Origin of the sequence: Streptomyces asoensis (assembly GCF_016860545.1) — a bacterium.
GTDB classification, from domain to species: domain Bacteria; phylum Actinomycetota; class Actinomycetes; order Streptomycetales; family Streptomycetaceae; genus Streptomyces; species Streptomyces asoensis.
This window is the reverse complement of the sequence record NZ_BNEB01000001.1, coordinates 1-461,373: the sequence shown is the minus strand read 5'-3', so window position 1 is coordinate 461,373 and position 461,373 is coordinate 1. Positions and strand designations below refer to the sequence as shown.

The window sequence follows — 461,373 nt, the reverse complement described above, 5'->3', positions numbered from 1 at the left end:
GGCCTCAAGGGCCCGGTGAAGATCGCCCAGTTGGAGGGCACCACCGGTGCCGCCCCGGCGATCGAGCGCGCGAAGGGCTTCAAGGAGGTCATGGACGCCGACCACGCGAGCGACTGGAAGGTCGTCGTCAGCCAGACCGGTGACTTCACCCGCGCCGGCGGCAAGCAGGTCATGGCCGCCTTCCTCCAGTCCAACCCGGACATCAACGTCCTCTTCGCCCACAACGACGACATGGCCATCGGCGCCATCCAGTCCATCGAGGCGGCCGGCAAGAAGCCCGGCAAGGACATCCTGATCGTCTCGATCGACGGCGTGAAGGACGGCTTCGTCGCCATGTCCGAGGGCAAGATCAACGCCATCGTCGAGTGCAACCCGCTGCTCGGCCCCCAGCTGATGGACGTCGTGAAGAAGGTCAAGAACGGCGAGTCGGTCGAGCGCTGGATCAAGACCAAGGAGGGCGACTTCATGCAGGACCAGGCCGCGGCCGCGCTCCCGAGCCGCAAGTACTGACCGACCGCACCCACCGGCAGGGAGCCCTCGGCCGGCCGAGCCGTCGGCGCCGGGGCTCCCTGCGGGCCTGAACGAATCTCACGAGGAGCGCTGCCATGGCAGAGCCACGGCCCGTCCTGGAAATGACGGGCATAGTCAAGGAGTTTCCGGGGGTACGGGCTCTGTCGGATGTCGACTTCCGGCTCTTCCCCGGCGAGATCCACGCCCTGATGGGCGAGAACGGCGCGGGCAAGTCCACGCTCATCAAGGTGCTCACGGGGGTCCACCCCCTCGACGGCGGCACGATCACGCTGGACGGCGAACCCGTGCGCATCGCCAGCCCGTTGCAGGCCCAGCAGGCCGGCATCAGCACCGTCTACCAGGAGGTCAACCTCTGCCCCAACCTGTCGGTGGCGGAGAACATCTTCATCGGGCGGGAGCCCACCCGTGCGGGCCGCATCCAGTGGAAGGAGCTGCGCCGGCGGGCGGCGGAGCTGGTGGACCGCCTCGGGCTCGACATCGACGTCACCGCGCCGCTGTCCTCGTATCCGCTGGCCGTGCAGCAACTGGTGGCGATCGTCAGGTCGTTGGGCACCGGCGGCGAGGGCGAGCGGACCGGCGCCAAGGTGCTGATCCTCGACGAGCCGACCTCCAGCCTCGACCGCGACGAGGTCCTCCAGCTCTTCGCCCTCATGCGCCGGCTCAAGGACGAGGGCGTGGCGATCCTCTTCGTCTCGCACTTCCTGGACCAGATCTACGAGGTCTGCGACCGGATGACCGTCCTGCGCAACGGCACCCTCGTGGGGGAGCACCTGGTGGGCGACCTCGACCAGGTCGGTCTCGTCCAGCTCATGCTCGGCAAGGCCATGGGCCAGCTCGACGAGCTCCACGAGCACCAGCTGCACTCCGGCGCGGGCGAGACCCTGCTCAGCGCGGACGGCCTCGGCAGGACCGGTGGCATCGCGCCGTTCGACCTGGAGATCAGGAAGGGCGAGGTGATCGGGCTCGCCGGCCTGCTCGGCTCGGGCCGTACGGAACTGGCCCGGCTGCTCTTCGGCGCCGATCAGCCGGACGCCGGCAAGGTCGCCATCGGCGGCAAGCAGGTGTCGATGGGCGCCCCGAACGACGCGATCGACGCCGGGGTCGCCTTCTGCTCGGAGAACCGCAAGAGCGAGGGCCTGGTGCCCGACCTGACGGTCCGGGAGAACATCATTCTGGCCCTCCAGGCCTCCCGCGGCTGGACCCGGCCGATCCCGGCCGCCCAGCGCGACGAACTCGTCGCCAAGTACATCAAGGCGCTGGACATCCGCCCCGCCGACCCCGAGGCCCGGGTGGGCCGGCTCAGCGGCGGCAACCAGCAGAAGGTGCTGCTGGCCCGCTGGCTGATCACCCGGCCGAAGCTGCTGATCCTCGACGAGCCGACCCGCGGCATCGACATCGGCGCCAAGGCGGAGATCCAGAAGCTCGTCGTCTCCCTCTCCGAGGACGGCATGTCCGTGCTGTACATCGCGGCCGAGCTTGAGGAGGTACTCCGGCTCAGCCACACCATCGGAGTGCTGCGCGACCGCCGGCTGGTGGCGCAGATCGCCAACGGGCCCGAGATCACCACGACCCGGATCCTGGAGACCATCGCGAGCGGAGAGCACCAGTGACCACCTCGTCGACCACCCCTTCCCGGTGGCGAGCGCTGACCCACCACCACCTGTTCTGGCCGGTGGCGGTCCTGGTCCTGCTGCTGCTCGTCAACGTTCCCTTCACGCCCGACTTCTTCTCGGTCAAGATGGCCGACGGCCACCTCTACGGCAGCCTCGTCTCGATCGTGCTGTTCGGCTCGCCCCTGATCCTGGTGGCGGTCGGTATGACGCTGGTCATCGCGACCGGCGGCATCGACCTCTCCGTGGGCGCCGTGGTCGCCATCACCGGGGCGCTGGCCTGCTCGTACATCAGTGACCAGGCGGACCAGGGCGCCCTGTCCGGAGTGCTGCTGGCGATGGGCCTCGGCCTGCTGGCCGCCGTCGTCTGCGGCCTGTGGAACGGCTTCCTGGTCGCCCGGATGGGCATCCAGCCGATCATCGCCACGCTGATCATCATGGTCGCCGGCCGCGGGGTCGCCCAGCTGATCACCGACGGCCAGATCATCACCATCAACAGCGAGCCCTACAAGCTGATCGGCGGCGGCTACTGGCTGACCCTGCCGTTCTCCATCTTCGTGGTGGCCGCCGTCGTGGCCGTCACCGTGGTGCTGACCCGCCGTACGGCTCTCGGTCTGCTGGTCGAGGCGGTCGGCGGCAACGCCGAGGCCAGCCGTCTGGTGGGCATCAGGTCCCGGCGCATCAAGATCATGGTGTATGCGTTCTGCGCGCTGTGCGCGGGCATCGCCGGCCTGATGATCAGCTCCAACACCTCCGCCGCGGACGGCAACAACGCCGGTCTGTGGATCGAACTCGACGCGATCCTCGCCGTGGTGATCGGCGGCACCTCGCTGCTGGGCGGCCGGTTCTCGGTCGGCGGCACGGTGGTCGGCGCCCTCGTCATCCAGACCCTGACCACGACGATCTACACCATCGGCGTGCCGACCCAGACCAACCTGGTCTTCAAGGCCGCCGTCGTCATCGTCGTCTGCCTGCTCCAGTCCCCGAAGTTCCGCGCCAAGGTGTTCGGCGCGAAGTTCGCCGCCGGGTTCGCCGCGCGCAGGCGCGCCGGACAGGCCGCGGCCCCCGCCGGGTCCGCCGCTACGGCCGAGTCCACCGCCAAGATGGAGGTGTCGTGATGAGCGCGACCACCCAGAGCCCCACGACGGCCTCCCCCAGCCGTACCCCGTCCGCGGCCGCGCGGCTGCTCGGCGACCGGAGGCTGCCGGTCGCGGTGACGGCCCTGCTCTTCCTCGTGATGTACGGCGTGGGCCTGAGCCGGTACCAGAACTACGGGTTCGCCGAACCCCAGGTCTTCCTGAACCTGTTCATCGACAACGGCTATCTGCTGGTCGCCGCCGTCGGTGTCACCTTCGTCATCCTGTCCGGCGGGATCGACCTGTCCGTCGGTTCGATGATCGGCTTCACGACGATGTTCACGGCCTGGCTGGTCGAGCGCCAGGGGCTGCCGATCGTGGTGGTGATCCCCATGGCGCTGGCCGTGGGGGCCTTCGGCGGCTTCCTGATGGGCTACGTGATCCACAACTTCGAGATCCAGCCGTTCATCGTGACCCTCGCCGGACTCTTCCTCTTCCGCGGTCTGTGCCTGGTCATCAGCAAGGAGTCGATCTCCATCGGCGACTCCTCGGTGAGCAGCATGGCGCAGGCACAGGTGTCGCTGGGGATGGGCTTCCTGTCGATCGGCGCGATCGTCTCGCTGGGGGTCCTCGCCGTGGCGTTCTACGTCCTGCACTACACCCGCTTCGGGCGCCGGGTGTACGCCATCGGCGGCAACGAGCAGTCGGCCATGCTGATGGGTCTCCCGCAGGGCGGCACGAAGATCGCGGTGTACACGGTGAGCGGCTTCTGTTCGGCGCTGGCCGGCCTGTTGTTCACCCTGTACATCCAGTCCGGTGACCCGCTGCACGCGACCGGCATGGAACTCGACGCGATCGCCGCGGTGGTCATCGGCGGCACGCTGCTGACGGGCGGCTCCGGCTATGTGCTGGGGACGCTGTTCGGTGTGCTGGTGCTGGGCCTGATCAAGAGCATCATCCAGTTCGAGGGCACGCTCAGCTCCTGGTGGACGAAGATCGCCACCGGTGTGCTGCTGTGCGCGTTCATCCTGGTCCAGCGCTTCATGACGACCAGGAAGAAGACCTGACCGGCAGGTGTCGCCGACCGGAAGCCCGGTGCTTGCGGCCGGCCGACCCGGGCTCCGCGCCACCGGCCCCGCAGCACGGGGCCGGGGGCGCGGCCGTCAGGGCCTCGCGGGCCGGGGGTCCGTCTTGAAGACCGTCCAGACCGTCTTGCCGACGACGTGTTCCGTGATGCCGAAGTCGTCGGCGACGTGCCGGGCGAGCTGGAGACCCCGGCCGGAACAGGCGTCGGGGACCGGGGGACCCGGGGCCACGGAGCGGTCGCCCGTGTCGCGTACGGCGAGCCGCAGGAGCGGGCCGTCGAGGGTGAGGCTCACGCAGTACTGCCGGCCGGGAGGCACCCCGTGCAGCAGGGCGTTCGTGGCGAGTTCGGAGACGCACAGCGCTATGTCGTCCAGCCGGTCCACGCAGCCCCAGTCGCTCAGCACCTGGCGGACGAAGACGCGCGCGGCCCGTACCGAGGCGCGCGAGCGGGGGAAACGACATTGCCGTGACAAGGGCACGGGGGCCACCTCCGGTGGTTCTGGGGCGTCCTGCGGCGAAACCTTACTGTTATTCGCGAAAGGTAACAAGACGGGCGAGGGTGGCTGAGGGTGGCTGAGGGTGGCGGTTGGCCGATGGGCCGGGTCGCCTACCGTGTAGGGCGGCAGGGTCGAAAGTACGGTCGGCCGTACAGGAGGAGTCGTGGCTGCGAGCGGATGGGTCAGCACGTCGTTGCCGTATCTGATGCCGCGGGGGGCCGGGCAGGGCGACCCCTGGGCGGCCGAGGCCGCGGCGCTGGGGCGGCGCGGCACGCAGCGCATCGTGCACGCCGGTGAGGTGCCCGCGCCCGCCGACGTGGCGGCACTGCTCGGGGTCGCCGAGGACGACCCGGTCGTCGTACGCCGGCGGCTCATCCTCCTCGACGAGGAGCCCAGCGAGCTCACCGACACCTACTACCCGGCCGCCATAGCCGGGGGCACTCGTCTCGCCGCGACCGCCAAGATCCCCGGCGGGGCCGTCGGTCTGCTCGCCGAGCTCGGTCACGTCGGTGTCCTCGTACGGGAGGACGTGACGGCCGGGATGCCGGACGAGGAGGAGCGGCTGGCGCTGCGGACCGCCCCGGGGGAGCCGGTCCTGCGGTTGGTGCGGGTCACGCTCGACCACGAGGACCGGCCGATCCAGGTCGACCGTATGGTGATGCCCGCCCTGCGGCAGAGGCTGCGCTACCAGATCAGGATCGGATGACCGTGCCGAAGGCAGACCCGGAAGCCGTCGACCGACGCTCCCTGCACGAGCGGATCGCGGCCGACCTGCGTGACGAGATCATGGGCGGAGAGCTCGCCCCCGGCGCCAACCTGCCCACCACCGCGCAGCTCAAGGAACGCTTCGGGGCGTCGAGCGCCACGGTCCAGAAGGGTCTGCAACTCCTCAAGGACGAAGGCCTGGTGGTCGGCAGGGCCGGCGCCGCCGTCACCGTCCGCGAGCACCGCCGGCGCACCGTGCGGCCCGCCGCGCCCATGGTGGCGGGCGGTCCCGGCTCGCCCTACCCCTGGCTCGCCGAGGCGGCCAGGCACGGCACGGACGCCCGGATCCGGCTGCTCGACGTCACGGAGCGCCGACCGCCCGCGGACGTCCGTGCCGCCCTCGGTCTCCCGCCGGACGGCACCGCCGTGCTCCGCGCCCAGATCCTCCTCGTCGACGAGGAGCCCGCCGAACTGGTCGAGGCCTACTACCCGCTGGACATCGCCCGGGGCACGGCCCTGAGCGAGCGCCGCAGGATCAGGGGCGGCGCCTCCGCCCTGCTGACCGCGCTGGGTCACCCGCCGCGCCGCAGCACGGACCGGGTCTGCGCGCGGGTCCCCACCCAGGCCCAGTACCAGGCCCTGCGCCTCACCAGCGGCATGCCGGTCCTGCGCACCCTGCGCGTGGTCCACGGCGACGCCGGCCGCCCCGTCGAGGTCACCGTGATGGTGAAGGCGGGCCATCTCTACGAATTGCAGTACGAGTTCACCCCCCAACACCCCGAACCACCTCCCGCCCCCCACCCCCACTGAACCCCCGACCGCCCCGCGCGTCCCCACCACCCCGCGCGACCGACGGACCCGGGCCCGCCCGGCGCCATGGCGCGGCCGTGGGCCGGGGCCCTGTGGGCCCGCGGTCCGGCGTTCCCCGCCGCGCCGGGCCACCGTCGGCGGGGCCGTCTGTTCAGGTCGATCTCGACCGCCCACGCCGGGCCACCGCCCGGCGCAGCCGTCGGGAGGGGCGGCCTGAGCCGGGGTGGCGGCTCGGCCGTCGTCCGGGGCCCTGTGGGCCCGGGGCCCGGGACACCCCGGCGTGCCGGGCCGCGACCGGCCGGCGCCGCCGGGTCAGGGGTTGGTCGGGGCTGGGTGCAGCATGCGTCGGAGGAGGCCCCGCAGGACGGTTCGTTCTTCCTCCGCCAGGCCCGCCAGTGGCTCGCGTGCGAAGCGGAGCGACTCGCGCAGTCCCTTGGCGATGCGCCGGCCCTCGTCCGTCGCCGCCGCCAGCTTCACCCTGCGGTCGGCCGGGTCCGGGCGCCGCTCGACCAGGCCGCGGGACTCCAGGCGGTCGACGATGCCGGTCACGTTGGACGGCTCGCACTTCAGTTTCTGCGCCAGCCTGCGCATCGGCAGCGGCTCCAGCGACAGCAGGCTCAGCAGCCGGGCCTGCGCGCCGGTGAGGGCGTGACCTGCGGCGGCTTCCTCGTAGTCCTCGTAGTAGCGGGCCACGACCTCGCCGATCAGGCCGACGACCTCCATGGTCAGGGCGTCGGGAAGCGGGGCCGGATGTGAGGTGGACATGGATCCAGGGTACCCCGTTACTTGACATCCTGAAATATTCAGGAGCATGGTTGTTTCAGGTAGTGAAGCATTTGCAGCGTACGAAAGGCAGCTCCCGATGACCGACTCGGCCCTCCCCACCACCAGCCGCGAATGGCGTCTGCTCAGCCGTCCCGTCGGCTGGCCGAAGCCCGAGGACTTCGAGCTGGCCGAGGCGGAGATCCGGCAGCCCGGCCCGGGCGAGGTGCTGGTGCGCAACGCCTTCGTCTCCGTCGACCCCTACATGCGCGGCCGGATGAGCGCCGCCAAGTCGTACGTGGCCCCCTTCGAGCTGGGCAAGGCCATGCAGGGCGGCGCGGTCGGCGAGGTCGTGGCCTCCGGCGCCGAGGGCATCGCCGTGGGCGACCACGTCCTGCACTTCGGCGGCTGGCGCGAGTACGCCACCGTCGACGCCAAGCAGGCCGTCAAGGTCGACGCCGCGGCCGCGCCCCTGTCCACGTACCTCGGCGTCCTCGGGATGACGGGTCTGACCGCCTACGCGGGCCTGCTGCGCACCGGATCCTTCAAGGAGGGCGACTCCGTCTTCGTGTCGGGCGCGGCCGGCGCGGTCGGCAGCCAGGTCGGCCAGATCGCCCGCCTCAAGGGCGCTTCGCGGGTCATCGGCTCGGCGGGCTCCGACGAGAAGGTCAAGCTGCTCGTCGAGGAGTACGGCTTCGACGCCGCCTTCAACTACAAGAACGGCCCCGTGGCCGCCCAGCTCCGCGAGGCCGCTCCCGACGGGGTCGACGTGTACTTCGACAACGTCGGCGGCGACCACCTGGAGGCGGCCATCGGCTCGCTCAACGAGAAGGGCCGCATCGTGGTCTGCGGCATGATCTCCGTCTACAACAACACCGAGGCGGCACCGGGCCCGAAGAACCTCGCCCGCCTCATCCAGACCCGCGGCCGCATCGAGGGCTTCCTCGTCGGCGACCACTACGACCTCCAGCAGGAGTTCGTCCAGGAGGTCGGCGCCTGGGTCCGCTCCGGCGAGCTGAAGTACCGCGAGACGGTCGTCGAGGGCATCGAGAACAACCTGGAGGCGTTCCTCGGGGTCCTGCGCGGCGACAACACCGGAAAGATGATCGTCAAGCTCTGACCGGTCGCGACACCCCACCGGCGAGGGCCGCACCCGCCGAGCGCCGCACCCGGTGAGGGCAGCACCCGGCGAGGGCCGGACCCGATACCCCGGGTCCGGCCCTCGCCCTTTCCCCGCCACCCCCCGCTCGCCGGCCGGACGTCGGGGCCGTACCGGCCGGCGTGCCGAAGGCGGCGCCCCCCGGGGCTCTCAGCCGGTGGTCAGCGCCGCGCGGTGCACCGCTCCCGCCAGCCGGTCGTTCTCCGGCGCGCAGCCGCCCGGGAAGGCGAAGCGGCGTCGGGTGTAGCCGTAGGCGAGCCCGCTGCGCGGGTCCGCGAACGCCTGGCAGCCGCCCGCCCCGCTGTGCCCGAACGCCCCGGCGCCCAGGAACGGGTGCCAGGCGTCCGCGGTCGCCTGGAATCCCAGCCCGTACGACCGGTGCGCCCGTGCCACCACGTCGTACCCCACGGAGTGCAGCTGACCGAACTCCGCCGCCGTGTCCTCCTTCAGCAGCGGTGCCTTGCCGTCCACCTCGCTGATCGCCGCCGCGTACAGTCCGGCCAGCCCTCGCGCCGAGGCCACCCCGCCCACCGAGGCAGGACCCCTGGACCTGATGAGCGGATCGTTCGGCAGGAGTTCCAGATCGGTCGGCACGGCCGCGTGCCGGTTGAAGGCGACGGCGGCGAGCGTGTGGGGCCCGCCGGGCACGGACTCCAGCAGCGCCCGCTGCTCGGCGGTCGGCGCCATCGGCCGCGCGGTACGGAAGCGCGGCTCGTGTACCGCGGGCAGCCCCAGGAAGAGGTCCAGCCCGTACGGCACGCGCACGCGTTCCACGTACACCTCCTGGAGCGTGCGGCCCGTGGCCCGCCGCACGACCTCGCCGGTGAGCGCCCCGATGACCAGCCCGTGGTAGCCGAAGGCGGTGCCCGGACGCCAGAACGGCCGCTGGTCCGCCAGGCGTTCGGCGATCTGCCGGTCGTCGGCCAGCTCCTGCGGCGAGAACCCGCCGTCCGTGCCGATCACCCCGGCCCGGTGCGCGAGCAGTTCGCGCAGGGTCAGCGCGCCCTTGCCCTCGGACCCGAACTCCGGCCAGTAGTAGGTGACCTTGCGGTCCAGCTCCAGGGTGCCCTCCTGCACGAGGAGGGCGACCACCAGGTGGGCGGCGCCCTTGGTCGACGAGTAGACGCCGTAGAGGGAGTCGGCTCCCGCACCGTCGCCGGGCACCCACAGGTCGACGACCCGCCGGCCGTGCACGTACGCGCACAACTGGCCCTCGTAGTCCGGCTCCTCCTGCGCCACGAACGCGGCGAACTCCTCCCGCACCGCTTCGAATCCGTCGGCGACGGTGCCGTGGATCTCCCTCGTCGTCCCAGTCAATCGCGTCATGCGCTCTCCTCAACCAGCCCACTGCTCGCGTGTGCCGACGAATCCCTCAAGCCCGGCCCCGCCCCGTACCACGCCCTCGCACCGAAGCACCTCCTCCGACTTGCCGAGATTCGTTGCTTCCGTGGATCGGTACGGCGAGGTGTACCCGTTCGACTCAACTGCGGCGGACAGGCGTTGGTGTCATCCGTGCCCCGGATGGCCTACGAGGGGCCGTCCGGGGCGGCCGCGGCCCCCGGCTGTGAAATGTGCACGACCGATAGAGTTCGGCCATGCGAGATCTCGGGGCGGGGTTCACATACCTCCTGAAGGGCCAGCGCTGGGTGGCCCGGCACGGCAAGCAGTACGGGTTCGGGCTCCTGCCGGGCCTGATCACCCTCGTCCTCTACGCGGCGGCGCTGGTGTCGCTCGCGGTGTGGGGCGAGGACCTCGTGGGATGGTCGACGCCGTTCGCCGACCACTGGTCGGGGCCGTGGCGCGGTCTGTTCCGCGGTTTCCTGGTCGTCGTGCTGTTCGCCCTCGGCCTGCTGCTCGCCGTCCTCACCTTCACCGCGGTCACCCTGCTCGTCGGGCAGCCCTTCTACGAGAACCTCTCCGAGAAGGTCGACCGGGACGTCTCGCCCGACGGCACGGCCCCCGAGTCCGGGCTGCCGCTCTGGCGCGAACTGTGGATCTCCGCCCGCGACAGCCTGCGCATCCTGGGCCGGGCGCTGCTGTGGGCCGTGCTGCTGTTCGCCCTCGGCTTCGTCCCGGTCGCCGGGCAGACGGTCGTCCCGGTGATCGGGTTCTTCGTCACCGGGTTCTTCCTCACCGAGGAACTCACCGCCGTCGCCCTCCAGCGCCGGGACGTCGACCTGCGCGCCCGGCTCGCGCTGCTCCGCTCCCGCAAGAGCCTGGTCTGGGGTTTCGGTACCCCCTTGGGGCTCGCCTTCCTGGTGCCCGTGGTCGCGGTCTTCCTGATGCCGGGCGCGGTCGCGGGCGCCACCATGCTCGCCCGCGAGCTGCTCGGCGAGCCCGTCGAGGAGAGCGACGACAGCGACGGGGACGACGGGAGCGACGCCGGCGACCGGGGCGAAGCGAGCGGCGCCGGCGGCTCTACGCCCCCGCCGCCGTACTCAGGATCGCCCGCACCTGGGCGATGATGTCCAGCCGGTTGCGCACGAACTCCGGGTCCGTGACCGCGCCGGTGGCCGGATCGGTGTTCCCCGCGCCGAACTGGAGGACCGGCGTGTGCACATGCCCGCCGGGCAGGCTGTCGTGCAGCCCCAGCCGGTCGCGCAGCAGGGTGGCCCGGTAGGCGATCTCGTTGGACAGGTAGTCGCCGCCGCCCCCGGCCCGCGCGGTCGACCCCGCCGTCGGTCCGTCCGGCCGTACGACGGGGGCGGTGCCCCCGGCCGGGATCTCGGTCACGCTCGTGTGGTCGTAGACCGGGAAGCGGCCCGTGTCCGCCGCCACGATCGCCGCGTACGGCAGGGTCGTGGCCGTCCACTGCGGCTGCGAGGCGGGGTCGGGGACCGGGACCTGTTCCGTCCGGCCGACGTTGTCGTTGTCGGGGAAGCCCCCGCGCCAGGCCCCGTTGGTGCGCTCCAGGTCGAAGCGGCCCACACGGCCCTGGCTGACGGTGGTGAACAGGTCGACGTGCGGCAGGTACGGCCGCAGGGCGCGCTCCACGACCCCCTGCGAGAAGTCCCGCCAGCGCACCGGGAACACGACGGTCTCCACCCGCGCCGGGCCGTCGGCGGTCCGGATCACCGTCCCGTCCAGGGCGAGCGCGGTCGCTCCCGACGGGTTGGAGATCCGGATGTCCCGGTCCAGGGTGAAGGGGTCGAAGCCGGTGACCAGGACGCGCTTGAGGCCCTTCGCGTGCCGCGGGAGACGGACGTCGTCCTGTCCGCGCGAGGCGCGCTCCAACGCGTCCATCAGGGCGTCCCGTTGTCCGTCGTCGACCGTGAAGGCGGGCTCCCAGGTGCGCAGTTCGCTGATCATGGCGAGCCGCGCCCAGTACAGCGGCCGGTCGTCGTCCCGGCTCAGGTCCCCGCCGGCGGGACCGCGCCCCTGTGCGCGGTCCACGGCCCGCCGCCACAGGCCCCTGCCCTCGCCGTCGACGACCCGGCGGGCCTGCGCGTAGGAATGCGAGGCGCCCAGCAGCCGGGCGAACCGCGGAGCCACCGTGTCGAACCCGGACCGGCCGAGTATCTCCCGCGGAACGGCCTGTGCCAGCCGCCGCTCCTCGACGGTGGGCGCTGACGCGGACGGGGAAGCGGACGCGGGTGCGGCCCCGGCCGCGGTGGCGGTGGTGGGAGCGGCCAGCCCGGCCACCAGGGCCAGACCGAGGATGCCGGCGCGAACTCGTGGGGAATGCACGGGAGACGAGGTCCTTCCGTCGCTGTGGGGGAGAGCGTGGAGGTGGGACGCCGGCAGTATCCCGTGACCGCTGTGGTCCGCGCCACGGTGCCGGTCCCGCCGCCGCGGGTCCCAGGAACCGGTGGCCGTGTCCCCGATTCGCGCGCGGGCCGCCGTGGGCAGGATGGAAGCGTCCCCGCGGCATCACGAGGAGGCGCCCCATGGCGGAAGTGGAAGCGGCCGTCGAGGCGGCCCTCGGCGGACTCGGCCTGGACGCGAAGGCCCGGCTGCTGGCCGGCCAGGACATGTGGTCGCTGCCCGCCCTGCCGGAGATCGGGCTGCGGTCCCTCGTCATGTCCGACGGACCCGTGGGGGTCAGGGGGGTGCGCTGGACCTCCGACGACCCGTCGGTGGCCCTGCCCTCCCCGACCGCGCTGGCGGCCTGCTGGGACCCGGAACTCGCCCGCCGGGCGGGCGCCCTCCTCGCCCAGGAGGCCCGGCGCAAGGGCGTGGACGTGCTGCTCGCCCCCACCGTCAACCTGCACCGGTCCCCGCGGGGCGGCCGCCACTTCGAGGCCTACAGCGAGGACCCCTACCTGACGGGTGTCATCGGCGCGGCGTACGTCGGCGGCGTGCAGTCCGGCGGGGTCGGCACCACCGTCAAGCACTTCGTCGCCAACGACGCCGAGACCGACCGCTACACCGTGGACAACCGGGTCGGCGAACGCGCCCTGCGCGAGCTGTACCTGGCCCCCTTCGAGGCGATCGTCGCGAACGCCCGCCCCTGGGGCGTCATGACCGCCTACAACACGGTCAACGGCACGACGATGACCGAACACCACCACCTGGTGAACGAGGTACTGCGCGGCGAATGGGGCTTCGACGGCTGCAACGTCTCCGACTGGACGGCCGCCCGCGACACCGTGGGCGCGCTGCGCGGCGGCCTCGACATCGCGATGCCCGGCCCGCGGACCGTCTACGGCGAGGCGCTCGCCGAGGCGGTGCGCGACGGCCGGCTGACGGAGTCCGAGGTCGACGAGGCCGTGCGCCGCGTCCTGCGGCTGGCCGCCCGCGTCGGCGCCCTCGCGGACGTCCCCCCGGCCGTCACGGAGCCGCCCGCCCCCGTCGACGGCGTGGCCCTGGCCCGTGAACTGGCCCGCCGCTCCTTCGTCCTGGTCCGCAACGAGGGCGGCGCGCTGCCGCTCAGGCCCGGCACCGTCGCCCTCAGCGGCGCCGCCGCCCGCGACGCCCGGGCCCTCGGCGGCGGCTCCGCGACCGTCTTCCCGGCCCGTACGGTCTCCCCGCTCGACGGCCTCACCGCGGCGCTCCCCGAGGGCACTCTCCGTTACGCGGTCGGCGCCGACCCCGCCACCGGACTCACCGTCGCGGGAGCGGGGTTCACGCTGCGGGCGGTCTGCCGCGACGCCGCCGGTACCGTCATCGGCGCCTGCTCCGCGCCCGACGGCCGGATCCAGTGGATGGGCGCGGACCTCCCCGAGGGCGTCACCCACGACACCCTCCACTCGATCGAACTGACCGGCACGTTCACGCCCCGCGAGAGCGGCCCGCACACCTTCGGCGCCAAAGGCACGGGAGCGTTCACCCTCACCGTCGCGGGCCGGACGTACTACGACGGCGTCCGGCTTCCCGCCGAGGGCGGCGACCCCTTCGAGGCGTTCTTCGGATCCTCCGAACCCCACGCCCGGGTGGAACTGACCGCCGGGGAACCGGCCGAGGTCCGCCTCGCCCATGTCCCCGCGCGCCCGAAGGGCGTCCCCTTCCGGGGCGTCGCCTTCTCCCTGGTCCACCAGGAGCCGCCGCGCGACCCCGACGAGCTGATCGCCGAGGCGGTGGCGGCGGCGCGGGCCGCCGACACGGCCGTCGTCGTGGTCGCCACCACCGAACGCGTCGAGTCCGAGGGCTTCGACCGCCCGGACCTGCGCCTGCCCGGCCGGCAGGACGACCTGGTGCGGGCCGTCGCGGCGGCCAACCCCCGCACCGTCGTGGTCGTCAACGCGGGCTCCCCGGTGGAGCTGCCGTGGCGCGAGGACGTGGCGGCCGTCCTGCTCACCTGGTTCCCCGGCCAGGAGGGCGGAGCGGCGCTCGCCGACGTCCTCACGGGGGCCCACGAACCCGGCGGCCGGCTTCCCACCACCTGGGGCTCCCTCGCCGACGCCCCCGTCACCGAGGTCACCCCCACCGACGGCGAGCTGCGCTACTCCGAGGGCGTCTTCATCGGCTACCGGGCCTGGGAGCGGGAGGGCCGCACCCCGGCCTACCCCTTCGGGCACGGCCTCGGCTACACCGAATGGGCGTACGAGTCGGCCGGCGTCACCGGCTCCACGGTCACCGTGCGGGTCCGCAACACCGGCGAGCGGCCCGGCCGCGAGGTCGTGCAGGTCTACCTCGCCCCCGCCGCCGACCCCGCGTCGGGCACCCCGCGGCCCGACCGCCCGGTACGGTGGCTGGCCGGCTTCGCCGCCGCCGAGGCGGGCCCGGGGGAGAGCGCGGAGGTCACCGTGGAGATCCCCGACCGCGCCTTCGAGGTGTGGGACGAGGCGGACCACCGGTGGTCCTTTGTGAAAGGTTCGTACGAAATCCAGGTGGGCCGCTCGATCACGGACCGCAGGATCACCGCGGCGATTACCGTGTAGGCGGCGCCCGTCGCCCCTCCGGCAGCCCCGGTCCGGGACCTGACCCCTGGACCGGGGCAACATCCTCCCCGGCCCCGCGCCGGTTGCCCGGCGCCCGCGCCTACCGCACCGAGAAGCCGTACACCGTCTCCGACCGGTAGCGGGCCCCCGGCCGCAGCACGGTGCTCGGGAACTCCGGCCGGTTCGGCGAGTCGGGGAAGTGCTGGGTCTCCAGCGCGACTCCCTGGCCGGGCTCGAACGGCTCACCCAGATGGTCGGCGGTGTACAGCTGGATCCCCGGCTCGGTCGTCGACACCGTCAGCACCCGCCCGGACGCCGTGTCGTGCAGCTCGCCCACCTCGACCGGCGTCCCGGTGACGCCCTTGTCGAGCACGTAGTTCTCGTCGTGACCGGCGCCCACCTTGCGGGCCGTGCGGAAGTCGAAGCGGCTGTCCGCCACCTGCGCCAATTCACCCGTCGGGATCCGGTCCGCGTCCACCGGCGTGTACCGCGAGGCGGCGAGCCGCAGTTCGTGTCCGCCGGCGCTCCCGCTCCCCGGTCCGCCCAGGTTGAAGTAGCTGTGGTTGGTCAGGTTCACCACCGTCGGGGCGTCGGTGACCGCCTCGTACACGAACCGCAGCGCCCCCGAGGCGTCGAGCGTGCAGGTCGCCGTGACCTCGAGACGGCCCGGGAAGCCCTCCTCGCCGTGCGGGGAGACCCGGCTGAGCCGCAGCCCGTGCTCGACCGGCTCCACGTCCCACACGCGTTTGTCGAAGCCGCGCTCACCGCCGTGCAGGGATCCCGGCGGGTCGTTCGGCGCGAGCGCGTGTTCCGTCCCGTCGAGCGGGAAGCGGGCCCGCGCGATCCGGTTGGCGTACCGCCCGACCAGCGCCCCGAGGTAGGGCTCCGGGTGCGTGACGTAGCCCTCCAGATCCGCGAACCCCAGCACGACGTCCGCCGTGTTCCCTTCCCGGTCCGGGACCTCCACGGACTGCACGATCCCGCCGTAGGACAGGACCCGCACCCGGGTGCCCGCCCGCTCCAGCGTCCAGCGGTGCACCACCGTGCCGTCGGAAAGTGTTCCGAAGTGTTCGCTCATGAGCGAAACCCTAAATCACGAGGTCTTCGCGGTGACTCCCCGATAGGCCATCTCCGCGAGCCGCGCCTGGCCGTCCTTGCTCGGGTGGAACCAGTCCCAGTGGCTCAGCTGGTCGGTGCCGAACCTGAACGCGTACACCGCCCCGCCGTCGAACCGGCACCGCGCGTCCTTCGCGCACACCTCCTTCAGCACCGAGTTGTACGCCTCCACCCGCTTCTGCACGGTGTCCCGGCGCAGGGTGGCCGCCGCGTCCAGCGCGTCCGCGTCGCCCAGCATCGACGGGCACAGGCCCAGCTTCCACACCTGCTTGCCCAGCACGTTCGTCCGCCCCTGCGACCACAGCCGCTTCAGGTCCGGCACGCTCATCACGTAGACCTGCGTCTTCGGCAGCGTGCGGCGCAGCGTGCTCAGCGCGTCCTGGAACTGCGCGCGGAAGTCGTCCACCGACGTCATCGCCGCCGTCGAGTTCCGGCAGGCGTCGTTCGCCCCCGCCATCACCGTCACCAACTGCGGTTTCTCGGCCGCGGCCCGGGCCATCTGGGCCGGCACGTCCGCCATCCGCGCGCCGGTCGCCGCGTGGTTCCAGCTGTGCGTGCGGGCCTTCGCCGCGCCCAGCAGCCGCACCGCGAGGCTGTTCACCTCCGCGCTGCTGCCGGTCGCCCAGGACACCTCGGGGCAGTCCGCGAGCACCGTACACGCGTCGAAGCCGCGCGTGATCGAGTCGCCCACCGCCGCCACCGAGGAGGGACTGGAGTCCCACAGCGGGGCCGGTGACGGCTTGGCCCCCCGGGCGGGGCCGGCCGAGGACCCCTCCGGGCCGCCGCCCCCCAGCGCGTCACAGCCGGCCAGGCCCAGGACGGCCGCCGTCGTGCCCGCGAGCACGGCTCGCACGTGCCGGTTCCGTTTCCGCATCCGCTGGTGTTCCCCTCGCTCCTCGAACGACGCCCCGCTATGACAACGCGCGGGAGTTCCCGGCGAATCACACCCACAAGATGGAACGCCCCACGCCGGTACAGGCGTCCTGCCGGGTGAATGGCGGAGGTTCGGGGGCACCGGGACCGACGGTACGTCACACTCCTTGCGCCGCCGCACGGTAGCCTCGCCATCAGCACGGCTGCCTGCCGCCGCCGCCATGCCAGCCTGCAAGACTGTCCCGCTCTGCCCGGAGGTCCCGGTGACGACACGTGGAGTTCTGTACGTGCACTCCGCGCCGCGCGCGATGTGCCCGCACGTCGAGTGGGCGGTCGCGGGGGTGCTCGGCACGCGCGTCAACCTCGACTGGATCCGGCAGCCCGCCGCGCCCGGCACCTGGCGCTCGGAGTTCTCCTGGAAGGGCGAGCCCGGCACCGCGTCCAAACTCGCCTCCGCGCTGCGCGGCTGGCACCTGCTGCGCTTCGAGGTGACCGCCGAGCCCTGCGCCACCGCCGAGGGCGAGCGCTACAGCTGCACCCCCGACCTCGGCATCTTCCACGCCGTCACGGGCATCCACGGCGACATCCTGATCCCCGAGGACCGGCTGCGCGCGGCCCTGGTGCGCAGCCAGCGCGGTGAGACGGACCTGGAGGCCGAACTCTCCAAGCTCCTCGGCAAGCCGTGGGACGACGAACTGGAACCGTTCAGATACGCGGGCGAGGGCGCCCCCGTGCGCTGGCTCCACCAGGTGGTGTGAGCCCGCCCGCGGGCGGATCGGCGAAACGGACGATGGCCCGGCCCCCCGAAGGGGCCGGGCCATCGCCGTACGGACCGGCAGCGGCGCTTCTCAGACCGTGCGGAACGCCAGGACCACGTTGTGCCCGCCGAACCCGAACGAGTCGTTCAGGGCGGCGATACGGCCCTCCACGGGCAGCTTGCGCGCCTCGCCGCGGACGATGTCCGCCGCGGCCTCGGCCTCGGGGTCGAGGTTCTCGACGTTGATGGTCGGCGGAGCGACCCGGTTGTACAGCGCCAGGATCGTCGCGACGGACTCCACGCCGCCCGCGCCGCCCAGCAGGTGACCGGTCATCGACTTGGTCGCGGAGACCGCGAAGTGGTCCGCGTCGTCGCCGAAGACCTTGCGCAGCGCCTTCAGTTCGGCCACGTCACCGGCCGGCGTCGAGGTGGCGTGCGCGTTGACGTGCACGATCTCGGCCGGGTTCAGGTCGGTGCTGTCCAGCAGGTTCTGGAGGGCGTGCGCGATGCCGCGGCCCTCGGGCTCCGGCTGCACGATGTCGTGGGCGTCGGAGGAGATGCCCTGGCCGACCGCCTCCGCGTACACCCGGGCGCCGCGCCGGGCGGCGTGCTCGGCGGACTCCAGGACGATGACGCCGGCGCCCTCGCCCATCACGAAGCCGTCGCGGGCGATGTCGTAGGGACGCGAGGCGCCCTGCGGGTCGTCGTTGTTCTTGGACATCGCCATCATGTTGCCGAACGCGGCGATGGGCAGCGGGTGGATCGCCGCCTCCGTACCACCGGCGACGACGACGTCGGCGCGGCCCGTGCGGATCATCTCGATGGCGTAGCCGATGGCCTCCGCGCCCGACGCGCACGCCGACACCGGCGTGTGCACGCCCGCGCGGGCGCCCACGAGCAGACCCACGTTGGCGGAGGGGCTGTTGGGCATCAGCATCGGCACGGTGTGCGGGGAGACGCGGCGGACGCCCTTCTCCTTCAGCACGTCGTACTGGTCGAGCAGGGTGGTCACACCACCGATGCCGGAGGCGATGACGGCGCCGAGCCGGTCGGGGTCGACGTCACCGAGGCCGCCGTCCGACGCGTCGGCGTCCGGGGCGACGGTGCCGGCCTTGCCGGTGAAACCGGCGTCCTTCCAGGCTTCCTGGGCCGCGATCAGCGCGAACTGCGCCGAGCGGTCCAGCTTGCGGGCCTGCGGCCGCGGGATGACCTCGAGGGGTTCCACCGCGACCGGGGCCGCGATGCGGACGGCCTGGTCGGCCGCCCACTCCTGCTCCAGGACCTTGACGCCGGACTTGCCGGCGATCAGACCCTCCCAGGTAGAGGCTGCGTCGCCACCCAGCGGTGTGGTTGCGCCGATACCGGTGACGACCACGGTGCGATTGGTCGGGCTCACGGATTCTTTCTCCAACGTTTACGAGGATTCAGCGGCGCCACCGCCGGGTGGCGGGGCAGTTCAGCCCAGGGGATCGGTAGATCAGGCCTGGTTCTTGAGGATGTAGTCGGTCGCGTCGCCGACGGTCTTGAGGTTCTTGACGTCCTCGTCCGGGATCTTGACCTCGAAGCGCTCCTCGGCGGCGACGACGACCTCGACCATGGACAGCGAGTCGACGTCCAGGTCGTCGGTGAAGGACTTGTCCAGCTGGACGTCCTCAACCGGGATGCCGGCGATCTCGTTCACGATGTCTGCGAGACCGGCGACGATCTCTTCCTGAGTGGCGGCCATGTCGGCGCTCCTTCTTTGATATTCCAGAGGGTGTGGCATTGGTTCTGCGCACCGGACCGGTCGATCCGGCACGGAGTGCCTAGGGGAGGGTAACGACAGTGGCGGCGTAGACGAGACCCGCCCCGAATCCGATGACGAGCGCGGTGTCGCCGCTCTTCGCCTCGCCGGTCGCCAGGAGCCGCTCCATCGCGAGCGGGATCGAGGCGGCCGAGGTGTTGCCGGTGGTGCGCACGTCACGGGCGACCGTGACGGACTCCGGCAGCTTGAGAGTCTTCACCATCGAGTCGATGATCCGCTCGTTGGCCTGGTGCGGGATGAAGACGTCGAGTTCTTCGGCGGTGATGCCGGCGGCGTCCAGCGCCTCCTTGGCGACCTTCGCCATCTCGAAGACGGCCCAGCGGAAGACCGCCTGGCCCTCCTGCGTGATCGCGGGGAACTTGGCGACCTCGCCGTCGCGGTAGTCCGTCCACGGCACGGTCTGCTTGATGGTCTCCGACTTGTCGCCCTCGGAGCCCCAGACCGTCGGGCCGATCGCCGGCTCGGTGGCGGGGCCGACCACGACCGCGCCCGCGCCGTCACCGAACAGGAAGGCCGTCGCGCGGTCCTCCAGGTCGGTCAGGTCGGACAGCCGCTCGACACCGATGACCAGGACGTACTCCGCGGAGCCTTCGACGACCATGCCCTTGGCCAGGGTGAGGCCGTAGCCGAAGCCCGCGCAGCCCGCCGAGATGTCGAAGGCGGCCGCCTTGTTCGTGCCGAGCTTGTCGGCGATCTCGGTGGCCACGGCCGGCGTCTGCTTGAAGTGCGAGACGGTCGAGACGATCACCGCGCCGATCTGCGCGGCGGTGATGCCGGCGTCGGCGATGGCCTTGCCGGACGCCTCGACCGACATGGCGGCGACGGTCTCCTCGTCGTTCGCCCAGTGCCGGGTCTCGATGCCGGAGCGCGAGCGGATCCACTCGTCGGAGGAGTCGATCGTCTCCAGGATCACGTCGTTGGGGACGACCCGGACAGGACGGTAGCCGCCGACCCCGAGGATGCGCGCGTACGGGGATCCCTTTGCGGGCTTGATCTTCGCCATCAGGGCTCCTTAGGCCACGCCGTGCTCGGCGATGAGCTCGCGAGCGGCGTCGAGATCGTCGGGGGTCTTCAGCGCCAGCGTCTTCACACCGGGCAGGGCGCGCTTGGCGAGGCCGACCAGGGTGCCGCCGGGGGAGACCTCGACGAGCGCGGTCACGCCGAGCTCCTTGAAGGTCTCCATGCACAGGTCCCAGCGCACGGGGTTGGCGACCTGGCCGACCATGCGCTCCAGGATCTCGGCACCGGTGGCGACGGCCTGTCCGTCGCGGTTGGAGACGTAACGGACCTTCGGGTCGGCCGGCGCGAGGTCGGCGGCGGCCTTGGCGAGGGCCTCGACGGCGGGTGCCATGTGACGCGTGTGGAAGGCGCCGGCGACCTTCAGCGGGACGACCTTGCGGACCCCCTCGGGCTTGTCCTCGTTCAGCGCGGCGAGCTGCTCCAGCGTGCCCGCGGCGACGATCTGGCCCGCGCCGTTGATGTTCGCCGGGGTCAGCCCCAGCTTCTCCAGATGCGCGACGGAGACGTCGGGGTCGCCGCCGAGCAGCGCGGACATGCCGGTCTCGGTGATCGCGGCGGCGTCGGCCATGGCCAGGCCACGGGTGCGGACCAGGGTCAGCGCGGCCGTGTCGTCGAGGACGCCGGCGAAGGTGGCGGCGGTGAACTCGCCGACGCTGTGGCCGGCGACGGCGCCGGGGGCGACGTCGCCGAGGGCCGTCGCGGACAGGATTCCGGCGGCCACCAGCAGCGGCTGGGCCACGGCGGTGTCACGGATCTCGTCCGCGTCGGCCCGGGTGCCGTAGTGGGCGAGGTCCAGGCCGATGGCGTCCGACCACGCGGCGACGCGGTCCGCGGCACCGGGGAGTTCGAGCCAGGGAGTCAGGAAGCCGGGCGTCTGGGCGCCCTGGCCGGGAGCGACGAGTACGAGCACTCTCACACTCTCTCTTGTGGACGGCCGAAGCCGCCCGTGGGGACAGGGACGAAGAACGGCAGGGGGTTTTGTGGACCCCCGACAAAAGACTAGGTCTGGGGATCTCCGTCGACCAGACGCCCCAGGATCAGTGCGATCCGGAGCGTGAACGCGGAGCGTACATCGGAGGGCGACCAACCGGTGACGTCAGTCACACGTCGAAGCCGGTAGCGCACGGTGTTCGGATGAACGAAGAGCATCCGTGCGGCCCCCTCGAGGCTGGACGCCTGTTCGAGATAGACGGCGAGCGTCTCCAGGAGCGCGGACCCCGCCTCCTCGAGCGGTCTGTAGATCTCCTCCACCAACTGTTCGCGCGCACCGGGATCACCGGCGATGGCGCGCTCCGGAAGCAGATCGTCCGCCAGCACCGGCCGCGGCGCGTCCTGCCAGGCGGAACCCGCTTTGAGCCCGGCCGCGGCGGCCTGTGCCGACCGGGTCGCGGCGAGCAGGTCGGGCACGACGGGGCCGGCCACCACGGGTCCCGCGGCGAACGGCCCGATGAGCGAGCGGGCGACGGCGAGCGGGTTGTCGCTGCCGCCGGCGATCACGACCAGGCGGGAACCGAGCACGCCGGTGAGCACCTGGAGCTTGGCGTGCCGCGCGGCCCGCCGGATGGCCTCGACGGTCAGCTCCGAGTCGCCGTCCGGCGCGGTCCCGAGGACCACGCACACGTGCTCGGGCGCGTTCCAGCCCAGCGCGGCGGCCCGGCTCACCGCGCCCTCGTCGGCCTCGCCGCTCAGCACGGCGTTCACGACGAGCGACTCCAGCCGGGCGTCCCAGGCGCCGCGTGCCTCGGCGGCCTGGGCGTACACCTGGGCGGTGGCGAAGGCGATCTCCCGGGCGTACACCAGCAGCGCCTCGCGCAGCACGTTCTCGTCACCGGGGGCCGCGACCTCGTCGATCGCGGACTCCATGACCTCGATCGTGGTCCGCACCATCTCCACGGTCTGGCGCAGCGTGATGGCCCGGGTCAGCTCACGCGGCGCGGTGCCGAACACATCGGTGGAGATGGCCTGCGGGGCGTCCGGACGCCGGAACCACTCGGTGAAGGCGGCGATGCCCGCCTGGGCGACCAGCCCGATCCAGGAACGGTTCTCCGGGGGCATCGCCCGGTACCACGACAGTGTCTCGTCCATCCGCGCGATGGCCTGGGCGGCGAGACTTCCGGAGGACTTCTCCAGCCGCTTCAGTGTCGCGGGGTGGGGGTGGACGGCGTGCGCCGCGGGATCGGGGTGACTGGTTTCGGGTTCGGGCACGGGACAAGACTGCCTTATCGGGACGGGGGCGTGCGCCGCCGGGTCACGGGAGGCGCGGGCGCGCTGCCGCCGCACGGTCACCGCGGGCGCGGCGGCGGGTCTACCGTGGACGCGTGATGGACGTACGGCGCGCCGGTGAGCGCTACCGAGGCGGGGACCCGGCGGCCGGGATCGACACCAGGCACGCCTTCTCCTTCGGCCCGCACTACGACCCGGACAACCTCCGCTTCGGTCCGCTGATCGCCTGCAACGAGGAGCGCCTCGCCCCCGGCGCCGGCTTCGACGAGCACCCCCACAGTCACACCGAGATCGTCACCTGGGTGATCGAGGGCGAGCTCACGCACCGCGACTCGGCGGGGCACGAGAGCCTGGTGCGCCCCGGGGACGTGCAGCGGCTCGGCGCGGCGGGCGGCGTACGGCACGTCGAACGCAACGACGCCGACGGGCCGCTGGTCTTCGTGCAGATGTGGCTCGCGCCGGCCGAACCCGGCGGCGACCCGTCCTACGAGATCGTCCGCGGCATCGCCGACTCCACCCCGTACGCCGTCCCCGAGGCGGGCGCGCTGCTGCACGTACGGCGGCTTCGCGCGGGGGAGCGCACGGCGGTGCCGGACGCGCCCCGGGTCTACGTGCACGTCGTGCGCGGCGACGTGCGCCTCGACGGCGAGGAGCTGGAGGCGGGGGACGCGGCCCGCATCACCGACGCGAAGGACGTGGAGGCGGTCGGGGTCACCGGCGCGGAGCTGCTGGTGTGGGTCTTCACGCCCGCGGCCGATTAGCGCCGGTGCGCCCGGCCCGTACCCCGGTCGGCCGGACCCGCCTCCGTGACCTCAGCCCCGCACCTCGGCCAGGACCGCGTCCGTGAACGGAGGCCACGCCTCGACGGCCCAGGGTCCGAACGCCCGGTCCGTCAGGGCGGCCGCCGCTACGCCCGCCACGGGATCGATCCACAGGAACGTGCCGGACTGCCCGAAGTGGCCGAAGGTCCGCGGCGAGGACGAACTCCCGGTCCAGTGCGGGGACTTGGAGTCACGGATCTCGAAGCCGAGCCCCCAGTCGTTGGGGTTGTGGTGGCCGTAGCCCGGCAGGACGCCCTTGGTCCCCGGGTACTGCACGGTCATCGCCTCGGCCACCGTCCGCGGATCCAGCAGTCGCGGCGCCTGCACCTCCGCCGCGAACCGCAGCAGGTCCGTCACGGTCGACACCCCGTCCTTGGCCGGGGAGCCCTCCAGCGAGGTGCCGGTCATCCCGAGCGGCTCCAGCACCGCCTGCCGCAGGTACTCCGCGAACGGGATCTCCGTGGCCTTCGCCAGATGGTCGCCGAGCTGCTCGAACCCGGCGTTGGAGTACAGCCGCCGCTCGCCCGGCGACGCCGTCACCCGATGCTCGTCGAAGGCCAGGCCGGAGGTGTGCGCGAGGAGATGGCGGACCGTGGCCCCGGGCGGCCCGGCCGGCTCGTCCAGCTCGATCGCCCCCTCCTCGTACGCGACGAGGGCGGCGTACGCGGCGAGCGGCTTGGTGACCGAGGCCAGCGGGAAGCGCCGCCCGACGGGTCCGTGGGTGCCCAGGACCGTACCGTCGGCGCGTACGACACCCGCCGAGGCGGAGGGAACCGGCCAGTTCTCGATCGACTCGAGGCTCTTGAGCGACATGCGGCCGAGCCTATGCGTCCCGCAGCAGCAGCTCCATCAAGGGGTCCGGCTTCGGCCTGAAACCCAGGGAGGCGTAGAGCGGGGCGGCGTCGGCGGAGGCGGTGAGCTGGATCTGTACGGCGCCGCGGGCCCGGAACCACGTCAGGAGGGCGTCCATGCCGGCCCGCGCGTACCCGCGGCGGCGCGCGTCCGGGTCGGTGGCGACGCTGAAGACGAAGCCGATGGTCCCGTTCGGGTTGCCGGCCCGGCCGATCCGGTACTCGACCGTGCCGGCGACGAGCGCGGCGAGCGTCCCCGGCCGCTCCGGGTGGTCCACCACGAAGGCCGCGAAGTCCCCGTCCGGATCGGACAGCCGCTCGCGCAGGGCGGGCAGCGACTCGGCGTGCCACGCGGTGGAGGAGTCCACCGGGGACATCGAGTCGATCATCACTTGACGCAGCCGCAGCACTTCGGCGGCGTCCTCGGGCAGGGCACGGCGTACGGAACTCATGCCCGGCACGCTAACCAGCGCGATCAAGCCGCGTCCCCCGGTTTTCTTACCGATTCCGCTTGCTTGGAGCACACTCCAACGCCATAGCGTGGAGGCCATGACGGTGTTGCAGACCACGCCCGTGACCATCGAACAGACCCCCGACCGCCCGGATGTCTGCGCCGCGCCACCACCGCGCCACCCCCGTCCGGACGGGCAGGACAGCTACACGATCAGTGAGGTCGTCGCCTTCACCGGCCTCACCGCCCACACCCTGCGCTGGTACGAGCGGATCGGGCTGATGTCCCACATCGACCGCTCGCACACCGGGCAGCGCCGCTACAACAACCGTGACCTGGACTGGCTCGACCTCGTCGGGAAGCTGCGGCTGACCGGTATGCCGGTCGCCGACATGGTGCGGTACGCCGAGCTGGTGCGGGAGGGGGAGAGCACGTTCCGCGAGCGGTACGAGCTCCTGGAGGAGACCCGGCGGGACGTCCGGGCCCGGATCGCCGAGCTCGAGGACACCCTCGCCGTGCTCGACCGGAAGATCACGTTCTATGCGGACGCGACGGGCGTCCGGTACGACGAAGCGGAAAGGACCGCCCGATGACCGACTCCAGGATCCCGACGGCACGACTCGGCGAGAACGGCCCCGAGGTCGGCGTCCAAGGCCTCGGCTGCATGGGCATGAGCTTCGCGTACGGCCCCGCGGACGAGAAGGAGTCCCGGGCCACCCTGGAACGCGCCCTGGAGCTCGGCGTCACGCTGTACGACACGGCGGACGCGTACGGCGAGGGGGAGAACGAGAGGTTCCTGTCCCCGTTCTTCCGGGCCCACCGCGACGAGGTCGTGATCGCGACCAAGTTCGCCCTGGCGGTCCCGCCGGACGACCCGACGCGGCGGATCATCCGCAACGACGCGCCGTACATCCGGCAGTCCGTCGACGCGAGCCTGGCGCGGCTGGACGTCGACGTCATCGACCTCTACTACATGCACCGGCGCGATGTGAACGTGCCGATCGAGGAGAGCGTCGGCGTGATGGCCGACCTGGTCCGCGAGGGCAAGGTCAAGCAGCTGGGCCTGAGCGAGGTGACCGCCTCCGAGCTGCGCGCGGCGCAGGAGGTCCACCCGATCGCCGCGGTGCAGTCGGAGTGGTCGCTGTTCAGCCGGGACATCGAGGACCAGGTGGTCCCGGCCGCCCGTGAACTGGGCGTGACCCTGGTGGCGTACTCGCCGCTCGGGCGGGGCTTCCTCACCGGTTCCTTCGCCGACGCCGACCAGGACCTCACCGCCGACGACTTCCGCCGTCAGCAGCCCCGTTTCACCGGTGGGAACGCCGCCGCCAACGCGGCCCTGCTGGAGCCGGTCCGCGCGGTCGCCGCGGCGCACGGGGCGACGCCCGGCCAGATCGCCCTGGCCTGGGTCCAGCAGCGGTCCCGCGCGCACGGTCTGCCCGTGGTGCCGATCCCGGGCACCCGCAAGCCCTCCCGGGTGGAGGAGAACACGGCGGCCGTGGCCCTCGCCCTGACGGAGGAGGAGCTGGCGCTGCTGGAGCCGATAGCGGGCAAGGTGGCGGGCGACCGCTACCCGGACATGAGGTTCACCTCCGCGGGCCGCGAGTAACCCCCCCCGGCACGGCAGAACCCCCGCACGGCAGCCCCCGGGCCCGGGCACGTCCCCCGGGCCCGGGCGCACTCCAGGGCCGGGCGCATCCCCGGGCCGGGACGCATCTCCGTCCCGCCGCGCGCCCATCACCGGGGCGCGTCGGCCACGGCGGCGGCCGGCCGGGGGCCGCGGCCGCCCGGTGCGCGCGGCCGGAGGGCTACAGCTCGGCCAGCAGTTCGGCCTTCTTGACGGAGAACTCCTCGTCGGTGACCAGGCCGGCCACGTGCAGTTCCCCGAGGTGCCTGATCCGCTCGGCGATGTCGGCGGGGTCCCGGCGCGGCGCGGGGGCGGCCGGGGCCGGTACCGCCGCCGAGGCGCCGCGTCCGCGGACGGCCGCGAGGACCGCCGCCGCGAAGGGCAGCGACTCGTGGACCGGCCCGTACCCCAGTCCGAAGACGACGGCCCCCGGGTCCTGGTCCGCCTGGACGGGCTCCGCCTCGCCGCGCAGCAGCCGCAGATGGCCCTCGAACACCTCGGGCGACCGCCACTCGACGCCGCTCAGCTCGGACACGGGGAAGCTCTGGTCGCCGGCCTTCCACTTCGCCGACGAGGCGCCCGTCCAGAACCAGCGGAAGCGCACCGTGCGCCCGTCGAACGAGGCCTTCCCGTCGTACGCCTTGAACGACAGCGGCGCCTCGGGCGCGTCCACGAGGAACCGGTCGGCGGGGCCCGATCGGGTCAGCCGCTCGCGCAGTTCCTCGGCGTAGTACTCGGCGAGCGTCTCCCGCTCGGCGGGCAGCACCAGCCGGTACGGGTCGCACCCCTCCTTGAGCTGCCCCGCGGCCGCCTCCATCAGCGGGTCGGCTCCCGGCCGCGGCTCCGCCCGCAGCACGACCGTGCCGCGTCGCCCGGCGCTCAGCGTCACCCGGCCGATCGCCGCCAGCGGGATCCGGCGTTCCCCCAGTGCCGACAGCAGCTTCGGCGTGCGCAGCCCCCGCTGGTAACGGATGAGGACGGAATCGGACTCGAACTCCCAGGCGGCATGAAATCCGGCCAGTACGTCACCCATGCGGCTCATCGTATGCGGGACACCCATTCTTCGTCCCCTCCTCGCACGCGCCGCAATTCCTGCGTCTCTACGCGCGTCCGGCCTCGGGCGTATCGGACAAACCCACCGTGCAGGCGACATGGTCGGCGGCGCACTCCACCGAGTGGTACGCGCCAGTGCCGATCTCGGCGAGGTTGCGCAGGCTGTCGGTGCCCGGTTCGAAGTAGCCGCCGTGCCCCTTCGCCTCCCGCGAGGACAGCACCCGCGCGCCGAACACCCGGGCCATCGGGTCCTCGCCGTGCCCCAGGCCGCCGACCTCCAGGTGCGGCACGTCCTGCACCCAGTCGTCGGCGTCCCGCATCGCCCACACCCGGGCGTCGGTGCCGAGCTGCGCCGCGTTCTCCACCCGCATCCCCGGGCTGCCGGCCACCGCGATGTCCGCCACCCGGTCCGGCATCGCGTGCGCGGCGACCCCGCACACCACGGAGCCGTAGCTGTGGCAGAACATCGAGACGGGCGCGGTGCCCGGCAGGGCGGTCAGCAGGGCGTTCAGCCGCACGGCGCCGTTCTCGGCGCGCATCGCGGTGGCCGAGTCGATGCCGAGGCCGTCGGGCGAGGTGTAGTCCGCCCAGGCGATGACGGCCGTGCGCGTCGAGGGGCTCGCCTCGTTCTCGGCCGCGTAGAGGGCCTGGGCCATGCCGACGGGCGCCGAGTACTTGCGGTTCGTGCGCTGGAAGGTGAGCAGGTCGGTGTCGACGCCGGGGACGACGACGGAGATCCGCTCGGCCTTGTCCAGACTGCCGAACACCTCGGCGACCCGGCCGGAGCCGTCGGGGTCGAAGGCGAGGATCTGGCGGTCGCCGGCGCTCATCGACGTGTAGCGCTGGAGCCGGCGTTCGGCGAGCTGCTGTCCCGAGGCGCTGAGCCGCTTGTCGTGCATACGGGCGCGCTCGAGCCGGGTCTGCTGGAGCAGCGCCGTGCGGTTGGCGCGGTAGCGCAGTTCCACCGGGGCGCCGTTCATGTTGCCGACGGCGAGCGGGTAGTCGTGCGCCAGGGCGGCGCGCTGCGCGGTGGTGAGCGTGGCGAAGAAGCGGGCGAGCCGGGCGGGGGCCGAGCCGGGGTCCGGCAGCAGGTGGCCGCCGAGCCGGCCGTGCTCCCATGCCGAGCGGGAGGTCTGGAGTGCAGTGGTCTCCCGCTGGTGGCGCACCGCGGTCCAGCCGGTCGTGGCCAGCATCACGAACACCACGGCCAGGGCGGCCAGGGCGCGCCAGACGTTGAGCTGCGGGGAGGTGTCGAAGGAAGTCACTGAAAGGACACACTAGGAGAACGGGAGGGTCTCGGGTGACCCAAGTGACGCGGATCACGTTTCAGCAGGCGTGTGAATGGTCATAACAGCCTTCAGGCCTCCACGCCGGACGGCGGATCCGCGGATCTTCCTCCGGGCGCCCCCGTGACGACCCGCGGCCCTCACGCCGTGCGCCAGTCTCCCAGCAGGGCCGGGCCGACCCCGTCCAGGTAGGACGACGTCAGCTCGCGGATCCCCGCGAGACTGAAGTCCGCGCCGGTGGACCACTGCCGTTCCGTCACCCGCATCACCCCGCTGAAGACGGCCACCGCCAGCCGGGGCCGCGGGTCGGCGTCCACGTCGAGCCCCTCCCGCCCGGCGATCACCCGCGCGAGGACCTCCTCCACCTCCACCGAGCGCCGCAGGTGCGCGGCGAGCAGCACCGGCGTCGACTCGATCACCCGGTACATGCGCAGATACAGCTCCACGGGGACGACGGACTCCACGACCTCGTTGATCGAGTGCCAGCCGTCCAGCACGGCCTGGCGCAGGGCCTGCATCGGCGCCTCGTGCGACGGGCGTTCGCGCACCGCCTCGACGAACCGCGCCACCGTCATCTCCACCAGGGCGAGCGCGGCCTCGTCCTTGCCGTCGAAATAGCGGAAGAACGTGCGCTGCGAGACCCCGACGGCGTCGGCGATCTCGTCGACGGTGGTCCTCTCGTACCCGCGCGAGGTGAACAGCTCCACGGCGGCGCGCAGCAGCGCGTCCCGGGTGCGCTGCTTCTTGCGCTCACGCAGAGTTTCCATGATGTGTCAGTTACCGACTTATGAAGTCGTTTGTCAATTGTCAGCGGCTGTCACTAACCTCGAACGCATGACCAGTCAGACCACCGTCGACACGACGGGGCCGGGCGGCAAGGCACCGGCAGACCCGTCGGACGGGCCGCCCGCCAAGGGCCTGCGCGGCCACCCGTGGTTCACCCTCATCACCGTCGCCGTCGGCGTCATGATGGTGGCCCTCGACGGCACCATCGTGGCCATCGCCAACCCGGCGATCGCCAGCGACCTGGGCGCCACCTTCGCCGAGGTGCAGTGGATCACCAACGCCTACTTCCTCGCCCTCGCGGTCTCCCTGATCACCGCGGGCAAGCTCGGTGACCGCTTCGGCCACCGCCAGACGTTCCTGATAGGCGTCGTCGGCTTCGCCGCCGCCTCCGGCGCGATCGGCCTCTCCGACAGCATCGCGCTGGTCGTCACCTTCCGGGTCTTCCAGGGCCTGTTCGGCGCGCTGCTGATGCCGGCGGCCCTCGGTCTGCTGCGCGCGACCTTCCCGGCCGAGAAGCTCAACATGGCCATCGGCCTGTGGGGCATGGTCATCGGCGCCTCCACCGCCGGCGGCCCGATCCTCGGCGGGGTCCTCGTCGAGCACGTCAACTGGCAGTCGGTGTTCTTCATCAACGTTCCGGTCGGCGCCCTCGCCCTGGTCCTGGGCGCGCTCATCCTGCGCGACCACCGCGCCGAGAACGCCCCGCGCTCCTTCGACATCCTCGGCATCGTGCTGCTCTCGGGCGCGATGTTCTGCCTGGTCTGGGCCCTGATCAAGGCGCCGACCTGGGGCTGGGCCGACGGCAAGACCTGGGCGTTCCTGATCGGCTCGGCCCTGCTGTTCGCCGCCTTCGCCTTCTGGGAGACGAAGGTCGCGGAGCCGCTCATCCCGCTGGCGCTGTTCCGTTCGGTCCCGCTGTCGGCCGGCGTCGTCCTCATGGTCCTCATGGCGATCGCGTTCATGGGCGGCCTGTTCTTCGTGACGTTCTACCTCCAGAACGTGCACGGCATGAGCCCGATCGACGCGGGCCTGCACCTCCTGCCGCTGACCGGCATGATGATCGTCGGCTCGCCGCTCGCGGGCGCCGCGATCACCAAGCTCGGCCCGCGCATCCCGCTGGCCGGGGGTATGGCCGCCACCGCGATCGCCATGTACGGCATGTCCACGCTGGAGACGGACACGAGCAGCGGTCTCATGTCGATCTGGTTCGCCCTGCTCGGCTTCGGCCTCGCCCCGGTCATGGTCGGCGCGACCGAGGTCATCGTCGGCAACGCCCCCATGGAGCTGTCGGGCGTGGCGGGCGGCCTCCAGCAGGCGGCCATGCAGATCGGCGGCAGCCTCGGTACCGCGGTGCTCGGCGCCGTGATGGCCTCCAAGGTCGACGGCGACCTGCCCGCCAACTGGAAGGGCGCGGGCCTGCCCGCACTCACCCCGGCCCAGCTCGACCAGGCCTCCGAAGCGGTCCAGGTCGGTGTGGCCCCGGTCGCCAAGGGCACTCCGCCGGAGATCGCCGCGAAGATCACGGACGTCGCCCACGACACGTTCATCTCCGGCATGAGCCTCGCCTCGCTCGTCGCCGCGGGGGTCGCGGTCGTCGCGGTGTTCGTCGCGCTGCTCACCAAGCGGGGCGTGAACGCGGAAGCGGGCGCGGGCGTCGGTCACATCTGACGGAACCTCGGCGATTTTCCCCTATCAGGGTGAGAACGCTAAAGGCCCTCGCCCCGGAAGCACGGCACAGGTCACACTGGGTCAAGCCTTCCGGATGGGAGGGCCGTCAGGGCCACGGCGCGCTGCCGGAGGGGGGCAGCGCGCCGAGTGCCCGGCAACTGCGGGCAATGTTCCGCGTGTCGCGGGTACCCGAACAACAACACATCCCCGGAACAGAGGGAGTTGTTCGATGGCCGGCTTCGGCAACGGCACGCGCAGGTACCCCCGCTCACGTGGCCGCATGGGGTCACGATGGGGGTCCCCCCGGTCGAGCGGAGTCGAGACTGGGGGAGGGCCGGATCGCGCGACGCTCGGCATCGTCGGCCTCGTCTGCGCGGTCGCCGGATTCTTCGCGCTGGGGATCGTCCTCGGCCCCGCGGCGATCGTCTGCGGCTGGCTGGCCATGGGCCGCAGCTGGGCGGGCTCCCGCCCGGTCCCGGCCCTGGTCGCCGTCGCCCTCGGCGCCATCGACACCCTGCTGGCCCTCATCTGGCTGGCGGGAGCGAGCGGCACGGGCTACGGGCTGCTGTAACCCCCGAGAGCGGCCGGGAGGCGGGCGGTCACGGACTCAGGGACCGGTCCCGCAGCGCGGCCACCTCGGCGCGCAGCGCCCGGACCTCGTCCGTCAGCGCCAGGATCGCCTCGGTCTGGGCCCGTTCCTCGACGTCGTCCTTGTCGAACCGGGCGATGAACCACGCCGCGATGTTCGCGGTCACCACACCCAGCAGCGCGATCCCCGACAGCATCAGCCCGACGGCGATGAGCCGGCCCAGTCCGGTGGTCGGCGCGTGGTCCCCGTAGCCGACCGTCGTCATCGTCGTGAACGACCACCACAGCGCGTCACCCAGCGTGCGGATGTTCCCGTCGGGTGATTCGCGCTCCACCGACAACACGGCGAGCGAGCCGAACATCAGCAGTCCGACGACGGCCCCCACCACGTACGTCGTCATCCGGATCTGGGACGCCATCCGCGCCCGCCGCCCCACCAGCAGCAGCGTGGAGACCAGCCGCAGGAGCTTGAGCTGCTGCACCATCGGCAGGACCACCGCGCACAGGTCCAGCCAGTGGGTGCGCACGAACCGCCGCCGGTCGGACGTGAGCGCGAGACGGACCGCGTAGTCCACGGCGAACGCCCCCCACACCGCCCACTCGACCCCGGTGCAGACGGCGGTCACCGCGCGGTCGGCCGACGTGTCCACGATCGGGACGGCGTAGGCCACGGCGAACACGACGGCCAGGGCCAGCAACGGCCGTTGAGTCCACAGCTCCCACCGGCCCTGCGCCGACTGTTCTCGCATGCCCGCATCGTAGGGAAACGAGGAGCCGGTGAGCCCCCTCGCAGGCGCGGGGAACCGGGCGACCGGCCCTCCGCGGCCCTCGGAGACTCACCGGCCCCCCGGCGGAGCGGCTACGCGTCGCCGCCGGCCGCCCCCGGGTCGGCCGCGGACACGTCCAGCAGCTGGTACCGGTCGACGGCCTGCTTCAGCAGCGAGCGGTCGACCTTGCCCTCCCGCGCCAGCTCGGTCAGCACCCCCACGACGATCGACTGGGCGTCGATGTGGAAGAAGCGGCGGGCCGCCCCGCGGGTGTCCGCGAAGCCGAAGCCGTCCGCGCCCAGCGACTGGTAGGTGCCCGGCACCCAGCGCGCGATCTGGTCCGGGACCGACCGCATCCAGTCCGAGACGGCCACGAACGGCCCCTCGGCCCCGGCGAGCTTGCGCGTCACGTACGGCACCCGCTGCTCCTCCTCCGGGTGCAGCAGGTTGTGCCGCTCGACCTCGACGGCCTCGCGCCGCAGCTCGTTCCAGGAGGTCGCCGACCACACGTCGGCCCGCACGTCCCAGTCCTCGGCGAGGATCCGCTGCGCCTCGACCGCCCACGGGACGGCCACACCGGACGCGAGGATCTGCGCCGGGACGGACCCCGAGGTGCCCTCGCTGAAGCGGTGGATGCCCTTGAGGATGCCCTCGACGTCCACGTTCTCCGGCTCGGCCGGGTGCTGGATCGGCTCGTTGTAGACGGTGAGGTAGTAGAAGACGTCCTCCCCGTGCGGGTGTTCGGCGGAACCGCCGTACATCCTGCGCAGGCCGTCCTGCACGATGTGCGCGATCTCGAAGCCGAACGCCGGGTCGTAGGCGACACAGCCCGGGTTGGTCGAGGCGAGCAGCTGCGAGTGGCCGTCCGCGTGCTGGAGCCCCTCGCCGGTCAGTGTCGTCCGTCCGGCGGTCGCGCCCAGGACGAATCCGCGCGCCAGCTGGTCCGACATCTGCCAGAACTGGTCGCCGGTGCGCTGGAATCCGAACATCGAGTAGAAGACGTAGACCGGGATCAGCGGCTCGCCGTGGGTGGCGTACGCCGAGCCGGCCGCGATCAGCGACGCCGTGCAGCCCGCCTCCGAGATGCCGTCGTGCAGCATCTGGCCGGTCGGGGACTCCTTGTACGCCAGCAGCAGCTCACGGTCGACCGACTCGTACTGCTGACCGAGCGGGTTGTAGATCTTCGCACTCGGGAAGAACGAGTCCATGCCGAACGTGCGGTACTCGTCCGGCGCGATCAGCACGAACCGCTTACCGATCTCCTTGTCCCGCATGAGGTCCTTGAGGAGCCGGACGAACGCCATGGTCGTGGCGATGGACTGCTGCCCCGACCCCTTCTTCACGGTCGCGTACGTCTTGTCGTCCGGCAGTGCGAGCGGCTCGGAACGGACGACACGCGTCGGGACGTAACCGCCGAGACCCTTGCGGCGGTCGTGCATGTACTGGATCTCCTCCGAGTCGCGGCCCGGGTGGAAGTACGGCGGGAGGCCGCCCTCCAGCTCCTTGTCGGAGATCGGCAGGTGCAGCCGGTCGCGGAACCCCTTGAGGTCGGAGACCGTCAGCTTCTTCATCTGGTGCGTGGCGTTGCGGCCCTCGAAGTTCGGCCCCAGCGTCCAGCCCTTGACCGTCTTGGCGAGGATGACCGTCGGCTGGCCCGTGTGCTCCACGGCCGCCTTGAACGCCGCGTAGATCTTCCGGTGGTCGTGGCCGCCGCGGCCCAGGTGCAGGACCTGGTCGTCGGTCATGCCCTCGACCATCGCGCGCAGCCGGTGGTCGTCGCCGAAGAAGTGCTCGCGGATGTACGAGCCGGACTCGGTGGCGTACGTCTGGAACTGGCCGTCCGGCGTGGTGTTCATCCGGTTGACGAGCGTGCCGTCGCGGTCCTGGGCGAGCAGCGGGTCCCAGGAACGGTCCCAGATCAGCTTGATGACGTTCCAGCCGGCACCCCGGAAGACCGACTCCAGCTCCTGGATGACCTTGCCGTTGCCGCGCACCGGGCCGTCCAGCCGCTGGAGGTTGCAGTTCACGACGAAGGTCAGGTTGTCCAGGCCCTCGCGGGCGGCGATGGTCAGCTGGCCGAGCGACTCGGGCTCGTCCATCTCGCCGTCGCCGAGGAACGCCCACACGTGCGACTTCGAGGTGTCGGCGATCCCGCGCGCGTGCATGTAGCGGTTCATCCGCGCCTGGTAGATCGCGCCGATCGGGCCGAGGCCCATCGACACGGTCGGGAACTCCCAGAAGTCCGGCATCAGACGCGGGTGCGGGTACGAGGACAGGCCGTGCGGGGCCTTCGACTTCTCCTGGCGGAACGCGTCCAGGTTCTGTTCGCTCAGCCGGTCGAGCAGGAACGCGCGCGCGTAGATGCCGGGGGAGGCGTGGCCCTGGAAGAAGACCTGGTCGCCGCCGTCGCCCTCGTCCTTGCCGCGGAAGAAGTGGTTGAAGCCGACGTCGTAGAGGGACGCGGAGGAGGCGAAGGTCGCGATGTGGCCGCCGACGCCGATGCCCGGGCGCTGGGCCCTGGAGACCATCACGGCCGCGTTCCAGCGGGTCGCGTTGAGGATCCGGCGCTCGATCTCCTCGTTGCCGGGGAAGAAGGGCTCGGCCCGGGTGGGGATGGTGTTGACGTAGTCCGTGCTGCGCATCTCGGGCACGGCCACGCGCTTCTCGCGGGCCCGTTCGATCAGCCGGAGCATCAGATAGCGGGCCCGCTCCCGGCCGCGCTCGTCGATCGCGGCGTCGAGGGAGTCGAGCCACTCCTGGGTTTCCTCGGGATCGAAGTCAGGAACCTGACTCGGAAGGCCGCCAATGATGATCGGGTTGCGATCGGATCCGGAAGCCACGCTGTTCCTTACCTGTCAGAGGGCTGTATGGGACTGTGCGGTGCTGTGCGGGACTGTGGGGCTGTGCTGCTCTCTCGCGGGCCGTCTCGCGGGCGCCCCCTGGGGCGTCCGGCCTACTCTCCAGTGCCTGTACCGCCCCCATCGTGTACCTAGGCGCCGCAAACGTCATCTCTACCCCGAGGTAACCGGCACCCGTTCGAATCTCGTACCCTTGGGTGGTTCTCAAATACGCAAACAGGGCAGATAGGTGTGGTGTACGTCACCGTCCGTCCGAATCGCGTGCCTGGAGTTGCGTCGACACGGCCAGGATCGTCACCGTTTCGGCGGTCCGAACCGCCGGGTACTTGCGCGATCCGTCCCGCCCGTGTGGACTACGGCCAATGCTTCGCGCACGCGCGTGGCTCAGTTATTCCCGAATCATGATCAGGAGGCAACCCGTGAGCGCGACCGCGGACCACGCGGAGGAGCGGACCGGCCCTGCCGTCAGGCTGGGTTTCCAGCCCGAGCAGGTGGTCCAGGAGATCGGCTACGACGACGACGTCGACCAGGAGCTCCGCGAGTCCATTGAGGAAGTCATCGGCAGCGATCTGGTGGACGAGGACTACGACGACGTCGCCGACGCCGTAGTGCTCTGGTTCCGCGACGATGACGGAGACCTGACGGATGCGCTGGTGGACGCCACCACGTACATCGAAGAAGGCGGGTCGATCCTCCTCCTGACGCCGAAGACCGGCCGGACGGGATACGTGGAGCCCAGCGACATCTCCGAAGCCTCGACGACTGCGGGTCTGTCGGCCAGCAAGAGCGTCAGCGTGGGCAAGGACTGGAGCGGCAGCCGGCTGGTGACGCCCAAGGCCGCGAAGTCCAAGAAGTGACGTCCAGGGAGTGACGTCCGAGAAGTGACTGAAGTGCTGTGACGCCGGACGGGCCGGCCCCTGGGGGGCAGGTCCGTCCGGCGGCCTTCGGCGACCGCTGCGTAGGGTGGTGTCCTCACCCGGACAGCCCACCGAAGGGACATGCAGGCGATGGCGATCCAGGTCGGCGACAAGGCCCCCGACTTCGAGCTCAAGGACAACCACGGCCGTGCCGTGCGACTCTCCGACTTCCGTGGGGGCGAGAACCCCAAGAACGTCGTCCTGCTCTTCTACCCCTTCGCCTTCACCGGTGTGTGCACCGGTGAACTGTGCGAGGTGCGCGACAACCTCCCGAAGTTCGCCGACCGCGACACCCAGGTGCTCGCCGTCTCCAACGACTCCATCCACACCCTGCGCGTCTTCGCCGAGCAGGAGGGCCTGGAGTACCCGCTGCTCAGCGACTTCTGGCCGCACGGCGAGGTCAGCCGCGCCTACGGGGTCTTCGCCGAGGACAAGGGCTGCGCGGTGCGCGGCACCTTCGTCATCGACAAGGAGGGCGTGGTGCGCTGGACGGTCGTCAACGCGCTGCCGGACGCCCGCGACCTCGGCGAGTACGTCGCCGCGCTCGACACCCTGTGATTCTTGGGTGTCAGGGCCTGCGTGGGGCGGGAACCCGTCACTAGGATCGACACGTTGATCCGATATCCGACGCACCAGGGGCTCCCTGCCCCGGAACACCAATGGAGGATTCGTGGGAGTCAGCCTCAGCAAGGGCGGCAACGTATCGCTGACCAAGGAGGCCCCGGGCCTGACCGCGGTCATCGTCGGTCTGGGGTGGGACGTCCGCACCACGACCGGCACCGACTTCGACCTGGACGCCAGCGCGCTGCTGCTGGACAGCTCGGGCAAGGTCGGCAGCGATGCGAACTTCGTCTTCTTCAACAACCTCAAGAGCCCCGACGGCTCGGTCGAGCACACCGGTGACAACACCACCGGTGAGGGCGAGGGCGACGACGAGGCGATCAAGGTCAACCTCGCCGCCGTCCCGGCCGACATCGAGAAGATCGTCTTCCCCGTGTCGATCTACGACGCGGAGAACCGCCAGCAGTCCTTCGGACAGGTCCGCAACGCGTTCATCCGCGTCGTGAACCAGGCCGGCGGCGCCGAGATCGCCCGGTACGACCTGAGCGAGGACGCGTCGACCGAGACCGCGATGGTCTTCGGCGAGCTGTACCGGCACGGTGCGGAGTGGAAGTTCCGCGCCATCGGCCAGGGCTACGCGTCGGGCCTGCGCGGTATCGCGCAGGACTTCGGCGTCAACGTCTGAGCCACCAGCACGACCGGCGTCACCTGAACGTCCGTCCGTCCGGCGCCGCACCGTTTACGGTCGGCGCCGGACGCGCAGGACAACGGAGAAGCAGCACCTGAGCACCACCTAGGGGAGGACCAGCAATCATGGGCGTCACGCTCGCCAAGGGAGGCAATGTCTCCCTGTCCAAGGCCGCGCCGAACCTCACTCAGGTGATGGTCGGACTCGGCTGGGACGCGCGCTCCACCACCGGAGCCCCCTTCGACCTGGACGCCAGCGCGCTGCTGTGCAACAGCGGACGCGTCATGGGGGACGAGTGGTTCGTCTTCTACAACCAGCTCAAGAGCCCGGACGGCTCCGTGGAGCACACCGGCGACAACCTCACCGGAGAGGGCGAGGGCGACGACGAGTCGCTCCTGGTGGACCTCTCCAAGGTGCCGCCGCAGTGCGACAAGATCGTCTTTCCGGTCTCGATCCACATGGCCGACGAGCGGGGCCAGACCTTCGGGCAGGTCGCCAACGCCTTCATCCGGGTCGTCAACCAGGCCGACGGCCAGGAACTCGCCCGCTACGACCTGAGCGAGGACGCGAGCACGGAGACCGCGATGATCTTCGGCGAGCTCTACCGGTACCAGGGCGAATGGAAGTTCAGGGCCGTGGGGCAGGGGTACGCGTCGGGACTGCGGGGCATCGCTCTAGACTTCGGAGTCAACGTTTCGTAAAGCCGAGTACGGCGCGGGGGAGACCCGCCCCCAGACTCCGTCTGGGGGGACCCCCAATTACACGATTGGGTAGCCAGTGCTTCTGAAAACCTTCGGCTGGTCGTTCGCGATCACCGCGCTCGGCCTGGTCGCAGCGGGTTTCTACGGGGGGTGGGAGGCTCTCGGCATCGTGGCGATCCTCTGCGTCCTGGAGATCTCGCTGTCGTTCGACAACGCGGTGGTCAACGCCGGGATCCTGAAGAAGATGAACGCCTTCTGGCAGAAGATCTTCCTCACGATCGGCGTGCTGATCGCCGTCTTCGGCATGCGGCTGGTCTTTCCCGTGGTCATCGTCGCGATCAGCGCCAAGATCGGCCCGATCGACGCGGTCGACCTCGCGCTCAACGACAAGGACAAGTACCAGCAGCTCGTCACCGACGCCCACCCGTCGATCGCCGCCTTCGGCGGCATGTTCCTGCTGATGATCTTCCTTGACTTCATCTTCGAGGACCGGGACATCCAGTGGCTGCGCTGGATCGAGCGGCCGCTCGCCAAGCTCGGCAAGGTCGACATGCTGTCGGTCTGCATCGCGCTGATCGTCCTGCTGATCACCTCCTTCACCTTCGCCACCCACGCCCACCAGCACGGCGGCGCGCACGTCGACAAGGCGCAGACGGTCCTGATCTCCGGGATCGCCGGCCTGATCACGTACATGGTCGTCGGTGGTCTCTCCGGCTACTTCGAGGACAAGCTCGAGGAAGAGGAGGAGCGCGAGCACGAGGAGGAGGAAGAGGCGGCGCGCACCGGCAAGAAGCGCTCGCCCGTCGTCCTGGCCGGCCAGGCCGCGTTCTTCATGTTCCTGTACCTCGAGGTCCTCGACGCGTCGTTCTCCTTCGACGGTGTGATCGGCGCCTTCGCCATCACCAACGACATCGTCCTGATGGCCCTCGGCCTCGGTGTCGGCGCCATGTACGTCCGGTCGCTGACCGTGTACCTGGTCCGCCAGGGCACCCTCGACGACTACGTCTACCTCGAGCACGGCGCGCACTACGCGATCGGCGCCCTCGCCGTGATCCTCATGGTCACCATCCAGTACCAGATCAACGAGGTCATCACCGGCCTCGTGGGCGTCGTCCTGATCGCCTGGTCCTTCTGGTCCTCGGTCCGCCGCAACCGGGCACTGGCCGAGGCCGAGGGAAAAGCGACGGCCTCGGACGACAAGACTGAGGTCTCGTCCGGGGTGTGATCACCTTCTGAGCGAGGAACGCTCTGGTCGGGGCGGCCGGTGAGGACGAGTCCTCCGCCGGCCGCCCCGCCGGTCTTTCATCAGTGGACGTGGGGGCGGGAATGGGCATCTTCGACGGGCTACTGGGCAGCCGCGCGACCGACTTCGACTCGGGCAACGCGGCCACCAACGCGATCGAGCTGACCAAACGGCACCACCAGGTCTCCCTGACCCGCCAGGGCGCCGCCACCGGCAACCTGCGCGTCAACCTGACCTGGCGGATGCGGACGTCCGACATCGGCGGACCGCAGCGGGAGAGCCTGCTGAGGCACCCCTTCAAGGCGCTGCGTCCCCCGGAGGTCGTGGGGCACAGCCAGAGCATGGTCAACGTCGACCTCGACCTCGGCTGCCTGTACGAGCTGGCGGACGGCACGAAGGGGGTCGTGCAGCCCCTGGGCGGCCTGCTGGGGGACGTGAACGCGCCGCCGTACGTGAAGCTGAGCGGGGACGACCGGTTCGGCTCCGCGTCGGGCGAGACGATGTACGTCAACCTCGACCACCGGGAGCAGATCAAGCGGCTGCTCGTCTTCGTCTACATCTACGACCAGACGCCGGCGTTCGACCGGACCCACGCGATCGTCACGCTGTACCCGAGCAACGGGCCGCGCATCGAGATCGGCCTCGACGAACGGCACCCCCAGGCCCGCTCCTGCGCGGTGGTGATGATCGAGAACGTGAAGGACGAACTCATGGTCCGGCGCGAGGTGCGGTTCGTCTACGGGTTCCAGGCGGAGCTCGACCGCCTGTACGGGTGGGGACTCCAGTGGGGCAGGGGCTACAAGACGAAGGCCGACAAGTGACACCTGCGCGCCTGGGACCCGCGCGCCCGGGGGCTCACCCGACGGCTCACCGGCCGACGAACTGCGGCCCCTGCGGAGGCAGCCGGAAGGTCCCGTCCGGGTAGCCGTAGCCGTACGTCGGCAGACTGGCCGGATACCCGTACGCCGGCTGCGGCTGCGGCTGCGGCTGCTGCGGGACGGCCGCCGTCGGCTGCTCGGGAGGCAGCGGCTGGGACAGGCTGGGCGTCTGCGCGGCCGGGCCGGGCTCGGCGGCCGGGGCCTCCTCCGACTCGTCGACCGAGATGCCGAAGTCGGTGGCCAGGCCCTTGAGGCCGTTGGAGTAGCCCTCGCCCAGCGCCCGGAACTTCCAGCCCTCGCCGCGCCGGTACAGCTCGCCGCAGATCAGGGCCGTCTCCTCACCGGTCTCCGGCCGGATGTCGAAGGTGGCCAGGGGCTCACCGTCGGCCGCCGCGTCGTACAGCGCGATGGTGAGGGAACGTACGCGGTCGAACGTCGTGCCGTCCGCCGAAGCGACCAGCAGAATCTGGCCGACGCCGGACTCGACACCGGACAGGTCCGTCTGGATGGTGTCCGTGAGGCCCTCGGCGACCCGCTTCTTGCCGAGCCGCCACACCTTCCCGGAGGGGTGCCGGGGCTGGTTGTAGAAGACGAAGTCCTCGTCGGAGCGCACACGGCCGTCGAGACCGAGGAGCAGCGCCGAGGCGTCGACGTCCGGGACCCCCTGCCCGGGGGTCCAGCGCAGCACGGCGCGCACCGTGGTGGCCTTCAGCGGGACGTTCGACCCCTTCAGCATCGCGTGCGTCATGCGGTCATCCTGCCTTCTCGGGCCTGCTCACGACAACGCGGGGTACACGGCAGGTCTCATCCGTGAGTTACCTGAAATTCATGCCGGGTGGGAACCTCGGACATGGATCCCTACGTACTATTACCGGCCACCTCATGCCGAATCCACAGACTTACCTGCACCCCGGGGGAGATTTATGCGTCATTTCGGGCACCTCGCCCCTGAGGTGCGTCAGCGCCTCTTCCACCGGGAGCCGTGTCTCTTCGACACGGACTCCCCGGCCAGGCTGCTCGCCGCGGCCCTGGGCGCCACCCTGTACAGCCCGGCCACCAGGCCCCGGCTGGCGGACGACATCGTCAAACAGGCGGGGCGCGGCGTGGTGTCGATGGTGCTCTGTCTGGAGGACTCCATCGGCGACGAGGACGTCGAGGCCGGCGAGGAGAACCTGGTCCGGCAGTTCTCCGACCTGGCCGGGCGCCGGGACACGCAGGGCGTGGAGCCGCCGCTGCTCTTCATCCGGGTCCGCACGCCCGAGCAGATCCCCGACCTGGTCCGGCGTCTCGGCGACGACACCGCGCTGCTGAGCGGCTTCGTGTTCCCGAAGTTCACCGAGGAGCGGGGCATCCCCTTCCTGGAGGCGCTGGCGGGCGCCGAGACGGCGAGCGGGCGGCGGCTGTTCGGCATGCCCGTCCTGGAGACGCCCGAGCTGATGTACCGCGAGTCTCGGGTGGACGCCCTGGAGGGCATCGCCCGCGCCGTCGACAAGTACCGCAGCCGGGTCCTCGCGCTGCGCCTCGGCGTGACCGACTTCTGCTCCTCGTACGGCCTGCGCAGGGCGCCCGACATGACCGCCTACGACGTCCAGATCGTCGCCTCGGTGATCGCCGACGTGGTCAACATGCTGGGCCGGGCCGACGGCACCGGCTTCACGGTGACCGGACCGGTCTGGGAGTACTTCCGCGTCCCCGAGCGCATGTTCAAGCCGATGTTGCGGCACAGCCCCTTCCTGGAAGGACAGGCCGTCGAACTCCGCGAGAAACTGATCGAGCACGCGATGGACGGGCTGCTGCGCGAGATCTCCCTGGATCACGCCAACGGCCTGCTGGGCAAGACCTGCATCCACCCCTCGCACGTGCCGGCGGTGCACGCACTGTCCGTCGTCAGTCACGAGGAGTACAGCGACGCGGCGGACATCCTGCGGCCGGAACGCGGCGGCGGCGGTGTCCTGCGGTCGCAGTACACGAACAAGATGAACGAGGTGAAGCCGCACCGCGCCTGGGCCGAGCGCACCATGCTCCGCGCCGAGGTCTTCGGTGTCGCGCACGAGGACGTCAGCTTCGTCGACCTGCTCGCCGCCGGCATTCCCGGCTGAATCACCACCTCACTCACAAGGGACGCATGAACAACGCAGTGAACAACGGGGACGACGGCATATGGTCCGGGACCTGGGTCGCCGAGCGGCTCGGGGTCGAGATCGTGGGCGACGACACGCTGACGGACCTGGTGGGGCTGGCCCTGCGCCGCAACCCCAAGCGGGCCCATCTGCTGGTCTCGAACGTCCTGGGCAAGCACGTCCCGCAGTCGCCCTCCGTGGTGCACGGCCAGGGTGTCGCCCTCGGGCGGCGGGTGCGTGAGCTGCTCGGCGCCGAGGAGGCGGCCGGGGCGGTCGTCCTCGGATACGCGGAGACCGCCACCGGCCTCGGCCACTCGGTCGCCGACGGCCTCGGCGCCGCCCCGTGTCTGCACTCCACCCGCCGTCCGGTGGCCGGGGTCGCCCAGGCGGGCGGCTTCGAGGAGTCCCACTCGCACGCCACCTCCCACCTCCTCCTGCCCGAGGACCCGGCGCTGCTGGTCGGGTCCGGGCCGCTGGTCCTGGTCGACGACGAGTTCTCGACCGGCAACACGGTCCTGAACACCGTCCGGGCGCTGCACGAGCGGTATCCGCGGGACCGGTACGTCGTGGTCGCGCTGGTCGACATGCGGTCGGCGGCCGACGCGGGCCGGCTGGAGGAGTTCGCCCGCGAGATCGGCGCGCGCGTGGACCTCGTCACGGCCGCCTCCGGCACTGTCCTCCTCCCGGAGGGGGTGCTGGAGAAGGGCCAGGAACTGGTCGCCCGGTACGAGGCCGAGGCTGCCGCGAGCGGTGATCGGCCGTCCGCGGCGCCGTCGGGGCCGGTCGCGCAGTTCCCCGCGCCCCTTCAGGGCGCTGTTCCGCACGGCCCTGACGACATGCGGGCCATCTCGCCAGGGGCGCGGGGAACTGCGCGACACGCCACGACGGACCCGCACCCGGACGACGACCCTGCCGGGCAGACGCGCCCCCGAGGCCATGCGACCCGCGTGGACCTGCACTGGCCCCGCGGGCTGCCGGACGGCGGCCGGCACGGGTTCACGCCCAGGCACCGGGCCCGGCTGGAGACCGCGCTCCCCGCCATGACCGCCCGCCTCGCCGAGGCCGTACCCGAGGACGCCCGCCGCGTCCTCGTGCTCGGTTTCGAGGAGCTGATGTACGCCCCGCTCCGGCTGGCCCGCGAGCTGGAGCAGGTCGTGGCCGCCGAGGTGCGCTACTCGACCACCACCCGCTCTCCCGTCCTCGCGGTCGACGACCCCGGCTACGCGATACGCAGCCGCATCGTCTTCCCCGCGCACGACGACCCGGCGGACGGCCCCGGCGAGCGCTATGCCTACAACGTCGCGGGCGGTGGCTTCGACGCCGTCGTCGCCGTCGTGGACTCGGTGGCCGACACCCCGGAGCTGCACGCTCCCGACGGCCTCCTGGCCCAGCTCGCCGCCCACACCCCGCACGTCGTGCTGGCGGTCGTGCCGTCGTACGTCCCCGAGCCGCTGTACGCGGCCGCCCTGTCGGAAGAGAGACCCGCCATGCTGCCCGAGCCCCTCCGTGGACCGGCCTTCTCCTCGTACCCGCCCGAGGAGGTCGGCTGGCTGCTCCAGGACCTCTCGGACGTGACGCTGGAGGCGCCGACCGAGGAGCGCGAGGAGGCCATCCAGAGCGGTGGCGCGCACTACGCCGAGTCGCTGCCGGTCGAGTACCAGCCCAGCGAGCAGTACCAGGAGCTGTTCCAGGCGGCCCTCGAGACGTCCGCCGCGCGCCTCGCGCAGGCCGTGGGCGTCGTCACGGAGACGGTGATCGCCGAGCGTTCCCCGCGGCCCGTCCTCGTCTCGCTGGCCCGGGCCGGCACCCCCGTCGGCGTCCTGATGCGGCGCTGGGCGCAGTTCCGGCACGGCCTCGACCTGCCGCACTACGCCGTGTCGATCGTGCGCGGCCGGGGCATCGACGCCAACGCGCTGCGCTGGCTGGCCGCCCACCACGACCCGCGTGACGTCGTCTTCGTGGACGGCTGGACCGGCAAGGGCGCGATCACCCGGGAACTGGCGGTGGCGATCGAGGAGTTCGAGGCGGGCGGCGGTGCGGCCGGCTTCGACGCGGAGATCGCGGTGCTGGCCGACCCGGGCTCGTGCGTACGGACGTACGGCACCCGCGACGACTTCCTCATCCCCTCCGCGTGCCTGAACTCGACCGTGTCGGGGCTCATCTCGCGGACCGTGCTGCGGGCCGACCTGGTCGGGCCGGACGACTTCCACGGCGCCAAGTTCTACCGCGAGCTCGCCGGCACGGACGTCTCGGTGGCCTTCCTGGACGCCGTCGCCGCCCGTTTCCCCGAGGTGGCGGACGCCGTCGGGGGTGCGGTGAAGGAGCTGCTCGCCAGTGACCGCACGCCGAGCTGGGAGGGCTGGGCCGCCGTCGAGCGGATCAGCGAGGAGTACGGCATCCACGACGTGAACCTGGTCAAGCCGGGGGTCGGCGAGACCACCCGGGTGCTGCTGCGCCGGGTGCCGTGGAAGATCCTCGCGCGGGCCGGGGCGGGCGCCGACCTGGACCACGTACGGCTCCTGGCCGGACAGCGCGGGGTGCCCGTCGAGGAGGTCGACGACCTGCCGTACACGTGTGTGGGGCTGATCCACCCGAAGTTCACCCGGGGCGCGACCGGCGCCGACGGCAAGGCGGTGACGGTCTGATGCCGGTCGTGGTGGCGAGCGATCTCGACCGTACGCTGATCTACTCGGCGGCCGCCCTGGCGCTGACCATGCCGGACGCGCGGGCGCCCCGGCTGCTGTGCGTCGAGGTGCACGAGGCGAGGCCGCTGTCGTTCATGACGGAGACCTCGGCGCAGTTGCTGACGGACCTGGGCGACCGGGCGGTGTTCGTACCGACGACCACCCGCACCCGCAAGCAGTACCAGCGCATCAACCTGCCGGGCCCGGCGCCGAAGTACGCGATCTGTGCCAACGGCGGTCACCTCCTCGTCGACGGGGCGACCGACCAGGAGTGGCACGCGGGCGTGCAGGCCCGGCTGGCCGACGAGTGCGCGCCGCTAGCTGAGGTGCAGGAGTACCTGGCGAAGACGGCGGACCCGTTCTGGCTGCGCAAGCAGCGGGTGGCCGAGGACCTGTTCGCCTATCTCGTCGTGGAGCGCGAGCTGCTGCCCGAGGAGTGGGTGAAGGAGCTCGCCGCCTGGGCGGAGAACCGCGGCTGGACCGTGTCGCTCCAGGGCCGCAAGATCTACGCCGTGCCGAAGCCGCTGACCAAGAGCGCGGCCGTGCGCGAGGTGGCCCGCCGTACCGGCGCCGATCTGACGCTGGCGGCGGGCGACTCGCTGCTCGACGCCGACCTGCTGCTGGCGGCTGACCGGGGCTGGCGCCCCGGACACGGCGAGCTGGCCGACGCGGCCTGGACGGCTCCGCAGATCACCGCCCTGCCGGAGCGCGGTGTGCTGGCCGGCGAGCGCATCCTGCGGGAGTTCCTGAAGAACTCCTGACCGGGCGCGGCCGGCGGGGTCAGCCGCAGCAGCCGCCGCCGCAGCACCCGCCGCCCGCTCCGGGCGCGGGGGCGGACTTCGTCCCGCCCACGGCCACGGCGGAGAGAAGCTTCACTGTGTCGCCGTGTCCCGCGGGACAGTCGGCGGGGTCGGCGGACTGCGCCATCGGGCGGCTCAGTTCGAAGGTGTCGCCGCAGGTCCGGCAGCGGTACTCGTAGCGAGGCATGACGTCAGACTAAGCCCCTATGCTCGGAGCGGATGTCAGCAGTTTCACCTCTGTTCACTTCTGTCGATTTCTTATGTGGAGAATTTGCGAAGGGCGCTGGTAATTTGAGAGCGCCGTGTTGAACCCCGAGGTCGGGAGGGTTCAAGGTTTGCGGCCGCGTCAACGGCAACCATGTCAGGCCCTCGTAAGTCTGTACGTCTGCCTGCGAGCAATACGGAGTGCGGAGGGAGACGCGTCGTGACCCAGGCGGGGCAGGGGGAGGAGCCCCAGCGGCCGGACGAGACCATGCAGTTGAAGGTCCCTGCCTCTTTCAGGGCGGACGAGACCATGCAGCTGCGGGTGTCGGACATACCCGATCTGCCAGATGTGTCCGAAGGTGACGCCGCAGGCGAAAAGAAAGCGCGTTCGTCAAAGAATCGACGAAAAGCTCCGCGTCCTTCTGTATTTGACCGAATATCAACTGTTCTGGGACCTCGGCTCGCCCCGCTCCTCGCCGCCCTCACCCCCTATGTGGCTCGTGTCACGCCGTACGCGCGCAAACTCCGCCCGCAGTACCCGCGGCCCGGCCGTACCGACTGGCGGCGCTGGATACCCTCCTGGCGGCAGTGGCTCGGCGGCTTCCTGTGCTCCATCGGGCTCAGCAGCATGCTCCTGGTCGTCGCCTACGCGGCCACCGACATCCCGGACAACATCAACTCGTACGCCACCCAGCAGGACAACGTGTACTTCTGGGCCGACGGCACGCCGATGGCCCGCACCGGCTGGGTGCAGCGGCAGGCGATGCCGCTGAAGGACATCCCCGAGGACGTCCGCTGGGCGGTGCTCGCCGCCGAGAACGCCAGCTTCTACAGCGACCCCGGCATCTCCCTCAAGGGCATCAGCCGCGCCCTGTTCCGCACGATCGGCCAGGGCGACACCCAGGGCGGCTCCACGATCACCCAGCAGTACGTCAAGAACGTCTACTTGAACCAGAACCAGACGGTCAGCCGCAAGTTCACCGAAGCCATGATCGCCCTCAAGCTCGACAACCAGATGAGCAAGGACGACATCCTCGAGGGCTACCTCAACACCAGCTGGTTCGGCCGCGGTACCTACGGCATCCAGCGCGCCGCCCAGGCCTACTACGGCAAGGACGTCGGCGAGCTCAACGCCAGCGAGGCGGCGTTCCTCGCCTCCCTGCTCAAGGGCGCCGGCCTCTACGACCCGACCCTGAACCCCGCCAACCGCGCCCGGGCCGTCGAACGCTGGTCCTGGACCCTGGACCGCATGGTCGACATCGGCAAGCTCTCCCGCGCCGAGCGCGCCAAGTACACGAAGTTCCCCGAGCCGCTCAAGTCCAACCCGCTGTACGACACCGGTGAGCAGAGCGACTACCTCGTGGAACTCGCCTCCCAGTACGCCAAGAAGGCCGGCAACATCTCCGACAAGGACTTCGACCTCGGCGGCTACCAGATCTACACGACCTTCGACAAGAAGCGCGAGGCCCAGCTCACCGACGCCGTGACCAAGGCCCGCAAGAAGGCGCAGAAGGACGATCCCAAGGGTGCCGCGAGCGCCCACTACGGCGCCTCCTCCGTGGCCTCCGACGGGCGGATCCTCGCCGTCTACGGCGGCCCGGACCACCGTACGCAGGGCTACAACGAGTCCAACGCCACCACCGTGCCCGCCGGCTCGGCCTTCCAGCCCTTCGTGTTCGCGGCCGGACTGGAGCACGGCGTCCACAAGACCCGCGAGGGCGACACCGAGAAGGTCACCGGCCAGACGCTGTACGACGGCGACAACCTGGTGCCCGTGACGACGCCCGAGGGCCCGTACTGGGACCGCAACGGCAGGAAGGCGGCCGCCGAGAACGACGGCGGCAGGTCGTACGGGCAGATCTCCCTGCACCGCGCACTGGAACTGTCGGTGAACACGCCGTTCATGCAGCTCGGCATGGACACCGGCCTGGACGTCGTGCGCTCCACCGCCGAGAAGTCCGGGCTGCTGCCCTCCAGCTTCGGGGCCCAGGTGCCCGCCCTGTCCACCGGCAGCTCCACGCCCAGCGCGATCCGCATGGCGAGCGGCTACTCCACCTTCGCGGCGGGCGGCAAGCACACCGAGCCGTACTCCGTGCGCCTGATCAGCAGGAACGGCACCAAGCTCGCCCTGGAGGCCCCGGACACCACCCGCGCCTTCGGCGCCGACGTCGCCGAGGAGGTCAACTCCGCGCTCGCGGACTCCTTCAGCACCGCCCACCCCGACGACGTCCCCTCCTCGCAGGGCCAGGCGGTCCGCTCCGGCTCACTGGGCCGGGTGGCCGGAAAGGCCGGCACCACCACGGACGACACCGCAGCCTGGTACATCGGCACGGCCAGGGCCGTGTCCACGGCGGTCGTCGTCTACCGCATCGACCTCACCAAGAGCCTCGAACCGCTTCCACTGAAGGGCCTCGCCGGCAAGACCGGCAGCGTCCCCTACGGCATCTGGTCAGGTGCCATGCGCCCGCTCGGCTGACCACCGACCCGGGCACCCGCGTCCCCAGAATCCGGAGAATGATCCGCACATGAAGTCACCGTCGGGCCGCCGCCGCAAAGCCCCGGCAGCTACGCGCCGCCCCGCCGCCGCACACCCGGGGTTCCTGACGCTGGCGGCGCTCCTCGTCGTCGCGTCCCTGGTGGCCGGTTACCTGGTGCTCAACCGCTCCACCAACACCCAGCCGACCGCTTCCTCGGGGGACAGCAAGAAGGCGTCGGCGACCAAGGAGCCGCCGTGGGACGGCAAGACCCACGTCCTGGGGGACGGCTCCACCTCGTACACCGGACCGCAGACCGGGCAGTTGAAGCCGGTCCCGCTCAAGCCCGGTGAGAAGCCGCCCCAGTTCGTCGTCCTGTCCTGGGACGGCGCCCTCCAGGGCGACGACGGCCTCTTCGAGCACTACCGCGAGCTCGGCGAGAAGTACAACGCCAACATGACCTTCTTCCTCACCGGCATCTACCTGCTGCCCAAGAGCAAGAAGGACCTCTACTCCCCGCCGCAGCACCCCGTGGGGTCGGCCGCGATCAGCTTCCCCACCGACGAGCACATCCGCACCACCCTGGAGCAGCTCGGCGAGGCGTGGAAGGAGGGCAACGAGATCGGCACCCACTTCAACGGCCACTTCTGCGGGGCCAAGGGCGGCGGCTTCTGGAGCGTCGACGAGTGGAAGAGCGAGATCGACCAGTTCTTCGAGTTCGTGGAGAACTGGAAGACCAACACCGGCTACAAGGACATCCCCCCGCTGCCCTTCGACTTCAAGAAGGAGGTCACCGGCGGCCGGGCCCCCTGCCTGGAGGGCCAGGCGAACCTCCTGAAGGCGGCCAAGAGCTACGGCTGGCGCTACGACGCGTCCAACCCGGGCGGCTTCCAGATCTGGCCGACGAAGAAGGACGGCCTGTGGGACTTCCCGCTCCAGGCCCTCCCCAACGGCGACGTCCAGTCCCTGTCCATGGACTTCAACTTCCTCGCCAACCAGTCCGACGGCCAGCCCGACGGCGACCCCGCCAAGTACCCCGAGTGGGAGCAGCAGACCCTCGACTCCTACATGGCCGGGTTCAACCGCGTGTACTACGGCAGCCGCGCCCCGCTCTTCATCGGCAACCACTTCGAGGAGTGGAACGGCGGTATCTACATGAAGGCAGTCGACCAGGTCATCGAGAACGTCTGCACCAAAAAGGACGTCAAGTGCGTGTCGTTCAAGGAGATGGCCGACTGGATGGACGTGCAGTCGCCCGCGACGCTGGAGAGGCTGCGCAGCCTCGACCCCGCCCAGAACCCGGACTGGTCGACGGTCGTCAAGTAGTAACCAAACCTCAACCGCAACCCTCTTCACATGAGCTGCACACGCCATGCAAAGATGCCCTTCCCGGCACCCGTCCGCCGGGGCAAGAGGGGAAACATCAGTGAAGTCAAGGAAATTGAAGCCGACGCGCCGTCGCGCGGCGATACTCGGCGCAGCCGCCACCTCGGTCGTCGCCGGAGTGGCGCTGCTGCCCAACTGGTCCGCCGGTGCCGCGGTCGTCAACGACCCGACGGTGGACGCGAAGACCAAGGCCACCTTCCAGCGGCTCGCGGACGCGGTCTTCACCGACCGCACCGACGCCCTGGTCACGGGCAAGCAGGGCGACCGGTCGAAGCCGCTGACCGACGGCTTCTCCGGTGACGTCAAGCTGTCCTCCGGCACGGCCCGCACCGAGGACAGCGCCCTGTCCACGCTGGGCGCCCGCAAGGACAAGCTGGCGAAGGCCGGCGAGAAGTACAACAAGGCCACCACGACCGTCACCCTCGACGCGACGCGGGTGACCGGCCGTACGGCGAAGGCAGCGGTCACCGAGACCACGACCCTGACCTACGCGCAGTCGCGCGGCGACGCGCCCAAGACCACCGGGTTCCAGGCCAAGCACGAGCTGACGTTCAAGGCCGACCGGCAGGGCAACTGGCAGCTCACCACCATCAAGGACACCGACCAGGGCGGTCTCGCGGTGAACGCGCTGACCAAGCCGGTCCCGGTCAAGACGGCGACCACCACCGCCGACGACACCATGCCCAACGCGGCGCGCGCGGCGACCACCCGCAACCCGGTCGCCGTCCCCAAGACCGGCACCGCCTACGACTACAAGGCGATGGCGGCCTACGCCGAGAAGTACTGGAACGTCTACAACAAGGACTATCCGGACTTCAACAACCACACCGCGGGCGGCGACTGCACCAACTTCGTCAGCCAGTCCCTCAAGGCCGGCGGCTGGAAGCACGTGCCCGGCTACGTGTACGACTACACGAAGTGGTTCGGCAACGCCGACATCCAGTCGGACTCGTTCGTCGGCGTCAACGAGTGGTCCTGGTTCGCGCAGAACTCCAAGCGGACCACCGCGCTCGCCAACGTCTACCAGCTGGAGGTCGGCGACGTCCTCCAGATGGACTTCGACCGCGACGGGTCCAAGGACCACACGATGATCGTCACGGCCAAGAGCGGCGGCGTGCCGTACGTGACGTACCACTCGAACAACACCCTGCGCCGGTCGGTGGCGAGCCTCGTCTCGTCGTACCCGACGGCGTACTTCTACGCCTACCGCACCTGACCGGTCCGGTGACTCAGGCGGGGTGATCCTCCCCCCGCTCCAGCTGACGGTCCCGTTCCTCCGCCAGTTCGGGGTGGCGGGCCCGCCAGTAGGGGTTGTCGTGCGGCAGGGCCGATCCGACCCTGCCGTACATCCCGAAGACGAGCAGCAGGATGCCGATCACGAAGCTGAGCATGCAGTTCTGGATCTCGAAGGCCAGGAAGTTGTAGTCGGTGTCCAGCAGCGCCATGTTCACGAAGCCGCTGAGGACGAACAGCGCACCGAGGGCCATGTTCAGCGTCGACGCGAAGTTCCCGCCGATCACCATGCCCACGAGCAGCAGCAGTCCGACGGCGACCGACAGCCAGCTCAGCGCGCCGTTGGTGTTCATGCTCCACACCTGATCGCCGCCGGTGTCGAAGAATCCGATCCTGTCGATGATGCCGAAGATCCCGAAGACGATCAGACCCAGGCCCATCAGCCCGGCTCCGATCCGGTAGACCAGGTTCAGGCGGTGATCGACCGGCAGGTGCTCGTCGAAGTCGATCCGACGCCTGGACCGGCCGTGCAGTGCGTGAGTGGCCATCTCCGCCTCCCTTGGAGTGGACGCGCCGACGGAGGCCGTACGTACCTTCAATATCCGCCCGCCGGGCGGATCGGGCAATGTCAGCGCCCGCTGCCGCGCTCCTCGCGGATCCCGGCCACCACGTCCGCCACCGAGCGGCGGACCGCCTCCGTCTCGGTCAGGAAGTGCCAGTAGTCGGGGTGCCGGCCCTCCAGCGAGGCGATCGCCCGCTCCAGCCGGGCCACCGAGTCGTCCAGCGGGCGCGCGTGCCGGGGATCAGGGGTCGTCCGCCCCGCCATGGCCAGCCGCTGGGCGTCCCGGATCGCGAACCTGGTCCGGTCGATCTCCGCCTGCGGATCCTTCTGCACGGCGTTCAGCCTGGTCAGGCGGTCACCGGCGGCGGAGACCGCCTCGTCCGTGGTGTTCAGCAGCGCCCGCGCCGTCGACAGCAGCGCGGTGGCGTCCGGCCAGCGCTGCTCCTCCCGCGCGCTCCGCGCCTGCGCGAGCTTGGCCTCCGCCTGCCGGACGTTCTCCCCGGCCTGGTCGGGAACGTGCTGGAGATCCTGCCAGCAGGCCGCGGAGAACCGCCGGCGCAGCTCGCTCAGGACCGGCTCCACCTGCTCCGAACGCGTCGTGAGGGCCTGGGCCCGGGTCCGCAGCGACACGAGCCGGTGGTCGATCTCGGCGGCCCGCTCCGGCAGCCGCCCGGCCTCCGCCCGCACCGCCTCGGCCTCCCGCGCCACCTGCTCCGCCCGCTGGAGCGTGTGCGGCACGCCGTGCTGTCCCGCGCCCTGGTTCAGTTTGGTCAGCTCGGGCGCGAGCGCCGCCAGCCGCGCCGCGAGGTCGTCCGCCCGCAGTCCGCCCGCCCGCACCGCGTCCAGCGCGTCCGAGGCGCCCCGCAGCGCCTGACGGGCCCGCTCCACGGCCGGTGCGAGGCGCGCCAGCTGCGTCTCCGCCTTGCCGAGCAGCGGGCCCAGCCCGCTCGCGAACCGGTCCAGCTCCTGCTTGACGCGGTCCAGTTCCTCCTTGGCGCGGGTCAGCTCGGTGCGCGCCCGGGCGGCCGTGGCGGCCTCCAGGTCGTCCCGGTCGAGGTCATGGGCGTCGACGGCCTCGATGTACCGGCTGCTGGCCTCGTCGATGCGCCGGCCGACGGCCTCGAAGTCGGAGACCGCGCGCCGGGCGGCCGGCGAGTCGTCCACCGCCGTGATCGTCTCGATCGAGATCCGCAGGTCCCGCTGGGCGGTGTCCAGCTCGTAGAACGCGGCCGCCGCCGCGTCCTTCGCCGCCTGGGCCTCGGCCCGCTGCCCCTCCGCGCGTCCGCCGAACCAGCGCCGTGTGCCGCCGCCCGCGAAGGCGCCGGGCAGCACGAGCGGGACCACGAGGGGCAGGGCGACGAGGGCCAGGGTGTCGCGGAGGGCGCTCCCCGGCGCGTGACGGGGCGGCCTGCGTCGTGCACGCGGCACCAACGGCGAGTTCGGCTGCGCTGGTGTCGCCGTCACATCCCTCTCCCGTGCTGTGATCCACCCTGCCGGTGTCATTCTCCCACCGGTTGATGAACGAACACACGGGTCGGTCAGTTCGCGTTCCGCACGGTGACTTTGCCGTCGGCGGTACGGGCGTTCACCACATGGGCGCTGGACTCGTCCCGGGGCACGGACACGTCCACTCCGCCGTCGTCGGTCCTGGTGGTCACCCGGTAGGTCGCCCGGGGCAGCGCGATCGTCACGGACCCGTCGTCGCTGACCGACTCCACCCGGTCCGGTACGGCGTCCAGGGTGAGGCGCACCGAGCCGTCCTGGGTGTGCGCCCGCACGGTGCGCGAGGAGACCTCGGCGCGGACGCTGCCGTCGTCGCTGCGCAGCTCCAGGGGTCCGCTGGAGTCGGTGACGTGCACGGAGCCGTCCTGGGTGCGCACGCTCAGCGCGTCCCGGAAGCCCTGCGCGCGGACGCTGCCGTCGTCGCTGCCGACCTTCACGGCGACACCGCGGGGCACCACCACGCGGTGCCTGGCGGAGCAGTCGGCGACGAGGCCGGAGCACCGCAGCCGCAGCACGAGCCGGTCGTCCTTCATCGTCCAGCTGACCTTCGGCTTCTTGCCTATGGTGACCGACCCCTGCCACCAGCGGGTGACGTCGACCGTCCCCGAATTCGCCGTGTCCGAGGCGACGATCTCCAGCGCCGAGTCGTCGGAGTCGATGGTGAGCGTGCGGCCGGTGAGGGCGAACGAGCGGTGGTCGGGGTGGTCGTCGTCGGCCGCGGAGGCGCCGCAGCCGGTCGCACCGGCGGCGAGGGCCACGACGACCCCGGTGACGAGTACCGCGCGGGCGGAAAGGGTCGTACGGGCCATGGTGATCTCCCCCTGGGCTGCCTGGCGTTGTCCCGTCGACACTAGGGAGCCGCCGGGCGCCGGACGATCCGGTCCGCTCCCGGATCCGGGGTGGGGCTAACCCCCGATACGGGTTTGCGGCGCACGGCCCCGGGCAATGTAGGCTGTCGACTCGTCCGGGGTGCGTAGCTCAGGGGTAGAGCGCCTGCCTTACAAGCAGGATGTCGGCGGTTCGAAACCGTCCGCGCCCACCAGGATCGGTCGGCGGCCTCCCGGGAGAACCCGGGGGGCCGCCGTCATGTCCGGACCATCGGGCCGGCGGGCCGTCAGTCCCAGCCGCCGAGCAGCCCGGCGTTGGCCTGCGCGTGGCAGATGTTGTAGCCGCCGGACGCATGGGCCTTCTCGGTGTGGCCGCCGACCGTGACCGAGCAGTTGATGTCCCCCGAGCCCTGCAACTGGGCCGTCACGGTGTAGTACAGCGCGTCGCCGTCCAGGGGCAGGGTGGCCTCGAACGTGCCGTCGCGGAAGTTCCCCTTGCGGTTGTCGCTGTCGGACCCGTAGGTGATGTCGAGCGGGCCGAGGGCGCCGGCGGGCGCGGTGCCCCACACCTTGAAGGTGACGGCCTTCTTCTTCGCCGGTTCCTTCTCCCCGGCCGCCCCGCTCTTCGTGGCTTCGTCCGGCTCGTCCGCGGCGGTGGGCTTCCCGCCCGCGGGGGAGGAGGCCGTCCGCGTCGGGTCGGCGGGCCGGCCGGCCCGGTCGCCACCGTCGCCGCCGGTGCCGGTGACCGCGGTGACGACGCCGATCACGACGAACAGAGCGAGGACACCGGCGCACCCGAAGCCGATGACCTTGCCGGTGTTCCGCTTCCTCGGCGGTGGCGGGAAACCGGCCGGCGGTCGGTGGCCTCCCCGACCGGGCTCCTGCGGCTGGTGCGGCGGGTACTGCTGGCTCATGTGCGCCCCCGGGGGATCGACTGCGTCCTGTCCGGTGTGCGACCGACGCGGGAGCGGCCCGGTTGCAGACGATCGGGAGATATCACCCTTTCGTGAGCAACAAGGGCACCCACGGGTGGATCTCGCCCGGTCCGTTGACCGCCCCTCCGGTCGGCCGCCTCTCCGCCCGTGCGCCCTTCCGCCTGCCTGCCTCTTCGGTCATTCGGTGGCCTGTGCGGACGGGGTCCGGTCGGCCTCCTCCGGCGGGGTGCCGTGGGTGTGCTTCAGGCTCATCCGGGCCTCGACCCGGTCCGGGGCCGAGACCTCCGCCCAGAAGCGGTGGCAGGTGACGAACACCGCGAGCTCGTGCTCCCGTCTGCGGAGCTTCTCCACCTCGGCCTGCTCGTCGGCCGTCCAGCCGGGTGACGCGGGGCGTTCGGTCTTCCGCCAGCCCGCGTCGTCGCTGAAGCCGTCCAAGGGCTCGACCGACCAGGGCAGCCGCTTCAGCAGGGCCGACAGCTCGGCCCTGACCTGATGCAGCTCCTCCTGACCGGCGCGCAGGTCGCTGGGAAAGTCGTAGGTCGTAGCCACCCCGCAATGGTACGCCTGTTCGAATTTGAGTAGCGAGCTCCTTCGGGGTGTTCGGGTGAACTCGTGTTCGGTTCGTGCGGGCCGGAAGGAGGCGGGGTCTCAGTCGCGGCGCGGCGGTACCGCGCACGCGGCCGTGGCGCCGGGCAGGCGGTGCCGGTTGCGGGACACCCAGCGGTAGACGACGCCCGCGCACAGCCGCACACCCGGCAGCCGCAGGACGGCGCCCAGCGTGCGGTAGACGGCGGACGGAGAGGTTCCCAGCCAGCGGCCCAGCGCGTCGGACCCGCCCGCGAGCACCGTGTCACCGCGCAGGAGCAGGATCTCCCGGTCCAGCCGGCCGAGATGCGGCGCGGTCGTCTCGACGGGCAGGAACTGCCACGGCACCGCGTCCAGCGTCGGCGCGGCGAGGCCGCGGATGCGGTCGACGGACGACTGGCAGAAGCCGCAGTCCCCGTCGTAGGCGAGGACGGGACGTGCGCCGACCGTGCCGGGCGCGGGACCGATCACGTTTCTCGCCTCCACTCCCCACCCGCGGAGGGTGGGGCTCGGGCGCGCGACCGGGGCTCCGCCGGGCCCGCGCCGACCTGTTCCTGTTCCTCCTCGCAGCGTCGCACAGCCCGCCGGGAACCCATGATGTCGGACCCACGCCCTAGGGTGCCCGCATGGACGGACGGGACGTGGAACAGGTGCGGTTGGTGCCCTGGGCGCAGGACGACCTCTGGCTGCTGCGGCGGACCAACAGCCCGGAGATGACGGAGCAGTTGGGAGGCCCGGAGAGCGAGGAGCAGCTCCTCGACCGGCATCGGCGCTACATCGGGCCGTTCGCCGGGTGCATGTACCGCGTCACGCTCGCGGGCACGGGGGAGACCGTGGGCTCGATCGGCTACTGGGAGCGCGAGTGGCGGGGCGCGCGGGTGTGGGAGACCGGGTGGGGCATCCTGCCCGAGTTCCAGGGCAGGGGGCTCGCCGCGGCGGCGGCCCGGGCGCTCGTCGAGGTCGTCGCACGCGTGGCCGCCGACGGAGGCCACCGGGCTCTGCACGCGTTCCCGAAGGTCGGGCACGCCGCGTCCGACGGGGTGTGCCGCAAGGCGGGGTTCACGCTGCTCGGACAGGTCGACTTCGAGTACCCCAAGGGCCACCCGATCAGATCGAACGACTGGTACGTGGATCTCGGTCCCGGATCCGCCGGGGCCGTCGCGGAGCAGTCCGATCATGGCGAAGGGGCGGGCTGACGGGGCAGACTGGAGTGCATGTGCCGGAGTATCAAGACCCTGCGTCCCCCCGCCCAGCCCGAGGAGGCCACGGAGGAGGAGATGCGCGCCGCGGCCCTTCAGTACGTCCGCAAGGTGTCCGGCTTCCGGGCGCCGGCCGAGCACAACCGGGAGGTGTTCGAGCGGGCGGTCGACGCCATCGCCGCGGCCACGGCGGACCTGCTGGACGGCCTGGAGGTCCGCGGTTCCGCCCGCGCCACGGCACCGGCCCACACCTGACCGGTCCCGGCCACCGGGCATCGGCGCGCCCGCCCCGGGGAGTGCTCCGTGCCGCGTCCGCGGCGTGACGGACGTGCGCCGCGCGCCGTCCCGTGCGTGCCGCCGGTCACGGCGGCGGCGCACCGATGCCGGACGTGCGCCGTCCGCGGACGGCGGGCTCGCCGGGCCGGGGTGCCGCCGGGGCCGGTCGGGGTGCACCCGGTGGCCGGGGCCGGGACGGCCCGGCGTACGCCCGCGCGGCGTGCGGCCGTCCGCCGGGCACCGTCCTGGCTACGTCGCCGTTCGCGGCGGCAGTGCGTAGGTGACGGACGCCCGCTGTCCGGCGTCGGTGCGGCCGGTGCGCGCCGGCCGGTGGGTGCGCCGTGGCCGCGGGGTGGGGCGGTGTGCCGTGGGGCGTTTGGGTCAGGTCGCCGGGCGCGGGCGCATGACGTAGGCCGCCGCGGCGCCCGCGCCGAACAGCGCGAGGAGCGACACGCCCGTCGCCAGCCAGGTCGTGCCCAGCCAGTGGGCGCCGTAGTAGCCGAGCGCGGCGCTGTAGCCCGCCCACGCCAGACCCGCCAGCGCGGACCAGGGGAGGAAGTCGCGGGGACGCCGATGGGCGGCGCCCGCGATCAGGGAGACCACGGAACGGCCCGCGGGCGCGAAGCGGGCCAGCACGACCAGGGCACCGCCGCCCCGGGCCAGCGCCTCGCCGAGACGTTCCTGCGCCCTCGTCAGCCGGCGGGAGCGGGAGATCGCCCGGTCCAGGCGCTCACCGCCGCGCCACGCCAGCCGGTAGGCCACCAGGTCGCCCAGCACCGAGGCGGTCGCCGCGGAGAGGATCAGGACCATGATGTCCGGCACGTTGTGCGGGACCTGGCCGGTCGCGGCGCCCGAGCCCGCCGCCGCGGCCGTGGCCGCGGTGATGACGAGCACACCGCTGGGCAGCACCGGCAGGAACACGTCGAGGAGGACCGACAGGCCCACCACCACGTAGATCCATGGGCTGCCGAGCAAGGCACCCACGCTTTCGAACACCACTGACTCCCCGTGTCTCCCCCGTGACGGCCGACCGTGCCGCTGTGTCGCGGGGGAGCGGCAGGTGCGGCCAATGACAGCCATACAGCGTACGCCCGCGGTGTGACAGGGGATTCACGGGGGGCTCATGTGTTCGGTACTAGACGTTCACGCCGGTGCGGGCCTGCCGCAGAGCGCGCGATCCGCGGTCGTCCGGGCGCCGGGGCGCCCGGACGACCGCGGATCGCGGACCACGGACTGCGGTGTCGTACGGAGCCGCGTCAGGCGGAGACCGCGGCCTCCCGCTCCGCGGAATCCCGTGCCGCGGACTCGCGCCCGGTGACGGCACGGCCGGCGAACAGGCGGTCCAGGCCCAGGGCTCCGGAACCGGTGAACACCAGCAGCAGGAAGGCCCAGCAGAACATCGCCGAGGCCTCACCGCCGTTCTGGATCGGCCACAGCGCGCCGGACTGGTGCACGTCGAAGTAGGCGTACGCCATGGAACCCGAGGCCAGGAACGCGGCGGCCCGGGTGCCGAGGCCGAGCAGCACCAGGGTGCCGCAGACCAGCTGGATCACGGCCGCGTACCAGCCGGGCCAGGCGCCGGCGTCGAGCGTGCCGCCGTCGGTGCCCGCGGCGCCGCCGAGGACGCCGAAGAGCGAGGCCGCGCCGTGGCAGGCGAAGAGCAGGCCTACGACGATGCGGAAGAGGCCGACCGCGTACGGCTGTGCGGTGTTGAGGCGAGCGGACATGGTGGGGGGTGCTCCTTCGGTGTCGGTCTGACCGGTCCCGGAACGGGGGAAGGACCGGGCGGTGGGGGCGGCGGTACCGAATGAGCGACTCACGTTAGGCGGACCTAACCGATGCTTGCAAGTTCAACTTCTAGCCATGGCTCAGGGGCACGCTCCGGTCGGGCCCGGGCCCGCGTACCTGGTGCGACCTCACCGATTGCCGCGCGGGCGGCGGCTCACGCCACCGGGTCCGCGCGGAAGGAGTGACCGGAACCACGCCGGCAACGGGACGACGGAACGGCCGACCGCCCCCACCGAGCGGCCAACTCACCGAGCGGCCGCCCCGCCCGGCGTCCGACGCACCGACGGCCCACCGAGCGGCCGACCCACCGAGCCGACGACCCACCCGGCAGCCGGCTCACCGGGTGGCCGGCTCACCGGGCGACCGGCCCACCGAGCCGCCGACCCACCCCGCAGCAGACCCGCCGAGCGGCCGACCGACCCGTCGGGCGGCTGACCGCACGGTCGGCCGTCACCGGGTCAGGTCGGCCTCCTCGGCCTTCCGCAGCGTCCCGTCCGGCTGCGCCTGCTCCAGGCGCAGCCGGGCCGAACGGCCGCGCAGGGTCAGGAACATGAGCTGGTTGCCGAACCAGGGACCGCCCGTCCTGCGCCAGCCGACCGGCGGCCGGGGGCAGCGGCCGTGCCGGCGCAGCCGCCGGCCGAGTGCCCGGGCGGCGGCGCTCCAGCCGAAGCGGAAGCCCCACCGGATGTACGCCGGGACGGAGTTGTGGACGGGGGAGCAGGTGAGCTGGAGGACCCGCGCGTCGGGCCCGGGCCCCTCGTGCCAGTGCGGCTCGGCCAGATACGCGTGGTGCACGTCCCCGGAGAGCACCAGCACGCTCGCCGGTGCGTCCGCCCCGGACCCCACCTCGGCGATCAGCTCCGCCAGCGCCGCGAAGGACCTGGGGAAGGCCGCCCAGTGCTCCAGGTCCGCGCCCCGCCGTATCTTCTCCCCGGTGCGGGCCCAGCGTGCCCCGCGCTCGCCCCGGCACAGGGCCGCGTCCCACTCCTCGGCGTCGTGCACCAGGTGCGGCAGCAGCCAGGGCAGCGAGGTGCCGATCAGCAGGTGGTCGACGGAGCCCCGGTCGTCGAGGGCCTGTTCGCGCAGCCAGGCCTGCTCGGCGGGGTGGAGCATGGAACGCCCGTCCTCGTCGAGGACCCGCGCCGCCCTGCTGTCCACCATCAGCAGCCGCACGCGGCCGAAGTCGCGCCGGTAGCTCCAGCGCGCCGCCGCCGGGTCCGCGTCGGCGCGCGAGGCGAAGGCGCGCAGCTCGTCGGTGGCGTCGGGGGCCTCGCGCACGGCGGCGTAGAGCGGGTCGGCGGCCAGCTCGGCGGGGGACAGGTTCCCGAGGTGCTGGTGCACCCAGTACGACATCAGGCCGCTCAGCAGCCGCTCGCGCCACCAGGCGGTGTCCCGCATGTCGGCGAGCCAGGAGGCGGAGGTGTTCCAGTCGTCGATCACGTCGTGGTCGTCGAAGACCATGCAGCTGGGCACGGTGGACAGCAGCCAGCGGACCTCGGGGTCGAGCCAGGACTCGTAGTAGAGCCAGGTGTACTCCTCGAAGTCCGCCACCTCGGCGCCCGGCGGGTCGGCGAGGCCGCGGCGCGTGGCGATCCGCTCCTTCGTCGCGTCGGAGACCTCGTCGGCGTAGACCTGGTCGCCCAGCAGCAGCAGGACGTCGGGCCGCTCTGCGGCCGGGTCGGCGGCGAGACGGGAGGCCAGGCTGTCCAGGGCGTCGGGGCCGACCGGGTCGTGTCCGCCGGCCGGCGGCGCGGCCCAGCGGCAGGAGCCGAACGCCACCCGGATCGGGTCGCCCGCCCCGCCCTCGGCGTCGAACGCGGCGTCGATCGCGGCCGGGGTGCGGATCTCGGAAGGCGGGAAACGGGAGTCGGCCGGCGGCCACACGAGCGTGTCGTCCAGGAGGACCTCGTACGTCGTGGCCGTGCCCGCGGTCAGACCGGTCACCTCGACCAGGGCGTAGTGGTGGCCCGCCACCTGGAAGGTGCGGGCGGTGCCGCCGGCGCCGTCCGCGCAGCGCACCTGCGCGGTGCAGGGGCGGCTCGCCTCGACCCAGACGGTCGCCGTCGAGCCGTCGGCGTATCTCAGCAGCGGGCCCAGCCGCAGTGCGGTCACGCGATCACTCTCCTCCGTCGCCCCGTACGGTACGCAGCGACGGCGGAGAGTGGCGAGGGCCCTGCGGTCACGAGTCGATCAGCAGCTCGCGAGATAGCCGGTGAGCGCGCTCTTCTCGGCGGAGTCGACCGAGAGGCCGTAGTAGTACTTCACCTGCACCCAGGCGCGGACGTAGGTGCAGCGGTACGAGGTGAGCGACGGCATCCACTCGGCCGGGTCCTGGTCGCTCTTGGACTGGTTCACATTGTCCGTGACGGCGAGGAGCTGGGGGCGGGTGACGTCGTTGGCGAAGGCCTGCCGCTGCGCGGTCGTCCAGGCGCTCGCCCCCGAGTCCCAGGCCTCGGCGAGCGGGACCAGGTGGTCGATGTCGAGGTCGGAGGCGGCGGTCCAGGTGGCGCCGTCGTACGGCGAGTACCAGCTGCCGCTGGTGGCGGTGCAGGCGGAGTTGGTGACGACGTTCGTACCGTCCCGCTTGAGGATGTACTCCCGCGTGTTGCAGGTGCCGCTGATGGTGATCCAGGTGGGGAAGAGGTCGCGGTCGTAGCCGGTGCGGTTCTCCGTCTTGACGGTGAGGGACGCCAGGTAGGTGCGGGCGGTCGCGGCGCTGACCGGGGTGGGGAGCGCGGCGGAGGCGGTCGGGGAGTTGAGAAGCCCGACCGAGGCTATGAGGCCGGTGAGGGCGGCGAGTATGCTCAGCCGTCCACGCGCGTAGAACTTCGACATGCGAACTCCTGGGGGGAAGCCGGGTGTTGGAGCGCGAGCGTGGGAATGCTCGCGGCCGCACGTTGCGGGGAGATGTGCGCCCGGTGAGAAGTTAGTGACGCGTACATGACATGACAAGGTCCCTGGCGGAACGATCTCGTACACTGGGAGACGCAGAAGGGGAGTAGCTCTTCGCCGGACCGTCGACATACTGCTCAGCTCGTCTGAGCCGGCGCCCGGAGGCAGACCCGTCAGGGCCGGCCAGCGAGACCTTCGGCAAGCAGTGCACATCCGTGCCTCGTGGCAGGGATGACATGTGTGCTGCCGTGCCGAGGTGTCTTCCTTTCCCGAAGCGTCTTCCCGAGCTTCAGGCCTCTCGGCGGGGCAGCCCCGACCGATTGAGGAACCTTGATCAGCATCACCGTGACGGCGCTCGTCTTCGGCGTCGTCTTCCTGGCCGAGCTGCCGGACAAGACCGCGCTCGCCGGCCTCGTCCTCGGCACCCGCTACCGCGCCTCGTACGTGTTCGCCGGGGTCGCCGCCGCCTTCGCGCTGCATGTCGCGCTGGCCGTCGCGGCGGGCAGCGTGCTGACCCTGCTGCCGCAGCAGCTCGTCCACGCTCTGACCGGCGTCCTGTTCCTCGGCGGCGCGGCGGTGCTGCTGCTCAAGAAGGACGACGGCGAGGAGGAGATCCGCAAGCCCGAGAACCAGTCCTTCTGGAAGGTGGCCGGCGCGGGCTTCATGCTGATCCTCGTCGCCGAGTTCGGCGACCTCACCCAGATCATGACGGCGAACCTCGCCGCCCGCTACGACGACCCGCTCTCCGTCGGCCTCGGCGCGGTGCTGGCCCTCTGGGCGGTGGCCGGACTCGGCATTGTCGGCGGAAAGGCGCTGATGAAGCGGGTGCCGCTGAAGCTGATCACACAGATCGCGGCCCTGCTGATGCTGGCGCTCGGCGTATGGAGCCTGTGGGAGGCGATCGCGGGCTGACCGCCCGCCCCCCCCGGCCGGTCCCGGCACCCGCTTCCGGGCTGGTTGGGGCGTCCGCTCCCTGACCGGGCGCCCCCTCGGGCGTCCACTGCGGGCCTGGGCTGCCGGGCCCGCTCCGGTCGGTCCCGCCGGGGCGGTTCCCGGGGGGCTGCGGGGGTGCTGTCGGGTTGGGCTCGGGGGTGAACGGGGGGTGAAGGGTCGGGGGGATCCGGAGTCCGGAGTGGCGGGGGAGCCGTTTTGTTTTGTACCGTGGGGAAACAAAGTGGCTCCCGCTCGTTCTCCCTGACCGGCGGGCGGGGCCGCCTTGTCTTTCCTTCCTACCTGGAGTCGCTCATGCCGGTCCTGACCGCCCGCGCCCTTCTGCTCGACATGGACGGCACGCTCGTCGACTCCGACGCCGTGGTCGAGCGGATCTGGCGGCGCTGGGCCGAAGCGCACGGGCTCGACGGCGACGAGGTCATGAAGGTCGTCCACGGCCGCCAGGGCCACGCCTCCATGGCCGTACTGCTGCCCGGCCGGCCGGAACGCCTCAACCACGCCGACAATGCCCGGATGCTGGCGGAGGAGACCGCCGACATGGACGGCGTCGTGCCGGTGCCCGGCGCGCCGGAGTTCCTCGCCTCCCTGCGCGGCGTCCCGCACGCCCTGGTCACCTCGGCGGACGTCCCCCTGTCCACCGCCCGGATGGCCGCCGCCGGACTGCCGCTTCCCGGGGTGCGGGTCACCGCGGAGTCGGTGGGCGCGAGCAAGCCGGATCCCGAGGGCTTCCTCAAGGGCGCCGCGGAGCTGGGGATCGCCCCGGCCGACTGCGTGGTGTTCGAGGACTCGGGTGCGGGCATAGCGGCCGGCCGTGCCGCCGGCATGCGTGTCGTGGGCGTCGGGCCCCGGGCGGCCGCGCACGGCCCCGACGTGGTGGTCCGGGATCTGCGCCAGGTGCGCGTCGAGACGGTCGGACCGGACGTACGCCTGCACGTGGCGTGAACGGCGCGGCCCACGGCTCCGTCGTCTCGGCCTACGGCTCCGTCGTCTCGGCTTCCAGGCGTGTCCGGGTCAGCTGCCCGTAGACGCCCAGACCGTCGCCCGTGGTGCCCCGGGACCACTGGTAGTTGCGCAGCGCGTCCTCGGTCTCGCCGGTGAACGTGCCGTTGGCCTCGCCGTTGTAGAGGAACAACTGGCGCAGCCGCAACTGGAGTTCGGTCACCTCGGCGCCCTTGTCCCCACGCCGCAGGACGACCACCTCGGGGGAGTCGTCCGGCAGGTTGTCGGCCCCGTTCCCGGGTGCGAGAGAGCCGGTCACCCGCGCGGTCGGCGTGGCCGTCTGCCCGGCCTGCTCCGACGGGGACGCCGACGGCGACGCGCTCGACTCCGAGGCGGAGGGCGACGGGCTCTCGCTCTCCGAGGGGGACGGCGACGCCTCCGAGGCCGACGGGGACGCGGACCGGCTCGCCGAGGCCGACACCGAGGGTGCGCTCGTCGAGACCTCGGGCACGGCCGCCCGCACGTCCTCGGGAGCGGCCCCGTCACGCGTCGGCTTCTCGTAGGAGAACAGTCCGGAGGCGAACCCGGCGGCCGCCACCACGGCCACGACGGCGGCGGTCGAGGCGACCAGCAGCGTGCGGCGGCGGCGCGGACGGTGCGCTTCCTCGCCCCCCGGGCCGACGGCGCCGACGTCCGCCGCCTCGAACAGGCTCAGGTCGGTGGTGCTGGGCTCCGAGAAGGAGGGTGCCAGCGGAGTGGGCAGGGCGGTGGTCGCGTCCGGTGCCGGACCGGCGGAGGGATCCACGGCCCGCAGGGGCATCGTCGCGTCGACCGGCACGGCCGGGTTCCGCGCCGGGTCCGGGAACGGCGCCGGGGCGGCGGGGCCGGCCGGAACGGCCGGCAGTGGCATGGTCACGTCGGCCGGGCCCGAGGCCCGACCGGAGGCCGGACCCGCGGCCGGTCCCGCCCCTCGCGAGGGACCCGCCCCCGTCGGTGCGTGTCCGGCCCCCGTCGGTACGTGCCCCGCCCCCGCCGGTGCGTGTCCGGCACTGCCCGCCGGGGCGCTGCCGTGGTCGGGGCCGGAACCCCGTCCGGCGGCGCCGTGCCCGGGCTCGCCGCCGCTCGCGTTGCCCGCGTCGTTCCCGGTCCCGTTACCGAACTCGACGTAGGGGCGGATCCGCAGCGGATCGAAGTCCTCCGCGGCGGCCGCCTCGGAGCTGCGCGTGTCGCGCAGGTTCTCGGAGGCGCGCCGGGCACAGGAGCAGGACGGGGTGTTGTCGAGCGCGCGGAGCGCACCGCACTGCGGGCACGGCAGCCCCTGCTGCCGCTGGTGCCCCTCACGCCCCGTCGGATCGCTCACGTGTTCGCCCCTCCCCATTCAAACTCCAGAGATTATGCAGATCCTCCACACACCTCGCTGCCCACCACCCCCGGAATGTCGTATTCCGTCGGGGCGCAAGGGGACTCGGGAGGCCATAACGGGTCACACCGATCACGATGGAAAGGGTCACCAGAGCCTCAGGAGGCATCCATGGTCTTGGACGCGCACAGCAGGGCGGCGGATCCACGTGAGGAACACGTGTCCGGAAACGTTCTCGTCTCCATCGGCGCCCTCCTGCTCGGCATGCTCCTCGCCGCCCTGGACCAGACGATCGTATCGACCGCCCTGCCCACCATCGTCAGCGAGCTCGGTGGTATGGAGCACCTGTCGTGGGTGGTCACCGCCTACCTGCTGGCGTCGACGGCCGCGACCCCGCTCTGGGGCAAACTCGGTGACCAGTACGGGCGCAAGAGGCTGTTCCAGATCGCGATCGTCATCTTCCTGATCGGCTCCGCGCTCTGCGGAATGGCGCAAAACATGCCGCAGCTGATCGGCTTCCGGGCGCTCCAGGGGCTGGGCGGCGGCGGTCTGATGGTGCTGTCGATGGCGATCGTCGGCGACATCGTGCCGCCCCGCGAACGCGGTCGCTACCAGGGCCTGTTCGGCGCGGTGTTCGGCGCCACGAGCGTCCTCGGCCCGCTGCTCGGCGGCCTGTTCACCCAACACCTCAGCTGGCGCTGGGTCTTCTACGTCAACCTGCCCGTCGGTGTCGTCGCCCTCGCCGTCATCGCCGCGGTCCTGCACATCCCGCGCCGCTCCACCAAGCACGTCATCGACTACCTCGGGACCTTCCTCATCGCCGCGGTCGCCACCTGCCTCGTCCTCGTGGCGTCCCTCGGCGGCACCACCTGGGACTGGGGCTCGCCGCAGATCATCGGCCTGGCGGTGCTGGGCGTGCTGCTCGGCGTGGCGTTCGTGGCGGTGGAACGGCGGGCGGCCGAGCCGGTGCTCCCGCTCAAACTGTTCCGCATCCGCACCTTCACCCTGTCCGCCGTGATCAGCTTCATCGTCGGCTTCGCGATGTTCGGCGCGATGACCTATCTGCCGACCTTCCTCCAGGTGGTGCAGGGCGTCTCACCGACCCTGTCCGGTGTGCACATGCTGCCGATGGTGGTCGGCCTGCTGCTGTCGTCCACCGTCTCCGGGCAGATCGTCAGCCGCACCGGCCGCTGGAAGGTGTTCCCGGTCAGCGGCACCGCCGTCACCACCATCGGCCTGCTCCTGCTGCACCGGCTCGACGAGCACAGTTCCACGGCCGAGATGAGCGCCTGCTTCTTCGTCTTCGGCCTCGGGCTCGGCCTGGTCATGCAGGTGCTGGTGCTGATCGTGCAGAACGCCGTCGCCTACGAGGATCTCGGCGTCGCCACCTCCGGCGCCACCTTCTTCCGCTCGATCGGGGCCTCCTTCGGCGTCGCGATCTTCGGCACGGTCTTCGCCGGCCGCCTCGGCGACAAGCTCACCGAGGCCTTCCGGGGCGAGCGGCTCCCGCCCGGGATCTCGGTGGGCGGCCTGGAGTCCGACCCGCGCGGCATCGCCTCGCTGCCCTCCGCCCTGCGCCCGCAGGCCCTGCACGCGTACGCGTCCGCCATCACCGACGTCTTCCTGTACGCCGCGCCCGTCGCCCTTCTCGGCTTCGTCCTGGCCTGGTTCCTCAAGGAGGACCCGCTGCGCGGCTCGGTCACCGCGCCCGACGTGACGGAGACCCTCGCCAGCAACCCGGTGGAACGGTCCTCCTACGACGAGGTGTGCCGGGCGCTGTCCGCCCTGGGCACCCGTGAGGGCCGCCGCGAGATCTACCGGACGATCGCCGAACGGGCCGGCCACGACCTCCAGCCGGCGTCGAGCTGGCTGCTGCTGCGGATGCGACGCCGGGGCAGCGTCGAGCCGTCGATGGTGGCCGAACGCACCACCGTCCCGCTGCCGGTGGTCATCGAGGCGGTCCGGCAGCTCGAAGGACGCGGGCTCGCCGTGCGCCAGGGCCTCGACATGCTGCTCACCGAGGAGGGCCGCGAGGTCGCCGACCAGCTCGCCGACGCCCGCGAGGACTCGCTCGCAGAGCTGCTGGGCGACTGGTGGGGCCCGGACCGGCCCACCGACCTGGTGCAGCTCGTCAAGGAGCTGAACGCGGAGCTGTGCGGATCCGACCGCGAACAGCCCTACGGCGGGAAGGTGTTGCCCGACCACCGGCTCAAGTGAGCGCTCAGCGAAGCGACTTGCCGAACCAATGGTCGGCGTACGGGTCCGCGTTGTGCGGCTCCGTCTCCGCGTAGCCCAGCCGTGCGTACAGGGCACGGGCCTCGACGAGGTCGGCGCGCGTGTCGAGGACCATCCGCGTGGCGCCGAGCGCCCGGGCGGCGTCCTCGGCGCCACGGACGAGCAGCGCCGCGCCCCCGTGGCCGCGCAGCCCCTCCCGCACGAACACCCGGGTGAGTTCCGCGGTGGCCGCGTCCAGCAGCCGTACGCCCGCGCACCCGGCCGGCTCACCGCCGAACCGTCCGACCAGCAACAGGCCTGCGGGCGGCGTGAGTTCGGCGCCGGTGCGCGCGGCGATCCCGCGTTCCAGCTCGACCGGATCGGTACGGCGTCCCTCGTGCAGCAGGTAGTAGCGGTCGCTGACCTCGGTGTAGTACGCCCGCCAGAGCGCGCGGGCGTCGGCGGTGTCGTGCCGCTCGGGGGTGATGGTCCATGCCGGCGAGGTCGTCATGGACGACATTGTCGGAAGCGGACCGGCGGCGCGCGCAACCGAATTGGGGCGCGCGCCCGCCGGACGACCGGGACGGACGGTGGGGGCGGCGGACGTGCGGTGGAGGAGTGCCGCGGGCGGGCTGCCGCGGAGGGGTGGATAATACCGCCGCCGTTTGGGCGGAGCCGTCCGGGCAACACGGAGCATGAACCGGCCCGTGGGGCCGACACACCGGAAGGCAAGGCATGTCCACAGGAGTGATCATCGCTCTGATCGTGGTCGTGGCGGCCATCGTCGCCATCGCGGCCGTCCTGGCCGTGCGGGCCCGCGGCTCACACGGCGGACACGGTCTGAAGCGCCGCTTCGGGCCCGAGTACGACCGGGCCGTGGCCCGCCACGACGGAGACGTCAAGGCTGCCGAGCGGGAGCTCGACACCCTCGTCGAGCGGCACGGCGGACTGCGGGAGCGTCCGCTCGAGCCCGCGGAGCGCGAGCGGTTCGAGGCCCGCTGGACGGCCGCCCAGGAGCGGTTCGTCGACTCGCCCCGGGAGGCGGTCGCCGAGGCGGACCGGCTGCTCGCGGAGGTCGCCGGCGCCCGGGGCTTCCCGGACGGCGGCCAGTACGAGGACCAGCTCGGCGCGCTCGCCGTGCACCACCCGCACCACGTCCACGGTTACCGGCGCGTCCACCGCGTCGCACGCGTCACGCACGGCACGAGCACGGCGGCGACGCCGGGCACGCCCGGCCCCGGCGAGGGCCGCGTCGCCAACACCGAGGACATGCGGGCCGCCATGGTCGAGGCCCGCGCCCTCTTCGACGACCTTCTCGGCGCGGCCCGCCACGAGGCCGGCCGCGACCGAGCCCCGGAGCGCGTGAGCCAGGACGGCTCCCGCTCCGGCCACCACCTGCCGCGCGGCTTCCACCGACACCAGGCCAAGGAGGGCTGACCATGCCGGACGTCACCCCGAACGCGAACCCCGAAGCTACCGCGCACCCGGCACCCGGTGCGCCCGCCGACCCGGAGAACCGCCGGCCGGCGGACGACCGGGCCGACGCCGTGCGGCGAGACGCCGCGGCACCCGCCGGTGAGACCGCCCGCTCCACCGAGCCGGGTCGCTCCACCGAGCCCGGACGGTCCGGCGCCACCGGACTCCGGGCCACGAACGAGACGACCGGTGTGACCGGTGTGACCGCTGCGGGCGGTGCGACCGCGCGGTCGGCCGACACCGTGCCGTCCGGCCGGGCCGGCTCCCCCGACGGGGCCGTCCTGCCGGTCGAGAAGGCCCGGCCGACGGCCGGGTCCCGTGGCACGGCCCCCGTGACGGAGCCGACGCCGCTCGGCGCCGGCGCCGACACGGGCGTGAGCGCGGGCACCGGTACGCTCCACGCCTCCGACGAGGACGGGACGGCCGCCCGGCACCACGAGCGGGGTGCGGTGGACACCGTGTCCGGCCGGGAACCGGCGGCGGCGTCCGCCGGTTCCGCCGGTCGCGACACGTACGGCGTCCACGGCGCGTCGCTCCTGCCGGTCGACGAGTGCGACCGCATGGCCTCCCGTATGCGCCACGCGGTCGTCGGGTTCGTCGACGGTCCCCGCGACGCCGTCGCCGAGGCCGACCAGGTACTGGAGGAACTCGCCGCGAGCTTCACCGACGCGGTGGACCGCCGCCGCCGTGCCCTGCGCGGGACCTGGCAGTCCGCGGAGGCGACCAGGGACGGCAAGGACGCCAAGGACCCCAAGGACCGTGTCGCCGCACCCGTCTCCGACATCGACACCGAGCAGCTCCGGCTGACCCTGAAGGACTACCGCGAGCTGACGGAGCGGCTGCTGCACCTCTGACGCCCCGGCTCCCCGGACGCCGCCTGCCCTACGGGGCCCCGTCGGCCCCGTCCGTGGTTCCAGCCGCCGCCCGGCGCTCCCGCCACTCCCGTACGACCGCTTCGACGTCGTACGGCTGCATGCCCAGCGGGGGGCCGGGCGGCGGCTTGAACATCATGTCGCGCAGTTTGACGTTGACGTCCGTGACGATCTTCCGGACGAGGCGCTCCGAAGGCGCCGCGTAGGCCGCCGCGAGCGCGTCCTCCGCCTCCTTGCGCAGGGCGAGCGCCGGAGGCAGGACGGACAGGCCCTCGCGGGCCATCTTGCGCTTGATCCACCAGAGTTCGTCGTACGCCGTGTCCGTGATCTCCGGCAACGGCTGCCCGGTCCCCGGCAGTTGGGCGAACTCACCACGCCGTTCGGCGTCCCGGATCTGCTTGTCGACCCAGGACTCGAAAGGAACACCAGGTGGCTTTCGCTCGGTCATGCGTCCATTGTGCCGGACGCGGTGAGGCCGGGCGATTTATCATGCGGCGGCTGCACAAGCACACTTAGGACCCAGGACGCCGACAGGCATGCCGAAGACACCTCAAGGGGAGCGCACGTGCTCGAACTCACCATGGCCACCGTCTCGGGGACGGAAGAGGGTGCCACGGCCGGCATGCTGATGGCCGACTCGCCCAGCGAGCCGGGTGCCGTGCTCCGGGTGGGCCGTGACAAGTCCCTGTGCCGACTCGCGACGCCCGAGGACTGGCTGTTCGTCTCCCGGGTGCACCTGGAGTTCCTCTGCGGCCCCGAGGGCGTCTGGCAGGTCACCTGGCTGCGCGGTTCGCAGGACGAGCCGTCCTCCGAGGTGCGGCTGGTCTCCGGCGAGTACGCGCAGCCGCTCGCCTACGGCGGGACCGTGACGCTCCCGCGCGGCGGCTCCGGCGAGATCATCGTCCTCGACCGCACCGGGCCGCGCAGCGTCAACGTGGGCTTCTACCACGAGGAGTGACACCGGCGTGAGGGCCTCGGGGGAGGCGCCCGGTGCGGCCGGTGCCGATGGTGCCGCCGGCGCGGCTAGGCCAGCACGCGCGCCAGCGCGAAGCCGTCGTACCCCTTCGCGCCCACGGTCTGGATCGCCGTGCCGCTGAGCCTGGGGTGCGAGCCGATGAGCTCGATCGCGGCGCGGGTGCCGCGGACGTCGGCCCCGCCGTCGTCCGCGTCCGCCACCCGGCCGCCCCGGACGACGTTGTCGACGACGATCAGACTGCCCGCGCTGGTGAGCCTCAGCGCCCACTCCAGGTAGGGCGCGTTGTTCGCCTTGTCGGCGTCGATGAAGACGAGGTCGAACGGGGGCGGGTTCTCGTCGGCCAGCAACGGCAGCGAGTCCAGGGCCGCGCCGACCCGCACCTCGGCCACCTTGTCGAGGCCCGCGCGGGCGATGTTGCGGACGGCGACCTCCGCGTGCCCCGGGTCGTACTCCAGCGAGATCAGCCGGCCGTCCGCAGGGAGCGCGCGGGCCAGCCAGATCGTGCTGTATCCGCCCAGCGTGCCGATCTCCAGGATGTTGCGGGCTCCCTGGATCTCGGCGAGCAGCTGGAGCAGTTTGCCCTGGTTGGCGGTGACGTTGACGTGCGGCAGTCCGGCGGCCTCGCTGTCCCTCAGCGCGGCCGCCGTCACCTCGTCGTCCGGGGCGAGATGGTCGGTGAAGTAGGCGTCGACGGCGTCCCAGGCCTGCGACTCGCTCATGCGCTCTGCCTCTCGTGTACCTGACATATCCAGCGGCTTGTCTCGTCACGCATGCTAAGTCGGCGGGCCCGGGTCCCCGGCCGGGTCTTTCAGCCGTTCGGCGCAGGAGGCGTGGCCGGAGGCGCGGTCCGTCCGGCGGACGGGGGCCATGACGGCGCCGGGGGCGTACGACGCGCGGCCGCCTCCGGCGCGGTGACGGAGCCCGACTCGGTGCTCTGGGCCGGTGCCGGTGCCGGCGTGGCGGCCGCGGGCGACGGCCCGGTCGCGGGAGGGGGCGGCGGGGCCGTAGGGACGGGAGGGATCCCCGGCACCCGGGAGTCCGTGCGCCACGCCGGGTCCGCCGGAGCCTGCCGGGCCGCGTGCGCAGGCGGACCGCCCGGTATCGGCGGAACGTCCACCGGAGGGCTCGTACGGACCGACCTGCGGGCCCGAGGGTGCGGAACGCCGTGGAACGGCAGGGCACCCGGCACCTGCGGACCGCCCGAGCCGCTCGGACCGCCCGAGCCGCGCGGACCCGCCTCGACCGGCGGACCGGGCGGCGCCGGTGGGGCACTCGGAACCGGCGGCGCGACAACGCCCGGCGCACCGACCGGAATCCGCGGAGCCGGAACCGGCGGGGCGACGGAACCCGACGGGCCGGGAGGCATCGGTGGGGCGACGGAACCCGGCGCGCCGAGCGGGGCCGGTGGGGCTGCGGGGCCCGGCGGGCCGAGCGGGGCCGGTGGGGCGACGGAACGCGGCGGGCCGGGTGGGGTCGGTGGGGCAGCGGGGCCCGGCGGGCCGAGCGGGGCCGGTGGGGCGACGGAACGCGGCGGGCCGGGTGGGGTCGGTGGGGCTGCGGGGCCCGGCGGGCCGAGCGGGGTCGGTGGGGCGACGGAACGCGGCGGGCCGGGTGGGGTCGGTGGGGCTGCGGGGCCCGGCGGGCCGAGCGGGGTCGGTGGGGCGACGGAACGCGGCGGGCCGGGTGGGGGCGGTGGGGCAGCGGGACATGCATGGTTGGCCGGAATCGGTGCGGTGCTCGGCGCGGGCGGGGCCGGTGGGACCGTTGTGGCTGCGGGGCCCGGCCGAACGGCCAGAGCCGGTGGGGTCGGTGGGGTCGGGGGCCGAGCGGGTGGGGGCGGGGAGTGGTCCGGGGGTGCCGTGGGGGTCGGGTCGGGGAAGGGGGCTCGGCGGGCCCGCCCCCAGCGGACGCCCAGGACGACCGCCGTCGCGTTGAGGGCGAGCAGTGCGCCCAGGACCGTCAGCAGCCACACCGGGACCCCGGCCAGCGCGATCAGGCGGTCCTCGTAGATCACCTGCCGGTAGGGGGTGTCCGCCGGCGCCCGCCGCAGCTCGTGGTCCCCGGAGATCTCCGAAGGCCGCGGGAACTCCTGGGCGACGGCCGTCAGGAACGGCGCGCCCGCGGCCAGCGCGGCCAGCGGCCCCGTCGTCGCGCCGACCGGGCCCGCGAACGTCACCCGCGGCCGTCCGCCGCCGATCCGCGACGCCGGTTCCATCCGGTGCGCCGCGAGGACGTACAGGCCGAGCGACTGCGGGACGGCCGCGAGCCGGGACAGCCGCATCGGATAGACGAGTGAGTCGGCCGCGAACGTCAGGTGCAGCGGCTGGAGTTCGCCGCGCAGCACCGTGCCGGCGCTCTCCGGGGCCAGCCGTACCGCCACGTACTCCCAGCGCCGGTCCACGTACGGCCGGAGCGCGCCCTCCAGCGCGGCGGGGAGGGCGAAGTCGTTGCCGCGCAGCCATGTCTCCAGCTGCCCGGGGTCGGTGGCGGTGAGCCGGGCCACCTCGAACGGCCCGAGCCGCTGGCGCCCGATCACGCCCACGCCCGGCGCGGCCCGGGGCGGCGGCGGGCCCGCCGTGTCGCCGCCCGTGGTCAGCGGCCAGTCCCCGTCCTGCGGCCAGAAGTGGTGCCGCGTGCGGTGCAGGGGAGCCGTGGCCCGGGCCAACTGGTCGAACAGCGCCGGATCGCCGAGCCGGACCGTCGCCCGGTGCGGCACGGGCATGATCCAGGCGGCCCGTTCGGCGTCCCCGCCGACCGTCAGGCGCATCACGATCTGTTCCTGCGCGCCGTCCCAGCGCACGACGGAGACCTCGCGGTCCACCGCGAGCATCCGCTGGTCGCCCGGGAGCAGTGCGCCGCAACCGCAGGCGTACGCCGGTGCGACGAGCGAACCGAGCTGGACCGCCAGCACCATCAGCAGCACGGCCGCGACCCGCCCGCGTAACCCCTTCCGACGCGCCCGCAGCCCCCGCAGGAAACCGACCATGCCCCGCATCCCCTCCAGCACTCTCCGTCACCCGCCAGCGCGCATTGTGGTGGCTACGACGGTACGGCTGAAGGCCGCGTTCCGTTCGGCACTCCGGGCCGGGCCGCTCGGCCCTGGCCGGTTCCTCACCGGTCGCCACCGCCCCTCGGGGGCCCTCGGGCGTCCCCCGGAGGGTCCTGATCCGGCCGCCCGGCCCGTCCGGGGGAAACGCGAGGGCATGGGGACGACTATCGTCTTCCGGACAAAAGGACGGCGGACGTCAGGTGAAGCGGGGGTGGCCTGTGTCTGCCTCCAGGGGTGGTTCGAGCCCCTGGAGTGCGAGAGGGAGACCTCGCGCGCCGAACGCGCGCGGGGCCGACCCGGTGGGAGGCCGACGAGGCGTGGCGAATGCGGAGCACAGCGGGCGACGAGCGGCGGATGCGTCAGGAGCGACCGCGGACGGCACGGCGAGACCGCGCCTGCACGCGGCCCGCCTCGGCCTCTGGCTGATCGCGGCGCTCCTCGCCGTACGCCAGGTGGCCGCCGTCCTCGGCACCCCGCGCGGGGAACGGCTGACCGACCTGGAGACCTGGGTCGGGCCGGACGGCGTCCTGCACGTCAGCGGCTCGCTCTACGACTCGACGCGCTTCACGGGCACGCCCTTCACGGGCCTGGTCCTCAAGCCCCTCACCCGCGCGGCGGAACAGGCCCTGGGCTGGGGCTGGACCTTCGGCAGCCTGCTGCTGGTCGCCGCCCTCGGCCTGATCATGGCCCGCGCCCTGCCCCGGCCGGCCGGCAGACGGACGGCGCTGCTCGCCGCGCCGGTCGCGATCAGCCTGCTGATGCTGTCCCTGCCGGTCCGCAACGCCCTCTGGCTCGGCCAGACGAGCATCGTCCCGGTGCTGCTGGTCCTGCTCGGCTGCTTCGTCGTACGGGACCGCCTGGCCGCCGGCGTCCTGATCGGCCTGGCCGCCGCCCTCCAGCCCACCGTCCTGCTGTTCGTGGCGCTGCTGTGGTGCACCGGCCGCCGCCGCTCCGCGGTCGCCGCGAGCGCCTCCTTCGCCGCCGGGACGGCGCTCGCCTGGGCGGCGATGCCGCACGACTCGTACACCTACTGGGTGCATCACCTGGCGGGCGCCGGACTCGGTGGCGAGGCCGACGAGCTCGCCAACCAGTCCCTGCACGGCGCCCTGCTCCGGCTCGGCCTCTCCGGACCGCCGGAGATCGGCCTGTTCCTGGCGCTGGGCGCGGCGGTGGCCGTACTCGCCGTCCGCCGCGCGGTCCGCTACGCGCGCGACGGCCAACTGCTGCTGGCGGTCGCCGTCACCGGCTGCGCGGCCGTCGCCGTCTCGCCCACGACCTGGCAGCACCAGCTGCTGTGGGTCCTGCCGGCGGCGGTGGGACGGGTCGGCAGACGCGCCTCCGACCGCTATGTGTGGCCGGTCGCCGTCGTCCTCGTGACGACCCTCCCCGCGAAGATGCTGCTGCCGAACATGGCGGCCCTGTACCCCCTGCGCGACAACGCGATACTCCTCGCGGCCCTCGCGGCGGCCACGGTCCTCCCCTTCCTGGCGCGCACGTCCCCCTTCTACCGCGCGCCCGTCCCGGCGCGGTACGCGCGGCCGGTCCCGGCCCGCTGGAAGCACGTACCGCTGCTCCCCTTCCTGAAGCGGGTGACGACCCGCCCGAACCTGCTCCTCGAACTCCTCCTGATCCGCGTCACGTACGCGGCGTACCAGCGGGTCCGGCTGGCGGCGACGGGCGGCACCAACTCCGGCGGACGGTCACGCGCGGAGGAGCACGGACGGCAGATCCTCGACATCGAGCGGTTCCTGCACCTCGACATCGAGCACTGGGCCAACCACGCCGTAGTCAAGGTCGGGTGGCTGCGGAACTTCTTCGACTTCTATTACGAATCCTTCCATTTCGTGGTGCCGCTGTCGGTGCTGGCCGTCCTCTACCGGCGCCGCCCGGTCGACTACCGCTGGGCCCGTGCCTCCCTCGGCTTCGCGACCCTGCTCGCCCTGGTCGGGTTCTGGCTCTACCCGCTGGCCCCGCCCCGTCTGATGCCGGACCTCGGCGTCATCGACACGGTCCACGGCGTCCAGGACTTCTCCCAGCCCGACTACGGCACCCTCACGGCGCTGACCAACCAGTACGCGGCGATGCCGTCGCTGCACTTCGGCTGGTCGCTGTGGTGCGGGCTGGTCATCGCGATCGTGGCCCCGAGGCGGTGGATGAAGGCGCTGGGCCTGCTGCATCCGCTCTTCACGGTGTCGTCCATCGTGGCGACCGGCAACCACTGGGTGCTGGACGCGGTCGGCGGAGCCGCGGTGGTCTGCGCCGGCTTCGGTCTGTCGTACCTGTTCATGGGCCCGCGGGCCGGGTCCGTCCCGTCGGCGGCGGCGTCGGCGGCGCGGGCCGAGACGGCGGACGGACCGGGCGGGGAGCCGCGGTCCTCGCAGTCGGCCTCGGGCTCGGCGTCCGCCTCGGGCTCGGCGTCCGCCTCGGGCGGCGACCCGTCGTCCACCGGGGAGGAGCCGAAGGAGCGGACCCGGAGCGGGTGATCACCGCCGCGCCGGGGGCAACGGCTCGTCCGCGGGGCGGGCCAGCCGTTCCTGGAGACGCGCGTGGCGGAACTGGTAGACGGGGCCCGTAGCCCGCAGCAGATTGCGCCGGCGGGCGTCCTCCAGGAAGTGCACCAGCCGGACGGGCGTGCCCTCCTCGTGGTGCAGCTGGACGGCGGTGAGGGCGGTGGCGACGGCCAGGTTGCCCGCCAGGCACGAGGTGGCGCCGGTCCACACGAAGGCCGTCAGCGCGAACATCGCTCCCCGCATCGGGGACCACGTCCACATCAGGATCGGCCCGATGAACAGCGCGAGGGCGAAGCCGGTCAGCAGTCCCAGGAAGAGGCGCAGCCCGATGTGGTGCCGCCACACCTGGAGGGGCCCCACCGACCGCGTGTCCACCACCGCCGGCCGGGCGTAGCTCTCGCGCACCCCGTCGTAGCGGCGTCCCGCGCCCAGCGAGAGGACGGGAGCGCCGGAGACGATCCCGTACCCGCGGCCCGCGACCAGTACCTCGCTGAAGCCGAGGGGCAGTGTGACCAGATACCAGAGCCACCAGGGCGGAGCGGGGCCGCTCAGAAGCGGTACCAGCAGGACGAGCAGGGTGCCCACGAACAGCCACTGCCCGACGCCGGACAGGACCGTCCCCCTGGTGAAGATGTCGCGCCGGCCCGCGCTCGACAAGGGCTGCGGAGCGCTGAGTTCCGCGACTCTGGAGGAGATCTCGCAGGCGCCGCCCGCCGCCGCGAGCACCCCGAGCACGACGACGACGGGGCTCGGGTAGAGGCTCCAGGCCATGAGCACGCCCGGGGTCCCGCACACCACCGTGCACAGCGCCCACACGGCGATCAGCCGGGGCCGGTGGCCGGTCCAGCCGGGCAGGTGCCACCAGCGCAGGTCGCGCGTGCCCTCGCGGGTGAGCCGGACGGCGACGTAGCGCAGCGTGCGCTCGGCCGTCCGGACGGAGTAGCGGGGACGGCGCCGGCCGGGGCGGCGGGTGTAGGCGGCGGCGACCGCGTGGTCGAGGAGGTGGTTCTCGACGGCGGCGGGCGTGGGGAAGCGCGCGGTGTCGAGGAGTTCGTCGACGGGGTCGTCGTCGCCGTAGACGTCACGCAGCAGGGCGATGGCGAGCGGGCCCGCGAGCGCGGCGGTGAGCGGACCGGCCGCACGGGTCTCACCCCGCTCCCCGGTCCGGGGGGCCGCGCCGCCCGCCTCGGTGAGGAGGTGCCCGGTGAGCGCGCGCCAGGCGGGGGGCGCGGGGGAGGGCAGGCGGTCCAGGAGGTGTGCGGCGGCGTCGGCGGGGCGCACCGGCTGGATCTCCACCGCGAGGGCGCCTCCCAACCGGGCCTTCTTCGCGGTGAGCACGGCCTCCCTGGCGCGGGACACCAGTACCAGCCGGAAGGGCGCCGCCTCCAGGGCGGAGACCATCGCCGCGCGCAGTCTGCCGGTGACCTCGTCGAGGCCGTCGAGGAAGAGGGAGACACGGCCCTGTTCGAGCAGCCGCCGGGCACGGGAGCGGCCGCCCCTGCCGTGGAAGAGGGTGTAGGCGCGGGTCAGCCGGTCGACGGCCCAGTCGGTGGCGGTGTCCTCGCCGGGGTCCCATCCTTCGAGGGAGAGCAGCACGGGCACCGGGACGCGGGCCCGGTCGGCGGGCGTCGTCCGGGCGGCGCGATGGGTGAGCGCCTCCAGGAGCAGCAGCACGGCGGCGGCGGTCTTCCCGGCGGCGGGCGGTCCGACGACCAGCAGCCGCCCCGAGGCCAACCCGCCGTACACCGCGTGCAGTTCGGGCAGTGCGCCGCCGTCGCGGAGCCGACCGCGGGTGGCGGGCGCGAGGCCCGGCAGCGGGGCGAACCGCGCGCGGCCCGCCCCTTCGGCGGTGGCCCCGCCGACCCGTCCCGCCACCTTGCGCTCGCTCAGCCGCCATCGCACGGGCAGCGGGGCGGGCTCGAGCAGTCGCCGCAGCCCGGCCTCCTCCTGCCACTGGGCCCCCACGACCCGGGCGAGTTCGTCGGCGACGGCGTCGAGCGGGTCCGCGGCGCCGGTGGCGAGGGGTGCGGCGTGGGTGATGTGGTGGTGATGGACGTGCTGGGTGTTGTGGTCCCCGGCCTGGAAGGCGGTGGGCCCGTGGAAGGAGTTCCCCGAGACGGAGTGCCCGCCGGCGGAGGCGGACTCCTCACCGTCCGGGTCCGGATCACTGCCCGTATCGCCGCCCGGCCTCCTGCCCGGACCGGTCATCCACCTGATCCGAAGTGATTCTCCTGCCGGTTGTGGTCGCCGGTCTGGACGGCGGTGGGCCCATGGAAGGAGTTGCCGCCGACGGCCCCGCGGGCCGTCCCGTTCGAGGCGTCGAACTCCCTTGTGAGATCGATGAGTTGCTCGGCCAACCGGGCCCGGTCCGGCTCCCCGAGGGCTTCGATCACCGAGGCGAACTCGCCCTGCCACAGCACCGCGTGCACCGCCCGCACCCGCTGCCGCTCACTCTCGTCGACGGCGTCCAGGGCGGCGGCGGTGCGATCGAGCCGCGCGAGCGCCTCCCGTTCGGCGTCGGCGTCCCCCCGTCCGACGAGCCGGGCGCACCGCACCCGGAACCAGGCCCAGCCGTCCGCCCCCGCCGCCTGCACGACGGCCATCCCCCCGCCCGCCGCGGCCGCGGTCAGCGCTTCGCTCAGCATGTCCGGTCCCCTCCCCGAGGCCGCCCCGGCCCGCTCCTGCACGCTCAGGACAAACCGCATGGTACAGACGGCAGTTGGGGGGAGGAGAGGCTTCCGATCGCCAGGAGGGAGAATGGGAAGCCGGGGGCACGGGGGACACGGGGGAGAAGAGACGCGATGGGCGACACCGCGCGAGCGAGGGTGGTGCGTCTGAGGTCGGTGCGACTGCGGTTGATGCGACTGACGGCGCTCCACTGGCTGACCCTGTCGGTCCTGTCCTGCGGAGCCCTGTTCGTCGTCTGGCTGTGGGGAGTCTGGTCCGGCGGCCTCGACGTCGCGGAGACCTGCACGCTCCTGAGGGGCCAGAAGTACGACGAGGCCTACCGCGCGGAGCACTGGCGTGAGCCCTCGCAGATCTTCCCGCTGCACAACAGGTGCAACGCGTCGTACGACCTGGTCCCGGCCTGGATCAACCCCGCGCTGGTCCTCCTCGCGCTGCTCGCCTCGGTCTCCCTGGTCCTCGGCGTGACGCGGCTGGTCCTCGCCCTCTCACGAACGGTCGGCCGTCTGCGCGCCCGGCTTCGCGAGCGTGAGGCCGCCCGCTCAGGCGACGGTCCGACTCCGCCGCTCTGAGGCGCCCGCGGAGGGCGGGACCACCAGGCCCCGCAGCCGGCGTTCGGCCGGTCGCTCGACACACCGGTAGGCGAGGGCGGCGAAGGCCTGGCTGACGACCAGCACCCCCGCCCAGAAGACGAGCGTCCCGCCCCCGGGCGCGGGCTTGCCCCACGCGAACACCGCGACCCGGATCACGATCTCGTGCAGGAGGTACCAGGCGAACGACCAGTGCCCCAGCCTGATCATCCAGGTACCGCCGAGACCGGTACGCCGGCCGTCGAGATCGGCGCGGGCGGCGGCGCAGATGAGGGCGGCGAAGAGGGGCGCGGAGAACAACTGCGAGGCGGAGTACGGGCTGTACCAGACGGCGTCCGGCACCGCGTCGGACCACGGGATCAGCGCCAGGTGCCAGGCCACGACGAGCCCGACCGCCACCGGCAGCGACACCGGGGGCCGCCAGCCGCGCTTGAGCGCCAGCCCGGCCACCACACCCAGCACGAACTGGAGCGAGCGGGTCAGGGGCAGGTAGTCGAGCGCCCAGGTACGGGTGGTGGGCGACGCCCCGGCCAGCGCGGGCCACACCAGCAGTGCGGCACCGCACACGCCGACCGCCGTCCACGCCCACACCCGGTACCGCCGCCCGGCGAGCACGGCCAGCAGCGCGGGAAAGGCGACATAGAAGAAGGCCTCGTCACTGAGCGACCAGGCGGCCGGATTGCCGCCCGTGAAGACGACCGGCTGCGGGAACCACGCGTGCACGAGCAGCAGGTTCGCGGCGACCGCCTCGAGGGAGACGGCCCGGTCCATCAGGACCGACCACACCGCGACGGACGCCCCGACACCCACGGCGAGCATCGGCCAGATCCGGGCGAACCGCCGCCACAGGAACACGCGGACGGAGACCCCCGCACCGTCGTACGTCCAGGCGAGCACGACCCCGGACAACACGAAGAAGAACGTCACCCCACTGCGCCCGTACCAGACGGCGTCACTGACCCCGGGCACGGTCCCCACCTGCCGGGACAGGTGATACAGCACGACAAGCAACGCGGCCCAGAACCGAAGCCCGGTGAGCGAGGGCAGACGGTCGCGAGCGGGGGCCGGGGTGGAGGTCAAGACAAGTCCCTAACAGCCGAAAGCCGCGACCTTAACACCGCGCCAGACTCAGGCCGGTACTCGGGTCCGCGACCCGCACGCGGGGATATCCTCCGGCGTATCGCCACAGGGGGGGCTGCCCGGCGGCACACGCCCACGCGTCGACCTCGTCGACCGAGGCCGGGGGGAAAGCGATCCGCGCCTGTGCAGGGGAGAGACACGAAGGGGTGGGCATGCGGCGCTGGGAGAGGGCGTTGCCGGCGGTCGAACGGCGACTGGGGACGGGGGAGCCGCCTACTCGGCTGGAGGTGGCGGTCGCCCGGCATCCCGTACGCACCGGTGCGGTCTGCGGGGGAGTGCTGTGGGTGGCGATCGTCTGGGCCTTGTCCGGGTTCGGCGATGCCGGCGTTTGGCTCCAGACAGGTCCGGTCGGCGCCGGGGTGGGGTTCTTGACGTGGGGCGCGTGTCGCCTCGCACGCCGGCAGCAGACCTGTGACGAGAGAACCGGCAGGGCCGAGGAAGCCCGACGGGTGGCGGCCCGGAAGCGAGAGGCTCCCCTGTCGCCGGGTGTGGCCGTACTGCTGTCGCTCGGGTGGTGGGTGGTGTCGTCCGCCGTGTTCTGGGTGGTGGGCCCTCTTCTGGACATTCCGCGGACCCTGCCGTGGGCCGCGACGTACGGGGCCTTGCTGACGACGGTGAGCGTGACCGGTGCGTGGCTCAGGAGAAGGCGCCCCGGAGATTCGGGGTGAGTGACCGGACGGTGCCCCCGGTGGGCCCGATCCTCGCTGTCGGGCCCGCCGGGGTCGAGACGTTCCTTGCCCGGACCGGAGGTCGTGTCACAGCCGTTGGATGATCGTGCCCGTGGCCAGTGCGCCGCCCGCGCACATGGTGATCAGGGCGAACTCCTTGTCCCTGCGTTCCAGTTCGTGCAGGGCCGTCGTGATCAGGCGGGCGCCCGTCGCGCCGACGGGGTGGCCCAGGGCTATCGCTCCGCCGTTGACGTTGACCTTCGACAGGTCCTGGTCGAAGACCTTCGTCCAGCTCAGCACCACCGACGCGAACGCCTCGTTGATCTCGACCAGGTCGATGTCCTTCAGGGACATGCCCGCCTTGCCCAGGACGGCCTTCGTGGCGTCGATCGGGCCGTCGAGGTGGAAGTGCGGGTCCGCGCCCACCAGGGCCTGGGCGACGATGCGCGCCCTCGGCTTCAGCTTCAGGGCGCGGGCCATCCGTTTCGACGCCCACATGATGGCCGCCGCGCCGTCGCTGATCTGGGACGAGTTGCCGGCCGTGTGGATCGCCGTCGGCATCACCGGCTTCAGGCGGGACAGGGCTTCGAGGGAGGTGTCCCGCAGGCCCTCGTCGCGGTCGACCAGGCGCCACATGCCCTGTCCTGCCGCCTGTTCCTCCTCCGTGGTCGGGACCTGGACGGCGAAGGTCTCGCGCTTGAAGCGTTCCTCCGACCACGCCGTCGCCGCCCGGTCCTGGGAGAGAAGGCCCAGGGCGTCCACGTCCGACCGGCTCAACCCCCGGTTGCGGGCGATGCGTTCCGCCGCCTCGAACTGGTTCGGGAGGTCCACGTTCCACTCGTCCGGGAACGGCTTGCCGGGGCCGTGCTTCGAGCCCGAGCCGAGCGGGACGCGGGACATCGCCTCCACGCCGCAGCTGATGCCGACGTCGATGACGCCCGCCGCGATCATGTTCGCCGCCATATGGCTCGCCTGCTGCGAGGAACCGCACTGGCAGTCGACCGTTGTCGCGGCGGTCTCGTACGGGAGGCCCATCGTCAGCCATGCTGTCCTTGCCGGGTTCATGGACTGTTCGCCGGCGTGGGTCACCGTGCCGCCGACGATCTGCTCGACCGCGTCGGCGGGGATGCCGGTGCGGCCGAGTAGCTCGCGGTAGGTCTCGCCCAGGAGATAGGCGGGGTGCAGGTTGGCGAGCGCGCCGCCGCGCTTGCCGATGGGGGTGCGGACTGCTTCCACGATCACGGGTTCGGCGGCCATGGGTGCGGATCCCTTCGGAACTAGTACGTGTTCTAGTTCTCTGCTGTGTGCAGTCTGCTGACGTGATGTGCGTCACCGCAAGGGTCTTGCAGCCTCGAGGGTCCTGAACTACCTTCACGGCAATCTGTTTCTGATGAACCGTCAGATCGCGTCGCCCGATGGCTGGAGCCGCCGATGCCCTGTCCAGCGCTTCCCGACGGGTTCGACTTCACCGACCCCGACCTGCTGCAACACCACGTTCCGATGGCGGAGTTCGCCGAGCTGCGCGTCGCCGAACCGGTCCGCTGGATCCCCCAGACGGGCAACGTCGCCGGATTCCAGGACGAGGGGTACTGGGCGGTGACCCGCCACGCGGACGTGAAGTACGTGTCCACCCACCCCGAGATCTTCTCCTCCTACCTCAACACCGCGATCATCCGGTTCAACGAGCACATCGAGCGGGACTCGATCGACGCCCAGCGGCTCATCCTGCTGAACATGGACCCGCCGGAGCACACGCGCGTGCGGCAGATCGTGCAGCGCGGGTTCACACCCCGGGCCATCCGGGCGCTGGAGGAGCGGCTGCGCGAGCGGGCCACGGCGATCGTCGACCGGGCCCGCGCGCAGGACGGTTCCTTCGACTTCGTGACGTCCATCGCCTCCGAGCTGCCCCTCCAGGCCATCGCCGAGCTGATCGGCGTACCGCAGGAGGACCGCTCCAGGATCTTCGACTGGTCGAACAAGATGATCGGGTACGACGATCCCGAGTTCGCCATCACGGCGGAGGTGGGACAGCAGTCCGCCGCCGAGATCCTCGCGTACGCCATGAACATGGCCGCCGAGCGCAAGCAGTGCCCGGCGCGGGACATCGTCTCCACGCTGGTGGCCGCCGAGAACGAGGGCAACCTCAACTCCGACGAGTTCGGGTTCTTCGTGCTGATGCTCGCCGTGGCCGGCAACGAGACGACCCGCAACGCCACGACCCACGGCATGCACGCCTTCCTCACCCACCCCGACCAGTGGGAGCTGTACAAGCGCGAGCGGCCCGGTACCGCCGCCGAGGAGATCGTCCGCTGGGCCACGCCCGTCGTCGCCTTCCAGCGGACCGCCACCCAGGACACCGAACTCGGCGGGAAGACGATCAGGAAGGGGGACCGGGTCGGCATCTTCTACGCCTCCGCCAACCGCGACCCCGAGGTGTTCGAACGGCCCGACGAGTTCGACGTCACCCGGGATCCGAATCCGCACCTCGGGTTCGGCGGCGGCGGACCGCACTTCTGTCTCGGCAAGTCACTCGCCGTGCTCGAGATCAACCTCATCTTCAACGCCATCGCCGACGCCCTGCCCGGCCTGAGGCTGGTGGACGATCCCCGGCGGCTGCGGTCCGCCTGGATCAACGGGGTGAAGGAGTTGCGGGTCAGCGCACGGTGACGTCCGCGCCGGGGGCCGTCCGCCTCCCGGCGGGCCCGTGACGGGAGCCGTCTCACTCCCGGCCGGACGTGATCAGTGCCAGGATTCCCACGGCCACCGTCGCCACCAGCAGCGGGACGGCGATGCCGTGGTGCAGTACCAGCCAGGCACCGAGGGCCGCGCCGACGACCATCGCGACCACCGACGCCGTACGGCGCGGGGAGCGCGTGCCCGCGCCGCCGCCCGCCCGGGAGTCGGAGGCCAGGCCGGTGAGGGTCATCGTCAGGACGGTGGTGGTGAGGTCGGCCACGCCGAGTCTGCGCACGGTCGCGTTGCGCAGGCCCATCGCGAAGGCGGTCAGGGCGATGACCGAGTAGACGGTGACGGGGGCGTGGTCGGGGGCGGCGAAGGCCACGGCGGCCGAGACGCCCACCAGCGCGGCCTCCGCGCCGAGGGTCGCCCTCGTCCAGGTGCGGCGCGAGCCGGTTCCGAGGCGGCGGGAGACCCGTCCGCCCACCGCCGCGCCGGCCAGGAAGCAGCCCAGCGAGGTCGCCGTGTGCGGGACGGAGAAGCCGGGGGCGCCGGCCGCCGCGAAGCCCAGCACGACCACGTTGCCGGTCATGTTCGCGGTGAAGACGTGGCCGAGGCCCAGATAGCTGACCGCGTCGATCAGACCGCTGACCACCGTCAGTGCGAGCAGCACGGGGACCAGCGGGACGCCCCGTGAGTCGGGGTCCTTCGTGGGCTCGTCGGCTGCGTCGTGCGCGGGCTCGGTCGTCACCGGGTCAGTGGATCACGCGAAGGTGGGAAACGCCGAGGGCGGGCGCGCGCGAGGGCGCGGGCGCCGGGACGGGAACGCCGAAGGCGGCGGCCCCGGGGATCGGGGGCCGCCGCCTTCGACGGTACGGGGGCGCCTGGTGGGCGCGGGGGGTGCCGGAGGGTGTCGGCGTGGTGGGGCGGCTCAGTACCAGCCGTTGGCCTGCCAGAAGTTCCAGGCGGCGACGGGGCTGCCGTAGCGGGAGTTCATGTAGTCCAGGCCCCACTTGATCTGGGTCTTGGCGTTGCTCTTCCAGTCGGAGCCGGCGGAGGCCATCTTCGAGCCGGGCAGCGCCTGGACCAGGCCGTAGGCGCCGGAGGAGGCGTTGGTGGCGCTGACGTTCCAGCCGCTCTCGTGCTTGACGATGTTCGAGAAGGCCTTGTACTGCGCCGCGTTCGGGATCATCTTGTGCGCGATCGCCTGGGCCTGGGCGGCGGAGGACGTCGTCGCGGCGTGGGCGGGGGCGGCGGACAGCGCCATACCCGCGGTCGCGGCGGCCACGGCGATACCGGTGAGGGCCTTCTTGGGGGAAGCGATGCGACGGATGACGGAGACGGACACGTGGAACCTTTTCCTTCGGGGACGTTTTCGGTCGCTTGCATGCCGGAGTCACGCGGTGCGTGGCCGCACCGTGTGGTTGCGGTGGGTGGCTGCATGCCGTGGTACCGAGGCCCGTGGGCTCGTCGGCACCCTGCGACGTCATCCAGAGAAACAGGCTCGGCGGCCGTCCGCAAAGACCCCTTTTGCTAGTTGTGGCCGTATTCGGGGTTCCGGCGCCCTGTGTGAGCTGGCTCTCAATGCCCAGGTCAGAGGCCCTAATGGCATGGGCATGGCTTCCGATTTGTCCGACTAGGTCAGGTAGTAGGTGATGTGGGTCATGTGGGGTGGTTCACCGGTCAACGGGTCTCCGGGGCCCTCCGCGGGGCCTCGAATGTGACCGCGGTCTCGAAGGCGGCGCGCCGGGTGGCTCTGCGCAGCGCCCTGAGCACGGCCGGGCCGAGGGTCAGCGTCAGCAGCACCGTGACCACCGCCCGGCCCAGGTCCCAGCCCAGGGAGGTCGCCACGCAGTACGCGACGAAGCGGGCCAGGTTCGCGGGCACCGTCCCGTCCGGGTCGAACGCGACCCCCGAGGCCAGCGCGCCCATGAAGGGCCATCCGGCCATGTTCATCGCCGTGCCGTAGGCGAAGGCGGCCAGGAACCCGTAGGCCGCGAGCAGCGCGACCTCCGCACGGCCCCGCAGCCGTCCCGCGCCCGGCAGCAGACCGGCGCCCATGGTGAACCAGCCCATCGCCAGCATCTGGAACGGCATCCACGGGCCCACCCCGCCGGTGAGCAGCGCGGACGCGAACATCGTCACCGACCCGAGGACGAAGCCGAAGCCGGGGCCGAGGACCCGGCCGCTCAGCACCATCAGGAAGAACATCGGCTCGATGCCCGCCGTCCCCGCGCCGATCGGACGCAGGGCCGCACCGGTCGCCGCCAGCACGCCCAGCATCGCCACGGCCTTCGCGCCGAGCCCCGACTCCGAGATGGTCGCCGCGACCACGGCGACCAGCAGCACCAGCAGACCCGCGAAGAGCCACGGGGCGTCCTGCGCGTGGGCGTTCAGCGCCGAGGCGGGCGGGGCCAGGAAGGGCCAGCCGAACGCGATCACGCCGACCGCGCTGACCAGCGCCAGCGACGCGAGGGAGCGGGGGCCCAGCGGAACCGGGCGCCGCCTGGGTGCCGTCATCGCCGCGCCTCCCCGAGGGCGGCGAGGGCCTCGCGGACCTGGGTGACCGTGAGCCACTCCTGCGGGGCCAGGATCTTCGTCACCTGCGGGGCGAAGGAGGGGGAGGAGACCACGACCTGCGCCGTCGGGCCGTCGGCGATCACCTCGCCCTCCGCGAGCAGCACCACCCGGTGGGCCAGTTCCGCGGCCAGTTCCACGTCGTGGGTGGCCAGCACGATGGCGTGCCCGGCGGCGGCGAGGCCGCGCAGGACGGCGACCAGGCGCGCCTTCGCCGCGTAGTCCAGGCCCCGGGTCGGCTCGTCGAGGAGGAGGAGGGGCGGCCGGGCGGTGAGGACGACGGCCAGCGCGAGGGTCAGCCGCTGGCCCTCGGAGAGGTCGCGGGGGTGGATGTCGTCCGTGACGCCCGCCAGCAGTTCCGACACCAGGGCCCGGCAGGTGCCGGGGGCGGCTCCCGCGTCCCGGTCGGCGGACGCGCACTCGGCGGCCACCGTGTCGGCGTACAGCAGGTCGCGCGGCTCCTGCGGGACCAGGCCGACGCGGCGGACCAGCTCACGGGGCGGGGTGCGGTGCGGCTCCAGCCCGCCCACGCGGACCGTGCCCGCAGTGGGTTCGACGAGACCGACGAAGGTGTTGAGCAGCGTCGACTTGCCGGCGCCGTTGCGCCCCATGAGGGCGACGGTCTCGCCCGGCCCGACCGTGAGGTCCACGTCCCGCAGGGCCTGGACGCGGGCCCGCCGTACGGCGAGCGAGCGGGCCTCGACGGGGGAGGCGGGGTGCGCGGGCGCGGCGGCGGTCCGGCCTGCCCGGAAGCCGCCGAACCGCGGCCGGCGCGGCCGACGGGCATCCGGCTCCTTGGCAAGGGCCGCGGCGGGCGGCCGGTTCTCGTGCCCGGGGCCGAGTGCGGGGGTGCCCGGCTTCTGGCGGGTCCGCGCTTGCGCCGGCCCTTCCGTCAGCCGTTCGCGCAGGCCGTCGGCGCGGCGGCGGGCGTCCCGGACGGTCAGGGGGAGCGGGGTCCAGCCCGCGAGCCGGCCGAGGTCCACCACCGGCGGGAACACGGGGGACACGGCCATCATGTCCGCCGGGGTGCCCAGCAGCGGGGCCGCGCCGGGGGAGGGCAGCAGGGCGACGCGGTCGGCGTACTGGAGGACGCGCTCCAGACGGTGTTCCGCCAGCAGCACCGTCGTACCGAGGTCGTGGACGAGGCGGAGCAGCACGGCGAGGACCTCCTCGGCGGCCGCCGGGTCCAGAGCGGACGTCGGCTCGTCCAGGACGAGGACCCGCGGGTGCGGGGTGAGGACCGAGCCGATCGCGACCCGCTGCTGCTGGCCGCCGGAGAGGGTGGCGATGGGCCGGTCGCGCAGGGCGGCCAGGCCCAGCAGATCGAGGGTCTCCTCGACGCGGCGCCGCATCACCGCGGGCGGCAGGCCCAACGACTCCATGCCGTAGGCGAGTTCCTCCTCGACGGTGTCCGTCACGAAGTGCGAGAGCGGATCCTGCCCCACCGTGCCCACCACGTCGGCGAGTTCACGCGGCTTGTGGGTGCGGGTGTCACGGCCGTCGACCGTGACCCGGCCGCTCAGGGTGCCGCCGGTGAAGTGCGGGACCAGGCCGGACACCGTGCCGAGCAGCGTCGACTTGCCGACGCCCGACGGGCCCGCCAGCAGTACGAGTTCGCCCTCCGGGACGGTGAGGTCGACACCCCGGACGGTGGGTGCGGTGGCGCCGTCGTACGTCACGGAGACGTTCTCGAAGCGGATCACGACGGCTCCTTGGGATCTGCCGAATCGTCGAGCGGGCTTGCGGGGGCGAGGAACGCGGGCAGCAGGCCGAGGAGTACGGCCGCCGCGGGCAGCAGCGGGAGGGCGGGAGCGGTCAGCGGGACCACACCCGGGTGCAGGGCCGCCGGATCGGCGGACGCGGCCACGGTGAGGAGAGCGGCGACCGCGACACCGCAGGCGGCGACCAGACAGGCCCGCGGGGTCCAGCGGTCCGGACGGTAGCGGGTGCGGGGGGAGCGGCGGCCGCCGAGCCGCAGTCCGGCGAGGGCCGCCGTGACCCCCGCCAGCAGCACCGGCAGACCGTAGCCGCCGCCCGCCGCGGTCAGCAGGCCGTACGTGCCCGCGCAGACGCCGAGCAGCCCGCCGAGGGTGAGCGCGGCGGTCGTCCGGCGCACGGGGGCCGGCACGTCGGCGGTACGGCCGTAGCCCCGGGCGTCCATCGCCGCGGCGAGGGCCACGGAGCGTTCCAGCGCACCCTCCAGGACGGGCAGGCCCACCTGGAGCAGGCCGCGCAGGCCGCTGTCGGGCCGGCCGCGCAGCCGGCGGGCGGCGCGCAGCCGGTGGACGTCGGCGATCAGGTTCGGGGCGAAGGTGAGCGCCACGACCACGGCCACCCCGGTCTCGTACAGGGCGCCTGGCAGGGTTCTGAGCAGGCGGGACGGGGAGGCCAGGGCGTTGGCGGCACCCACGCACACGAGCAGGGCGGCCAGTTTCAGACCGTCGTAGAGCGCGAAGAGCACGCCCTCGGCCGTGACGGCGCCGCCGAGGCGGATGCCCTGCGCCCAGTGCGGCAGGGGGACCTCGGGGAGCGTGACGAGCACGTGCGATCCCGGGATCGGGGACCCCAGGGCGACGACGAAGACGAGGCGGACGACGAGGACGGCGAGGGCCAGCTTGAGGAACGCGGAGTAGGAGCGGGACCAGGGGGCGTCGGGACGGCACGTGGTGACGACGTACGCCGACACGGCGAGCAGGAGACCGAGGAGCAGCGGGTTGGTGGTGCGGGTGGCGGCGGTGCCGAGGCCGAGCGCCCACAGCCACCAGGCCGCCGGGTGCAGCGGGGGACGCCGTGAGCTGGGGCGGCGGTCAGCCATTCCCGCGCGATCCCCGCCGCCTGGCCTGCCACACGGCCGCCGCGGCCAGGACCGCCACGGCCGCCGCACCGGCGTACAGACCGACCGACGGCCCGCCGTCCGCACCGTCCCCCGCCTCGGGTCCGGGCTTCGCGGCGGACGCCGGCCCGTCCCCGCCCGAGGCCTGGCCCGACGTCTTTCCCGCCTCCTGCCCGGACACCTGCTCGCCGCAGCCCGTCCGCGGGTACCCCGCGATCGCGCACAGCAGGGCGTTGGTGTCGTAGCGCAGGGGTTTCGCGACGGCGGCCAGGGCCTCGGCCGTCGTCGCGTCGGGGGAGACCCGGGCGCACGCCGTGCGCGGCGACGGCGGGACCTCGCCGCCCGGGGCGTCCGCCGCCGTGCCGAAGTCGAGGACCAGGGCCACCCGCTTCGAGCCGTCCCGCGCGGGCGTCCCGGCGCAGATCGCGGCGAAGGAGGCCGCGCCGCGCGGCTGCGAGGCGTCCTGGGAGTCCGCGCTCACCGCGAACCGGAACCCCTGGACGTCACCGTCGCCGGGCCGGGCGGTGGAGGGGCCCTGCGTGGCGTACGTCCACCCGCCCGCCGACCGGTCCCAGAAGGACCAGTAGCGGTACCCGGCCGCCCGGGCGGACCCGGCCGCGCCGGTCAGGGCGAGCAGCAGGGCGGCGAGGACGAGGGCGGCGGACCGGCGCGTCACGGCTGACGCCGCTTGCGGCCGCTGATCAGGAACCCGATGCCGATGCCGGCGACGAGGAAGACACCGACCGTCCACCAGACGCCGAACGCGGAATCCGAGCTGTCCTTCTTCTCGTCGGCGGCGGTGTCGGCGCCGGTGGCCTTCGTCGCGGCCTGCGGGGCCGGACCCGTCGCGTTGAGCAGGGCGACCAGGTCGGTGCCGCCGAACCGGCGGGGATCGGCGCCCATGGCGTGCGCCGCGAAGATCAGCTGGGCGTACGCGGCGGGGCCGCTCTGCTTCGCCCAGGCGGCGGAGTTCTTCTCGAGCCAGGCGAGGGGCTTCTCGGCCTGCTCGGTCCGCCCCTGCGCGGCGAGGGCGACGACGGCGTCGGCGGTGTTGCCGTAGTCGGGCTGGTCCTCGGCGCCGGGCAGGACGGACTTCAGGTGGCCGGTGGTGCCGACCGACTCGGCGAGCCAGCCCGCGCCGTTGCGCGCGAGGGTGCCCGGGGTGCCCGCGTCGGCCGGGGCGCACGTGCCGTCCGCCGAGGTCTTGCCCGCCGTGGTCACGAACCCCTTGCCGAGGGCGCCGAGCACACCCGCCGCTGTCGCGTCCGCGTTGGCCGCGAGGGCGCCCTTCTTGTCCGGCTGGTAGGCGAACGCGCCGCCACCGGTCCGGTCGCACGGCAGGGAGAGCTTCACCAGGGCGTCGTACGGCGACTTCCCCGCCTTGCGCACCGCCGAGGGCTGCTGCCCGGCCGCCGCCAGGGCGCCCGCCACCACCGACGTCGAGTTCGTGTCGCTGGCCCCGCCGGGGGTGTAGCCCCAGCCGCCGTCGGCGTTCTGGACGGACTTCAGCCAGTCGACGGCCTTCTGCGTCGCGGCGCCGTGGCCGCCGAGCGCCGCCAGCGCCTGGACGGCGGCCGCCGTGCTGTTGGTGTCCACCATCAGCTTCGCGTCGCACGCCTTGGCGGTGTCCGCGCGGAACGCGGCGAAGGCGCCGTTCGCGCACTGCTGCCCGGTCAGCCAGGCGACGGCGTCCGCGGCCGGGGTGAAGCCCGTGGTGCGCTGCGCGAGCAGGGCCAGCGACTGGCGCCAGACGCCGTCGTAGGTCGGGTCGGCGGTGCCGTACAGCCCGCCGGGTATCGCCACCGACGGGGTGGGGGACGGGGTCGCGGCGACGGCGGGGACGGCGGCACCCAGCACGACGGTGGCGGCGGCCAGGGTCGCGGCGCTGCGGCGGATGTTCATGATCGGCGGGTGCCTCTCCCGGTCGGGAGGTCACGCGGCCGGGCAGCACGGGACATCCCGGCGGCTCGGCTCCGTGACCCGGACGGTGCCGTGCGACGGCGGGCTTGCTGACGCACGTGAGCCGGTCACGCCCGGGTAACGGACGCCCTGGCCCTGCCGGGACCGGGGTCTCCCGGGACGGGCGGAGCCGAGGCCGGGACACGGGGCGGCGCCGGAATTGCACCGGCTTTCCCCCGTACGGGCGTGATGACGACGCGGCCACTCTACCGGCAGGTAGGAAGCCCCCTGAGGGGTGGCTGTGCACCGCGGCGTCCCGGAGGGCGTCCGGCGGCGGCCGCACCGCGGTGCGTACCACGGCCGTACCGCCGTGCGCACCACGGCCGTACGGCGATGCGAGGCGCGCCCGCACGGCGTCGCCCGCCACCGGCCTCACGGCCACGCTCCGGGTCCGCGGCGGCCGGGCCGTCGCGCGTCGCGCCGCTATACCGCGACGTACCTCACCGGCTCGCCGCCCGGCAGGGCCTCCGCGCGGCCCTGTTTCACCAGGCGTCGCAGATGGGCCTCGGCCTCCGAGACCGCGATGTTGCGTGAGGGGTGGGCGATCTGCTCCCAGGGTCTGTTCCACTCCATGCGCTCGGCGAGCTGCCAGGGGGTGAGCGGGGTGGCGAGCAGGGCGAGGAGGCCCGTGAGGCGCTCCTCGTGGTGGACGAGCAACTCCCGCACCCGGCCGGGGGCGTCGGTGAAGGCGTGCTGGTGGGCCGGGAGGATCTCGGCGGGGGCGAGCCGGCCGACCCGTTCGAGGGAGTCCAGGTAGTCGCCGAGGGGATCGGTGACCGTGGCGTCGTCCGGGTCCTCGTACAGGCCGATGTGCGGGGTGATCTCCGGCAGGAGATGGTCGCCCGAGAACAGGCGGCCGTGGCCCGGCAGTCGGGAGGGATGCTCCTCCTCCAGGTGGAGGCAGACATGGCCGGGGGTGTGGCCCGGCGTCCAGATCGCGCGCACCCGGCGGCCGGGGAGGGCGAGGAGCTCGCCGGGGACGATCTCGCGGTCGGGGAGGGCCGGGGCGAGGCCGGGGAAGGGTCGGCGCAGGGCGGGCGGTCTGCGCAGCGGGGCGATGTGCTCCTCGGGCGCCCCGGCGGCGGCGAGCTTGGCGGCCATGTACGTGTACCAGCGCTCGGGGCGCGTCTCTCGGGTCCGCCGGACGATCGCCGTGTCCGCCGCGTGCATCGCCACCCACGCGCCGGAGGCCTCCCTCACCCGGCCGGACAGGCCGTGGTGGTCGGGATGGTGGTGGGTGATCACCACGCCGTGCACCTCGGCGACGGAGAGACCGCAGGCGTCCAGCCCGGCGTCCAGGGCGTCCCAGGACGCCGGATCGTCCCAGCCGGTGTCGACCAGGACCGGCCCGCGGTCGGTGTCGACGACGTACACCAGGGTGTGGCCCAGCGGGTTGTCCGGGATGGGCACCCGCAGCGAGCGGACTCCGCCGCCGTGGTCGTACGTGGTGGGTCCGTTCCGGCTGCTCTTCATCTGCCCTCCGTCACACGGCCATTGCTCACTATAGCCAGACCTGACGAGCTGTCAGATCGATCACGTGAGTCGATCGGCGCCCGGATCGGTCCGGTGCGGCGCTTTCCGGATCGTCGGAACCGATGAATTCTTATAAAGAATGGCATTCATTGATAAATTTGGTATATCGGATATATAGGTCGGCGTAGGCGAGTAAGGTCCGTGACGCCTTGTTCACGACGGCAGTTGGGGGTTCCGTGAGAAGGAGAATCGGCAGGGTCCGCAACAGGTTGGCCGTGCTCGCGGCCGTCTGCGCGCTGGCGTTCGGCGCCACCGGCGGCACGGCCCAGGCCACGGCGGGAGGGTGGCAGTACTGGGGCAACTTCTCGTGGAACGGCGTCCGTTTCCCGAGCGGCTCGCTCTATCACGAGGTCCGGGGGAGCGGACTGAGGCTGACCGGCGACGTCGCGAGCTTCGCCTCCGTCGGCAGCGTCTGCGACTTCTGGATCGACTTCGACTACTACGCGCGCGGTCAGCGCTATCTCCATGTGCAGGGCGCCGAACAGCGGCGCTGTGCCCGCAGTTACGCGACGGGATGGAGGCCGCAGGGCGGTTCCAGGATCATGAGGACCGGTCAGGGGTGCGCGACCCTCTACGCGTGGACCCCGTCACGCGTGGCGACCATCGCCCGGCAGTGCCACCACATCCAGTAGTGCCGGACCGGCCTCGGACGCAGTGGTCCGAGGTGGTCCGACAGCAGCCCCCATCGGCGGTGAATCCGCTGGTGGGGGCTGCTCCCGTGGGAGCCCTGGCTTAGTTGGCCGGGAACTGGTATCAGTTCCTGAAACACCGTCAGAAACGCAGACGAAGGCAGGCAGTGGCCATGGCCGAGCTCGTGGAACACGGACAGCTGTTCATCGGCGGGGAACTGATGGACCCCTTGGGCAAGGACGTCATCGACGTCGTCTCGCCGCACACGGAGGAGGTCATCGGGCGGGTGCCCCACGCCTCGGCGGCCGACGTGGACCGGGCGGTCGCCGTGGCGCGGCGGGCCTTCGACGAGGGGCCCTGGCCCCGGCTGTCGCTCGACGAGCGGATCGCCGTCGTCACCCGCATCAAGGACGGCATCGCGGCGCGCCACGACGAGATCGCCCGGGTGATCTCCTCCGAGAACGGCTCCCCGTACTCATGGAGCGTCCTCGCGCAGGCCCTCGGCGCGATGATGGTGTGGGACGCGGCGATCACCGTCGCGCGGGGCTTCACCTTCGAGGAGCGGCGCGACGGCGTGCTCGGCAAGCTCCTCGTGCGGCGCGAGCCCGTGGGGGTGGTCGCGGCCGTGGTCCCGTGGAACGTCCCGCAGTTCGTGGCCGCCGCCAAGCTCGCCCCCGCGCTGCTCACCGGCTGCTCGGTGGTGCTGAAGCCGTCACCGGAGTCGCCGCTCGACGCCTATCTGCTGGCCGAGATCGCGCAGGAGGCCGGGCTGCCCCAGGGCGTGCTGTCGATCCTCCCGGCCGACCGCGAGGTGAGCGAGTACCTGGTCGGGCACCCCGGCGTCGACAAGGTCTCCTTCACCGGCTCGGTCGCGGCCGGCCGGCGGGTCATGGAGGTGGCCTCGCGCAACCTGACCCGGGTGACGCTGGAGCTCGGCGGCAAGTCCGCGGCGGTCGTGCTGCCCGACGCGGACCTCGCCACCGCCGTCCCCGGGATCGTCTCGGCCGCCTTCATGAACAACGGGCAGGCCTGCGTGGCCCAGACCCGCATCCTCCTCCCGCGCTCGCGCTACGACGAGTTCGCGGACGCCTTCGCCGCGGCGGCGGCCGCCCTGGTCGTCGGCGACCCGCTGGACCCGGCGACCCAGGTCGGCCCGCTGGTGGCGCGGCGTCAGCAGCGCAGGAACCTCGACTACATCCGCATCGGGCAGGAGGAGGGCGCGAAGATCCTCACGGGCGGGGCGCGTCCGGCGGGACTGGAGCGCGGCTGGTACGTGGAGCCGACCCTCTTCGGCGACGTCGACAACTCCATGCGGATCGCCCGCGAGGAGATCTTCGGACCGGTGATCTGCCTGCTGCCCTACGGCGACGAGGCCGAGGCGCTGCGCATCGCGAACGACTCCGACTACGGCCTCAGCGGCAGCGTGTGGACGGCCGACGTCGAGCGCGGCATCGAGGTCGCCCGGCAGGTCCGCACCGGGACGTACTCGGTGAACACCTTCAGCCTGGACATGCTCGGCCCGTTCGGCGGCTACAAGAACTCCGGGCTGGGACGGGAGTTCGGGCCCGAGGGGTTCGGCGAGTACCTCGAGCACAAGATGATCCACCTGCCGGCCGGATGGGAGGGGTGAAGGGCGTGGGCACGCCCTCCGCGCCGACCGGACCGGCGCCGGACACCGGGGCGGACACCGGGGCGGGGACGGGGGACCGGTGGCGCGTCGAGGTGGACCGGTCGCTGTGCATCGGATCGGCGCAGTGCGTGCACCACGCGCCCGGCCGCTTCCGGCTCGACACCGCGCGCCAGTCGCATCCGGTCGCCCCGGACACGGACGCCAACGAGCCCGTGCTGACGGCGGCGGAGAGCTGCCCGGTGGAGGCGATCATGATCACGCTGGCGGGCAGCGGGGAGGCGGTCTTCCCACCGGAGGAGTGAGCGGGGCGCGCCGGTCCCTAGGGGCGGACGCCGGGGTCCGTGACGTCGATCAGGCGGCACACGGTCTCGATGTCGATGCGCACCTGGGCGATGGACGCGCGCCCCGACAGCCAGGTGATGAGCGCGGAGTGCCAGGTGTGCTCGATGACGCGGACCGCGGACAGCTGCTCGGGGGTGGGGTCGACCAGGCCCATCGCGTCGAGGATGATCGCCGTCGTCTGACGGGAGACCTGGTCGACCTCCGGCGAGACGCTGCGGTCGGCGAAGGTCAGGGCGCGGACCATCGCGTCGGCCAGGTGCGGCTCGCGCTGGAGCGCGCGGAAGGCGCGCATCAGGGTCTCCGCGACGCGGTCGGCCGCCCGCTCTCCCGTCGGGGGCTTCTTCCGCAGCGTGCCGTGCATGTGATCCAGCTGGTCCTGCATCGTGGCGACCAGCAGGTGCACCTTGGAGGGGAAGTAGCGGTACAGCGTGCCCAGGGCCACCTGGGAGACCTCCGCGACCTCCCGCATCTGCACCGCGTCGAAGCCACCCCGGCAGGCCAGTTGCGCGCTCGCGTGCAGGATGCGGCGGCGGCGCGCCTCCTGCCGCTCGGTGAGCGGGGAGGACGGGGGTCCCCCCGGTCGGGCGGAGCCGGGAGGAGGGGCAGGGCGCTGGGTGCTGGCTTGCGCAGACATGGGTCCCGTTCCGTGACAGTCGGTGAGGCTCCGTGGGCACACAGCGCGACGGTGCGGTCGGCCGTGGCGTGAATCACCTGATCCACTGCTCACAGCTCTCCTACCTGCCGGTAGATTCAGAGCCTCCCGAACGATCAAGTCTGAAACTTGTTCTAGATTAGCGTCCCGTCGTAGTCTCGCGGGACCATGCAGGCAGAAGGGGGCCCGGAGTGACCGCTGAGGCCAGTCAGGCGGGGTCACGGCATGACCTGGCAGCCGACGGCAGGCGACCGCTCGACATCGCGCTCCTCACCTACAAGGGGAACCCGTTCTGCGGGGGGCAGGGTGTCTACGTACGGCACCTCTCGCGTGAACTCGTCCGCCTCGGCCACCGCGTCGAGGTGATCGGCTCCCAGCCCTATCCGGTGCTGGACCCCGGCCACGACGACCGCCTCTCCCTCACCGAGCTGCCCAGCCTGGACCTCTACCGCCAGCCGGATCCCTTCCGCACGCCCGGCCGCGGCGAGTACCGCGACTGGATCGACGCCCTCGAGGTCGCCACGATGTGGACCGGCGGCTTCCCCGAGCCGCTCACGTTCTCGCTGCGGGCCCGCCGTCATCTGCGCGCGCGCAGCGGCGAGTTCGACGTCGTGCACGACAACCAGACCCTGGGCTACGGGCTGCTGGGCGACGTCGGCGCGCCCCTCGTCACCACGATCCACCACCCCATCACCGTCGACCGGCAGTTGGAGCTGGACGCCGCCGAGGGCTGGCGCCGCCGCTCCTCGGTGCGCCGCTGGTACGCCTTCACCCGCATGCAGAAGCGGGTCGCGCGCCGGCTGCCGTCCGTGCTCACCGTCTCCGGCACCTCCCGCCAGGAGATAGCCGACCATCTCGGCGTCCGCGACGACCGCATCCACGTCGTCCACATCGGCGCCGACACCGACCTTTTCTCGCCGGATCCGTCCGTGGCCGTCGTCCCCGGCCGGATCGTGACGACGTCCAGCGCGGACGTCCCGCTCAAGGGCCTGGTCTTCCTCGTCGAGGCGCTGGCCAAGGTGCGCACCGAGCACCCGGACGCCCACCTCGTCGTCGTCGGCAAGCGCCCGCAGGAGGGCCCGGTCGCCCAGGCGATGGAGCGGTACGGCCTCGAGGGCGCCGTCGAGTTCGTCAAGGGCATCTCCGACGCCGAACTGGTCGACCTGGTGCGCTCGGCGGAGGTCGCCTGCGTGCCGTCGCTCTACGAGGGCTTCTCCCTGCCGGCCGCCGAGGCGATGGCCACCGGCACCCCGCTGCTCGCCACGACCGGCGGGGCGATCCCCGAGGTGGCCGGGCGCGACGGGGAGACCTGTCTGGCCGTGCCGCCGGGCGACCCGGGCGCGCTGGCCGCGGGTCTCGGACGGCTGCTCGGCGACCCCGCGCTGCGGGCACGGCTCGGCGCCGCCGGACGGCAGCGGGTGCTGGAGCGGTTCACCTGGGCGCGAGCCGCCGAGGGGACCGTGGCCCGCTACCGCGAGGCGATCGCCGAGGCCGGCCGTCCGAGGACCCCGGGGGCTTCCGCGGCCGCCGCCGCACCCGCGCCCGACGAGTCCCTCGGGTCCGTCGACCCCGTCGGCACCGGGGCCGGTGCCGACGCCGTATCAGAAGCATCCGATCGCGAAAGCAGGGCCACGTGCTGACCGTCGACTTCTCCCGGTTCCCGCTCGCCCCGGGCGACCGGGTCCTGGACCTCGGCTGCGGGGCGGGCCGGCACGCCTTCGAGTGCTACCGGCGCGGCGCGCAGGTCGTGGCCCTGGACCAGAACGCCGAGGAGATCCGCGAGGTCGCCAAGTGGTTCGCGGCGATGAAGGAGGCCGGCGAGGCCCCCGAGGGCGCCACGGCGACCGCCATGGAGGGCGACGCGCTCGCCCTGCCCTTCCCCGACGAGTCCTTCGACGTCGTCATCATCTCCGAGGTCATGGAGCACATCCCGGACGACAAGGGCGTCCTCGCGGAGATGGTGCGGGTGCTCAGGCCCGGCGGCCGTATCGCGATCACCGTCCCGCGCTACGGCCCCGAGAAGGTCTGCTGGACCCTCTCCGACGCCTACCACGAGGTCGAGGGCGGCCACATCCGCATCTACAAGGCGGACGAACTCCTCGCGAAGATCCGTGAGGCGGGCCTGAAGCCGTACGGTACCCATCACGCCCACGCGCTGCACTCGCCGTACTGGTGGCTGAAGTGCGCGTTCGGCGTCGACAACGACAAGGCGCTGCCGGTACGGGCGTACCACAAGCTGCTGGTCTGGGACATCATGAAGAAGCCGCTGGCCACCCGGGTCGCCGAGCAGACGCTGAACCCGCTCATCGGCAAGAGCTTCGTGGCCTACGCGACCAAACCGCACCTGCCACGGCTCGCCGAAGGGGCGGACCGGCCCGCGGACACCGCACGGACCGGCAAGGCCCGCAAGTCCGAGAAGGCCGCGAAGACCGGGGCGGACGCCACGTGACCACCCCCCGGACAGAACACCTCGTCCTGCCCGGGGTCCTCACCGCCGAGCAGGCCGCCGAGACCGTCGCCGGCATCCTCGCCGTGCAGCGGGAGGACGGCGCGATCCCGTGGTTCCGGGGCCACCACCTCGACCCCTGGGACCACACCGAGGCCGCGATGGCGCTGGACGCGGCCGGTGAACACGAGGCCGCGGCGCGGGCGTACGCCTGGCTCGCCCGCCACCAGAACGACGACGGCTCGTGGTTCGCGGCGTACGCCGACGGGGCCCACGACGACGTCACCGACCGCGGGCGCGAGACCAACTTCGTCGCCTACATAGCCGTCGGCGTCTGGCACCACTACCTGTCCACCGGTGACGACACCTTCCTGGACCGCATGTGGCCGGCCGTCTACGCGGCGGTCGAGTACGTGCTGCGCCTCCAGCAGCCCGGCGGCCAGATCGGCTGGCGGCGCGACGACGACGGAACCCCCACCGCCGACGCCCTGCTCACCGGCTCCTCCTCCGTCCACCAGGCGCTGCGCTGTGCGCTGGCCATCGCCGAGCAGCGTGAAGAGGCCCAGCCCGACTGGGAGTTGGCGGCCGGCGCGCTGCGCCATGCCATCCGGAAGCACCCGGAGCGGTTCCTCGACAAGGACCGCTACTCGATGGACTGGTACTACCCGGTGCTCGGCGGCGCGTTGACCGGCACGGAGGCCAAGTCCCGTATCGAGGCCGACTGGGACCGGTTCGTCGTCCCGGGGCTCGGAGTGCGCTGCGTCGTCCCCAACCCGTGGGTGACCGGCGGCGAGTCGGCCGAACTCGCCCTCGCGCTGTGGGCGATGGGCGAGTCCGACCGGGCCGTGGAGATCCTTCAGTCGATCCAGCACCTGCGCGACGCGGAGTCGGGCCTGTACTGGACCGGGTTCGTGTTCGAGGACGAGGCGATCTGGCCCCGCGAGCTGACCACCTGGACGGCCGGGTCGCTGCTGCTCGCCGTCGCGGCCCTGGGCGGTCACGAGGCCACCTGCGTCGTGTTCGGCGGGGAGCGACTGCCCTCCGGACTGGAAACGGACTGCTGCGCCTGACCTTCGCGGGCCGGGCCGCGGGCCGGGTCGCGGGGCGCACCCTGCGATCCGTCCCGCGCCCCGGTCAGTGACGATGGACCCGGCTGGCGATGGCGTGACCGATGAACAGGTAGACGACCGCCGCCAGACCGTACCCGGCGACGACCCGCGCCCACGCCTCGTCGAAGGTGAAGAGGTCACGGGACCAGCCCGCCAGCCAGTCGGCGGCGTCATGGACGAACTGGACGAGGCTGTTGCCCGGGTTGGCGTCCAGCAGGTACATGAGGATCCACAGCCCGAGGATGACGGCCATGACGTCCGCGACGACCGCGATGACTGTTCCGGCCGAGTTGGAACCACTGCGATATCGAGACATGACAACCGGATTGCCGTTCGATCCCGAATGAAACCTGGGCCTCGTCGGCGCCCCTCCCGTCAGGAGTTGAGCTCCGCCAGCACCCGCAGGGACGTCCGGTCCGGGGCCAGCGCCAGCAGGTCCGTGACCGGGCCCTTGCGCCACAACTCCAGCCGCTCGGCGATGCGTTCGCGGGATCCGACGAGGGAGATCTCGTCGGCGAACGCGTCCGGCACCGCGAGCACGGCCTCCTCGCGCCGCCCGGCCAGGAACAGCCGCTGGATGTGCCGGGCCTCCTCCTCGTACCCCATGCGCGCCATCAGGTCGGCGTGGAAGTTGCGCGTGGCGTGGCCCATGCCGCCGATGTAGAAGCCGAGCATCGTCTTGACGCCCAGCAGTCCTTCGGAAACGTCGTCGCACACCTTGACCCGTGCCATCGGCGCCACCCGGAAGCCCTCCGGGAGCCGGCCGACCGCCGGCCCGTACGCGTCGGGCCGGCTCGGCGACCAGTACAACGGCAGCCATCCGTCGGCGATCCGCGCCGTCTGCGCCACGTTCTTCGGGCCCTCGGCGCCCAGCAGGACCGGCAGATCCGGCCGCAGGGGGTGGGTGATGGACTTCAGCGGCCTGCCCAGACCGGTACCGTCGGGGCCCCGGTGGGGAAGCGCGTGGAACCGTCCGTCCACCTGGACCGGCCCCTCCCGCCGCAGCACCTGCCGTACGACGTCCACGTACTCCCGCGTCGCGGTCAGGGGCGACGCCGGGAACGGCCGCCCGTACCAGCCCTCCACCACCTGGGGGCCCGACAGACCGAGGCCGAGCGTCATCCGGCCGCCGGAGAGATGGTCCAGGGTCAGCGCGTGCATGGCGGTCGTGGTGGGTGAGCGGGCCGCCATCTGCGCGACCGCCGTGCCCAGTTCGATCGTCGACGTGTGTGCGGCGATCCAGGTGAGGGGTGTGAAGGCGTCCGAGCCCCAGGACTCCGCGGTCCACACGGAGCGGTAGCCGAGCCGTTCCGCCTCGCGGGCGAGTTCCACGTGGTCGGGGGAGGGGCCGCGGCCCCAGTAGCCGAGCGCCAGACCGAGCCGCACGCCTGCCTCCTGACGGTACGTCAGACAACGGGGCTGCGACTGTACGACAACGGCCCCCCGCCCGGAAGGGCGAGGGGCCGCGGGTGACGTCGGGCGGCGCGGGGACTCAGCCGCGCTGGATGCCGGAGGCGTCCCGCAGGACACCGCGCCGGCCGTCCTGGGTCTGCGCGATCAGACCCTGGGAGCCCTGCTCCACGGCGAGGTACCAGGTACCCGGCGCCAGTTCGGCGATCGGCATGGGAGCGCCGTCCTCCGCGTACAGCGGACGCGGCACCGGGACGGCGAACCAGAACGGCGAGAAGTCCGCGGACGCCGGCTGCGCCGGGCCCGGCTGACCGCCGAACGGCTGCTGCCCCGGCTGGCCCTGCGGCTGACCGCCGAACGCCGGAGGCTGGGGAGCGCCCGGGTAGCCGTAACCGGCGGGCGGCTGCGCGCCGTACGGCTGCGGGGCCGCCGGCTTGGGCGCCGGGATCAGCGCGGCCTGGAGGGCGGGGACCAGCGGGGTGGCGATGGCGCCGCCGGCCAGCAGCAGCGCGGCGATCAGACCCAGGATGAGACCGGACCCCGTGTCGATCTCCGAGCTGCCGAAGGTGTCGCTGAACGCGCCCAGCGGGTCGATGATGGTCCAGAACGCCGTCCACGCGGCGAAGACCGTCAACGCCACCCCGAACTGGCCCAGTTCGATACCGGCCACCTTGCGCGGCTGCGGCAGTGCGCGGGTGACGACGATCAGGGCGGCACCGATGATTCCGCCGATGTACATGCTCATTACGAGGCCGAGGTTGTCCCAGGCGTTCGGGACGTCACTGCCGGAGCCGTCGAACGTGTCCAGGAACGACGCGATGAACAGCAATACCGCTGCTCCGATCACCACGCCGTCGCCTCGAGTGAGGGAGCGGATATTCACTTCAGGTCCTTCGTCAGTCGTCTCGTCATCGGTACACGCAAACACGTAGCGGTAGAGGCGTCGCTGTCACCATGTCGCCGTCAGGCCCGGGTGTGAAGCGCGGGGGTGGCCCCTCATCGTAGGGACGACACTATCGTCACGACGATCGGCCTGTCCGCCCGGATCCGTGCCCTGATCACTACCCGCGCAGGAAACTCACGATTCCCTCAGAGATCCCCTCCGCCGCGTCCTGACGCCAGGCGCCACTGGTCAGCAGCGCCGCGTCCTTGGTATCGCGCATGTTGCCGCACTCGATGAACACCTTGGGAACCGTTGACAGATTGAGACCGCCCAGGTCCTCACGCGTGACGAGACCGGTGCCGTCCCCGACGTAGTTGGAGGGCGAAGTGCCCGTCGCGCGGGCGAAGTCGCCCGCGATCAGCTTCCCGAGCTCCTTCGACGGCCCGACGATGGCCCGGGTGTCGGCGGCACCCGCGTGCACCGAGGCGGGCAGGATCACATGGAAGCCGCGCTGCCCGGCCCCGGCACCGTCGGCGTGGAGGGAGACGACCGCGTCGGCGTGCGCCGCGTTGCCGATCCTGGCCCGTTCGTCGACGCACGGCCCGAACGGCCGGTCCCCGTCCTGCGTCAGCTTCACCGTGGCGCCCTGCGCCTGGAGCAGCGTCCGCAGCCGGTGGGCCACGTCCAGCGTGAACCGCGCCTCGGCGTAGCCGGAGTTCGTGGACGTGCCCGTGGTGTCGCACTCCTTGCGGTTGGTGCCGATGTCCACCTGGCGGTTGATCTCGGCGGTGTGCTCGAAGTTGGTGATGTTGTGGCCGGGGTCGACGACGACGACCTTGCCCGCGAGCGGGGCGGCGCCGGGGGCGGCCGCGGTGCTCGTACCGGCGCCCGCCCCGCCGTCGCCGCTCGCGCCGTCCTTGCCGTCCCCGGGGGAGCCGAGGATGCTCGGCGCCGCACCCGTCGCCGGGCCGGCCCCCTCCGCCCCGCCGCCCCCGGACCCGCCCAGCGTCCCGTAGGCCAGCCAGCCCAGCAGGGCCCCGGGCACGAGCGCGGCGAGGGCCACGGTCAGCGGGCGGCGCAGCCTGGAGCGGCGCGGCGGCGGGGTACCGAAGGGATCGGCGGAACCGGGGTTCGAGTCTGCGTACGACACGCCTGCCACCCTAACGGCCACCCCACCGGCGCTCACGGGAACGACGTCCGGACGGATGACGGGCGCGAAGGGGCCGGTGCCGTGTCGCGGCCGCCCCTGGCTCAGGGAGCCGTGAAGTCGGCTGCGTGGTCGGTGGCCCAGGTGGTGAAGGGGCGGGCGGGGTGGCCGGTGAGTTCCTCGACGGTGCGGGTGAGGGGGGCGGGCCGGCCGTCCGCCGACTCCCACCAGGCGAGGAGGGCGTCGGCGTGGACGGGGGGAAGGTACTCGGCCGTCTCCTCCTTCCACTCCCGCGCGCCGACGTGCCGGGTGGCGATGGCACGGCCGGTGACGGCGGCGAGCCGGTCGATCTGCTCGGCGAACGTCAGCGACTCGGGGCCGGTGAGGGTGAACCGGCCGCCCCGGTGCCGGGGGTCGGTGAGCACGGCGTGGGCGGCCTCGGCGAGGTCCTTCTCGTGGAGGGGGTCGGTGTGCGCGCCGGGGAAGGGCAGGCTGATCGGCCGTCCCGCCTTCACCGGCCGGGCCCAGGAGGCGGCGTTCGATGCGAAGGAGCCCGGCCGCAGCAGGGTGGTGGTGATCGGCGAGTCGAGCAGCGCCCGCTCCACGGCCAGGTGGGAGGCGGCCAGGGCGTCGTCCTTCGGCTCGGGCCCGAGCAGGCCGAGGACACCGGAGCTGGACAGCACCACGACATGGGTGACGCCCGCCCGGTGCGCCTCGGCGGCGAACTCGGTGACGTGGTCGGGGGTCGCGTAGAGGAAGACGGAGGTGACCTCGGCGAGGGCGGCGGGGAAGGTCGCCGGGTCCGTGAGGTCCAGGGCGACCGTCTCCACGCCGGGAGGCGGCGCGAGACCGTCCGGTCTGGTGGAGCCGACCCGCAGGGGTGCGCCGTCGGCGTGCAGAAGGGCGACCAGGTGGGTGGCGACCGCGCCGCGGCCTCCGGTGATCAGGATCATGACGGTTCCTTTGGTTGGAACGACGTTCGTGACGAACGTTGTTCGTTAGCGGATCGGCTCGACGCTAGGGAACGAACGATGTTCGTGTCAAACATGTTTGTGACGATCGCCGTTCGTCGCGGCTACCCTCTCCCCGTGACCCCCGAGCCCGTCAGCCGCCGTGCGCGGCCCGCCAAGGCGCCCCTCAGCCGCGAGGCGATCGTGCGCACCGGACTGGCCGTCCTCGACCGCGACGGCCTGGACGCCCTGACCATGCGCCGCGTCGCCAAGGAACTCGACACCGGCCCGGCCTCGCTCTACGTCTATGTCGCCAACCGGGACGACCTGATGGCCGCGATGCTGGACGAGGCGCTCGCCCGGGTCCCGCTGGTGACCGAGGGCACCTGGCGGGAGCGGCTGCGCGCCCTGGTCGCGGCGAGCGTCGAGGCGATGAGCCGGCACGAGGGCCTGGCCGCGGTCGCCCTCGGCGCGATCCCCACCGGCGCCAACGCCCTGCTCGTCCTCGACCGCATGCTCGCCCTGCTCAAGGAGGGCGGCCTCGACGACGTCACCGCCGCCTGGGCCGTCGACCTGCTCCAGCTGCACACCGCCGCGGCAGCCGCCGAGCGGAGCGCGCGGATCACCCGGGGCGGTGACGAGGGCGGCGCCGTGGCGGCGGCCGACCGGCACTACGCGGCCCTGCCCGCCGACCGCTATCCGGCGATCACCGCGCTGCGGGCGGCCCTGTTCTCGCCGGGCGACCGCGACACCTGGGGCCTCGACGTGCTGCTCAACGGCCTCCTGCGGACCCCGGCGGGCTGAGGACCGCGGTCCGGCGGCCACCGCCTCCGGGGCGGGACCTTCAAGAGAAGATAAAGAAACCGTTAGTACGCCGAAGCATCGGAATAGTTGCCCATGCATACAGGTTCGGTCTCCATGTACCCCTGACGCACCGCCCCCGGAGGCCCCACCTCATGACGCACACGACGACCGACCGGCCCACCCGCGAAGCGAGCGGAGCCGTCGTCCCGGTCCTCGCCTTCGCGGGCATCGTGGTCGCGGTGATGCAGACCCTGCTCGTCCCGGTCATCAAGGACCTGCCGCAGCTGCTGGGCACCGCGCCCAGCAACGCCACCTGGGTCCTGACCTCCACCCTGCTGTCGGGGGCCGTCGCCACCCCCATCATGGGCCGCCTCGGCGACCTGTACGGCAAGCGGCGCATGCTGATAGCCAGCCTCGCGGTGATGGTGGTCGGCGCGCTGGTCAGCGCCCTCACCAGCGACCTGATCACGATGATCGCCGGCCGCACCCTCCAGGGCTTCGCGATGGGCGCCATCCCGCTGGGCATCGGCCTGATGCGCGACATGCTGCCGCGCGAGAAGCTCGGCTCGGCGATGGCCCTGATGAGCTCCTCGATCGGCGTCGGCGGCGGCCTCGCCCTGCCGCTCGCGGCCCTGATCGCCCAGCACGCCGACTGGCACGCCCTGTTCTACGGCGCCGCGGGCCTCGGCGCCCTCGCCATCGCCCTCACCCTCCTCGTCGTCCCCGAGTCCCCGGCGCGCGCCGAGGGCACCTTCGACGTGCTCGGCGCGATCGGCCTCTCCACCGGCCTCGTCCTCTTCCTGCTGCCGATCACCAAGGGCAGCGACTGGGGCTGGACCTCGGGCACCACCCTCGGCCTCTTCGCCGCAGCGGCCGCCGTCCTGCTCCTGTGGGGCGTGATGGAACTGCGGATCAAGGCCCCGCTCGTCGACCTGCGCACCACGGCCCGCCCCGCCGTCCTCTTCACCAACCTCGCCTCGATCATGGTCGGCGTCTCGTTCTACGTCGTCTCGCTGGTCCTGCCGCAGCTGCTCCAGCTCCCCGAGGCCACCGGCTACGGCCTCGGCCAGTCGATGGTCGTCGCCGGACTGCTCGTCGCGCCGCTCGGCCTGACGATGATGGTCACCGCGCCCGTCTACGCCAAGCTGTCCGCCCGGTACGGCCCCAAGTTCACCCTGATCCTCGGCATGCTGATCATCGGGATCGGCTACGGCGCCGGCCTCGGACTCATGAGCGCCGCCTGGCAGAGCCTCGTCATCGCCGTCGTCCTGGGCGCGGGCATCGGCCTCGCCTACTCCTCGCTGCCCGCGCTGATCGTCGGCGCGGTCCCGGCCTCGGAGACCGGCGCCGCCAACGGCCTCAACACCCTGATGCGGTCCATCGGCACCTCGGTGTCCAGCGCCGTCATCGGCATGGTGCTGGCCAACACGGCGAACGACGTCGGCGGAGTCGCCGTCCCGACCATGCACGGGTTCCGGGTCTCCTTCCTCATCGCCACGGGCGCCGTCGCGATCGGTCTGGTCCTCGCCCTCTTCCTGCCCAGGCAGCAGGCCGCCTCCGCCGGCCCGCAGCTGCGCGCCAGCAGCGAGGAGGAAGCCAACCTCCGGCGTGCCGAGGACGCGCTGCGCGGCTTCCGCGGCCGGGTGCTGGACGCCGACGGCGCGCCCGTCGCCCGCGCCAAGGTCACGCTCATCGACCGGCGCGGCCGCCAGGCCGGCGCGACCCTGTCCGACGAGGACGGCAGCTACGCCCTCGCCGTCCCGGCCCGGGGCGCCTACGTCGTCGCCGCCCGCGCCACCGGCCACGGCCCGCTGGCCAGCTCCGCGACCCACACGGGCGATGAGAACGCCGTCGACCTCGACCTGCCCCTCCCGGGCCACCCCGTCGACGCCTGACCGCCCCCGTCCGGGGGCCCGGCCCTCGCCCCTGCTCCCGGTTCGGCGGGAAGGCGGGGGCGCCGGCTTCTTCGGGTTCTTCTCGGCCGGGCTGTTCCGGCCCCGGCCGCACCCCCCGTCGTAGCGGCGACGGGGGGTGCGGCAGCATGGGCGGCGGCCACGACAGGCCGCCCGACCGCACCGGGTGCCCGCTCGCACCGACCGCGCGCACCCGCACGCATCACCGGAGGAACCCCATGCCCGCGGCACCCAAGCCCGAGATCCTGGCCGCGTTCGAGGCGGCGAAGGGGTTCATGCCCGCCGACGAGGGACTCGTGCTGTACGCGGCCGCCGCCGAGGCCGGTGCGCTCGGACTGCCGCTGCTGGAGATCGGCACGTACTGCGGACGCTCCACGATCCTGCTCGCGGACGCCGCCCGGCAGGCCGGGGTCAGCGCGCTCACCGTCGACCACCACCGGGGCAGCGAGGAGCAGCAGCCGGGCTGGGACTACCACGACCCGGAGACCGTCGACCCCGAGGTCGGCCTGATGGACACCCTGCCCGCCTTCCGCCGGACCCTGCACCGGGCAGGTCTGGAGGAGCACGTCGTCGCGCTGGTCGGCCGGTCGCCGAGGATCGCCGCGTTCTGGAACTCGCCCCTCGGCCTCGTCTTCGTCGACGGCGGCCACACCGACGAGCACGCCACCTCCGACTACGAGGGCTGGGCGCCGCATGTCGCCGAGGGCGGCCTCCTCGTCATCCACGACGTGTTCCCCGACCCGGTCGACGAGTTCACCGGCCAGGCCCCCTACCGCGTCTACCTGCGCGCCCTGGCCTCCGGCGCCTTCACCGAGGTCGCGCACACCGGCTCGCTGCGCGTGCTGCGGCGGACGGGCGCGGGGATCTAGGACGCCGTCGTGGCGTTCCGGCGGCGACGGCGGCGCGTCACCGCCAGGACGACGACGGCCAGGACGCCCGCGGTCCATGTCCAGGCGCTGCCGAGGAAGCGGCGGTAGGGCGCAGCGGGCGAGGCGTCGAGCGGGATGACGGCGAGGTCGTTGGCCGGGGTGCGGTCGTACGGGCCGTACGTGCGGATGGTGCCCTTCGCGCCCGGGACCCGGCGGTCGATACGGATGTGGAAGTCGATCGCGGTCGTGCCCCCCGTGTCGCCGACACGGCCCCGCACGGTCGCGGTGACCGGACGGTAGTCGGCCTGCACGGTGGTGGTGATCCCGACCCTGACGTCTCTGTCGTCGAAGTCCTGGCCCGCCGTACGGACCAGGGTGAGCGGGGGACCGGTCCCGCGCACGGGGTGGTCGGCGGGGCGGGACGGGGGCGACGACCAGGTGTAGGTCACCTCGCCTGCCGGTCTCCCGGGAGGTGTGACGGTGTAGACCAGCGGCGCGCCGGTGCGGTAGGCGGCGCCCGCCGCGGCCTTCGTGGGGAAGGTGCACCAGGCGGAGGTGGCCGCGCGGCCCGTGTAGAAGCAGTTGCTGTGCAGGGCGGTCAGCGTCACCCCCTCCGACGTCCCGACCTGGAGAGCGACGCCCTGCTCCGTGGCGAAACGGGTGTTGTCGGCCAACCGTGCCGTCAGGTTCGCGGGCTGTCCCGGTGCCAGACCGCTCACGCCCTTCTCCCGTCCGGGCGCGGAGAGCGTGGGACCGCCGACGGTCATCCGGGTGGTGCCGGTGATGGTCGCCGCGTTGTCGGCGGTCGCGGTGTACGTCACCGTCCCGCTGTCCCCCGGCTCGACGCCGTCCACCCCGAGGAGGGAGAGGGGGGTGTAGCTCTCGCCGTCGCCGTTCTGCAAGGTGCCGTACGCGCAGGTGTAGACGGCACCCTCGGCCGGGCATCCGTCGCTGTGCGCGAGCCGGGCGACGCCCTTCAGCCCCGACGCGTCCACGACGACCCGGACGTTGCGGGCCGGTTCGCCGCCCTTGCTCGCCGCGACGTGGACGGGGACGGCGAACCGGTCATTGGGGGCGGCCCCGGACCCCTGGTCGGCGTTGTACATGACGAAGGTCTCGGGAGTCTCGAACCGCAGCACGACCTGCCCGGAGCCGTCGGCCGCGGCGGGCGCCACCGCCGTGGCGAACACGGCCGCGACACTCGCCGCCAGCGCGGCCGGACGCCTGAGGACCCGTATCGGTAAGTGCATGCGGGCACTGTGCCAGCGGCGGTCCGAACCGCTACAGCCAGCCCTGCTGACGTGCCTCGCGCATGGCCTCCATGCGGTTGCGGGTGCCCGTCTTGCCGATCGCGGACGACAGGTAGTTGCGGACGGTGGACTCCGAGAGGTGCAGCCGTGCGGCGATGTCCGCGACCGTCGCGCCGTCCACCGAGGCCTTCAGGACGTCGCACTCGCGGGCGGTGAGCGGATTCGGTCCGGCGCTCAGCGCGGCCGCCGCCAGTGCCGGGTCCACGACCGTCTCGCCGGCCAGCACCCGGCGGATCGCCGCCGCCAGTTCCTCCACCGGACCGTCCTTGACGAGGAACCCGCAGGCCCCGGCCTCCATGGCGCGGCGCAGATAGCCTGGCCGGCCGAACGTGGTGAGGATCAGCACCCGGCAGCCGGGCGCCTCCTCGCGCAGTGCGGCGGCGGCGTCCAGCCCGCTCATGCCGGGGAGTTCGATGTCCAGGAGCGCCACGTCGGGGCGGTGCAGAAGGGCCGCGTCGACGATCGCGTCCCCGGTGCCCACCTGCGCGACGACCTCGATGTCCGCCTCCAGCCCCAGCAGCAGGGCCAGCGCCCCGCGCATCATGCCCTGGTCCTCGGCCAGCAGCACCCTGACGGACTTGGTGGGGCGGTGGTCACGCGGCATCTCGTCCACGGGCCCGCCCGGCGTCTCGCTCACGGCCCCAGATTAGGGCCGGCGGCCCCGGACGGCACGGCGTCGGACGGCACGGCGTCGGACGACACGGTGCCGGACGACACGGTGCCGGGCGGTGCGAGGTCGGGCGGTACGGCGCCGGACGGTACGGCGCCGGCGGCCGTGCCGGTGACGCCGTCCCCGGCGACGTCCGTGGGGGCGCAGGACAGGGGGAGTTCCAGCGGGAGTTCCAACGGGAGTTTCGCGGTGACCCGGAAGCCGCCGCGCGGGCCCGGGCCCGCCGTCAGCGTGCCGCCCGCCGCCGCGAGGCGCTCGCGCAGCCCGGTCAGCCCGGTGCCGTCCCCCGGCGCCCGGCAGGCCCCGGTGCCCGGGTCCCCGTCCCCGACCCGGCCGGCGTCACCGCCCTCGCCGCAGCCGTTGTGACCGACTGTCCCGCTGTCGCCGTTGCCGGTCCCGCCGTCGTCCGTCACCGTCAGCCGGACCCGTTCCGGGCTGCCCGACACCGTGATGCCGCACCGGCTCGCGCCGCTGTGCCGGACGACGTTGGTCACCGCCTCGCGCACCACCCAGCCGAGCAGGGCCGAGGTCTTCGGGTCCGGCGGCGGACCGGAGCGGCTCACCGAGGCCTCGACGCCCGCCGCCGTCAGGGCCGAGCGGGCCCGGTCCAGCTCGCCCGCCAGGCTGCCCTCGCGGTACCCGGTGACCGCCTCGCGGATCTCGGTCAGCGCCTGGCGGCCCACCGCCTCGATGTCGGTGACCTGGGAGAGCGCCGCGTCCATGTCGCGCGGGGCCAGCCGGCGGGCCGCCTCCGACTTCACCACGATCACCGAGAGCGTGTGTCCGAGCAGGTCGTGCAGATCGCGGGAGAAGCGCAGCCGCTCCTCCTCCACCGCCCGCCGGGCCAGCTCCTCGCGGGCGGCGCGCAGTTCCCGCACGGCCTCGGAGAGGGAGAGGATCGCGGCCGTCACCATCGTCGAGATCCAGGTGGCGTAGGCGATCGTGAGACCGCCCCAGCCGTCGCGGGCGCAGGAGACCGCGCCCGCCAGGACGGCGACGGCGGTCCCGACGGTGCGCAGCTGCGGGCCGCGCACGACCGCCCCCGTCGCGAGGCCCAGCAGGGGGAAGAAGAGCAGCCAGCTGCCGCCGTAGCCGAGGGCGAGCCCGCAGGTGACGAGCGCGAGCACCACCAGCGCGCCCCGGGTGGAGGGCGCCGAGCGGGTCTCCTTCACGAACGCGCGGAACGCCACGTAGATGTAGAGCGAGTTGAAGGTGAGCAGGCCCAGGCCGCCGATCCACGGGTTCGCCTCGCCCTGGAAGAGGTTCGAGAACGCGCCCATGCCCATCAGCAGCCACGGCAGCAGGGAGAAACCGCTGGCCGGCGGGCCCGGGTCCTCGGGCGCCCGCCCGTCCCCGCGGGCACCGCGGTAGCCGGCTCCGGGGTGCTCGTCGTCCGCAGGCCCGCTCCGTCGCCGCTTGCGTGTCGCGCGCAATGCAGAGCGCCAGGCGCCCCGGCGGCAGTCCGCCTCGCGTCGCCGGTCCTCGCGTCCGCCGGCGTGCTTCGTCGTGCGCTTCGTCGTGTGTCCCGTCATGGGTTCGTCCCCCGTCCTGCCGCAGGTGCGCCCGCGATACTGCCGTGCGGGCGTCCCCGGTCCTCGTTCCCGTCCGCCTTCGACGCTACGGCCCGGGGGCCCGAGTGCGGCAGTGCCGGATGTACGCGGCCGGGCAGTACAAATGTCACCGGCACCCGTTTCTGACATGCCGTCAGGTGTCTTCACAACTTCCGGGGCCTGGGCTATACAGGGGGTCGCCGCACTGGAACGCGTTCTAGATCCGTTCTGGCTCGGGCGGGTTCCGCGGCCCCGTGACGGCCTCGGTGCGGCCGATCGGTGCGGACGGCCGTGCCGAGGTCTCCGAACGATGCGATCGATCCCGTCGATCCGAACGATCAGGAGCTCCATGCCCATCGACGCAGCCAAGGTCCTCGCCGCCGAACCCCGGACCGGCGAGATCACCTGGGACCGCCGGGACGTCCAGCTGTACCACCTCGGCGTCGGCGCGGGCGTCCCCGCCACCGATCCCGACGAACTGCGCTACACGCTGGAGTCCCGCCTGCACGTCCTGCCGAGCTTCGCCACCGTCGCCGGCTCCGGGTCGCCCGGTGTGATCAGCGGGCTCTCCATGCCGGGCGTCGACGTCGATCTCGCCCGCGTCCTGCACGGCGGCCAGCGTCTGGAGATCCACCGCCCCCTCCCGGTGTCCGGCCGCGCGACCGCCACCGGACGCATCGCCGCCGTCTACGACAAGGGCAAGGCCGCGGTCCTGGTCATGCGGACCGAGGTGGCCGACACGGACGGGCCGCTGTGGACCAACGACGCCCAGATCTTCGTCCGCGGCGAAGGCGGCTGGGGCGGTGACCGGGGCCCCTCCGCCCGGCTCGCCCCGCCCGAGGGCGAGCCCGACAAGGTGGTCGAGCGGGGCGTACGCGAGGACCAGGCCCTCCTGTACCGCCTCTCCGGCGACTACAACCCGCTGCACGCCGACCCGGAGTTCGCCAAGCTCGCCGGGTACGACCGGCCCATCCTGCACGGCCTGTGCACCTACGGCATCACGCTCAAGGCGGTCGTCGACACGCTGCTCGACGGCGACGTGGGCCGGGTGCGCTCCTACGCCACGCGCTTCGCCGGCGTGGTGTTCCCCGGCGAGACGCTGCGCATCCGCATGTGGCGCGGGGAAGGGACGGTCCGGGTGGCCGTGAGCGCCCCCCACCGGGACGACGCGCCCGTCCTCGCCGACACGCTCGTCGAACACTCCTGAACCCCGCACCACCCGCACCACGTGCATCACCTCCAGCACCACCGCACCCAGCATCCGAGGGGACCCGAGGGGAGCCGCACCATGCGCGCAGCCGTACTGCACGAGATCGGCCAGGACAAGCTGGAGGTCCTCGACGACGTCGAGGCGGTGGGCTTCGGCCCCGGACGCGTCAGGATCCGGGTGCGGGCCACGGGCCTGTGCCACTCCGACCTGTCCGCGATGAGCGGGGTGCTGCCGCAGCCCGCGCCGTTCGTGCCCGGCCACGAGGGCGCGGGCGAGATCCTGGAGGTGGGGGAGGGCGTCACCCGGGTCAAGCCGGGCGACCGGGTCGTCGTCTGCTGGCTGCCCGCCTGCGGCGCCTGTCCCGCCTGCAAACGCGGCCAGACCGAACTGTGCCTCGCCGGGTTCATGAACGCCGGCACCCCCAACTTCCGCCGCCCCGGCGGGGACGTCTTCGGCTTCGCCGGCACCGGCACCTTCGCCGAGGAGGTCGTGGTCGACGCCGGCTGCGCGGTCCCGATCCCCGACGACGTCCCCTTCGACATCGCCGCGCTCATCGGGTGCGGGGTGACCACAGGACTCGGTGCCGCGCTCAACACGGCCGACGTGGAGGCCGGTTCGTCGGTCGCCGTCATCGGCTGCGGAGGCGTCGGCATCTCCGCCGTCCAGGGCGCGCGCCTCAAGGGCGCCGCCGAGATCGTCGCCGTCGACCCGGTCGCCTCACGCCGGGAGGCCGCGCTGAAGTTCGGCGCCACCCAGGCCGTCGCCCCCGACGAACTGGCCGCAGCCAAGCAACTCGTCACGGGCGGCGAGGGTTTCGACTACGTCTTCGAGGTCGTCGGCCGCTCCGCCACCGCCCGCACCGCCTACGACAACACCCGGCGCGGCGGCACCCTCGTCGTCGTCGGCGCGGGCGCCATGGACGACCACCTCCAGCTCAACATGTTCGAGCTGTTCTTCGACGAGAAGCGCATCCTGCCCTCGATGTACGGCGGCGGCGACGTCCTGCGCTCCTACGAGCGGACCATCGCCCTGTGGCGGGCGGGCAGGATCGACCTGTCCGGCCTGATCACGCACCGGGTGCCGCTCGCCGAGATCAACGAGGCGCTGGACCAGATGCGGACCGGCGCGGCCCTGCGCACGTGCATAGAGATCTGAGGAGGGCCGCCCGGATGACAAGGCCACTCGAAGGACTCGCCGCGATCGTCACCGGTGCCGGGCGCGGGCTCGGCCGGGCCGAGGCACTGGAACTCGCGCGGCTGGGCGCGGCCGTCGTCGTCAACGACTACGGCCGGACCGGACGGGACGGCTCGGGCGAGGCGTCCGCCGGACCCGCCGAGGACGTGGTGCGCGAGATCCGGTCGGCCGGCGGCACCGCGCTCGCCCACACCGGGGACGTCGCCGACTTCGGACAGGCCGCGGAACTCGTCGAGTCGGCGGTCCGCGCGTTCGGCAAGCTGGACATCCTGGTCAACAACGCGGGCATCCTGCGCGACCGCATGGTCTTCTCGATGGCCGAGGACGAGTGGGACGCGGTCGTGCGCGTCCACCTCAAGGGGCACTTCAACACGACCCGGTTCGCCGCCGCCCACTGGCGCGAGCGGTCCAAGGCGGCGGGCGCGCCGGTGTACGGCCGGATCGTGAACACCTCCTCGGAGGCGTACCTGGCCGGCTCGGCAGGACAGCCCAATTACGCGGCGGCCAAAGGGGGGATCGTCGGCCTGACGACCTCCACGGCGCTCGCCCTCGCCAAGTACGGGGTGACGGCCAACGCGATCTGCCCGCGCGCCCGTACCCGGATGACCCAGGACGTCTTCGCCGGGTTCGCGCAGCCGGACGACGGCGGCCTCGACCCCCTCGCGCCCGAGCACGTCGCCCCGCTGGTCGGCTACCTGGCCGCACCGGCCGCCGCCCGCGTCAACGGACAGCTGCTCGTCGTGCACGGCGGCATGGTCGCCGTCGTCGAACGGCCGCGGGTGCGCGCGCAGTTCGACAGCAAGGAGGACGTGTTCTCCTACGAGGAGCTGGCGGACGTCCTCGGCGCGCACTTCGCGGACCGCCCCGAAGGGGAGACGTTCGCGGCGGCGGAAGTGCTGGGACTGCGGCGGGGCGGCCAGGAACCGCACTGAGGCGGCGTACGCGGAAGGGGCTCCGCTCGTCCACGGACGAGCGGAGCCCCTTCGGCGGTCCTGCGGTGTACCGACCGTCAGACGGTCGCCTCGGCCCGGTTGTCGGCCCTGTTCTCGGCCGGCTTGCGGTGCCGGCCGTGCGGCGCCGCGTCACCGTCCTGGGACGAGACCGGACCACGGTGGCGGCCGGGTCCGGCCGTCTCCTGGGAGTCGGCGGACAGCGGCAGCCGCGTGCTTGTGTCGCTCATCGGAAGAATTCACCCCGTCAACATGATCTTTCTTTACAGCCGGGCGATTTTATCCGGCACATGGAGCGGGTGATCCAGGAGACCACGCCAACCGCGACTACTTCGTTACAAGTCGGCCGAGCGGCGCCTGCTGGAGGGGGACCGGGCGGGGCGCGCAGGACGCCGGACTCCCCGGTTCCGGGTGCGGAGGAGCGGGCGACGGCGGGGCCGCGGGCGGCGGCGTGAGCGGCGCCACCCCGCACGGCTCCGCCCGCGTGGCGTACGGCAGACGCAGGACGCCCTCCGCCGTCCACAGCCCACTGCCCGCCAACCAGCCATCGGGGGGCGCGAGTTGGTGCAGCCGGCGGTCGGCGGGGCGCCAGACGCCCACCCAGGTGCCCGAGGGGCCGTCGATGCGGAAGGCGACCGCGCAGGACTCCGGCACGAGCGCCTGGCCGGGCTGGCTCGCGAACGGGGTCAGGGTGAGATCCGGTGGGTGCAGCGACTCGGGGAAGCGCACCGGGAGCGTGCTGCCCAGCACCCCCCAGCCCAGGCGCGGCTCGCCCGGCGCGGGCGCGTCCGAGCTGACGAGCAGCAGCCCGCTGTCGGGGTCGGCGAGCAGCAGACGGTCGTCGCTCTCCGCGGCGATCTGGAGCAGCGGGGACACCTCGCCGCCGCGCTCCAGGTCGACCACGACCGCCTTGGTGCGGCCGCCGGTCTCCCGGTCCAGCGCGAGCATGCGGCCCGTACTGTCCAGCCAGACACCGCCCGAGCAGCGGCCCGGGATCTCGGCGAGGTGTTCCGGGCCGAAGCCGCCGCCCACGACCAGCCACACGTCCGTCGACCTCCGCCCGACGGCGAGGGCGTACGCGCGCTGTCCGCAGGGCGCGGGCGGGAGCAGGTGCAGCCGGGTTCCCGGGTCCGGGCACTCGACGGCGCCCAGCGGCAGCTCACCCGTGCCGGGTCCGGTGGGGTACAGCAGCGAGAAGGCGTGCCGCCCGTCCGCCGTCCGCCGGATCAGCACCCGGCCGTCGGCCATCGGCTGGACCTCCGTGCCGGGTTCCTCGGGCTGGTTGCCGGGCAGCGGCACGGCGTACGGCTCGGGGCCGTCCAGCGTCCACCGCTCGGGGAACCAGGAGTCCCCGTCCCGGGCGAGACGCGCACCGTACGCCCCTCCGGCCGCGATCACACACCCGGCCTCCCGCCCGGGCCGACCCCCCGTGGCGGGCCGTCCCCCGGTACGGGTGAAGTACCTCGCGACCGGCGTGCCCGGGGTGAGCGGGGCGGCCGGGGCAGGCGGCGTGACCGGGTAGCCCTCCCGCACGGTCTGGTCCGGGGCGGCCGGGTAGTGCGCGGCGACGGGCTGGTCCCCGGCGGCCGGGTGGTCCTCCCTGACGGGCTGGTCCGGGGCGGCCGGGTAGTGCTCCGCGACGGCGAACCCGCGTCCCTCGGTGCCCTCATGTGCCGCGGGGACCGAGAAGGGGCCCGGGCCCCAGCGGTCCGGTGCGGGGCGCGGCTCCGCCGGGGCAGGCCGGTCCACCGGGATGGTGGCCTCCGCCGGACCGGTGGGCTCCGCCGGGATGACGGGGTCCGTCGGGCCTGTGCGGTACCCCGGGACCGCCGCCGCAGGCAAGGGGGCGGTGCCGTCCACCGGGAACGTGCGAGCCGCCGGGACCGCCGGCTCCGGTGGAGCGGCAGGATCCGGCAAACGCCCGTGCCCCACCGGTGCGGCGCGCTCCGCCGGGGCCACGCGGGCGGTGGGGCCCGCGTGGCCCACCGGGGCGGCGCCCTCCGCCGGGGTGGCGTGGCCCACCGGGACGGGGTGGTCCGCCGGGACCGACCCCGTCGCCGGGGTGACCGGAGCCGCGTGGCCCACCGGGGCGGCGCCCTCCGTCGGGGTGGCGTGGCCCGCTGGGACTGGGTGGTCCGCAGGGACCGACCCCGTCGCCGGGGTGACCGGAGCCGCGTGGCCCACCGGGGCGGCGCCCTCCGCCGGGGTGGCGTGGCCCGCTGGGACGGGGTGGTCCGCCGGGGCCCAACCCGTCGCCGGGGCGACCGGAGCCGGGTGGTCCGCCGAGGTCACGCGGGCGGTGGGGGCCGCGTGGCCCGCCGGGACCGCCCGGGCCGCCGGGGTGGCGTGGCCCGCCGGGGCGGCGCCCTCCGTCGGGGTGGCGTGGCCCGCCGGGACGGGGTGGTCCGCCGGGACCCAACCCGTCGCCGAGGCCACCGGAGCCGGGTGGTCCGCCGAGGTCACGCGGGCGGTGGGAGCCGCGAGGTCCCCCGGGAACCCACGCCCCGCCGCCGGGGCCGCGTGGTCGGCCGGGACCGCACGGGCCGCCGCGGTCGCGTGGTCCGGTGGGGGCGTGTGGGCCGTGGGCTCCGCCGCGTACGGCGCGGGCGCGGCAGCACCGTCCCCGGAGCCCCCGCCGTCCGCCGCGGTGGGTTCCATCGCACAGGCCGGCATCGTCATCGTGCGTCACCTCCGGCGACGAAGCTAGTTTTCGTACGCGCGGACGCGGGACCGCCGAGCGGTCTTCTTCCCTCGTAAGAGTGGTGCAGAAGCGATTCTCCTGAGGGGCGCGGAAAGCGTGTGCATCCTCCTCGGGTCGTCCTCCCGTCGTCCTCCCGTCGTCCAGCCGTCGATTCGGGGACGGCCGCCCCGGCCGTCCCCGCCGCTTCGACGGCACCGGTAGGTCCTCGTGGGAGGGCCAGGTAGCCTTTCCCCGTGCCCCGTCTGTCTGAAGTCATCGCCGCGCTGGAGACCCTGTGGCCCGCCGAGCGGGCCGAGTCCTGGGACGCGGTCGGCACGGTCGTGGGCGACCCCGGGCAGGAGGTCTCCCGGGTCCTGTTCGCCGTCGATCCCGTCCAGGAGATCGTCGAGGAAGCCGTGCGGCTCGGGGCCGACCTGCTCGTCACCCACCATCCGCTGTACCTGCGCGGGACGACGACCGTCGCGGCCTCCACCTTCAAGGGCCGCGTCGTGCACACCCTCATCAAGAACGACATCGCCCTGCACGTCGCCCACACCAACGCCGACACCGCCGATCCCGGGGTGAGCGACGCCCTCGCCGGCGCGCTCGACCTGCGGGTCCTGCGGCCTCTCGTGCCGGACCCGGGCGACCCCGAGGGGCGGCGCGGCCTCGGCCGCGTCTGCGAGCTCGACCACCCGCTCACCGTCCGCGAGTTCGCCGCCCGCGCCGCCGAGCGGCTGCCCGCCACCGCGCAGGGAATCCGGGTGGCGGGGGACCCGGAGGCCCTCGTGCGGACCGTCGCCGTCAGCGGCGGTTCCGGCGACAGCCTCTTCGACCACGTCCGCGCGGCCGGCGTCGACGCCTTCCTCACCGCGGACCTGCGCCACCACCCGGCGTCGGAGTTCATCGCGGACCGCGCCCACGGCGCCCACTCACCTCTCGCGCTGCTCGACGCGGCGCACTGGGCCACCGAATGGCCCTGGTGCGAGCTGGCGGCCGCCCAGCTCGACGAGATCTCCGACCGGCGGGGATGGGGCCTCAGGGTCCATGTCTCCGCCGCGGTCACCGACCCCTGGACCGCCCACGCGGCGTCCAACACCACCTCTAGCTCAATGGGAGCCCCCAACTGAACGCCGCGCCCGCCGACCAGATCCGACTCCTCGACGTCCAGGCCCTCGACGCCCGACTCCAGCAGCTCGCGCACAAGAGGAGGTCCCTCCCCGAGCACGCCGAGATCGAGTCGCTGAACAAGGACCTCACGCAGCTGCGCGACCTCCTCGTCGCCGCGCAGACCGAGGAGAGCGACACCGCCCGCGAGCAGACCAAGGCCGAGCAGGACGTCGACCAGGTCCGCCAGCGCGCCGCCCGTGACCAGCAGCGGCTGGACTCCGGGGCCGTCACCTCCCCGAAGGACCTGGAGAACCTCCAGCGGGAGATCGTCTCCCTCGCCAAGCGCCAGGGCGACCTCGAGGACGTCGTCCTGGAGATCATGGAGCGCCGTGAGAGCGCGCAGGAGCGGGCCGCCGAGCTGACCGAGCGGGTCGGTTCCGTCCAGGGCAGGATCGACGACGCGCTCGCGCGCCGGGACGCGGCCGTCGAGGGGTTCGACGGCGAGGCCGCGACCGTCGCCAAGGAGCGCGAGGTCGTCGCGGCCAGCGTGCCCGCCGATCTGCTCAAGCTGTACGAGAAGCTGCGCGAGCAGCAGGGCGGCGTCGGCGCGGCCAAGCTCTACCAGCGCACCTGCCAGGGGTGCCGTCAGGAGCTCGCCATCACCGAGCTGGCCGAGATCCGCAAGGCGCCGTCCGACACGGTCCTGCGGTGCGAGAACTGCCGTCGCATCCTCGTGCGCACGTCCGAGTCGGGTCTGTAGCCGGCCGACCGGCCGACCGGCAGCCACAGCGGTAGCGGTAACGACAGCGGCAGCAAGGGGCGTACGTCGTGCGGGAGTTCATCGTCGAGGCCGACGGCGGGTCACGGGGCAACCCGGGTCCGGCGGGCTACGGCAGCGTGGTGATCGACGCGGCGACGGGGGAGACGCTCGCCGAGCGTGCCGAGTACATCGGCGTGGCCACCAACAACGTCGCCGAGTACCGGGGGCTGGTGGCCGGTCTGCGCGCCGCCCGGGAACTCGACCCGTCGGCGACGGTGCGGGTGCGCATGGACTCCAAGCTGGTCGTCGAGCAGATGTCGGGCCGCTGGAAGATCAAGCACCCCGACATGAAGCCGCTGGCGGCGGAGGCGGCACACGTCCTTCCGGCCGCACAGGTCACGTACGAGTGGATCCCCCGCGAGCGGAACAAGCACGCCGACCGCCTGGCGAACGAGGCGATGGACGCGGGCAAGCGGGGCGAGCAGTGGGAGGCGTCGGCCTCGCGGGCCGGGCTCGGCGCCCGCGTCCGTGAGACCCCGGCCGTCCCCGAGCCCGCCGCTCCGCCCGGCGACGCGGCGGCGGGCGCGGCCAAGGCCCGCGAGGCCCTGACCCGCTCCCGCCCGACCCCGGCCGCCTCCGCGGCCCCGACTCCCTCCGCGGCCCCGACTCCCTCCTCGGACCCGGCGACCGCCTCGGACCCGGCCCCATCGGCCACGGAGGACGCGTCGGCCGTGCCGGTCGCGCCGGTCGCCGATGCCGCCGGTGGGCGGGCGGCGGGAAGCGGTGGCGGGGAGGACGCGACAAAGACCCGCGCCGACCGCCGCGCGGTCCGCGCCGTCGCCGCCCAGGCTGCGGTCACTGTGGCGGGCCCGGCGCCTGACGCGGGCCGGGCAGCGGAAGGGGGGCCGGGCGTCACGCCGTCCGTCGGCTGGGGCGCGGCACCCGATCTCGGGGCGCCCGCCACCTTCGTCCTGCTGCGGCACGGCGAGACCCCGCTCACGCCGCAGAAGCGGTTCTCCGGCAGCGGCGGCACCGACCCCTCGCTGTCGGACGTCGGCAGGGAGCAGGCCGAGCGGGTCGCCGCCGCCTTCGCCCGCCGGGGGACCATCCAGCACATCCTCGCCTCCCCGCTCGCCCGCACCCGGGAGACCGCCGGTGCGGTCGCCGCCCGCCTCGGGCTGGAGGTCACCGTCGAGGACGGGCTGATCGAGACCGACTTCGGGGCCTGGGAGGGACTGACCTTCGGCGAGGTGCGCGAGCGCCACCCCGAGGACCTGAACGCCTGGCTGGCCGACCCCGAGGCCGAGCCGACCGGCGGCGGCGAGAGCTTCGCGGCGACCGCGACCCGGATCGCGGCCACCCGGGACAGACTGGTCGCGCGGTACGCGGGCCGCACGGTCCTGCTGGTCACCCATGTGACCCCGATCAAGACGTTCGTCCGCCTCGCCCTGGGAGCCCCGCCCGAGTCGCTGTTCCGGATGGAACTGTCGGCCGCCTCGGTGTCGGCGGTGGCCTACTACGCGGACGGCAACGCCAGCGTCCGACTGCTCAACGACACGTCCCACCTGCGGCCCTGAGGTCCGAGGCGGCCCGCGCCAGCCGCTCGACGCGGGTCCAGTCCCGGGCCGCGACCGCGTCCGCGGGGACCATCCAGCTCCCGCCCACACAGCCGACATTGGGCAGGGCCAGGTACTCCGGCGCGTTGTCGGGGCCGATCCCACCGGTCGGGCAGAAACGGGCCTGGGGGAGCGGCCCGGCCAGCGACCTGAGGTAGGCCGTACCGCCCGCGGCCTGCGCGGGGAAGAACTTCATGTCCCGCACCCCCCGCTCCAGCAGCGCGACGACCTCCGACGTGGTCGACACCCCGGGCAGGAACGGCACCCCGGACGCGCGCATCGCCGTCAGCAGGGCCTCCGTCCAGCCGGGACTCACCAGGAACCGCGCCCCGGCCTCCCCGCACGCCGTGACCTGCGCGGGCGTGATCACCGTCCCGGCCCCGACGACCGCCTCCGGGACCACCCCGGAGATCGCCCGGACCGCGTCGAGCGCGACCGGCGTCCGCAGCGTCACCTCGATCGCGGGCAGCCCGCCCGCCACCAGCGCCCGCGCCAGGGGTACGGCGTCGGCCACGTCCTCGACGACCAGCACCGGCACGACCGGGGCCAGATCCAGTACGGAGGCAGCCGAAGAGGAGGGCAGGGGTGAGGTCATGCGCCTCATCCTGCCCCCGGTGTGCACCACGCGCAAAGGGCGTTGCAAATGCTGCAATGGGCTGACGGTGGCCCGACGGCGGCCCGGTGAAGAGGCCCGGTTCAGTGCACCTCGTCCACGAGCACGTCCAGCGTCCAGGGCGTCGTTCCGGCCTTCGGCCCCGAGGGCGCCTTCTCCTCCACCACGTGGCCGAGGTCCCGCAGCGCCTCCACCAGCTCGGCGGGACCCGCCGGGGAGATCCCGGCCGTGAGCAGAGCGCGCACGATGCGGCCCTTCGTCGCCTTGTTGAAGTGGCTGACGACCTTCCGCGTCGGCGCGTGCAGCACCCGTACGCTCGCCGTCCGCCCCGCGACCTCGCCCGTCGGCTTCCACGCGGCCGCGTAGGCGGCCGACCGCAGGTCGAGGACCAGCCCCTGTCCGGCCGCCTCGGGCAGCACCGACGCCATCGGGGTGCGCCAGTACGTCGCCAGCGCCCCGAGACCAGGCAGCTTGACGCCCATCGAGCAGCGGTAGGAAGGGATGCGGTCCGTGACCCGGACGGCCCCCCAGAGACCGGAGAAGACCAGCAGCGACCTGGCCGCGCGCCGCTTGGCGGCCGCGTCGAGAGAGGCCAGCCCGAGGGCGTCGTAGAGGACTCCCGTGTAGACCTCCCCGGCGGGACGGGCCGGCGCCGTGCGCAGCTCCGTGTTCTTGGCGATCTCGCCGCGCAGTCCCTCGCTCAGCCCGAGCACCTCGCGCGCCTTGTCCTCGTCGGCCGCGCACAGCTCGACCAGCTCGTCGAGGACGGTCTCGCGGGCGGCGCCGAGTCCCGGCAGGGAGAGCGCCTGCGGCTTGAGCGGGGCGCCACGCCCGAACGACGCCTTGCCCTCGGAGGGAGGCAGCAGGACCAGCACGGTGAATCTCCTTCGATCGAGCTCTGCTCGACAGCGTACGGCGTACGGTCCGGCGCCCCCGCCGGGGCCGGAGCCGTTGCCGGGGCATGGATCCGCACCGCCGGAGCGTTGCACCTGCCGGACGGCACATGCGGGCCGGGCATCGCAGACGGACGGCACGGGCTGACGGCGCAGGACGGTCGCACGGGGGTGGGCGGATGAGTCGTGAACAGGCGTTGTGGACGAGAGCCCGGCTGGGCCGCTGCGGTCCGCCCCTGGACCTCCTCACCGCACGCTTCGACCGGCACGTCTACGCCCCGCACGCCCACGAGGAGTTCACCGTCGGCGTCTGCGTGGGCGGCTCGGAGGTCATCGCCTACCGCGGCGGTCACATCAGGACCGGTCCCGGCTCCATCGTGGTGCTCGCCCCCGGCGAGACCCACACCGGAGGCCCGGGCAACGACACCGACGGCTACGCCTACCGCGCCCTGTACGCGGGCCCCGCCCTCCTCGCCGAGGGCACCCTCGGCGGCGTACCGCACTTCCGTGAGCCGCTGATCGACGACCCCGAACTGGCCGCCGCGCTGCGCCGCACGCACACGGAACTTGCCGCCTGCCCCGACCCCCTGGAGGCCGAGTCGCGTTTCCCGTGGCTGCTGACGGCCCTGGCCCGGCGCCACTCGACGGCCCGGCCGGTGTGCGACACGGTCGCCGGCGCCGAACAGCTCACCCGCGCGGTCCGCACCCGCCTCGCCGACGAACTCCTCGCCCCGCCCTCGCTGGCCGACCTGGCGGCGGACCTGGGCCTGTCCCGCTACCAGCTCCTGCGCGCGTTCCGGACGACGACCGGGATGCCGCCGTACGCCTGGCTGGCCCAGTACCGGGTGGCCCGGGCCCGCGGGCTGCTGGAGTCGGGGCTGCGTCCGGCGGAGGTCGCCGCGCTGGTGGGCTTCGCCGACCAGGCCCACCTCACCCGCTGGTTCCGCCGCGTGCTGGGCGTGACCCCGGCGGCCTACCGCAACAGCGTTCAAGACGCCTGACCGGGACCGGCCCGACACTGCCGGTATGACTGCACGCGGCTGGTTCCTGTTCTCCCTGATGGGAGTGGTCTGGGGCATCCCCTACCTGATGATCAAAGTGGCGGTGGAGGACCTCTCCCCGTCCATGGTCGTGTTCACGCGATGTGCGCTCGGCGCGGCCCTCCTGCTGCCCTTCGCGCTGCGGCAGCGGGGTCTGGCCCGGACGGTGCGCGCCCACTGGAAGCCCATGCTCGCCTTCGCGGTCATCGAGATCATCGGCCCGTGGTTCACGCTCACGGACGCCGAACGCCACCTGTCCAGCTCGACGGCCGGCCTGCTGGTCGCGGGCGTCCCGATCGTCGGAGTGCTGGCGGCGCGCATCCTGGGCGACACGGAGGTGCTGGGCATACGGCGGACGGTGGGCCTCGCGGTGGGGCTCGCCGGGGTGGCCGTCCTGACGGTCCCGCATCTGACCGGCGGCGACGCGAGGTCCCTGGGCGAGGTGCTGCTGACGGTGATCGGCTACGCGACGGCCCCGCTGATCGCGGCCCGCCGCCTCAAGGACGTCCCCACCCTCCATCTCATCGTCCCCTGCCTGACCCTGGCGGCGCTCGTCTACGCACCGGCCGCCGCGGTGTCCTGGCCGTCGCGGATGCCCGACGCCCCGGTCCTGACGGCGCTGGCGGCCCTGGGCGTCGTCTGCACGGCGGTCGCCTTCGTGGCGTTCCTCGAACTGATCAAGGAGATCGGTCCGACCCGTTCGACGGTCATCACCTACGTCAACCCGGCGGTCGCGGTGGCGGCTGGCGCGCTGTTCCTGGACGAGCCCCTGACCGCCGCCGTCCTGGCCGCCTTCACCCTGATCCTGGCGGGCTCGGTCCTGGCGACGGCCGCGGGCCCGAAGCACGAGGCGCCCGCGCCCGGGGCCGCACCGGCCCCGGGCGTGGCCGTGCTGCCCGAGGCGGCCGGGGGCCCGAAGAGCGACGCGCGCCCGGTAACATGGTCGCCACGGCAGACGAGCCGGGCGGACGGCCGCGTGGAGTCCCTCACGGGACTTCCCGAGGAACGTCCGGGCTCCACAGGGCAAGGTGGTGGCTAACGGCCACCCGGGGTGACCCGCGGGACAGTGCCACAGAAAACAGACCGCCCGGCGCTCCGGCATCGGGTAAGGGTGAAACGGTGGTGTAAGAGACCACCAGTGCCCAGGGTGACCTGGGCAGCTAGGTAAACCCCACTTGGAGCAAGGTCAAAAGGAAACACCCCGGTGTTTCTGCGAGGACGTTCGAGGGCTGCCCGCCCGAGTCCCCGGGTAGACCGCACGAGGCCGGCGGCAACGTCGGCCCTAGATGGATGGCCGTCTCCCCGGCCGCCGCGAGGCAGCCGGGCGACAGAACCCGGCGTACAGCCCGACTCGTCTGCCGCTCTCACCGCGGTGTCCTATCGGGCATGCGGATGCGCCCTTTCAGGGTCTCCAGGAACCGGCCGTGTCCGGTCGTGCCACGTGACGATTCAGCAGCACACCGACTGCTGCCATCGCGATCACCGGAACGACTGGCAGTACCGCCAGGTACCCTCAGGCACATCGTCAATGCGGCCCGACGGGCTTCCGCTCCACTGCGGTGGAGTCTCGAAGGACACGCCCCCACCCGCACGAGTCACTTCGTGCTGCCTGGGGGAAGTCCTTGCTGTTCCGCGCGTCCGCGAAAACGGTCGCCGTCATGGCACTCGACGGTTCACTGTTCCTGCACCTCATCGACCAGTTCGTCCACATGCACGGCTACCGGCCCGGCGACTCGGAGACGCGCTCCTGGGAGCGCAGCATTCCGGTCCTGGCAGCCGCGCTCAACGACGCCGGCCTGGGCGACGTGGAGGTCATGCTGGAGTACGCGCTCCCACTGAACAGCAAGCGGGCCGACGTTGTCCTCGCCGGAGTGCACCCGGTCACCGGGGAGCCGTCGTACGTCGTGGTGGAGCTGAAGCAGTGGAGCCAGGCTCTGCCGCACGAAGACGACCCCACTCTGTGCCATGTCGACGCCTACGCGCACCCCGTGCTCAATCCGATCGAGCAGGTGCGGCGATACCGCGACTACCTGGTCGACTTCAACGGGGCGCTGGCCGAGCACGATGAGCGGATCCAGGGGGTCGCCTTTCTGCACAACGCGACCGAGTCCGGGGTGGCGGGACTACGGGAGATCGAGCGCGACGCTCGGGGACTGCTCTTCACCGGCGATCGTCGCGGTGCGTTCCTGGAGCACCTGCGTACCAGGCTGAGCGACAAGCACCCCGGTGCCGGCGCGGCCGACGAACTGCTCGCGGGCGCCACCGTGCCGTCGAAGCAACTGATGTCGGTGGCGGCCCAGGAAGTGCGGGAGCGACAGCAGTTCGTCCTCCTCGACGAGCAGCAGGTCGCCTACCGCATGGTGCTCAACGCGGTGGAGAGGGCGAAGCGTGCCGATCACAAGGAAGTCGTCATCGTCACCGGCGGCCCCGGTACCGGGAAGAGCGTGATCGCGCTTCAGCTGCTCGGCGAGTTGTACCGGAGGGGCGTGACCGCGGTTCACGCGACCGGCTCGCAGTCGTTCACCAAGACGATGCGCAAGGTGGCGGGCTCCCGTAAACGCGAAGTCCAGGACCTCTTCAAGTACTTCAACAGCTTCATGACCACCGAGAAGAACAGTCTCGACGCTCTGATCTGTGACGAGGCGCACCGCATCCGGGAGACCTCCGCCAACCGTTACACCCGCGCGGCCCTGCGAACCGGCAGGGCCCAGATCGACGAACTCATCGACGTCGCCCACGTACCGGTCTTCTTCCTCGACGAGCACCAGGTGGTACGTCCCGGTGAGATGGGCACCGAGGGTGAAATCCGTGAGGCTGCGGCCCGGCGGGGGATCGCCTGCCATGTCGTCCCCCTGGAAAGCCAGTTCCGTTGCGGAGGCAGTGACGCCTACCTGCGCTGGGTTGTCCGGCTGCTCGGCCTGGAGCCTGGCGGGGCGGTCGTGTGGGAGCCCGACGATCGCATGCGGTTGCTGGTGGCCGACAGCCCTGAAGAACTTGAGGCCTTCCTCGATGCCCGTCGTGCCGAGAAGTACGGCGCCCGGATGTCCGCCGGCTACTGCTGGCGGTGGTCGCCCGAGCCGAAACCCGGAGACCCACTGGCCCCCGACGTCGTCATCGGGGGATGGGCCCGGCCGTGGAACCTGCGCGGGGACCGGTCGGTCTCCGGAGCGCCCCCGTCCGCGCTGTGGGCCACCGACCCCGCGGGGTTCGGGCAGATCGGCTGCGTCTACACCGCGCAGGGCTTCGAGTACGACTGGTCCGGCGTCATCATCGGACCGGACATGGTCTGGCGGGGTGACCGCTGGATCACGGACCGTACCGCATCCAAGGACCCGGTCTTCAAGAAGTCGGTATCGGACACCGACGTGGACCGTCTGATCCGGAACACGTACAAGGTGCTGCTGACCCGAGGCATGGTCGGCACGATCGTCTACTCGACCGATCCCGAGACCCGGGAGAAGCTCCGGCAACTGGCCGGCCGTCCCGAGCCGCGTCCCGTCACGAACGAGGAGCCATTGCTGCGGCAGTGATCACGCGATATCCGGCCATGATCCCCGTGCTTCCAGCCGACTGCCGCGTCCTGTACGTCAGGTCGGGACGTCACTTCCTAAGATCCCAGACGTCATTGCGGCCCGACGGGCTTCCCCACCGGACACGCCCCCACCCGCACGAGTCACTCGTGCCCTGGGGGACCCCTCGTGTCCATGCTCCTGCTGAAACTGGCAGCGCGGGATCTGCTGAACCTGAACTCGAGACGCCGGATGGTGCCCCATCTCGCCGCGAGGTGGAAGCACTTCCTGCGCACGGACGCTTCGTTGAGCGAACGTTCCGCCTGGGCGGAGAGCCTGGTGCATCTCGCCGAGGATCTGGTCGCCGCCGACCGCGGGAACGTCGAGATGGTCGTCGAGTGTGCGGCCACGCTCGACGAGACGGAACGCACCGGGGACCCGCGGCTCATCGACGTCGTCCTCGTCGGCCACCATCCCGAGGAGAACGGGCTGTCCGTCCAGCTCGTCGAGCTGAAGCGATGGTCGACGGTGACCCGCGTGGAACGGGCCACCGCGGACCTGGTGCATGTCCCTGGAATGGGGCACAAGAAGCACCCCGCGCTGCAACTGCGCGAATACTACGAGGCGTTCACGAGCGTCAGAGGGCCGCTGCACGGGCTGGACTTCGAGTGCGGAGGCTTCGCCTACCTGCACAACGCCACCGACGCTTCGGTCCTCCCGCTGGTCGGTGTGGACGCGCCGACCGGTTCCTACGCCCGCGTCTACACCGGCGACCGTCGCGCCCAGCTGCTGTCGGACTTGCAGAGCAGCTTCGCCGCCGACGGAGCCGACTCGGCGGCCGAGATCCTGTTACGGGGTATGGGACTGCGCAACACACCACTGCTCGACGCCATGATCCGTTCCAGCGGTGAGGACACCGTCTTCACCCTGCGCGGCCGCCAGAAGAAGGTCGCGGACCAGATCCTCGACACGGCTGCCAAGGTTCTTCCCGATCCGGCGCAGCCCGCACTCCTCCCCGACGAGCGACGGGTCGTGTTCCTGGTCACCGGCGGCGCTGGCACGGGCAAGAGCGCCATCGGCCTCCAGCTCAAGGCAGAACTGGAGGCCGACGGCCGAACGGTGAAGTACGCGAGCGGCAGCAGAGCGTTCAACGGCGCCCTCCAGGAACACGTCGGCTACGGCGACCGCGAGTTCAAGGAGACCTTCACCTATTTCAGTAACTTCGTCACGCCACCCGACCCGCCCCTGGACGTACTCATCTGCGACGAGGCGCACCGTCTGCGTGACCGCTCCACCAACCGTTTCTGGAAGCCCGAGGACTGGGGCACGAAACCGCAGGTGGACGAACTCCTCGACGCCTCCCGCCTGACGGTGTTCTTCCTCGACGAAGGCCAGTCCGTACGTCCGCAGGAGGTCGGCACCGTCGGTCTGGTGGAGGATGCGGCACGACGCTACGAGGCCCAGCTGGTCCGTTACCGCCTGAGGGAGCAGTTCCGGTGCGGCGGCAGCGAGGCCTACATCCGCTGGGTGCGGGGTGCGCTCGGGGTGTCGGGCGCGGAGCCGGAGCCGTGGACCCCGGACGGGCTGATGCACGTCGAGGTCGTGGACAGTCCCGAGGAACTCGAGCGGATCATCCGTTCCGAGGCCGGGGCGGGAGCCTCCGCGCGCATGGTCGCCGGATACTGCTGGCCCTGGACGAAACCCCTGGGCAAGGAGAAGCGGCTCGAACCCGACGTCCGGATCGGCGACTGGCACCGGCCGTGGAATGCGGACAGCGAATCCTTCTGCGAGGACAGGACCGTCCCGCCGTCCAAGATCTGGTCCGTGCACGAGAACGGCCTTGGCCAGATCGGCTGCGTGTACACCGCGCAGGGCCTGGAGTGGGACTGGTGCGGCGTGATCATGGGCGAGGACATGGTGCGCCGGGGCGACCGCTGGGTGTTCCGCCGGGGCAAGGACCGGGTGGACAAGGAGACGGGCGTCAAGCGGGTCGCCGTTCCCGGATCGTTCGATCCCAAGGTGAAGCCGAAGAGCGTGGACGACGGTGAGTTCGCGCGCCTTGTCCGGCACGCGTACCACGTGCTGATGACCAGGGCGAGCCGGGCGACCGTGCTCTACTCCACGGACGAGGAGACCCGGGCCTACCTGAAGGGTCTCGTCGGCGATGTCGCGATCCACGGTCTGCGACCCACCTGGGAGAACCTTCCGGAGCAGGCGCGGCAACCGCATCTGCCCCGTCCCGCCCGAGGACGCCGCCGTCGCAGGAATCGCCAGATGAAGGACACCCCGCCCGGAGAGATGCGCCTTTTCTGACCCGGGCGCCGATATGTGGGGCGGCGGGCTCTCCCGGGCCCGCCACCTCGCCGGTCAGAAGACCAGGCGTGCTGCCGCGGTCAGGGCCGCCACCAACAGGTTGATGACGACTCCCACCGTGACGTCGACCAGAATCAGACGAAGCCGGTCACGACGTGCAAGCTTGTACTCAACGGGGTTCATGGGTTTCCACTCCTGAGCGTGAGCTGGGAATGGCAGGGATCGCCCTACCGGGCATCCGCAGTCACACCGCGTGCAGGACGCGGTGGAGACCACTCGTCGCTCAGCGCCGTGGACCGGCACCTGGAACACCGCCGACGTACCCTCCGGGAAGGTGCGCAGCGGGTAACCACGTTAGTGCACACACCGGTTGAGAGAGATCAATTTTGGATGTCGTGGTGGCGCGGGCCCGGCACTCCGTATGGACTTTGCTGTGTGGAGGCTGCGCATTTTTCCGCCCGTAGGCTAGGGCGAGCACGGACTCACCGACGATGACCTTCGTGCCTGGTGTCCTGCGGCCGTGATCCGAGGTCGTCGCGCAGCAGTGAAGCCGTAGCGAGGAGTAGTTCGACGTCCGTCGGTTTCGGGGCCTCCCGGTGCGTGCGCGGGTGGCACTGTTGCCGCACGCGCAGTTGCGCCCACACGGTCTTGCCCGGGGCTGCCCGGCGCGGGGTCGCACCCCAGTCGTCCGCGAGCGCGGTGACGAGGAGCAGGCCCCGGCCGGACTCGGACAGCGGGTCGGTCGCCGCGGGGTCTGCCGGAGGTCGCTTCTCGGCGCGGGAGTCGGTCACTTCGATGCGGGCGACGCCCTCGGCCAGGGTGAGGCGGAGGTGGAAGTCCCGGCCGGGTACGTGGCCGTGGCGTACGGCGTTGGCGGTGAGTTCGGCCGCGATGAGGGTGAGCGTCTCGTTGACCGGGGTCGCATAGGGGTGGCCCCAGTCGTTCACGCGGTGCGAGACGAGCCGGCGGGCGAGGCGGGCACCGCGCGGGGTCGAGGTGAAGCACATGGTGAACTCGCGTTCGGGTGCGAGGGGCTGTGGCATGTGCCCGTTCGAGGGACTTGCTGACTTCATGGGGTCAACGGTCGGGGACTCTGCGTAGCGTCGACCAGGGGTGACGCACCGACGGGCACGGGCTGTACGCGCCGGCGGTGCGCTTGTACCCGCTGTGGGGCGTGACCGGTTGCCCGGGCCCGAGTTGGCGGACCGGGTGGTCGTGCGAGAGGAGCTGCGGCGTGGACGACGAGGGTCAGCAGCCGGAGTACGAGGTCGGGACGGGCATGCTGTGCGTGTTCGGCCGGCAGTTGAAGCTGTTCCGGGACCGCGCGGGGATGGATCGCGCGAGGCTCGGGTCGCTGACCGGGTACTCCGCCTCGACGATCGCGTCGTTCGAGCAGGGGAGACGCATCCCGCCGCCGAAGTTCATCGACCAGGCCGATGAAGTGCTGGATGGGGGCGGCGTGTTGAGCGCGAGCAAGGAGGAGGTGGCTCGGGCCCAGTACCCGGCGTTCTTCCGGGACGCGGCACGGTTGGAGGCGGAGGCGGTCGAACTCCATGTGTATGCGAACCAGGCGGTGCCGGGGCTCTTGCAGACGGAGGAGTACGCACGGGCCATCTTCATGATGATGCGGCCGCCGATGGACGACGACCTGATCGAACAGCGAGTGGGCGCCCGCCTGGCTCGGCAGGAGATCTTGTCCGGCCGTGATGCGCCGCTCGTCAGCTTCGTCATGGATGAGGCAGTGTTGAGGCGTCCCATCGGAGGCAGGGGCGTCCTGCGTGGCCAGCTTGAGCACATTCTCCTGATGGGACAGCGACGGAACGTCGAGATCCAGGTGATGCCGCTCGATCGTGAGGAGAACGCGGGTATGGCCGGTCCCTTCACCTTGATCGAAACGAAGGCAGGGCAGAGGATCGCGTACGCCGAGGTACAGAACGTGAGCCGCTTGCAGACGGACCGGGACCGCGTCCGTGCGCTTGAGGCCAAGTACGGGATCATCCGGGCGCAGGCCCTGACGCCTCGTGAATCATTGGCGTACATAGAGAAGTTGCTGGGAGAGCCATGAACGCGCACGAACGTCTGCCGCATATAGACCAGTTGGCCTGGCGCAAGAGCAGCTACAGCAGTGAGGAGGGCGGCGAATGCGTTGAGGTCGCCGCCTGTCCCGGCAGGGTTCACGTCCGGGACTCGAAGGACACGACCCGCGCCGCACTCGCCGTACGTCCCACGGCCTGGACCGCGTTCGTCGAGTTCGCGGCCCACTGACAGGCGGGGTCCCGCCACGCGTGCGGCGAGGCCTCGACCGAGTTGGTTCGGCGCGGTCCTTGAAGCGTGAACCTATTGTAGGTTCCTGCCATGAAGCAGGGTAAAGAGGTCGAGAACCCCGAATCGCGTTTCTTCACGGTGCTGCGGGCGGCGGCGAAGCTTCCGGGCGTGCGGATCCACAGGGAGGCGTACCTCCGAAGTGCGCTGGCCCGCCACTGCTCCGAGGAGGACATCCGGAGGGCGACGGAGGAGACTCCCGCCGCCGCGGGCATCAGCGCCGAGATTCTCGACAAGCTGGCCAACGACTCCATCCGCTTCGAGACCGGCAAGGTCAGCGCGCTTTCCGCCGCCGCCGGGATACCCGGCATCCTCGCCCTGCCCGCCACCGTGCCTGCCGACCTGGCGCAGTACGTCGGCCACATGCTGCGTATCGCGCAGAAGCTCGCCTACCTCTACAGCTGGCCCGACCTGTTCTCCGACGAGGGCGAGGACGTCGACGACGCCACCATGGGGGTGCTCACGCTGTTCTTCGGCGTGATGTTCGGTACCCAGTCGGCGAACGCGGCCGTGGGGAAGGTCGCCGGGATGATGTCGAAGGAGGTCGCCAAGAAGCTGCCGCAGAAGGCGCTCACCCAGGGTGTCGTCTACCCGATGGTGAAAAAGATCGCGGCGTACCTCGGCGTCCAGATGACGAAGCAGTCGTTCGCGAAGACCGTCTCGAAGGCCATCCCCCTGGTCGGGGCCGCCGTTTCCGGCGGCCTCACGTTCGCGACCTACCTCCCGATGGCCAAGAGGCTGAAGAGGCACCTCGCCGGCCTCCCGCTGGCGGAGCCGTCGTACCGAGTGACGGACGACGACGACATCGTCGACGGCGAAGTCGTGGAGGACGGCGAGGCTTTCGCCGCCATGGCGCACGCCGACGACCACGGTGCGGCCACCGCGGTGGTCAAGCGGGAGGAACCTCGGTCCTGACTCCGGTTACCGCGCGCCCCGAAGGCCCGTCGGAGTTCCGGACATCCGGGGCGGGGCCAGAGGGGCGATCTCGCGGTCGAAGAAAGAGTGGAACCCCTCACCCCGCTCATAGAGCGCATCGAACCCGGCGTTCGTTTCCCGGATCAGTGAGCGGTCGGTGTACTTCTTGGCCCCGGCCGCATTTCCGTCCTCGTCGTAAATGACCTCGTACATGACCACATCGCCGAGAATCACTGCTTCCGGTACCGGGCGACTCCGCTCGATGTTCGAAATATCGTCGGCGTCGAGAATCCTGATCTCGTCGCCCACGTCCACCCGTGCGCGCAGGACGAACAACTCCCATTGCACGTAGGGCGTGATCGGGAATTCCACGATGCGGAGGCGGCGGTGCCGCACGCCCGCTCGCGCCGCCCGGCGGAGTTCCTGGGCGTAGTCCTCGCGCCGCTCCTCGGCCAGGGACAGCGCCGTCTCCCAGTCGCCGTCGGCGAATGCCTCCCAGCTCGGGAAGCCGCGCTCCTGGAAGTGCTGGCCGCGCTCCAGCTTGTTGAGGAAGCCGATCCCGCTGGTGTAGACCCGCCCCAGGTCCGCGTGGTAGGCGGGGCGGTCCAGGCGTTCGGAGAGGCCGTGGGGGAAGGAGTCAAACACTGGGGATGTCCGGCTTCGCCGCGATGAGCATGTTCCTGGGGATGACGACGAGGCACTCGTCGGACCCGATCGAGACTCCGGCGGGCAGGTTCGTGCCCAGTGACCGGGTGAGGTCCCGGCCTATGACGGCGATGTCACCGTTGGCCAGTTCCCAGATGTCCGGGCAGTCCGGAGTTCCGGTCGTGATTCCGAGTTCCTGGGGCGATTTTCCCAGACGCTGTTTGAAACCTGTGTGCGGATCCGCTTCCCATGGCCTGGCCATTTCCGTCGCCCCCTCGATCGGTCAGGATGCCTCACTGTAACGTGCAACTTGCCCGCCTGATGATGTGTCGGAACCAGGTCGCCGGGGTATTGGCGAGGATTGATTCATCCTTGTCTCATGTCGCTCAGGGCTGGAATGATATTGATCGGGAAGAAAATCATGCCAACGCCTGACGGGCGGCATTTTTCATCTGTGCGGTAGGGAAATCGGGTGAACGGAGGGGCTGCTGTGGACTCAGAAGTGACCTTGCTCGCACAGAGCGCGGGGGCCACCTTGGTCACGCTGATGGCGACCGACGCGTGGCACCGGGTGCGTGACGGGCTCGCCCAGCTCTGGCGCAGGACGCAACCCGAGCGCGCCGAGACCGTCACCGCCGAACTGGAGGCCGCGCACGAGGACGTCCTGGCCGCCGCGGCGGCGGGCGACCAGGAGACCCTGGACGAACTGCGGCTCCAGTGGCAGGGATCGGTACGGCGGCTGCTCGTCGCCCGGCCCGCCGCCGTCGAGGAACTGCGCGCGCTGCTGGACCGGCTCGATCCCGGTGGCGCGGCCGCCCGTCAGGTCACCCAGCACGCCACCGCCTCCGGGCAGGGCCGGGTCTACCAGGCCGGGCGTGACCAGCACATCACCGAGCGATGACGGGCGGGACGGACGGGCACGCCGAGGACCAGGGACGCGTCTACCAGTCGCGGGGCGACCAGCACATCAGCGAGCACCATCACTACGGCGGTGACCGCCCGGAGCACGGCGGACCGGACTCGGTGCGCCGCCCGGCGGTCGGCCGGCCGCCCGTCGCGCTGCGCGACCGCAACGAGGTGATGGAACGGCTGCGGGCGAGTGTCGAGGCGGAGCGCGGCGGCCAGGTCTACGTGCTGTACGGCATGGGCGGCTCGGGCAAGACGGCGGTCGCCTGCGCCCTGTTCCAGGAGGTCACGGGAGAACAGGGCCGACAGGGCCGGGTGGGCCTGTGGATCAACGCCTCGGACCGGGCGAGCCTGCGCGCCGGCATGCTCGCCGTCGCCGCCGACCGGGGGGCGAGCGACGGCGAACTGCTCGCCGCCCGCAACGGCCTCAGACCCGCCGCCGATCTCGTCTGGACGTATCTCGACCGTTCCGCGGAACCGTGGTTACTGGTCCTGGACAACACCGACGAGCCCGAGATCCTGCGGGACGGCGACTGGCTGCGCACCAGCCCGCGCGGCGTCGTGCTGGTGACCACCCGGCGAGCCGCGGCGCGGTGGTGGCCGGGCGCCGAGCTCCAGTACATCGGCGTACTGCCCCGGGAGGACGCCGCGCTCGTCCTGCGTGATCTCGCGCCGCACACCGGTACGACGGAGCAGGCGGCGCGGGTCGCGGACCGGCTCGGGCGGCTGCCCCTCGCCCTCACCCTGGCAGGCGGCTTCCTCTCCCACCAGGTCATCGACCCCTGGACGCTGGACGCCTACGGGGACCAGCTCGACGGAGACCAACGGGTCCAGCTGATCGACCGGGGAGCCGACGCGCTGTCCGACGCGGACCCGCGACGTCTCGTCGGCCTGACCTGGCAGCTCACCCTCGACGCGTTCGAGGCGCGCGGGCTGCCCGAAGCCGCCGCCCTGCTCAGACTGCTGGCACGGTTCGCCGCCGAGCCCCTGCCGCTGGCCCTGCTCAACCACGAGGACATCGGCGGTGTCCTTCCCCGGGCGCGTACCGAGACGGCGCTGAGGGCCCTGCTCGACCAGTCGCTGTCGGAGCTGGTCGACGTCGTCGGCGCGCGCTGCGTGCAGAGCCACGGCGTCCTGCTCGACAGCGTCTGCGCGGCGACCCCGGCCGAACTGGCGCCCGCTCTCGACGCGGTGGCCGTCCGCCTGCTCGACGCGGCCGTGCCCGGCGCACCGGACGCCGGGCCGCACGAGCCGCGACTGCGCCTGCTGGTACCCCATGTGCTGGCCCTGCTGCGGCGCGTCGGCGAGCCGTCGGCCGCCGCCGAGGCCCTGGCCGTGGCGACGCGGCTGTCCGTCGCCCTGCACCGGACCGGCGACTACCTCTCGGCGTGGGAGACCTCCCGCACCGCCGCGGACCTCGCGCGGCGCCTGCTCGGCGCGGACGACCGCACGGTCCTGGCCGCCCGTTCGAGGGCCGGGCGGGCGCTGTTCCGGCTCGGTGGGTTCCAGGAGGCCGAGGCGCTGCTCCGCGGGGTCCGTACCGCTCAGCGGGAACTCTTCGGGGCCGATGACCCCGACACCCTGGACACCTCCTACGGCCTCCAGCTGGTGCTGGCGAACCTCGGCAGACGCGAGGAGTCCGTCGCGCTGCTCCGCGCCACCGTCGCCGGACGGCGCTCGGCCCTGGGGCCCGCGCATCCGCTGACCCTGCGGGCCCGCGCCAGCCTGCTGGAGATGCTGCCCGCCGCCGACGTGGTCACCGAGGAGGGCGGCGCCCTCCTGACGCTGCCCTCGGAATGCGACCGGTCCCTCGGCCCCGACCACACCGTGACGCTGGGCGCCCGGCACAACCACGCGTGGGCGCTGTACGTCCTGGGCCGGTTCGCCGAGGCCGACAGCGAGATCCGGCGGGTCGCCGACGCGTATGTGCGGCGCTTCGGGCCGGAGTACCCGATCGTGCTCGCGGCCCGGCAGCTGTTCTCCCGTACCCGGGCCGCGCTGGGCCGGGTGGACGAGGCGATCGAGCTGATGGCCGACGTCGTCGCGCGACGGGAACGCGGCCTGGGCGCCGAGCACCCCTTCACGGTCGCGGGTCGGCGCCTGCTCGACACGTACCGTTCGGGCCGGATGACGTGACCGCGCTTTTTGGCTTCTCTTGAATTAGTAGGATCGTTTTTGTTTTGAGAATGATCGGAAAACAGCTTCGTGTGAATTCGCGGTAATCGTCTCGTCCTTCTCATGGGTATCGGCTATTGTGCCGAATCCAACGGAAGTGTCGGGGGGCGTGATGGATCCACTGGTGACGGTTGCCGCGGCGGCCTTGGTTTCCGCGATCGTGGGGGATGCCTGGGCCGCGTCGCGGGACGGGGTGCTCGATGTCTGGCGGCGGGTGCATCCCCGGCGGGTGCGGGTCATCGACGCCGCCCTCGACGAGGCGAGCGGGGAAGGGGAGCTGGTCAGGGTGCATCCGGAGGCCCCGTTTCCCGCCGGGCAGCTGGAAGAGGACTGGCAGAACCATTTCCACGCGCTGCTGCGGGACCACCCGGACGCCCGTGACGACGTGGAGCAGTTGATCCGCGAGGTGCTCGTGCCCGGTGTTTCGGAACCGGGAAAGCGTGCGGAACTGACCACTCTGCTCAATAACTCCACCGGAGTGGTCAACAATGTCAATAATGTGACCGTCACGGGAAAAGCGCAGGCCGCGGTGGCGGCTCGGGACATTCACTGGAACACGCGCGACTGAGCCATGCCGGCCGCTCCGGACACCGGAACGACATCCGGGTGAGCGGGCGCGGCGTCGTCCTGGTCGCGGGGCGCGACATCCGGCTCGGCGGGGGAGGGGCCCACCGTCTCGTCGCCTGGCCCGGGACCCGCGAATCGCTCACCCGGGACGACGCACGCGCCAAGCCCAGCCTGCTGCTCAGGGCCGATCACGGCGTGGTCGACTTCCACGGCCGTGAGGAGGAGCAGGCCGACTTCCTGCGGTGGCGCGGCGGCGGTGGCGTCCGCATCCGGCTGCTGCACGGCGGCGGGGGCCAGGGCAAGACGCGGTTCGCCGACCATCTCGCCAGGACCTGGCGGCGGGACGGCTGGGGAGTCTGGGCGGCACCCGACGCGACCTCCCGGGACGGCACCGGCGCCTTCACCGACCAGGATCTTCCCCACGGCCTCGCCGACGGCGAGGGCACCGCGCTCGAGGTGAGCAGTTCGCGCGGTGTGCTGATCGTCGTCGACTACGCCGACCGCTGGAACGCCGACGTGCTGGCCACCCTCCTGGACCTGGTCCGCAGGGTCAGGGGCGCGCCCGTCCGCATCCTGCTGCTCGCCCGGCAGACCGGCACCTGGTGGCAGACCGTCCGCAGCCGCTTCACCGCGCCACGGGTCGAATGCGACACCAGACATCTCGGGTCCCATTCCCCGCTGCCCGAACTGCGGCCGCGCGAGTTCCAATTGGCGCGCGCCTGCTTCGCCACCGCCCTCGGCCGGCCGCCGTCCGGCCTGCCCGGCACCACCACCCGGCCCGGCACCGCCACCGAGGCGGCGCGGGGTCCGCAGGCCGGGGCGCCCCGCCGTCACGACTGGCACCTGCCCGCCTACGACCTGGTCCTCACCGTCCACATGGCCGCGCTCGTCGCCGTGCTCGCCGAACTGCACGGGGACGAGGTCCCGTCGGACCCGCTGGACGTCTCGCGCTACCTGCTGGGCCGCGAACGCCTGCACTGGGAGGCGGTCGACCGCACGCGCGGCACCCCCGTCTCCCGGCGCATGGACATCGCCGTGTTCGTCGCCACGCTGACCGGCGGTCTGCCCTCGTACACCCAGGCGGAACAGGCGCTGGCGCGGCTCGGGATGTCGCAGCGGGAGATCCAGGACCTCACCGACGACCACGCCTCCTGCTACCCGCCGCCACCCGCCGCACCCGACGACGGCCCGGGCGGCGACCCCACCCTCGAACCGCTCTACCCCGACCGGCTCGGGGAGGACTTCCTCGCGCTGACCGTCCCGGGGCACCGCGTCGACTACCCCCGCTATCCGGCGGCCGGGACGTTCGTGGAACGCCTGCTCGCCCCCGACCCGGACACCGCGCAGGCACCCCCGTGGACACGGCCCGCGCTGACCACCCTCGTGGAGGTCTCCCGGCGCTGGGACCACGTCGCCCGCAAGCAGCTCTACCCCCTGCTGGAGAAGTACCCCGAACTGGCCGTCGCGGCGGGCGGCGGCGTCCTCGCCGCACTGGCCGACCTGGCCACGGACAACGAGGACCTGCTGTGGCTCGTCCGCTCCAGGATGCCCGCCGAGCGCGGCGTGGACCTGGAGGTGGGCGACGACGCGTTGTCCGAACGCCTCACGGAGTACGACGCGGGCAACGCCGGTTCGGGCCCCGAACTGGCCCGGCAGCACGAGCACCGGGCCCGGCTCAGCAGCCGCACCGGCCGACGGGAGAAGGCGCTCAGCGAGAGCGGGAGCGCCGTCGCGGTGTGGCGGCGCATGGTGGAACGCAACCCGTCCGCCCACGCGCGGGACCTGGGCCGTGCCCTGGCCACCCACGCCGCGTGCCAGGCCGCCCTGCGGCTGTCGGACGACGCCGAGCGGTCCGCGGAGGAGGCGCTGCGGGTGCTGCGGGGAGCCACCGGCGTCGTCCCCGTCCAGCCGGAACTCGCCCACGCCCTGCGCAACGCCGCGAGCATCCGGCACCGCGCGGGCAGGCCCGACGCCGTGACGGCCGCCGTCCAGTCCGCGTCGATCTTCCGCACGCTCGGCTCCGGCCGGCCCGAGCGCTACCGGCCCGAACTCGCGGTCACCCTGACCCTGTTGTGCGGGCTGCTGGTCGCCGAGGACAGGTGCGGCGAGGCGTCGGCCGCGGGCCGGGAAGCCGTGGAGATCCTGGACAGGCTCGTCAAGAGCCGCCGGGGGCTGGAGCCCGAGCTGAGCCAGGCGCTCAGCGAACTCGCCCGCGCGCAGGCCGGAGCGGGTGACCTGACCGCGGCCGTCTTCCACGGCACCCGCGCCGTCGACCTGCGCGGACGGCTGGCGCAGGACAACTTCGTGGCCTGGGGTCCCCGGCTGGCCGCCTCCCTCATGAACCTGGCCGGCTACCACGCCGACCTGGAGTCCTACGCGGACGCGGTGGCCCTGGGGAAGGAGGGGCTGCACGTGTTCGAGCGGTGCGGCGCGCAGTCGCCGCACACACACGCCGACCGGCGCACGGCGGCCGGGAACCTCACGGAGATCCTCGAACGCGCCGGACTCGACGCCGAGGCGGAGGACCTGCGGCGCCGGTACGGCGTGGACGGTCCCCCGCAGAGCCGCGAACTCCCGTCCCGCTGAACGGCGGTAGCCGCATCCCGTACCGGTTCCGCGCCGTACCGGACCCCGCCCCCCCCGGGTCGTCTCAGCGTGGGCTGCCCGGGAGGTAGCGGGTCTCGGCCGCGTGCGACGCGTAGCCGTGGTCCCACACGCAGGCCATCGTGCGGTCCTCCACCGCTCCCCGGATGCGGGCGCCCAGCTGGAGGAGGAAGGAGGTGAGCCGGGGCTGGCCGTCCGTCCAGCGGTCGGCGAACCAGCTTCCGGTGACCTCGTTCAGCAGCAGCTGCGCCGTGGGCCGGGTGCACACCACGAGACGGTCGCCCTCCCGGGACGGCACGGCGAGCCATCGCACGGGGGCTCCCTTGACGGGCAGTGGCGTGGTCTCGCCGATGTGCCGGTCCCCGGCCGGGAACACCGTCGTCCAGGTGCGGTCCCGCAGCCGCAGCACCATCCCGTCGCCCACCCCGAACGCCAGGTGGGTCCGGGTGCCGCTGTCCCCGAGCGGCGACAGCAGGCCGGTGAGGGAGACACCGACCGCCCGGTCGTCCTGGGTGCCCTCGGCCGAGACCCACCCCCGGCCCCTGGCCTCGACGCGGATCGCCTGGCCGACGTCGTTCAGCGCCAGCCGCAGGGCCGCCGCCGGGCCGGGGACGTCCGCCGCCGCCTCGTCGTGCAGCCACGGTCCCAGCACGGCCGCGTGGTTCTGGATCTGGGTCAGCAGCGCCCGGCAGGCGTGCGAGGCCGCGGACTGGGACCAGGCCCCGTCCGGGGTGCCCGCCGCGACGGCGCTCAGCAGGGTCGGGCGGCCCATGCCGACCGGAACCCTCAGCAGCACGGCGTCCCGGCGGTGCTGCTGCCGTCTGCGGTGTCCGTCCCCGCACACCGAGGCGGCCCGGACCACGAGGGCGCCCAGGTCTGCGCCGTCAAGGACGCTGTCGGTCGTGGCGTCGGGGCTGAGGGGGAGCTGCTGCGGGATGTCCGTGGCGGGCCGGTCGGCGTCCGCGACCGGTGGCAGCGTTCCCCCGTTCGTCGCGAGCCTGCGCATCTCGTCGAGTTCGGACTGCACCCAGTCCGGGTCGTCCATCGGTTCGAGCGCCTTACGGCACTCCTCCGCCTCCTTGCGGGCCCGGCGCGCGGACTCCGCCTCCTGCCGGGCCCGCTCCTCGGCCTTTCCGGCCCGCACCCGCAGCGCCTCCGTCTCCGTCAGCAGACGGGCGGCCTGCTCGTGGGCGGCGTCCGCCTCACCGCGGGCCCGTCGCGCCTCGGCGCCCGCCCGCTCCGACGTGGCCCGCGCCCCGTCCGCCTCCTCGGCCGCCGTCTCGGCCTCCCGTGCCGCGTCGGCGGCCCGCTCGAGGGCACGGTCCCGTTCCGCCAGGGCGCTGTCCCGTTCCGACCGGGCCCCTTCGAGTTCCGAGCGGGCGCCTCGGAGCTCCGACCGCGCGCTGTCCCGTTCGGCCTCGGCCCGCTGGACGGCCCTGCGGCCGTCCGTCACGGCACGCTCCAGCTCGGCGGCCCGGGCGGCCGGGAGCCGGTCACCGGGTCGCGGGCCGGGCAGGGGCCGGGCGCCGGCCCGTGCCCCGGCGCGCCGGAGCCTGAGCCCCTGCACGGCGATCACCACCGTGCACAGGACGAGCAGCACGCTGAACACCACGATCATGAAGGGTCCTCCCGCCGGCTCTCCGGCCGGCCGTCCTGAGGGCGAGGGGTGAACGCGGGCCGCCGGCCCGCGGACCCGGCGGGGCGGCCCGCCGGGCGTGCCGCACGGTCGGCGGCGCGACCCACGGCGTAGGTCTCGAACCGGTCCCACAGCTCGGCGCTTCCGCTGCCGCGGTCGGGGCCGCAGCCGCGGTCACGGACGCGTTCGCGGTCCGGTTCGGTGTCCGACGAGCGTGACGGCGTCGGCGCCGGCGTCGCGCCGTCGAGCGGGGCGAGCGGCCAGCCACGGGCGAACGCCGTGTCCCGGCAGCCCATGCGGGTGTCGTCGAACGCGGCGGTCAGCCGTCGCCGGGTCAGTTCCGGCAGGGTCTCGGCGCATGCCCGCACCAGCGCGGTGAGACCGTCGGCCAGCGCGGCCGTGCCGCAGTCGATCCGGTCGGCGCGCGCCTGTTCCACCAGCGCGGCCGTCGCGCGTCCCGGTGCCGCTTCGATCCGGGCCGCCCTCAGCGCCTGCGCCACCGCCAGGGCGTAGGTCGGGCACCGGACGTGCGGGGTGCCCAGGACGACGGGCAGCCGGCCGCTCAGCCAGCCGGCGAGGTCCGGCATGGCGACCGTGCTCCGGGGGCGTGCCGCCAGCGCCAGGTACGCCCGCCTCGGCCCGTGGGGGTACGTCCGCAGGGCGTCCGTCCACGAGCGCAGCCACGTCAGGTCGCCGTCCGGGTCCGCCGGTCCCGGCCCTCCCCGGGGTGCCGGCCCGCCCCACGGTTCCGGTCCGGGCGGCCGCGCGGGCAGTGCGGGGAGCGCGGAGACCGGGAACAGCAGCAGTACGGCGTGGCAGGCGCCCGCGAGTCGCCGTACCGCGCCCGTCGCGTCGGCGGCGCGGCCGGGCAGTCCCGCGGGTATGTCGAGCAGGTCGACCGGCACGGCCCGGTCGCCGAGGAGCAGGGGGCCGGACGCGCGGCCCCGCCGGACCACCGGTTCGGCGAACAGCGGTTCCAGGTCGGCCGGTTCACCGCCCCGGCCCTGCCCCGCCGCGACGTGCCGCGCCAGGTCCTGGATCCGCCGCCAGACCGCGGCCGTCCCCGCGACGCCCCCGAAGTCCTCGGGCTCCGGGGAGAAGCAGGGCCGTCCCGCCCGGCGGCAGGCCCGCACCCAGGCGCCCGTGGCCGGCGGCAGCTCATGGGCCGCCGCCCCCGCCGCCAGCCTGTCGAGCAGGGCGCGCTGTCCGGGACCGAGCGACAGCCGCGGCGGGCCCTCGTCCGGGGCGTGGCGCAACGGCAGCACCTCGGGCTCACCGGGTCCTGTCGTCGTGCCGCCGTCCAGGTCTCCCGCCAGCAGCGCGATCACCCCCGGGTCGGGCCCCCGGCGCAGCACCCCGATCCGCACCGGTGCCGGACCCGGGGCCCGCGCCGCGGAGAGGGCCGCCGCGTCGGCGGCGAGCTGGGGTGTCAGCCCGCCCCGCCGCCCGGCCGCGGTGCGGGAGAGCAGCAGGGCGGCGCGGGCCGGACGGTCATCGGGGCCGGCGGGCTCCGCAGGTCTCGACGCGGTCATGCGGTCGCCTCGGGCTTGATGACGACCGCTCCGATGCCGGCCCGCTCGTTGGCGTCGAACGCCGGGGCGCGCAGTACCCATTGGAGCAGCGGCGCCGACCGTCCGCCGTGACCGCCGACGTTCTTGCTCCCCGCGGTCCAGCGGAACAGCTGCGGGCGGTGCAGCTGTTCGGGGCGGAGCGAGAATTCGACGTCACCCGCCTTCGCCCCCGCGGCCATGTACGGCCAGGGCACGGCCCGCCAGCGCCACCACCAGCTGTTCTGGGCCGCGGGCGTGGAGTGCAGCAGGGATCCGATCACGCCGTCGAGATCGTGCTCGGCGCGGAAACGGTTCCTGCCGTCCCAGTTGTTGTTGACGGAACTCACCAGCATGGCGAGCTGTTTGGTCACCTGTGCGCGGAAGTACTCGCTCGTCTCCGTCGAAGTCCGGGCGGCGTGGGTGACGTTGTTCCAGCGGAAGACCAGCAGCGGGTCCAACTCGGTCAGCCGGAGCGCCTGGTGCGCCCGCAACGCCCACATGCGGCGCCGCTCGTGTCCGCCGTCGGGGCGGTGCAGGGCCGCCGCGTCGGCGATGTCGTGCGCCATGTCCGAGGGCAGGGGCCGACCGGACTCCGACGTCAGGCTGAGCCGTACGCCCGGATGGTGGCCGGGCAGCGCGGGCACGAGGACGTCCGGGTCGTCGAGGGCGTCGTCCAGCGGGGACAGGGCCGCGAGGCCGCTGTCCTGCCGCGCCAGCTCCGCCGCCCTGCGGTGCCACTCGGACCGCTGGTCCTCCGGCAGCCGCAGGAGGGCCATGTGCAGTGCCAGCCAGTGACCGGCCGCCGTGACGGGCGGCTTCGGGGGCGAGGGGTTCGCGGGCACCAGCGCGAGGACGGGCGCGTTCAGCCAGCCCCGGGTGTCCTGGCTGCTCATGAGTTCCTCGTGGAGCTCGGCCAGCGTGCCCGTCAGGCGCCCGGCGGACGAGATCCCGCCGCCGCGGACGGCCGTGGTGCGCCGGGGGCGTCCGGGGCCGTCGGGGTCGGTCTCCGCTCCGGGGCCCGCCCCTGCGCCGGGGGCCTCGCCGGGCGCCTCCGGGCCGGGCGCGGCATGCCGGGGGCCGGCCGTCGTCCCGGCCGGCCCCTCCTGCCCGCCGGCCGGCGCTCCGGTCTGCGCGGCGCCTTCCCCGCCGTCCTGCGCTTGCCGCTGCTCATGCCGCTGTTCTTGCGGTTGTTGCTGTTGCGGTTGTTGCTGCGGCGGAGGCGCCCCTCGCTCCTGTTCCCGCTCCTGCTCCTGTTCCCGCTCCTGCTCCTGTTCCCGCTCCTGCTCCTGCTCCCGGCTCCGTTCCTGTTCCCGCTGTTTGCGCCGCTGCTGGTCCGACGCGGTGCGGCGCCGTCGTGGCGGTGTCTCCCCGGCGGGCGGGTCCACCGGACCGGTGCACTTGCGCAGGTGCCAGACGAGCAGTTGCAGGGTGTGGGCGGCCTTGCTCAACGCCACTCTCGTTTCGATCGGGTCGGGGTCCAGCCGGTCGTCGTACACCGGCACCGAGGCGAGGGCGTGGCAGCCCACGAGCGCCTCGACCAGGACGTCGCGGCTGCGGGACCCCTCGGCGAGGACCGCTCCCACCGCCTCGGTGAACTCGCGCAGCAGCCGGCCGACGTCCCCGGGCACGCCTGCCTCGGTCCCGGATGTCCCGGCCATCAGTGCGCTCCCGTGAAGGGGTCCCACTCGTCGACGAAGTCGGGACGGCCCCGGTCCATCGGCCTGCTGTGGACGCGACCCGCCTCGCGTTCCACGTCCCGCAGGTTCAGCGCCGGGGCGAACGGCACCGCGCCCCGGTACACGGACAGGTGACCGCGGGCGTCGAGCGTCGCCATGTGCAGCCGCTGCTGGCCGTGGGTGGTGGCGTCCGGCACCGCCAGGACGTCGAGCCGCTTCGGGTTGCCGCCGCCGTCGTCGAGGTGGAACTCGTACTGCCCCGCGACCGGTGGCACCGGGATGACCGCGATCCGGCCCGCGACGGTGTGCTGGGTGCTGTCCGCGTCCGGGTGGAAGGACTGGTCGAAGTAGTCGTCCTCGCCGCCGGGTCCGGGTGGCGGGAACACCTCGGTGAGCCCTCCGCTCGCGTTGGTGACGCACAGCCGGCCCGGCAGCCGGCAGCGCCCGAGGTCCGGGTCGAACGAGGCGCCGTCGACGAGTTCGGCCAGTTTCAGATGGTGGCGGGTGCCGTCCACCCAGTAGTGCGGGGTCCCGTTGCACAGGAGGATCTGGAGCCTCAGCTCCTGGTCGACCTCGACGAGGTACTTCACGCCGTTCTCGCGCTGCGGTTGCCAGATCGGGTTGGACAGCTCGATGCGGTCGCGTTTCGCCGCCAGCGCCAGGTCGAAGGTGCCCCACTGGATGGAGCGTGACGCGGAGGTGATCCGGTGCAGCTCGACCAGGCGCGGCAGCAGGTTCCACTGCGGGGAGCGGATCCCCAGCGTGCCCCGCTCGTCCAGTTCCACGAACGGCTCACCGGCGCGCAACAGCACCACCGGCTTGTTCTCGGCGGCCAGGGGACCCAGGTCGCACGGCAGGCTGGAGAACAGCCCGCGCGTCTCGATGTCGAGGTCGGTCATGCGCCGGTGGCCGACCCGGTCGCCGCGGACCGTCTCGCCGACCCGGGCGTGGTTGCGCACGTTGTGCGCCCACGCGGCGCCGAGGGAGGTCGCCTGCTTGGCGAACTCGGTCTCGATGGAGAGCGCCATGGGATCCCAGCCGAACTTCAGCTGGGTTCCCGAATCGGCTCGTGACAGCACGTCGGTCACCGTGCTGCCCACGAGGCTCATGCTGCTGGTGCGGCCGGAGAGCACCACCAGGTCCAGGACGGGCGCGGGCCCGGTCTCCCGGCCCCGCTTCGCGGCCCGCTCGTTGTTCTCCCGCTCGCGTTCGAAGGTCGTCCGCACGAGATCGGCGCCCATCTCGGCGGCGCGCCTGAGGACCGGCAGCATCAGCCTCTCGAACTGGGCCACGTCCAGCGGGATGGCGGCGGACGGCGTGCGCAGCCGGCCCGGCGCTCCCTGGACGATCGTGGTCACCTCGTGCGGTTCCAGCACCACGGGGCGATCCCCCGAGGTGCCGAGCGCCTGTTTCTTCTCCTCGGCCAGGCGCCACAGCTCGTGGAACCGGTCACGCTCCTTGCTCTGCTCCTGCTCCTGAGAGGTGGCGTCCCAGGTGGTCGGCAGACAGCTGTGCAGGGTCTCCCGTACGTCCGGGTGCACGATCGTCTCCAGGTGCCGGCCCGCCTGGTCGGCCACCTGGGCCGCCAGCGAGCGCCCGGCGGGCCTGGCCTGGGGTTCCCCGCCCGTCACGGCGCCGGTGTCGTCCTCGCGCAGTTCGTCGATCAGGACCGCCTTGAGCCAGTAGAAGACCTGGAGCGTGAGCAGGTCGCCGCCCAGCTGCTCGTGGCCGGTCGAGGCGAGCAGCATCGGCTCCAGGCGGTAGCGGCGCCCGGACACGGCCCGGTCCCGGTCGGGACGTTCGGGGGTGGCGTCGGTCAGGGCCAGCTGGAGGAGCGCGATGTCCGTCGTGCCGCCCCCGATGTCGACGACCAGCATGGTGCGCTCCCACGTCGGCGGTGACACCGGCAGGGTGCGGGCGGCCCCGGTGGCCGGGTCCGGCGGCAGGGTGCGGGTCACCCGGCGCGAGCGGGCCCGCAGCGCCTCGAGACCGAGGTTCTGGTTCCCGGACAGCTCCCGCATGACGAAGAACAGTCCGGCGGCGAGGCCCTCGTCGTAGTCGGTGATCACGATGGGGGCGCCGAGTGCCGTGCCGACCAGTTCGCCGAGCCGCTGGCGGACCTCGGGCAGGGCCGTCGTCGGATAGGTGACGATCACCGTCTGAAGGGTGCTCCCCGGGTTGGACTTGTCGGCCGTGAGCCGTTCGGCCGCCTCCACCAGCCGCAGGTACAGGTGCTGTGTCAGATGGACGGGGGAGAGCTCGCTGCCGGGCGTCCCCGGCACCTGGGCGCGCATCACGAGACGCTTCAGCCCGGTGATCGCCCCGGGCCCGTCGCCCAGGTGGAACGTGCGGTTCTCCGGCAGCCGGGGCTCCTCGTCGTCGCCCTGGCTCTCGGTCTCGACCAGCGAACTGGGCGGGGCGAAGGTCGTGCGGCCGTTCTCGCCCACGAAGGGCACCGGCCGCAGTCCGTGCAGGCGCAGCGGCGGCGTCTGCGTCATCGCGGTGTACCCGTGGTGCAGCAGGGGCGTCAGCCAGGTGCGCAGCTCACGGCTGCCCCGGTAGAAGGCCTGCTCCACCTCCAGCTGGAGCGCCGACACGGCGTCCTCGTTGCCCTCGCTCACCAGGGCGAGCGCCTCGTGGCCGGTCATCACCTCCTCGGTGACGCCCCGGACGGTCAGCTTCCGGTCGAGCAGGTCCGCCGCGGCGTCCCGCCACTCCTCGGGGGCGTCCCGCAACGGCCCGCCGCCGGGGGCGCCCTGCGGGACCGCGCCGGGGGTGAGCAGCTCGGTCAGGAACCTCCCCATGGTCGCGCTCTGGGCCGGGTCGACCGAGTGCCGCTCCAGCTTGCCCGAGCTCTGTAGCGTCACCGTCGAGGCGGTGGTGCCGAAGTCGACGACCGCGAACTCGTGGAAGTGCTCGGCGGAGGGTTCGCGCAGCCGGAGGAACTCCGGCTCGGGTTCGTCCCCCGGTTCCTGCTCGGGCGGTGCGCCCGGCGGCGCGAACTCCAGCAGCAGAGCGCTGCCGACCGTGGTGCGTCCGCCGGGGCCCTGGACGTCGAACTCCCAGAAGACGTCGACGTACAGGGACTCGCCGTAGCCGCGGGGAGCGGCGTCGCGGGGGCGCGGGGTCAGATGCACGAGGACGGTCTCGATCGCCGCGTCCCGGACCAGGTCGAGGTCGCCGATGACGGGCCGTCCGTCGCCGTCGGAGGACCAGGCCACCTGGAGGGCACGGGCGAGGCCGGGCGGCAGCGCGGTGTCCGCGGCGCTGCGCACGGTGAGCCGTCCGGGCAGCTGTACGTGCAGGTAGGTGCTGCCGGGTTCGTGGTCGGGGTGCAGCGTGACGACCGGCAGCGGATAGCGGCCCTCGTGCTCGTGGAGGCGGAAGGAGGAGTGTCCGGTGGCGGTGACGTGGCCCGGCGGGGCCGCGGCGGGTTCGGGACTGCGGAACGACAGGTGCGGAGCGGCCATCAGGCATGCCTCCAGTCACGGATCAGCTCGTCGATGGGTTGGCCGCCGAGGCCCCCCGGGTGGCCGGGACCGCCGGAGCCGCCGGGACCCGGTCCACCGTGGTGCCCGGCGCCGTCCCCCTCGTCCCCGTCGTCGCCTTCTCCCTCGTCTCCCTCGTCTCCCTCGTCACGGCCGTGACCCTGCTCCGGCGCGACGGGCGGTCTGCGGGACGGACTCATGTCGTCCTCGGCGGGCAGGAACCGGGCCGCTTCCTCGTAGTGGTCGACGAGGTCGTCCACCCGGGCCGTCAGCAGGCGGTTGAGACGCGAGGTGACCTGCGAGGCCGCCGCGTCGGCCACGTACTGCCGCAGCTGCGCCAGCAGCAGGGGGTGCCGCTCCTGACTTTCCGTCATGGGGTCGAGGTCGGGGACCTGGTGGTGCCAGGGCAGCGTGTGGTCGGCCTGCGCCGGGAAGCGGGCGGCCAGGTCCTCGTCGGCCACCGGGCCGGCCCCGCGCCGCTCGGCCTGCTCCCGCACGACGAACCCGGGGTCCAGCGCGGTCCACAGGACCGACATCCGGCTCTCGACGGCGGCGGGGTCCCCGTCGTGCGCGAGGAACGCCTCCCGCAGCAGCGGCGGCGTGGCCGGCTCCTCGAACCAGGCGCGCAGCGGGGCGAAGGCGTCCGACCACGCCCGCTGCCAGCCGTCGAGCCACTCCTCCAGCTGCTCCCTGTCCTTGACCAACCGGGCCGTGACCAACGCGGTGAACTTGTCGATGTAGGCACGGGAGTCGTCGGCGGAGGAGTGGGTGACCGGGGGCGCCGCGCTCTGCCCGGGCGGCGGCTTACGGGGACGGCCGAGCGAGTCCGGGTTCTGGCTCTTGGTGACCAGCCCCTTCTTGTCGCTGCGGGCCCGGCGCAGCAGCTGCGGCCACTCCGTCCACTCGTACACCTCCCGCCTGACCTCGTCCGCGGCCGAGACCGGGCCGGGTGGCGCGGCCAGCCCGACGACCGAGGACGGCAGCGCGCCCCGGCCTTCCTCCGCGCCCGCGTCGGCCGGCTGCGCGCGCGGGGCGCCGTCGGCGGCCGGGCCGGCCAGCCCCCGCAGGTCCTGCAACTGCGTCAGCAGGGCGGTCAGCAGCAGCCGGTACTCCCGCATCCGGGCGTTCAGCTCGTCGTACTCGGCCGCGCCCGGCTCGGCACCGCACAGGTCCTGCCGCACCTGGTACTGAAGGGCGAGCAGCGCCTGCCACAGCTTGCCGCGGGAGACCTCGGCGCGCTCCAGCTTCTGCGCCACCCCGTTGGCCCGCAGCTGCCGCTCCACCAGCAGCTGGAGGGCCCGGACACCGCCGTCGCCGTCCGCCTCGCGCAGCCGGCGGGCCCAGGGTCCTTCCGGATCGGCCTCGTGGAACCGGACGGCCGTCTCCTCCCAGCGCGCCTGCGGGCCCTGGTCGAGCTTGTGCAGCGCGTCCTCGATCTCGTCCCGTGTCTTCTGGGACAGGTCGGCGTACGGCAGTCCGTAGCGCCGGATCGCCGAGACCGAGGAGGTGAGCACGACCGCGCTCTCCCGGCCCTTGACGAACTTGTCGGCGTGCACGTGGATGCCGTTGAGGGCGTCGCTGCGCTGGAGCATGTCGTTCTTGTGCAGCGCGCCGTGCGGCAGCGTGGGCACCAGCACCTTGTCGAACATGTTGGCGGCGACCAGGGCGGCCTTCGCGAGCGCCTCGGGGGTGCGCTGGTCCTGGACGAGCATCCCCCAGAAGTCCTCCACCCCGCGCCGGCCGGGCCTCCTGGCCTCCAGCACCACCAGGATGGTGTGCACCTCGGCGAGTTCGCTCCGGCTGAGGTGGGTGTCCCGCCCGTAGGAACCGGCCCCGCCGATCCCCGGGAAGTCCAGGAACTGCAAGGGGTGTTCGTCCAGCAGCCGGTGCAGGTCCCAGTGGTCGCGCGCCACGTGCACGTCGAAGACCACCCGCTCGATGAGCATGAAACTGCGGGCGAGGGCCTCCTTGTCCGTCTCCACCTGGTCCGCGCCGAAGGGCTCGATACGGGGGCGCGGGCGGGACTTCGGGACCCGCTCCTCGGTGCCGTGGTCGAGCGCGTCGCGCACCAGCCGGGAGTCGATCCGCCGGACGGTTCCCAGCAGCCCGGTCTGGCTGAGGTGGGCGTCGCGGATGCGGCACAGCTCGGTGGCCGCCGCCACGTGCGTCGCCGAGATCTGGATCGGGTCGACCAGCGGCGCGGCCGCCTCCGGGCCGGTCTGCGGCCACAGGCAGGAGATCCACTGGTCGAACGGCCCCCAGCCGCGGGGGTCGGTGAACGGGTCGTATCCGCCGAGGACATGGCCCGCGCCGAGCACCGCGTGCTCCTTGTCCATGCCCCGTGCCAGGTCGTCCAGGATGGAGCGGACGCACGACCCCAGCTGTTCCTCGCTCAGGTAGTGCACCTCGGCCACCGGACCGGCGTGCGTGACACCGGACGCCGTCGCGGCACCGCCGTCCGGGTCCGCGCCGCCGTCGGGGTCCGCCGGAGCCTGGCGCAGCCGCAGGACGGTGATGTTGCCGGTCGACTTGCGCTCCTCCACCGGCAGCAGGTCGGGGCGCCCCAGCAGGGACCCCAGGAGCAGGGACTTGCCGACGGTGAACTCGCCGACCACCCCGAAGGTGACGGGCTTCTCCACCCGGTCGTGCAGCTCCTTGAGCAGCCGCACCACGTCGGCGTACCGCTCCTGCGCCTCCGCGGTCTCGGGTATGTCCTGCCGTTGCAGCATGGCGCGCGTCTCGTCGGCGAAGCGGCGCAGATCGGCCAGGCCGGGTAGTGGGGTCAAGGGGCGTCCTCCTCGTTACGGGTCCGGGGTGCCGTCGGGCGGGCGGCGCGGGCGGGTACGGGCCCGGTGCCGCCCCGGGCCACGGGGGCGGGGGTGCGGGCGGGTGTCAGGTACGCAGGAAGAACAACTCGACGGTGGCCGTGCCCGCCGCCCGGTCCGAGCTGGTGTTGCGGTAGCTGCGGATGATGTCGGCGTCGTACGGGGGGAAGAACCCGGGCGCGATGGAGGTGAGCCGGGTGGCCACGGCGTGCGCGTAGGCGCGGCTGGCGTCGTCGGTGACGGGGCAGGTGCCGCACGAGGCCGCCGTGCCCCAGACGATCACCATGGCGGCCGTTCTGCCGGGGTAGTCCTTGATGTGCGCGGTGACCTGCTCGCGCACCGCCCGCTCGGCCGCCGCCTTCCCGGCCCTCAGCGCCACGGCGTCCGTGCGCACGTCGAACTCCTCGCTGTCCGGGTCGAGTCCCGGCTTCGCCGTCGGTGAGGCGCCGGCGGAGGCGGTGCCCGGGGAGGGGGAGGGGGCGGACGCTTCGCCCGGGCCCGGCGTGCCGTCGTCCCCGGGGGTCCACTGACCGCCCAGCACGACGAGAGCGACGACGAGCAGCAGGTCCGCGAAGAGCCAGCCGGCGCCGTGGGTCAGGGCCGGGCCGCTCCGCGGGCTCACCGCCGTTCCTCCCCGGCTCCGGCGGTCCCGACGGGGTACGCGTCCACCGGGGCGGGGCCCTCCGGGCGGGTGCGGCGCGGTCCGGCCGCCCGGGTGCCGTCCGCGACGCCGTCCAGGGAGTCGCCGGGCGCGGCGGGCGCCGTCGTCGGGCCGTCCGCGGCAGGCATGGCGGGTACCGATGCCGGTCCGTCAGAGGCGGGCGTGGTGGATGCCGCCGTCGGTCCGTCCGCGGCAGGCGTGGCGGGCGCCGGCGCCGGGCTGTCGGAGGGCGACGTGGCGGGCGCCGCCGTCGGTCCGTCCGCGGCGGGTGTGGCGGGTGTGGCGGGTGTGGCCGTCGGGCCGTCCGCGGTGGGCGTGGTGGAGCCTGTCGTCGGGCCGGCAGAGGCGGGCACGGCAGGTACGGCGGGCTCGGCGGGTGTCGTCGGAGGCACGTCCGTGGTGGGTGGTGCGGGACGGGGCCGGGCGAGCGTGTCCGTCGCGTCCCGCAGGAGACCGGCGACGTCGTGCAGGACCGAGTGGAACTCCTCGACGGCGACGCGCAGTTCACGCGCCGTGTGAGCGCTTCGGTCACCGGCTTCGCGTTCGGTGTCCTCCCGCAGCCGGCTCAGCTCCCGCAACTGCACGACATGCCCGGCCAGTTCACCGGAGACGGTCCGTACGTCCTCGCGCAGGGTCGCCGCGAGGGCCACCACCGCCTGGTCGTAGGCCCAGCCGATCCGCTCCGCGCCGTCGGCCGCCGAACTCTCCAGGGCCCGCGGCAGCCCGGTGACGGTCCTGTCCAGCCGTTCGACCGTCGCGGCGAGTTCCCTCGCCGCCGACTCCAGCGCGACGCGTGCGGCGGCGAAGGCGCCGGTCATGTCCTCCCCGCTGCGGCGCAGCAGTTCGGCGCTGCGGTGTGCCGCGGTCTCCTCCCGTCCGGCGGCGGCCTCGGCCGCGTCGGAGACCCGGCGCACCGCGTCGGCGGCCGCCGCGGAGAGTTCCTCGGCCGCGGCGCCCGCCGCCCGCCGCACGGCCCGGTCCATGCCGTCCACGACCTTGCCGGCCTCGCCGGAGAGCATCTGCGCGCCCTGGTGGGCCTCCTGCGCCGCCCGGGAGGCGCTGTCGGTGGACGAGGCCACGGACTCGGCGGCGGACCGCAGTTCCCGCACGCCCTCGCCCAGGGACAGGGCCGCGGCCCGGGTGAGCGACGACGTCCGGCTCGCCTCGGCGATCAGTTCGGCGGTCTCCTGCTGGGCCTTGCCCGCCAGTTCGCCCAGCGCGCGCAGGTTGCGCGCCGCCCCCCGGAGCTCCTCGCCGAAGCGCGGCGGGGTGGCCTGGGCCGCTTCCGCGGCGAGGGCCTGCACCTGCGCCAGCGCGCCCGAGAGCCGGGCCGCCAGGACACGGGACGCGAGGTCCTCGGCCCGCTCGTACCGTTGGCGCAGGGCGGTCGCCAGGACCAGACAGCACAGGGCGGTGACCGTGTAGGCCACCAGGAAGTCGAAGTGGAACGGCAGCGGCAGATGTCCCGCGAACCCCGACTGCCACAGGGCGAGGAACGTCTCCCCGTCGCCCGTCCCCTCGGCGCGCATGTCCTGGTAGGCCCAGGCCGCCGCGCCCAGCCCCGCCCAGGTGAGCAGCAGGGGCAGGAACACCAGGGCGCTGCCCGCTCCGGCCAGCGCGCGGGTGAACCGTGCCGCGCGGTCCCGCCGTCCGCGGCGCCCGTCCGCCGGGCCCCCGGTGGCCTCGGGGGAGGGCAGGAAGGTGTCCCGTGCTGCGTAGGCGGCGACCAGGTCCGTACCGGCCCAGCGGGCGAGGCGGTCCGGCAGGGGGAGGTCCTCGGCCAGTTCCTCCAGCGCCACCCGGTGGACGGCCACCCGGGCGTCGGTGGCCAGCGTCCGTAACTCCGCCGCCACCCGGCCCGGTTCGCGGCCGGTCGGTCCGGCCTGCGGCACTGCTCCCCTGGCCACGCAACCCCCAAGATCCGGTACTTCCCCCGTGCCCCGCCGCACCGGGCAGGGCGTACCCGGCCCGGCCACGCGTCGTACGACGCCGGGCCGAGCCGCCCCAATTCAGCCACAGCGGAATTCCGTCGCACTATCGGCTTGACACAAGATCCGCTTGTTCGAGGGGGGGCCGGGTGGGCGGCGCGCGTAGGGGATATACGCCATCAAGAAGGGAAACCACATGACTTCGCACGTATATACGACACGCGGTGAGGAGTTCGACCGCTTCGGCGCGCCGCGAGGGCGACCGCGGCGTGCGCCGTTCAGGACACGGCGGCCTCTTCGTACTGCCCCAGGTAGCGGAACCTGCCGTCGGTCACCTGGTAGTCGAACATCGCGTCGTTGTTGAAGCCCTGCCCCGCCCGGTACCGGACGGTGCGGGTGATCCCGGTGTGGGCGACCTCGCGGAGCCTGCGGGCGATCGCGCCGCGCTCCCGCACCGCCGCGCCGTCCTTCGTGCAGGCCGCCGCCAGGAACCGCACGGCGTCGTAGGCCTCCGCCGCGTACCGGCCCGGGGCGGCGCCGAACCGGCGGCGGTAGGCGGCGGCGAAGGCGCGGGCGGCGGGGCGGACCGCGGGGTCGACGAAGGAGGTCACGAAGACCCAGCCGGTCGCCGCGGCTCCCGCGGCGCTGAGGAACGCGGGACCGAAGGCCTGTTCCGTCGCCATCCGGGTGCCGGTGAAACCGGAGCCGCGCAGGGCCGTGGCGAAACCCGCGGCCCGGGCCGCGTCCCCGGTGAACACGACCGCGTCGGCGTGCGCGGACCTCACCCGTGCCGCGAGCGAGGCGTAGTCGATCCTCCCGGCGGGGACGCTGGTCAGGACCGAGTCGCGGCCGGCCCGCCGCAGTGCACGCTGGGTCAGGTCGCACAGGGTCCAGGCGATGTCGCCCTGGGCCCGGTCGTCCACCAGGAACACCTTGCGCGCGTCGGCGTGGTTGCTGAGCCAGCGGACGCACGGGGCGGCGAGAAGGCTCCGTTCGACGTGCAGCGCCGCGTGGGAGCGGAACTGGTCGTAGCCGAACGACCTGCCGTCCAGGTCGACGTCCACCGACACGGTCACCACGGGCATGGCCGCCTTGGTGTACGCGGCCTCCGCGCCGAGGAAGCACGCGTCGCCGGTGGGCCCCAGCACGGCCCGCACACCGGCGTCCCGCGTCAGACGTTGGGCCAGGGCGTCGGCCCGGGCGGGGTCGCCGCCGTCGTCGTGGGGGACCAGCCGGAAGCGGAAGGGGTGGTCCTTCTCGGCGTCGATCTGCTCGACCGCCAGCCGGGCGCCGTTCAGCTGGGCGTTGCCGTCCGCCTTCCCGGGGCCCGTCAGATCGCCGTGGAACGCCACGACCAGGTCGGGCCGCGGGCTCGCGCCCGAGGAGGGCGTCCCGGGCGTCCCGGAGCGGGTGCTCCACCACCAGGCGCCGCCCCCGCCCGCCGCCACGACGCCGGCCGTGGAGCCGAGGACCATGAACCTGCGGCGGCTGACGCCGGGCGCGGCGGGCGGAGCGGCCGTCACGGCGGTGAGCGTCACGGCGTCCGGCGACACCTGGGGTGCCGACGACCCCGGTGAAGCCGAGGATCCCGGTGCCGCGGGGTCCGCCGGTGCGGACACCTGCGTCGGCTCGACGGCGCCGAGGGTGAGCACGGCGGCGGCCCGGTCGTTGATCAGCCGGGTGACCGGCTCGGGCAGCCAGCCCGAACCCGACCCGACGGCCGGGCCGGTGTCCCGCGCCGACCCGGCCGGGCCGGTGCCCGGTGCTTCTCCCGCCTCGGCGCCCTCGTCCGCCCCCGCCTGCTCCGACGCCCGCCCCGCGAGGGCCTCGCGGAGCCGAGGGAGGGCGGGGCGGTGCGAAGGGTCCTTGTGCAGGCAGTCCTTCAGCAGCGGGGCCAGGGCGTCCGGCAGCGCGTCGGGATCGGGGTCCTCGTAGACCGTGCGCAGCAGTACGCCGGGCGCCCCGCCACCGCCGAACGGCCGCACGCCGGTCCCGGCGAACGCCAGCACGCAGCCCAGCGAGAACACATCGCTGGGCGGGCCGATCTCCCCGCCCAGCGCCCGTGCCTGCTCGGGCGACAGGAAGCCGGGCGAGCCGACGATCACGCCGCTGGAGGTCAGCGCGGTGGCCTCCGGGGCGCGGGCGATGCCGAAGTCGATGAGCCGTGGCCCGTCCGGGGCCAGCAGGATGTTGCCCGGCTTCACGTCACGGTGCACGAGACCGGCCGCGTGCACCGCTTCGAGGGCCTCGGCGAGCCGGACGCCCAGGGTCCGCACGGAGGTGAGGGCGAGCGGTCCGAAGGTGTCCACCGTCTCCGAGAGCGAGGGACCCGGCACGTACGAGGTCGCCAGCCACGGAGTCTCGGCGTCCGCGTCGGCGTCCAGCAGGGGAACCACCCAGGGGCTGTCCACCTGCCGGGCGACCGCCACCTCCCGGCGGAACCGGGCGCGGAACCCCGGCTCCTGCGCGTACGAGGAACGGACCGTCTTGACGGCGGCGATCGCTCCGCCCGGCGCGCGGGCCAGGAAGACGACGCCCATGCCGCCGACGCCCAGCCGCCGCAGCAGCCGGTAACGGCCGAGCCGGGACGGGTCGCCGGTGCGCAGCGGCTCCATCAGACGGTGAGCGGCGCGGGACCGCCGTACACGAAGCCGCCCTTCTCGACCCGCCAGAGGAAGCCGCCGGTGCCGTCGATGACCATCAGACCGGTCTTTGCCATCTGGCCGGTCTGCTCGAAGGCGAACTGCTTGGTGATGCCCTGGTACTTGCCCGTCTGTACGGCCGCGAGCAGGTTCGCGCGGGTGCGCCGCTTCGCCGGCAGTGCCGCCAGGGCCTTCAGGAGCATCCCGGTCACGTCGTAGGCCTCCGCCGCGTACCGGGGCGGCGCCTCGTCGAAGCGCGCGCGGTAGAGCGCGGCGAACGCCCGCGCCTCCGGCTTCACGGTGGCGTCGACGACCGGCGCCACCATGACCCAGCCGTCGGCGTCCTCCTGAGCGGCCGTCAGGAACCTGCTGTCGAGCAGTGCGGGGCCGGAGACGCGGGCGCCTTGGAAGGCGCGTTCGCGCAAGGTGGCGGCGATCAGTGCCGCCCGGTCGGGCAGCCCGGCGAAGAACACGGAGTCGGCGCCCGCGGAGAGCACCGCGTCCACCGCGGTGCCGAAGTCGGGGCGCAGGGCGCTGACCACTTCCGGCACCGCCGGCTGCCGCGCGTTGCTGAGCTGGGTGCTGATGGCGGTGGCCAGGGTCGTCCCGTAGTTGCCCGCCGGGCGGTCGACGACGAGTCCGACCTTGCGTGAACCGGCCGTACCACGCAGGTAGTTGCTCATGTACAGGGCGAGCACCGAATCGGGCATCCGCCCCAGCAGGAACGAGCGGAACCCCTGGAGGACGAGGTCCATGGCGCCGGCGGACACGGTGACGACCGGTACGAGCCCGGCGTCGTACTTCGCCAGGGCCGCCTGCGCGGTCGCGTCGGTGGTCGGGCCGACCACGGCGAGGACCGAGGGATCGTCCGCGAGCTGCGCGGCGAGCCGGGTCGAGGTCGCCGGGTCGCCCTTGTCGTCGACGGCCTTCACCTTCACGGTGAACGAGGCGTCCTCGCGTGCGTTGAACTGGGCTACGGCGACGCGCAGTCCGCGTTCCTGGGCCCGGCCCGTCTCCCGCTGCGGGCCGCTGAGGTCGGCGTGCAGGGCGACGGTGTGCGCGGGCCGCCGCGCGGCCGCGGTCGCGCCGCTCTTCGCGTCGTCGTCGCGCGCCGCCGCCCACCAGGCGGTGCCCGCACCCGCGGCGACCGCCACGGCCCCGCCCGCGAGCAGCAGGAAGCGGCGCCGGCCGGCGGGCCGGGCGTCCGTCGGTCCGGCCGACGGGGCCTGCCCGGCCGGGTCCGCCTCAGGTGGCGCGTCCCGCATGTCGGAGTCGGGTCCGGGGGTGTCCTGCGGTGCCGCCTCCGGTCGGGCCGGGGCGGGGGACGGGACCTGGGTGTGCTCGATGTCGGGCAGCGCGAGCGCGGCCGCCGACCGCTCGGCGATCAGGCGGGTGACCGGCTCGGGCAGCCACCCGGAGGCCTCCCGGTCCCGGGGTCCGTCCGCTGCCGACAAGCGCTCCACCAGCCCGGCGGCGTCCGGCCGTTCGGCCGGATCCTTCGCCAGGCAGGCTTCCACCACCTCGCGCAGACCGGCCGGCATCCCGTCGACGTCCGCCGGATCGTGCACGGCCCGGTACAGCAGGGCGTCGACCGCCCCGCTGCCGAACGGCGCGCGGCCGGTCGCCGCGAACGCCAGGACGCAGCCGAGGGAGAACACGTCGCTCGCCGGCCCGATGTCGTCGCCGCCGGGTCCCGAGGCCTGTTCGGGCGAGAGATAGCCGGGGGTGCCGACCACCATCCCGGTCGCGGTGAGCGCCGTGTCCTGCGGCGCCCGCGCGATACCGAAGTCGATGAGCCGCGGACCGTCGTGGGCGATCAGCACGTTGCCCGGCTTCAGATCCCGGTGGACCAGACCCGCCCGGTGCACCTCGCCCAGCGCCTCGGCCAGCCGGGCCCCGAGCAGCCGGACGCCGGGCTCCGCCAGCGGCCCGTACGCGGCGACCGCCTCGCCCAGCGACGGGCCCGGCACGTACGCCGTCGCCAGCCAGGGCGAGTCGGCGTCCGGGTCGGCGTCCACCAGGGGGACCGCCCACGGGCTGGCGACCTGCCGGGCCACCTCGACCTCGCGGCGGAACCGCTCCTTGAAGCCCGGCTCCTCGGCATACTCGGCGAGCAGGACCTTCAGGGCGACCAGGGCGCCGTTCGGGGTGCGCGCCAGATAGACGACGCCCATGCCGCCCGCGCCGAGCCGGCCGAGCAGCCGGTGGTCCGCGACCCGCGCGGGGTCGGAGGAACGCAGCGGATCCATCAGTTCTTCCCCCCGAGCTCGGTCTCCACGCGGTCGAGCATCTTGGCGACGGCCTCCGAGGCGTAGCGGCCCAGTTCGTCGTCCTTGTAACCCTTGGCGCCCATCACCGCGACCGCCACGGTGATCGTGCCGAGCCGGGCGACGAACCAGCGGTACGTCTGCGCGGTCGTCCCCGTGATGTAACTGCCTATCTCCACCACCTGGTCGTCGGCGTAGGTGTTGTTGCCCTGCCCGTAGGGGCTGGCCGCCGACATCAGGCCGGAGATCTGCTCGTCGGCGCGGACCTGCTGGACCCGGCAGCGCAGCGCCTCCTCCAAGGTGGTGGACAGCTGCTGGTCGGCGGCGCCTACCGAGGCGTGCACGGTCACCGCGGCGGTGACCTTCATCGTTCCCCTGCCGCCCGCACCGGGCACTTCGCTGTAGCGCGACAGCGAGGCGAGCACGCTCGCCGGGAGGGGCCGGCGCTGCCAGCGGCACTGCTCGTCGAGGACGGCGACGGTGCCGGCGGCGCTCTCGGCGGGCTGCTGGGCGCGGAAGCCCGAGCCCCAGTCGGCGGCCGGGAGAGCGACGGCCCGGGCCACGGCCTCGGCCCGTCCTCGCGTCCGGGGCACCTCGGCGGGGTCCGCCTCGAACGGCGTCAGTGCCGCCGTGCCACCGCCCGTCGGGCCGGCGGACGCGGGGGAGGAGGGCGAGCCCGACGCGGACGGTGCCGTCGAGCGGGCGGACGCCGTAGGGCCCGGCTCCGCCGCCTTGTCGTCCCCGGAGCCGCAGCCGGCCAGCAGCACGGCCGCCGCGGCCGCCGACGCCGCGGCCCTCAAGGGCCAAGTCGTCCTGTGTCTGCCCGCGTTGTCGTCCATTCCCGCCCCTCCGCCTCAGCGCCCCCGCTTCGCGTGCGGTGATCGTACAGAGGTACGCGAGACGCGGGCGGACGGTTCCCCGAACGCGGCCGGTCTTCGGCCGGACCCGGCCGACGGGCCGCTGCGGGTCATTCCGGCCGCCCGTCCTGATCACTCCCGCGGCGCGGACTGCGCAGGACGGTCGCCCGCCCCGCCGAGGGAGCGCTCCGCCACGTGCGTCAGACGCGCGGCGAACACGGCCGCCGCCTCCGGTGTCAGGGTCCGCAGCGCGACCAGCGCCGTGATGACCACGTCGCACAGCTCGCTCTGCACGTCCTCCCATGTGTGGCTGACGCCCTTGCGGGGGTTCTGCCCGGTCGCGCCCACGACCGCCTGCGCGACCTCGCCGACCTCCTCCGACAGCTTCAGCACCCGCAGCAGCAGACCCTCCCGGCCGCCGACCGGCTGACTGCCGTCCAGCCACTCCGTCAACGCGCCGACGGTGGCCCAGAGATCGGGACCGGAGGGGTCGACGGCGCCGACGCGGTCGCCGCAACCGGCGGATGCCGCGGAATCAGGTTGTGCGGGCTGCGCGGGCTGTACGGGCTGTGCGGGCCGGGGGTGGGGCGGAGTGCTCATGGCCGCATCGTGCCAGTGCCGGCTCGGGCCCGGCGTCGGATGGTCACTCCTCGAACAGGGCTTCCTGTTCGCCCTCCTCGCGGCGGCGCAGCCGCTTGCTGCGCATGCCGATGACCACCGCCGTGACCGCCGCCGTCGCGCCCAGGGCCGCCGGGACCATCCAGCCGCGGTCGACCGTGTGGCCGAGGGCGTGATCGAGGGACAGGCGGCCGGGACCCGTGACGGCGAGGCCCGCGGCGGCCAGCCCCAGGGAGGCCGCGTGCTCGTAGCCGCCGCTCTGGGCGAAGAAGCCGTTGGGGACGTGCACCGCGGACGCGCCCGCCATCGCCCCGGCCGCGGCGGCGCCCGCCGCGGGGGTGGCCAGGCCCAGTGCCAGCAGCGCGCCGCCGCCCGTCTCCGCCAGGCCTGCCGCCGTCGCACTGGCCTTGCCCGGGGCGTAACCGACGGACTCCATGAACTGGCCGGTGCCCTCCAGCCCGTGCCCGCCGAACCAGCCGAACAGCTTCTGCGCGCCGTGCGCCGCCAGCACCCCGCCGGTGCCCAGCCGGAGCAGCAGCAGTCCCAGATCACGACGGTCGTAACAGGTCACGGTGACTCCCTGAGCAGAGAACGGCGGGCAGGAGGGAAGAGGACAGCCCCCTCCGCGTAACCACCGTCGCACCGCTCACACCCGTCCGGCCCGTTCTGGGCGCCGTTCGGGTGGCGGGGCGCGGGCGGCGGTGTGAGCCTGACCGGTATGGCGATCCAGATCGACAGACTCAGCGACCCGGCCGTCCGCGCCTTCGTCGCCGCCGTCAACGCCCATGACGAGGAGGCCTTCCGCGGCCTGCTCACCCCCGACGCGACCATGGCGGACGACGGTTCCGACCGTGACCTCGCCGACTGGGCCGACCGGGAGATCTTCTCCTCCCGCGGCCACATGGACGTCACCAAGGAGTCCGACGGCGGACGCGCCCTCATCGCCGACTACCGCAACGACACCTGGGGCGAGATGCGCACCCGGTGGAGCTTCGTGGTCGAGGACGACGGCCGGATCTCCCGCTTCGAAACCGGCCAGGCCTGACCCGCCGCACGACGTCCGCCCCGGCCGCACGGTCGTCCGGCCCGGGCCAGGTTCCCACCGGCCACAGCCGATTGCCGACCGACCACTGCCGACCGGCAGCCTGCGACCGCCGACCCGCAACGGCGACCGGTAACGGACGGCGCAGAAGGGGCCGTTCGCCGCCGGGCAGGCGGTAACGGCCCCTCAGGCTTCAGCGCCTGGCCCCGCACGCCCCCGGGCCCGGCCCCGCAACGCCCGAAAGCCCAGGCCCCCGCAGGGCCTTCCGGTGTCGATGGGTTACCGGGAGCGGGCTGTCGCCTGTTCCGTCAGGGTGAGGCGGCCGGACTTGATGGTGGCCAGGCGCGGGGCCCGGCGGGCGATGGACGAGTCGTGGGTGACCATGACGAACGTCAGCCCGTACTCGTGCCACAGCCCTTCGAGGACTTCCATGATCTCGTCACGCATGCCCTCGTCCAGGTTGCCGGTGGGCTCGTCCGCGAGCAGCACCTTCGGCTTCTTGACCAGCGCGCGGGCGATCGCGACCCGCTGCTGCTGACCGCCGGACAGTTCCGCCGGGGCGTGCCTGAGACGCTCGCCCAGGCCGACCGAGCGCAAGGCCTCCGCCGCCCGCTCGCGCCGCTCCGCGGCCTTCACGCCGAGCGGGACGAGCGCGGTCTCGACGTTCTCCTGCGCGGTCAGCGTCGGGATGAGGTTGAACGACTGGAAGATGATGCCGATCTTTTCGGCGCGCAGCCGGGTCAGCTTCGCCTCGCTGACGCGCGCGAGGTCGACGCCGTCGAGTTCGACGCTTCCCTCGGACGGCCGGTCGAGGCCGCCGATCATCTGGAGCAGGGTCGACTTGCCGCCGCCCGTGGGGCCCTGGATGACGAGCTGGTCGCCGTCCGCGATGGTGAGGTCGATGCCGCGCAGCGCCTCGACCGTCTCCTTGCCGCGCGTGTAGCGCTTGGTGACGCCGGTGAGGTTGTACATGGGATCTCCGGGTTCTCCGTGTTCTCCGCCTGCCCCGCGAGGGGGACGACGGGGTGGGTGACGACTGGTCGGGCGCGGGTCAGGAGACGCTGCGCAGGGCGTCCGCCGGGCGCATCCGGGAGGCGCGCCAGCCGCCCATCGCGCCGGCGATCAGACCGCCGGCGACCGCCAGGCCCACCGCGAGCGCGATGGTGGTGAGGGAGACGGGAGCCGAGAGGGCGATCTCCATCGTGTTCGACGCGGACTGCCGGCCGGGACCGCCGCCGGGGCCGCCCATGCCGCCACCGCCGCCGGTGCCGCCGAGTTCGGCGGTCAGCTTCGGGCTGATCGCGGTCACCGTGTACGCGGCCGCGAGGCCGAGGCCGATACCGAGGGCGCCGCCGAGGAGACCGTTGACCATGGACTCGCCGACGACCTGCCGGGTCACCCGGCGGCTGGGCCAGCCGAGCGCCTTCAGGGTGCCGAACTCGCGCACCCTGCGGGACACGGCCGAGGACGTGAGCAGCGCGGCCACCAGGAACGCGGCGACGAGGACGGCGACCGACAGCCACTTGCCGACGCTGGTGGCCAGGTTCGAAGCGGTGGAGAGGGAGCCGGAGACCGTCTCGGCCAGGTCGGCGGAGGTGGTGACCGTCGTGCCGGAGATGTTCTTCTGGATGGCCGCCTTGACGGTGTCGATCTGCTGGGAGTCGGTCGCCTTGACGTAGATCATGGTGACCTGGTCCGCCGCGTCCCCGAGGGTCTGCGCCTGTTTCAGCGGCAGGTAGACGTCGGTGGTGGAGTCGCTGCTGTCGGGCGTGGCGATACCGATGATCTTGTACGTGGTGCCGGAGATCTTCAGCGACGAGCCGGCCTTGTACGAGTTCTCCTTGGCGTACGCCTTGCTCACCACGGCGACCTTGGCGTTCGTCTGCGCCGAGGTGAAGGTCACGCCCGAGGTGATCTTGGAGCCGGCCAGAGGGCCGAGGTCCTGGTCGGTGACGTCGACACCGGCCACGGAGTACGAGTTGACGTCGAAGGAGGCGCCGCCGCCCTGGACCTGCGGGGCCGCGGTGGAGCCGCCGCCGTTGCCGCCCCCGGGGCCGCCCTGGCCGCCGTTGCCGCTCCCGCCGGTGGAGCTCTGCGCCTTGCCCTGGGTGAAGGATCCGTCGACCTTGGTGACGTTCAGGGTGAGGGCGCCGACCGCGGCGGCCACGCCCTTCTGGCCGGCCACCTGCGTGACGAGCGCGGCCTTCAGGGCCTGACCGCCCTGGGTCATGACCCGGTCGGAACTCTGCTCCGCGTCGTCATCGTCGTCCGCCGACGCGTCGAACTCGAATCTGGGGCCCCCGGAACTGTTGCCGGTGGGAGCCGTACGGGCTTTGGTGACGGTCATGTCGGTGCCCAGCCCGTACAGCGACTGAAGGACCTTGTCCTGCGCCTGCGTCATGCCGGCCGACACCGAGTTGACGGTGATGACCAGCGCGATTCCGAGCGCCAGCCCCAGTGCGATGACCAGGGCGGCCTTCTTGCGCCGGCCCAGTTCACGCTTGAGATAGATGCCAAACATCCCGTTCCTCTGAGGTCCTTGGCGCCCGCTGTGGGCGCGGCCACAACCTAGGGAGAAACCTTTGAGTCGTCCTGAGTAAAAGATGTGTAAGAACTGAGAATGAGAGCGCCCGGATCAGAATTCGTTGAGACAGCTGATTCCTAGGCTGCGGAGGGGCTTTTCCCAGGTGGAGAGAGTCGACTGGGGATTTCCATTCCCTTTGCTCCCCTTGTACGGTCCCGCAGTGCACGCATTCCGCCGCCCTTCCCCCGGCCCGCCGCCGCGTCCGTCCCGGCGCTCCCTGCTGGCCCTCGCGGCCGCCGCGCCCCTGACCGCCGTGCCGTTCGTCGCGGCCCCGGCCGCCGCCGCGTCCGAGGTGGCGGTCGGCGGCGCACGGCTCGTCGCCGACGGCGTCCAGGTGGACGGGGGCACCGCGCTGCCGAAGGGGCTCACCGCCCGGGCCTGGCTGCTCGCCGACCACGACAGCGGCGAGGTCCTCGCCTCCTACCGGGCGCATCTGCGGCTCGCGCCCGCCTCCACGCTGAAGATGCTGTTCGCGGACACCCTGCTGGACCGGTTCGGGCGCACCGAACGCCGTCTGGTGACCGACGCGGACCTCGCGGGCATCCCGTCGGGCTCCAGCCTCGTCGGCCTGAAGGCCGGGATCACGTACACCGTCGAGCAGTTGTGGCAGGGCGTGTTCCTGCGCTCGGGCAACGACGCCGTGCAGGTGCTCGCCCTGATGAACGGCGGGGTCGCGAGGACCGTCGCCGAGATGCAGGCGAGGGCGGTGGACCTCCAGGCGCTCGACACCCGGGTCGTCAGTCCCGACGGATACGACCACGAAGGCCAGACGTCCTCCGCCTACGATCTCGCGCTCTTCGCCCGGCACGGACTGCGCGACGCCGGCTTCCGCGCCTACTGCGCCACCAGGACCGCGCGTTTCCCGGCGGGCGGCGGGAAGACCTTCCGGATCGAGAACACCGACCGGCTGCTCTCGGGCACCTACGGGGTGACCCCGTACCCGGGCATGATCGGCGTGAAGAACGGCTTCACCAGTAACGCCGGCAACACGTTCACCGGCGCCGCGACCCGCGCGGGCCGCACCCTCCTCGTCACCGTGCTGCACCCCCGCAGCGGCCACAACGCCGTGTACGAGGAGACGGCGGCGCTGCTCGACTGGGGTTTCGCGCAGGGGAGTTCGGCGCGAGCGGTGGGAACGCTGGTGGAGGCGCTGAGCGAGGGCGGGGCCAAGGCGGGCGCGCCGGGCGGTTCGTCGGCGGGCGGGGCGCCGCACGCCGGGTCGCGGGCCGCGTCGGCGGCCGGTGGCGGTCCCGGTGGCTGGGGGGTGCTCGGCGGGGCCGCGGGTGCGGTGGCGCTGGCCGCGGGCGCGGCGTTCACGCTGCGGCGCAGGGGTCGTCGGGATGCGCCGGCGCCCGCCGCCGGTGACCGGGAGTCCGTCACCGGGCGTCCGCCGACCGACGGTTGACGGTGGGGCAGTCGTCCCACGGCGCCGGTGCGTACCTCGCGGTCCCAGCGAGGTCCACCCCCACCCGGCGCCGTGGGACGACTGCCCCTACCCCCCATGGATGTGGTCTGAGGCCGTCCGCACGGAACTGCGGTGCTGCAAGTGTGAAGTTCTTGTGCAGAAGAGTTGAGCATAGGTGCGCCATCGGCCGCAATGGTGCGGACGGTCAAAGTCCGCTTGTGCAGGTTGAGGGGTTGACCACCGGTGAACGATCCGGGAGCGGCCCGGACTCCGGGCACGGCCCCGGCTCAGCCCCGTCCCACGTACGGCATGGCCGTCGCCAGGACCGTCGCGAACTGCACGTTCGCCTCCAGCGGCAGCTCCGCCATGTGCCGTACCGTGCGCGCCACATCGGCGACGTCCATCAGCGGCTCCGGCGCGACCTCCCCGCCGGCCTGCAACGCGCCCGTCCGCATCCGCGCCGTCATCTCGGTCGCCGCGTTGCCGATGTCGATCTGCCCGACCGCGATGCCGTAGGCCCGGCCGTCCAGCGAAAGGGACTTGGTCAGACCGGTGAGGGCGTGCTTCGTCGCGGTGTAGGGCGCCGAGAGCGGGCGGGGCGTGTGCGCCGAGACGGACCCGTTGTTGATGATCCGGCCGCCCCGGGGGTCCTGCTCCTTCATCTGACGGTACGCCCCCTGTGCGCACAGGAACGCCCCGTTGAGGTTGGTGTCCACCACGTGCCGCCAGGCGTCGTAGGGCAGGTCCTCGAACGGGACGCCGCCCGGCCCGAACGTGCCCGCGTTGTTGAACAGCAGGTCCAGCCGCCCGAAATGGCCGCGCACGGCGTCGAAGAGGGCCGTCACCTCCTGCGGGCGCGAGACGTCCGTCCGTACGGCGAGAGCCGCGGCCCCGGGCACCGTCGCGGCCGTCGCCTCCAGGGTCTCCGTCCGCCGCCCCGCCAGCGCCACCGACCAGCCCGCGCGCAGCAGTTCGACGGAGACCGCCCGGCCGATGCCGGAGCCCGCGCCCGTGACGACGGCGATCCTCGTCGATCCGGGCGGCACCGAGGCCCCGTTCCCCGGGGCCTCGGTGCCGCCCGGATCGGCCGCACGCCCGGCGTGCCGTGTCTCCTGCGTGTGCCGTGCGTTCTCCGTGGGGTGGGGGTGTTCTGTGTCGCGGGGGTTCTCGGCAGTCATGGGCAGGCAGCGTACGGGAGCGGCATGTCTTCGGGTCCGGTATGCGGAACGCGCGCGTCCGCCACGCGACTGTTGTGTACGCGCCAAGCGGTCGACTCCTGCGGGTCGTCCCTGGCCACTCCAATGCATGGTGCAGCCATTCCCCAGGGGAGGACCGGAATGACACCCGCAGCACACCAGTCCCCGTACACCCCCGAACTGCGCGCCACCGCACGGCACGTGGGGCGCCGCCGGTTCCTCACCGGCACGGCGGCCGCCGCCGCGCTCGCCTTCGCCGTCAACCTGCCCGCCGCCGGCACCGCGGCCGCCGCCGAACTCGACCCGGCACGGCTCACCGCCGACCCCTTCACCCTCGGAGTCGCCTCCGGCGACCCCCGGCCGGGCTCCGTCCTCCTGTGGACCCGCCTCGCGCCCGCCCCCTACCAGGCGGACGGCGGGCTCCCCGCCCGACGCGTCACCGTCCGCTGGGAAGTGGCCCGCGACGACAGCTTCCGCCGGCCCGTCAGACGCGGCAGCACCCTCGCGCACCCGGAGTTCGGCCACAGCGTGCACGTCCAGGTCGACGGCCTCGAAGACGACCGCGTGTACTACTACCGCTTCAGGGCGGGCAGCTGGATCAGCCGCACCGGCCGCACCCGCACCGCCCCCGGGCACGGCGCCGCACCCGGCTCCCTCACGCTCGGCGTCGTCTCCTGCCAGCGCTACGACCAGGGCTACTTCACCGCCTACAAGCACCTCGCCGAGGACGACGTGGACGTCGTCCTGCACCTCGGCGACTACCTCTACGAGTACGCCGTCAGCGGTGTCGGCGGCGCCCGCGCCTACCCGGCCGGGACCGTGCCCGCCGTCTACGGCCACGAGATGGTGACCCTCGACGACTACCGGCTCAAGTACGCGCTGTACAAGTCCGACCCCGACCTGCTGGCCGCCCACGCCGCCCACCCGTTCGTCGTCACCTGGGACGACCACGAGACCGAGAACAACTACGCGGGCGCGGTGTCGGAGAACGACGACCCCGCCGCGGAGTTCCTGATCCGCCGGGCCGCCGCCTACCGCGCGTACTGGGAGAACCAGCCGCTGCGCCGCCCGCAGCTCCCCGACGGCCCCGACCTGCGCCTCTACCGGCGACTGCACTGGGGCCGGCTCGCCCAGCTCGACGTCCTCGACACCCGCCAGTACCGGTCCGACCAGGCGTACGGCGACGGCTGGCAGTTCCCGGGGCCCGAGTCCGAGAACCCGGCCCGCACCCTCACCGGGGCCGCACAGGAGCGGTGGCTGATCGACGGCTGGCACCGCTCGCGCGCCCGGTGGAACGTCGTCCCGCAGCAGGTCACCTTCGCCCGGCGCCACAACTCCACCAGCGTGCCCTCCCAGGTCTCCATGGACTCCTGGGACGGCTACCCGGCCTCCCGGAACCGGATCCTGGCCGGCGCGCAGGCCGCGGGGATCGAGAACCTGATGGTCCTCACCGGCGACGTCCACGTGCACTACGGCTTCGACATCAAGCGCGACTTCGCCGACGAGAACTCCAGGACGGTCGGCACGGAGATCGTCACCTCATCGGTCTCCAGCGGGGGCAACGGCGCCGAGAAGCCCGCCAACTGGGCCACCTTCATGGCCGCCAACCCGCACCTGCGGTTCTACAACGGCCTGCGCGGCTACGCGACCGTCTCCCTCGGCCGCGACCTCGCCCGCGCCGACTTCAAGACCGTCCCCTACGTCACCCGGCAGGGCGCCCCGCTCACCACGGCCGCCTCCTTCGTCACCGAGGTCGGCGACCAGGGACTCAAGCCCGCCTGAGCCCCTCCGGGCCACGGGGGGCCGCCGGGACCACCGGGGCCGCCCGGGTCAGGGGGCCGGCGGCCAGGCGTCGCCCCAGTCGGCGTCGCGGGCCCCCTTGTACAGGTCCCCGTGCTTCTTCGTCACCGTCGTCCGGCTCAGCCGCTCCTCGGCCTCGCACAGGTCGAGGAGCACCTGGCCCTTGCGGATCTGCGGCCGCCGCACCACGCGGGACGCGGCGGGGGAGACGGGGAAGCGGGCGGCCGCCACATAGCTGAACTTCTCGTCCTCGTACGGCAGCGAACCGCCCTTGACCTGCCGGTGCAGGGAGGAGCGGCTGACCCGCGCCGAGAAGTGGCACCAGTCCGTGCCGGGCACGATGGGACAGGCCGCGCTGTGCGGACAGGGCGCCGCGATCCCGAATCCCGCGGCGATCAGCCGGTCGCGGGCCTCGATCACCCGGGCGTAGCCGTCCGGGGTGCCCGGCTCGACGATCACCACGGCCTGCGCGGCCGCCGCGGCGGTGTCCACCAGGGCGGCCCGGTCGGACGCGGCCAGCTCGTTGAGGACGTAGGAGACGGTGACCAGGTCGGTGGGGTCCAGGGCGAGCGCCGTACCGATACGGGCACGCTGCCAGCGGGCCTCGCGCAGCGCCGGGTTCGCGGCGGCGACCTCCCGGCCGAGGGCCAGGGCGGGCTCCGCCCAGTCGAGCACCGTCACCGGGCGCGTCCCGCCCCAGGTGGAAGTCACCGCCCAGGTCGCCGCGCCGGTGCCGCCGCCGACGTCGACATGGCTGTCCGGCGACCACCGCGGCACGGCGTCCGCGAAGGCCTCCAGCGCCGACCGGACCGCCTCGAAGGTCGCCGGCATCCGGTAGGCGGCGTACGCGGCGACGTCCGCGCGGTCGCGCAGGATGGGCGCGTCGGTCGGGGTGGCGCCCCGGTAGTTCGCGATCAGCCGCTCGACGGCCTGACCGGCCTGCCGCGGCGGCAGACCGTCGAGGAGCTCCCCCAGAGCGGTACGGAGGATCTCGGCGGCGGATACGGCGTCGTTCACCCGCAGATTCTAGAACCCCCGCCCCACCACCCGGGCCGCCGTACCCGGCGCCCCTGCGGACGGCTCAGCGGACCGCCATCGCCATCCTCGTGCCCAGCAGGGCGCGGGGAGCGCTGTCCGGGGGCCGGCGTACCGGATGCACCGCGTTGGCCAGCAGCACCACGAACGTGTCCGTCGCAGGGTCCAGCACCAGCGAGGTCCCCGTGAACCCGGTGTGTCCCGCCGCGCCCTCGCCGGACAGCTCGCCCATGAACCACGGCCGGTCCACCGCGAAACCCAGCCCCGGCGGGGTGAGCAGCAGTTCCACGAAGTCGGGGCCGAGGATGCGCGCCGGACCGTACGAACCGCCCGCCAGCAGGGTGCGGCAGAACACCGCCAGGTCGTCTCCCGTGGAGAACAGGCCCGCGTGACCGGCCACCCCGCCCAGCGCCCAGGCGTTCTCGTCGTGCACGACACCCCGCAGCATCCCCCGGTCCGCCTTCGCCCAGGGCCGTCGCTGGTCCTCGGTCGCCGCCGCGCCCGGACACGGCCCGAAGTCGGTCGACGACATGCCCAGCGGACGGGTGATGCCCTCCCGCACGAGGACGTCCAGGGTGCGGCCCGTCAGCCGCTCCAGGAGCCGCTGGAGCAGCAGCATGTTCAGGTCCGAGTACACGTACGCGCCCGGTGCGCCGACCGGCGTCTGCGCGCGTAGCGCCTCCCAGCGGTCGGCGTCGTCCGCGTACTCGTACAGCGGCAGCTCGGGGCGCAGCCCGGAGGTGTGGGTCAGGAGCTGGCGGACGGTGATGTCATGGGCGGCCGCCGCGTGGAAGTCGGGCAGATAGGCGCCCACCCGCGCGTCGATGCCGAGGGTCCCGCGCTCGATCTGCTGCACCGCCGCGACCGACGTGAACAGCTTGGTGAGGGACGCCAGGTCGAACGGAGTGTCGACGGTCATCGGGATCCGCGCCCCCGCCGGGAGCTCCACCCCCGCGTCGGCCACCGGGTCGTACGCCGAGTACCGGACCGCCCAGCCCGCCGCCTCGCGCACGGCGATCACCGGGCCGCGCCCGGCGACCACCACGGCGCCCGCCGTCCAGGGCCGGTCGCCGGTGGTGAGGTCCACGACGTCGCGGACGAGGAGTCGCGTCTCCTGCGGATCGAGCCCGGCCCGTTCGGGTGTGTCGACGCGCAGCTTCGGTGCGCTCAGTTCCCTTCCTCCGCTCTCGGCGTCACTCGGGCGCGCGGACCTCCGTCCTCGGCGCCCGCCTTGGTCCAGGGACGGCACATTCCCACGAAGCAGGCCGCCGCCACCAGTGCGGCGGCCAACTGGACGACGGCCATCGGGACGGCGGTGCGCTCACCGGCGATCCCGACGAGCGGGGAGGCGATCGCGCCGATGAGGAAGGAGGACGTACCGAGGAGCGCGGAGGCGGAACCGGCGGAGTGCCGCACCCGCAGCAGGGCGAGGGTCTGCGCGTTGGGCAGGGTGACGCCCATCGCGGACATCAGGACGAACAGCGCGGCCGCCACCGGGACCAGCCCGACCTCGCCGAACACGCCCGTGGTCATCAGCAGCAGCGCGGTCGCGGCCAGCACGACCACCGCGAGGCCGACGGCCAGCACCCGGTCGAGCCGGACCCGGCCCACCAGCACCCTGCCGTTGAGCTGGCCGACCAGCACCAGCCCGACGGAGTTCGCGCCGAACAGCAGCCCGAACGTCTGCGGCGAGGCGCCGTAGATCTCCTGGACCACGAACGGCGAGGCGCTGATGTACGCGAACAGGGCGGCGAAGGCGAAGCCGCCCGTGAGGAGGTAGCCGGTGAACAGGGGGTCCGCGAGCAGCCGGCGCATCGAGTGCAGGGCCTCGCCGACCCCGCCCGCGTGCCGGTCGGCGGCGGGCAGCGTCTCCGGCAGCCTGGTCCACACGACCACGGCCAGCAGCAGCCCCACGCCCGTGAGGACCAGGAACACGCCCCGCCAGTCCGTCGCCCGCAGGACCTGCGCCCCGATCAGCGGTGCCACGACCGGCGCGACCCCGGAGATCAGCATCAGGGTGGAGAAGAACCGGGCCATCGCCACACCGTCGTACAGATCGCGTACGACGGCCCGCGCGATCACTATCCCGGCCGCGCCCGCCAGCCCCTGTACCAGCCGGCAGGCGACCAGCAGCTCGACGGTGGGCGCGAGGGCGCACAGGGCGGTCGCCACCACGTAGACGACGAGCCCGGCGAGCAGCGGGCGCCTGCGCCCCCACCGGTCGCTCATCGGGCCGACGACCAGCTGCCCCAGCGCCATGCCGGCCAGACACGCGGTCAGCGTGAGCTGCACGGTCGCGGCGGGCGCGTGCAGCGAGCGGGTCACCTCGGGCAGCGCCGGGAGGTACATGTCCATCGACAGCGGGGGCGTGGCGGTCAGACCGCCCAGCACCAGGGTGACGAGCAGCCCCGCCCGCCGCCGGGCGGGCAGACCGGGCCCCGCTCCCTCGCCCGTGCTCGCGCCCGTCGCGGCGCGGCGCACCGCACCGGCCGTGGCCCCGCCCTCCGGCATCCGGCCGCCCCTCCCTCTCCGACGTCTTCGCGACCTATGCTCTCAGCTCGAACACACTGCTGGGACGGCACGAGGGCGGGGCGGGGTATGACGACGGACACGGTGCGGTGGGGGATCCTGGCGACCGGAGGGATCGCCGCCGCGTTCACGGCGGACCTGATCGACCTGCCCGACGCGGAGGTCGTCGCGGTCGCCTCGCGTTCCGAGCCCGCCGCGAAGGCGTTCGCCGACCGGTTCGGCATACCCCGGGCGTACGGCGACTGGGCGTCGCTGGCCGCCGACGAGGACATCGATGTCGTCTACGTCGCCACCCCGCACGCCGCGCACCGCGCCGCCGCCGGACTCTGTCTCGAGGCCGGCCGCAACGTGCTGTGCGAGAAGGCGTTCACGCTGAACCTGCGCGAGGCCGAGGAACTCGTCGCGCTGGCCCGCTCCGGCGGACGCTTCCTGATGGAGGCGATGTGGATGTACTGCAACCCGGTCGTCCGCCGCCTCAAGGCCCTCGTCGACGACGGCGCGATCGGCGAGGTCCGCACCGTGCAGGCCGACTTCGGCCTGGAAGGGCCCTTCCCGCCCTCGCACCGGCTGCGGGACCCCGCCCAGGGCGGCGGCGCCCTCCTCGACCTCGGTGTCTACCCGGTGTCCTTCGCCCACCTGCTGCTCGGTGAGCCCTCGGGCGTCTCGGCCCGGGCCGTCCTGTCCCCCGAGGGCGTCGACCTCCAGACGGTCCTGGCGCTGTCCTGGGACTCCGGCGCGCTCGCGGCCCTGCACTGCTCCCTCGTGGGCGGTACGGGCACCACGGCCTCGGTGACCGGCTCGCGCGGCCGCATCGACATCCCCGCCGGCTTCTTCCACCCGGACCGTCTCGTCCTGCACCGCGCCGGGCGCGACCCCGAGGAGTTCACGGCCGACCCCGCGGACGGGCCCCGCACGACGTTCCGCCACGAGGCCCGTGAGGTGATGCGCGCGCTGCGGGCCGGTGAGACCGAGTCCCCGCTGATCCCGCTCGACGGCAGCCTCGCGGTGATGCGGACCCTCGACGCGGTCCGCGAGCGGATCGGCGTGCGCTACCCCGGGGAAGACGCGTAACGGTTCACGAGACGTCCCGTCTCACCCGCTTGGTACCGTCGCACCATGGTCACCCAGTCCGGAAAGCCGGCCCCCGACACCGCCCGCCGCAGCGAGCGGTCCCGGCGCGCCATCTACGACGCCGCCCTCGCCCTCGTCGCGGAGGCCGGCTATCCGAAGACCACGATCGAGGGCATCGCCGCCCGCGCCGGCGTCGGCAAGCAGACCATCTACCGCTGGTGGGGGTCGAAGGCCGACGTCCTGCTGGAGGCGTTCCTCGACCTCAGCGAGCAGGCGGCGCGGGACGCCGGGGCGCCGGACGGGGAGCCGTACGCCATCCCCGACACCGGCGACCTGGCCGCCGACATCAAGGCCGTGCTGCGGGCCACCGTCGACCAGCTCACCGACCCCCGGTTCGAGGCGCCCTCCCGCGCCCTGGCCGCCGAGGGCGTGGTCGACGAGCAGGTGGGCCGCGAGTTCACGGCCAAGCTGATGGAACCGTCCATCCGGCTGTACGTCGACCGGCTGCGCGCCGCCCAGGAGGCCGGCCAGGTGCGCGCCGACCTCGACCCGCGGATCGCCCTGGAGTTCTTCATCTCCCCGCTCGCCCAGCGCTGGCTCCAGTACACGGGGCCGATCTCCTACGAGTACACCGACACCCTCGTCGACTACGCCCTGCACGGCCTCGCGCCCCGGTGAGCTTGCCGCACATGCGTCACTCTGGCCCCACCCGTCCCACCTGCCCCGTTTCACGGCTACGGCCCCCCGATGCGCAGGATGGTGGGACCATGAGGCATGCTGTCCGCACCACAGCGAGGCGAGGGGACAGATGAGCGCGGAGTTCGGCGGCCGGACCGGCCTGTGGGGCAGATTCTCGCAGTGGCTGCGCGCGAGCGGCCCGGCCGAGGCCGCCGACGAGGGCGGCCGTGAGGCCCTGCTGCTGGCCGCCGCCGGAGCGGGACTCCCGCTCGCGCCCGCCGCGCACCCGGCCCCCGGTTACGGGTGCTCCTGCGACCGGGTCGGCTGTCCGACCCCCGCCCGGCACCCGGTGTCCTTCGCCTGGCAGACGCAGTCCACCACCGACCGCGGGCAGATCGAGCGCTGGGCCCGCCACCAACCGCAGGCCAACTTCATCACCGCCACCGGCATGACGCACGACGTCCTCGACGTGCCGCTGGAGGCGGGCCGCGAGGCGCTGGAGCGGCTGCTCGACGCCGGAGTCGAGGTCGGCCCGGTCGCGGAGAGCGACGACGGCCGCATGCTCTTGTTCACCCTCACCCGCGGCACCCCCGAGGACGAGGACGAGTGGTGGCCGTGCGAGCTGGACTGCCACCCGGAGACCATGGACGAGCACCCCGGCCTGCGCTGGCACTGCCGGGGCTCCTACGTCCTGGTGCCGCCGGCCCGGCTCCCGGGTGACGACGGCCGCTCCGTGCACTGGCTGCGCGGCCCCGAGCACGCGCTGCCGGACCCGCTGACCCTGCTGGAAACCCTCACCGACGCCTGCGCCCGCCACGCCGACCCCCAGCCCCACCCCCCCTGGCCCACCCGCCACTGACGGCCCCGCCCCCCTCAGGGGCGCGGGGAACTGCCCGTCTTCACGCCCCCTCGGCGCCGGTGAGCCCCTCCAGCCGGCTGAGCAGCGACACCTTCCCGCCGCCGGACCCCTTCGCCGGCGCCAGCGCCACCTCGTTGGCGACGAACTCCATCGTCAGTGACTGCTTGATCTCCCCGGTCGTCAACGCGGCCACGTTCTTGTTCGGCGTGGGCACCGCGGCCCCCGCCGCGGCCGTCTGCTTCGTGAAGTGGTGGCTGCTGAAGAACACCAGCGCCCCGCCGTCCGCGGTGCGCAGGGCCAGCGGCGCGTAGTCGCCCTCGGTCAGCGGCTGGTCGATGTACTGCGTGGCAAGTCCCGGCCGGGTGGCGTTCTTCGCCCGCGTCGCGCGCAGGGCGCTGGTGAACGCGCCGTCCGCGAAGGCGCCCTTGCCGCTCTTCAGGTACGCCGTGTAGCCCTTGCTCAGCCCGGCGGGCGCCATGGCCAGCCCGGTGGTGCGGGCCGGCACGGCCTCGGCGTGTCCGTCCGCGTCCAGGTCGAACCGCGGTACCGAGCCGGGCGCCACCAGCGTCAGGTACGTCGCCCGCCACGGCTCCGACAGCCCGCCGCGGGTGAAGGCCATCAGCCAGCGCGCGTCGCCGCCCTTGCTGCCCTTGGCGTCGGCGACGAACCAGCGCGGCCAGCCCGCCTTCTCGACGATCGTGTACTTCACGTCGGACAGCACGAGCGGCTCGTGGTCCGGGTTGCCCTTGGGGTCGGTGACGTGGCCCGCCTTCAGCCGTGCCTCGTCGATGACCCGCAGGGCGCCGGCCGTGCGGTCGGCGTCCAGGGAACTGTCGTACGCCGCGTCGGCCTTGTTGTACGCGGCGGTGAACTGCTCCACCGCCTTGACGGCCTCCGCCTTCGTGGCCGCCGGGAGCACCTCGCGCTCTCCGTGGACGACCACGCAGCCGCTCGCGGTGAGCGAGACGGCGGTGAGTGAGGCCGCTACGAGTGCGTACCGGTCACGCCTGCGGAGCCCTCGACTGCGCGGAACCCCGGTCGCCAGGCTGCGTTCCCTGCTCATCAGGTGACTTCACCTTCCCCTTCCCGGAGGCGAACCCTACCGGGGCGAGGAAGAGCGCGAGTGTCGGGACGAGGTAGAGCAGCCACACCGTGATCTGGAGGACCGTCGGATCGGGCTGGAAGTTGAACACGCCCTTGAGCAGCGTGCCGTACCAGCTGTCCGGCGGGATCGTGCCGCTGATGTCGAAGGCCAGGCTGTTCAGACCCGGGATCAGGTCGGCCTCCTGGAGGTCGTGGACGCCGTACGCCAGGACGCCCGCGGCCACCACGACGAGCATGCCCCCCGTCCAGGTGAAGAACTTCGCGAGGTTGATCCGCAGGGCCCCGCGGTAGAACAGCCAGCCCAGCAGGACGGCCGTGGCCAGGCCCAGCGCCACGCCGACCAGCGGGCGCGGGGTGCCGTCGCCGGCCGCGTGCACCGACGCCCACACGAACAGGGCGGTCTCCAGGCCCTCCCGGCCGACGGCGAGGAACGCGGTGGCGACCAGCGCGCCGGTGCCCATGGCGAGCGCCGCGTCCAGCTTGCCGTGCAGCTCGGACTTCAGGTGCCGGGCGGTGCGCCGCATCCAGAACACCATCCAGGTCACCAGACCGACGGCGAGGATCGACAGGGAGCCGCCGAGCGCCTCCTGCGCCTGGAACGTCAGTTCCTGCGAACCGAATTCGAGGACGCAGCCGAAGCCCATCGCGATGACGACCGCGATGGCGATGCCGGTCCACACCGGCTTCAGCGCGTCCCTGCGGCCCGTCTTGACCAGGTAGGCGATGAGGATGCAGACGACGAGGCTGGCCTCCAGGCCCTCGCGCAGTCCGATCAGATAGTTGGAGAACACGGCTAGGCCTCCTTGGAGAACAGCGTCCGGCCCCACCAGTCGTCCTTGTCGCGGACGCCCGGCGGGACGGCGAAGACGGCCGAACCCACGTGCTGGATGTACTCGTTGAGCGCGTCGGTCGCGAGGTTGCGCTGCACGCGGATGAATCCCTCGCGCACGTCACGCTGGTAGGCGAGGAAGAACAGGCCCGCCTCCAGACGGCCCAGACCGTCGGTGCCGTCCGTGAAGGAGTACCCGCGGCGCAGGATCGTCGTCCCGTGGTTGGAGTCGGGGTGCGCGAGCCGCACGTGCGCGTCGGGCTTCATCGCCTTCAGGAACGGCTCGTCGCGTTCCTTCGCCTTGCCCACCGGAGCACCCTCGCCCTTGTCGCGGCCGAAGATGTCCTCCTGCTCCTGGAGCGAGGTGCGGTCCCAGGTCTCGATGTGCATCCGGATCCGGCGGGCGACGAGGTAGGAGCCGCCCGTCATCCAGTCGGGACCGTCCTTCTCGCCGACCCACACGAACTTCTTCAGCCGGTCGGTCTCGGTGCCCGCGATGTTGCGGGTGCCGTCCTTGAAGCCCATCAGGTTGCGCGGGGTCTGCGCGTCCGGCGTCGTGGACGAGGTCTTGCCGAAGCCGAGCTGCGACCAGCGGATGACGACCTTGCCCATGCCGATCCGGGCCAGGTTGCGGATCGCGTGCACGGCGACCTGCGGATCGTCCGCGCAGGCCTGCACGCACAGGTCGCCGTTGCTGCGGGCCGCGTCGAGCGCGTCCCCGGCGAACGTCGGCAGGTCGACGAGGGCGTCGGGCCGCCGGCCGGCGAGGTCGAACTTCTTGAACAGGGACGGCCCGAAGCCGATCGTCAGCGTCAGCCGGGACGGCTTGAGTCCCAGGGCCTCGCCGGTGTCGTCCGGCGGCGCCTCGGCGAGACCGCCGAACGCGCCCTCGCCGACCGCCTTGCCGGCCGTCATCCGGCGGGCGGCCTCGGTCCAGGCCTTGAGGACCTGGACGAACTCGGCGCGGTCGGTGGTCGTCACGTCGAACGCGGCGAAGTGCAGCCGGTCCTGGACGGGCGTGGCGATCCCCGCCTGGTTCACGCCGTGGAAGTCGACCGCCGCGCCCGTGTCCGCGCCCGCCGGTACGACGTCGTCGCCGGTACGCGTCATCGCCACCGCGCCGCCCGCCGCCGCGGCGCCGAGCGCGAGGCCCGCCCCGCCCCAGCCGATCAGCGACCGGCGGGTGGGGCTGCTGCCCTGGGTGTCCGTCATGTCCTGGCCCTCCGGTTACTTCGCGACGGCGGCGGCGAGCTTCGACAGCGGCTCGGCGAGCGCGTTGACCGCGTCGGACAGTTCCTTGCGGCCGGCGGCGCCGACCTTGTCGTACGAGGTGAACGCGTACGACGACGTGTTCGGCCGGTACTTGTCCAGGAGCGTGTTCAGCGCGGCGAACTGCTTGTCCAGGTCGGTGACCAGGGCCGCGTCGTTCTCCTGGGCGACCGGCTTGAGCAGCTCGTACGACTTCTGGGCGCCCTCGACGTTGGCCTTGAAGTCGATGAGGTCGGTGTGCGAGTAGCGCTCCTCCTCGCCGGTGACCTTGCCGGTGGCGACCTCGTCCAGGAGTTCCTTGGCGCCGTTGGCCATGGAGGTGGGGGTGATCTCGGCCTTGCCGACCCGCTTCTGCCAGTCGGTCAGGTCGGTCGTGAGCTGCCCGGCGAGGGTCTTCTCGGTGGCGGTGATCTTCTTGTCCTGCCAGAGGGCCTTCTCCAGCCGGTGCCAGCCGGTCCACGTCTGACCGGCCTCCAGGCCGTCGGCGCGGACGTCGACCTTCGGGTCGATGTCGCCGAAGGACTCCGCGACCGGCTCGGTGCGCTCCCAGCCGATGCGGGAGGGCGCGTAGGCCGCCTTGGCGGCCTCGAGGTTCCCGGCCTGGATCGCCTTCACGAAGGTCGCGACGAGCGGCAGCGTGGCGTCGGCCTGTTCCTGCGCGTACTCGCGGTAGGCGGCGACGGCCTTGTCCAGGCGCGGGTCGCGCTCGGCGACCGAGCCGCCGGTGACCTTGAGGTTCTGGCGGATGCCGGTGCCCTTCATACCGGGCTTGCAGGCGATCCGGTAGTCACCGGCCTTCACCTCGGCGGTGACCCGCTGCTTGGTGCCGGGGCCGATGTTCTCGCGCTCGCTGACGATCCGGTCGTCGGGGAAGAGGATGTAGACCTCGGTGACCTTGGAGCCCTTGTTCTCGATGGCGAGTTCGAGGTGCCCGGCGGAGATCTCCTTCTTGGAGGTCACGCACGTGGAGTCGGTGGCGGTCACGCCGATGACGCGGTCGCCGTCCTTCGCGTCGCTCTTCGAGGTGCAGCCGGTGACGGCGGCCAGTGCGGTCACGGCGGTGACGGCGGTGACGACGGACAGTCTGGCGGCTCGCATTCGGGCTCCCAGCGATGGCTGAATAGTGGCGTGACCCGGCTCACAGGGTTGGTGAGCCTCGCCTAACTTATCCAAGGCTTACCTGCGTAATACCCGTCCGGGCAGTGATTCACCTCTCATAGACGCCGTAAGAGCACGAGAGGATCACGGCGGCCCAAAACGGACCCCAAGGGATGGTCAAAGGAGATTCAAGGATTCCGTTTCTGGCCGGGCCGTCGTCGGTGCTTCAATTTCCCGGTGACTGATTACGACGTGCTCCGCGTCTTCTGCGCGCCGAACGGCGGCTACGGCAACGAACTGGGCGTGGTCCGCGAGGGCTCGGTGCTGCCCGACCGCCAGGACCGGCAGGACCTCGCGGCGAAACTGGGCTTCGGCGAGACCGTCTTCGTCGACGACCCCGAGCGCGGGGTCGTCGACGTCTACACGCCCACCGCACGGCTGCCCTTCGCGGACCACTCGTGCGTCGGCGTCGCCTGGCTGCTCGACGTGCCCGAACTCGTCACACCGGCCGGAACCCTGGGCACCCGCCTGGACGGGGAGTTCAACTGGATCGAGGCGCGGGCCGAGTGGGCCCCGCCGTGCACGTTCCGTCAGTACGCGAGCGCCGCCGAGGTCGACGATCTCGCCGTCCCCGCGCCCGGCGGCGAAACCGCGGCGGACCTCCCCCTGGGGGAGAGCCGGGGCACGCTCTACGCCTGGGCCTGGGAGGACGAGCCGGCCGGCCGCATCCGCGCCCGCGGCTTCCCCGCCCGTGGCGACGGCGTCGACGAGGACGAGGCGACGGGCGCGGCGGCGCTGCTGCTCACCGAGCGGCTGGGCCGCGCCCTGAACATCACCCAGGGCGCCGGCTCCCAGATCCTGACGGCCCCGCAGCCGTTCGGCTGGGTGGAGCTCGGCGGACGGGTGTTCCTGGAGCGCTGACCCCCTACGGCTGCGGCCCGTACGGGTGGTGTGGTGTGTGCGGGGAGAGGGGAGCGGGGACCTCTGGGCGTGACCACTCGGCCCCGTGAGAGGAACACCATGCGTATCCGTTCAGTCCTCGCCGCAACCGTCCTGGGTATCGCTCTCGCCGCCGCCGGCGCCACGACCGCCACCGCCGACGAGGGCCCCCGCCAGCACCACCACTTCGGCGGGGAGGAAGGCGTCTGTAGCCCGTACGTTGGCGCGGTCGACACGGTGTCGGCCGACATCTTCTGGGCCGGCAAGCACTGCGACCGGTTCTGAGACGCACGCCGGGCCCCCTCGCGACGGAGCGAGGGGGCCCGGTCCGTCCTGGCGGGCCGGCTCAGGCCGAGAGCGGGAACTCCGCGCCCAGCGCCCCGAAGACGGCCGTGTTCAGCGCAAAGGCGCGCCTGCACTCGCTCACGACCCGCTGCTTCTCCAGGTCGTCCGCGCGCACCCCGTCCAGCAGCTCCCGGTATCCGCGCTTGAACGCCGCCGGGTTGGCTATCTCCTCGAAGACGTAGAAGCGCACGCCGTCGCCCTTGCGCGCGAAGCCCCACGTCCGCTCCGCCCTGTCGCGGATGATCTGCCCGCCGGAGAGGTCGCCCAGGTAGCGCGTGTAGTGGTGGGCGACGTACCCGGCCGGCCAGCGCTCGGCGCACTCCCGCACCCGCGCCGCGTAGGCCTCGGTCGCCGGGAGGGCGGACAGGCCCGACCGCCATCCGGCGCCGCGCAGATGCGCCAGGTCCCGCTCCAGTGCGGGGAGCCGGAACAGTTCCGGCCGCACGAAGGGGCCGGCTACCGGATCCGCCGCCAGCCGCGCGGCCCCGGCCTCCAGCGCCTCGTACACGAACCACAGTTGCTCGGTGTAGCGCGCGTAGGCGTCCATGCCGAGCCTGCCGCCGAGCAGGTCGCTCATGAACGTCGAGGTCTCCGCCTCCATGTGCTGCTCGTGGGACGCGGTGCGGATGACTGTCGAGAAGGAGTCCATGCACCCGAGTCTCTGTGGTTAGGGTTACCTAAGTCAATGTTTTGTCGACGGCCTGTCGGCAACCTTTCCGACGGGGAGTCGGTAAAAACCGCCCATGGCAGCGGAAAGCCCGCCCCCGGAGGGAGCGGGCTCGGCGCGCGGACGGCTCTACGGCAGGGTGAGGATCTCCGCCCCCGTCTCGGTCACCACCAGCGTGTGCTCGAACTGGGCCGTGCGCCTTCGGTCCTTGGTCACCACGGTCCAGCCGTCGTCCCACATGTCGTACTCGTGCGTGCCGAGCGTCAGCATCGGCTCGATGGTGAACGTCATCCCGGGCCGGATGACCGTCGTCGCGTGCGGGCTGTCGTAGTGCGGGACGATCAGCCCCGAGTGGAACGACGTGTTGATCCCGTGTCCCGTGAAGTCGCGCACCACGCCGTAGCCGAACCGCTTCGCGTACGACTCGATGACCCGCCCGATGATGTTGATCTGCCGGCCGGGCCTGACCGCCTTGATCGCCCGCTCCAGGGACTCCCGGGTCCGCTCCACCAGCAGCCGCGACTCCTCGTCGACGTCCCCGACCAGGTACGTGGCGTTGTTGTCCCCGTGCACCCCGCCGATGTACGCCGTCACGTCGAGGTTGACGATGTCGCCGTCGCGCAGCACGGTCGAGTCCGGGATGCCGTGGCAGATGACCTCGTTGACGCTCGTGCACAGGGACTTCGGGAAGCCCCGGTAGCCCAGCGTCGACGGGTAGGCGCCGTGGTCGCACATGTACTCGTGCGCCACCTTGTCGAGTTCGTCGGTGGTGACCCCCGGCGAGATCAGCTTCGCGGCCTCCGCCATCGCCTGCGCGGCGATCCGGCCGGCCCGGCGCATCGCCTCGATCGTCTCGGGCGTCTGCACCTCCGGCCCGGTGTACGGCGTCGGGGCGGGCTTGCCGACGTACTCGGGGCGGCGGATGTTTCCGGGCACCGAACGGATGGGGGACAGCTCCCCCGGGACGAGCAGCGACTGGCCAGACATGCCAGTGAGTCTAACGAGCGGCCTTGGGGGAACATGTCGGTGTCGAGAGGAGCCGTCATGCCCCTGTTCAAGAAGAGCACCACCGGCAAACCGGGCGAGTGGTACTACTGCCTGGAGCACAAGAAGGTCGAGGAGGGCCCGGACTGCCCCGCCAAGGACCGCTTCGGTCCGTACCCGAACCGCGCGGAGGCCGAGCACGCGATGCAGACCGCCCGCGAGCGCAACCTTGAGTGGGAGAACGATCCCAAGTGGCACGACGCCCCGGCGGCGGGCCCCGGCGACGACTGACCGCCGGCCCGGGGGGTCACCAAGGGGGCGGGGGCGGCGCCGTCAGCCGTTCGGCCAGGTGGGAGAGCCGGTCGGCCAGCCGCCGGCGCCCGCGCGTCGGCGCCGGTGTCTCCCCGGCCGCCGCGCTCACCAGGTGCTGCACCGTGTCCAGGTCCAGCTCGGAACCGTCCGGCACGGCCAGCGACTCGTGCGCCAGAGCCGTCAGCTCGTCCTCGGCGGGGCCCAGCGCCAGGACCAGGACCCCGGTCCGGCGGGCGTCCGACACCCGCTCCAGGAGCGGCGCGTCCCCCGACGGCGACGCCACCAGCAGTGTCTCGCCCCGCCGGGCCGCCTCGATCCGGCCCAGGCCCACCGCCAGGTGCGCCGGGTCGCCCGGACGCGCGTCGTGCCGGACGAGGGTCGGGGCCAGCTCCGGCGTGCCCGACCACGCTGCCTCGTCCACCAGATGCGCCGCGAGATGCCAGGGTTCGTACGCCGCCGAGCCCGCCAGCAGCAGCCCGCCGCCGTGCGACACGACCGACGCCCGCAGCACCGCGGCGAACCTCCGCGTGGCCCCCAGCCACTCGGTCCCGGCGAGCACCTCGCGCAGCAGCGCGACCCGTACGGCGTCCATGCGGCCGCATCGTGCCGCACCCGGCCGCCGCCCGTACGGGCTTCGCCGTGCGTTCACCCGACATGACGAAGGGCCCTGCCGCACGCCCACGTAAAGTCGGCCCATGACCTCTACCGACAGTGCACAGAACGCCTCCTCGGCAGCCCCGGCGAAGGCCCCCGCCAAGGACCCGTGGGACCTCCCCGACGTCTCCGGTCTCGTCGTCGGCGTGCTCGGCGGGACCGGCCCGCAGGGCAAGGGTCTCGCCTACCGGCTGGCCAAGGCCGGTCAGAAGGTGATCATCGGGTCGCGTGCCGCCGACCGCGCGCTCGCCGCCGCCGAGGAGCTCGGGCACGGCGTCGAGGGCGCCGACAACGCCGAGACCGCGCGCCGCAGCGACATCGTGATCGTCGCCGTGCCGTGGGAGGGCCACGGCAAGACCCTGGAGTCCCTGCGCGAGGAACTGGCCGGCAAGCTGGTCGTCGACTGCGTCAACCCGCTCGGCTTCGACAAGAAGGGCGCCTACGCCCTGAAGCCGCAGGAGGGCAGCGCCGCCGAGCAGGCCGCCGCCCTGCTGCCGGACTCGCGCGTCGCCGCCGCGTTCCACCACCTCTCCGCGGTCCTCCTCCAGGACCCGGAGATCGACGAGATCGACACCGACGTCATGGTGCTCGGCGAGGAGCGGGCCGACGTCGAGATCGTGCAGGCGCTGGCCGGCCGCATCCCCGGCATGCGCGGAGTCTTCGCCGGGCGGCTGCGCAACGCCCATCAAGTGGAGTCCCTGGTCGCCAACCTGATCTCCGTCAACCGCCGCTACAAGGCGCACGCGGGCCTGCGCGTCACGGACGTCTGAGCCCATGGGGGACACTGGTCCCAGCCGGCCCCTCGGAGCCGGCCCAGCAGTGTCCCCCGACAGGAGAACCGGATCCATGCCCCCGCTGCCCCCGCCCGGCCCGACCCGGCGACTCGCCCTCTACACCCTCGTCGTCTGCGTCCTCGCCGTGGCCGCGGCCGTCGTCTCCTTCGCCCGGGGCAGCCTCCTCGGCATCGTCTGGGTGCTGCTCGCGGGCCTGTCCTCCAACATGACCTGGTACTACCTGAAGCGGGAGAAGCTGCGCAGGACCGCGGGCACCGACGTCACCGGCTGATCGCGCAGTACTCGTTCGTGCCCTCCCAGAAGCGGTACAGCGACTGACCGCAGTACGTCTCGAAGTCGCCGATCCCGAGGCCGCGCAGCACCGTGTCCACCAGGTCGAAGAACATCCCGTTGACCGACGGGACCCACAGCAGCGCGAACACGAACAGCAGGCCGAACGGCGCGAACGGCTCCACCTGCCGCTTGACGCCGTACGACAGCCACGGCTCGATCACCCCGTAGCCGTCCAGACCGGGCACCGGAAGGAAGTTCAGGATCGCCGCGGACACCTGGAGCAGGGCGAGGAAGGCGAGCGCGAACCGGAAGTCGGCCGGCACGCCGTCCAGCGCGTCCAGCCAGAACGGCGCCGTGCACACCACCGCGAACAGCACGTTCGTCAGCGGGCCGGCCGCCGAGATCAGGCTGTGCCGCCACCGGCCCCGGATCCGCGCCCGCTCGATGAAGACCGCGCCGCCCGGCAGACCGATCCCGCCCATGATCACGAACAGCACCGGCAGCACCACGCTGAGCAGCGCGTGCGTGTACTTCAGCGGGTTCAGCGTGAGGTACCCCTTCGCGCCGATCGAGATGTCACCGCTGTGCAGGGCCGTACGCGCGTGGGCGTACTCGTGCAGGCACAGGGAGACGATCCAGGCGGCCGTGACGAACAGGAACACCGCCACGCCCGGCTGCTCGGCGAACCCCGTCCAGGTCGCCCAGCCGGTGACCGCCGTGACGGCCAGGATCCCGAGGAAGACGGGACTGATCCTCCGCTCGGCACTGCGGGTGGTGGCGGTGGTCATGGGGCCCCCTGAGTTCGTACGCGCGTGTGGAACTGCCCGACCGTACCCGGCCGGGACGCAACGGGAAAACGTTCCGCGACCGGCCCCCGGTTCCTGGGGCCCGTGATCCGGGGACGTCCGGCTCGCGCCACCCCGCCGCAACCCCGTGACCGTCCCCGTCCCCTCCGGAGAGAATGGACCCCGTGCGCTACCGCATCCTCGGCACCACCCAGGCACTCCGTCCGGACGGCGTCCCCGTCTCCGTCGGCGGCGCCCGGCTGCGCGCCCTGCTGACCGTGCTGGCGTTGCGGGCGGGCCGGAGCGTACCCGCCGGGCTGCTCGTGGAGGAGGTGTGGGCCGGGGACCCGCCCGCCGACGAGCAGGGCGCGTTGCAGGCGCTGGTCGGCCGGCTGCGCCGGGCCCTCGGCCCGGACGCCGTCGACTCCGCCGAGGGCGGCTACCGGCTGGCGGCCGCCCCCGACGACGTCGACCTGCACCGTTTCGAGCGGCTGACCGCCGACGGTCTGCGCGCGCTCGCCGACGGCGATCCCGCCAAGGCGGCCGTCGTCCTCGACGACGCCCTCGCCCTGTGGCACGGCCCCGCCCTCGCCGACCTGCCCGACCGGGCCGCCGAGGCGGCCCGCCGGGAGGCCCGCCGCCTCGACGCGGTACGCGCCCGGCACACCGCCGCGATCGCGCTGGGCCAGGCCGAACGGTCGCTGCCCGAACTCACCGCCCTGTGCGACGCCCACCCGCTCGACGAGCCCCTCCAGGCGCTGCGCCTGCGCGCCCTGCGCGACGCGGGCCGTACCGCGCAGGCGCTGGCCGCCTACGACGACGTCCGGCGGCTGCTCGCGGACCGTCTCGGCACCGACCCCGGCCCCGAACTGCGGGCCCTGCACGCCGAACTGCTCGGGCAGGGCGAGCCGGCAGGCCCCGGCGAGCCGTCCGTCCGCCCGCGGCCCGCGGCCGGCGGCCGTGCGCCGGCCCCGCCCGCCCCGGCCCCGCCGCCCCTGGGCAACCTCCGGGCCCGCCTCACCTCCTTCGTCGGCCGTGAGAACGACATCGCGGCCCTCCGCGAGGACCTCGCCTCGGCCCGCCTGGTCACCCTGCTCGGGCCCGGGGGAGCCGGGAAGACCCGCCTGTCACAGGAAGCGGCCGAGGCCGTCCGGGACGCGTCACGCGCGGTCGCCGGGAGCCCGGTGCGCGACCGCGTGCCCGCCGGGACCCCGGACCTCGCCGGCGCCCGGACCGCGACGGCGCGCGACGGCGGCCTCGCACCCCCGCCGGACGGCGCCGCGGACGTCGCACGCGACGGCGTCTGGGTGGCCGAGCTCGCGCCGGTCGCCGACCCGGCCGCCGTACCCCAGGCCGTCCTCACCGCCGTCGGGGCCCGCGAGACCGTGCTCTACGGCGCCGGAGCCGAGGAGATACGGGCCGCCGAGCGCCACGACGACCCCCTGGAACGGCTCGTCGAGCACTGCGCCCGGCGCCGGATGATGATCGTCCTCGACAACTGCGAGCACGTGGTCGACGCCGCCGCCCGGCTCGTCGAGGAACTGCTGGCGCGCTGTCCGGAGGTGACCGTGCTGGCCACCAGCCGCGAGCCCCTCGGCGTGCCCGGGGAGGTGCTGCGCCCGCTGGACCCGCTGCCGGAGCCCGTCGCGCTGCGGCTGCTCGCCGACCGCGGCGCGGCCGCCCGCCCCGGCTTCCGCACCGATGCCGACGAGGAGACCGCGGCCGCCTGCGCGGAGATCTGCCGCCGTCTCGACGGCCTGCCGCTCGCCATCGAACTCGCCGCCGCCCGGCTGCGGCTGCTCACCCCGCGGCAGATCGCCGACCGGCTCGACGACCGCTTCCGCCTCCTCACCTCCGGCAGCCGCACGGTCCTGCCCCGGCAGCAGACCCTGCGGGCCGTCGTCGACTGGTCGTGGGACCTGCTCGACGAGGACGAACGCGACGTCCTGGCCCGGCTGTCGGTGTTCGCCCGCGGCTGCGACCTCGCCGCCGTCGAGGCCGTGTGCGGCCCGGCCGACCCCGCCCCCGGCACGTCCGGCGACCCGTTCGCCCCCCGTTCCGTCCTCGACTCGCTCGCCTCGCTGGTCGACAAGTCGCTCGTCGTCGCCGCCCCGGACCCCCGCGGCGACATGCGCTACCGGCTCCTGGAGACGGTCGCCGAATACGCGGGCGAACGGCTCGACGCTTCGGGCCGGCGGGCCGCCGCCGAGCGCGCGCATCTGACGTACTACCGCGAACTCGCCCGCACCACCGACCCGTTGCTGCGCGGACCCGGCCAGCGCGAGGCCATCGACCGTCTCCAGCTCGAGTACGAGAACCTGCGGACCGCGCTGGGCCGCGCCGTCGCCGCCCGGGACGAGCAGGAGTCGCTCTGCCTGGCCCTGTCCCTCGTCTGGTACTGGCAGATGCGCGACCTGCGCATCGAGGCCCGCGGCTGGTGCGTGCAGATCATGGCCCTGGGCCCCGACCCGTTCGCCGAACCCTTGCGCCCGGCCGCGCCGGTGTGGCGGTCCTGCACCGACGCCCCGCCGCCGATGACCGGAGAGATCCTCGCCGAGGCCCGGCGCGGTCTGCACCTGGCCCATCTGGCCTGCATGGACACCGAGATGGAGGCCTGGCAGACGGCGACCTCGCAGACCAAGCTGCGGATGATCGCCGACACCTACCAGCCCGGTCAGCCGCAGACCTGCCGCGCACCCGGCATGCTCTGGTTCTTCGCCGTGATCATGACGGGCACCCCGGACCGGATCCGCGCCATCATCGACGCCAGCGTCGACACCTGCCGCCGCACACCCGGCTACGAGTGGGAGCTCGCCTCCTGCCTCCAGCTGCGCGCCAACATCCTCGCCAACCGCTCCGACTGGGCCGGGAGCGCCTTCAGCGACGCGGCCGAGGCCCTGGAGATCTTCCGGCGCATGGGCGACGCCTGGGGCACCGCCGAGGCCCTCTCCGCGCGCGGCGAGGCCCATGAGCGCCTGGGCGCCTACCGCGAGGCCGCCGCCGACTACGAGGGCGCCATCGAGCAGGCCGAACGGCTCGGCGCCCGCTCGCAGTCCGCCGTCCTCACGGCGCGGCTGGGCAGCGCGCTGCTGGAGGCCGGCGAGGAGGAACGCGGCGAGCGCCTGCTGCGCGAGGTCATCGCCGGCGAGGAACGCGCGGCCCACGAGGCCACGCACATCGCCCGCCTCTTCCTCGCAGGCTGGCTGGGCGTCAGCGGCCGCTACTCCGAGGCGCGCGAGCAACTGACGCTGCTGCGACAGGAGTTCGACTTCGGGCACTTCGCGGTCTTCGACTGCTTCATCCTGGGCGCGGAATCCTGGCTCGACGCGGTCGACGGCCGGTACGGGCAGGCGCTGACCGGTATCCGGGCCGCCCTGGAACGGGCCACCGATCCGCTGACCGTCGCGATGGCCCCGCAGATGCGCTCCTTCTACCTCAGCATCGCCGCGGCCTCCGTGGCCCGCGTGGACGGCGGTGCCCGCGCCGCGGACGCCGCCCGCTGCCTGGGCGCCGCCGAGGCCCTGCTGCCCGAGCGCCACGTGCCCCAGCGGGTGGAGCGCGAGGCCCGCGACCTGGCCATGGCCTGGACGCGCGGTGCGCTCGGCGACACCGAGTTCGTCAGGGCGTACGCCGAGGGCGGCGGCCTCTCCTACGAGGAGGCCGCCGCCCTGGTGTGATCGCGCGGTGTCCGGCTCAGGCCTTCGTGCGGAACTTGTGGATGGCCACCGGGGCCATCACCGCGGTGAGTCCCACGGACCAGGCCAGGGTCACCCACAGGCCGTGCGCGACCGGACCGCCCACCATCAGGCCGCGCGCCGCGTCCGCCAGCGAGGACAGCGGGTTGTAGTCGGTGAAGTTGCGCAGCCAGCCCGGCATCGAGTCGGTCGGCGCGAAGATCGACGAGCCGAACTGGAGCGGCATCAGCACCAGGAAGCCCATGGCCTGCACCGACTGCGCGCTCTTCATCGTCACCCCGAGGGTGAGGAACACCCACATCAGCGCCGAGCCGAACACGGTGGCCAGACCCACCGCCCCGAACATCCCGGGCCAGTTGGTGATGTCGAAGCCGACCAGGACCCCCACGATCATGAGGACCGCGCAGGCGACGAGCATCCGCATCAGCTCCACCACGATCTTGGCGAACAGCACCGAGCCGCGCCCGATCGGCAGGGACCGGAAGCGGTCCATGACACCGGAGTTGAAGTCGGTGTTGAAGCCGGTGCCCACCCCCTGGGCCATGTTCATGCCCATCATGGCCAGCAGACCGGGCACGACGTACTGGACGTACGCCTGCTGCCCGCCGCCCAGCGACTGCCCGATCGAGCCGCCGAAGACGTACACGAACAGCAGGGTGAAGATCACCGGGAACAGGATCGCGTCGAACATCGACTCCGGGTCCTGCCGGATCCACAGCAGGTTGCGCCGGATGAGCGCGCCGGTGTGGCGCAGGTGGCTGCGCAGCGGGATGCGGGCGTCGGCTGCCGTGCCGATGTCGATCGTGGCCGCGCTCATACGGCGACCTCCTCGCGGGTCTCGGTGGGGCGGTCGTCCTGCGGGGCACTGGCACGGTGGCCGGTGAGGGACAGGAAGACCTCGTCCAGGCTGGGGAGTTCGGTGGTGAGGGAGGAGAGGGTGATGCCGCGCGCGGTGACCGCGCCGATCACGGCGGTCAGCTGCTCGTCGCTGAGCACCGGCACGAGCACCGAACCGCGTTCGGCGTCCACGACGCTGGTGGCGAGCCCGGTGATGCCGAGTTCGTCGAGCCAGCTCGCCAGCGGCCGCAGGTGCAGCGGATCGGCGGGCCGTACCCGCAGCGTCCGGCCGCCGACCCGGGACTTCAGCTCCTCGATGCCGCCCTTCGCGATGACCTTGCCCCGGTCCACGACGGTCAGCTCGGAGGCGAGCTGCTCGGCCTCCTCCATGTACTGCGTGGTCAGCAGCACGGTGACCCCGTCCCCGACCATCGCCTTGACCTCGGTCCACACCTCGTTGCGGGTGCGGGGGTCGAGCCCGGTGGTCGGCTCGTCCAGGAACAGCACCTGCGGCCGGCCGATCATCGAGGCGGCGAGGTCGAGGCGGCGCCGCATACCGCCCGAGTACGTCCCGGCGGGCCGCTTGGCGGCCTCGGTGAGCGAGAACCGTTCGAGGAGCTCGTCGGCCCGGGTCCTGGCCTCCTTGCGGGGCAGGTCCAGCAGCCGCCCGATCAGGTAGAGGTTCTCCCACCCGGGGAGCTTCTCGTCCACCGAGGCGTACTGGCCGGTGAGGCCGATCACCCGGCGCAGCTGCCGGGGCTGGCGTGCCACGTCGTAGCCCGCGACGGTCGCGTGCCCGCTGTCGGCGGCCAGCAGGGTGGACAGGATCCGGACGAGGGTGGTCTTCCCGGCGCCGTTCGGCCCGAGGACCCCCATCACGGTGCCCGCCCGTACATCGAGGTCGACGCCGTCCAGTGCCTTGGTCTCGCCGTAGTGCTTGACCAACCCCCGAACGGTCACAGCGCTCCGTGCGCCACTGGGGTTCTTGTCGATTCGTGTCATGCCGGAACAGTCGCAACCCCCACCGACAAACCACCGACAGGACGCCTACAGGGACCGGCGGCGACCGGCACGCGCCCGACATGTCTCCGACACGCGCCCGGCGGACCTCCGGAAAGGGAGCAGCCCGCCGACGGGGGAAGATCGGCGGGCTGCTGTGGTGCTGCGATGGCTCAGTGGACGCTGTGCTCGTCCTGCGGGAACGTTCCGCCCACGACGTCCTCGGCGAACGCCTTCGCCGCGTCGCCCATGACCTTGCGCAGGTCCGCGTACTGCTTGACGAACTTCGGCACCCGGCCTGCGGTCAGCCCGAGCATGTCGGTCCACACCAGCACCTGGGCGTCCGTCTCGGGTCCGGCGCCGATACCCACGGTCGGGATGTGCAGCACCCGGGTCACCTCGGCCGCGAGCTCCGCCGGAACCAGTTCCAGCACCACCGCGAACGCGCCGGCGTCCTGGACGGACTTCGCGTCCCGCAGCAGCTGCTGGGCCGCCTCCTCGCCGCGCCCCTGCACGCGGTACCCCATCGCGTTCACCGACTGCGGGGTCAGGCCGATGTGCGCCATCACCGGGATCCCGGACTCCACCAGCAGTTCGATCTGCCGGTGCGAGCGCTCGCCGCCCTCCAGCTTCACGGCGCCGACCCCGGCCTCCTTCACCAGCCGGGTCGCGCTGCGCAGCGCCTGGACCGGCCCCTCCTGGTAGGAGCCGAAGGGCAGGTCGCCGACGATCAGCGCACGGCTGGTGCCCCGTACGACCGCCGCCGACAGCATGGTCATCTCGTCGAGGGTGACGGGGACGGTCGTCTCGTACCCCAGGTGGCAGTTGCCCGCCGAGTCGCCCACCAGCATGACCGGGATCCCGGCCTCGTCGAACACGGACGCGGTCATCGCGTCGTAGGCGGTGAGCATGGGCCACTTCTCGCCGCGCTCCTTGGCGAGGGCGAGGTCGCGGACGGTGATACGGCGTGTGCCCTTGCCCCCGTACAGCGCCTTGCTGCCGTCGGGGGTGTTGCGGGCAGCCGAAAGCTGCGTCATTGCACCGGCTCCTAACGTCATCTCGAGGCGCCCTCACGGCGTCCCCGGACCACCACCCATGGTGGCACCTCGTGCCAGGGAGGGCCAGGGCGCCCCCTGTGGGCAAGACCTCAGTCCGGTCGGAGCCGGGTGGAGCCCCGGTCGGGCCCGGGTAAAGCCTCAGTAAGAAAACCCGCCGCGGAATCGATACGAGACGGTCTCGTATCGAAAGTGTCCTAGGCTCGACCCCATGACTACTCCTGCCGTCCCGACCGCACCGCGCATACCGGAGGCGGTGCACCGGCGTCGCTGGGCCATCCTCGGTGTCCTGATGCTGAGCCTGCTGATCGTGGTGCTCGACAACTCGATCCTGAACGTCGCGATCAAGACGATCTCGACCCCCGCGCCCACCGGCCTCGGCGCCACCCAGAGCGAGCTGGAGTGGGCGATCAACGCCTACACGCTCGTCTTCGCGGGACTGCTGTTCTCCGCCGGTCTCCTCGGTGACCGCTTCGGCCGCAAGCGGGTCCTGCTCGGCGGACTCGCCGTCTTCGGCATCGGCTCGGCGCTCGCCGCGGAATCCGGCTCGCCCGCCCAGCTCATCGCCTTCCGCGCGCTGATGGCCCTTGGCGCGGCCTTCGTGATGCCGGCGACCCTCGCCGTGCTGATGAACGTCTTCGAGCGCGAGGAGCAGCCCAAGGCGATCGGCATCTGGGCCGGCGGCGTCGGCCTCGCCATCGCCATCGGACCCATCACCGGCGGTCTCCTCCTCGACCACTTCTGGTGGGGCTCGGTCTTCCTCATCAACGTGCCGATCGTCCTGCTCGCGCTCGGGCTGATGCTGTGGCTGGTGCCCGAGTCCCGCGACCCGAACCCGGGCCGTATCGACCTGGTCGGCGTCGCCCTGTCCGTCGTCGGCCTGGTGCTGCTCGTCTACGGCATCATCAAGGGCGGCGAGCTGGCCGACTTCACCGACGCGACCGTGCTCGCGACCACCGGGGCCGGCCTGGCCGTGCTCGTGGCGTTCGTGGTGCACGAGAAGCGCAGCGACCACCCGTCCGTCGACATGGACTACTTCAAGAACAAGGTGTTCTCCGCCGCCATAGCGGTCATCGCCCTGGTGTTCTTCGCGCTCATGGGCGTCACCTTCTTCTCGGTCTTCTACACCCAGAGCGTGCGCGGCTACTCGCCGCTCCAGACCGGCCTGCTGATGCTGCCGCTGGCCGCCGCGCAGCTGATCTTCGCCCCGCGGGCCCGGCTGGTCGTCGACCGCATAGGGATCAGGGCGACGACCACGGGGGCGATGCTCGTCCTCGCCACGACTCTGGCCGCGTTCGCCACGCTGGACGCCGACACCCCGATCTGGCTCCTCGAGGTCGTCTTCTTCTTCATGGGCGCCGGCATGGCCCACGTGATGACCCCGACCAGTGTCGTCATCATGCAGGCCCTGCCCCGCGAGAAGGCCGGTTCCGCCTCCGCGCTGAGCAACACCTTCCGTCAGGTCGGCGGCGCGCTCGGCATCGCCGTCCTCGGGTCCGTGCTGTCCACGTCCTACCGCAACGGCATCGAGGGCCACCTCGGCGCGCTGCCCGCGGGCGTGCGCGACACGGCGGGCGAGTCCATCGAGGCGACCCTGGGCGTCGCCGCGAAACTCGGCGAACGGGGCCGGTCGCTGGTCGGCCCCGCCAACGACGCCTTCCTGCACGCCATGCACGTGACCGCGCTGTGCGGGGCCGTGGTGGCATTCGCGGGCGCCGTCGTGGTGGCGTTGTTCCTGCCGGGCAGGCCGAAGCCGGCGGCCGAGGACACCACGAAGGAGGAACTGGAGCGGGTGGAGCCGTAGGACGGCGGCGGGACGGCGGCCGGGAGCCGCCGTCCCGCCGGCCGGCCTCTCGGCGACAATTCCCCCAGTGCGACGAAAGGACCGACGACGTGAGCCTCGCCGACAGGGGGAGCACCGACACGGTGACCACACGGATCACCGGCACACCGCATCCCGTCCCGGAGGCCGGCGCGGAGCAGCCCGTGCGGGGGCGGCCCCGCAGCGAGGCCGTCGAACGGGCCATCATCGAGGGCACGATGAAGCTGCTGGAGGACGGCGTCCCGCTCGCCGAGATCTCCATCGAGCGCATCGCCCGCACCGCGGGTGTCGGCAAGGCCGCCATCTACCGCCGCTGGAGCGGCAAGGAGGCACTCTTCGTCGATGTGCTGCGCGCCGCCGAGCCGCAGGATCCCGAACTCCCCGGCACCTCCATGCGGGAGGACCTGATCGTGCTGCTGGAGGCGCTGCGCCGGCGGGGCCTGGCCAACCGTTCCTCGGCGATCCTGCACAACGTGCACGCCCAGATGAAGAGCAGCCCGAAGATCTGGGCGGCGTACCACAAGACCGCGATAGAACCCCGGCGCCGGATGGGCGCCGAGGTCCTGCGCAGGGGCCAGGAGAACGGCGAGCTCCGCGCCGACCTGGACCTGGAACTCCTGAACGACATGTTCGTCGGCCCCATGCTGGTGCGCGCGATCCTGCGCCCCGAGGCCGACCTCTCCGAAGAACTTCCGGAGCGCATCGTCGACGCGCTGCTCGCCGGGCTACGGCCCGTCAGTTCCCCCGGCGCACAGGCGGATGTGCGCGTTTCGTCACAGACCGGGTCACAGGGCCCGGGACCGGAACCCGCGGGACCGCCCCGGTCGTCCTCGATCCCGTACGGCCGTCACGGGACGGCGAGATCGGAGCCGATCATCCCCTAGGGTCGTACCCGGGGGACGGACGGTGTGCACGGCAGGCGGTGAGGCGACGGTATGGCGCAGCAGGCGTACATGACGGAGACGGACGGCGACGGAGGCTCGGGTCCCGAGCCCCGGAAGGTTCGGCTCCGGCGCCTGATCGGCACCCTGCTCGGCCGGATGGGCGCGGGGTGGCGCGGCGATCCGCGTATCTGGCGGCGGGGTCTGGTCCTCACCGGGTTCGCGCTGGCGTTCTCCCTGGTGATGCTGGTGCACTCGCGCATCCCCAACCGCTACGGCAACCTCGGCAGCCTCACGGAGACGTTCCTGCCGTGGATCGGCGTGTTCGTGCCGGTGCTGCTGGTGCTCGCGCTGGTGCGCAGATCCGCGATCGCGCTGATCGCCGTGATCCTCCCGGCGGTCGTCTGGCTGAACCTCTTCGGCGGGCTGCTCGGCGACAAGACGGGCAGCGGCGGCGAGCTGACCGTCGCCACCCACAACGTCAACGCCGACAACCCGGATCCCGCCGGCACCGCCCGTGACGTGGCCGCGTCCGAGGCCGACGTGCTGGCGCTGGAGGAGCTGACCGCCACGGCGGTGCCGGTGTACGAGAAGGCGCTGGCGGCGACGTACCGGTACCACTCGGTGCAGGGCACGGTCGGCCTGTGGAGCAGGTACCCGCTGAGCGGGGTGAAGCCCGTGGACATCAAGCTGGGCTGGACGCGCGCGATGCGGGCGACGGTCGCGGCGCCCGGCGGCGAGGTCGCCGTCTACGTCGCCCATCTGCCCTCGGTGCGGGTCAAGCTCCAGGCCGGGTTCACCGCCCGTCAGCGCGACAAGAGCGCCGACGCGCTGGGTGAGGCGATCGCCGGCGAGAGGCTGACCCGGGTGGTCCTGCTCGGCGACCTCAACGGCACCATGAACGACCGTTCCCTCAACGCCGTGACCTCCCAGATGCGTTCCACGCAAGGGGCGGCGGGCAGCGGCTTCGGCTTCAGCTGGCCCGCGTCGTTCCCGATGGCGCGGATCGACCAGATCATGGTGAAGGGCGTCGAGCCGGTCACCTCCTGGACGCTCCCGCAGACCGGCAGCGACCATCTGCCGGTGGCGGCGCGTGTGAAGGTCACCACACCTTAACCGGGCGGTCACCCGCCGGAATAGCGGGCCGGGGAGACTTTGTTCCGTACTTGAACATACGAAACGTATGATGAACGGAACCCGCTCTCCCTGAAAGGCAAGTCCTCCATGCCCCTGGCCCTGCTCGCCCTGGCCGTGGGTGCCTTCGGAATCGGCACCACGGAGTTCGTGATGATGGGCCTGCTGCCCGACGTCGCGGACGACCTGCATGTCTCGATCCCGACCGCCGGACACCTGGTCTCCGCGTACGCGCTCGGCGTCGTCATCGGCGCGCCGCTGCTGGCCGCCGCGACGGCCCGGATGTCCCGCCGGACCGTCCTGATCTCCCTCATGGGCCTCTTCGTCGCGGGCAACGCCCTGTCGTCCTTCGCCCCCGGCTACGACTCCCTGCTCGCCGCCCGCTTCGTCAGCGGCCTCCCGCACGGCGCCTTCTTCGGCGTGGGCGCGGTGGTGGCCACCGGCCTGGTCGCCCCCGAGCGCAAGGCCCGCTCGGTGTCGCTGATGTTCCTCGGCCTGACCGTCGCCAACATCGCGGGCGTCCCCGTCGCCACCCTCATGGGCCAGCACCTCGGCTGGCGGGCGACCTTCCTCGGCGTCAGCGCCATCGGCCTCGCGGCGATAGCCTCCCTGGCCCTGCTGATCCCGCACGACCGCGGTCAGGCGCCCGCGGCCGGGCTGCGCCGTGAACTCGCCGCCCTGCGCTCCCTGCCGGTGTGGCTCGCGCTCGGCACCACGGTGGCCGGCTTCGGCGCGCTGTTCTCCGCGTACAGCTACATCACCCCGATGCTCACGGACTCCGCGGGCTACGCCGACTCCAGCGTCACGCTGCTGCTCGCGCTGTTCGGGGTCGGCGCCACCATCGGCAACCTGCTCGGCGGCCGTCTCGCCGACCACGCGATGCGTCCCACCCTGTTCGCCGGACTGACCTCGCTCGCCCTGGTCCTGGCCCTGTTCCCGCTGCTGATGGCGACGGCCTGGGGCGGAGCGCTGGCCGTCGTCCTGCTGGGCGTCGCCGCCTTCGTGACGGGTTCGCCGCTCAACCTGATGGTGATGGAGAAGGCGGCCGCGGGCCCGTCCCTCGCCTCCTCCGCCAACCAGGCGGCCTTCAACATGGCCAACGCCGGCGGTGCCTGGATCGGCGGCCTGGCCCTCGCGGCCGGGTTCGGTACCACCTCGCCCGCGCTGGCGGGCGCGGCCCTGGCCGTCCTGGGCCTGGCCGTGGCCGGTGTCGCCGCCGCGGTCGACGCGCGCCGTGCCCCGCGGACGGGCGGCCGCGAGCGCGTCGTCGCGACCCATGTGCCGCGCGCCGCCGCGGAGGCGGCGGCCCGCCACTGAGCCCGCCCCACCGCGCCGACCCCGCACCCGCCCGACACCCGGAGGCCTCCCTCCGGGCGTCGGGCGCGGGCGTGCCGGGGGTCCGCGACGCACGACGCCCGGCCCGGACGCCTCTCGCGTCCGTGCCGGGCGTCGTCCGTCGCGCGGGCGGTCAGACGGACTCCCGCCAGCCGTTCGTGATCGGCAGGCGGCGGTCCTTGCCGAAGCCCTTCGGCGAGATCTTCGTGCCCGGCGGGTACTGGCGCCGCTTGTACTCGGCCGTGTCCACCATGCGCAGGGTCTTGACGACCAGCTCACGGTCGTAGCCCGCCGCCACGATCGCGTCCGCGCCCTGGTCCCGGTCGACGTACAGCTCGAGGATCGCGTCCAGGACCGGGTAGTCCGGGAGCGAGTCGGTGTCCACCTGGCCGGGGCGCAGTTCCGCGCTCGGCGGCTTGGTGATCGAGTTCTCGGGGATCGGCGGGGTCTGCCCCCGCTCCGCCGCGGCGCGGTTGCGCCACTCCGCCAGCCGGAAGATCCACGTCTTGTAGACGTCCTTGATGGGGCCGTACGCGCCCACCGAGTCGCCGTACAGGGTCGAGTAACCGACCGCCAGCTCCGACTTGTTGCCGGGGGCGAGGACGATGTGGCCCTCCTGGTTGGAGAGGGCCATCAGCAGCGTGCCGCGCAGGCGGGACTGGAGGTTCTCCTCGGCCAGACCCGTCAGACCGAGCGAGCCCATGTACGCGTCGAACATCGGCTCGATCGGGACCGTGCGCAGGTGCAGGCCCGTCCGGCGCGCCAGCTCCGCCGCGTCCCCCTTCGAGTGCTCGGAGGAGTACTTCGACGGCATCGACACGCCGTACACGTTCTCCGCGCCCAGCGCGTCGCACGCGAGCGCCGCGACGAGCGCCGAGTCGATACCGCCCGACAGCCCGATGAGCACCGAGCGGAAACCGTTCTTCGCGACATAGGCGCGCAGCCCCACGACCAGCGCCGAGTAGATCTCCTCGGCGTCGTCCAGCCGCTCCGCGTACCCGCCGCTCAGCTCGGGTTCGTAGGCGGGCAGCGGTTCCTCGGACAGCACCACGCGGTCGATGCGCAGACCGTCGTCCACGACGCCCGTCGGCGCGTCGGCCGGGGCGGCGGGCAGGTCCAGGTCCAGGACCACGCACCCTTCCGAGAACTGCGGCGCCCGGGCCACGACCTCGCCGTCCCGGTCGACGACGATCGAGTCGCCGTCGAACACCAGCTCGTCCTGGCCGCCCGTCATCGCGAGGTAGGCGGTGGTGCAGCCGGCCTCCTGGGCCCGCTTGCGGACCAGCTCGAGCCGGGTGTCGTCCTTGTCGCGCTCGTAGGGCGAGGCGTTGACGGAGAGCAGCAGTCCCGCCTGCGCGGAGCGCGCCGCGGGCACCCGGCCGCCGTCCTGCCAGAGGTCCTCGCAGATGGCGAGGGCCACGTCGACGCCGTGCACCCGCAGCACCGGCATGGTGTCGCCCGGCACGAAGTAGCGGAACTCGTCGAAGACGCCGTAGTTGGGCAGGTGGTGCTTGGCGAAGGACAGGACCACCTCGCCGCCGTACAGCACCGCCGCCGCGTTGCGCGGCGAGCCGGCCGGGCGGCCGAACCTCGGGCGCCCGCCCTCGGACCGGTCGAGGTAGCCGACGAGCACCGGAAGTGCGCCGAAGCCCTCGTCGGCGAGGCGGGCGGCGAGCGCGCGCAGGGCCGTGCGGGAGGCTTCCACGAAGGAGGAGCGCAGGGCCAGGTCCTCGACGGGATACCCGGTCAGCGCCATCTCCGGGAACGCCACGAGGTGCGCTCCCTGTTCGGCGGAGTGCCGGGTCCAGCGGAGGATCGTTTCGGTGTTGCCGGCGAGGTCGCCGACGCGCGAGTCGATCTGGTTCAGGGCGAGACGAAGTTGAGGCACGCGCACCAGTGTAATCGTCAATGCGACGCGATGGGGGGCGCGGGGTGCCGAACACCCCACGCCCCCCACGCCCCCCTCCGCGTACGCGGGCCCGCCGGACGCGCCCGGGAGGCGCGCGCGGGACCCGCGTACGGCGGGCTCAGCGCCTGCTGCGGTACGACTCCACGTAGCCGTTCGTGGGCGAGCCCACGCCGGTGACGTCGTCGTAGCCCTTCACGGCGGACAGCGAGCTGTCCTTGCCGAGGCTGCGGACGGACGTCAGCAGACCGCCCGTCGCGTCGTACCCGTTGGCGAAGTCGACGCGCGCGACCGCGAGTCCGGAGCCGGTCGGGTTGTCCGTGACGTCGTGGTAGACCCGCGAGCCGTACTTGGAGTAGATCGACGGGTTGGCGAAACCGATCGCCTTGCCGCCGTGCGCCTCCTGGGCCAGTGCCTGCACGGCCGCGATGACCGGAGCCGCCAGCGAGGTCCCGCCGATGCGGTACTCGCTGTACTGCTGGGTCCCGTCCGCGAAGGTCTGGGTCTGGCCGACCTTGAAGCCGGTGTTCGGGTCGGCGATCGCCGCGATGTCCGGGACGACGCGGTTGCCGGCGGCGTTGTTCGCCGTGGCGAGCGCCTTCGGGACGACACCCTTCTGGTAGTAAGGCTGCGCGACCGTCCTGCTCGTGCCGCCGCCCGCACCCGAGGTGTACGCGCCCGGGAAGTCCGTCCAGCTCTTGCCGTCGGCCGACAGCGAGGCCTTGTCGGTGCCCCAGCCGGTCTCCCACAGGTACTTGTCGTTCTTGCCGACCGCCAGCGAGGTGCCGCCGACCGCCGTCACCCACGCGGAGTTGGCCGGGGTGTCGACCTGCTTCGTACCGGTGTTGGCGACCTCGTCGCCGTTGTCGCCGGAGGAGAAGTAGAAGCCGATGCCCTCGACCGCGCCGAACTGGAAGACCTGGTCGTAGGCGGCCGCCAGGTCCGGCGTCTGGTTGGCCTCGATGTCGCCCCACGAGTTGGAGACGATGTCGGCCAGGTGGTTGTCGACGACCTTGCTGAGCGAGTCGAGCAGATCGTCGTCGTAGCAGGACGCGGCGCCCACGTACGTGACGTTCGCGGCCGGCGCGACCGCGTGCACGGCCTCGACGTCGAGGGTCTCCTCGCCGTACCAGCCCGCCGCCCCGCACTCCTCGGTCCTCGTGTAGTCCGCCGGCAGGACCTGGCGCAGCTGCCCGGTCTTCCAGGACGCGTCGCCGTGCGCCTTCGCGTAGGTGGCCGCGTCGAAGGCGATCGTCGGGGAGGCGTACGCGTCGGTGATGGCGACACGCACCCCCTTGCCCGTGAAGCCGCCCGCGCCGTACGCGGCGCGCAGCTGCTTGCCGGTGTACCCCTGCACGGCGTACGGGATCTTCTTCCCGTAGGCCGACGGCAGGGTGCTCGCCGTGTTGGAGCCGTAGTACGAGGAGAACGGCCCGGAGTTCTTGAACACCGCGTCCGGAGGCGGCAGCTGCTCCTTGGACGCGGCCTTGTGCGGCGCGTTGTCCAGACCCGTGACGGTCAGGACGGCACCGTCCAGGCTCGCCGGGGCCGAGGCCGTGCCCGACGGCGCGCGATAGGTCTTGCCGCCCTTGGCGTAGTTGTGCAGCTGCGTGCCGAACGCCTTCTCGACCGCGGCCACGTCACCGCTGACCGCCACGTAGTGCCGGCTCGTGCCGGTCACCTTCAGACCGGCCGCCGTCAGCCACGACCTGACCGCGGCCACCTGCGCCGGGGTCGCGCCGAAGCGGGCCTCGGCCTGCTCGGCGGAGAGGTACTTGCCGTACGCGGGCGAGCCGGGGTCGGACACGGACTTGGCGTACGCCGCGAGACCTGCGGCGTCCCGTCCGGCCAGGTAGACCCGGGCGGAGACCTTGGCGCTGTCCGAGGTCGATCCCTTGTCCGCCTTGGCCGTGGCCCACGCGGGCCTGGTCCCGGCCAGCGTGTCACGGGCCGGGCCGTCCGCCGCGTGCGCGGCGGGTATGCCGAGCGCCAGCGCGCCCGCGATCATGGGCAGAGTCGCCGCCATGCTCGCTCCGGCGCGCAGCGCGGCGCGATTGGATCTCATAGGACCCCCTGTATGTGGTTCGACGCGAGTAGATCACTCGACGTGCTGGCCACTCTCGCGACGAACGCTTCATGCAAGGGGAATGCGGACACCAACAAAGACCCAAGTGACCGCTTGCTGGGCTGATTTGACGGAAACGTCCGTGAAATCGAGGGAAAACCCTATGCGTTGGGCGGGCGGCCCCTGCGCCGGTCGTCACGGCGCTACGGCTTGGCCCCCCGCGCCTTCAGCATGCCCGCCATCAGGTCGATCTCCGACTGCTGCGCCTCGACCATGCCCTGCGCCAGCCGCTTCTCCACTCCGACCGTGCACTTGGCCACGCACCCCTCGGCCATGTGGATGCCGCCCTTGTGGTGGTCGGTCATGAGCCGGAGGAAGAGGATGTCGGCCTGTCTGCCGTTGAGCGTGCCGAGCTTCTTCAGTTCGGCGCCGGTGGCCATGCCGGGCATCAGGGCGCCGTCCTCGCCCCCGGCCATCGAGCCCATGCCCATCCAGGACATGGGCGCGTCGGACGACACCTTCGGCAGCCCCCACAGGTCCAGCCACCCGATCAGCATGCCGCGCTGGTTCGCCTGCGTCTGCGCGATGTCGTAGGCGAGCCGCCGCACGTCCGCGTCGGCCGTGCGGTCGCGCACGATGTACGCCATCTCCACGGCCTGCTGGTGATGGACGGCCATGTCCCGGGCGAACCCGGCGTCGGCGGAGTCGGCGGCGGGCGTCGCGTCGCCCGATCCGCCGTCCCCGGCGACGGAGTAGGTGACGGCCCCGGCGGCGACGAGCGCTGCGGCCACGGCCACCGCCACTGCGGCGTACCTCACTTGGGCAGACCGCCCGTGCAGGCCGCACCCGGCTCGGGCGTCTGCTCGCCCTGCACGAACTTCTCCAGGAACTTGTCCACGTTCGGGTCGCTCGCGCTCGTCACCGTGCGCTGGTGCGCCCACGCGGTGAGCATGATCGGGTCGGCCTGGGCGTCGTCCGGGCTCATGAGCGTGTAGGGCGTCTTCCTGACCTTGGCCGCCAGCGCGTCGACGTCCGCCTTGCTCGCCTTGCTGTTGTACGTCACCCAGACCGCGCCGTGCTCGAGCGAGTGCACCGCGTTCATGTTGTCGAGGACCCGGGTGTAGACGTCGCCGTTGCAGTTCATCCAGACCTGGTTGTGGTCCCCGCCGACGGGCGGCTCGGTCGGGTACTTCACGGTCTTGGCGACATGGGTGCGGCCGAGCTTCCCTTCCCACGTCCGTACGCCGTCCGCGCCGGTCACGAAGTGCCCCGAGGCCGCCTTGCCGTCGGCGGAGGTGTCCTTGCCGTCGTCGCCCGACTGCGACTTCACGACGAACACCCCGCCGGCGACCAGCGCGGCCACGGCGAGGGCGCTGCCGCCGATCGCGAGGATCCTGTTGCGCCGCTCACGGGCCTGGTCGGCCCGGCGCATCTCCTCTATGCGTGCCTTGCGCGCCGGGTTGCTGGTCTTGTCGGCGGAACCCATGAGACCTGTCCTTCTGGGGAAAAGGGGGCGGGACGATCGGGGCGTGCGGGTCCGCTGATCGTAATGGGGGAGACGGACAAAGTCGTAGACCGGTCACGGCCACAGAGGGCGAGGGGGAGGTGGGGACCGGTGGCGGCAGGGCGTTGGGGGCGGGCCGGGCGGATATATTGCACCCTAGATGCGTATTATCTACGCTTCCTTCCATGCGGCTGTTGCGATCCACCGACCTGGCACTGCGCGTCCTCATGCGGCTCGCGGTGGCGGGGGACACCCCGGAGGCCACCCCCACGACCCGTGACGTGGCGGCCGCGATGGAGGTGCCGTACACCCACGCGGCCAAGGTCGTGGCCGAGCTCCAGCACATGGGGCTGCTGGAGGCCCGCCGGGGCAGGGGCGGCGGCCTGGCCCTCACCGCCGGCGGCCGCACGGCGTCCGTCGGTACGGTGGTCCGCGCCTTCGAGGGCGACGGCGACGTCGTCGACTGCGAGGGCGCCACCCCCTGCCCGCTGAGGTCCGCCTGCCGCTTGCGGGGCGCCCTGCGCCGGGCCCGGGAGGCCTTCTTCGCGTCGCTGGACCCGATCACGGTCACCGACATCGTGGCCGAGCCCACGGGGCCGCTGCTGCTGGGGATCGCGCGGGCCGGCTGACCCCGCGGGCACCCCGGGCGCCGCCTTCACGCTTCCCCCCTGCCCATGTGGTTGAAGGCGCGTCGCCGGGCCGGATTGGATGGCCCGATGGAACGCATCGAAGCAGAACTGTTCACCGACGGCGGCAACAACGCCGTGGTCCGCCTGCCCGGAAGGCGGTTCCCCGGAGTGCTCGTGCAGGGCGACTCCCTGCACATCCTCCGCACCGACGTGGCCGAACTGGTGGAGGCCTGCGAACGGGGCGATCTGGGCGACGCCCGTGACGCGGCCGGCCTGCTCCTGGCAGGCCTCGACAGCCTGCTGGAGCGTTACGCCGGCGCGCTGCGCGAGCACGGGATCCCCCGGCCGTACTGACCGGCCGCCGTGCACCGGGGGCCGGCCGCGGACCACAGGGGCGGGCGGCGGCCGGAGGGCGGGCGCGCCCGTGGGGTCAGGCGCGGGCCAGCCACAGGTCCGGGCCGAACACCTCGTAGTGCACGTCCGCCGGGGCGACCCCCTTCTCGATCAGCTGCGCCCGCACCGCCCGCATGAACGGCAGCGGACCGCACAGGTACGCGCGCGTGCCCGGGGCGACGGGCACGTCGGTGAGGTCGGCCAGGCCCGTCCGGGCGTGCGCCGGGGCCTCGCGCTCGTACCAGAGATGCACGGACGCGTCCGGCAGCTTCGCCGCGTACGCCTCGTGGTCCGCGCGCAGCGCGTGGTCCGCGGGGGAGCGGTCGGCGTGCACGACGGTGACCGGCGCGTCGTGGCCGGAGGCCGCGAGGTGCGCCAGCATCGGCACGATCGGCGTGATGCCGATGCCCGCCGAGGCGAGCAGCACGGGGGCGCCCTCGACGCCGTCGAGGACCAGGTCGCCGTACGGCTCGGAGAGTTCGAGCACGGCGCCCTCGCGCACCCGCGCGTGGAGGTGGTCGGAGACCTCGCCCTCCGGGGTCGCCGGGCCCCCGCCGACCCGCTTGACGCTGATCCGGCGCACGTCCGCGCCCGGCGCACCGGAGAGGCTGTACTGCCGTATCTGGCGCGCGCCGTCGGGCAGCTGCGTGCGGACGGACACGTACTGGCCCGCGCGGAAGTCCCGTACCGGGGCGCCGTCGCGCGGACGCAGCGAGAAGGTGACGACGTCCGCGGTCTCCTCGACGCGGTCCACGACCTCCCACTCCCGCCAGGCGGCGCCGCCGCGCTCCGCGTACAGGCGGCGCTCGATCGCGATCAGCGCGTTCGCCATCAGCCAGTAGACCTCGTCCCAGGCGGCGGCGACCTCGGGGGTGACCGCCTCGCCGAGGACGCCCGCGATGGCGGCGAAGAGGTGCTCGTGGACCACCTCGTACTGCTCGGGCGTCACGCCGAGCGAGGCGTGCTTGTGGGCGATCCGGGTGAGCATCGCGTCGGGGCGGTCCTGCGGCCGGTCCCGCCGCCGTCCGTCCGCGGTGTCCCCGGTCTGCTCGACGAGGCGGGTGGCGAAGGCGGCGATGGACCCGGCCAGCGCCTGGCGCTGGGTGCCGGCGGCCTGGTTGCCGCGGTTGAACAGGTCGCGGAGGAGGTCCGGGTGCGCCGCGAAGAGCCCGGCGTAGAAGCGCTCGGTGATCTCCCCGATGGCCGCTCCCACGGCGGGGAGGGTGGCGCGGACGGTGGCTGCGGACTGTTCGGACAGCATCAGGGCTCCTCGGGGCTCACTGGGCGTTCTGCCGTCCCGCACGCTAGTAAAACTTGCATCTGAGATGCAAATTAAATGCCCGGGAGGGACGGAAGGGGTGGGGCATTACGGATGACGGTGCGAGCAGGCAAGATGGGCGGCAGAGCAGCACACCCGTCGCACGCAGGACGTACGGCGGTGCCTCTGCCGGACGCGCCGCGTTCAGGCCCGGGTCGCCGACGCGATCATGGTCGGCAACGCGTACGAAACGGTGTTGTGGTGTGATGCTCGGGTGCCCGACCGCCTCTCCGTGGGACGGGATCCAGGCGGCCTGACCAGCAAGGATGGGGAAGCGGAAGATGGACAAGCAGCAGGAGTTCGTGCTCCGGACGTTGGAGGAGCGCGACATCCGGTTCGTACGGCTGTGGTTCACGGACGTGCTGGGCTTCCTCAAGTCCGTCGCCGTGGCCCCGGCCGAGCTCGAGCAGGCGTTCGACGAGGGCATCGGTTTCGACGGCTCCGCGATCGAGGGCTTCGCCCGGGTCTACGAGTCCGACATGATCGCCAAGCCGGACCCGTCCACCTTCCAGGTCCTGCCCTGGCGCGCGGAGGCCCCCGGCACCGCCCGGATGTTCTGCGACATCCTCATGCCGGACGGCTCCCCGTCCTTCGCGGACCCGCGGTACGTCCTCAAGCGGGCCCTGGCGCGCGCCTCCGACCTGGGCTTCACCTTCTACACCCACCCCGAGATCGAGTTCTTCCTGCTGAAGAACAAGCCGACCGACGGCTCCCGCCCGACCCCGGCCGACAACTCCGGGTACTTCGACCACACCCCGCAGAACGTGGGCATGGACTTCCGCCGCCAGGCCATCACCATGCTCGAGTCGATGGGCATCTCGGTCGAGTTCTCCCACCACGAGGGCGCCCCGGGCCAGCAGGAGATCGACCTGCGCTACGCCGACGCGCTCTCCACCGCCGACAACATCATGACCTTCCGCCTGGTCATGAAGCAGGTCGCGCTGGAGCAGGGAGTCCAGGCGACCTTCATGCCCAAGCCGTTCTCCGAGCACCCCGGCAGCGGCATGCACACCCACCTCTCCCTCTTCGAGGGCGACCGCAACGCGTTCTACGAGTCGGGCGCGGAGTACCAGCTCTCCAAGGTCGGCCGGTCCTTCATCGCCGGTCTGCTCAAGCACGCCGCGGAGATCGCCGCCGTCACCAACCAGTGGGTCAACTCCTACAAGCGCATCTGGGGCGGCTCCGAGCGCACGGCCGGCGCGGGCGGCGAGGCGCCGTCGTACATCTGCTGGGGCCACAACAACCGCTCCGCGCTGGTCCGCGTGCCGATGTACAAGCCCGGCAAGACGGGCTCCGCGCGCATCGAGGTCCGCTCCCTCGACTCCGGCACCAACCCGTACCTCGCGTACGCCATGCTGCTCGCCGCCGGCCTCAAGGGCGTCGAGGAGGGCTACGAGCTCCCGCCGGGCGCCGAGGACGACGTCTGGGCCCTGTCCGACGCCGAACGCCGCGCCATGGGCATCGAGCCCCTCCCGCAGAACCTGGGCGAGGCCCTCGGCCTGATGGAACGCAGCGACCTGGTCGCCGAGACCCTCGGCGAGCACGTCTTCGACTTCTTCCTGCGCAACAAGAAGGCGGAGTGGGAGGAGTACCGCTCCGAGGTCACCGCCTTCGAGCTCCGCAAGAACCTGCCGGTGCTGTAGGGGCTGGTCGGGACACGTATTGCTGGAACGAGGTACAGGGCCGACGGCCAGGACATCGTCGGCCCTGTCTCGTTGCGATGGCGGTGGGCGTCTACGGGCCGTTGCGCGCAGGAGGGCCGGAGGATTCAGTCCTCGCCACAGGCCGAGGACTGTGAGGGGGTGGCGTTCGGCAGGGAGGCCGCGCACGCGGCGTACGCATGGTGACCTCCGGAGGGAGATCAGGAGTCGGGCCTGCCCGTGCCCGGCCCGGGTTCTCTGACCGGGTCCGGGTCGGTCCGGGCTCCGGGCAGCAGTGGAGGCCCCGCACCGCCGTTCGGTGGCAGGGCGACCGGCGCATGAGGATCTTCACCGGAGTCGGGGATGCTCTGCACCAGGGCCACCAGGTTGCCGATGGCAGGGCCCAGTTGTTCGCTGCGCCAGCGAAGCACTCCTTGCAGGCGCATCAGCGCGGAGGTGAGTTCCCCGTCCGCTGCTCTCTCCGAATTCTCGATCAGCAGTACTAAATCTTCTTGGATGTCCTGATCTCTCGGTAGCTCAGGAATTTCCGCTCGCTTTTCGCTGAGCGCGCGTGCGATGTAGATCAGCTGGTCGAGCCCCTGGTATTCACCTGCCCCTACGGCATCCCTTCCCCATACGACGTAACCGACCATCCATGCCTGAAGTGAGAAAAGCCAGTACTTCGCCTGCCTGCGCGCTTCGATCTGCTTCTCGCCGAGGAACTGGATGCCCAGCTGGCGGGCCACGCCGACACCGGCTGCCACCGCGAAGCTCGCGCCGCCGAACTCCAGGGCGTCCTGGACGGGCTGGCTGAAGCCCAGGTAGCTGGTGACGAAGGTTCCGAGGCCCGCAGCGAAAGCGTTGACGCCGTCCTGCATGAGACGGTACCGAGCCAGGCGGGCCTCGTCCGAAAGGCCGTGCTGAATCTCGTTGGCCAGGTCGACACGTACTGCTTCCTGGGCTTCCGACGTCCCTCTGGGTTCGAGGAGCAACCCCTGGACGGCGGCGGCGAACCGTGCTCCGAACAGCGCTTCCCGTCGGGGTGTGCGCTCCAGGCCGATCATGTCGAGAGCTTCGGCGCCCTTCTCGCCGGCCGCCGCCTTGGCCGCCCACAAGGCGCACCGGCTCAGGAACATGCTGTTCGTTCCGCGGCGCCACTCCGGGAAGCGCAGGCCGAGCACCACGTGCTTGCGGGTCGCACGTGCGGTGGCCCGCAGGATGCCGCGCGTCTGTTCTCCCGGGACCGCGGTGTGATCGAGTTCGTCGCAGAGGATTCGGGCGGACTGCGCAACTTCCGGCGGCGTCGGTTCATCCCTGCGCTGGTCGGGATGGATCGCCTCGACAACGGCCCTGTAGCGGATGTCCGCCAGAATCGCCCGCTGATGCAATATCCGCTGGACCGCGCGCATTCCGCGATAGGTGCTGGTCGCCGAGCGACCTGCCTCCCCTAAAGTGACCATGCATCAATTTTAGGCACCTGCCGATACGATGAAACAATCGATATTTTTGACTTTGATTGTGTTCGAAATCGGTCATAAAAGTTACGCATTCAGTCGACGGTGATCTCGGTGGTGGGCGGGCGGGGATGCTGCTCGGGATTCTCGCCGCAACAGCACGGGCAAGGGGCCGCCGGTCCACGACCGGCGGCCCCTTGCCCGTGTTCGGTGTCCGCGGGAGCGCTCCGTCGTCCTACTTGCCCCGGAGCTGGGCCAGTACCTGGTGGAGGGGTTCGGTCTCGCGTTTGCGGTACTCCTGGATGGCCCAGCCGTTGCCGTCGGGGTCCTTGAAGTACATGAAGGTCGCTCCGTCCTGCGGGGCGAACTGCTGGGGCTCCGTGACCTCCAGGCCGCGGGCCGTGAGCTCCTCGTGGGCGGCCTTCGCGTCCGTCACGCACAGCTGCATGCCGTGGTAGGTGCCGGGCCGCGGGGTGCCCGTCGGGACCTGGAGGCCGTCCACCAGGGCGATCGAGCAGCCCGAGCCCGGCGGGGTGAGCTGGACGATGCGCACCCCTTCCATGACCTCGCCGTCGAGGTCGACGTGGAAGCCGACCTTGTCGCGGTAGAACTCCTTGGCCCGGTCCACGTCGGACACCGGCAGCAGGATCACCTCTAGGGTCATGTCCATGGCTTGACTCCTTCGTCGCGGCCGTCGCTGTTCGGAGAACCCGAAGTCTCACAGAACCCGTGCTCCCGCAGGGCCCGAAGTCCCACAGAACCGGAAACCGGTCCGGGGCGCCACCGAAGGGGGCGGGTTACGCTCAGGTGCGTACGACCTTGATCCGAGGGAGGGCCGGGGATGATGGCGCCGGGGCGCAGGAGCAGCACCTTCACACGGCTGCTGCGGCACGGCTTCACCGATCCCTCCGCCGCCGAGCGGCTGCTGGACGGGCCCGAGCTGTCCCCGGTGCGCGACGACCCCTTCCTGCTGGAGGCCCTCGGCGGCACCGCCGACCCCGATCTCGCCCTGCACGGCCTCGTCCGGCTGCTGGAGGCGCAGCCGGGGCAGACCGCCCGCCAGGAACTGCTCGACACGCTGATAGCGGCCAAGCCGCTGCGCGACCGGCTGCTCGGCGTACTGGGGGCGTCCGCCGCCCTCGCCGACCACCTCGCCCGGCACCCGCGCGACTGGGAGGCGCTGGTCACGTACGAACCCCGGGACCTGCATCCCGGCGTGGAGGAGTTCGTACGGGGACTGGCCGAGGCCACGGACCCCGTGTCGCTGCGCGTCGCCTACCGGCGCTGCCTGCTGTCGATCGCCGCACGGGACGTGTGCGGGACCACCGACGTCGCGCAGACCGCTGCCGAGCTCGCCGACCTCGCGACCGCCACCCTGCGGGCCGCGCTCCGCCTCGCCGAGGCCGCCGCGCCCGAGGACGCCGCGCTGTGCCGGCTCGCCGTCATCGCGATGGGCAAGTGCGGCGGCCACGAGCTGAACTACGTCTCCGACGTCGACGTGATCTTCGTGGGGGAGGCCGCCGAGGGCGCGGACGAGGGCAAGGCGCTGCGGTCCGCGACCAGGCTCGCCTCGCACCTGATGCGGATCTGCTCCGAGACCACCGTCGAGGGCTCCATCTGGCCCGTCGACGCGAACCTGCGACCCGAGGGCCGCAACGGGCCGCTGGTGCGGACGCTCTCCAGCCATCTCGCCTACTACCAGCGGTGGGCCAAGACCTGGGAGTTCCAGGCCCTGCTGAAGGCACGGCCGGTGGCCGGCGACCTCGCGCTCGGCGCCGAGTACGTCGCCGCCGTCGACCCCCTGGTGTGGCAGGCCGCCGAGCGGGAGAACTTCGTCGTCGACGTACAGCGGATGCGGCGGCGGGTCGTCGAGAACATCCCCGTCGCCGAGGTCGAGCGGGAACTGAAGCTCGGGCCCGGGGGCCTGCGGGACGTCGAGTTCGCCGTGCAGCTGCTGCAACTGGTGCACGGCAGGGCCGACGCCTCGCTGCGCAGCGGCACCACCCTCGACGCCCTCCAGGCGCTCGCCGCGGGAGGTTACGTCGGGCGCGCCGACGCCGAGCAGCTCGACGTCGCCTACCGCTTCCTGCGGTCCATGGAGCACCGCATCCAGCTCTACCGGCTGCGCCGCACCCATCTGGTGCCCGAGGCCGACGCCGACCTGCGGCGGCTGGGCCGCTCCCTCGGCCTGCGCACCGACCCGGTCGCCGAGCTGGGCCAGGAGTGGAAGCGGCACGCCGCCGTCGTCCGGCGGCTGCACGAGAAGCTGTTCTACCGGCCGCTGCTCGACGCCGTCGCCCAACTGGCGCCCGGTGAGACCAGGTTGAGCCCGAAGGCGGCCCGGGAGCGGCTGGTCGCGCTCGGGTACGCCGATCCCGCGTCCGCGCTGCGCCACCTGGAGGCGCTGGCCTCCGGGGTCTCGCGCAAGGCGGCCATCCAGCGCACCCTGCTGCCCGTCCTGCTCGGCTGGTTCGCGGACTCCGCCGACCCGGACGCGGGCCTGCTCAACTTCCGCAAGGTGTCGGACGCCCTCGGCAAGACGCCCTGGTACCTGCGGCTGCTGAGGGACGAGGGCGCCGCGGCGGAGAACCTCGCGCGCGTGCTGTCCGCCGGGCGGCTCGCCCCCGACCTGCTGATGCGGGCACCCGAAGCGGTGGCGCTGCTCGGTGACGGGGACGCCGGCGGGCTGGAGCCGCGCGGGCGCGCGCACCTGGAGCAGGAGACGCTCGCCGCGGTGCGCCGCGCCGACGGGGCGGAGCAGGCCGTCACCGCGGCCCGCGGGGTCCGCCGGCGTGAGCTGTTCCGCACCTGCGCGGCCGACATCGTCGCCTCCTACGGGACGGAGGCGCAGCCGGTCGAAGCCGACCAGGGCGCCCTCGTGGACCTGGTGGGCGGGGCCGTCTCCGACATCACCGCCGCCACCCTGGCCGGTACCCTGCGCGCGGTGGTGCGCGACGGCTGGGGCGACTCGCTGCCCACCCGGTTCGCCGTCATCGGCATGGGCCGCTTCGGCGGCCACGAACTGGGCTACGGCTCCGACGCCGACGTGCTGTTCGTGCACGAGCCCCGGGACGGCGTCGACGAGCGGGAGGCCGGACAGGCCGCGAACAAGGTCGTCTCCGAGATGCGCCGGCTGCTCCAGATCCCGAGCGCCGACCCGCCCCTGCTCATCGACGCGGACCTGCGGCCCGAGGGCAAGTCAGGTCCTCTCGTGCGCACGTTGAAGTCGTACGAGGCCTACTACCGTCGCTGGTCGCTCGGTTGGGAGTCGCAGGCCCTGCTGCGCGCCGAAGTCGTCGCCGGTGACGAGGGGTTGGGGCGGCGGTTCATCGAGCTGATCGACCCGCTGCGGTATCCGGCGGGCGGGCTCACCGAGGACGCCGCCCGGGAGATCCGGCGGCTCAAGGCCCGTATGGAGTCGGAGCGGCTGCCCCGGGGCACCGATCCCAAGTTGCACACCAAGCTCGGACCGGGCGGTCTCTCCGACGTCGAATGGACCGTGCAGCTGGTCCAGATGCGGCACGCGGCGACGCGCCCGGGGCTGCGCACCACCCGCACCCGCGAGGCCCTCGCCGCCGCGCGCGAGGCCGGACTCATCGGCGACGAGGACGCGGCGACGCTGGACGAGGCGTGGGTGCTGGCCACCCGGGTGCGCAACGCGGTGATGCTCGTACGCGGTCGCGCCGGGGACACCTTCCCCTCCGACCCGCGCGAACTGGTCGCCGTGGGACGGTACCTGGGGTACGGGCCGGGGCGGGTCGGCGACATGCTGGACGACTACCGCCGCACCGCCCGCCGCGCCCGCGCGGTGGTGGACGAGCTGTTCTACGGCGGCTAGGGCGTGTCAGGCGGTCGGTCGGGCGGCGGAGCGGGAGGCGGGGCCGGAGGCGGCTGACGAGGCGCTCCCGTGGCGCGGGGCCGCCGGTACGGGGGTGCGGGACGCCGGGCCGCGCCGGGTCAGTCCCACGCCCACCAGCACCACCGCCATGCCCGCGACGACCCGTGCGCCGATGTGCTCGTCCAGGACCACCGCGCCCAGCGCGACCGACACGACGGGGAGCAGGTAGCCGACCGACGCCGCCGTGGTCGGTCCCTCGTCCGCTATCAGCCGGTAGTTGAGGTAGAAGGTCACGCCGGTGCCCAGGACGCCCAGGGCGAGGACGGCGAGCAGGGCGGTGACGTCGGGGCGGAAAGCCCCCGCCGTGGGCAGGGCGAGGGTGCTCCAGGCGGTGGCCGCGAGGAGCTGGGCCGCCGACATGGCCAGCGGGGTGTCCGAGGCCGTCAGGTGCCGGGCCATGTAGGCGAAGGCCACCGCGTAGCTCGCCGCCGCGCCCAGCAGGAACAGGGCGGGCCCGCTGAGGAGGCCCCCGTGGTGCCAGGGCGCGAAGATCAGGACGGTCCCGGCGAAGCCGAGGGCGAGCCCGGCCAGCCGTACCGGACGCAGCGCCCGTTCCGTGCCCAGGCCGATGCCGATGAGCAGGGACCAGAGCGGGGTGGTGGCGTTGAGGACGCCCGCGACACCCGAGTCGAGGTGCCGCTCGCCGAGCGCGAAGAGCGCGAAGGGCAGCGCGTTGCAGAAGAGGGCGGCGACGGCGAGGTGGCGCCAGGTGCCCCGGGAGCGGGGCAGGCGCTGCCCCGCCCGGCGGGCCAGCAGGAGCAGGACGGCCGTGCCCAGGGCGCAGCGGACGACGGTGATCTGGGCGGGCGTCAGGCCGTGGGTCAGGGCCAGCTTGATGAAGAGGAAGCCGGAGCCCCAGAAGAGGGCGAGCGCGGCCATGCGGAGCGTGGAGGCGAGGGGCATGCCCTCTACGGTCGCCCGCGCGATCTGTCAGGACAAGTGAAATGTTCTGGACGGTTCGTTAAGGTGGACTGCATGATGAGGAGACTTGCATGATCGATGTGCGGCGGATGCAGGTGCTGCGGGCTGTCGTGGGCAACGGGTCCGTGACGGGGGCGGCCGCCGCCCTGGGCTACACGCCGTCCGCGATCAGCCAGCAGATCGCCGCTCTGGAGAAGGAGGCCGGCGCCCCCCTGTTGGAGCGGGTCGGGCGCGGAGTGCGGCCCACGGCCGCCGGGCTCCTGCTCACCGGGTACGCGGACGCCATCGGACGGCAGCTCGCCGAGGCCGAGACCGCGCTCGCCGACCTGCTCGCCGGGCGCACCGGGCAGCTGGCGGTGCGGTACTTCGCCACCGCCGGCGCCGGTCTGGTCGCACCGGCCGTGGCGCGGCTGCGCGAGGCGCACCCCGGCGTCCGCGTCGATCTGCGGCTGACGGCCGATCCGCAGGACCCGTCGGCGGAGGTGCGGGAGGGCCGGGCCGATCTGGCGCTGCTGGTGGGAAGCGCGGAACTGCGGGGCGACGGCGTACGGCTGACCCGTCTGCTCGACGATCCCTACCTCGCCGTCCTGCCGCGCGGGCACCGGCTCGCCGGGCGGCGGAGCGTGCGGCTGGCCGAGCTGGCCGAGGAGCCCTTCGTGGGCAGCGAGTGGCCGGGGCCCTGTCTGGACGCCCAGCTCGACGCGTGCGCGGCGGCCGGGTTCCGGCCGGGGTTCGCGGTGCAGAGCGAGGACTACATGACCGCCCAGGGCTTCGTGGCCGCCGGGCTGGGCGTGAGCCTGGTGCCCCGGCTGGGGCTCGGCAGCCGGCACCCGGGGGTCGTCGTGCGGGAGGTGCGCGATCCGGTGCCGGTACGGGTCATCCAGGCGGTGACCCGCGCGACGGCGCCCGCCCAGCCCGCGCTGGACGCCTTCGTCGACGCGCTGAAGCAGGCCGCGCGGGCGAGCTGACAACGGCAGTGGCTTCGGGTGACGGCCTCGGGTAACGGCTCCGGCCCGGCGTGTCCGGCCGGGGGCGTGTCCGGCCGGGGGCGTGTCCCGCCGGGGCCCGCCGGGTCCGGCTAGGCGGTGTCCGCCGTCCGCAGGGCCCGCGCGTGGTTCATCAGGCCCGTCAGGCCCACCTCGAACGCCCGGTCGGCGCGGTCGGGGCCGACCGCCGTCAGCGCCTCGGCCAGCCGGGGGGTGGCCGTGTCCGCCGTCAGCTCCCACATCGTCTCGGGGGCCGCCAGATCCAGGGCCGAACCCAGCACCAGGTTCTCCAGGGCGACGATCAGCGGCATCACCGAACGCGGCGCGAACCCCGCGTCCAGCAGGAGCGTCACCGCCCGCTCGTACTGCTCCAGGACGCGGGGCGCGCGCACGGGTGAGGTCATCAGGAGCGGGATCGCCCTGGGGTGCGCGGCGAACGCGGCCCGGTAGGAGCGCGCCCAGGCCTCCAGGGCCGCGTCCCAGGGAGCGGCGTCCAGGGTGCTCGGGTCGATCGCGGACGCGACCCGCTCCCGCAGCAGCTCCACTATGCCGTCCCGGCCGTCCACGTGGTGGTACACCGAGCCGGTCTGCGCCCCGAGCCGCTTCGCGATCTGCGGGACGCTGAAGTCGCCCTGCTCGTCGACGAGTTGCAGGGCGGTCTCGGTGATGCGCTCGCGGTCCAGAAGCGGTGTGCGCGGCCGTCCCATGAAGGTGTTCTCCCCCCGAAGGTGCGATGAGGGCTTCCCGGATGCCCAGGAGGAGGCTACATTGCCAAAACCGAAAGCCTTTAGATTTACGGGTCCGCCAGGCGCCCCCGCCATGGGCCCGCCCCGGCAACGCCGGTCATCCCGCACGCCCGGAACCCTCCCGTCCCGACGCGCTCGAAGGGCTTCCCCATGTCCGACACCGCCCACGAGCGGAGAACGCCGCCCCCCGCGGCGACCCTCCGCCCCGGTTCCCTCGGTACCGCCGACATCGCCTTCTTCGTCGTCTCCGCCGCCGCCCCGCTCACCGTCATGGCGGGCGTCGCCCCCCTCGCGATCCTGCTCGGCGGCATCGGCGCCCCGGCCGGCTACCTCATCGCCGGCATCACGCTCACCGTCTTCGCCGTGGGCTTCACCACCATGAGCCGCCACGTGCGAAGCGGCGGAGCGTTCTACGCGTACATCACCCGCGGCCTGGGCCGCCCCGTCGGCATCGGCGCCGCGCTGCTCGCGCTGATCGGCTACAACGGCATGGAGATCGGCGTCTACGGCCTCCTCGGCTCGGCCGGCCACGACACCCTGCGGGCCCTCTTCGGCGTCGACGTCCCCTGGCTGCCGCTCGCCCTCGCGGGCCTGCTGCTCATCGGCTACGGCGGCTACCGCTCCATCGAGTTCGGCGCCAAGGTGCTCGGCGTCCTGCTCGTCGCGGAGACCGGCATCCTGGTCCTGCTCGCGGGAGGAGTGCTGCTCAAGGGCGGCGCGCACGGCCTGTCGGGGGAGTCGTTCGCCCCCGGCCACGTGTTCGTGTCCGGCACGGCCGTCGTCCTGGCCTTCGCCTTCGCCGCCTTCACCGGATTCGAGTCGACCGTCATCTACCGGCGCGAGGCGCGCGACCCCGAGCGGACCGTACCGCGGGCCACCTACGCGGCCGTCGCGTTCCTCGGGCTCTTCTACGCCTTCATCGTGTGGATCGTCGTCCAGGCCTTCGGCGACGCGGGGGTGATCGCGGCCGCCGCCAAGGACCCCGGCGGGCTCTTCTTCTCCGCCATCACCACCTATGTCGGCGGCTGGGCGGCCGACCTGATGCACGTCTTCATCGTCACCAGCGTCCTCGCCTCCCTCCTCGCCTTCCACAACGCCATCAACCGGTACTCCCTCGCCCTCGCCGAGGAGGGCGTCCTGCCCGCCGCGCTGGGCCGCATCCACCCCCGGCACCGCTCCCCGTACGCGGCGGGCATCGCCCAGACCGTGCTCGGCGCCGCGGTCGTGCTCGCGTTCTGGGCGGCGGGCGCCGACCCGTACGGACAGCTGCTGCTGTGGGTCAACACCCCGGGCATGATCGGCCTGTTCGTGCTCCAGCTGATCGCCGCGATCGCCGTGCCCTGCTACTTCCGGCGGGTGCGGCACCAGGAGGGCGCGCTGCGCACGATCGCCGCGCCGGTCCTCGCGGCGGTCCTGCTCGCCACCGCGATAGGGCTCGTCGTCACCCACATCGACCTGTTCACCGGGGCGTCCAGCACCGTGAACGCCGTCCTGATCGCCCTCGCGCCCGCCGTGTTCGTCGTGGGTCTCGTCCTCGCGTGGTGGCTGCGCCGCGAACGCCCGCTGCTCTACGCGAACTTCGCCGCCGAGCCGGCCGACCCCGACCGACCCGTCGACCCCGACCGACCCGTCGATCCGTCCCGCGTGGACGCCCCGACCGCCGCAACGTCCACCGGGCCGGCCGCCGGACCCACCCCCGCCGCGAAGGAGTTCACCGAGTCATGACCGCCCCCGATCTGATCCTCGCCGGTGCGAAGGTCCGTACCCTCGACCCCGCCCGGCCGTACGCCACCGCCGTCGCCGTGCGCGACGGGGTGATCACGGCGGTCGGCGACGAGAGCGACGTACGCGACTGGCGCGGGCCGGGCACCGAGGTGATCCCCCTCGCGGGCGCGCACCTCGTGCCCGGACTGGTGGACGCCCACAGCCACCCCGTGTGGGGGCTGGACATGGCGACCGGCGTCGATCTGTCGGGCGTGACGGAGATTGCCGGGCTGCGCTCGGCACTCGCCGGGGCCGAGCGGACCGACGGGTGGGTGCTCGGGTACGGGCTCGACCACAACGTGTTCGGTGGCCGGCCCGTGGACCGGGCGCTGGTGGAGGACGTGCTGGGTAACACCCCGGCCTTCCTGCGGCTGTACGACGGTCACTCCGCGCTGGCCGACGGCGCCGCGCTCGCCGCGGCCGGGGTGACCGGGGCGCGGGCCTTCACCCAGCGGTCGCAGGTGGTCTGCGACGCGGACGGACGGCCCACCGGACACCTGGTCGAGCACGCCGCCATGGACCTGGTGGCACGGGTCGCGCCCCGCCCCTCCTACGCCGCCCGCCGCGAGCGGCTGGTCGGGCTGCTCACGGCGATGGCCGCCACCGGACTGACCGGGGCGCACGTCATGGACGCGGGCGACGCGGAACTGGTCGGGGCGGTCGCCCGGGAGACCGTCCTGCCGGTGCGGCTGCGGTTCGCCCCCTGGTGCATGCCGGGGGCCGGCGAGGCGGACCTCGCGGAACTGATCGCCGGACAGGGCCGCGGCGGGCGGCACTGGGTGGTCGACGGGGTCAAGTTCTTCATGGACGGGACCGTCGAGGGAGGCACCGCCTGGCTGGAGCACGCGGACTGCCACGGGCAGGGGACGGCCGCGTTCTGGCCGGACCCCCGCGCCTACGCGGCGGCCGTGCGCCGGCTGCACGCGGCCGGCGTGCGGACCGCCACCCACGCCATCGGTGACGCCGCCGTACGGCATGTGCTGGACGTGGTCGCGGGGCTCGGGGCGGGCGGACGAGGACGGCACCGGGTCGAGCACATCGAGACCGTGCCCGACGCCCTGCTGCCCCGGTTCGCCGAGCTGGGCGTGGCCGCGTCGATGCAGCCGCCGCACACGGCGTACACCCGGGCCGACGGCACCGACGAGTGGTCGCGGCGGCTCGGCGGGGCCCGCGCCGGGCGGGCCTGGCGGCTGCGGGACCTGCGCGACGCCGGCGCGACGGTGGCCCTGGGCTCGGACTGGCCCATCGCGCACTACGACGTACGGGCCGTGCTGGCCGACGCCCGCACGCCCCGGGGCGCGGCTTCGGGCCGCGCCGGTCTGACCGGGCTGGAGGCACTGGAGGGCTGCACCACGCACGCGGCCCGCGCCGCGGGGGAGGACGGGTCGGCGGGACGGATCGCCGTCGGTCACCGTGCCGACCTCACCGTCCTGGGTCTCGACCCGGTCGACGCCCCGCCGGACGAACTGGCCGAGGCGCCGGTGCGGCTCACCGTGACCGGCGGCCACGTGACCCACCACGGTCGGCCCTGAACACTCCCGGCCCCCCGGCCCCGCGGGTCCGTCAGGACTTCGCGGGGCGCGCCGGGGCGCCGTGGGGCTTCTTCGCGGGGATCCGTCTCGGCAGGGCGTAGGGGAGGGCGCCGTACCAGAGGCGGGCGACGGCGAAACCGAAGGCGAGGCACAGGAGGCCGCCGACGGCGTCGAGCCAGAAGTGGTTGGCCGTCGCGACGATGACCACCAGGGTCGCCGCCGGGTAGAGCAGGCCCAGGATCCGCACCCAGGGCAGCCGGGCCAGCGCGAAGACGGTCAGGCCGCACCACAGGGACCAGCCGATGTGCATGGACGGCATCGCCGCGTACTGGTTCGACATGTGCTTGAGGTCGCCGGACGCCATCGAGCCCCACGTCTGGTGGACCATCACCGTGTCGACGAAGCCGCCGCCCGGCATCAGCCTCGGCGGCGCGAGCGGATACAGGTAGTAGCCGACCAGGGCGACGGCCGTGGTCGCGAAGAGCACCAGCCGCGTCGCCGCGTACCGGCCCGGATGACGGCGGTACAGCCAGACCAGCACGGTCAGCGTGACGACGAAGTGCAGGGTGGCGTAGTAGTAGTTCATCCCGACGATCAGCCAGGTCACCGAGTTGACCGCGTGGTTGACGGACTTCTCCACCGCGAGTCCCAGGCTGTGCTCGGCGCGCCAGATCCAGTCCGTGTTGCGCAGCGCCTCGGCCCGCTGTTCGGGGACCGCGTTGCGCACCAGCGAGTACGTCCAGTAACTCACCGCGATGAGAAGGATCTCGAACCAGAGACGGGGGCGCCGGGGGGCGCGCAGCCGGCCGAACCGGCGCTGTCGGGGTGCGGCCGTGACGGGCTGCGGAAGGGCCTGCTCACGGCCTTCCAGTGGCGTCACAGTCGATTCACCCATGGACATAAAGTCTGCCAGAAAAGACCTCTGGCCCCGATCATCCCCCGGTCGGGTCCGGCCCGCACTTCCTACGGCAGCGGTACCCCCGCGTCTACTGCGGGCGTACCGGGAGTCACCGCGGTGTCCGCGCCCTACGGACGATTGCGGTCCCCGGGCGCGGAGGCGGTCGAGCCGCGCACCACCAGCTCCGGCATGAACACGAACTCGCTGTGGGGCGCCGGGGTCCCGCCGATCTCCTCCAGGAGCGTGCGGACGGCGGCCTGGCCCATCGCGGGGACCGGCTTGCGGACGGTGGTGAGCGGCGGGTCCGTGAAGGCGATCAGGGGCGAGTCGTCGAAACCGACGACCGAGACGTCCTGCGGCACCTCGAGACCCCGCTGACGGGCCGCGCGTATCGCGCCCAGCGCCATCATGTCGCTGGCGCAGACGATCGCCGTGCAGCCGCGGTCGATCAGGGCGTTGGTCGCGGCCTGACCGCCCTCCAGCGTGTACAGGGAGTGCTGGACCAGCTCGGTCTCGATCGTCTCGGGGCCGAGGTGCAGTTGCTCCTGGACCGCCCTGACGAACCCCTCGATCTTGCGCTGGACCGGCACGAACCGCTTGGGGCCGAGGGCCAGGCCGACCCGGGTGTGGCCGAGCGAGACGAGGTGGGTGACGGCGAGCGTCATGGCCGCCCGGTCGTCCGGCGAGATGAACGGGGCCTGCACCTTCGGCGAGAACCCGTCCACCAGCACGAAGGGGACGCCCTGGGCGCGCAGCTGCTCGTAGCGCTGCATGTCGGCCGTGGTGTCCGCGTGCAGTCCCGAGACGTAGATGATGCCGGCGACGCCGCGGTCGACCAGCATCTCGGTCAGCTCGTCCTCGGTGGAACCGCCCGGGGTCTGGGTGGCGAGGACCGGGGTGTAGCCCTGGCGGGTCAGCGCCTGTCCGATGACCTGGGCCAGGGCCGGGAATATCGGGTTCTCCAGCTCCGGCGTGATGAGGCCGACCAGGCCCGCGCTGCGCTGGCGCAGACGGACCGGGCGCTCGTACCCGAGGACGTCCAGCGCGGCGAGCACGGACTGACGGGTGGTGGCGGCGACACCGGGCTTGCCGTTGAGAACGCGGCTGACGGTCGCTTCGCTCACCCCCGCCTGCGCAGCGATGTCGGCAAGCCGTGTGGTCACAGGGGTGGACTGTACCGGTCGGCCGCTGACTTGCACACCGACCGGACGCCGTGGGCGACCTGGTGAACGGCGCGCGGGCTGCTGCGTCATCGCACTCCCTCGTGAAAGTGATGGCAAGAGCTTGCAGAGTCTTGCACAGTGCCCCCGTGTCCCGCTATGAGGCCTGTCCACCGCGACAACTACGGTCCCGTGGCGGTCGAGGGGAGGTCACGCAGGGGTCACGCGCGGATAACTTCGGAGATGTCTTGCACTTTTTTGCTGCAAGGTCTTTCGTGCCGCTTACAACGCTGTTACGTTCACGTCGCCCGACGGCAGCAACGGCGCGGTCGGAGTCGGCAGGACAGCGGACGGGACCGCTTCCTGTAGCTAAACGGGCTCTCACCCTCAAGGAGAAACTCATGCGGCGTGGCATAGCGGCCACCGCGCTCGTGGCGTCCCTCGCCCTCGCGGCGACGGCCTGCGGCGGGGACGACAGCGGCAGCGACAACTCGTCCGGGCCGGTCACCATCACCTGGTGGGACACCTCCAACGCCACCAATGAGGCGCCGACGTACCAGGCCCTGGTCAAGCAGTTCGAGGCCGCCAACAAGGACATCAAGGTCAAGTACGTCAACGTGCCCTTCGACCAGGCGCAGAACAAGTTCGACACGGCGGCCGGCGCCTCCGGTGCCCCGGACGTGCTGCGCTCCGAGGTCGGCTGGACGCCCGCCTTCGCCAAGAAGGGCTACTTCCTGCCCCTGGACGGCACCGAGGCCCTCAAGGACCAGTCCGCCTTCAAGCCGAACCTGATCGAGCAGGCCAAGTACGAGGGCAAGACGTACGGCGTGCCGATCGTCACCGACACCCTCGCCCTGGTCTACAACAAGGCCCTCTTCGCCAAGGCCGGCATCACCGAGGCCCCCAAGACCTGGGACGACCTGAAGACCGCCGCGGCCACCATCAAGGCCAAGACCGGCGTCGACGGCTACTGGGGCTCCACCCAGGCCTACTACGCCCAGTCCTTCCTCTACGGCGAGGGCACCGACACCGTCGACGCCGACGCCAAGAAGATCACCGTCAACTCGGCGGCCGCGAAGAAGGCGTACGGCACCTGGCTCGGTCTCTTCGACGGCAAGGGCCTGCACAAGGCGGACACCACCGCCGACGCCTACGCCCACATCCAGGACGCCTTCGTCAACGGCAAGGTCGCCGCGATCGTCCAGGGCCCGTGGGAGATCACGAACTTCTACAAGGGCAGCGCCTTCGCCGACAAGGCCAACCTCGGCATCGCCACCGTCCCGGCCGGCTCCGCCGGCAAGGCGGGCGCCCCGACCGGCGGCCACAACCTCTCGGTCTACGCGGGCTCCGACAAGGCCCACCAGGCCGCGTCCCTGAAGTTCCTCAACTTCATGACGTCCGCGTCGAGCCAGGCGACCGTCGCCCAGAAGAACTCCACGCTGCCGACCCGCGACGACGCCTACACCGCCGCCGTCAAGGCCGACCCGGGCATCGCCGGCTACCAGACGGTGCTGTCCGCCGCCCAGCCGCGCCCGGCGCTGCCGGAGTACAGCTCCCTGTGGGGTCCGCTCGACACCGAACTGCCCAAGATCGCGGGCGGCAAGGAGAGCCTCGACAAGGGCCTGAGCAACGCCGAGCTCGCCATCGCCAAGCTGGTGCCGGACTTCAGCAAGTGAGTCCGCGTGGCCGCCGGATCCCGCACCTCACGAGGGGGAGGGACCCGGCGGCCACCGGCCTGTCAGCCCGTGAGCAGTACCCCTCCGCCGACGATCCAGCGTGAAGACCCAGAAGGTGTCGAACCATGACAGTCGCCATCGACCGCGCGACCGGCAAGCGCCGCGGTGACCGTGAGCCGAGGCCCGGGCCGGCCGGGCGCCTGAGGCGCGGCTACCAGAAGCACTGGTACGCGTACGCCATGATCGCCCCGGTGGCGGTCGTCCTCGGCGTGCTCGTGCTGTACCCGCTGGTGTACGGCCTGTACCTGACGCTGACGGACGCCAACAGCCTGAACACGGCGCGCACGATCGGCGTCAACCACATCGACGCCACCTACAAGTTCATCGGCCTCGACAACTACGCCGACATCCTGTGGGGCCCGACGGCCTACGACCGCTTCTGGTCGCACTTCATCTGGACGATCGTGTGGACGGCGGCCTGTGTCGCCCTGCACTACGGCATCGGACTCGGCCTCGCGCTGCTGCTCAACCAGAAGCTGCGCGGACGGACCCTGTACCGGCTGATCCTGGTGCTGCCGTGGGCGGTGCCCACCTTCGTCACGGTCTTCGGCTGGCGGTTCATGCTCGCCGACGGCGGCATCATCAACTCCGCCCTGGACTTCCTGCACCTGCCCTCGCCGCTGTGGCTCGAGGACACCTTCTGGCAGCGGTTCGCCGCGATCATGGTCAACACCTGGTGCGGTGTGCCGTTCATGATGATCTCGCTGCTCGGCGGCCTCCAGGCCATCGACGCCTCCCTCTACGAGGCCGCCGAGATGGACGGCGCCAGCGCCTGGCAGCGGTTCCGCTACGTCACCCTGCCGGGCCTGAGGTCCGTCAGCTCGACCGTGGTCCTGCTCGGCATCATCTGGACCTTCAACCAGTTCGCCGTCATCTTCCTGCTGTTCGGCAACACCGCGCCCGACGCGCAGATCCTCGTCACCTGGGCGTACTACCTCGGCTTCGGACAGCAGCCGCGTGACTTCGCCCAGTCCGCGGCCTACGGCATCCTGCTGCTGGCCATCCTGATCGTCTTCACCTCGTTCTACCGCCGCTGGCTGAACCGCAACGAGCAGCAGCTCGCGATCTGAGGCAGGAGTTCCCATGAGTACCACCACGACCGAGACCTCCGCCGCCGTACCCGAGCAGCGCTCCGCGAAGACGCCCCGCCGGGCCCGCCGCCGCGGCGAGAACAGCCTCGCCGGCTCCCTCGCCTCCCACGGCATCCTGAGCGTCGCGAGCGTCATCGCGCTCTTCCCGATCGGCTGGCTGGTCTACCTGTCCCTCGGCCCGGACAAGGACGACTATCTGCACCCGGCCGGCATCTGGAACAAGATGACGTTCGACAACTACACGTTCGTCCTCGAGCACACCAAGTTCTTCGACTGGCTGAAGAGCTCGCTCATCGTCACGCTCGGCACCACGGCCATCGGCGTGCTGATCGCCGCCACCACCGGCTACGCCGTCTCCCGCATGCGCTTCCCCGGCTACAAGAAGTTCATGTGGGTCCTGCTCGTCACCCAGATGTTCCCGGTCGCGGTGCTGATGGTGCCGATGTACCAGATCCTCTCGGACCTGAAGCTCATCGACAACTACTTCGGTCTGGTCCTCGTCTACTGCACGACGGTCATCCCGTACAGCGCCTGGCTGCTCAAGGGGTACTTCGACACCATCCCCTTCGAGATCGACGAGGCGGGACGGGTGGACGGGCTCACCCCGTTCGGCACCTTCTTCCGGCTGATCCTGCCGCTCGCCAAGCCCGGTCTCGCGGTGGCCGCCTTCTACAACTTCCTCACCGCGTTCAGCGAGGTCGCGTTCGCGTCGACGTTCATGCTCAGCGACGACAAGTACACCCTGGCCGTGGGTCTCCAGTCCTTCGTCAGCGAGCACGACGCCCAGCGCAACCTGATGGCCGCCACCGCCGTGCTGATCGCGATACCCGCCGCCGTGTTCTTCTACCTCGTGCAGAAGAACCTGGTGACCGGTCTCACCGCGGGCGGCACCAAGGGGTGACGCTCCGCCGGCGGACCGCATGACGCCACCGGACCTGCCCGGTCCTTTGTGAACCCGGGGCGGTCGCGATCACCATCCGACCCCGCTGTGATCGCGACCGCCTCGTCATCCGTCGTCGTACCCCTGACCAAACGACTCCTCCCCCCACCCTCGGCTGCGCTCGAGCGGGGGGACCCCCATAGCATCAAGGAAGCCATGAGCCAGCAGCCCTCCGCAGCCCCGGCCCCCACCCCCACCTCGGCCGTCGTCACCGTCGCCAAGCGCCGTGACTGGTGGCGGGACGCGGTGATCTACCAGGTGTACCCGCGCAGCTTCGCCGACAGCAACGGCGACGGCATGGGTGACCTGGAAGGCGTACGCTCCCGTCTCCCGTACCTGCGCGACCTCGGTGTGGACGCCGTGTGGCTCAGCCCCTTCTACGCCTCCCCGCAGGCCGACGCCGGCTACGACGTCGCCGACTACCGCGCTGTCGACCCCATGTTCGGCAACCTGCTGGACGCCGACGCGCTCATCCGCGACGCCCGTGAAGCGGGTCTGCGGATCATCGTCGACCTGGTCCCGAACCACTCCTCCGACCAGCACGAGTGGTTCAAGCGGGCCCTGCGCGAGGGCCCCGGCTCGTCGCTGCGCGACCGCTACCACTTCCGCCCCGGCAAGGGCGCGGACGGCGAACTCCCGCCGAACGACTGGGAGTCCATCTTCGGCGGCCCCGCCTGGACCCGGGTCACGGAGCCGGACGGCACCCCCGGCGAGTGGTACCTGCACCTCTTCGCGCCCGAGCAGCCCGACTTCAACTGGGAGCACCCGGCGGTCGGCGACGAGTTCCGCTCCGTCCTGCGCTTCTGGCTGGACATGGGCGTCGACGGCTTCCGCATCGACGTGGCCCACGGCCTGGTCAAGGCGGCGGGTCTGCCGGACCTCGGCTCCCACGACCAGCTGAAACTGCTGGGCAACGATGTCATGCCGTTCTTCGACCAGGACGGCGTCCACGAGATCTACCGCCAGTGGCGCCTGATCCTCGACGAGTACTCCGGCGAGCGCATCTTCGTCGCCGAGGCGTGGACCCCGACCGTCGAGCGCACCGCGAACTACGTCCGCCCCGACGAACTCCACCAGGCCTTCAACTTCCAGTACCTGGCCACCGAGTGGGACGCGGAGCAGCTGCGCGAGGTCGTCGACCGCACCCTGGAGGCGATGCGCCCCGTCGGCGCCCCCGCCACCTGGGTGCTCTCCAACCACGACGTCACGCGGCACGCCACCCGCTTCGCCAACCCGCCGGGCCTGGGCACCCAGATCCGTACGGCGGGCGACCGCGAGGTCGGCCTGCGGCGGGCGCGGGCGGCGACCCTGCTGATGCTCGCGCTCCCCGGCTCGGCCTACGTCTACCAGGGCGAGGAGCTCGGCCTCCCGGACGTCGTCGACCTGGCCGACGAGGTGCGCCAGGACCCGGCGTACTTCCGCGGCGCGGGCCAGGACGGGTTCCGCGACGGCTGCCGCGTCCCGATCCCGTGGACGCGCGAGGGCTCCTCGTACGGCTTCGGCGACGGCGGCAGCTGGCTGCCCCAGCCCGCCGGCTGGGGCGAGCTGAGCGTGGAGGCACAGGAAGGCGTGCCGGGTTCGACGCTGGAGCTGTACCGCTCGGCCCTCGGCATCCGCCGCGCTCGGCCCGAGCTGGGCGCGGGCGACTCGGTGGAGTGGCTGAAGGCGCCGGCCGGCGTCCTGGCCTTCCGCCGCGGGGAGTTCGTGTGCGTGACGAACACGACGGCGGAGCCGGTCACGACCCCGGCGTACGGACGCGTGCTGCTCGCGAGCGGTGAGGTCGACGCGACCGCCGCCGGCGAGGCGAAGCTCCCGGCGGACACGACGGCCTGGTTCACCGCCGTCTGACGGACCGCCCGCACCCCGCCGCCCCGGGCTCGCGCGTCCGGGGCGGCTACCGTCGCGGCGGCGTCCCGGGCCGGTGTTCGCCGGGCGGCGCGCCGTGGTGGGCGCGGTAGGCGCGGGTGAAGTCGGAGGCCCGCGGGAAGCCCCAGCGGGCCCCGATGACGTGGATCGGCGTGGCGCGCAGCGCGGGGTCCGCGAGGTCGCGCCGGGCGGCCTCCATCCGGCGGGCGCGGATCCAGGCGGCGACCGTCTCCCCGGATTCCCCGGGCGTCTGCTCCTGGAAGACCCGGTGCAGATAGCTGAGCGAGATGTGGTGCGCGGCGGCGATCGCGGGCGGGGTCAGCTCCGGGTCGTGCAGGTTGCGCCGGATGAAGTCCCGGACCGCTGCCCCGGTGACCCGCCGGCGGCTCTCCTGGGGGAGGACCCCCTCGTCGTCGAGCGCCTGGGCGAACAGGGCCGACACCAGGTCGAGCACGACCGTCCCCAGGCGCGGCGCGTCGCACGGCCGCAGGGTGTCGGCCTGCCGGTCCAGGCCGAGGAGGTAATCCGTGAGCAGGGCTCCGAGGCCCTCGCGTCCCGGCAGCCCCCTTCCCAGCACCTCCCGCACCCGGCGCGACGGCAGCGGAAGCAGCGCCCTGGGAAAGTCCACGCCCACCCCGCGCACGACCCCGCCTTCCGCGGGGACCGCCGACCGCAGGTCGTACGGCCTCGCGCTGTCGGCCAGATGCACGTCACCGGGCCCGAACGTGGCCTCGCGCCCGGCGTGTTCGAGGGTGAGCCCGCCGTCGAGCAGCAGGGACAGGTGGTAGACGCCGGGATCGCCGGCGTGGGCCGTCCTCGGGCCGCGGCGAAAGCGCGTCGGCAGGAACGACAGCGGGGTGACGGTCACCGGCCCCAGCTCCATCACCCGCAACTCGGCCCAGAAGTCCCCCGCGTGGGCGCTGGCCATGTCGCTCGAGCGGGTCCTGCCGAGGATCTCCCGCCAGAAGTCGAACCTGTCCGGCGAGGGGACGTCCTCGCTGCGGAACACGGTCCCGATCATCGCGCCCCATCTCCGACGCCGTCACGGCTGCTCTCGGCGTCATCCTCGCACGCGGCGCCGGACGCGCGGCGCCCTGCCCGGCGCCGGGGAAGTTCTTGCATCAACTTCACGCCGACTGCTGCCTTTTCACGCGGCGGCCCCCTAACATCTCCGTCACCGCAAGATTGCTGACTTGTTTCAGCAAGAGCCTTCAACGGAGAAGGACTTCCCCACATGGCAATCAGCAGACCCCTTTCGGGCGCCCTCGCCCTGGCTGCCGCGGCCGCCGTCATGGCCCCCACCACCGCGTCCGCCACCCCGCCCGGCACCAAGGACGTCACCGCCGTCCTCTTCGAGTGGAACTTCGCCTCGGTCGCCAAGGAGTGCACGAACACCCTCGGTCCGGCCGGCTACGGCTACGTGCAGGTGTCCCCGCCCGCCGAGCACATACAGGGCTCGCAGTGGTGGACCTCCTACCAGCCGGTGAGCTACCGCATCGCCGGCCGGCTGGGCGACCGCACGGCCTTCCGGTCCATGGTGGACACCTGCCACGCGGCCGGCGTGAAGGTCGTCGTGGACACCGTCGTCAACCACATGTCCGCGGGCAGCGGCACGGGCACCGGCGGCTCGTCGTACACGAAGTACGACTACCCGGGCCTGTACTCCTCCTACGACTTCGACGACTGCACGTCCCAGGTCTCCAACTACAGCGACCGCTGGAACGTGCAGCACTGCGAGCTCGTCGGCCTCGCCGACCTCGACACCGGCGAGGAGTACGTCCGCAAGACCATCGCCGGGTACATGAACGACCTGCTCGGCCTGGGCGTCGACGGCTTCCGCATCGACGCGGCCAAGCACATCGACACCGCCGACCTCGCCAACATCAAGTCGCGGCTGACGAACCCGGGCGCGTACTGGAAGCAGGAGGTCATCTACGGCAGCGGGGAGGCCGTCCAGCCCACCGAGTACACCGGCAACGGCGACGTCCAGGAGTTCCGCTACGCCTACGACCTCAAGCGCGTCTTCAACAACGAGAACCTCGCCTACCTGAAGAACTACGGCGAGGGCTGGGGCTACCTGAGCAGCTCGGTCGCGGGTGTCTTCGTCGACAACCACGACACCGAGCGCAACGGCTCGACGCTCAACTACAAGGACGGGGCGAACTACACCCTCGCCAACGTCTTCATGCTCGCCTTTCCGTACGGCGCCCCCGACATCAACTCCGGCTACGAGTGGTCGAACGCGGACGCCGGTCCGCCCAACGGCGGCGCTGTCAACGCCTGCTGGCAGGACGGCTGGAAGTGTCAGCACGCCTGGCCGGAGATCAAGTCGATGGTCGGCTTCCGCAACGCCACCCGGGGGCAAGGGCTTTCGAACTGGTGGGACAACGGCAACGACGCCATCGCCTTCGGCCGGGGCAGCAAGGGCTTCGTGGCCATCAACCACGAGACCTCCGCGCTGAGCCGGACCTTCAGCACCTCCCTGGCGGCGGGCACCTACTGCAACGTCCAGAACAACACGAGCATCACGGTCAACGGCTCGGGCCAGTTCACGGCGACGCTGGGCGCCAATACGGCCCTCGCGATCTACGCGGGCAAGTCCAGCTGCTGAAACCCCTTTCCGCACGTTGCAAGACTCTTGCTGTAAACCTTGCGTGAGCGATACGGTCACGCGGGCGTTCGGCATCGTGGCCGAAACGCGCGCGGGGTCGGACCCGAGTACGCCGTAATCGCTAGGAGTTCACGACTGTGGACCTGATACCGAGAGGGCAGGCGGGCCGCTTCGGCCGCCCCAGGCTGCGCGCAGCCGTCCTCGCCGCCGCACTGGCCGTATCGCTCGCGCAACCCCTCGTGGCGCGGGCCCAGACCCCGCCCGCACCGCCGTCGGACGCGAAGCTCGCCGCCGAGCCGTCCCGGCACGACTCCACCCGTGACCAGTTCTACTTCGTCATGCCGGACCGTTTCGCCAACGGCGACACGTCCAACGACGAGGGCGGCCTGACCGGATCGCGGCTGTCGACCGGCTACGACCCCACCGACAAGGGCTTCTACCAGGGCGGCGACCTCAAGGGCCTGACGAAGCGGCTCGACTACATCAAGGGCCTCGGCACCACCGCCATCTGGATGGCGCCGATCTTCAAGAACCAGCCCGTCCAGGGCACCGGCAAGGACGCCTCGGCCGCCTACCACGGCTACTGGATCACCGACTTCACCAAGGTCGACCCGCACTTCGGCACCAACAAGGACCTGGAGACCCTGATCTCCAAGGCCCACGCCAAGGGCATGAAGGTCTTCTTCGACGTCATCACCAACCACACCGCCGACGTCGTCGACTACGAGGAGAAGTCCTACGACTACCTCTCCAAGGGCGCCTTCCCCTACCTGACCAAGGACGGCCGGCCCTTCGACGACGCGGACTACGCGGACGGCACCCGGAAGTTCCCGTCGGTGGACGCCGACTCCTTCCCCCGCACGCCGACCGTTCCGGCGGCGAAGAAGGGCGTCAAGGTCCCGTCGTGGCTCAACGACACGACCATGTACTCCAACCGCGGTGACTCCACCTACGCCGGCGAGTCCACCACCTACGGCGACTTCTCCGGCCTCGACGACCTGTGGACCGAGCGTCCCGAGGTCGTCAGCGGCATGGAGAAGATCTACGAGCGCTGGGTCCGCGACTTCGGCATCGACGGCTTCCGCATCGACACCGTCAAGCACGTGAACATGGAGTTCTGGACGCAGTGGGCGACCGCCCTCGACGCGTACGCGGCCGAGCACGGGCGCAAGAACTTCTTCATGTTCGGCGAGGTCTACTCGGCCGACACCTCGATCACCTCGCCGTACGTCACCCAGGGCCGGCTCGACGCCACGCTCGACTTCCCCTTCCAGGACGCGGCCCGCTCGTACGCCTCCCAGGGCGGCAGCGCGCGGAAGCTCTCCGCCCTGTACGCGGACGACTACAAGTACACGACCGACAAGGCCAACGCCTACGAGCAGGTCACCTTCCTCGGCAACCACGACATGGGCCGCATCGGGTACTTCCTGAACCAGGACAACCCCGAGGCGAGCGACGCCGAGCTGCTGAAGAAGGACAGGCTCGCCAACGAGCTGATGTTCCTCGGCCGCGGCAACCCCGTCGTCTACTACGGCGACGAGCAGGGCTTCACCGGCTCCGGCGGCGACAAGGACGCCCGCCAGCCGATGTTCGCCTCCAGGATCGCGGACTACCTCGACGACGACGAGATCGGCACCGACCGCACGGCCGCGAGCGACGCCTACGACACGAACGCGCCGCTGTACAGGACCATCAGCACCCTGTCCAAGCTCCGCAAGGACAACCCGGCCCTCGCCGACGGCGTCCAGACGGAGCGCTACGCCGCCGACGGCGCGGGCGTGTACGCCTTCTCCCGCACGGACGCCAAGACCGGCACCGAGTACGTCGTCGCCGTGAACAACGCCGGCGAGGCGAAGTCGGCCACCTTCGCGACCGGGTCGGCGGACATGACCTTCCGGGCCGTGTACGGAACGTCGGCCTCGGCGAAGAGCGACGGCGACAAGAAGGTCACCGTCACCGTCCCGGCCGGCTCGGCGATCGTCCTCAAGGCCGCGGGCAGGCCCGCCGTCCCCGCGGCCGAGCCCACACTGACCCTGAAGGCCCCCGCCGCGGGCGCCACCGGCACCGTCGAACTGTCGGCGGACGTCACCGGCGGACAGCTCGACCGGGTCGTCTTCGCCGCCCAGACGGGCAACGGCAAGTGGCGCACCCTCGGCACCGCCGACCACGCGCCGTACAAGGTCACCCAGGTCATCGGCAAGGACGTCCCCGCCGGAACCGCCCTGCGCTACAAGGCCGTCGTCGTCGACCCGGCAGGCCGCACCGCGAGCGCGACGGCCGGGTCCACCACCGGCAGCGCCCCCGCCGCCGAGGTCCCCACCGCCTCCTCGCGCGACTACGCGATCGTCCACTACAAGCGCACCGACGGCGACTACACCGACTGGCGCCTGTACGCCTGGGGCGACATCGCCGAAGGCGAGGCCACCACCTGGCCCGCCGGACACGACTTCGTCGGCCGGGACGCCTACGGCGCCTTCGCCTACGTGAAGCTGAAGCCCGGAGCCTCCGGCGTCGGCTTCCTCGTCATCGACAAGGACGGCAACAAGGACGTCGCGAGCGACCGCACGATCGACGTCACGAAGACCGGCGAGGTCTGGGTCGAGCAGGGCAAGGACACCGTCCTCACCGAGCGGCCCGACCTGCCCGCCCAGGACAAGACCAAGGCGGTCGTCCACTACCACCGCGCCGACGGCGACTACACCGGCTGGGGCCTGCATGTGTGGACCGGGGCCGCGACGCCCACGGACTGGACCAAGCCCCTGGAGCCGGTGCGCACCGACGCCTACGGAGCCGTCTACGAGGTGCCGCTCGCCGAGGGCGCGACCAGCCTCAGCTACATCATCCACAAGGGCGACGACAAGGACCTGCCCACCGACCAGTCGCTGGACCTGGCGGCGAACGGCCACGAGGTCTGGCTGCTGAACGGCCAGGAGAAGTACCTGCTGCCGCAGCCCGAGGGCAGCGCGGCAGCGCTCGACCTGACCACCTCCAAGGCGATCTGGATCGACCGCTACACCGTCGCCTGGAACGGCTCCGACGCCGCCGTCTCCACCCAGCTCCTCTCGTCCCACGACGGCTCGATCGCCGTCAAGGACGGCGGGCTGACCAGCGACGACGAGCGCTGGCTGCGGCTGGGGAAGACCACCCTCACCGACGCCCAGAAGGCGAAGTACCCCCACCTGAAGGCGTACACCGCCTGGAGCGTCGACCCGCGCGACCGCGACCGGGTGCGCTCCGCGCTCGGCGGCCAGCTCGTCGCCTCGCAGCGGGCCGCGAACGGCGCCGTGCTCGCGGCGACCGGCGTGCAGATCGCCGGAGCCCTCGACGACCTGTACGACGCGACGAAGGCACACCTCGGGCCGGTCTTCCGCAACGGTGTCCCCACCCTCTCGGTGTGGGCCCCCACCGCCCAGTCGGTCGCCCTCGACCTCGACGGCTCCACCGTCGCCATGAAACGCGACTCCGCCACCGGCGTCTGGTCCGTCACCGGAAAGAAGTCCTGGACGGGCAAGCCCTACCGCTACGTCGTGAAGGTGTGGGCGCCCACCGTCCACAAGATCGTCACCAACAAGGTCACCGACCCCTACTCCCTCGCCCTGACCACCGACTCCGAGCGCAGCCTCGTCGTCGACCTCGGCGCCAGGTCGCTCGCCCCCTCCGGCTGGTCTGCGCTCAAGAAGCCCAAGGCCGTGCCGCTGAAGGACGCGCAGATCCAGGAACTGCACGTCCGGGACTTCTCGGTCGCGGACACCACCGTCCCCGCGAAGGACCGGGGCACCTACCTCGCCTTCACCGACAAGAACAGCGACGGCTCCCGGCACCTGCGGGAACTGGCGCGGTCCGGCACCTCGTACGTGCACCTGCTGCCCGTGTTCGACCTCGCCACCGTCCCCGAGAAGAAGGCCGACCGGCAGAGCACCGACTGCGACCTGGCCTCCTACGCCGCCGACTCCGGCAAACAGCAGGAGTGCGTGGCGAAGACCGCCGCCAAGGACGCCTACAACTGGGGCTACGACCCGTACCACTACACGGTCCCGGAGGGCTCCTACGCCACCGACCCGGACGGCACGGCCCGCACCGTGCAGTTCCGCAAGATGGTCAAGTCGCTGAACGAGGACGGCCTCCGGGTCGTCATGGACGTGGTCTACAACCACACCGCCGCCGGCGGCCAGGCCGACACCAGCGTCCTCGACAAGGTCGTCCCCGGCTACTACCAGCGGCTCCTCGCCGACGGCAGCATCGCCAACTCCACCTGCTGCTCCAACACGGCGACCGAGAACGCCATGATGGGCAAGCTGGTCGTCGACTCGGTCGTCACCTGGGCCAAGGAGTACAAGGTCGACGGCTTCCGCTTCGACCTCATGGGACACCAGCCCAAGGCCAACATCCTCGCGGTCAGGAAGGCCCTCGACGGCCTCACCGTCGCCAAGGACGGCGTCGACGGCAAGAAGATCATCATGTACGGCGAGGGCTGGAACTTCGGCGAGGTCGCCGACGACGCCCGCTTCGTCCAGGCCACCCAGAAGAACATGGCCGGGACGGGCGTCGCGACCTTCTCCGACCGGGCCCGTGACGCCGTCCGCGGCGGCGGCCCCTTCGACTCCGACCCCGGCGTCCAGGGCTTCGGCTCGGGCCTGTACACCGACCCCAACTCCTCCACCGCCAACGGCACCCCGGCCGAGCAGAAGGCCCGCCTGCTGCACTACCAGGACCTCGTCAAGGTCGGCCTGACCGGCAACCTGGCCGCCTACCGCTTCACCGACACCGACGGCAAGGAGGTCAAGGGCTCAGAGGTCGACTACAACGGGCAGCCCGCGGGCTACGCGGCCGCGCCCGGCGACGCGCTCGCCTACGCCGACGCGCACGACAACGAGTCGCTGTACGACGCCCTGACGTACAAGCTGCCCGCGGACACCGGCGCCGCCGACCGGGCCCGGATGCAGGTCCTGGCGATGGCGACGGCCACTCTCTCGCAGGGCCCGTCCCTCTCCCAGGCCGGCACCGACCTGCTGCGCTCCAAGTCCCTGGACCGCAACTCCTTCGACAGCGGCGACTGGTTCAACGCGATCCACTGGAACTGCGCCGCAGGCAACGGCTTCGGACGGGGACTCCCGCCGGCCGCCGACAACGCCTCCAAGTGGTCGTACGCCAAGCCCCTGCTGGGCACGGTCACGGTGGGCTGCCCGCAGATCACCGCCGCCTCCGCCGCCTACCAGGACCTGCTGAGGATCCGCACCACACGGCCGGAGTTCTCCCTCGGGACGGCCGCACAGGTGCAGTCGGCACTCTCCTTCCCGCTGTCCGGCAAGGACGAGACACCCGGCGTGATCACCATGGAACTCGGCGACCTGGTCGTCGTGTTCAACGCGACACCGGCCGCACGGCAGCAGACGGTCGGCGCGCTCGCCGGGACCGGATACCGGCTCCACCCCGTCCAGGCGGCGGGCGCGGACGCCGTCGTCAGGTCCGCCTCGTACGAGAAGGCGTCCGGCACGTTCACCGTGCCGGCCCGCACCGTCGCGGTGTTCTCCCGCACGGCCCCCTAGCGGGAAGCCCGGGGCAGCCGTCCCGAGCGCCCTGGACAGGGGCACCACCTGGACAGGGGCACTACCTTGGTGGAGCAGACCTTGCATCCGGTCTGCTCCACCGGGGAGCCCGAGGGTCGGCAGATGAACGTCAACGGCACACGGACCGACACGACCGTGCTCGTCGTGGACCGTACGGCGGCCGGGCGGTTCGCCCTGGGCGTCGTGCTGCGCCGTGCCGGTCACCAGGTCGTCGCGGTCGGCAGCGGCCACGAGGCCCTCGTCGAACTCGACGTACGGCGCCGCAAGGGCACCCTGCCCGACGTGGCCCTCGTCGACGTCGAACTGCCGGACATGAGCGGCTTCGAACTGTGCCGCCGCCTCAAGGCCCGGCCGCACATGGCCGGACTGCCCGTCGTGCACTTCTCGGCCGGTGAGGTGGCCCCCGGCGACCGCGGCGAAGGACTCGAAGCGGGCGGCGAGGCCCACCTCGCGATGCCCGCCGAACCCGAGGAGATCGACGCGGTGGTCCGCGCGGCGGTACGCGCCGCACGGCTGCGGGCCGACGACCAGGCGGTCGCCCGGCGGCTGTCGCTGCTGTCCGAGGCGATCGTGGGCATCCAGGCGGCACGCTCCCCGCAGGAACTGGCCGAGGCCGCCGCCGAAGGCACCGCCCGGCTCACCGGCTCGCCCGCCGCCGTCTTCGTCCTCGGCCCGGACGACGTGCTGCACCGGGGCACCTCCAGGAACCGCACCTCGCTCGCGCTGCCCGACCAGGGCGCCCACCAGGCCGTCGTCGCCCTGCTGAGACGGCTCGCCCACGGCCAGGCCGGCGTACGGATCACCTCGGTGCCCGCGCCGCTGTGGCCCGCCGGGTTCTTCCGGCCCGGTGTGCCGCACGACGCCCGGTTGGTACTGATCCCCACCCAGGACGGCACGTCCGCGGTCTGTCTGGCCACCCCCACCCGCGGGGTGCGCCGGGTGGACCCGGAGACCGAGTCGCTGCTGGCCCGGCTCGCCCAGGCCACCGCGCTCGCCGCGGAACCACTGCTCATGTACCAGGTCGAGCGGCATGTCGCGCTCACCCTCCAGCACAGCTTCCTGCCCCGGCCGCACCGGCTGCCCGAACTGCCCGGCGTCGACGTCGCCGTCCGTTACGTGCCCGCCTCCCGGGAGACCGAGATCGGCGGCGACTTCTACGCGGCCCTGCGCACCGGCGAAGGGGTGCTGGTCGCCGTCGGCGACGTCGTCGGGCACTCGCTCGACGCGGCCACCGTCATGGTCGAGATCCGGCACGCGCTGCGCGCCTACTGCGTCGACGAGAGCGATCCGGCGGTCCTCGCCGAGCGCCTCGACCGGATGCTCCGGCTCTACCACCCGGGAGTGACGGCGACGGTCTGCCTGGTCCTCATCGACCCCGGCACCGGACGCACCCGCATCGCCAACGCCGGGCACATCCCGCCGCTGATCGTGCGGGACACCGGCGGCGCCGAGTACGCCAAGGCGGCCGGCCCGCTGCTCGGCCCCGGCCTGCCCCACCCGCCGCCCACCGAACTGTTCCTCGAACCGGGCGACCGGCTCCTGCTGGTCACCGACGGCCTGATCGAGACCCGGGGCACCGACCTCGCCGTGTCGATGGAGCACCTGAGGGCGGCCGCCATCGGCGCGATGCCGGGTCTGGACGCCCTGTGCGACACGCTCCTCACCAGCTTCGGCCACGAGCGGGAGGACGACATCGCGATGCTGGCCCTGCGGCTGACGAACTAGGGTGAGCCCTGTCCGCCCCGCCCCGGAACAGGAGTGTCCATGCCGCAGATCACCGTCGACTACTCGAGCACGATGGAGTCCGCCTTCGACCGCACCGGGTTCGCGCGGGCCCTGCACGCCTCGGTCGTCGAGATCGCGGCCGCCAAGCCCGAGGCCTGCAAGTCCCTCTTCCGCCCGGCCGGGTTCACCGCGTTCGGCCACGACGACCCCGAGGAGCGCGGGCACGCGATCGTCCACGTCACGCTCGGCCTGCTGGCCGGCCGCACCGACGAGACGAAGACGAAGCTGACCGAGGCCGTCCTCGGGCTGCTGCGCGAGCACGTGAAGCAGGACGGTTTCGTGCTGCACGCCTCGGCCGAGGTGCGCGACCTCGACCCGTCGTACCGCAAGTACGAGAGCTAGCGGACACGGGAGCGCGCGGTCGCGCGGCGGCCGCGCGTCTCAGGAGGCGAGGGCGATGAGCCGGGTGACCAGGTCGCCGAAGGGGCCGTCGGCCGGCTCGCCGCCGAGCACCGGACGCAGCAGCGCCCGCAGTTCCTCGTCGTGGGCCGCGCTGACCGCCGTCAGCGCGGCGAAGTCGTGCACGAGCTGGACCTCGAGCTCCTCGCGGGGGATGCGCCGCCCGTCCAGCCAGATCAGCGCGGTCGACTCGGCGAGCGAGATCCAGGAGCGGACGGTGAGTTCCAGTCGCGCGGGGGCTTCCGTGACCCCCAGGTGCGACAGGATCTGTTCGTAGGCCTCCTGGCGCACGGAGTCGACGAGGGCGTTGGTGGTCGACGAGCCGACCGCCGGGCCGCCGCGCATGAGGGCGGAGAAGCCGGGACCGTGCGCGTCCACGAAGTCGAAGTAGCGGTGCATCACGCGCAGCAGCCGGGCGCCCAGGGGACCTTCGCGCGGTTCGGCGAACCGGCCCGCCAGGTCTTCCGAGGCCCGCTTCAACGCGGCCTCGTACAGGCTGAGTTTGCCGGGGAAGTAGTGGTAGACGAGGGGGCGCGAGATACCCGCCGCGGCGGCTATCTCGTCGATGGAGACCTCGTCGGGCGAGCGCTGGGCGAACAGTTCGAGGGCGACGCCGATCAACTGCTGCCGGCGCTCCTCGACTCCCATTCTGCGACGGACCCCGGTTGTCATGCGAACACCTTACCGATCGGATCCGGCCCCGAACGGACCGGACCGGTCGGCACGTTCACCCCGTCCATCACTTATCCGGTCACTTGTCCCGCCGCATGTCGGTCATCGATGCCCGCCGGCGCGTCAGCGCAGTCCGGTGATCGTCCGTCCGTCGCGGAGCCGGCCCTCCAGCTCGGCCTGCCTGCCCTGTCGGGTCGGCAGCGCGAGCAGGTTGCCCTGTCCGGAGCCGGTCACCCCGCCCTTCGCCCTGACGGACGTCGTCGCCCGGTCACCGGCGGCGAGGAGGTACCAGGCCCCGCCCTTCGACTTCCACAGGACCCCGGCCAGGACGTGCGGATCACGCGGCCCGCACGCCGGGACGTCCCCGGCCTTGGCCACGGCCGTCCCGAACAGCCCGCCGGGCGTGTGGAACTGGGCCAGCACCCGGCTCCCGTCACCGCTCCAGGTGTCCGCCCGGGTGCACGCCCAGGCCGCCGTCCCGCTCCCGTCGGGCAGTGGCTGGCGGGTGTAACCCCAGGCGTTGACCGTCCGCACGCCCTGGGCGCGCGCGTCGGCCAGCGAGCACGCGAACGGCGCCCAGGTCCGCAGGGCCTGCGCGCCGCTCGCCTCCCGGGGCGCGGCCGGGCGCCCCTCGGTGAGCCGGGCCGGCACCAGCTCGCCCAGGTCGCTGAGGAGATGGGTGCCCAAGGCGTCGGTCAGCTGGAGCACGTTCCACGTCGTGCACGTGCCGGTCTGGGTGGCCGGGCTGGCCAGCGGAGAGGTGATCCCGTCGGTCAGCGTCAGGTCCATCGACCCGGCGCCCGGCTTCGACAGGTCCCGCTCACCGGCCTTCGTCACCCAGGGCGCCGTCAGATAGCGGACGTTGCCGTCGGCCCGCCCCAGGACCAGCGCGCCCGCCTCGGCGCCGGTCGCGCCGTCGACCCGCGCGAAGTCCAGGGCCGCCCCGGCCGTGCCGTCCTTCGGCTCGGCGTAGCGGGCGATGCGCAGGCCGTCGTGGAGAAGCACCACGCGCGCGTTGTCGACCTCGCCCGCGTAGAGGAGCTGCGGCGGCCCCGCGGGACCGCCGGAGGGGGTCCCGGGGGTGGCGGAGACCCGCACGTTCCCGCCGGGCCGGGCCCACACGGCGAGGGCCCGGCGCAGCAGGGCGGTGTCACCGGTGAGCGGGCCGCGCGCGGGCCAGACGGAGAAGTCGGTGCGCGCGGAGGTCTTCCAGGCGGCGGGGGAGATCTTCACCAGCCGCCCGGGGTCGAGAGCGGCCTCGGCGGCCGGATTCTGCGCGTACACCGGGGCCGCGGCGCCGTCGGGGCCCCAGCCCCCGCCGGGCAGGGCGACCAGCGCGCCGCACACCGCGAGCGCGGCCGCGGCGGCGAGCGCGGCCCTGGTGTGCTGGCGGCGGCGCATGAGATCGGTGGGCCTGGCCTGGAGCGAGCAGGCGTCGAACTCGGGGGAGTCGAGCAGCGCGTACTGCGCGGCGGACACCCCCGCGGCCTCGCGCAGGGCCGCCGTCACGCCGGCGCCCTTGACGCCGGACCCGGTCAGCACCTCACGGACGTCGGCGTCGGAGAGCTGCTCCAGGCCACGCAGCACACAGGCGGCCCGGCCCGGGCCGGACAGGGCGGCCAGCCGCTGCTCCAGGGCGAGTTCGTCGGCGCCGCCCGGCCGGGGGGACAGGCGCAGCCCCCACACCTGGGGCAGCGGCGGCGGCAGCAGCCCGCGCCGGGCCCGGGACCGCAGCGGCAGTCCGGCCTCCAGCGCGGCGCGCACCACCTGGAGCCGCACGTACGCGTACCCGGCATCGCCCCCGGGGCCGTCACCCGCCCCGGCGCGCCGCCCCCGGGCGGAGGAGCCGCCGTGCTGGGCCGGGATGACGGGCGTCGAGGCGCGGCCGCGGGGCAGGGCGCGCTGGACGAGGGCGTGGGCGGTCAGGACCCGCCGGCCGCGGCCGGGGCCGGCGGGCAGCACCAGATAGGCGAGCCGGACGAGCCGCGGATAGTGCTCGACGAGCGCGGCCTCGGCCTGCTCGACGTGGACGGTCCGGTCGGCCGAGGATCCGGGTGCGGGGCGCGGGGCGACATCCTGTGACTGCACGTCCAGCAGAACGAGCGGAACGGGGGATGGTCACCCCGGGTGGCCCGGTCGTGACGGCGCGTCGCCGCACGATCGGCCCGGGCCGCTGGTAGCGCGCCGCGCGAACGTCCGTCTCGCACTGCTGTCCCCGTCGTACCCCCGGTAGGTTGAGCGCACCGCGCGCGGGAGCCGTATCCAGGACGAGGCTCTCGCAGGGAGGAACAGATGAAGGTGACCCGACCGATGCTCGCGGCGGCCGCCGCCGCGGCGGCGCTGGTGCTGACGGGATGCGGCTCCCCGGGCTCCGGGAAGGCCGAGGTGAGCGTTCCGGTGACGGCGACCGGCAGCCTGGAGCACCTGGCCGCCGAGGTGAAGTGCACGCCCGACATGCAGACGGACGCCGACGAACTCCGCCAGGCCCTCTGCAAGAACGCCGACGGGAAGTTCATCCTGCTGACCTTCGCCACCGACCGCGGCCAGCGCGAATGGATCAACGGCGCCAAGGACTACGGCGGTCACTACCTGGTCGGCCGCAAGTGGGTGGCCGTGGGCGAGGAGACCACCACGGTGACGGCGCTGCGCAAGACGCTCGGCGGTGACATCGAGGAGGGCACGGACCACTCCGCGCACGTGTCGGGCGACTCGTCGGCGAGCGCCACGCACTCCGGTCACTGACCCGGGGTTCCCGGCCAACCGGCCGGGAACCCCCTTTTTTTTGTGCCGGTCGGCTTTCGTTGCCGCTCGGTTCCCGGCACGCGAGAAGGCCGGCGGCGAGGATTCCTCGCCGCCGGCCTTCTCGGTCGGCCTTACCGGTGGTCCCGCTCAGCGGGTCACTTGCACTTCTTGCCGGTGTTGATGCAGTTGACCATCTTGTTCATCAGGTTCGTGGAGAAGAAGTTGATGAAGTCGTTGTGGTCGGTGATCGGCTTGTGCAGGTTCTCCGGGAAGGTGTCGACCGCGTACGGGTTCACGACCGTCCCGTTCTGGAGCTTCGGGGCCGGGACGTTGTAGACCAGACGGACCTGGAGCTGGGGGATCGCCTTGAAGCCGTTGGCGCAGGTGCCGTTGCCCTGGACGAACGCCACGTGCGTGCGGTGGTTGGCGCTGTCGATGTTCTTGCCGTCCCAGCAGCTCTGGAAGTTGGTCGTGCGCACCACCTGGCTGCCCTGGGGGCAGATCGGGTACTGCGTCTCCAGCTGCACCTTGTTCTCGAAGCCGGTGCAGCTCCAGTTCACGTTGGCGTTGCCGTTGCCGTTGACGAAGGCCTTGGCGTCTCCGGTGATGATGCGCAGGGCGGTCGGCATCGCGACGACCTTGCCGCGCTTGTTGCCGACGAACTTGATCTGCGCCTGGGCGGGCTGAAGGATCTTGCCGACGTTGCCTTCCTTGCCACCGCCGTCGTTGTTCTGGTCGAAGTCCTGGCTGCCGTCCTGGACACGCAGCACCGGCCAGAAGTACGAGGACTTGTCGCCCTGGTTCTGGCAGCTGGTGCCGGCCGACAGCAGCTTCTGGTCGCTCGCGAAGGCGTCGTTGTTCTGGTTGCCGACGTAGTCGTGCAGGTGGTGGGCGCCGTTGGCGACACCGGGGGCCACGATCACGTTGTCCGTGTTGTGGTTGTCGTTGCCGTTGGTGCCGCAGTTCGAGGTGAACGTGCCGCGCGAACCGCTGTTGCCGTTCGCGGCGAGACCGTTCGCCCCCACGCCCAGCTGCGCGTTGGCCTGGACCTTGGTTATGTCCACGAAGTCCGCGGCGGTCGGGCCGTTGCCGCCCTGGCCGTTCTGTCCCTGGCCGTTGCCGCCGTTGTTCTGGCCGCCGTTCTGCTGACCGCCGTTGTTCTGGCCGCCGTTGTTCTGACCGCCCTGCTGCTGGCCGCCGTTCTGCTGACCGCCGTTCTGCTGCTGGCCGCCGTTGTTCTGGCCGCCCTGCTGCTGGCCGCCGTTCTGCTGCTGACCGTTGCCCGCCTGGCCGGCGTTGGTGTTCGCCCCCTGCGTGGTGCAGGCCGCCAGCTGGCTCAGCGAGTTGTCGAACTGGCCGCCGGACCGCTGGATGTTGATGCGGATCCGGTCGATCGTGGCCGCCCGCTTCTCCTTGAGGGGGCCGGTGATCGCGTTCTGGACGAAGCTCGAGTCGTTCGCCTGGGCCTGGCGCGTCGACGCGAGCCGGGAGTAGGCCTCGGTGATCTGCTTGTCGAGGTTGGCCAGCTCGGTCGCGACGCCCTGCTTGGCGCCGTTGGGCACGTTGTTCAGCTTCTGCCCCACATCCGGGCAGGAGATGGTGGCGACCTGCGCGGCCGCGTTGGCGGCCTTGGTCTGGTTCTGGCCCGAGTTCGACTCGTGCGCCGAAGCGTAGAAGTTCGCCCAGATCAGCCCGCCCCCGCCGAGCGCTAGGGCCGCCGATGCTGCCACGGCCTTCGTGGCCATCGACGAACGGCGTTTACGTATGTTGCGTCCCATGGAACTCCTCTGACTTCCTTGCGGGGCAGCATCGAGGCGCCCGACAGGAGTGAAGCTGAAGCTGCTCCCTCCTTTACGCACCACGCCTCACAGGTGTTCAGCCCGCTCGGAAATTGATGAGAGCTCCCCGCGACCAAACAACCCCAAAGCCCTCACACAGCACAGCAGTTGGCGCGCTCACCGATCACGGTCCAGATAGGCCAGCACCGCCAGCACCCTGCGGTTGTCGTCGTCGGAGACCTCCAAACCCAGCTTCACGAAAATATTCGCGGTGTGTTTGGCGACCGCCCGCTCGGTGACGACCAGTTTGCCCGCGATCGCCGCGTTCGACCGGCCCTGCGCCATCAGCTCCATCACCTCCCGCTCGCGCGGGGTGAGCCGGTCCACGGGCCCCCGGCCGTCACCCGAACGCCGGGCCAGCAGCTGCTGGATCACCTGAGGGTCCATCGCCGTACCGCCGGCCGCGACCCGCCGTACGGCGTCCACGAACTGCTCCGCGTCGAACACCCGGTCCTTGAGCAGATAGCCGATCCCGCCGGTGCCGTCCGCGAGCAGTTCGCGCGCGTACAGCTGCTCGACGTGCTGGGAGAGGACGAGCACCGGCAGCCCGGGTCTCCTGCCGCGGGCACGCAGCGCGCACTGGAGGCCCTCGTCGGTGTGCGTGGGCGGGAGCCGGACGTCGACCACGGCGACGTCCGGCTCCAGTTCGGTGAGGGCCCGCTCCAGTTCGGGCCCGCTCTCGACCGCCGCGGCGATCTCGAAGTCGTAGGCCTCCAGCAGCCGGACGAGACCGTCCCGCAGCAGGAAGAGGTCCTCGGCTAGGACAACACGCAAGGGATCTCCATGGTCACCATGGTGGGACCGCCGGCGGGGGAGCTGACGGCCAGGACGCCGTCGAATGTACCCAGTCGCCGTTCGACCCCGGCCAGGCCCGAACCGGCCCCCGCGACCGCCCCGCCCCCGCCGTTGTCGGTGACCGAGATCCGCAGGCGGTCCGCCTCGTGGTGGAGGTCCACCCAGATCCGGTCGGCGCCGGAGTGCTTGACCGCGTTGGTGAGCATCTCGCTCACCGCGAAGTAGGCCGCCGACTCCACCGGGGCCTGAAGACGGCCGCCGCCCAGCTCGACGTTCACCTCGGTGGTCACCGGCAGGCGCAGCGCCAGCGCCCGCACGGCGTCGCCGAGTCCCCGCTCGGCCAGCACCGGCGGGTGGATCCCGCGCACCAGGTCGCGCAGCTCGGACAGTGCCTCGGCGGACGACCGGCGGGCCTGCGCCAGCAGCTCCTTGGCCTTCTCCGGGTTCTTGTCGACGAGCATCTCGACGGTGCCCAGGTCCATGCCCATGGCCACCAGCCGGGCCTGCGCGCCGTCGTGCAGATCCCGCTCGATGCGCCGCAGCTCGGCCGCCGAGGTGTCCACGGCGTCCCGCCGGGTCTCGGTCAGCACCCGTACGCGTTCGGCTAGTTCGGTCCGGCCGGGCGCCAGTACGGCACGGGTGAGCCGGAAGTGGGCGAGCAGCAGGCGCGGGGTGAGCCGGTAGGCGGCGGCCAGGAGGACCACGGCGGTCGCCGCCGCCCCGAGCGCGGACGGCTGACCGGTGACCGGCACGAAGCCGTACCAGTAGGTCCCGCCGTCCGCGAGCACCCGCCACAGCCCGCCGGCGACCGCGAACCCCTCCAGCGGGTAGAGGAACAGCACGGCGGGCAGCAGCGCGCTCACGAACCCGGCCGTCATGTCCACCTGGAGCCAGCGCAGGTCCCGCCAGGTCGCGGGGTCGCGCAGCAGCGCGTACGTCCGCTTCCAGGGGTTGGCGGTCTCCGGGAGCGGCCGGTACGCGGACGGGATGCGCACCCCGCCCCACTTCTCGGCGAGCGCCCGCCGCCGGTCGGCCCACAGGCGCACCCCCCGGACCACGTACGGCGTGGTGAGGGCCCCGACCCCGATCGGTATCAGGGCCATGGACACGAGGGAGAGGCAGAATCCGAGGACGCTCAGCGGCAGTGACACGACGGCCAGCGCGAGCCCCCGCCCGGCCGCGAGCACCATCGCGCGTGCCCTCGAACCGGCTTCGCCGCTCTTCGTGTTGGTGTTCATGCCGTCAGTCTGGCCGAGCCCCGGACCGCCGGTCACTGGGGTGACGCCCCGGTCAGGGGGTGGTGCCAGGTACACCGGCGGCCGCCGCGAGCACCCGCGCCTCGACGTCCGGGTCCAGGCCCTTGCGGGTACGGTCCGGTCGCTGGGGCGCCGTACCCCCGATGGACCCGAGCCAGCTCCAGGTGTCGGCGACGGTCTCCTCGACCGGACGGCAGGACAGCCCCGAGGCCATCGCCGCGGAGACGTCGGCCGCGTGCAGCGCGTCGTGCAGGTCGCTGCCCGGCGGCACCCACACGGGCAGCTCGGTCCACGGCTCGATGCCCGCCTCCAGGACGATCTCCGGCGCGGTCCAGCGCAGTTCGGCGTCCGAGCCGGTTGCGCGCGCACAGGCCTCCAGCAGCGCGCCCATCGTGGTGTGCCCCTGCGGGCTCATCAGGTTGTACGGTCCGCTCAGCTCCCGCTCGGCCGCGCCGAGGATCCACTCGGCCAGGTCGCGGACGTCCACGTACTGGAGGGGCAGGTCGCGCGGCCCCGGGGCGAGGACGGGGCCTCCGCGGGCGATCCGGGTCAGCCACCAGGGCAGCCGGCCGACGTTCTCGTACGGGCCGAGGATCAGCCCGGCCCGTACGAGGACGCAGTCCCGCGCGCCGAACGCGTCGAGGACGGCCAGTTCGGCGCCGCGCTTGTCCCGGGCGTAGTCGGTCTGCCCGGCGTCCGGATCGGCCCCCTCGACGACGGGGGCGTCCTCGGTGTAACCGGCGGGCGGGGCCCAGGTGTACACCGAGCAGCTCGACACGTACACGTACCGGCGGACGCGGCCCCGCAGCAGCCGCGCCGTGTCCCGCACCGCACGGGGCGCCGCCGACCAGGTGTCGACGACGGCGTCCCACTCGCCCTCGGCCAGGGCGTCGAGCCCGCCGGGCGCGGTGCGGTCGCCGTTCAGCACCCGGGTGCCGGGGGCGGGTGCGTGCCGCCCCCGGTGGAACACCGTCACGTCCCAGCCGCGCCCGAGGGCCGCCTCGACGACGGCCCGTCCCGCGAACTCCGTACCGCCCAGCACCAGAAGTCTCATACCGGTGACTGTGCCCGGTCCGGGCGCGGCGGGGAACCGCGCTCTGCCGTCGGCAGAGGGAACGGGTCCGGCGGCGGGGCGCGGCCGGGCGGATCAGGCGCTCGTCGGCGGGGTGTACTTGTAGCCGACCCGGCGCACCGTCTGGATCGCCTGGCGGTGCTGCGCGCCCAGCTTGCGGCGCAGCCGGGCGATGTGGACGTCGACCGTGCGGCCGTCGCCGACGTGTCCGTAGCCCCAGACCGTGGTGACGAGCTGGTCGCGGGTGTGCACCCGGTTCGGGTGGGCCACGAGGTGGGCGAGCAGCTCGAACTCCAGGTAGGTGAGGTCGAGTCGACGCCCGTCGACGGCCGCGGTGCGCTGCACGGCGTCGACCCGCACGAGCGGGCGCCCGGCGCCCTGTTCCCCGGCTCCGGCGGTCTCCGCGGCCTCGTCGGCCGCCGGCCGGTCCGGCACCGCCACCGGCAGGAACGGCGGCTGCTGGTCGGCCGGGACGAGCACCAGGTACCCGATCATCGGGGGCTGGCCCGGCAGGGTGGGCAGGGTGTGCGGGGGAGCGGGCAGCCAGGTCGCGCCCGGCGGCAGGAAGTCGGCGACGTCGACGACCTCGTCCCGGTCGACGGCACGCAGTCGGTGGCGGGCCGGGCCGGTCGAGGGGCCGAGGCCGGGGGCGGAGGAGAGAGAACGAGTGGTCGCCATGAGAGGTCAGCTCTTTCGCGCGAGGAGTTCGTCGGGGAGGTCGACGGCCGCGATTCGTGGTCGGGCTCGTCGAGGACGTACGTCGTGCGCGCTGGCCGAAGGCCGGGGTGTACGGCTTTAGAGGGCCTGCGCGTTCCTCGCGCGGCAACACACCCGGTCGAAGTCATGGTGCTGACGGGAAGGCCAGAAGGGCTCGAGGTCGTGACGACCCGTCGCGGTGCACTTCTGGAAGCCGGTCATGGCCCCATTGAAGCAGACAGCTGCCCGCAACAGCAGTCTCCTCTCACAGCTTGGACGCTTCCTGGCGTGAAGTCGACGTCGTGCCGGGCCGGGTGCGCCGGGGCGGCGCGGGCACGCGGAAGGGGCGCCCCCCCGGTGACGGAGGGCGCCCCTTGCCGGACGGACCGGGGATCAGACCTGGCCGGCCTTCTCCAGTGCCGAGCAGCAGGTGTCGACGATCAGGCGGGTCACCAGGTACGGGTCGACGTTGGCGTTCGGACGGCGGTCCTCGATGTAGCCCTTGCCGTCCTTCTCGACCTGCCACGGGATACGGACCGAGGCGCCGCGGTTGGAGACCCCGTAGGAGTACTCGTTCCACGGGGCGGTCTCGTGCAGCCCCGTCAGACGGTCGTCGATGCCGGCGCCGTAGTGCTTCACGTGGTCGAGCGGCTTGGAGCCCTCACCGAGCGACTCGCACGCGGTGATGATGGCGTCGTAGCCCTCGCGCATCGCCTTGGTGGAGAAGTTGGTGTGCGCGCCGGCGCCGTTCCAGTCGCCCTTGACCGGCTTCGGGTCGAGGGTGGCGGAGATGCCGAAGTCCTCGGCCGTGCGGTAGAGCAGCCAGCGGGCCACCCACAGGTGGTCGGAGACCTCCAGCGGGGAGACCGGACCGACCTGGAACTCCCACTGGCCGGGCATGACCTCGGCGTTGATGCCGGAGATCGCGAGGCCGGCGGCCAGGCAGTTCTCCAGGTGCGCCTCGACGACCTCACGGCCGAAGATCTCGTCCGCGCCGACACCGCAGTAGTAGCCGCCCTGCGGGGCGGGGAAGCCGCCCTTGGGGAAGCCGAGCGGGTAGCCGTCCTGGAAGAACGTGTACTCCTGCTCGATGCCGAAGATCGGCTCCTGGGCGGCGAAGCGTCCGGCGACCTCGGCGAGCGCGGCACGCGTGTTGGACTCGTGCGGCGTCATGTCGATGTCGAGGACCTCGCACAGGACGAGGATGTCGTCGCCGCCGCGGATCGGGTCGGGGCAGGTGAACACCGGCTTGAGGACACGGTCCGAGGAGTGCCCCTCGGCCTGGTTCGTGGAGGACCCGTCGAAGCCCCAGATCGGCAGCGCGTCCAGACCGGCGGGCTCACCCGTGATGATCTTGGTCTTGGAGCGGAGCTTGGCGGTCGGCTGGGTGCCGTCGATCCAGATGTACTCAGCCTTGAAGGTCACGGGCCACTTCCTTCGGGGTGTGTCTGACGCACGTGCGGGTGCTGCGGCGCTGCGGCACTGGGGCGCCGCCTGTTTGCCCGGAGCTTGTCAACAGGCGATTTCCCGGTCATTGCTCGAATGTGAACCCCGTGTTACCTGGCGGTTCTGTGGTCCGGCTCACGGTGTGAGGGCCGGTGAGGACCGGCGAGGCGCACGGCGCGCCGGTGGTCGGCGGCTCGTGCACGGGGGCGCGGTTGCGGGCCCGGACGGAGTCGGTCCCGCCGCTCGTGGCCGCGAGCGGCGGGACCGATGACCCGGTGAGGTGGTGCCGGGGCCGTCCGGCTCCGTGCGGAGCCGGACGGCCGGTGCTCACCCCACCTTCTCGATCAGCGCGCGGCGGATCAGGAACTTGCCGGGCTCACGGACCTGTTCGAAGGCCGCGTTGTTGAGCAGCGCGCAGCTGCCGGAGACCGAGGTCACCTCGACGGTCGTGGACTTGTTGTTGTCCAGGTTGGTGACCCTCAGCTTCGTACCCGCCGGGAACTGGTTGCTCGACGCGGCCGGGGCACCGCCCTCGCCAGACAGCGTGACCGTCGAGCCGTTGCAGACCTGCCGGCCCGAGGCGGCACCGCCGCCGTTTCCCGTGTTGCCGGTGTTCCCGGCGTTGCCCGCGTTCCCGGCCGGCGCGGTCGCGGCCGGTGCGGAGGCGGCGGGCGCGGAGGCAGCCTGCGAGGGCTGGGTCGCCTGGGAGCCCTGAGCCGACTCCCCAACGACGCAGCCGGACGCCTGCTGCTGGACCTTGATCTGCGCGATGACCGCCTCGCGGTTGGCGATCCGGGCCGCGGACTGTGCGTCCGGGGCGGTCTTCTGGCCCTCGATGAACTTCTCGTTGTTGCCGAGGGCGGTGGCCAGCCCCGCACAGACCGTCGAGTCCCCGGCGGACAGCGTCCTGGCGTTCTGCGGGTCCTGCGAGGCGTTCGAGGTGGCCGCCATGGCGAAGGCGCCGGCGCCCGCCACCGCCGCGGCGCTGACGAGCAGCGCGATCTTCTTCTTGGTGCCGAGAGTTCTCCTGCGCGACATGCGCGCCTCCTGAGGGCTAGGGGAGCGTACGCCGCTATGTACGAGATACCGAACGAAGCTGCTCAGGAGTCACCGGGGTCAATCGAAGTGGTGTGCGTCACACCGCCGTTGTCACCGGCGTGACGCGGCGTCGCGTACGGCCTCGTCCGTGCGGGCCACCAGTGCGGTCCCGTCGTCCGCGGTGATGATGGGGCGCTGGATGAGCCGGGGATGCGTGGCCAGTGCCGTGATCCAGCGGTCGCGGGTGTCCGCGTCCCGCGCCCACTCCTTCAGGCCCAGTTCGCCGGCCGCGGGCTCCTGGGTGCGGGTGATGTCCCAGGGTTCCAGGTCCAGGCGTTCGAGTACGGCCCTGATCTCGCCCTCGTCGGGCACGTCCTCCAGGTAGCGGCGGACGGTGTAGTCGGCACCCTCGGCGTCGAGGAGCGTGAGGGCGCTGCGGCACTTGGAACAGGCGGGGTTGATCCAGATCTCCATGCCCCGCACCGTAGCGGTCCGGGACGGCGAAAGCCCTTGTGATCAGGGGCGATTGTCAGTGGTGGGCAGTAGAATAGAAGCAGTGTTCGAGGGTTCGCCGGAGGTTCCGGGCCGGGCCCCGACCGCGACAGGAGGATGCCTGTGCCCGCTGCCGCACTGAAGCCGAAGCCGTTGCCGACCCAGTCCACCGCGAAGCGCTCCGTCCAGCTCGACCTGCCGTACGTACCCGTCGAGAAGCGGCCGTTGCCGCCCGGACGACCGCGCGAGTGGTACGTCACGCACAACCGTCGCCTCAAGGCCATGCGCCTGGCGATAGCCCTGCTCGACCTGGGTGTGTACATGCCCAACCAGGCCCGCAACGAGAAGATCCGCAGCACGGCGGAGCTGATCGGCGTCCACGCGCCGTCGGACACGACGTGCCACATGGTGCGGGCGCTGCTGCGCTACAGCCGCTGAAGCGGCGGCCGGGTGCCGTCCCGACCGACGGCACCCGGCACCGGCCCCGGCGGCCGGTGCCGATCCGCAGGCGGGAGCGGCGGGTTCAGGCCGACAGCAGTTTCTCCACCGGGGTCCGGAACCTCGGTTTCACGCGGGTCGGGCCCAGCCAGGCGCCCAGCCGTTCGGCCTCGGCCCCGATCGCCGCCTCGGCCTCGCCGCCCAGGGCCCCGACCCCGGCCTCCTCGGCCAGGAGCCGCCACACGATCTCGCCGTCCGCCCGCTGGGCCCAACTCCCCACCACCCGCCCGTCCCACCACACCGTCGGGCCCACGTTCCCGCTGTAGTCGAACAGGTGCGGGCGCAGCCCGGGGGCCAGGTACCAGTCCCGGCCCTGCCAGCCCATCGCCGTCGGGTCGAGAGCGGGCAACAGGGCCGCCCACGGCTCGGCGGGGGCGGCCACGGCCTCCACGTCGTCCTCGACGACGTACCCCGTCCCCTCGTCCAGGGTCACCGCCCGCGCCCCGATCGCCGCCAGGGCCCGGCGGACGTCCGTCACCCGCCAGCCGGTCCACCACTTCAGATCGGCCTCCGTGGCCGGGCCGCAGGCCCTCAGCCAGTGCCGCAACAGCTCCGACTGGGCCTGTTCCACCGGGAGTTCGGCGTGCTCGGGCGCGAGGGCCCAGCGGAACTGGCTCGACGTCCACGAGCCCAGGGGGCGCCCGCGGACCACCTTGCCCTCCACCCCCAGCACCCTCAGCAGCCGTGTGACCACGGTGTGGACGCCCTCGTACGGCTTCCCCGCCGCGTACACGAACTGCTCCCGCAGCCGCGGCTCCTGGCGGGCCAGTTCGGCGGCGGTCGCCTGACCGAGCCGGGCCAGCGCGGCCAGCGCCGACTCCTCGACCTCCTTCAGCCAGGCCGCGTCCGGCGCCCCGGCCTTCGCCATGTCCTTGAGCAGGGAGGCCCGTTCCCGCGCGGCGACCGCCAGGCCCGTCGAGGCGTGCACGACGGCCGTGGACGCCGTGGGGAACACGAAGACCGTGTGCCGCATGCCGTGCATCCGGACGAGGCTCCGGTCCGTGTAGAGCGCCCGGTCGGTCTCCGGCACCGTCCCCGCCGCGTCGGCGAGGCGGGCGCCGACCGCCAGGTACACCGTCGCCGGGTCCGAACCGTGCAGCGCGAGGAGCGCGTCGGCCACCGCCTCCGGTGTCGCGACCCGCGCGGGCGGGGCCAGCCGGTGCCGCAGCGCGAGCCGTGCCCGCCGTTCCGCCCCGCCGATGTACCGCGGTCCGTCGCCCATCCCGGCCTCCACCCGTCGTCCGTCCGGCCGGCTCCCCGCCGGCCGGCACCGCTCCCACCGCGCATCCTCCCCGACACCACTGACAACCGGTCCCGCCCGCGGGACGGCCGCCGCCTGCGCCGCCCGCGTCACCGCCCGGGGTCACCCGTTCGACGTACCCGGCATGCGGCCGGCCCCCCGCCGTTCTTCACTTCGGACAAGGGGCCGCGCAGCGCCGCGGAGATGCCGGGCAACGGGAGGCGATGTGGTGCGGAGACGACGCGCATGACCACCCCCGCCGAGCGTGCCCGGCGCGGCAGGGACGCCCGCAAGCGCGTCCCCCGTTCCGCCCACGCCGTCTGGATCCCGTCCGTCGACCGGCCCGATCCCGTCGCCGTGCTGGAACGGCAGGGCCGCGACCGGCTGCCCGAACTGCTGCCGATCAGGTACGGGCGGATGGCCGCGTCGCCCTTCGCCTTCCTGCGCGGCTCGGCCGCCGTCATGGCCGCCGACCTGGCCGCGCAGCCGCACACCGGGCTGACCGTGCAGCTGTGCGGCGACGCCCATCTGCTCAACTTCGGGCTGTACGCCGGCCCGGAGCGGGCGCTGTACTTCGACCTCGACGACTTCGACGAGACGTTCCCCGGCCCGTTCGAGTGGGACGTCAAGCGGCTCGCCGCGTCCGTCGCCGTGGCCGCCCGCGAGAACGGCCACTCCGAACCCAAGGTCCGCCGTGCCGCGCTGGAGGCCGTCGCCGCCTATCGCACGGCGGTCCGGCGCCTGTCCCGGCTCGACGAGCTCGCCGTCTGGTACGAGCGCATCGACGCCGAACGGCTCCTGCCCCTGCTGCGCTCCGCCCGGCAGCGCGGACGCGACGGCGCCAGCCTCACCCGCGCCCGCCGCCGCACCAGCCTCCAGGCGCTGCACAAACTCACGGAGGTCGTCGACGGGCGGCGCCGCATCATCCACGACCCGCCGCTGATCGAACCCGCCGGCGCCTCCGACGCGGCCGCGCTGCGGAAGATCTTCAGCGACTACCGGTCCACCCTCGCCGGGGAGCCCCGCCTCCTGCTGGACCGCTACCGCTTCGTCGACGCCGCCCGCAAGGTGGTCGGGATCGGCAGCGTCGGCACCCGCTGCTTCCTCGTGCTGCTGGCCGGGCGCGACACCGACGATCCGCTGCTCCTCCAGATCAAGGAGGCCCGCTCGTCCGTCCTGGAGGAACACCTGCCGACCGGCCCCTACGTCCATCCCGGCCACCGGGTCGTCGCCGGGCAGCGGCTGCTCCAGGCCAGCGGTGACGTCTTCCTCGGCTGGATGACCGGGCCGCAGGGCCGTGCCTTCTACTGGCGTCAGCTGCGCGATCCGAAGGGCTCCGCGGGCGACGCCGGGATGTCCCCGGGCGAGCTCGCCGCCTACGCGCGGCTGTGCGGCACCGCACTGGCGCGCGCCCACGCGCGTACCGGCGACCGGATCGCCATCGCCGGCTATCTGGGCGGCGCCGACACCTTCGAACGCGCGGTGGCCGACTTCGCCGTGACCTACGCCGACCGGACCGCCGCCGACCACGCCGCGCTCGGCACGGCGGTCGCGGCGGGCGTGGTGCGAGCGGCCCCGGGCGTCTGACCGCCCGCGGAAAAGGGGATGCACGGTGAGTGACCGTGTGCGTACGCTGAACGGGTCAACCCACCCCTCATCGCAACGCTCGGTGACCGTCCCTGCCCAGGAAGGAGGTACACCATGGGCACCGTCGTACTCTCCGGGGCCGTCGTCCTGGTGGTCCTGGGGTTCGGAAACCCGCTGTACTGGCTCGCCGCCGCCGGTGTGCTGTTCCTGTACGTGCGGTACGGACTCCACTCGTCCGCACCGACCGCGCCCGGCCCCGCCCCGACCGCGGGAGCCGCGCCGACGTCGTACAAGGCGTACCGCGACCGCCGTGACAAGCAGGCCAAGTGGGAGCGCCGCTACCGCCGCGAGCGCCCGCTGGAGTCGCGCCGCCAGGAGCGCGAGCGCGCCTAGCGGCGCCCGGGCGTCCGGAGCCCTACAGGCCGGGGGCTCCCCACACGGGGAACCAGCGGCCCAGGTCCTGCTCGATGCGCAGGTCGCCCGCGAGGGCGGCCCGCACCTGCAACTCCAGTGCGCCGTCGCGCCGCTGCCCGGGGCCGGGCAGCGGCGCGAACGGGTAGAAGGACCCCCGCTTGTACAGGTACACGAGCGCCAGTCGCCGTCCGTCCGCCGTACCCGACGGGGGCGGCGCCTCGAAGCCGACGAGGGAGCACAGCAGCTGCGGCCCGAAACCGTTGACCTCCATGGCGCTGTTCACCGCGTGCAGATCGTTGACCAGCTGCGGCAACTCGTCGGGGGCCCGCCGCGAGACCAGCCAGGAGTATCCGTAGTCGTCCCGCTCCAGCCGCACCGGGGGACCGGCGCGCCCGGTGTCCGCGTCGAGGAGGGCCTGCACCTCGCGGTGCGTCTGTTCGAAGGCCGAGCCCTCGACGGTCGCGAAGCACACGGCGCCCTGCCCGGTCGGGGTGAAGGCGGCCGCCGCCTCCAGCGTCACCGCCGCCGAGGGCAGCGCGAACAGCCGGTCCAGGTCGGGCACCACCGGCCTGGTCCTGCCGAGCAGGATGTCCAGCAGCCCCATGATCAGCCCGCCGTCCCCGGAGCGGCAGCCTCACCCAGCTCGGCGGAGATCCGCCCCAGCTGGTCGAGCCGCTGCTCCAGGCTCGGATGGGTCGAGAACAGCCCCGCCAGACCGGGCTCGGCACCCAGCGCCGGGGTGAAGTAGAAGGCGTTGAAGGCCTGCACCGTCCGCAGGTCCTCGGACGGGATGCGGGCCAGGTCGCCGGAGACCTTCGTCAGCGCGGAGGCCAGCGCGGACGGGCGGCCGGTCAGCTGGGCCGCCGCGCGGTCCGCCGCCAGCTCCCGGTACCGCGACAGCGCCCGGACGAGGAGGAAGCTGATCGCGTACACGGCCGCCGAGACGGCCATCACGGCGGCGAACACGACAGCGGCGTTCTGGTCCCTGCGGGCCCCGCCGAACACCTGCGAATAGAACGCGAACCGCACCACCAGCCCCGCGATCACGCCCAGGAACGAGGCGACGGTGATCACCGCCACGTCCTTGTGGGCCACGTGCGACAGCTCGTGCGCGAGCACACCCTCCAGCTCGGCCGGTTCGAGCCGGCGCAGCAGCCCCGTCGTCACGCACACCACCGCGTGGTCGGGACTGCGCCCCGTCGCGAACGCGTTCGGCATGCCCATCTCCGAGACGGCCACCACCGGCTTCGGCATGTCCGCGATCGCGCACAGCCGGTCGACCACGGCGTGCAGCTCGGGATACTCCTCGCGCTCCACCACCCGGCCGCGCATCGCGAACAGCGCCACCCGGTCGGAGAACCAGTACTGGGCGCCCAGCACCGCCACCAGGACGACGACGACCAGCACCCACGACTTCAGCAACACGACCAGCGCGGCCACGAACGCCACGTACAACAGCCCGAGCAGGAACAGCGTGACCGTCATCCGCACGGTCAACCGCCGGTCGCTCCGGAAACGGCTCTGCATCTGCCATCACCCCGCAGTCAGGCACTCGTCCCACTGCCAGTGTGCACCGCCGCATCCCCATGAACGGGTGCCGAACGGACCTAGGCGGAGCAAAAGGTCCCCGCCACGGCGGCCGGGTCCGGGCGCCGGAACCGCGGGTGTCCTAGTACGGCGCCCGGAACCGCGCGTACCCCAGCACGACGATCACCACGGCCACGCAGCCCAGCACCAGCGCCGTCGACATCCACGACGACCGGAGTGACGTCCCCCGGTCCGGGGCGGCGCGGAAGGGGACCGGCCCGGGAGGGTTCTCCTTCCAGCGCGCGGCCAGCATCCGCGCCCGCGCCGAGGGCTCCTTGTGGGCCGCGTCGTCCGCCCACCGCAGGTCGAACTCCCGCTCCTCGTCTTCCTGTCCGGGCATCCCCGTTTTCCCCCCGCCGCCTCCGCAGAGGCCTTCCGTCGAACACCAGTGCCGAAAACCATACGACGACGCCCCCGCCCTGAGAAACAGGAACGGGGGCGTCACCACGACCCTCACCCACCCACAGGGCCTGCCGGCCCGGGGTCGGTCACACGTCGAAGTACAGCTCGAACTCGTGCGGGTGCGGGCGCAGCTGGAGCGGGGCGATCTCGTGGGTGCGCTTGTAGTCGATCCACGTCTCGATCAGGTCGGGCGTGAAGACGTCACCGGCGAGCAGGAACTCGTGGTCCGCCTCGAGGCGGTCGAGGACGGCCGGGAGCGAGGTCGGGACCTGCGCGACACCCGCGTGCTCCTCGGGGGCCAGCTCGTAGAGGTCCTTGTCGATCGGCTCGGCCGGCTCGATCTTGTTCTTGATGCCGTCCAGGCCCGCGAGCAGCAGCGCGGAGAACGCCAGGTACGGGTTGCCGGAGGCGTCGGGCGCGCGGAACTCGACGCGCTTGGCCTTGGGGTTGGAGCCCGTGATCGGGATACGCATGGCGGCGGAGCGGTTGCGCTGCGAGTACACCAGGTTGACCGGCGCCTCGAAGCCCGGGACCAGGCGGTGGTAGGAGTTCACCGTCGGGTTGGTGAAGGCCAGCAGCGACGGGGCGTGCTTGAGGATGCCGCCGATGTAGTAGCGGGCCGTGTCCGACAGGCCCGCGTAGCCGGCCTCGTCGTAGAACAGCGGGGAGCCGCCGGTCCACAGCGACTGGTGGACGTGCATGCCCGAGCCGTTGTCGCCGAAGATCGGCTTCGGCATGAAGGTCGCGGTCTTGCCGTTGCGCCAGGCGACGTTCTTCACGATGTACTTGAAGAGCTGGAGGTCGTCGGCCGCGGCGAGCAGCGTGTTGAACTTGTAGTTGATCTCGGCCTGGCCGGCGGTGCCCACCTCGTGGTGCTGGCGCTCGACCTGGAGGCCGGACGCGGCCAGCTCCAGGGAGATCTCCGCACGCAGGTCGGCGAAGTGGTCGACCGGCGGGGTCGGGAAGTAGCCGCCCTTGTAGCGGACCTTGTAACCGCGGTTGTCCTCGAGCGCACCGGTGTTCCAGGCGCCGGCCTCGGAGTCGATGTGGTAGAAGGACTCGTTCGCGGACGTCTGGAAGCGCACGCTGTCGAAGACGTAGAACTCGGCCTCGGGGCCGAAGTACGCGGTGTCGGCGATACCGGTCGACGCCAGGTAGGCCTCCGCCTTCTTCGCCACGTTGCGCGGGTCACGGGAGTACTGCTCGCCCGTGATCGGGTCGTGGATGAAGAAGTTGATGTTCAGCGTCTTGTCACGGCGGAACGGGTCCACGCGCGAGGTCGACAGGTCGGCGCGCAGCGCCATGTCGGACTCGTGGATGGCCTGGAAGCCGCGGATCGAGGAGCCGTCGAAGGCGAGCTCCTCGTCCGGGTCGAACGCCTCGACGGGCAGCGTGAAGTGCTGCATGACGCCCGGCAGGTCGCAGAAGCGGACGTCGACGAACTTGACGTCCTCGTCCGCGATGAACTTCTTGGCCTCGTCGGCGTTCTGGAACATCCAGCTCCTCCTACTCCCGGCCGTCGAGCCGGGGTGGTAGTTCGTTCGTGCGGCCAGTGCGGTGGCACACGCTGTCGTCGACCCTAAGGACGGGTGGTTTCTCGGGCGTGACCCATTTGTTTCGCACAAGTTAACCGGAGCCTGCCCGGTCTACCCCACCTGTCCGTATCGCGAAACGGGCGCAGTACCTTGGACGGGTGGACAACAGGGATGCAATCGGCTCGTGGCTCTCGGGGCCCCGCGCGGCCGCCGAGAACGCCGGAGTGGACTTCGGATACCGGGGTGAGCAGCTCGGCCTGCCGGAGGAGGGACCGGGCTCGATCGCCCGCCCCGGTCGGCGGCTCGGTGCGCTGGCGGTGGACTGGGGGCTCGGCGTCTTGATCGCATACAGCTTGATCACCGACGGCTACCGGCCCGCCACCGGCAACTGGGCCCTGCTCGTCTTCCTGGTGATGAGCCTGCTGACCGTCGGCACGGTCGGCTTCACCCCGGGCAAGCGTCTGTTCGGCCTGCGGGTGGTCTCCGTCGAGACCGGCGCCGTCAGCCCGCTGCGCTCCGCGGTGCGCACGGTGCTGCTGTGCCTGGCGGTGCCGGCCCTGGTCTGGGACCGCGACGGCCGCGGCCTGCACGACCGGCTGGCCCGGACGGTCGAAGTCCGCATCTGAGCACCGTCCACCCGCACAGGCCCTGACGGTCCGCCCGTGCTGGCCTTGGCGCCCTGCCCGCGCCGCCCTGCCCGCGGCGGCGCCGTCAGTCCCCCCGCCCGCGCCCGCCCCGGCGGCCGTCCCGCCCGGTGGGGTGCCCCGCCCGTGCGGGGCGCCGTCACCCTGCGGCCTGCGGTCGGGTCCGTACGACGGCGAAGGGGCGCCCGGAGTGATCCGGGCGCCCCTTCGGGACGTGAGGGGGAAGGACGGCTCAGCGGGCCTTGCCGCCGCCGCCCTTCGGCAGGCGCATGCCCTTCGGCATCGGGCCCTTGGGCAGCGGCATGTTGCTCATCAGGTCGCCCATGGCGCGCAGCCGGTCGTTGGTGGCGGTCACCTGCGGGCCCGCCAGCACCCGCGGGTACTTGAGCAGAGTGGTGCGCAGCTTCTTCAGCTCGACCTGGCCCTCGCCGGTGCCGACGATCACGTCGTGCACCGGGACGTCCGCGACGATGCGGTTCATCTTCTTCTTCTCGGCGGCCAGCAGGCTCTTCACCCGGTTCGGGTTGCCCTCGGCGACCAGGACGATGCCGGCCTTGCCGACGGCGCGGTGCACCACGTCCTGGCTGCGGTTCATCGCGACCGCGGGCGTCGTGGTCCAGCCCCGGCCGATGTTGTCCAGGACGGCCGCGGCGGCGCCCGGCTGGCCCTCCATCTGACCGAAGGCGGCCCGCTCGGCCCGGCGTCCGAACACGATCGCCGTCGCGAGGAAGGCGAGGAGGAAGCCCAGGATGCCCAGGTAGACCGGGTGGCCGATCAGGAAACCGATCGCGAGAAAGACGCCGAACGTGATGAGGAAGACACCCGCGAGAACGAAACCGATCGTCTTGTCGGCCTTGCGGGTCATCTTGAACGTCAGGGCGATCTGCTTCAGTCGCCCGGGGTTAGCGGCGTCCGCCGCGCTGTCACTTCTCGCCATGCCACGAAGTCTACGTGGCCCGGGAAGTGGCTACGACGGCAGGAGGGCGGGTGTGGGGAGTGCGGGGAGGGGGGTGGGTCAGGGACGGACGGAGGTGACCGCCTCGAGGACGCGCTGCGCCTCTACCCGGTCCTTGGCGCGGCGGCGGTCCTCCAGGACGGAGGTCCAGGCGTTGCGGCGGGCGGTGCGCTGACCGCTGCTCATGAGCAGCGACTCGACGGCGCGCAGGGCGGTGCTGAAGGTCGGGATCGCGGTGGCGCGAACGGGCGCGGCCTGCATGGTGGGTGTCCCCCTCGGACGGCTTCGGGTACGGGGCTGGTGCGGAGCTGGCGGAGCTGGTGCGGAGCTTTCTGAGCTGGTTCTCGTCTCGTGGTACCAGCGTCACTGTTCGGTGTTACCAGGGCGTGACCGACCGGTCAAACACGAATGAAACCTTGATGGGCGCGGCCGAAACGCTGACGCGGCCCCGGCGTACGCCCTCATCTGCGAGGACGGCCGGAGCCGCGTCATATCGGTCACTACTGGCGAGTAGCATCTTGTGCGGGAATTCACACAGTCGGCCTGCGTCCGTACGGCGCAAGCGGGCTGACGGCGCGTCAGACGGCCTGGGAGGCGATGTACGCCCCGCGCTTCTCGACGGCCATCCGGTACAGCCGTCCCGCACGGTAGGAGGACCGTACCAGCGGGCCCGACATCACGCCGGAGAAGCCGATCTGCTCGGCTTCCTCCTTCAGCTCGACGAACTCGTGCGGCTTCACCCAGCGCTCCACCGGGTGGTGACGCACGGAGGGCCGCAGGTACTGCGTGATCGTGACGAGCTCGCAGCCGGCGTCGTGCAGCTGCCGCAGCGCCTCGCCGACCTCCTCGCGGGTCTCGCCCATGCCGAGGATCAGGTTCGACTTGGTGACGAGCCCGTAGTCGCGGGCGGCCGTGATGACGCCCAGCGAACGCTCGTAACGGAAGCCGGGCCGGATCCGCTTGAAGATCCGCGGGACGGTCTCCACGTTGTGCGCGAAGACCTCGGGCCGGGAGGAGAACACCTCCGCCAGCTGCTCCGGGACGGCGTTGAAGTCGGGGGCGAGCAGCTCCACCTTGGTGCGCCCGGCCTCCCGCTGAGCGGTCTGCGCGTGGATCTGCCGGACGGTCTCGGCGTACAGCCACGCCCCGCCGTCGGCCAGGTCGTCGCGGGCCACGCCGGTGATGGTGGCGTAGTTCAGGTCCATCGTGACCACGGACTCACCGACGCGCCGCGGCTCGTCGCGGTCCAGCGCCTCGGGCTTGCCGGTGTCGATCTGGCAGAAGTCACAGCGCCGGGTGCACTGGTCGCCGCCGATCAGGAAGGTGGCCTCGCGGTCTTCCCAGCACTCGTAGATGTTGGGACAGCCGGCTTCCTGGCACACGGTGTGCAGCCCCTCGCTCTTCACGAGGTTCTGCATCTTGGTGTACTCGGGACCCATTTTCGCCCGGGTCTTGATCCACTCGGGCTTGCGCTCGATGGGGGTCTGGCTGTTGCGGACCTCCAGGCGCAGCATCTTGCGTCCGTCGGGTGCGACTGCGGACACGTCGGCTCCCTGCCTGTCTGCTTAGACTTTCGATTCTTCGGCGTACACCAGGGTACGCCCGTGTTTTTCGGGTCCTGCTGTGAGGCCGACCTCGGAGCCGAGGGGCCCCTTCCCGTCAGGCGGTCGCCCGCTCGATCTCCCGCGGTCTGGGTTCCGCGTTCTCGAGGACGTCCCTCAGGTGCCGCTCCACCACGGGGAGCACCTCGTCGATCGTCACGTCCCGGCCCAGTTCGTTCGCCAGCGAGGCGACGCCCGCGTCCCGGATCCCGCACGGGATGATCCGGTCGAACCACTTGTTGTCCGGGTTCACGTTCAGGGCGAAGCCGTGCATGGTGACGCCCTTGGCGACCCTGATCCCGATCGCCGCGATCTTGCGGTCCTCGCGCCGCTGGCCGGCGTTGGAGGGGGCGTACTCCGGACCGTTCAGCCGCGGGTCGAACTCCTCGTCGGTGAGCCGGGGGTCGAAGTCCAGCGACAGGCCGCCGAGCGAGGGGCGCCGCTCCACCGGATCGCCGAGCACCCACACCCCGCTGCGGCCCTCGATCCGGGACGTCTCCAGGCCGAACTCCGCGCAGGTGCGGATCAGCGCGTCCTCCAGGCGGCGCACATGGGCGACGACGTCCACCGGCCGCGGCAGCTTCAGGATCGGGTAGCCGACCAGCTGCCCCGGCCCGTGCCAGGTGATCTTGCCGCCGCGGTCCACGTCGACCACCGGGGTGCCGTCGAGGGGGCGCTCGTCGTCGGCGGTGCGCCGGCCCGCCGTGTACACCGGGGGGTGTTCGAGGAGCAGCACGGTGTCCGGCACCTCGTCGGTGAACCGTGCGGCGTGCACCCGGCGTTGCTCGTCCCACGCCTCCTGGTACTCGACGGCGTCCCCGCCGAACCCCATCCGGACGAACCGCAGCTCGCTCACGGCAAGCGCCTCCCTGGAAAGTCGTCAGGCGCGAAACGCGCCCAAGCCACTGTACGTCCGCGCGCTACGCGTCAGCTCGAGGGTCAATCCTCACACGATCGGATGAATGAACGTCGGTATCTGCGACCGCTTGCTCACGCTCCGCTACATTCGCGCCGTTCACCAGGCCGAACGGGCCGCCCACGGCAGCAGGACACTTCATCCGGGCACGTCAGCAGGCCCGGCAGGCAGGAGACCGCACCGCAGATGACGGAACGACCCGCGCAGCGCACTCCCAACCGCCAGCTCGCCGCGCTCATCGCAGAAGCGGGCTTCTCCAACGCGGGACTGGCCCGTCGCGTCGATCAGCTCGGCCTCGAACACGGGCTGGACCTCAGATACGACAAGACCTCCGTCACCCGGTGGCTGCGCGGGCAGCAGCCCCGGGGCACCACCCCGGCGCTCATCGCCGAGGTCTTCACCCGGCGGCTGGGCCGCCGCCTCACCGCCCAGGACCTCGGTCTGGACGCCTGCGCCCCCGTCTACGCGGGCCTGGAGTTCGCCGGCACCCCCGAGGAGGCCATCGACATCGTCGGCGGGCTCTGGCGCAAGGACTCCGGCAGCCACGCCGAGCTGCGCAAGATCGCCTTCACCCCCGCCGGACTGGTCGTGCCCAGCCGCGACTGGCTGATCGGACGGGCCGACGACAAGGTCGCCCGTGGTGAACCGTCCGCCCGGGTGCCCGCCCAGGGCCGCCAGGTCCTGCGGCCCGCTCCCGTCCAGCAGCCGATGCCGGGCCGGCCCGCCGAGGCCCCCGCGTCCGGGCCGGGCGTCCCCGCCGCCGTGCCCCGCCAGCGCGGCGGACAGGGCGGCGGGCAGGGCGCCGAGCGGGCCCTGGGCCAGCGGGTCACCGGCGGCGACATCTCCGCCCTCCGCTCGGTCGGCGAGCTCTTCCGCACCCTCGACGACCGGTACGGCGGCGGCCACGCCCGGCAGGCCCTCGTGCGCTACCTGGAGCACGAGTGCGAGCCGATGCTGCGCGGCTCCTACGGCGAGCAGACCGGCCGCCGGCTGTTCGGCGCGGCCGCCGACCTCACCCGCCTCGCGGGCTGGACCTCCTTCGACATCGCCGCGCACGGTCTGGCCCAGCGCTACTTCGTGCAGGCCCTGCGCCTCTCCCAGGCGGCCGGCGACCGGGCCTACGGCTCCTTCGTCCTCGTCACCATGAGCCGTCAGGCCGTCTACCTGGGCCACGGCCGCGAGGCCGTACAGCTCGCGCGGGTGGCCCAGCAGGGCGTCGGCACGGGCGCACCGCCCGTCGTCCAGGCACTGCTGCACTCGGCGGAGGCGCGCGGGCACGGGGTGCTCGGCGAGGTGCGCGCCTCCACCGCGGCGCTGGTGCGCGCCGAACGGGCGCTGGAGGCGGCCAAGCCCGGCGACGAGGTGCCGCACTGGGCGCGCTTCTTCGACGAGGCTCAGCTGGCCGACGACTTCGGGCACTGCCACCGGGACCTCCAGCAGTTCCGGGCGGCCGCCCAGCACGCCGAACGGTCGCTCCAGCTGCGCCCCGCCGCGCACGCCCGCAGCCGGCTGTTCTGCCGGGTCGTGCTCGCCTCGGCGCGGCTGGGCCTCGGCGAGCTCGACCAGGCCTGTCAGCTGGCCGCCGAGGCAGCGGGCCAGGCCGTGGAGATGCGGTCGGTGCGGGCGCTGGAGTACGTCAGGGACTTCGAGCGCAGGCTGGAGCCCTACAAGGACGCAGCCCCGGCCCGCACCTACCGAGACAGAATCTCAGCCCTGAGCTGACCCGAAGAGCGCCGGACCAGATGTTCCAGCCTGTCCGGCACCTCTCGCCTTGGGGGTGCCGGACCAGATGTTTCAGCCCGTTCGGCACCTCTCGCTTTCAGGACGCCGGACCGAGCGTTTCCGGCCCGTCCGGCGTCTCGTGCTTTCAAGGCGCCGGACCAGGCGTTTCCAGCCCGTCCGGCGCTTGAGGACGAGGCCCGTCCAGGGCCGAAGCGGGGGCCTGGGGGCGGCAGCCCCCAGACGGGCACGCGGCCCCGCGCAGGCCCCCGCCCAGGACCCGCTCAGGCCGCCGCAGGCACCCTCAGGCGGCCGCCTGCTCCCGCGGAACCCTCGGCAACGGCTCGGCCGCATGCAACGGCCCCGCGGCGCCGAGATCGGAGACGATCGACGCCGCGGCCCGGTGCCCCGAGTGCAACGCCCCCTGCACGGTGCTGGTGTCCCGGTGGTCGCCGCACACGTACAGACCCGCCAGCAACCGCACCGCCCGCCGCAGGTCGTGCGGCGCCCGCATGGCCGGGACCGCCTCGGCGGTGTGGTGCACGGCCAGCGTCTCCCAGCGCGCCGTCGAGGTGCCGTACAGCCGGGCCAGGTGCGTGCGCACGGCCGTCTCGACGTCCGGCGGCGGTGTGCCGAGGACCGTGGACGAGATCAGCGCGCGTCCCGCCGGCGCGCGGCTCGGGTCGACCCGGCTGACGACCGCCGTGTGCGCGACCGGCCCGCCCCGGTCGGCGTCGAGGAGCAGCGACGCACCGGTCGCGGGCGGCTCGTCCGTGGTGTGGTGGACGACCGTCACCGGATGGAAGTCGGGCACCCGCAGCCCGGGCAGCAGCTCCGCGGCGGTGCGCGCGTCGGTGGCCACCAGTACGGCGCGGCAGCGGAACTCACCGTGCTCGGCGGTGGTCACCGAGGTCGTGGAGACCGAGGTGACCCGCACGCCGGTGTGCACGGTGCCCGGCGGCAGGGTCGCGGCGAGCAGCTCGGGCAGTACCTCGGCTCCGCCCTCCGGCAGCGAGAGCCGGCCGGCCGCGAAGGCGCGCAGCGCGAGATCCGCGCACCGGCTGGAGGTGGTGAGGTCCGGGTCGCAGAGCAGCGCGGTGAGCAGCGGCCGCAGGAAGCCGTCGACGGCGCGTGCGGGGAGCCCGCGGGCCGCGAGGGCCCGGGCCGCCGTCGACTCCGGGCGGCGCATCAGCCGCTCGGCCGGGGTGACCGCGATCCGGGTGAGCGCGGCGCCCAGCCGGGCCTGGTCCACGGCGCTGCCCAGGGGCGCGCCGGGCCGGATCCTGGCCGGCGGCGCGGGCCGGATCCCGGCGGCGGGGGAGCCGCCGGCGCGCGGCCTGGGCAGCGCGCCCGGCCGGGGAGCGCTCGCCAGGGCGCGTACGGCGTGTAATGCGCCCCTTGCGCTCCCCGCGCCCGCCTGGACGCCCGCACGGTGGTGGCGTCCGTCGCTGTGCAGCAGCACCCCCGGCGCGAACGGGCGCAGGACGAGTGCGTCCAGCCCCGGTGTCAGGGCCAGTTCGGGATACGCCGTGGACATCAGCTGTCCGATGCGGTCGAGCCGGAACCCGTCGACCTTCTCCGTCGACATGCGGCCGCCCACGCCATGGGCGGCCTCCAGGACTGCGGTCGTTACTCCTGCGCTGGCCAGCCGATGCGCGGCGGAGAGTCCGGCGACGCCGGCTCCCACCACGACGACATCTGCCTGGTACGCGGGCTCAAGCACGTGCCCCTCCTCGAGGTTGCGCGGCCGGTGGAGACGTCATGCCCCGGGCGGCCGTCCGGGATACCCGAGTTCGGGTCGAGGTTAGGGCTGCAATCGGTCAGGAGCAGTCGCGCATGAACAGGGCACGGTCGCACGGCGGTCGCATACGGTCACGTGCGGGATCACGCTGCCCGGATGGCGTCCTCGATCCCCGCAAACGCGAAGGTGAACCCCGACTCCAGCAGTCGCTTCGGCACCACCCGCGCGCTGCCCAGCACGTCCCCGGCCATCTCGCCCAGCACCGTGCGCAGCACCGGCGCCGGCACCGTGAACAGCGTCGGCCGGTGCAGCACCCGGCCCATCGCCTCGGTGATCTCACGGTTGGTCAGCGGCTCGGGCGCGGTCAGGTTGAACGGCCCCGACAGGTCGTCGCGGTCGAGCAGATGCCGGATCGCCGCCACCTCGTCGTGCAGCGCGATGTACGACCAGTACTGGCGGCCGTCCCCCATCCGCCCCCCGAGCCCGGCCGTGAACAGCGGGAACAGCTTGCCCCAGGCCCCGCCGCCGCGCGCCACGACCAGCCCGGTGCGGGTCAGGACCGTCCGCACGCCCGCCGCCCGCGCGGGGTCCGCGGCCGCCTCCCACTCCACGCACAGCTCCGGCAGGAAACCGCGCCCGGCGGGCGAGTCCTCGTCGGCGATCCGCTCGCCCGTCTCGCCGTACAGCCCCATCGCGCTGCCGTTCACGAACACCCGCGGCCGCTCGTCGAGCGAGGCGACGGCCTTCGCCAGCGCCGCCGTGCCGTGCACCCGGCTGTCGTGGATCCGCTTCTTGTACTCCTCGCTCCAGCGCCGGTCGCCGACCCCGGCCCCCGCCAGGTTGACCACGGCACCGCACCCGGCGAGCCCCGCCGTGTCCACCTGCCCCCGCTCGGGGTCCCAGCGCACCTCGTCCGCGCCCCGGGGGGCGTGCCGCACGAGGCGCACCACCTCGTGCCCGTCCGCGGTCAGGGACCGCACCAGCGCGCTGCCGATCAGACCGGAGGCGCCGGCCACCGCGATTCGCTCACGTTCCATGTGGTCATCCTGCCCCGGCCGCCGCGGAAAACCCCGGTGGGACGGCCGCCCCGTCACCTTAGGGTGACGGTCATGCCCGAACCTCTCGCGCCCCGTATCCGCGCCGCCCGGTCCGCCGACGCCGAGGCGCTGGCCCTCGTCGACCGCCTGACCTGGTCCCCGCTGCACGCGGTCATGCCCGAGCCGCAGCCGCCGTACAGCCCGTTCTTCGACGAGCGTCACGTCCCCGAGGACTACCTGGTCGCCGAGACGGACGACCGTGTCGTCGGCTACGTCCGCCTGGCCAGGCCCACCTCGCTCGCCTGCAACGCGCACGTCCGGCAGATACAGGGCCTCGCCGTCCTCGACGAGGGGCGCGGCCGGGGCGTGGGACGGGCGCTGATCCGCGCCGTGCTCGACGAGGCCCGCCGCCAGGGCGCCCGCCGCATCACCCTGCGCGTCCTCGGCCACAACACCCCGGCCCGCAAGCTCTACGAGTCCGAGGGGTTCGTCGTGGAGGGCGTGCTGCCGCAGGAGTTCCTGCTCGACGGGGAGTACGTGGACGACGTCTTCATGGGGCGCCCGCTGTAGGCGGACGGGCGCCTGCCGCGGCCGGGCGCCCCCGGCGGACCCGTGCCCCGGCTCAGGAGGTCGTCAGCCTGCCGGTGTCCACCGGCTTGGTCGCCCGGGCCGCCCGCTCGGCGTCGTCGGCGACCTCCGCCGCCGTCAGCACGTACCCCGTCTCGTCGTCGGAGGTGGAGCGGGCGAAGACGACGCCGTAGACCCGGCCCGTGGTGGTCAGCAGCGGTCCGCCCGAGTTGCCGGGGCGGACCGTGGAGCGGATCGAGTAGATCTCCCGGGTGACGATCTCGTCGTTGTAGATGTTGCGGCCGGTCGCCTTGACCCGGCTCGCGACCGTGGCTGCCTGGAGGTTCAGGTCGCCGTCCTGGGGATAGCCGGCGACGACCGCCGAGTCCCCGCGCGCGGCCTCGTCGTCGAAGGCGAGCACCGGGGCCTTCAGATGCGGCACGTAGAGGACGGCCACGTCCTTGTCCGGGTCGAAGAGGACCACCCGCGCGTCGTAGGACGGCCCCACGCCGCCGATGCGCACGGTCGGATGGTCGATGCCCGCCACCACGTGCGCGTTGGTCATCACGTGCTCGCTCGCGTAGACGAAGCCGCTGCCCTCACGGCCCTGGTCGCCCGAGGACCCCTCGATCTTCACCGTGCTCGCCTTCGCCGCCTCGGTCGCGCTCGGTGTGACGCTGTCCCCGGTGGGCTTGGCGACCGCGGCCGTCGACTCGTTCTCGAACGGGTTGAACACCTGCGGGAAGCCCGCCTGGGTCAGCGCCGACGTGGCCCGCGAGAACCAGGTGGGCGTGGTGTCCGGCATGGCGTCCTGCACCGCCCCCAGCAGCCGCGAGTCCCGTATCGACGACGTGACCACGGGGGACGAGGACGCGCCCAGCACGCTCGCCGCCACCCACGCCACGATCAGCACCGCCACCGCGTTCGCCACGGCCCCGCCGACGCCGTCGGCCACCCTGAGCGGACCGCGGTCCAGCTCCCGCCGCAGGCGCAGCGCCAGCCGCCCCGCCAGTTCGTGTCCGGCCACCGCCGGGAGCAGGACCGTGAACACCGCTGTCACCGTCGCCGCCGTGGTGCCGGGCGTCACCAGGTCCATCAGCCACGGCAGCACCCACACACCGATCACCGCGCCGCCCACGAACCCGGCCAGCGAGACACAGCCGGCCACCAGTCCGCGCCGGTAGCCCGAGCCGGCGTAGGCCAGCATCACCAGCACCAGCAGGATGTCGAGCAGGTCCACACGGCCGCCTTTCTGTCGGAACCCCCGGTCGGTGAGTACGTGCGGGAGGGGCCCAGTGATCAGCTACCCATCGATCACGCGCGTGTGACGCCGCGAACCCGGACACGCGTGCGTGCACCCCGAAAAACGTCGCGGGCCGGGACGATGGTTCCACCAGGTGGCACAGCACACATCGCGGGCGGACCGGAACGGGCCGACAGTGGGGTCATGTGTGCCCTCCGACCGGCCGCCCGCGGCGCGCGCGGAACGCGGGGACGGCGCCCGGCGCGGATACCGGGCCCCCTCCTCGTGCTCCTCGGCTGTCTGCCCGGGCTCGCCGCCGTCACCGCGCTCGGGCTGTGCGCGGGCGGCGTGGACCACGCCGCCACGGCCGCTCGGGGCGCGGGCCGCCCGCCCGCCGCCCGGCCCGCGACCGCCCACGGGGCGGTCCGACCCGCCGTCGTGCCCCGCTCCGCCTGGCTGGACGACCTCGCCCGGCACGCGCAGCCGCCGCCGCGGTACGACGACAAGGTCGTCGCCGTCTTCGTGCACCACACCGACTCGCCCAACGGCTACGCCTGCGCCGACGCGCCCCGGATCATCCGCTACCTGTACGCCGGCCAGACCGGCGCCCGGGACTGGGACGACATCGGCTACAACTTCCTGGTCGACCGCTGCGGCACGATCTACGAGGGCCGGGCGGGCGGCATCGACCGGCCGGTCACCGGCGCCCACACCCAGGGCTTCAACCACCGCACGGCCGGCATCGCCGCGCTCGGCACGTTCACCGCCGGGGTCCCGGTGCCGCAGGCCATGGTCGACGCGATCGCGGCCCTGACCGCCTGGAAACTCGGGCTGTCCGGCGTCGACCCGCGCACGCACGTGACGCTGACCTCCAGCAACAGCCGCAGCCGGTACGCCTCCGGCACCACCGCCACCCTGCCCGCCCTGGCCGGGCACCGGGACGGCTACATGACCAGTTGCCCCGGCGCCGCCCTCACCGCCCGCCTCCCGGAGATCCGCGCCAAGGCGGCCCTGCTCCAGGGCAGACAGGCCGCCGGGCGGGCCGAGGCGGCCGCACGGACTCTCACAGGAACGCCTTAGGCCGCGTTCAGGGTTCTCCCATGCCCGCCTCCTACGGTCATGAGCAAGACGAACCGACTGGAGGTGGGGATCATGAACAGCAGTCGTGCCCGGTCCACGCAGGCCACGGCGCGCGGGGGCGACCTCGGGGCCCCGCAAGGCGCGCCAGCCCCGGCCGGCGGCCTCGACGGAGCCGGCGCGGACGGCGCCGCGACCGACGGGCAGCGTCCCGGCCGGAGCCGGGGCGCGCGCAGCCCCTGGGCCGTGCTCTGCGCCGTGGCCGCGGTCGTCCTGGGCCCGGCCGCGACCACCGCGTCCGCCCTGGAGCAGGCCAACAGGGCGCCGCTGCACCACGCGGTGCGGATCGACCCGGCACCGGCGTACATCCCGGCGGACAGCACCCGCCGCAAGCCCGCGGCGTGACCCCCCGCAGACGTCACCGGACGGGGGTCACTCCTTGAAGCGCTGCCACAGCCGGGGATACCGCTCGGCCAGCGCCCCCTCGTTCTCCAGGGCGACCGGAGTGCCCTCGGGTTCGGCGGGCGCGGGCGGGATGCCCAGGTCCGGGGCGACGGTCCCGGTGAGCTGCTCGTAGGCCTCGTCGGCCGCGTAGCCGAGTTCCTCGCCGTCGCCGTCGATCTCCTCGTCGAAGTCGTCCAGCAGGTCGGCGAGCGCGTCCGGGTCGTTGTGCAGGGCGCCCTCGAAGACCTCGCGGCCCTGTCCGATCAGCCAGCACCGGAAGAAGTCGAAGACGTCGTCGCCCGCCCCGTTCAGGAGCAGCGAGGCGGCGCCCCACAGGTCCCAGCGGTAGGCGCGGTTGAAGCGGGACTCGAAGTGCCGCGAGAAGTCGAGCACGGACTCCGGGTCCAGGCGGACCAGCCGCTCGACGAGCAGATCGGCCTGCTCCTCCGGATCGCCCTCGGCGGCCTCGCGCGAGGCGTCCACCAGCTCCCAGAACTCCGTCTCGTCCATCACGCGTCCAGCATCGTGCCTCGCCGTGCGCCACGCACCCGGAGTGCCCGGGATCGCGACGGGACCTTCACTCCCCGGGAACGCCGTAGAGCGCCGTCAGCCGTGCCGCCTCCGCGGTGAACCGTTCCCGCAGCGCGGCGGGGGAGACGACCTCGGCCTCCGGTCCCAGCGCCCTGAGCTGGGTGTGCGCGACCTCCTCCGACTCCACCCGCAGGGTGAGCGTCACCCAGCCGTCCTCGTCCGGCCGCGCGGCGCACCCCAGCGCGTCCCGGGCGGCGACCGGGTCCACGGCGTGCGGCAGTGCGCGCACCCCCGCGGGAGAGAGCCGCAGGACCACCTCGGACCGCAGGATCGACCGCGCGAACCGCTCGGCCTGCGCACCCCAGAAGCCGGGCAGGTCGAAGTCCTCGTCCCTGCTGAAACGATCCTTCAATGCCTCGGCCCCGACGAACCGGTCGATGCGGTACGTCCGCAACGCCCCCGCCCCCCTCTCAGCGGCCGCCGCCTTCTCCGCGGCCGCCCCCGAGCCCTTCTCCGGGGCCGCCCCCGACGCCGTGCCGCGCACCCGGGCGCACAGGTACCAGACGCCCGCCTTGAGCACGAGCCCGTACGGCTCCAGCTCCCGCACCACCTCGCTCTCCCCGCGCCGGTAGCGCGCGCTCACGCGCCGGTCGTCCCACACCGCGTCCGCGATCAGCGGCAGCAGGGCCGGCGCGGCCGGTTCCCGGAACCAGGCGGGCGCGTCCAGATGGAACCGCTGCGCCGCCGTACGCGGGGCGTCGCGCAGCGAGGGCAGCAGGGCCGCCGACACCTTCAGCCGGGCGGCCGACGCCACGTCCTCGAGCCCCATCTCGCGCAGCGCCCCCGGCACCCCGCTCAGGAACAGCGCCTCGGCCTCACCGCGCGCCAGCCCCGTCAGCCGCGTCCGGTACCCCCCGACGAGCCGGTAGCCCCCCGCCCGCCCCCGCTCCGCGTACACCGGCACGCCCGCCTCGGACAGCGCCTGCGCGTCCCGGGTGACGGTCCGCTCCGACACCTCCAGTTCCCGGGCCAGTTCGGACGCGGTCATGGTGGGCCGGGACTGCAGGAGCAGCACCATCTTGATGAGGCGGGCAGCGCGCATGGGGACATGATGCCGGGGCCCACCGACAGCGAAGGGGGGTACGGCCGCAGCCGTACCCCCCTTCGTCGAAACGTGACCTACAGGCCGTAGCGCTCGCGCGCCTCCTTCACCGCGGTCGCCTTGACCTCGCCGCGGCGGGCGAGCTGCGCGAGCGCGGCCACGACGACCGACTCCGCGTCGACGCCGAAGTGCCGGCGGGCCGCCTCACGGGTGTCGGAGAGGCCGAAGCCGTCCGCGCCCAGCGAGGACCAGTCCTGCTCGACCCACTGCGCGATCTGGTCGGGGACCTGGCGCATGTAGTCCGAGACGGCGAGGACGGGGCCCTCGGCGCCCTGGAGGGCCTGCCGGACGTACGGCAGCCGCTCCTCGCCGCGCAGCAGGGCCGCGTCGGCCTCCAGCGCGTCGCGGCGCAGCTCGGTCCAGGAGGTGGCGGACCACACGTCCGAGGCCACACCCCACTCCTCGGCCAGCATCCGCTGCGCCTTGAGCACCCAGTGGATCGCCGTGCCGGAGCCCAGCAGCTGGATGCGCGGGGCATTGGCGGCGGCCACCTGCACGCCCGCCGACTCCGCCGTGTTGAAGCGGTACAGGCCCTTGAGGATGCCCTGGTCGACACCGGGGTCCGACGGCTTGGCCGGCTGCGGCATCGGCTCGTTGTAGACGGTGAGGTAGTAGAAGACGTTCTGGTCCTCACCGGGGGCGGCCTCGCCGTACATCCGGCGCAGACCGTCCTTGACGATCGCCGCGATCTCGTAGGCGAACGCCGGGTCGTAGCTGAGCGCGGCCGGGTTGGTCGCGGCGATGACCGGGGAGTGGCCGTCGGCGTGCTGGAGGCCCTCGCCCGTCAGGGTCGTGCGGCCGGCCGTCGCGCCGACGAGGAAGCCGCGGCCGAGCTGGTCGCCGAGCTGCCACATCTGGTCGGCCGTGCGCTGCCAGCCGAACATCGAGTAGAAGATGTAGAACGGGATCATCGCCTCGCCGTGCGTGGCGTACGCGGTGGAAGCGGCGATGAAGTCGGCCATCGAACCGGCCTCGGTGATCCCCTCGTTGAGGATCTGGCCGTTCTTGGCCTCCTTGTAGTACATCAGCTGGTCGCGGTCGACCGGCTCGTACGTCTGGCCCTTGGGGGAGTAGATCCCGAGCGACGGGAACAGGCTCTCCATGCCGAAGGTGCGCGCCTCGTCGGGGACGATCGGCACCCAGCGCCGGCCCGTCTCCTTGTCGCGGACTAGGTCCTTGACCAGCCGGACGAAGGCCATCGTAGTGGCCACGTTCTGGGAGCCGGAGCCCTTGTCGAAGGAGGCGAACGCCTTGTCGGCGGGAGCCGGCAGCGGCGCGAGCGCGTGCGTACGGCGGGCCGGGGCCGGGCCGCCGAGGGCCGCGCGCCGCTCCTGGAGGTAACGGACCTCGGGGGAGTCGGCGCCGGGGTGGCCGTAGGGGACCACGCCGTCGACGAAGTCGGCGTCCTTGATGGGCAGCTCGAGCAGGTCGCGCATCGTCTTGAACTCGTCCACCGAGAGCTTCTTCATCTGGTGGTTGGCGTTCTTCGACGCGAAGCCCTCGCCGAGGGTGTGGCCCTTGACCGTCTGGGCCAGGATGACCGTCGGGGCGCCCTTGAACTCCACGGCGGCCTTGTAGGCGGCGAACACCTTGCGCGCCTCGTGACCACCGCGGGAGAGGTGGAAGCACTCGAGGATCTTGTCGTCGCTCAGCAGCTTCGCCAGCTCGGCCAGGGCCGGGTCCTTGCCGAAGAAGTCCTCGCGGATGTAGGCGGCGCCGCGCGTCTGGTACGTCTGGACCTGGGCGTCCGGCACCTCGCGCAGCCGGCGTACCAGCGCGCCCGTGGTGTCGAGCTGGAACAGCTCGTCCCAGGCGGAGCCCCACAGCGACTTGATCACGTTCCAGCCGGCGCCGCGGAACTGGGCCTCCAGCTCCTGCACGATCTTGAAGTTCGCGCGGACCGGACCGTCGAGGCGCTGGAGGTTGCAGTTGATGACGAAGGTCAGGTTGTCCAGACCCTCGCGGGAGGCGAGGGCGAGGGCCGCCGTCGACTCGGGCTCGTCCATCTCGCCGTCACCGAGGAACGCCCACACGTGGGACGCGGAGACGTCCTTGATGCCGCGGTTGGTGAGGTAGCGGTTGAAGCGCGCCTGGTAGATGGCGGAGAGCGGGCCGAGACCCATCGACACCGTCGGGAACTCCCACAGCCAGGGCAGCCGGCGCGGGTGCGGGTACGACGGGAGGCCGTTGCCGCCCGCCTCCTGGCGGAAGTTGTCGAGGTGCTGCTCGGTCAGCCGGCCGTCGAGGAAGGCGCGGGCGTAGATGCCGGGGGAGGCGTGGCCCTGGATGTAGAGCTGGTCGCCCGACCCGTCGGCCTCCTTGCCCTTGAAGAAGTGGTTGAAGCCGGTCTCGTAGAGCCAGGCGGCGGAGGCGAAGGTGGCGATGTGGCCGCCGACGCCGTGCTTGCTGCCCCGGGTGACCATCGCGGCCGCGTTCCAGCGGTTCCACGCGGTGATCCTGCGCTCCATCTCCGGGTCACCGGGCGCGGAGGGCTCGGCGGAGGTGGGGATGGTGTTGACGTAGTCCGTCTCGAGCAGCTTGGGCAGCGCGATGCCGTTGCCCTCGGCGCGCTCCAGCGTGCGGCGCATCAGGTACGCGGCACGGTGCGGCCCGGCCGCCTTGGCGACCGCGTCCAGGGAGGCCTGCCATTCGGCGGTCTCCTCCGGGTCCCGGTCGGGGAGCTGGTCGAGCGCGCTGGGCTGGATGGCCTGGGGGTCGGTCATGTCGCCGCCTTCCTCAGTCGAAGGGGGTTCCCTGTGAGGTGTATCGGGGGGTGCCCTCGGTCTTTGGCAGGACAGGGCGTGGGGCTCTGGTGCGATGCCGTGTGTGGCTCCGCCAGCGGCCCGTCGAGGACTGTAACCCCCTGATCGATGATCGATCAAAGGGTTGAAGGGCAAAACCTCTCGATTGCGAGAAAGTAGGCACGGGGTGCCTGTCGGGCAGGCACCCGGTGCCGCGTGAAATGGGGGTTTTCGCAGGTCGGAGCCCACGTATGAGCGCGTGTACGCTCCACTGAACAACGGCGCCTACGGGCGGGGAGCGCACCCCAGGACGTGCGCCTTCACCAGCTCGGCGATCCTCGGATCCTGCCGCCGGAACGCCTGGACGAGCTCCTCGTGCTCCTCCGCGTACGACTGCTGCACGGTCCCCAGCCAGCGGATCGACAGCGCCGTGAACACCTCGATGCCGAGACCCTCCCAGGTGTGCAGCAGGACCGAGTTGCCCGCCGCCCGCACCAGCTCACGGTGGAACCCGACGGTGTGCCGCACCTGGGCCGTGCCGTCCGCGTCGCGGTCCGCCTCGTACAGCGCGGCGACATGCGGTTCGAGCGCCGAGCAGTCGTCGGCCAGGCGCTGCGCGGCCAGCTCCGCCGCGATCGCCTCCAGACCGGCCCGCACGGGGTAGCTCTCCTCCAGGTCCGCGGCCGTCAGGTTGCGCACCCGCACGCCCTTGTTCGGCGCGGACTCGATCAACCGCAGCGACTCCAGCTCGCGCAGCGCCTCCCGCACCGGCGTCTGGCTGACCTCCAGCTCGGTCGCGATCCGGCGCTCCACGATCCGCTCGCCCGGCTTCCAGCGCCCGCTGACGATCCCCTCCACGATGTGCTCGCGGATCTGTTCGCGCAGCGAGTGGACGACGGGCGCGGTCATGAAGGCTCCTTCGAGAGGGGCCGCACGGGCCTCCGGGGGCGTTTGACGTTTAGACAATACGGCCGGGGGCCCGTGGAGGAGAGGCGCACGGGGGCGCTTTTACGCAGGTGAGACGAGACTTACACGTCCACACCGGAGCCGCTCTGTAAAGACCGGTACCGGACAGGTCCCGGCCGGGAGCCGTCCGGGACCGGCGAACGGAAAGCCCCCGCCCGGAAGTCCGGACGGGGGCACCCGTGCTGAGCCGTGGGGGTCACCGGCAGGTCAGAGGCCGAGCTCGACCTCGAACTCGCCGGCCTCCAGGATCGCCTTGACCGCGGTCAGGTAACGGGCCGCGTCGGCGCCGTCGACCAGACGGTGGTCGTAGGACAGGGTCAGGTACGTCATGTCGCGGACGCCGATGACCGTGCCCTCCTCCGTCTCGATGACGGCCGGACGCTTGACCGTGGCACCGATGCCGAGGATCGCGACCTGGTTCGGCGGCACGATGATCGTGTCGAACAGCGCGCCGCGCGAGCCGGTGTTGCTGATGGTGAAGGTCGCGCCGGACAGCTCGTCCGGGGTGATCTTGTTCGCACGGACCTTGCCCGCCAGGTCGGCCGTGGCCTTGGCGATGCCGGCGATGTTCAGGTCGCCCGCGTGCTTGATGACCGGGGTCATCAGGCCCTTCTCCGAGTCCACCGCGATACCGATGCTCTCGGTGTCGAAGTAGGTGATCGTGCCCTCTTCGACGTTGATCCGGGCGTTGACGGCCGGGTGGGCCTTCAGCGCCTGGGCCGCTGCCTTCACGAAGAACGGCATCGGGGAGAGCTTGACGCCCTCGCGGGCCGCGAAGGAGTCCTTCGCCTGCGCGCGGAGCTTCATCAGCCGGGTGATGTCGACCTCGACGACCGAGGACAGCTGCGCCTGCTCGTGCAGCGCCTTGACCATGTTGTCGCCGATGACCTTGCGGATGCGGGGCATCTTGACGGTCTGGCCGCGCAGCGGGGAGGCCTCCAGCTTCGGAGCCTTCTTCGCGGCGCTCGGCGCGGCGGCGGCCGGAGCCGGAGCCGCGGCGGCGGCCTTCGCGGCCTCGGCGGCGGCGAGGACGTCCTGCTTGCGGATACGACCGCCGACACCGGTGCCCTTGACGGCGGCCAGGTCGACGCCGTTCTCGGCGGCGAGCTTGCGCACCAGCGGGGTCACGTAGGCGCCGTCGTCACCCGCGGGAGCGACGGGCGCGGGGGCGGCCGGGGCGACCGGAGCCGGAGCGGCCGGCGCGGGCGCGGGGGCCGGGGCCGCGGCGACCGGGGCGGGCGCCGGGGCGGGGGCGGGCGCAGGAGCCGGCGCGGCCGGAGCCGGGGCAGGCGCGGGGGCCGGGGCAGCGGCGGCGGGCGCCGGAGCGGCGGGGGCCGGGGCGGCGGCCGGAGCCGCGCCCGGGGCGCCGATGACGGCGAGCTTGGCGCCGACCTCGGCGGTCTCGTCCTCGCCGACCGTGATCTCGAGCAGCACACCGGCGACGGGCGCCGGGATCTCGGTGTCGACCTTGTCGGTCGAGACCTCGAGCAGCGGCTCGTCCTCGGCGACCTCCTCGCCGACCTGCTTCAGCCAGCGGGTGACGGTGCCCTCGGTGACGGACTCGCCGAGCGCGGGCAGGACGACGTCCGTGCCCTCGGCGGAACCGCCGCCGCTGGCGGCCTCGGCGGTGGGAGCGGGGGCCGGGGCCGCCTGCTCGGTGGACGGCGCGGCAGCGGCCGGCTCCGGGGCGGGCTCGGCGACCGGCTCGGCGGCCGGCGCCGGAGCGGCGGCCGGGGCGCCGGTGCCGTCGTCGATGACGGCCAGCTCGGCGCCGACCTCGACCGTCTCGTCCTCGGCGACCTTGATGGAGGCCAGGATGCCGGCGGCGGGGGAGGGGATCTCGGTGTCGACCTTGTCGGTCGACACCTCGAGCAGCGGCTCGTCGGCCTCTACGCGCTCACCCTCGGCCTTCAGCCAGCGGGTGACAGTGCCCTCGGTGACGCTCTCGCCGAGCGCCGGAAGGGTTACGGAAACCGCCATGGTTTCGGTTGCTCCTTACGAATTGCGGAAGTCTGAGTCGTCGCTTCGACGTGCTACGACCGAGGGTCAGTCGTGCGAGTGCAGCGGCTTGCCCGCGAGGGCCAGGTGAGCCTCGCCGAGCGCCTCGTTCTGCGTCGGGTGGGCGTGGACGAGCTGCGCGACCTCGGCGGGCAGCGCCTCCCAGTTGTAGATCAGCTGGGCTTCGCCGACCTGCTCGCCCATGCGGTCGCCGACCATGTGGACGCCGACCACGGCGCCGTCCTTCACCTGGACGAGCTTGATCTCGCCCGCGGTGTTCAGGATCTTGCTCTTGCCGTTGCCCGCGAGGTTGTACTTCAGAGCGACGACCTTGTCCGCGCCGTAGATCTCCTTGGCCTTGGCCTCGGTGATGCCCACGGAGGCGACCTCGGGGTGGCAGTACGTCACCCGGGGGACACCGTCGTAATCGATCGGGACGACCTTCTGGCCGGCCAGACGCTCCGCCACCAGCATGCCCTCGGCGAAGCCGACGTGCGCGAGCTGGAGCGTGGGGACCAGGTCGCCGACGGCCGAGACGGTCGGGACGTTGGTGCGCATGTACTCGTCGACCAGGACGTAGCCGCGGTCCGTCGCGATGCCCTGCTCCTCGTAGCCGAGACCGGCGGAGACGGGCCCGCGGCCCACCGCGACCAGCAGGACCTCGGCCTCGAACTCCTTGCCGTCGGCCAGCGTGACCTTGACGCCGTCGGCCGTGTACTCGGCCTTGGAGAAGAAGGTGCCGAGGTTGAACTTGATGCCGCGCTTGCGGAACGCGCGCTCGAGCAGCTTGGAGGAGTTCTCGTCCTCGACCGGGACGAGGTGCTTGAGGCCCTCGATGACCGTCACGTCGGAACCGAAGGACTTCCAGGCCGAGGCGAACTCGACGCCGATGACACCGCCGCCCAGGATGATCGCGGACTTCGGCACGCGGTCCAGGACGAGGGCGTGGTCCGAGGAGATGATCCGGTCGCCGTCGATCTCCAGGCCCGGCAGCGACTTCGGCACGGAGCCGGTCGCGAGGAGCACGTGGCGGCCCTGGACGCGCTGTCCGCCGACGTCGACGGAGGTCGGGGAGGACAGCCGGCCCTCACCCTCGATGTACGTCACCTTGCGGGAGGCGATCAGCCCCTGGAGCCCCTTGTACAGGCCGGAGATGACACCGTCCTTGTACTTGTGGACGGCGGGGACGTCGATGCCCTCGAAGGTGGCCTTGACGCCGAACTGCTCGCTCTCGCGGGCCTGGTCGGCGATCTCGCCCGCGTGCAGCAGGGCCTTGGTGGGGATGCATCCCCGGTGCAGGCAGGTGCCGCCGACCTTGTCCTTCTCGATCAGGGCGACGTCCAGTCCCAGCTGCGCCCCGCGCAGGGCCGCGGCGTAACCGCCACTGCCACCGCCGAGGATCACTAGGTCGAAAACGGTGCTGGCGTCGTTCGCCACGTCACGTCCTCCATGCATGTGCGCCGTGCGCCGGTCGTCGCTGACCGCCGGCGGCTGGTGTCCGGCCGCTCTTTCTTCGGCCCTGTGGTGGGGGCCCTGTCCTGCCGAGGCCCATCTTCGCACTTGCGGGAGGCGAACGAGACGCGGGGCCGGGGTGTGAGACGTCCCACGTTCAGATGAGCGCCCGAAAGGGGCGCGGGGAACTGCGCGACCAGCCCCCACGCCCCTGCGGTCGCCGTGCGACGGAAACCGACCGGGTCGTCAGGCGAACGTCATCCGAGATCGCCCGCGGCGGTCAGCTCGGCCAGCCGCACCAGCGTCCGCACGGCGGTGCCGGTGCCGCCCTTGGGCGTGTAACCGAACGGGCCGCCCTCGTTGAACGCCGGTCCGGCGATGTCGAGGTGCGCCCACGTGATCCCCTCGCCCACGAACTCCCGCAGGAAGAGACCGGCCACCAGCCCGCCGCCCATCCGCTCGCCCATGTTCGCGATGTCGGCGACGGTGGAGTCCATGCCCTTGCGCAGGTGCTCCGGCAGCGGCATCGGCCAGGCCGGCTCGCCGACCTCCTCGGCCGCCTCGTGCACCGCGGTGCGGAAGGCGTCGTCGTTCGCCATGATCCCGAAGGTCCGGCTGCCCAGCGCCAGCATCATCGCGCCGGTCAGCGTCGCGACGTCGACGATCGCGTCCGGCTTCTCCGCGGAGGCCGCCCACAGCGCGTCCGCCAGGACCAGCCGGCCCTCGGCGTCGGTGTTGAGGACCTCGACGGTCTTGCCGCTGTACATGCGCAGCACGTCGCCCGGGCGGGTGGCGGAGCCGGAGGGCATGTTCTCGGCCAGCGCGAGCCAGCCGGTGACGTTCACCTCGAGGCCGAGCCGCGCGGCGGCGACGACCGCGGCGAAGACCGCCGCCGCACCGCTCATGTCGCACTTCATCGTCTCGTTGTGGCCGGCCGGCTTCAGCGAGATGCCGCCCGAGTCGTAGGTGATGCCCTTGCCGACGAAGGCGAGGGTCTTGTCGGCCTTCGAGGAGGTGTACGACAGCTTCACCAGGCGCGGGGCGGAGGCCGAGCCCGCGCCGACGCCGAGGATGCCGCCGTAGCCGCCCTTGGTCAGGGCCTTCTCGTCGAGCACCTGCACCTTGATGCCGTGCTCCTTGGCCGCCGTCTGGGCCAGCGCCGCGAACGCCTGGGGGTCGAGGTCGTTCGGCGGCATGTTGATCAGGTCGCGGGCGCGGTTGAGCTCCTGGCCCACGGCGGCGGCCCGCAGCAGCGCGGCCTTGTGGGCGGCGTCGCGCGGCTTCCCGCCGAGCAGGGCGGCCTCGGCGAGGGGCGCCTTGCCGGCCTTGGCCCTGGCATCGTTGCCGTCGTGCTTGTAGGCGTCGAAGGAGTACGCGCCGAGCACCACGCCCTCGCCGATCGCGCCGAGGTCGGCCGCGTCGGTCACCGGCAGGGCGAAGGCGGCCTTCTTGGCGCCGGTGAGGGTGCGGGCGGCCGAACCGGCCGCCCGGCGCAGCGCCTCGGGCTCGAACCCGGCGTCCTTCGCGGGCTCCGTGCCGAGCCCCACCGCGAGCACGAGCGGCGCCTTGAAGCCGGCCGGGGCGGGCAGCTTGGTCACCTCGCCCTCGGCCCCCGAGGCGCCGAGGGTTTCCAGGACGGCGGCGAGCCTGCCGTCGTAGGCCTTGTCGACGGCTTCGGCGCCCGGGGCAACGATCGGGCCTTTCGCGCCCTTGGCGACACCGATCACGATCGCGTCGGCCCGGAGGCCGGGCGCCGCGGCGGTGCTGAGAGTGAGAGCAGTCACGGTGGTGAAATCTCGCTTCCGATGTGGAGTTGCGGTGGCCGGAATGTGTGGGTCGACCGGGCCCGACAGCGACCCTAGAACCGGGTCGGGGGTGCTGTCGTATCCGGGGGTGTGCCTCACCGGCGCGGCGGACCGGCGGGGCGGATCCCGGAACGAGCGTACGCGTGCGTGTGCGTTCGCTCATGCACGCGAGTTCACCTGTCGGTGGCGTCGTAGCCACGTGCCGATCCTCGCACCCCGGGGACCGGCCCCGGTCCCTCGGGTCCGGGTTCGGGGTGCGCCGGGGCGGCCCCCGGGACGCGGCCGGGCGCCATGGGAGATCATCGGGGGGTACGCCGACGACCGACCTGGAGCCCGCCCGGTGAGACGCCCGATCCTGCTGCTGTCCCTCCTCTCCCTGCCGCTCGCGGGCTGCGCCGCGGCACCGGAGGGACCGTCGCGCGCGACCCCGGCCGCGACGGCGGACGCGACGCCCGAAAGGGGGACGGGCGGTGACGGTCCGTCGGCCGGGAAGCGCTGGCGGCCGGGCCCCGGCACCGGCTGGCAGTGGCAGCTGAGCGGCCGTCTGGACACCTCCGTCGACGTGCCGGTGTACGACATCGACGGCTTCGACCACACCGCCGCCACGGTCGCGGCCCTGCACGACGACGGCCGCAAGGTCATCTGCTACCTCTCCACCGGCGCCTGGGAGGACTGGCGCCCCGACGCGGCGGACTTCCCCGCCGCCGTGATCGGCAAGGGCAACGGCTGGAAGGGCGAACGCTGGCTGGACATCCGCGCGTTGGACGTCCTGGAACCCCTGATGGCGGCCCGCCTCGACATGTGCCGGGCGAAGGGGTTCGACGCCGTCGAGCCGGACAACATGGACGGCTACAAGAACACCACGGGCTTTCCGCTCGGCGCCGCCGACCAGCTCCGCTACAACCGGCTCGTCGCCCGGCTCGCCCACGACAGAGGCATGTCGGTCGGCCTGAAGAACGACCTCGACCAGATCCCCGCGCTCGTCGGCGACTTCGACTTCGCGGTCAACGAACAGTGCGCCCAGTACGACGAGTGCGAGGAACTGACCCCCTTCGTCGCGGCGGGCAAGGCCGTCTTCCACGTCGAGTACGAACTGCCCACGAGCGACTTCTGCGCCGACTCCCGCCGTCTGAAGCTGAGTTCACTGCTCAAGAAGTACGAGCTGGGGGTGTGGCGCGAGGCCTGCTAGACCGGAGCGGGCGGCGCGAAGCCGCACCGGCTCCTCAGCGGCCCAGGCAGAGCACGAGCAGCGCGGTGGTCGCCGCCGTCTCCGCCACACCGCCGAACACGTCCCCGGTGACCCCGCCGAAACGGCGCGTGCAGTGCCGCAGGAGAACCTCGGCGACGGCGAGGGCGGCGAGGACCGCCAGAGCCGTACGGACGGCGCCGTAGGGCCCGAAGCCCGCTCCCGCGCCCGCCGCCGCCAGGGTGACGGCGGCGACGGCGAGCAGCGCCCCGCGCACCGGGACCACACCGGCGACCGCCGCCCCGAGCCCCTCCGGCCGGGCGGCGGGGACCCCGGCGCGCGCCGCGAGGGTCAGCGCGAGCCGGGCGGCGACCGCCGAGACGACGGCGGCCAGCGCGCCCCGGGCCCAGGAGGCGCCGTAGAGCTGGGCCAGGGCGGCGACCTGGGCGAGCAGCACCAGGACCAGCGTGAGCACGCCGAACGGGCCGATGTCGGACTGCTTCATGATCCGCAGCGCGTCCTCGGCGGGCTTGCCGCTGCCGAGACCGTCCGCGGTGTCGGCCAGCCCGTCGAGGTGCAGACCGCGGGTGAGGACGGCCGGTACGGCGGCGGAGGCGACGGCGGCGAGCGGCGGGCCCGCGCCCAGGTACAGCAGCAGCAGACCGAGAGCGGCCGAGCAGCCGCCGACGGTCAGTCCCACCACGGGGGCGCCGAGCATGCCCCCGCGCGCGGCCCCGCGGTCCCAGCGGGTCACCTGGACCGGGATCACGGTGAGGGTGCCGAAGGCGAAGCGGAGCCCGTCGAAGGGCGAGGTCGTGGACACGGCGGCACACTAGCCCGGACGCCCCGCCCGCGAGGCACCCGGGCCCGCGTCCCGCGACACTGGAGGGCATGGGCCAGTGGGTGCAGCGCAACGTCGTCGAACCGGGCAAGCTCCCGCTGCTCCTCGCGCTGACCGCGTTCGTCCTCACCTTCCTGATCACCCGGGTCGTCACCCGGCTCATCCGGGCCGGACGGGGCCCCTTCGGGAACATCAGCTCCGGCGGGGTGCACATCCACCACGTGGTGCCCGGTGTCGTCCTGACCGTGGTGGGCGGCTTCGGTGCGGTGGCGAGCGGCCGGCACGGCTTCGGGTCGGGTGCCTTCGCGGTGGTCTTCGGCATCGGTACGGGCCTGGTCCTCGACGAGTTCGCGCTGATCCTGCACCTCGACGACGTGTACTGGACGGAGGCGGGTCGCAAGAGCGTGGAGGCGGTGGTCCTCACGGCGGCGCTGGTCGGGCTGGTGCTGGTGGGCTACGCGCCGTTCGGCGTCAACGACCTGAGCCACGACGAGCTCCAGGACCGCGGCAGCGTCATCTCGACCGTCGTGATCAACTTCCTGTTCTTCCTGGCGGTCCTGAGCAAGGGCAAACCGGCCATGGCCGTGTTCAGCGTCTTCATCCCGTTCCTGGGCCTGCTGGGCCTGGTGCGGCTGGCCCGGCCCGGTTCGCCCTGGGCCCGCCGCTTCTACCGGCGACGGCCGCGGGCCCGGGCGAAGGCGGTGCTGCGGGCCTACCGGCACGACCGCCGCTGGACGGGACCGCGGCGGACGGTGGGGGACTGGCTCGGCGGCAAGACGACGGCGGAACTGGCCCGCTCCCACCCTCCCGACTGACCCCGTCCGGCCACGGCCGCCTACGGGGCGGGTTTCCGGCCGTGGCCGGGCTTCTCGCCCCGGGTGAGGCTCACGGGGGGTGTCCGGCGGGGCCGAGATCCGGGGGCGGCGGGCCGGGCCGGGCCGGGGCCGGGGTGTGGGCGCCGGGCGGCGTGGTGGCGGCGGGCGGGGTGGCGGCGGTCGCCGCCCACGGCGTCCGTCACCGCGCACAGCGCCAGCACCGCCGCGATCGCCGCCAGGTGCTCCCGGCCCGCCAGGTTGTTCTTCAGCACGACCTCGACCACTATCGCGGCGATCACCGCGGCCACCGTCGCGTACGCGCGGTAGCGCCAGCCCAGGAACACCGCGAGGCCGACCACGGCCGCCGACGGACCGGTGTCCACGATCCGGGCGTCGGCGGCGGGCAGACCGAAGGGGCTGCCGGGACCGAGGGCGATGCCCACGCGCGCGTACAGCGTGCCGGCGAGCGTGGCGGCGTAGGCGATGACGAGGGTGCGCCACCATCCCAGGCACAGCTCCGCGAGGCCCAGCACCAGCAGGATCTGGGCGAGCGCACCCCAGACCGGCAGGTCCAGCGCGGGGACGAACAGGGAGACCGGGGTGCGCAGCAGCGCGAGCCACAGGGGGTCCTCGGCCCGCACCGCCCCGATGTCCTGCACCGGCCGGTAGCCCCACGCCTGGTTCTGCACGATCTGGGCCACCGACGTCAGGCACACCGCCCCCACGGTCATCGGGACGGCCCACCAGCGCCGTTCGGACAGGCAGGCCCGCGCGGCCCCGTACAGCGGTCCCCATTCGGCGCGGGCCCAGCGGGCCACCGTCCTCACCGGTGGGTCTCCAGGTGCCCCCGGCGCCGCCGGCCGGGCAGCCCCGGCGCCTCCAGGAACCCTTCCGCCCGTGCCGAGGCGATACCGATGCGGGGCAGGTCCGCGCTCTTCTCGAAGAGCAGGAAGCGGGGCTCCCAGATGGGCCGGTACTTGGCGTTGGCGCGGTACAGCGACTCCAGCTGCCACCAGCGGGAGACGAAACCGAGCAGCGACCGCCACAGCCGCAGCACCGGCCCGGCGCCCAGCCGCGCGCCCCGTTCGAAGACGGCGCGGAAGACCGCGAAGTTCAGCGACACCTGGGTGATCCCCAGCTCCCCGGACTCCCGTGCCCGCCGGAGCAGTTCGACGACCATGAACTCCATGAGCCCGTTGTCGCAGTCGCGGTCGCGCCGCATCAGGTCGAGGGACAGCCCGTGAGGCCCCCAGGGCACGAAGGAGAGCAGGGCCCTCAGCTCCCCGTCGGCGTCGGCGCACTCCAGCATCACGCAGCGCCCGTCCTCGGGGTCCCCGAGCCGCCCCAGCGCCATGCTGAACCCGCGTTCGGTGGCCCCGTCGCGCCAGTCGTCGGCCCGTCGCAGCAGGTACGCCATCTCGTCGGCCGGGATGTCCTCGTGCCGTCGTACCCGCACGGTGTACCCGGCGCGCCGGACCCGGTTGCAGGCCTGGCGGACGGTACGCATGGCCCGCCCCTCGAGGGTGAACTCGGCGACCTCGACGAGGGCCTCGTCCCCGAGCTCCAGCGCGTCGAGACCGTGCCGCGCGTACACCGTCCCGGCCTCCTCGCCCGCTCCCATCACCGCCGGGATCCACCCGTGCGCCCGCGCCTCGGCGAGCCACGGCCCGATGGCCCCGGGCCACGCCTCCGGGTCCCCGAGCGGATCCCCGGAGGCCAGTGACACCCCGCCGACGACGCGGTAGGCGACGGCGGCCTTCCCGGTCGGCGACCAGCACACGCTCTTCTCCCGGCGCAGCGCGAAGTAGCCGAGCGAGTCGCGCTCGCCGTGCCGGTCGAGCAGCTCCCGCAGCCGTTTCTCGTCGTCCTCGGTGAGCGGGTCGACGGCCCGCCGGGAACGGAACGCGGCGTACAGGACGGCGAGGACGAGCGCGGTGCTCAGCACGTTGACGGCGACGTCCACCCAGGTGGGCGGCGCGATGCCCTGGACACGGGGGTCGTCGGCGGCGACGGACACCAGCCGCAGGGTGCCGTAGCGCCAGCGTTCCAGGAAGGTGGAGGGGACCGGGGCCCGGTCGGTGACCGTCACCAGCAGCGCGGCCAGCAGCGACGCGCCCAGCAGGCCGCCGGCGCCGACGGCCGCGGCGAGCCGTGGATTGGACCGGTCCCCCTTCGCGTAGAACTCCCGCCGGCCGGCGAGCAGCGCCACGACGAAGGCGGCGGTCAGCGCCAGCGACACCCAGTTCTGCGGATGGCGCCGGATCTCGGGGAAGGCCATGGCCGGCGCGAGCAGCGCGAGGAACGCCCCGCTCATCCCGAGGTTCAGGATCCACGCGGCCCGTTTGCGCCGCCGCATGGTGACGGCCAGGAACGCGGTGAAGACGCCGGAGGCGAAGCCCGCCGTCAGCAGGTACGGCGTGAAGAGGTTCTCCTGGTTGTGCCGTCGCACGTCCTGCCCCAGGGAAACCCACACCGCACTGAGGAAGTTGACGAACGCGACGGCGCGCAGGTACCAGACGGCGAAGGCGGCGGCGCCCCGGGTGTTGCCCATGAGCGGTGATCATATGGGTGCACTTGGGGGAAACCGCTCTTTTGGCGCCGCCTGTCCCTTGTTGCCCCTTTGGCGCACCTGCGGGTCTGCGGGTCTGCGTGCCTGCGGGTCTTCCGCGTGCCGCGCCGGGGGACCCGCCGCCTACGGTGCCTGCGACCCCTCCACGGCGTCCCCGGTCTGCTCGGCCCGCTCCGCGGGCTCCTCGTCCGGGGTCCCGGGCTCCACGTCGGGGATCCGCGGCTTCTCGGGGAGTTCGGCCGCCAGCGCGGCCGCCGCCTGGACCAGCGGGAGCGCGAGCAGGCCGCCCGCGCCCTCCCCGACCCGCACGCCCTGGTCGAGCAGTGGTTCCAGGGCCATCCGGTCGAGCGCCTTGGCCTGGCCCGGTTCACCGCTCTTGTGGGCGGCCAGCCACCAGTCCGGCGCCCGGAACGCGACCCGCTGCCCGACGAGCGCACAGGCGGCCGCCACGACCCCGTCCAGCACGACGGGCAACTTCCGCACGGCGCACTGGAGCAGAAAACCCGTCATGGCGGCGAGGTCGGCCCCGCCCACCGTCGCCAGCAGCTGCAACTGCTCACCGAGCACCGGCCTGGCCCGCCTGAGCGCGTCCCGGACGGCGGCGCACTTGCGCATCCAGGCGAGGTCGTCGATGGCCTCCCCGCCCCGCCCGGTCACCACGGACGCGTCGGTCCCGCACAGCGCGGCCACCAGGACCCCCGCGGCCGTCGTCCCCCCGACGCTGATGTCCCCGAGCACGACGAGGTCGGTGCCGGAGTCCGCCTCCTCGTCCGCGACGGCCACGCCCGCCAGGAAGGCCGCCTCGGCCTCCTCCAGGGTCAGCGCGTCCTCGATGTCGATGCGGCCGCTGCCCCGCCGTACCCGGTGCCGCGCGACGTCCGGCGGGAACGTGTCGGGTTCGCAGTCCAGCGACATGTCCACGACCCGCACGGGCACGCCGAGGCGGCGGGCGAGCACGGAGACCGGACGGCCGCCCTCGATCACCTCGCGCACCAGCTCCGTCGCGCTGCCCGCGGGCCGGGCCGAGACGCCGAGCGCGGCGATGCCGTGGTCGCCGGCGAAGAGCACCACGCGCGGCCGCTCGACCGGCCGGACGGGCGACGAACTCTGCGCCGCCGCCAGCCACTCACCCAGGTCGTCCAGACGGCCCAGCGCTCCGGGGGGCACGATCTGACGTTCCCGGCGCTCCTCCGCGTCGCGGCGCACGCCGCCGTCCGGGCGCTCGATCAGATCGGTGAAGTCGTCGAGATTAAGCGAGCTCATTCGCCGAACAGTACCGGCATCGAACGCACGGTTCCGCGCCAGATCGCCACCACCTCCGCGTGACGTCTTTGCACCCAAGATCCGTATCCCATACGTTCCGTTTTGCTGCTGAATGTCGTTCGTTCCCGATGCCATCCCGGAGCCGCTCATGCCCCCCAGGCCCGTCCACGAGCCGCGCAGAGACGACTGCCCCTGGTGCGGCTCCAGGTGCCTGCGCACCCGGCTGCGCGCACCGGACCTGCGCCACCGCCGGCCGGGCACCTTCGTCGTCGACGAGTGCCGGGACTGCGCGCACGCCTTCCAGAACCCGCGGCTGACCGCCGAGGGGCTGGCCCTGTACTCCGCCGAGGGCGACGAACGCGCCGGCCGCGCACGGCTGCGGGCGACGGCCCGCGCGATGCTGCCGTTCCCCGAGCCGGAGAGCTGGCTCGACGTGGGCACGGGGGACGCCTCCTTCCCCGCGGCGGCGAAGGAGGTGTTCACCTACACCTCGTTCGACGGGGTGGACCCCGATCCCCGGGTGGAGCGGGCGCGGGCGGCGGGCCGGCTCGAGGAGGCCCACGTGGGCGGCCTGACGGCCCCGGAGGTGCTGTCCCGGCTGCGCGGCCGCTACGACGTCGTCAGCATGCTCCACCACCTGGAGCACACCCCGGACCCCCGCAGGGAAATCGCTGCCGCGCTGACGGCCCTGCGCAGGGGCGGGCACCTCCTCCTGGAACTCCCGGACCCGGCCAGCGCGTCCGCCGCCGTGCTGGGCAAGTGGTGGCCCTCCCACGACCAGCCGCGCCATCTGCACCTGATCCCGTCGGCCAACCTCCGGGCCGAACTCGAGGCCCAGGGCTGCGAGATCGTCGTGACCGACCACCGCGGTCCGCACGTGCCCCGCGACCTGGCGGCGGCCACCTCGCTCCGCATGGACCGGAGCCGACTGCGCGGGGCGGCCGGGCCCCTCACCGCCCTGGCCGGCGCCCTCGACCACCTGCTGGCCCCGGCCCTGAGCCGCACCCCCTTCTCGAACGCCTACCGGGTCATCGCCCGGCGGACGTGACCCCCGCGCACCGCTCCCGCCGTCGCGTCGCCCGCGCGGGCGGTCGCCGTCAGGTGCCGGGGGCCGGGCCACGGAGCACCAGAGCCTGGCCGGCCACCACCAGGACCACCTCCTCGCACTCGGCTGCGACGGCCGCGTTCAGCCGCCCGAGCTCGTCGCGGTAGCGCCGCCCCGACGCCGTGGCCGGCACGATCCCCGAGCCCACCTCGTTGGAGACCAGCACGACACTGCGGCGCGACGAGCGGACGGCCGCCGCCAGTTCCGCCACCCGTGAGCGCAGGGCCCGCTCGCCGCCGTCCGCCCACTGGGCGTCGTCCCACGCCCCGACGGAGTCCATGACGTCCGTCAGCCACAGCGACAGACAGTCGATCAGCAGCGGCGCCCCGTCCTGAGCGAGCAGCGGTACGAGATCGCAGGTCTCCACCGTCTGCCAGGACCCCGGCCGCCGGTCGCGGTGCGTGGCGATCCGGGACGCCCACTCGGTGTCACCGCCCCGGCTCCCCCCGGTGGCGACGTAACGCACGTCCGGGAAGGACTCCAGACGCCGTTCGGCCTCCACCGACTTGCCCGAGCGGGCCCCGCCCAGCACCAGCGTCCGCCGCGACACGTCCGGCACGTCCTCGTACACCCCCACGATCAGCGTCGACCCGTCCGGCACCGCCCGCGCCCCGGCCGCCGCGAGCCGCCGCCGCAACTCCGCGCCGGGCGGCACGTCGTGGTCCAGATGGACGGCGACCACGTCCGTCGTCGGCCCCACGGCGCCCACCGCCCGCAGCTTGGCCAGTGCGTCCGGGCGCCCCACCAGGTCCGCGAGGACCATGTCGTAGCGCTCGGCCGTGCCCGGACCCTCCCCGAGACCGGCCGGTGCGCCACCGGGCGGCAGGTACAGCAGCCGCTGCCCGTCCGGGCCGGTCACCGCGTACCCCGTGCCGGGCGCGTCCATCGCCACCGCCCGCACCCGATGCCCCGTCAGCAGGGTCAACTCCCGCCCGTCCGGCACCCGGCCGGGCTGCGGCAGCCCGGCCGGCACCTCCACCGGGGGCCCGTCGTGCGGGTGCGTCAGCAGCACCTGGGCCACCCCGCCCAGCGAATGCCCCGCCCGCGCGGCGGCGAAGGCCGCGCCCGGCGTCAGGTCGAGGAGCAGGGCCCCGTCGACGAGCAGCGCGGTCGCCGCGCGCGCGTGCGCCCCCAGGGAGGTCGCGCACACGGCGCAGGGACAGTCGGGGCGGGGCAGTCCCGCGGGGGCACCGGTACCGAGCAGAGTCACTTCCACGGAGCTGATTTTCGCGTGTCCGACCAGGTCTTGCGCCTCCGACTAGGCTGCACAGCAGAAGCCGGACCAAGATCCGGCTTCTGCTCTGCACGTGGTCACAGCTGGGAGGCGTACATGGCGGCATGGACGTGGCGGTTCGAGAAGGCCGACGGGACGGAGGTCCAACCCGCGGTGCAGCCCGAGGAGTTCACCACGCAGGGGGACGCCGAGTCCTGGATCGGGGAAGCCTGGAAGGACCTCCTCGAAGGCGGCGCGGACCAGGTCCGGCTCTTCGAGGACTCCACCGAGATCTACGGCCCGATGAGCCTGCACGCGAACGAGGCGTAGCCCTCCGTCGGGGTGGCCCCCCAAGGCCACCCCGACCACCCCCACGGGTGAATCCTTCCGCCCCGGCGGCCCGACCGTCCCGCCCCCGCGCGAAGCCCCCGTCCGAGGCCGCCCCGGACCTCGACGCCCACCGGCCGCGCCTCACTTCGGCCGCCCACCCGCCGCGCCTCACGTCGGCCGCCACGGGCCGCTCACCACCTGCGCCAGGCCCCGCCCCTACCGGCTGCGCCCGGCCCCGGCCGCCCTGGCCCGCCACGGCCCGCCCGGTCTCCGTCCGCCACGGCCCGCCCGCCCCGGGAGGCCTTCCCCCGGGCGCGCCGCCGTGCCGTTCGGCTGTCGGCCCGCGGCTCCGCCGTCGGCATGCCGCCGGTTCACAGGGGGTTCCTGGCAAGGCGCCGTGTCCGGTCTCCGGTCGGCGCGGCCGAACCGTGCCGTCGGCACGCGGCCGCTAGCCCGCCGAGCCGCGCAGCCGACTGGCGGTGGCGTACCGGCCGAGCCGTGCGCTGTGCCCGGCCCGCGGTCGGTTGTCCTTGGCCCATGGCGCGGGGCGTCTTCGGCCCGTGGCCGGGCGCCGTCGGCCGGTGGCCGGGCGTCCGGGGTGCGGGTCCGGTGCAGGTGCTGTCGGCGGCCCCGTGGTGCCGACGGTCGGCGGGCGGGCCGCCGCCGGGCGGCTGTGTTCCCGCGCGCCGCCCCAGGCCGTCAGGCCGCGCCGCCCCGCGACGTCAGCCGCGCCTGCCGACGTGGACTCTCAGCGGCACGCGCCGACGTGGGCTCGCGGCCGCGGCCGCGTGCGCGATGCGGGCTCAGCCCTGCGTGCCGACGCGGGCTCCGGGCCGCGTGCGCCGGTGCGGGCTCAGCCCTGCGCGTCGGCGCAGGTTCCAGCGGTGCGCGCCGGTGCGGGGTCTCAGCCGCGGACTCCGCACAGGTGCAGCAGGGCCGCCACCTGGCGGTAGGGGTCGGTGCGGCCGGCCCGTTCCTCCGCGGAGAGCAGACTCTCCCGTTCCCGGGGGTCCTCCGGCAGCCGCGACCCGTCGGGTGCCGTGTCCGTGAAGACCCGCACGCCGTACCAGGCCTGGAGCGGCGCCCCGATGCCCGCGAGCGCGTCGGTCAGGGTCGCGAGCCGGTCCGCCCGCACGTCGAGACCGAGCCGGTTGCGGTAGGACACGGTGTCGAAGCCGCCGAGCGCGCCCGCCCAGTCACCGGACAGCCCCGGCCGCATGGCCAGCGCGTCCGCGTTGCGCACCAGCAGCGACAGCAGTCCGCCCGGGGCCAGCATCCGCGCGAGCCCCGCGAGCAGCGCGTCCGGCTCCTCGACGTACATCAGTACGCCGTGGCACAGCACCACGTCGAAGCTGCCGGGCAGGAAGTGCACGCCGGTGTCCCGGCCGTCGCCCTCGATGATCCGCATCCGCTCCCGGATGCCCTCGGGCTCTCCGCACAGGGCCTCGCGGGCAGCGGCGATCATCGTCGCGTCCCGTTCGAGGCCGGTCACCTGGTGCCCGAGCCGGGCCAGCCGCAGCGCCTGCGTGCCCTGGCCCATCCCGACGTCGAGCACCCGCAGCCGCTGCCCCACCGGGTAGCGCCCCACTATCTGCTCGTCGAGCTGCCGGGCCACCAGCTCCTGTCGTACGACATCACGCAGCCCGCCCAGCCTGTTCAGCCAGGCCTCGGCCGCCCCCCCGGAGAAAGCCGCTGTGCTCAGGGCCGCGCTCCACGCTTGACCTGCGGCTTGGGCAGCCGGAGCCGGCGCATCTGGAGCGAGCGCATGAGCGCGTAGGCCACCGCGCCCCGCCGGTTCTGGTCGGGGAAGCGCTCGGCGAGCCGCTTGCGCAGCCGGAAGGCCGTCACGAACGAGTCGAGCACGATCAGCACGATCACGATCAGCCACAGCAGCAGCGCGATGGTCTGGAGCGAGCCCACCCGCACCATGCTCAGCACGAGGATGACCACGGCCATGGGCAGGAAGAACTCCGCCACGTTGAACCGGGAGTCGATGAACTCGCGCGCGAACTTGCGGACCGGGCCCTTGTCGCGGACCGGCAGGTAACGCTCGTCGCCGCCGGCCAGCGCCTGGCGCTGCCTGTCCAGCTGGGCGCGGCGCTCGTTGCGCTGACGCTTGGCGGCGTCCTTGCGGGACGTCGTGGTGTGGGCGACGCTGCGGCGCTGGGTCTGGGCCTCACTGCGCTTGGGCGTGGGCCTGCCCTTCTTGGCCTGCGGGTCGCGGGGCTGCATGGAGTCGGTCACCACGGCCTTGGCGGCGGGGGCCTTCTCTTCCTTGGCACGGCTTCGGAACACAAAACCCAAGGGTAAGCGCTCGCGGGCATGGACCCCAGCCCCGAGGGGAACGATCCGGCAACACCAGTCGTCTGTAGAACAGGGACAGACCGGGACAGCTCCGGGGAAGAAGGGGCGCAGGGTGACCTATCGCTCACCCTGAAGGTCACCTACTCCCTACGCCGGAGCAAGGTCTTGGTCAGTCGTCCTTGGGGATGAGCGCATCCGTCCCCGAACAGTGCGTCAATGGATGCAGGGCCCGTACTGTGGGTTCTGTCGCAGAGCTGGAGCTGGACGTCAGAAGGGGGCGCGCGAAGCCCATGAGCGGTGTCATGAAGCGTATGGGGATGATCTTCCGCGCGAAGGCGAACAAGGCCCTTGACCGGGCCGAGGACCCGCGCGAAACCCTCGACTACTCGTACCAGAAGCAGCTGGAGCTCCTCCAGAAGGTCCGCCGCGGCGTCGCCGACGTCGCGACCTCCCGCAAGCGCCTCGAACTACAGCTGAACCAGTTGCAGTCGCAGTCCTCCAAGCTGGAGGACCAGGGCCGCAAGGCACTGGCCCTCGGCCGTGAGGACCTGGCCCGCGAGGCCCTCTCCCGCCGCGCGGCCCTCCAGCAGCAGGTCACCGACCTCGAGACGCAGCACTCCACGCTCCAGGGCGAGGAGGAGAAGCTCACCCTCGCGGCCCAGCGGCTCCAGGCCAAGGTGGACGCCTTCCGTACGAAGAAGGAGACCATCAAGGCCACCTACACCGCCGCCCAGGCGCAGACCCGCATCGGGGAGGCCTTCTCCGGCATCTCCGAGGAGATGGGCGACGTCGGCCTGGCCATCCAGCGGGCCGAGGACAAGACCGCCCAGCTCCAGGCCCGGGCGGGCGCCCTCGACGAGCTGATGGCCTCGGGCGCGCTCGACGACCCGACGGGCATCGCGAAGGACGACCTCCAGGCCGAGCTGGACCGGCTCTCCGGTGGTACGGATGTAGAGCTGGAACTTCAGCGCATGAAGGCCGAGCTCGCCGGCGGTGCCCCCCAGCAGGCCATCGAGGGCGGTACCGGTCAGTCGCACTCCCAGCAGCAGCCGCAGGACACCCCGCGCTTCGACAAGCAGTGACCCGGCGCCGGGGACCGGAGCCGAGGAGGCCACATGATCGTCAGGATCATGGGGGAGGGCCAGTGGACACTGGACGACTCCCCTCTCGTCGAACTGAACAAGCTGGACGACGAGCTGCTGGCGGAGATGGAGAGCGGTGACGAGGACGGCTTCCACCGCACCCTCGGCGCCCTCCTGGACGCCGTCCGCCGCCTCGGCCGGCCCCTGCCGGACGACGCCCTGGAACCCTCGGAACTGATCCTCCCGGCCCCGGACGCGAGCCTGGAAGAGGTCCGGGCGATGCTGAGCGACGACGGCTTGATCCCGGGCTGACCCCTCGGCGTGACGGCGGCCCCCTCCCGGGCCCCGGTCACGCCGCCGCGGCCCGTCCGGCGACCGCGGACGAGACCCCTCCGGGGCCGACACGGACCCGGGGCGGCAGCAGCCCCGGCCACGGCGAGGAAAGCGACGGCAACCATCCAGTGACCCTCCTTTCCCGGGCCGAGTGCCGGCTCAAGGCCCACCCGCTCGCCCTGGACGCGAGCATCGCCGCCGGTGTCCTGCTCTGCATGCTGGCCGGCTCCTTCGTCGACCCGCACGGCGAGCAGGGCGTCAGCTGGAGCATCCGCAGCCCCGATCCGCTCAGCCTGCTGCTGATCACCCTCTCCGCGGTCGCCCTCGTCTTCCGCCGCAGCGCCCCCATGACGGTCCTCGCCCTCACCGGCACCGCCTCCGTGATCGAGTCCGTCACCGGCGACCCCCGGGCCCCCGTCGCCATGTCCGCCGTGGTCGCCCTCTTCACCGTCGCGGCCACCACGGACCGGGCGACCACCCTGCGCGCCGGCCTGCTCACCATGACGATCCTGACCGGCGCCGCCATGCTGGCGGGCCCGCTGCCCTGGTACGCCCAGGAGAACCTGGGGATCCTCGCCTGGACCGGCATCGGCGCCACCGCCGGCGACGCGGTCCGCAGCCGCCGGGCCGTCGTCCAGGCCATCCGGGACCGCGCCGAGCGCGCGGAGCGCACCCGGGAGGAGGAGGCCCGCCGCCGGGTCGCCGAGGAGCGCCTGCGCATCGCCCGCGACCTGCACGACGTCGTCGCCCACCACATCGCCCTGGTCAACGTCCAGGCCGGGGTCGCCGCGCACGTCATGGACAAGCGGCCCGACCAGGCCAAGGAGGCGCTCGCGCACGTCCGCGAGGCCAGCCGCTCCGCGCTCAACGAGCTGCGGGCCACCGTCGGCCTGCTGCGCCAGTCCGGTGACCCCGAGGCCCCCACCGAACCCGCCCCCGGCCTGGACCGGCTCGACGAACTCGCCGACACCTTCCGCAACGCGGGCCTCCAGGTCGAGGTGGCCCGCACCGACCACGGCACCACGCTCCCCGCCGCCGTCGACCTGGCCGCCTACCGGGTCGTCCAGGAAGCCCTCACCAACGTCCGCAAGCACGCCGGAGCCGAGGCGAAGGCCGAGGTCAGCGTCGTACGGGTGGGGCCCAACATCGAGGTCACGGTCCTCGACGACGGCCACCTCGCGGAGGGCGCGCCCCCGACGGCCGGCGGCGGTCACGGACTGCTCGGCATGCGCGAGCGGGTCTCCGCCCTGCGCGGCACCCTCACCACCGGTCCCCGCTACGGGGGCGGCTTCCGCGTCCATGCGATCCTGCCGGTCAAGACCCGCACGGCCACCTCGGGGGAGAGCGCATGACCATCCGTGTCCTGCTCGCGGACGACCAGGCACTGCTGCGCAGCGCGTTCCGCGTGCTCGTCGACTCCGAGCCCGACATGGAGGTGGTCGGCGAGGCGTCCGACGGCGCGGAGGCGGTCCGGCTGGCCGGCGAGCAGCGCGCCGACGTGGTGCTCATGGACATCCGGATGCCCGGCACGGACGGTCTCGCCGCGACCCGGCTGATCAGCGCCGATCCCTCCCTCGCGCAGGTCAGGGTGGTCATCCTGACGACGTTCGAGGTGGACGACTACGTGGTGCAGTCGCTGCGGGCCGGCGCCTCCGGCTTCCTCGGCAAGGGCAGCGAGCCGGAGGAACTGCTCAGCGCCATCCGGGTCGCCGCCGGCGGTGAGGCACTCCTGTCGCCGACCGCCACCAAGGGCCTGATCGCCCGCTTCCTGGCGCAGGGCGGCGCGGGGGACGACGAGCACGACCCGGCCCGCTCCGCCCGGCTGGACGCGCTCACCGTGCGCGAGCGGGAGGTGCTCGTGCAGGTCGCCGGCGGTCACTCCAACGACGAGATCGCCGAACGCCTCGAGGTCAGTCCGCTCACGGTGAAGACGCACGTCAACCGGGCCATGGCCAAGCTCGGCGCCCGCGACCGGGCCCAGCTCGTGGTGATCGCGTACGAGTCGGGCCTGGTACGCCCGAGGGTGGAGTAGGCCCGGCCCTCCCGTACTGCGCCCGGAGTATGCGCGGCATAAGCAAATGGACCTGGAGCGTACGGATCGCCGTACCGGCATGGCCCAGGGTGAAGAGGCCGCACGTGGCGCGACCGGCACCCGCGCCCGCCCGCCCGTCGGCACCGCTTCTGCCGCTCAACGAGACGAGACCCGTACCCATGTCCTGGCTGTCCCGATTCAGCCTCGCGCAACGGGCCCTGATAGGCCTCATGTCCATCGTCGCGCTCGCCTTCGGCGCGATCGCGATCCCGCAACTGAAACAGCAGCTGCTGCCCACCATCGAACTCCCGATGGTGTCCGTCCTCGCGCCCTACCAGGGCGCCTCCCCGGACGTCGTGGAGAAGCAGGTCATCGAGCCGATCGAGGACAACCTCGAAGGGGTCGACGGCATCACCGGCGTCACCTCCACGGCCGGCGAGGGCAACGCGCTGATCACGGCGTCCTTCGACTACGGCAACGACACCAAGCAGCTCGTCGCCGACGTCCAGCAGGCCGTCAACCGGGCCCGCGTCCGACTCCCCGACGCCGTGGACCCCCAGGTCGTCGCCGGTTCCACGGACGACATGCCGACCGTCGTCCTCGCGGTCACCTCCGACAAGGACCAGCAGGCGCTCGCCGACCAGCTCGACCGGAGCGTCGTCCCGGCGCTGCGGGACATCGACGGCGTCGGCCAGGTCACCGTCACCGGCGTGCGGGACCTGAGGGTCGCCGTCACCCCGGACGACGCGAAGCTGGCGAAGGCGGGACTGACCACGCAGTCCCTCGCCCTGGCCCTCCAGGCGGGCGGCGCGACCGTCCCGGCCGGCTCCTTCGACGAGGCGGGCGGCAACCGCACGGTCCAGGTCGGCGGCGGCTACACGTCCGTCGCCCAGATCGAGGACCTGCGCATCCCGGGGCTCGCGGGCGGCAAGCCGGTCCGGCTCGGTGACGTGGCCGCGGTACGGCAGCAGGAGGCGCCGGCCGACTCCATCACCCGCACCGACGGCAGGCCGAGCCTCGCCGTGATGGTCACCATGGACCACGACGGCAGCGCGGTCGCCATCTCGGACGCCGTCGACGACAAGCTCGCCGACCTGCGGCGGGACCTCGGCGTGGGCGCCACGATCACCGTCGTCAGCGACAGCGGGCCGGCCGTCGCCAAGGCCATCGAGGGCCTGACCACGGAGGGCGGTCTCGGCCTGCTCTTCGCGGTCCTCGTCATCCTGGTCTTCCTCGCGTCGGTCCGCTCCACCCTGGTGACGGCGGTCAGCATCCCGCTCTCCGTGGTGCTCGCCCTGATCGTCCTGTGGACGCGGGACCTCTCGCTGAACATGCTGACGCTCGGCGCGCTGACCATCGCGATCGGCCGCGTCGTCGACGACTCGATCGTCGTCCTGGAGAACATCAAGCGGCACCTCGGCTACGGCGAGGAGCGGCAGTCCGCGATCCTCACCGCGGTGCGCGAGGTCGCCGGGGCGGTCACCTCCTCCACCCTCACCACGGTCGCCGTGTTCCTGCCGATCGGCCTGGTCGGCGGCATGGTGGGCGCCCTGTTCGGAGCGTTCTCCCTCACCGTGACGGCGGCCCTGCTGGCCTCGCTGCTGGTGTCGCTGACGGTCGTCCCGGTCCTGTCGTACTGGTTCCTGCGGGCCCCCCGCAACACTCCCGAGGACGCCGAGGAAGCCCGCCGCGCGGCGGAGGAGAAGGAGGCGAGGAGCCGCCTCCAGCGCTTCTACGTCCCCGTGCTGCGCTTCGCCACCCGGCGCCGTCTGACCAGCGTGGCGATCGCGGTCGTCGTCCTGATCGTCACCTTCGCCATGGCACCGCTGCTCAAGACCAACTTCTTCGACCAGGGCGAGCAGCAGGTCCTGACGGTCAAGCAGGAACTGAAGCCGGGCACCAGCCTCGCGGCGACCGACGCCCAGGCGAAGAAGGTCGAGCAGCTGCTCGCCGGCACCGAGGGAGTCAAGGACTATCAGGTCACCGTCGGCTCCTCCGGCTTCATGGCGGCCTTCGGCGGCGGCACCGGCAGCAACCAGGCCTCCTACCAGGTGATGCTGGAGGACTCCGCCTCCTACCAGGACGTCCAGGAGCGGATCGAGGACGGGCTGAAGAAGCTGACCGGCCTCGGCACGACCACCGTCGCCGCCGGTGACGGCTTCGGCAGCCAGGACCTGAGCGTCGTCGTCAAGGCGGCCGACGCGGACGTGCTGCGCACGGCCGCCGAGCAGGTCCGCAAGGCCGTGGCCGGACTCGACGACGTCACGGACGTGACCAGCGACCTCTCGCAGAGCGTGCCGCGCATCTCGGTGAAGGCCGATGCCGGGGCGGCCGCCGCCGGGTTCGACGACCAGAGCCTGGGCGCCGCGGTGGCCCAGGCGGTCAGCGGGACGACGGCCGCCAAGGCGGTCCTGGACGACACCGAGCGCGACGTCGTCATCACCTCGGCGAAGCCCGCCACCACGCTCGCCCAGCTGAAGGCGCTCTCCCTGGGCAAGGTGAAGCTCGGTGACATCGCCACCGTCGACGTGGTCGACGGCCCGGTCTCGACGACCCGCATCGACGGCAGGCGGGCGGCCACCGTCACCGCCAAGCCGACCGGTGACAACACCGGGGCGGTGAGCGCCGACCTCACCTCGAAGCTGGACGCGCTCAAGCTGCCGGCGGGCGCCACGGCCGAGATCGGCGGGGTCTCCCAGGACCAGGACGACGCGTTCAAGAACCTCGGCCTGGCGATGCTCGCGGCGATCGCGATCGTCTTCATGCTGCTGGTCGCGACCTTCCGTTCGCTGGCCCAGCCGCTGATCCTGCTGGTCTCCATCCCCTTCGCGGCGACCGGCGCCATCGGCCTGCTGATCGTCACCGGCACCCCGATGGGCGTCCCCGCGATGATCGGCATGCTGATGCTCATCGGCATCGTGGTGACCAACGCGATCGTGCTGATCGACCTCATCAACCAGTACCGCAAGCAGGGGTACGGCGTGGTCGAGGCCGTCGTCGAGGGCGGCCGGCACCGGCTGCGGCCCATCCTGATGACGGCGCTGGCGACCATCTTCGCCCTGCTCCCGATGGCCCTCGGCGTCACCGGCCAGGGCGGCTTCATCGCCCAGCCGCTGGCGGTGGTCGTGATCGGCGGCCTGATCAGCTCGACGCTGCTCACCCTGCTGCTCGTCCCGACGCTCTACGCGACGCTCGAACTGCGCAAGGAGCGCCGGGCGAAGAAGCGCGCCGCGAAGCCGCGCCCCACGCAACCCGAGAAGACCCCGCAACCGGCCGGGGTCTGACCCACCGCGCCGATCCCCTTCCCCCGGACGGGTTCCCTATCCTGTGAACTCGAACTGCTTTGCGGGGGAAGGGGACCGGGGCGTTGCCGCTGCACAAGGACGACCCGAGGACGCTCGGCGGCTACCGGATCGTGGACCGGATCGGATCCGGCGGCATGGGCGTCGTCTACCTGGGCCGGTCCCGGTCCGGGCGGGAGGCCGCCGTCAAGGTCGTGCACGCCCAGTACGCCGAGGACAAGGTCTTCCGGGCCCGCTTCCGGCAGGAGATCGAGGCCGTCCGCAGGGTGAGCGGGGCGTTCACCGCCCCGGTCGTGGACGCCGACCCGGAGGCGGTCCGGCCCTGGATGGCCACCCAGTACGTGCCGGGCCCCGCGCTCTCCGCCCGTATCCGCGGCACCGGCCCGCTGAAGGGGGCGGAGCTGCGCCGGCTCGCCCTGGGGCTCGTGGAGGCACTGCGGGACATCCACCGGGCCGGGGTCGTGCACCGCGACCTGAAGCCCGCCAACGTCCTGATGGCCGAGGACGGCCCCCGCGTCATCGACTTCGGCATCTCCCGCGCCGCCGAGAACCAGAACCTCACCGAGACCGGGCACATGATCGGCACCCCGCCCTTCATGTCCCCCGAGCAGTTCAAGGACGCCCGCTCGGTCGGCCCCGCCTCGGACGTCTTCTCCCTCGGCGCGCTGGTGGTGTTCGCCGCGACCGGCCGTGGTCCCTTCGACGCCGACAGCCCCTATCTGACGGCGTGGCGGGTGATGAACGAGGAGCCCGCGGTGGACGCGGTCGCCGAACCGCTGCGCGCGGTCCTGACCCGCTGCCTGGCCAAGGACCCCGACGACCGGCCCGGACTCGACGAACTCGCCGAGGATCTCGCGCGGGTGCTGCCCGAACCCGCGGCGGGCGAGGAGACGGTGACGCTGCGGCTGCCGCCCCCGTCCGTGAGCGAGGAACCCGGGCCGCCGGCCGCCCCGTCCCGCCCGGGCCGCCGGCTCCGCCCGCGCCGGGGACAGGTCCTGGCCGGGGTGGCGGGCCTGCTGGCCGTGGCGCTCACCGGCTACTTCCTCCTCGACCCGTTCGCGAGGAGCGAGACGTCGGGCGACTCCGGCAGCAGCGGCGCCGAGGCCTCGATGTGGGAACCGCTGCCGGCCGGCTGGAAGCCCTGGCGGACCTCGGTGTACGGGACCGCCGCGAGCGGGGTGAAGAAGCCCCTGGGCGGCGGGCCGTCGGGGTCCAGCGGCACCTCCCTGTCCTGCGCCATGGGCGAGGGCGCCCTGTACTGCGGCGGCAACGGCACCCTCCCGGTCCGGGTCGACGGCGCGACGGGCCGGCTCGCGTGGCGGGCCCACTCCCTGCCCTCCGGGGTGGCGCAGGAGGCGTACAGCAGCCAGGTCCTGGGGGTGCACGGCGGTGTGCTGCTGGTCTCCCAGACGGTCATCAACGGCTCGGGCGACGACGAGACCACGACGGCCCTCGCCCTGGACACCGCCACCGGGAAGCCGCTGTGGTCGCGCACGATGGACTCGACGAGCAGCGTCGACTCCGCCGTGCTCGGCGATCTGCTGATGGCCCCGGACGGCAACCGGGTGACCGCCCGCCCGCTGAGCGGCGACGGCTCCGCGCGCTGGACGGCGACCCTGCCGGCCGGGAACGGTTACGCCTGCCGGTTCCACCGGGTCGCCGGGCTCCCGTACGCCGGCTGCACCGACGCGGCCAACCCGGGGGAGACCACCCGTAACGTGCTGGTCGCGCTCGATCCGGCCGACGGCTCCACCCGGAAGGTGAAGCTTCCCGACGAGGACCTCGTCCCGGTCGGTGCCCTCGGCCCGGACCTCGTCTTCCTCACGTACGCCGAGCCCGACTCGGGCATCTCCGGGGAGTCGTCGTACGGCGAGGTGGTGCTGATCGACCCGGCGACCGGCGCCGCCCGCAGCAAGAAGCTGCCGGGCGACCCGCGGGGCGAACCGGCGCTGGTGGGCGGCGCGCTCTGCTTCGCCTCGTCCGCCGGGCAGCTGACCGCCCACTCGCCCACGACCGGCGCACGGCTGTGGCAGACCTCGACGACCCTCCAGCAGCCCGGCACGCCCGTCGCCGAAGGGCGGGGACAGGTGGTGTTCGCGGCCAGTGCCTCCGGACGGGTCGCCGCCCTCGACACCGGTACGGGCGCCCTGCTGTGGGAGTCCCCCGCGCGGGCCGGACAGGTCGTCGCGGCCGGATACGCCACGGCGCGCGTGTTCCTCGACCAGGGCGCCCTGGTGGTGCTCAGCCCCGACGGGACCGTCTTCACGCTGGACCCGGATCAACCCGACCAGGAACCGGTGCCGGGATGATCCGGGGCGGCGGCCTGCCGGTTACGGCAGCGCCAGCATGCGCTCCAGGGCCTGCTTGGCGAACGCCTCGGTCTCCCGGTCGACCTGGATCCGGTTGACCAGCTTGCCTTCGGCGAGGGACTCCAGGGTCCACACCAGGTGCGGGAGGTCGATCCGGTTCATCGTCGAGCAGAAGCAGACCGTCTTGTCGAGGAAGACGATCTCCTTGCCCTCGGGCGCGAAACGGTTCGCCAGCCGGCGCACGAGGTTCAGCTCCGTGCCGATGGCCCACTTCGAGCCGGCCGGGGCGGCCTCGAGGGCCTTGATGATGTACTCGGTCGAACCGACGTAGTCCGCCGCCGCCACGACCTCGTGCCGGCACTCGGGGTGCACCAGCACGTTCACCCCGGGGATCCGGGCGCGGACGTCCTCGACCGAGTCCAGGCTGAACCGGCCGTGCACCGAGCAGTGGCCGCGCCACAGGATCATCTTCGCGTCGCGCAGCTGCTCGGCGGTCAGCCCGCCGTTCGGCTTGTGCGGGTTGTACAGGACGCAGTCCTCCAGGGACATGCCCATGTCCCGCACGGCAGTGTTGCGGCCGAGGTGCTGGTCGGGCAGGAAGAGGACCTTCTCGCCCTGCTCGAACGCCCACTCCAGGGCCCGCTGGGCGTTGGACGAGGTGCAGATCGTGCCGCCGTGCCTGCCCGTGAACGCCTTGATGTCCGCGGACGAGTTCATGTACGAGACGGGCACGACCTGCTCGGCTATGCCGGCCTCGGTGAGCACGTCCCAGCACTCGGCGACCTGCTCGGCGGTGGCCATGTCGGCCATCGAGCATCCGGCGGCGAGGTCGGGGAGGACCACCTTCTGGACGTCGGACGTCAGGATGTCCGCGGACTCGGCCATGAAGTGCACACCGCAGAAGACGATGTACTCGGCCTCCGGGCGGGCGGCCGCGTCCTTGGCCAGCTTGAAGGAGTCGCCCGTGACGTCGGCGAACTGGATGACCTCGTCGCGCTGGTAGTGGTGGCCGAGCACGAAGACCTTGTCACCGAGCTTGTCCTTGGCGGCGCGGGCGCGCGCGACCAGGTCCGGGTCCGAGGGCGAGGGCAGGTCGCCGGGGCACTCGACGCCCCGCTCGCTCTTCGGGTCGGCCTCGCGGCCGAGCAGCAACAGGGCGAGCGGAGTCGGCTGTACGTCGAGCTCCGTGGTCTGGGCGGTGGTCACGACACGCACCCTTTCTACTTTTCGTCGATCTGACGCTATCTATCATAACCCGCTTCACGTCACTTTGACGATGGTCATCGTGTCGATGTGACGGGAATCCCCACCGGCCGGCCCGCGGCGCGCGGCCGCCGGTCCGCCACGGGCCGGGAGGCCGCTGTCCGCAGCACCGCGCGTGTGCGAGCATGAAAGACAGGAAGAGGAAAGAAGTGGAGACACGGATCCTCGGCCCGGAATGAATCCGGGGTCCCGGCGGTTGGAAACGTCGGCAAGCAGTCTCCGTACAACCCGGGAGAGATGTAGATGTCCGTATCGGACGAGAAGACCACTGTCAGCGACGGCATCCTCCTGTCCGACGCCGCCGCGGCGAAGGTCAAGGCCCTGCTCGACCAGGAAGGCCGTGACGACCTGGCCCTGCGTGTCGCCGTTCAGCCCGGCGGCTGCTCCGGCCTGCGCTACCAGCTCTTCTTCGACGAGCGTTCGCTCGACGGTGACGTGGTCAAGGACTTCGACGGCGTCAAGGTCGTCACCGACCGCATGAGCGCTCCGTACCTGGGCGGCGCCTCCATCGACTTCGTCGACACCATCGAGAAGCAGGGCTTCACGATCGACAACCCGAACGCGACGGGCTCCTGCGCCTGCGGTGACTCCTTCAACTAGGACAGGCCGCGGACGCTCCGTCCGCACCGCTGAACGACACGAAGGCGGCGGTCCCCTCCGAAGGGGCCGCCGCCTTCGCGTGCGCGCGGCGCGGGCCGCCGCCCGGTGTCAGCGCTGCGGCAGCCGGGCTCCCGCCTTCTCCAGCGGGATCGTGCCGCCGTCCGCCCCGACGACCTCGCGGCCGCCCAGCGGCTTGTCCAGCGTCACGGTCCGCCGGTACTCCTTGGCGATCAGGATGCAGACCTTGTCCGGCCAGGGCGTCTCGGTCACGGTGACCTTCACCTCGTCGCCGCTCGCGGTCGCCGTGGCCTTGTAGTCGGCGCACACCCCGCCGGTGAAGCTCACCGTCAGCTCGTCGCCCTCGGCGGTGTAGCCGTCCACCTGCACGTTCTTCCTGCCTCCGGAGGCGCTCGGCGCGGGGGTGGGCGTCGCGGCGGACTTCAGGTACGCGGGCTCGACGGCCGGCTGCGTCACCGTGTAGCTGTCGGCGGTCCCGGGCGCCTTCACCTCGAACAGCCAGGACGGCACGAGCACCTGCCGGCCGCCCGAGGTGTGCGGGGCGAGCCCGAGCACCGCGTCCTCGACCGTGGCCGTCCGCCCCTCCGGCGCGTCCGTGGACGAACCGCACGGGCTCTCCAGCCGGTTCTTCAGCGGTACCGGAGAGGCGCAGCCGCCGATGCCCATCCGGTGGTCGGTGCCCGGCGCGGCGTTCAGCGCGTCCAGCGCCTCCCGCGCGCTCAGCAGCGGGTAGGTGTCACCCTTCACCGGCGCTTCCAGCTGCCCGTTCCCGCCGACCACCTGGCCCTGGGCGCCGACGCTGACGCCGGTCGTCCAGCCGTAGGTGGGCAGCGCGCCGATCACCGGGTCGGCGTTCACCACCCGCTGGGTCCCCATGACCTGGCTCGCGTCGACCTCGGCGCCGCCCTGTCCGGTCGCCTTCAGCACCGGCGCCGCCGCCTTCTTCGCCACCGCCTCGCTCACCGGGGCGCCGGCCGACGGCACGGACGTCCCGGAACACTTGTCGGTGCCGGACGTGCAGTTGTCGGTGCCGGGCGCGAAGCGGGTGAACGTCCACATCCCCGGCGCCTGCCGGTTGACCCGCAGCACCGGGCCCGAGCCGTCGTTCCCGGCGCCGACCTTCCAGGCGTCGCCGTCGGCCACGGGGGTCCCCTCGACCTGGAGCGCCTCGGCGAGCCGGGCCACCTCGTCCTTCGTCACCTCGCCCTTCGCCCAGTACACGGGCGCCGAGGCGGGGCCGTCGGGGAGCGTGCCCGCGACCGTGTAGGTGACCCCGTAGGGGTTCGGCTCGCCGGGCGCGATGCCGTTCGTGCCGCTCTGGGAGGTGCCCGCGGTGCCGGAGGGGGCCGCGGAGTAGTCGTCCAGGAGGAGTGCGGCGGCCGGGTCGTCCCCGGACGGCGAACCGGCGCCGGCGCCTCCGCCGGAGCCACCGGCCGCGTTCGAGGTCAGCCAGGCGGCGCCACCGCCCACCAGCAGCACGGCGGCCGCGACGGAGGCGACGAGGGCGGGGGAGCGGCGTGGCCGCCGACCGGGCGGACGCTGCCCGCCGGCCACGGCCCCGACGACATGCTCGTCCGCGGCGACGGCCTCTTCGGAGCGGCCGGTGGGCGGGTCCTCCGCCGCCGGCCCCGCAACGCCGGCCTCCGAGCCCGGCGCCGCCGCGCGGTCCCGCGCCGGGGAGGCCTCGGCGGCCGCCGCTCCGGGAGCGCTGTCGGCCCCGACCCCGAAAGCCGCGACCTCGCGAGCGCCACCAGGCTCCGCCCCGCGGGTCCGCGCCTCGCGAGCGTCGCCAGGCTCCGCGCTGCGGGCCTCCGCCCCGGATGCCCCGGCAGGCTCCGCCTCGCGAGCGTCGCCAGGCTCCGCGCCTTGGGTGTCTGTCCCGGAAGCGTTGCCGGGCTCCGCCTCGAGGGTCCGCGCCTCGCGAGCGTCGGCAGGCTCCGCGCTTCGGATCTCCGCCCCGGGAGTCTCGGCAGGCTCCGCTCCGCGGGCACCTGCCTCGGGAGTCTCGGCGGCTTCTGCCCTGGCGGCCTTGGTCTCACGTGCCTCGGGAGTCTCCGTCGCCCTGGGAGCCCCGGTGTGGTCGGCCGGAGTGTGGTCGGCTCCGGCCTCTCGGCTCTCGGCTCCGACCTTCGTCCCTTCGGGCCCGGCGCCGCCGGACCGGGCTGCCCGGCTCTCGGTCGAGTCGCCCTCGGCCGAACGGGCTGCCCGGCCCTCGACGGAGTCGCCCTCGGGTGAGCCGTCGGCGCGCTCGGTCTCTCCGGTACCGGCCGTCACGGCCTCGGACCCGGCGCGCGGGGTCCCGGTCCCGGCCTCGGCCGGACCGGGCCCCTTCCCCGGCTCGCGCGCGGCGTCGTCGTTCTCGGGTCGCTCGGTGTTCACCGCATCGCTCCTTCGGCTGCTGCCCTGCTGTCGTACGCCCCATCCCCTTTACGGGGGACGGCGATGGGACGCGACGGGGGAGCGCACGGTTCCATCCCGAGCGCCGTACCGAAGGAAAACGAAGGAAAACGATGGAAAACGAGGTATTGCTCCGAAGGGTCCTGTTTCAGTTGCCGTACTCGGGCATCGCCTCGAGCAGCCGCGCCGACGTGGCCGGTACCGTCACCCCGTGGATGAGTGAAGGGGAGACCGGACGGGAAGCGATCTTCTCCGGAGCGGCCCAGTGCCGGGCCATCCGGGCGCCGTCACCGCGCAGCGACGCGAGGTCGCCGTCGAGGTCGGCCGGAACGGGGGCGTGGACCTTGAGGTTCGTCATAACCGAACCGTAGGCACGTCGGAGCCCGCGAAGAAAGATCTACTATCGGGTAGTTTCGGCTGCTTCAGTGGCGCGGGTCGACCGGGTAGCGTGAACTGTCAATCCCGCTCCCCACAGGAGAGTCCTCGCCGTGCGCATCGCAGTCACCGGCTCCATCGCAACCGACCACCTCATGACGTTCCCCGGCCGCTTCGCGGACCAGCTCGTCGCGGACCAGCTCCACACGGTCTCGCTCTCCTTCCTGGTCGACAACCTGGACGTGCGCCGGGGTGGTGTCGGCGCGAACATCGCGTTCGGGATGGGACAGCTGGGGAGCCGGCCCGTGCTGGTCGGCGCCGCGGGCGCGGACTTCGACGAGTACCGGGCCTGGCTGGACCGGCACGGTGTCGACACCGGGTCCGTCCGCATCTCCGAGACCCTGCACACGGCCCGCTTCGTGTGCACCACCGACGCCGACCACAACCAGATCGGCTCCTTCTACACCGGCGCGATGAGCGAGGCCCGCCTCATCGAGCTGAAGACGGTCGCCGACCGCGTGGGCGGCCTGGACCTGGTCCTGATCGGCGCCGACGACCCGGAGGCGATGCTCCGCCACACGGAGGAGTGCCGCTCCCGCTCGATCCCCTTCGCGGCCGACTTCTCCCAGCAGATCGCCCGGATGAACGGCGACGAGATCCGGATACTGCTGGAGGGCGCCACGTACCTGTTCTCCAACGAGTACGAGAAGGGCCTCATCGAGTCCAAGACGGGCTGGACGGACGAGGAGATCCTCTCCAAGGTCGGCCACCGCGTCACCACCCTGGGCTCGCGCGGCGTCCGCGTCGAGCGGGCGGGCGAGGACCCGATCGAGGTCGGCTGCCCCGAGGAGGAGGCCAAGGTCGAGCCCACGGGCGTCGGCGACGCCTTCCGCGCCGGCTTCCTGTCCGGCCTGGCCTGGGGCGTCTCGCACGAGCGCGCCGCCCAGATCGGCTGCATGCTCGCCACCCTCGTGATCGAGACGGTCGGCACCCAGGAGTACCAGCTGCGCCGCGCCCACTTCATGGACCGCTTCACCAAGGCCTACGGCGACGACGCCGCCACCGAGGTCCGCAAGCACCTGGCGTGACTCAGGAGAGCCGGCGGACCAGATAGGCCGTGCCCCGGTCCGCCGGCTCCTCACCCACGTACTCCTGCTCCCGCATCTCGCACCACGCGGGAATGTCCAGGCGGGCCGCCTCGTCGTCGGACAGCACCCGCACCGTGCCGCCGACCGGCACGTCCCCGATGACCTTCGCCAGTTCGATGACGGGGATCGGGCACCGCTTGCCCAGGGCGTCGACGACGAGCGCGTCGCCGTGCGCGTCCGCCACCGGGGCCTGCGCCGGCACGGCGGGCGCCCCGAGCTTCTCCCGCACCCCCGCGACCGCGCCGGGCAGCACGGCGAGAAACCTCTCCACGTCCTCCACGGCGGCGCCGGCCGGCAACGAGACCCGCACGTTTCCCTCACTCAGCACCCCCATCGCCCGCAGCACATGGCTGGGCGTCAGCGTGCTGCTGGTGCAGGACGACCCGGAGGAGACGGAGAACCCCTCCCGGTCCAGCTCGTGCAGCAATGCCTCTCCGTCCACGTACAGACAGGAGAAGGTGACGATCCCCGGCAGCCGCCGCTCCGGATCCCCGACCACCTCCACGTCCGGGACGACGGCCCCCACCCGGGCCCGGATCCGCGCGGTCAGCTCACGCAGCCGCACCGCCTCGGCCGCCGCCTGCGACCGCACCGCCCGCAGCGAGGCCGCCGCGGCCACGATCGCCGGGATGTTCTCGAACCCGGCCGCCCGGCCCGACTCCCGCTCGTCCGAGGGCCCCAGCGGCGCGAACCGGACCCCCTTGCGCACGGCGAGCAGACCGACACCCGCGGGCCCGCCCCACTTGTGCGCACTCGCCGTGAGCAGCGACCAGGGCCCTTCGACGCGCGCCCAGCCCAGCGACTGGGCGGCGTCCACCAGCAGCGGCACCCCGGACTCCCGGCAGAGCCCGGCCACGGCCCCCACCGGCTGCTCGGTCCCCACCTCGTGGTTGGCCGACTGGAGACAGGCGAGCGCCGTGTCCGGCCGCAGCGCGTCGGCGTACGACTCGACGGCGACCGCGCCGGTGCGGGTCACCGGCACCCGGTGCACCGTCCCGCCCTCCGCCTCGAACGCCTCGGCCGAATGGAGTACCGAGGAGTGTTCGACGGCTGACACGATCAGGTGACGTCCGACCCGTCGCCGGCCCGCCAGGGCGCCCGCGATCCCGGTGTGCACGGCCCGCGTTCCGGAAGAGGTGAAGACCAGTTCGTCCGGGCGGCAGCCCACCGCGTCGGCCGCCGCCTCCCGGGCGGCGTCGAGCAGCAGCCGGGCCCGCCGCCCCTCCTTGTAGAGGCGTGCGGGGTCGGCCCACCCGTCGTCGAGGGAGGCCGAGAGCGCCTCACGGGCGACGGGGTGCAGGGGCGCGGCGGAAGCGGCGTCGAAGTAGGACACACCTCAACCGTAGAGCGGGGGCCGGTCGTCCAGGGGCGCGGGGAACCGCGCGAACGGCCCCCACCGGCCCGGAGTCGCCACACAACCCGCATTGACGACCTATTAGGCGCCCGTCCCCACCCCTTCGGGGTGACCCGCGGCGCGTATGCCACCCTCCCCGCGAACCCCCGGAGGGCGTCGGCTAGGGTTTGGTCCGCATAAACATCCAAACCCCTGCCCGACGCAGGGCGGCGACCGACCACCGAGAAGGCAGGCCGCAGCCAACCGCGCGGGCGAGACTCTCGGGAAGGCGCTACGTGAGTCCCAACGGCTCCGACCGCTCGCCGCGGCGCCCGATGCGGCGGAAGCTGCTCCAGGCAATGACCGCGGGCCTGGTCCTGGCGACCGCCACCGGTTGCACATACAAGGACTTCCCCCGCCTTGGTATGCCCACCCCGGTCACAGAAGAGGCTCCGCGGATCCTCTCCCTGTGGCAGGGCTCGTGGGCAGCCGCGCTGGCCACCGGCGTGCTGGTGTGGGGCCTGATCCTGTGGAGTGCTTTCTTCCACCGGCGCAGCCGCACAAAGGTCGAAGTTCCTCCGCAGACCCGGTACAACATGCCGATCGAGGCGCTGTACACGGTCGTGCCGATCATCATCGTCTCGGTCCTCTTCTACTTCACGGCCCGTGACGAGTCGAAGCTGCTCAGCCTCGACAAGAAGCCCGACGTCACGGTGAACGTGGTCGGCTTCCAGTGGAGCTGGTGCTTCAACTACATCGAGAACGTCGACGGTTCCACCGGGAACGCGAAGACCGACAAGAACCTGGCCGCCATCCCGGACCGGTTCAAGACGGACTTCCCCGACAACGCCGGCGGCGTCTACACCTGCGGTACTCCCGGTGAGCGGAACCCGCAGACCAACAACCCCGGTCCGACCCTGTGGCTCCCCGAGGGCAAGACGGTCCGCTTCGTCCTCACCTCGCGGGACGTCATCCACTCCTTCTGGGTGGTGCCGTTCCTGATGAAGCAGGACGTCATCCCGGGCCACACCAACTCCTTCCAGGTGACCCCCAACCACGAGGGCACGTTCCTGGGCAAGTGCGCCGAGCTCTGCGGCGTCGACCACTCCCGGATGCTCTTCAACGTGAAGGTCGTCTCCCAGGAGCGCTACGAGCAGCACCTGAAGGACCTCGCCAAGAGTGGGCAGACCGGTTACGTTCCGGCCGGCATCGAGCAAACGAGCCCCGAGAAGAACCGGGAGTCGAACGTCCTGTGAGCATCCTCAACGAACCCCAGGGTGCCTCCGCAGCTGAGGACTCGTACGAGAACGAGCTGCCGGTCAGGCGCAAGCAGCCCGGCAACGTCGTGGTGAAGTGGCTGACGACCACCGACCACAAGACCATCGGTACGTTGTACCTGGTCACGTCGTTCGCGTTCTTCTGCATCGGTGGCGTCATGGCGTTGCTCATGCGCGCCGAGCTCGCCCGGCCGGGCCTGCAGTTCATGTCGAACGAGCAGTTCAACCAGGCGTTCACGATGCACGGCACGATCATGCTGCTGATGTTCGCGACGCCGCTGTTCGCCGGCTTCACGAACTGGATCATGCCGCTCCAGATCGGCGCCCCCGACGTCGCGTTCCCGCGGCTGAACATGTTCGCCTACTGGCTGTACCTGTTCGGCTCGCTGATCGCGGTGGCCGGCTTCCTCACCCCGCAGGGTGCGGCCGACTTCGGCTGGTTCGCCTACGCCCCGCTGTCGGACGCCGTCCGCAGCCCCGGTATCGGCGCCGACATGTGGATCATGGGTCTGGCCTTCTCCGGCTTCGGCACCATCCTCGGCTCGGTCAACTTCATCACCACGATCATCTGCATGCGCGCGCCCGGCATGACGATGTTCCGTATGCCGATCTTCACCTGGAACGTCCTGCTGACCGGTGTCCTGGTCCTGCTGGCCTTCCCGGTCCTGGCGGCCGCGCTGTTCGCCCTGGAGGCGGACCGCAAGTTCGGTGCCCATGTCTTCGACGCGGCCAACGGCGGCGCGTTGCTGTGGCAACACCTCTTCTGGTTCTTCGGCCATCCAGAGGTGTACATCATCGCCTTGCCGTTCTTCGGCATCATCTCCGAAGTGATCCCGGTGTTCTCCCGCAAGCCGATGTTCGGCTACATGGGCCTGATCGCCGCGACCATCTCGATCGCCGGTCTGTCCGTGACCGTGTGGGCGCACCACATGTACGTCACGGGTGGCGTGCTGCTGCCGTTCTTCTCCTTCATGACGTTCCTCATCGCCGTCCCGACGGGTGTGAAGTTCTTCAACTGGATCGGCACGATGTGGAAGGGCTCGCTGTCCTTCGAGACACCGATGCTGTGGGCGACCGGCTTCCTCATCACCTTCACCTTCGGTGGTCTGACCGGCGTCATCCTGGCCTCGCCGCCGATGGACTTCCACGTCTCGGACTCGTACTTCGTGGTGGCGCACTTCCACTACGTCGTCTTCGGCACCGTCGTCTTCGCGATGTTCTCCGGCTTCCACTTCTGGTGGCCGAAGTTCACCGGCAAGATGCTCGACGAGCGCCTCGGCAAGATCACCTTCTGGACGCTGTTCGTCGGCTTCCACGGCACCTTCCTGGTCCAGCACTGGCTGGGTGCCGAGGGCATGCCGCGCCGGTACGCCGACTACCTGGCGGCCGACGGCTTCACCGCCCTGAACACGATCTCCACGATCAGCTCGTTCGTGCTCGGTCTGTCCGTCCTGCCGTTCTTCTACAACGTGTGGAAGACCGCCAAGTACGGCAAGCCGGTCGGTGTCGACGACCCGTGGGGCTACGGCCGCTCCCTGGAGTGGGCGACCTCGTGCCCGCCGCCGCGCCACAACTTCCTCACCCTGCCGCGGATCCGCAGTGAATCCCCGGCGTTCGACCTGCACCACCCCGAGATCGCCGCGCTCGAGCAGCTGGAGCACGCCGGCCACGGTGCCAGTGCCATCTCGGGCAGCAAGGAGGCCGGCAAGTGAAGATCCAGGGCAAGATGTTCGTCTGGCTGAGCGTCTTCGTCCTCGTCATGGCGATCGTCTATGGCGTGTGGTCGAAGGAGCCGGCCGGTACCACGGCCCTCTTCCTGGCCTTCGGCCTGTGCATCATGATCGGCTTCTACCTGGGCTTCACCGCCCGGCGGGTCGACGCGGGCGCGCAGGACAACAAGGAGGCGGACGTCGCGGACGACGCCGGCGAACTGGGCTTCTTCAGCCCGCACAGCTGGCAGCCGCTCGCGCTCGGCATCGGTGGCGCCCTCGCCTTCCTGGGGGTCGCCGTCGGCTGGTGGCTGCTGTACTTCTCCCTCCCGATGGTTCTCATCGGCCTGTGGGGATGGGTCTTCGAGTACTACCGCGGTGAGAACCGCACCCAGTAACACGCGCTGAACACGCGCCGGGCCCGGACACTCCGTCAGGAGCGTCCGGGCTCACGCTTTTGCCGTAACCGCGGTCCGCCGTCCGTGTCACCCAGCGCGCCGCGGCCCACCCGGCTCCCTAGCGTGAAGCCATGAGCCACGAACCCCGCCCTCGCACCGTCGCGGGCTGCACCCTGCTGGTGATCGCCCTGGGCGCGGTAGCAAGCGCCTGCGGCTCGAACGACGACCCGCTCTCCTCGCGTCCCTACGACGCGACGGACCAGATCTCCTTCAACACCTCCGGCGGCGACGGGAAGAAGACCGACCCCGACAAGCCCCTGGAGGTCACCGCGGAGGACGACGACCGCATCACGGACGTCACCGCCGTGGACGGCACAGGCCGCTGGGTGGCGGGCGAACTCGCCGCCGACGGCACCCGGTGGCACAGCACCGAGCCGCTCGCCGCGAACGCCCACTACACGGTCCGCGTGAGCACGGAGGACGACGACGGGGCCCCCGGCCGCCGCGTCCTGACCTTCGACACCGGCAAGCCCACCGCCAAGAAGCGCCTCGCGGTCGAGTTCGGCCCCGACGCGGGCGAGTACGGCGTCGGCCAGCCGGTCACCGCCAAGCTGGACCAGCCGATCAAGGACCCCGCCCAGCGGGCCGTCGTCGAGCGGGCCCTCAAGGTCGACTCGACCCCTTCCGTGCAGGGCGGCTGGCACTGGGTGGACGACAAGGAGCTCCACTACCGCCCCAAGGACTACTGGCCCGCGCACGCCACCGTCCGCGTCCACAGCAACCTGGACGGCATCAAGATCAGCGACCGGCTTTGGGGCGGCCCCGCCAAGGAACTCAAGCTCACGATCGGGGACCGGGTGATCGCCGTCACGGACGCGTCCTCGCACTCCATGACGGTCTTCAAGAACAACGAGGAGATCAACCAGATCCCCGTCACCACCGGCAAGCCCGGCTTCGAGACCCGCAACGGTGTCAAGGTCGTCCTGGGCAAGGAGTACTTCGTACGGATGCGCGGCACCACCGTGGGCATCGCGGAGGGCTCCTCGGACTCCTACGACCTGCCGGTGTACTACGCCACCCGCGTCACCTGGAGCGGCGAGTACGTCCACGCCGCGCCCTGGTCCGTGGGCTCCCAGGGGTACGCCAACGTCAGCCACGGCTGCACCGGCATGAGCACGTCCAACGCGGAGTGGTTCTTCGACAACGTCCGCCAGGGCGACGTCGTCCAGGTCGTCAACAGCGACGGCAACACGATGGAGACCTTCGGCAACGGCTTCGGCGACTGGAACCTGGACTGGAAGAAGTGGACCAAGGGCAGCGCGCTGACCGGCGGGAAGCAGAAGACGGAACAGGACACCTCGAGACTGCGTCCGGCCGCGGTGTAGGACGGCTGGGGACGCGGGGCCGTCCCCACGCCCCCCGCGGGCCCCTAGGCGCTCTGCTGGAGGCTCGCGCGGCGGAGCAGGGACGCCAGGGCCGAGGCCAGCTCCACGGGCTCCACGGGCAGCGTCACGGCCGCGTCGGCGCGGCTCCAGGTCGCGAGCCAGGCGTCCTGGGGCCGGCCGATGAGGAGAAGCACCGGCGGGCACCGGAAGACCTCGTCCTTGATCTGCCGGCACAGTCCCATGCCGCCCATGGGCGCGGCCTCGCCGTCCAGGACGACGACGTCGATCCCGCCCTTGTCCAGCTCACGCACCACCGCCTGCGGCGTCGCGCACTCCACGAACTCCACCACCGGGACGTCCGGCGCGGGCCTGCGTCCGGCCGCGAGGCGTACCTGCTCGCGGGTGTTGGAGTCGTCGCTGTAGACCAGCACCGTGGCGGTCGCCTGCATGCTTCCTCCGTGACATCAGCGTCGTACGGACAGAACCGATGCCGCGGATGCTACCCGCTCCCACACGCCGTCAACACCGCTTGGAACACCACTTCGATGGGCCATACGGGCACTACACAGGGTGCGAACACTCCGAACGGCACCCCCCGGAGTGAGGGCGGGATAAGGGACCGACATAATGTCGGTCGTGGCGACAGCAACGACAGTAGATACCGGGCACGCGCACCCGTCGGTCAATCGGCCGAACCTCACCAGCGTCGGAACCATCATCTGGCTGAGCTCCGAGCTGATGTTCTTCGCGGCCCTCTTCGCGATGTACTTCACCCTGCGATCGGTGACGGGTCCAGATCACTGGAAGGAAATGGCCGAGGCCCTGAACTTCCCGTTCTCGGCCACCAACACCACGATCCTGGTGCTCTCCTCCCTCACCTGCCAGCTCGGCGTCTTCGCCGCCGAGCGCGGTGACGTGAAGAAGCTCAGGATGTGGTTCATCGTCACCTTCATCATGGGTGCGATCTTCATCGGCGGTCAGATCTACGAGTACACGGAGCTGGTGAAGAAGGACGGGCTCTCGCTCTCCTCCGACCCGTACGGCTCGGTGTTCTACCTGACCACCGGCTTCCACGGCATGCACGTGACGGGCGGCCTCATCGCCTTCCTGTTCGTTCTCGGACGCACCTACGCGGCCAAGAGGTTCACCCACGAGCAGGCGACCGCGGCCATCGTCGTGTCCTACTACTGGCACTTCGTCGATGTCGTCTGGATCGGCCTCTTCGCCACGATCTACATGATCAAGTAGCCGGGCACGCTCGCTCCCGCACATCCCAAGCATCGACGCAGAAGATCCTGACACCGGGGTAATCCGTGAAAAAGCTCTCCGCACGACGACGCCATCCGCTGGCGGCGCTCGTCGTCCTACTCCTCGCGCTGGCGGCCACCGGGGGGCTGTACGCCGCGTTCGCGCCCGCGAGCAAGGCGCAGGCAGACGACACCGCCCAGTCCCTCACCATCGACGAGGGCAAGAAGCTCTACGCCGTCGGCTGCGCAAGCTGCCACGGCACCGGTGGTCAGGGGACCTCCGACGGCCCGAGCCTGGTCGGCGTGGGTGCCGCGGCCGTCGACTTCCAGGTCGGCACCGGGCGTATGCCCGCCGCGACCTCCCAGGGCGCCCAGGTGCCGAAGAAGAAGGTCATCTACACGCAGGCCGAGATCGACCAGCTCGCCGCGTTCATCTCCTCCCTGGGCGCCGGCCCGGCCGTCCCGACCGACGCCGAGTACGGCCCGGAGGGCGCGGACATCGCCAAGGGCGGTGAGCTGTTCCGCACCAACTGCGCGCAGTGCCACAACTTCACCGGTAAGGGTGGTGCCCTCACCAAGGGCAAGTTCGCCCCGACCCTCGAGGACGTGGAACCGAAGCACATCTACGAGGCCATGCAGACCGGCCCGCAGAACATGCCTTCCTTCCCCGACACCACCCTGTCGGAGCAGAACAAGAAGGACATCATCGCGTACCTGCACGCGGTCAACAGCGACGAGACCGACAACCCCGGTGGTCTGGAGCTGGGCGGCCTCGGGCCGGTCAGTGAGGGCCTGTTCGCCTGGATCTTCGGTCTCGGTGCCCTGATCGCGGTCGCCGTCTGGGTCGCCGCTCGGACCGCAAAGGCCAAGAAGTCATGAGTAGCCAAGACATTCCAGAAGAGAACCTGCCGGCTGAGCAGTCCGCAGGACACCACGAGCACGGTCACGGTGCGGTAGGCGTCGCGGACGAGCGGAACCCGTTCGCGGACCCCGGTCTGCCGCCGCACGAGCACCGCGTCCAGGACATCGACGAGCGGGCCGCCAAGCGGTCCGAGCGTGCGGTCGCCTTCCTGTTCACGCTGTCGATGCTCGCGACCGTCGGCTTCATCGCCTCCTACGTGGCGATCCCCGCCGACAAGTCGGTCTTCGTGTTCCCGATCGGTCACCTCAGCGCGCTGAACTTCGCGCTGGGCCTGACCCTCGGCACGGCGCTGTTCACCATCGGCGCCGGCGCGGTCCACTGGGCCCGCACGCTGATGTCCGACGTGGAGGTCGCCGACGAGCGGCACCCCATCGCCGCGACCCCCGAGGTCCGCGCGAAGGTCCACGAGGACTTCAAGCAGGGCGCCAAGGAATCGGCGATGGGCCGTCGCAAGCTGATCCGCAACACGATGTTCGGCGCGATCGCCCTGGTGCCGCTGTCCGGCGTCGTGCTGCTGCGCGACCTCGGCCCGCTGCCCGAGGACAAGCTGCGCCACACGCTCTGGGCCAAGGGCAAGCTCCTCGTCAACATGAACACGAACGAGCCGCTGCGTCCCTCGGACGTGGCCGTCGGCTCGCTCACCTTCGCCAAGCCCGAGGGCCTGGAGGAGCACGACGAGGACTTCCAGAACGAGATCGCCAAGGCCGCCCTGATGATCGTCCGGCTCCAGCCGGAGAACATCAAGGACAAGCGCGAGCTCGAGTGGTCGCACGAGGGCATCGTGGCGTACTCCAAGATCTGCACCCACGTCGGTTGCCCGATCTCGCTGTACGAGCAGCAGACGCACCACGTGCTGTGCCCCTGCCACCAGTCCACCTTCGACCTCTCCGACGGTGCCCGAGTGATCTTCGGTCCCGCCGGTCACGCCCTGCCGCAGCTGCGCATCGGCGTGAACGACGAGGGCTACCTCGAGGCGCGCGGCGACTTCGAGGAGCCCGTCGGTCCTGCTTTCTGGGAGCGCGGATGAGCACCACAGAGACCACTGAGTCCCGCGAGCGCGGGAAGGCGCCGGCCGGCGAGCGGATCGCCGACTGGGCCGACGGCCGGCTGGGGATCTACTCCCTGGCCAAGGCCAACATGCGCAAGATCTTCCCCGACCACTGGTCGTTCATGCTGGGTGAGGTCTGCCTCTACAGCTTCATCATCATCATCCTCACGGGTGTGTACCTGACGCTGTTCTTCCACCCGTCGATGAACGAGGTGGAGTACCACGGCAGCTACATCCCGCTCCAGGGACAGCTGATGTCGGAGGCGTTCAGCTCCACGCTGCACATCTCCTTCGACGTCCGCGGCGGTCTGCTCATCCGGCAGATCCACCACTGGGCGGCGCTGATCTTCCTCGCCGGCATGTTCGTGCACATGATGCGCGTGTTCTTCACGGGCGCGTTCCGCAAGCCGCGTGAGATCAACTGGCTGTTCGGCTTCCTGCTGTTCGTCCTGGGCATGTTCACCGGTTTCACCGGTTACTCGCTCCCGGACGACCTGCTCTCCGGCACCGGTGTCCGCTTCACGCAGGGCGCGATCCTGTCCATGCCGATCGTCGGCACGTACATCTCGATGTTCCTGTTCGGCGGGGAGTTCCCTGGCCACGACTTCGTGGCGCGGTTCTACTCGATCCACATCCTGCTGCTGCCGGGCATCATGCTCGGTCTGGTGGTCGGCCACCTGATCCTGGTCTTCTACCACAAGCACACGCAGTTCGCGGGTCCCGGCAAGAGCAACAAGAACGTCGTCGGCATGCCGCTGCTGCCGGTCTACATGGCCAAGGCCGGAGGCTTCTTCTTCCTGGTCTTCGGTGTCATCGCGGTCATCGCGGGTCTCGCGCAGATCAACCCGATCTGGGCGATGGGCCCCTACCGGCCGGACCAGGTGTCCACCGGCGCCCAGCCCGACTGGTACATGGGCTTCGCCGAGGGCCTGATCCGCTTCATGCCGGGCTGGGAGATCAACCTCTGGGGCCACACGCTGGTCCTGGGCGTGTTCATCCCGCTGGTGCTCTTCGGTGTCGTCCTCGCGGCGCTGGCGCTCTACCCCTTCATCGAGTCGTGGGTCACGGGCGACAAGCGCGAGCACCACATCCTGGACCGCCCGCGCAACGCGCCCACGCGTACCGCCCTGGGCGTCGCCTGGGTCACGATGTACATGATCACGCTGGTGGGTGGCGGCAACGACCTGTGGGCCACGCACTTCCACCTGTCGATCAACTCGATCACCTGGTTCGTGCGGATCTTCTTCTTCGTCGGACCGGTGATCGCGTACATCCTCACCAAGCGGATCTGCCTCGGCCTCCAGCGCCGGGACCGCGACAAGGTGCTGCACGGCCGCGAGACCGGCACCATCAAGCGGCTGCCGCACGGTGAGTTCATCGAGATCCACGAGCCGCTCAGCCAGGAGCAGCTGCACACCCTCACCGCGCACGAGCAGTACCGGCCGGCCGCGATCGGCGCCGCCGTCGACGAGAACGGTGTCGAGCGCAAGGTGAAGGGCACGGAGAAGCTTCGCGCCAAGATCAGCGAGGCCTACTTCGGTGAGGACCAGCAGATTCCGAAGCCCTCCGCGGAGGAGTACAAGGAGATCACGAGCGGCCACGGCCACCACTGATCGCTGAGGCGTCGCCACGCCGCAGGAAAGGGCCCCGTCCGGTTGCCGGACGGGGCCCCTTGCCGTGCCCGCGGGCTGGATAGGGTGGGGTTCATCCGGTTCTCCGAGGGCCGGCACACCACGACACACACAGGAGCGGCTATGAGCGCTGTGACCCCCGCTGGAGGCGACACCGCGGCGGGCCGTTCCTGGCCCGAGGTGCTGAACGGCCTGCTCTACGGCCGTGACCAGGACGCGGACGCCACGTTCTGGGCGCTGGACCGGATCATGCGGGGCGAGGCGACCGACGCGCAGATCGCCGGGTTCGTGGTGGCGCTGCGGGCCAAGGGCGAGACCGTCGCGGAGATCAACGGGCTGGTCCGGGCGATGTACGAGCACGCCAACCTGATCGAGGTGCCCGGTCCCACCGTGGACATCGTCGGCACGGGCGGCGACGGCGCGAAGACGGTCAACATCTCCACGATGTCGGCGATCGTCGTGGCCGGCACGGGAGCCACGGTCGTCAAGCACGGCAACCGGGCCGCGTCCTCCGCCTCCGGCGCCTCCGACGTCCTGGAGAAGCTCGGGGTCAACCTGGAGCTGACCCCCAAGCGGGTGGCCGAGGTGGCGCACGAGGCCGGGATCACCTTCTGCTTCGCGATCAAGTTCCACCCGGCGCTGCGCCACGTGGGCGCAGCGCGCGGCCAGCTGGGCATCCGCACGGTGTTCAACGTGCTGGGCCCGCTGACCAACCCGGCCCGGGTGCGGTCCCAGGCGGTCGGGGTGGCCGACCCGCGGATGGCGCCGGTCGTCGCCGGGGTCTTCGCCGAGCGCGGCAACTCGTCGCTGGTGTTCCGCGGTGACGACGGCCTCGACGAGCTGACCACGACCGCCACGTCCCGGGTGTGGATCGTCCGGGACGGCAAGGTCACCGAGGAGAGCTTCGACCCGCGTGACGTCGGCCTCGCCCTGGTGCCCGTCGAGGCGCTGCGCGGCGGTGACCCGTCGTACAACGCGGAGGTCGCCCGTCGTCTCCTGGAGGGCGAGCAGGGCCCGGTGCGCGACGCCGTGCTGCTGAACTCGGCGGCGGCGCTGGTGGCGCTGGAGCCGGGCACCGGGACGCTGGCGGAGCAGCTGCGGGCCGCGATGGCCCGGGCGTCGGAGTCGATCGACTCGGGCGCGGCCAAGCGGGCCCTGGAGCGCTGGGTGGCCGCCAGCAACGCGTAGCCGTCGCGCCGGACGCGCCGCGCCGGCCACCGGTCGTGCGCGGCGCCTCCGTGGCGTGCGCGCGAGGTCCCGCGCCCGCCCGGTTCCCCCGCCCGCCCGGTTCCCCCGCCCGGCCGGGGCCCGGTCCCGGGCGGGCCGTCCCGCGATCCGGACACGGGTTGCGGGGCGGCGATCACGTCGCGTAGGTTCCTGTACCAGGTCATGAGTGACAGTCATGAGGCCCCGGCCGACTGTCCGGCAACCCTCCGTCCGTGGCGGGGTGCCCCGGGTGAAGACCAGGCCGTAGGCAGCGAGGTCTATGGCAAGCGCGGACCCCTCGCACTCTTTCGAGTGAGTACCGCCAGGGGTCCTGGTCGTTCGAGGGAGCCTTCCGTGAGCAAGCGAATGCGCTAGGGCGTCGAGCCCCGCCTCCGCACACCCCCTTTTCACCTTCCTCCGTGCTCGAGCCCTGTCCGCTCGCACGGCGGTTCCCCCTTGCCTCTCACGGGAGTTCGCCATGTCCGTCCCCACCGCTGCCGCCGCCCGTACCGTTTGTGCACAGCTGCCCGTTCTCGGCCGGGATGTCACCGTCCCGCTGGTGACGGGCGGCGAGGTCACCTACGCGGCGCTCGACTACGCGGCCAGCGCCCCCGCCCTCCAGCGCGTCTGGGACGACGTGGCGGCCTACGCCCCCTACTACGGCAGCGTCCACCGCGGCGCCGGCTACCTCTCCCAGCTCTCGACGGACCTCTTCGAGAACGCCCGCCGGACGGTGACCGACTTCCTCGACTGCCGCCCCGACGACCAGCTGGTCTTCACCCGCTCGACGACGGACTCCCTGAACCTGCTGGCCCGTGCCCTGCCCGCGGGCTGCCAGGTCTTCGTCTTCGAGACCGAGCACCACGCCTCGCTGCTGCCCTGGCAGGACGCCCGGGTCACCTGCCTCGACGCCCCGCGCACCCCGGAGCAGGCCGTCGAGACCCTGGAGCGGGCCCTCGCCGGCCGTGACCCGCACGGCCCGGCCCTGGTCTGCGTCACGGGCGCCTCGAACGTCACCGGCGAGCTGTGGCCGGTGCGCGAGCTGGCGGCGGCCGCGCACGCGCACGGCGCCCGGATCGTCCTGGACGCGGCCCAGCTGGCCCCGCACCACCCGGTCTCCGTACGGGACCTGGACGTCGACTGGGTCGCCTTCTCCGGCCACAAGCTGTACGCGCCCTTCGGGGCGGGCGTCCTGGCCGGCCGCGCCGACTGGCTGAGCGCGGCGGACCCCTACCTCGCGGGCGGCGGCGCCAGCCGCAAGGTCACCCGGCGCGAGGACGGGGGAGTGGAGGTGGAGTGGCACGACAGCGCCGCCCGCCACGAGGCCGGCTCCCCGAACGTGATCGGCGCCTACTCCATCGCTTCGGCCTGCAAGGCCCTCACCGAGGCCGGCTTCGACGCCCTGGTCGCCCGGGAGGAGTACCTGATCGCGAAGGTCAGGGCCGGTCTGGCCGAGGTCCCGCAGGTGAAGGTGCTGTCGCTGTTCGGCGACGACGCCCCGCGGGTCGGCGTGATCTCCTTCGTCGTCGAGGGCTGGAACAGCTCCCACTTCGCCGCCGCCCTGTCCGCCGAGTACGGCATCGGGGTGCGGGACGGGCTCTTCTGCGCGCACCCGCTGGTCCGCACGCTACTGGGCGGCGACCCGCAGACGCAGGGCGAGTGCGGGGCCCCCGAGGCCGCGCCCGGCGAGAAGTCCCTCAACGCGATCCGGGTGAGCTTCGGCGCGGGGACTCCGGACGAGCACGTGGAGCGCTTCGTGGACGCGGTGCGCGAGCTGGTCCGCGACGGCGCGCGCTGGCAGTACCGCACGCAGGACGGCCGCTGCGTCCCGGCGGTCGGCTGACCCGGCCGGACGGCGGCCCGGGTCCGGCTCCCCAAGGGGCCGGCGCCCGCGCCGCGGGGGCCTAGGAGTCCAGGCCGATGGCGAAGGCGGCTTCCAGGTCGTGCTGCGAGTAGGTGCGGAACGCCACGTGGGTGTCCGTCCCCTCGACTCCGGGGATCTTGCTGATGCTGCCCGGGATGACCTCCGCCAGGTCCTCGTGCTCCTTCACCCGCACCATGGCGATGAGGTCGTAGGTCCCGGTGACCGAGAAGACCTCGCTCACGGAGTCCAGCGAAGCGATCCGCTCCGCGATCTCGGGGATCCGGTCCACGCTGGTCTTGATGAGGACGATCGCGGTGATCACGGCTGGTTCTCTCCCTCGGGGGCCGGAGCTGGGGCGGGTTTCACTCTAGTCGCCCGCCCGTCTCCCGCCGCCGCCGTTCCCGGGCCGCCCTCGTGGCCCCTCTCCCTGCCGAACCGGGCCCACGCGTACAGCAGGCCCAGGCCGAAGCCCACGAGGTGGGCCAGGTAGGCCACGCCGGGCCCCTGGGCGGCCCGCCCGGCCGCCACCCACTGAAGGGCCGCCCAGAAGGGCAGCACGACCCACGCCGGGAAGCGCAGCGGCAGGAAGAACAGGAACGGCAGGAGGCTGGTCACCCGCGCCCGAGGGAACAGGTACACGAACGCGCCCAGGACCGCGGAGATCGCCCCGGAGGCGCCGACCAGGGACTGCGGCGAGTCCGCGTTGGCCGCGGCGTAGCCGAGCAGGGCCAGGTACCCGCAGCCCGTGTAGAAGAGCGTGAACTCCAGGCGCCCCATCCGCTCCTCGGTCATCGCCCCGAAGACGTGGAGGAAGAGCATGTTGCCCAGCAGGTGCACCCAGCTGCCGTGCACGAAGAGGGCCGTCACCGGGGTCAGGACGGCCCGGGGCGCGCCCTCGAAGAGCTGGGCCGGCACCACGCCCCAGCGCCGGAAGTAGGCCCGCTGCACGGCCGGCAGCGCGTCGCCGGAGCCGTAGAGCGGATTGAAACCCGAGGCGGGGCCGATCAGGAAGATCAGGCAGCACAGGGCGATCAGGCCGTAGGTCACCGGCGCCGGGGTCTTCCGGACCGCCGCCGCGGCCGTCCGGTTCCAGTTGCTGAGCATGGCTACAGAGCATGACGTAACGGGACGGATCACCCCGGGCCGCCTCGCCGCCGTGGACGGACGGGCGGCGAGTACCCGCCAGGCCGTAGGGTTACGAGCCACACACGCGGGGGAGCCTCCGGCCCTACCCGGCGACAGCGAGCACGACACGAGAAGGAAGCGGACTGCCACGATGACGGTTCCCCTGCCGACCGATACGACGCGGTGGCGCTGCACGCTCTGCGGCAACCTCACGCGGTTCGACGTGACGCGCTCGTCGAAGGTCGTCGAGTACGTGCATCTCGACCTCGCGGGCGAGCCGAAGGTCGAGGAGCGCGACGTGGTCGATGAGACGATCGAGTCGGTGCGGTGCCGCTGGTGCAACGCCGTGGACCAGGTGGAACTCGTGGACCGGCCGGGCGCCGGTTCCTGACGACGGAGGTCCCCCCGCTCGCGTGAGTCCGAGAGCGGGGGCCCCGCACAGTATTGGGGTGTGACGGATGGTGGAGAGCGCAGGCGGGGGGCCGGGCGACGGCGCCGCCGAGATGCTCGACCGTCCGCTGCCGGACGGCGTCCGGCGCAGGGTCGTACAGATCGTCTCCGACGGGTTCGGCGGGCTGACCGTCGGCGAACTGCCCGCCCAGTTGCGCCAGTACGCCCGATTCGCGCCGAACCGGCGGGCGAAGTTCGCGGGCAACGCGATGGCGGCCGCGCTGGAGACCGACCCGCTCTTCAGACAGCGCATCGCCGAGAAGTTCAGAGAGGCCCAGCCGGAACTGGCCGGCGCTCTCGACTCCGGCTCGCCGACCCCGGCCGCGGATCCGCACGAGGTGGCGGCCGCGGCCTATGTGCTGCGGCCCGCCGGCTGGGTGAAGCTGGTCACCGCGGCCGGCGAGGAGGCCCAGCGCGCGGACGCCGAGCGGGCCGGCGAGGAGAGCCGGGCCGAACTGGAGCGGCTGCGCGAGGAGCTGGACCGGGCGCGTGACCAGACCCGGGCGGACACCGTCTCGCTGCGCGCCGAGCTGGACGCGGCGAAGAAGGAGACCGAGTCGCTGCACCGCAAGCTGCGTTCGGCCCTCAGCGACGTCAAGCGGGGCGAGGCCGCGCTGCGCAAGGTGCGGGCCGAACTGGAGGGGCTGCGCGCCGAGGGGCAGCTCCAGGTGTCCGCCGCGGAGAGCGAGTCCCGGCGGCTGAAGGGGCGGCTCGCCGAGGTGGAGGCCACGCTGGAGGCCACCCGGCGTGCGGCGCGCGAGGGGCGCAGCGTCGAGGACATGCGGGTGCGGCTGCTGCTGGACACGGTGCTCGACGCGACCCAGGGGCTGCGCAGGGAACTGGCACTGCCGCCGGTGTCGGTGCGTCCGGCGGAGACCGTCGACGCGGTCGAGCCGGGGCGGATGACCCCCAAGGACATCGCGACGCGCGCCCTGTCGGAGAACGATCCGGCCATTCTCGACCAGTTGCTCGCGCTGCCCCAGGCCCATCTTGTCGTCGACGGCTACAACGTCACCAAGACCGGCTATCCGCAGATGCCGCTGGAGAAGCAGCGGCTGAGGCTCCTCGGGCAGCTCTCGCAGCTGGCCGCGCAGACCGGCGCCGAGGTCACCTGTGTCTTCGACGGGGCCGAACTGGCGGCTCCGGTGCTGCTCGCGCCGCCGCGCGGGGTGCGGGTGCTGTTCTCCAAGCCGGGGGTCACGGCCGACGAGCTGATCCGTCAGCTGGTGCGCGCCGAGCCGCCGGGGCGGCCGGTCATCGTCGCCTCGACCGACCGTGAGGTGGCCGACGGGATCGCCGAGGCGGGTGCCCGTCCGGTGGCTTCCGCGGTACTTCTGAAGCGACTGTCCTGAACGTCGAAGTTCCGGGCTCAATGACCGAATTGGCGGGATCGTCACGCAACGTAGCGTCAATCGAGCATGACTGCACGTGAGTTGATTGAAAAAACTGCGTTGCGTGAGGGGTTTTTTTCTCCTGAGGATTTGAACTGATCACGGCGAGGTCACTAAGGTCAGGGCTCGAATCTCCACACGGGTGATCACTCAAAAGAAGGAGCCCGTCTCCGTGGCGTCCCACCGTCGACCGAAGCAGCCGAGTCGCGCGCGCGTGACCGTGCTGACCACCGCAGCCGCCGCTGCCGTCGTGCTGAGCTCCCAGGCCGCCAACGCGGCGCCGAGCGAGAAGCTCACCAAGGACGAGGTCAAGACCAAGGTCGACAAGCTCTACGAGGAGGCCGAGCAGGCCACCGAGACGTACAACGGGGCCCAGGAGAAGCAGGAGAAGCTCCAGAAGGAGATCTCCACCATCCAGGACAACGTGGCCCGGGGCCAGGCGGACCTCAACGAGCTGCGCGACTCCATGGGTCTCGCCGCCGCCGCCCAGTACCGCACCGGGTCCATAGACTCCTCCCTCCAGCTGCTGCTCTCCTCGAACCCGGACGACTTCCTGGACAAGGCCTCGGCCGCCGACCAGTTGAGCGCCCAGCAGGTCGAGGCGCTGAAGAAGATCCAGGAGAAGCAGCGCGAACTCGCGCAGCAGCGCACCGAGGCGTCCGCCAAGCTCAAGGACCTCGCCACCACCCGTACCGAACTGGGCAAGAAGAAGAAGGAAGTCCAGGCCAAGCTCGCCGAGGCCCGCCAGCTCCTCAACACGCTGACGGCCAAGGAGAAGGCCGCTCTCTCGGCCGCCGACGCCCGCGCCAGCCGTGACGCCGGCGAGCGGGTCGACCTCGGTGACGCCCCCGCCGGCTCCGGCCGCGCGATGGCCGCCTTCCAGGCCGCGCAGAGCCAGCTCGGCAAGCCCTACCAGTACGGCGCCACCGGCACCTCCACCTACGACTGCTCGGGCCTGACCTCCTGGGCCTACGCGCAGGCCGGTGTCGGCATCTCGCGGACCTCGGAGGCGCAGGCCAACGACGGCACGCGCATCTACTCGCAGAGCCAGCTCAAGGTCGGCGACCTGGTGTTCTTCTTCAACGACCTGCACCACGTCGGCCTCTACGCCGGCAACGGCCAGATCATCCACGCCCCGCGCACCGGAACCGTCGTGCGCTACGAGTCGATGAGCACGATCGGTGGCCCGTTCATGTTCGGCGTCCGCGTCTGACGGTCCTGGTCCGCTTCAAGATCAGGACACCACGCCGCCCGAACGGGCGAATCACGACAACCGAAAGTGACCCCACGCCCCGCCGGTGACCTGCGTCAGCGGCGGGGCGTCACTGTGCGTCGCCACCGATGTCTTTGGCCGACCCCCGGTCGCGCGGCTACTGTCTGCCGCGTTTCCCTGTCATCGGTGGAAGGAGCGCGGCTTCCCGTGGGGTCCCATCGCCGCCTTGCACAGTCCGGGTTCGACCGGGGCGCGTCCAGCGCCCTGGGCGTGCTGTCCGCCGCGGCCGCCGCACTCGGCGCCGTGTCCGCCGTACCGGCCACGGCCGCTCCGCACGACGACACCCGCGCCGAGGTGGACCGTCTCTACGAGGAGGCCGAGCAGGCCACCGAGGCCTACAACTCCGCCGACGAGCGGGCCGACACCCTGCGGGAGCAGGTCGGCACCGCGCAGGACCGCATCGCGCGGCAGCAGGAGCGCGTCAACGGCCTGCGCGAGCGGCTGGGTTCACTCGCCGGCGCGCAGTACCGCTCCGGCGGCCTCGCCCCCTCCATGGCGCTGCTCTTCTCCCGCGACCCGGAGGACTACCTCGCCAAGGCGTCCGTCCTCGACCGGATCACCGCGCACCAGGCAGGCGAGCTGAAGGAACTCCAGGGCGCCCTGCGCGAACTGGCCCAGGAGCGTGCCGAGGCGGCCGGCAAGCTGGCCGAGCTGGAGAAGAGCCGTACGGCCGTGGGGCGTCACAAGCGGACCGTGGAGCAGAAGCTCGCCAAGGCGCGGCGGCTGCTCGAAGCCCTGCCGCCGGGCGACCGCGCCGCCTACGACCGGGCCTCCCGCTCGGGCCGCGACGGCATGCCGGCACCGGGTTCCGGCCCGGTCTCGGGCCGTGCGGGGGCCGCCGTCGCGGCGGTGCGCTCCGCGCTCGGCAAGCCGTACGTCTGGGGCGCCAACGGGCCCGGCGGCTTCGACTGCTCGGGCCTGGTGCAGTGGTCGTACGCGCAGGCCGGGATCGCCCTGCCGCGCACCTCGCAGGCCCAGGCCCACGCCGGCCGCCGCGTCCCGCTCTCCGAGGCGCGGCCCGGCGACATCGTGACCTACCGCTCCGACGCCAGCCATGTCGGCATGTACGTGGGCAACGGGCAGGTCATCCACGCCCCCTACCCGGGCGCGCCGGTGCGCTACGACCCGGTCGGGATGATGCCGGTGTCGTCGGTCACCAGGCCCTGACCGGGGCCCGCGCGGGGTCACGGCCGTACGATCGGGACGATGGCTGGTCGAGGGCGGGCGCGCGGACCCGGGATCCGGGGGTTCTGTCTGCTGCTCGTCTGCCTGCTCGTCCCCCTCGTCGGCTGCGGCGGGCGGTCCGCCGCGGACCACGCGCGGGCCGATGTGCAGCGGGTGCTGGACCGGCGGGCGGCGGCGCTGCTCGGCCACGACCCGAGCGCCTACGCGGCCACCGGCGCGGCCGCCGATTACGAGGCCGCGCGGACCGTGCCGCTGGCCGCCTGGTCGTACCGGGTGACGGACCTGCGCCGCAGCGGCGACCGCGCCACGGCCGACGCCGAACTGAGCTATCGCGTCCAGGGCTACGACAAGGCCCCCGTGACCGCGGCCCGCACGCTGCGGCTGACCCGGGACGGGTCCGGAAGGTGGCGGGTGACCTCGGAGCGGCCCGCGGCGAAGGCGGGCGAGCAGCTGTGGGACCAGGGCCCGGTGAAGGCCGTGACGGGCGAGCACAGTCTCGTGCTGGGGGTCGGGCAGAGCGGTGAGCGGCTGCGGTCCTTCGCGGAGCTCGCCGACGACGCCGTCCCGGAGGTGTCGGCGGCCTGGGGCACCGACTGGGCGGGGCGGGTCGTCGTCCTGGTGCCGAGGTCGCTGGAGGGCATGGCGGGGCTGCTGGGCTCGCCGGCCTCCTCCTACCGGGGGATCGCCGCCGTCACCACGGGGGAGACCGGGGGCGGCAGCAGGGCGCCCGCCGACCGGATCATCGTCAACCCGGACGCGTACGGGATGCTCGGCCGGGTCGGTCGGCAGGTGGTCCTCACGCATGAGGCCACCCATGTCGCCACGCGCGCCCACACCGGCGCGGCCACCCCGCTGTGGCTGTCGGAGGGGTACGCCGACTGGGTCGGCTACCGCGGCACCGGCCGCACCCCGGCCGAGGCCGCCCCGGAACTCCAGCACGCCGTCACCGGGGGCACCGTCCCGGCGGCCCTGCCCGGCGACGGCGACTTCGGCTTCTCGGGCGACGCCCAGCGGCTGGCCAAGGCCTACGAGGGCGGCTGGCTGGCCTGCCGGATGATCGCCGAGCGGTGGGGCGAGGTGAAGCTGGACGCGTTCTACCGTGCCGTCGGGGAGCACGAGAAGCGGCCGGGGGCGGTGGAGGGCGCGCTGCGGAGCGTGCTGGGCACCTCTCTCACGCGGTTCACGGCGGACTGGCAGGACTATCTGAGGACTCGGCTGGCCGAGTGAGCCGTCCGGCCACCGTGCGCTGCGGCGCCGGGGCTCGCGAGGGGAGTGCGGCCGCGCACGGTCGAGCGCCACAGCCGTACGGCCGCCGTGAGCGCGGCGGCCACCAGCAGGCCGTTGCGCAGGAACATCAGGGACACCCCGAGCGTGCTGCTCGCGACGACGTCCGCGAAGCGGACGGGGAACTCCACCACCGTCACGCAGGACGCCGCCAGCACCAGGACGGCGGGCAGCCCCATGACGCCGGACCGCCGGCACAGGCAGACCGCCGCGAGGCCGATCAGCCACACGAGGTACTGAGGGCTGATCACCCGGCTGGTGACGGTGAACAGCAGCACCGCCGTGAACGCCGCCTCCGGCAGGGTCCGCGCGGTGAAGCGCCCGGCCGTCAGCCGCCACAGCAGCAGCCAGCCGAAGGCGACCGCCGTGAGCCCGAGGGCCACGTCGCCCACCACCTCCACGTGCGGGCCCGTGAACTCCAGCGAGCCGTAACGCAGCAGCACCTCGCCCGGCCAGCCGGCCCGCCGGGCCACATGGAGGGCGAGGGCGCCCACCGACTCCACCTCGGTGCCCCGGTCGCGCTGGAAGGTGAGGAAGGCGAAGGCCCCGGGCGCGGCCAGGGCGAACAGCGCGGCCAGGGCCCCGGCGGTGACCACGGCCGCGGTCCAGGCACGCCGGCGCACGGCCCCCGCCAGCAGCAGCACCGGCCACACCTTCATCAGCACCGCCAGCCCGGTCAGCGCCCCCATGACCCGCGGGTGCCGGACCCCGGCGACCAGCGCGGCCACCGCGACCGCCGTCACCATCACGTCGTAGCGGGAGTAGACGGTGGGCCCGAGCAGGGGCACGCCCGCCACCCACAGCCAGGGGCCGCGCGCCGACCGGCCGGGCCGCAGAGCGGTGTTCAGCAGCAGCGTGAGGACGGCCAGGTCGGCCAGGAAGGCCAGGACGAAGAAGGCGGACGCGTAGTCGAGGAAGGGCAGCAGTCCGGGGGACAGGAGCGCGAGGGCGGCGGCGGGCGGGTACTGCCAGGTGACGTCGGAGGCGGGGAACACGCCCGTGCCCAGCACCTCGTACCAGCCCCGATAGGTGACGGACACGTCGGTGGTCACGTCCGGGCCGGGGAAGACGAACACCTTGAAGACGAAGAGCAGCAGCGCGAGCCGGGTCACGCCCCAGGTCGTCAGCAGGCAGGTCAGGTGCCGCCTCGCAGCCGTCGTGTCCATGGCGCACATGATCTCCCCGCGGGCTGTGGAGCGCGCCCGGACGCGGCTGTGAACCGTGTTTGGATAAGGTCGGCTGCGATGCACAAGACCCTGATCGTGACGAACGACTTCCCGCCCCGCCCGGGCGGTATCCAGGCGTTCCTGCACAACATGGCGCTGCGGCTCGACCCCGACCGGATCGTCGTCCACGCGTCCACCTGGAAGCGCTCGCGCGAGGGCGTCGAGGCGACGGCCGCCTTCGACGCCGAGCAGCCCTTCACCGTCGTGCGGGACTCCACCACGATGCTGCTGCCGACGCCCGGGGCGACCCGCCGGGCGGCCGGGCTGCTGCGGGAGCACGGCTGCACGTCGGTGTGGTTCGGGGCGGCCGCACCGCTAGGTCTGATGGCGCCCGCGCTGCGGCGGGCGGGCGCCGAGCGGCTGGTGGCCACCACCCACGGGCACGAGGCCGGATGGGCGCAGCTGCCCGCGGCCCGGCAGCTGCTCGCCCGGATCGGCGACAGCACCGACACGATCACCTACCTGGGCGAGTACACCCGTTCGCGGATCGCGGGCGCGCTGAGCGCCGACGCGGCCGGACGGATGACCCAGCTGCCGCCGGGCGTCGACGAGAAGACCTTCCACCCGGGCTCGGGAGGCGAGGAGGTCCGGGCGCGGCTCGGCCTGTCGGACCGGCCGGTGGTGGTGTGCGTGTCACGGCTGGTGCCGCGCAAGGGCCAGGACACGCTGATCCTCGCCATGCCCCGGATCCTGGCCGCCGAGCCGGAGGCGGTCCTGCTGATCGTCGGGGGCGGCCCGTACGAGAAGGACCTGCGCAGACTCGCCCGTGAGCGCGGGGTGGCGGACTCGGTGCGCTTCACCGGGTCGGTGCCCTGGTCGGAGCTGCCCGCCCACTACGGCGCCGGGGACGTCTTCGCGATGCCGTGCCGGACGCGGCGCGGTGGACTCGACGTGGAGGGGCTCGGGATCGTCTACCTGGAGGCGTCGGCGACCGGGCTGCCGGTCGTCGCCGGGGACTCGGGCGGGGCGCCCGACGCGGTGCTCGACGGGGAGACCGGATGGGTCGTGCGCGGCGGTTCCCCTGCCGACACCGCCGAGCGGGTCGTCGCGCTGCTCGGGGACGCCGAGCTGCGCCGCCGGATGGGGGAGCGGGGGCGGGCCTGGGTGGAGGAGAAGTGGCGCTGGGACCTGCTGGCGGAGAAGTTGAAGACGTTGCTCTAGCTTTTCCCGCCGCGCCCTAGGCGGAAGCGGATAATCCGCCGATGCTGCGCACATGACAGCAAAACTGATACAGCATCAGCTGACCGACAGTCAGCTGACAAGACGTCAAATCCTTGGTATGGCCGCCCTCCAGACGGCGGCCACGCTCGGCTTCACCCGCGTCGGCCTCCAGTCGGCCCGCGCGGCGGAGCCCGCGGCGGTCGAATCCGCCCCCGCCGTCGTCGTCGGCTCCGGCTACGGGGCCGCCGTCGCCGCCCTGCGCCTGGGCCAGGCGGGCATCCGCACCCTCGTCATCGAGATGGGCCGGCTGTGGAACACCGCCGGCGCCGACGGAAAGGTCTTCTGCAACACCGCCAGTCCCGACCAGCGGTCCATGTGGTTCCGCACCCGCACCGAGGCGCCGCTGGCCACCTTCCTGTGGCTGGACCTCGTCAACAAGGACATCGGGCTGTACCCGGGCGTCCTGGACCGCGTGCACTTCGACAACATGTCCGTCTTCGTGGGCCGCGGGGTCGGCGGCGGCTCCCTGGTCAACGGCTCCATGGCCGTCACCCCGCTCCGGTCGTACTTCGCCGAGCAGTTCCCCACCGTCGACGCGGCGGAGATGTACGCCACCTACTACCCGCGCGCCCGCGCCATGCTCGGCGTCAACAGCGTCGACCCCGCCTGGTTCGAGTCGACCGAGTGGTACAAGTTCACCCGCGTCTCCCGCAAGCACGCGCAGAACACCGGCCTGAAGACCACCTTCGTGCCCAGCGTCTACGACTTCGGCTACATGCAGCGCGAGGCCGCGGGCACCGCCACGAGATCCGCTCTCGGCCAGGAGGTCATCTACGGCAACAACCAGGGCAAGAAGAGCCTCGACAAGACGTATCTGGCGTCGGCGCTCGGCACCGGGAACGTCACCGTCCACACCATGGAGAAGGTACGCACGATCAGCCGGGCGAACGACGGCACGTACGTCCTGACCGCCGACCGGATCGACGACACGGGCAAGGTCGTCGAGACCAAGCAGTACGGCTGCACCTACCTGTTCCTCGGCGGCGGCAGCCTCGGGACCAGCGAACTCCTCGTCCGGGCCAGGGAGACCGGCACCCTGCCCGCGCTGGACGCGTCCGTCGGGGCGGGCTGGGGCACCAACGGGAACGTGATGCTCGGGCGGGCCAACCACCTGTGGGACACCGTCGGCGCCAACCAGTCGACCATGCCGGTCATGGGCATAGACGACTGGGCCAACACCGCGAACCCCGTCTTCGCGGAGATCGCCCCGCTGCCCATGGGGCTCGAGCACTGGGTCAGTCTCTATCTGGCGATCACCAAGAACCCGCAGCGGGCCTCGTTCACCTACGACAGCGCCTCGGGCGGGGTGAAGCTCGGCTGGAGCGCCGCGCAGAGCGCCGTCTCCTCGGGCATGGCCAAGAAGCTCTTCGACCGGATCAACGCGGCCAACGCCACCATCTACCGCTACGACCTGTTCGGCTCGTCCAACAAGGTCTTCGCCGACGACTTCACCTACCACCCGCTCGGCGGCTGTGTACTGGGGAAGGCGACCGACGACTACGGCCGGGTGAAGGGGTATTCGAAGCTGTACGTCACCGACGGATCACTGGTGCCCGGCAACATCGGCGTGAACCCGTTCGTCACCATCACCGCGCTCGCCGAACGCACGATGGCGCGGGTCCTCGTGGAGGACACCGCGCCATGACGCACCGTCAGCACGACGGAGAGGAGAGTTACTTGGCGTAGATCGCCTCGATCTCTCCCGCGTAGTCCTTCGCCACCACATTGCGCTTGAGCTTCAGGGACGGCGTGAGGTGGCCCGAGTCCTCCGTGAACTGGGAGGAGAGAATGCGGAACTTCCGCACCGATTCCGCCTTCGAGACCGCGGCGTTGCCGTCGTCGATCGCCGACTGGATGGCCGCCTGAAGGTCGGCGTCCTCGCGCAGCGACGCCGCGGTCGAACCCGCCGGCTTGCCGTGGTCGGAAGCCCAGCGGCCCAGGAACTCCTCGTCGATGGTGACCAGCGCGCCCACGAACGGCCGCCCGTCGCCCACCACCATGCACTCCGCGACCAGCGCGTGCGCGCGGATCCGGTCCTCGATCACGGCCGGCGCGACGTTCTTGCCGCCCGCGGTGACGATGATCTCCTTCTTGCGCCCGGTGATCCGCAGATAGCCGTCCTCGTCGAGGGTGCCGATGTCACCGGTGTGGAACCAGCCGTCGGCCAGCGCCTCCGCGGTCGCGCCCGGGTTGTTCCAGTACTCCTTGAACAGGTGCTCGCCGTGCAGGAGCACCTCCCCGTCGTCCGCGATCCGCACGACCGAACCGGGCAGCGGCTGACCGACCGTGCCGATCTTCTGGCGGTCCCAGGGGTTGAACGCGGTCGCGGCACAGGACTCCGTCAGGCCGTAGCCCTCCAGGACGGTGAAGCCGATGCCGCGGAAGAAGTGGCCGAGGCGCTCGCCCAGCGGGGCGCCGCCGGAGATCGCGTACTCACCCCTGCCGCCGAGGACCGCGCGCAGCTTGCTGTACACGAGCCGGTCGAAGACCTTGTGCTTGATCCGCAGGCCGAGGGGCGCGCCCCCCGGGAGCTCCAGCGCCTTGCTGTAGGCGATCGCGGTGTCCGCCGCCTTGTCGAAGATCGCGCCCTTGCCGTCGGCCTGCGCCTTGGCGCGCGCCGAGTTGTAGACCTTCTCGAAGACCCGCGGCACGCCCAGGATCAGCGTCGGGCGGAAGGACGCCAGCTCGTCGGTGAGGTTCTTGATGTCCGGGACGGTGCCCAGCTTGATCGGCGCCATCATCGGGGCGATCTGCACCAGCCGGCCGAAGACGTGCGCGAGCGGGAGGAAGAGCAGCACGCTGCACTCGCCCGTGCGGAACAGCGGACGCAGCCGCTCCACCACGTTCCCGCACTCGGCGAAGAAGCTGCGGTGGGTGAGCACGCAGCCCTTGGGCCGCCCGGTCGTGCCGGAGGTGTACACGATGGTCGCCGGGTCGTCCGCGCCGGCCTGCGAGCTGCGCTCCTCGACGACCTGGTCGGAGACGTCCCGGCCGAGCCGCCCGAGCTCCTCGATCCCGCCGGCCTCGATCTGCCAGACGTGCTTCAGCGCGGGCAGCGACTCGCGCACCGACTCCACGGCCGCCGCGTGGCCGTCCAGTTCGACGACGACGGCGGTCGCGCCGGAGTCGGAGAGGATCCACTGCACCTGCTCGGGGGAGCTGGTCTCGTAGACCGGGACGGTGACCGCGCCGGCGCACCAGATCGCGAAGTCGAGCAGCGTCCACTCGTAGCGGGTGCGCGACATCAGGGCGACCCGGTCGCCGGGCTCGACGCCGGAGGCGATGAGGCCCTTGGCGGCGGCGTGCACCTCGGCCAGGAAGGCCGTGGCCGTCACGTCCTGCCAGGCGCCCCCCGCCTTGCGGGCGATGACGGCGACGTCGGGATGCTGCGCGGCGTTTCTGCGGACGATGTCGGTCAGATTGCCGTCCGCAGGGACCTCGTACAAAGCCGGAAGGCTGAACTCGCGCAAGACTGCTGCTCCTCATAGGGCGCCGGCGCCACGACGTTGTGCGATGCGACGGTGCGGTCCAAGGCTCGGGCTGCACTCAGGTGTCTCGGTGGATCTCGTGGGTACCGCAGAGCCGGCGGATACCGGTGATCTCGGTGGTTGAAATCCTGAGTACGACTGGACTGCCCGGACGTTACCCGCCGGTATGCCTTTTTCGACAGGGGGGTCCGCGAGATGTTCGCTGCGTCACACAGATTGCTGTTTCCGGCTCGACAGTAGTCCACCGCTTTACTGACTGGCCAGTAACCGGTATCCGGGCCGCCACTGTTCACGTATGCCGCACACGCCTACCCTTGATCGACATGGCATCCACACCGCCCGCAAACCGACGGACACGTATCCATGTGGTCAGTGACGTGCACGGCAACGCGCGCGACCTGGCCAGGGCCGGAGAGGGCGCGGACGCGCTGATCTGCCTGGGCGACCTGGTCCTGTTCCTGGACTACGCCGACCACTCCCGCGGCATCTTCCCCGACCTCTTCGGCGTGGAGAACGCCGACCGCCTCGTCGAACTGCGCACCGCCCGCCGCTTCGAGGAGGCCCGCGAGCTGGGCGCCCGGCTGTGGAGCGGCATCGGCGGCGACCGCGCCGCGCTGATCGAGCAGGCGGTCCGCAGACAGTACGCCGAACTGTTCCCGGCGTTCCCCACCCCGACGTACGCGACCTACGGCAACGTCGACATGCCGCAGCTGTGGGCCGAGTTCGCCGGGCCCGGCACCACGGTGCTGGACGGGCAGCGGGTGGAGATCGGCGGCCGGGTCTTCGGCTTCGTGGGCGGCGGACTGCGCACCCCCATGCGCACGCCGTACGAGATCGGCGACGAGGAGTACGCGGCGAAGATCGAGGCCGTGGGCGAGGTGGACGTGCTGTGCACCCACATCCCGCCCGAGGTGCCCGAGCTGGTCTACGACACCGTGGCCCGCCGCTTCGAGCGGGGCAGCCGGGCGCTGCTGGACGCCATCCGCCGCACCCGGCCCCGCTACTCGCTGTTCGGGCACGTCCACCAGCCGCTCGCGCCCCGGATGCGCATCGGCGCGACCGAATGCGTCAACGTGGGGCACTTCGCGGGCAGCGGGAAGCCGTGGGCGCTGGAATGGTGACCCGGCGCGGTCCGGCCGGTGCGGCGACTCCGGGTGAAGGCGGCAGGTCGGGCGCGCGGTAGCCTTCACGCTGCACACACGTGCGCGGCGGCTGGCGCACGGTGTCCTCTTCTTCTCTACCTTGACCGGCCCGCATCCGGAGGAGCCACGGCGATGGCGGAACACACCAGCTCGAGCATCACGATCGAGGCGGCACCGGCCGAGGTCATGGCGGTGATCGCCGACTTCGCCCGCTACCCGGACTGGACCGGAGAGGTGAAGCAGGCCGAGGTCCTCGAGACGGACGGACAGGGCCGCGCCGAGCAGGTCCGCCTGGTCATGGACGCCGGCGCCATCAAGGACGACCAGGTCCTCGGCTACACCTGGACCGGCGCCAACGAGGTGTCCTGGACGCTGGTGAAGTCCCAGATGCTGCGCCAGCTCGACGGCTCCTACCTCCTCAAGGACGCCGGCGCGGGCGCGACCGAGGTCACCTACCAGCTGACCGTGGACGTCAAGATCCCCATGCTGGGCATGATCAAGCGCAAGGCCGAGAAGGTCATCATCGACCGTGCCCTCGCCGGTCTGAAGAAGCGCGTGGAAGCGGGCGGGACCGGCACCCAGGCCCCCGGGAAGTAGCCCGGCCGTCCGCAAGGCGCCCGGACGCTGCGGCCGGTCACCCGGAAGCCGGAGGTCGGGGGCCCGCCCCGGGCTCCGTTACGGTTCAGCCTCATGCGCACCATCCTGATCACCGGACCCGGCGGCAGCGGACGCACGACCGTCGCGGCCGCCACCGCACAGCGCGCGGCGGCGGACGGCGTCCGCACCCTCGTCCTCAGCGCCGACCGCACCGACACCCTCGGCGCGGCGCTCGGTGCGCGGACCGGGGCGCGCCCCGTCACCGTCGGCCCGTGCCTCACCGCCTGGCGCCCCGACGCCGCCGCCGGCTTCCGCGACGACCTCGCCGGGTTCCAGGACCGCGCCTCCACCGTCCTCGACCTGCTCGGCGCCTCCCGGCTCGACCCGGAGGAGGTCACCCCCCTGCCCGGCGCCGAGGAACTGACTCTGCTGCGCGCCCTGCGGGACGCCGCCCTCGCCGAGGGCGCCGCCTCGCACGAACTGCTCGTCGTCGATCTGCCGCCCGTCCCGCAGGCCCTCGCCCTGCTGGCCCTCCCGGAGGAGCTCCGCCGCTATCTGCGCCGGCTCCTCCCGCCGGAGCGGCAGGCCGCCCGCGCCCTGCGCCCCATGCTCGGCCGGCTCGCCGGGGTCCCGATGCCCGCCGAGTGGCTGTACGAGACGACCGCCCGCTGGGACATGGAACTGGCCGCCGTCTCGGCCGTCCTCGCCGACCCCGGCACCTGTGTGCGCCTGGTCGCCGAGCCCGGTCCGGCCGGCGCCGACGCCGTCCGGGACGCCCGCCTCGGCCTCGCCCTGCGCGCCCTGCCCGTCGAGTCGCTCGTCGCCAACCGGGTGCTGCCCGAGCCGGCCGACGACGGCCCCCTCGGCCGGCTCGTCACCCAGCAGCGCAAGGTCCTGGGGGAGTGGGGCGAGGCGGCCCGCCCCGTCCCGCACCTCGGACACGACCCCCGGGGCGCCGACGACCTCGCCGGGCTCGCCGTGCCCGCCGTCAACCCGGAGCCCACCCCGGTCGAGTGGCCCGTCGAGGACCGCCTCGCGGCCGACGGCGTGCTCGTCTGGCACCTCCCGCTGCCCGGCGCCATACGCGACGAGCTCGACCTCGTCCGGCGCGGCGACGAACTCGTCGTCACGGCGGGACCGTTCCGCCGCATCGTCGCGCTGCCCTCCGTCCTGCGCCGCTGCACCGTCGACGGCGCCGCCCTGCGCGACGGGGAGCTGTGCGTGCGGTTCGCGCCGGATCCCGCGCTCTGGCCGCAGACGCACTGAACGACGTTCCGCCGTTCGGGTAACGTCGTAGGGACGAGCCGTCATCAGGTCTCGTCGACCGGAGTCACCAGGAGTCCGCCATGAGCGAAGAGCGCCCCACGCCCGACGCCGCCGGGGAGCCCGCCCAGGCCGCGGGTTCCGGCGAGCGGCCCCGCGCCACCGACGCCGACGCCTGGGCCACCGCCGCAGCCGAGGACCTGGCGGCGGAGAAGGCCCGCCGCCGGGCCCAGGACGACCGGCCCCCGGGCTCGGCCGCCGAGGAGCTGCGCAGGCTCGTCGACGCCGTCGGCGACAAGCTGTCCTCGATCCAGTCCCCGCTGCTCGGGGCGGTCGCCGGACCCGCCGCGCAGCAGGTGGTCCGGCAGGTCGTGCAGCAGGCCAAGGCCGCCGTGGAGCCCGTCATCGAGCGCAACCCGGATGTCTTCGACCACCTCGCCGCGGCCGGCAGCGAGCTCCTCGCCGCCTACCGCTCCGCCGTCCAGACCCAGGAACGACGCTGGACGACCGGTACGGACGACCCGGGGACCGCGCCGGGCGACCAGGGCCGCGGCGGCGACGACACCGGTCCCGGCCAGCGCATCGACTTGGACTGAAGCCCTTCGGGGGCAGGGCCTCGGGTACGGTTGGCCGTAGCGGGGCTCGACCGGAACTGAGGGATTCATGGGACTCACCATCGGCGTCGACATCGGCGGCACGAAGATCGCGGCCGGTGTGGTCGACGAGGAAGGCAACATCCTCTCGACCCACCAGGTGCCGACCCCGGGCACGCCCGAGGGCATCGTGGACGCCATCGCCGCCGCCGTCGACGGCGCGCGCGTGGGGCACGACATCGTCGGTGTGGGCATCGGCGCCGCCGGCTACGTCAACCGGCAGCGCTCGACGGTCTACTTCGCCCCCAACATCGACTGGCGCCAGGAGCCGCTGAAGGAAGAGGTCCAGGCCCGCGTGGGCCTCCCCGTCGTGGTGGAGAACGACGCCAACGCCGCGGCGTGGGGCGAGTACAAGTTCGGCGCGGGCAAGGGCCACCGCAACGTCATCTGCATCACCCTGGGCACCGGCCTCGGCGGCGGCATCATCATCGGCAACAAGCTGCGCCGCGGCCACTTCGGCGTCGCCGCCGAGTTCGGCCACATCCGCATGGTGCCGGACGGCCTGCTGTGCGGCTGCGGCTCGCAGGGCTGCTGGGAGCAGTACGCCTCCGGCCGCGCCCTGGTGCGCTACGCCAAGCAGCGCGCCAACGCCACCCCGGAGAACGCCGAGATCCTGCTCGGCCTGGGGGACGGCAGCCCCGACGGCATCGAGGGCAAGCACATCTCCATGGCCGCCCGCCAGGGCGACCCGGTCGCCGTCGACTCCTATCGTGAGCTGGCCCGCTGGGCCGGCGCGGGCCTCGCCGACCTCGCCTCCCTCTTCGACCCCTCCGCCTTCATCGTCGGCGGCGGCCTGTCGGACGAGGGCGAGCTGGTCCTCGACCCGATCCGCAAGTCGTACAAGCGCTGGCTGGTCGGCGGGAACTGGCGTCCGGTGGCGGACGTCATCGCGGCCCAGCTGGGCAACAAGGCGGGCCTGGTGGGCGCGGCGGACCTGGCGAGAGAGCCCGACCCGATCATGTAGGAACGCCGGGCACACCGGCCGCACCGGCGGTCGGAGTACCGGACGTCGTGGCAAACACGGGGGCTGTTCGCAGCCCCCGTTCGCCTTTCCGGACGTACGGGACGCAACGGCGTATCTTGATCACCATGCCGACGACCTCGCCCCTCGCCAACTCCCGCACCGAGCCGGATGGTTCGGCCGTCGTCCGGGTCCTCAGCTACAACGTCCGCTCCCTGCGCGACGACACCGACGCCGTCGCCCGGGTCATCACGGCCTGCGCCCCCGACCTGGTCCTCGTCCAGGAGGCCCCGCTCTTCTTCCGCTGGCGCAAACAGCTCGCCCGGCTCGCGGCCGACTCCGGGCTGGTGATCCTCACCGGGGGCGGCACGGCGGCGGGGCCCGCCGTCCTGTGCTCGCTGCGGGCGACCGTCGAACGCACCGAGGACGTGCTGCTGCCCCTCACCCCGGGCCATTTCCGCCGCGGCCTGGCCACCGCCGTGGTCCGCATCGCGGGCGCCCGGCTCGGTGTGGTCGCCTGCCACCTCGGCCTGTCCGCCGCCGAGCGCCAGGAACAGGCGGGCATGCTGCTCGACCGCCTGGCCGGCCTGGGGGTGACGCACGCGGTCGCGGGCGGGGACATCAACGAGGGCCCCGGCGGACGCGCCTTCGGCCGGCTGACCTCCGTCCTCCAGGACTGCCGCGCGACGGCCCCCTGGGGCGCCGAGCACACCTTCCCGGCCAAGGACCCCGACCGCCGTATCGACGCGATCTTCGTGACCAAGGGCGTGGAGGTGCTGGGCTGCGGGGTGCCGACCGGACTGCCCGGCGTCACCGGGAGCGATCTGAGGGCGGCCACGGACCACCTTCCGGTCCTTGCCGCCCTCCGGATCCCTGCCGCGCAGGACGGGCCGTAGCCGCGCCCCGCACCGCGCCCGGCACCCCGAGTCCGAGGCTCCCCGCGCTCGCCGCCCGCCAGGGGTTCCGCCTAGACGACGGCTCCCCGCCCCGGGTCCCCGTCCTCCTCGTCGTCCGTGCGCATCCGCGTCACGAGCGTGGCGAAACCGCCGAGGAAACCGCCGATGCCGACGGTCGAGAGCCACCAGGTCATCTCCCAGCCCAGCAGGACCGCGAGCAGGAGCAGCACCGGGCCGCCGATCACGCCGAGCCAGGCGAACTTGGCCGTGGTGTCGGCGGCGGGCAGCGGCGGCGGCTCGGGCGGGACGAAGTGGCCCTCGTCGTCCCCGTCGAAGTCGTCCTCCGCGGGCTCGGGCGGGGTGTGGTCGCGGGGGCCGACACCGGGCGCGAAGGCGATCGAGCTGCCCAGCGGCCTGGCCGGTTCCTTCTCCTCGTCGGCGCCGGCGGCGGGTTCCCCGGCGGGGTCCTTCACGGGCTCCTCGGCGGCCGCGGCCGCGGGAGCCTCGTCGTTCGGTTCGACCTCGAGGAGCGCCAGGTCCTCCACCGACTTGAAGGGCTTGGCGCCCGGCGGGTCGGCGGGCTCCTCGCCGTACCCCGCGACGATCGCCGCCCACGCGGCGTCCTCGTCGAAGGGCACGCTCTGCTCCTCCGGTTCCCGGCCCTCCCGGCCCTCCCGCTCGTCCCGGTTCTCCCGGTCCTCACGGTCGGAGTCGTGCTCAGCCACCTACGGCCGTCCCTTCCTTGCCGACACTGGGCGCGATCCGGGCGATGAACGCGTAGCTCTCCTCGAAGATCCGGTCCGCATCGTGGTCCAACGTTGCCACGTGGTAGCTCTGTTCCAGCAGGATCTCGCTCACGTCGGTGGACGAGACCCGGCCGAGGATCCGGGCCGTGTCGGCGGGCGGCACGACGTGGTCCTGGGCGCTGTGCAGGAGCAGCAGCGGCTGGGTGACCTGGGGCAGCTCGCCGTCGACCAGCCGCAGGAAGGTCCGCAGGGAGTGCGCCGCGTGCAGCGGCACCCGGTCGTACCCGCTCTCCAGCACGCCCGGCTTCGCGATGTCGCTGGTGATCCCCCTGGTCGTGCGCACGAGATGGCGGGCCACCGGGAGGGCGTACGCGGAGAGGCCGTGCACCTTGTTCGCCGGGTTGACGACGATGACGCCGTCCACCCCCTCACCGTGCTTCGCGGCCAGCCGCAGGGCCAGCGCGCCGCCCATCGACAGCCCGGCCACGAACACCCGCGCGCACCGGTCGCGCAGCGCGCGCAGCTCGCGGTCCACGCCCGCGTACCAGTCGGGCCAGCCGGTCGGCGCCATGTCCTGCCAGCGCGTGCCGTGCCCGGGCAGCAGCGGGAGGGAGACCGTCAGCCCCTGCCCGGCCAGGTAGCCGGCCCAGGGGCGCAGCGACTGCGGGGAACCGGTGAAGCCGTGGCAGAGGAGCACCCCGACCTCGCCGCCCTCGTGGCGGTACGGCTCTGCTCCAGGGAGGACCGGCACCTTCGGTCTCCTGTCTTCGTGTGTTCTTCGTGGAGGGGACGTGTGCTTCACCGTACGCGACCGCACTGACACCGACCAGGGTCGTCGGATCCTTTGCGGCCACTCCGGGTTAAGGTCTGAGCTACACCAACAGGAGGCACTGGCTTGTTGTACGGCGCGATGAAGGTCGCTATCGGGGGACCGCTGAAGGTCACCTTCAGGCCCTGGGTGGAAGGCCTCGAGAACATTCCCGCCGAGGGCCCCGCGATCCTGGCGAGCAACCACCTGTCCTTCTCGGACTCGTTCTTCCTGCCCGCGGTCCTCGACCGCAAGGTCACCTTCATCGCGAAGGCGGAGTACTTCACCACGCCCGGGGTGAAGGGCCGGCTGACAGCGGCCTTCTTCAAGGGCGTCGGCCAGCTCCCGGTGGACCGCTCCGGCGGCCGCGGGGCGGGCGAGGCCGCGGTCCGCAGCGGTATCGAGGTGCTGGAGCGGGGCGAGCTGTTCGGCATCTACCCGGAGGGCACCCGGTCGCCCGACGGCCGGCTCTACCGCGGCAAACCGGGCGGCCTCGCGCGCGTGGCGCTGGCCACCGGCGCACCCGTGATCCCGGTCGCGATGATCGACACGGAGAAGATCCAGCCGCCGGGGAAGGTCCTGCCGAAGGTCATGCGGCCCGGCATCCGCATCGGCAGGCCGCTGGACTTCGGCCGCTACCAGGGCATGGAACACGACCGCTTCGTGCTGCGCGCACTGACCGACGAGGTCATGTACGAGATCATGAAGCTCTCCGGTCAGGAGTACGTCGACATGTACGCGACCGCCGCGAAGCGGCAGATCGCGGAGGCGGCGAAGGCCGACAAGGAGGCGGAGAAGGCCGCGAAGGCGGCGCTCGCGCAGGCCGAGAAGGACCAGGCGAAGAAGGACCAGGAGCAGTAGCCGCCGGATCGGCGGCGCACAGTCGGCAGGCGGGGCCCGGGGGCGGGGGACGGATGGCCAGGCGCGAGCAAGTCATGAGGATGTCGGTCGAGCTGCCGCTGTGGCGCGCGCTCGCCGGGTACCGGGTGCTCACCATGCTGTACGCGGTGGGGTTCTTCGCCACCGCCTACGACGGGTTCGCCCGGCCGTGGGTCGCCGTCGGCTACTACTGCGTGCTGTCCGTCTGGACCCTGGCCACCCTGCCCAAGGTGGCGAACGCGGCGAGCTGCACCAAGCGCTTCCTCGCCGCCGACCTCACGGTCGCGATCGCCGGCATCATGCTCACGACCGTCGCGGACAGCCACGCACGCATCCAGTCGGGCGGTCCGACGCTGCCGTCGATATGGACCGCCGGATCGGTGCTGGCGTTCGCCATCAAGGGCGGCTGGCGGTGGGCGGCGGGCGCCTCCAGCGCCGTGGCGATCGCCAATCTGGTGGAGCGCGGCACCCCGGCCCGCGACACCATCCACAACGTGGTCCTCGTCTGGGTCGCCTCCATCGCCATCGGCTACGTCGTCGAGGTCGCCCGCGCCTCGGAGCGCACCCTCGCCCGGGCGCTGGAGATCGAGGCCGCGACCAGGGAACGGGAGCGGCTCGCCCGGGACATCCACGACGGGGTGCTCCAGGTGCTGGCCATGGTGCAGCGGCGCGGCGCCGTCCTGGGCGGCGAGGCGGAGGAGCTCGGCCGGCTGGCCGGTGAGCAGGAGGTCGCGCTGCGCACCCTGGTCGCCGGCGGTCTGCTGCCCGTCTCCCGGGTGTCGCAGGACGCGGCGGACGGCGCCGTGGTGCGGCTGGTGGAGGAGACGGAGGACCAAGGTGCCCCGGTCGACCTGCGTACACTGCTCGCGCCCTACGCCGCCGCCCGCGTCAACCTCGCCGAGCCCGGCGCCCCGGTGCTGCTGCCCGGGCCCGCCGCCGGGGAACTGGCCGCGGCGGTCGGTGCGGCCCTGGACAACGTGCGCCGGCACGCGGGGGAGGACGCGCGGGCCTGGATCCTCGTCGAGGACGAACCCGGCGCGGTGATCGTCACCGTGCGGGACGACGGGCCGGGCATCCCCGAGGGCCGGCTCGCGCAGGCCGAGGGGGAGGGGCGGCTCGGGGTCGCCCAGTCGATCCGGGGCCGGCTGCGCGACCTCGGCGGCAGCGCCGAGCTGGTCTCCGTCCCGGGGCAGGGCACGGAGGTCGAACTGACGGTGCCCAAGGAGAACGACGTACGGCGGGGGAAGGCGGGAGCGCGATGAGCGGGCAGCAGGATCCGATCAAGGTGATGGTGGTCGACGACCACCCGATGTGGCGCGACGCGGTCGCCCGGGACCTGGCGGAGGCCGGCCTGGACGTGGTCGCCACCGCGGGCGACGGCGAGCAGGCCGTGCGGCGGGCCAGGGCGGCCGCGCCCGACGTGCTGGTGCTGGACCTGAACCTGCCGGCCAAGCCCGGGGTGCAGGTCTGCAAGGAGGTCGTCGCGGCCGATCCCGCGCTGCGCGTCCTGGTGCTGTCGGCCAGCGGTGAGCACGCGGACGTGCTGGAGGCCGTGAAGTCCGGCGCGACCGGCTACCTGCTGAAGTCGGCGTCCACGGAGGAACTGCTGGACGCGGTCCGCCGCACCGCCGTGGGCGACCCCGTGTTCACTCCCGGTCTGGCCGGACTGGTCCTCGGCGAGTACCGCAGGCTGGCGTCCGACCCCGGCCCGGCCACCGGCCGCGGTGACGAACCCGACGCGCCCCGGCTGACCGACCGGGAGACCGAGGTGCTGCGCCTGGTCGCCAAGGGGCTGAGCTACAAGCAGATCGCCGAGCGTCTGGTCATCTCCCACCGCACGGTCCAGAACCACGTCCAGAACACCCTGGGCAAACTCCAGCTGCACAACCGGGTGGAACTGGTCCGGTACGCCATAGAGCGCGGCCTGGACGACGAGTGAGGGTGCGGCCAACTCCTCGTTGATCCAACGGATTTGCCCCCGCCGGGGCATATCTGTGTGACCTGGATCACCATTACCGTGACCTTCGTCGGCCAACCGCGGCGAAGGGACACTTCCATGCGCGTAGGAGTACTGACCGGAGGCGGGGACTGCCCCGGCCTCAACGCCGTCATCCGGGCGATCGTCCGCAAGGGCGTCCAGGAGTACGGCCATGAGTTCGTCGGCTTCCGGGACGGCTGGCGGGGCCCCCTGGAAGGACGCTCGATCCGCCTCGACATCCCCACCGTGCGCGGCATCCTCCCCCGGGGCGGCACCATCCTCGGCTCCTCGCGGACCAACCCCCTCAAGGAGGAGGACGGCATCCGCCGGATCAAGGACACCCTCGCCCGGCAGGGGGTCGACGCCCTCGTCACCATCGGCGGCGAGGACACCCTCGGCGTCGCCGCCCGGCTGTGCGACGAGTACGGGGTGCCGTGCGTCGGCGTGCCCAAGACCATCGACAACGACCTGTCCGCCACCGACTACACCTTCGGCTTCGACACCGCCGTGGGCATCGCGACCGAGGCCATCGACCGGCTGCACACCACCGCCGAGTCCCACATGCGCGTCCTGGTCGTCGAGGTGATGGGCCGCCACGCCGGCTGGATCGCCCTGCACTCGGGCCTGGCCGGCGGCGCCAACGTGATCCTCATCCCCGAGCAGCGCTTCGACATCGAGCAGGTCTGCGCCTGGGTGACCTCCCGCTTCCGGGCGTCGTACGCCCCGATCGTGGTCGTCGCCGAGGGCGCCGTGCCCAAGGACGGTGACGTGGTACTCAAGGACGGGTCGCTGGACTCCTTCGGCCACGTCCGGCTGTCCGGCGTCGGCGAGTGGCTCGCCAAGGAGATCGAGCGGCGGACCGGCAAGGAGGCCCGTACGACGGTCCTCGGCCACGTCCAGCGCGGCGGCACACCGAGCGCCTTCGACCGCTGGCTCGCCACCCGCTTCGGCCTGCACGCCATCGACGCCGTCCACGAGGGCGACCACGGTGTCATGGTCGCCCTGCGCGGCACGGACATCGTCCGCGTACCGATCGCCGAGGCCACCGCGAGACTCAAGACGGTGAACCCCGAGCTGTACACCGAGGTGGGCGTGTTCTTCGGCTGACGGCCGCGCCGTCGTCGTCGCTAAAGGGCCGCCGCGGGCCCGGCGCACACCCGGGCCATCAGCTCGCGGACCACGGACGGCCCGTTCAGCGTCAGCACCGACTCCGGGTGGAACTGGACCCCGGCGATCGCGTTCGCGGGCCCGCCCCCGGCGCGGCCGGGCCCGCGCAGCGCGTGCACCTCGCCGTTCGGCGCCCGGCTCACCTCCACCCCGTGCGCGGCCAGCTCCCGCGCCGCCTCGTCGTCGCACCGCGCCACGAAGCTGTTGTAGAAGCCGACGGTCTCCTCCCGCCCGAACAGGTCCACCACCGTCTGCGCCCCCTGGTACGGAACCTCCTTGCGGACGATGTCCAGCCCCAGCTCCGCCGCGATCAGCTCGTGCCCGAGGCAGACCCCGAGGACACCGCCGCGGTGCTCCCGGACCACCCGCGCGGTCAGCTCCCGCAGCGACCGCATCTTCGGGTCGCCCAGGTCGGACGGGTCGCCGGGGCCCGGACCGAGCACGACAGGACCCTCGTGCGCGAGCACCTCCGCCGCCAGGCCGGGCTCGTCGTAGCGCCGCACGCTCACGTCGAGACCGATCGAGCGCAGCACGTGCGCGAGCATCGCGGTGAAGGTGTCCTCGCCGTCGACGACGAGCGCGTGCCCGGTCAGCTCCCGCGTCGGCTCCTGCATCCGCAGCCAGAACGGCGCCAGCGAGGCCCGCCGTCCGTCCAGCGCCGCCCGCACCCGCGGATCGTCCGCCAGCCGGGGCCGGGCCCCCTGCGCGCGGGGCCCGCCGGGCCGTACCCCGAGCGCCGTCAGCACGCCCGCCGCCTTCGCGTGCGTCTCCGCCACCTCGCCCGCGGGGTCCGAACCCCGGACGAGGGTGGCGCCGACCGGCACCCGCAGCCCTCCGGCCGCGTCGATGTCGGCGGTGCGGATGAGGATCGGGGAGTCGAGGGTCTGCGCGCCGCCCGCGTCCCGGCCCAGCAGGGCCAGCGCCCCGGCGTAGTAACCCCGTCCGCCCGCCTCGTGGCGCTCGATGACCCGGCAGGCGTTCTGCACCGGCGAACCGGTGACGGTCGCCGCGAACATGGTCTCGCGCAACACCTCCCGCACGTCCAGCGAGGATCTCCCGCGCAGCTCGTACTCCGTGTGCGCCAGATGCGCCATCTCCTTCAGCCGCGGTCCGACCACCACCCCGCCCATGTCGCCGACGGTGCACATCATCTTGAGTTCCTCGTCGACGACCATCGACAGCTCCTCGATCTCCTTGCCGTCGGCGAGGAAGTCCAGCAGACGCTCGGGCGTCGGGCCCTCCGCCGGATACCGGTACGTGCCGCTGATCGGGTTCATCACGACCGTGCCGCCGGACATCCGCACATGCACCTCAGGGCTGGCGCCCACCAGCGTGCGGTCCCCGGTGTGCACGACGAACGTCCAGTAGGCGCCCCGCTCGCCCTCCAGCAGCCGCCGGAAGAGGGCCAGCGCGTCGGCCCGGCCGAACCCCGCGATCCGCCCCTCGTACGTGCGCCGGATCACGAAGTTGGCGCCCTCGCCCCGCCCGATCTCGTCCCGCAGCACCCGCCCGACGATCTCCGCGTAGCGCTCGTCGGTCACGTCGAAGCCGCCGTCCTCGACGGCCACGTCATGGGCCGGGAGCTGGGCCAGGGCGTCCGCCAGGGGCAGGACGTGGGTCTCCTCGGGGATCAGCACCGCAAGCGGTGTCCCGTCGTCGGTCACGTCGAAGCCCCGCTCGCGGATCTGCCGGAAGGGCACGAGCGCCAGCCCCTCCTCGGGGAGCTCGGCGAGCCGGTCGTACGTGGCGACCGGGCCGAGCAGCACCTCCACCGTGTCCGCGTCATGGCCGGGGGCGCGCCGGCGGAGCAGGGCGAAGGGGCGGTCGTCGTGGAGCAGCCGTGCCAGGTCCATGGGTTCCTCTTCCGCCGACCCCGTCGGGGATCGGTGTCGGTATCGGTGAGGAACGGCCCCGCAAACGCCGAAGGCCGCCCCTCGGGCGGCCTTCGCGAAGTCTTGCGTACGCGCAGTCAGTGGGCCGCCGGATGAGCGGTCCACCACCAGTTCTGGGTCGAAAGCGCGAACATGGGACGCACCCTACCCCACGCCCACCTGAGCAGGAGGGCGTCTCACCTGTCGAGCCGGGCGAAAACGACTCGACACGACCCCGTAATGTGGAGGGCGTGACCGTGAACGCTAAGACCAGCGCGAGCGCTGGCAACACCTGGCGAGACCTGCCCGCGGCGCAGCAGCCCGAGTACCCCGACACCGAGGCTCTGCGCGCAGTGATCGCGGACCTCGAGTCGTATCCGCCGCTCGTCTTCGCGGGCGAGTGCGACCAGCTGCGCGCCCGGATGGCGGCCGTCGCCAAGGGAGAGGCGTTCCTCCTCCAGGGCGGCGACTGCGCCGAGGCCTTCGACGCCGTGTCCGCCGATCACATCCGCAACAAGCTCAAGACGCTGCTCCAGATGGGCGCCGTGCTGACGTACGCGGCCTCGGTGCCGGTCGTCAAGGTCGGCCGGATCGCCGGCCAGTACTCCAAGCCGCGCTCCAAGGGCACCGAGACCCGCGACGGCGTGACCCTGCCGACGTACCGCGGCGACTCCGTCAACGGCTTCGCCTTCGACGAGAAGTCCCGGGTCCCGGACCCCGAGCGGCTGAAGCGGATGTACAACGCGTCCGCCTCCACGCTCAACCTGGTGCGCGCCTTCACCACCGGTGGTTACGCCGACCTGCGCCAGGTGCACGCCTGGAACCAGGACTTCGTGAAGTCGTCCCCGTCCGGTCAGCGCTACGAGCAGCTCGCGCGCGAGATCGACCAGGCGCTGAACTTCATGCACGCCTGCGGGGCCGACCCGGAGGAGTTCAAGACGGTCGAGTTCTTCTCCTCGCACGAGGCGCTGCTGCTCGACTACGAGTCCGCCCTGACCCGGGTCGACTCCCGCACCGGGCGGCTGTACGACGTCTCGGCGCACATGGTGTGGATCGGTGAGCGCACCCGGCAGCTGGACCACGCCCACATCGAGTTCGCCTCGAAGATCCGCAACCCGATCGGCATCAAGCTCGGCCCGACGACCACGGCCGAGGAGGCGCTCCAGTACATCGACCGTCTGGACCCGGACCGTGAGCCCGGGCGGCTGACCTTCATCGTGCGCATGGGCGCCGACAAGGTCCGCGACAAGCTGCCCGAGCTGGTCGAGAAGGTCAGCGCCTCGGGCGCGACGGTGGCCTGGATCACCGACCCGATGCACGGCAACACCTACGAGGCGGCCTCGGGTCACAAGACCCGCCGGTTCGACGACGTGCTCGACGAGGTCAAGGGCTTCTTCGAGGTCCACAAGGGCCTCGGCACCCACCCGGGCGGCATCCACGTGGAGCTCACCGGCGACGACGTCACCGAGTGCGTGGGAGGCGGCGACGAGATCTTCGTCGACGACCTCCACCAGCGCTACGAGACGGCCTGCGACCCGCGTCTCAACCGGAGCCAGTCCCTGGACCTGGCCTTCCTCGTCGCGGAGATGTACCGGGACCAGTAGCCCGCGGAGCACGGCGGTGGGGCGCGGATCACATACGATCCGCGCCCCACCGGCCTTTTGCAGACTCGGAGCGCCGGGTAAGGTTAGGTTAGCCTTATTGATCTCGGCGGGAGGTGAATCCGCGTGTTCGTGTGCAGTTGCTTCGGTGTGACCGAGGCGCAGGTCCAGCAGCACGCGGCGAGCGGTGCCTGCACGCCCCGCCAGATAGCCTCCGCCTGCAAGGCGGGCACCGACTGCGGCTCCTGCGTCCGCCGCATCCAGGCGATCCTCGGGCGGGGCGCCCTGCCCCGGCGCGACCTCGCCGACCGGGGCGCGCTGGTGGCGTCCGACGCGGAGCTGCTCGAAGAAGCCGCCTGAGGGGCCACCCGGCTCCCGGCCCGGCCCGCGCGAACCCCGCGGGTGTCAGCTCTCCGGCTGCTCGATCAGCTGCGCCAGGTAGAGCGCCTCGCCGAGCTTCTCCACCAGGTCCAGCTGGGTGTCGAGGTAGTCGATGTGGTGCTCCTCGTCCGCGAGGATCGACTCGAAGATGTTCGCGGACGTGATGTCACCCTTTTCCCGCATCACCTTGATGCCGCGCTTCAGCCGGTCGATCGCCTCGACCTCGACCTGCCGGTCGGCCTCGAACATCTCCTTGACCGTCTGTCCGACGCGGACGTGGAACAGCCGCTGGTAGTTCGGCAGCCCCTCCAGGAACAGGATCCGGTCGGTGAGCACCTCGGCGTGCTTCATCTCGTCGAACGACTCGTGCCGCGTGTACTTGGCGAGCTTCGTCCAGCCGAAGTTCTCCTGCATCTTGGCGTGCAGGAAGTACTGGTTGATCGCGGTGAGCTCGCCGGTGAGCTGCTCGTTGAGGAACTCGATGACCTCGGGGTCGCCCTGCATCGCAGAGGCTCCTTCCGGACGGGGATCGGGATGAGGAATCGGGAGGTTGCCGCCGCATGATTGCACCGGTGCCGAAGATCGTCCAGTAAGTGCGTACTTAGTAAGTTAGTGCATGCTTAGTCGCACTTGCCCGATTCGGGATATGCCCGGTCATGGCTGGTCATGTGCACCGTCCGGGGTCTGTCAGGATGGAGTCATGGGGCAACCGGTGGAGCGTGGGTCTGGAGAAGAGGCGGTGTCCGAGCTTCCGCCGGGACAGCGGCTCCAGCGGGGCTGGCCGGTCACGCACTACGGCCCGGTGCCCCGGTTCCGCCCCGAGCGCTGGGAGTTCCGGGTCTTCGGCGCCACCGCCGACGGCGAGAAGCACTGCTGGAGCCACGACGAGTTCACGGCCCTCCCCTACGCCTCCGTCGTGGCCGATCTGCACTGCGTGACGAAGTTCAGCATGCTCGGCGCCGAATGGGGCGGGATCCCGGCCCGCACGATCCTGGAGAGCGCACCCCCGGCCCCGAACGTCACCCATGTGATGGTGTGGGCCGAGTACGGATTCAGCTCGAACCTGCGGCTGTCCGACTTCGCCTCCGAGCGCACGATCTTCGCCACCCACAAGGACGGCGAGCTGCTCACCGCCGAGCACGGCTTCCCGCTGCGGCTGGTCGTCCCGCACCTCTACGCCTGGAAGGGCCCCAAGTGGGTCCGCGGCGTCGAGTACATGACCGCGGACCGCCGCGGCTTCTGGGAGGAGCGCGGCTACCACAACGTCGGCGACCCCTGGAAGGAACAGCGCTACTCGTACCAGGAGGGCCCGGGGGACGGACCCGAACTCTGACGGATGCCCCGCGGCGTCAGCCGTCGCGGAGCTTCTTCAGCCGTTCCACGTCCGTCGCGTGGCCTTCCTTGCCGCCGGGCGTCTCGATGATCAGCGGTACGCCCGCGGTGGCCGGATGCGTCATCAGCGCCCGGAACGGGTCCTCGCCGATGTGCCCGGCGCCGATGTTCTCGTGCCGGTCCTTGTGGGCTCCCGCCACGTCCTTGGAGTCGTTGGCGTGGACCAGCTTCAGCCTGCCCTCGCCCACCGTGTCCACCAGCAGGTCGAGCGTCTCGTGCATCCCGGCCGGACCGGTCAGATCGTGGCCGGCCGCGAAGATGTGACAGGTGTCGAGGCAGACACCCAGCCGCGGATGGGAGTCCAGCGCCTCGAAGTACGGCCCGAAGTCCCAGGTCCGGGAGCAGAGCGACGAGCCCTGGCCCGCCGTGGACTCCAGCAGCAGGAACGGGTCGTCGTCGTGGGTCAGCTCGTCCAGCAGGGGAAGCAGGTGCTCCCGCACCTGCTTCAGCGCCACGGACCGGTCCCGGCCGCCCGTCGCGCTCCCCGTGTGGACGACCACCCCGAGCGCGCCGATCTCCCGGCCGCGACGCAGCGAGTGCCGCATCGACTCCACCGACCTCTCGGCGGTCGCCTCGGTGTGCGAGCCGAAGTTGATCAGGTACGGCGCGTGCACGTAGGCCGGGACCGAACGGGCCGCGCACGCCTGGCGGAAGGCCTCGTCCTGGCGCGGACTGCCGACGGGCGTGGCCCAGCCGCGCGGGTTGGCGACGAACACCTGGACCGCCTCGGCGCCCAGGTCGTGCGCGTAGGACATGCCCACGTCGTGCAGACCGCCGGCCACCGGGACATGGCCGCCGACGGGGTTGCGGGAGGGGAAGGGGGCTCGCGGACTCACCCGTTCAGGGTGTCATGCCCGCGGGGCCCGCCCGTCACCGGATGGTGATCGTGATCGTCGACCCCTTGGGCGCCGAGTCGCCGGCCTTCACCGACTGCTTCTTCACGGTGTCGCCGAACAGCCCGAGCAGTCCCCGGTCCTCCTTGACCTCGAACCCGGACTGCTCGAGGAGCGACTTGGCGTCGTCGACGCTCGCGCCGACCACGTCCGGCACCTCGACCAGCTCGGGCCCCTTGGACAGGGTCAGCGTCACCGTGTCGCCGTCGGCGGCCTCGCTGTCCGCCTCCGGGGTCTGCGCCGCCACCTGGCCCTTGTCGAACTCGGAGTTGACCTGACCGGCGGCGACCTTCACCTTCAGTCCGGCCTCCGCCAGCTCGGCGCGGGCGTCGGCCAGGTCCTCGCCGGTGACGTCCGGCACGTCGACCGGGCTGCCCTTGCTGACCACGATCGACACCGCGGTGCCCGCCCGGCGCTCGGTGCCGGCCGCCGGGTCGGTGCTGATCACGAAGCCCTTCAGGACGTCCTCGCTGAACGCCTTGTCGACCAGCCCCGGCTCCAGGCCGTCCTCCTTCAGCAACTGCTCGGCCTTGTCGAGCCGGGAGCCCTTCACATCGGGCACCTTCACGATCTCCGGGCCGTCGGACACCGTGAGCGTCACCGCGTCGTGCTTGCGGATCCGGGCGCCCGGCCCGGGGTCCGTCTCCATGACGGTGCCGCGCTTCACGGTGTCGCTGTTGCGGTGCTCGACCTTGCCGACCTTCAGCCCGGCGGCCTCCAGCCGTGCCCTGGCCTGCGCCTCCTTCTGCGTCAGCACCGCCGGGACCTTGGTGAACTGGCCGGAGTTGATGTACCAGACGCCGGCGCCCACACCGAGCACCAGCAGGAGCGCGGTGACGAGCGCCAGCACCCCGCGCCGGGGCCGCACGGTACGGCGCCGGGGCGGCAGCGGCGGCGGGCTGCGGAACTGCGAGGTGCGGTCGAGCGGGTCCTCGCCGCCCGCGGGGACGTCCCCGTCGACGGGCAGCGGCCGGGGCACCGTGAGCGAGCGCGGAATCACGCTCGTGCGGTCCTCGGCGATGTCGTGGCCGTCGGAGACGGCCTGCGGCGGCACCAGGTCCAGCTGCTCGTCGGTGAGCGCGGCGCGCGTCTCCAGCGTCCGGCCCAGCAGCGCGACGGCGTCATGGGCCCGGGCGCCGGGATCACGGGCGGTGGCCGACGCGACCAGCGCGTCCAGCTCGAAGGGCAGGCCGGGCACCAGGGCCGACGGCGGCGGGACGTCCTCGTGCAGGTGCTTGTAGAGCACGATCGCGGGGGAGTCCCCGTCGTGCGGCTTCTCGCCGGTGAGCATCTCGTGGAGCACCACCCCGCACGCGTACACGTCGACGCGGGGGTCGGCGACGCCGGGCTGCTCGATCTGCTCGGGGGCGAGATAGGCGACCGTGCCCAGCACGGCCCCCGTGGTGCTGGTCACGGTGTCGACGGACCGGACCAGCCCGAAGTCCGCGACCTTGACCCGACCGTCGTCCCCTATCAGGACGTTCTCGGGCTTCATGTCCCGGTGCACGAACCCGGCCCGGTGCGCGGCGCCGAGCGCCGCAAGCACGGGCTCCAGGATGTCCAGCGCGGCGCGCGGCTGGAGCGCCCCGCGCTCGCGCAGCACGTCACGCAGCGTGCACCCGGCGATGTACTCCATGGCCAGGTAGACGTACGACCCGTCGGTGCCCTGGTCGAACACCTGGACCACGTTCGGGTGGGCCAGCCGGGCGACGGACTTCGCCTCCCGGATGAACCGTTCGACGAACGCCCCGTCGGCGGCGAGCGCCGGATGCATCACCTTGAGCGCGAGCACGCGGTCCAGGCGGGTGTCCACGGCCCGGTAGACCGTGGCCATCCCGCCGACCGCGATCCGCGCCTCGACGCGATACCGGCCGTCGAGCAGCTGCCCGACCAGAGGGTCCTGAAGGGTCGTGTCCACGCAGGTGAGTGTACGAGCCGCCGCCGACAGCGCCGCCGGTTCCACCGCGATCGCAGCGCTACTGGGGCCGACCTGTGACGCAATGCACCGGCCCGGCGGCGCCCGGCTCCGTAGACCGGACGGCAGCCGCTCGCGTTCGGAGGACGGCAGTCGCCCGCGGTCAGAAGGCGGGACGCTCGGGGTCCAGCACCGCCCGGCCCTCCACGGGCGAGGACGCCTCGGCGAAGTAGCGGGGCGGGATCCGGCCGGCCAGCCGGGCCAGCCGCCCCGCCTCCACCCCGGCCCGCATCGCCGAAGCCATCCGCTCCGGATCCCGCGCCCGGGTGACCGCCGACGCCAGCATCACCCCGGCGCAGCCCAGCTCCATGGCCAGCGCCGCGTCCGACGCCGTACCGGCCCCCGCGTCCAGGATCACCGGCACCCGCGCGTGCTCGACGATCAGCCGGAAGTTGTGCGGGTTGCGGATGCCCAGGCCGGAGCCGATCGGCGAACCCAGCGGCATCACCGCCGCGCACCCCACGTCCTCCAGCTTCCTGGCCAGCACCGGATCGTCGTTGGTGTACGGCAGCACCGTGAAACCGTCGTCCACCAGGGTCTCGGCCGCCTCCAGCAGCTCGATCGGGTCCGGCAGCAGGGTGCGCTCGTCGGCGACGACCTCCAGCTTGACCAGGGAGGTGCCCAGCGCCTCCCGGGCCAGCCTGGCCGTGAGCACCGCCTCCCCTGCGGTGAAGCACCCCGCCGTGTTCGGCAGCACCCCGATGCCGAGCCGCTCCAGCACCGACAGCACGGAACCGTGCACCGAGGGGTCCACCCGCCGCATGGCGACCGTCGTCAGCTCGGTGCCGGACGCCACCAGGGCCCGTTCCAGCACCTCCAGGCTGGGCGCACCGCCCGTCCCCATGATCAGGCGCGAGGAGAGCGGCACACCGCCGAGGACGAAGGAGTCGTCCGCCATGGCTCAGCCCCCCTGGACCGCGGTGAGGACCTCCACCCGGTCGCCGTCGCCGAGCACCGTGACCGCCCACCGCGCGCGCGGGACGACGGTCTCGTTGAGCGCGGCGGCCACCCCGGAGGGCGCGGCCGTCAGGGACCGGACGACGCTGTCGAGAGCCGTGCCGGGAGCGAACTCCCGCCGCTCCCCGTTGACCGAGACGTGCACGGCGGCGCCGGTGCGGGCGTTCATACGGGCTGCTCCGAGAGTGCGGCGGCGCCGAAGCGCCGGGGGGTGAAGGGACGGGCCTCGTCGGGGAGTTCCCCGGTGGCCAGGACGTGCGCCATCGCGTCGCCCGTCACCGGTGTCAGCAGCACGCCGTTGCGGTAGTGCCCGGTGGCCAGCAGCAGTCCCGGCAGCTGCGTCGGGCCGAGCAGCGGCGCGTTGTCCGGAGTGCCGGGCCGCAGCCCCGCGCGCGTCTCGGTGAGGGGCAGTTCGGTGATGCCCGGGACCAGCTCGTGGGCGTCGCGCAGCAGCTCGTACACGCCCCCCGCCGTCACCGTGGTGTCCCAGCCCAGTTCCTCGCTGGTCGCGCCCACGACGAGCTCGCCGTTCTCCCGGGGGACCAGGTACACCTGGCTGCCGCGCACCACCGCCCGCACCGTCCGGCTCAGGAACGGCGCGTAGCGCGGCGTCACGGTAAGCCGCAGCACCTGGCCCTTCACCGGCCGCACCGGGGGCAGCACGTCCCGCGGGACCCCCGCGAGCCGCCCGCTCAGGCTGCCGCCCGCGAGCACCACCTGCCCCGCGGCCAGCGTCGCGCCGTCCCGCGTGACGACCCCCGCGGCCCTCCCGCCGGCGACGGACAGCCGCTCGGCCCGCACGCGGTGGAAGACCACCCCGGCCCGCTCGCAGGCGGCCAGCAGCGCGGCGGTCAGCCGCCGCGGGTCGATCTGGTGGTCGCCGTCCACCCGCAGTCCGCCCCGCACCCCCGGTGCGAGCAGCGGCTCCAGGCGCCGGCACTCCCGGCCGGACAGCCACTCCGACTCCAGCCCCGACCGCGCTTGCAGGGCGTGCAGTTCGCGCAGGTGGGCACGGTCGTCGGAGTCCAGGGCGACCGCGAGCGTGCCGCAGCGCCGGTAGCCGAGGTCGTGCCCGGTCAGCTCCGTCAGCTCGGCCGCGAAGTCCGGGTAGCGGCGGGCCGAGGCCAGGTTGAGCCCGAGCAGGGTCTGCTCCCCGTGGTGCAGTTCCGTGACGGCGGCCAGCATCCCGGCCGCCACCTGGGCGGCCCCGCCGCCCGGCGCCGGATCGGCCACCGCCGTGGCGAAGCCGCGCTGCGCGGCCCGCCAGGCCGTGACCAGGCCGATGATCCCGCCACCGATGACGAGGACGTCTGACGTACGTGGAGACGACATGGGCGTCCAGCCCCTCCCTTCGCCGGCATGACCCGGATCAGGTTCGTACGGTCGGAGGCCGCCAGCCTCCCTCTCAGCCCGGTGCGTCCGGGCTCCCGCGAGTGCTCTAGGTTGGCCACCCTAGCCCGTGGTCCGGCGCCTCTGTAAGGGAGCCTTCCGTCATGCCCCGCTCGTTGGACGGCCTCGTCCTCGCCCCCGTCGCCGACCAGGCGCCGGGCCAGGTCGGCACCCGCACCCGCTTCACGTACCACGAACGCGGCGGTGAGATCTGGGCCGAGTACACGGGCGGCGACGTCGTACGCGGGCATCTGGTGGGTACCCGGGAGGGGGACCGGCTCGACTTCCGGTACGTCCAGCTCAAGCACGACGGGACGACGTCCTCGGGGCACTGCGTGTCGACGGTCGTGGAGCTCGCGGACGGTCGGGTACGGCTGGAGGAGACCTGGGCGTGGGAGTCGCAGGAGGGCAGCGGCACCAGCGTTGTGGAGCAGGTCACGGCGCACGACGGCTGACTGACGATTCGTCAGCCGCCTAAGGTGATCAGGTGAGCGAGCAGAGGCAGGAACAAGGCGGCCCGTCCGGGCGGCGCGTGGTCGTCGTCGGAGCGGGCATGGCGGGTGTGCAGACCGCCGTCGCGCTGCGCGAACAGGGCTTCGACGGCACGGTGACGGTGATCGGCGCGGAGCCCCACCAGCCCTACGACCGGCCCCCGCTGTCCAAGGCCGTCCTGCTCGGCAACGCCGAGGGCTCCGCCTTCGACGTCGACTTCGATGGCCTCGGCATCGACCTGGTGCTCGGCCGCGAGGTCGACGGCCTGTGCCCCGCCGACCACGAGCTGGACACCGCGGCCGGCCCCGTCCCGTACGACGTCCTCGTGCTCGCCACCGGAGCCGAACCGGTCCGGCTGCCCGGCGCCGAGGGCGTGCCCGGAGTGCACCTGCTGCGCACCCTGGACGACGCCGAGCGACTGCGACCCGTCCTCACCCGGCAGCACGACGTCGTGGTCGTGGGCGCCGGCTGGATCGGCGCCGAGTTCGCGACGGCCGCGCGCGAGGCCGGCTGCGAGGTCACCGTCGTGGAGGCCGCCGACCGCCCGCTGGCCGGGGCGCTGCCCGCCGAGGTCGCGGCCCCGATGACCGCCTGGTACGCCGACCACGGCGTCGCGCTGCGCACCCACACGCGCGTGGAGCGCGTCGAAGCCGGCGCGGTCGTCCTGGACGACGGCTCACGCGTGCCCGCGGGCGCCGTCGTCGTCGGCATCGGCGCCCGCCCCGCGACCGCCTGGCTGGCCGGTTCCGGCATCGCGCTGGGCGCCCACGGCGAAGTCGTGGCCGACGCGCGGCTGCGGACCTCCCTGCCCGACGTGTACGCGGTCGGCGACTGCGCCTCCTTCCCCTCGGGGCGGTACGGCGAACGGCTCCTCGTCCACCACTGGGACAACGCGCTCCAGGGCCCGCGCACGGTCGCGGCGAACATCGTCGGCGCCGCCACCGGCGAACCCCCGGCCGTCTACGACCCCGTCCCGTACTTCTGGTCCGAGCAGTTCGGCCGCTTCGTCCAGTACGCGGGGCACCACGCCGACGCCGACCGGGTCCTGTGGCGCGGCGACCCGTCGGGCCCGGCCTGGACGGTCTGCTGGCTGCGCGCCGGCCGGCTGGTCGCCCTGCTGGCCGTGGGGCGCCCCCGCGACCTCGCCCAGGGCAGGCGGCTGATCGAGGCGGGCACCCCCATGGAGCCACGGCTGCTCGCGGACCCGGCGCGGCCCATGAAGGCGGCGACCGCCGGGGCCTGAACCCCTGGCCGGACCGTCCCGGCTTCCGACTGTCAGCGGCAGATGGCAGGCTTGTTCCCGTGACCGAGATTGACGCAAAGACCGATGCTCTCGTCCCCGCCTGGCTCACCGTGCCCGACATCGCGGAGATGCTCGATGTCGACGTGATCCGCGTCCGGCAGCTGGTCAAGGAGGGCCAGCTCATCGCCGTACGCCGGGGGGAGAACCGTGCGCTGCACGTCCCCGCCGCCTTCATCGACGGGGACAAGGTGGTCAAGGGCCTGGCCGGAACCCTGACCCTGCTGCGGGACGACGGCTTCACGGACGAAGAGATGCTCGAGTGGCTCTTCACCCCCGACCCGAGCCTGCCCGGCACGCCGGCGCAGGCCCTGAGCGAGAACCGCGGCACGGAGGTGAAGCGCCGCGCCCAGGCGCTCGCCGTCTGATCCGCGTACCCGAACCGACACCCGGCGTACGGGGGCCCGCGCTCCCGTACGCCACCGCCCCGGGGGGGACCTCCGCATGCCCGACACCGCCCGCGCCCGGCTGGCCGGCGCCCTGCTGTACCTCTGCACGGACGCCCGCACCCGCCAGGGCGACCTGCCGCAGTTCCTGGACGCCGTCCTCGCGGGCGGCGTCGACATCGTCCAGCTACGGGACAAGGGCATGGAGGCCGCCGAGGAACTGGAGCACCTCCAGGTCTTCGCGGACGCCTGCGCCCGGCACGGCAAGCTCCTCGCGGTCAACGACCGGGCGGACGTCGCGCACGCGGCCGCCGCCGGGGTGCTCCATCTCGGACAGGGCGACCTGCCGGTCCCCGCGGCCCGCGCGATCCTCGGCGAGGACGTCCTGATCGGCCGCTCCACCCACACGGAGGCGGAGGCTCGGGCCGCCGCCGTCCAGGAGGGCGTGGACTACTTCTGCACCGGCCCGTGCTGGCCCACCCCGACCAAGCCCGGCCGGTCCGCCCCCGGCCTCGGTCTCGTCCGGCACACGGCCGCCCTCGGCACCGACCGCCCCTGGTTCGCCATCGGCGGTATCGACCTGGGCAACCTGGACGAGGTCCTCGCGGCGGGCGCCCGCCGGGTCGTCGTCGTACGGGCGATCACGGACGCGGACGACCCGGGTGCGGCGGCGGCGGAGTTCGCCGAGCGGCTGAGCGCGGTGTGACGGGCCGCTCCCGCTGTCCAAGGGATGGACAGCAAGTCGACAATCCGGGCAAATGTCCCGCATCCGGTTGGGCGACGGCCCACCCCTGACTAACCTGCGGGTATGGCCCTAGGAACCGCATCGACCAGGACGGACCGCGCCCGTACCGTGCGCGACATCCTGGCGACCGGCAAGACGACGTACTCGTTCGAGTTCTACGCGCCGAAGACGCCCAAGGGCGAGCGGAGCCTGTGGAACGCCCTGCGCAGGGTCGAGGCGGTCGCCCCCGACTTCGTCTCGGTGACGTACGGTGCCGGCGGCTCCACCCGGGCGACCACGGTCAAGGAGACCCAGCAGATCGTCGTCGACACCACGCTCACGCCGGTCGCGCACCTCACCGCCGTGAACCACTCCGTCGCCGAGCTGCGCAACATCATCGGCCAGTACGCCGACGCCGGGATCCGCAACATGCTCGCCGTGCGCGGCGACCCGCCCGGCGACCCGATGGGCGCGTGGGTGGCCCACCCCCAGGGACTCACCTACGCCGCCGAACTCGTGCAGCTCATCAAGGAGTCGGGCGACTTCTGCGTCGGCGTCGCGGCCTTCCCCGAGATGCACCCGCGCTCCGAGGACTGGGACACCGACGTCGCGCGCTTCGTCGACAAGTGCCGGGCGGGCGCCGACTACGCCATCACGCAGATGTTCTTCGAGCCGGAGTCGTACCTGCGTCTGCGCGACCGGGTGGAGACGGCCGGCTGTGTGACTCCGGTCATCCCCGAGGTCCTGCCGGTGACAAGTGTGAAGATGCTGGAAAGCCTGCCCAAGCTCAGCAACGCCCGCTTCCCGGCGGCCCTGAAAGAGCGGATCCTCACAGCCAAAGACGATCCGGCCGCTGTACGCTCCATTGGCATCGACTTCGCCACGGAGTTCTGCGCTCGGCTGCTCGCCGAGGGAGTGCCCGGACTGCACTTCATCACGCTCAACAACTCCACGGCGACGCTGGAAATCTACGAGAACCTGGGCCTGCACCACCCGCCGCAGGCCTAGACCGGCCGCACCGATATACGACACACTGCGTAGCGGCCACTGGGAGAGGGGCGTACATGGGCTGGACGGTCCTCTACATCGCGTTTGGCTTCGTCGCGCTGTGGCTGCTCGGCGAGGTTCTGTTGCAGTACAAGGCGCGGCTGCGCTGGCGGCTGCTGGCCTTCGTCGGCTTCCTCGGTGTGGTCCTCGGCGTCCTGATCCCGTCGGTCGTCGTCATCGCGCTGGGCGCGGCCGCCTTCGCCGTCGGCCAGACCTACGTCACGCTGTCGTTCCGCCGCGGCTTCGCCGAGGGCTGGGCCTTCCGCCGCGGGGAAGCGGACACGGACGGTGACGGCGGCATCGCCACCAAGCGCCGCCGCGGCAAGGCCGAGCGCAAGGACCCCACTCTGGAGGTCTCCGGCCTGGAGACGGGCGAGTCCGGCTTCGGCTCCGACGCCGGGTACGGCGCCGACGCCCCGGTCTTCGGTCAGGGCGGCGGCGCCTTCGGCGACACGGGCGCCCTCGCGGACGAGGACTACGACCGCGACGACGTCTTCACGCCCGCCGGCCGTGCCGCCGGCCCTTCGGCAGCCGAGACCACCTCCGTCTACGAGCCGCAGCCCATGCCCGACGAAACCGGCTCCTACGGCGTGTACAGCGACACCGCCTACGCCGCGGCCACCGGCCAGGGCCAGCCGCAGGACCAGTACGCCACCGCCGCCCAGGGCGCCGACCAGAACTACGGGTACGACACCTACGCCGGCTACCACCAGCAGCAGTACGGCTACGACGCCACCGGCGAGCAGCAGTACGCCGCCTACTCCGACCCGTACATCGGCACCCAGACCTACGGCGGCGGCTCCTACGACGCCGGCTACGGCCAGCAGCAGTACGACCAGCAGGGCTACGGCCAGGAGCAGTACGGCGCAGGCGGCTACGGGGAGACCCCGGCGGGCGGCGTCTGGGTCCCGCAGCAGCGCAACACCGACGGCGAACTCCCGCCGGAACAGCAGCAGTACCCGTACCAGGGCGACGGGCAGCAGCAGGGCCACCAGGGCACCGGCTACGACGAGCAGTACCGGTTCTGACGGTCGTGTCCCCCCGGGGACAGGCCCCGCCACATGCGGCCGGGGCCGCCGCGGTTCACTGCGAGCCGCGGAACTGCGGCCCCTCCACGATCAGTCCCGACACCAGCGCGCCCGACATGCCCGCGTGCGGCAGCCCACCGCCCGGGTGGGACCAGCCGCCGACCGTGAACAGCCCTTGCAGGGCGGTCGGGTTGGCCGGATGCAGCAGCCGCCCCCCGGCCGCGGCCAGCGCCGGCGCCGGAACCGATCCGCCCGCCGCGCCGGTCTCCCGCGCGATGTCGGCCGGGGTGCGCACCTCACGCCACAGGATCCGGTCGCGCAGACCGGGAACGGCGCGCTCGGCGACCGACACCAGGGCGTCCACCCGCTCCTCGGTGATCTCCGCCCCGGCGGGCACCACGGCACCGAGCGTGACGGCCTCGTGGGCGGAGTCCGGGACCAGGGCCGGGTCGCCGGGCCGCAGCACCGTCGTCGTCGGCAGCGCGGGCACCGACGGCTCCGTGCCGAAGAGGCTCGCCAACTCGCCGTCACGGTCGGGCGTGTGCACCACCGTCCGGTGCGCGGTCCCCTCGGGCCGGCCGCCGCGCAACGCGAGCAGCACCGTCACCCGGCTCGGCAGGCTCCGCTGGAGGGCCACTTCGCCGTCCGCGCGCGCGGGCAGTCCCACGCCGTCGCCGGGGGCGACCACGAACTCGGCCTCCCGGACCGTGCCGTCGGCGAGTTCCACGCCCGCGACCCGGCCGTCCTTCTCCAGGACCCGCACGACCTCGGCGCCGAAGACGAACTCCACCCGGCGGGCCACGCACCGCTCGTACACCGCGCGGGCCAGCTCCCGGATCCCGCCGCGCACGTACCACATGCCGAAGGCGTGCTCCATGTAGGGCAGGACGGCCGCGCTCGCCGGGGTGACGCGCGGGTCGAGGCCGTACGCGAGCGCGTGCCCCTCGACCAGCGCGGCGAGGCGGGGGTCACGCAGCTCCCAGGCGCCGATCTCGGCGACGGTGCCCGCCACCCGGGTGCGCAGCAGCCGCTTGTGCGGGACCGCCGGGTAGGGCTCACGGGCGGCCAGCACCGACCAGTCGGGCCACAGGGGCTCCTCCAGGAGCGGACGCCGGGTGCGGTCCCAGGCCTCCCGGGCCCGGACCAGGAAGTCGCCCCAGCGCTGTCCCGCCTGCCCGCCGAGCGACTCGTCCAGCGCCGCGACGACGCCCGCGCGTGAGGCGTTCGGCAGAGCCACCTCGGTGCCGTCCGCGAAGACGTGCCGGGCGCACGGGTCGACCTGCACCAGCTCGACCCGGTCCTCCAGCGACTCCTTGCCGGTCTTGACGAAGAGGTCGCGGTAGACGGCGGGCAGCGGCAGCAGCGCGGGGCCGGTGTCGAAGCCGAACCCGTCCCGTTCGAAGCGGCGCACCGCTCCGCCGTACGTCGCCGTCCGTTCGTACACCGTCACCCGGTGGCCCGCCACGGCCAGCCGGGCGGCCGCCGCCAGCGCGCCCATCCCGGCGCCGATCACCGCAATCCCTGCCATGCCCGCGACCTTATCGGCCGCCACCGGCGCGCACGCGGTCAGGCCGGTGGCGGCGGCCAGGGATGCCGGCCGAGCCTGCGTTCCTCGCGCCGCTGCCCCCGGCGCCGCAGGAACCGCCGGATCCGCGACACGAGGAAGAACAGGACCAGGACCCCGGCCAGCAGCAGCGCCCCCGCCACGACCGAGGCCGCGACCGGATGGAAGATCGCGAACGTCACGATCCCGGCGACCCCGAGGTCCTCGGCCAGACTCACGACGACGTTGCTGAACGGCTCGGGCGAGGTGTTGACCGCCATGCGGGTGCCGGCCTTCACCGCATGGCTGGCCAGGGCCGTCGAGCCGCCGAGCGCACCGGCCGCGAGGTCCGGGAGCGAACCGCTCTGGCCGGCGAGCAGCGCGCCGACCCAGGCACCGGCCGCCGGCCGGACGACCGTGTGCACGGTGTCCCACGCCGAGTCGACGTACGGGATCTTGTCGGCGACCGCCTCGCACAGGAACAGCAGCCCGGCGACGGCCATCACCTCGGGCCGCTGGAGGGAGGCGGGGACGTCGTCGCTCAGGCCGGTCGCCCCGAACACGCCGAGGAGCAGCACCACCGCGTAGGCGTTGATGCCGCTGGCCCAGCCGCTGGTGAACACGAGGGGGAGTACGGACACGGACGCGATCGTATCCAGTCGTCCGTCCGGCGTCCTGAGGATGAGCACGCGGCGCTGAGTACGCGTACCTAGGGGACGAGTTGAGTACGCGCACGGATGGGGGTGGAGGTGCGCGGAAGGGAGAGTGGTGGCACGGAGAAGGGGCGCGGCTCCGGCACCGGCGACACGGGGCGCCGGAATGGAGCGGCCCTCGATCCGCTCCTTCCGCCGGCTGTTGCGGCGGGAGTGAGACGCGGGGGGCACCCCGGGGGAACGACCGCACGGGGGAAGTGCAGGGAAACGGGGGACACGGGGGAAAAGGGGGAACGGGGGAGCACGAGAGAGCGCCGGTCCGAGGCGGCCCACGGGGGACGTGGCCACCGCGGACCGGCGCTTTCGTGCCTAACGGCGGCCGCTGACCCGCCCCTGGAGCAGCCGGGAGAGCGCCGCGTGGACGTCGTCCAGGGACCGCTCCGGCTGGAAGGCCTGCCAGTCCAGCGCGGCGACCAGCACCATGCCCACCAGCGCGGCCGCCGTCAGCGGCACGTCGATCTCCTCGCTGAACTCGCCGGTCCCGACGCCCTCGCGCAGCACCCCCTCGACGACGGCCACCGCCTCCTGCCGGACCACCATCAGCGTGGACTGCCAGGCCCGGTTGGTGCGCCACAGCTCGGCCACGTAGAGCTGGGTGAAGGACGGGTAGCGGTCGATGAAGACGAGGCCCGCGCGGACCATCGCGTCCAGCGCGTCGACCCTGCTGCCGCCCTCGCGGGCCGTGCGCTCGGCCGCCTCGCGCAGCGAGGCGGTGAGCAGGCCCACGCCGTGCCGCAGCAACTCCTCGAACAGGACCGACTTGCTGGCGAAGTTGTAGTAGACCGTGCCCTTCGCGACGCCCGCCCGCTCGGCGATCTCGTCCACTGTCGTGGCGGAGAAGCCCTGCTCGGCGATGAGCGTGACGGCTGCCTCGTAGAGCTTCTGCCGGGTGGCCTCGCGGCGGGTGCGGCCGCCCGGGGTGGTGCTGCTTTCCATGGTCCCGATTGTCACAGGAACCCCGCCCGCCGGATGCCGGATCGTCACAGGCTCAGCTCCGGATGCAGCCGGTCCAGGGTCCACACCTGACGGCGGCGCGCGGACAGGGCGGTCAGCGCGAGGGCCCCCAGGGTGAACGCCGCGAGCACCACGCACGCGTGCCAGACCGGTCCCGTGCCACCTCCCGTGATGAGTCTGCGCAGCGCCTCGACGACGTAACTCATCGGGAGGAAGGGGTGGATCGCGTTGAAGAAGCCGGGACTGGTCTGCACCGGGTAGGTGCCGCCCGCCGAGGTCAGCTGGAGCATCAGCAGGGCGAGGACGAGGATCCGGCCCGCCGCCCCGAAGCGCGCGTTGAGCCACTGCACGAGGGCCGCGAAGCACGCCGTCACCAGGAACAGGAAACCCATCGTCGCGGCGGCGTGGGTCATCTCCAGACCGATCGCCCAGTGCAGTACGGCCATCAGGGCCGTCGTCTGGAGCACTCCGATCGCGACCACCGGCAGCCAGCCCGCCAGCGCGACCCGCCACGCCGGGGCGCCGGCGGCGAGCGCGCGCCGGTTCATCGGCGTGATCAGCATGTACGCCACCATCGCGCCCACCCACAGCGACAGCGGGATGAAGTAGGGGGCGAAGCCGGTGCCGTAGTTCGGCGCCTTGTGCAGGTCGTGCGAGGCGAGCTGGACGGGGTCGGCCATCACGGCGGTGCGCGCGTCGCGCTGCCGTGCGTCGTAGTCGGGGATCTTCCCGGCGCCGTCGTGCAGGCCGTCGGCGAGCTTGCCGGAGCCGTCGGAGAGCTTGAAGATGCCGCCGTTGAGGTCCTGCGCGCCCGTCTCGAGCTCGGTGACGCCCGCGTCCAGGTCGACCGACCCCGTCTTGGCCGAACCGATCCCGGTGTGCAGCTTCTTGGCCCCCTTGGCGACCTTCGCCGCGCCCGTGTTGAGGGCGTTGACCTCGGTCACCGCGTCGTCGAGGTCCTCCGAGAGGTGCGGGGCGTCGTCGGCGAGCGACTGCGCCTGCTTCTGGAGGGCGGTGAGGTTCGTCCGGAGCGTCTTCAGGTCGCCGTCCTGGTCGGCGACGAGGGTGTTGAGGTCGTCGGCGACCTTCGCCACGTCGGCCGCCGCGTCCTTGGCCTTCGCCAGGTCGGCGCACGCGGTGTCGGGCAGCACCGGCGTCTCGCAGCGCGCCTTGTGGACGGCGGCGAGCGTGTCCGCGGCCGTGTGGGCGCCCTCGGCGGCGGTCGGCGCGACCTTGACCAGCGTCTTGAGGTTGTCGTTGATCACCTTCGCGGAGTCGGCCACCAGCTGGGCGGTGTCCCCGATGGTCTTCTCGTTCTTCGCTACGAAGGGGCTCAGGGTGTCGGCGACCCCGTTGACCTTGTCCGCCAGCTTCTGGGTGCCGTCCGCGACCTTCTGCGAGCCCTTCTCCAGGTCGTCGGCGCCCTTGTCGAGCGTCTTCAGGCCCTTGGCCAGTTTGCCGCTTCCGTCCTTGGCGTCGCCCAGACCGTCGGCGAGGGCCTTGGAGCCCTTCTCGGCCTTCCCGATGCCGCCGGTGAGGTCGTCGGCGCCGTCGGCGGCCTTCGCGGTCGCGCCGTGGATGTCGGAGAAGGAGACGAAGATCTTGTCGAGGAAGGAGCGCGAGGCCTTCGTGGACGCGGCCGTGCGCACCTCGCTGAAGACGGTGCGGGAGATCTGCCCGACGATGTAGTTGTTCGCGTCGTTGGTGCGCACCTGGAGCGCGCTCGTCGCGGGGGAGTCGCCCGCGCTGGACGCGATCCGCGCGCTGAAGTCCGCCGGCATGGTCAGCGACAGGTAGTACCTGCCGTCCTCCACGCCCGCGCGTGCCTCGGCGGCGCTCACCTCGCGCCAGTCGAAGACCTCGCTGTCCCGCAGGCCCTTGGTGATCTCGTCCCCGGCGCTGATCCTCCTGCCGTCGGCGGTGGCGCCCTTGTCGTCGTTCACGAGCGCCACGGGGATGCGGTCGAGGCGGCCGTAGGGGTCCCAGAAGGACCACAGGTACAGCGCGCCGTACAGCAGGGGCAGCAGCAGGAGCGCGACGAGGGCGGCCCGGGGGAGTCTGCCCCGGCCGAAGCGCCGCAGTTCGAGCGCGGCCAGTCTCGGCGATCGCATCCGTCTACTCCTTTTCCTGCTCGACACCGGCCCCGGGAGCGGCACCGGCACCGGCCTCGGTGGTCCTGGAGGTCCGGGCGGCCTCGATGGTCTTGCCGGCCTCGGCGGCCTCGGCGGCCTCGGCGGGCGTGGTGGCCTCGGCTGACGCGGTGGCCTTGGTGGCCTTGGTGGCCTCGGCTGACGCGTTGGCCTTGGTGGTCTCGGCGGACTTGGTGGCCCGGGTGGGCCCGGCCTTCTTCGCGGTCCCGGGGGGCCCGGCGTCCGGTGCGGTCCCGGCGGACCTCGCGGCCCTGTCGGCCCCCGCCGTCGCGTCGTCCGTCTCGGTCGCCGCGGTCGTTCCGTCAGCCCCGGCCGTTCCGTCCGCCCCGGCCTCTACGGCGTTCCCGCCGGTCCCGGCTGCCGGTTTCCGGTCGGCGGGTCCGGCGTCCCGGCTCGCGGGGAACGCCACGGTGTTCGGGGCCGTGGAGACCGTGACGGTCCCCTCGGGTGCCTCGCCGCACACGGCGAGGACCGTCGTCCCCGACCCGGCGAGGGACGACAGCAGCTCCCAGACCGCCACCCGCTCGGCGTCCGACAGCTTCAGGTCGACGTCGTCCACACCCAGCAGCCCGGGTCGCCCGATGAGCGCCAGCGCCACGGACAGCCGCAGCGCCTCGAGCCGCTCCAGGTCGCGGACGGCGGTCCGCGAGCCCTTGGGGAGGCTCTCCCGGTCGAGTCCGGCGGCGGAGAGCGCCGCGTCGATCCGCAGCCGCGCCGTCGCCGCCCGCTGCGCGCGAGGCCGCAGCAGATCCCGCACGGGGCCGCCGAACCGCCGCTCCAGCAGCGCCCGTTCGCGCAAGTGCTCCCCGACGGTCAGGGCCGGGTCGAGGTCGGTCACACCGGCGACGTGCGCGAGCCCGGCGAACCGCCGTACGGCCGCCGGCTGCTTCGGCAGCCGCGCCCCGCCCACGGTCGCCGTGCCCTCGGTGGCCTTCATGCGCCCGGTGAGGGCGAGCAGCAGGCTGGTCCGGCCGGAGCCGGAGGGCCCCTTGACCGCGATCAGCGAGCCCGGCTCCGCGTCGAGGCCGATGTTCCGGAACGCCCATCCGCGTGGGCCCCGGAGCCCGAAGCCGTCGGCAGACACACCGACTTCGTCCACAGGTCCCCCTGGTTGACGACAATTTGAACTGACTGGTCAGTGCAAAAGCTAACCCGAACCTTCGATCGAAGCAAAAGCCCAGGTCGGAACGGATTGTCAGTGGCATACCGCACGATGGGGACATACGGCGGGTCCGTAGCGGACGCGCCGTCACACAGACGACAGGAGGTTCGTCATGGCCATCCACCACGCAGCCGCCACCAACCGGCGCCGCGCCACCGGCCCTGCCCCCTCACTGACCGGCCCGGCGAGCGACGTGCACCCCGTGCTGCGCCGCACCACGGCCCCGCCCGCCGCCCTCGACCTGCTCGCCCAGGCCCACGCCGGGCTGGACGAGGCGGCCGTCCTCGACACCCCCAACGAGCGCTACGCCACCGCCCATCTGGCGGCCCTGCGCACCGCGGCGGCCGTCCTCGCCGCCCGCGGCCGTCCCGAACCCTCCCCGCGCCGGCGCGCCCGGATCCGCAGCGCGTGGGAAGTGCTCCCCGAGATAGCTCCCGAACTCACCGAGTGGAGCGCGCTGTTCGCCTCCGGGGCCGGGCGCCGGGCCCGGGCCGAAGCGGGCATCCAGGGCGCGGCCACCCGCCGGGACGCCGACGACCTCCTGCGCGACGTGGCGATGTTCCTCCGTCTCGTCGAGCGCATGCTGGTGCTCCAGCCGGTGCTTCCCCAGCCGCGCCAGGACGGCGACGCCACGGACACGCCCGGCGCGGGGCGCGACCTGCCGGACGCGGGCTGACATGCGGCGCCGCCGTGGCGCACCACCGTGACCGGGCCGGGCGCGGAGGCAATAGGGTGGAAGGCGCCTGAAGCCTTCCCTCCGCCCGCCCGCCCTGCGGGCCGGGCCCCGGCCGGGGAGGCAGCCCGTTCGCTCCGCCGCGCAAGAGGCGGTGCCGCGCCGAGGAGTCAACTGCCGTGTCGGACCCGATGCGCCCGCCCGCCTCCCCCCACCACCCTGGCACCACGTCGCAACGCTCCGACGCCCCTCGGCCGCGCGCCGCGCTCCGCACCGCCGTCGTGTGGGAGGTCCTCCAGGACGCCCTCGACCGCCGGGTCAAGGCGACCGGACGGGAGTCGCTGGACGTCCTCGACACCGGTGGCGGCAGCGGCAACTTCGCGGTGCCCGTGGCACTCCTCGGGCACCGGGTCACCGTCGTCGACCCCAGCCCCAACGCGCTGTTCGCCCTGGAGCGCCGCACGGCCGAGGCCGGAGTCGCCGACCGGGTGAAGGGCGTTCAGGGCGACGCCCACGGTCTCTTCGACGTCGTCGAGCGCGGCGGCTTCGACGCGGTCCTGTGCCACGGAGTGCTGGAGTACGTGGACGACCCGGCCGAGGGCGTCCGCAACGTGGTGGCCGCGCTGCGCTCCGAGGGCGTCCTCAGCCTGCTCGCCGCCGGTCTCGGCGGAGCGGTGCTCGCGCGCGCCCTCGCCGGGCACTTCAAGGAGGCCCGCCAGGCCCTCACCGGCCCGGACGGCCGCTGGGGCGCCGGCGACCCCGTGCCGCGCCGTTTCACGGCCGAGCAGCTCACCGAGCTGGTCGAGGGCGCGGGCCTGCGGGTCGGGTCGGTGCACGGTGTGCGGGTCTTCGCCGACCTCGTCCCGGGCGTGCTCGTGGACACCGAGCCCGGCGCTCTGGAAGCCCTGCTGAAGCTCGAGGAGGCGGCGGCCGCGCTGCCCGCCTTCCACTCCGTGGCCACGCAGCTCCATGTGCTGGGTGAGACGCGGGGGACCGACGGGAGCTGAGTGCCCGCCGTGACATACCGCTGATCAGGGCCTCGGCGGCGCATGGAGTACGCCACAGGCCCCCCGTTCGGGCGCAGTGCGCCGTATGATCGAGGGAGACCGCCCGGCATGACGGGTCGGCCGCTGGGGAATGGAAACAGCGAGCCGGACCGTCCATGGTGGGCTCCGGTTGGCCAATTGGCGTAGAGGGGCGGGTTTCACGGGGGCGATTCCCTGCCTATCCTGAAGGGACCCCCCGGGTCGCCCCCCGGCGACTGCACGATGAGGAGGACTCCGTGCCGCTCTCGGAGCACGAGCAGCGCATGCTCGAGCAGATGGAGCGAGCGCTGTACGCCGAAGATCCCAAGTTCGCGTCGGCGCTCGAGGGAAGCGGGCTGCGTACGTACACCCGGCGGCGGGTCTACCAGGCGGTCGCAGGCTTCCTCGTGGGTATCGCGCTCCTCATGGCCGGTATGGTCGCCAAGCAGGTCTGGCTGAGCGTGGTGGGTTTCCTCGTCATGCTGGGCTGCGCGGTGCTCGCGGTGACCGGCTGGCGCAAGGCCCCCAAGCCGGGCGAGCAGCCCGCCGCGGGAGCCCCGGGCGTCGCGCACACCCGCGGTCAGGGTCGGCAGAAGCGCTCCATGATGGACCGGATCGAGCAGCGCTGGCAGCGCCGCCGTGACGAGCAGGGCGGTCACTGACACCGCACCACCACCCACGCACGAACACGACGAGGGGCGGACACCCAACCGGGTGCCCGCCCCTCGCCCTGTCCTCCCACCACCCAGCTCCGCCGCCCCTCACCCCGCAGCACGCCCTGCCCCCGCCGGACCAGCGGCTCGCCCCCGCAGCCCGGCACCCGGAGACGCCCGCGGACTCCCGGCCGGGGCAGCCTGCGCCCGGGACGGCCTCTGCCGCGCGGACACCGGAGCGGCGGTATCCCGCCCGGCAGCACCGCGTGCGGCTTCCCGCCCGGCACCACTGCGGGCAGCCCGGATACGCCCAGGGCCGCTCGGTGGCGGCGCAGCTCGTCGGCCGGGCCGAACCCGGCCGGCGCATCGGGGCCGCTCGGTGGCGGCCGAGGCGGGGGCCGACGGGTCCGGCACCGCGCTTGCGTCCGCGTCCGCGCCCGCGCTGGGCGAGCCCGGCGCACAACGGCGCGTGCGCCGACCCAGGACGGGGCGAGCCCGGCCCCTGACCACCGTGCCTGCGCCGGCAGGGGCCGGGAGAGTCCGGCCCGGGACACCGTGCTTGCGGCAGCGGCCGGGCCGGCCCCGCCCTGAACACCGCGCCTGCGCAGCCCCGGGCCGGGATGGCCCGGGGCGGCGGGTTCAGCTGCTCTGGTGGTGGCCGGACGGGCGGCGGGGGAGACTTGTCAGGCGGGCCGCCCAGGACGCCTTGGTGGCCGTCCAGCGGTCGGACAGGTCCCAGACCGCGCGGATCGCCGACCGCGGCGCCACGACGGCACGCACGCGTGTCGTCCAGCTGACCCGGTCCCGCAGCGCCGCCCGCACCGCGCGGACGTCGTCGGCCAGTCCCGCCTCGGCCCGCGGCTCCGGCGCGAACAGCACCTGCTCCACGGCGCCCGCGACCCGGCGCACCGACCGGCCGACCGTCTCGTCCAGCTCGCCGATCCGCACGATCCGCTCGGCGGCCCGCCGCGGGGTCAGCGCCTCGTTCGGCTCGATGCCGTAGTCCCAGGCCGTGTCGGTCAGCTCGCGCCACACCGCCAGCACATGACCGGCCGCCGCCGCGCCCGCCTCCGCGGGCGGCACGTCCAGCAGCACTCCCGGACGGGCCTCGTCGGGCCGGCGGTCGTCGGCGCCGCCGGTGCCCCCGCCGTCACCCCGTCGTCCCGGGGGCGGCGACCCGGACGGCACGGACGAGGAGTGCTGGGCGGACGCCAGCCGCACCGCACGCCGTCTCAGCCGCCACAGCATCGGCAGCAGAGGCACGGCGAGCGCCGCCGCTCCCAGCAGCGTCCAGCCCGCGATCGCGTACCAGCGGGGACCGCCGCCGCCCTGCTGGGCCTCGTCCAGGGGCAGCGCCTGCGCGCAGCCCTCGAGCTTCTTGTCCTGGGCCGAGCAACTGGTGCTCGACGAGGGCTGGGCGGAAGGCGCCGCGTCGGCCGAGCGGGAAGCCTGCGGCAGGTCGGGGACGGCCTGGCCCGAGGTGTCCGGCAGCGTGTACGTGGGGGTCGAGCCCCGGGTCGGGGTCGGCTCGAAACGGGTCCAGCCGACGCCCTCGAAGTACAGCTCAGGCCAGGCGTGCGCGTCCTTCAGCCCGACCGCCACCGAACCGTCCGCCTGCGTCGTGCCCGGCGCGAAGCCCACCGCGACCCGCGCCGGAATGCCCAGCGTGCGGGCCATCGCGGCCATCGCGAACGAGAAGTGGACGCAGAACCCCTGCTTGTCCCGCAGGAACCGGGCGATCGCGTTGGTGCCGCTGCCGACCTCGACCTCGGTGTCGTACTCGAAGCCGCCCGTCACCGCGAAGTAGTCCTGGAGCGCGACCGCCTTCTGGTAGTCGCTCGTGGCGCCCTTGGTGATCTCCCGGGCCTGCTGCGCCACCACGGGCGGAAGGGAGTCCGGGACCTTGGTGTAGGTGCTCCGCACCGAGCCGGGCGCCTCGGGCGCCGAGGCCAACTGCTCCGCCGTCGGCTGCACGTCGAGGCTCTTGACCTGGTACGTCTTGCCGCTGGTGTTCTGACCGTGGTCGCCGACCAGCGTCATGCCGACCGGCTCGTAGCGCCAGTTGCCCTTGATCTGGACGCCGCTGGGCGGGTACGGCATCGGCAGCCAGTCCTGCGCGTACCCGGGGGCCGCCGCGATCCGGGTCGTGATCTCCGTGCGCTTGACGCCCGGGCCCAGACCGGTGGGCGAGGGGAACTCGTCCGGTACGGCGACGATATGACGCTTGGCCGGTTTCCACGTGGTGCCGTCGAAGTCGTCGAGCGACACGATCCGCAGATACATGTCCGAGACGCCGGAGGTGTTGGTGCGCAGGGTCAGGACCGTGCGGTCCTCGTCCACGTTCAGGCTGTCGCGCAACGAGACCAGCGGGTTGACCGCGGAGATCGTGCCCCCGCTGCCGTTGCCCGCGCCCACACCGGTGCCCGTGCCGTCCAGCAGACCGCCCTGTATCGCGGGCAGCGGCAGGAGCGGCACCACGAGGGCGACGCCCAGCGCGGCCATGCCGATGCGCCGGCCGGTGCGCACGGGGGCCACCGGCCCGGGCTGCGCACCCGGCGCGCGCGGACCCCCGCCGAAGACCCGGCCCCACTGCGACAGCCGCTCCCGGCCCTCGGCGAGCAGCAGCATCAGATAGCCGGCGGCGGCGACCAGGAACCACAGCCAGTCGGTCGCCCCGGTGGAGAGCCCCGCGGCGACCGAGTACAGCGCCAGCAGCGGCAGGCCGGCCGGGGCCGCGTTGCGGTACGTGACCGCGAGGGTGTCGACGGCCAGGCCGATCACCAGCACGCTGCCGATCACCATCAGCCGGATGCCGTCGGACAGCGGGGCCGGTATCGCGTACCGCCCCACGTCGTCGGCGCCGGTCCGGAAGAGGTCGCCGAAGTGCCGGAAGGCCTCCGGGCCGGGGACGAGGCCGACGAGGGCCTGCTCCCGGGCGAAGAGCAGGGTCAGCAGCACCAGGGTGACCAGCGCCTGGGCGGCCACGGTCAGCGGCCGGGCCAGCGGCACCCGCCGGGCGGCCGCGCCGACCCCGGACTGGATCGCCAGCAGCACCGCCGCCTGGAGCAGCCAGGTCGCCGGGGTGACGAGCGGCAGCAGGGCGCACGAGGCCATCAGTGTCGCCGCCACCGCGCACAGTGTCAGTCGGGCCCGCCCGCTCATGCCCCGCCCTCCCCGCCGCTCGTCCCGCTCCCCGTCGTCACGCCCGCCCTTTCGCGGTCCGCCTGGCGCCACAGCTCAGCCAGCGAAGCGCCCCGCGGCACGCCGAGAGCCGTCCAGCCCGCCTCGCGCAGCATCCGCAGCCGCTCCTCCTGCCTGTTCATCGGATCGGGCACGCCGTTCGGTTCACGCACCCAGCCGTCCCCGTCCAGCAGGAAGGCGACCGCGCCCCCGCTGCGCTGCCGCATCTTCGCGGCGACCGCCGCCTGCTCCTCGTCGAGATCGCCGAAGAAGGCCACCAGCAGACCCTCGTTGCCGCCGCGCAGCACGTCGTAGGACCGGGACAGGCCCGTGCCGTCGGAGTGGTCGACCACCGCGAGGGTGTCCATCATGAGACCGGCCGCGTCGGCCGACTCCTGGCTCGGACCCGCGAACCCGTCGGCGCCCTCACCCGGCACCGAGTCGCCCGTGTCCGTCAGCAGCCGTACCGAGAAGCCGCGTTCCAGCATGTGCACCAGCACCGACGCGGCGCCCGAGACCGCCCACTCGAAGGCGGAGTCGGGGCCCGCGCCCTGGAAGGCCGTGCCCCGGGTGTCCAGCAGTACCGTGCAGCGCGAGCGCTGGGGCTGCTCCTCCCGGCGCACCATCAGTTCGCCGTAGCGGGCGGTCAGCCGCCAGTGCACCCGGCGCAGGTCGTCGCCGTAGCGGTAGCCGCGCGGGATCACGTCGTCCTCGCCGGCCAGCGCCAGCGAGCGCTGCCGTCCGTCGCCGTACCCCTTGGCCTCGCCGCTCAGGCGGACCGGGGGCAGTGGCTCCACGCGCGGGATGACCGTCAGCGTGTCGTAGGTGGAGAAGGCCCGCGTGAGCTCGCACATGCCGAACGGATCGCTCAGGCGCAGCTGGAGCGGGCCCAGCGGGTAGCGGCCGCGCAGGTCGGAGCGGACCCGGTAGGACACCTCGCGGCGGCCGCCGGCCTCCACCCGGTCCAGGACGAAGCGGGGCCGCGGGCCGAGGACGTACGGCACCCGGTCCTGGAGCATCAGCAGACCGGTGGGCAGCCGCGAGACGTTGTCCATCCGCAGGTGGACGCGGGCCTCGCTGCCGGCCGGCACGCGCGCGGGCGAGAGCCGGCGGCTGCCCGCGACCCGGTAGCGGGTCCGGTAGACGACGGCGGCGCAGATCAGCGGCAGCGCGGCCAGCAGCAGACCGACCCGCAGCAGGTCGGGCTGGCCGAGCACGTAGGCGCAGATCGCGGCCGCGATGCCGGCGGCGAGGAAGGAGCGGCCGCGGGTGGTCAGACCGGCCAGGGCCGTGCGGGCGCCGCCGCCCTTCTCCCCGCGGTCCGTCGCGGGCTGCCCGGTCCCCCCGGCGGTCATCACAGCCTCCGCGGCTGCTGCCGGCCGTACGCCTGTACGCCGTGGCCCAGCCCGTACCCGTGCTGCTGGGGGGTCGCGGGCACCGAGGTGCGCTGGATGATCTCCTCGACCACCTGCTCCGCCGTGCGGCGGTTCAGCTGCGCCTGCGCGGTGGGCAGCAGACGGTGGGCCAGTACGGCCACGGCGAGGTTCTGCACGTCGTCCGGGAGCGCGTAGTCCCGGCCGTTCAGGGCGGCGGTCGCCTTGGCGGCGCGCACCAGGTGCAGCGTCGCGCGCGGGGAGGCGCCGAGTCTGAGGTCGGGGTGGGTGCGCGTGGCGGAGACCAGGTCGACGGCGTAGCGCCGGACGGAGTCGGCGACGTGGACCCCGCGGACGGCGTCGATCAGCTTGACGATCTCGTGGGCGTGCGCGACCGGCTGGAGGTCGTCCAGGGGGTTGATCCCGCCGTGCACGTCGAGCATCTGGAGTTCGGCCTCCGCGCTGGGATAGCCGATGGAGACCCGGGCCATGAACCGGTCGCGCTGGGCCTCGGGCAGCGGATAGGTGCCCTCCATCTCGACGGGGTTCTGCGTCGCCACCACCATGAACGGGCTGGGCAGCTCGTACGTCGTCCCGTCGACGGTGACCTGGCGCTCCTCCAGCGACTCCAGGAGCGCCGACTGCGTCTTCGGCGAGGCGCGGTTGATCTCGTCGCCGATCACGATCTGCGAGAAGATCGCGCCCGGTTTGAACTCGAACTCCCGGCGCTGCTGGTCCCAGATGGACACCCCGGTGATGTCCGAGGGCAGCAGGTCGGGCGTGAACTGGATACGGCGCACCGAGCAGTCGATGGACTTCGCGAGCGCCTTGGCCAGCATCGTCTTGCCGACGCCCGGGACGTCCTCGATCAGCAGATGCCCCTCCGCGAGGAGCACGGTCAGCGAAAGCCGTACGACCTCGGGCTTGCCCTCGATCACTCCCTCCACCGAACTGCGGACACGCTCCACAGTGGCGGTCAGATCTGTGAGGCTCGCTCGCTCGTCATAGGTCGTCACCCGGCCCTCCTCGGCCCAAACTTTCTCCGGGCCGACGCTCTGTGCGGCAAACCGGCCCACCCCGAATCACGGACGCCGTCCGCGAACTGCTCAGCGTGACGTCACACCCGCATTCTTGCCGCCGTTACCGATTCGTGTCACTCGCCTGTGGACAACAGTCCGCGATATGTCGGCGTTATGACCATTTGGTCACTCGCGGTGCGGAAATCAACAGGGAAACGACAGCGAACGACAGCGCGGTCCGGCGCGGAACGGCGCCGGACCGGGCGGGACGGGGCCGCACGTGACCCCGTGGACGGACGTGGACGTCCGCGGGACGCCTACGCGGGGTCGATCTCGCGCAGCAGGCCCGTCTTGACGTCGAAGACGAACCCGCGCACGTCGTCGGAGTGCAGCAGGAACGGCGAGGTCCGCACCCGCTGCATCGACTGCCGCACGTCCTGGTCGACGTCCCGGAAGGCCTCCACGGCCCAGGCCGGACGCTGACCGACCTCCATCTCCAGCTCGGAGCGGAAGTCCTCGGTGATCGCCTCCAGACCACAGCCGGTGTGGTGGATGAGGACGATGCTGCGCGTGCCCAGCTTGCGCTGGCTGATGGTGAGCGAACGGATCACGTCGTCGGTGACCACACCGCCGGCATTGCGGATGGTGTGGCAGTCGCCCAGTTCGAGGCCGAGCGCCGCGTGCAGGTCGAGACGGGCGTCCATGCAGGCCACGACCGCCACCCGCAGAACGGGGCGGGCGTCCATGCCGGGGTCCGTGAAGGCGTCCGCGTACCGCTCGTTCGCCTCGACGAGACGATCGGTGACGGTGCCGTCGGTTATGGCGCCTTCGGGCCGTGCGGGGAGCGATGCAGAAGTCGTCATACCTATGACGGTACTGGTCACGCCCTTTCCGGTCCTCCTGGGGGACCGGAAAAAGAGTGTCATCACGTGCTCTTTGTGAGGTAAGCCACAGGCCGCGCGGCGGGGGAGTCCCGCCGGGCCGCGCCGCGCAGGCCGGTTGATTGACCGCGAGACGGCGTGGACTAAAGTGACGCGAAGCGGGAGGCGACGATCTCCCTGCTGGACTGAAACCCGTGAGACCCCGGCCCGGCGCCGAGATCTCCCCGCGGCGCCGGGAGGCCTTCCCTTCGGGTAGGGGGCGGGGACCCGGCGGTGCGTACACCCGCCGCACCTGAGAGGGCCCCTTGAGTCACAGTCGACACGTCCCGGTGATGCTCCAGCGGTGCCTGGACCTGTTGGCCCCCGCCCTCCAGCGGCCGGGCTCGGTGGTCGTCGACTGCACCCTCGGCCTCGGCGGCCACAGCGAGGCCCTGCTCACCCGGTTCCCCGAGGCGCGGCTCGTCGCCCTCGACCGGGACAAGGAGGCGCTGCGCCTGTCCGGTGAGCGCCTGGCCCCGTTCGGCGAACGCGCCACCCTCGTGCACGCCGTCTACGACGAGCTCCCCGAGGTACTGGACCGGCTCGGCATCGCGCGCGTGCAGGGCGTCCTGTTCGACCTGGGCGTCTCCTCGATGCAGCTCGACGAGGCCGACCGCGGCTTCGCCTACGCCCAGGACGCCCCGCTGGACATGCGGATGGACCAGACGACCGGTGTCAGCGCCGCCGAGGTCCTCAACACCTACCCGCCCGGTGAGCTCGTACGGATCCTGCGGGCCTACGGCGAGGAGAAGCAGGCCAAGCGGATCGTCTCCGCGGTCGTGCGCGAGCGCGACAAGGAACCGTTCACCAACAGCGCCCGGCTGGTGGAGCTGATCCGCGACGCGCTTCCGCAGGCCGCCAAGCGCACCGGCGGCAACCCGGCCAAGCGCACCTTCCAGGCGCTGCGCATCGAGGTCAACGGCGAACTCTCCGTCCTGGAGCGGGCCGTCCCGGCCGCCGTCGAGGCGATCGACGTCGGCGGGCGGATCGCCGTCCTGTCGTACCACTCGCTCGAGGACCGGCTGGTCAAGCAGGTGTTCGCGGCCGGCGCCGCCACCACGGCGCCGCCCGGGCTGCCGGTCGTCCCCGAGCGCTACCAGCCCCGGCTCAAGCTGCTCACCCGCGGTGCCGAACTTCCCACCGAGGAAGAGGTCGCCGAGAACCGGCGGGCCGCCCCGGCGCGTCTGCGCGGGGCCGAGCGGATCAGGGAGTCCATCGAATGACGGGCGTGAGCCGAGGGTGCGGAATGCCGGCCAGGGGGAGGGCGAGTGAGTAGGAAACCCGAACTGAAGGGGAGGGCCGCCCGGCTCGCGCGGCTCTTCCCGTCCGGCCCGCGGCAGGCGGCCCGCACGCCGTTCGTCCTCCTGGTCGTCCTCCTCCTGGGAGGCGGACTGATCGGACTCCTCGTGCTGAACTCCGCGCTCAGCGAGGGCTCGTTCAAGAAGGACGACCTCCAGAAGGACACCAAGAGCCTCACCGACGAGCAGCAGGCGCTCCAGCGGGACATCGACTCCTACTCCGCCCCCGACGCCCTCCAGCGCCGCGCCCGCGAACTCGGCATGGTGCCCGGCGGGGACCCGGCCTTCCTGAACCCCGACGGCACCGTGAAGGGTGTCCCCTCGGCCGCCGCCCCGCGCGCCGCCGACGAAGAGCCCGCCGTCCGCCCTCCCGAGGCCATCGCGCTCCCCCGGACGACCGGGACACCGTCGCCCGCGGCGCCCGCGCCGAACATCCCGGGCGGCACCCCCGCCCCGAGCGCCGCCCCGACCGAAGCCATCCCCGAGACCCCCGGCAGGTGACGGAAGTGTCCGACAGGGAACCGCCGCGCCGGCGCGTACCGGGCCCCGCCCGGCCCTCCCGCCCCGCCTCCGCCCAGCGGCGCCCGGGCCCCGGCGCCCGTCCCGCCGCGTCCGCCCCGCGCCCCGCCCCGCGCGTCCTGCGGCTCGGCAGCCCCCGGCCCCGCCTGCGGATGGTCGGACTCGCGCTGGCGCTGGTGCTGATCGCCTTCGTGGTCCGCCTCCTCCAGGTGCAGGCCGTCGACGCGAGCACCTACGCGGCCAAGGCCGAGCAGAACCGGTACGTCGGCCAGGTGCTGACCGCCGAACGCGGCGAGATCACCGACCGCACCGGGGTGGCCTTCGCGAGCAGCGTGGACGCCTACGACATCACGGCCGACCCCACGATGTTCACCCGTGAGCAGCTGAAGGTCGGCGACGGTCCCGAGCAGGCGGCCGCGCTCCTCGCGCCGATCCTGGGCCAGGACCAGGCGGCGCTCGTCAGGAAACTGCGGCCGGCGGACGCGAGCCTGCGCTACGTCAGGCTCGCCGGCCGGCAGACCCCGCAGGTCTGGAAGCAGATCAAGGACCTGAGGGCCGCCCTGTCCGCCAAGTCGGAGACGGACAAGTCCACGGTCAACGTCCTGGCCGGCGTCTTCTCCGTCCCCAGCAGCAAGCGCGTGTACCCCAACGGGAACCTCGCCGCCGGGATACTGGGCTGGGTCAACGCCGACGGCAAGGGCGGCGGCGGGATCGAGCAGCAGCTGAACGCGACGCTGTCCGGCAAGGACGGCAAGATCCGCTACGCCCAGTCCGGCGGCCGTCAGGTGCCCACCGTGGGCTCCACCGAGACCCCCGCCGTGGCCGGTTCCGACGTCGAGCTGACGATCGACCGCGACATCCAGTGGGCCGCGCAGAACGCCATCACCGACCAGGTGAAGGAGTCCCGGGCGGACCGCGGTTACGTCATCGTCCAGGACAACCGCACCGGCGAGATCCTCGCGATGGCCAACTCGCCCGGTTTCGACCCCAACGACCTCACGCGGGCCGACTCGGCGGCCATGGGCAACGCGTCCGTCCAGGACGCCTACGAGCCCGGCTCCACGGCCAAGGTCATGTCGATGGCGGCCGTGCTGGAGGAGAACGCCGCCACACCGCTGACGCACGTCACGGTGCCCAACCGGCTGCACCGCGGCGACCGGCTCTTCCAGGACGACATCGACCACGCCACCTGGTACCTCACGCTCAACGGCGTGCTCGCCAAGTCCAGCAACATCGGCACCATCCTCGCCACCGGCCAGCTCGGCAAGACGCAGACCGCGGCCAACCGGGTGCTCTACTCCTACCTGCGCAAGTTCGGCATCGGCAGCCAGACCGGACTCGGTTTCCCCGGCGAGACGAGCGGCATCCTGGCCCCGCCCGGCAAGTGGTCGACCTCGCAGCAGTACACGATCCCTTTCGGCCAGGGCATGTCCCTGAACGCGCTCCAGGCGGCCTCCGTGTACTCGACGATCGCCAACGGCGGGGTCCGGGTCGCGCCCACCCTGGTGCGCGGCACCAAGGGGCCGGACGGACGCTTCACCCCCGCCGAGGCGCCCGCCAGAACCCGTGTGGTCAGCCAGAAGACGGCGAAGACCCTCGCCCAGATGCTGGAGTCGGTGGTGGACGACCAGGAGGGCACGGGCGCCAAGGCGCGTATCCCGGGCTACCGCGTCGCGGGCAAGACAGGTACCGCCAACCGGGTGGATCCGGCCACCGGCACGTACAAGGGCTACACCTCGTCGTTCGCCGGGTTCGCGCCCGCCGACAACCCCCGGGTCACCGTGTACTGCGCCATCCAGAACGCCACCCAGGGCAGCTACTTCGGCGGCCAGATCTGCGGTCCCGTCTTCAAGCAGGTCATGGAGTTCGCCCTGAAGACCCTCCAGGTCCCGCCGACCGGCGCGAAGCCCGCCAGCCTCCCGGTCTCCTTCACCCCCTGACCCTCCCGACCCTCCCGACCCTCCCGCGCACGTCCCGCACCCGCCCGCCCCCGACCCCGCGACCCGTCACTGTTCAGCGCCGAACAAGCCAGGAACCAGCCCGTGACCATGATCACTCCCGACCCCGGGACCCCCGCACCGCCCGCGACGTCGCCCGCGTCCCCGCCCTCGCTTCGCCCGCAGGCGGGTACGCCCGGTACGCTCACCGCCGTGCCACACGCTGATCAGTCCCAAACCACCCAGAAGGGCGCTTCCGTGACATATCCGGGACCGCCGCGACCGGCCCGAGTCCGCGCAACACCCCTCGCGGAGCTCGCCGATCAGCTGGGGACCGAGCAGCCGGAGAGCGCCGCCGTCGAGGTCACGGGCATCACCCACGACTCGCGCGCGGTCCGCCCCGGCGACCTGTACGCCGCGCTCCCCGGCGCCCGACTGCACGGCGCCGACTTCGTGACGCAGGCCGCCGGCCTGGGCGCGGTCGCCGTGCTGACCGACCCCGGCGGCGCCGGACGCGCCGCCGCGACCGGCCTGCCGGTGCTGGTGGCCGACGACCCGCGCGGTCGGATGGGCGAACTGGCGGCCACCATCTACGGACGTCCCGGACGCGACCTGCTCCAGATCGGGATCACCGGCACCTCGGGCAAGACGACCACGGCCTATCTCGTCGAGGGCGGCCTCAAGCCCGTGAGGTCCACCGGCCTCATCGGCACCGTGGAGACGCGCATCGGCGACGAGCGCATCAAGTCCGAGCGCACCACCCCCGAAGCCACCGACCTCCAGGCGCTGTTCGCGGTGATGCGCGAGCGCGGTGTCGAGGCGGTCACCATGGAGGTGTCCAGCCACGCGCTGGTCCTCGGCCGGGTCGACGGCTGCGTCTTCGACGTCGCCGTCTTCAACAACCTCAGCCCGGAGCACATGGAGTTCCACTCCGGCATGGAGGACTACTTCCAGGCCAAGGCGCAGCTGTTCACCCGGGAACGCAGCAAACTCGGCGTGGTCAACTTCGACGACGAGTACGGCCGCCGGCTCGTGCGGGAGGCGGAGGTCCCCGTCGTCACGTTCTCCGCCGAGGGCCACCCGGACGCCGACTGGCGGGCCGTCGACGTCGAGGTCGGCCCGATGGACTCGACGTTCACCGTCGTGGGCCCCGACGGGGTGCGGGTCGCGGCCAGGGCGCCGCTGCCGGGCTCCTTCAACGTGGCCAACACCCTCGCCGCGATCGTCTCCCTGGCCGTCGCGGGCATCGACCCGCGCACCGCCGCCGACGGTGTGGCCGCCGTGCCGGGTGTGCCGGGCCGGCTGGAGCGCGTGGACGCCGGGCAGCCCTACCTCGCGGTCGTCGACTACGCCCACAAGACGGACGCCGTCGAGTCGGTCCTCAGGGCGCTGCGCAAGGTCACCAAGGGGCGGCTGCACGTCGTCCTCGGGTGCGGCGGCGACCGGGACCGCACCAAGCGGGCGCCGATGGGCGCCGCCGCCGCCCGGCTCGCCGACACCGCCGTGCTGACCTCCGACAACCCCCGCTCCGAGGACCCCCTCGCGATCCTCGCGACCATGCTCGAAGGGGCGGCGTCCGTACCCGCCCACGAGCGCGGTGAGGTCCTGCTGTTCGAGGAGCGGGCCGCCGCGATCGCCGCGGTCGTCGCCCGCGCGCACGCCGGGGACACCGTGCTGGTCGCGGGCAAGGGCCATGAGCAGGGCCAGGACATCGCCGGAGTGGTCCGTCCGTTCGACGACCGCCAGGTGCTTCGCGAAGCCATCGAGCAGACCCAGGGATGAACTTGTGATCGCCCTCTCCCTCGCCGAGATCGCAGCAGTCGTCGGCGGGCAGACGCACGACATACCGGATCCGTCCGCGCAGGTCACCGGACCCGTCGTCCGGGACTCACGTGACGTGGTGCCCGGCGCCCTCTTCGTCGCCTTCGTCGGCGAACGCGTGGACGGCCACGACTACGCGGCCCAGGTCGTCGAGGCGGGCGCGGCGGCCGTACTGGCCGCACGCCCCGTCGGCGTCCCCGCGATCGTCGTGGACGACGTCCAGACGGCGATCGGCGCACTGGCCCGGCATGTCGTGCACAAGCTCGGCGCGACCCTCGTCGCGCTCACCGGCTCGGCCGGCAAGACCAGCACCAAGGACCTCATCGCGCAGGTCCTGCGGCGCAAGGCGCCCACCGTGTTCACGCCGGGTTCGCTCAACAACGAGATCGGACTGCCGCTGACCGCCCTGTCCGCGACCGAGGAGACGAAGTTCCTCGTGCTCGAGATGGGCGCCCGCGGCATCGGCCACATCCGCTACCTCGCCGATCTGACGCCCCCGAAGATCGGCCTCGTCCTCAACGTCGGCACCGCCCACATCGGCGAGTTCGGCGGCCGCGAACAGATCGCACAGGCAAAGGGCGAGCTCGTCGAGAGCCTGCCCGCGGCCGACGAGGGCGGCGCGGCGATCCTCAACGCCGACGACCCGCTGGTGCGGGCCATGGCCTCCCGTACGAAGGCGAAGGTGGTCTTTTTCGGAGAGTCCGGCGAAGCGGACGTTCGGGCCGAGAACGTGCGACTCACGGACAGCGGACAGCCTTCCTTCAGCCTTCACACACCCTCCGGGTGCAGCGACGTGACCATGCGCCTGTACGGTGAGCACCACGTGTCGAACGCGCTCGCAGCGGCCGCCGTCGCCCATGAGCTGGGCATGTCCGCGGAAGAGATCGCCACCGCGCTCTCCGAGGCGGGCTCCCTCTCCCGCTGGCGGATGGAGGTCACCGAGCGCCCGGACGGCGTGACGATCGTCAACGACGCCTACAACGCGAACCCCGAGTCCATGCGAGCCGCCCTGCGCGCGCTCGTGGCCATGGGCAAGGGGCGGCGGACCTGGGCGGTGCTCGGCAAGATGGCCGAGCTCGGGGACGAGGCGCTCGCCGAGCACGACGCGGTCGGACGGCTCGCCGTCCGGCTCAATGTCGGCAAGCTCGTCGCGGTCGGGGGCAGGGAAGCCGCCTGGCTGCAACTGGGCGCATATAACGAGGGTTCGTGGGGTGAGGAGTCGGTGCACGTGTCCGACGCACAGGCGGCGGTCGACCTGTTGCGCAGCGAGTTGCGCCCGGGGGACGTCGTGCTCGTGAAGGCGTCCCGTTCGGTCGGCCTCGAGAGTGTCGCGCAGGCGCTGCTCGCGACCGGCACCGAGGGTGAGGGCGTCGCCCGATGATGAATCAGATCCTGTTCGCGGGTGTGATCGGCCTCTTCCTGACGCTGGTCGGAACGCCGCTGCTGATCAAGCTGCTGGCGCGCAAGGGCTACGGCCAGTACATCCGCGACGACGGCCCGCGCGAGCACGCCAGCAAGCGCGGTACGCCGACCATGGGCGGTATCGCCTTCATCCTCGCGACGGTCGCCGCGTACTTCCTGTCCAAGGTGATCACCGGCAAGCCGCCGACGTACTCGGGTCTGCTGGTGCTCGGCCTGATGTGCGGCATGGGCCTGGTCGGCTTCCTCGACGACTACATCAAGATCGTCAAGCGCCGTTCGCTGGGTCTGCGGGCCAAGGCGAAGATGGCCGGCCAGCTGATCGTCGGTATCGCCTTCGCGGTGCTCTCGCTCCAGTTCTCCGACTCGCGCGGCAACACCCCGGCCTCCACGAAGCTGTCGTTCATCACGGACTTCGGCTGGACGATCGGCCCGGTGCTGTTCGTGGTCTGGGCGCTGTTCATGATCCTCGCGATGTCCAACGGCGTGAACCTGACGGACGGTCTGGACGGCCTCGCCACCGGCGCCTCCGTCCTCGTCTTCGGCGCCTACACCTTCATCGGCGTCTGGCAGTTCCAGGAGTCCTGCGCCAACGGCGAGACCCTGACCAACCCCAGCGCCTGCTACGAGGTGCGCGATCCACTGGACCTCGCGGTCATCGCCTCCGCGCTGATGGGCGCCTGCCTGGGCTTCCTGTGGTGGAACACCTCGCCGGCCAAGATCTTCATGGGTGACACCGGTTCGCTGGCGCTCGGCGGCGTACTCGCCGGTCTCGCGATCTGCTCCCGCACCGAGCTGCTGATCGCCCTGCTCGGCGGCCTGTTCGTGCTCATCACGATGTCCGTCGTCATCCAGGTCGGCTCCTTCAAGCTCACCGGCAAGCGCGTCTTCCGGATGGCGCCGCTTCAGCACCACTTCGAACTCAAGGGCTGGTCCGAGGTCCTGGTCGTGGTCCGTTTCTGGATCATCCAGGGCATCTGCGTGATCGTCGGACTGGGCCTCTTCTACGCGGGATGGGCAGCGGACAAGTGACCGACTGGCAGGGCAAGCACGTCACCGTCGCCGGGCTCGGCGTCTCCGGCATCCCGGCGGCCAAGGTGCTGCACGGGCTCGGCGCGAGGGTCACCGTCGTCAACGACGGCGACGACGCACGCGCGCGTGAGCAGGCGGCCGAACTGGAGGCGCTGGGCGTCACCGTGCGCCTCGGTGACGGCGCGACCCTGCCCGAGGGCACCGAACTCGTCGTCACGGCGCCGGGCTGGAAGCCCGACAAGCCGCTGTTCACCGCGGCCCACGAGGCCGGCGTACCGGTCTGGGGCGACGTCGAACTCGCCTGGCGGCTCAGGGAACTGGACGGCCGCGAGCCCGCGCCCTGGCTGTGCGTCACCGGCACCAACGGCAAGACGACCACCACCCAGATGCTGGCGTCGATCCTGGAGGCGGCCGGTCTGCGCACGGCCGCCGTCGGCAACATCGGCGTCTCCCTGCTGGACGCCGTCCTCGGCGAGGAGCCGTACGACGTCCTCGCCGTGGAGCTGTCCAGCTACCAGCTGCACTGGGCTCCCTCCCTGCGCGCCCACTCGGCCACCGTCCTCAACCTCGCCCCCGACCACCTCGACTGGCACGGCTCCATGGAGGCGTACGCCAAGGACAAGGGCCGCGTCTATGAGGGCAATCGGGTCGCGTGCGTCTACAACGTGGCCGACAAGGCCACCGAGGACCTGGTGCGGGAGGCCGACGTCGAGGAGGGCTGCCGCGCCGTCGGCTTCACCCTCGGCGCCCCGGCACCCTCCCAACTCGGTGTCGTGGACGGCATCCTGGTCGACCGCGCCTTCGTGGAGAACCGGCAGAAGAACGCGCAGGAGCTGGCCGAGGTCTCCGACGTCCGCCCGCCGGCCCCGCACAACATCGCCAACGCCCTTGCCGCGGCGGCCCTGGCGCGCGCCTACGGCGTGCCCGCCAAGGCCGTACGGGACGGCCTGCGGGCCTTCACCCCGGACGCCCACCGCATCGCCCACGTGGCGGACGTGGACGGTGTCGCCTACGTCGACGACTCCAAGGCGACCAACACGCACGCGGCGCAAGCCTCGTTGGCGGCCTACGACTCCATCGTCTGGATCGCGGGCGGACTGGCGAAGGGCGCCACCTTCGACGAACTGGTCGCGGCGTCGGCAAAGCGGCTGCGCGCGGTGGTACTCATCGGCGCCGACCGCGCCCTGATCCACGAAGCCCTGACGCGACACGCCCCGCAAGTACCCGTCGTCGACCTCGACCGGACGGACACTGGGGCGATGCTCGCGGCCGTCCGGGAGGCCCGGCGCCTGGCCGTCGAGGGCGACACGGTGCTCCTCGCCCCGGCCTGCGCCTCCATGGACATGTTCGTCAACTACAACCAGCGCGGTGACGCGTTCGCTCAGGCGGTTAGCGAACTCGGCGCCTGACCCGGCCGCCTGCCGGGCGACCTAGGGAGGGACGCGTGGGACCGTCACGGCCGACGTACGGCGCGGCAGCCGACCACCGCGGCTGCGGCACGCCGCCTGGAGCGGCAGATGCCCGGTAGCCGTACCGGGCGTCCGCCCGTCCAGCGGGCCGTCCGCAGACCCGCCGGTGCCTCGCGCACGCGCCGCGACAACCCCGTACGCCGGCTCCACACCCGGCTGCGCAAGGCCTGGGACCGTCCGCTCACCGCCTACTACCTGATCTTCGGCGGCAGCCTGCTGATCACGGTGCTGGGGCTGGTGATGGTCTACTCGGCCTCCCAGATCACCGCGCTCCAGATGTCGTTGCCCGGATCCTTCTTCTTCCGCAAACAGTTCCTGGCCGCCTCCATCGGGGCCGCGCTGCTGCTGCTCGCCTCCCGGATGCCGGTGAAACTGCACCGTGGGCTCGCCTACCCCATCCTCGCGGGCGCCGTCTTCATGATGGCGCTCGTGCAGGTACCGGGGATAGGGATGTCGGTCAACGGCAACCAGAACTGGATCTCGCTCGGCGGCTCCTTCCAGATCCAGCCCAGCGAGTTCGGCAAGCTCGCGCTGGTGCTGTGGAGCGCCGACCTGCTCGCCCGCAAACAGGAGAAGAACCTCCTCGCCCAGTGGAAGCACATGCTCGTGCCGCTGGTCCCGGTCGCCTTCATGCTGCTCGGACTGATCATGCTCGGCGGCGACATGGGCACGGCGATCATCCTCACGGCGATCCTGTTCGGACTGCTCTGGCTGGCCGGGGCGCCCACGCGGCTCTTCGTCGGGGTGCTGTCGATCGCCGCCACCCTCGGTGTGATCCTCATCAAGACCAGCCCGAACCGGATGGCCCGGTTGCAGTGCATCGGCGCGACCGATCCCGGCCCGGGTGACGCCTGCTGGCAGGCGGTGCACGGGATCTACGCCCTGGCCTCGGGCGGCATCTTCGGCTCGGGGCTGGGGGCGAGTGTGGAGAAATGGGGCCAACTGCCCGAAGCGCACACCGACTTCATCTTCGCCGTCACCGGCGAGGAACTGGGTCTCGCGGGGACGCTGTCGGTACTCGCCCTGTTCGCGGCTCTAGGCTATGCGGGTATCCGCGTGGCCGGACGCACGGAGGACCCCTTCGTCAGGTATGCCGCGGGAGGCGTGACCACCTGGATCACCGCTCAGGCAGTGATCAACATCGGTGCGGTGCTCGGCCTGCTGCCGATCGCCGGCGTCCCTCTCCCGCTGTTCTCCTACGGGGGTTCCGCCCTGCTGCCGACCATGTTCGCCATCGGGCTGCTGATCGCCTTCGCACGCGACGAGCCCGCTGCGCGGGCGGCGCTTGCGATGCGGCACCCCCGCTTTGGTAGAAAGCGGGGGACTGGGGGATCCGCGTTCGTCCGGAGTCCCCGGAGATGGAACACGATGCGACGGCGTGCCTCGGCGGCGCGCTCGTCCGGAGAGCGGTGAATTTCGGTGCATGTCGTACTCGCTGGTGGGGGGACCGCCGGCCACATCGAGCCCGCGCTGGCCCTCGCGGACGCCCTGCGCAGGCAGGACCCCACTGTGGGGATCACGGCCCTGGGTACGGAGCGCGGCCTGGAGACCACGCTCGTTCCGCAGCGGGGCTACGAGCTCGCGCTGATCCCCGCCGTGCCGCTGCCGCGCAAGCCCACCCCTGAACTGATCACCGTCCCGGGCCGGCTGCGCGGCACGATCAAGGCCGCCGAGCAGATCCTGGAGCGCACCAAGGCGGACGCCGTCGTCGGCTTCGGCGGGTACGTCGCGCTGCCCGGCTACCTGGCCGCCAAGCGCCTCGGTGTGCCGATCGTCGTCCACGAGGCGAACGCCCGTCCCGGACTGGCCAATAAGATCGGCTCCCGCTACGCGGCCCGGGTCGCCGTCTCCACGCCCGACAGCAAGCTCCGGGACGCCCGCTACATCGGCATCCCGCTGCGCCGCTCCATCGCTACCCTGGACCGCGCCGCGGCCCGTCCCGAGGCCCGGCACATGTTCGGCCTCGACCCCAACCTGCCGACCCTGCTGGTCTCCGGCGGTTCGCAGGGCGCCCGCCGCCTCAACGAGGTCGTCCAGCAGGTCGCGCCCTGGCTCCAGCAGGCGGGCATCCAGATCCTGCACGCGGTCGGCCCCAAGAACGAACTGCCGCACGTGCAGCAGATGCCCGGGATGCCCCCCTACATCCCGGTACCGTACGTGGAGCGCATGGACCTCGCGTACGCCGCCGCCGACATGATGCTCTGCCGCGCGGGCGCGATGACCGTCGCCGAGCTCTCCGCCGTCGGACTCCCGGCCGCCTACGTCCCGCTGCCCATCGGCAACGGCGAACAGCGGCTCAACGCCCAGCCGGTGGTCAAGGCGGGCGGCGGACTGCTGGTCGACGACGCGGAACTGACCCCCGAGTGGGTCCGCGAGACCGTGCTGCCCGTCCTCGCCGACCCGCACCGGCTGTACGAGATGTCCCGCGCGGCCAGCGAGTTCGGCCGCAGGGACGCCGACGACCTCCTCGTCGGCATGGTGTACGAGGCCATCGCGGCCTCCCGCGCGCGCCGTTAGGCACGACTCACGAAAGGACAGGGGAGCGTGGCCGGATCCGCCACCGCCGAGCGCGGTGCACGCCAGCAGGAGTCGTCCGGCCCGCCCCTCCTCCGGAGGCTGGGGCCGCGTCGGCTTCGTATGATCATCATTCTCGTGCTGGCGGTCGTCCTGCTCGGCGGCGGCACCGGCTGGGTGCTGTACGGCTCGCAGTGGCTGCGCGTCGAGCGGGTCGCCGTGTCCGGCACCGACGTGCTCACGCCGCAGCAGGTGCGCCGGGCCGCCGCCGTACCGGTCGGGTCGCCGCTGGTGTCCGTCGACACCGACGCGATCGCGGCCCGGCTGCGCCGGGAACTGCCCCGGATCGACTCGGTCGACGTGGTCCGTTCCTGGCCCCATGGAATCGGCCTGAAAGTGACGGAGCGTACGCCGGTCCTGCTGGTGCGAAAAGGGTCGAACTTCGTGGAAGTGGACGACGAAGGCGTCCGTTTCGCCACGGTTTCCACGGCCCCGAAAGGCGTCCCGCTGCTCGACATGGCCGTTTCCTCCTCGCGTTCGGCCGCCGCGAGTCTGCGCCGTTTCGGCGAGGCCCGGCTGGTCCGGGAGGCCGTGAAGGCCGCGGGTTCCCTCCCTGCGCCCGTCGCCCGCGCCACCCGGACCGTCAAGGTCCGTTCCTACGACGACATCTCGCTCCAGCTCAGCGGGGGCCGGACGGTGGCCTGGGGGAGCGCCGAGAAGAGCGCGGCGAAAGGCCGTACACTCACCGCTCTCATGAAAGCCGCCCCGTCCGCGCGGCACTTCGATGTCAGCGCTCCCACGGCCCCCGCGTCAGCGGGGAGTTGACGCACATCCGCGCAGGCCAGCACCCTGGTTGGGCAGTGACATGGCTGATCACATAGGGTGAAAAGAAAAACGGGAGGTTCGGCGTGTTCGTTGAACGGGCGCCGCTTGTCGACTTAGTGTCCTGTTCAGAAGACTCCAAGGAACGGACACACTGGTAACCCTAAACTTCAGCGTTAGGGTTCGGGTCGGCGAAACGGACCGTCCCATTCGGCATCAGTCGTCGGATCGCATCACCTGCGAGGCGACGACACGTAACTCGAGGCGAGAGGCCTTCGACGTGGCAGCACCGCAGAACTACCTCGCAGTCATCAAAGTCATCGGTGTCGGCGGCGGTGGTGTCAATGCCATCAACCGGATGATCGAGGTCGGTCTCAAGGGCGTCGAGTTCATCGCCATCAACACCGACGCGCAGGCGCTGTTGATGAGCGACGCCGACGTCAAGCTCGACGTCGGCCGTGAACTCACGCGCGGACTCGGCGCCGGCGCCAACCCGGCCGTCGGCCGCAAGGCCGCCGAGGACCACCGCGAGGAGATCGAGGAGGTCCTCAAGGGGGCCGACATGGTCTTCGTGACGGCCGGAGAGGGCGGCGGCACCGGCACCGGCGGCGCACCCGTCGTGGCCAACATCGCGCGCAACCTCGGCGCCCTCACCATCGGCGTGGTCACCCGCCCCTTCACCTTCGAGGGCCGGCGCCGCGCCAACCAGGCCGAGGACGGCATCGCCGAACTCCGCGAAGAGGTCGACACCCTCATCGTCATCCCCAACGACCGGCTGCTGTCCATCTCGGACCGCCAGGTCTCGGTCCTCGACGCCTTCAAGTCGGCCGACCAGGTCCTGCTCTCCGGCGTCCAGGGCATCACCGACCTCATCACCACCCCCGGTCTGATCAACCTCGACTTCGCCGACGTCAAGTCGGTCATGTCCGAGGCCGGTTCGGCCCTCATGGGCATCGGCTCGGCCCGCGGCGACGACCGCGCGGTGGCCGCCGCCGAGATGGCGATCTCCTCGCCGCTCCTCGAGGCCTCCATCGACGGCGCCCGGGGCGTCCTGCTCTCCATCTCCGGCGGCTCCGATCTCGGCCTGTTCGAGATCAACGAGGCCGCCCAGCTGGTCAGCGAGGCCGCGCACCCCGAGGCCAACATCATCTTCGGCGCGGTCATCGACGACGCGCTCGGCGACGAGGTCCGGGTCACCGTCATCGCGGCGGGCTTCGACGGGGGCCAGCCCCCGGCCCGCCGGGAGACCGTCATCGGTTCGTCCTCGGCCTCGGCCCGGCGCGACGAGCCCACCCCGGTACGGCAGCCTGAGAGCCGGCCGTCCTTCGGCTCGCTCGGCAGCGTGACGCCGAAGGAGGAGCCGGCGCCGGCTCCCGAGCCGGTGGCCGACCTGCCGGTCGCCCCGCCGGTCCCGCCGTCGCGGGCCTACTCCGACAGTGCGGCCGAGGAGCTGGACGTGCCGGACTTCCTGAAGTGATAGGACAGCGCGAGAGCGTGAGCGGCGCGCACTTCGCCTTCACCGACCGGTGGGGCGGGGTGAGCGCCGCTCCGTATGAGGAGCTCAACCTCGGCGGAGCGGTCGGCGACGACCCGGACGCCGTACGCACCAACCGCGAACTGGCCGCCGCGTCGCTCGGACTCGAGCCCGGCCGGGTCGTCTGGATGAACCAGGTCCACGGCAACGACGTCGCCGAGGTCGAGGGACCGTGGACCACCGGGCTCACCCCGCCGGTCGACGGCGTGGTCACCGCCACCCGCGGACTCGCCCTCGCCGTCCTGACGGCGGACTGCGTGCCGGTGCTGCTCGCCGACCCCGTCGCCGGGGTGGTCGCGGCCGCGCACGCCGGGCGGCCCGGGATGGTCAAGGGCATCGTGCCCGCGGCGATCGACGCGATGGAGTCGCTCGGCGCCGACCCCGCCCGGATCGTCGCCCGCACCGGACCCGCCGTGTGCGGACGGTGCTACGAGGTGCCGGAGGCGATGCGCGCCGAGGTGGCCGCCGTCGAACCGGCCGCGCACGCCGACACGAGCTGGGGAACTCCCGCGGTCGACGTGATCGCCGGGGTGCACGCGCAGCTCGACCGGCTCGGGGTGCACGACCGGGAGCGTTCGCCGGTGTGCACGCGGGAGTCGAAGGATCACTTCTCGTACCGCCGCGACCGCTCCACGGGGCGACTCGCGGGATATGTCTGGCTGGACCGATGAACATGACGGACCGTAAGGGTGAACTCGCCGCGAACCTGGCGAAAGTGGAGCAGCGCATCGCCGACGCGTGCGCGGCCGCCGGCCGGGAGCGGGACGAGGTGACCCTGATCGTGGTCACCAAGACCTACCCGGCGAGCGATGTGCGCCTGCTGTCCGGACTCGGCGTGCGTCACGTCGCCGAGAACAAGGACCAGGACGCGGCCCCCAAGGCCGCCGAATGCTCCGAGCTGCCGCTGAGCTGGCACTTCGTGGGCCAGTTGCAGACCAACAAGGTGCGCTCCGTGGTCGGTTACGCGGACGTGGTGCAGTCCGTCGACCGGGCCAGGCTGGTGACGGCCCTGTCGAAGGAGGCCGTACGGGCCGGCCGCGAGGTGGGCTGTCTGCTCCAGGTGGCGCTCGACGCGGGGGCCGAGGAGCGGGGCGAGCGGGGCGGCGTCGCACCGGGCGGTGTCGAGGAGTTGGCGGCTCTGGTCGCCGGTTCGCCGGGGCTGCGGCTCGACGGACTGATGACCGTCGCACCCTTGAGCGGGGAGTACGCCGGGCGACGGCGCGAGGCTTTCGGGCGGTTGATGGATTTGTCGACTGACCTGCGCCGGACCCATCCTGCTGCGAACATGGTGTCGGCAGGGATGAGTGCGGACCTCGAGGAGGCCGTGGCGGCCGGAGCGACACATGTACGCGTCGGCACCGCGGTACTCGGAGTCCGCGCCAGGCTCGGGTAACGTCGCCAGGAAGTCGGACCACAGCAGAAAATATGGTCATTACCGCCGAAAGGCGGACACAAGGGCCACGTGGATCGCGGGACTTGGCAGTCGGAAGTCGATCCACCACAGAGCGGAGGACTCAGAGAATGGCCGGCGCGATGCGCAAGATGGCGGTCTACCTCGGCCTCGTGGAGGACGATGGGTACGACGGCCGGGGATTCGACCCCGACGACGACTTCGAACCCGAGCTCGACCCGGAACCCGAGCGGGATCACCGGCGGCACGAGCCGTCCCATCAGTCACATGGTGCACATCAGTCCCAAAGGGACGAAGAGGTGCGTATCGTGCAACCGCCGGCGCCGCGTGAGCCGGTGGCGCGTTCGGCTTCGCTGGGCGCGGAATCCGGACGTCCGGCGCGCATCGCGCCCGTGGCATCCATCACACAAGAACGTCAGTCCCTGGAGAAGAACGCACCGGTGATCATGCCCAAGGTCGTGTCGGAACGAGAGCCGTACCGGATCACCACGCTTCACCCCCGGACCTACAACGAGGCCCGTACCATCGGGGAACACTTCCGTGAGGGCACCCCGGTGATCATGAATCTGACTGAGATGGACGACACAGACGCGAAGCGACTTGTCGACTTTGCGGCCGGTTTGGTGTTTGGTCTTCACGGCAGCATCGAGCGGGTGACGCAGAAGGTGTTCCTGTTGTCGCCTGCTAACGTCGATGTCACGGCGGAGGACAAGGCCCGCATCGCAGAGGGCGGGTTCTTCAACCAGAGCTGAGACGCAAGACCGGAAGAGCAGTACAGAGCAGTACAGAGCGGCACGGAACAGGGGAGAGGGAAACACCGAACATGAGCGTGGTCCTGGATGTCGTCTACATCGCGCTGATGGTCTTCCTCATCGTGCTCATCTTCCGGTTGGTCATGGACTACGTCTTCCAGTTCGCCCGCTCATGGCAGCCCGGCAAGGCGATGGTGGTCGTTCTGGAGGCCACCTACACTGTCACCGATCCACCGCTCAAGCTTCTGCGGCGGGTAATCCCGCCGTTGCGTCTCGGGGGCGTGGCGCTCGACCTGTCCTTCTTCGTACTGATGATCATCGTCTACATCCTGATCTCGATCGTGAGCCGGCTGTGAGCGATGTGAACTACCGTCTTGCCGATGCCGACGACTACGTTGAGGTGAAGAGATGCCGTTGACCCCCGAGGACGTGCGGAACAAGCAGTTCACGACCGTCCGCCTCCGAGAAGGCTATGACGAGGACGAGGTCGATGCCTTCCTCGACGAGGTCGAAGCCGAACTGACCCGCCTGCTTCGTGAGAACGAAGACCTGCGTGCCAAGCTCGCCGCGGCCACGCGCGCTGCTGCCCAGAACCAGCAGAACATGCGCAAGCCGCCGGAACAGGACCAGCAGCAGGGCGGCATGCCCCAGCAGGGCGGCATGCAGCAGGGCGGAATGCCGCAGCAGGGGATGCCTCCGCAGGGCATGCCGCAGCAGGGCATGCGAGGTCCGGGTGCACCGGTGCCCGCCGGCATATCGGGCCCGCCGCAGCAGCAGATGGGTGGCCCCATGGGTGGTCCGCCCCAGCTGCCGAGCGGTGCGCCGCAGCTGCCCGCCGGTCCCGGCGGCGGCCAGGGTGGCCCGCAGGGTCCCGGCCCGATGGGCCAGGGTCCGATGGGCCAGGGTCCGATGGGCCAGGGTCCGATGGGTCAGGGTCCGATGGGCCAGGGCCCCATGGGTCAGGGTCCGATGGGTCAGAACCCCATGCAGCAGCAGATGGGTGGCCCGATGGGCGGCCCCATGGGCGGTCCGATGGGCGGCCCCGGTCAGGGCCCCGGTGGCGACAGCGCCGCCCGTGTCCTCTCGCTCGCCCAGCAGACCGCCGACCAGGCGATCGCCGAGGCGCGTTCCGAGGCCAACAAGATCGTCGGTGAGGCCCGCAGCCGCGCCGAGGGTCTGGAGCGCGACGCCCGTGCCAAGGCCGACGCCCTGGAGCGGGACGCGCAGGAGAAGCACCGCGTCGCGATGGGCTCCCTGGAGTCCGCCCGCGCCACGCTGGAGCGCAAGGTCGAGGACCTGCGTGGCTTCGAGCGCGAGTACCGGACGCGTCTGAAGTCGTACCTCGAGTCCCAGCTGCGTCAGCTGGAGACCCAGGCCGACGACTCCCTCGCGCCGCCGCGCACTCCGGCCACGGCCTCCCTGCCGCCGTCCCCGGCGCCTTCCATGGCACCGGCCGGCGCGGGCGCCCCGTCCTACGGCAACCCGGGCATGGGCGCTCCGGGGCAGGCTGCTCCGTCCTACGGCGGTCAGCAGCAGATGTCCCCGGCGATGACCCAGCCGATGGCTCCGGTGCGGCCGCAGGGCCCGTCGCCGATGGGCCAGGCTCCCTCGCCGATGCGTGGCTTCCTCATCGACGAGGATGACAACTGACGGCCTGTAGTACGCCTTAGGCGTCGGCAGCGTTCAAAGGGCGGGACCCCGGATCACCATCCGGGGTCCCGCCCTTTTTACGCGTGTTGACAGCGATCACGGCATCGAGCCGCCCCAGGGGCCACCGAGGGCCGTCACCGCCGGCCCTCGGCGCTGGGACTTGCGGCCTGTGGTTCCAGGCCCTCTCGTGCATGCGACGAGGGCCCGGCACCCCCCTTCGGGGATGCCGGGCCCTCGTCGCAGTCCCGCGCGCTACGCCTTGCGCAGGCGGAAGGTCAGCGTCAGGCCGTCGTCGGTGAACGGGGCGCCGAACGTGTCGTCCGCCTCACCCTGGGCGAAGTCCGTGGCGAGGACCTCGTCGGCGATGAGTCCGGCGTGGCCGGACAGGGCGTCGGCGGTCGCCGGGTCGGTGGCGGTCCAGCGGAGCGCGATGCGGTCCGCGACGTCGAGGCCGCTGTTCTTGCGAGCCTCCTGGATCAGCCGGATCGCGTCCCGGGCCAGGCCCGCGCGGCGCAGCTCCTCGGTGATCTCCAGGTCGAGGGCGACCGTCGCGCCGGAGTCGGAGGCGACCGACCAGCCCTCGCGCGGGGTCTCCGTGATGATGACCTCGTCGGGGGCCAGGGTGATCGTCTCGCCGTCGACCTCCACCGACGCCGTGCCCTCGCGCAGGCCGAGCGAGAGGGCGGCCGCGTCCGCGTTCGCCACGGCCTTGGCCACGTCCTGGACACGCTTGCCGAACCGCTTGCCCAGGGCGCGGAAGTTGGCCTTGGCCGTCGTGTCGACCAGGCTGCCGCCGACCTCGGAGAGGGACGCCAGGGACTCGACGTTCAGCTCCTCCGTGATCTGCGCGTGCAGTTCACGGTCGAGGGTGTCGAAGCCGCCCGCGGCGATCAGGGCGCGCCGCAGGGGCTGGCGGGTCTTCACGCCCGACTCCGCGCGCGTGGCGCGGCCCAGCTCCACCAGACGGCGGACCAGGACCATCTGCTTCGACAACTCCGGCTCGATCGCGGAGAGATCGGCCTGCGGCCACTGCGCGAGGTGGACGGAGGCGGGGGCGTCGGGCGTGACCGGCACGACGAGGTCCTGCCAGACCCGCTCGGTGATGAACGGCGTCAGCGGGGCCATCAGCTTCGTGACCGTCTCGACGACCTCGTGCAGGGTGCGCAGCGCGGCCTTGTCGCCCTGCCAGAAGCGGCGGCGGGAGCGGCGGACGTACCAGTTGGACAGGTCGTCCACGAACGCCGACAGCAGCTTGCCGGCACGCTGCGTGTCGTACGCCTCCAGGGCCTGCGTCACCTGGTCGGTGAGGGCGTGGAGTTCGGAGAGCAGCCAGCGGTCCAGCACCGGGCGGTCGGCGGGGGCCGGGTCGGCCGCGCTCGGCGCCCACTCGGACGTCCTGGCGTACAGGGCCTGGAAGGCGACCGTGTTCCAGTACGTCAGGAGCGTCTTGCGCACGACCTCCTGGATGGTGCCGTGGCCCACCCGCCGGGCCGCCCACGGGGAACCGCCGGCGGCCATGAACCAGCGGACCGCGTCGGCGCCGTGGCGGTCCATCAGCGGGATCGGGTCCAGGGTGTTGCCCAGGTGCTTGGACATCTTGCGGCCGTCCTCGGCGAGGATGTGGCCGAGGCAGACGACGTTCTCGTACGACGACTTGTCGAAGACCAGCGTGCCGACGGCCATCAGCGTGTAGAACCAGCCGCGGGTCTGGTCGATGGCCTCGCTGATGAACTGCGCCGGGTAGCGCGACTCGAAGAGGTCCTTGTTCTTGTACGGGTAGCCCCACTGCGCGAACGGCATCGAACCCGAGTCGTACCAGGCGTCGATGACCTCCGGCACGCGCGTGGCGGTCTGTCCGCAGTCCTCCTGCGGGCAGGCGAAGGTGACGGCGTCGATGTACGGGCGGTGCGGGTCCAGCTCCGACTGGTCGGTGCCGGTGAGCTCGGTGAGCTCGGCGCGGGAGCCGACGACGGTGAGGTGGTCCTCCGTGCAGCGCCAGATCGGCAGCGGGGTGCCCCAGTAGCGGCTGCGGGACAGCGCCCAGTCGATGTTGTTGTTCAGCCAGTCGCCGAAGCGGCCGTGCTTGACGGTCTCCGGGAACCAGTTGGTCTTCTCGTTCTCCTGGAGGAGGCGGTCCTTGACGGCCGTCGTACGGATGTACCAGGAGGGCTGCGCGTAGTAGAGCAGCGCGGTGTGGCAGCGCCAGCAGTGCGGGTAGCTGTGCTCGTACGGGACGTGCCTGAAGAGCAGCCCGCGCTCCTGGAGGTCCTCGGTGAGCCGTTCGTCGGCCTTCTTGAAGAAGACGCCGCCGACCAGCGGGACGGACTCCTCGAAGGTGCCGTCGGGGCGGACCGGGTTCACGACCGGCAGACCGTACGCGCGGCAGACCTTGAGGTCGTCCTCGCCGAAGGCGGGGGACTGGTGGACCAGACCCGTGCCGTCCTCGGTCGTGACGTACTCGGCGTTGACGACGTAGTGGGCCGGCTCCGGGAACTCCACGAGCTCGAACGGACGTTGATAGGTCCAGCGCTCCATTTCGGCGCCGGTGAAGGTCTGGCCGGTGGTCTCCCAGCCCTCACCGAGTGCCTTGGCGAGCAGCGGCTCGGCGACGACGAGCTTCTCCTCGCCGTCGGTCGCCACGACGTAGGTGACCTCGGGGTGCGCGGCCACGGCCGTGTTGGAGACCAGTGTCCACGGGGTCGTCGTCCACACGAGGAGGGCGGCCTCGCCGGCGAGCGGACCGGAGGTGAGCGGGAAACGGACGTACACGGACGGGTCGACGACCGTCTCGTAGCCCTGGGCCAGCTCGTGGTCGGACAGGCCGGTGCCGCAGCGCGGGCACCACGGGGCGACGCGGTGGTCCTGGACCAGCAGCCCCTTGCCGAAGATCTCCTTCAGCGACCACCACACCGACTCGACGTACTCCGGGTCCATGGTCCGGTAGGCGTCGTCGAGGTCGACCCAGTAGCCCATGCGGGTCGTCAGCTCGGTGAAGGCGTCGGTGTGGCGGGTCACGGACTCGCGGCACTTGGCGTTGAACTCGGCGATGCCGTACGTCTCGATGTCCTGCTTGCCGGAGAAGCCGAGCTCCTTCTCGACCGCCAGCTCCACCGGGAGGCCGTGGCAGTCCCAGCCGGCCTTGCGGGCCACGTGGTAGCCGCGCATCGTGCGGAAGCGGGGGAAGACGTCCTTGAAGACGCGGGCCTCGATGTGGTGGGCGCCCGGCATGCCGTTGGCGGTGGGCGGGCCCTCGTAGAACACCCACTCGGGGCGGCCCTCGGACTGCTCCAGGCTCTTGGCAAAGATCTTCTGCTCGCGCCAGAAGTCGAGCACCGCGTGCTCGAGGGCGGGCAGGTCGACCTGGGCGGGCACCTGGCGGTACTGCGTCATCGATCTTCCTCCGGCGGACGTACTGCCTTCCGTCGGAGGGACGAGAGCCTTGTTGCCTGTCTACGCCGTCTGCGGCGCGCTCCCGCGGTACCACCCTCCTTGGCCCTCCGGTGCGCCCTGCGCGCCGGTGAGCCCCCTCATTGGGGTCGCGATACCGGTTCTACCGGCCCTCGCCTGTCGGCTGGGGCTTTCTTCCGGCGGCTCCGGGGTGATCTTCGCGTCGCGCTCGCCCCCGGGCTCCCACCGTCCCCGGGTCGCTCTGGGCCGCTCACGCCGCTACTCGTCCCCATCCATGCTTTTCGCTCCGCCCAGTGTACGGGTCGCCGACGACAGCGGCCGACCGGTTTTCGGGGGCCCGCGGGGTGGGGCGCGGGCCCGTCCGCAATGGCCCGAATGGTCGCGCTATGGGAGAGTTCGCACGTTCGGATTCCGGGATGCCCGGCTCTGCGGATTACCGGGCGGGGAGCTGGGCACAACGGATGCAGGCTTTCCGCGCGGCGCGCGCGAGGAGGACGGATCGGGCGGTGCGCCCCGTTGCCGCGGACTCCAAGTCGATTTATCGTCCCAGCACGATTCGCGTGCAAGATCACAATATGTGAAGGGGCCGCGGCCATGGTGGCGAAGAAGACCGCCGTACAGCAGTCGGCGTCGGGCAGCTCTGCGGACGCCTCCGGCGGTGCGGCCGCCGAGGGGACGGCCTCCGACCGGCCGGGCGCCGCCGGGACGGCCGGCCGCAGGACCGCGACCGCGAAGAAGGCGGTGGCCAGGAAGACCGCCACCGCCGGGACGGCCGCCGGCAGGACCTCGGCCGGGAAGACGGCCGCGGGCAGGACGGCTGCCGGCAAAGCGGCGGCCGGGCAGGCCGGGGCCGGGTCGACGGCGGCCGGGAAGACCCGGGCGAAAGCCACCGGGAAAGCGGCGGCCGGGAAAGCCGAGGGCAGAGAAGCCGAGGACGGGGTCAAGGCCGCCGGGAAGGCGGCGGCGGGCAAGGCCAGGGCCAAGGCTGCCGGGAGAGGCCGGGGCGGCGGGGCTGAGGCTGCCGGGAAGGGGGCGGCCGCCGAGGTGGCGGCTGCCGGGGACGAGGCGGTCGGAGGGGGCGCCGGTCGGGGGGCGGGCGGCCCGGAGGCGGACGACGCCGGGAAGACCGGCGGCGGCGCAGGCGTGACCAGGACCAGCGCGGGCAGGAAGAGCACGGCCAAGAAGGTGGGCGCGGCCTCGGCCGCGGAGCAGACGGGAGCCACGACTGTGGTTGCGAAGAAGACTCCGGGTACGGCCACGGCGGCGAAGACCGCCGTCCCCAAGGCGCGTCTCGCCGCGGTGGAGCCGGGTGAACTCGCCGTGCGTCCGGGCGAGGACCCGTGGACGCCGCAGGAGGTCGAGGAGGCCCGCGCGGAACTCGAGTCCGAGCAGGCGCGGCTGCGCGCCGAGCTTGCCTCGTCCGAGGCGGCCCTGACCGGGCTGATGAGGGACTCCGGGGACGGCGCGGGCGACGACCAGGCGGACACCGGGACGAAGAACATCACGCGCGAGCACGAACTGGCGCTCGCGGCCAACGCGCGCGAGATGCTGATCCAGACCGAGCACGCCCTGGAGCGCCTGGACGCCGGTACGTACGGCCTGTGCGAGAACTGCGGCCAGGCCATCGGGAAGGCCCGGATGCAGGCCTTCCCGAGGGCCACCCTGTGCGTCGAGTGCAAGCAGAAGCAGGAGCGCCGGTACTGATCACCTGCCGTCCGGGACGTGTGCCGTACCCTCGTCCTCAGTCAGGCACCTAGGTTGAGGGACTCACGTGGCAGAGGCGGAGCGCGTCATCGGTACGCCGGACACCCCAGAGGCGGCATCCGGGCCGGAGCAGTCGTCCGGTCCGGGCGGGCAGCAGGGCGCCGAGGCGCGCCCCAGGGGCAGGCGCCGCATCGCCGTGCTCTTCGCCGTCGCCACGTTCGCGTACGCACTCGACCTGGTCAGCAAGATGATCGTGGTCGCCAGACTGGAGCATCACGCGCCGATCGAGATCGTCGGTGACTGGCTGAGGTTCGAGGCCATCCGCAACGCGGGCGCGGCCTTCGGCTTCGGCGAGGCCTTCACGATCATCTTCACGGTGATCGCGGCGGCCGTGATCGTGGTGATCGCCCGGCTCGCCCGCAAGCTCTACAGCCTGCCCTGGGCGATCGCCCTGGGGCTGCTGCTGGGCGGCGCGCTGGGCAACCTCACCGACCGGATCTTCCGAGCGCCGGGCGTCTTCGAGGGCGCGGTCGTGGACTTCATCGCGCCGAAGCACTTCGCGGTCTTCAACCTCGCCGACTCGGCGATCGTCTGCGGCGGCATCCTGATCGTGCTGCTGTCCTTCAGGGGCCTCGACCCGGACGGGACCGTCCACAAGGACTGACCGCCCGGCGGTCGTCCACAGGCCCGTACGGCGGTACCGGCGCCGTCCTGCATACTCGACGGGTGAGCACGATTCCCGAGATCCGTACCCTGCCCGTGCCGGACGGCCTGGAGGGCGAGCGCGTCGACGCCGCCATCTCCCGCATGTTCGGCTTCTCCCGCACGAAGGCCGCCGAACTGGCCGCGGCGGGGAAGGTCACGGTCGACGGCTCGGTGGTCGGCAAGTCCGAGCGGGTCATCGGCGGTGCCTGGCTCGAGGTCGAGATGCCGCAGGCGCCCGCGCCCGTGCAGATCGTCGCCGAGCCGGTCGAGGGCATGGAGATCGTGCACGACGACGACGACGTCGTGGTGATCGTCAAGCCGGTCGGCGTGGCCGCGCACCCGTCGCCGGGCTGGAGCGGGCCGACCGTCATCGGCGGGCTGGCCGCCGCCGGCTACCGCATCTCCACCTCCGGCGCGGCCGAGCGCCAGGGCATCGTGCACCGCCTCGACGTCGGCACCTCGGGCCTGATGGTGGTCGCCAAGTCGGAGCGGGCGTACACCTCGCTGAAGCGCCAGTTCAAGGAGCGCACGGTCGACAAGCGCTACCACACGCTCGTCCAGGGCCACCCGGACCCGACCAGCGGCACCATCGACGCACCCATCGGCCGGCACCCCCAGCACGACTACAAGTGGGCGGTCACGGCCGAGGGCAAGCCGTCCGTCACGCACTACGACCTGATCGAGGCGTTCCGCGCGGCCTCCCTGCTGGACGTGAAGCTGGAGACGGGCCGCACGCACCAGATCCGGGTGCACATGGCCGCCCACCGCCACCCCTGCGTGGGCGACCTGACCTACGGCGCCGACCCGACGCTCGCCAAGCGCCTGCGGCTCACCCGGCAGTGGCTGCACGCCGTGCGGCTGGGCTTCGAGCACCCCGGGGACGGGCAGTGGGCGGAGTTCGCCAGCGACTACCCCGAGGACCTGGCCAAGGCCCTGGAGCAGGTCCGCGAGGAGACGTACGGATGAGCGCCACGCGCGGCTACGCGGTGCGGGTCGCCGAAGGCGCCGCCGACCGGGAGGCGTGCTTCGCGGTGCGCAAGGACGTCTTCGTGGCCGAGCAGGGCGTGCCCGAGGACGTGGAGTACGACGAGCACGACCTGCCGGACGCCGAAGCGGTCCATGTGCTGGCGGTTGCCGACGACGGCAGGCCGCTCGGCGCCGGGCGGCTGCTGCACGGCGAGGCGGCCGCGGCCCGGACCGGCGGCGATCCGTCGGTGGGCTCGCTGGGGCGGCTGGCCGTGACGCGGGAGGCGCGCGGGCTGGGCGTCGGGGTGGCGCTGGTGCGGGTCATCGAGGAGGCGGCACGCGCGCGCGGGCTCGCGGCCGTCGACCTGCACGCACAGACGCAGGCGATGGGATTCTACGAACGGCTGGGGTACACGGCCTACGGGCCGGAGGACCTGGAGGCGGGCATTCCGCACCGGTCCATGCGGCGTTCGCTGTAGCGGGCGGTACGCGTGCGACGCTGGGGGTCCGGATGTTCTTGATCGTCTAGACCCGGAGTGCCGACCGTGGATCAGCTGGCCCTGTTGTTCGTCCTGTTGCTCGGGGCCGTGGTGAGCGTCCCGGTCGGGGACCGGTTCGGACTGCCGGCGCCGGTGCTCATGACCCTGCTCGGCATCGTCCTCGCGGTGCTCGACTTCGTGCCCAACGTGGAGATCCCGCCGGAGCTGATCCTGCCGCTCCTGCTGCCTCCCTTGCTGTACGCGGCGGTACGGCGCACCTCCTGGCGGCAGTTCGCGGCGAACGTGCGGCCGATCTTCCTGCTGGCCGTGGCGCTGGTCTTCGTCACCACGGTGTGTGTCGCCGCCGTCGCCCACGCGATCGTGCCGGGGCTGCCGATCGCCGCGGCGGTCGCGCTGGGCGCCCTGGTCGCGCCGCCCGACCCGGTGGCCGCCACCGCGGTGGCGGGACAGCTCGGGCTGCCCCGCCGGCTGGTGTCCATCCTGGAGGGCGAGGGGCTCTTCAACGACGTGACGGCCATCGTGCTCTACCACGTCGCGATCGCCGCTGCCGTGAGCGGGTCGTTCTCGCCCTGGCGGGCCGGGCTCGACCTGGTGCTGTCCGCGGTGGTGGCGCTGGCGGTGGGTGTCGCGCTCGGCTGGGGCGCGAACCGGCTGCTGGACGTCCTCGGGGACACGACCTTGCAGATCGGGCTGACGCTCCTGGTGCCGTACGCCTCCTACGTCCTCGCGGAGGAGTTCCACGGGTCCGGGGTGCTGGCCGTCCTGACCACCGCGCTGTTCCTCGCCGAGTACGCCACCGACCCGGACGACGTGCTGACCCGGCTGGCCGGTCACACCTTCTGGGACATCATCGACACCCTGGTCACCGGCGTCGCGTTCGGGCTGATCGGCCTGGAGCTGCACAACGCGATCCGGACCGCGTCCGGGCGGTGGGGGGAGATGCTGGGCTGGGCGGGGGTGATCGTGGCCGTGGTCGTCGTCGTACGGCTGCTGTGGCTGCTGCCGGCGACCTGGCTGACCCAGCGGCTGCACGCCCGGAAGGACCACCTGGAGGACATCCCCACGAACTGGCGGGAGACGCTCGTCATGTGGTGGGCCGGGATGCGCGGGGTGGCGTCGGTGGCGCTCGCGCTGGCCGTGCCGCTGGAGACCGAGGACGGCAGCGCGTTCCCCGACCGGGACGAGATCATCTTCATCGCGTTCGGCGTGATCATGGCGACGCTGGTGCTCCAGGGACTGACCCTGCCGTGGCTGGTCAAGCGGCTCGGCGTGCAGTCGGACACCGACCGGGAGAAGGCGTTCGAGAAGGAGCTGGCCGTGCGGGCCGCGAAGGCGGCGAAGCAGCGGCTGCGGGAGATCGAGGCCGAGGAGAACCTGTCGGACGAGCTGTCCGAGCAGATGCTGCGGCGGGCCTTCGACATCGGGTTGCGGATCAGCCCGGACGTAGGGGAGGACGAGCGGCGCGAGGGGCACGACCAGCGGGTGCGCCGGCTGAAGCGGGTGCGGCGGATCCAGGGGGAGATGCTCAGCGCGGCCCGGCACGAGGTGGTCGCGGCGCGCAGCGAACCGGGCGCCGATCCGGAGATCGTGGACCGGGTGCTGCGCCATCTGGACGTGCGCAGCCTCAAGTGAGGCGACCGTCACGGGCCTTCGACGGCCGTCCGGCCCGTGGGCGCGAACGGCCCGCCCGGTGAAGTTCACCGGGCGGGCCGAGGTGCGCCGGGGTACCACCCTCGAGTGCGGCGCCGCGCCTGGTGTCCCGCCGAGCGCCGAGCCGGCGGTCAGCGTGCCGGGCGGGGTGTCTCGTGGACCCGGCGGACCGTACCGCCGGGAGAGTCGGACGGGCCGGGCAGCCGGCCGGGGGGCTGCGCGGCGTCCGACGTGTTGACCTTGGGGAGCGCGTACGTGTGCTCCCTCGACAGCCAGCGGATCATCTCCTCGCGGACCCTGACCCGCACCGTCCAGATGTCGTCGGCGTCCTTCGCCGTGACCAGGGCCCGCACCTGCATGGTGTTGGGCGTGGTGTCGGTGACGTCGAGCCCGCAGGCGCGGCCGTCCCAGGCCGGGCACTCGCGCAGGATGTCGCGCAGCTTCTCGCGCATGAGCTCCACCGGCGCGTTGTGGTCCACGTGCCAGTAGACGATGCCGGTCATCTGGGGGGTCCCGCGCGACCAGTTCTCGAAGGGCTTCGAGGTGAAGTACGACACCGGCATGGTGATCCGGCGCTCGTCCCAGGTGCGCACGGTCAGGAAGGTCAGGGTGATCTCCTCCACCGTGCCCCACTCGCCGTCCACGACGACCGTGTCGCCGATGCGCACCATGTCGCCGAAGGCGATCTGGAGGCCGGCGAACATGTTGCTCAGCGTGGACTGGGCGGCCACACCGGCGACGATGCCGAGGAGTCCGGCCGAGGCCAGCAGGGAGGCGCCGGCCGCGCGCATCGGCGGGAACGTCAGCAGCATCGAGGCCGCCGCGACCACCCCGACGACGGCCGACACCACCCGCATGATCAGCGTCACCTGGGTGCGCACCCGCCGGACGCGGGCCGGGTCGTGGTGCATGCGCGCGTAGCGCGAGTACGAGGTCTCGACGATCGCCGCCGCGATCCTGATCACCAGCCAGGCGGTGGCGCCGATCAGCACCAGGGTGAGGGCCTGGCCGATGCCGGTCCGGTGGTCCTGCAACAGCCGGGCGGCGTCGTAGGACCCTCTCAGCATCGCCGCGGCCAGCACGAGCTGGTAGGGGATGCGGCCACGGCGCAGCAGACCCCACAGCGGGGTCTCGGGGTGCCGTCGGTCGGCCTTGCACAGCAGGCGGTCGGTGGCCCAGCCGATGAGGACTGTCAGCACGACCGAACCGCCGACCACGATCACGGGGCGGAGCAGGTTCTCCATGCCTTCGAACGTAACCAGGTCACCGGGGGCTTGAACATGCGGTTTCTGTGAGGAGGCGCACGCACGGGGTCGTCGGCGCAGGCTGGCACCATGGGCACATGAACATCATGCTCTTTCACTCGACCTACGGTCCGCGGCCCGCGGTACGGGCCGCGGCGGACCGGCTGCGCGCGGCCGGTCACGAGGTGTGGACCCCCGACCTCTTCGAGGGGCGCACGTTCGACACGGTCGAGGACGGCATGGCCCACAACGAGGAGATCGGCAAGGACGAACTGCTGAGGAGGGCCGTGCTGGCCGCCGCGCCGTACTCGGAGCGGGGCCTGGTCTACGCCGGGTTCTCGCTCGGCGCCTCGATCGCGCAGACCCTCGCCCTCGGCGACGCGAAGGCGCGGGGACTGCTCCTCCTGCACGGCACCTCGGACCTCGCGCCGAACGTCACGGCCGACGGCCTCGCGGTGCAGCTGCACGTCGCGGAGCCGGACCCGTTCGAGACCGACGACTGGCTGAGCGCCTGGTACCTCCAGATGGGCCGCGCGGGCGCCGACGTGGAGGTCTACCGGTACGCGGGCGCCGGGCACCTGTACACCGACCCCGAGCTGCCCGACTACGACGAGGAGGCCGCCGAGGCCACCTGGCGGGTGGCACTCGGCTTCCTCGAGAGTCTCCGGCCCCTTCAGGCCCGTCAGACGGGGTCGTAGGTCCGTTCCACCTTCTGCGTGCCGCTGCGCGTGCGGTACGAGCGGGCCCAGGTGGAGGTCGCGGTGGTGCTGGTGCGGTCGGACAGCACGTAGTAGTCCATCTGGGCCCGCTCGGCGGTGATGTCCAGGACGCCGTACCCGTGGCGGTCGGTGTCCACGTAGTGGACGTGCCGGTTGGCGGCCCGGATGACCGGGGAGGCGATCGCGGTGAGAGTGCCCTCGGGGACCTTCACGATGTCGTCGAGGTTGTCGGAGGTGACCGAGGTGACCACGAACTCCGTGGCGGCCGAGGCCGACAGCGGGTACGTCCCGGCGTCCACCGGCACGTCGTTGGCCCACGCCATGTGGATGTCGCCGGTCAGGAAGACGGTGTTGCGGATCGCGTGGGAGCGCAGGTGCGCCAGCAGCTCGCGGCGGTCGTCGGTGTAGCCGTCCCACTGGTCGGTGTTGAGGCCGATGCCGTCCTGCGGCAGCCCCAGCAGCTTGGCGAGCGGCTTGAACAGGTCCGCGGAGAGCGAGCCGATCGCGAACGGGGAGATCATCACCGAGTTGCCGACCAGCCGCCACGTGGTGTCGGACGACGACAGGCCCGCCTTCAGCCAGTCGAGCTGGGCGCGGCCGGTGATCGTGCGGTCCGGGTCGTCCACGGTGCCCTTGCCGACGGCGACCTGCTGGGAGCGGAAGGACCGCAGGTCCAGCAGGGAGAGGTCGGCGAGCTTGCCGAAGCGCAGCCTGCGGTAGGTGGTGCCGGCGATCGCGGGGCGCACCGGCATCCACTCGAAGTAGGCCTGCTTGGCGGCCGCCTGACGGGCCGACCAGGCGCCCTCGGCGCCCTCGGTGTGGTTCTCCGCGCCGCCCGACCAGGTGTCGTTGGCGAACTCGTGGTCGTCCCAGATCGCGACGACCGGGGCCTTCGCGTGCAGGGCCTGGAGGTCGGGGTCGGTCTTGTACGTGCCGTGCCGGGTGCGGTAGTCGGCGAGGGAGAGGATCTCGTGCGTCGGCGCCGTCCGCCGTACGACGGTGCCGCGGGTGCCGTACTCGCCGGTGCCGTACTCGTAGATGTAGTCACCGAGGTGCAGCCAGGCGTCCAGGTCGCCGCGGGCCGCGAGGTGCCGGTACGAGGAGAAGTAGCCGGCCTCCCAGTTGGCGCAGGACACCACGCCGAAGCGCAGGCCCGGCACGGCGGCGTCCGCCGCCGGCGCGGTGCGGGTGCGCGCCACCGGGGAGTCGCTGCCGCCGGACGAGAAGCGGAACCAGTAGTCGGTGGCGGGCGCGAGACCGCGTATGTCGGCCTTGACGGTGTGGTCGGAGGCGGCGGTGGCGGTGGTCGAGCCGGTGGCGACGACGTTCGTCAGGGCCTTGTCGGTGGCGACGACCCAGCTCACGACGGTGTCGGGGCCGAGCCCGGAGCCGGGGGTCGCCTCGGCGGTGGGCGTCACCCGGGTCCACAGCAGGACGCCGTCGGGCAGCGGGTCGCCGGAGGCGAGGCCGTGCAGGAAGACGGGGGCCTCGGCGGCGCGGGCGGGCAGTGCGGCGGCGAGCGGGCCCGCCAGCACGGCGGTCGCGGCCACGGCCTTGAGCGCTGTACGGCGGCGCGGCGACAGCGTGTCGGGGCGTTTCGGCGACAGGCCGGTGCTCTCGGAGGATCTGTATCGACTGGTCACGGCCGATCAGATTACTGACCAGTACGACAAAAGAGCGGCCGAACTCCCAAAGTTCGCCCGCTCTTCGGCGGCCGGTCGTCGACGAGGCCGCCGGCAGGACGAGGTGGCCACCTTCCGGAGAAGGCGGCCGCCATCGTGGGTGCGCTAGCCCTTGAGCGCCGCGGTCAGGGCCGTGTTGAAGTCCGCGACCGTCATGGGGGCGTTCTGGCCGCCGGAGTCGGTGAGCTTCTTGCCGTCCATGACCAGGGACGGGGTGCCGTTGACGCCGTCCTTGTTCGTGTCGAAGGTCTTCGACATGGCCAGCGCCCACGCGTCGTAGGTGCCGTTCTTCACGGCGGTCCGGAACTTCGCGTTCCCCTTGAGGGCCGGGACCGTGTCGGCCACCTCGATGAGGTAGCTGTCGCTCTTGAACTTGTCCTCGGACTCGCTCGGGTGCCACTTCGCGGAGTACAGGGCCGTCTTGTACTCGAGGAACGCCTCGGGGCTGACGTTCAGCGCCGCGCCCATGGCGCTCATCGCGTTCTTGGAGCCCTCGCCCCGCGAACCGATCGTGCCGTCCTTGAGCTGGTCGCCGTCGAGGAAGGTGCCGCCGACGTACTGGATCTTGAACTTGCCGGCGTCGAGGTCCGACTTCACGGTGGGGCCGACGGTCTGCTCGAACGAGGCGCAGACGGGGCAGCGCGGGTCCTCGTACATCTTGAGGACCTTCGTGGCCGTGCTCTTGCCGAGCGTGACCACCGTGCCGTTCGTGCCCGAGGTGTTGGCGGGCGCGACGACCTTGGCGTCCTTGGCCTCCTCCCAGTAGCTGGGCTTGTTGGCCTGGACGACGGCGTAGCCTATGCCGCCGGCCGCGGCCAGGACGCCGACGATCGAGCAGGCGACGATGATCTGCCGCCTGACCTTGGCCCGCTTGGCCTCGCGCTCGCGCTCGATGCGCAGCCGCTCCCGGGCGGCCGTCTTCGCCGCCGCGCTGTTCCGCTTGCTCATGGTTTCTCCAAAAGGACACGCGCACTCGTCGTACGCGGAAGTTCGTGTGGGGACCGATGGACGGTGTCGGTGCTCGGCTGCCCCGGTCCGGTCAGACCGCGGCGGGCGAGCACGGCGGGCCGCGCCGTCCCAGAAAGTGCACGAGGATCCGCTCGCGGACGGTGGCCGTCCGGCGCGTGGGCCGCGGCAGGCGGCGGGCCGCCGGGGCGCGTCGTACGGTCACGGCGGAGACGGCCAGCAGCAGCGGCCGGAAGGTGGTGGCGCCCGCCGCCCGCAGCAACTGCGCCAGCGCCCGCTCGCCCCGGCGCAGCCAGGCGGCGGCGATCGATCCGATGCCGACGTGCGCGGCGAGCAGCAGCCAGGCGGTGGCCGGGTCGGCGTGGACCATGAGCCCGCCGAGTCCGTCGGTGTCCGCGCCGGCGACCCGGGCCAGCGGGGTGCCGACGGCGGTGCCGTCACCGCACAGTACGTCCCAGCCGACCGACGCCAGCGGGCCGGCGAGCGGGCCGCCCGCACGGCCGTAGCAGACGTGCTGGCCGGTGGTGAAGACCGTGTCGGCCGCCAGCTCCAGCGGGATCAGCAGGGCCGCGATCCGGCCGAAGCCGCGCTCGCGCCCGGCGAGGACGTACGCGAGGCCGAACACGGCGGCGGCGACCGCGGCCACCGTGTTGAACGGCAGCGGGGCCCGCGACAGCAGCACGTGCGACGCGGTGCTGAGCGTCACGACGCATGCCGTGAACAGCGCCGCGCGTACGGCTCTGAGGCGGGTCCCGGATATGTCCATAGCGGAGGAGAGTGTGTCACGAGCTCCTGTAGGAGACCCCTAAAGGGTCCCTGTGAGGAGCCGGACCGTCACAGACCCGGGATCCGGCCGTTGCGGAACAGGTCGACGAAGATCTGGTGGTCGGCACGGGCGCGTGCGCCGTAGCCGTGCGCGAAGTCGACCAGGAGGGAGGCGAAGCCCTCCTCGTCGGCCGCGATCGCCGCGTCGATGGCCCGCTCGGTGGAGAAGGGGACCAGGGACTCGCCCGAGGTGTCGTCGGCCGCCGCGTGCATCGTGGCCGTGGCCCGGCCGAGGTCGGCGACGACGCCCGCGATCTCCTCCGGGTCGTCGATGTCGCCCCAGTTCAGATCGACGGCGTACGGCGAGACCTCGGCGACCAGCTGCCCCGCGCCGCCGAGCTCGGTCCAGCCGAGCCAGGGGTCCGCGTGCTGCTGGAGGGCGCGCTGGGAGATCACCGTGCGGTGGCCCTCGTGCTGGAAGTAGTCACGGATCGACGGGTCCGTGATGTGCCGGGAGACGGCCGGGGTCTGGGCCTGCTTGATGTAGATCACCACGTCGTTCTCCAGGGCGTCGCTGTGGCCCTCGAGCAGGATGTTGTACGACGGCAGGCCGGCCGAGCCGATGCCGATGCCACGGCGGCCCACGACGTCCTTCACCCGGTAGGAGTCCGGGCGGGCCAGGGAGGTCTCCGGCAGCGTCTCCAGATAGCCGTCGAAGGCCGCGAGCACCTTGTAGCGGGTGGCCGCGTCCAGCTCGATGGAGCCGCCGCCCGGCGCGAAGCGGCGCTCGAAGTCACGGATCTCGGTCATCGAGTCCAGCAGCCCGAAGCGGGTCAGCGCACGCGCGTCGCGCAGCGCGTCCAGCAGGGGGCCCTGCGCGGTGTCCAGGGTGAACGGCGGCACCTCGTCGCTCTTGGCGCCGGTGGCCAGCGCGTGGATGCGCTCGCGGTACGCGCCCGCGTACACCGCCACCAGCTCGGTGATCTGGTCGTCGCCGAGCGCCTTCGCGTACCCGATGAGGGCGACGGAGGCCGCGAACCGCTTCAGGTCCCAGGTGAAGGGGCCGACGTACGCCTCGTCGAAGTCGTTGACGTTGAAGATCAGCCGGCCCGTGGCGTCCATGTAGGTGCCGAAGTTCTCCGCGTGCAGGTCGCCGTGGATCCACACGCGCGAGGTGCGCTCGTCAAGGAACGGGCCGCCCCGCTTCTCGGCGTCCAGGTCGTGGTAGAACAGCCCGGCCGTGCCCCGGTAGAACGCGAACGCCGAGGCCGCCATCTTCCGGAACTTGACCCGGAACGCTGCCGGGTCGGCGGCCAGGAGCTCGCCGAACGCGGTGTCGAAGACGGCGAGGATCTCCTCGCCGCGGTGCTCGTCGTTGAGCTGCGGAACCGACATCGCTGGGTGCCTCCTGGTGCATGACATGTACGACAGCGTCTCTGTCGTCTCCAACGGGCGCGGCGGGACGAAAGTGCCCGCGACCCCCGCTGTGAAGGTACGCGGGGGAGCGGCCCGGGTGTCAGTGGCGAGGCATAGACTTCGACGCTGACCCCCGGACTGTCCGCCCCTTTGTCGTCGAGCGTTTCCCTTGGAGGCCATGCCGTGTCGAAGCCGCCGTTCACGCACCTGCACGTCCACACCCAGTACTCGCTGCTGGACGGTGCCGCGCGGCTGAAGGACATGTTCGACGCGTGCAACGAGATGGGCATGACCCACATCGCGATGTCCGACCACGGCAACCTGCACGGGGCCTATGACTTCTTCCACACCGCGAAGAAGGCCGGGGTCACCCCGATCATCGGCATCGAGGCGTACGTCGCCCCGGAGTCGCGGCGCAACAAGCGCAAGATCCAGTGGGGCCAGCCGCACCAGAAGCGCGACGACGTCTCCGGCTCCGGCGGTTACACCCACAAGACGATCTGGGCGGCGAACGCGACGGGGCTGCACAACCTCTTCCGGCTCTCCTCGGACGCGTACGCCGAGGGCTGGCTCCAGAAGTGGCCCCGGATGGACAAGGAGACCATCTCCCAGTGGTCGGAGGGCCTGATCGCCTCCACCGGCTGCCCCTCGGGCGAGCTCCAGACCCGGCTGCGCCTCGGCCAGTTCGACGAGGCCCTGAAGTCCGCGGCCGAGTACCAGGACATCTTCGGCAAGGACCGGTACTTCCTGGAGCTGATGGACCACGGCATCGAGATCGAGAGCCGGGTCCGCGCCGGCCTGCTGGAGATCGGCAAGAAGCTCGGCATCCCGCCGCTGGTCACCAACGACTCGCACTACACCTACGCGCACGAGGCGACCGCGCACGACGCGCTGCTGTGCATCCAGACCGGCAAGAACCTCTCCGACCCGGACCGCTTCCGCTTCGACGGGACCGGCTACTACCTGAAGTCCACGGACGAGATGTACGCCATCGACTCCTCGGACGCCTGGCAGGAGGGCTGCGCCAACACCCTCCTGGTGGCCGAGCAGATCGACACCACCGGCATGTTCGAGGCGAAGAACCTCATGCCGAAGTTCGACATCCCCGACGGCTTCACCGAGGTCACCTGGTTCAAGGAGGAGGTCCGCCGGGGCATGGAACGCCGCTTCCCGGGCGGCGTCCCCGACGACCGGCAGAAGCAGGTCGAGTACGAGATGGACGTCATCATCCAGATGGGGTTCCCGGGCTACTTCCTCGTCGTCGCCGACTTCATCATGTGGGCGAAGAACCAGGGCATCGCGGTCGGCCCCGGCCGTGGTTCCGCGGCCGGCTCGATCGTCGCCTACGCGATGGGCATCACCGACCTCGACCCCATCCCGCACGGTCTGATCTTCGAGCGCTTCCTCAACCCCGAGCGCGTCTCCATGCCCGATGTCGACATCGACTTCGACGAGCGCAGGCGCGTCGAGGTGATCCGCTACGTGACCGAGAAGTACGGCGCCGACAAGGTCGCCATGATCGGCACCTACGGAAAGATCAAGGCGAAGAACGCCATCAAGGACTCCGCGCGCGTGCTGGGCTACCCGTACGCGATGGGCGACCGCCTGACCAAGGCCATGCCCGCCGACGTCCTGGGCAAGGGCATCGACCTCAACGGCATCACCGACCCCTCGCACCCGCGCTACAGCGAGGCGGGCGAGATCCGCGCGATGTACGAGAACGAGCCGGACGTCAAGAAGGTCATCGACACCGCCAAGGGCGTCGAGGGACTGGTCCGCCAGATGGGCGTGCACGCGGCCGGCGTGATCATGTCCAGCGAGCCGATCGTCGACCACGCCCCCATCTGGGTGCGGCACACGGACGGCGTGACCATCACCCAGTGGGACTACCCGCAGTGCGAGTCGCTCGGCCTGCTGAAGATGGACTTCCTCGGCCTGCGCAACCTCACGATCATGGACGACGCCGTCAAGATGGTGAAGTCCAACAAGGGCATCGACCTCGACCTGCTGGCACTGCCGCTCGACGACCCCAAGACCTTCGAACTGCTCCAGCGCGGTGACACCCTCGGCGTCTTCCAGTTCGACGGCGGCCCCATGCGCTCGCTGCTGCGCCTGATGAAGCCCGACAACTTCGAGGACATCTCCGCCGTCTCCGCGCTCTACCGTCCCGGCCCGATGGGCATGGACTCGCACACCAACTATGCGCTGCGCAAGAACAAGCTCCAGGAGATCACCCCGATCCACAAGGAGCTGGAGGAGCCGCTCCAGGAGGTCCTGGCCGTCACCTACGGCCTGATCGTCTACCAGGAGCAGGTGCAGAAGGCCGCCCAGATCATCGCCGGGTACTCGCTCGGCGAGGCCGACATCCTCCGCCGCGTGATGGGCAAGAAGAAGCCCGACGAGCTGGCGAAGAACTTCGTCCTGTTCCAGAAGGGCGCCCGCGACAAGGGCTACAGCGACGAGGCGATCCAGGCCCTGTGGGACGTCCTGGTCCCCTTCGCCGGCTACGCCTTCAACAAGGCGCACTCCGCCGCGTACGGCCTGGTCTCGTACTGGACCGCCTACCTGAAGGCGAACCACCCCGCCGAGTACATGGCCGGACTGCTCACCTCGGTCAAGGACGACAAGGACAAGTCGGCCGTCTACCTCAACGAGTGCCGGCGCATGGGCATCAAGGTGCTCCCGCCGAACGTCAACGAGTCGGTGCACAACTTCGCCGCGCAGGGCGACGACGTGATCCTCTTCGGCCTCGAGGCCGTGCGCAACGTCGGCACCAACGTGGTCGAGTCGATCATCAGGAGCCGCAAGGCCAAGGGCAAGTACGCCTCCTTCCCCGACTACCTCGACAAGGTCGAGGCGGTCGCCTGCAACAAGCGCACCACCGAGTCGCTGATCAAGGCGGGCGCCTTCGACACCCTCGGGCACACCCGCAAGGGCCTCACCGCGCACTTCGAGCCGATGATCGACAACGTGGTCGCGGTCAAGCGCAAGGAGGCCGAGGGACAGTTCGACCTGTTCGGCGGTATGGGCGAGGAGGAGACCAGCGAGCCCGGCTTCGGACTCGACGTCGAGTTCACCACCGACGAGTGGGAGAAGACGTACCTGCTCGCCCAGGAGCGGGAGATGCTCGGTCTGTACGTCTCCGACCACCCGCTCTTCGGACTGGAGCACGTGCTGTCCGACAAGGCCGACGCGGGCATCGCCCAGCTCACCGGCGGCGAGCACGCGGACGGCGCGGTCGTCACCATCGGCGGCATCATCTCCGGCCTCCAGCGCAAGATGACCAAGCAGGGCAACGCCTGGGCGATCGCCACCGTGGAGGACCTCGCCGGGTCCATCGAGTGCATGTTCTTCCCGGCGACCTACCAGCTCGTCTCGACCCAACTCGTCGAGGACGCCGTCGTCTTCGTCAAGGGCCGCCTCGACAAGCGGGAGGACGTGCCGCGCCTCGTCGCGATGGAGCTCCAGGTCCCGGACCTGTCGAACGCGGGCACCAACGCGCCCGTGATCCTCACGATCCCGGCCACCCGGGTCACCCCGCCGATGATCAACCGCCTCGGCGAGATCCTCACCCACCACCGCGGCGACAGCGAGGTCCGGATCAGGCTCCAGGGCCCGACCAGGACGACCGTCCTGCGGCTCGACCGGCACCGGGTCAAGCCCGATCCCGCGCTGTTCGGCGATCTCAAGGTGCTGCTCGGCCCGTCCTGCCTGGCCGGCTGACCACGAGTCCGTACGTACGAGGGGCGCATCCGGCACCGGATGCGCCCCTCGGTGCGTACGAGCCGCAACGGACCCGTACGCGGATGCCAGTTGGACGTCAGTTGTGGCCGAAGCGCTTCTGCCGGCCCTTGCGGGCGACATCGGCGGGCGTCACCTGCGCGATGCGCTGCTCTGCCTGCGACTCCATCGAGGACTGCTGCGCCGACTGCTGACCACGCTCGGACTGCGGCTGTTTACGATCCTGCTTCCGGTTCTTGGCCATGGTGATCTGCCTCCTGTGGGGGATCTCGGGGCCAGAGACGGGACCAGATTCACATAGGCTGACTTACGACGCATTTCGGATAATTACCGTCTGTAACAGGGATTGTCGGAGCGCAAGTACCCGAAACGCCACGCCGAAGATCGAGTTCCGGCCGTTAACCCCCGCACAGTCGGGCAGACTCGAAGGAAGCCCGAAGCAAACCTCCCGGAAAGAGGGTGAGTCGTGTGGACCGCTGCATCGTCCTGGTGGACGCCGGGTATCTGCTGGGGGCGGCCGCCAGTCTCCTCGCCGGGGAGCCCTCGCGATCGAGGATCACCGTCGATCACGCCGCCCTCGTCCAGGGCCTACGCGAACAGGCCGAGTCGGAGACCGAACGGCCCCTGCTGCGCATCTACTGGTTCGACGGCGCCCCCGACCGCGTCCCCCAGCCCGAGCACCGCAGACTGCGGGTGATGCCCCGGGTGACCGTCCGCCTCGGCGCGCTGACCCGCAGCGACGGCCGCTGGGCCCAGAAGGGGGTCGACGCCGCCATGCACGCCGAGCTGACCGAACTGGCCCGCAACCGCGCGTGTTCCGACGTCGTGCTCGTCACCGGCGACGGCGATCTGCTGCCCGGCATGATGGCCGCCAAGGAGCACGGCGTCGCCGTCCACCTGTGGGCCGTCCAGGCCGCCGACGGCGACTACAACCAGTCCGAGGACCTGGTCGCCGAGGCCGACGAACGGCGCGTCCTGGACCGCAACTGGATCACCAAGGCCGTACGCGCCAAGGAGCTCGGCGGGATCTGCGCGCCGCCGCCCGCGCCCCGGCCCGAGATCGCCGCGATCCTCTCCGCGCCGCTGCCCGACTCCGGTCTGGCCCCCGCCGCAGAGCGGCCCGCCGAGGAGACCGAGCACGCTTCGGCCGCCGGCGCCTCCGACCACGGCGTCCAGGAGCGGGTGCCCGCCCCCAAGGGAGGCGTGCCGACCCCGAAGGACCTCGCCGCCCTGCGCGCGCCCGGCGCCCAGGCCGTCCCGCCCCCGACCACCGCGACCCTGCGCTGGTCCTCCGACAAGGGCTGGGTGGACCGCCCCGGGACCGCCGCCGAACCCTCCGAGATCGCCGCGATGCCGACCCTCGCGCAGCTCACCACGGCCGAACAGCGCTGGGCCGACCGCGAGGAGGACATCACCACCGTCGGCGGCGACCCCTACGAGGTGGGCCAGGTCTTCGCCCGCCGGTGGATGGGCCGTCTCGGTGAACAGGGCCAGCTCCAGAAACTCTCGGGCATGTACCCGCGCATCCCGCACCGCATCGACGGCGAGCTGCTGAGGTACGCGGCCCGCTTCGGACTCCTCGCGCACAAGGACGACCAGATCGACGAACACGACCGGTACGCCATCCGGGCGGGATTCTGGCGCGAGATCGACGTACGGACGGCCGCCGAGCACGCTCCGGCGGGGGACTGAACGGGCAGCCCGGGACGCCCCCGACGGCGAGCGGAGCTCCGAGACCCCGTAGTCTCGTCCCTTGTGAGTACGCGCGCGGCACCGCCCATTCGGCACGGGGACGAGGTCGTATGTGCCGTACGCGGACTGACCAAGACCTATCCGGCCGTCCGCGGCCGGCGCGGCACCCCCGCCACACCCGAGGTCCGGGCCACCGACGACGTCCGGCTGGACATCCGGCGCGGTGAGATCTTCGGGCTGCTCGGGCCGAACGGCGCGGGCAAGACCACCCTCGTGCGCCAGATGACCGGACTGATGCGTCCCGACGCGGGCAGCGTCGAGATCCTCGGCCACGACATCGTGCGCCACCCCGAGCGGGCCGCGCGCATCCTGGCCTACCTCGGGCAGGAGTCCACCGCCCTCGACGAGCTCACCGTGTCGCTGGCCGCCGAGACCACCGGACGGCTGCGCGGCCTCGACGTGCGCACCGCCCGCCGCGAGCGGGACGCCGTCCTCGACGAACTGGGGCTCACACCGATCGCGGGACGACCGCTGCGCAAGCTGTCCGGCGGACAGCGCCGGCTGGCCTGCTTCGCCACCGCGCTCGTGGGGGAGCGACCCCTGCTGGTGCTGGACGAGCCGACCACCGGGATGGACCCGGTGGCCCGGCGGGCCGTGTGGGCCTCCGTGGACCGGCGGCGGGCCGAGCGCGGGGCGACCGTCCTGCTCGTCACCCACAACGTCATCGAGGCGGAGACCGTCCTCGACCGGGTCGCCGTCCTCGACCAGGGCCGGGTCATCGCCTGCGACACCCCGGCCGGGCTCAAGGAGCAGGTCGCCGACGAGGTGCGGGTCGAGCTGGTGTGGCGCGAGCGGGCGCCCCTGGAGGTGCCCGAGGTGGCCGCGCTGCGCGAGCGGGCCGTGGAGTCGGGCCGCCGCTGGACGCTGCGGCTGGCGCCCGAGGAGGCGCGCGCGATCGTGGCCACCGTCACCGGCGGGGCCGCCTTCGCGGCCCTGGACGACTTCACCCTGGCCACACCCAGCCTGGAGGACGTGTACCTGGCGCTGGGCGGAGCGGCCCGGCAGGGCCTGGTACGGGCATGAGAGAGGCAGGCGCGGGGGCGTGCGGCGCCGAGGTGAGTGCGCGGGACTCCGGGTCCGTATGGGACGGTATGGGAACCGCAGCGAAGAGGAGCAACGTCACGTGAGTGTCGTACCCGCCGAGGTTCTGCCGGGCGGCACCCGGGCCGTCACCGGGTCGGCGTCCCGCGCCGCCGCCGAGCTGGCACCCCGCGCGCGGCTGTGGCCGTCGCTGGTGGCCGTCTACCGGGCGCAGCTGTCCCGCGCGCGGGTGGCCCGCATCCCGCTGCTGTTCGTGGCGACCTTCCAGTCGGTCGGCATCCTGATCATGATGCGGGGCGTGGTGGACGGCGGCCGTGAGGCCGAGGCCGTGGTCGCGGGCTCCTCCGTGCTCGTCGTCGCCTTCGTCGCGCTGAACCTGCTCGCCCAGTACTTCGGGCAGCTGCGGGCCAGCGGGGGACTGGACCACTACGCGACCCTCCCGGTGCCGCCGGCGGCCGTCGTGCTGGGCGCGGCGGGGGCGTACGCCTCCTTCACCGTGCCGGGGACCCTGGTGACCGCCGTCTTCGGCTGCGTGCTCTTTGGACTGCCGTTCACCCACCTGTGGGTGCTCGCGGCCGTGATCCCGCTGGCCGGCGCCGCGCTGTCCGGCCTCGGCGCCGCCTTCGGACTGCTCGCGCCGCGGCCCGAGCTGGCCACCGTGCTGGGGCAGCTCGGCATGTCGGCGGCGCTGCTGCTGGGCGTGCTGCCGCCGGACCGGATGCCGGAGGCGGTGCGCTTCGCCCGCGACCTGCTGCCGTCGACCTACGGGGTCGAGGCGTTCGCCCGGACCTTCCGGGCCGCTCCCGACTGGGCGTTCGTCCTCGGGGACCTGGCCGTCTGCGCGGGTGTCGGCGTCGTCTCGCTGGCCGTCGCCACCTGGGCGTACCGCCGGGCCGCCGTCCGGTGACGCGCCGCCCGGGCGGGCCTGGCACGATGTCAGGGTGACCGCACCGCTGACTCCGCCCCCGCCGCCGCACGAACCGTCTCCGCACGCGGCCTGGCCGCCGTCGCCCGGCGGGTACGCGGGGACGGGCGCCGTGCCCCACGACGCCCCGTACGGACAGGACGGGCCCGGCATGAAGACCGAACTGAGGGAAGCCGCCGTCATCACGGTCGCGGTCACGCTCGTGGGGGCCGTGCTCGGGTTGCTGTGGGTGTGGCTGGCGCCCAAGGTGCCGCTCGTCGGTGACGTCGTCGAGGGCAACTGGGTCGTCTACTTCAAGGACACCGAGGGCGAGCAGGCGATCGGCGTCGACGGCACGTTCACCCTGCTGGCCCTGGCGTGCGGTGCCCTCAGCGCGCTGGCCGTGTTCCTGTGGCGGCGGCGCGGCGGGGTCCCCCTCGTGGTCGCGCTCGGCGTCGGCGGATTCCTCGGCTCGCTCCTCGCCTGGCGGCTGGGGGTGTGGCTGGGACCCGGCTCCGACGTGCTCGCGCACGCGCAGGACGTGGGCAAGGGGGTCACGTTCTCCGCGCCCCTGAAGCTGGGGGCGAAGGGTGCGCTGCTGGCGTGGCCGTTCGCCGCGGTGCTGGTGCATCTGGGGCTCACGGCGCTGTTCGGACCGCGCGAAGCCGACCCGTACCGGCCGGACCCCGGTCTTCCCAAGGACGGCTACGGCGCGCCGATGGCGTGACGGCGCTGCCCGTGCCGCGCTCCCGCAGGACTTGTCCCGTACCGCTCACCCCGGGCGGGCAGCCCCGCCCACCCCGCTCCCGGGCCGGTCAGCCGCGGGCGATCGGGGACAGCACCGCCGCGGTGAGGGCGGCCAGGTCGGCGGGGGACAGCTCGACCTCCAGGCCCCTGCGGCCGGCCGAGACGCAGATGGTGGCGTGGTCCGTCGCCGAGGCGTCCACGACCGTGGGGAGCCGCTTGCGCTGCCCCAGGGGCGAGATGCCGCCCCGGACGTAGCCCGTGGTGCGCTCCGCAAGGACCGGGTCGGCCATCGCCGCCCGCTTGCCGCCGACCGCCGAGGCCAGGGCCTTCAGGTCCAGCGAACCGGCCACCGGCACGACGGCCACCGTCAGGGCGCCGTCCACGTCCGCGACCAGCGTCTTGAAGACCCGGTCGGGGGAGACGCCCATCGCCTCGGCCGCCTCCTCGCCGTAGGACGGGTGGCTCGGGTCGTGCTCGTAGGCGTGCACCGTGAACTCCACCCCGGCGGCGGTGAGGGCCACCGTCGCGGGCGTGCCCCCGGACTGCTGCTGCTTCTTCTGCTTCTTCGCCATGCGGGCCGGACCTTCAGTTCAGACTCGTCGGGCCGCGCGTCAGGTCCGACGCGGGCAGCGAGGGCAGACTGCGGATGATCGCCGTCTCCGCGCGCAGCAGGGTCAGCTCCTCCCGCAGCCGGGAAGCGGTGTCGGGGGCCTGGAGCAGGCGCTGCTTGGTCGGGGTGTCCAGCATCATCGCCGCCGCCACCAGGTACGACACCACGGACGGGTCGTCCGGCAGCTCGGCGCCGGTGGTCAGGGAGCGTTCGCGGGCACCCGCCAGGCGCTTCTGGTACTGCCGGAAGGCGCGCAGCACCCCCTCCGCGAGAGCACCCGCCTCGTCCCCCGGCTCCTCGGGCAGTTCCTGGAGCTCGGCGGTCAGGAAGGGGCCCGAGGCGTCCACCGACAGCAGCTTCACGCGCGTCGTGCCGGTGGCCAGCACCTCGAAGGTGCCGTCGGCGCGTTCGCGGATCGTCGCCGCGTCGGCCACGCAGCCCACGTCGTGGAACGTCTCGAGGGGGGAGTCGCCGAAGCCGGCCGCGGGGCCGCGGTCGGGCGGCGAGGTCGGATCGGGCAGCCCCGGGGAGCTCGCCGCGACCTCGTGGCCGTCACGGATGGCCACGACGGCGAACCGGCGCGATTCGTCCTCGGGGGTCTTCAGCAGGTCGCGCATCATGGCGCGATAACGCTCCTCGAAGACGTTCAGCGGGAGCACGAGTCCCGGGAACAGCACCGAGTTGAGGGGGAAGAGCGGCAGACGGACGGTGGTCACGACGCAGAAGCCTAGTGGTCCCCGGGACTAACTCGTCCGCCGTGCCCGTTCTCCGGCTGCCACGGGGGCCGCCCGGACGGCCCGGAGCGCACTTCCTCGCGCACCGCCAGGAAGTGGCCGAGCGGGTCGTCCGACAGCCGGCCCCAGGGGAAGGACGTCGCGTACGGGCCGATCAGGCGCAGCTGGGCGAGGGCGTCGTCGCGCCGGTCCAGGCGGACCAGCACGTACGTCAGCAGGTTGCGGATCTCGGCCGGCCACGGGTCGAGGGAGGGGAAACGGGCGGAGAGCGCGACGGCGCGGTCGGCCGCCGCGTCCAGCCGCTCGCGCGGCACCTCGGGCCCGCAGCCGTCGGTCAGGTACGCGAAGGCGGCCCGCGCGGGCAGCGCCTGGACGAGGGAGCCGGCCGGCGCGTCCTGCGCGGCCCGGTCGGCGAAGTCGAAGCACTCCCGGTGGGAGCCGTGCCACGACTCGGCCAGATAGCGCTCGGCGGCCACATGGCAGCCGTAGTGGTGCGGCGCCCGGCGCACCGCCGCCTCCCACAGCTCGCCGAAGTACTTGTGCCCGGCCCGCGTGCCGCGCGCGTGGTCGAGGGCGATCCGCCACGGCACCGGGTCGCGTACGTCGCTCTGCGCGGCCGCCGTGATCAGCGGACTGACCTCGCGCAGCAGCTCGGCCCGGGCCGGGGAGCTCCAGGCCCGGTCCACCGCGAGCTGGGCGGACACCAGCAGGACGTCCGGGTCGCGCGGGGCGGCGGCACGCCACTCCTCGAACCACTCCGGACGCGAGCGCGCGAAGGACGCCAGGCGGGTCGCGTAGCGGTCGCGGTACTCCCACTCGGCCTGTTCCCGGGTACGGGCCATGAGCTGGGCGGCAGGTGCGTAGGCGCCCAGGCCGGCGGCGACCAGGGCGGGACCGAGACGGTCGTCGGGCACGTCGAGGAGCACCTCGTCGTCGGCGGGGAGCCCGGCGGCGCTGTGGGGGGCGGCGGCGTTCCGTGTCGTCCGGGAGGCCCGGGAGGCACGGATGAACGGGGGCAGCAGAGCCATGGTGTGGCCCATTGAAAAGCCGCGGGTTCAGATTGCGCCAGAGGGTTCGGGGACCTTCACGAAAGTTGTACACCCTCCGGTCAAGGGGCGGTAAAAGGTCACAGCACCGCGACCGTACGGGCACGCGGAGTGCGCTGGTCAGCCCCGGCGCAGCAGCCTCGTCGCCCCCGCCGCCACCGTCGTGGCCAGGATCCAGCCCAGCAGGATCAGCGCCGCCGACAGCCACTGCCAGCCGCCGCTCAGCTGCCACTGGCCGACCTGGCCCAGGTCGATCACCGGCAGCAGCAGGTCGAGCGCGAACAGGGCCGGGTTCCAGGGCGGGTGCCCCGCGTCGACGGGCGGGTGCGCGGCGTGCGCGAAGGCCAGCGAACTCGCCGCCCACAGCACCGCCATCCACACCGCCGCCCGCCCCGGCCGGTACCCGTACGCGACCGTCCAGTCCTGCGCGTAGCCCCACAGCTTCGCGGCCGGCGGCAGGGTCTCGCGCCGCCGCCGCTGCTTGGCGAGCAGCACCTCGCGGGCGTCCTCGTCCTCCCCGCCGGCCCGCAGCACCGTGGCCAGCCGCTCGTACGGCTCCGGGGCGTACTCGGCGGTCGCCGCGGCCACCCAGCGCAGCCGCTCGGCCAGCGGGAACGGCCCCTGCGGCACCAGGTTCTCGTACGCGAAGCCGCCCATGTGCACGCTGCCCGGACCCGGCCAGGCGGCCGCCCGGTCCACCAGGTTGGTCACCCGGGCGCCCGACAGCACCACCTTGCCGCGGCCCGGCCGCTCGCCGAGGAATCGCAGTTCGGACGTCTGCACCCGGCGCAGCGACAGCTCCTGGTCGTCCGTGAACACGAACCGGGCCCGCTCCAGGTCCACGGCGTCCCCGAACCGCCCGTCGTCCAGCCGTATCCCGCCCCGGCACTCGAAGCGCTGGACACGGGTCCCGCGGGCGGGGGTCGTGCCGCTCAGCGCCTGGCCGCCGACGCCGGCCGGGGTCAGGTACAGCGAGCGCTCCACCGTCAGCTGCGGCGCGTTCAGCGCGAGCCGGGTGTAGGGATTGGCCAGCCGCGCGCCCCGCAGGCTCAGCGACACGCCGATCTTCGCGCTGCGCAGGCTGAGCTCCCCGTGCGATTCGAGCAGCTCGGCCTGGAGGTCCTGGCCGACCGTCATGCCGTCGGCGGCGATCGAGCGCCCGCTGCGGTCGCGGTAGACGATCGCCTGGTTGAGCAGCAGGTCGGTGCCGATGTGCGCGTCGGTGAGCCGTACGCCGTTGTGGAAGCGGCAGCGGGGCAGGTGCAGATCGCCCTCGGTGTGCACCCGGGCCGCCTCCAGACGCGGCACCGAGCAGTCCACCATCCGCAAGGTGGTGAACCGCGCCTCCGGCAGCAGCACCTCCCGCTCGAACCGGCAGCGCCGCATCTCCAGGTACGGCACCACCGTGCCGCCCGCGAGGTCCAGGGTGCCGCTGACCTGCACGCCCACCAGCTTCAGCGAGGAGACCCGGCCGGCCAGCGCGGGCGGCCCGGCCAGCAGCAGCCAGGCGACGATCCGCGCCCGCACCGTGCGCGCCTCGCCCCACGGATGCCCGCCGTGCGGATCGTCCACGACGGTGTCCCCGCTGCTCAGGTCGTACACGCTGCCGTTGCGGAAGGCCTGCCACATGCCGGCCTCGGCGGCGGTCAGGTCGTCCGGCAGGTCTCCCGCGTCGTCTCCCGTACGGATGCCGGCCCCCTCGGTCACTGCACGCACCTCTTCTGTCACTCATGGGTATCGCACGGCTGTTCATGCCCGGTGGGCGCCCCCCGGACGCGGGACCCGAAGGGGATCTTCCGGATTCCGGCCACGTTCTGTATCAGCCATTGATACACGCGGACGGGGCCCGATCCCGGTCTGAGAGAATTGACCCTGTGATCTCCCGAATCGATCTGCGCGGCGACGCCCTCCCCGAGGGACCCGCCCTGCGCGACCTGCTGCCCCGAGCCGACTTCGACGTCTCGGCCGCCCTGGAGAAGGTGCGTCCGATCTGCGAGGCCGTGCATCATCGGGGCGACGCGGCGCTGATCGACTTCGCGGAGAAGTTCGACGGGGTGCGGCTGGAATCCGTGCGCGTTCCCGCGCAGGCGATCGCCGACGCGCTGGAGCGCCTCGACCCCGCCGTGCGTGCCGCCCTCGAGGAGTCCATCCGCCGCGCCCGTCTCGTCCACCGCGCGCAGCGCCGTACGACGCACACCACCCAGGTCGTCCCCGGCGGCTCCGTGACCGAGAAATGGGTCCCCGTCGACCGCGTCGGGCTGTACGCGCCCGGCGGCCGGTCCGTCTACCCGTCCTCCGTGATCATGAACGTCGTCCCGGCCCAGGAGGCCGGCGTCGGGTCGATCGCCCTCGCCTCCCCGGCGCAGGCCGAGTACGACGGCCTCCCGCACCCGACGATCCTCGCCGCGTGCGCCCTGCTCGGCGTCGACGAGGTCTACGCGGCCGGCGGCGCGACCGCCGTCGCGATGTTCGCCCACGGCACCGAGTCCTGCGCGCCCGCCAACATGGTCACCGGCCCCGGCAACATCTGGGTCGCCGCCGCCAAGCGTCACTTCGCCGGCAAGATCGGCATCGACGCCGAGGCCGGACCCACCGAGATCGCCGTCCTCGCGGACTCCACGGCCGACCCCGTGCACATCGCCGCCGACCTGATCAGCCAGGCCGAGCACGACCCGCTGGCCGCCGCCGTCCTGGTCACCGACTCGGTCGACCTGGCGGACGCGGTCGCGAAGGAACTGGAACCGCAGGTCGCGGCCACCAAGCACGTCGACGACCGGATCGTCCCCGCACTCGCCGGCCGGCAGTCGGCGATCGTGCTGGTCGACGGCGTCGACGAGGGCCTGCGGGTGGTCGACGCGTACGGCGCCGAGCACCTGGAGATCCAGACCGCCGACGCCGCCGCCGTGGCCGACCGGGTGAGGAACGCCGGCGCGATCTTCGTCGGCCCCTGGGCGCCGGTCTCCCTCGGCGACTACGCGGCCGGGTCCAACCACGTGCTCCCCACGGGCGGCTGCGCCTGCCACTCCTCCGGACTGTCCGTGCAGTCCTTCCTGCGGGGCATCCACATCGTCGACTACACCCGTGACGCGCTGGCCGAGGTGGCGCACCACGTGGTGACGCTCGCGGAGGCGGAGGACCTGCCGGCCCACGGGGCGGCGATCAAGGCGCGGTTCGACTGGAAGGTACCGACGAGCAAGTGAGCTTCGGAATCGACGATCTCCCCGTACGGGACGAGCTGCGCGGCAAGTCCCCCTACGGCGCGCCCCAGCTGGACGTCCCCGTACGGCTCAACACCAACGAGAACCCCTACCCGCTGCCCGAACCGCTGGTCGAGCGGATCGCCGAGCGGGTGCGCGAGGCGGCCCGCGACCTCAACCGCTACCCCGACCGCGACGCCGTCGAACTGCGCACGCAGCTCGCGAAGTACCTCACCGACACCTCGGGGTACCGCGTCGGCACGGAGAACGTGTGGGCGGCGAACGGCTCCAACGAGGTCATCCAGCAGCTGCTCCAGACCTTCGGCGGACCCGGCCGGACCGCGATCGGCTTCGAGCCGTCGTACTCCATGCACGGGCTCATCGCGCGCGGCACCGGAACCGGATGGATCTCCGGCCCCCGCAACGAGGACTTCACCATCGACCTCGCGGCCGCCGAACGGGCCGTCGCCGAGCACCGGCCCGACGTCGTCTTCGTCACCACCCCCAACAACCCCACCGGCACCGCGGTCCCGGCCGGGACGGTCCTCGCGCTGTACGAGGCCGCCCAGCGCGCCAAGCCCTCCATGGTGGTCGTCGACGAGGCCTACGTCGAGTTCAGCCACGGCGACTCGCTGCTGCCGCTGCTCGAAGGACGGCCGAACCTCGTCGTCTCGCGCACCATGTCGAAGGCCTTCGGCGCGGCCGGCCTGCGTCTCGGCTACCTCGCCGCCCACCCGGCGGTCGTGGACGCCGTCCAGCTCGTCCGGCTGCCGTACCACCTGTCCGCCGTCACCCAGGCGACCGCGCTGGCCGCCCTGGAGCACACCGGCACGCTGCTTAAGTACGTCGAGCAGCTCAAGTCGGAACGCGACCGGCTGATGGGCGAGCTGCTCGCGACCGGCTACGAGGTCACGGCGTCCGACGCCAACTTCGTGCAGTTCGGGCGGTTCGAGGACGCCCACGCCGTCTGGCGGCAGATCCTCGACCGGGGCGTCCTGGTCCGGGACAACGGCGTGCCCGGCTGGCTGCGGGTCACCGCCGGAACCCCCGAAGAGAACGACGCGTTCCTCGACGCGGTCCGTGAACTGAAGAAGGAGCAGAGCGCATGACTCGCGAAGGGCGTGTCGGGAGAATCGAGCGCACCACGAAGGAGACGTCGGTCCTCGTCGAGATCAACCTCGACGGCACCGGCAAGGTCGACGTGTCCACCGGCGTCGGCTTCTACGACCACATGCTCGACCAGCTCGGACGGCACGGTCTGTTCGACCTCACCGTGAAGACCGACGGCGACCTGCACATCGACTCCCACCACACCATCGAGGACACCGCCCTCGCGCTCGGCGCCGCCTTCAAGCAGGCCCTCGGCGACAAGGTGGGCATCTACCGCTTCGGCAACTGCACGGTCCCGCTGGACGAGTCCCTCGCCCAGGTCACCGTCGACCTCTCCGGCCGCCCCTACCTCGTGCACACCGAGCCCGAGAAGATGGCGCCGATGATCGGCGAGTACGACACCACGATGACCCGGCACATCCTGGAGTCCTTCGTCGCCCAGGCGCAGATCGCGCTGCACGTGCACGTGCCCTACGGGCGCAACGCGCACCACATCGTGGAGTGCCAGTTCAAGGCGCTGGCCCGGGCCCTGCGCTACGCCTCCGAGCGCGACCCGCGCGCGGCCGGCATCCTCCCCTCCACGAAGGGCGCACTGTAAAGCCATGAGCGGACTGTCGACCGTCCTGATCGTCGTCGGCCTCTTCCTCGCCGGGGGCATCTACTCCTTCGTCAAGCAGCAGATGCCGAAGAGCCTGATCGTGCTGCTCTCCATCGGCGCCGCGATGTGCCTCCTCGCCGGCGTCGTGCGGCTGGAGGTCTGGAATTGAGCACCGCCGCGAAGAACCCGAAGAAGGTCGTCGTCTTCGACTACGGCTTCGGCAACGTCCGTTCCGCGGAACGCGCCCTCGCGCGCGCCGGGGCCGACGTCGAGATCACCCGTGACTTCGACGCGGCCATGAACGCCGACGGACTGCTGGTGCCGGGCGTCGGCGCCTTCGCCGCCTGCATGCGCGGTCTGAAGGAGGCCCGCGGCGACTGGATCATCGGCCGCCGGCTGTCCGGCGGACGGCCCGTGATGGGCATCTGCGTCGGCATGCAGATCCTGTTCGCCCGGGGCATCGAGCACGGCGTGGAGACCGAGGGCCTCGACGAGTGGCCCGGCGCCGTCGAGCCGCTCCAGGCCGAGATCGTGCCCCACATGGGCTGGAACACCGTCGACGCCCCGGCCGACTCCGAGCTGTTCGCCGGCCTGGACGCGGACGCCCGCTTCTACTTCGTGCACTCCTACGCCGTGCAGGACTGGTCCCTCGACGTGCACAACCCGCTGCTGCGCGCGCCGAAGGTGAGCTGGTCGACGCACGGCAAGCCGTTCGTGGCCGCCGTGGAGAACGGCGCCCTGTGGGCCACGCAGTTCCACCCCGAGAAGTCCGGCGACGCCGGAGCCCAGCTCCTCACCAACTGGATCGGAACACTGTGAGCAAGCTCGAACTCCTCCCCGCCGTCGACGTCCGCGACGGCCAGGCCGTCCGCCTCGTGCACGGCGAGTCGGGCACCGAGACCTCCTACGGCTCCCCGCTCGAGGCGGCCCTCGCCTGGCAGCGCTCGGGCGCCGAGTGGCTGCACCTGGTCGACCTCGACGCCGCCTTCGGCACCGGCGACAACCGCGCCCTGATCGCCGAGGTCGCCGGCGCGATGGACATCAAGGTCGAGCTGTCCGGCGGCATCCGCGACGACGACACCCTCGCCGCCGCCCTCGCCACCGGCTGCACCCGCGTCAACCTGGGCACGGCCGCCCTGGAGACGCCCGAGTGGGTCGCCAAGGTCATCGCCGAGCACGGCGACAAGATCGCCGTCGGCCTCGACGTACGGGGCACGACCCTGCGCGGGCGCGGCTGGACCCGCGACGGAGGCGACCTCTACGAGACGCTGGCCCGCCTCGACAAGGAGGGCTGCGCCCGCTACGTCGTCACCGACATCGCCAAGGACGGCACCCTCCAGGGCCCCAACCTGGAGCTCCTGAAGAACGTCTGCGCCGTGACGGACCGTCCCGTCGTGGCGTCCGGCGGGGTCTCCTCCCTCGACGACCTGCGCGCCATCGCCGCACTCGTCCCGCTCGGCGTGGAGGGCTCCATCGTCGGCAAGGCCCTGTACGCCGAGGCCTTCACCCTGGAAGAGGCCCTGGAGGCGGTGGCCCGGTGAGCGAACTGCGACGCGTGACGACCGGCGCCCCCTGGGAGGAGGCCTTCGGCTACTCCCGCGCGGTGGAACTGCCCAACGGCCTGGTGCTGGTCTCCGGCTGCACCTCGGTCGTGGACGGCGAGATCGCCGGCGGCGATCCGTACGAGCAGACGGTCAACGCGTTCGGCGTCGCCTTCGCGGCGCTGGACCGGCTGGGTCTGGGACGCGACGACGTCGTGCGCACCCGCATGTACCTGACCCACGCGCGCGACGTCGACGAGGTCGGACGCGCCCACAAGGAGCTGTTCGACTCCGTCCGCCCCGCCGCGTCCATGGTCATCGTCTCCGGCCTCGTGGACCCGAGCCTGGTCGTCGAGGTCGAGGTCGAGGCGTTCCGCGCCGGCCCGGGAAACGAGGAGTCCGCCGTATGACGCTCGCCGTACGGGTCATCCCGTGTCTGGACGTGGACAACGGCCGCGTCGTCAAGGGCGTCAACTTCCAGAACCTGCGCGACGCGGGCGACCCCGTCGAGATGGCCAAGGTGTACGACGCCGAGGGCGCCGACGAACTGACGTTCCTCGACATCACCGCCTCGTCGGGCAACCGGGAGACGACCTACGACGTGGTGCGCCGCACCGCCGAGCAGGTGTTCATCCCGCTCACCGTCGGCGGCGGGGTGCGCACCCCCGAGGACGTCGACAGGCTGCTGCGGGCCGGCGCGGACAAGGTCGGCGTCAACACCGCCGCCATCGCCCGCCCGGAACTGATCAAGGAGATCGCCGAGCGGTTCGGCAGCCAGGTCCTGGTCCTCTCGGTGGACGCCCGGCGCACCCCCGCCGGGACCTTCGAGGTGACGACCCACGGCGGCCGCAAGGGCACCGGCATCGACGCGATCGAGTGGGCGCACCGGGCGGCCGAACTGGGCGCCGGCGAGATCCTGCTCAACTCGATGGACGCGGACGGCACCAAGGACGGCTACGACCTCGACATGATCGCCGCCGTGCGCGAGCACGTACGCGTCCCGGTCATCGCCTCCGGCGGCGCCGGCCGGCTCGCCGACTTCCCGCCGGCCGTCGACGCGGGCGCGGACGCGGTGCTCGCCGCGTCCGTGTTCCACTTCGGCGACCTGCGGATCGGCGAGGTCAAGAACGCGCTGCGGGAGACCGGACACCCCGTGCGCTGAACTCACCCGTCCGGATGGAACAGCCGCACGAGGACATCACGAAGGAGCCCCGGCCGGGGTCCCGGCACCGGCCGGCGACCCGCCGGGGCTCCCGCGCTCAGATCCCGAGCTGCTTGCCCTCGTGCAGCCGGGCGATCGCGTCCTTCTCGCCCTCCAGATCCACCGTCGCGGCGCTCTGCCGGCCGTACAGGAACAGCAGCAGCTCCGACGGCTCACCGGTGGCCGTCACCACCGGCGTGCCCCGGTTGGCGACCACCGTACGGCCGTCCGGGCGGCGCAGCACCAGGCCGGTCGCGGTGCCGCGGCCCATCAGGCGCGCGGTGCGCTCCAGACGCGACCACAGGGCGTCCTGGAAGACCGGGTCGAGGGCGCGCGGGGTCCAGTCCGGCCGGGCCCGCCGGACGTCCTCCGTGTGGACGTAGAACTCGATGGTGTTGGACGCCTCGTCGAGCTGCTTGACCTGGAAGGGCGAGAAGCGCGGGGGACCCGTGCGGATCAGATGGAGGAGTTCCTCGTACGGCTTGGCGGCGAACTCCTCCATCACCCGGTCCAGTCGGGACGCGAGCTGCTTGATCAGGATGCCCCCGGCGGCGTCCGGGCGGCGCTCGCGCACCACCACGTGTGCCGCCAGGTCACGGGTGCGCCAGCCCTCGCACAGGGTCGGAGCCTCGGGGCCCGACGTTTCCAAGAGGTCGGCGAGCAGGAGCCGTTCACGCTTGGCGAAAGTCGACATGCGGTCAGCCTACGACCGCGCACCGGCCACGCCCACCCGCCCGCCGGCCACCGCCCCGGCCGGGACACCCCCGTCCGCTCCGTCCCGCCGGTCCTTCCGATCGGTGGACACGGCCCGTCACCGTCCGCGGCGCGCGGCACAATGGCGGCATGACCAGCACCAGCAGCCTCGACCCCGAGATCGCCGCGCGCCTCAAGCGCAGCGCCGACGGTCTCGTCCCCGCCATCGCCCAGCAGTACGACACCGGTGAGGTGCTCATGCTCGGCTGGATGGACGACGAGGCGCTGCACCGCACACTCACCACCGGCCGCTGCACCTACTGGTCGCGCAGCCGCCAGGAGTACTGGGTCAAGGGCGACACCTCCGGCCACTTCCAGTGGGTCAGGTCCGTCGCCCTGGACTGCGACGCCGACACCGTGCTCGTCAAGGTCGACCAGGTGGGCGCCGCCTGCCACACCGGCGCGCGCACCTGCTTCGACGCCGACGTGCTGATCGAGAACGCCGGTTCCGGCGCAGCCGCCGCGGATCAGTAAGGTCAGCCGCCATGGACCTCGAGACGTTCCGCAAGCTGGCCGCCGACCGCCGCGTCATCCCCGTCACCCGCAAGCTCCTCGCCGACGGCGACACCCCGGTCGCGCTCTACCGCAAGCTCGCCGCCGAGCGCACCGGCACCTTCCTGCTGGAGTCCGCGGAGAACGGCCGCACGGCATACCAGTGGTCCCGCTACTCCTTCATCGGCGTACGCAGCGCCGCGACCCTCACCGCACGCGACGGCCAGGCCCACTGGCTCGGCACCCCGCCCGTCGGCGTCCCCGTGGACGGCGACCCGCTGGCCGCCCTGCGCGCCACCGTCGAGACCCTCCACACCCCCCGCGAGGACGGCCTGCCGCCCTTCACCGGCGGCATGGTCGGCTACCTCGGCTACGACATCGTCCGCCGCCTGGAGAAGATCGGCCCCGGCGACCGCGACGACCTGCGGCTGCCCGAGCTGACCATGCTCCTCACCAGCGACCTCGCCGTCATGGACCACTGGGAGGGCTCGGTCCTGCTGATCGCCAACGCGATCAACCACAACGACCTCGACACCGGCGTCGACGAGGCCTACGCCGACGCGGTCGCCCGCCTGGACGCGATGGAGGCCGACCTCTCCCGCCCGGTCGCCCAGCCCCCGGCCGTCCTCCCGCCCTCCGAACTCCCCGAGTACAGCGCCCTGTGGGGCGGCCCCGACTTCCAGCGGGCCGTCGAGGACGTCAAGGAGCGCATCCGCGCCGGCGAGGCCTTCCAGGTCGTCCCCTCGCAGCGCTTCGAGACGGCGTGCACGGCCGGCGCCCTGGACGTCTACCGCGTGCTGCGGGCGACGAACCCGTCCCCGTACATGTACCTGTTCCGCTTCGACGGCTTCGACGTCGTCGGCTCCTCCCCGGAAGCCCTGGTCAAGGTCGAGGACGGCCACGCCATGGTGCACCCCATCGCCGGCACCCGGCACCGCGGGGCCACCCCGCAGGAGGACCAGGCCCTCGCCGACGAACTGCTCGCCGACCCCAAGGAACGCGCCGAGCACCTGATGCTCGTCGACCTCGGCCGCAACGACCTGGGCCGGGTCTGCGAACCGGGCTCGGTCGAGGTCGTCGACTTCATGTCCGTCGAGCGGTACTCGCACGTGATGCACATCGTCTCCACGGTCACCGGGAAGGTCGCGGCGGGCCGCACCGCCTTCGACGTCCTCACCGCCTGCTTCCCGGCCGGCACCCTCTCCGGCGCCCCCAAGCCGCGTGCCATGCAGATCATCGACGAACTGGAGCCGTCCCGCCGCGGGCTCTACGGCGGCTGCGTGGGCTATCTGGACTTCGCCGGCGACTCCGACACCGCCATCGCCATCCGCACGGCCCTCCTGCGCGACGGCACCGCCTATGTCCAGGCCGGCGCGGGCATCGTCGCCGACTCCGACCCGGTCGCCGAGGACCAGGAGTGCCGCAACAAGGCGGCCGCGGTCCTGCGGGCCGTCCACACGGCCAACCGGCTGGGCTGACGGGCCCCTTCCGGGCGGCCGGGCGGACCGCCGCCGCGCAGATAGGACGCGTCTCACGTGAACCCCGGGTGCCGGTTCGCCCGGGGTTCAGGCGATAGTGGACTACGTGACTGCTGTTCCGCACCCCCGATCCGAAGCCGCCGCCCCCGCCGGGTCCGGCCGCCGCAGCCTCGCGCTCGCCCTGCTCTTCGGCGCGCTGGGCTCGGCCGTGACCCTGCTCTCCACCCGGCAGCTCTGGTCGCGGGGCACGGCCACGGTGGCCGGCGGCGCCTTCCCCCTGACCGCCAAGGGCAGCGACGTCACGGGCGTGCCCGCGGCGCTCGCCATAGCGGCGCTCGCCGCGCTCGTCGCCGTGTTCGCCGTCCGCAGGACCGGCCGCTTCGCGGTCTCCGCCCTGCTCGCGCTCTCCGGCGCCGGCACCGTGGCCGCCGCCCTGATCGGCGCCTCCGACGGCTCCGCGCTCGACGAGCAGGCCGCGCGGGCCTCCGGCGACACCTCGGCGACCGTCTCCGCGTTCAGCCACACCGCCTGGCCCTACGTCGCGGCCGCGGGCGGCGCGCTGATCCTGCTGGCCGGCCTGCTCGCCCTGCGCTACGGCCGCCTGTGGCCCACCATGTCCGGCCGCTACGAACGCGACGGCACCCCCCGCCCCCGCCGCGCGCCCAAGCCCGTCGACCCGGACCGGCCCGAGGACATGTGGAAGGCCCTGGACCGGGGCGAGGACCCCACGGGCGCGGATCCGGCCTGAGCACGGGCACGGGGCACCGGACGTGACGCCCGGTGCCGGGCCCCGCACCCCCCGCGCCCGCCCCGCCGGCGGTGTGGTGAATCAGACGCCGTCCGCAAGCCACCCCCGCGTCCGGAGCGGGTCCGGGTACGGGACAATGGACGAGCAGCGTCCGGCTCGGACGGACACAGAGACAGCAATGAGGAGCAAGTCATGGCGGGCAGCAGCCACGGACACACCCCGGCCGCCTGGACCGGTGTCATCATCGCCTTCATCGGTTTCGCCGTCGCGGGCGCGTTCATGGTGATGGCCGAGCCGATCGGCTTCTGGGCCGGCATGGCGATCGTGGCGCTCGGCGGTGTCGTCGGCGGCATCATGCGCGCGATGGGCCTCGGCATGCCGACCGACACGCACCCGGTGCACCAGGTCGCAGCGACCCGCGAGCCGGCGGGCGCCGAGAGCTGAGTCCCGCAGGACTCCCGCAGGACCGCCGTGATGGGCGGCCGGTGCACAACCGGCCGCCCCTCACGCGCGTGCGGCGCCCCCGCGGGGCACAATGCGAGACGTGAACGCCGACGGTCACCGCGTGACGCCCCCGGCACCACCGGTGCCCCCGATGCCCCCGACACCGCGGGGCACCGTGTTCGGGCGGCTCGCCGTGCCCGCCGGGATCCTCGCGGCCGTCGTCGCCGCGTTCGCCTACGTCGGGACCGTCGACCCCAACGAGCCCGGCCACTACCCGGTCTGCCCCCTGCTGCGCCTCACGGGCCTGTACTGCCCCGGCTGCGGCGGTCTGCGCAGCGCGCACGCCTTCGTGCACGGGGACCTCGTCACCGCCCTGCACGACAACGCCCCCGCCGTCGCCGCCTATCTGGGCTTCGCCGTCCTGTGGACCGTCTGGGTGGTCCGCGCGGCCCGCGGACGGCCCGTGCGCCTCGAACCCGGCGCCGTGCGGCTGTGGGCGCTGGGTGCGTTCCTGCTGGTCTTCACGGTTGTCCGGAACCTGCCGTTCGGTGACCGGCTGCATCCTTGATCAACGGGGGAACGTCCAGGTAGTGGGAATGCCGTCAACCGGATGCGGGGCCTTCGCCCTCCTGCGGATACCATCGCAGTGACCGCCTTTTTTCACCGGTCGCTGCAATTGTCAACCGTCTGTCAGCCGTCTGGAAGGGGGCCGCTCGCGTGAGTGTGCTCGACGAGATCATCGACGGAGTCCGTGCCGACCTCGCGGAGCGGCAGGCGCGCGTCAGCCTCGACGAGCTCAAGGAGCGCGCGGCGAAGGCCCCCGCCGCCAAGGACGGCGTGGCCGCCCTGCGCGGCGACGGCGTCAAGGTGATCTGCGAGGTCAAGCGCTCCAGCCCGTCCAAGGGCGCGCTGGCCGCGATCGCCGACCCGGCCGGACTGGCCGCGGACTACGAGGCGGGCGGCGCGGCCGTCATCTCCGTCCTGACCGAACAGCGCCGCTTCGGCGGCTCCCTCGCGGACCTCGAGGCGGTCCGCGCGCGGGTCGACATCCCGGTGCTGCGCAAGGACTTCATCGTCACCTCGTACCAGCTGTGGGAGGCCCGCGCGTACGGCGCCGACCTCGCGCTGCTGATCGTGGCCGCCCTGGAGCAGTCGGCCCTGGAATCGCTGATCGAGCGTGCCGTCTCCATCGGCCTCACCCCGCTCGTCGAGGTCCACGACGAGGACGAGATCGAGCGTGCGGTCGACGCGGGCGCCAAGGTGATCGGCGTCAACGCGCGCAACCTGAAGACCCTCGAGGTCGACCGCGGCACCTTCGAGCGGATCGCCCCGGAGATCCCGGCCCACGTGGTCAGCGTCGCCGAGTCCGGTGTCCGCGGCCCGCACGACCTCATCGCGTACGCCAACGCCGGCGCCGACGCGGTCCTGGTCGGCGAGTCCCTGGTCACCGGCCGTGACCCGAAGACGGCCGTCGCCGACCTGGTCGCCGCGGGCGAGCACCCCGCGCTGCGCCACGGCCGCGGCTGATCACCCGGTAGGATCGGTCCGATGACACCCACGACGACGGCCATGGACCGGTACGCCCGCCTCGCGCGCGGCTGCCGCCCCCGTGGCTGCCGCGCGCCCGCCCGCCGGGTGCACGGCCGGCGCGTGCGGTACGTCATCGGGGACGAGCCCGGGCAGGTCAACGGCCGTCGATGGCAGCGCGCCCTTTAGGGGCGCGGGGATCTCAGCGATCAGCCACATACGGCTCGCAGCCGACGGACAATCCCTGCCCCCACGGCGATCAGTGCTGTTCACACACCACTCACCGTGAGGTCCACTCATGCCCAGCGAGTTCTTCGTTCCCGATCCCGAGGGTCTGGTTCCCAGCGCCGAAGGCTACTTCGGCGCGTTCGGCGGCAAGTTCATCCCGGAGGCCCTCGTCGCCGCCGTGGACGAGGTCGCCGTCGAGTACGACAAGGCCAAGCACGACCCCGAGTTCGCCCGCGAGCTCGACGACCTGCTCGTGCACTACACGGGCCGGCCCAGCTCCCTCACCGAGGTCCCGAGGTTCGCCGAGCACGCCGGCGGCGCCCGGGTCTTCCTCAAGCGCGAGGACCTCAACCACACCGGCTCCCACAAGATCAACAACGTGCTCGGCCAGGCACTGCTCACCCGGCGCATGGGCAAGACCCGTGTGATCGCCGAGACCGGCGCCGGCCAGCACGGCGTCGCCACGGCCACCGCGTGCGCGCTCTTCGGACTCGAGTGCACCATCTACATGGGCGAGATCGACACCCAGCGCCAGGCCCTCAACGTGGCCCGCATGCGCATGCTGGGCGCCGAGGTCGTCGCCGTGAAGTCCGGCAGCCGCACGCTGAAGGACGCCATCAACGAGGCCTTCCGCGACTGGGTCGCCAACGTCGACCGCACCCACTACCTGTTCGGCACGGTCGCCGGACCGCACCCCTTCCCGGCGATGGTGCGCGACTTCCACCGCGTCATCGGCGTCGAGGCCCGCCGCCAGATCCTGGAGCGCGCGGGCCGCCTGCCCGACGCGGCGGTCGCCTGCGTCGGCGGCGGCTCCAACGCCATCGGCCTCTTCCACGCCTTCATCCCGGACTCCGGCGTCCGCCTCGTCGGCTGCGAGCCGGCCGGCCACGGCGTCGAGACCGGCGAGCACGCGGCGACCCTGACCGCCGGCGAGCCCGGCATCCTGCACGGCTCCCGCTCCTACGTCCTCCAGGACGACGAGGGCCAGATCACCGAGCCGTACTCCATCTCCGCCGGTCTGGACTACCCGGGCATCGGCCCCGAGCACTCCTACCTCAAGGACACCGGCCGCGGCGAGTACCGCGCGGTCACCGACGACGCGGCCATGCAGGCGCTGCGTCTGCTGTCGCGCACGGAGGGCATCATCCCGGCCATCGAGAGCGCCCACGCGCTGGCCGGAGCCCTGGAGGTCGGCAAGGAGCTCGGCAAGGACGGGCTGATCGTCGTCAACCTGTCCGGTCGCGGCGACAAGGACATGGACACCGCGGCCCGCTACTTCGGCCTGTACGACACCGACGCCGAGGTCGCCGCCGACGCGGCCGCCACCGCCGAGATCGAGGGGGACGCCAAGTGAGCGGGACCGCAGTCACCGGCGGCAACAGCCGGCTGCTCTCGGAGACCCTTGCCGCGGCCGGGGCCGAGGACCGCGCCGCGCTCATCGCCTACCTGCCGGCCGGCTTCCCGACCGTGGACGGGGGCATCGAGGCGATCAAGGCTGTTCTGGACGGCGGGGCGGACGTCGTCGAGGTCGGGCTGCCGCACAGCGACCCCGTCCTCGACGGCCCGGTGATCCAGACCGCCGACGACATCGCGCTGCGCGGCGGGGTGCGGATCGCGGACGTCATGCGGACGGTACGGGAGGCCTTCGAGGCCTCGGGCAAGCCGATCCTCGTCATGACGTACTGGAACCCGATCGACCGCTACGGCGTCGAGCGCTTCACCGCCGAACTGGCCGAGGCGGGCGGCGCGGGCTGCATCCTGCCCGACCTGCCGGTGCAGGAGTCGGCGCTGTGGAGGGAACACGCCGACAAGCACGGCCTCGCGACGGTCTTCGTCGTCGCGCCGAGCAGCCAGGACGCGCGGCTCGCGCAGATCACCGAGGCGGGCAGCGGCTTCGTGTACGCGGCCTCGCTGATGGGCGTCACCGGCACCCGTGAGTCGGTGGGCACCCAGGCCCAGAACCTGGTCGAGCGGACCCGGGCCACCGGCAGCGGACTGCCCGTCTGCGTCGGTCTCGGCGTCTCCGACGCGGCGCAGGCCGCCGAGGTGGCCGGGTTCGCCGACGGCGTGATCGTGGGCTCGGCCTTCGTCAAGCGGATGCTGGACGCGCCGGACGAGGCGGCCGGCCTCGAAGCGGTGCGCGCGCTCGCGGGCGACCTGGCCCGGGGCGTGCGCCGGAAGGTGTAGCCGGGGGCCGGTCACGGCTGCCGTACCGCTCACTCGAACGGGTGGACCTGGGACCGGGGAGGCGCAATGCGCCTCCCCGGTTCGTTCTGGGGGTGTGAGCGAGAAGAATCGTGCGGGAAAGCGCACCGCCAGAGAGCGCCTGGCGGTCGAGCGGGAGAAGCAGAAGGCCTCGGAGCGGCGTCGGCGGACGCTGATCGTCGCGTCCAGCGTCGTCTGCGTGCTGGGCCTCGCGGCGGTGATCGGCATCGTCGCGGCGAACTCCGGCAAGGACGACAGCAGCGACAAGGCGGGCCCGGTGGTTGCGCCCTCGGGGGCGAAGGGCGAGGACGCGCTGGCGATCCCCGTCGGCAAGGAGAGCGCCAGGTCCACGCTCACCGTGTGGGAGGACTTCCGCTGTCCGGCCTGCAAGGCGTTCGAGACGGCGTACCGCCCCACGATCCACGAGCTGACGGCCGCGGGCAAGCTCCGGGTCGAGTACCACCTGGCCACCCTCATCGACGGCAACATGGGCGGCAGCGGCTCGCGCAAGGCGGCCAACGCGGCTGCCTGCGCCCAGGACGCCGGGAAGTTCCCCGCCTACCACGACGTGCTGTACGAGAACCAGCCGGAGGAGACCAAGGACTCCTTCGCCGACACCGACAAGCTCATCGGGCTCGCCGCGAAGGTCGACGGCCTGGACACCCCCGCCTTCCGTGCCTGCGTCGAGGGCGGCACCCACGACAGCTGGGTCGTGAAGTCCAACCAGGCCTTCCAGAACGGCCACTTCGGCGGCACCCCGACCGTGCTGTTCAACGGCAAGAACATCTACGCGGACCAGTCGATGACCCCGGCGAAGCTGAAGCAGATGGTGGAGGAGGCCGACAAAGGGTGACAGAGGGTAAGGCCCCTTCACACCTGCCCGTTATGGAGCCGTAGCCGGGCTGCCCGCCGTCGGCCCGGCCCGGCACGGTAGCGTCGACCCTGCCATGGAACTTGCCTACATTCCCAGCCCGTCGCACGGGGTGCTGTACCTCGGCCCCGTTCCGCTGCGCGGCTACGCGTTCTGCATCATCATCGGCGTCTTCGTCGCGGTCTGGCTCGGCAACAGGCGCTGGGTCGCCCGGGGCGGGCGGACCGGCACGGTGGCCGACATCGCCGTCTGGGCGGTGCCCTTCGGCCTGATCGGCGGCCGCCTCTACCACGTGATCACGGACTACGAGCTGTACTTCAGCGAGGGCCGTGACTGGGTGGACGCCTTCAAGGTCTGGGAGGGCGGTCTCGGCATCTGGGGCGCGATCGCGCTCGGAGCGGTGGGCGCGTGGATCGGCTGCCGGCGCCGGGGCATCGCCCTGCCCGCCTACGCCGACGCCATCGCACCGGGCATCGCGCTCGCCCAGGCGATCGGCCGCTGGGGCAACTGGTTCAACCAGGAGCTGTACGGCAAGGAGACCGACCTTCCCTGGGCCCTGCACATCACGTCCTCGGCGGACGGCCGGGTGCCCGGCTACTACCAGCCGACGTTCCTCTACGAGTCGCTGTGGTGCGTCGGCGTGGCGCTCCTGGTCATCTGGGCCGACCGCCGCTTCAAGCTGGGACACGGACGGGCCTTCGCGCTGTACGTCGCCGCGTACTGCGTGGGCCGCGCCTGGATCGAGTACATGCGGGTCGACGACGCCCACCACATCCTGGGCCTGCGGCTGAACGACTGGACCGCACTGGTCGTGTTCCTGCTCGCGGTGGCGTACTTCGTCGTCTCGGCGAAGAAGCGGCCGGGCCGTGAGGCAGTGGTCGAGCCCGCCGCGCAGGCCTCCGGCGACGCGGCGGAAGCCGAGGGCGGGTCGCAGGACGCGGCCGACGGGGACGCCCCGGAGTCCGGGGCGAAGCCGGCTGCCGAGGGTGCCGGGAAGACCGACGCCGACGCCGAGGGCAAGGCGAAGGCCGGGACGAAGGTCGCGACGAAGACCGAGGCCAAGACCGAGGCCAAGACCGAGGCCAAGGCCGCGGCGAAGGCCGGTGCCGTGAGTGCCGGGAAGTCCGACGCCGACGCCGCCGGTGTGGCGAAGGCCGGTGCCGGCGAGTCCGGCGCGCAGACCGCCGACGCCCCGAAGGCCGAGGCCGTTCCCGAGGCGAACGGCAAGGCCGGTGCCGAGGCCGGCGCCGGGAAGCCGGCCGCGGTGAAGGCCGAGGCCAAGGACGAGGCCGGGTCCGCGGGCAAGAAGAGCTGACGGCCGGTAGGCCGACCGACGACGAGGGCGCCCGGGATCTCCCGGGCGCCCTCGTCGTCCGTGCGGCGGTCGCGGCTTCAGCCCCCGCGGGCCGCCAGGGACAGCGTCCGCTGGGCCGTCGCCACCACGGCCGCGTCGATGAAGCGGCCGTCGGGCAGCGCCTGGGCGCCCTGGTCGATGGCCGCCGCCTTCACGATCGTCTCGGCCTCCTCCAGTTCGTGCTGGGTGGGCAGGTAGGCCTGTTCGATGATCGGGAGCTGGCGGGGGTGGATGGCCGCGCGGCCCAGGAAGCCGAGGGTGCGGCCGTGGGCGCAGCTCGTGGCCAGGCCCTCCAGGTCGCGGATGTCGGGGTGGACCGACTGGGGCGGGGGTGCCAGGCCCGCGGCCCGGGCGGCGACCACGACCCGGGCGCGGGACCAGTCGAGGCCCGCGTCGGCGCGGACGCCCAGGTCGGCCCGCAGGTCCGCCTCGCCGAGGGCGATGCCGCGCAGCGAGGGGTGGGCGCAGGCGATGGCGTAGGCGTGCTCGATGCCGAGGGCCGTCTCCAGGAGGGCGTGCAGAGGGACGGCTCCGCGGTCCGAGGGCGGGACGCTCTCGGCGACCCGGGTGATCTGGTGCGGGGACGTCACCTTCGGCAGGCGCAGGGCGGCGACCCCGGGGAGGGCGGCCATCGTGCGCAGGTCCGCCGCGGCGAACGGGCTGTCCAGGGAGTTCACCCGGACGTGGACGGGGACCGGCTGGGGCTCGCCCAGGCGTTCGGCGGTGGCCGTGCGGGCGTACTCCTTGCGGTCCGGGGCGACCGCGTCCTCCAGGTCGACGATGACGACGTCGGCGCCGCAGGCGAGGGCCTTGGTGACCGTCTCCGGGCGGTCGCCCGGCACGTAGAGCCAGGTCAGGGGCGTTCTGCTCACAGGACGCCCGCCTCGCGCAGGGACGTCAGCTCGGCTGTGGTCAGCCCCAGCTCGGTCAGGACCTCCTCCGTGTCGGCGCCGTGCGGGCGGCCGGCCCAGCGGATCGCGCCGGGGGTGGCGGAGAGCCGGAAGAGCACGTTCTGCATACGGACGCGGCCCAGTTCGGGGTCGTCGACCGCGGTGATCGTGTCGAGGGCCTGGTACTGGGGGTCCGTCATCACGTCCCGCACGTCCTGCACCGGGGCGATCGCCGCCTCGGCCTTCTCGAAGGCGGCGAGGACGTCGACGCGGTCCCGGGCGGCGATCCAGCTGCCGACCGCCTCGTCGAGGACGTCGGCGTGGGCGGCCCGGTCGGCGCCGGTCGCGAACCACGGTTCGTCGATCAGGTCGGGCCGTCCGACCAGGCGCATCACGCGCTCGGCGACCGACTGGGCCGACGTGGACACGGCCACCCAGCCTCCGTCGGCCGTGCGGTAGGTGTTGCGGGGGGCGTTGTTGGCGGACCGGTTGCCGGTACGGGCCTGGACGTAGCCGAGCTGGTCGTACCAGAGCGGCTGGGGGCCGAGCACGGTGAGGATGGGCTCGATGATCGCCATGTCGACGACCTGTCCCTCACCGGTGCGGTCGCGGCCGGCGAGGGCGGTCATGACGGCGTAGGCGGTGGCCAGACCAGCGATCGAGTCGGCCAGTCCGAAGGGCGGCAGGGTCGGGGACGCGTCCGGCTCCCCGGTGATCGCGGCGAACCCGCTCATCGCCTCGGCGAGGGTGCCGAAGCCCGGCCGGTGCGCGTAGGGACCGAACTGGCCGAAGGCGGTGACCCGGGCGAGGACGAGCCGGGGGTTGGCCGCCGACAGCGTGTCCCAGCCGAGGTCCCACTTCTCCAGGGTGCCGGGGCGGAAGTTCTCGACGACGACGTCGGCCGTGCGGACGAGACGCAGGAGGGTGGCGCGGCCGCCGGGCCGGGAGAGGTCGAGGGTGATGGTGCGCTTGTTGCGGCCGAGGATCTTCCACCAGAGGCCGACGCCGTCCTTCGACGGGCCGTGACCGCGGGAGGGATCGGGCCGGGTGGGGTGCTCGACCTTGACGACATCCGCGCCGAAGTCGCCGAGCATGGTGGCGGCCAGCGGCCCGGCGAAGAGGGTGGCCAGGTCGAGGACGCGGATCCCGTGCAGGGGTGCGGGCTTCTCGGTCATGACGCGCACGGCGAATCGGCCCGGGCGCGGCGGGGCGCCTGGGCGGTGGTGTCCGCGGGGGCGGCGGGATCGGGGTGCGTGCGGCCGGGCACGGCGGTGTCGGTCATGGGCGGGAAGCCTCCCGGTGGGTGAGGGACCAGGTGAGGTGGGCCAGGGTGTCGAAGCCGGTGCCGTCGAGACCGGCGACCGAGGTGGCCAGGCGGTTCTTCAGGGGCGCCGTCCAGTGGTCGGGCAGGGCGGCCGGGTCGCCGGTGAGCAGGGCGGCGATCCCGCCGGCCGTCGCGCCGACCGAGTCGGTGTCCAGGGCGCCCGACACGGCACGGCCGATGGAGCCGGTGAAGTCGCCGTCCGCGTGGGTGAGGGCGGCGGCGAGCAGGGCGCAGTTGGGGACGGCGTGGACCCAGTGGTACGCCTTGTGCTCGGCGTGCAGTTCGTCCACCACGGTGTCGAAGTCGGCGTGCTGCGCGGCCAGTCGGACGGCGTCGGTGACGGCCCGCGCGAGACGGGAGCGGGGCGGGACGACGCTCAGGCCGGTGCGCAGACAGGCGTGGACGTCCTGGGTGCCGGTCGCGGCCGCGGCGATGGCGGCCGCGGTGAACATCGCCGCGTAGACCCCGTTGGCGGTGTGCGTGAGGGTGGCGTCGCGGTGGGCCTGTTCGGCGGCCGCCGCCGGGTCCCCGGGGTTGGTCCAGCCGTGCACGTCGGCGCGGATGAGGGCGCCGATCCATTCGCGGAAGGGGTTGCGGTGGCGTGCGGTGAGCGGGGGTTCGATGCCGCAGAGCAGGTTGCGCAGCGCGACGCGTTCGGCGGTGAAGGCGCGGCCCGCGGGGAGTTCGTCCAGCCAGAGCCCGGCCACGTCCGCGGTGGTGAAGTCCCTGCCGTGACGTTGCAGCAGGAGCAGGTTGAGCAGCGGGTAGTTGAGGTCGTCGTCCTCGGGCATGCCGTCGATGTTCTCGGCCAGCGAGGTGGCCGCCGAGCGGCGGTTCCAGGGGTGCTCCTCCAAGAGCGGCCCGGGGACTCCGCGGGCGGTGAAGTAGCCGGTGAGGGGCCAGTTCCCGGTGGACCGGGCGAGCCGGCGGACCGCGTCCAGGGGGAGTTTCTCGACCGGTTTGCCGAGCAGGCAGCCGACGGCCCGGCCCAGCCAGGCCGCTTCCAGGGCGCTGCGGGCGGGCGCGGGCGGGTCGCCGTCCGGCCGGTCCGGCCACTCCCGGCACAGGGCCTTGATCCGCCGCAGGTCGGTCGGCTCGTGCTCCGCGGATCTGCTGGGCAGGTCGGCCAGTTCGTCCAGGAGGTCCTCCGCGAGGAGACGGAGGTAGCGGGACGGCGGCTGGGGGGACGCGCCCGCCCGGGCCGGTGCCTCGCAGCCGCCGGCCGCCTTCCACCGCGCGGCGACCGCCGACGGCTCGCGGCCGTCCTGGGCCGCCTGGCGCAGTTCGTGCCCGAGGAGGTCCTCCGGCTGCACCCAGGTCAGTCGGAGCATCCCGTACCTCCGATCGCGGCGAACGCCCGCTCGTGGGTGCGACGGTTTTGCAGGTCCCGGCCGAAGATCTCCCGGGTGACCTCGGCGAGCGTCGCCGCGGGCTGCCAGAGGTCGAGGCGGCTCGCCTCGGCGACCTGCTTGGACCACTCGTCGGGCGGGGGCGAGCCGAGGGCGCCGGCCATCGCCGCGGCCATCGTCGCGATCGAGTCGCAGTCGCGGCCGTAGTTGACGGAGCCGAGGACCGCCTCCCGGTAGTCGCCGCCGGCGACCAGCAACATCCCCAGGGCGACGGGGAGTTCCTCGACGGCGTGCAGCCGGGACGGTCGGCGGGCGGCCAGCGAGGGGCGGCGGTAGTCGGGGCCGACGGTGTCGTACGGCGTCACCGCCTCCCGCAGCGGGACCAGCGCCGACTCGAAGTCGCCGTGGCGCGCGGCGGTTTCACAGACCTTCTCGATCGCCGTTCGCGTCCCGTCCTGCGCCAGTGCCAGACAGGCCTCGACGACGGACTCCGCCGTCGCGCCCGGCACGCAGGCGGCCGCCACCGCCGCCGCGAAGACACCGGCCGCCTCCCGGCCGTAGGAGGACTGGTGGGCGCCCGCGATGTCCAGCGCCTCGGCGTACGCGCCCGCCGGATTGGCCGCGTTGACCAGGCCCACCGGTGCCATGTACATCGCCGCACCGCAGTTGACGATGTTGCCCGCGCCCGCCTCGCGCGGATCGACATGGCCGTAGTGCAGCCGTGTCACGAGCCACTTCTCCGCGAGGAAGATCCGGTGCAGGGGGAGTGCCTCCGCCTCCAGTTCGGGGATCCAGCGGGGTGTCGTCAGCAGGTCCGGGACCAGGTGGTCCGCGATCGCGTAGGCGTCCAGGTGGTCGCGGACCGTGGCGTAGACCCTGATCAGCGCGTGGGTCATCAAGGTGTCGTCGGTGACGTGCCCGTCGCCCTTGTGGTACGGGGCGAGGGGACGGGCGGTGCGCCACCGGTCGCCGTTCCAGGGACCGACGATGCCGTGGACCCGGCCGCCGTGGCGCTCGAGGATCTGCTCGGGGGAGTAGCCCTCCACGGGGCCGCCCAGGGCGTCGCCGACGGCCGCGCCGACGAGGGCGGCCGTGATGCGCTCTTCCAGGGTTGCGCCGTTGCTTTCTTGTGCTTTGGGCGTCATGCCCCGAATCATCCTCCTGCGGGGCCCGGTTGTGCGGCTTCCAGGAGTCCGGCGAGTTCCACCAGGTCGGTGCCGGTGAGCCGGGGCAGTACGCAGCCGGAGAGGGTGCGGCAGCTCTCGCGCCAGGAGGCGGGGATCGCGGCGCCGCCGCCCAGCGCGCCGGTCAGCGCGCCCGCGAGGGCCGGGGCCGAGTCCGCCACCCGGGACAGGCAGGCGGCGGCGGGCACCGCCTCGTGGATACGGCCGCCGGACGCGGTCATCAGGGCGAGGGCCACCGGGACCGTCTCCGCCGCCGCGATGCCGTAGCTGTAGACGTGGTCGACGATCTGGTGTTCCAGGAGCGGGACGAGCGCGAACGCGCCGTCGCAGGCGTGGGCCAGGGCCAGGGCGTGCCGGGCGTTGCGGCCGATCTCCGTGTGCTCGGGGAGTTCGGCGAGCGCCGCCGCCGCACAGGCCCCGGGGTCCGCGCCGGCCAGGGCCAGCGCGCAGGCCGCCGCCATCGCGCGGGCGCCGTGCACGCCGTCGCCGTCCTGGGTGTAGCGGGCGTCGAACTCGGCGAGTTCGGCGGCGCCCCGGGGATCGCCGGGGTGGGCCACCGCCAGGACGCAGGCCCGGACACAGGCCGCGTCGTCGAAGTAGTGGGGGTTGTCGTGTCCGGTGGCGGGCGGCCGCAGACCGGCGGCCAGGTTCCCGAGGCCGGCGCGGACGGAGATGCGGGCGCGCAGCGGCAGGACGGCGGACTCCACCTCGGGCGCGCGGTCGGCGGCCGCCGCGACCTCGCAGGCGACGGCGTTCCAGGTGAGGTCGATGGCGGCGCGCATCCGGCGTTCGCGGCTGAGGTCGCCGAGGGCGGCGTCGTCCCCGGCCCGCAGGACCGCCTCGGCCGCGAAGGCCGCCCACTCGGCGTCGTCGGAGGGGCCGAGGCGCAGCGGTTCCGGGGGCTGGTTGAGGGCGATGGGGACGGGGAGGGTGGTCGTCGCGTTGTGTTCGGCGAAGGTGTCCAGTTCGCGGGTGAGGCGGCGGGTCCACTCCGGCATGCGGGCGGCCCGGTGCCGGGCGGCGGGCCAGCCGGCGGCGTCCCCGGCGGCGAGGCCGACGAGGAGACCTTCGACGCGGCGCGCGTCCCGTGCCCGGCCGCCGTCCTCGCCCTCGGTGTCCCGTTCGCCCCGGCCCTCGTCACGGCCTGCGACCCGGTCCTCGGCGGGGTGCGTGCGCGGTCGGGCGGACCGGACGGGCGGGGGCGGTGCTGTCGTCGGGTGCGGGTGCGGGTGCAGGTGTGCCGGCGCGGTCGCCGGCGGGTGGGGGTCCGTGGCGGACGGGGCCGGCCCGTTCCAGGGGGCGGGGGGGTTCACGAGGCTGCCTCCGTAGCGTCGTTCGCGGCCAGGGTGTAGGCCGTCGGGTCGGACGGGGTGGGGCGGCCGAGGGCCATCAGGCTCGGTACGAGGTCCTCGACGACCATGCCCTCGCCCCACTTGCCGCCCTCGCCCGGCACCAGCAACTCGGCCACGTCCAGCACGTGGTGGCCCGCCATCGACGGCAGGCAGCTGCCGCGGGCCGGGCCGATCGCCGCCGCCCACCGCGCCGGGATCGCCGACGCGCCCTGCGTCGCACCGGCCAGGGCGCCGGCCACCGCCGCCGTGGTGTCCGCGTCGCGGCCCATGTTCACCGCCGTCAGGACGGCTTCGCGGAAGTCGCCGTCGGCGGCCGCGTAGGCGCCGAAGGCGAGGGCGACGGCCTCGGGCGCGAGGTCGGTCCACGGGTAGCCGCCGATCACGACGGCGGAGCGGACTGCCCGTTCGCCGCGGTGGGCCACGGCCACCGCCCGCCGCAGCGAGCGCGCCGTCCAGGAGTCCTCGGGGATCACGGCGAGGGCGGAGGCGACCACCGAGATCGCCGGTGCTCCGGCCATCGCCGCCGCGACCCCCGCCGCGACCGCCTGGCCGCCGTAGATGCCCTCGCCGTCGTGGCTCACGGCGCCGTCGATCGCGACCAGCCGGGCCGCCTCCGCGGGGCGGCCCGCGGCGAAGACGCCGAAGGGCGCGGCGCGCATGGCCAGGCCGTCGCTCCAGGCGTGCCGGTGCTGCGCGGAGATCGGTGCGGCCAGGCCCCGGCGGAGGTTCTCCAGGGTGCCGCGTTCGCTGAAGCCCGCGCCGCGGAAGGGGCCCTCGTCGCGGTCCGCGATCCACTGGTGCCAGGCCGCCTCGACGTGCGCCGGGGTGAGCGCGGAGCCGTGGCGGGCCAGCAGCAGTCCGGAGAAGATCGCGTACTCGGTGTCGTCGGTGCCGGCCGGTCTGTCGGTGACGTAACCGGTGATGCGGCCCCAGCGGGCGCGGATCTCGGAGGGCTTCATGTTCTCCGCCGGGGCGCCCAGGGCGTCTCCCACGGCCAGGCCGAGCAGGGCGCCACGGGCCCGTTCGCGCAGTGCGGCGGCGTCCCCCGGCGCCGGGACAGAGGGGATGCAGGCGTTCGATGCCATACGCGGCCTCTCCTGAGGGGGCCCGCACGGGGCGCGGAGCCCTTTGCGGATGTGTCCCACCATCGGCGGTTGACCTCAGCCTCACCGGAGCTCATGTCACCCGGTCGACATCTGTGCAGCAGGATGATCGTCTGAGCATTCGACGGTAAAGCCGCAGGTAAGCGCAGCCTTTCCTTGCTGGCGGGCCGGAATGTTCCGGCGTATGTTTCTGTTTGTCGAAAAATGGATTCAGTCCAAACTTAGCTTCGCCTCAGCTTGCTGGGGCGCTCGGAACACCCTGGGGGACCGCGTGGCCATCATCGAGACCGAAGCCGCCCTGCACGAGGCGCACCGCGACAACCACACCCACCGGGACGTCAACGGAGGGTGGCTGCGCCCCGCCGTCTTCGGCGCGATGGACGGCCTGGTCTCCAACCTCGCCCTGATGACCGGCGTCGCCGGAGGGGCGGTGGGCCAGCACACCATCGTCATCACCGGGCTGGCGGGCCTGGCCGCCGGCGCCTTCTCCATGGCGGCCGGCGAGTACACCTCGGTCGCCTCGCAGCGGGAACTCGTCGAAGCCGAACTCGAAGTCGAGCGGCGGGAGTTGAGGAAGCACCCCAAGGACGAGGAGGCGGAGCTCGCCGCGCTGTACGAGGCGCGCGGCGTCGAGCCCGCGCTGGCCCGGCAGGTCGCCCACCAGCTGTCCCGCGACCCCGAGCAGGCCCTGGAGATCCACGCCCGCGAGGAGCTGGGCATAGACCCCTCCGACCTGCCGTCGCCGCTGGTGGCCGCCGTGTCGAGCTTCGGGGCGTTCGCGCTGGGCGCGCTGCTGCCCGTGCTGCCCTACCTGCTGGGCGCCGCCACGCTGTGGCCGGCGGTGCTGCTCGCCCTGCTCGGCCTCTTCGGCTGCGGCGCCGTGGTGGCCCGGGTGACCGCCCGGACCTGGTGGTTCAGCGGGCTGCGGCAGCTCGCCCTGGGTGGCGCGGCGGCCGGTGTGACGTACGCCCTGGGCACCTTGTTCGGAACGGCCGTAGGATAGGGGGAATGCTATTTATGCGTTGGGCCGTATAAATAGTTGTTACTGACTGGTTTCGAGCACTTGACCAGCGGGCATGAGCCGTAAGCGCTGTGGGCAATGACGCCTCCGGCGCACTCGCGGGGTGAACGACGCCGCAACCCCTCGTCTTGCGGACCGACGGAATCGGATCAGATCGATCTCGCACCCTCCGGTCCCCACATACTTCCAGCCACGAGCGCGGCACCCTCCTCGCGCCCCCGTGGCGTCCGCATGCTGGAACGGAGTATCCGGTTCCCGAGAACCGCTCCATCATGTAACCTGCACGAAATTTTGCGTTACGCAGAGGGCCAACGTCGTCCCTTCGCCAGCAGACATGCCACTTGAGACGACGACGGGAGAGCCGATGCGTACGCCGCGCCAGCCGTCCCAGCATTCCGCGAATGGCCAGAACTGGTCCTTCATGGATGCTCGCCCTGCTGCGCAGGGTATGTACGACCCCCGCAACGAGCACGACGCCTGCGGCGTCGGCTTCGTGGCGAACCTCACCGGCGAAGCGAGCCACACGCTGGTCGAGCAGGCGCTCACCGTTCTGCGCAACCTCGAACACCGCGGCGCCACCGGCTCCGAGCCGGACTCCGGCGACGGCGCGGGCATCCTGACCCAGGTCCCGGACGCCTTCTTCCGCGAGGTCGCCGGATTCGAGCTCCCCGAAGCGGGCGGCTACGCCGTCGGCATCGCCTTCCTCCCCGAGGAAGGCCTCCAGGACGCCGTCTCACAGATCGAGACGATCGCCGCCGACGAGGGCCTCACCGTCCTCGGCTGGCGCGAGGTCCCGGTCGCCCCCGGACTGCTCGGCGCCACCGCCCGCTCCACGATGCCGGCCTTCCGCCAGATCTTCGTGACGGACCACGCGAGCAACGGCATCGTCCTCGACCGCAAGGCGTTCGTGCTGCGCAAGCGCGCCGAACGCGAGGCCGGGGTGTACTTCCCGTCGCTGTCCGCGCGCACGATCGTCTACAAGGGCATGCTGACCACCGGCCAGCTCGAACCCTTCTTCCCGGACCTGTCCGACCGCCGCTTCGCCTCGGCCGTCTCGCTCGTCCACTCGCGCTTCTCGACGAACACCTTCCCGTCGTGGCCGCTCGCACACCCCTACCGCTTCGTCGCGCACAACGGTGAGATCAACACCGTCAAGGGCAACCGCAACTGGATGCGCGCCCGCGAGTCGCAGCTCGTCTCGGACCTGTTCGGCAAGGACGACAAGTCCATCGAGCGGATCTTCCCGGTGTGTACGCCGGACGCCTCCGACTCGGCGTCCTTCGACGAGGTCCTCGAACTGCTCCACCTCGGCGGCCGCTCGCTGCCCCACTCCGTGCTGATGATGATCCCGGAGGCGTGGGAGAACCACGACTCCATGGACCCCGCCCGGCGCGCGTTCTACGAGTTCCACTCCACGATGATGGAGCCCTGGGACGGGCCGGCCTGCGTCACCTTCACCGACGGCACCCAGGTCGGCGCCGTGCTCGACCGCAACGGCCTGCGCCCCGGCCGCTACTGGGTCACCGACGACGGCCTCGTCGTCCTCGGCTCCGAGGTCGGCGTCCTCGACATCGACCCCGCCAAGGTCGTCCGCAAGGGCCGCCTCCAGCCCGGCCGGATGTTCCTCGTCGACACCGCCGAGCACCGCATCATCGAGGACGACGAGATCAAGGCCCAGCTCGCCGCCGAGAAGCCCTACGCCGAATGGCTGGAGGCCGGCGAGATCGAACTCGTCGACCTGCCCGAGCGCGAGCACATCGTGCACACCCACGCCTCGGTCACCCGCCGCCAGCAGACCTTCGGCTACACCGAGGAAGAGCTGCGCGTCATCCTCGCGCCGATGGCCAAGACCGCCGGCGAACCCCTCGGCTCCATGGGCACCGACTCGCCGATCGCCGCGCTCTCCGCGCGCCCGAGGCTGCTCTTCGACTACTTCACCCAGCTGTTCGCGCAGGTCACCAACCCGCCGCTGGACGCCATCCGTGAAGAGCTCGTCACCTCCCTGCGCTCCTCGCTGGGCCCGCAGGGCAACCTGCTCGAGCCGAGCGCCGCGTCCTGCCGGACGGTCACCCTGCCGTTCCCGGTCATCGACAACGACGAGCTGGCCAAGCTCATCCACATCAACGCCGACGGCGACATGCCCGGCTTCAAGGCCGCCACGCTCTCCGGCCTGTACCGGGTGCACGGCGGCGGGGACGCCCTGGCCGCGCGCATCGCGGAGATCTGCGCCGAGGCCGACGCCGCCATCGCCAACGGCGCCCGGCTCATCGTCCTGTCGGACCGCCACTCCGACGCCGAGCACGCGCCCATCCCGTCGCTGCTGCTCACCGCGGCCGTCCACCACCACCTCATCCGCACCAAGCAGCGCACCGAGGTGGGCCTCCTCGTCGAGGCCGGCGACGTCCGCGAAGTGCACCACGTCGCCCTGCTGATCGGCTTCGGCGCCGCCGCCGTCAACCCCTACCTGGCGATGGAGTCCGTCGAGGACCTGCTGCGCGCGGGCACCTTCATCAGCGGCCTCGAGCCCGAGCAGGCGATCCGCAACCTGATCTACGCGCTGGGCAAGGGCGTCCTGAAGGTCATGTCCAAGATGGGCATCTCCACGGTCGCCTCCTACCGCGGCGCCCAGGTCTTCGAGGCCGTCGGTCTCGAGGACGCCTTCGTCGAGAAGTACTTCAACGGCACCGCCACCAAGATCGGCGGCGTCGGCATCGACGTCATCGCCAAGGAGGTCGCCGCCCGCCACGCCAAGGCGTACCCGGCCAGCGGCATCGCGCCGGCCCACCGCGCCCTGGAGATAGGGGGCGAGTACCAGTGGCGCCGCGAGGGCGAGCCGCACCTGTTCGACCCGGAGACGGTCTTCCGCCTCCAGCACTCCACGCGCACGGCCCGCTACGACATCTTCAAGAAGTACACGGACCGCGTGAACGAGCAGTCCGAGCGCCTCATGACGCTGCGCGGCCTGTTCGGCTTCACCTCGGACCGCGAGCCGGTCCCCCTCGACGAGGTCGAGTCGGTCGACGAGATCGTCAAGCGCTTCTCCACCGGCGCCATGTCGTACGGCTCCATCTCCAAGGAGGCGCACGAAACCCTCGCCATCGCCATGAACCAGCTGGGCGGCAAGTCCAACACCGGTGAGGGCGGCGAGGACGCGGACCGGCTGTACGACCCCGCGCGCCGTTCGTCGATCAAGCAGGTCGCCTCCGGCCGCTTCGGCGTCACCTCCGAGTACCTGGTCAACGCGGACGACATCCAGATCAAGATGGCCCAGGGCGCCAAGCCCGGCGAGGGCGGCCAGCTGCCCGGCCACAAGGTGTACCCGTGGGTCGCCAAGACCCGGCACAGCACCCCCGGCGTCGGTCTCATCTCCCCGCCGCCGCACCACGACATCTACTCCATCGAAGACCTCGCCCAGCTGATCCACGACCTGAAGAACGCGAACCCGCAGGCGCGGATCCACGTGAAGCTGGTCTCCGAGGTCGGCGTCGGCACCGTCGCCGCCGGTGTGTCGAAGGCGCACGCGGACGTGGTGCTGATCTCCGGCCACGACGGCGGCACCGGCGCCTCCCCGCTCACCTCGCTCAAGCACGCGGGCGGCCCCTGGGAGCTCGGTCTCGCCGAGACCCAGCAGACGCTGCTGCTCAACGGCCTGCGCGACCGCATCGTCGTGCAGACCGACGGCCAGCTCAAGACCGGCCGTGACGTGGTCATCGCCGCGCTGCTCGGCGCCGAGGAGTTCGGTTTCGCGACCGCGCCGCTCGTCGTCTCCGGCTGCGTCATGATGCGCGTCTGCCACCTCGACACCTGCCCGGTCGGCATCGCCACCCAGAACCCGGTGCTGCGCGACCGCTTCGCCGGCAAGGCCGAGTACGTGGTGAACTTCTTCAAGTTCATCGCCGAGGAGGTCCGCGAGATCCTCGCCGAGCTGGGCTTCCGCACCATCGAGGAGGCCGTCGGCCACGCCGAGGTGCTGGAAGTCGAGCGCGCCGTCGACCACTGGAAGGCGCAGGGCCTCGACCTCGCCCCGCTGTTCCACGTGCCCGCCCTGCCCGAGGGCGCGGCGCTGCACCAGGTCGTCACGCAGGACCACGGCCTGGAGAAGGCGCTCGACAACGAGCTGATCAAGCTCGCCGCCGACGCCCTGGCCGCGGACTCCGCGACCGAGGCCCAGCCGGTGCGCGCCCAGGTCTCCATCCGCAACATCAACCGCACGGTCGGCACCATGCTCGGCCACGAGGTGACGAAGAAGTTCGGCGGTGCGGGCCTGCCCGAGGACACCATCGACATCACCTTCACCGGCTCCGCCGGCCAGTCCTTCGGCGCCTTCCTCCCGCGCGGTGTCACGCTGCGCCTGGAGGGCGACGCCAACGACTACGTCGGCAAGGGCCTCTCCGGCGGCCGGGTCGTCGTCCGTCCCGACCGGGGCGCCGACCACCTCGCCGAGTACTCCACGATCGCGGGCAACACCATCGCCTACGGCGCGACCGGCGGCGAACTGTTCCTGCGCGGCCGGACCGGTGAGCGGTTCTGCGTCCGCAACTCCGGCGCGCTGGTGGTCTCCGAGGGCGTGGGCGACCACGGCTGCGAGTACATGACCGGTGGTCACGCGGTGGTCCTCGGCGAGACGGGCCGCAACTTCGCGGCCGGCATGTCGGGCGGCATCGCCTACGTGATCGACCTGAACCGCGACAACGTCAACTCCGGCAACCTCGGCGCCGTCGAGACGCTCGACGAGACCGACAAGCAGTGGCTGCACGACGTCGTGCGCCGCCACGCCGAGGAGACCGGCTCCACGGTCGCGGCGAAGCTGCTCGCCGACTGGGACACCGCCGCGGAGCGCTTCAGCAAGATCATCCCCAGCACGTACAAGGCAGTGCTCGCCGCCAAGGACGCCGCCGAGCAGGCGGGACTCTCCGAGTCCGAGATCACCGAGAAGATGATGGAGGCGGCGACCAATGGCTGACCCGAAGGGCTTCCTGAACCACGGCCGTGAGGTCGCCAAGTCCCGTCCGGTCGACGTGCGTCTGAAGGACTGGAACGAGGTCTACGTCCCCGGTTCGCTGCTGCCGATCATCAGCAAGCAGGCCGGCCGGTGCATGGACTGCGGCATCCCGTTCTGCCACAACGGCTGTCCGCTGGGGAACCTGATCCCCGAGTGGAACGACTTCGCCTACCGCGAGGACTGGTCGGCGGCGTCCGAGCGCCTGCACGCCACGAACAACTTCCCGGAGTTCACGGGCCGGCTGTGCCCGGCTCCCTGCGAGTCGGCGTGCGTGCTCGGCATCAACCAGCCGGCCGTCACCATCAAGAACGTCGAGGTCTCGATCATCGACAAGGCGTGGGAGACCGGTGACGTCGCCCCGCAGGCCCCCGAGCGCCTGTCGGGCAAGACCGTCGCGGTCATCGGCTCGGGCCCGGCCGGTCTGGCCGCCGCCCAGCAGCTGACCCGGGCCGGCCACACCGTCGCCGTCTACGAGCGCGCGGACCGCATCGGAGGTCTCCTCCGCTACGGCATCCCCGAGTTCAAGATGGAGAAGCGGCACATCAACCGCCGTATCGAGCAGATGCGCGCGGAGGGCACCCGCTTCCGTACCGGGATCGAGATCGGCCGCGACCTCAAGGCGACCGACCTGAAGAAGCGCTACGACGCCGTCGTGATCGCCGCCGGCGCCACGACCGCCCGTGATCTCCCGGTCCCCGGCCGCGAACTCAAGGGCGTCCACCAGGCGATGGAGTACCTGCCGCTGGCCAACAAGGTCCAGGAGGGCGACTTCGTGACGCCCCCGATCTCGGCCGAGGGCAAGCACGTCGTCGTCATCGGCGGCGGCGACACCGGCGCCGACTGCGTGGGCACCGCCCACCGGCAGGGCGCGGCCTCGGTCACCCAGCTGGAGATCATGCCCCGCCCGGGCGAGGAGCGCGACGCGGTCTCCCAGCCGTGGCCGACCTTCCCGATGCTCTACAAGGTCACCAGCGCGCACGAGGAGGGCGGCGAGCGGGTCTACTCCGTCTCCACCACCCACTTCGAGGGCGACGAGGACGGCAACGTCCAGTGGCTGCACCTCACCGAGGTCGAGTTCGTCGAGGGCCGGCTGACCCCGAAGCCGGGCACGGAGCGCAAGATCCCCGCCCAGCTGGTCACCCTCGCGATGGGCTTCACCGGCACCGACCGTGAGAACGGCGTGGTGGAGCAGTTCGGCCTGGAGCTCGACGAGCGCGGCAACGTCGCCCGTGACGCCGAGTTCCGCACCAACGTCCCCGGTGTGTACGTCGCCGGTGACGCGGGCCGCGGCCAGTCGCTCATCGTGTGGGCGATCGCGGAGGGCCGCTCGGCCGCCCGCGGCGTCGACCGCTTCCTGACCGGTGCGAGCGAACTGCCCGCCCCGATCCGCCCGACGGACCGCTCCCTGCTGGTCTGACGGCCCGGCCCCCAGGGGCCCCACACGTCCCGTACAAAGGCGTACGGAACACAGACGGCGCCTGCCCCACAGTCCCCGACCGGACGACCGGGCAGGCGCTGTCGCATGTCCGCGTCCCGGCGCCGGACGGGACTACTGCGCGCGGAACGTCTCCCCGTACACCTGCCAGCGCAGCGGCGGCCGCAGAGCGAGGTTGCCGTCGCGCAGGAAGCGGCGCTGCGTGGTGTCCACGCGGGAGGTGTCGACACCCGGGTGCCGGATCAGCATCGCCCGGCGCCGCGCGTCGAGGAAGGCGGACAGGTAGGCGGACTCGCTGCCGCCCTGCGCCGGGGTGCGCGCCTGCCGCAGGGCACGCGAGCGGATGCCGTCGAAGCTGGTCGGGCTCGTGCCGGGACCGTGGAAGACCAGGGCGTCGTAGTAGATGAACTGGCCCAGCGCGCCCAGCCCGTCACCCCGGCCCCGGTGGACGGCGGGCCCGAAGTAGACGCGGTCGCGCTCGACGTCCTGCGCGGCGCGGAAGGCGGGCACCCGGGACTCCGTCCGCCAGGCCGCCGGGAAGCCGGGGTCCAGACCGGCGTGCGAGGCGGTGCCGTCGACCCGGCGCAGCGCGGGCAGATAGCGGGCGAGCGCGTTGTCCGGGTGGGCGCGGGTGTAGCGCTCGACGAGGGCGAGCAGGTCGTGGGTGCCGGTGCAGAAACCGATCAGGCCGGCCGTGTAGCCCTGGCCGTCCCCGATGTCCTCGACGTAGCCGTACGCGCTGCGCCAGTCCAGGGTCCCGTTCTCGGCGCTGGCCACGATCTCCTGCGCCAGTTCCTTCTGGACGGGGGCGGCGAGGCCCGGCGTGGTCGCCCGGACGGCGGCGGTCGGCCGGGCGGAAGGGGCCGGGGCGAGCAGGTACACCGTCGACGCGACGGCGGCGCAGACCAGGGCGGCGGCACGTTTCATGCCGCACACCCTAGGGCGGGAACATCGCCTTCCCCGCCATTCCTTCCGGATCAGCAGATGAACGAACAAAAGGGCGAAAGGTGTCGGGCGAGGGCGGGTTCCCCCGGCGGCTGTCCGCACCGTTGGCTCAGCCGGTCCGCCGTGACACTCTGATGAGGTTGACCCGACGGGGAGGCGACGAGGTATGTCTGACGGCGCGCGATCGGTGAACGAGGGCGCGGACGGCGGGAGTTCGAGCCGCCGGGAGGCGCCCGCCAGGGGCGAGAGGGTCGCCGACTGGGCCGACGAACGGCTCGGCCTCTACGCGCTGGCGAAGGCGAACCTGCGCAAGGTGTTCCCGGACCACTGGTCCTTCATGCTGGGCGAGGTCTGCCTCTACAGCTTCCTGGTCCTCCTGCTGACCGGTGTCTACCTCACGCTCTTCTTCGAGCCGAGCAGCGCGGAGGTCGTCTACGACGGCTCGTACGTGCCGCTCAACGGCGTCACGATGACCCGGGCGTACGAGTCGACGCTCGACATCAGCTTCGACGTGCGCGGCGGGCTGCTGATCCGGCAGATCCACCACTGGGCGGCCCTGGTCTTCGTCACCGGCATGCTCGTGCACATGATGCGGGTGTTCTTCACCGGGGCGTTCCGCAAGCCCCGCGAGGTCAACTGGCTGTTCGGCTGGCTGCTGTTGTTCCTCGGCATCCTCACCGGGCTGACCGGCTACTCGCTCCCCGACGACCTGCTCTCCGGCACCGGCGTCCGGTTCGCCGACGGCGCGATCCTGTCCATCCCGATCGTGGGGACGTACCTCTCGTTCTTCCTCTTCGGCGGTGAGTTCCCGGGACACGACATCATCGCCAGGTTCTTCCCGATCCATGTGCTGCTGCTGCCGGGGATCATGCTGGGCCTCGTCGTCGCCCACCTGATCCTGGTGTTCTTCCACAAGCACACGCAGTACCCCGGGCCCGGACGCGACCAGAAGTCGGTCGTCGGCATGCCCTTCATGCCGGTCTACATGGCCAAGGCCGGCGGGTTCTTCTTCCTGGTCTTCGGGGTGCTGGCCGTCATGGGAGGGATCGCCAGCGTCAATCCGGTGTGGGCGTTCGGGCCGTACCGCCCCGATCTCGTCACCACGGGCGCGCAGCCGGACTGGTACCTCGGCTTCTCCGAGGGGCTGATCCGGGTGATGCCGGGGTGGGAGATCAACCTGTGGGGCCACACCCTCGTGCCGGGCGTCCTCATCCCCTTCTCGCTCTTCCCGCTGATCCTGCTGGCCATCGGCGTCTATCCGTTCGTCGAGGCGTGGATCACCGGTGACCGGCGTGAGCACCACATCCTCGACCGGCCGCGCAACGCGCCCGTGCGCACCGGCCTCGGGGTGGCCTGGCTGAGCCTGTACGTGGTGCTGCTGATCGGCGGCGGCAACGACATCGTCGCCACGCACCTGCACCTGTCCATCAACGCGATCACCTGGTTCGTGCGGATCGCCGTGTTCGTCGCCCCCGTGGTCGCCTACGTGGTCACCAAACGCATCTGTCTGGGCCTGCAATTGCGCGACCGGGACAAGGTGCTGCACGGCCGTGAGACCGGGACCATCAAGCGCCTCCCGCACGGCGAGTACGTCGAGGTCCACGAACCCCTGGACCGGGCGGCGCTGTTCACCCTCACCCAGCACGAGCAGCGCCCGCCGTACGAGATCGGGCCGCTCGTCGACCACAACGGCGTGCGCCGGCAGGTCCGGGTGTCCCAGCGGGTACGGGCCCGGCTGGCGCGCGCGATGTTCGGGGCGGACAGCCATGTGCCCAAGCCGACGCCGCAGGAGCACCGCGAGCTGACCGGCGGCCACGGGCACTGACCCCGGCGCCGCCCGTCAGTACTGCCGGGGCGGCCAGTTGCGCAGCAGGGCGTCGAGCGCGTCGAGGACGCGGGTCCAGGTCTCCTGGGTGTCGGGGGCGCTGTGGCTGAAGCCGCCGCCGAGTTCCAGGCTGACGTAGCCGTGGAAGACGCTGCCCAGCAGACGGACGGCGTGGGTCTGGTCCGGCTCGGTGAGGTCGTAGCCGCGCAGCACCGCCCGGGTCATCCGGGCGTGCCGCGGGCCGGCGCTCGCGGCCGCCGCCTCGGGGGACAGCCGCAACTGGGCCGCGGCGTAGCGGCCGGGGTGGGCCCGGGCGTAGTCGCGGTAGACGTCGGCCAGGGCCGTGAGGGCGTCCTTGCCGGCCCGGCCGGCCAGCGCGAGGTCGCCGCGGTCGGCGAGCTCCTCCAGGGCGAGCAGCGCGATCCGGGTCCGCAGGTCGTCGGAGTTACGCACGTGCGAGTACAGGCTCGCGACCTTGACGTCGAAGCGGCGGGCGAGCGCCGAGACGGTCACGCCGTCGAAGCCGACCTCGTCGGCGAGCTCCGCGCCCGCCCGGACCAGACGGTCCGTGCTCAGCCCCACACGCCCCATGGTCGTCCTCTCGTCCGGCTCGCCCGGCGCGGTCGCGCGGGCCCCGTCGCCGACAACCATTATGCGTTTGCCTAAAAGCTTTAGGCAAATTAGCCTGCGTTGTATGAAGCCGCTGACCGAGCAAGAGATCCGTGCCGCCTTCGTGAACTGCACCAAAGGCGAGGCCAAGCGCCTGTCCGTGCCGCGCGACCTGGCCGAACGCCCCTGGGACGACCTGGACTACCTCGGCTGGCGGGACCCCCAGGCCCCCGACCGCGCCTACCTCGTCCTCGAACGGGACGGCGGCCCCAAGGCCCTCGCCCTGCGCTCCTCCGCCGCCGGCTCCTGGCAGACCCGCCGCAGCATGTGCACGATCTGCCTGACGACCCACTCCGGCGGGGTCTCCCTGATGGTCGCGCCGAAGGCGGGCCGGGCCGGCCAGCAGGGCAACTCGGTGGGCGCCTACATATGCAGCGACCTCGCCTGCTCGCTCTACGTACGGGGCAAGCGGGACGCGGGCGTGGGGGCCAGGCTTCCCGAGACCATCACCCTGGAGGAGAAGATCGAGCGGACCGTGACCAACCTCGCCGCGTTCCTCGCCAAGGTGACCGGCTGACCGGGCGGCGGCACGCGGCTACGGCCGGCCGCGCAGCACCTCCGCCCGGCAGTCGTCCGGGGAGCCCCAGGCCGTGCGCAGGGCACGGGCCTTCGTGAGCCACAGGGACAGGTCGTACTCCGCCGTGTAACCGATCGCGCCGTGCAGCTGGAGCGCGGCCCGCGCGGTCGTGTACGCCGCCTCGCAGGCCGCCGCCTTCGCGGCGGCGACGTCCGCCGCGCTCATCGTCACGGCGGCGCCCAGCACCAGCGGACGGGCGAACTCCAGCGCGATCCGCGCGTCCGCCAGCCGGTGCTTGACCGCCTGGAACGAGCCCACGGGCACACCGAACTGCACGCGCTGCCCCACGTACGCCACCGTCCGCTCCAGCAGCGCCAGGCCCACCCCGAGCGCCTGGGCCGCGGTCGCCAGGCGGGCCCACGACAGGGCGCGCTCCACGGGCGGGCGCGGGACGAGGAGCTGCCCGCCCGGCAGCAGACGGGTGAGCCGGCGGGCGGGGTCGAGCGAGGACCTGACCGGCCCGTGCCCCGGGGAGAGCCGCAGACCGTCGGCGCCCAGGACCAGCCGCAGCGCCGCCGCGTCGCCGTCCACCGCGTACGCCCCCTCGACGGCCAGCGTCGCCATCGACCCGCCCGACGCCAGGTCGGCCAGGAATCGCTCGGCGGGACCCGCGCCGGTCAGCAGGGCCGCCGCGGCGACCGTCTCCACCAGCGGGCCCGGCACCGCGTGCCGCCCCAGCTCCACGAAGGCGAGGGCCACCTCCACCGGCCGCGGCCCCAGCCCCCCGTGGGCCTGCGGGACCGCCAGCGCGAACACCCCGGCCTCGGCGATCCGCGCCCACAGCGCCCGTCCGCCCGTCCGCTCGCCGCGGCTCCAGTCGCGCGCCACGGCGGGCGTGCCGGCCTTGCCCAGCATGGTGTCCAGCGACTGCGCGAAAGCCCGCTGCTCGGCGTCCGGCAGGAAACACAACCCCGGCGTGGCCGGACCCTGCGAGGTCATCCGCGCCGCCCCCTCGGCAGCCCGAGCAGCCGCTCCGCGACGATGTCGCGCTGGATCTCGTTCGTGCCCGCGTAGATCGGTCCGGCGAGCGCGAAGACATAGCCCTGCGCCCACTCCGTGCCGACCGCCTCCCCCTCCGCGCCGAGGACGTCCAGCGCCGTCTCGTGCAGCGCGATGTCGAGCTCCGACCAGAAGACCTTGTTCAGGCTCGACTCCGCACCCAGCCGCTCCCCGGCCAGGAAGCGGGACGCGGTCGCGTAGGTGAACAGCTGGTACGCGCGGGCGCCGATCAGCGCGTCGGCGACGCGCGAGGCGGTGGCCTGCGGGCTGCCCCGCTCCCGCCACAGGGCGTGCAGCCGGTCCGCCGCGGCGAGGAAACGGCCGGGGGAGCGCAGCGTGAGCCCCCGCTCGTCGGCCGCCGTCGACATCGCGATCCGCCAGCCCCCGCCCGGCTCCCCGATCACGTCCTCGTCCGGGACGAACACCTCGTCCAGGAACAGCTCGGCGAACGCCGGTTTGCCGTCGAGGCGGCCCACGGGCCGGACCGTGACACCGGGCGCCCGCAGGTCGAACATGACGTACGTGAGCCCCTGGTGGGGTCTGCCGGTGCCGGGCCCGGAGCGGAACAGGCCGAAGGCGCGGTCGGCGAAGGCCGCCCGCGAGGACCAGGTCTTGCTGCCGCTCAGCCGCCAGCCGCCGTCAGCCCGGACCGCCCGGGCGCGCAGCGAGGCCAGGTCCGAACCGGCCTCGGGCTCCGACCAGGCCTGCGCCCAGACGACCTCGCCCCTGGCCATGGCGGGCAGCACCCGGGCCCGCTGTTCCTCCGTGCCGTGCTCGAGCAGGGTCGGGGCGAGCAGGCTCACGCCGTTCTGGCCGACGCGCCCGGGCGCGCCCGCCGCGTAGTACTCCTCCTCGAAGAGCAGCCAGCGCATCAGCCCGCAGTCGCGCCCCCCGAAGCGGGCCGGCCAGTTCACCACCGACCAGCCGTCCGCGGCCAGTTCGGCCTCCCACGCGCGGTGCGCCGCGAAGCCCTCGGCGGTCTCCAGGGAGGGCAGTGCAGCGGCCGGCACATGCGCGTGCAGCCAGGCCCGGGCCTCGGCGCGGAACGCCTCGTCGGCGGGGGAGTGTGCGAGGTCCACGGACGCCCTCCTCGGCTGCGGCCCTGCGTGCGCGTTCTTCCCTAACAAGTGTTTGGTAGGTTAGCGTGCTGTCATGACGAACGTCGAGACCCCGCCCTACGTTCCCGGGCACGCGCTGCTCGACGGCCGCACCGCCGTCATCACCGCCGCCGCCGGCGCGGGCATCGGCGGGGCGACCGCGCGCCGCTTCCTCGAAGAGGGCGCACGCGTACTCGTCAGCGACGCCCACGCGCGCCGCCTGGAGGAATGCCGGGCCGCGCTCGCCGATGAGTTCGGACAGGCGTCCGTGACCGCCCTGCCGTGCGACGTCACCGACGAGACCCAGGTACGCGCCCTGTTCGACACCGCCGTACGCGAACACGGACGCCTGGACGTCGTCGTCAACAACGCCGGACTCGGCGGGACCGCACCCCTCGCCGACATGACCGATGAGCAGTGGTCACGCGTCCTGGACGTCACCCTCAACGGCACCTTCCGCTGCACCCGGGCCGCACTGCGGCTGATGCGCGCCGGCGGCGGGGGAGTCGTCGTCAACAACGCCTCCGTCCTCGGCTGGCGCGCCCAGGCCGGACAGGCCCACTACGCCGCAGCGAAGGCGGGCGTGATGGCCCTCACCCGGTGCGCCGCCGTCGAGGCGGCCGCGTACGGCGTACGGGTCAACGCCGTCTCGCCCAGCCTCGCCGTCCACCCCCACCTGGCGAAGGTGACCTCGGCCGAACTGCTCGAGGAACTCACCGCCCGCGAGGCCTTCGGACGGTACGCCCGGCCCTGGGAGGTGGCCAACGTCATCGTGTTCCTGGCGTCGCCGTACTCCTCGTACATGACGGGCGAGGTCGTCTCCGTCAGCGGCCAGCACCCCTGACGGCGGAGCAGACCACAATGTGTCCGTGCCGACCAAGAAGAAGCCCCAGGTGACCGCCGCGCCCGCGCGTCGCCGCGAACTCCTCGACACCGCCGCCGAGGTCTTCGCCGAACAGGGCTACAACGCCACCACCGTCCGTAAGATCGCCGACCACGCGGGCATGCTCGCGGGCAGCCTCTACTACCACTTCGACTCCAAGGAATCGATGCTGGAGGAGATCCTGCGCTCCTTCCTCGACGAACTCTGGGACGGCTACGACACCGTCCTTGGCGCCGGGCTCGGACCCCGCGAGACGCTCGCCGCCCTGGTCACCGAGTCGTTCCGGGAGATCGACCGGCACCGCGCCGCCGTCGCGATCTACCAGAAGGAGAGCCGGCAGCTCGTGGCGCAGGAACGGTTCACGTTCCTCGCCGACTCGCAGCGCAGGTTCGAGAAGGCCTGGCTGTCCACGCTGGAGCGGGGGGTCGCCGCCGGAGTGTTCCGCGCCGACCTCGACGTACGCCTCACCTACCGGTTCGTCCGCGACACCGTGTGGGTCGCCGCGTCCTGGTACCGGCCCGGCGGACAGCACAGCCCCGAGGAGATCGCCCGGCAGTACCTGTCGATGGTGCTGGACGGGATCGCCGTACGTGCATAGCCGTTCGCAGTGAGGGAGTCGCCATGGCCGAGGCCTACATCGTCGAAGCGGTCCGCACGCCCGTGGGGCGTCGCGGAGGAGGACTGTCGGGAGTGCACCCGGCGGACCTCGGCGCACACGTCCTGAAGGAACTCGTCGCCCGCTCGGGCATCGACCCGGCGGCCGTCGAGGACGTCGTCTTCGGCTGCCTGGACGCCGTCGGACCCCAGGCCGGCGACATCGCCCGGACCTGCTGGCTGGCCGCCGGACTGCCCGAGGAGGTACCGGGCGTGACCGTGGACCGCCAGTGCGGCTCCTCGCAGCAGGCCGTCCACTTCGCCGCCCAGGGCGTACTGTCCGGCACCCAGGACCTCGTGGTCGCCGGCGGCGTGCAGAACATGTCGCAGATCCCCATCGCCTACGCCACCCGGCAGGCCGCCGAACCCCTCGGCTTCACCCAGGGCCCCTTCGCGGGCAGCGAGGGCTGGCGCGCCCGCTACGGGAACCGGCCGGTGAACCAGTTCGCCGGCGCCGAGATGATCGCCGCCAAGTGGGGCATCACCCGGCGCGACCAGGAGGAGTTCGCCCTGCGCTCGCACCGGCGGGCGGTCCGCGCCGTCGACGAAGGGCGCTTCGCCCGCGAGACCACCGCCCTGGAAGGCGTCACGGCGGACGAGGGCCCGCGCCGCGACACCTCCCTGGAGAAGATGGCCGCGCTGAAGCCCGTCATCGACGGCGGGACCGTGACCGCCGCCTGTTCCTCGCAGGTCTCCGACGGCGCCGCGGCCCTGCTGCTGGCCTCGGAGCGGGCGGTGCGCGAACACGGCCTGACCCCCCGCGCACGCGTGCACCACCTCTCCGTCCGGGGCGAGGACCCCATCCGCATGCTGACGGCCCCGATCCCGGCCACCGCGCACGCCCTGAAGAAGACCGGGCTGTCCATCCACGACATCGACCTCGTCGAGATCAACGAGGCGTTCGCCCCCGTCGTCCTCGCCTGGCTGAAGGAGACCGGCGCGGACCCCGAGCGGGTCAACGTCAACGGCGGCGCGATCGCCCTCGGACACCCGCTCGGCGCGACCGGCGCCCGGCTGGCGACCACACTGCTGCACGAACTCGAGCGCACCGGCGGCCGGTTCGGCCTCCAGACCATGTGCGAGGGCGGCGGCCAGGCCAACGTGACGATCATCGAACGGCTCTGAGGCCAAGCCTGGCGGGGGCGGGCGTCCGACGGTTCTGAGAACACGCCCGGCGCGGGCGGGCCCCGAACCCGCCCCCGCCGGGCAGCGCGCCCGCCGCGGAACGCCACGGCGCACACCACCGCGACGCTCAGGGAGCGGCGGCGAACCCCTCGAGGGCCGCCAGCCGCTCCTCCGCCTCCCGCATGACCCGCCCCACCAGCTCCGCGCACGACGGCAGATCGTCGATCACCCCGGCGACCTGCCCGCAAGCCATCACCCCGCCGTCCGTGCGCCCCTCGACCATCGCGGCCCTGAGCAGCATCGGCGTGTTCGCGGCCAGCAGCACCTGACTCCAGGCGAGGTCCTTGCCGTGGCGCAGCGCCAGCCCGTCACGGACCATCTCCCGCCAGGTGAGGCCGGACAGCCTCCGGAAGGCCGCCGCGTGCCGCACGGCCCGCACCAGCGCCGCCGCCCGGCCCGCGTCCTCCAGCGAATCGACCAGAGCGGTCCGCAGCATGCGGTGCGGAAGACCGTCCACCGCCCGGGTGACGGTGACGTCCCGGACCGTCGCCGCCAGATAGCGCGCCTTCACCGCGTCCGGGACCGGCGAGTCCGACGTGAGCAGGAACCGGGTGCCCATCGCCACCCCCGCCGCCCCGTACGCCAGTGCCGCCACCAGCCCCCGGCCGTCGAAGAATCCGCCCGCCGCCACCACCGGGACGTCCACGGCGTCCACCACCTGCGGCAGCAGGACCGACGTCGCCACCTCGCCGGTGTGCCCGCCGCCCTCACCGCCCTGCACGATCACCGCGTCCGCCCCCCACGCGGCGACCTTCTCGGCGTGCCGGCGCGCCCCCACGGAGGGGATCACCACCACCCCCGCCTCCTTGAGCTCGGCGATCAGCTCCCGGGACGGCGCGAGCGCGAAGGACGCGACCCGCACCCCCTCCTCGACGATGATCCGCACCCGTTCACCGGCGTCCGCCGCGTCGGCCCGCAGATTGACCCCGAACGGCTCCGCCGTCCGCGCCCGCACCTCGCGCACCGCCGCCCGCAGCCGGTCCGGCGTCATGGTCGCGGACGCCAGCACGCCCAGCGCCCCCGCTTCGGCCGCCGCCGACACCAGCCGCGGGCCCGCCACCCACCCCATCCCGGTCTGCACGATCGGGTGCCGCACCCCGACCAGCCGGGTGAACGCCGTCTCCATCAGGCCGCGACCTCCCGGGCCCGGCTCCCGTGCGGGTCGATCACCTCACGGACCAGGCGCAGCTCGGCCGCGGTCGGCTCCCGGGTCGGCGGCACCTCGTCCGGCACCACCAGGGCGAACCCCGTCGCCTCCCGGACCTCCTCGACACTCACCCCGGGATGCAGCGAGGCCAGCCGCATCGAACGGTCGGGCGTGGCGAAGTCGAAGACCCCGAGATCGGAGACGACCCGCGGGATGCGGTGGTGGCGCGCACCGGCCGCCCGGTCGTACCCCACCCCGCACACCATGTCGACCCGCTCGACGAACACCCGCCGCGAATGCCGCGGAATCCAGTAACTCGTCGGATTGTTCAGGGTGTTGACCGGAGCGCCCCGCACCCCGAGCAGCTGCCGGGTGGGCCGCGCCCAGTCGCCGACGCACGCGATGTTCTGGTTGCCGTACCGGTCGATCTGACTGGCCCCCATCATCACGTGCCGCCGCCCCCCGGTGACCAGCGCCAGATGCTGCCGGTAGGGCAGCCAGCCCTCCACCGTGCCGTCCAGCCCGACGAGCAGCGCCTCGCCGTCCGTCATCAGCAGGTCCGGCGCGAAGGTGTGCCGGGCCAGACGCGCACCGACCGAGGGGATCAGGCCCATGGGGCTCGCCAGGATCTCGCCCGCCCCGCGCCACGCCTCCGCGCAGGCGATCACGCAGTACTCGGCCCGCGTCACCCCGCTCACGCTCTGCCCGCCCACGGTCTCGCCGCTCACGCTCTCCCCGCTCACGACTCCTCCTCGACCGCGGCCCGGTACGCCCGCTCGTCCCCGGCGAGGTACCGCGCCGCGAACTGCGGCCAGGGCGTCGCCGCGTACCGCTTCTGGAACGCCTCGTCCCGGCCGTAGTCCGGGGCGCAGGACGTGAAGTGCGCCCCGTTCGGCGCCTCGACCACGCCCGTCACCGTGTGCCGCTTGAGCAGCAGCGACTGCGGCGGCGCCGCCTTCGTCAACTCGGCCGTGTCCACGATCTGCTCGCAGCTGACGTACGCCTCGTCCGCCGCCTCGCAGAACAGGTCGTCGAAGTAGGGATCCGGGCCCAGGTACTGCCCGTTGCCCAGCCGGTCCGCCCGGTTGACGTGCACCAGGGCCGCGTCCAGGCGCAGGGCGGGCACGGCCACGAACGTCTCCCCGTCCTCGTACGGCGACGTCACCGTCCGCAGACGGGGGTTGACCCGCATCACGTCCGAACCGATGCCCGCCCGCACCGGCAGGAACGGCAACCGGTTCGCCGCCGCGTGCAGCCCCCACATGAACATCGCCTCGTCGATCTCCGTCAGCGCGAACGCCCCGCCCTCGCGGGCCGCGCGGTAGTGCGGTTCCAGGGGGATCGAGTCGAGGGTGACGAACGCGGCCACCAGCTCGCGGATCCGGCCCGCCGCGGCGAGCATCCCGACGTCCGGACCGCCGTACGACACGACGGTCAGGTCGGTGACCTCCGACCTCAGCAGCGCCCTGACCAGCGCCATCGGCTTGCGCCGCGAGCCCCAGCCGCCGATCCCGAGCGTCATGCCGCTGCGCAGCCGCGACACCGCCTCCTCGGCGCTCATCGTCTTGTCACTCACCCGGATCCCCCTCCTCGCCCTTCCTGCCGAAGGTGTCACGGACCCGGTCGGCCACCCCGGCCACGCTCGCCTCGTAGGTGAAGCCCTGCTCGAAGCGGTAGCTGCGCCGCACGTCGACCGGATCGATGCCGTTGATGGCCGCCTTGGCCAGGCGCAGCAGCTCGCCGTCCTTCGCGGCGATCTCCCCGGCCAGCTCCAGCGCGGCCGCGCGCAGTTCGTCCCGCGGCACGACCCGCCACACCGAGCCGTGCGTGCGCAGCTCGCGCGCCGTGACCGTGCGCGAGGTGTAGTACAGGGCGCGCAGCAGATGCTGGGGGACCAGCCGGGCCAGATGCGTGGCCGCGCCCAGGGCGCCCCGGTCCAGCTCGGGCAGCCCGAACACGGCGTCCTCGCTCGCCACGACCACGTCCGCGTTCCCCACCAGGCCGACGCCGCCGCCCAGGCAGAAGCCCTGCACCGCGGCCACCACGGGCACCTCGCACTCGTACACCGCCGCGAAGGCCTCGAAGCAGCCGCGGTTGGCGCCGACCAGGGCGCCAGGCCCCCGCTCCTGGATCTCCTTGATGTCGACGCCCGCGTTGAACCCGCGCCCCTCCGCCGCCAGCACCACGCACCGGGTGCCGGGATCGCGGCCGGCCGCGCGCACGGCGTCGGCCAGGGCGAACCAGCCGCTCACCGGCAGCGCGTTCACCGGCGGGAAATCGACCGTGACCAGCGCGATCCCGTCGGACGCCGAGCCGGCCGGGCCTGGTGCGGCCCCCTTTTCCGGGGACGAGGTGGAGACACCCATGGAAGCATCAGCTACCTTTCCACCAAACGTTTGTTAGGTGGAAGGTAGCAGCGGATGCAGCTGGACGGAAAGGTCGCCGTCGTCACCGGAGGCACCCGCGGCGTGGGCGCCGGCATCGCACGCTCCCTCGCCCGCGCCGGCGCCGACGTCGTCGTCTGCGCCCGCAGACCCCCCGACGAACCCCTCCCCGAAGCCGCCTACGCCCCCCTGGACGTCCGGGACACCGACGCCGTACGGCACTTCTTCACCGCGCTGCCCCGCCTCGACATCCTCGTCAACAACGCCGGCGGCACCCCCCACCGCCCCCTCGCCCACGCCGACGCCCGACACCACGCGCGCGTGATCGAACTCAACCTCCTCGCCCCGCTCACCGTCTCCCTCGCCGCCCACGCCCACCTCGAACGCACCGGCGGCTCCGTCGTGATGATCGGCAGCGTCAGCGGCAGCCGCCCCTCACCCGGCTCGGCCGCCTACGGCGCCGCCAAGGCCGGCCTGGAGAACCTCGCCCGGTCCATGGCCGTCGAATGGGCCCCACGCGTACGCGTCAACACCCTCGTCGTCGGCATGGTCCGCACCGAACTCACCCACCTCCACTACGGCGGCGAGGACGGCGTCGAAGCCGTCGCCCGCACCGTCCCCCTCGGCCGCCTCGCCCTCCCCGCCGACGTCGGCGAAGCAGCCGTCTTCCTCGCCTCCGACGCGGCCCGCTACATCAGCGGAGCCAGCCTGCTCCTGCACGGCGGCGGCGAACGACCCGCCTTCCTCGACGCCGCCACCGCCGACAAGGAGACCTGACATGAACGGCATCTGCCACGGACGCGTCGTCGTCGTCACCGGCGCGGGACGCGGCCTCGGACGCGCCCACGCCCTCGCCTTCGCCGCCGAAGGCGCCCGGGTCGTCGTCAACGACCACGGCGTCGGCCTCGACGGCACCCCCGGCCCCGACACCCCGGCCCGCCAGGTCGTCGACGAGATCCGGGCGGCGGGCGGCGAAGCGGTCGCCCACCACGCCGACATCGCCACCTCCGACGGCGCCGCGTCCCTCGTGCGCACCGCACTCGACACCTACGGCCGGCTCGACACCCTCGTCAACAACGCCGGCTTCCTGCGCGACCGCATGCTCGTCAACCTCGACCAGGACGACTGGGACGCCGTCCTGCGCGTCCACCTCACCGGCCACTTCCTCACCCTGCGCCACGCCGCCGCACACTGGCGCGCCGAGACCAAGGCGGGCCGCCCGCCCACCGCCCGCGTCGTCAACACCAGCAGCGGCGCCGGCCTCCTCGGCTCCGTCGGCCAGGGCAACTACAGCGCCGCCAAAGC

Annotated in this window: 402 protein-coding genes, 1 tRNA gene, 1 other RNA gene, 4 pseudogenes and 2 riboswitches (1 of these 410 only partly in view); of the genes and pseudogenes, 213 read left to right on the top strand and 195 right to left on the bottom strand. The window is 72.5% G+C overall.

What is annotated here, in order from left to right; genetic code table 11:
* The 4 genes from Saso_RS02035 to yjfF form a co-directional block, all read left to right on the top strand.
* Positions 1–510: the 3' portion of an ABC transporter substrate-binding protein gene (locus Saso_RS02035; RefSeq protein WP_189917374.1), read on the top strand. The gene continues 498 nt to the left of window position 1, outside the view; the window shows 510 of its 1,008 coding nt (coding positions 499–1,008); the start codon falls outside the window, past its left edge; it ends in the stop codon at positions 508–510.
* Positions 511–605: 95 nt separating this feature from the next.
* The gene (locus Saso_RS02030) at positions 606–2,141 is read left to right on the top strand and encodes a sugar ABC transporter ATP-binding protein (RefSeq protein ID WP_189917372.1); all 1,536 of its coding nucleotides are present in this window, start codon (positions 606–608) and stop codon (positions 2,139–2,141) included.
* Positions 2,138–3,259 carry an ABC transporter permease gene (locus Saso_RS02025; RefSeq protein ID WP_189917370.1) on the top strand — a complete coding sequence of 374 codons (1,122 nt, stop codon included), beginning with the start codon at positions 2,138–2,140 and terminating at the stop codon, positions 3,257–3,259. The genes Saso_RS02030 and Saso_RS02025 overlap by 4 nt, the downstream gene beginning before the upstream one ends.
* Positions 3,259–4,284 carry a galactofuranose ABC transporter, permease protein YjfF gene (yjfF, locus tag Saso_RS02020; protein ID WP_189917368.1) on the top strand — a complete coding sequence of 342 codons (1,026 nt, stop codon included), beginning with the start codon at positions 3,259–3,261 and terminating at the stop codon, positions 4,282–4,284. Before Saso_RS02025 ends, yjfF begins: the two co-directional genes overlap by 1 nt.
* Before the next feature lie 96 nt (positions 4,285–4,380).
* Here yjfF and Saso_RS02015 read toward each other — a convergent pair whose 3' ends face one another.
* On the bottom strand, positions 4,381–4,782 hold the full coding sequence (locus tag Saso_RS02015) for an ATP-binding protein (protein WP_189917366.1): 402 nt from the start codon (positions 4,780–4,782) through the stop codon (positions 4,381–4,383).
* A 181-nt stretch (positions 4,783–4,963) separates the two neighbouring features.
* Here Saso_RS02015 and Saso_RS02010 point away from each other — a divergent pair, with 181 nt between their 5' ends.
* Positions 4,964–5,506, top strand: coding sequence for a GntR family transcriptional regulator (locus Saso_RS02010; protein ID WP_189917364.1), 543 nt, complete (start codon positions 4,964–4,966; stop codon positions 5,504–5,506).
* Positions 5,503–6,315 carry a GntR family transcriptional regulator gene (locus Saso_RS02005; RefSeq protein WP_189917362.1) on the top strand — a complete coding sequence of 271 codons (813 nt, stop codon included), beginning with the start codon at positions 5,503–5,505 and terminating at the stop codon, positions 6,313–6,315. Before Saso_RS02010 ends, Saso_RS02005 begins: the two co-directional genes overlap by 4 nt.
* A 312-nt stretch (positions 6,316–6,627) precedes the next feature.
* On the opposite strand, the gene Saso_RS02000 is transcribed toward Saso_RS02005, so the two are convergent.
* Positions 6,628–7,080, bottom strand: coding sequence for a MarR family winged helix-turn-helix transcriptional regulator (locus Saso_RS02000; protein ID WP_189917360.1), 453 nt, complete (start codon positions 7,078–7,080; stop codon positions 6,628–6,630).
* A gap of 97 nt (positions 7,081–7,177) precedes the next feature.
* Here Saso_RS02000 and Saso_RS01995 point away from each other — a divergent pair, with 97 nt between their 5' ends.
* Complete coding sequence (locus tag Saso_RS01995) at positions 7,178–8,197, top strand: NADP-dependent oxidoreductase (RefSeq protein WP_189917358.1); 1,020 nt, start codon at positions 7,178–7,180, stop codon at positions 8,195–8,197.
* Between the two features lie 189 nt (positions 8,198–8,386).
* Here the strand turns inward: Saso_RS01995 and Saso_RS01990 are convergent, their stop codons facing one another.
* Positions 8,387–9,562 (bottom strand): serine hydrolase domain-containing protein, encoded by a 1,176-nt coding sequence (locus tag Saso_RS01990; RefSeq protein ID WP_189917356.1) that lies wholly within the window; start codon positions 9,560–9,562, stop codon positions 8,387–8,389.
* A 269-nt stretch (positions 9,563–9,831) separates the two neighbouring features.
* On the opposite strand from Saso_RS01990, the gene Saso_RS01985 reads away from it, so the two are divergent.
* A complete protein-coding gene (locus Saso_RS01985) occupies positions 9,832–10,701 on the top strand; it encodes an EI24 domain-containing protein (protein ID WP_189917355.1) in 870 nt (289 codons plus the stop codon).
* Here the strand turns inward: Saso_RS01985 and Saso_RS01980 are convergent.
* On the bottom strand, positions 10,655–11,923 hold the full coding sequence (locus Saso_RS01980; RefSeq protein ID WP_189917354.1) for a pyroglutamyl-peptidase I: 1,269 nt from the start codon (positions 11,921–11,923) through the stop codon (positions 10,655–10,657). The genes Saso_RS01985 and Saso_RS01980 overlap by 47 nt on opposite strands.
* Before the next feature lie 200 nt (positions 11,924–12,123).
* Between Saso_RS01980 and Saso_RS01975 the strand changes: the two genes are divergently transcribed.
* Entirely contained in the window at positions 12,124–14,556 is a 2,433-nt protein-coding gene (locus Saso_RS01975) for a beta-glucosidase family protein (RefSeq protein WP_189917353.1), read from the top strand.
* A gap of 100 nt (positions 14,557–14,656) precedes the next feature.
* Here the strand turns inward: Saso_RS01975 and Saso_RS01970 are convergent, their stop codons facing one another.
* Both Saso_RS01970 and Saso_RS01965 read right to left on the bottom strand, forming a co-directional pair.
* Positions 14,657–15,634, bottom strand: a complete 978-nt coding sequence (locus tag Saso_RS01970) for an aldose epimerase family protein (protein ID WP_189917352.1) — start codon at positions 15,632–15,634, stop codon at positions 14,657–14,659.
* A 15-nt stretch (positions 15,635–15,649) separates the two neighbouring features.
* Positions 15,650–16,546, bottom strand: a complete 897-nt coding sequence (locus tag Saso_RS01965) for an SGNH/GDSL hydrolase family protein (protein WP_189917351.1) — start codon at positions 16,544–16,546, stop codon at positions 15,650–15,652.
* 262 nt (positions 16,547–16,808) lie between these two features.
* Here Saso_RS01965 and Saso_RS01960 point away from each other — a divergent pair, with 262 nt between their 5' ends.
* A complete protein-coding gene (locus Saso_RS01960; protein ID WP_189917350.1) occupies positions 16,809–17,303 on the top strand; it encodes a DUF3145 domain-containing protein in 495 nt (164 codons plus the stop codon).
* Between the two features lie 90 nt (positions 17,304–17,393).
* Here the strand turns inward: Saso_RS01960 and Saso_RS01955 are convergent, their stop codons facing one another.
* The 5 genes from Saso_RS01955 to Saso_RS01935 form a co-directional block, all read right to left on the bottom strand.
* Positions 17,394–18,698, bottom strand: coding sequence for a beta-ketoacyl-[acyl-carrier-protein] synthase family protein (locus tag Saso_RS01955; protein WP_189917349.1), 1,305 nt, complete (start codon positions 18,696–18,698; stop codon positions 17,394–17,396).
* An 81-nt stretch (positions 18,699–18,779) separates the two neighbouring features.
* On the bottom strand, positions 18,780–19,028 hold the full coding sequence (locus tag Saso_RS01950) for an acyl carrier protein (RefSeq protein ID WP_189917348.1): 249 nt from the start codon (positions 19,026–19,028) through the stop codon (positions 18,780–18,782).
* A gap of 79 nt (positions 19,029–19,107) precedes the next feature.
* Positions 19,108–20,109 (bottom strand): ketoacyl-ACP synthase III, encoded by a 1,002-nt coding sequence (locus Saso_RS01945; protein WP_189917347.1) that lies wholly within the window; start codon positions 20,107–20,109, stop codon positions 19,108–19,110.
* A gap of 9 nt (positions 20,110–20,118) precedes the next feature.
* Positions 20,119–21,036, bottom strand: coding sequence for an ACP S-malonyltransferase (locus tag Saso_RS01940; protein ID WP_189917346.1), 918 nt, complete (start codon positions 21,034–21,036; stop codon positions 20,119–20,121).
* A gap of 89 nt (positions 21,037–21,125) precedes the next feature.
* The gene (locus tag Saso_RS01935; protein ID WP_189917345.1) at positions 21,126–22,331 is read right to left on the bottom strand and encodes a PucR family transcriptional regulator; all 1,206 of its coding nucleotides are present in this window, start codon (positions 22,329–22,331) and stop codon (positions 21,126–21,128) included.
* Between the two features lie 113 nt (positions 22,332–22,444).
* Between Saso_RS01935 and Saso_RS01930 the strand changes: the two genes are divergently transcribed.
* Positions 22,445–23,110, top strand: a complete 666-nt coding sequence (locus Saso_RS01930) for a pirin family protein (protein ID WP_372442387.1) — start codon at positions 22,445–22,447, stop codon at positions 23,108–23,110.
* A 51-nt stretch (positions 23,111–23,161) separates the two neighbouring features.
* On the opposite strand, the gene Saso_RS01925 is transcribed toward Saso_RS01930, so the two are convergent.
* The gene (locus tag Saso_RS01925) at positions 23,162–23,983 is read right to left on the bottom strand and encodes a serine hydrolase domain-containing protein (protein WP_189917343.1); all 822 of its coding nucleotides are present in this window, start codon (positions 23,981–23,983) and stop codon (positions 23,162–23,164) included.
* Between the two features lie 10 nt (positions 23,984–23,993).
* Positions 23,994–24,473 (bottom strand): GNAT family N-acetyltransferase, encoded by a 480-nt coding sequence (locus tag Saso_RS01920; RefSeq protein ID WP_189917341.1) that lies wholly within the window; start codon positions 24,471–24,473, stop codon positions 23,994–23,996.
* 97 nt (positions 24,474–24,570) lie between these two features.
* Here Saso_RS01920 and Saso_RS01915 point away from each other — a divergent pair, with 97 nt between their 5' ends.
* Complete coding sequence (locus Saso_RS01915) at positions 24,571–25,065, top strand: MerR family transcriptional regulator (protein WP_189917339.1); 495 nt, start codon at positions 24,571–24,573, stop codon at positions 25,063–25,065.
* Positions 25,062–26,078 carry an aldo/keto reductase gene (locus Saso_RS01910; RefSeq protein ID WP_189917338.1) on the top strand — a complete coding sequence of 339 codons (1,017 nt, stop codon included), beginning with the start codon at positions 25,062–25,064 and terminating at the stop codon, positions 26,076–26,078. The genes Saso_RS01915 and Saso_RS01910 overlap by 4 nt, the downstream gene beginning before the upstream one ends.
* A gap of 199 nt (positions 26,079–26,277) precedes the next feature.
* Here the strand turns inward: Saso_RS01910 and Saso_RS01905 are convergent, their stop codons facing one another.
* The 3 genes from Saso_RS01905 to Saso_RS01895 all read right to left on the bottom strand — a co-directional run bounded on the left by Saso_RS01905 (position 26,278) and on the right by Saso_RS01895 (position 29,202).
* The gene (locus Saso_RS01905) at positions 26,278–27,138 is read right to left on the bottom strand and encodes a DUF4429 domain-containing protein (RefSeq protein WP_189918490.1); all 861 of its coding nucleotides are present in this window, start codon (positions 27,136–27,138) and stop codon (positions 26,278–26,280) included.
* Positions 27,139–27,196: 58 nt separating this feature from the next.
* The gene (locus tag Saso_RS01900; RefSeq protein WP_189917337.1) at positions 27,197–28,414 is read right to left on the bottom strand and encodes an alpha/beta hydrolase; all 1,218 of its coding nucleotides are present in this window, start codon (positions 28,412–28,414) and stop codon (positions 27,197–27,199) included.
* 161 nt (positions 28,415–28,575) lie between these two features.
* Positions 28,576–29,202 (bottom strand): TetR family transcriptional regulator, encoded by a 627-nt coding sequence (locus Saso_RS01895; RefSeq protein ID WP_189917335.1) that lies wholly within the window; start codon positions 29,200–29,202, stop codon positions 28,576–28,578.
* A 67-nt stretch (positions 29,203–29,269) separates the two neighbouring features.
* Between Saso_RS01895 and Saso_RS01890 the strand changes: the two genes are divergently transcribed.
* Complete coding sequence (locus tag Saso_RS01890) at positions 29,270–30,889, top strand: MFS transporter (protein WP_189917333.1); 1,620 nt, start codon at positions 29,270–29,272, stop codon at positions 30,887–30,889.
* Positions 30,890–31,118: 229 nt separating this feature from the next.
* Entirely contained in the window at positions 31,119–31,460 is a 342-nt protein-coding gene (locus tag Saso_RS01885) for a small hydrophobic protein (protein ID WP_189917331.1), read from the top strand.
* A gap of 28 nt (positions 31,461–31,488) precedes the next feature.
* Here Saso_RS01885 and Saso_RS01880 read toward each other — a convergent pair whose 3' ends face one another.
* Together Saso_RS01880 and aceE (Saso_RS01875) are read right to left on the bottom strand one after the other, a co-directional pair.
* Positions 31,489–32,226, bottom strand: a complete 738-nt coding sequence (locus Saso_RS01880) for a potassium channel family protein (RefSeq protein WP_189917329.1) — start codon at positions 32,224–32,226, stop codon at positions 31,489–31,491.
* A 110-nt stretch (positions 32,227–32,336) separates the two neighbouring features.
* A complete protein-coding gene (aceE, locus tag Saso_RS01875; RefSeq protein ID WP_189917327.1) occupies positions 32,337–35,084 on the bottom strand; it encodes a pyruvate dehydrogenase (acetyl-transferring), homodimeric type in 2,748 nt (915 codons plus the stop codon).
* A gap of 437 nt (positions 35,085–35,521) precedes the next feature.
* Here aceE (Saso_RS01875) and Saso_RS01870 point away from each other — a divergent pair, with 437 nt between their 5' ends.
* From Saso_RS01870 to Saso_RS01845, 6 genes are all read left to right on the top strand, one after another.
* Positions 35,522–35,959, top strand: a complete 438-nt coding sequence (locus Saso_RS01870; protein ID WP_189917325.1) for a DUF3052 domain-containing protein — start codon at positions 35,522–35,524, stop codon at positions 35,957–35,959.
* Positions 35,960–36,109: 150 nt separating this feature from the next.
* On the top strand, positions 36,110–36,577 hold the full coding sequence (locus Saso_RS01865) for a peroxiredoxin (RefSeq protein WP_189918488.1): 468 nt from the start codon (positions 36,110–36,112) through the stop codon (positions 36,575–36,577).
* Positions 36,578–36,689: 112 nt separating this feature from the next.
* Entirely contained in the window at positions 36,690–37,265 is a 576-nt protein-coding gene (locus Saso_RS01860; protein WP_189917323.1) for a calcium homeostasis/redox stress adaptation protein, read from the top strand.
* Positions 37,266–37,393: 128 nt separating this feature from the next.
* Complete coding sequence (locus Saso_RS01855) at positions 37,394–37,969, top strand: TerD family protein (protein WP_189917321.1); 576 nt, start codon at positions 37,394–37,396, stop codon at positions 37,967–37,969.
* Positions 37,970–38,045: 76 nt separating this feature from the next.
* Positions 38,046–39,194 carry a DUF475 domain-containing protein gene (locus tag Saso_RS01850; protein ID WP_189917319.1) on the top strand — a complete coding sequence of 383 codons (1,149 nt, stop codon included), beginning with the start codon at positions 38,046–38,048 and terminating at the stop codon, positions 39,192–39,194.
* A 101-nt stretch (positions 39,195–39,295) separates the two neighbouring features.
* Positions 39,296–40,033, top strand: a complete 738-nt coding sequence (locus Saso_RS01845) for a TerD family protein (protein ID WP_189917317.1) — start codon at positions 39,296–39,298, stop codon at positions 40,031–40,033.
* Positions 40,034–40,079: 46 nt separating this feature from the next.
* Here the strand turns inward: Saso_RS01845 and Saso_RS01840 are convergent, their stop codons facing one another.
* Complete coding sequence (locus Saso_RS01840; protein ID WP_189917315.1) at positions 40,080–40,838, bottom strand: TerD family protein; 759 nt, start codon at positions 40,836–40,838, stop codon at positions 40,080–40,082.
* 175 nt (positions 40,839–41,013) lie between these two features.
* Here Saso_RS01840 and Saso_RS01835 point away from each other — a divergent pair, with 175 nt between their 5' ends.
* From Saso_RS01835 to Saso_RS01825, 3 genes are read left to right on the top strand one after another with little or no spacing between them, the layout of a single operon-like run.
* Positions 41,014–42,189, top strand: coding sequence for an HpcH/HpaI aldolase/citrate lyase family protein (locus Saso_RS01835; RefSeq protein ID WP_189917313.1), 1,176 nt, complete (start codon positions 41,014–41,016; stop codon positions 42,187–42,189).
* A gap of 26 nt (positions 42,190–42,215) precedes the next feature.
* Positions 42,216–44,855 carry a phosphoribosyltransferase gene (locus tag Saso_RS01830; RefSeq protein WP_189917311.1) on the top strand — a complete coding sequence of 880 codons (2,640 nt, stop codon included), beginning with the start codon at positions 42,216–42,218 and terminating at the stop codon, positions 44,853–44,855.
* The gene (locus tag Saso_RS01825; protein ID WP_189917309.1) at positions 44,855–45,655 is read left to right on the top strand and encodes an HAD family hydrolase; all 801 of its coding nucleotides are present in this window, start codon (positions 44,855–44,857) and stop codon (positions 45,653–45,655) included. The genes Saso_RS01830 and Saso_RS01825 overlap by 1 nt, the downstream gene beginning before the upstream one ends.
* A 19-nt stretch (positions 45,656–45,674) precedes the next feature.
* On the opposite strand, the gene Saso_RS01820 is transcribed toward Saso_RS01825, so the two are convergent.
* Complete coding sequence (locus Saso_RS01820) at positions 45,675–45,881, bottom strand: FmdB family zinc ribbon protein (RefSeq protein WP_189917307.1); 207 nt, start codon at positions 45,879–45,881, stop codon at positions 45,675–45,677.
* Between the two features lie 285 nt (positions 45,882–46,166).
* Between Saso_RS01820 and Saso_RS01815 the strand changes: the two genes are divergently transcribed.
* The 3 genes from Saso_RS01815 to Saso_RS01805 all read left to right on the top strand — a co-directional run bounded on the left by Saso_RS01815 (position 46,167) and on the right by Saso_RS01805 (position 50,974).
* Positions 46,167–48,374, top strand: a complete 2,208-nt coding sequence (locus tag Saso_RS01815; RefSeq protein ID WP_189918486.1) for a transglycosylase domain-containing protein — start codon at positions 46,167–46,169, stop codon at positions 48,372–48,374.
* A gap of 49 nt (positions 48,375–48,423) precedes the next feature.
* Entirely contained in the window at positions 48,424–49,698 is a 1,275-nt protein-coding gene (locus tag Saso_RS01810) for a polysaccharide deacetylase family protein (RefSeq protein ID WP_189917305.1), read from the top strand.
* 100 nt (positions 49,699–49,798) lie between these two features.
* Entirely contained in the window at positions 49,799–50,974 is a 1,176-nt protein-coding gene (locus Saso_RS01805; protein ID WP_189917303.1) for an amidase domain-containing protein, read from the top strand.
* Positions 50,975–50,987: 13 nt separating this feature from the next.
* Here the strand turns inward: Saso_RS01805 and Saso_RS01800 are convergent, their stop codons facing one another.
* From Saso_RS01800 to Saso_RS01790, 3 genes are all read right to left on the bottom strand, one after another.
* Positions 50,988–51,539, bottom strand: a complete 552-nt coding sequence (locus Saso_RS01800; protein WP_189917301.1) for a DUF4383 domain-containing protein — start codon at positions 51,537–51,539, stop codon at positions 50,988–50,990.
* An 80-nt stretch (positions 51,540–51,619) separates the two neighbouring features.
* Positions 51,620–53,017: a coiled-coil domain-containing protein gene (locus Saso_RS01795; RefSeq protein ID WP_189917299.1), complete on the bottom strand. Its 1,398-nt coding sequence runs from the start codon at positions 53,015–53,017 to the stop codon at positions 51,620–51,622.
* Positions 53,018–53,091: 74 nt separating this feature from the next.
* The gene (locus tag Saso_RS01790) at positions 53,092–53,865 is read right to left on the bottom strand and encodes a DUF4097 family beta strand repeat-containing protein (RefSeq protein WP_189917297.1); all 774 of its coding nucleotides are present in this window, start codon (positions 53,863–53,865) and stop codon (positions 53,092–53,094) included.
* Between the two features lie 158 nt (positions 53,866–54,023).
* Here Saso_RS01790 and Saso_RS01785 point away from each other — a divergent pair.
* Positions 54,024–54,098 (top strand) — tRNA-Val (locus tag Saso_RS01785).
* A gap of 72 nt (positions 54,099–54,170) precedes the next feature.
* Here the strand turns inward: Saso_RS01785 and Saso_RS38130 are convergent.
* From Saso_RS38130 to Saso_RS01770, 3 genes are all read right to left on the bottom strand, one after another.
* Complete coding sequence (locus Saso_RS38130) at positions 54,171–54,797, bottom strand: hypothetical protein (RefSeq protein ID WP_229900983.1); 627 nt, start codon at positions 54,795–54,797, stop codon at positions 54,171–54,173.
* 198 nt (positions 54,798–54,995) lie between these two features.
* Complete coding sequence (locus Saso_RS01775; RefSeq protein WP_189917296.1) at positions 54,996–55,367, bottom strand: hypothetical protein; 372 nt, start codon at positions 55,365–55,367, stop codon at positions 54,996–54,998.
* Between the two features lie 99 nt (positions 55,368–55,466).
* Positions 55,467–55,874, bottom strand: a complete 408-nt coding sequence (locus Saso_RS01770; RefSeq protein ID WP_189917293.1) for a thiol-disulfide oxidoreductase DCC family protein — start codon at positions 55,872–55,874, stop codon at positions 55,467–55,469.
* Between the two features lie 155 nt (positions 55,875–56,029).
* Between Saso_RS01770 and Saso_RS01765 the strand changes: the two genes are divergently transcribed.
* Together Saso_RS01765 and Saso_RS01760 are read left to right on the top strand one after the other, a co-directional pair.
* Positions 56,030–56,599 carry a GNAT family N-acetyltransferase gene (locus tag Saso_RS01765; RefSeq protein WP_189917291.1) on the top strand — a complete coding sequence of 190 codons (570 nt, stop codon included), beginning with the start codon at positions 56,030–56,032 and terminating at the stop codon, positions 56,597–56,599.
* 18 nt (positions 56,600–56,617) lie between these two features.
* A complete protein-coding gene (locus Saso_RS01760; protein WP_189917290.1) occupies positions 56,618–56,857 on the top strand; it encodes a DUF2277 domain-containing protein in 240 nt (79 codons plus the stop codon).
* 402 nt (positions 56,858–57,259) lie between these two features.
* Here Saso_RS01760 and Saso_RS01755 read toward each other — a convergent pair whose 3' ends face one another.
* The 4 genes from Saso_RS01755 to Saso_RS01740 all read right to left on the bottom strand — a co-directional run bounded on the left by Saso_RS01755 (position 57,260) and on the right by Saso_RS01740 (position 61,501).
* The gene (locus Saso_RS01755) at positions 57,260–57,874 is read right to left on the bottom strand and encodes a DedA family protein (protein WP_189917289.1); all 615 of its coding nucleotides are present in this window, start codon (positions 57,872–57,874) and stop codon (positions 57,260–57,262) included.
* Positions 57,875–58,134: 260 nt separating this feature from the next.
* Positions 58,135–58,605, bottom strand: a complete 471-nt coding sequence (locus Saso_RS01750; RefSeq protein ID WP_189917288.1) for a DoxX family protein — start codon at positions 58,603–58,605, stop codon at positions 58,135–58,137.
* A 511-nt stretch (positions 58,606–59,116) separates the two neighbouring features.
* On the bottom strand, positions 59,117–60,778 hold the full coding sequence (locus Saso_RS01745; protein WP_189917287.1) for an alkaline phosphatase D family protein: 1,662 nt from the start codon (positions 60,776–60,778) through the stop codon (positions 59,117–59,119).
* Between the two features lie 78 nt (positions 60,779–60,856).
* Positions 60,857–61,501, bottom strand: coding sequence for an HNH endonuclease family protein (locus Saso_RS01740; RefSeq protein ID WP_189917286.1), 645 nt, complete (start codon positions 61,499–61,501; stop codon positions 60,857–60,859).
* A gap of 387 nt (positions 61,502–61,888) precedes the next feature.
* Here Saso_RS01740 and Saso_RS01735 point away from each other — a divergent pair, with 387 nt between their 5' ends.
* Positions 61,889–62,470, top strand: coding sequence for a TMEM165/GDT1 family protein (locus tag Saso_RS01735; protein WP_189917285.1), 582 nt, complete (start codon positions 61,889–61,891; stop codon positions 62,468–62,470).
* Positions 62,471–62,803: 333 nt separating this feature from the next.
* Positions 62,804–63,451 carry an HAD-IA family hydrolase gene (locus tag Saso_RS01730; RefSeq protein WP_189917284.1) on the top strand — a complete coding sequence of 216 codons (648 nt, stop codon included), beginning with the start codon at positions 62,804–62,806 and terminating at the stop codon, positions 63,449–63,451.
* Positions 63,452–63,482: 31 nt separating this feature from the next.
* Here the strand turns inward: Saso_RS01730 and Saso_RS01725 are convergent, their stop codons facing one another.
* Positions 63,483–64,808: a peptidoglycan-binding protein gene (locus Saso_RS01725; RefSeq protein ID WP_229900982.1), complete on the bottom strand. Its 1,326-nt coding sequence runs from the start codon at positions 64,806–64,808 to the stop codon at positions 63,483–63,485.
* 171 nt (positions 64,809–64,979) lie between these two features.
* Between Saso_RS01725 and Saso_RS01720 the strand changes: the two genes are divergently transcribed.
* The gene (locus Saso_RS01720) at positions 64,980–67,025 is read left to right on the top strand and encodes an MFS transporter (RefSeq protein WP_189917281.1); all 2,046 of its coding nucleotides are present in this window, start codon (positions 64,980–64,982) and stop codon (positions 67,023–67,025) included.
* A 4-nt stretch (positions 67,026–67,029) separates the two neighbouring features.
* Here Saso_RS01720 and Saso_RS01715 read toward each other — a convergent pair whose 3' ends face one another.
* Positions 67,030–67,533: a GNAT family N-acetyltransferase gene (locus Saso_RS01715; protein ID WP_189917279.1), complete on the bottom strand. Its 504-nt coding sequence runs from the start codon at positions 67,531–67,533 to the stop codon at positions 67,030–67,032.
* Positions 67,534–67,757: 224 nt separating this feature from the next.
* On the opposite strand from Saso_RS01715, the gene Saso_RS01710 reads away from it, so the two are divergent.
* Positions 67,758–68,459, top strand: a complete 702-nt coding sequence (locus Saso_RS01710) for a hypothetical protein (protein WP_189917277.1) — start codon at positions 67,758–67,760, stop codon at positions 68,457–68,459.
* Positions 68,460–68,461: 2 nt separating this feature from the next.
* On the top strand, positions 68,462–69,352 hold the full coding sequence (locus Saso_RS38125; protein WP_229900981.1) for a hypothetical protein: 891 nt from the start codon (positions 68,462–68,464) through the stop codon (positions 69,350–69,352).
* A 28-nt stretch (positions 69,353–69,380) separates the two neighbouring features.
* On the opposite strand, the gene Saso_RS01700 is transcribed toward Saso_RS38125, so the two are convergent.
* On the bottom strand, positions 69,381–69,818 hold the full coding sequence (locus tag Saso_RS01700; RefSeq protein WP_189917275.1) for a DnaJ family domain-containing protein: 438 nt from the start codon (positions 69,816–69,818) through the stop codon (positions 69,381–69,383).
* A 117-nt stretch (positions 69,819–69,935) separates the two neighbouring features.
* Here Saso_RS01700 and Saso_RS01695 point away from each other — a divergent pair, with 117 nt between their 5' ends.
* Positions 69,936–70,328, top strand: a complete 393-nt coding sequence (locus Saso_RS01695; protein WP_189917273.1) for a hypothetical protein — start codon at positions 69,936–69,938, stop codon at positions 70,326–70,328.
* Between the two features lie 65 nt (positions 70,329–70,393).
* Here the strand turns inward: Saso_RS01695 and Saso_RS01690 are convergent, their stop codons facing one another.
* Positions 70,394–71,065, bottom strand: coding sequence for an O-methyltransferase (locus Saso_RS01690; RefSeq protein ID WP_189917271.1), 672 nt, complete (start codon positions 71,063–71,065; stop codon positions 70,394–70,396).
* A gap of 89 nt (positions 71,066–71,154) precedes the next feature.
* Positions 71,155–73,353, bottom strand: coding sequence for a DUF2330 domain-containing protein (locus Saso_RS38900; RefSeq protein WP_307822184.1), 2,199 nt, complete (start codon positions 73,351–73,353; stop codon positions 71,155–71,157).
* A gap of 359 nt (positions 73,354–73,712) precedes the next feature.
* Between Saso_RS38900 and Saso_RS01680 the strand changes: the two genes are divergently transcribed.
* On the top strand, positions 73,713–75,878 hold the full coding sequence (locus Saso_RS01680) for a bifunctional glycosyltransferase 87/phosphatase PAP2 family protein (RefSeq protein WP_189917269.1): 2,166 nt from the start codon (positions 73,713–73,715) through the stop codon (positions 75,876–75,878).
* On the opposite strand, the gene Saso_RS01675 is transcribed toward Saso_RS01680, so the two are convergent.
* Together Saso_RS01675 and Saso_RS01670 are read right to left on the bottom strand one after the other, a co-directional pair.
* Positions 75,879–78,113 (bottom strand): hypothetical protein, encoded by a 2,235-nt coding sequence (locus Saso_RS01675; protein WP_189917267.1) that lies wholly within the window; start codon positions 78,111–78,113, stop codon positions 75,879–75,881. It abuts the gene before it with no gap.
* Complete coding sequence (locus Saso_RS01670; RefSeq protein ID WP_189917264.1) at positions 78,110–78,550, bottom strand: hypothetical protein; 441 nt, start codon at positions 78,548–78,550, stop codon at positions 78,110–78,112. Before Saso_RS01670 ends, Saso_RS01675 begins: the two co-directional genes overlap by 4 nt.
* A gap of 156 nt (positions 78,551–78,706) precedes the next feature.
* Between Saso_RS01670 and Saso_RS01665 the strand changes: the two genes are divergently transcribed.
* Positions 78,707–79,162 (top strand): hypothetical protein, encoded by a 456-nt coding sequence (locus tag Saso_RS01665; protein WP_189917262.1) that lies wholly within the window; start codon positions 78,707–78,709, stop codon positions 79,160–79,162.
* Here the strand turns inward: Saso_RS01665 and Saso_RS01660 are convergent.
* Positions 79,133–80,260 (bottom strand): acyltransferase family protein, encoded by a 1,128-nt coding sequence (locus tag Saso_RS01660; RefSeq protein WP_189917260.1) that lies wholly within the window; start codon positions 80,258–80,260, stop codon positions 79,133–79,135. The genes Saso_RS01665 and Saso_RS01660 overlap by 30 nt on opposite strands.
* Positions 80,261–81,075: 815 nt before the next feature.
* Positions 81,076–82,245, bottom strand: a complete 1,170-nt coding sequence (locus Saso_RS01655) for a steroid 3-ketoacyl-CoA thiolase (RefSeq protein WP_189917258.1) — start codon at positions 82,243–82,245, stop codon at positions 81,076–81,078.
* Positions 82,246–82,419: 174 nt separating this feature from the next.
* Between Saso_RS01655 and Saso_RS01650 the strand changes: the two genes are divergently transcribed.
* The gene (locus Saso_RS01650; RefSeq protein ID WP_189917257.1) at positions 82,420–83,655 is read left to right on the top strand and encodes a cytochrome P450; all 1,236 of its coding nucleotides are present in this window, start codon (positions 82,420–82,422) and stop codon (positions 83,653–83,655) included.
* A gap of 52 nt (positions 83,656–83,707) precedes the next feature.
* Here the strand turns inward: Saso_RS01650 and Saso_RS01645 are convergent, their stop codons facing one another.
* The 8 genes from Saso_RS01645 to Saso_RS01610 all read right to left on the bottom strand — a co-directional run bounded on the left by Saso_RS01645 (position 83,708) and on the right by Saso_RS01610 (position 92,506).
* On the bottom strand, positions 83,708–84,415 hold the full coding sequence (locus Saso_RS01645) for a YoaK family protein (RefSeq protein WP_189917255.1): 708 nt from the start codon (positions 84,413–84,415) through the stop codon (positions 83,708–83,710).
* 180 nt (positions 84,416–84,595) lie between these two features.
* Positions 84,596–85,012 (bottom strand): aggregation-promoting factor C-terminal-like domain-containing protein, encoded by a 417-nt coding sequence (locus Saso_RS01640; RefSeq protein WP_189917252.1) that lies wholly within the window; start codon positions 85,010–85,012, stop codon positions 84,596–84,598.
* A 335-nt stretch (positions 85,013–85,347) separates the two neighbouring features.
* On the bottom strand, positions 85,348–86,184 hold the full coding sequence (locus tag Saso_RS01635; protein WP_189917250.1) for an ECF transporter S component: 837 nt from the start codon (positions 86,182–86,184) through the stop codon (positions 85,348–85,350).
* Positions 86,181–87,944 (bottom strand): ABC transporter ATP-binding protein, encoded by a 1,764-nt coding sequence (locus Saso_RS01630; protein WP_189917248.1) that lies wholly within the window; start codon positions 87,942–87,944, stop codon positions 86,181–86,183. The genes Saso_RS01635 and Saso_RS01630 overlap by 4 nt, the downstream gene beginning before the upstream one ends.
* Complete coding sequence (locus Saso_RS01625) at positions 87,941–89,056, bottom strand: CbiQ family ECF transporter T component (RefSeq protein WP_189917246.1); 1,116 nt, start codon at positions 89,054–89,056, stop codon at positions 87,941–87,943. The genes Saso_RS01630 and Saso_RS01625 overlap by 4 nt, the downstream gene beginning before the upstream one ends.
* A complete protein-coding gene (locus Saso_RS01620) occupies positions 89,049–89,750 on the bottom strand; it encodes an SCO2322 family protein (protein ID WP_189917245.1) in 702 nt (233 codons plus the stop codon). Before Saso_RS01620 ends, Saso_RS01625 begins: the two co-directional genes overlap by 8 nt.
* Positions 89,747–90,976: a prenyltransferase/squalene oxidase repeat-containing protein gene (locus Saso_RS01615; RefSeq protein WP_189917244.1), complete on the bottom strand. Its 1,230-nt coding sequence runs from the start codon at positions 90,974–90,976 to the stop codon at positions 89,747–89,749. Before Saso_RS01615 ends, Saso_RS01620 begins: the two co-directional genes overlap by 4 nt.
* Positions 90,977–91,456: 480 nt before the next feature.
* A complete protein-coding gene (locus tag Saso_RS01610; protein WP_189917243.1) occupies positions 91,457–92,506 on the bottom strand; it encodes an MBL fold metallo-hydrolase in 1,050 nt (349 codons plus the stop codon).
* A gap of 236 nt (positions 92,507–92,742) precedes the next feature.
* Here Saso_RS01610 and Saso_RS01605 point away from each other — a divergent pair, with 236 nt between their 5' ends.
* From Saso_RS01605 to Saso_RS01595, 3 genes are all read left to right on the top strand, one after another.
* Positions 92,743–93,198, top strand: coding sequence for a hypothetical protein (locus Saso_RS01605; RefSeq protein WP_189917241.1), 456 nt, complete (start codon positions 92,743–92,745; stop codon positions 93,196–93,198).
* Between the two features lie 170 nt (positions 93,199–93,368).
* Positions 93,369–94,826, top strand: a complete 1,458-nt coding sequence (locus Saso_RS01600) for an aldehyde dehydrogenase (protein ID WP_189917239.1) — start codon at positions 93,369–93,371, stop codon at positions 94,824–94,826.
* Positions 94,827–94,918: 92 nt separating this feature from the next.
* Positions 94,919–95,128, top strand: a complete 210-nt coding sequence (locus Saso_RS01595; RefSeq protein WP_229901063.1) for a ferredoxin — start codon at positions 94,919–94,921, stop codon at positions 95,126–95,128.
* Positions 95,129–95,145: 17 nt separating this feature from the next.
* Here Saso_RS01595 and Saso_RS01590 read toward each other — a convergent pair whose 3' ends face one another.
* On the bottom strand, positions 95,146–95,802 hold the full coding sequence (locus Saso_RS01590; protein ID WP_189917235.1) for a TetR family transcriptional regulator: 657 nt from the start codon (positions 95,800–95,802) through the stop codon (positions 95,146–95,148).
* A 209-nt stretch (positions 95,803–96,011) separates the two neighbouring features.
* Here Saso_RS01590 and Saso_RS01585 point away from each other — a divergent pair, with 209 nt between their 5' ends.
* From Saso_RS01585 to Saso_RS01575, 3 genes are read left to right on the top strand one after another with little or no spacing between them, the layout of a single operon-like run.
* Positions 96,012–97,460, top strand: coding sequence for a glycosyltransferase family 4 protein (locus Saso_RS01585; RefSeq protein WP_189917233.1), 1,449 nt, complete (start codon positions 96,012–96,014; stop codon positions 97,458–97,460).
* Positions 97,454–98,269, top strand: coding sequence for a class I SAM-dependent methyltransferase (locus Saso_RS01580; protein WP_189917231.1), 816 nt, complete (start codon positions 97,454–97,456; stop codon positions 98,267–98,269). The genes Saso_RS01585 and Saso_RS01580 overlap by 7 nt, the downstream gene beginning before the upstream one ends.
* Positions 98,266–99,336 (top strand): prenyltransferase/squalene oxidase repeat-containing protein, encoded by a 1,071-nt coding sequence (locus tag Saso_RS01575; RefSeq protein ID WP_189917229.1) that lies wholly within the window; start codon positions 98,266–98,268, stop codon positions 99,334–99,336. The genes Saso_RS01580 and Saso_RS01575 overlap by 4 nt, the downstream gene beginning before the upstream one ends.
* Before the next feature lie 64 nt (positions 99,337–99,400).
* Here Saso_RS01575 and Saso_RS01570 read toward each other — a convergent pair whose 3' ends face one another.
* The 5 genes from Saso_RS01570 to Saso_RS01550 all read right to left on the bottom strand — a co-directional run bounded on the left by Saso_RS01570 (position 99,401) and on the right by Saso_RS01550 (position 103,768).
* On the bottom strand, positions 99,401–99,691 hold the full coding sequence (locus Saso_RS01570; RefSeq protein WP_189917227.1) for a hypothetical protein: 291 nt from the start codon (positions 99,689–99,691) through the stop codon (positions 99,401–99,403).
* Positions 99,692–99,750: 59 nt separating this feature from the next.
* The gene (locus Saso_RS01565) at positions 99,751–100,761 is read right to left on the bottom strand and encodes an LLM class F420-dependent oxidoreductase (RefSeq protein ID WP_189917225.1); all 1,011 of its coding nucleotides are present in this window, start codon (positions 100,759–100,761) and stop codon (positions 99,751–99,753) included.
* 106 nt (positions 100,762–100,867) lie between these two features.
* On the bottom strand, positions 100,868–101,668 hold the full coding sequence (locus Saso_RS01560) for a DUF5336 domain-containing protein (protein ID WP_189917223.1): 801 nt from the start codon (positions 101,666–101,668) through the stop codon (positions 100,868–100,870).
* 178 nt (positions 101,669–101,846) lie between these two features.
* The gene (locus Saso_RS01555) at positions 101,847–102,818 is read right to left on the bottom strand and encodes an N-acetylmuramoyl-L-alanine amidase (RefSeq protein WP_189917221.1); all 972 of its coding nucleotides are present in this window, start codon (positions 102,816–102,818) and stop codon (positions 101,847–101,849) included.
* Between the two features lie 101 nt (positions 102,819–102,919).
* Complete coding sequence (locus tag Saso_RS01550; RefSeq protein ID WP_189917219.1) at positions 102,920–103,768, bottom strand: SDR family oxidoreductase; 849 nt, start codon at positions 103,766–103,768, stop codon at positions 102,920–102,922.
* A 135-nt stretch (positions 103,769–103,903) separates the two neighbouring features.
* Between Saso_RS01550 and Saso_RS01545 the strand changes: the two genes are divergently transcribed.
* The 3 genes from Saso_RS01545 (at position 103,904) to Saso_RS01535 (ending at position 107,351) form a co-directional block, all read left to right on the top strand.
* On the top strand, positions 103,904–104,569 hold the full coding sequence (locus Saso_RS01545; RefSeq protein ID WP_189917217.1) for a TetR/AcrR family transcriptional regulator: 666 nt from the start codon (positions 103,904–103,906) through the stop codon (positions 104,567–104,569).
* Positions 104,570–104,721: 152 nt separating this feature from the next.
* Positions 104,722–106,464, top strand: a complete 1,743-nt coding sequence (locus Saso_RS01540) for an MFS transporter (protein WP_189917215.1) — start codon at positions 104,722–104,724, stop codon at positions 106,462–106,464.
* Between the two features lie 236 nt (positions 106,465–106,700).
* Positions 106,701–107,351, top strand: a complete 651-nt coding sequence (locus tag Saso_RS01535; RefSeq protein WP_189917213.1) for a class I SAM-dependent methyltransferase — start codon at positions 106,701–106,703, stop codon at positions 107,349–107,351.
* Here Saso_RS01535 and Saso_RS01530 read toward each other — a convergent pair.
* From Saso_RS01530 to Saso_RS01520, 3 genes are read right to left on the bottom strand one after another with little or no spacing between them, the layout of a single operon-like run.
* The gene (locus Saso_RS01530; RefSeq protein ID WP_229900980.1) at positions 107,348–108,601 is read right to left on the bottom strand and encodes a hypothetical protein; all 1,254 of its coding nucleotides are present in this window, start codon (positions 108,599–108,601) and stop codon (positions 107,348–107,350) included. The genes Saso_RS01535 and Saso_RS01530 overlap by 4 nt on opposite strands.
* A 31-nt stretch (positions 108,602–108,632) precedes the next feature.
* A complete protein-coding gene (locus tag Saso_RS01525) occupies positions 108,633–109,265 on the bottom strand; it encodes a response regulator transcription factor (RefSeq protein ID WP_189918478.1) in 633 nt (210 codons plus the stop codon).
* 29 nt (positions 109,266–109,294) lie between these two features.
* Complete coding sequence (locus Saso_RS01520) at positions 109,295–110,863, bottom strand: sensor histidine kinase (RefSeq protein WP_189917211.1); 1,569 nt, start codon at positions 110,861–110,863, stop codon at positions 109,295–109,297.
* A 367-nt stretch (positions 110,864–111,230) separates the two neighbouring features.
* Between Saso_RS01520 and Saso_RS01515 the strand changes: the two genes are divergently transcribed.
* The 3 genes from Saso_RS01515 to Saso_RS01505 all read left to right on the top strand — a co-directional run bounded on the left by Saso_RS01515 (position 111,231) and on the right by Saso_RS01505 (position 114,217).
* Complete coding sequence (locus tag Saso_RS01515; protein WP_189917209.1) at positions 111,231–112,088, top strand: MaoC/PaaZ C-terminal domain-containing protein; 858 nt, start codon at positions 111,231–111,233, stop codon at positions 112,086–112,088.
* A gap of 81 nt (positions 112,089–112,169) precedes the next feature.
* A complete protein-coding gene (locus tag Saso_RS01510; protein ID WP_189917207.1) occupies positions 112,170–113,246 on the top strand; it encodes a Zn-dependent alcohol dehydrogenase in 1,077 nt (358 codons plus the stop codon).
* Positions 113,247–113,260: 14 nt separating this feature from the next.
* The gene (locus tag Saso_RS01505) at positions 113,261–114,217 is read left to right on the top strand and encodes a 3-oxoacyl-ACP reductase (RefSeq protein WP_189917205.1); all 957 of its coding nucleotides are present in this window, start codon (positions 113,261–113,263) and stop codon (positions 114,215–114,217) included.
* Positions 114,218–114,294: 77 nt separating this feature from the next.
* On the opposite strand, the gene Saso_RS01500 is transcribed toward Saso_RS01505, so the two are convergent.
* Positions 114,295–114,465: a hypothetical protein gene (locus Saso_RS01500; RefSeq protein WP_189917203.1), complete on the bottom strand. Its 171-nt coding sequence runs from the start codon at positions 114,463–114,465 to the stop codon at positions 114,295–114,297.
* 97 nt (positions 114,466–114,562) lie between these two features.
* Positions 114,563–115,633 (bottom strand): hypothetical protein, encoded by a 1,071-nt coding sequence (locus Saso_RS01495; RefSeq protein ID WP_372442395.1) that lies wholly within the window; start codon positions 115,631–115,633, stop codon positions 114,563–114,565.
* 1,536 nt (positions 115,634–117,169) lie between these two features.
* On the opposite strand from Saso_RS01495, the gene Saso_RS01490 reads away from it, so the two are divergent.
* From Saso_RS01490 to Saso_RS01480, 3 genes are all read left to right on the top strand, one after another.
* Positions 117,170–118,045, top strand: coding sequence for a Nif3-like dinuclear metal center hexameric protein (locus tag Saso_RS01490; RefSeq protein ID WP_189917200.1), 876 nt, complete (start codon positions 117,170–117,172; stop codon positions 118,043–118,045).
* Positions 118,042–118,785: a zinc ribbon domain-containing protein gene (locus Saso_RS38895; RefSeq protein ID WP_189918476.1), complete on the top strand. Its 744-nt coding sequence runs from the start codon at positions 118,042–118,044 to the stop codon at positions 118,783–118,785. The genes Saso_RS01490 and Saso_RS38895 overlap by 4 nt, the downstream gene beginning before the upstream one ends.
* Positions 118,786–118,853: 68 nt before the next feature.
* Complete coding sequence (locus Saso_RS01480; protein ID WP_189917192.1) at positions 118,854–120,362, top strand: bifunctional RNase H/acid phosphatase; 1,509 nt, start codon at positions 118,854–118,856, stop codon at positions 120,360–120,362.
* Here the strand turns inward: Saso_RS01480 and eda are convergent.
* Together eda and yaaA are read right to left on the bottom strand one after the other, a co-directional pair.
* On the bottom strand, positions 120,334–120,996 hold the full coding sequence (eda, locus tag Saso_RS01475) for a bifunctional 4-hydroxy-2-oxoglutarate aldolase/2-dehydro-3-deoxy-phosphogluconate aldolase (RefSeq protein ID WP_189917190.1): 663 nt from the start codon (positions 120,994–120,996) through the stop codon (positions 120,334–120,336). The genes Saso_RS01480 and eda overlap by 29 nt on opposite strands.
* 101 nt (positions 120,997–121,097) lie before the next feature.
* Positions 121,098–121,889, bottom strand: coding sequence for a peroxide stress protein YaaA (yaaA, locus tag Saso_RS01470; protein ID WP_189917188.1), 792 nt, complete (start codon positions 121,887–121,889; stop codon positions 121,098–121,100).
* Positions 121,890–122,086: 197 nt separating this feature from the next.
* Between yaaA and Saso_RS01465 the strand changes: the two genes are divergently transcribed.
* From Saso_RS01465 to Saso_RS01445, 5 genes and pseudogenes are all read left to right on the top strand, one after another.
* Positions 122,087–122,908 (top strand): helix-turn-helix domain-containing protein, encoded by an 822-nt coding sequence (locus tag Saso_RS01465; RefSeq protein ID WP_189917186.1) that lies wholly within the window; start codon positions 122,087–122,089, stop codon positions 122,906–122,908.
* Positions 122,909–122,933: 25 nt separating this feature from the next.
* Positions 122,934–123,713: pseudogene (locus Saso_RS39015) on the top strand (DMT family transporter); the annotation flags it as partial.
* Positions 123,714–123,903: 190 nt separating this feature from the next.
* An RNA gene (gene rnpB, locus Saso_RS01455) (RNase P RNA component class A) lies at positions 123,904–124,305 on the top strand.
* Between the two features lie 264 nt (positions 124,306–124,569).
* Positions 124,570–126,477, top strand: a complete 1,908-nt coding sequence (locus tag Saso_RS01450) for a DUF2075 domain-containing protein (protein WP_189917184.1) — start codon at positions 124,570–124,572, stop codon at positions 126,475–126,477.
* Positions 126,478–126,651: 174 nt separating this feature from the next.
* Positions 126,652–128,769, top strand: coding sequence for a DUF2075 domain-containing protein (locus Saso_RS01445; protein ID WP_189918474.1), 2,118 nt, complete (start codon positions 126,652–126,654; stop codon positions 128,767–128,769).
* A gap of 54 nt (positions 128,770–128,823) precedes the next feature.
* Here Saso_RS01445 and Saso_RS38100 read toward each other — a convergent pair whose 3' ends face one another.
* Positions 128,824–128,952, bottom strand: a complete 129-nt coding sequence (locus Saso_RS38100; protein ID WP_229900976.1) for a DUF6408 family protein — start codon at positions 128,950–128,952, stop codon at positions 128,824–128,826.
* Positions 128,953–129,251: 299 nt separating this feature from the next.
* The gene (locus Saso_RS01440) at positions 129,252–129,812 is read right to left on the bottom strand and encodes an ATP-binding protein (RefSeq protein WP_189918472.1); all 561 of its coding nucleotides are present in this window, start codon (positions 129,810–129,812) and stop codon (positions 129,252–129,254) included.
* A 191-nt stretch (positions 129,813–130,003) separates the two neighbouring features.
* Between Saso_RS01440 and Saso_RS01435 the strand changes: the two genes are divergently transcribed.
* From Saso_RS01435 to Saso_RS01425, 3 genes are all read left to right on the top strand, one after another.
* Positions 130,004–130,834, top strand: a complete 831-nt coding sequence (locus Saso_RS01435) for a helix-turn-helix domain-containing protein (RefSeq protein ID WP_189917181.1) — start codon at positions 130,004–130,006, stop codon at positions 130,832–130,834.
* Entirely contained in the window at positions 130,831–131,034 is a 204-nt protein-coding gene (locus Saso_RS01430; protein ID WP_189917179.1) for a DUF397 domain-containing protein, read from the top strand. The genes Saso_RS01435 and Saso_RS01430 overlap by 4 nt, the downstream gene beginning before the upstream one ends.
* Before the next feature lie 90 nt (positions 131,035–131,124).
* A complete protein-coding gene (locus tag Saso_RS01425) occupies positions 131,125–132,006 on the top strand; it encodes a hypothetical protein (protein WP_189917177.1) in 882 nt (293 codons plus the stop codon).
* 6 nt (positions 132,007–132,012) lie between these two features.
* On the opposite strand, the gene Saso_RS01420 is transcribed toward Saso_RS01425, so the two are convergent.
* Together Saso_RS01420 and Saso_RS01415 are read right to left on the bottom strand one after the other, a co-directional pair.
* Complete coding sequence (locus tag Saso_RS01420; protein ID WP_189917175.1) at positions 132,013–132,651, bottom strand: DUF6879 family protein; 639 nt, start codon at positions 132,649–132,651, stop codon at positions 132,013–132,015.
* A complete protein-coding gene (locus tag Saso_RS01415) occupies positions 132,644–132,913 on the bottom strand; it encodes a hypothetical protein (protein ID WP_189917173.1) in 270 nt (89 codons plus the stop codon). The genes Saso_RS01420 and Saso_RS01415 overlap by 8 nt, the downstream gene beginning before the upstream one ends.
* A gap of 228 nt (positions 132,914–133,141) precedes the next feature.
* On the opposite strand from Saso_RS01415, the gene Saso_RS01410 reads away from it, so the two are divergent.
* The 4 genes from Saso_RS01410 to Saso_RS01395 all read left to right on the top strand — a co-directional run bounded on the left by Saso_RS01410 (position 133,142) and on the right by Saso_RS01395 (position 138,885).
* Positions 133,142–133,552, top strand: a complete 411-nt coding sequence (locus Saso_RS01410; protein WP_189917171.1) for a hypothetical protein — start codon at positions 133,142–133,144, stop codon at positions 133,550–133,552.
* Positions 133,549–135,693: a tetratricopeptide repeat protein gene (locus Saso_RS38710; RefSeq protein WP_189917169.1), complete on the top strand. Its 2,145-nt coding sequence runs from the start codon at positions 133,549–133,551 to the stop codon at positions 135,691–135,693. The genes Saso_RS01410 and Saso_RS38710 overlap by 4 nt, the downstream gene beginning before the upstream one ends.
* A 151-nt stretch (positions 135,694–135,844) precedes the next feature.
* On the top strand, positions 135,845–136,300 hold the full coding sequence (locus tag Saso_RS01400) for a hypothetical protein (RefSeq protein WP_189917167.1): 456 nt from the start codon (positions 135,845–135,847) through the stop codon (positions 136,298–136,300).
* Positions 136,301–136,338: 38 nt separating this feature from the next.
* Positions 136,339–138,885: a hypothetical protein gene (locus Saso_RS01395; protein ID WP_189917165.1), complete on the top strand. Its 2,547-nt coding sequence runs from the start codon at positions 136,339–136,341 to the stop codon at positions 138,883–138,885.
* Between the two features lie 64 nt (positions 138,886–138,949).
* On the opposite strand, the gene Saso_RS01390 is transcribed toward Saso_RS01395, so the two are convergent.
* The 12 genes from Saso_RS01390 to Saso_RS01335 form a co-directional block, all read right to left on the bottom strand.
* Positions 138,950–140,521: a coiled-coil domain-containing protein gene (locus Saso_RS01390; RefSeq protein ID WP_189917163.1), complete on the bottom strand. Its 1,572-nt coding sequence runs from the start codon at positions 140,519–140,521 to the stop codon at positions 138,950–138,952.
* Entirely contained in the window at positions 140,518–142,071 is a 1,554-nt protein-coding gene (locus Saso_RS01385; protein ID WP_189917161.1) for a hypothetical protein, read from the bottom strand. The genes Saso_RS01390 and Saso_RS01385 overlap by 4 nt, the downstream gene beginning before the upstream one ends.
* A complete protein-coding gene (locus Saso_RS01380) occupies positions 142,068–143,747 on the bottom strand; it encodes a hypothetical protein (protein ID WP_189917159.1) in 1,680 nt (559 codons plus the stop codon). The genes Saso_RS01385 and Saso_RS01380 overlap by 4 nt, the downstream gene beginning before the upstream one ends.
* Entirely contained in the window at positions 143,747–147,235 is a 3,489-nt protein-coding gene (locus Saso_RS01375) for an acetate and sugar kinases/Hsc70/actin family protein (RefSeq protein WP_189917157.1), read from the bottom strand. Before Saso_RS01375 ends, Saso_RS01380 begins: the two co-directional genes overlap by 1 nt.
* Positions 147,235–150,039, bottom strand: a complete 2,805-nt coding sequence (locus Saso_RS01370) for a hypothetical protein (RefSeq protein ID WP_189917155.1) — start codon at positions 150,037–150,039, stop codon at positions 147,235–147,237. The genes Saso_RS01375 and Saso_RS01370 overlap by 1 nt, the downstream gene beginning before the upstream one ends.
* Positions 150,040–150,145: 106 nt before the next feature.
* The gene (locus Saso_RS01365; protein WP_189917153.1) at positions 150,146–150,700 is read right to left on the bottom strand and encodes a hypothetical protein; all 555 of its coding nucleotides are present in this window, start codon (positions 150,698–150,700) and stop codon (positions 150,146–150,148) included.
* The gene (locus Saso_RS01360; RefSeq protein ID WP_189917151.1) at positions 150,697–152,646 is read right to left on the bottom strand and encodes a coiled-coil domain-containing protein; all 1,950 of its coding nucleotides are present in this window, start codon (positions 152,644–152,646) and stop codon (positions 150,697–150,699) included. The genes Saso_RS01365 and Saso_RS01360 overlap by 4 nt, the downstream gene beginning before the upstream one ends.
* 299 nt (positions 152,647–152,945) lie before the next feature.
* Positions 152,946–155,282: a bifunctional serine/threonine-protein kinase/ABC transporter substrate-binding protein gene (locus Saso_RS01355; protein ID WP_189917149.1), complete on the bottom strand. Its 2,337-nt coding sequence runs from the start codon at positions 155,280–155,282 to the stop codon at positions 152,946–152,948.
* Positions 155,282–157,558 carry a bifunctional serine/threonine-protein kinase/ABC transporter substrate-binding protein gene (locus tag Saso_RS01350; protein WP_189917147.1) on the bottom strand — a complete coding sequence of 759 codons (2,277 nt, stop codon included), beginning with the start codon at positions 157,556–157,558 and terminating at the stop codon, positions 155,282–155,284. Before Saso_RS01350 ends, Saso_RS01355 begins: the two co-directional genes overlap by 1 nt.
* A complete protein-coding gene (locus Saso_RS01345; protein WP_189917145.1) occupies positions 157,558–158,376 on the bottom strand; it encodes a hypothetical protein in 819 nt (272 codons plus the stop codon). The genes Saso_RS01350 and Saso_RS01345 overlap by 1 nt, the downstream gene beginning before the upstream one ends.
* A gap of 189 nt (positions 158,377–158,565) precedes the next feature.
* A complete protein-coding gene (locus tag Saso_RS01340) occupies positions 158,566–159,033 on the bottom strand; it encodes a MazG-like family protein (RefSeq protein ID WP_307822183.1) in 468 nt (155 codons plus the stop codon).
* A gap of 43 nt (positions 159,034–159,076) precedes the next feature.
* Complete coding sequence (locus Saso_RS01335) at positions 159,077–159,622, bottom strand: DoxX family membrane protein (RefSeq protein WP_189917143.1); 546 nt, start codon at positions 159,620–159,622, stop codon at positions 159,077–159,079.
* Positions 159,623–159,769: 147 nt separating this feature from the next.
* Here Saso_RS01335 and Saso_RS01330 point away from each other — a divergent pair, with 147 nt between their 5' ends.
* A complete protein-coding gene (locus Saso_RS01330; protein WP_189917141.1) occupies positions 159,770–160,096 on the top strand; it encodes a nuclear transport factor 2 family protein in 327 nt (108 codons plus the stop codon).
* A 276-nt stretch (positions 160,097–160,372) separates the two neighbouring features.
* Here the strand turns inward: Saso_RS01330 and Saso_RS01325 are convergent, their stop codons facing one another.
* Positions 160,373–161,065 (bottom strand): ABC transporter ATP-binding protein, encoded by a 693-nt coding sequence (locus Saso_RS01325; protein WP_189917140.1) that lies wholly within the window; start codon positions 161,063–161,065, stop codon positions 160,373–160,375.
* A gap of 79 nt (positions 161,066–161,144) precedes the next feature.
* A complete protein-coding gene (locus tag Saso_RS01320) occupies positions 161,145–162,614 on the bottom strand; it encodes an ABC transporter permease (RefSeq protein WP_189917138.1) in 1,470 nt (489 codons plus the stop codon).
* A 223-nt stretch (positions 162,615–162,837) separates the two neighbouring features.
* On the opposite strand from Saso_RS01320, the gene Saso_RS01315 reads away from it, so the two are divergent.
* Positions 162,838–164,082 carry a D-alanyl-D-alanine carboxypeptidase family protein gene (locus Saso_RS01315; protein ID WP_189917136.1) on the top strand — a complete coding sequence of 415 codons (1,245 nt, stop codon included), beginning with the start codon at positions 162,838–162,840 and terminating at the stop codon, positions 164,080–164,082.
* Between the two features lie 287 nt (positions 164,083–164,369).
* On the opposite strand, the gene Saso_RS01310 is transcribed toward Saso_RS01315, so the two are convergent.
* The gene (locus Saso_RS01310; RefSeq protein WP_189917134.1) at positions 164,370–165,260 is read right to left on the bottom strand and encodes an SDR family oxidoreductase; all 891 of its coding nucleotides are present in this window, start codon (positions 165,258–165,260) and stop codon (positions 164,370–164,372) included.
* 159 nt (positions 165,261–165,419) lie between these two features.
* Here Saso_RS01310 and Saso_RS01305 point away from each other — a divergent pair, with 159 nt between their 5' ends.
* Complete coding sequence (locus Saso_RS01305; protein WP_189917132.1) at positions 165,420–167,060, top strand: alkaline phosphatase D family protein; 1,641 nt, start codon at positions 165,420–165,422, stop codon at positions 167,058–167,060.
* 48 nt (positions 167,061–167,108) lie between these two features.
* Here the strand turns inward: Saso_RS01305 and Saso_RS01300 are convergent, their stop codons facing one another.
* From Saso_RS01300 to Saso_RS01290, 3 genes are all read right to left on the bottom strand, one after another.
* Positions 167,109–168,095, bottom strand: coding sequence for a small ribosomal subunit Rsm22 family protein (locus tag Saso_RS01300; RefSeq protein WP_189917130.1), 987 nt, complete (start codon positions 168,093–168,095; stop codon positions 167,109–167,111).
* Positions 168,096–168,159: 64 nt separating this feature from the next.
* Positions 168,160–169,362, bottom strand: coding sequence for a serine hydrolase domain-containing protein (locus tag Saso_RS01295; protein ID WP_372442385.1), 1,203 nt, complete (start codon positions 169,360–169,362; stop codon positions 168,160–168,162).
* The gene (locus tag Saso_RS01290) at positions 169,281–170,624 is read right to left on the bottom strand and encodes a multidrug effflux MFS transporter (RefSeq protein ID WP_189917128.1); all 1,344 of its coding nucleotides are present in this window, start codon (positions 170,622–170,624) and stop codon (positions 169,281–169,283) included. Before Saso_RS01290 ends, Saso_RS01295 begins: the two co-directional genes overlap by 82 nt.
* An 87-nt stretch (positions 170,625–170,711) precedes the next feature.
* Here Saso_RS01290 and Saso_RS01285 point away from each other — a divergent pair, with 87 nt between their 5' ends.
* The 3 genes from Saso_RS01285 to Saso_RS01275 all read left to right on the top strand — a co-directional run bounded on the left by Saso_RS01285 (position 170,712) and on the right by Saso_RS01275 (position 173,250).
* A complete protein-coding gene (locus Saso_RS01285; protein WP_189917126.1) occupies positions 170,712–171,713 on the top strand; it encodes a Gfo/Idh/MocA family protein in 1,002 nt (333 codons plus the stop codon).
* A gap of 45 nt (positions 171,714–171,758) precedes the next feature.
* Entirely contained in the window at positions 171,759–172,391 is a 633-nt protein-coding gene (locus tag Saso_RS01280) for a TetR/AcrR family transcriptional regulator (protein ID WP_189917123.1), read from the top strand.
* 130 nt (positions 172,392–172,521) lie between these two features.
* Complete coding sequence (locus Saso_RS01275; protein ID WP_189917121.1) at positions 172,522–173,250, top strand: bifunctional DNA primase/polymerase; 729 nt, start codon at positions 172,522–172,524, stop codon at positions 173,248–173,250.
* Between the two features lie 40 nt (positions 173,251–173,290).
* Here the strand turns inward: Saso_RS01275 and Saso_RS01270 are convergent, their stop codons facing one another.
* The 4 genes from Saso_RS01270 to efeO are packed head-to-tail and all read right to left on the bottom strand — an operon-like array spanning position 173,291 to position 177,550.
* Positions 173,291–174,313 carry an SCO2278 family lipoprotein gene (locus Saso_RS01270; protein WP_189917118.1) on the bottom strand — a complete coding sequence of 341 codons (1,023 nt, stop codon included), beginning with the start codon at positions 174,311–174,313 and terminating at the stop codon, positions 173,291–173,293.
* The gene (gene efeU, locus Saso_RS01265) at positions 174,252–175,145 is read right to left on the bottom strand and encodes an iron uptake transporter permease EfeU (RefSeq protein ID WP_189917116.1); all 894 of its coding nucleotides are present in this window, start codon (positions 175,143–175,145) and stop codon (positions 174,252–174,254) included. The genes Saso_RS01270 and efeU overlap by 62 nt, the downstream gene beginning before the upstream one ends.
* 2 nt (positions 175,146–175,147) lie before the next feature.
* The gene (gene efeB / locus Saso_RS01260) at positions 175,148–176,395 is read right to left on the bottom strand and encodes an iron uptake transporter deferrochelatase/peroxidase subunit (protein WP_189917114.1); all 1,248 of its coding nucleotides are present in this window, start codon (positions 176,393–176,395) and stop codon (positions 175,148–175,150) included.
* 15 nt (positions 176,396–176,410) lie between these two features.
* Positions 176,411–177,550: an iron uptake system protein EfeO gene (efeO, locus tag Saso_RS01255; RefSeq protein ID WP_189917112.1), complete on the bottom strand. Its 1,140-nt coding sequence runs from the start codon at positions 177,548–177,550 to the stop codon at positions 176,411–176,413.
* Between the two features lie 237 nt (positions 177,551–177,787).
* Here efeO and Saso_RS01250 point away from each other — a divergent pair, with 237 nt between their 5' ends.
* Together Saso_RS01250 and Saso_RS01245 are read left to right on the top strand one after the other, a co-directional pair.
* Positions 177,788–178,471, top strand: a complete 684-nt coding sequence (locus tag Saso_RS01250) for a PhzF family phenazine biosynthesis protein (protein WP_189917110.1) — start codon at positions 177,788–177,790, stop codon at positions 178,469–178,471.
* 99 nt (positions 178,472–178,570) lie between these two features.
* Positions 178,571–178,774, top strand: coding sequence for a hypothetical protein (locus tag Saso_RS01245; protein WP_189917108.1), 204 nt, complete (start codon positions 178,571–178,573; stop codon positions 178,772–178,774).
* A 61-nt stretch (positions 178,775–178,835) separates the two neighbouring features.
* Here Saso_RS01245 and Saso_RS01240 read toward each other — a convergent pair whose 3' ends face one another.
* Positions 178,836–179,483 (bottom strand): biliverdin-producing heme oxygenase, encoded by a 648-nt coding sequence (locus tag Saso_RS01240; RefSeq protein ID WP_189917107.1) that lies wholly within the window; start codon positions 179,481–179,483, stop codon positions 178,836–178,838.
* Positions 179,484–179,630: 147 nt separating this feature from the next.
* A complete protein-coding gene (gene map / locus Saso_RS01235) occupies positions 179,631–180,488 on the bottom strand; it encodes a type I methionyl aminopeptidase (protein ID WP_189917106.1) in 858 nt (285 codons plus the stop codon).
* Positions 180,489–180,545: 57 nt separating this feature from the next.
* Between map and Saso_RS01230 the strand changes: the two genes are divergently transcribed.
* Positions 180,546–180,776: a hypothetical protein gene (locus tag Saso_RS01230; protein ID WP_189917105.1), complete on the top strand. Its 231-nt coding sequence runs from the start codon at positions 180,546–180,548 to the stop codon at positions 180,774–180,776.
* Between the two features lie 16 nt (positions 180,777–180,792).
* Here the strand turns inward: Saso_RS01230 and Saso_RS01225 are convergent, their stop codons facing one another.
* Positions 180,793–181,389, bottom strand: a complete 597-nt coding sequence (locus Saso_RS01225; RefSeq protein WP_189917104.1) for a hypothetical protein — start codon at positions 181,387–181,389, stop codon at positions 180,793–180,795.
* A 103-nt stretch (positions 181,390–181,492) separates the two neighbouring features.
* On the opposite strand from Saso_RS01225, the gene npdG reads away from it, so the two are divergent.
* Positions 181,493–182,221 carry an NADPH-dependent F420 reductase gene (gene npdG / locus Saso_RS01220; RefSeq protein WP_189917103.1) on the top strand — a complete coding sequence of 243 codons (729 nt, stop codon included), beginning with the start codon at positions 181,493–181,495 and terminating at the stop codon, positions 182,219–182,221.
* Positions 182,222–182,297: 76 nt separating this feature from the next.
* Positions 182,298–182,516 carry a hypothetical protein gene (locus Saso_RS01215; RefSeq protein ID WP_189917102.1) on the top strand — a complete coding sequence of 73 codons (219 nt, stop codon included), beginning with the start codon at positions 182,298–182,300 and terminating at the stop codon, positions 182,514–182,516.
* On the opposite strand, the gene Saso_RS01210 is transcribed toward Saso_RS01215, so the two are convergent.
* Positions 182,506–183,306 carry a site-2 protease family protein gene (locus Saso_RS01210; RefSeq protein WP_189917101.1) on the bottom strand — a complete coding sequence of 267 codons (801 nt, stop codon included), beginning with the start codon at positions 183,304–183,306 and terminating at the stop codon, positions 182,506–182,508. The two genes, Saso_RS01215 and Saso_RS01210, sit on opposite strands and share 11 nt — an antisense overlap.
* A 173-nt stretch (positions 183,307–183,479) precedes the next feature.
* Between Saso_RS01210 and Saso_RS01205 the strand changes: the two genes are divergently transcribed.
* Positions 183,480–186,980, top strand: a complete 3,501-nt coding sequence (locus tag Saso_RS01205) for an AfsR/SARP family transcriptional regulator (protein ID WP_189917099.1) — start codon at positions 183,480–183,482, stop codon at positions 186,978–186,980.
* 16 nt (positions 186,981–186,996) lie between these two features.
* Here Saso_RS01205 and Saso_RS01200 read toward each other — a convergent pair whose 3' ends face one another.
* From Saso_RS01200 to panB, 3 genes are all read right to left on the bottom strand, one after another.
* Positions 186,997–187,815 (bottom strand): ABC transporter permease, encoded by an 819-nt coding sequence (locus Saso_RS01200; protein ID WP_189917097.1) that lies wholly within the window; start codon positions 187,813–187,815, stop codon positions 186,997–186,999.
* Positions 187,812–188,837, bottom strand: a complete 1,026-nt coding sequence (locus Saso_RS01195; RefSeq protein WP_189917095.1) for an ATP-binding cassette domain-containing protein — start codon at positions 188,835–188,837, stop codon at positions 187,812–187,814. The genes Saso_RS01200 and Saso_RS01195 overlap by 4 nt, the downstream gene beginning before the upstream one ends.
* 170 nt (positions 188,838–189,007) lie before the next feature.
* Positions 189,008–189,871, bottom strand: coding sequence for a 3-methyl-2-oxobutanoate hydroxymethyltransferase (gene panB / locus Saso_RS01190; RefSeq protein ID WP_189917093.1), 864 nt, complete (start codon positions 189,869–189,871; stop codon positions 189,008–189,010).
* A 229-nt stretch (positions 189,872–190,100) separates the two neighbouring features.
* Between panB and Saso_RS01185 the strand changes: the two genes are divergently transcribed.
* The 4 genes and pseudogenes from Saso_RS01185 to Saso_RS01170 all read left to right on the top strand — a co-directional run bounded on the left by Saso_RS01185 (position 190,101) and on the right by Saso_RS01170 (position 195,043).
* On the top strand, positions 190,101–191,693 hold the full coding sequence (locus Saso_RS01185) for an MFS transporter (RefSeq protein ID WP_189917091.1): 1,593 nt from the start codon (positions 190,101–190,103) through the stop codon (positions 191,691–191,693).
* Positions 191,694–191,827: 134 nt separating this feature from the next.
* Positions 191,828–192,451: pseudogene (locus tag Saso_RS01180) on the top strand (TetR/AcrR family transcriptional regulator); the annotation flags it as partial.
* A 300-nt stretch (positions 192,452–192,751) separates the two neighbouring features.
* Positions 192,752–193,708, top strand: coding sequence for an endonuclease/exonuclease/phosphatase family protein (locus Saso_RS01175; RefSeq protein WP_372442394.1), 957 nt, complete (start codon positions 192,752–192,754; stop codon positions 193,706–193,708).
* A 108-nt stretch (positions 193,709–193,816) separates the two neighbouring features.
* Positions 193,817–195,043 (top strand): MFS transporter, encoded by a 1,227-nt coding sequence (locus Saso_RS01170; protein ID WP_189917087.1) that lies wholly within the window; start codon positions 193,817–193,819, stop codon positions 195,041–195,043.
* A gap of 151 nt (positions 195,044–195,194) precedes the next feature.
* On the opposite strand, the gene Saso_RS01165 is transcribed toward Saso_RS01170, so the two are convergent.
* The 4 genes from Saso_RS01165 to Saso_RS01150 form a co-directional block, all read right to left on the bottom strand.
* Positions 195,195–196,949, bottom strand: a complete 1,755-nt coding sequence (locus tag Saso_RS01165; protein ID WP_189917085.1) for an NAD+ synthase — start codon at positions 196,947–196,949, stop codon at positions 195,195–195,197.
* Positions 196,950–197,088: 139 nt separating this feature from the next.
* Positions 197,089–199,032, bottom strand: a complete 1,944-nt coding sequence (locus Saso_RS01160) for a S53 family peptidase (protein WP_189917083.1) — start codon at positions 199,030–199,032, stop codon at positions 197,089–197,091.
* A gap of 203 nt (positions 199,033–199,235) precedes the next feature.
* Complete coding sequence (locus Saso_RS01155) at positions 199,236–199,850, bottom strand: DUF305 domain-containing protein (protein ID WP_229900974.1); 615 nt, start codon at positions 199,848–199,850, stop codon at positions 199,236–199,238.
* Entirely contained in the window at positions 199,847–200,518 is a 672-nt protein-coding gene (locus tag Saso_RS01150; protein WP_189917081.1) for a DUF3105 domain-containing protein, read from the bottom strand. Before Saso_RS01150 ends, Saso_RS01155 begins: the two co-directional genes overlap by 4 nt.
* 203 nt (positions 200,519–200,721) lie before the next feature.
* Between Saso_RS01150 and Saso_RS01145 the strand changes: the two genes are divergently transcribed.
* Positions 200,722–201,165 (top strand): RrF2 family transcriptional regulator, encoded by a 444-nt coding sequence (locus tag Saso_RS01145; RefSeq protein ID WP_189917079.1) that lies wholly within the window; start codon positions 200,722–200,724, stop codon positions 201,163–201,165.
* 87 nt (positions 201,166–201,252) lie between these two features.
* On the top strand, positions 201,253–201,519 hold the full coding sequence (locus tag Saso_RS01140) for a DUF6959 family protein (protein WP_189917077.1): 267 nt from the start codon (positions 201,253–201,255) through the stop codon (positions 201,517–201,519).
* A 76-nt stretch (positions 201,520–201,595) separates the two neighbouring features.
* Here Saso_RS01140 and Saso_RS01135 read toward each other — a convergent pair whose 3' ends face one another.
* A complete protein-coding gene (locus Saso_RS01135; protein WP_189917074.1) occupies positions 201,596–202,819 on the bottom strand; it encodes a globin domain-containing protein in 1,224 nt (407 codons plus the stop codon).
* Between the two features lie 338 nt (positions 202,820–203,157).
* Between Saso_RS01135 and Saso_RS01130 the strand changes: the two genes are divergently transcribed.
* Positions 203,158–204,519: a glutamine synthetase family protein gene (locus Saso_RS01130; protein ID WP_020126756.1), complete on the top strand. Its 1,362-nt coding sequence runs from the start codon at positions 203,158–203,160 to the stop codon at positions 204,517–204,519.
* A gap of 218 nt (positions 204,520–204,737) precedes the next feature.
* Here the strand turns inward: Saso_RS01130 and Saso_RS01125 are convergent, their stop codons facing one another.
* A complete protein-coding gene (locus tag Saso_RS01125) occupies positions 204,738–205,976 on the bottom strand; it encodes a hypothetical protein (protein ID WP_189917072.1) in 1,239 nt (412 codons plus the stop codon).
* Positions 205,977–206,205: 229 nt separating this feature from the next.
* The gene (locus tag Saso_RS01120; protein ID WP_189917070.1) at positions 206,206–206,640 is read right to left on the bottom strand and encodes a VOC family protein; all 435 of its coding nucleotides are present in this window, start codon (positions 206,638–206,640) and stop codon (positions 206,206–206,208) included.
* A 171-nt stretch (positions 206,641–206,811) separates the two neighbouring features.
* On the opposite strand from Saso_RS01120, the gene Saso_RS01115 reads away from it, so the two are divergent.
* Positions 206,812–209,808 (top strand): bifunctional [glutamine synthetase] adenylyltransferase/[glutamine synthetase]-adenylyl-L-tyrosine phosphorylase, encoded by a 2,997-nt coding sequence (locus Saso_RS01115; protein ID WP_189917068.1) that lies wholly within the window; start codon positions 206,812–206,814, stop codon positions 209,806–209,808.
* A 6-nt stretch (positions 209,809–209,814) separates the two neighbouring features.
* Here Saso_RS01115 and Saso_RS01110 read toward each other — a convergent pair whose 3' ends face one another.
* Positions 209,815–210,771 (bottom strand): DMT family transporter, encoded by a 957-nt coding sequence (locus tag Saso_RS01110; protein WP_189917066.1) that lies wholly within the window; start codon positions 210,769–210,771, stop codon positions 209,815–209,817.
* Positions 210,772–210,860: 89 nt separating this feature from the next.
* Here Saso_RS01110 and Saso_RS01105 point away from each other — a divergent pair, with 89 nt between their 5' ends.
* Positions 210,861–211,757: a LysR family transcriptional regulator gene (locus Saso_RS01105; RefSeq protein WP_189917064.1), complete on the top strand. Its 897-nt coding sequence runs from the start codon at positions 210,861–210,863 to the stop codon at positions 211,755–211,757.
* 110 nt (positions 211,758–211,867) lie between these two features.
* Here the strand turns inward: Saso_RS01105 and Saso_RS01100 are convergent, their stop codons facing one another.
* On the bottom strand, positions 211,868–212,482 hold the full coding sequence (locus Saso_RS01100) for a TetR/AcrR family transcriptional regulator (RefSeq protein WP_189917062.1): 615 nt from the start codon (positions 212,480–212,482) through the stop codon (positions 211,868–211,870).
* Between the two features lie 189 nt (positions 212,483–212,671).
* Here Saso_RS01100 and Saso_RS01095 point away from each other — a divergent pair, with 189 nt between their 5' ends.
* Positions 212,672–214,246 carry an APC family permease gene (locus tag Saso_RS01095; RefSeq protein ID WP_189917060.1) on the top strand — a complete coding sequence of 525 codons (1,575 nt, stop codon included), beginning with the start codon at positions 212,672–212,674 and terminating at the stop codon, positions 214,244–214,246.
* Entirely contained in the window at positions 214,243–215,817 is a 1,575-nt protein-coding gene (locus tag Saso_RS01090; RefSeq protein ID WP_189917059.1) for an amidohydrolase, read from the top strand. The genes Saso_RS01095 and Saso_RS01090 overlap by 4 nt, the downstream gene beginning before the upstream one ends.
* A 31-nt stretch (positions 215,818–215,848) precedes the next feature.
* Here Saso_RS01090 and Saso_RS01085 read toward each other — a convergent pair whose 3' ends face one another.
* Together Saso_RS01085 and Saso_RS01080 are read right to left on the bottom strand one after the other, a co-directional pair.
* Positions 215,849–216,712, bottom strand: a complete 864-nt coding sequence (locus Saso_RS01085; protein ID WP_189917058.1) for a phosphatase PAP2 family protein — start codon at positions 216,710–216,712, stop codon at positions 215,849–215,851.
* Between the two features lie 131 nt (positions 216,713–216,843).
* Complete coding sequence (locus Saso_RS01080) at positions 216,844–217,878, bottom strand: LacI family DNA-binding transcriptional regulator (RefSeq protein ID WP_189917057.1); 1,035 nt, start codon at positions 217,876–217,878, stop codon at positions 216,844–216,846.
* A gap of 398 nt (positions 217,879–218,276) precedes the next feature.
* On the opposite strand from Saso_RS01080, the gene Saso_RS01075 reads away from it, so the two are divergent.
* From Saso_RS01075 to Saso_RS01060, 4 genes are all read left to right on the top strand, one after another.
* Positions 218,277–219,551 carry an extracellular solute-binding protein gene (locus tag Saso_RS01075; RefSeq protein ID WP_189917056.1) on the top strand — a complete coding sequence of 425 codons (1,275 nt, stop codon included), beginning with the start codon at positions 218,277–218,279 and terminating at the stop codon, positions 219,549–219,551.
* Positions 219,552–219,676: 125 nt separating this feature from the next.
* On the top strand, positions 219,677–220,681 hold the full coding sequence (locus Saso_RS01070; protein WP_189917055.1) for a carbohydrate ABC transporter permease: 1,005 nt from the start codon (positions 219,677–219,679) through the stop codon (positions 220,679–220,681).
* A gap of 13 nt (positions 220,682–220,694) precedes the next feature.
* Positions 220,695–221,603 carry a sugar ABC transporter permease gene (locus tag Saso_RS01065; RefSeq protein WP_189917054.1) on the top strand — a complete coding sequence of 303 codons (909 nt, stop codon included), beginning with the start codon at positions 220,695–220,697 and terminating at the stop codon, positions 221,601–221,603.
* A gap of 195 nt (positions 221,604–221,798) precedes the next feature.
* Positions 221,799–223,490, top strand: coding sequence for a glycoside hydrolase family 13 protein (locus Saso_RS01060; RefSeq protein WP_189917052.1), 1,692 nt, complete (start codon positions 221,799–221,801; stop codon positions 223,488–223,490).
* Positions 223,491–223,536: 46 nt separating this feature from the next.
* Here Saso_RS01060 and Saso_RS01055 read toward each other — a convergent pair whose 3' ends face one another.
* Complete coding sequence (locus Saso_RS01055; protein ID WP_189917050.1) at positions 223,537–224,529, bottom strand: AraC-like ligand-binding domain-containing protein; 993 nt, start codon at positions 224,527–224,529, stop codon at positions 223,537–223,539.
* A 213-nt stretch (positions 224,530–224,742) separates the two neighbouring features.
* Here Saso_RS01055 and Saso_RS01050 point away from each other — a divergent pair, with 213 nt between their 5' ends.
* The 4 genes from Saso_RS01050 (at position 224,743) to Saso_RS01035 (ending at position 233,813) form a co-directional block, all read left to right on the top strand.
* On the top strand, positions 224,743–226,119 hold the full coding sequence (locus Saso_RS01050; protein WP_189917048.1) for an alpha-amylase: 1,377 nt from the start codon (positions 224,743–224,745) through the stop codon (positions 226,117–226,119).
* Between the two features lie 143 nt (positions 226,120–226,262).
* Positions 226,263–231,665 (top strand): pullulanase-type alpha-1,6-glucosidase, encoded by a 5,403-nt coding sequence (pulA, locus tag Saso_RS01045; RefSeq protein WP_372442393.1) that lies wholly within the window; start codon positions 226,263–226,265, stop codon positions 231,663–231,665.
* Between the two features lie 123 nt (positions 231,666–231,788).
* Positions 231,789–233,411: a fused response regulator/phosphatase gene (locus Saso_RS01040; RefSeq protein WP_189918464.1), complete on the top strand. Its 1,623-nt coding sequence runs from the start codon at positions 231,789–231,791 to the stop codon at positions 233,409–233,411.
* A 39-nt stretch (positions 233,412–233,450) separates the two neighbouring features.
* Positions 233,451–233,813 (top strand): 5-carboxymethyl-2-hydroxymuconate Delta-isomerase, encoded by a 363-nt coding sequence (locus Saso_RS01035; RefSeq protein ID WP_189917044.1) that lies wholly within the window; start codon positions 233,451–233,453, stop codon positions 233,811–233,813.
* 39 nt (positions 233,814–233,852) lie between these two features.
* Here Saso_RS01035 and Saso_RS01030 read toward each other — a convergent pair whose 3' ends face one another.
* Both Saso_RS01030 and Saso_RS01025 read right to left on the bottom strand, forming a co-directional pair.
* Positions 233,853–234,542: a TetR/AcrR family transcriptional regulator gene (locus tag Saso_RS01030; protein ID WP_189917042.1), complete on the bottom strand. Its 690-nt coding sequence runs from the start codon at positions 234,540–234,542 to the stop codon at positions 233,853–233,855.
* Positions 234,543–234,665: 123 nt separating this feature from the next.
* On the bottom strand, positions 234,666–236,630 hold the full coding sequence (locus tag Saso_RS01025) for a hypothetical protein (protein WP_189917040.1): 1,965 nt from the start codon (positions 236,628–236,630) through the stop codon (positions 234,666–234,668).
* A gap of 204 nt (positions 236,631–236,834) precedes the next feature.
* Between Saso_RS01025 and Saso_RS01020 the strand changes: the two genes are divergently transcribed.
* Positions 236,835–237,284, top strand: coding sequence for a hypothetical protein (locus Saso_RS01020; protein WP_189917038.1), 450 nt, complete (start codon positions 236,835–236,837; stop codon positions 237,282–237,284).
* Positions 237,285–237,439: 155 nt separating this feature from the next.
* On the opposite strand, the gene Saso_RS01015 is transcribed toward Saso_RS01020, so the two are convergent.
* The 8 genes from Saso_RS01015 to Saso_RS00980 all read right to left on the bottom strand — a co-directional run bounded on the left by Saso_RS01015 (position 237,440) and on the right by Saso_RS00980 (position 245,899).
* The gene (locus Saso_RS01015; protein WP_189917036.1) at positions 237,440–239,062 is read right to left on the bottom strand and encodes a DUF1996 domain-containing protein; all 1,623 of its coding nucleotides are present in this window, start codon (positions 239,060–239,062) and stop codon (positions 237,440–237,442) included.
* A 177-nt stretch (positions 239,063–239,239) separates the two neighbouring features.
* Positions 239,240–239,896, bottom strand: coding sequence for a LuxR C-terminal-related transcriptional regulator (locus tag Saso_RS01010; protein WP_189917034.1), 657 nt, complete (start codon positions 239,894–239,896; stop codon positions 239,240–239,242).
* Positions 239,881–241,155 carry a sensor histidine kinase gene (locus tag Saso_RS01005; protein ID WP_189917032.1) on the bottom strand — a complete coding sequence of 425 codons (1,275 nt, stop codon included), beginning with the start codon at positions 241,153–241,155 and terminating at the stop codon, positions 239,881–239,883. Before Saso_RS01005 ends, Saso_RS01010 begins: the two co-directional genes overlap by 16 nt.
* 52 nt (positions 241,156–241,207) lie before the next feature.
* The gene (locus Saso_RS01000; protein ID WP_189917030.1) at positions 241,208–242,227 is read right to left on the bottom strand and encodes an SDR family oxidoreductase; all 1,020 of its coding nucleotides are present in this window, start codon (positions 242,225–242,227) and stop codon (positions 241,208–241,210) included.
* A 93-nt stretch (positions 242,228–242,320) separates the two neighbouring features.
* A complete protein-coding gene (locus Saso_RS00995) occupies positions 242,321–242,923 on the bottom strand; it encodes a winged helix-turn-helix domain-containing protein (RefSeq protein ID WP_189917028.1) in 603 nt (200 codons plus the stop codon).
* Between the two features lie 411 nt (positions 242,924–243,334).
* Entirely contained in the window at positions 243,335–244,366 is a 1,032-nt protein-coding gene (gene glnII, locus Saso_RS00990; protein ID WP_189917026.1) for a glutamine synthetase, read from the bottom strand.
* 348 nt (positions 244,367–244,714) lie between these two features.
* The gene (locus Saso_RS00985) at positions 244,715–245,425 is read right to left on the bottom strand and encodes an RlpA-like double-psi beta-barrel domain-containing protein (protein ID WP_189917024.1); all 711 of its coding nucleotides are present in this window, start codon (positions 245,423–245,425) and stop codon (positions 244,715–244,717) included.
* A gap of 111 nt (positions 245,426–245,536) precedes the next feature.
* Positions 245,537–245,899 (bottom strand): ArsC/Spx/MgsR family protein, encoded by a 363-nt coding sequence (locus Saso_RS00980; RefSeq protein WP_189917022.1) that lies wholly within the window; start codon positions 245,897–245,899, stop codon positions 245,537–245,539.
* 141 nt (positions 245,900–246,040) lie between these two features.
* Here Saso_RS00980 and Saso_RS00975 point away from each other — a divergent pair, with 141 nt between their 5' ends.
* Positions 246,041–246,355, top strand: a complete 315-nt coding sequence (locus Saso_RS00975) for a hypothetical protein (RefSeq protein ID WP_189917020.1) — start codon at positions 246,041–246,043, stop codon at positions 246,353–246,355.
* Positions 246,356–246,440: 85 nt separating this feature from the next.
* Here the strand turns inward: Saso_RS00975 and Saso_RS00970 are convergent, their stop codons facing one another.
* The gene (locus Saso_RS00970; protein ID WP_189917018.1) at positions 246,441–247,637 is read right to left on the bottom strand and encodes a winged helix DNA-binding domain-containing protein; all 1,197 of its coding nucleotides are present in this window, start codon (positions 247,635–247,637) and stop codon (positions 246,441–246,443) included.
* 264 nt (positions 247,638–247,901) lie between these two features.
* Between Saso_RS00970 and Saso_RS00965 the strand changes: the two genes are divergently transcribed.
* Both Saso_RS00965 and Saso_RS00960 read left to right on the top strand, forming a co-directional pair.
* Entirely contained in the window at positions 247,902–249,242 is a 1,341-nt protein-coding gene (locus tag Saso_RS00965) for a DUF2252 domain-containing protein (protein WP_189917016.1), read from the top strand.
* 114 nt (positions 249,243–249,356) lie between these two features.
* Positions 249,357–249,635 carry a hypothetical protein gene (locus Saso_RS00960; protein ID WP_189917015.1) on the top strand — a complete coding sequence of 93 codons (279 nt, stop codon included), beginning with the start codon at positions 249,357–249,359 and terminating at the stop codon, positions 249,633–249,635.
* A 22-nt stretch (positions 249,636–249,657) separates the two neighbouring features.
* On the opposite strand, the gene pspAB is transcribed toward Saso_RS00960, so the two are convergent.
* The 4 genes from pspAB to glnA all read right to left on the bottom strand — a co-directional run bounded on the left by pspAB (position 249,658) and on the right by glnA (position 253,141).
* The gene (gene pspAB, locus Saso_RS00955; RefSeq protein WP_189917013.1) at positions 249,658–250,260 is read right to left on the bottom strand and encodes a PspA-associated protein PspAB; all 603 of its coding nucleotides are present in this window, start codon (positions 250,258–250,260) and stop codon (positions 249,658–249,660) included.
* A 2-nt stretch (positions 250,261–250,262) separates the two neighbouring features.
* Positions 250,263–251,183 (bottom strand): zinc metalloprotease HtpX, encoded by a 921-nt coding sequence (gene htpX, locus Saso_RS00950; RefSeq protein ID WP_189917011.1) that lies wholly within the window; start codon positions 251,181–251,183, stop codon positions 250,263–250,265.
* 142 nt (positions 251,184–251,325) lie between these two features.
* On the bottom strand, positions 251,326–251,583 hold the full coding sequence (locus tag Saso_RS00945) for an SCO2583/SCO2584 N-terminal domain-containing protein (RefSeq protein WP_189917009.1): 258 nt from the start codon (positions 251,581–251,583) through the stop codon (positions 251,326–251,328).
* Positions 251,584–251,731: 148 nt separating this feature from the next.
* Entirely contained in the window at positions 251,732–253,141 is a 1,410-nt protein-coding gene (gene glnA, locus Saso_RS00940; protein WP_189917007.1) for a type I glutamate--ammonia ligase, read from the bottom strand.
* A gap of 197 nt (positions 253,142–253,338) precedes the next feature.
* Here glnA and Saso_RS00935 point away from each other — a divergent pair, with 197 nt between their 5' ends.
* Positions 253,339–253,806, top strand: coding sequence for an RDD family protein (locus Saso_RS00935; RefSeq protein ID WP_189917005.1), 468 nt, complete (start codon positions 253,339–253,341; stop codon positions 253,804–253,806).
* 250 nt (positions 253,807–254,056) lie between these two features.
* On the opposite strand, the gene Saso_RS00930 is transcribed toward Saso_RS00935, so the two are convergent.
* From Saso_RS00930 to lipB, 4 genes are all read right to left on the bottom strand, one after another.
* Positions 254,057–254,761, bottom strand: a complete 705-nt coding sequence (locus tag Saso_RS00930) for a DUF4191 domain-containing protein (protein ID WP_189917003.1) — start codon at positions 254,759–254,761, stop codon at positions 254,057–254,059.
* A gap of 78 nt (positions 254,762–254,839) precedes the next feature.
* Entirely contained in the window at positions 254,840–255,040 is a 201-nt protein-coding gene (locus Saso_RS00925; protein ID WP_109006070.1) for an SCO2195 family GlnR-regulated protein, read from the bottom strand.
* 317 nt (positions 255,041–255,357) lie between these two features.
* Entirely contained in the window at positions 255,358–256,323 is a 966-nt protein-coding gene (gene lipA, locus Saso_RS00920) for a lipoyl synthase (protein WP_189917001.1), read from the bottom strand.
* Positions 256,324–256,438: 115 nt separating this feature from the next.
* Positions 256,439–257,236: a lipoyl(octanoyl) transferase LipB gene (gene lipB, locus Saso_RS00915; RefSeq protein ID WP_189916999.1), complete on the bottom strand. Its 798-nt coding sequence runs from the start codon at positions 257,234–257,236 to the stop codon at positions 256,439–256,441.
* Between the two features lie 246 nt (positions 257,237–257,482).
* On the opposite strand from lipB, the gene Saso_RS00910 reads away from it, so the two are divergent.
* Complete coding sequence (locus tag Saso_RS00910; protein WP_189916997.1) at positions 257,483–259,018, top strand: regulator; 1,536 nt, start codon at positions 257,483–257,485, stop codon at positions 259,016–259,018.
* A 301-nt stretch (positions 259,019–259,319) separates the two neighbouring features.
* On the opposite strand, the gene Saso_RS00905 is transcribed toward Saso_RS00910, so the two are convergent.
* Positions 259,320–260,738: an NAD(P)/FAD-dependent oxidoreductase gene (locus Saso_RS00905; protein WP_189916995.1), complete on the bottom strand. Its 1,419-nt coding sequence runs from the start codon at positions 260,736–260,738 to the stop codon at positions 259,320–259,322.
* Between the two features lie 161 nt (positions 260,739–260,899).
* Entirely contained in the window at positions 260,900–261,793 is an 894-nt protein-coding gene (locus Saso_RS00900; protein ID WP_189916993.1) for a TIGR01777 family oxidoreductase, read from the bottom strand.
* A gap of 72 nt (positions 261,794–261,865) precedes the next feature.
* Between Saso_RS00900 and Saso_RS00895 the strand changes: the two genes are divergently transcribed.
* Complete coding sequence (locus Saso_RS00895) at positions 261,866–262,363, top strand: GNAT family N-acetyltransferase (protein ID WP_189916991.1); 498 nt, start codon at positions 261,866–261,868, stop codon at positions 262,361–262,363.
* Between the two features lie 52 nt (positions 262,364–262,415).
* Here Saso_RS00895 and Saso_RS00890 read toward each other — a convergent pair whose 3' ends face one another.
* Entirely contained in the window at positions 262,416–263,600 is a 1,185-nt protein-coding gene (locus Saso_RS00890; RefSeq protein ID WP_189916989.1) for a MarP family serine protease, read from the bottom strand.
* A 207-nt stretch (positions 263,601–263,807) separates the two neighbouring features.
* Here Saso_RS00890 and Saso_RS00885 point away from each other — a divergent pair, with 207 nt between their 5' ends.
* Both Saso_RS00885 and Saso_RS00880 read left to right on the top strand, forming a co-directional pair.
* Entirely contained in the window at positions 263,808–264,683 is an 876-nt protein-coding gene (locus tag Saso_RS00885; RefSeq protein WP_372442384.1) for a peptidoglycan recognition protein family protein, read from the top strand.
* A gap of 72 nt (positions 264,684–264,755) precedes the next feature.
* Positions 264,756–265,085: a hypothetical protein gene (locus Saso_RS00880; protein WP_189918587.1), complete on the top strand. Its 330-nt coding sequence runs from the start codon at positions 264,756–264,758 to the stop codon at positions 265,083–265,085.
* A gap of 27 nt (positions 265,086–265,112) precedes the next feature.
* On the opposite strand, the gene Saso_RS00875 is transcribed toward Saso_RS00880, so the two are convergent.
* The 7 genes from Saso_RS00875 to Saso_RS00845 form a co-directional block, all read right to left on the bottom strand.
* Positions 265,113–265,634, bottom strand: coding sequence for a DUF4240 domain-containing protein (locus tag Saso_RS00875; RefSeq protein WP_189918462.1), 522 nt, complete (start codon positions 265,632–265,634; stop codon positions 265,113–265,115).
* A gap of 67 nt (positions 265,635–265,701) precedes the next feature.
* A complete protein-coding gene (locus Saso_RS00870) occupies positions 265,702–266,757 on the bottom strand; it encodes a helix-turn-helix transcriptional regulator (protein ID WP_189916986.1) in 1,056 nt (351 codons plus the stop codon).
* Positions 266,758–266,834: 77 nt separating this feature from the next.
* Entirely contained in the window at positions 266,835–269,540 is a 2,706-nt protein-coding gene (gene aceE, locus Saso_RS00865) for a pyruvate dehydrogenase (acetyl-transferring), homodimeric type (RefSeq protein ID WP_189916984.1), read from the bottom strand.
* Positions 269,541–269,843: 303 nt separating this feature from the next.
* On the bottom strand, positions 269,844–270,467 hold the full coding sequence (locus Saso_RS00860) for a GntR family transcriptional regulator (protein ID WP_189916982.1): 624 nt from the start codon (positions 270,465–270,467) through the stop codon (positions 269,844–269,846).
* Between the two features lie 264 nt (positions 270,468–270,731).
* Complete coding sequence (gene sucB / locus Saso_RS00855; protein ID WP_189916980.1) at positions 270,732–272,504, bottom strand: 2-oxoglutarate dehydrogenase, E2 component, dihydrolipoamide succinyltransferase; 1,773 nt, start codon at positions 272,502–272,504, stop codon at positions 270,732–270,734.
* 66 nt (positions 272,505–272,570) lie between these two features.
* Complete coding sequence (lpdA, locus tag Saso_RS00850) at positions 272,571–273,959, bottom strand: dihydrolipoyl dehydrogenase (RefSeq protein ID WP_189916978.1); 1,389 nt, start codon at positions 273,957–273,959, stop codon at positions 272,571–272,573.
* A 272-nt stretch (positions 273,960–274,231) separates the two neighbouring features.
* Positions 274,232–275,758: a leucyl aminopeptidase gene (locus Saso_RS00845; RefSeq protein ID WP_189916976.1), complete on the bottom strand. Its 1,527-nt coding sequence runs from the start codon at positions 275,756–275,758 to the stop codon at positions 274,232–274,234.
* A 379-nt stretch (positions 275,759–276,137) separates the two neighbouring features.
* Here Saso_RS00845 and Saso_RS00840 point away from each other — a divergent pair, with 379 nt between their 5' ends.
* Entirely contained in the window at positions 276,138–276,968 is an 831-nt protein-coding gene (locus Saso_RS00840) for an endo alpha-1,4 polygalactosaminidase (protein ID WP_372442392.1), read from the top strand.
* Between the two features lie 34 nt (positions 276,969–277,002).
* On the opposite strand, the gene Saso_RS00835 is transcribed toward Saso_RS00840, so the two are convergent.
* Positions 277,003–277,788, bottom strand: coding sequence for an adenosylcobinamide-GDP ribazoletransferase (locus Saso_RS00835; RefSeq protein WP_189916972.1), 786 nt, complete (start codon positions 277,786–277,788; stop codon positions 277,003–277,005).
* 68 nt (positions 277,789–277,856) lie between these two features.
* Between Saso_RS00835 and Saso_RS00830 the strand changes: the two genes are divergently transcribed.
* Entirely contained in the window at positions 277,857–278,621 is a 765-nt protein-coding gene (locus tag Saso_RS00830; RefSeq protein ID WP_189916970.1) for a hypothetical protein, read from the top strand.
* A gap of 20 nt (positions 278,622–278,641) precedes the next feature.
* Here Saso_RS00830 and Saso_RS00825 read toward each other — a convergent pair whose 3' ends face one another.
* The 3 genes from Saso_RS00825 to cobT form a co-directional block, all read right to left on the bottom strand.
* Positions 278,642–279,448: a hypothetical protein gene (locus Saso_RS00825; RefSeq protein WP_229900973.1), complete on the bottom strand. Its 807-nt coding sequence runs from the start codon at positions 279,446–279,448 to the stop codon at positions 278,642–278,644.
* Positions 279,445–281,172: a phosphatidylglycerol lysyltransferase domain-containing protein gene (locus tag Saso_RS00820; protein ID WP_189916968.1), complete on the bottom strand. Its 1,728-nt coding sequence runs from the start codon at positions 281,170–281,172 to the stop codon at positions 279,445–279,447. Before Saso_RS00820 ends, Saso_RS00825 begins: the two co-directional genes overlap by 4 nt.
* Positions 281,173–281,313: 141 nt before the next feature.
* Complete coding sequence (gene cobT, locus Saso_RS00815; protein WP_189916966.1) at positions 281,314–282,453, bottom strand: nicotinate-nucleotide--dimethylbenzimidazole phosphoribosyltransferase; 1,140 nt, start codon at positions 282,451–282,453, stop codon at positions 281,314–281,316.
* A 148-nt stretch (positions 282,454–282,601) separates the two neighbouring features.
* Here cobT and Saso_RS00810 point away from each other — a divergent pair, with 148 nt between their 5' ends.
* Positions 282,602–283,501: a class I SAM-dependent methyltransferase gene (locus Saso_RS00810; protein WP_189916964.1), complete on the top strand. Its 900-nt coding sequence runs from the start codon at positions 282,602–282,604 to the stop codon at positions 283,499–283,501.
* A gap of 49 nt (positions 283,502–283,550) precedes the next feature.
* Here Saso_RS00810 and Saso_RS00805 read toward each other — a convergent pair whose 3' ends face one another.
* Positions 283,551–284,774 carry a bifunctional adenosylcobinamide kinase/adenosylcobinamide-phosphate guanylyltransferase gene (locus Saso_RS00805; protein ID WP_189916962.1) on the bottom strand — a complete coding sequence of 408 codons (1,224 nt, stop codon included), beginning with the start codon at positions 284,772–284,774 and terminating at the stop codon, positions 283,551–283,553.
* Between the two features lie 114 nt (positions 284,775–284,888).
* On the opposite strand from Saso_RS00805, the gene Saso_RS00800 reads away from it, so the two are divergent.
* Positions 284,889–285,101: a hypothetical protein gene (locus Saso_RS00800; RefSeq protein WP_189916960.1), complete on the top strand. Its 213-nt coding sequence runs from the start codon at positions 284,889–284,891 to the stop codon at positions 285,099–285,101.
* A gap of 904 nt (positions 285,102–286,005) precedes the next feature.
* Here Saso_RS00800 and Saso_RS00795 read toward each other — a convergent pair.
* On the bottom strand, positions 286,006–286,716 hold the full coding sequence (locus Saso_RS00795; RefSeq protein ID WP_189916958.1) for a class I SAM-dependent methyltransferase: 711 nt from the start codon (positions 286,714–286,716) through the stop codon (positions 286,006–286,008).
* Between the two features lie 83 nt (positions 286,717–286,799).
* The gene (locus Saso_RS00790) at positions 286,800–287,396 is read right to left on the bottom strand and encodes a DUF3043 domain-containing protein (RefSeq protein ID WP_189916956.1); all 597 of its coding nucleotides are present in this window, start codon (positions 287,394–287,396) and stop codon (positions 286,800–286,802) included.
* A 299-nt stretch (positions 287,397–287,695) separates the two neighbouring features.
* Between Saso_RS00790 and Saso_RS00785 the strand changes: the two genes are divergently transcribed.
* The 6 genes from Saso_RS00785 to Saso_RS00760 all read left to right on the top strand — a co-directional run bounded on the left by Saso_RS00785 (position 287,696) and on the right by Saso_RS00760 (position 296,463).
* Positions 287,696–288,487, top strand: a complete 792-nt coding sequence (locus tag Saso_RS00785; protein WP_189916955.1) for a PspA/IM30 family protein — start codon at positions 287,696–287,698, stop codon at positions 288,485–288,487.
* 33 nt (positions 288,488–288,520) lie between these two features.
* Positions 288,521–288,799, top strand: coding sequence for a PspA-associated protein PspAA (pspAA, locus tag Saso_RS00780; protein ID WP_189916953.1), 279 nt, complete (start codon positions 288,521–288,523; stop codon positions 288,797–288,799).
* A 149-nt stretch (positions 288,800–288,948) separates the two neighbouring features.
* Entirely contained in the window at positions 288,949–290,172 is a 1,224-nt protein-coding gene (locus Saso_RS00775) for a sensor histidine kinase (RefSeq protein WP_189916951.1), read from the top strand.
* Positions 290,169–290,852 (top strand): response regulator, encoded by a 684-nt coding sequence (locus Saso_RS00770; protein WP_189916949.1) that lies wholly within the window; start codon positions 290,169–290,171, stop codon positions 290,850–290,852. Before Saso_RS00775 ends, Saso_RS00770 begins: the two co-directional genes overlap by 4 nt.
* 179 nt (positions 290,853–291,031) lie before the next feature.
* On the top strand, positions 291,032–294,136 hold the full coding sequence (locus Saso_RS00765) for an efflux RND transporter permease subunit (RefSeq protein ID WP_189916947.1): 3,105 nt from the start codon (positions 291,032–291,034) through the stop codon (positions 294,134–294,136).
* Between the two features lie 83 nt (positions 294,137–294,219).
* On the top strand, positions 294,220–296,463 hold the full coding sequence (locus Saso_RS00760; RefSeq protein ID WP_189916945.1) for a protein kinase domain-containing protein: 2,244 nt from the start codon (positions 294,220–294,222) through the stop codon (positions 296,461–296,463).
* Positions 296,464–296,484: 21 nt separating this feature from the next.
* Here the strand turns inward: Saso_RS00760 and nadA are convergent, their stop codons facing one another.
* Complete coding sequence (gene nadA, locus Saso_RS00755) at positions 296,485–297,669, bottom strand: quinolinate synthase NadA (protein WP_189916943.1); 1,185 nt, start codon at positions 297,667–297,669, stop codon at positions 296,485–296,487.
* Between the two features lie 300 nt (positions 297,670–297,969).
* Between nadA and Saso_RS00750 the strand changes: the two genes are divergently transcribed.
* The gene (locus Saso_RS00750) at positions 297,970–298,326 is read left to right on the top strand and encodes a HesB/IscA family protein (RefSeq protein WP_189916941.1); all 357 of its coding nucleotides are present in this window, start codon (positions 297,970–297,972) and stop codon (positions 298,324–298,326) included.
* Between the two features lie 108 nt (positions 298,327–298,434).
* Here the strand turns inward: Saso_RS00750 and Saso_RS38890 are convergent, their stop codons facing one another.
* Positions 298,435–300,723, bottom strand: coding sequence for a hypothetical protein (locus Saso_RS38890; RefSeq protein ID WP_307822180.1), 2,289 nt, complete (start codon positions 300,721–300,723; stop codon positions 298,435–298,437).
* A gap of 166 nt (positions 300,724–300,889) precedes the next feature.
* The gene (locus Saso_RS00740) at positions 300,890–301,099 is read right to left on the bottom strand and encodes a hypothetical protein (RefSeq protein WP_189916940.1); all 210 of its coding nucleotides are present in this window, start codon (positions 301,097–301,099) and stop codon (positions 300,890–300,892) included.
* Between the two features lie 130 nt (positions 301,100–301,229).
* Between Saso_RS00740 and Saso_RS00735 the strand changes: the two genes are divergently transcribed.
* Positions 301,230–302,204, top strand: coding sequence for a carbohydrate kinase family protein (locus Saso_RS00735; RefSeq protein WP_189916939.1), 975 nt, complete (start codon positions 301,230–301,232; stop codon positions 302,202–302,204).
* 1 nt (position 302,205) lies between these two features.
* Here Saso_RS00735 and Saso_RS00730 read toward each other — a convergent pair whose 3' ends face one another.
* A complete protein-coding gene (locus tag Saso_RS00730) occupies positions 302,206–303,597 on the bottom strand; it encodes a cysteine desulfurase/sulfurtransferase TusA family protein (RefSeq protein WP_189916938.1) in 1,392 nt (463 codons plus the stop codon).
* Between the two features lie 296 nt (positions 303,598–303,893).
* On the opposite strand from Saso_RS00730, the gene ctaC reads away from it, so the two are divergent.
* The 4 genes from ctaC (at position 303,894) to Saso_RS00710 (ending at position 308,366) form a co-directional block, all read left to right on the top strand.
* On the top strand, positions 303,894–304,853 hold the full coding sequence (gene ctaC, locus Saso_RS00725; RefSeq protein WP_189916937.1) for an aa3-type cytochrome oxidase subunit II: 960 nt from the start codon (positions 303,894–303,896) through the stop codon (positions 304,851–304,853).
* On the top strand, positions 304,850–306,586 hold the full coding sequence (ctaD, locus tag Saso_RS00720) for an aa3-type cytochrome oxidase subunit I (protein WP_189916936.1): 1,737 nt from the start codon (positions 304,850–304,852) through the stop codon (positions 306,584–306,586). The genes ctaC and ctaD overlap by 4 nt, the downstream gene beginning before the upstream one ends.
* Positions 306,583–306,981: a cytochrome c oxidase subunit 4 gene (locus Saso_RS00715; RefSeq protein WP_189916933.1), complete on the top strand. Its 399-nt coding sequence runs from the start codon at positions 306,583–306,585 to the stop codon at positions 306,979–306,981. Before ctaD ends, Saso_RS00715 begins: the two co-directional genes overlap by 4 nt.
* 131 nt (positions 306,982–307,112) lie before the next feature.
* Positions 307,113–308,366 (top strand): L,D-transpeptidase, encoded by a 1,254-nt coding sequence (locus Saso_RS00710; protein ID WP_189916931.1) that lies wholly within the window; start codon positions 307,113–307,115, stop codon positions 308,364–308,366.
* Between the two features lie 44 nt (positions 308,367–308,410).
* On the opposite strand, the gene Saso_RS00705 is transcribed toward Saso_RS00710, so the two are convergent.
* Entirely contained in the window at positions 308,411–308,815 is a 405-nt protein-coding gene (locus tag Saso_RS00705) for a response regulator transcription factor (protein ID WP_189916929.1), read from the bottom strand.
* 178 nt (positions 308,816–308,993) lie between these two features.
* Here Saso_RS00705 and ctaE point away from each other — a divergent pair, with 178 nt between their 5' ends.
* The 6 genes from ctaE to Saso_RS00675 all read left to right on the top strand — a co-directional run bounded on the left by ctaE (position 308,994) and on the right by Saso_RS00675 (position 316,263).
* Complete coding sequence (gene ctaE, locus Saso_RS00700; protein ID WP_189916927.1) at positions 308,994–309,614, top strand: aa3-type cytochrome oxidase subunit III; 621 nt, start codon at positions 308,994–308,996, stop codon at positions 309,612–309,614.
* Between the two features lie 65 nt (positions 309,615–309,679).
* Positions 309,680–310,492 carry a cytochrome bc1 complex diheme cytochrome c subunit gene (qcrC, locus tag Saso_RS00695; RefSeq protein WP_189916925.1) on the top strand — a complete coding sequence of 271 codons (813 nt, stop codon included), beginning with the start codon at positions 309,680–309,682 and terminating at the stop codon, positions 310,490–310,492.
* The gene (gene qcrA, locus Saso_RS00690) at positions 310,489–311,562 is read left to right on the top strand and encodes a cytochrome bc1 complex Rieske iron-sulfur subunit (protein WP_189916923.1); all 1,074 of its coding nucleotides are present in this window, start codon (positions 310,489–310,491) and stop codon (positions 311,560–311,562) included. Before qcrC ends, qcrA begins: the two co-directional genes overlap by 4 nt.
* Positions 311,559–313,196 carry a cytochrome bc1 complex cytochrome b subunit gene (qcrB, locus tag Saso_RS00685; RefSeq protein ID WP_189916921.1) on the top strand — a complete coding sequence of 546 codons (1,638 nt, stop codon included), beginning with the start codon at positions 311,559–311,561 and terminating at the stop codon, positions 313,194–313,196. Before qcrA ends, qcrB (Saso_RS00685) begins: the two co-directional genes overlap by 4 nt.
* A 141-nt stretch (positions 313,197–313,337) precedes the next feature.
* Positions 313,338–314,402 carry an anthranilate phosphoribosyltransferase gene (gene trpD, locus Saso_RS00680; RefSeq protein ID WP_189916919.1) on the top strand — a complete coding sequence of 355 codons (1,065 nt, stop codon included), beginning with the start codon at positions 313,338–313,340 and terminating at the stop codon, positions 314,400–314,402.
* 197 nt (positions 314,403–314,599) lie between these two features.
* A riboswitch (SAM riboswitch) is annotated at positions 314,600–314,716 on the top strand.
* 182 nt (positions 314,717–314,898) lie between these two features.
* Positions 314,899–316,263 (top strand): aminotransferase class V-fold PLP-dependent enzyme, encoded by a 1,365-nt coding sequence (locus tag Saso_RS00675; protein WP_189916917.1) that lies wholly within the window; start codon positions 314,899–314,901, stop codon positions 316,261–316,263.
* Between the two features lie 61 nt (positions 316,264–316,324).
* Here Saso_RS00675 and Saso_RS00670 read toward each other — a convergent pair whose 3' ends face one another.
* Positions 316,325–316,606, bottom strand: coding sequence for an Lrp/AsnC family transcriptional regulator (locus tag Saso_RS00670; RefSeq protein WP_020129992.1), 282 nt, complete (start codon positions 316,604–316,606; stop codon positions 316,325–316,327).
* Entirely contained in the window at positions 316,603–317,388 is a 786-nt protein-coding gene (locus tag Saso_RS00665; protein WP_189916916.1) for a rhomboid family intramembrane serine protease, read from the bottom strand. Before Saso_RS00665 ends, Saso_RS00670 begins: the two co-directional genes overlap by 4 nt.
* 172 nt (positions 317,389–317,560) lie before the next feature.
* On the opposite strand from Saso_RS00665, the gene Saso_RS00660 reads away from it, so the two are divergent.
* The 5 genes from Saso_RS00660 (at position 317,561) to Saso_RS00640 (ending at position 322,935) form a co-directional block, all read left to right on the top strand.
* Entirely contained in the window at positions 317,561–317,800 is a 240-nt protein-coding gene (locus Saso_RS00660; RefSeq protein WP_189916914.1) for a hypothetical protein, read from the top strand.
* 67 nt (positions 317,801–317,867) lie between these two features.
* Positions 317,868–319,211 (top strand): NYN domain-containing protein, encoded by a 1,344-nt coding sequence (locus tag Saso_RS00655; RefSeq protein ID WP_189916912.1) that lies wholly within the window; start codon positions 317,868–317,870, stop codon positions 319,209–319,211.
* Positions 319,212–319,422: 211 nt separating this feature from the next.
* On the top strand, positions 319,423–320,463 hold the full coding sequence (locus Saso_RS00650) for a C40 family peptidase (protein ID WP_189916910.1): 1,041 nt from the start codon (positions 319,423–319,425) through the stop codon (positions 320,461–320,463).
* Between the two features lie 207 nt (positions 320,464–320,670).
* The gene (locus tag Saso_RS00645; RefSeq protein ID WP_189916909.1) at positions 320,671–321,690 is read left to right on the top strand and encodes a C40 family peptidase; all 1,020 of its coding nucleotides are present in this window, start codon (positions 320,671–320,673) and stop codon (positions 321,688–321,690) included.
* Positions 321,691–321,729: 39 nt separating this feature from the next.
* On the top strand, positions 321,730–322,935 hold the full coding sequence (locus Saso_RS00640; RefSeq protein WP_189916907.1) for a hypothetical protein: 1,206 nt from the start codon (positions 321,730–321,732) through the stop codon (positions 322,933–322,935).
* Here the strand turns inward: Saso_RS00640 and Saso_RS00635 are convergent.
* The gene (locus Saso_RS00635; RefSeq protein ID WP_189916904.1) at positions 322,908–324,158 is read right to left on the bottom strand and encodes a glycosyltransferase family 87 protein; all 1,251 of its coding nucleotides are present in this window, start codon (positions 324,156–324,158) and stop codon (positions 322,908–322,910) included. The genes Saso_RS00640 and Saso_RS00635 overlap by 28 nt on opposite strands.
* A 78-nt stretch (positions 324,159–324,236) precedes the next feature.
* Here Saso_RS00635 and Saso_RS00630 point away from each other — a divergent pair, with 78 nt between their 5' ends.
* Positions 324,237–325,379: a glycosyltransferase family 4 protein gene (locus Saso_RS00630; RefSeq protein ID WP_189916902.1), complete on the top strand. Its 1,143-nt coding sequence runs from the start codon at positions 324,237–324,239 to the stop codon at positions 325,377–325,379.
* Positions 325,380–325,431: 52 nt separating this feature from the next.
* The gene (locus tag Saso_RS00625) at positions 325,432–327,084 is read left to right on the top strand and encodes a GMC oxidoreductase (RefSeq protein ID WP_455712507.1); all 1,653 of its coding nucleotides are present in this window, start codon (positions 325,432–325,434) and stop codon (positions 327,082–327,084) included.
* Between the two features lie 28 nt (positions 327,085–327,112).
* Here Saso_RS00625 and Saso_RS00620 read toward each other — a convergent pair whose 3' ends face one another.
* A complete protein-coding gene (locus Saso_RS00620) occupies positions 327,113–328,909 on the bottom strand; it encodes an AMP-dependent synthetase/ligase (protein WP_189916898.1) in 1,797 nt (598 codons plus the stop codon).
* 383 nt (positions 328,910–329,292) lie between these two features.
* Between Saso_RS00620 and Saso_RS00615 the strand changes: the two genes are divergently transcribed.
* The 6 genes from Saso_RS00615 (at position 329,293) to Saso_RS00590 (ending at position 334,439) form a co-directional block, all read left to right on the top strand.
* A complete protein-coding gene (locus tag Saso_RS00615; RefSeq protein WP_189918458.1) occupies positions 329,293–330,048 on the top strand; it encodes a metallophosphoesterase family protein in 756 nt (251 codons plus the stop codon).
* Between the two features lie 153 nt (positions 330,049–330,201).
* Positions 330,202–330,666, top strand: a complete 465-nt coding sequence (locus Saso_RS00610; protein ID WP_189916896.1) for an SRPBCC family protein — start codon at positions 330,202–330,204, stop codon at positions 330,664–330,666.
* 93 nt (positions 330,667–330,759) lie between these two features.
* Complete coding sequence (locus Saso_RS00605) at positions 330,760–331,932, top strand: ArsA family ATPase (protein ID WP_189916894.1); 1,173 nt, start codon at positions 330,760–330,762, stop codon at positions 331,930–331,932.
* Between the two features lie 80 nt (positions 331,933–332,012).
* Positions 332,013–332,525, top strand: a complete 513-nt coding sequence (locus tag Saso_RS00600; protein ID WP_189916892.1) for a DUF5304 domain-containing protein — start codon at positions 332,013–332,015, stop codon at positions 332,523–332,525.
* Between the two features lie 67 nt (positions 332,526–332,592).
* Complete coding sequence (locus tag Saso_RS00595; RefSeq protein WP_189916890.1) at positions 332,593–333,546, top strand: ROK family glucokinase; 954 nt, start codon at positions 332,593–332,595, stop codon at positions 333,544–333,546.
* 125 nt (positions 333,547–333,671) lie between these two features.
* Complete coding sequence (locus tag Saso_RS00590) at positions 333,672–334,439, top strand: endonuclease/exonuclease/phosphatase family protein (protein WP_189916889.1); 768 nt, start codon at positions 333,672–333,674, stop codon at positions 334,437–334,439.
* Positions 334,440–334,510: 71 nt separating this feature from the next.
* Here Saso_RS00590 and Saso_RS00585 read toward each other — a convergent pair whose 3' ends face one another.
* The gene (locus Saso_RS00585) at positions 334,511–335,164 is read right to left on the bottom strand and encodes a hypothetical protein (protein WP_189916888.1); all 654 of its coding nucleotides are present in this window, start codon (positions 335,162–335,164) and stop codon (positions 334,511–334,513) included.
* The gene (locus tag Saso_RS00580) at positions 335,157–335,936 is read right to left on the bottom strand and encodes an alpha/beta hydrolase (RefSeq protein WP_189916887.1); all 780 of its coding nucleotides are present in this window, start codon (positions 335,934–335,936) and stop codon (positions 335,157–335,159) included. Before Saso_RS00580 ends, Saso_RS00585 begins: the two co-directional genes overlap by 8 nt.
* Positions 335,937–336,095: 159 nt before the next feature.
* On the opposite strand from Saso_RS00580, the gene Saso_RS00575 reads away from it, so the two are divergent.
* The 4 genes from Saso_RS00575 (at position 336,096) to Saso_RS00560 (ending at position 339,957) form a co-directional block, all read left to right on the top strand.
* Positions 336,096–336,854, top strand: coding sequence for a lysophospholipid acyltransferase family protein (locus tag Saso_RS00575; protein WP_189916886.1), 759 nt, complete (start codon positions 336,096–336,098; stop codon positions 336,852–336,854).
* A gap of 53 nt (positions 336,855–336,907) precedes the next feature.
* Complete coding sequence (gene macS, locus Saso_RS00570; protein ID WP_189916885.1) at positions 336,908–338,134, top strand: MacS family sensor histidine kinase; 1,227 nt, start codon at positions 336,908–336,910, stop codon at positions 338,132–338,134.
* On the top strand, positions 338,131–338,811 hold the full coding sequence (locus tag Saso_RS00565; protein WP_189916884.1) for a response regulator: 681 nt from the start codon (positions 338,131–338,133) through the stop codon (positions 338,809–338,811). Before macS ends, Saso_RS00565 begins: the two co-directional genes overlap by 4 nt.
* Before the next feature lie 117 nt (positions 338,812–338,928).
* On the top strand, positions 338,929–339,957 hold the full coding sequence (locus tag Saso_RS00560; protein WP_189916882.1) for a 6-phosphofructokinase: 1,029 nt from the start codon (positions 338,929–338,931) through the stop codon (positions 339,955–339,957).
* Positions 339,958–339,977: 20 nt separating this feature from the next.
* On the opposite strand, the gene Saso_RS00555 is transcribed toward Saso_RS00560, so the two are convergent.
* Positions 339,978–341,870, bottom strand: coding sequence for an anthranilate synthase family protein (locus Saso_RS00555; protein ID WP_189916880.1), 1,893 nt, complete (start codon positions 341,868–341,870; stop codon positions 339,978–339,980).
* A 116-nt stretch (positions 341,871–341,986) separates the two neighbouring features.
* Positions 341,987–342,043, bottom strand: coding sequence for a trp operon leader peptide (locus tag Saso_RS39010; RefSeq protein ID WP_078912442.1), 57 nt, complete (start codon positions 342,041–342,043; stop codon positions 341,987–341,989).
* A gap of 96 nt (positions 342,044–342,139) precedes the next feature.
* On the opposite strand from Saso_RS39010, the gene Saso_RS00545 reads away from it, so the two are divergent.
* Both Saso_RS00545 and Saso_RS00540 read left to right on the top strand, forming a co-directional pair.
* Positions 342,140–343,492: a class II 3-deoxy-7-phosphoheptulonate synthase gene (locus tag Saso_RS00545; protein WP_189916878.1), complete on the top strand. Its 1,353-nt coding sequence runs from the start codon at positions 342,140–342,142 to the stop codon at positions 343,490–343,492.
* 123 nt (positions 343,493–343,615) lie between these two features.
* Entirely contained in the window at positions 343,616–343,849 is a 234-nt protein-coding gene (locus Saso_RS00540; RefSeq protein WP_189916877.1) for a (2Fe-2S)-binding protein, read from the top strand.
* A gap of 45 nt (positions 343,850–343,894) precedes the next feature.
* Here the strand turns inward: Saso_RS00540 and bfr are convergent, their stop codons facing one another.
* Positions 343,895–344,374, bottom strand: coding sequence for a bacterioferritin (gene bfr / locus Saso_RS00535; RefSeq protein WP_189916875.1), 480 nt, complete (start codon positions 344,372–344,374; stop codon positions 343,895–343,897).
* A gap of 196 nt (positions 344,375–344,570) precedes the next feature.
* Here bfr and Saso_RS00530 point away from each other — a divergent pair, with 196 nt between their 5' ends.
* Positions 344,571–345,203 carry a sulfite oxidase-like oxidoreductase gene (locus Saso_RS00530; protein ID WP_189916873.1) on the top strand — a complete coding sequence of 211 codons (633 nt, stop codon included), beginning with the start codon at positions 344,571–344,573 and terminating at the stop codon, positions 345,201–345,203.
* Between the two features lie 16 nt (positions 345,204–345,219).
* Here the strand turns inward: Saso_RS00530 and Saso_RS00525 are convergent, their stop codons facing one another.
* From Saso_RS00525 to thiO, 5 genes are all read right to left on the bottom strand, one after another.
* A complete protein-coding gene (locus Saso_RS00525; RefSeq protein WP_189916871.1) occupies positions 345,220–346,098 on the bottom strand; it encodes a deoxyribonuclease IV in 879 nt (292 codons plus the stop codon).
* A 34-nt stretch (positions 346,099–346,132) separates the two neighbouring features.
* Entirely contained in the window at positions 346,133–348,073 is a 1,941-nt protein-coding gene (pknB, locus tag Saso_RS00520) for a Stk1 family PASTA domain-containing Ser/Thr kinase (protein WP_189916869.1), read from the bottom strand.
* A gap of 160 nt (positions 348,074–348,233) precedes the next feature.
* On the bottom strand, positions 348,234–349,028 hold the full coding sequence (locus tag Saso_RS00515; protein ID WP_189916867.1) for a thiazole synthase: 795 nt from the start codon (positions 349,026–349,028) through the stop codon (positions 348,234–348,236).
* Between the two features lie 3 nt (positions 349,029–349,031).
* Positions 349,032–349,256 (bottom strand): sulfur carrier protein ThiS, encoded by a 225-nt coding sequence (gene thiS, locus Saso_RS00510; RefSeq protein WP_189916865.1) that lies wholly within the window; start codon positions 349,254–349,256, stop codon positions 349,032–349,034.
* A complete protein-coding gene (gene thiO, locus Saso_RS00505; protein ID WP_189916863.1) occupies positions 349,253–350,419 on the bottom strand; it encodes a glycine oxidase ThiO in 1,167 nt (388 codons plus the stop codon). The genes thiS and thiO overlap by 4 nt, the downstream gene beginning before the upstream one ends.
* A riboswitch (TPP riboswitch) is annotated at positions 350,417–350,528 on the bottom strand. Its footprint overlaps the gene before it by 3 nt.
* Before the next feature lie 52 nt (positions 350,529–350,580).
* Between thiO and Saso_RS00500 the strand changes: the two genes are divergently transcribed.
* From Saso_RS00500 to Saso_RS00475, 6 genes are all read left to right on the top strand, one after another.
* A complete protein-coding gene (locus Saso_RS00500; protein ID WP_189916862.1) occupies positions 350,581–350,931 on the top strand; it encodes a hypothetical protein in 351 nt (116 codons plus the stop codon).
* Positions 350,932–350,963: 32 nt separating this feature from the next.
* Positions 350,964–352,211 carry an NAD(P)/FAD-dependent oxidoreductase gene (locus Saso_RS00495; protein WP_268253183.1) on the top strand — a complete coding sequence of 416 codons (1,248 nt, stop codon included), beginning with the start codon at positions 350,964–350,966 and terminating at the stop codon, positions 352,209–352,211.
* Positions 352,212–352,270: 59 nt separating this feature from the next.
* Positions 352,271–352,636: an Rv2175c family DNA-binding protein gene (locus tag Saso_RS00490; protein WP_189916860.1), complete on the top strand. Its 366-nt coding sequence runs from the start codon at positions 352,271–352,273 to the stop codon at positions 352,634–352,636.
* A 76-nt stretch (positions 352,637–352,712) separates the two neighbouring features.
* Positions 352,713–353,360 carry a thiamine phosphate synthase gene (thiE, locus tag Saso_RS00485; RefSeq protein WP_189916859.1) on the top strand — a complete coding sequence of 216 codons (648 nt, stop codon included), beginning with the start codon at positions 352,713–352,715 and terminating at the stop codon, positions 353,358–353,360.
* 102 nt (positions 353,361–353,462) lie between these two features.
* Positions 353,463–354,386: a methylenetetrahydrofolate reductase [NAD(P)H] gene (metF, locus tag Saso_RS00480; protein WP_189916858.1), complete on the top strand. Its 924-nt coding sequence runs from the start codon at positions 353,463–353,465 to the stop codon at positions 354,384–354,386.
* 56 nt (positions 354,387–354,442) lie between these two features.
* Positions 354,443–355,453, top strand: a complete 1,011-nt coding sequence (locus Saso_RS00475; protein ID WP_189916857.1) for an SCO2102 family sporulation regulator — start codon at positions 354,443–354,445, stop codon at positions 355,451–355,453.
* A gap of 55 nt (positions 355,454–355,508) precedes the next feature.
* Here Saso_RS00475 and Saso_RS00470 read toward each other — a convergent pair whose 3' ends face one another.
* The 5 genes and pseudogenes from Saso_RS00470 to Saso_RS39005 form a co-directional block, all read right to left on the bottom strand.
* A complete protein-coding gene (locus Saso_RS00470; protein WP_189916856.1) occupies positions 355,509–356,981 on the bottom strand; it encodes a phytoene desaturase family protein in 1,473 nt (490 codons plus the stop codon).
* A gap of 38 nt (positions 356,982–357,019) precedes the next feature.
* Positions 357,020–357,637: a DUF4126 domain-containing protein gene (locus Saso_RS00465; protein ID WP_189916855.1), complete on the bottom strand. Its 618-nt coding sequence runs from the start codon at positions 357,635–357,637 to the stop codon at positions 357,020–357,022.
* 381 nt (positions 357,638–358,018) lie between these two features.
* The gene (locus Saso_RS00460; protein ID WP_189916854.1) at positions 358,019–358,645 is read right to left on the bottom strand and encodes a TetR/AcrR family transcriptional regulator; all 627 of its coding nucleotides are present in this window, start codon (positions 358,643–358,645) and stop codon (positions 358,019–358,021) included.
* 44 nt (positions 358,646–358,689) lie between these two features.
* Positions 358,690–360,774, bottom strand: a complete 2,085-nt coding sequence (locus Saso_RS00455) for a YhgE/Pip family protein (protein WP_189916853.1) — start codon at positions 360,772–360,774, stop codon at positions 358,690–358,692.
* A 453-nt stretch (positions 360,775–361,227) separates the two neighbouring features.
* Positions 361,228–361,912, bottom strand: a pseudogene (locus Saso_RS39005) (ATP-binding cassette domain-containing protein); the annotation flags it as partial.
* Positions 361,913–362,087: 175 nt separating this feature from the next.
* On the opposite strand from Saso_RS39005, the gene Saso_RS00445 reads away from it, so the two are divergent.
* The 3 genes from Saso_RS00445 to Saso_RS00435 all read left to right on the top strand — a co-directional run bounded on the left by Saso_RS00445 (position 362,088) and on the right by Saso_RS00435 (position 364,335).
* Positions 362,088–362,651: an SAV_6107 family HEPN domain-containing protein gene (locus Saso_RS00445; RefSeq protein WP_189916852.1), complete on the top strand. Its 564-nt coding sequence runs from the start codon at positions 362,088–362,090 to the stop codon at positions 362,649–362,651.
* Between the two features lie 176 nt (positions 362,652–362,827).
* Positions 362,828–363,655 carry a methyltransferase gene (locus Saso_RS00440; protein ID WP_189916850.1) on the top strand — a complete coding sequence of 276 codons (828 nt, stop codon included), beginning with the start codon at positions 362,828–362,830 and terminating at the stop codon, positions 363,653–363,655.
* Between the two features lie 275 nt (positions 363,656–363,930).
* Positions 363,931–364,335, top strand: coding sequence for a DUF3040 domain-containing protein (locus Saso_RS00435; RefSeq protein WP_189916848.1), 405 nt, complete (start codon positions 363,931–363,933; stop codon positions 364,333–364,335).
* A gap of 630 nt (positions 364,336–364,965) precedes the next feature.
* On the opposite strand, the gene Saso_RS00430 is transcribed toward Saso_RS00435, so the two are convergent.
* The 4 genes from Saso_RS00430 to Saso_RS00415 all read right to left on the bottom strand — a co-directional run bounded on the left by Saso_RS00430 (position 364,966) and on the right by Saso_RS00415 (position 370,761).
* Positions 364,966–367,488: a transglutaminase TgpA family protein gene (locus tag Saso_RS00430; RefSeq protein WP_189916846.1), complete on the bottom strand. Its 2,523-nt coding sequence runs from the start codon at positions 367,486–367,488 to the stop codon at positions 364,966–364,968.
* Positions 367,485–368,861 carry a DUF58 domain-containing protein gene (locus Saso_RS00425; RefSeq protein WP_189916844.1) on the bottom strand — a complete coding sequence of 459 codons (1,377 nt, stop codon included), beginning with the start codon at positions 368,859–368,861 and terminating at the stop codon, positions 367,485–367,487. Before Saso_RS00425 ends, Saso_RS00430 begins: the two co-directional genes overlap by 4 nt.
* Positions 368,861–369,895, bottom strand: a complete 1,035-nt coding sequence (locus tag Saso_RS00420) for an AAA family ATPase (protein WP_189916842.1) — start codon at positions 369,893–369,895, stop codon at positions 368,861–368,863. The genes Saso_RS00425 and Saso_RS00420 overlap by 1 nt, the downstream gene beginning before the upstream one ends.
* A gap of 320 nt (positions 369,896–370,215) precedes the next feature.
* Positions 370,216–370,761, bottom strand: coding sequence for a beta-class carbonic anhydrase (locus tag Saso_RS00415; protein WP_189916840.1), 546 nt, complete (start codon positions 370,759–370,761; stop codon positions 370,216–370,218).
* A 323-nt stretch (positions 370,762–371,084) separates the two neighbouring features.
* Here Saso_RS00415 and rsmH point away from each other — a divergent pair, with 323 nt between their 5' ends.
* From rsmH to Saso_RS00335, 16 genes are all read left to right on the top strand, one after another.
* A complete protein-coding gene (gene rsmH, locus Saso_RS00410) occupies positions 371,085–372,041 on the top strand; it encodes a 16S rRNA (cytosine(1402)-N(4))-methyltransferase RsmH (RefSeq protein ID WP_189916838.1) in 957 nt (318 codons plus the stop codon).
* Between the two features lie 45 nt (positions 372,042–372,086).
* The gene (locus Saso_RS00405; RefSeq protein ID WP_189916836.1) at positions 372,087–372,617 is read left to right on the top strand and encodes a cell division protein FtsL; all 531 of its coding nucleotides are present in this window, start codon (positions 372,087–372,089) and stop codon (positions 372,615–372,617) included.
* A gap of 5 nt (positions 372,618–372,622) precedes the next feature.
* The gene (locus Saso_RS00400) at positions 372,623–374,575 is read left to right on the top strand and encodes a peptidoglycan D,D-transpeptidase FtsI family protein (protein ID WP_307822179.1); all 1,953 of its coding nucleotides are present in this window, start codon (positions 372,623–372,625) and stop codon (positions 374,573–374,575) included.
* Positions 374,576–374,677: 102 nt separating this feature from the next.
* A complete protein-coding gene (locus Saso_RS00395) occupies positions 374,678–376,354 on the top strand; it encodes a UDP-N-acetylmuramoyl-L-alanyl-D-glutamate--2,6-diaminopimelate ligase (protein ID WP_372442383.1) in 1,677 nt (558 codons plus the stop codon).
* 4 nt (positions 376,355–376,358) lie between these two features.
* Positions 376,359–377,774: a UDP-N-acetylmuramoyl-tripeptide--D-alanyl-D-alanine ligase gene (locus tag Saso_RS00390; RefSeq protein WP_189916829.1), complete on the top strand. Its 1,416-nt coding sequence runs from the start codon at positions 376,359–376,361 to the stop codon at positions 377,772–377,774.
* Positions 377,771–378,844 carry a phospho-N-acetylmuramoyl-pentapeptide-transferase gene (gene mraY, locus Saso_RS00385; RefSeq protein WP_189916827.1) on the top strand — a complete coding sequence of 358 codons (1,074 nt, stop codon included), beginning with the start codon at positions 377,771–377,773 and terminating at the stop codon, positions 378,842–378,844. The genes Saso_RS00390 and mraY overlap by 4 nt, the downstream gene beginning before the upstream one ends.
* Positions 378,826–380,253, top strand: a complete 1,428-nt coding sequence (murD, locus tag Saso_RS00380; RefSeq protein WP_189916825.1) for a UDP-N-acetylmuramoyl-L-alanine--D-glutamate ligase — start codon at positions 378,826–378,828, stop codon at positions 380,251–380,253. The genes mraY and murD overlap by 19 nt, the downstream gene beginning before the upstream one ends.
* A 108-nt stretch (positions 380,254–380,361) precedes the next feature.
* Entirely contained in the window at positions 380,362–381,726 is a 1,365-nt protein-coding gene (gene ftsW, locus Saso_RS00375) for a putative lipid II flippase FtsW (RefSeq protein ID WP_189916823.1), read from the top strand.
* A 6-nt stretch (positions 381,727–381,732) separates the two neighbouring features.
* Entirely contained in the window at positions 381,733–382,830 is a 1,098-nt protein-coding gene (murG, locus tag Saso_RS00370) for an undecaprenyldiphospho-muramoylpentapeptide beta-N-acetylglucosaminyltransferase (protein ID WP_189916821.1), read from the top strand.
* A gap of 27 nt (positions 382,831–382,857) precedes the next feature.
* The gene (locus Saso_RS00365) at positions 382,858–383,652 is read left to right on the top strand and encodes a cell division protein FtsQ/DivIB (protein ID WP_189916819.1); all 795 of its coding nucleotides are present in this window, start codon (positions 382,858–382,860) and stop codon (positions 383,650–383,652) included.
* A gap of 277 nt (positions 383,653–383,929) precedes the next feature.
* Complete coding sequence (gene ftsZ / locus Saso_RS00360; RefSeq protein WP_189916817.1) at positions 383,930–385,126, top strand: cell division protein FtsZ; 1,197 nt, start codon at positions 383,930–383,932, stop codon at positions 385,124–385,126.
* Positions 385,123–385,854 (top strand): peptidoglycan editing factor PgeF, encoded by a 732-nt coding sequence (pgeF, locus tag Saso_RS00355; RefSeq protein ID WP_189916816.1) that lies wholly within the window; start codon positions 385,123–385,125, stop codon positions 385,852–385,854. The genes ftsZ and pgeF overlap by 4 nt, the downstream gene beginning before the upstream one ends.
* 2 nt (positions 385,855–385,856) lie before the next feature.
* On the top strand, positions 385,857–386,576 hold the full coding sequence (locus tag Saso_RS00350) for a YggS family pyridoxal phosphate-dependent enzyme (RefSeq protein ID WP_189916815.1): 720 nt from the start codon (positions 385,857–385,859) through the stop codon (positions 386,574–386,576).
* Positions 386,577–386,704: 128 nt separating this feature from the next.
* On the top strand, positions 386,705–387,346 hold the full coding sequence (locus Saso_RS00345) for a cell division protein SepF (protein ID WP_020129926.1): 642 nt from the start codon (positions 386,705–386,707) through the stop codon (positions 387,344–387,346).
* A gap of 71 nt (positions 387,347–387,417) precedes the next feature.
* Positions 387,418–387,702 carry a YggT family protein gene (locus tag Saso_RS00340; protein ID WP_020129925.1) on the top strand — a complete coding sequence of 95 codons (285 nt, stop codon included), beginning with the start codon at positions 387,418–387,420 and terminating at the stop codon, positions 387,700–387,702.
* Positions 387,703–387,754: 52 nt separating this feature from the next.
* Entirely contained in the window at positions 387,755–388,996 is a 1,242-nt protein-coding gene (locus Saso_RS00335) for a DivIVA domain-containing protein (protein ID WP_189916814.1), read from the top strand.
* Between the two features lie 252 nt (positions 388,997–389,248).
* On the opposite strand, the gene ileS is transcribed toward Saso_RS00335, so the two are convergent.
* Complete coding sequence (ileS, locus tag Saso_RS00330; RefSeq protein ID WP_189916813.1) at positions 389,249–392,386, bottom strand: isoleucine--tRNA ligase; 3,138 nt, start codon at positions 392,384–392,386, stop codon at positions 389,249–389,251.
* Positions 392,387–392,998: 612 nt separating this feature from the next.
* Between ileS and Saso_RS00325 the strand changes: the two genes are divergently transcribed.
* From Saso_RS00325 to Saso_RS00305, 5 genes are all read left to right on the top strand, one after another.
* Positions 392,999–394,108, top strand: coding sequence for a TraR/DksA family transcriptional regulator (locus tag Saso_RS00325; RefSeq protein ID WP_189916812.1), 1,110 nt, complete (start codon positions 392,999–393,001; stop codon positions 394,106–394,108).
* A gap of 67 nt (positions 394,109–394,175) precedes the next feature.
* Positions 394,176–394,772, top strand: coding sequence for a signal peptidase II (gene lspA, locus Saso_RS00320; RefSeq protein WP_189916811.1), 597 nt, complete (start codon positions 394,176–394,178; stop codon positions 394,770–394,772).
* 62 nt (positions 394,773–394,834) lie between these two features.
* Complete coding sequence (locus tag Saso_RS00315) at positions 394,835–395,779, top strand: RluA family pseudouridine synthase (RefSeq protein ID WP_189916809.1); 945 nt, start codon at positions 394,835–394,837, stop codon at positions 395,777–395,779.
* A complete protein-coding gene (locus Saso_RS00310; RefSeq protein ID WP_189916807.1) occupies positions 395,776–396,258 on the top strand; it encodes a GNAT family N-acetyltransferase in 483 nt (160 codons plus the stop codon). Before Saso_RS00315 ends, Saso_RS00310 begins: the two co-directional genes overlap by 4 nt.
* 66 nt (positions 396,259–396,324) lie before the next feature.
* Positions 396,325–397,911 (top strand): Na+/H+ antiporter, encoded by a 1,587-nt coding sequence (locus Saso_RS00305; protein WP_189916805.1) that lies wholly within the window; start codon positions 396,325–396,327, stop codon positions 397,909–397,911.
* A gap of 149 nt (positions 397,912–398,060) precedes the next feature.
* Here Saso_RS00305 and Saso_RS00300 read toward each other — a convergent pair whose 3' ends face one another.
* On the bottom strand, positions 398,061–399,173 hold the full coding sequence (locus Saso_RS00300) for a mechanosensitive ion channel family protein (RefSeq protein WP_189916803.1): 1,113 nt from the start codon (positions 399,171–399,173) through the stop codon (positions 398,061–398,063).
* A gap of 98 nt (positions 399,174–399,271) precedes the next feature.
* Between Saso_RS00300 and Saso_RS00295 the strand changes: the two genes are divergently transcribed.
* Positions 399,272–399,871: a dienelactone hydrolase family protein gene (locus Saso_RS00295; protein WP_189916801.1), complete on the top strand. Its 600-nt coding sequence runs from the start codon at positions 399,272–399,274 to the stop codon at positions 399,869–399,871.
* Here Saso_RS00295 and Saso_RS00290 read toward each other — a convergent pair.
* The 4 genes from Saso_RS00290 to Saso_RS00275 form a co-directional block, all read right to left on the bottom strand.
* Entirely contained in the window at positions 399,856–401,535 is a 1,680-nt protein-coding gene (locus tag Saso_RS00290) for an alkaline phosphatase D family protein (protein ID WP_189916800.1), read from the bottom strand. The genes Saso_RS00295 and Saso_RS00290 overlap by 16 nt on opposite strands.
* Positions 401,536–401,679: 144 nt before the next feature.
* A complete protein-coding gene (locus Saso_RS00285; protein ID WP_189916799.1) occupies positions 401,680–402,522 on the bottom strand; it encodes a thioredoxin domain-containing protein in 843 nt (280 codons plus the stop codon).
* 91 nt (positions 402,523–402,613) lie between these two features.
* Positions 402,614–403,306, bottom strand: coding sequence for a hypothetical protein (locus Saso_RS00280; protein ID WP_189916798.1), 693 nt, complete (start codon positions 403,304–403,306; stop codon positions 402,614–402,616).
* Positions 403,307–403,374: 68 nt separating this feature from the next.
* A complete protein-coding gene (locus Saso_RS00275; RefSeq protein WP_189916797.1) occupies positions 403,375–404,700 on the bottom strand; it encodes a DUF2252 domain-containing protein in 1,326 nt (441 codons plus the stop codon).
* 204 nt (positions 404,701–404,904) lie between these two features.
* On the opposite strand from Saso_RS00275, the gene dnaE reads away from it, so the two are divergent.
* Positions 404,905–408,444, top strand: coding sequence for a DNA polymerase III subunit alpha (dnaE, locus tag Saso_RS00270; RefSeq protein WP_189916796.1), 3,540 nt, complete (start codon positions 404,905–404,907; stop codon positions 408,442–408,444).
* Between the two features lie 97 nt (positions 408,445–408,541).
* Here dnaE and Saso_RS00265 read toward each other — a convergent pair whose 3' ends face one another.
* Positions 408,542–408,706, bottom strand: coding sequence for a hypothetical protein (locus Saso_RS00265; RefSeq protein ID WP_189916794.1), 165 nt, complete (start codon positions 408,704–408,706; stop codon positions 408,542–408,544).
* A gap of 224 nt (positions 408,707–408,930) precedes the next feature.
* On the opposite strand from Saso_RS00265, the gene Saso_RS00260 reads away from it, so the two are divergent.
* The 4 genes from Saso_RS00260 (at position 408,931) to Saso_RS00245 (ending at position 412,886) form a co-directional block, all read left to right on the top strand.
* Positions 408,931–410,154 (top strand): NYN domain-containing protein, encoded by a 1,224-nt coding sequence (locus Saso_RS00260; protein WP_189916792.1) that lies wholly within the window; start codon positions 408,931–408,933, stop codon positions 410,152–410,154.
* A gap of 63 nt (positions 410,155–410,217) precedes the next feature.
* Positions 410,218–411,237 (top strand): ABC transporter ATP-binding protein, encoded by a 1,020-nt coding sequence (locus tag Saso_RS00255; RefSeq protein WP_189916790.1) that lies wholly within the window; start codon positions 410,218–410,220, stop codon positions 411,235–411,237.
* A 100-nt stretch (positions 411,238–411,337) separates the two neighbouring features.
* A complete protein-coding gene (locus Saso_RS00250) occupies positions 411,338–412,162 on the top strand; it encodes an ABC transporter permease (protein ID WP_189916788.1) in 825 nt (274 codons plus the stop codon).
* A gap of 34 nt (positions 412,163–412,196) precedes the next feature.
* Complete coding sequence (locus Saso_RS00245) at positions 412,197–412,886, top strand: DUF2567 domain-containing protein (RefSeq protein WP_189916786.1); 690 nt, start codon at positions 412,197–412,199, stop codon at positions 412,884–412,886.
* An 88-nt stretch (positions 412,887–412,974) separates the two neighbouring features.
* On the opposite strand, the gene ybaK is transcribed toward Saso_RS00245, so the two are convergent.
* From ybaK to Saso_RS00225, 4 genes are all read right to left on the bottom strand, one after another.
* Positions 412,975–413,478 carry a Cys-tRNA(Pro) deacylase gene (ybaK, locus tag Saso_RS00240; protein WP_189916783.1) on the bottom strand — a complete coding sequence of 168 codons (504 nt, stop codon included), beginning with the start codon at positions 413,476–413,478 and terminating at the stop codon, positions 412,975–412,977.
* A gap of 13 nt (positions 413,479–413,491) precedes the next feature.
* Positions 413,492–414,232 carry an LON peptidase substrate-binding domain-containing protein gene (locus Saso_RS00235; protein WP_189916781.1) on the bottom strand — a complete coding sequence of 247 codons (741 nt, stop codon included), beginning with the start codon at positions 414,230–414,232 and terminating at the stop codon, positions 413,492–413,494.
* Between the two features lie 11 nt (positions 414,233–414,243).
* On the bottom strand, positions 414,244–415,290 hold the full coding sequence (locus Saso_RS00230; protein ID WP_189916779.1) for a hypothetical protein: 1,047 nt from the start codon (positions 415,288–415,290) through the stop codon (positions 414,244–414,246).
* A gap of 126 nt (positions 415,291–415,416) precedes the next feature.
* A complete protein-coding gene (locus Saso_RS00225) occupies positions 415,417–417,003 on the bottom strand; it encodes an oxidoreductase (RefSeq protein WP_189916777.1) in 1,587 nt (528 codons plus the stop codon).
* Between the two features lie 167 nt (positions 417,004–417,170).
* Between Saso_RS00225 and hisD the strand changes: the two genes are divergently transcribed.
* The 8 genes from hisD to hisF are packed head-to-tail and all read left to right on the top strand — an operon-like array spanning position 417,171 to position 422,904.
* Positions 417,171–418,496 carry a histidinol dehydrogenase gene (gene hisD / locus Saso_RS00220; RefSeq protein WP_189916775.1) on the top strand — a complete coding sequence of 442 codons (1,326 nt, stop codon included), beginning with the start codon at positions 417,171–417,173 and terminating at the stop codon, positions 418,494–418,496.
* Complete coding sequence (locus Saso_RS00215; RefSeq protein ID WP_189916773.1) at positions 418,493–419,602, top strand: histidinol-phosphate transaminase; 1,110 nt, start codon at positions 418,493–418,495, stop codon at positions 419,600–419,602. The genes hisD and Saso_RS00215 overlap by 4 nt, the downstream gene beginning before the upstream one ends.
* Positions 419,599–420,201: an imidazoleglycerol-phosphate dehydratase HisB gene (gene hisB / locus Saso_RS00210; RefSeq protein WP_189916771.1), complete on the top strand. Its 603-nt coding sequence runs from the start codon at positions 419,599–419,601 to the stop codon at positions 420,199–420,201. The genes Saso_RS00215 and hisB overlap by 4 nt, the downstream gene beginning before the upstream one ends.
* Before the next feature lie 4 nt (positions 420,202–420,205).
* On the top strand, positions 420,206–420,370 hold the full coding sequence (locus tag Saso_RS00205) for a hypothetical protein (protein ID WP_189916770.1): 165 nt from the start codon (positions 420,206–420,208) through the stop codon (positions 420,368–420,370).
* Positions 420,361–421,020 (top strand): imidazole glycerol phosphate synthase subunit HisH, encoded by a 660-nt coding sequence (hisH, locus tag Saso_RS00200; protein ID WP_189918454.1) that lies wholly within the window; start codon positions 420,361–420,363, stop codon positions 421,018–421,020. The genes Saso_RS00205 and hisH overlap by 10 nt, the downstream gene beginning before the upstream one ends.
* Positions 421,017–421,742, top strand: coding sequence for a bifunctional 1-(5-phosphoribosyl)-5-((5-phosphoribosylamino)methylideneamino)imidazole-4-carboxamide isomerase/phosphoribosylanthranilate isomerase PriA (gene priA, locus Saso_RS00195; RefSeq protein WP_189916769.1), 726 nt, complete (start codon positions 421,017–421,019; stop codon positions 421,740–421,742). The genes hisH and priA overlap by 4 nt, the downstream gene beginning before the upstream one ends.
* On the top strand, positions 421,739–422,152 hold the full coding sequence (locus tag Saso_RS00190) for a RidA family protein (RefSeq protein ID WP_189916768.1): 414 nt from the start codon (positions 421,739–421,741) through the stop codon (positions 422,150–422,152). The genes priA and Saso_RS00190 overlap by 4 nt, the downstream gene beginning before the upstream one ends.
* Positions 422,149–422,904 carry an imidazole glycerol phosphate synthase subunit HisF gene (gene hisF / locus Saso_RS00185; RefSeq protein ID WP_189916767.1) on the top strand — a complete coding sequence of 252 codons (756 nt, stop codon included), beginning with the start codon at positions 422,149–422,151 and terminating at the stop codon, positions 422,902–422,904. The genes Saso_RS00190 and hisF overlap by 4 nt, the downstream gene beginning before the upstream one ends.
* A gap of 97 nt (positions 422,905–423,001) precedes the next feature.
* Here hisF and Saso_RS00180 read toward each other — a convergent pair whose 3' ends face one another.
* Complete coding sequence (locus Saso_RS00180) at positions 423,002–423,637, bottom strand: TIGR03085 family metal-binding protein (protein WP_189916765.1); 636 nt, start codon at positions 423,635–423,637, stop codon at positions 423,002–423,004.
* Positions 423,638–423,786: 149 nt separating this feature from the next.
* Here Saso_RS00180 and hisI point away from each other — a divergent pair, with 149 nt between their 5' ends.
* The 11 genes and pseudogenes from hisI to lgt all read left to right on the top strand — a co-directional run.
* Complete coding sequence (gene hisI, locus Saso_RS00175) at positions 423,787–424,170, top strand: phosphoribosyl-AMP cyclohydrolase (protein ID WP_189916763.1); 384 nt, start codon at positions 423,787–423,789, stop codon at positions 424,168–424,170.
* Between the two features lie 11 nt (positions 424,171–424,181).
* Positions 424,182–425,666, top strand: coding sequence for an anthranilate synthase component I (locus Saso_RS00170; protein WP_189916761.1), 1,485 nt, complete (start codon positions 424,182–424,184; stop codon positions 425,664–425,666).
* A 97-nt stretch (positions 425,667–425,763) separates the two neighbouring features.
* Positions 425,764–426,414: a TIGR02234 family membrane protein gene (locus Saso_RS00165; RefSeq protein ID WP_189916759.1), complete on the top strand. Its 651-nt coding sequence runs from the start codon at positions 425,764–425,766 to the stop codon at positions 426,412–426,414.
* Between the two features lie 192 nt (positions 426,415–426,606).
* Positions 426,607–426,858, top strand: coding sequence for an HGxxPAAW family protein (locus tag Saso_RS00160; protein WP_189916757.1), 252 nt, complete (start codon positions 426,607–426,609; stop codon positions 426,856–426,858).
* Positions 426,859–426,949: 91 nt separating this feature from the next.
* Positions 426,950–427,426 (top strand): DUF2752 domain-containing protein, encoded by a 477-nt coding sequence (locus Saso_RS00155; RefSeq protein WP_189916755.1) that lies wholly within the window; start codon positions 426,950–426,952, stop codon positions 427,424–427,426.
* A gap of 149 nt (positions 427,427–427,575) precedes the next feature.
* A complete protein-coding gene (trpC, locus tag Saso_RS00150; protein WP_189916753.1) occupies positions 427,576–428,385 on the top strand; it encodes an indole-3-glycerol phosphate synthase TrpC in 810 nt (269 codons plus the stop codon).
* Between the two features lie 21 nt (positions 428,386–428,406).
* Positions 428,407–428,574: a tryptophan biosynthesis modulator TrpM gene (gene trpM / locus Saso_RS00145; protein WP_189916751.1), complete on the top strand. Its 168-nt coding sequence runs from the start codon at positions 428,407–428,409 to the stop codon at positions 428,572–428,574.
* A gap of 109 nt (positions 428,575–428,683) precedes the next feature.
* Positions 428,684–429,967, top strand: a complete 1,284-nt coding sequence (gene trpB / locus Saso_RS00140) for a tryptophan synthase subunit beta (RefSeq protein WP_189916749.1) — start codon at positions 428,684–428,686, stop codon at positions 429,965–429,967.
* Entirely contained in the window at positions 429,964–430,800 is an 837-nt protein-coding gene (gene trpA, locus Saso_RS00135; protein ID WP_189916747.1) for a tryptophan synthase subunit alpha, read from the top strand. The genes trpB and trpA overlap by 4 nt, the downstream gene beginning before the upstream one ends.
* Before the next feature lie 94 nt (positions 430,801–430,894).
* Positions 430,895–431,671: a DsbA family protein gene (locus Saso_RS00130; protein WP_189916745.1), complete on the top strand. Its 777-nt coding sequence runs from the start codon at positions 430,895–430,897 to the stop codon at positions 431,669–431,671.
* Between the two features lie 94 nt (positions 431,672–431,765).
* A pseudogene (gene lgt / locus Saso_RS00125) lies at positions 431,766–432,794 on the top strand (prolipoprotein diacylglyceryl transferase); the annotation flags it as partial.
* A 287-nt stretch (positions 432,795–433,081) separates the two neighbouring features.
* Here lgt and Saso_RS00120 read toward each other — a convergent pair.
* From Saso_RS00120 to Saso_RS00095, 6 genes are all read right to left on the bottom strand, one after another.
* Complete coding sequence (locus Saso_RS00120; protein ID WP_189916742.1) at positions 433,082–433,915, bottom strand: HpcH/HpaI aldolase/citrate lyase family protein; 834 nt, start codon at positions 433,913–433,915, stop codon at positions 433,082–433,084.
* A complete protein-coding gene (locus Saso_RS00115; RefSeq protein ID WP_189916741.1) occupies positions 433,912–435,108 on the bottom strand; it encodes a CaiB/BaiF CoA transferase family protein in 1,197 nt (398 codons plus the stop codon). Before Saso_RS00115 ends, Saso_RS00120 begins: the two co-directional genes overlap by 4 nt.
* A gap of 103 nt (positions 435,109–435,211) precedes the next feature.
* The gene (locus tag Saso_RS00110) at positions 435,212–436,588 is read right to left on the bottom strand and encodes an ADP-ribosylglycohydrolase family protein (RefSeq protein WP_189916735.1); all 1,377 of its coding nucleotides are present in this window, start codon (positions 436,586–436,588) and stop codon (positions 435,212–435,214) included.
* Positions 436,576–437,751 carry an ADP-ribosylglycohydrolase family protein gene (locus tag Saso_RS00105; protein WP_189916733.1) on the bottom strand — a complete coding sequence of 392 codons (1,176 nt, stop codon included), beginning with the start codon at positions 437,749–437,751 and terminating at the stop codon, positions 436,576–436,578. Before Saso_RS00105 ends, Saso_RS00110 begins: the two co-directional genes overlap by 13 nt.
* Positions 437,752–437,759: 8 nt before the next feature.
* Positions 437,760–439,103, bottom strand: a complete 1,344-nt coding sequence (locus Saso_RS00100) for an ADP-ribosylglycohydrolase family protein (protein ID WP_229900971.1) — start codon at positions 439,101–439,103, stop codon at positions 437,760–437,762.
* A complete protein-coding gene (locus Saso_RS00095) occupies positions 439,100–440,227 on the bottom strand; it encodes an ADP-ribosylglycohydrolase family protein (RefSeq protein ID WP_229900970.1) in 1,128 nt (375 codons plus the stop codon). Before Saso_RS00095 ends, Saso_RS00100 begins: the two co-directional genes overlap by 4 nt.
* Before the next feature lie 289 nt (positions 440,228–440,516).
* Here Saso_RS00095 and Saso_RS00090 point away from each other — a divergent pair, with 289 nt between their 5' ends.
* The 3 genes from Saso_RS00090 (at position 440,517) to Saso_RS00080 (ending at position 447,685) form a co-directional block, all read left to right on the top strand.
* The gene (locus Saso_RS00090; protein ID WP_189916729.1) at positions 440,517–441,248 is read left to right on the top strand and encodes a VIT1/CCC1 transporter family protein; all 732 of its coding nucleotides are present in this window, start codon (positions 440,517–440,519) and stop codon (positions 441,246–441,248) included.
* Between the two features lie 382 nt (positions 441,249–441,630).
* Positions 441,631–446,229 carry a glutamate synthase large subunit gene (gene gltB, locus Saso_RS00085; RefSeq protein ID WP_189916727.1) on the top strand — a complete coding sequence of 1,533 codons (4,599 nt, stop codon included), beginning with the start codon at positions 441,631–441,633 and terminating at the stop codon, positions 446,227–446,229.
* The gene (locus Saso_RS00080; RefSeq protein WP_189916725.1) at positions 446,222–447,685 is read left to right on the top strand and encodes a glutamate synthase subunit beta; all 1,464 of its coding nucleotides are present in this window, start codon (positions 446,222–446,224) and stop codon (positions 447,683–447,685) included. Before gltB ends, Saso_RS00080 begins: the two co-directional genes overlap by 8 nt.
* A gap of 132 nt (positions 447,686–447,817) precedes the next feature.
* Here Saso_RS00080 and Saso_RS00075 read toward each other — a convergent pair whose 3' ends face one another.
* Positions 447,818–448,630, bottom strand: coding sequence for a chitosanase (locus Saso_RS00075; RefSeq protein WP_189916724.1), 813 nt, complete (start codon positions 448,628–448,630; stop codon positions 447,818–447,820).
* Between the two features lie 184 nt (positions 448,631–448,814).
* Between Saso_RS00075 and qcrB (Saso_RS00070) the strand changes: the two genes are divergently transcribed.
* The gene (gene qcrB, locus Saso_RS00070; RefSeq protein WP_189916723.1) at positions 448,815–450,473 is read left to right on the top strand and encodes a cytochrome bc1 complex cytochrome b subunit; all 1,659 of its coding nucleotides are present in this window, start codon (positions 448,815–448,817) and stop codon (positions 450,471–450,473) included.
* Between the two features lie 15 nt (positions 450,474–450,488).
* On the opposite strand, the gene Saso_RS00065 is transcribed toward qcrB (Saso_RS00070), so the two are convergent.
* Entirely contained in the window at positions 450,489–451,064 is a 576-nt protein-coding gene (locus Saso_RS00065; RefSeq protein WP_189916722.1) for a TetR/AcrR family transcriptional regulator, read from the bottom strand.
* Between the two features lie 103 nt (positions 451,065–451,167).
* Between Saso_RS00065 and Saso_RS00060 the strand changes: the two genes are divergently transcribed.
* Positions 451,168–451,659, top strand: coding sequence for an FBP domain-containing protein (locus Saso_RS00060; RefSeq protein ID WP_189916721.1), 492 nt, complete (start codon positions 451,168–451,170; stop codon positions 451,657–451,659).
* Between the two features lie 18 nt (positions 451,660–451,677).
* Here Saso_RS00060 and Saso_RS00055 read toward each other — a convergent pair whose 3' ends face one another.
* On the bottom strand, positions 451,678–452,628 hold the full coding sequence (locus Saso_RS00055) for an acyl-CoA dehydrogenase family protein (RefSeq protein WP_189918452.1): 951 nt from the start codon (positions 452,626–452,628) through the stop codon (positions 451,678–451,680).
* Positions 452,629–452,654: 26 nt separating this feature from the next.
* Complete coding sequence (locus Saso_RS00050; protein ID WP_189916720.1) at positions 452,655–453,797, bottom strand: acyl-CoA dehydrogenase family protein; 1,143 nt, start codon at positions 453,795–453,797, stop codon at positions 452,655–452,657.
* Between the two features lie 73 nt (positions 453,798–453,870).
* Between Saso_RS00050 and Saso_RS00045 the strand changes: the two genes are divergently transcribed.
* From Saso_RS00045 to Saso_RS00035, 3 genes are read left to right on the top strand one after another with little or no spacing between them, the layout of a single operon-like run.
* Entirely contained in the window at positions 453,871–454,659 is a 789-nt protein-coding gene (locus Saso_RS00045) for an SDR family oxidoreductase (RefSeq protein WP_189916719.1), read from the top strand.
* Positions 454,660–454,684: 25 nt separating this feature from the next.
* A complete protein-coding gene (locus tag Saso_RS00040) occupies positions 454,685–455,296 on the top strand; it encodes a TetR/AcrR family transcriptional regulator (protein ID WP_189916717.1) in 612 nt (203 codons plus the stop codon).
* A gap of 23 nt (positions 455,297–455,319) precedes the next feature.
* The gene (locus Saso_RS00035) at positions 455,320–456,477 is read left to right on the top strand and encodes an acetyl-CoA C-acetyltransferase (protein ID WP_189916716.1); all 1,158 of its coding nucleotides are present in this window, start codon (positions 455,320–455,322) and stop codon (positions 456,475–456,477) included.
* Positions 456,478–456,604: 127 nt separating this feature from the next.
* Here the strand turns inward: Saso_RS00035 and Saso_RS00030 are convergent, their stop codons facing one another.
* Genes Saso_RS00030 through Saso_RS00015 form a run of 4 tightly spaced genes read right to left on the bottom strand, consistent with a single transcriptional unit; the run spans position 456,605 to position 460,050 of the window.
* The gene (locus tag Saso_RS00030; protein ID WP_189916715.1) at positions 456,605–457,663 is read right to left on the bottom strand and encodes an NAD(P)H-dependent flavin oxidoreductase; all 1,059 of its coding nucleotides are present in this window, start codon (positions 457,661–457,663) and stop codon (positions 456,605–456,607) included.
* Positions 457,663–458,427, bottom strand: coding sequence for a CoA-transferase subunit beta (locus tag Saso_RS00025; protein WP_229900969.1), 765 nt, complete (start codon positions 458,425–458,427; stop codon positions 457,663–457,665). The genes Saso_RS00030 and Saso_RS00025 overlap by 1 nt, the downstream gene beginning before the upstream one ends.
* Positions 458,424–459,260 (bottom strand): CoA transferase subunit A, encoded by an 837-nt coding sequence (locus Saso_RS00020; protein ID WP_189916714.1) that lies wholly within the window; start codon positions 459,258–459,260, stop codon positions 458,424–458,426. Before Saso_RS00020 ends, Saso_RS00025 begins: the two co-directional genes overlap by 4 nt.
* Positions 459,253–460,050: an enoyl-CoA hydratase family protein gene (locus Saso_RS00015; RefSeq protein WP_189916713.1), complete on the bottom strand. Its 798-nt coding sequence runs from the start codon at positions 460,048–460,050 to the stop codon at positions 459,253–459,255. The genes Saso_RS00020 and Saso_RS00015 overlap by 8 nt, the downstream gene beginning before the upstream one ends.
* A gap of 54 nt (positions 460,051–460,104) precedes the next feature.
* On the opposite strand from Saso_RS00015, the gene Saso_RS00010 reads away from it, so the two are divergent.
* The gene (locus tag Saso_RS00010; RefSeq protein ID WP_189916712.1) at positions 460,105–460,845 is read left to right on the top strand and encodes an SDR family oxidoreductase; all 741 of its coding nucleotides are present in this window, start codon (positions 460,105–460,107) and stop codon (positions 460,843–460,845) included.
* 1 nt (position 460,846) lies between these two features.
* Positions 460,847–461,373 (top strand): SDR family NAD(P)-dependent oxidoreductase (locus tag Saso_RS00005; RefSeq protein WP_203833497.1); only part of this gene is annotated, 527 nt, incomplete at its 3' end.

Bases quoted from the DNA above. Each gene is read 5' to 3' on its own strand.
- Saso_RS01205 (WP_189917099.1), top strand. From the start codon at position 183,480: ATGGACCCCGTGCGCTACCGCATCCTCGGCACCACCCAGGCACTCCGT.
- Saso_RS00060 (WP_189916721.1), top strand. From the start codon at position 451,168: ATGAAGCCGCTGACCGAGCAAGAGATCCGTGCCGCCTTCGTGAACTGC.
- Saso_RS00635 (WP_189916904.1), bottom strand. From the start codon at position 324,158: ATGGACACGACGGCTGCGAGGCGGCACCTGACCTGCCTGCTGACGACC.
- Saso_RS38710 (WP_189917169.1), top strand. From the start codon at position 133,549: ATGACGGGCGGGACGGACGGGCACGCCGAGGACCAGGGACGCGTCTAC.
- Saso_RS00415 (WP_189916840.1), bottom strand. From the start codon at position 370,761: ATGACGACTTCTGCATCGCTCCCCGCACGGCCCGAAGGCGCCATAACC.
- Saso_RS01825 (WP_189917309.1), top strand. From the start codon at position 44,855: ATGCCGGTCGTGGTGGCGAGCGATCTCGACCGTACGCTGATCTACTCG.
- efeB (WP_189917114.1), bottom strand. From the start codon at position 176,395: ATGACGGACACCCAGGGCAGCAGCCCCACCCGCCGGTCGCTGATCGGC.
- Saso_RS01885 (WP_189917331.1), top strand. From the start codon at position 31,119: ATGGCCGGCTTCGGCAACGGCACGCGCAGGTACCCCCGCTCACGTGGC.
- qcrB (WP_189916921.1), top strand. From the start codon at position 311,559: ATGAGCACCACAGAGACCACTGAGTCCCGCGAGCGCGGGAAGGCGCCG.
- Saso_RS01710 (WP_189917277.1), top strand. From the start codon at position 67,758: ATGTCCACAGGAGTGATCATCGCTCTGATCGTGGTCGTGGCGGCCATC.
- Saso_RS01965 (WP_189917351.1), bottom strand. From the start codon at position 16,546: ATGCGGAAACGGAACCGGCACGTGCGAGCCGTGCTCGCGGGCACGACG.
- Saso_RS01035 (WP_189917044.1), top strand. From the start codon at position 233,451: ATGCCGCAGATCACCGTCGACTACTCGAGCACGATGGAGTCCGCCTTC.
- Saso_RS38125 (WP_229900981.1), top strand. From the start codon at position 68,462: ATGCCGGACGTCACCCCGAACGCGAACCCCGAAGCTACCGCGCACCCG.
- Saso_RS01880 (WP_189917329.1), bottom strand. From the start codon at position 32,226: ATGCGAGAACAGTCGGCGCAGGGCCGGTGGGAGCTGTGGACTCAACGG.
- Saso_RS00335 (WP_189916814.1), top strand. From the start codon at position 387,755: ATGCCGTTGACCCCCGAGGACGTGCGGAACAAGCAGTTCACGACCGTC.
- Saso_RS01245 (WP_189917108.1), top strand. From the start codon at position 178,571: ATGCGTATCCGTTCAGTCCTCGCCGCAACCGTCCTGGGTATCGCTCTC.
- Saso_RS01440 (WP_189918472.1), bottom strand. From the start codon at position 129,812: ATGCCACAGCCCCTCGCACCCGAACGCGAGTTCACCATGTGCTTCACC.
- Saso_RS01055 (WP_189917050.1), bottom strand. From the start codon at position 224,529: ATGATCGGGACCGTGTTCCGCAGCGAGGACGTCCCCTCGCCGGACAGG.
- Saso_RS01530 (WP_229900980.1), bottom strand. From the start codon at position 108,601: ATGCACTTACCGATACGGGTCCTCAGGCGTCCGGCCGCGCTGGCGGCG.
- Saso_RS00710 (WP_189916931.1), top strand. From the start codon at position 307,113: ATGAGCCACGAACCCCGCCCTCGCACCGTCGCGGGCTGCACCCTGCTG.
- Saso_RS01760 (WP_189917290.1), top strand. From the start codon at position 56,618: ATGTGCCGGAGTATCAAGACCCTGCGTCCCCCCGCCCAGCCCGAGGAG.
- Saso_RS01740 (WP_189917286.1), bottom strand. From the start codon at position 61,501: ATGTCGAAGTTCTACGCGCGTGGACGGCTGAGCATACTCGCCGCCCTC.
- trpM (WP_189916751.1), top strand. From the start codon at position 428,407: ATGACACCCACGACGACGGCCATGGACCGGTACGCCCGCCTCGCGCGC.
- Saso_RS00455 (WP_189916853.1), bottom strand. From the start codon at position 360,774: ATGCGATCGCCGAGACTGGCCGCGCTCGAACTGCGGCGCTTCGGCCGG.
- Saso_RS01350 (WP_189917147.1), bottom strand. From the start codon at position 157,558: ATGGATCCGCTGCGTTCCTCCGACCCCGCGCGGGTCGCGGACCACCGG.
- hisB (WP_189916771.1), top strand. From the start codon at position 419,599: ATGACTCGCGAAGGGCGTGTCGGGAGAATCGAGCGCACCACGAAGGAG.
- qcrB (WP_189916723.1), top strand. From the start codon at position 448,815: ATGTCTGACGGCGCGCGATCGGTGAACGAGGGCGCGGACGGCGGGAGT.
- Saso_RS01835 (WP_189917313.1), top strand. From the start codon at position 41,014: ATGCGTCATTTCGGGCACCTCGCCCCTGAGGTGCGTCAGCGCCTCTTC.
- Saso_RS01120 (WP_189917070.1), bottom strand. From the start codon at position 206,640: ATGGACATGACCCTAGAGGTGATCCTGCTGCCGGTGTCCGACGTGGAC.
- Saso_RS01945 (WP_189917347.1), bottom strand. From the start codon at position 20,109: ATGGCGAAGATCAAGCCCGCAAAGGGATCCCCGTACGCGCGCATCCTC.
- Saso_RS01230 (WP_189917105.1), top strand. From the start codon at position 180,546: ATGCCCCTGTTCAAGAAGAGCACCACCGGCAAACCGGGCGAGTGGTAC.
- Saso_RS00740 (WP_189916940.1), bottom strand. From the start codon at position 301,099: ATGACGAACCTCAAGGTCCACGCCCCCGTTCCGGCCGACCTCGACGGC.
- Saso_RS01170 (WP_189917087.1), top strand. From the start codon at position 193,817: ATGCCCCTGGCCCTGCTCGCCCTGGCCGTGGGTGCCTTCGGAATCGGC.
- Saso_RS01070 (WP_189917055.1), top strand. From the start codon at position 219,677: ATGACAGTCGCCATCGACCGCGCGACCGGCAAGCGCCGCGGTGACCGT.
- Saso_RS01820 (WP_189917307.1), bottom strand. From the start codon at position 45,881: ATGCCTCGCTACGAGTACCGCTGCCGGACCTGCGGCGACACCTTCGAA.
- Saso_RS00460 (WP_189916854.1), bottom strand. From the start codon at position 358,645: ATGGAAAGCAGCACCACCCCGGGCGGCCGCACCCGCCGCGAGGCCACC.
- Saso_RS00475 (WP_189916857.1), top strand. From the start codon at position 354,443: ATGGGCTGGACGGTCCTCTACATCGCGTTTGGCTTCGTCGCGCTGTGG.
- yjfF (WP_189917368.1), top strand. From the start codon at position 3,259: ATGAGCGCGACCACCCAGAGCCCCACGACGGCCTCCCCCAGCCGTACC.
- Saso_RS01515 (WP_189917209.1), top strand. From the start codon at position 111,231: ATGCCCATCGACGCAGCCAAGGTCCTCGCCGCCGAACCCCGGACCGGC.
- Saso_RS01185 (WP_189917091.1), top strand. From the start codon at position 190,101: ATGACTACTCCTGCCGTCCCGACCGCACCGCGCATACCGGAGGCGGTG.
- Saso_RS00630 (WP_189916902.1), top strand. From the start codon at position 324,237: ATGCACAAGACCCTGATCGTGACGAACGACTTCCCGCCCCGCCCGGGC.
- Saso_RS00445 (WP_189916852.1), top strand. From the start codon at position 362,088: ATGGCCATCCACCACGCAGCCGCCACCAACCGGCGCCGCGCCACCGGC.
- Saso_RS01050 (WP_189917048.1), top strand. From the start codon at position 224,743: ATGGCAATCAGCAGACCCCTTTCGGGCGCCCTCGCCCTGGCTGCCGCG.
- Saso_RS01065 (WP_189917054.1), top strand. From the start codon at position 220,695: ATGAGTACCACCACGACCGAGACCTCCGCCGCCGTACCCGAGCAGCGC.
- Saso_RS01400 (WP_189917167.1), top strand. From the start codon at position 135,845: ATGGATCCACTGGTGACGGTTGCCGCGGCGGCCTTGGTTTCCGCGATC.
- Saso_RS00870 (WP_189916986.1), bottom strand. From the start codon at position 266,757: ATGCGCGCTGCCCGCCTCATCAAGATGGTGCTGCTCCTGCAGTCCCGG.
- Saso_RS01730 (WP_189917284.1), top strand. From the start codon at position 62,804: ATGCCGGTCCTGACCGCCCGCGCCCTTCTGCTCGACATGGACGGCACG.
- ileS (WP_189916813.1), bottom strand. From the start codon at position 392,386: ATGACGCAGTACCGCCAGGTGCCCGCCCAGGTCGACCTGCCCGCCCTC.
- Saso_RS00530 (WP_189916873.1), top strand. From the start codon at position 344,571: ATGGGGCAACCGGTGGAGCGTGGGTCTGGAGAAGAGGCGGTGTCCGAG.
- Saso_RS01970 (WP_189917352.1), bottom strand. From the start codon at position 15,634: ATGAGCGAACACTTCGGAACACTTTCCGACGGCACGGTGGTGCACCGC.
- thiO (WP_189916863.1), bottom strand. From the start codon at position 350,419: ATGTCGTCTCCACGTACGTCAGACGTCCTCGTCATCGGTGGCGGGATC.
- htpX (WP_189917011.1), bottom strand. From the start codon at position 251,183: ATGCAGAGCCGTTTCCGGAGCGACCGGCGGTTGACCGTGCGGATGACG.
- Saso_RS00925 (WP_109006070.1), bottom strand. From the start codon at position 255,040: ATGCAGGCCGCGCCCGTTCGCGCCACCGCGATCCCGACCTTCAGCACC.
- Saso_RS01550 (WP_189917219.1), bottom strand. From the start codon at position 103,768: ATGATCCTGATCACCGGAGGCCGCGGCGCGGTCGCCACCCACCTGGTC.
- Saso_RS01895 (WP_189917335.1), bottom strand. From the start codon at position 29,202: ATGGAAACTCTGCGTGAGCGCAAGAAGCAGCGCACCCGGGACGCGCTG.
- macS (WP_189916885.1), top strand. From the start codon at position 336,908: ATGGCCAGGCGCGAGCAAGTCATGAGGATGTCGGTCGAGCTGCCGCTG.
- Saso_RS01270 (WP_189917118.1), bottom strand. From the start codon at position 174,313: ATGAGCAGGGAACGCAGCCTGGCGACCGGGGTTCCGCGCAGTCGAGGG.
- Saso_RS00625 (WP_455712507.1), top strand. From the start codon at position 325,432: ATGACAGCAAAACTGATACAGCATCAGCTGACCGACAGTCAGCTGACA.
- Saso_RS01000 (WP_189917030.1), bottom strand. From the start codon at position 242,227: ATGAGACTTCTGGTGCTGGGCGGTACGGAGTTCGCGGGACGGGCCGTC.
- Saso_RS01445 (WP_189918474.1), top strand. From the start codon at position 126,652: ATGCTCCTGCTGAAACTGGCAGCGCGGGATCTGCTGAACCTGAACTCG.
- Saso_RS01085 (WP_189917058.1), bottom strand. From the start codon at position 216,712: ATGGGTGAATCGACTGTGACGCCACTGGAAGGCCGTGAGCAGGCCCTT.
- Saso_RS01145 (WP_189917079.1), top strand. From the start codon at position 200,722: ATGCGGCTGTTGCGATCCACCGACCTGGCACTGCGCGTCCTCATGCGG.
- Saso_RS01525 (WP_189918478.1), bottom strand. From the start codon at position 109,265: ATGCCGCGTGACCACCGCCCCACCAAGTCCGTCAGGGTGCTGCTGGCC.
- Saso_RS01540 (WP_189917215.1), top strand. From the start codon at position 104,722: ATGACGCACACGACGACCGACCGGCCCACCCGCGAAGCGAGCGGAGCC.
- Saso_RS01385 (WP_189917161.1), bottom strand. From the start codon at position 142,071: ATGACCGCGTCGAGACCTGCGGAGCCCGCCGGCCCCGATGACCGTCCG.
- ybaK (WP_189916783.1), bottom strand. From the start codon at position 413,478: ATGGCGAAGAAGCAGAAGAAGCAGCAGCAGTCCGGGGGCACGCCCGCG.
- Saso_RS01510 (WP_189917207.1), top strand. From the start codon at position 112,170: ATGCGCGCAGCCGTACTGCACGAGATCGGCCAGGACAAGCTGGAGGTC.
- thiS (WP_189916865.1), bottom strand. From the start codon at position 349,256: ATGAACGCCCGCACCGGCGCCGCCGTGCACGTCTCGGTCAACGGGGAG.
- Saso_RS00045 (WP_189916719.1), top strand. From the start codon at position 453,871: ATGACGAACGTCGAGACCCCGCCCTACGTTCCCGGGCACGCGCTGCTC.
- Saso_RS38130 (WP_229900983.1), bottom strand. From the start codon at position 54,797: ATGAGCCAGCAGTACCCGCCGCACCAGCCGCAGGAGCCCGGTCGGGGA.
- Saso_RS00275 (WP_189916797.1), bottom strand. From the start codon at position 404,700: ATGTCGGTTCCGCAGCTCAACGACGAGCACCGCGGCGAGGAGATCCTC.
- bfr (WP_189916875.1), bottom strand. From the start codon at position 344,374: ATGCAGGGCGACCCCGAGGTCATCGAGTTCCTCAACGAGCAGCTCACC.
- Saso_RS01845 (WP_189917317.1), top strand. From the start codon at position 39,296: ATGGGCATCTTCGACGGGCTACTGGGCAGCCGCGCGACCGACTTCGAC.
- Saso_RS01290 (WP_189917128.1), bottom strand. From the start codon at position 170,624: ATGCCGGAGGGCGGGGCCACGGCCGGTGCGGTGCGCCGCGCCGCGACG.
- Saso_RS00180 (WP_189916765.1), bottom strand. From the start codon at position 423,637: ATGTCGACTTTCGCCAAGCGTGAACGGCTCCTGCTCGCCGACCTCTTG.
- Saso_RS01140 (WP_189917077.1), top strand. From the start codon at position 201,253: ATGGAACGCATCGAAGCAGAACTGTTCACCGACGGCGGCAACAACGCC.
- Saso_RS00430 (WP_189916846.1), bottom strand. From the start codon at position 367,488: ATGAGCGGGCGGGCCCGACTGACACTGTGCGCGGTGGCGGCGACACTG.
- eda (WP_189917190.1), bottom strand. From the start codon at position 120,996: ATGACCTCACCCCTGCCCTCCTCTTCGGCTGCCTCCGTACTGGATCTG.
- Saso_RS01415 (WP_189917173.1), bottom strand. From the start codon at position 132,913: ATGGCCAGGCCATGGGAAGCGGATCCGCACACAGGTTTCAAACAGCGT.
- Saso_RS01910 (WP_189917338.1), top strand. From the start codon at position 25,062: ATGACCGACTCCAGGATCCCGACGGCACGACTCGGCGAGAACGGCCCC.
- Saso_RS01150 (WP_189917081.1), bottom strand. From the start codon at position 200,518: ATGGGTTCCGCCGACAAGACCAGCAACCCGGCGCGCAAGGCACGCATA.
- Saso_RS00590 (WP_189916889.1), top strand. From the start codon at position 333,672: ATGCCGACGACCTCGCCCCTCGCCAACTCCCGCACCGAGCCGGATGGT.
- Saso_RS01465 (WP_189917186.1), top strand. From the start codon at position 122,087: ATGAGTCGTGAACAGGCGTTGTGGACGAGAGCCCGGCTGGGCCGCTGC.
- Saso_RS00160 (WP_189916757.1), top strand. From the start codon at position 426,607: ATGGCGGGCAGCAGCCACGGACACACCCCGGCCGCCTGGACCGGTGTC.
- Saso_RS01005 (WP_189917032.1), bottom strand. From the start codon at position 241,155: ATGAACACCAACACGAAGAGCGGCGAAGCCGGTTCGAGGGCACGCGCG.
- Saso_RS01995 (WP_189917358.1), top strand. From the start codon at position 7,178: ATGACCGACTCGGCCCTCCCCACCACCAGCCGCGAATGGCGTCTGCTC.
- ftsW (WP_189916823.1), top strand. From the start codon at position 380,362: ATGCCCGGTAGCCGTACCGGGCGTCCGCCCGTCCAGCGGGCCGTCCGC.
- Saso_RS01225 (WP_189917104.1), bottom strand. From the start codon at position 181,389: ATGGACGCCGTACGGGTCGCGCTGCTGCGCGAGGTGCTCGCCGGGACC.
- Saso_RS01280 (WP_189917123.1), top strand. From the start codon at position 171,759: ATGGTCACCCAGTCCGGAAAGCCGGCCCCCGACACCGCCCGCCGCAGC.
- trpD (WP_189916919.1), top strand. From the start codon at position 313,338: ATGAGCGCTGTGACCCCCGCTGGAGGCGACACCGCGGCGGGCCGTTCC.
- sucB (WP_189916980.1), bottom strand. From the start codon at position 272,504: ATGGCGGTTTCCGTAACCCTTCCGGCGCTCGGCGAGAGCGTCACCGAG.
- Saso_RS01135 (WP_189917074.1), bottom strand. From the start codon at position 202,819: ATGCTGTCCGAACAGTCCGCAGCCACCGTCCGCGCCACCCTCCCCGCC.
- aceE (WP_189916984.1), bottom strand. From the start codon at position 269,540: ATGACCGACCCCCAGGCCATCCAGCCCAGCGCGCTCGACCAGCTCCCC.
- Saso_RS01505 (WP_189917205.1), top strand. From the start codon at position 113,261: ATGACAAGGCCACTCGAAGGACTCGCCGCGATCGTCACCGGTGCCGGG.
- Saso_RS01665 (WP_189917262.1), top strand. From the start codon at position 78,707: ATGGGCGACACCGCGCGAGCGAGGGTGGTGCGTCTGAGGTCGGTGCGA.
- Saso_RS00980 (WP_189917022.1), bottom strand. From the start codon at position 245,899: ATGGAGATCTGGATCAACCCCGCCTGTTCCAAGTGCCGCAGCGCCCTC.
- Saso_RS00945 (WP_189917009.1), bottom strand. From the start codon at position 251,583: ATGCCCGGACAGGAAGACGAGGAGCGGGAGTTCGACCTGCGGTGGGCG.
- Saso_RS00675 (WP_189916917.1), top strand. From the start codon at position 314,899: ATGTCCGTCCCCACCGCTGCCGCCGCCCGTACCGTTTGTGCACAGCTG.
- Saso_RS01330 (WP_189917141.1), top strand. From the start codon at position 159,770: ATGGCGATCCAGATCGACAGACTCAGCGACCCGGCCGTCCGCGCCTTC.
- Saso_RS01765 (WP_189917291.1), top strand. From the start codon at position 56,030: ATGGACGGACGGGACGTGGAACAGGTGCGGTTGGTGCCCTGGGCGCAG.
- Saso_RS00010 (WP_189916712.1), top strand. From the start codon at position 460,105: ATGCAGCTGGACGGAAAGGTCGCCGTCGTCACCGGAGGCACCCGCGGC.
- Saso_RS00830 (WP_189916970.1), top strand. From the start codon at position 277,857: ATGGGCCAGTGGGTGCAGCGCAACGTCGTCGAACCGGGCAAGCTCCCG.
- Saso_RS00875 (WP_189918462.1), bottom strand. From the start codon at position 265,634: ATGGACGAGACGGAGTTCTGGGAGCTGGTGGACGCCTCGCGCGAGGCC.
- Saso_RS01600 (WP_189917239.1), top strand. From the start codon at position 93,369: ATGGCCGAGCTCGTGGAACACGGACAGCTGTTCATCGGCGGGGAACTG.
- Saso_RS00105 (WP_189916733.1), bottom strand. From the start codon at position 437,751: ATGACGCCCAAAGCACAAGAAAGCAACGGCGCAACCCTGGAAGAGCGC.
- Saso_RS00960 (WP_189917015.1), top strand. From the start codon at position 249,357: ATGGGCACCGTCGTACTCTCCGGGGCCGTCGTCCTGGTGGTCCTGGGG.
- Saso_RS01790 (WP_189917297.1), bottom strand. From the start codon at position 53,865: ATGGCCCGTACGACCCTTTCCGCCCGCGCGGTACTCGTCACCGGGGTC.
- Saso_RS01325 (WP_189917140.1), bottom strand. From the start codon at position 161,065: ATGTACAACCTCACCGGCGTCACCAAGCGCTACACGCGCGGCAAGGAG.
- Saso_RS00555 (WP_189916880.1), bottom strand. From the start codon at position 341,870: ATGGACCTGGCACGGCTGCTCCACGACGACCGCCCCTTCGCCCTGCTC.
- Saso_RS00965 (WP_189917016.1), top strand. From the start codon at position 247,902: ATGACCACCCCCGCCGAGCGTGCCCGGCGCGGCAGGGACGCCCGCAAG.
- Saso_RS01195 (WP_189917095.1), bottom strand. From the start codon at position 188,837: ATGACACGAATCGACAAGAACCCCAGTGGCGCACGGAGCGCTGTGACC.
- Saso_RS01215 (WP_189917102.1), top strand. From the start codon at position 182,298: ATGCCCCCGCTGCCCCCGCCCGGCCCGACCCGGCGACTCGCCCTCTAC.
- Saso_RS01060 (WP_189917052.1), top strand. From the start codon at position 221,799: ATGAGCCAGCAGCCCTCCGCAGCCCCGGCCCCCACCCCCACCTCGGCC.
- metF (WP_189916858.1), top strand. From the start codon at position 353,463: ATGGCCCTAGGAACCGCATCGACCAGGACGGACCGCGCCCGTACCGTG.
- Saso_RS00300 (WP_189916803.1), bottom strand. From the start codon at position 399,173: ATGGAGAACCTGCTCCGCCCCGTGATCGTGGTCGGCGGTTCGGTCGTG.
- Saso_RS01570 (WP_189917227.1), bottom strand. From the start codon at position 99,691: ATGTCTCGATATCGCAGTGGTTCCAACTCGGCCGGAACAGTCATCGCG.
- Saso_RS01690 (WP_189917271.1), bottom strand. From the start codon at position 71,065: ATGAGCGAGTCGCAGGCCTGGGACGCCGTCGACGCCTACTTCACCGAC.
- Saso_RS00985 (WP_189917024.1), bottom strand. From the start codon at position 245,425: ATGTCGCGCAGGAGAACTCTCGGCACCAAGAAGAAGATCGCGCTGCTC.
- Saso_RS01285 (WP_189917126.1), top strand. From the start codon at position 170,712: ATGACGACGGACACGGTGCGGTGGGGGATCCTGGCGACCGGAGGGATC.
- Saso_RS00310 (WP_189916807.1), top strand. From the start codon at position 395,776: ATGAGCGCCACGCGCGGCTACGCGGTGCGGGTCGCCGAAGGCGCCGCC.
- Saso_RS01975 (WP_189917353.1), top strand. From the start codon at position 12,124: ATGGCGGAAGTGGAAGCGGCCGTCGAGGCGGCCCTCGGCGGACTCGGC.
- Saso_RS00970 (WP_189917018.1), bottom strand. From the start codon at position 247,637: ATGGGCGACGGACCGCGGTACATCGGCGGGGCGGAACGGCGGGCACGG.
- Saso_RS00640 (WP_189916907.1), top strand. From the start codon at position 321,730: ATGGCTGGTCGAGGGCGGGCGCGCGGACCCGGGATCCGGGGGTTCTGT.
- Saso_RS00340 (WP_020129925.1), top strand. From the start codon at position 387,418: ATGAGCGTGGTCCTGGATGTCGTCTACATCGCGCTGATGGTCTTCCTC.
- Saso_RS00015 (WP_189916713.1), bottom strand. From the start codon at position 460,050: ATGGGTGTCTCCACCTCGTCCCCGGAAAAGGGGGCCGCACCAGGCCCG.
- Saso_RS01115 (WP_189917068.1), top strand. From the start codon at position 206,812: ATGATGGCGCCGGGGCGCAGGAGCAGCACCTTCACACGGCTGCTGCGG.
- Saso_RS01830 (WP_189917311.1), top strand. From the start codon at position 42,216: ATGAACAACGCAGTGAACAACGGGGACGACGGCATATGGTCCGGGACC.
- Saso_RS00075 (WP_189916724.1), bottom strand. From the start codon at position 448,630: ATGAAACGTGCCGCCGCCCTGGTCTGCGCCGCCGTCGCGTCGACGGTG.
- Saso_RS01535 (WP_189917213.1), top strand. From the start codon at position 106,701: ATGCCCGCGGCACCCAAGCCCGAGATCCTGGCCGCGTTCGAGGCGGCG.
- Saso_RS00325 (WP_189916812.1), top strand. From the start codon at position 392,999: ATGGTGGCGAAGAAGACCGCCGTACAGCAGTCGGCGTCGGGCAGCTCT.
- Saso_RS01275 (WP_189917121.1), top strand. From the start codon at position 172,522: ATGAGCGCGGAGTTCGGCGGCCGGACCGGCCTGTGGGGCAGATTCTCG.
- panB (WP_189917093.1), bottom strand. From the start codon at position 189,871: ATGACGCAGCTTTCGGCTGCCCGCAACACCCCCGACGGCAGCAAGGCG.
- Saso_RS01310 (WP_189917134.1), bottom strand. From the start codon at position 165,260: ATGACTGCCGAGAACCCCCGCGACACAGAACACCCCCACCCCACGGAG.
- Saso_RS01430 (WP_189917179.1), top strand. From the start codon at position 130,831: ATGAACGCGCACGAACGTCTGCCGCATATAGACCAGTTGGCCTGGCGC.
- Saso_RS00880 (WP_189918587.1), top strand. From the start codon at position 264,756: ATGAACAGCAGTCGTGCCCGGTCCACGCAGGCCACGGCGCGCGGGGGC.
- Saso_RS01380 (WP_189917159.1), bottom strand. From the start codon at position 143,747: ATGGCCGGGACATCCGGGACCGAGGCAGGCGTGCCCGGGGACGTCGGC.
- Saso_RS02000 (WP_189917360.1), bottom strand. From the start codon at position 7,080: ATGTCCACCTCACATCCGGCCCCGCTTCCCGACGCCCTGACCATGGAG.
- Saso_RS01100 (WP_189917062.1), bottom strand. From the start codon at position 212,482: ATGGGACGGCCGCGCACACCGCTTCTGGACCGCGAGCGCATCACCGAG.
- Saso_RS01015 (WP_189917036.1), bottom strand. From the start codon at position 239,062: ATGGGACGCAACATACGTAAACGCCGTTCGTCGATGGCCACGAAGGCC.
- Saso_RS01590 (WP_189917235.1), bottom strand. From the start codon at position 95,802: ATGTCTGCGCAAGCCAGCACCCAGCGCCCTGCCCCTCCTCCCGGCTCC.
- Saso_RS01650 (WP_189917257.1), top strand. From the start codon at position 82,420: ATGCCCTGTCCAGCGCTTCCCGACGGGTTCGACTTCACCGACCCCGAC.
- Saso_RS01020 (WP_189917038.1), top strand. From the start codon at position 236,835: ATGAAGGTGACCCGACCGATGCTCGCGGCGGCCGCCGCCGCGGCGGCG.
- map (WP_189917106.1), bottom strand. From the start codon at position 180,488: ATGTCTGGCCAGTCGCTGCTCGTCCCGGGGGAGCTGTCCCCCATCCGT.
- Saso_RS01800 (WP_189917301.1), bottom strand. From the start codon at position 51,539: ATGGCCACTCACGCACTGCACGGCCGGTCCAGGCGTCGGATCGACTTC.
- Saso_RS01865 (WP_189918488.1), top strand. From the start codon at position 36,110: ATGGCGATCCAGGTCGGCGACAAGGCCCCCGACTTCGAGCTCAAGGAC.
- mraY (WP_189916827.1), top strand. From the start codon at position 377,771: ATGATGAATCAGATCCTGTTCGCGGGTGTGATCGGCCTCTTCCTGACG.
- Saso_RS00280 (WP_189916798.1), bottom strand. From the start codon at position 403,306: ATGGACATATCCGGGACCCGCCTCAGAGCCGTACGCGCGGCGCTGTTC.
- Saso_RS01990 (WP_189917356.1), bottom strand. From the start codon at position 9,562: ATGACGCGATTGACTGGGACGACGAGGGAGATCCACGGCACCGTCGCC.
- Saso_RS01160 (WP_189917083.1), bottom strand. From the start codon at position 199,032: ATGAGATCCAATCGCGCCGCGCTGCGCGCCGGAGCGAGCATGGCGGCG.
- Saso_RS01390 (WP_189917163.1), bottom strand. From the start codon at position 140,521: ATGATCGTGGTGTTCAGCGTGCTGCTCGTCCTGTGCACGGTGGTGATC.
- Saso_RS01125 (WP_189917072.1), bottom strand. From the start codon at position 205,976: ATGGTCACTTTAGGGGAGGCAGGTCGCTCGGCGACCAGCACCTATCGC.
- hisI (WP_189916763.1), top strand. From the start codon at position 423,787: ATGACCAGCACCAGCAGCCTCGACCCCGAGATCGCCGCGCGCCTCAAG.
- Saso_RS00910 (WP_189916997.1), top strand. From the start codon at position 257,483: ATGACGGAACGACCCGCGCAGCGCACTCCCAACCGCCAGCTCGCCGCG.
- Saso_RS00610 (WP_189916896.1), top strand. From the start codon at position 330,202: ATGGCGGAACACACCAGCTCGAGCATCACGATCGAGGCGGCACCGGCC.
- Saso_RS01105 (WP_189917064.1), top strand. From the start codon at position 210,861: ATGATCGATGTGCGGCGGATGCAGGTGCTGCGGGCTGTCGTGGGCAAC.
- Saso_RS01305 (WP_189917132.1), top strand. From the start codon at position 165,420: ATGACACCCGCAGCACACCAGTCCCCGTACACCCCCGAACTGCGCGCC.
- Saso_RS01210 (WP_189917101.1), bottom strand. From the start codon at position 183,306: ATGACCACCGCCACCACCCGCAGTGCCGAGCGGAGGATCAGTCCCGTC.
- Saso_RS00170 (WP_189916761.1), top strand. From the start codon at position 424,182: ATGGACCTCGAGACGTTCCGCAAGCTGGCCGCCGACCGCCGCGTCATC.
- Saso_RS01815 (WP_189918486.1), top strand. From the start codon at position 46,167: ATGCAGTTGAAGGTCCCTGCCTCTTTCAGGGCGGACGAGACCATGCAG.
- Saso_RS01810 (WP_189917305.1), top strand. From the start codon at position 48,424: ATGAAGTCACCGTCGGGCCGCCGCCGCAAAGCCCCGGCAGCTACGCGC.
- Saso_RS00705 (WP_189916929.1), bottom strand. From the start codon at position 308,815: ATGCAGGCGACCGCCACGGTGCTGGTCTACAGCGACGACTCCAACACC.
- pspAA (WP_189916953.1), top strand. From the start codon at position 288,521: ATGATCGTCAGGATCATGGGGGAGGGCCAGTGGACACTGGACGACTCC.
- Saso_RS01615 (WP_189917244.1), bottom strand. From the start codon at position 90,976: ATGAACATCCGCCGCAGCGCCGCGACCCTGGCCGCCGCCACCGTCGTG.
- Saso_RS01750 (WP_189917288.1), bottom strand. From the start codon at position 58,605: ATGTCCGCTCGCCTCAACACCGCACAGCCGTACGCGGTCGGCCTCTTC.
- Saso_RS00900 (WP_189916993.1), bottom strand. From the start codon at position 261,793: ATGGAACGTGAGCGAATCGCGGTGGCCGGCGCCTCCGGTCTGATCGGC.
- Saso_RS02005 (WP_189917362.1), top strand. From the start codon at position 5,503: ATGACCGTGCCGAAGGCAGACCCGGAAGCCGTCGACCGACGCTCCCTG.
- Saso_RS00345 (WP_020129926.1), top strand. From the start codon at position 386,705: ATGGCCGGCGCGATGCGCAAGATGGCGGTCTACCTCGGCCTCGTGGAG.
- Saso_RS01700 (WP_189917275.1), bottom strand. From the start codon at position 69,818: ATGACCGAGCGAAAGCCACCTGGTGTTCCTTTCGAGTCCTGGGTCGAC.
- murD (WP_189916825.1), top strand. From the start codon at position 378,826: ATGGGCAGCGGACAAGTGACCGACTGGCAGGGCAAGCACGTCACCGTC.
- Saso_RS38100 (WP_229900976.1), bottom strand. From the start codon at position 128,952: ATGAACCCCGTTGAGTACAAGCTTGCACGTCGTGACCGGCTTCGTCTG.
- efeO (WP_189917112.1), bottom strand. From the start codon at position 177,550: ATGCGAGCCGCCAGACTGTCCGTCGTCACCGCCGTCACCGCCGTGACC.
- Saso_RS01670 (WP_189917264.1), bottom strand. From the start codon at position 78,550: ATGCTGAGCGAAGCGCTGACCGCGGCCGCGGCGGGCGGGGGGATGGCC.
- Saso_RS00860 (WP_189916982.1), bottom strand. From the start codon at position 270,467: ATGACCGCGCCCGTCGTCCACTCGCTGCGCGAACAGATCCGCGAGCAC.
- qcrA (WP_189916923.1), top strand. From the start codon at position 310,489: ATGAGTAGCCAAGACATTCCAGAAGAGAACCTGCCGGCTGAGCAGTCC.
- Saso_RS00285 (WP_189916799.1), bottom strand. From the start codon at position 402,522: ATGAGCAAGCGGAACAGCGCGGCGGCGAAGACGGCCGCCCGGGAGCGG.
- Saso_RS00080 (WP_189916725.1), top strand. From the start codon at position 446,222: ATGGCTGACCCGAAGGGCTTCCTGAACCACGGCCGTGAGGTCGCCAAG.
- Saso_RS01840 (WP_189917315.1), bottom strand. From the start codon at position 40,838: ATGACGCACGCGATGCTGAAGGGGTCGAACGTCCCGCTGAAGGCCACC.
- Saso_RS01130 (WP_020126756.1), top strand. From the start codon at position 203,158: ATGGACAAGCAGCAGGAGTTCGTGCTCCGGACGTTGGAGGAGCGCGAC.
- Saso_RS00995 (WP_189917028.1), bottom strand. From the start codon at position 242,923: ATGGCGACCACTCGTTCTCTCTCCTCCGCCCCCGGCCTCGGCCCCTCG.
- Saso_RS00035 (WP_189916716.1), top strand. From the start codon at position 455,320: ATGGCCGAGGCCTACATCGTCGAAGCGGTCCGCACGCCCGTGGGGCGT.
- Saso_RS01675 (WP_189917267.1), bottom strand. From the start codon at position 78,113: ATGACCGGTCCGGGCAGGAGGCCGGGCGGCGATACGGGCAGTGATCCG.
- Saso_RS00205 (WP_189916770.1), top strand. From the start codon at position 420,206: ATGAGCGGACTGTCGACCGTCCTGATCGTCGTCGGCCTCTTCCTCGCC.
- Saso_RS01355 (WP_189917149.1), bottom strand. From the start codon at position 155,282: ATGGAGCCGCTGCGCACCGGCGACCCGTCCCGGCTCGGCCGTTACCGG.
- Saso_RS00575 (WP_189916886.1), top strand. From the start codon at position 336,096: ATGAAGGTCGCTATCGGGGGACCGCTGAAGGTCACCTTCAGGCCCTGG.
- Saso_RS00770 (WP_189916949.1), top strand. From the start codon at position 290,169: ATGACCATCCGTGTCCTGCTCGCGGACGACCAGGCACTGCTGCGCAGC.
- gltB (WP_189916727.1), top strand. From the start codon at position 441,631: ATGCGTACGCCGCGCCAGCCGTCCCAGCATTCCGCGAATGGCCAGAAC.
- Saso_RS00800 (WP_189916960.1), top strand. From the start codon at position 284,889: ATGGCGGCATGGACGTGGCGGTTCGAGAAGGCCGACGGGACGGAGGTC.
- Saso_RS01610 (WP_189917243.1), bottom strand. From the start codon at position 92,506: ATGAAGAGCAGCCGGAACGGACCCACCACGTACGACCACGGCGGCGGA.
- Saso_RS01175 (WP_372442394.1), top strand. From the start codon at position 192,752: ATGGGCGCGGGGTGGCGCGGCGATCCGCGTATCTGGCGGCGGGGTCTG.
- Saso_RS01500 (WP_189917203.1), bottom strand. From the start codon at position 114,465: ATGAGCGACACAAGCACGCGGCTGCCGCTGTCCGCCGACTCCCAGGAG.
- Saso_RS00350 (WP_189916815.1), top strand. From the start codon at position 385,857: ATGACGGACCGTAAGGGTGAACTCGCCGCGAACCTGGCGAAAGTGGAG.
- glnA (WP_189917007.1), bottom strand. From the start codon at position 253,141: ATGTTCCAGAACGCCGACGAGGCCAAGAAGTTCATCGCGGACGAGGAC.
- Saso_RS00885 (WP_372442384.1), top strand. From the start codon at position 263,808: ATGTGTGCCCTCCGACCGGCCGCCCGCGGCGCGCGCGGAACGCGGGGA.
- Saso_RS00750 (WP_189916941.1), top strand. From the start codon at position 297,970: ATGTCCGTATCGGACGAGAAGACCACTGTCAGCGACGGCATCCTCCTG.
- Saso_RS00065 (WP_189916722.1), bottom strand. From the start codon at position 451,064: ATGGGGCGTGTGGGGCTGAGCACGGACCGTCTGGTCCGGGCGGGCGCG.
- Saso_RS00560 (WP_189916882.1), top strand. From the start codon at position 338,929: ATGCGCGTAGGAGTACTGACCGGAGGCGGGGACTGCCCCGGCCTCAAC.
- Saso_RS01920 (WP_189917341.1), bottom strand. From the start codon at position 24,473: ATGAGTTCCGTACGCCGTGCCCTGCCCGAGGACGCCGCCGAAGTGCTG.
- Saso_RS01200 (WP_189917097.1), bottom strand. From the start codon at position 187,815: ATGAGCGCGGCCACGATCGACATCGGCACGGCAGCCGACGCCCGCATC.
- Saso_RS00230 (WP_189916779.1), bottom strand. From the start codon at position 415,290: ATGGGCCACACCATGGCTCTGCTGCCCCCGTTCATCCGTGCCTCCCGG.
- Saso_RS01040 (WP_189918464.1), top strand. From the start codon at position 231,789: ATGAACGTCAACGGCACACGGACCGACACGACCGTGCTCGTCGTGGAC.
- Saso_RS00660 (WP_189916914.1), top strand. From the start codon at position 317,561: ATGACGGTTCCCCTGCCGACCGATACGACGCGGTGGCGCTGCACGCTC.
- ctaE (WP_189916927.1), top strand. From the start codon at position 308,994: ATGTCGGTCGTGGCGACAGCAACGACAGTAGATACCGGGCACGCGCAC.
- Saso_RS01655 (WP_189917258.1), bottom strand. From the start codon at position 82,245: ATGGCCGCCGAACCCGTGATCGTGGAAGCAGTCCGCACCCCCATCGGC.
- Saso_RS01090 (WP_189917059.1), top strand. From the start codon at position 214,243: ATGACCGCCCCCGATCTGATCCTCGCCGGTGCGAAGGTCCGTACCCTC.
- Saso_RS01720 (WP_189917281.1), top strand. From the start codon at position 64,980: ATGGTCTTGGACGCGCACAGCAGGGCGGCGGATCCACGTGAGGAACAC.
- Saso_RS00425 (WP_189916844.1), bottom strand. From the start codon at position 368,861: ATGACCGCCGGGGGGACCGGGCAGCCCGCGACGGACCGCGGGGAGAAG.
- thiE (WP_189916859.1), top strand. From the start codon at position 352,713: ATGCCCGACACCGCCCGCGCCCGGCTGGCCGGCGCCCTGCTGTACCTC.
- Saso_RS00265 (WP_189916794.1), bottom strand. From the start codon at position 408,706: ATGGCCAAGAACCGGAAGCAGGATCGTAAACAGCCGCAGTCCGAGCGT.
- Saso_RS00765 (WP_189916947.1), top strand. From the start codon at position 291,032: ATGTCCTGGCTGTCCCGATTCAGCCTCGCGCAACGGGCCCTGATAGGC.
- Saso_RS00895 (WP_189916991.1), top strand. From the start codon at position 261,866: ATGCCCGAACCTCTCGCGCCCCGTATCCGCGCCGCCCGGTCCGCCGAC.
- npdG (WP_189917103.1), top strand. From the start codon at position 181,493: ATGACCTCTACCGACAGTGCACAGAACGCCTCCTCGGCAGCCCCGGCG.
- Saso_RS01890 (WP_189917333.1), top strand. From the start codon at position 29,270: ATGACCAGTCAGACCACCGTCGACACGACGGGGCCGGGCGGCAAGGCA.
- Saso_RS00295 (WP_189916801.1), top strand. From the start codon at position 399,272: ATGAACATCATGCTCTTTCACTCGACCTACGGTCCGCGGCCCGCGGTA.
- Saso_RS01425 (WP_189917177.1), top strand. From the start codon at position 131,125: ATGAAGCAGGGTAAAGAGGTCGAGAACCCCGAATCGCGTTTCTTCACG.
- cobT (WP_189916966.1), bottom strand. From the start codon at position 282,453: ATGAGCTCGCTTAATCTCGACGACTTCACCGATCTGATCGAGCGCCCG.
- Saso_RS00515 (WP_189916867.1), bottom strand. From the start codon at position 349,028: ATGGCGGACGACTCCTTCGTCCTCGGCGGTGTGCCGCTCTCCTCGCGC.
- Saso_RS00605 (WP_189916894.1), top strand. From the start codon at position 330,760: ATGCGCACCATCCTGATCACCGGACCCGGCGGCAGCGGACGCACGACC.
- Saso_RS00565 (WP_189916884.1), top strand. From the start codon at position 338,131: ATGAGCGGGCAGCAGGATCCGATCAAGGTGATGGTGGTCGACGACCAC.
- Saso_RS00595 (WP_189916890.1), top strand. From the start codon at position 332,593: ATGGGACTCACCATCGGCGTCGACATCGGCGGCACGAAGATCGCGGCC.
- Saso_RS00655 (WP_189916912.1), top strand. From the start codon at position 317,868: ATGGTGGAGAGCGCAGGCGGGGGGCCGGGCGACGGCGCCGCCGAGATG.
- Saso_RS01240 (WP_189917107.1), bottom strand. From the start codon at position 179,483: ATGGACTCCTTCTCGACAGTCATCCGCACCGCGTCCCACGAGCAGCAC.
- Saso_RS01715 (WP_189917279.1), bottom strand. From the start codon at position 67,533: ATGACGACCTCGCCGGCATGGACCATCACCCCCGAGCGGCACGACACC.
- Saso_RS00095 (WP_229900970.1), bottom strand. From the start codon at position 440,227: ATGGCATCGAACGCCTGCATCCCCTCTGTCCCGGCGCCGGGGGACGCC.
- Saso_RS01985 (WP_189917355.1), top strand. From the start codon at position 9,832: ATGCGAGATCTCGGGGCGGGGTTCACATACCTCCTGAAGGGCCAGCGC.
- Saso_RS00820 (WP_189916968.1), bottom strand. From the start codon at position 281,172: ATGGGCAACACCCGGGGCGCCGCCGCCTTCGCCGTCTGGTACCTGCGC.
- Saso_RS01905 (WP_189918490.1), bottom strand. From the start codon at position 27,138: ATGAGCCGCATGGGTGACGTACTGGCCGGATTTCATGCCGCCTGGGAG.
- Saso_RS02030 (WP_189917372.1), top strand. From the start codon at position 606: ATGGCAGAGCCACGGCCCGTCCTGGAAATGACGGGCATAGTCAAGGAG.
- Saso_RS01110 (WP_189917066.1), bottom strand. From the start codon at position 210,771: ATGCCCCTCGCCTCCACGCTCCGCATGGCCGCGCTCGCCCTCTTCTGG.
- Saso_RS01340 (WP_307822183.1), bottom strand. From the start codon at position 159,033: ATGAGCACTCCGCCCCACCCCCGGCCCGCACAGCCCGTACAGCCCGCG.
- Saso_RS00785 (WP_189916955.1), top strand. From the start codon at position 287,696: ATGAGCGGTGTCATGAAGCGTATGGGGATGATCTTCCGCGCGAAGGCG.
- Saso_RS00930 (WP_189917003.1), bottom strand. From the start codon at position 254,761: ATGGCGAGAAGTGACAGCGCGGCGGACGCCGCTAACCCCGGGCGACTG.
- Saso_RS01855 (WP_189917321.1), top strand. From the start codon at position 37,394: ATGGGCGTCACGCTCGCCAAGGGAGGCAATGTCTCCCTGTCCAAGGCC.
- Saso_RS01925 (WP_189917343.1), bottom strand. From the start codon at position 23,983: ATGTCGCTCAAGAGCCTCGAGTCGATCGAGAACTGGCCGGTTCCCTCC.
- trpB (WP_189916749.1), top strand. From the start codon at position 428,684: ATGCCCAGCGAGTTCTTCGTTCCCGATCCCGAGGGTCTGGTTCCCAGC.
- Saso_RS00810 (WP_189916964.1), top strand. From the start codon at position 282,602: ATGCCCCCCAGGCCCGTCCACGAGCCGCGCAGAGACGACTGCCCCTGG.
- Saso_RS00665 (WP_189916916.1), bottom strand. From the start codon at position 317,388: ATGCTCAGCAACTGGAACCGGACGGCCGCGGCGGCGGTCCGGAAGACC.
- Saso_RS00600 (WP_189916892.1), top strand. From the start codon at position 332,013: ATGAGCGAAGAGCGCCCCACGCCCGACGCCGCCGGGGAGCCCGCCCAG.
- Saso_RS01915 (WP_189917339.1), top strand. From the start codon at position 24,571: ATGACGGTGTTGCAGACCACGCCCGTGACCATCGAACAGACCCCCGAC.
- Saso_RS00115 (WP_189916741.1), bottom strand. From the start codon at position 435,108: ATGACCGAGAAGCCCGCACCCCTGCACGGGATCCGCGTCCTCGACCTG.
- Saso_RS01520 (WP_189917211.1), bottom strand. From the start codon at position 110,863: ATGACGGGACACACGACGAAGCGCACGACGAAGCACGCCGGCGGACGC.
- Saso_RS01320 (WP_189917138.1), bottom strand. From the start codon at position 162,614: ATGTTTGGCATCTATCTCAAGCGTGAACTGGGCCGGCGCAAGAAGGCC.
- pspAB (WP_189917013.1), bottom strand. From the start codon at position 250,260: ATGGGGCTGCTGGACATCCTGCTCGGCAGGACCAGGCCGGTGGTGCCC.
- Saso_RS01075 (WP_189917056.1), top strand. From the start codon at position 218,277: ATGCGGCGTGGCATAGCGGCCACCGCGCTCGTGGCGTCCCTCGCCCTC.
- Saso_RS00500 (WP_189916862.1), top strand. From the start codon at position 350,581: ATGCCCCGCTCGTTGGACGGCCTCGTCCTCGCCCCCGTCGCCGACCAG.
- Saso_RS01635 (WP_189917250.1), bottom strand. From the start codon at position 86,184: ATGACGGCACCCAGGCGGCGCCCGGTTCCGCTGGGCCCCCGCTCCCTC.
- Saso_RS00470 (WP_189916856.1), bottom strand. From the start codon at position 356,981: ATGGCAGGGATTGCGGTGATCGGCGCCGGGATGGGCGCGCTGGCGGCG.
- Saso_RS00030 (WP_189916715.1), bottom strand. From the start codon at position 457,663: ATGGAGACGGCGTTCACCCGGCTGGTCGGGGTGCGGCACCCGATCGTG.
- Saso_RS00155 (WP_189916755.1), top strand. From the start codon at position 426,950: ATGCGAGACGTGAACGCCGACGGTCACCGCGTGACGCCCCCGGCACCA.
- hisF (WP_189916767.1), top strand. From the start codon at position 422,149: ATGACGCTCGCCGTACGGGTCATCCCGTGTCTGGACGTGGACAACGGC.
- Saso_RS01095 (WP_189917060.1), top strand. From the start codon at position 212,672: ATGTCCGACACCGCCCACGAGCGGAGAACGCCGCCCCCCGCGGCGACC.
- Saso_RS00110 (WP_189916735.1), bottom strand. From the start codon at position 436,588: ATGCTCCGACTGACCTGGGTGCAGCCGGAGGACCTCCTCGGGCACGAA.
- Saso_RS01950 (WP_189917348.1), bottom strand. From the start codon at position 19,028: ATGGCCGCCACTCAGGAAGAGATCGTCGCCGGTCTCGCAGACATCGTG.
- Saso_RS01030 (WP_189917042.1), bottom strand. From the start codon at position 234,542: ATGACAACCGGGGTCCGTCGCAGAATGGGAGTCGAGGAGCGCCGGCAG.
- Saso_RS01375 (WP_189917157.1), bottom strand. From the start codon at position 147,235: ATGGCCGCTCCGCACCTGTCGTTCCGCAGTCCCGAACCCGCCGCGGCC.
- Saso_RS01625 (WP_189917246.1), bottom strand. From the start codon at position 89,056: ATGGCTGACCGCCGCCCCAGCTCACGGCGTCCCCCGCTGCACCCGGCG.